The organism is Cerasicoccus sp. TK19100, from assembly GCF_027257155.1.
Classification (GTDB): domain Bacteria; phylum Verrucomicrobiota; class Verrucomicrobiia; order Opitutales; family Cerasicoccaceae; genus Cerasicoccus; species Cerasicoccus fimbriatus.
In genome coordinates, this window is sequence record NZ_JAPWDU010000004.1 from 173,015 (window position 1) to 586,219 (window position 413,205).

General features: G+C 56.9%; 347 protein-coding genes, 2 tRNA genes and 1 pseudogene (1 of these 350 running past the window's edge). 182 read left to right on the forward strand and 168 right to left on the reverse strand.

Annotation, left to right across the window (positions count from 1 at the left end; all coding sequences use genetic code 11):
• On the forward strand, window positions 1-698 hold the 3' portion of the coding sequence (locus O3S85_RS10895) for a tetratricopeptide repeat protein (protein WP_269540330.1). The gene continues 37 nt to the left of window position 1, outside the view; the window shows 698 of its 735 coding nt (coding positions 38-735); the start codon falls outside the window, past its left edge; it ends in the stop codon at window positions 696-698.
• A gap of 184 nt (window positions 699-882) precedes the next feature.
• On the opposite strand, the gene O3S85_RS10900 is transcribed toward O3S85_RS10895, so the two are convergent.
• On the reverse strand, window positions 883-1,755 hold the full coding sequence (locus tag O3S85_RS10900) for a sugar phosphate isomerase/epimerase family protein (RefSeq protein ID WP_269540331.1): 873 nt from the start codon (window positions 1,753-1,755) through the stop codon (window positions 883-885).
• A gap of 161 nt (window positions 1,756-1,916) precedes the next feature.
• On the opposite strand from O3S85_RS10900, the gene O3S85_RS10905 reads away from it, so the two are divergent.
• The 3 genes from O3S85_RS10905 to O3S85_RS10915 all read left to right on the forward strand — a co-directional run bounded on the left by O3S85_RS10905 (window position 1,917) and on the right by O3S85_RS10915 (window position 4,901).
• Window positions 1,917-2,570, forward strand: coding sequence for a TetR/AcrR family transcriptional regulator (locus O3S85_RS10905; RefSeq protein WP_269540333.1), 654 nt, complete (start codon window positions 1,917-1,919; stop codon window positions 2,568-2,570).
• Window positions 2,571-2,690: 120 nt separating this feature from the next.
• Complete coding sequence (locus O3S85_RS10910; protein WP_269540334.1) at window positions 2,691-3,464, forward strand: PEP-CTERM sorting domain-containing protein; 774 nt, start codon at window positions 2,691-2,693, stop codon at window positions 3,462-3,464.
• Between the two features lie 117 nt (window positions 3,465-3,581).
• Window positions 3,582-4,901: an ABC1 kinase family protein gene (locus O3S85_RS10915; protein WP_269540335.1), complete on the forward strand. Its 1,320-nt coding sequence runs from the start codon at window positions 3,582-3,584 to the stop codon at window positions 4,899-4,901.
• Between the two features lie 104 nt (window positions 4,902-5,005).
• On the opposite strand, the gene O3S85_RS10920 is transcribed toward O3S85_RS10915, so the two are convergent.
• Window positions 5,006-6,106 carry a polyprenyl synthetase family protein gene (locus O3S85_RS10920; protein WP_269540336.1) on the reverse strand — a complete coding sequence of 367 codons (1,101 nt, stop codon included), beginning with the start codon at window positions 6,104-6,106 and terminating at the stop codon, window positions 5,006-5,008.
• Between the two features lie 112 nt (window positions 6,107-6,218).
• Here O3S85_RS10920 and O3S85_RS10925 point away from each other — a divergent pair, with 112 nt between their 5' ends.
• Complete coding sequence (locus tag O3S85_RS10925; RefSeq protein ID WP_269540337.1) at window positions 6,219-6,848, forward strand: shikimate kinase; 630 nt, start codon at window positions 6,219-6,221, stop codon at window positions 6,846-6,848.
• 54 nt (window positions 6,849-6,902) lie between these two features.
• A complete protein-coding gene (locus O3S85_RS10930; protein ID WP_269540339.1) occupies window positions 6,903-7,361 on the forward strand; it encodes a heme-binding domain-containing protein in 459 nt (152 codons plus the stop codon).
• Here O3S85_RS10930 and O3S85_RS10935 read toward each other — a convergent pair.
• Together O3S85_RS10935 and O3S85_RS10940 are read right to left on the reverse strand one after the other, a co-directional pair.
• Window positions 7,358-9,166 carry a chloride channel protein gene (locus O3S85_RS10935; RefSeq protein ID WP_269540341.1) on the reverse strand — a complete coding sequence of 603 codons (1,809 nt, stop codon included), beginning with the start codon at window positions 9,164-9,166 and terminating at the stop codon, window positions 7,358-7,360. The two genes, O3S85_RS10930 and O3S85_RS10935, sit on opposite strands and share 4 nt — an antisense overlap.
• A complete protein-coding gene (locus tag O3S85_RS10940) occupies window positions 9,163-10,590 on the reverse strand; it encodes a chloride channel protein (RefSeq protein WP_269540342.1) in 1,428 nt (475 codons plus the stop codon). Before O3S85_RS10940 ends, O3S85_RS10935 begins: the two co-directional genes overlap by 4 nt.
• A 206-nt stretch (window positions 10,591-10,796) precedes the next feature.
• On the opposite strand from O3S85_RS10940, the gene O3S85_RS10945 reads away from it, so the two are divergent.
• The 6 genes from O3S85_RS10945 (at window position 10,797) to O3S85_RS10970 (ending at window position 15,210) form a co-directional block, all read left to right on the forward strand.
• Window positions 10,797-10,883: transfer RNA gene (locus O3S85_RS10945), tRNA-Tyr, on the forward strand.
• Between the two features lie 67 nt (window positions 10,884-10,950).
• Window positions 10,951-11,139 (forward strand): CopG family ribbon-helix-helix protein, encoded by a 189-nt coding sequence (locus O3S85_RS10950; RefSeq protein WP_269540343.1) that lies wholly within the window; start codon window positions 10,951-10,953, stop codon window positions 11,137-11,139.
• Window positions 11,140-11,993: 854 nt separating this feature from the next.
• On the forward strand, window positions 11,994-12,413 hold the full coding sequence (locus tag O3S85_RS10955) for an Hsp20/alpha crystallin family protein (protein ID WP_269540344.1): 420 nt from the start codon (window positions 11,994-11,996) through the stop codon (window positions 12,411-12,413).
• A 39-nt stretch (window positions 12,414-12,452) separates the two neighbouring features.
• Window positions 12,453-12,836, forward strand: a complete 384-nt coding sequence (locus tag O3S85_RS10960) for an Hsp20/alpha crystallin family protein (protein ID WP_269540345.1) — start codon at window positions 12,453-12,455, stop codon at window positions 12,834-12,836.
• A gap of 161 nt (window positions 12,837-12,997) precedes the next feature.
• Window positions 12,998-13,972 carry a J domain-containing protein gene (locus tag O3S85_RS10965; protein ID WP_269540347.1) on the forward strand — a complete coding sequence of 325 codons (975 nt, stop codon included), beginning with the start codon at window positions 12,998-13,000 and terminating at the stop codon, window positions 13,970-13,972.
• A gap of 563 nt (window positions 13,973-14,535) precedes the next feature.
• On the forward strand, window positions 14,536-15,210 hold the full coding sequence (locus O3S85_RS10970; RefSeq protein WP_269540349.1) for a hypothetical protein: 675 nt from the start codon (window positions 14,536-14,538) through the stop codon (window positions 15,208-15,210).
• Between the two features lie 371 nt (window positions 15,211-15,581).
• Here O3S85_RS10970 and O3S85_RS10975 read toward each other — a convergent pair whose 3' ends face one another.
• The 4 genes from O3S85_RS10975 to O3S85_RS10990 all read right to left on the reverse strand — a co-directional run bounded on the left by O3S85_RS10975 (window position 15,582) and on the right by O3S85_RS10990 (window position 23,024).
• Window positions 15,582-17,879, reverse strand: coding sequence for an FdhF/YdeP family oxidoreductase (locus O3S85_RS10975; RefSeq protein WP_269540350.1), 2,298 nt, complete (start codon window positions 17,877-17,879; stop codon window positions 15,582-15,584).
• Window positions 17,880-18,044: 165 nt separating this feature from the next.
• Entirely contained in the window at window positions 18,045-18,881 is an 837-nt protein-coding gene (locus O3S85_RS10980) for a formate dehydrogenase accessory sulfurtransferase FdhD (protein WP_269540351.1), read from the reverse strand.
• A gap of 75 nt (window positions 18,882-18,956) precedes the next feature.
• Window positions 18,957-21,188, reverse strand: coding sequence for a replication restart helicase PriA (gene priA / locus O3S85_RS10985; protein WP_269540352.1), 2,232 nt, complete (start codon window positions 21,186-21,188; stop codon window positions 18,957-18,959).
• Between the two features lie 210 nt (window positions 21,189-21,398).
• Window positions 21,399-23,024: a DUF7507 domain-containing protein gene (locus O3S85_RS10990; RefSeq protein WP_269540353.1), complete on the reverse strand. Its 1,626-nt coding sequence runs from the start codon at window positions 23,022-23,024 to the stop codon at window positions 21,399-21,401.
• Window positions 23,025-23,217: 193 nt separating this feature from the next.
• Here O3S85_RS10990 and O3S85_RS10995 point away from each other — a divergent pair, with 193 nt between their 5' ends.
• Complete coding sequence (locus O3S85_RS10995) at window positions 23,218-23,676, forward strand: Fur family transcriptional regulator (protein WP_269540355.1); 459 nt, start codon at window positions 23,218-23,220, stop codon at window positions 23,674-23,676.
• Between the two features lie 9 nt (window positions 23,677-23,685).
• On the forward strand, window positions 23,686-24,057 hold the full coding sequence (locus O3S85_RS11000; RefSeq protein ID WP_269540356.1) for a TPR end-of-group domain-containing protein: 372 nt from the start codon (window positions 23,686-23,688) through the stop codon (window positions 24,055-24,057).
• A 68-nt stretch (window positions 24,058-24,125) separates the two neighbouring features.
• Here the strand turns inward: O3S85_RS11000 and der are convergent, their stop codons facing one another.
• The 4 genes from der to O3S85_RS11020 all read right to left on the reverse strand — a co-directional run bounded on the left by der (window position 24,126) and on the right by O3S85_RS11020 (window position 27,933).
• Window positions 24,126-25,604, reverse strand: coding sequence for a ribosome biogenesis GTPase Der (gene der / locus O3S85_RS11005; protein ID WP_269540357.1), 1,479 nt, complete (start codon window positions 25,602-25,604; stop codon window positions 24,126-24,128).
• A 92-nt stretch (window positions 25,605-25,696) separates the two neighbouring features.
• Window positions 25,697-26,077: a GxxExxY protein gene (locus tag O3S85_RS11010; RefSeq protein ID WP_269540358.1), complete on the reverse strand. Its 381-nt coding sequence runs from the start codon at window positions 26,075-26,077 to the stop codon at window positions 25,697-25,699.
• Between the two features lie 79 nt (window positions 26,078-26,156).
• Entirely contained in the window at window positions 26,157-27,347 is a 1,191-nt protein-coding gene (locus O3S85_RS11015; protein WP_269540359.1) for an aminotransferase class I/II-fold pyridoxal phosphate-dependent enzyme, read from the reverse strand.
• Between the two features lie 103 nt (window positions 27,348-27,450).
• The gene (locus O3S85_RS11020; protein WP_269540360.1) at window positions 27,451-27,933 is read right to left on the reverse strand and encodes an Lrp/AsnC family transcriptional regulator; all 483 of its coding nucleotides are present in this window, start codon (window positions 27,931-27,933) and stop codon (window positions 27,451-27,453) included.
• A 129-nt stretch (window positions 27,934-28,062) separates the two neighbouring features.
• Between O3S85_RS11020 and O3S85_RS11025 the strand changes: the two genes are divergently transcribed.
• Together O3S85_RS11025 and O3S85_RS11030 are read left to right on the forward strand one after the other, a co-directional pair.
• Window positions 28,063-28,641, forward strand: coding sequence for a hypothetical protein (locus O3S85_RS11025; RefSeq protein WP_269540361.1), 579 nt, complete (start codon window positions 28,063-28,065; stop codon window positions 28,639-28,641).
• Between the two features lie 228 nt (window positions 28,642-28,869).
• Window positions 28,870-29,427: a hypothetical protein gene (locus O3S85_RS11030; RefSeq protein WP_269540362.1), complete on the forward strand. Its 558-nt coding sequence runs from the start codon at window positions 28,870-28,872 to the stop codon at window positions 29,425-29,427.
• A gap of 9 nt (window positions 29,428-29,436) precedes the next feature.
• On the opposite strand, the gene O3S85_RS11035 is transcribed toward O3S85_RS11030, so the two are convergent.
• The 3 genes from O3S85_RS11035 to O3S85_RS11045 form a co-directional block, all read right to left on the reverse strand.
• A complete protein-coding gene (locus O3S85_RS11035) occupies window positions 29,437-30,351 on the reverse strand; it encodes a TerB family tellurite resistance protein (RefSeq protein WP_269540363.1) in 915 nt (304 codons plus the stop codon).
• A 130-nt stretch (window positions 30,352-30,481) separates the two neighbouring features.
• Complete coding sequence (locus O3S85_RS11040) at window positions 30,482-31,858, reverse strand: sensor histidine kinase (protein WP_269540364.1); 1,377 nt, start codon at window positions 31,856-31,858, stop codon at window positions 30,482-30,484.
• A 208-nt stretch (window positions 31,859-32,066) separates the two neighbouring features.
• Window positions 32,067-32,930, reverse strand: a complete 864-nt coding sequence (locus O3S85_RS11045; protein WP_269540365.1) for a glycosyltransferase — start codon at window positions 32,928-32,930, stop codon at window positions 32,067-32,069.
• Window positions 32,931-32,974: 44 nt separating this feature from the next.
• Here O3S85_RS11045 and O3S85_RS11050 point away from each other — a divergent pair, with 44 nt between their 5' ends.
• Both O3S85_RS11050 and O3S85_RS11055 read left to right on the forward strand, forming a co-directional pair.
• Window positions 32,975-33,970, forward strand: coding sequence for a M28 family peptidase (locus O3S85_RS11050; RefSeq protein WP_269540367.1), 996 nt, complete (start codon window positions 32,975-32,977; stop codon window positions 33,968-33,970).
• Window positions 33,971-34,053: 83 nt separating this feature from the next.
• Window positions 34,054-34,701: a hypothetical protein gene (locus O3S85_RS11055; RefSeq protein WP_269540368.1), complete on the forward strand. Its 648-nt coding sequence runs from the start codon at window positions 34,054-34,056 to the stop codon at window positions 34,699-34,701.
• A 23-nt stretch (window positions 34,702-34,724) separates the two neighbouring features.
• On the opposite strand, the gene O3S85_RS11060 is transcribed toward O3S85_RS11055, so the two are convergent.
• On the reverse strand, window positions 34,725-35,462 hold the full coding sequence (locus O3S85_RS11060) for a phosphoadenylyl-sulfate reductase (RefSeq protein ID WP_269540369.1): 738 nt from the start codon (window positions 35,460-35,462) through the stop codon (window positions 34,725-34,727).
• A gap of 76 nt (window positions 35,463-35,538) precedes the next feature.
• On the opposite strand from O3S85_RS11060, the gene O3S85_RS11065 reads away from it, so the two are divergent.
• From O3S85_RS11065 to O3S85_RS11075, 3 genes are all read left to right on the forward strand, one after another.
• Window positions 35,539-36,963, forward strand: coding sequence for a CCA tRNA nucleotidyltransferase (locus O3S85_RS11065; RefSeq protein WP_269540370.1), 1,425 nt, complete (start codon window positions 35,539-35,541; stop codon window positions 36,961-36,963).
• An 89-nt stretch (window positions 36,964-37,052) separates the two neighbouring features.
• Window positions 37,053-38,366, forward strand: coding sequence for a dihydrolipoamide acetyltransferase family protein (locus O3S85_RS11070; RefSeq protein WP_269540371.1), 1,314 nt, complete (start codon window positions 37,053-37,055; stop codon window positions 38,364-38,366).
• Between the two features lie 102 nt (window positions 38,367-38,468).
• Window positions 38,469-38,642 carry a hypothetical protein gene (locus tag O3S85_RS11075; RefSeq protein WP_269540372.1) on the forward strand — a complete coding sequence of 58 codons (174 nt, stop codon included), beginning with the start codon at window positions 38,469-38,471 and terminating at the stop codon, window positions 38,640-38,642.
• 63 nt (window positions 38,643-38,705) lie between these two features.
• Here O3S85_RS11075 and O3S85_RS11080 read toward each other — a convergent pair whose 3' ends face one another.
• The 3 genes from O3S85_RS11080 to O3S85_RS11090 form a co-directional block, all read right to left on the reverse strand.
• Window positions 38,706-39,524, reverse strand: a complete 819-nt coding sequence (locus O3S85_RS11080; RefSeq protein ID WP_269540373.1) for a PEP-CTERM sorting domain-containing protein — start codon at window positions 39,522-39,524, stop codon at window positions 38,706-38,708.
• A gap of 114 nt (window positions 39,525-39,638) precedes the next feature.
• Window positions 39,639-41,585: an acetate--CoA ligase gene (gene acs, locus O3S85_RS11085; protein WP_269540375.1), complete on the reverse strand. Its 1,947-nt coding sequence runs from the start codon at window positions 41,583-41,585 to the stop codon at window positions 39,639-39,641.
• Between the two features lie 325 nt (window positions 41,586-41,910).
• On the reverse strand, window positions 41,911-43,080 hold the full coding sequence (locus tag O3S85_RS11090) for a hypothetical protein (protein WP_269540377.1): 1,170 nt from the start codon (window positions 43,078-43,080) through the stop codon (window positions 41,911-41,913).
• A 271-nt stretch (window positions 43,081-43,351) separates the two neighbouring features.
• Here O3S85_RS11090 and queA point away from each other — a divergent pair, with 271 nt between their 5' ends.
• The 12 genes from queA to O3S85_RS11150 all read left to right on the forward strand — a co-directional run bounded on the left by queA (window position 43,352) and on the right by O3S85_RS11150 (window position 59,515).
• A complete protein-coding gene (queA, locus tag O3S85_RS11095) occupies window positions 43,352-44,434 on the forward strand; it encodes a tRNA preQ1(34) S-adenosylmethionine ribosyltransferase-isomerase QueA (RefSeq protein WP_269540378.1) in 1,083 nt (360 codons plus the stop codon).
• A gap of 116 nt (window positions 44,435-44,550) precedes the next feature.
• Window positions 44,551-45,048 carry an RNA polymerase sigma factor gene (locus tag O3S85_RS11100; protein ID WP_269540380.1) on the forward strand — a complete coding sequence of 166 codons (498 nt, stop codon included), beginning with the start codon at window positions 44,551-44,553 and terminating at the stop codon, window positions 45,046-45,048.
• A 20-nt stretch (window positions 45,049-45,068) separates the two neighbouring features.
• Window positions 45,069-46,031 (forward strand): hypothetical protein, encoded by a 963-nt coding sequence (locus O3S85_RS11105; RefSeq protein WP_269540382.1) that lies wholly within the window; start codon window positions 45,069-45,071, stop codon window positions 46,029-46,031.
• 816 nt (window positions 46,032-46,847) lie between these two features.
• The gene (locus tag O3S85_RS11110) at window positions 46,848-52,826 is read left to right on the forward strand and encodes a beta strand repeat-containing protein (protein WP_269540383.1); all 5,979 of its coding nucleotides are present in this window, start codon (window positions 46,848-46,850) and stop codon (window positions 52,824-52,826) included.
• Between the two features lie 117 nt (window positions 52,827-52,943).
• Entirely contained in the window at window positions 52,944-53,522 is a 579-nt protein-coding gene (locus tag O3S85_RS11115) for a YceI family protein (protein ID WP_269540384.1), read from the forward strand.
• Window positions 53,523-53,582: 60 nt separating this feature from the next.
• On the forward strand, window positions 53,583-55,097 hold the full coding sequence (locus O3S85_RS11120) for a COG3014 family protein (RefSeq protein WP_269540385.1): 1,515 nt from the start codon (window positions 53,583-53,585) through the stop codon (window positions 55,095-55,097).
• Window positions 55,078-55,542, forward strand: a complete 465-nt coding sequence (locus O3S85_RS11125) for a YcfL family putative periplasmic lipoprotein (RefSeq protein ID WP_269540386.1) — start codon at window positions 55,078-55,080, stop codon at window positions 55,540-55,542. Before O3S85_RS11120 ends, O3S85_RS11125 begins: the two co-directional genes overlap by 20 nt.
• Window positions 55,543-55,682: 140 nt before the next feature.
• Complete coding sequence (locus O3S85_RS11130) at window positions 55,683-56,297, forward strand: penicillin-binding protein activator LpoB (protein WP_269540388.1); 615 nt, start codon at window positions 55,683-55,685, stop codon at window positions 56,295-56,297.
• Window positions 56,297-56,749, forward strand: coding sequence for a hypothetical protein (locus tag O3S85_RS11135; protein WP_269540390.1), 453 nt, complete (start codon window positions 56,297-56,299; stop codon window positions 56,747-56,749). The genes O3S85_RS11130 and O3S85_RS11135 overlap by 1 nt, the downstream gene beginning before the upstream one ends.
• 76 nt (window positions 56,750-56,825) lie before the next feature.
• A complete protein-coding gene (gene nadC, locus O3S85_RS11140) occupies window positions 56,826-57,755 on the forward strand; it encodes a carboxylating nicotinate-nucleotide diphosphorylase (protein ID WP_269540392.1) in 930 nt (309 codons plus the stop codon).
• Window positions 57,752-58,753, forward strand: a complete 1,002-nt coding sequence (locus O3S85_RS11145) for a biotin--[acetyl-CoA-carboxylase] ligase (RefSeq protein ID WP_269540394.1) — start codon at window positions 57,752-57,754, stop codon at window positions 58,751-58,753. The genes nadC and O3S85_RS11145 overlap by 4 nt, the downstream gene beginning before the upstream one ends.
• Before the next feature lie 9 nt (window positions 58,754-58,762).
• On the forward strand, window positions 58,763-59,515 hold the full coding sequence (locus tag O3S85_RS11150; protein WP_269540395.1) for a type III pantothenate kinase: 753 nt from the start codon (window positions 58,763-58,765) through the stop codon (window positions 59,513-59,515).
• Between the two features lie 2 nt (window positions 59,516-59,517).
• Here O3S85_RS11150 and O3S85_RS11155 read toward each other — a convergent pair whose 3' ends face one another.
• Window positions 59,518-60,144 carry a class I SAM-dependent methyltransferase gene (locus O3S85_RS11155; protein ID WP_269540396.1) on the reverse strand — a complete coding sequence of 209 codons (627 nt, stop codon included), beginning with the start codon at window positions 60,142-60,144 and terminating at the stop codon, window positions 59,518-59,520.
• Between the two features lie 189 nt (window positions 60,145-60,333).
• Here O3S85_RS11155 and O3S85_RS11160 point away from each other — a divergent pair, with 189 nt between their 5' ends.
• From O3S85_RS11160 to O3S85_RS11185, 6 genes are all read left to right on the forward strand, one after another.
• Window positions 60,334-61,944, forward strand: coding sequence for an FAD-dependent oxidoreductase (locus O3S85_RS11160; RefSeq protein ID WP_269540398.1), 1,611 nt, complete (start codon window positions 60,334-60,336; stop codon window positions 61,942-61,944).
• 152 nt (window positions 61,945-62,096) lie between these two features.
• A complete protein-coding gene (locus O3S85_RS11165) occupies window positions 62,097-63,134 on the forward strand; it encodes an ABC transporter ATP-binding protein (RefSeq protein WP_269540399.1) in 1,038 nt (345 codons plus the stop codon).
• A 2-nt stretch (window positions 63,135-63,136) separates the two neighbouring features.
• Window positions 63,137-63,901, forward strand: coding sequence for an ABC transporter permease (locus tag O3S85_RS11170; protein ID WP_269540401.1), 765 nt, complete (start codon window positions 63,137-63,139; stop codon window positions 63,899-63,901).
• Window positions 63,898-65,382 (forward strand): GldG family protein, encoded by a 1,485-nt coding sequence (locus O3S85_RS11175; RefSeq protein WP_269540402.1) that lies wholly within the window; start codon window positions 63,898-63,900, stop codon window positions 65,380-65,382. The genes O3S85_RS11170 and O3S85_RS11175 overlap by 4 nt, the downstream gene beginning before the upstream one ends.
• A 2-nt stretch (window positions 65,383-65,384) precedes the next feature.
• On the forward strand, window positions 65,385-67,346 hold the full coding sequence (locus tag O3S85_RS11180) for a DUF4340 domain-containing protein (RefSeq protein WP_269540403.1): 1,962 nt from the start codon (window positions 65,385-65,387) through the stop codon (window positions 67,344-67,346).
• Window positions 67,347-67,408: 62 nt separating this feature from the next.
• Entirely contained in the window at window positions 67,409-70,222 is a 2,814-nt protein-coding gene (locus O3S85_RS11185) for an AsmA-like C-terminal region-containing protein (protein WP_269540404.1), read from the forward strand.
• On the opposite strand, the gene O3S85_RS11190 is transcribed toward O3S85_RS11185, so the two are convergent.
• Window positions 70,192-70,578 carry a hypothetical protein gene (locus O3S85_RS11190; RefSeq protein ID WP_269540405.1) on the reverse strand — a complete coding sequence of 129 codons (387 nt, stop codon included), beginning with the start codon at window positions 70,576-70,578 and terminating at the stop codon, window positions 70,192-70,194. The genes O3S85_RS11185 and O3S85_RS11190 overlap by 31 nt on opposite strands.
• A 423-nt stretch (window positions 70,579-71,001) precedes the next feature.
• Here O3S85_RS11190 and accB point away from each other — a divergent pair, with 423 nt between their 5' ends.
• The 5 genes from accB (at window position 71,002) to thiE (ending at window position 74,922) form a co-directional block, all read left to right on the forward strand.
• Window positions 71,002-71,460 carry an acetyl-CoA carboxylase biotin carboxyl carrier protein gene (accB, locus tag O3S85_RS11195; RefSeq protein ID WP_269540406.1) on the forward strand — a complete coding sequence of 153 codons (459 nt, stop codon included), beginning with the start codon at window positions 71,002-71,004 and terminating at the stop codon, window positions 71,458-71,460.
• Between the two features lie 54 nt (window positions 71,461-71,514).
• Window positions 71,515-72,894: an acetyl-CoA carboxylase biotin carboxylase subunit gene (gene accC, locus O3S85_RS11200; protein WP_269540407.1), complete on the forward strand. Its 1,380-nt coding sequence runs from the start codon at window positions 71,515-71,517 to the stop codon at window positions 72,892-72,894.
• A gap of 103 nt (window positions 72,895-72,997) precedes the next feature.
• The gene (locus O3S85_RS11205; RefSeq protein ID WP_269540408.1) at window positions 72,998-73,456 is read left to right on the forward strand and encodes an Asp23/Gls24 family envelope stress response protein; all 459 of its coding nucleotides are present in this window, start codon (window positions 72,998-73,000) and stop codon (window positions 73,454-73,456) included.
• Between the two features lie 6 nt (window positions 73,457-73,462).
• Window positions 73,463-74,275 (forward strand): hypothetical protein, encoded by an 813-nt coding sequence (locus tag O3S85_RS11210; RefSeq protein WP_269540409.1) that lies wholly within the window; start codon window positions 73,463-73,465, stop codon window positions 74,273-74,275.
• An 8-nt stretch (window positions 74,276-74,283) separates the two neighbouring features.
• On the forward strand, window positions 74,284-74,922 hold the full coding sequence (gene thiE / locus O3S85_RS11215; RefSeq protein ID WP_269540410.1) for a thiamine phosphate synthase: 639 nt from the start codon (window positions 74,284-74,286) through the stop codon (window positions 74,920-74,922).
• Here thiE and O3S85_RS11220 read toward each other — a convergent pair.
• The 17 genes from O3S85_RS11220 to O3S85_RS11300 form a co-directional block, all read right to left on the reverse strand.
• Window positions 74,919-75,962, reverse strand: coding sequence for an aldose epimerase family protein (locus O3S85_RS11220; protein ID WP_269540411.1), 1,044 nt, complete (start codon window positions 75,960-75,962; stop codon window positions 74,919-74,921). The two genes, thiE and O3S85_RS11220, sit on opposite strands and share 4 nt — an antisense overlap.
• Window positions 75,963-75,971: 9 nt before the next feature.
• Window positions 75,972-77,594, reverse strand: a complete 1,623-nt coding sequence (locus tag O3S85_RS11225; RefSeq protein ID WP_269540412.1) for a carbon starvation CstA family protein — start codon at window positions 77,592-77,594, stop codon at window positions 75,972-75,974.
• Window positions 77,595-77,847: 253 nt separating this feature from the next.
• On the reverse strand, window positions 77,848-78,564 hold the full coding sequence (locus tag O3S85_RS11230) for a hypothetical protein (protein ID WP_269540413.1): 717 nt from the start codon (window positions 78,562-78,564) through the stop codon (window positions 77,848-77,850).
• A gap of 70 nt (window positions 78,565-78,634) precedes the next feature.
• Complete coding sequence (locus O3S85_RS11235) at window positions 78,635-79,300, reverse strand: DUF1573 domain-containing protein (protein WP_269540414.1); 666 nt, start codon at window positions 79,298-79,300, stop codon at window positions 78,635-78,637.
• Between the two features lie 79 nt (window positions 79,301-79,379).
• On the reverse strand, window positions 79,380-80,132 hold the full coding sequence (locus O3S85_RS11240) for a PEP-CTERM sorting domain-containing protein (RefSeq protein WP_269540415.1): 753 nt from the start codon (window positions 80,130-80,132) through the stop codon (window positions 79,380-79,382).
• A gap of 82 nt (window positions 80,133-80,214) precedes the next feature.
• Window positions 80,215-81,846 carry a hypothetical protein gene (locus O3S85_RS11245; protein ID WP_269540417.1) on the reverse strand — a complete coding sequence of 544 codons (1,632 nt, stop codon included), beginning with the start codon at window positions 81,844-81,846 and terminating at the stop codon, window positions 80,215-80,217.
• Window positions 81,847-81,955: 109 nt separating this feature from the next.
• Window positions 81,956-85,378 carry a TonB-dependent receptor gene (locus O3S85_RS11250; RefSeq protein WP_269540419.1) on the reverse strand — a complete coding sequence of 1,141 codons (3,423 nt, stop codon included), beginning with the start codon at window positions 85,376-85,378 and terminating at the stop codon, window positions 81,956-81,958.
• Window positions 85,375-86,178, reverse strand: a complete 804-nt coding sequence (locus tag O3S85_RS11255) for a hypothetical protein (RefSeq protein ID WP_269540421.1) — start codon at window positions 86,176-86,178, stop codon at window positions 85,375-85,377. The genes O3S85_RS11250 and O3S85_RS11255 overlap by 4 nt, the downstream gene beginning before the upstream one ends.
• Window positions 86,175-86,843: a hypothetical protein gene (locus O3S85_RS11260; RefSeq protein ID WP_269540422.1), complete on the reverse strand. Its 669-nt coding sequence runs from the start codon at window positions 86,841-86,843 to the stop codon at window positions 86,175-86,177. Before O3S85_RS11260 ends, O3S85_RS11255 begins: the two co-directional genes overlap by 4 nt.
• A 7-nt stretch (window positions 86,844-86,850) precedes the next feature.
• Window positions 86,851-88,227: a tetratricopeptide repeat protein gene (locus O3S85_RS11265; protein WP_269540423.1), complete on the reverse strand. Its 1,377-nt coding sequence runs from the start codon at window positions 88,225-88,227 to the stop codon at window positions 86,851-86,853.
• An 11-nt stretch (window positions 88,228-88,238) separates the two neighbouring features.
• Window positions 88,239-88,910, reverse strand: coding sequence for an energy transducer TonB (locus O3S85_RS11270; protein WP_269540425.1), 672 nt, complete (start codon window positions 88,908-88,910; stop codon window positions 88,239-88,241).
• A gap of 3 nt (window positions 88,911-88,913) precedes the next feature.
• On the reverse strand, window positions 88,914-89,315 hold the full coding sequence (locus O3S85_RS11275; protein ID WP_269540426.1) for an ExbD/TolR family protein: 402 nt from the start codon (window positions 89,313-89,315) through the stop codon (window positions 88,914-88,916).
• Window positions 89,316-89,321: 6 nt separating this feature from the next.
• Window positions 89,322-89,729 carry an ExbD/TolR family protein gene (locus tag O3S85_RS11280; RefSeq protein ID WP_269540428.1) on the reverse strand — a complete coding sequence of 136 codons (408 nt, stop codon included), beginning with the start codon at window positions 89,727-89,729 and terminating at the stop codon, window positions 89,322-89,324.
• 1 nt (window position 89,730) lies between these two features.
• A complete protein-coding gene (locus O3S85_RS11285) occupies window positions 89,731-90,327 on the reverse strand; it encodes a MotA/TolQ/ExbB proton channel family protein (protein ID WP_269540430.1) in 597 nt (198 codons plus the stop codon).
• 29 nt (window positions 90,328-90,356) lie between these two features.
• On the reverse strand, window positions 90,357-91,763 hold the full coding sequence (locus O3S85_RS11290) for a MotA/TolQ/ExbB proton channel family protein (protein WP_269540432.1): 1,407 nt from the start codon (window positions 91,761-91,763) through the stop codon (window positions 90,357-90,359).
• Window positions 91,764-91,786: 23 nt separating this feature from the next.
• Window positions 91,787-92,548, reverse strand: coding sequence for a DUF3450 family protein (locus tag O3S85_RS11295; RefSeq protein WP_269540434.1), 762 nt, complete (start codon window positions 92,546-92,548; stop codon window positions 91,787-91,789).
• Between the two features lie 293 nt (window positions 92,549-92,841).
• Window positions 92,842-93,396, reverse strand: coding sequence for an EF-hand domain-containing protein (locus tag O3S85_RS11300; RefSeq protein WP_269540436.1), 555 nt, complete (start codon window positions 93,394-93,396; stop codon window positions 92,842-92,844).
• 138 nt (window positions 93,397-93,534) lie between these two features.
• Between O3S85_RS11300 and O3S85_RS11305 the strand changes: the two genes are divergently transcribed.
• The 5 genes from O3S85_RS11305 to O3S85_RS11325 all read left to right on the forward strand — a co-directional run bounded on the left by O3S85_RS11305 (window position 93,535) and on the right by O3S85_RS11325 (window position 100,008).
• On the forward strand, window positions 93,535-93,951 hold the full coding sequence (locus tag O3S85_RS11305) for a type II toxin-antitoxin system RelE family toxin (protein ID WP_269540438.1): 417 nt from the start codon (window positions 93,535-93,537) through the stop codon (window positions 93,949-93,951).
• Window positions 93,944-94,792 (forward strand): CDP-alcohol phosphatidyltransferase family protein, encoded by an 849-nt coding sequence (locus O3S85_RS11310; RefSeq protein ID WP_269540440.1) that lies wholly within the window; start codon window positions 93,944-93,946, stop codon window positions 94,790-94,792. The genes O3S85_RS11305 and O3S85_RS11310 overlap by 8 nt, the downstream gene beginning before the upstream one ends.
• Window positions 94,792-97,980 (forward strand): UvrD-helicase domain-containing protein, encoded by a 3,189-nt coding sequence (locus tag O3S85_RS11315; protein WP_269540442.1) that lies wholly within the window; start codon window positions 94,792-94,794, stop codon window positions 97,978-97,980. Before O3S85_RS11310 ends, O3S85_RS11315 begins: the two co-directional genes overlap by 1 nt.
• Before the next feature lie 88 nt (window positions 97,981-98,068).
• Window positions 98,069-99,079: a LacI family DNA-binding transcriptional regulator gene (locus O3S85_RS11320; RefSeq protein WP_269540444.1), complete on the forward strand. Its 1,011-nt coding sequence runs from the start codon at window positions 98,069-98,071 to the stop codon at window positions 99,077-99,079.
• Between the two features lie 113 nt (window positions 99,080-99,192).
• A complete protein-coding gene (locus O3S85_RS11325) occupies window positions 99,193-100,008 on the forward strand; it encodes a hypothetical protein (RefSeq protein ID WP_269540446.1) in 816 nt (271 codons plus the stop codon).
• A gap of 386 nt (window positions 100,009-100,394) precedes the next feature.
• Here the strand turns inward: O3S85_RS11325 and O3S85_RS11330 are convergent, their stop codons facing one another.
• Both O3S85_RS11330 and O3S85_RS11335 read right to left on the reverse strand, forming a co-directional pair.
• Window positions 100,395-101,978 carry an NAD(P)/FAD-dependent oxidoreductase gene (locus O3S85_RS11330; protein WP_269540448.1) on the reverse strand — a complete coding sequence of 528 codons (1,584 nt, stop codon included), beginning with the start codon at window positions 101,976-101,978 and terminating at the stop codon, window positions 100,395-100,397.
• Entirely contained in the window at window positions 101,971-102,219 is a 249-nt protein-coding gene (locus tag O3S85_RS11335) for a hypothetical protein (protein WP_269540450.1), read from the reverse strand. The genes O3S85_RS11330 and O3S85_RS11335 overlap by 8 nt, the downstream gene beginning before the upstream one ends.
• A gap of 284 nt (window positions 102,220-102,503) precedes the next feature.
• Between O3S85_RS11335 and O3S85_RS11340 the strand changes: the two genes are divergently transcribed.
• Complete coding sequence (locus O3S85_RS11340; protein ID WP_269540452.1) at window positions 102,504-103,364, forward strand: HU family DNA-binding protein; 861 nt, start codon at window positions 102,504-102,506, stop codon at window positions 103,362-103,364.
• 276 nt (window positions 103,365-103,640) lie between these two features.
• On the opposite strand, the gene O3S85_RS11345 is transcribed toward O3S85_RS11340, so the two are convergent.
• The 6 genes from O3S85_RS11345 to O3S85_RS11370 all read right to left on the reverse strand — a co-directional run bounded on the left by O3S85_RS11345 (window position 103,641) and on the right by O3S85_RS11370 (window position 109,309).
• Window positions 103,641-104,870 (reverse strand): hypothetical protein, encoded by a 1,230-nt coding sequence (locus O3S85_RS11345; RefSeq protein WP_269540454.1) that lies wholly within the window; start codon window positions 104,868-104,870, stop codon window positions 103,641-103,643.
• A 225-nt stretch (window positions 104,871-105,095) separates the two neighbouring features.
• Window positions 105,096-106,307, reverse strand: coding sequence for a formylglycine-generating enzyme family protein (locus O3S85_RS11350; RefSeq protein ID WP_269540456.1), 1,212 nt, complete (start codon window positions 106,305-106,307; stop codon window positions 105,096-105,098).
• A 124-nt stretch (window positions 106,308-106,431) separates the two neighbouring features.
• A complete protein-coding gene (locus O3S85_RS11355; RefSeq protein ID WP_269540458.1) occupies window positions 106,432-106,584 on the reverse strand; it encodes a hypothetical protein in 153 nt (50 codons plus the stop codon).
• A complete protein-coding gene (locus O3S85_RS11360; protein WP_269540460.1) occupies window positions 106,585-106,773 on the reverse strand; it encodes an addiction module protein in 189 nt (62 codons plus the stop codon).
• 115 nt (window positions 106,774-106,888) lie between these two features.
• Window positions 106,889-107,653, reverse strand: coding sequence for a hydroxypyruvate isomerase family protein (locus tag O3S85_RS11365; protein ID WP_269540462.1), 765 nt, complete (start codon window positions 107,651-107,653; stop codon window positions 106,889-106,891).
• 246 nt (window positions 107,654-107,899) lie between these two features.
• Window positions 107,900-109,309 carry an ATP-binding protein gene (locus tag O3S85_RS11370; RefSeq protein ID WP_269540464.1) on the reverse strand — a complete coding sequence of 470 codons (1,410 nt, stop codon included), beginning with the start codon at window positions 109,307-109,309 and terminating at the stop codon, window positions 107,900-107,902.
• Window positions 109,310-109,511: 202 nt separating this feature from the next.
• Between O3S85_RS11370 and O3S85_RS11375 the strand changes: the two genes are divergently transcribed.
• The 3 genes from O3S85_RS11375 (at window position 109,512) to O3S85_RS11385 (ending at window position 112,850) form a co-directional block, all read left to right on the forward strand.
• Window positions 109,512-111,089 carry an ABC transporter substrate-binding protein gene (locus O3S85_RS11375; RefSeq protein WP_269540466.1) on the forward strand — a complete coding sequence of 526 codons (1,578 nt, stop codon included), beginning with the start codon at window positions 109,512-109,514 and terminating at the stop codon, window positions 111,087-111,089.
• Between the two features lie 90 nt (window positions 111,090-111,179).
• A complete protein-coding gene (locus O3S85_RS11380) occupies window positions 111,180-111,860 on the forward strand; it encodes a hypothetical protein (protein WP_269540468.1) in 681 nt (226 codons plus the stop codon).
• A gap of 138 nt (window positions 111,861-111,998) precedes the next feature.
• Window positions 111,999-112,850: a hypothetical protein gene (locus O3S85_RS11385; protein ID WP_269540470.1), complete on the forward strand. Its 852-nt coding sequence runs from the start codon at window positions 111,999-112,001 to the stop codon at window positions 112,848-112,850.
• Between the two features lie 339 nt (window positions 112,851-113,189).
• On the opposite strand, the gene O3S85_RS11390 is transcribed toward O3S85_RS11385, so the two are convergent.
• A complete protein-coding gene (locus O3S85_RS11390) occupies window positions 113,190-114,068 on the reverse strand; it encodes a polyprenyl synthetase family protein (protein ID WP_269540472.1) in 879 nt (292 codons plus the stop codon).
• On the opposite strand from O3S85_RS11390, the gene O3S85_RS11395 reads away from it, so the two are divergent.
• On the forward strand, window positions 114,067-114,711 hold the full coding sequence (locus tag O3S85_RS11395; RefSeq protein ID WP_269540474.1) for a DUF4013 domain-containing protein: 645 nt from the start codon (window positions 114,067-114,069) through the stop codon (window positions 114,709-114,711). The genes O3S85_RS11390 and O3S85_RS11395 overlap by 2 nt on opposite strands.
• 24 nt (window positions 114,712-114,735) lie before the next feature.
• Window positions 114,736-115,038, forward strand: a complete 303-nt coding sequence (locus O3S85_RS11400) for an FmdB family zinc ribbon protein (protein WP_269540476.1) — start codon at window positions 114,736-114,738, stop codon at window positions 115,036-115,038.
• 139 nt (window positions 115,039-115,177) lie between these two features.
• Here O3S85_RS11400 and O3S85_RS11405 read toward each other — a convergent pair whose 3' ends face one another.
• The gene (locus O3S85_RS11405; protein ID WP_269540478.1) at window positions 115,178-115,927 is read right to left on the reverse strand and encodes a hypothetical protein; all 750 of its coding nucleotides are present in this window, start codon (window positions 115,925-115,927) and stop codon (window positions 115,178-115,180) included.
• 154 nt (window positions 115,928-116,081) lie between these two features.
• Here O3S85_RS11405 and O3S85_RS11410 point away from each other — a divergent pair, with 154 nt between their 5' ends.
• Window positions 116,082-117,617, forward strand: a complete 1,536-nt coding sequence (locus tag O3S85_RS11410) for an adenylosuccinate synthetase (RefSeq protein WP_269540480.1) — start codon at window positions 116,082-116,084, stop codon at window positions 117,615-117,617.
• A 78-nt stretch (window positions 117,618-117,695) separates the two neighbouring features.
• On the opposite strand, the gene O3S85_RS11415 is transcribed toward O3S85_RS11410, so the two are convergent.
• A complete protein-coding gene (locus O3S85_RS11415; protein ID WP_269540482.1) occupies window positions 117,696-118,697 on the reverse strand; it encodes a hydroxyacid dehydrogenase in 1,002 nt (333 codons plus the stop codon).
• Window positions 118,698-118,769: 72 nt separating this feature from the next.
• Window positions 118,770-120,083 (reverse strand): FAD-dependent oxidoreductase, encoded by a 1,314-nt coding sequence (locus O3S85_RS11420; RefSeq protein ID WP_269540484.1) that lies wholly within the window; start codon window positions 120,081-120,083, stop codon window positions 118,770-118,772.
• A 177-nt stretch (window positions 120,084-120,260) separates the two neighbouring features.
• On the opposite strand from O3S85_RS11420, the gene O3S85_RS11425 reads away from it, so the two are divergent.
• On the forward strand, window positions 120,261-121,142 hold the full coding sequence (locus tag O3S85_RS11425; RefSeq protein WP_269540486.1) for a PEP-CTERM sorting domain-containing protein: 882 nt from the start codon (window positions 120,261-120,263) through the stop codon (window positions 121,140-121,142).
• A 122-nt stretch (window positions 121,143-121,264) separates the two neighbouring features.
• Window positions 121,265-122,320, forward strand: coding sequence for a LacI family DNA-binding transcriptional regulator (locus O3S85_RS11430; RefSeq protein ID WP_269540488.1), 1,056 nt, complete (start codon window positions 121,265-121,267; stop codon window positions 122,318-122,320).
• Between the two features lie 13 nt (window positions 122,321-122,333).
• Here the strand turns inward: O3S85_RS11430 and O3S85_RS11435 are convergent, their stop codons facing one another.
• Entirely contained in the window at window positions 122,334-123,293 is a 960-nt protein-coding gene (locus tag O3S85_RS11435; RefSeq protein ID WP_269540490.1) for a metallophosphoesterase, read from the reverse strand.
• A gap of 68 nt (window positions 123,294-123,361) precedes the next feature.
• Here O3S85_RS11435 and ribB point away from each other — a divergent pair, with 68 nt between their 5' ends.
• Window positions 123,362-124,513 (forward strand): 3,4-dihydroxy-2-butanone-4-phosphate synthase, encoded by a 1,152-nt coding sequence (ribB, locus tag O3S85_RS11440; RefSeq protein WP_269540492.1) that lies wholly within the window; start codon window positions 123,362-123,364, stop codon window positions 124,511-124,513.
• A gap of 18 nt (window positions 124,514-124,531) precedes the next feature.
• On the opposite strand, the gene O3S85_RS11445 is transcribed toward ribB, so the two are convergent.
• Window positions 124,532-125,344, reverse strand: a complete 813-nt coding sequence (locus O3S85_RS11445) for a PEP-CTERM sorting domain-containing protein (protein ID WP_269540494.1) — start codon at window positions 125,342-125,344, stop codon at window positions 124,532-124,534.
• A gap of 149 nt (window positions 125,345-125,493) precedes the next feature.
• On the opposite strand from O3S85_RS11445, the gene ribH reads away from it, so the two are divergent.
• The 4 genes from ribH to O3S85_RS11465 all read left to right on the forward strand — a co-directional run bounded on the left by ribH (window position 125,494) and on the right by O3S85_RS11465 (window position 128,379).
• Complete coding sequence (gene ribH / locus O3S85_RS11450) at window positions 125,494-126,063, forward strand: 6,7-dimethyl-8-ribityllumazine synthase (RefSeq protein WP_269540496.1); 570 nt, start codon at window positions 125,494-125,496, stop codon at window positions 126,061-126,063.
• Window positions 126,064-126,075: 12 nt separating this feature from the next.
• On the forward strand, window positions 126,076-126,537 hold the full coding sequence (gene nusB / locus O3S85_RS11455; protein WP_269540498.1) for a transcription antitermination factor NusB: 462 nt from the start codon (window positions 126,076-126,078) through the stop codon (window positions 126,535-126,537).
• A gap of 12 nt (window positions 126,538-126,549) precedes the next feature.
• The gene (ftsY, locus tag O3S85_RS11460) at window positions 126,550-127,485 is read left to right on the forward strand and encodes a signal recognition particle-docking protein FtsY (RefSeq protein ID WP_269540500.1); all 936 of its coding nucleotides are present in this window, start codon (window positions 126,550-126,552) and stop codon (window positions 127,483-127,485) included.
• A gap of 132 nt (window positions 127,486-127,617) precedes the next feature.
• Entirely contained in the window at window positions 127,618-128,379 is a 762-nt protein-coding gene (locus tag O3S85_RS11465) for an SDR family oxidoreductase (RefSeq protein WP_269540502.1), read from the forward strand.
• A 1-nt stretch (window position 128,380) separates the two neighbouring features.
• Here O3S85_RS11465 and eboE read toward each other — a convergent pair whose 3' ends face one another.
• From eboE to O3S85_RS11530, 13 genes are all read right to left on the reverse strand, one after another.
• On the reverse strand, window positions 128,381-129,535 hold the full coding sequence (gene eboE, locus O3S85_RS11470) for a metabolite traffic protein EboE (protein WP_269540503.1): 1,155 nt from the start codon (window positions 129,533-129,535) through the stop codon (window positions 128,381-128,383).
• Complete coding sequence (locus O3S85_RS11475) at window positions 129,535-130,341, reverse strand: TatD family hydrolase (RefSeq protein ID WP_269540504.1); 807 nt, start codon at window positions 130,339-130,341, stop codon at window positions 129,535-129,537. The genes eboE and O3S85_RS11475 overlap by 1 nt, the downstream gene beginning before the upstream one ends.
• Window positions 130,342-130,347: 6 nt before the next feature.
• Entirely contained in the window at window positions 130,348-130,617 is a 270-nt protein-coding gene (locus O3S85_RS11480; protein ID WP_269540505.1) for a hypothetical protein, read from the reverse strand.
• A 1-nt stretch (window position 130,618) separates the two neighbouring features.
• Window positions 130,619-131,725 carry a prenyltransferase/squalene oxidase repeat-containing protein gene (locus tag O3S85_RS11485; RefSeq protein WP_269540506.1) on the reverse strand — a complete coding sequence of 369 codons (1,107 nt, stop codon included), beginning with the start codon at window positions 131,723-131,725 and terminating at the stop codon, window positions 130,619-130,621.
• Complete coding sequence (locus tag O3S85_RS11490; RefSeq protein WP_269540507.1) at window positions 131,718-132,497, reverse strand: YdjY domain-containing protein; 780 nt, start codon at window positions 132,495-132,497, stop codon at window positions 131,718-131,720. Before O3S85_RS11490 ends, O3S85_RS11485 begins: the two co-directional genes overlap by 8 nt.
• Window positions 132,497-133,675, reverse strand: a complete 1,179-nt coding sequence (locus tag O3S85_RS11495; RefSeq protein ID WP_269540508.1) for an NPCBM/NEW2 domain-containing protein — start codon at window positions 133,673-133,675, stop codon at window positions 132,497-132,499. The genes O3S85_RS11490 and O3S85_RS11495 overlap by 1 nt, the downstream gene beginning before the upstream one ends.
• A gap of 2 nt (window positions 133,676-133,677) precedes the next feature.
• Complete coding sequence (locus O3S85_RS11500; protein WP_269540509.1) at window positions 133,678-134,733, reverse strand: prenyltransferase/squalene oxidase repeat-containing protein; 1,056 nt, start codon at window positions 134,731-134,733, stop codon at window positions 133,678-133,680.
• A 2-nt stretch (window positions 134,734-134,735) separates the two neighbouring features.
• The gene (locus O3S85_RS11505) at window positions 134,736-137,414 is read right to left on the reverse strand and encodes a hypothetical protein (RefSeq protein ID WP_269540510.1); all 2,679 of its coding nucleotides are present in this window, start codon (window positions 137,412-137,414) and stop codon (window positions 134,736-134,738) included.
• A 51-nt stretch (window positions 137,415-137,465) separates the two neighbouring features.
• Window positions 137,466-139,211, reverse strand: a complete 1,746-nt coding sequence (locus O3S85_RS11510) for a DUF4175 family protein (protein ID WP_269540511.1) — start codon at window positions 139,209-139,211, stop codon at window positions 137,466-137,468.
• Between the two features lies 1 nt (window position 139,212).
• Window positions 139,213-141,657 carry a CARDB domain-containing protein gene (locus O3S85_RS11515; RefSeq protein WP_269540512.1) on the reverse strand — a complete coding sequence of 815 codons (2,445 nt, stop codon included), beginning with the start codon at window positions 141,655-141,657 and terminating at the stop codon, window positions 139,213-139,215.
• A gap of 3 nt (window positions 141,658-141,660) precedes the next feature.
• The gene (locus tag O3S85_RS11520; protein WP_269540513.1) at window positions 141,661-143,850 is read right to left on the reverse strand and encodes a BatA domain-containing protein; all 2,190 of its coding nucleotides are present in this window, start codon (window positions 143,848-143,850) and stop codon (window positions 141,661-141,663) included.
• A 182-nt stretch (window positions 143,851-144,032) separates the two neighbouring features.
• Complete coding sequence (locus tag O3S85_RS11525) at window positions 144,033-145,010, reverse strand: DUF58 domain-containing protein (protein WP_269540515.1); 978 nt, start codon at window positions 145,008-145,010, stop codon at window positions 144,033-144,035.
• Window positions 145,011-145,049: 39 nt separating this feature from the next.
• A complete protein-coding gene (locus O3S85_RS11530) occupies window positions 145,050-146,213 on the reverse strand; it encodes an AAA family ATPase (protein ID WP_269540517.1) in 1,164 nt (387 codons plus the stop codon).
• 250 nt (window positions 146,214-146,463) lie between these two features.
• On the opposite strand from O3S85_RS11530, the gene O3S85_RS11535 reads away from it, so the two are divergent.
• From O3S85_RS11535 to O3S85_RS11545, 3 genes are read left to right on the forward strand one after another with little or no spacing between them, the layout of a single operon-like run.
• A complete protein-coding gene (locus tag O3S85_RS11535; protein ID WP_269540519.1) occupies window positions 146,464-147,579 on the forward strand; it encodes a PEGA domain-containing protein in 1,116 nt (371 codons plus the stop codon).
• A gap of 28 nt (window positions 147,580-147,607) precedes the next feature.
• Window positions 147,608-147,895, forward strand: a complete 288-nt coding sequence (locus O3S85_RS11540) for a DUF4177 domain-containing protein (RefSeq protein ID WP_269540521.1) — start codon at window positions 147,608-147,610, stop codon at window positions 147,893-147,895.
• A 28-nt stretch (window positions 147,896-147,923) separates the two neighbouring features.
• Window positions 147,924-148,799, forward strand: coding sequence for a CsgG/HfaB family protein (locus tag O3S85_RS11545; protein ID WP_269540522.1), 876 nt, complete (start codon window positions 147,924-147,926; stop codon window positions 148,797-148,799).
• A gap of 568 nt (window positions 148,800-149,367) precedes the next feature.
• Here the strand turns inward: O3S85_RS11545 and O3S85_RS11550 are convergent.
• A complete protein-coding gene (locus O3S85_RS11550) occupies window positions 149,368-149,787 on the reverse strand; it encodes a secondary thiamine-phosphate synthase enzyme YjbQ (RefSeq protein WP_269540524.1) in 420 nt (139 codons plus the stop codon).
• Between the two features lie 5 nt (window positions 149,788-149,792).
• Complete coding sequence (locus O3S85_RS11555) at window positions 149,793-150,608, reverse strand: SDR family NAD(P)-dependent oxidoreductase (RefSeq protein ID WP_269540526.1); 816 nt, start codon at window positions 150,606-150,608, stop codon at window positions 149,793-149,795.
• Between the two features lie 122 nt (window positions 150,609-150,730).
• Here O3S85_RS11555 and hpf point away from each other — a divergent pair, with 122 nt between their 5' ends.
• Entirely contained in the window at window positions 150,731-151,099 is a 369-nt protein-coding gene (hpf, locus tag O3S85_RS11560; protein WP_269540528.1) for a ribosome hibernation-promoting factor, HPF/YfiA family, read from the forward strand.
• 746 nt (window positions 151,100-151,845) lie between these two features.
• Entirely contained in the window at window positions 151,846-152,322 is a 477-nt protein-coding gene (locus tag O3S85_RS11565; protein WP_269540530.1) for a hypothetical protein, read from the forward strand.
• An 84-nt stretch (window positions 152,323-152,406) separates the two neighbouring features.
• Here O3S85_RS11565 and O3S85_RS11570 read toward each other — a convergent pair whose 3' ends face one another.
• Window positions 152,407-152,880: an SRPBCC family protein gene (locus O3S85_RS11570; protein ID WP_269540532.1), complete on the reverse strand. Its 474-nt coding sequence runs from the start codon at window positions 152,878-152,880 to the stop codon at window positions 152,407-152,409.
• A gap of 100 nt (window positions 152,881-152,980) precedes the next feature.
• On the opposite strand from O3S85_RS11570, the gene O3S85_RS11575 reads away from it, so the two are divergent.
• The 4 genes from O3S85_RS11575 to O3S85_RS11590 all read left to right on the forward strand — a co-directional run bounded on the left by O3S85_RS11575 (window position 152,981) and on the right by O3S85_RS11590 (window position 159,239).
• Window positions 152,981-153,502, forward strand: a complete 522-nt coding sequence (locus O3S85_RS11575; RefSeq protein WP_269540533.1) for an FmdB family zinc ribbon protein — start codon at window positions 152,981-152,983, stop codon at window positions 153,500-153,502.
• Window positions 153,503-153,607: 105 nt separating this feature from the next.
• The gene (locus O3S85_RS11580; RefSeq protein ID WP_269540534.1) at window positions 153,608-155,101 is read left to right on the forward strand and encodes a carboxypeptidase M32; all 1,494 of its coding nucleotides are present in this window, start codon (window positions 153,608-153,610) and stop codon (window positions 155,099-155,101) included.
• Between the two features lie 3 nt (window positions 155,102-155,104).
• Complete coding sequence (gene gluQRS, locus O3S85_RS11585; RefSeq protein ID WP_269540535.1) at window positions 155,105-155,962, forward strand: tRNA glutamyl-Q(34) synthetase GluQRS; 858 nt, start codon at window positions 155,105-155,107, stop codon at window positions 155,960-155,962.
• Between the two features lie 94 nt (window positions 155,963-156,056).
• The gene (locus O3S85_RS11590) at window positions 156,057-159,239 is read left to right on the forward strand and encodes an autotransporter outer membrane beta-barrel domain-containing protein (RefSeq protein ID WP_269540536.1); all 3,183 of its coding nucleotides are present in this window, start codon (window positions 156,057-156,059) and stop codon (window positions 159,237-159,239) included.
• A 6-nt stretch (window positions 159,240-159,245) separates the two neighbouring features.
• On the opposite strand, the gene O3S85_RS11595 is transcribed toward O3S85_RS11590, so the two are convergent.
• The 10 genes from O3S85_RS11595 to O3S85_RS11640 form a co-directional block, all read right to left on the reverse strand.
• Window positions 159,246-160,331 carry a Gfo/Idh/MocA family protein gene (locus tag O3S85_RS11595; protein ID WP_269540537.1) on the reverse strand — a complete coding sequence of 362 codons (1,086 nt, stop codon included), beginning with the start codon at window positions 160,329-160,331 and terminating at the stop codon, window positions 159,246-159,248.
• A gap of 19 nt (window positions 160,332-160,350) precedes the next feature.
• The gene (locus O3S85_RS11600) at window positions 160,351-161,502 is read right to left on the reverse strand and encodes a Gfo/Idh/MocA family protein (protein WP_269540538.1); all 1,152 of its coding nucleotides are present in this window, start codon (window positions 161,500-161,502) and stop codon (window positions 160,351-160,353) included.
• Between the two features lie 38 nt (window positions 161,503-161,540).
• Complete coding sequence (uxaC, locus tag O3S85_RS11605; protein ID WP_269540539.1) at window positions 161,541-162,953, reverse strand: glucuronate isomerase; 1,413 nt, start codon at window positions 162,951-162,953, stop codon at window positions 161,541-161,543.
• 99 nt (window positions 162,954-163,052) lie between these two features.
• Complete coding sequence (locus O3S85_RS11610) at window positions 163,053-163,832, reverse strand: SDR family oxidoreductase (RefSeq protein ID WP_269540540.1); 780 nt, start codon at window positions 163,830-163,832, stop codon at window positions 163,053-163,055.
• A 118-nt stretch (window positions 163,833-163,950) separates the two neighbouring features.
• Window positions 163,951-165,048: a sugar kinase gene (locus tag O3S85_RS11615; protein ID WP_269540541.1), complete on the reverse strand. Its 1,098-nt coding sequence runs from the start codon at window positions 165,046-165,048 to the stop codon at window positions 163,951-163,953.
• A gap of 20 nt (window positions 165,049-165,068) precedes the next feature.
• On the reverse strand, window positions 165,069-165,713 hold the full coding sequence (locus O3S85_RS11620) for a DUF2959 domain-containing protein (protein ID WP_269540542.1): 645 nt from the start codon (window positions 165,711-165,713) through the stop codon (window positions 165,069-165,071).
• Window positions 165,714-165,722: 9 nt separating this feature from the next.
• Window positions 165,723-166,814, reverse strand: coding sequence for an Ldh family oxidoreductase (locus tag O3S85_RS11625; protein WP_269540543.1), 1,092 nt, complete (start codon window positions 166,812-166,814; stop codon window positions 165,723-165,725).
• Window positions 166,811-167,176, reverse strand: coding sequence for a hypothetical protein (locus O3S85_RS11630; RefSeq protein ID WP_269540545.1), 366 nt, complete (start codon window positions 167,174-167,176; stop codon window positions 166,811-166,813). Before O3S85_RS11630 ends, O3S85_RS11625 begins: the two co-directional genes overlap by 4 nt.
• A gap of 15 nt (window positions 167,177-167,191) precedes the next feature.
• Window positions 167,192-168,175, reverse strand: coding sequence for a phosphoglycerate dehydrogenase (locus tag O3S85_RS11635; RefSeq protein WP_269540546.1), 984 nt, complete (start codon window positions 168,173-168,175; stop codon window positions 167,192-167,194).
• A gap of 91 nt (window positions 168,176-168,266) precedes the next feature.
• The gene (locus O3S85_RS11640; protein WP_269540547.1) at window positions 168,267-169,328 is read right to left on the reverse strand and encodes a LacI family DNA-binding transcriptional regulator; all 1,062 of its coding nucleotides are present in this window, start codon (window positions 169,326-169,328) and stop codon (window positions 168,267-168,269) included.
• Between the two features lie 141 nt (window positions 169,329-169,469).
• Here O3S85_RS11640 and O3S85_RS11645 point away from each other — a divergent pair, with 141 nt between their 5' ends.
• Entirely contained in the window at window positions 169,470-170,717 is a 1,248-nt protein-coding gene (locus O3S85_RS11645; protein WP_269540548.1) for a tagaturonate epimerase family protein, read from the forward strand.
• On the opposite strand, the gene meaB is transcribed toward O3S85_RS11645, so the two are convergent.
• The 4 genes from meaB to O3S85_RS11665 all read right to left on the reverse strand — a co-directional run bounded on the left by meaB (window position 170,714) and on the right by O3S85_RS11665 (window position 176,696).
• Complete coding sequence (gene meaB, locus O3S85_RS11650) at window positions 170,714-171,817, reverse strand: methylmalonyl Co-A mutase-associated GTPase MeaB (RefSeq protein WP_269540549.1); 1,104 nt, start codon at window positions 171,815-171,817, stop codon at window positions 170,714-170,716. The two genes, O3S85_RS11645 and meaB, sit on opposite strands and share 4 nt — an antisense overlap.
• A gap of 131 nt (window positions 171,818-171,948) precedes the next feature.
• Window positions 171,949-172,320: a hypothetical protein gene (locus O3S85_RS11655; RefSeq protein ID WP_269540550.1), complete on the reverse strand. Its 372-nt coding sequence runs from the start codon at window positions 172,318-172,320 to the stop codon at window positions 171,949-171,951.
• 18 nt (window positions 172,321-172,338) lie between these two features.
• The gene (gene scpA / locus O3S85_RS11660) at window positions 172,339-174,519 is read right to left on the reverse strand and encodes a methylmalonyl-CoA mutase (RefSeq protein ID WP_269540551.1); all 2,181 of its coding nucleotides are present in this window, start codon (window positions 174,517-174,519) and stop codon (window positions 172,339-172,341) included.
• A gap of 32 nt (window positions 174,520-174,551) precedes the next feature.
• A complete protein-coding gene (locus O3S85_RS11665; RefSeq protein ID WP_269540552.1) occupies window positions 174,552-176,696 on the reverse strand; it encodes a methylmalonyl-CoA mutase family protein in 2,145 nt (714 codons plus the stop codon).
• 149 nt (window positions 176,697-176,845) lie between these two features.
• Here O3S85_RS11665 and mce point away from each other — a divergent pair, with 149 nt between their 5' ends.
• The 6 genes from mce to O3S85_RS11695 all read left to right on the forward strand — a co-directional run bounded on the left by mce (window position 176,846) and on the right by O3S85_RS11695 (window position 182,798).
• Window positions 176,846-177,250 (forward strand): methylmalonyl-CoA epimerase, encoded by a 405-nt coding sequence (gene mce, locus O3S85_RS11670; protein ID WP_269540553.1) that lies wholly within the window; start codon window positions 176,846-176,848, stop codon window positions 177,248-177,250.
• Window positions 177,251-177,287: 37 nt separating this feature from the next.
• Window positions 177,288-178,841: an acyl-CoA carboxylase subunit beta gene (locus O3S85_RS11675; RefSeq protein ID WP_269540554.1), complete on the forward strand. Its 1,554-nt coding sequence runs from the start codon at window positions 177,288-177,290 to the stop codon at window positions 178,839-178,841.
• Between the two features lie 7 nt (window positions 178,842-178,848).
• Window positions 178,849-179,244, forward strand: coding sequence for an OadG family protein (locus tag O3S85_RS11680; RefSeq protein WP_269540555.1), 396 nt, complete (start codon window positions 178,849-178,851; stop codon window positions 179,242-179,244).
• A gap of 30 nt (window positions 179,245-179,274) precedes the next feature.
• Complete coding sequence (locus O3S85_RS11685) at window positions 179,275-179,673, forward strand: biotin/lipoyl-containing protein (protein ID WP_269540556.1); 399 nt, start codon at window positions 179,275-179,277, stop codon at window positions 179,671-179,673.
• Window positions 179,674-179,758: 85 nt separating this feature from the next.
• Window positions 179,759-181,216, forward strand: coding sequence for a sodium ion-translocating decarboxylase subunit beta (locus O3S85_RS11690; RefSeq protein WP_343218951.1), 1,458 nt, complete (start codon window positions 179,759-179,761; stop codon window positions 181,214-181,216).
• Between the two features lie 79 nt (window positions 181,217-181,295).
• A complete protein-coding gene (locus O3S85_RS11695; RefSeq protein ID WP_269540558.1) occupies window positions 181,296-182,798 on the forward strand; it encodes a butyryl-CoA:acetate CoA transferase in 1,503 nt (500 codons plus the stop codon).
• 180 nt (window positions 182,799-182,978) lie between these two features.
• Here the strand turns inward: O3S85_RS11695 and O3S85_RS11700 are convergent, their stop codons facing one another.
• The 7 genes from O3S85_RS11700 to O3S85_RS11730 form a co-directional block, all read right to left on the reverse strand.
• A complete protein-coding gene (locus tag O3S85_RS11700; protein WP_269540559.1) occupies window positions 182,979-183,788 on the reverse strand; it encodes a metal ABC transporter permease in 810 nt (269 codons plus the stop codon).
• Window positions 183,788-184,507, reverse strand: coding sequence for a metal ABC transporter ATP-binding protein (locus O3S85_RS11705; protein ID WP_269540560.1), 720 nt, complete (start codon window positions 184,505-184,507; stop codon window positions 183,788-183,790). The genes O3S85_RS11700 and O3S85_RS11705 overlap by 1 nt, the downstream gene beginning before the upstream one ends.
• 4 nt (window positions 184,508-184,511) lie before the next feature.
• Entirely contained in the window at window positions 184,512-185,537 is a 1,026-nt protein-coding gene (locus tag O3S85_RS11710; protein ID WP_269540561.1) for a metal ABC transporter substrate-binding protein, read from the reverse strand.
• A gap of 50 nt (window positions 185,538-185,587) precedes the next feature.
• Window positions 185,588-185,962 carry a Fur family transcriptional regulator gene (locus O3S85_RS11715; protein WP_269540562.1) on the reverse strand — a complete coding sequence of 125 codons (375 nt, stop codon included), beginning with the start codon at window positions 185,960-185,962 and terminating at the stop codon, window positions 185,588-185,590.
• A gap of 129 nt (window positions 185,963-186,091) precedes the next feature.
• Entirely contained in the window at window positions 186,092-186,586 is a 495-nt protein-coding gene (gene sixA / locus O3S85_RS11720; RefSeq protein ID WP_269540563.1) for a phosphohistidine phosphatase SixA, read from the reverse strand.
• 48 nt (window positions 186,587-186,634) lie between these two features.
• Window positions 186,635-187,042, reverse strand: coding sequence for a hypothetical protein (locus O3S85_RS11725; RefSeq protein WP_269540564.1), 408 nt, complete (start codon window positions 187,040-187,042; stop codon window positions 186,635-186,637).
• A gap of 35 nt (window positions 187,043-187,077) precedes the next feature.
• A complete protein-coding gene (locus O3S85_RS11730) occupies window positions 187,078-188,229 on the reverse strand; it encodes an alpha/beta hydrolase family protein (protein WP_269540565.1) in 1,152 nt (383 codons plus the stop codon).
• A 249-nt stretch (window positions 188,230-188,478) separates the two neighbouring features.
• Between O3S85_RS11730 and O3S85_RS11735 the strand changes: the two genes are divergently transcribed.
• The 5 genes from O3S85_RS11735 (at window position 188,479) to O3S85_RS11755 (ending at window position 195,365) form a co-directional block, all read left to right on the forward strand.
• Window positions 188,479-188,970: an NUDIX domain-containing protein gene (locus O3S85_RS11735; RefSeq protein ID WP_269540566.1), complete on the forward strand. Its 492-nt coding sequence runs from the start codon at window positions 188,479-188,481 to the stop codon at window positions 188,968-188,970.
• Between the two features lie 396 nt (window positions 188,971-189,366).
• Window positions 189,367-191,067 carry a GspE/PulE family protein gene (locus tag O3S85_RS11740; RefSeq protein ID WP_425499852.1) on the forward strand — a complete coding sequence of 567 codons (1,701 nt, stop codon included), beginning with the start codon at window positions 189,367-189,369 and terminating at the stop codon, window positions 191,065-191,067.
• Window positions 191,068-191,176: 109 nt separating this feature from the next.
• Complete coding sequence (locus O3S85_RS11745; protein WP_269540568.1) at window positions 191,177-192,253, forward strand: type IV pilus twitching motility protein PilT; 1,077 nt, start codon at window positions 191,177-191,179, stop codon at window positions 192,251-192,253.
• A 27-nt stretch (window positions 192,254-192,280) separates the two neighbouring features.
• The gene (locus tag O3S85_RS11750; protein ID WP_269540569.1) at window positions 192,281-193,975 is read left to right on the forward strand and encodes a GspE/PulE family protein; all 1,695 of its coding nucleotides are present in this window, start codon (window positions 192,281-192,283) and stop codon (window positions 193,973-193,975) included.
• Window positions 193,976-194,093: 118 nt separating this feature from the next.
• Window positions 194,094-195,365, forward strand: coding sequence for a type II secretion system F family protein (locus tag O3S85_RS11755; protein WP_269540570.1), 1,272 nt, complete (start codon window positions 194,094-194,096; stop codon window positions 195,363-195,365).
• Between the two features lie 56 nt (window positions 195,366-195,421).
• On the opposite strand, the gene O3S85_RS11760 is transcribed toward O3S85_RS11755, so the two are convergent.
• Complete coding sequence (locus tag O3S85_RS11760; protein ID WP_269540571.1) at window positions 195,422-196,117, reverse strand: PDDEXK family nuclease; 696 nt, start codon at window positions 196,115-196,117, stop codon at window positions 195,422-195,424.
• Between the two features lie 55 nt (window positions 196,118-196,172).
• On the opposite strand from O3S85_RS11760, the gene O3S85_RS11765 reads away from it, so the two are divergent.
• A complete protein-coding gene (locus O3S85_RS11765; RefSeq protein ID WP_269540572.1) occupies window positions 196,173-197,345 on the forward strand; it encodes a hybrid sensor histidine kinase/response regulator in 1,173 nt (390 codons plus the stop codon).
• Window positions 197,346-197,350: 5 nt separating this feature from the next.
• Here O3S85_RS11765 and O3S85_RS11770 read toward each other — a convergent pair whose 3' ends face one another.
• Window positions 197,351-197,764, reverse strand: a complete 414-nt coding sequence (locus O3S85_RS11770; RefSeq protein WP_269540573.1) for a metal-dependent transcriptional regulator — start codon at window positions 197,762-197,764, stop codon at window positions 197,351-197,353.
• 153 nt (window positions 197,765-197,917) lie between these two features.
• On the opposite strand from O3S85_RS11770, the gene O3S85_RS11775 reads away from it, so the two are divergent.
• Genes O3S85_RS11775 through O3S85_RS11795 form a run of 5 tightly spaced genes read left to right on the forward strand, consistent with a single transcriptional unit; the run spans window position 197,918 to window position 203,375 of the window.
• Entirely contained in the window at window positions 197,918-199,171 is a 1,254-nt protein-coding gene (locus tag O3S85_RS11775) for a carbohydrate porin (RefSeq protein ID WP_269540574.1), read from the forward strand.
• 9 nt (window positions 199,172-199,180) lie between these two features.
• The gene (locus tag O3S85_RS11780; RefSeq protein ID WP_269540575.1) at window positions 199,181-200,149 is read left to right on the forward strand and encodes a metal ABC transporter solute-binding protein, Zn/Mn family; all 969 of its coding nucleotides are present in this window, start codon (window positions 199,181-199,183) and stop codon (window positions 200,147-200,149) included.
• Between the two features lie 34 nt (window positions 200,150-200,183).
• Window positions 200,184-201,011, forward strand: a complete 828-nt coding sequence (locus O3S85_RS11785; RefSeq protein ID WP_269540577.1) for a metal ABC transporter ATP-binding protein — start codon at window positions 200,184-200,186, stop codon at window positions 201,009-201,011.
• Window positions 201,012-201,024: 13 nt separating this feature from the next.
• A complete protein-coding gene (locus tag O3S85_RS11790) occupies window positions 201,025-202,431 on the forward strand; it encodes a metal ABC transporter permease (RefSeq protein WP_269540578.1) in 1,407 nt (468 codons plus the stop codon).
• Window positions 202,428-203,375: a metal ABC transporter permease gene (locus O3S85_RS11795; protein ID WP_269540579.1), complete on the forward strand. Its 948-nt coding sequence runs from the start codon at window positions 202,428-202,430 to the stop codon at window positions 203,373-203,375. The genes O3S85_RS11790 and O3S85_RS11795 overlap by 4 nt, the downstream gene beginning before the upstream one ends.
• 416 nt (window positions 203,376-203,791) lie before the next feature.
• Here the strand turns inward: O3S85_RS11795 and O3S85_RS11800 are convergent, their stop codons facing one another.
• Entirely contained in the window at window positions 203,792-204,421 is a 630-nt protein-coding gene (locus tag O3S85_RS11800; protein ID WP_269540580.1) for a hypothetical protein, read from the reverse strand.
• 231 nt (window positions 204,422-204,652) lie between these two features.
• Between O3S85_RS11800 and nadD the strand changes: the two genes are divergently transcribed.
• From nadD to O3S85_RS11820, 4 genes are all read left to right on the forward strand, one after another.
• Complete coding sequence (nadD, locus tag O3S85_RS11805) at window positions 204,653-205,276, forward strand: nicotinate-nucleotide adenylyltransferase (protein ID WP_269540581.1); 624 nt, start codon at window positions 204,653-204,655, stop codon at window positions 205,274-205,276.
• An 11-nt stretch (window positions 205,277-205,287) separates the two neighbouring features.
• Window positions 205,288-205,698 carry a ribosome silencing factor gene (gene rsfS / locus O3S85_RS11810; protein WP_269540582.1) on the forward strand — a complete coding sequence of 137 codons (411 nt, stop codon included), beginning with the start codon at window positions 205,288-205,290 and terminating at the stop codon, window positions 205,696-205,698.
• A 74-nt stretch (window positions 205,699-205,772) separates the two neighbouring features.
• Window positions 205,773-205,848 (forward strand) — tRNA-Ala (locus O3S85_RS11815).
• A gap of 665 nt (window positions 205,849-206,513) precedes the next feature.
• Entirely contained in the window at window positions 206,514-206,648 is a 135-nt protein-coding gene (locus O3S85_RS11820; protein WP_269540583.1) for a hypothetical protein, read from the forward strand.
• Window positions 206,649-206,654: 6 nt separating this feature from the next.
• On the opposite strand, the gene O3S85_RS11825 is transcribed toward O3S85_RS11820, so the two are convergent.
• Complete coding sequence (locus O3S85_RS11825) at window positions 206,655-207,635, reverse strand: transglutaminase-like domain-containing protein (RefSeq protein WP_269540584.1); 981 nt, start codon at window positions 207,633-207,635, stop codon at window positions 206,655-206,657.
• 41 nt (window positions 207,636-207,676) lie between these two features.
• Between O3S85_RS11825 and O3S85_RS11830 the strand changes: the two genes are divergently transcribed.
• Window positions 207,677-208,978 carry a M20/M25/M40 family metallo-hydrolase gene (locus O3S85_RS11830; RefSeq protein ID WP_269540585.1) on the forward strand — a complete coding sequence of 434 codons (1,302 nt, stop codon included), beginning with the start codon at window positions 207,677-207,679 and terminating at the stop codon, window positions 208,976-208,978.
• Between the two features lie 25 nt (window positions 208,979-209,003).
• Here O3S85_RS11830 and O3S85_RS11835 read toward each other — a convergent pair whose 3' ends face one another.
• The 11 genes from O3S85_RS11835 to O3S85_RS11885 form a co-directional block, all read right to left on the reverse strand.
• Window positions 209,004-210,389: a hypothetical protein gene (locus O3S85_RS11835; protein WP_269540586.1), complete on the reverse strand. Its 1,386-nt coding sequence runs from the start codon at window positions 210,387-210,389 to the stop codon at window positions 209,004-209,006.
• Window positions 210,390-210,417: 28 nt separating this feature from the next.
• Window positions 210,418-211,533, reverse strand: a complete 1,116-nt coding sequence (locus O3S85_RS11840) for a fatty acid desaturase family protein (RefSeq protein WP_269540587.1) — start codon at window positions 211,531-211,533, stop codon at window positions 210,418-210,420.
• Window positions 211,448-211,771, reverse strand: coding sequence for an RNA recognition motif domain-containing protein (locus tag O3S85_RS11845; protein WP_269540588.1), 324 nt, complete (start codon window positions 211,769-211,771; stop codon window positions 211,448-211,450). Before O3S85_RS11845 ends, O3S85_RS11840 begins: the two co-directional genes overlap by 86 nt.
• 1,013 nt (window positions 211,772-212,784) lie before the next feature.
• Window positions 212,785-213,297 (reverse strand): hypothetical protein, encoded by a 513-nt coding sequence (locus tag O3S85_RS11850; RefSeq protein ID WP_269540589.1) that lies wholly within the window; start codon window positions 213,295-213,297, stop codon window positions 212,785-212,787.
• A 918-nt stretch (window positions 213,298-214,215) separates the two neighbouring features.
• The gene (locus O3S85_RS11855; RefSeq protein ID WP_269540590.1) at window positions 214,216-214,878 is read right to left on the reverse strand and encodes a hypothetical protein; all 663 of its coding nucleotides are present in this window, start codon (window positions 214,876-214,878) and stop codon (window positions 214,216-214,218) included.
• Between the two features lie 112 nt (window positions 214,879-214,990).
• Window positions 214,991-216,007, reverse strand: coding sequence for an HAD family hydrolase (locus O3S85_RS11860; RefSeq protein WP_269540591.1), 1,017 nt, complete (start codon window positions 216,005-216,007; stop codon window positions 214,991-214,993).
• A 72-nt stretch (window positions 216,008-216,079) separates the two neighbouring features.
• On the reverse strand, window positions 216,080-217,741 hold the full coding sequence (locus O3S85_RS11865) for an arylsulfatase (RefSeq protein ID WP_269540592.1): 1,662 nt from the start codon (window positions 217,739-217,741) through the stop codon (window positions 216,080-216,082).
• Window positions 217,742-217,951: 210 nt separating this feature from the next.
• Entirely contained in the window at window positions 217,952-218,581 is a 630-nt protein-coding gene (locus O3S85_RS11870; protein ID WP_269540593.1) for a response regulator transcription factor, read from the reverse strand.
• Window positions 218,578-220,827 carry an ATP-binding protein gene (locus tag O3S85_RS11875; protein WP_269540594.1) on the reverse strand — a complete coding sequence of 750 codons (2,250 nt, stop codon included), beginning with the start codon at window positions 220,825-220,827 and terminating at the stop codon, window positions 218,578-218,580. The genes O3S85_RS11870 and O3S85_RS11875 overlap by 4 nt, the downstream gene beginning before the upstream one ends.
• 264 nt (window positions 220,828-221,091) lie before the next feature.
• Window positions 221,092-223,518: a YbcC family protein gene (locus O3S85_RS11880; protein ID WP_269540595.1), complete on the reverse strand. Its 2,427-nt coding sequence runs from the start codon at window positions 223,516-223,518 to the stop codon at window positions 221,092-221,094.
• A gap of 33 nt (window positions 223,519-223,551) precedes the next feature.
• Entirely contained in the window at window positions 223,552-225,120 is a 1,569-nt protein-coding gene (locus O3S85_RS11885) for a proton-conducting transporter transmembrane domain-containing protein (protein ID WP_269540596.1), read from the reverse strand.
• A gap of 70 nt (window positions 225,121-225,190) precedes the next feature.
• Between O3S85_RS11885 and O3S85_RS11890 the strand changes: the two genes are divergently transcribed.
• From O3S85_RS11890 to O3S85_RS11940, 12 genes are all read left to right on the forward strand, one after another.
• Complete coding sequence (locus O3S85_RS11890; protein ID WP_269540598.1) at window positions 225,191-226,066, forward strand: LysR family transcriptional regulator; 876 nt, start codon at window positions 225,191-225,193, stop codon at window positions 226,064-226,066.
• Window positions 226,067-226,127: 61 nt separating this feature from the next.
• Window positions 226,128-226,376, forward strand: coding sequence for a hypothetical protein (locus O3S85_RS11895; RefSeq protein ID WP_269540599.1), 249 nt, complete (start codon window positions 226,128-226,130; stop codon window positions 226,374-226,376).
• Window positions 226,377-226,502: 126 nt separating this feature from the next.
• Entirely contained in the window at window positions 226,503-226,730 is a 228-nt protein-coding gene (locus tag O3S85_RS21275) for a PEP-CTERM sorting domain-containing protein (protein WP_425499853.1), read from the forward strand.
• Window positions 226,731-227,029: 299 nt separating this feature from the next.
• The gene (locus O3S85_RS11900) at window positions 227,030-227,746 is read left to right on the forward strand and encodes a PEP-CTERM sorting domain-containing protein (RefSeq protein WP_269540600.1); all 717 of its coding nucleotides are present in this window, start codon (window positions 227,030-227,032) and stop codon (window positions 227,744-227,746) included.
• A gap of 191 nt (window positions 227,747-227,937) precedes the next feature.
• Complete coding sequence (locus O3S85_RS11905; protein WP_269540602.1) at window positions 227,938-229,872, forward strand: Ig-like domain-containing domain; 1,935 nt, start codon at window positions 227,938-227,940, stop codon at window positions 229,870-229,872.
• Window positions 229,873-229,929: 57 nt separating this feature from the next.
• Entirely contained in the window at window positions 229,930-230,394 is a 465-nt protein-coding gene (locus O3S85_RS11910) for an alpha/beta hydrolase (RefSeq protein WP_269540748.1), read from the forward strand.
• A 129-nt stretch (window positions 230,395-230,523) separates the two neighbouring features.
• Entirely contained in the window at window positions 230,524-230,661 is a 138-nt protein-coding gene (locus tag O3S85_RS11915; protein WP_269540603.1) for a hypothetical protein, read from the forward strand.
• Window positions 230,662-230,784: 123 nt separating this feature from the next.
• Complete coding sequence (locus tag O3S85_RS11920; RefSeq protein ID WP_269540604.1) at window positions 230,785-231,243, forward strand: response regulator; 459 nt, start codon at window positions 230,785-230,787, stop codon at window positions 231,241-231,243.
• Between the two features lie 46 nt (window positions 231,244-231,289).
• Entirely contained in the window at window positions 231,290-233,638 is a 2,349-nt protein-coding gene (locus tag O3S85_RS11925) for a response regulator (protein WP_269540605.1), read from the forward strand.
• Between the two features lie 617 nt (window positions 233,639-234,255).
• Window positions 234,256-237,894 (forward strand): helix-hairpin-helix domain-containing protein, encoded by a 3,639-nt coding sequence (locus tag O3S85_RS11930; RefSeq protein WP_269540606.1) that lies wholly within the window; start codon window positions 234,256-234,258, stop codon window positions 237,892-237,894.
• Window positions 237,870-238,610, forward strand: a complete 741-nt coding sequence (locus tag O3S85_RS11935; RefSeq protein WP_269540607.1) for a hypothetical protein — start codon at window positions 237,870-237,872, stop codon at window positions 238,608-238,610. Before O3S85_RS11930 ends, O3S85_RS11935 begins: the two co-directional genes overlap by 25 nt.
• 367 nt (window positions 238,611-238,977) lie before the next feature.
• Window positions 238,978-241,314 (forward strand): CBM96 family carbohydrate-binding protein, encoded by a 2,337-nt coding sequence (locus tag O3S85_RS11940; RefSeq protein WP_269540608.1) that lies wholly within the window; start codon window positions 238,978-238,980, stop codon window positions 241,312-241,314.
• 144 nt (window positions 241,315-241,458) lie between these two features.
• Here O3S85_RS11940 and O3S85_RS11945 read toward each other — a convergent pair whose 3' ends face one another.
• Window positions 241,459-243,387, reverse strand: a complete 1,929-nt coding sequence (locus O3S85_RS11945) for a GH1 family beta-glucosidase (protein ID WP_269540609.1) — start codon at window positions 243,385-243,387, stop codon at window positions 241,459-241,461.
• A 414-nt stretch (window positions 243,388-243,801) separates the two neighbouring features.
• On the opposite strand from O3S85_RS11945, the gene O3S85_RS11950 reads away from it, so the two are divergent.
• The 4 genes from O3S85_RS11950 (at window position 243,802) to O3S85_RS11965 (ending at window position 250,024) form a co-directional block, all read left to right on the forward strand.
• Window positions 243,802-245,745, forward strand: coding sequence for a family 16 glycosylhydrolase (locus O3S85_RS11950; protein WP_269540610.1), 1,944 nt, complete (start codon window positions 243,802-243,804; stop codon window positions 245,743-245,745).
• Window positions 245,746-246,022: 277 nt separating this feature from the next.
• Window positions 246,023-246,853 carry a PEP-CTERM sorting domain-containing protein gene (locus O3S85_RS11955; RefSeq protein WP_269540611.1) on the forward strand — a complete coding sequence of 277 codons (831 nt, stop codon included), beginning with the start codon at window positions 246,023-246,025 and terminating at the stop codon, window positions 246,851-246,853.
• A 356-nt stretch (window positions 246,854-247,209) separates the two neighbouring features.
• The gene (locus O3S85_RS11960) at window positions 247,210-248,565 is read left to right on the forward strand and encodes a glycoside hydrolase family 16 protein (protein ID WP_269540612.1); all 1,356 of its coding nucleotides are present in this window, start codon (window positions 247,210-247,212) and stop codon (window positions 248,563-248,565) included.
• Window positions 248,566-248,944: 379 nt separating this feature from the next.
• Entirely contained in the window at window positions 248,945-250,024 is a 1,080-nt protein-coding gene (locus O3S85_RS11965) for a glycoside hydrolase family 5 protein (protein WP_269540613.1), read from the forward strand.
• A 260-nt stretch (window positions 250,025-250,284) separates the two neighbouring features.
• Here the strand turns inward: O3S85_RS11965 and O3S85_RS11970 are convergent, their stop codons facing one another.
• A complete protein-coding gene (locus O3S85_RS11970; protein WP_269540614.1) occupies window positions 250,285-251,568 on the reverse strand; it encodes a beta-ketoacyl-[acyl-carrier-protein] synthase family protein in 1,284 nt (427 codons plus the stop codon).
• On the opposite strand from O3S85_RS11970, the gene O3S85_RS11975 reads away from it, so the two are divergent.
• From O3S85_RS11975 to O3S85_RS12000, 6 genes are all read left to right on the forward strand, one after another.
• Window positions 251,567-252,127, forward strand: coding sequence for an ApeI family dehydratase (locus O3S85_RS11975; RefSeq protein ID WP_269540615.1), 561 nt, complete (start codon window positions 251,567-251,569; stop codon window positions 252,125-252,127). The genes O3S85_RS11970 and O3S85_RS11975 overlap by 2 nt on opposite strands.
• Before the next feature lie 146 nt (window positions 252,128-252,273).
• Window positions 252,274-252,924 carry a TetR/AcrR family transcriptional regulator gene (locus O3S85_RS11980; protein WP_269540616.1) on the forward strand — a complete coding sequence of 217 codons (651 nt, stop codon included), beginning with the start codon at window positions 252,274-252,276 and terminating at the stop codon, window positions 252,922-252,924.
• Window positions 252,917-254,413: an efflux transporter outer membrane subunit gene (locus O3S85_RS11985; protein ID WP_269540617.1), complete on the forward strand. Its 1,497-nt coding sequence runs from the start codon at window positions 252,917-252,919 to the stop codon at window positions 254,411-254,413. Before O3S85_RS11980 ends, O3S85_RS11985 begins: the two co-directional genes overlap by 8 nt.
• Before the next feature lie 5 nt (window positions 254,414-254,418).
• A complete protein-coding gene (locus O3S85_RS11990) occupies window positions 254,419-255,660 on the forward strand; it encodes an efflux RND transporter periplasmic adaptor subunit (RefSeq protein ID WP_269540618.1) in 1,242 nt (413 codons plus the stop codon).
• Window positions 255,657-256,859 (forward strand): multidrug effflux MFS transporter, encoded by a 1,203-nt coding sequence (locus O3S85_RS11995; protein WP_269540619.1) that lies wholly within the window; start codon window positions 255,657-255,659, stop codon window positions 256,857-256,859. Before O3S85_RS11990 ends, O3S85_RS11995 begins: the two co-directional genes overlap by 4 nt.
• Before the next feature lie 9 nt (window positions 256,860-256,868).
• A complete protein-coding gene (locus O3S85_RS12000; protein ID WP_269540620.1) occupies window positions 256,869-260,021 on the forward strand; it encodes an efflux RND transporter permease subunit in 3,153 nt (1,050 codons plus the stop codon).
• A 53-nt stretch (window positions 260,022-260,074) separates the two neighbouring features.
• On the opposite strand, the gene O3S85_RS12005 is transcribed toward O3S85_RS12000, so the two are convergent.
• The gene (locus O3S85_RS12005; RefSeq protein ID WP_269540621.1) at window positions 260,075-260,983 is read right to left on the reverse strand and encodes a DMT family transporter; all 909 of its coding nucleotides are present in this window, start codon (window positions 260,981-260,983) and stop codon (window positions 260,075-260,077) included.
• A 128-nt stretch (window positions 260,984-261,111) separates the two neighbouring features.
• On the opposite strand from O3S85_RS12005, the gene O3S85_RS12010 reads away from it, so the two are divergent.
• Window positions 261,112-261,873, forward strand: a complete 762-nt coding sequence (locus O3S85_RS12010) for a sulfite exporter TauE/SafE family protein (RefSeq protein ID WP_269540622.1) — start codon at window positions 261,112-261,114, stop codon at window positions 261,871-261,873.
• Here O3S85_RS12010 and O3S85_RS12015 read toward each other — a convergent pair.
• From O3S85_RS12015 to O3S85_RS12075, 13 genes are all read right to left on the reverse strand, one after another.
• Window positions 261,775-263,505 (reverse strand): MbnP family protein, encoded by a 1,731-nt coding sequence (locus O3S85_RS12015; RefSeq protein WP_269540623.1) that lies wholly within the window; start codon window positions 263,503-263,505, stop codon window positions 261,775-261,777. The genes O3S85_RS12010 and O3S85_RS12015 overlap by 99 nt on opposite strands.
• A 106-nt stretch (window positions 263,506-263,611) precedes the next feature.
• On the reverse strand, window positions 263,612-263,836 hold the full coding sequence (locus O3S85_RS12020) for a hypothetical protein (protein ID WP_269540624.1): 225 nt from the start codon (window positions 263,834-263,836) through the stop codon (window positions 263,612-263,614).
• A gap of 133 nt (window positions 263,837-263,969) precedes the next feature.
• Complete coding sequence (locus O3S85_RS12025) at window positions 263,970-265,436, reverse strand: efflux transporter outer membrane subunit (protein WP_269540625.1); 1,467 nt, start codon at window positions 265,434-265,436, stop codon at window positions 263,970-263,972.
• Window positions 265,437-265,454: 18 nt separating this feature from the next.
• A complete protein-coding gene (locus tag O3S85_RS12030; RefSeq protein WP_269540626.1) occupies window positions 265,455-266,585 on the reverse strand; it encodes an HlyD family secretion protein in 1,131 nt (376 codons plus the stop codon).
• 6 nt (window positions 266,586-266,591) lie between these two features.
• On the reverse strand, window positions 266,592-266,954 hold the full coding sequence (locus tag O3S85_RS12035) for a DUF3302 domain-containing protein (protein WP_269540627.1): 363 nt from the start codon (window positions 266,952-266,954) through the stop codon (window positions 266,592-266,594).
• 162 nt (window positions 266,955-267,116) lie between these two features.
• Window positions 267,117-270,266, reverse strand: coding sequence for an efflux RND transporter permease subunit (locus O3S85_RS12040; protein WP_269540628.1), 3,150 nt, complete (start codon window positions 270,264-270,266; stop codon window positions 267,117-267,119).
• Between the two features lie 21 nt (window positions 270,267-270,287).
• Window positions 270,288-271,430, reverse strand: a complete 1,143-nt coding sequence (locus tag O3S85_RS12045; protein ID WP_269540629.1) for an efflux RND transporter periplasmic adaptor subunit — start codon at window positions 271,428-271,430, stop codon at window positions 270,288-270,290.
• 34 nt (window positions 271,431-271,464) lie between these two features.
• Window positions 271,465-272,877, reverse strand: coding sequence for an efflux transporter outer membrane subunit (locus O3S85_RS12050; protein WP_269540630.1), 1,413 nt, complete (start codon window positions 272,875-272,877; stop codon window positions 271,465-271,467).
• Window positions 272,878-272,971: 94 nt separating this feature from the next.
• Window positions 272,972-273,580 carry a TetR/AcrR family transcriptional regulator gene (locus O3S85_RS12055; RefSeq protein ID WP_269540631.1) on the reverse strand — a complete coding sequence of 203 codons (609 nt, stop codon included), beginning with the start codon at window positions 273,578-273,580 and terminating at the stop codon, window positions 272,972-272,974.
• Window positions 273,581-273,645: 65 nt separating this feature from the next.
• The gene (locus O3S85_RS12060) at window positions 273,646-276,762 is read right to left on the reverse strand and encodes an efflux RND transporter permease subunit (RefSeq protein ID WP_269540632.1); all 3,117 of its coding nucleotides are present in this window, start codon (window positions 276,760-276,762) and stop codon (window positions 273,646-273,648) included.
• The gene (locus O3S85_RS12065; RefSeq protein WP_269540633.1) at window positions 276,759-277,985 is read right to left on the reverse strand and encodes an efflux RND transporter periplasmic adaptor subunit; all 1,227 of its coding nucleotides are present in this window, start codon (window positions 277,983-277,985) and stop codon (window positions 276,759-276,761) included. Before O3S85_RS12065 ends, O3S85_RS12060 begins: the two co-directional genes overlap by 4 nt.
• Entirely contained in the window at window positions 277,940-279,421 is a 1,482-nt protein-coding gene (locus tag O3S85_RS12070) for an efflux transporter outer membrane subunit (protein WP_269540634.1), read from the reverse strand. Before O3S85_RS12070 ends, O3S85_RS12065 begins: the two co-directional genes overlap by 46 nt.
• Window positions 279,422-279,512: 91 nt before the next feature.
• On the reverse strand, window positions 279,513-280,562 hold the full coding sequence (locus tag O3S85_RS12075; RefSeq protein ID WP_269540635.1) for a hypothetical protein: 1,050 nt from the start codon (window positions 280,560-280,562) through the stop codon (window positions 279,513-279,515).
• Between the two features lie 195 nt (window positions 280,563-280,757).
• Here O3S85_RS12075 and O3S85_RS12080 point away from each other — a divergent pair, with 195 nt between their 5' ends.
• The gene (locus O3S85_RS12080) at window positions 280,758-283,430 is read left to right on the forward strand and encodes a sulfatase (protein ID WP_269540636.1); all 2,673 of its coding nucleotides are present in this window, start codon (window positions 280,758-280,760) and stop codon (window positions 283,428-283,430) included.
• Between the two features lie 480 nt (window positions 283,431-283,910).
• Here the strand turns inward: O3S85_RS12080 and O3S85_RS12085 are convergent, their stop codons facing one another.
• A complete protein-coding gene (locus O3S85_RS12085) occupies window positions 283,911-284,642 on the reverse strand; it encodes a PEP-CTERM sorting domain-containing protein (protein ID WP_269540637.1) in 732 nt (243 codons plus the stop codon).
• A 226-nt stretch (window positions 284,643-284,868) separates the two neighbouring features.
• On the opposite strand from O3S85_RS12085, the gene O3S85_RS12090 reads away from it, so the two are divergent.
• A complete protein-coding gene (locus O3S85_RS12090; RefSeq protein WP_269540638.1) occupies window positions 284,869-286,521 on the forward strand; it encodes a sulfatase-like hydrolase/transferase in 1,653 nt (550 codons plus the stop codon).
• On the opposite strand, the gene O3S85_RS12095 is transcribed toward O3S85_RS12090, so the two are convergent.
• Together O3S85_RS12095 and O3S85_RS12100 are read right to left on the reverse strand one after the other, a co-directional pair.
• Entirely contained in the window at window positions 286,497-287,540 is a 1,044-nt protein-coding gene (locus O3S85_RS12095) for a LacI family DNA-binding transcriptional regulator (protein ID WP_269540639.1), read from the reverse strand. The two genes, O3S85_RS12090 and O3S85_RS12095, sit on opposite strands and share 25 nt — an antisense overlap.
• A gap of 7 nt (window positions 287,541-287,547) precedes the next feature.
• Complete coding sequence (locus tag O3S85_RS12100; RefSeq protein WP_269540640.1) at window positions 287,548-288,381, reverse strand: alpha/beta hydrolase; 834 nt, start codon at window positions 288,379-288,381, stop codon at window positions 287,548-287,550.
• Between the two features lie 249 nt (window positions 288,382-288,630).
• On the opposite strand from O3S85_RS12100, the gene O3S85_RS12105 reads away from it, so the two are divergent.
• Window positions 288,631-289,713 carry a right-handed parallel beta-helix repeat-containing protein gene (locus O3S85_RS12105; protein WP_269540641.1) on the forward strand — a complete coding sequence of 361 codons (1,083 nt, stop codon included), beginning with the start codon at window positions 288,631-288,633 and terminating at the stop codon, window positions 289,711-289,713.
• 60 nt (window positions 289,714-289,773) lie between these two features.
• On the opposite strand, the gene O3S85_RS12110 is transcribed toward O3S85_RS12105, so the two are convergent.
• Window positions 289,774-290,436 carry a prepilin-type N-terminal cleavage/methylation domain-containing protein gene (locus O3S85_RS12110; protein ID WP_269540642.1) on the reverse strand — a complete coding sequence of 221 codons (663 nt, stop codon included), beginning with the start codon at window positions 290,434-290,436 and terminating at the stop codon, window positions 289,774-289,776.
• A 474-nt stretch (window positions 290,437-290,910) separates the two neighbouring features.
• Between O3S85_RS12110 and O3S85_RS12115 the strand changes: the two genes are divergently transcribed.
• Together O3S85_RS12115 and O3S85_RS12120 are read left to right on the forward strand one after the other, a co-directional pair.
• A complete protein-coding gene (locus tag O3S85_RS12115; protein ID WP_269540643.1) occupies window positions 290,911-292,071 on the forward strand; it encodes a PP2C family protein-serine/threonine phosphatase in 1,161 nt (386 codons plus the stop codon).
• A 50-nt stretch (window positions 292,072-292,121) separates the two neighbouring features.
• Window positions 292,122-293,420, forward strand: coding sequence for a mechanosensitive ion channel family protein (locus tag O3S85_RS12120; protein ID WP_269540644.1), 1,299 nt, complete (start codon window positions 292,122-292,124; stop codon window positions 293,418-293,420).
• Window position 293,421: 1 nt separating this feature from the next.
• Here the strand turns inward: O3S85_RS12120 and O3S85_RS12125 are convergent, their stop codons facing one another.
• Window positions 293,422-294,192 carry a phytanoyl-CoA dioxygenase family protein gene (locus O3S85_RS12125; protein WP_269540645.1) on the reverse strand — a complete coding sequence of 257 codons (771 nt, stop codon included), beginning with the start codon at window positions 294,190-294,192 and terminating at the stop codon, window positions 293,422-293,424.
• Window positions 294,193-294,301: 109 nt separating this feature from the next.
• Between O3S85_RS12125 and O3S85_RS12130 the strand changes: the two genes are divergently transcribed.
• Both O3S85_RS12130 and O3S85_RS12135 read left to right on the forward strand, forming a co-directional pair.
• The gene (locus O3S85_RS12130; RefSeq protein WP_269540646.1) at window positions 294,302-295,114 is read left to right on the forward strand and encodes a helix-turn-helix transcriptional regulator; all 813 of its coding nucleotides are present in this window, start codon (window positions 294,302-294,304) and stop codon (window positions 295,112-295,114) included.
• A 78-nt stretch (window positions 295,115-295,192) separates the two neighbouring features.
• Window positions 295,193-296,344: a DUF2264 domain-containing protein gene (locus tag O3S85_RS12135; protein WP_269540647.1), complete on the forward strand. Its 1,152-nt coding sequence runs from the start codon at window positions 295,193-295,195 to the stop codon at window positions 296,342-296,344.
• A 68-nt stretch (window positions 296,345-296,412) separates the two neighbouring features.
• Here the strand turns inward: O3S85_RS12135 and folE2 are convergent, their stop codons facing one another.
• Together folE2 and O3S85_RS12145 are read right to left on the reverse strand one after the other, a co-directional pair.
• Window positions 296,413-297,393, reverse strand: coding sequence for a GTP cyclohydrolase FolE2 (folE2, locus tag O3S85_RS12140; RefSeq protein WP_269540648.1), 981 nt, complete (start codon window positions 297,391-297,393; stop codon window positions 296,413-296,415).
• A 92-nt stretch (window positions 297,394-297,485) separates the two neighbouring features.
• Window positions 297,486-298,088, reverse strand: coding sequence for an OmpA family protein (locus O3S85_RS12145; RefSeq protein ID WP_269540649.1), 603 nt, complete (start codon window positions 298,086-298,088; stop codon window positions 297,486-297,488).
• A 45-nt stretch (window positions 298,089-298,133) separates the two neighbouring features.
• On the opposite strand from O3S85_RS12145, the gene O3S85_RS12150 reads away from it, so the two are divergent.
• On the forward strand, window positions 298,134-298,979 hold the full coding sequence (locus tag O3S85_RS12150; protein WP_269540650.1) for a sirohydrochlorin chelatase: 846 nt from the start codon (window positions 298,134-298,136) through the stop codon (window positions 298,977-298,979).
• Window positions 298,980-299,237: 258 nt separating this feature from the next.
• Here O3S85_RS12150 and O3S85_RS12155 read toward each other — a convergent pair whose 3' ends face one another.
• The gene (locus O3S85_RS12155; RefSeq protein ID WP_269540651.1) at window positions 299,238-299,906 is read right to left on the reverse strand and encodes a response regulator; all 669 of its coding nucleotides are present in this window, start codon (window positions 299,904-299,906) and stop codon (window positions 299,238-299,240) included.
• Between the two features lie 392 nt (window positions 299,907-300,298).
• Here O3S85_RS12155 and O3S85_RS12160 point away from each other — a divergent pair, with 392 nt between their 5' ends.
• From O3S85_RS12160 to O3S85_RS12185, 6 genes are all read left to right on the forward strand, one after another.
• The gene (locus O3S85_RS12160; protein ID WP_269540652.1) at window positions 300,299-300,763 is read left to right on the forward strand and encodes a J domain-containing protein; all 465 of its coding nucleotides are present in this window, start codon (window positions 300,299-300,301) and stop codon (window positions 300,761-300,763) included.
• Window positions 300,764-300,871: 108 nt separating this feature from the next.
• Window positions 300,872-301,477: a bifunctional phosphoserine phosphatase/homoserine phosphotransferase ThrH gene (thrH, locus tag O3S85_RS12165; protein WP_269540653.1), complete on the forward strand. Its 606-nt coding sequence runs from the start codon at window positions 300,872-300,874 to the stop codon at window positions 301,475-301,477.
• A gap of 61 nt (window positions 301,478-301,538) precedes the next feature.
• On the forward strand, window positions 301,539-301,736 hold the full coding sequence (locus tag O3S85_RS12170; protein ID WP_269540654.1) for a hypothetical protein: 198 nt from the start codon (window positions 301,539-301,541) through the stop codon (window positions 301,734-301,736).
• Window positions 301,737-301,739: 3 nt separating this feature from the next.
• The gene (locus O3S85_RS12175) at window positions 301,740-301,994 is read left to right on the forward strand and encodes a hypothetical protein (protein ID WP_269540655.1); all 255 of its coding nucleotides are present in this window, start codon (window positions 301,740-301,742) and stop codon (window positions 301,992-301,994) included.
• A gap of 41 nt (window positions 301,995-302,035) precedes the next feature.
• Window positions 302,036-303,238, forward strand: coding sequence for an AIR synthase-related protein (locus tag O3S85_RS12180; RefSeq protein ID WP_269540656.1), 1,203 nt, complete (start codon window positions 302,036-302,038; stop codon window positions 303,236-303,238).
• A 48-nt stretch (window positions 303,239-303,286) separates the two neighbouring features.
• Window positions 303,287-303,721: a DUF4174 domain-containing protein gene (locus O3S85_RS12185; protein ID WP_269540657.1), complete on the forward strand. Its 435-nt coding sequence runs from the start codon at window positions 303,287-303,289 to the stop codon at window positions 303,719-303,721.
• 5 nt (window positions 303,722-303,726) lie between these two features.
• Here the strand turns inward: O3S85_RS12185 and O3S85_RS12190 are convergent, their stop codons facing one another.
• Entirely contained in the window at window positions 303,727-305,028 is a 1,302-nt protein-coding gene (locus O3S85_RS12190) for a serine hydrolase (protein ID WP_269540658.1), read from the reverse strand.
• A gap of 93 nt (window positions 305,029-305,121) precedes the next feature.
• Here O3S85_RS12190 and pyrC point away from each other — a divergent pair, with 93 nt between their 5' ends.
• The 3 genes from pyrC to O3S85_RS12205 all read left to right on the forward strand — a co-directional run bounded on the left by pyrC (window position 305,122) and on the right by O3S85_RS12205 (window position 308,399).
• The gene (gene pyrC, locus O3S85_RS12195) at window positions 305,122-306,111 is read left to right on the forward strand and encodes a dihydroorotase (RefSeq protein WP_269540659.1); all 990 of its coding nucleotides are present in this window, start codon (window positions 305,122-305,124) and stop codon (window positions 306,109-306,111) included.
• A gap of 34 nt (window positions 306,112-306,145) precedes the next feature.
• Window positions 306,146-306,679 carry a hypothetical protein gene (locus O3S85_RS12200; RefSeq protein ID WP_269540660.1) on the forward strand — a complete coding sequence of 178 codons (534 nt, stop codon included), beginning with the start codon at window positions 306,146-306,148 and terminating at the stop codon, window positions 306,677-306,679.
• Window positions 306,680-306,764: 85 nt separating this feature from the next.
• Window positions 306,765-308,399, forward strand: a complete 1,635-nt coding sequence (locus O3S85_RS12205; protein ID WP_269540661.1) for a Na/Pi cotransporter family protein — start codon at window positions 306,765-306,767, stop codon at window positions 308,397-308,399.
• On the opposite strand, the gene pspF is transcribed toward O3S85_RS12205, so the two are convergent.
• Window positions 308,385-309,404, reverse strand: coding sequence for a phage shock protein operon transcriptional activator (gene pspF, locus O3S85_RS12210; RefSeq protein ID WP_269540662.1), 1,020 nt, complete (start codon window positions 309,402-309,404; stop codon window positions 308,385-308,387). The genes O3S85_RS12205 and pspF overlap by 15 nt on opposite strands.
• 211 nt (window positions 309,405-309,615) lie before the next feature.
• Here pspF and pspA point away from each other — a divergent pair, with 211 nt between their 5' ends.
• From pspA to pspC, 3 genes are read left to right on the forward strand one after another with little or no spacing between them, the layout of a single operon-like run.
• A complete protein-coding gene (gene pspA / locus O3S85_RS12215; protein WP_269540663.1) occupies window positions 309,616-310,281 on the forward strand; it encodes a phage shock protein PspA in 666 nt (221 codons plus the stop codon).
• A gap of 40 nt (window positions 310,282-310,321) precedes the next feature.
• Window positions 310,322-310,561, forward strand: a complete 240-nt coding sequence (locus tag O3S85_RS12220; protein ID WP_269540664.1) for a hypothetical protein — start codon at window positions 310,322-310,324, stop codon at window positions 310,559-310,561.
• Window positions 310,558-310,941, forward strand: coding sequence for an envelope stress response membrane protein PspC (gene pspC, locus O3S85_RS12225; RefSeq protein WP_269540665.1), 384 nt, complete (start codon window positions 310,558-310,560; stop codon window positions 310,939-310,941). Before O3S85_RS12220 ends, pspC begins: the two co-directional genes overlap by 4 nt.
• A 150-nt stretch (window positions 310,942-311,091) precedes the next feature.
• Here the strand turns inward: pspC and O3S85_RS12230 are convergent, their stop codons facing one another.
• From O3S85_RS12230 to hpnH, 6 genes are all read right to left on the reverse strand, one after another.
• The gene (locus O3S85_RS12230; protein ID WP_269540666.1) at window positions 311,092-311,730 is read right to left on the reverse strand and encodes an HD domain-containing protein; all 639 of its coding nucleotides are present in this window, start codon (window positions 311,728-311,730) and stop codon (window positions 311,092-311,094) included.
• Window positions 311,714-312,700: an adenosine kinase gene (locus tag O3S85_RS12235; RefSeq protein WP_269540667.1), complete on the reverse strand. Its 987-nt coding sequence runs from the start codon at window positions 312,698-312,700 to the stop codon at window positions 311,714-311,716. Before O3S85_RS12235 ends, O3S85_RS12230 begins: the two co-directional genes overlap by 17 nt.
• Window positions 312,701-312,769: 69 nt before the next feature.
• Entirely contained in the window at window positions 312,770-313,348 is a 579-nt protein-coding gene (locus tag O3S85_RS12240; RefSeq protein WP_269540668.1) for an NUDIX hydrolase, read from the reverse strand.
• Window positions 313,349-313,401: 53 nt separating this feature from the next.
• Complete coding sequence (locus tag O3S85_RS12245) at window positions 313,402-314,031, reverse strand: hypothetical protein (protein ID WP_269540669.1); 630 nt, start codon at window positions 314,029-314,031, stop codon at window positions 313,402-313,404.
• A 2-nt stretch (window positions 314,032-314,033) separates the two neighbouring features.
• Window positions 314,034-314,675: a hypothetical protein gene (locus O3S85_RS12250; protein ID WP_269540670.1), complete on the reverse strand. Its 642-nt coding sequence runs from the start codon at window positions 314,673-314,675 to the stop codon at window positions 314,034-314,036.
• A gap of 47 nt (window positions 314,676-314,722) precedes the next feature.
• A complete protein-coding gene (gene hpnH / locus O3S85_RS12255) occupies window positions 314,723-315,928 on the reverse strand; it encodes an adenosyl-hopene transferase HpnH (protein WP_269540671.1) in 1,206 nt (401 codons plus the stop codon).
• A gap of 529 nt (window positions 315,929-316,457) precedes the next feature.
• On the opposite strand from hpnH, the gene O3S85_RS12260 reads away from it, so the two are divergent.
• The 3 genes from O3S85_RS12260 (at window position 316,458) to O3S85_RS12270 (ending at window position 319,486) form a co-directional block, all read left to right on the forward strand.
• Entirely contained in the window at window positions 316,458-317,264 is an 807-nt protein-coding gene (locus tag O3S85_RS12260; protein WP_269540672.1) for a hypothetical protein, read from the forward strand.
• 340 nt (window positions 317,265-317,604) lie between these two features.
• Window positions 317,605-317,763, forward strand: coding sequence for a hypothetical protein (locus tag O3S85_RS12265; RefSeq protein WP_269540673.1), 159 nt, complete (start codon window positions 317,605-317,607; stop codon window positions 317,761-317,763).
• 127 nt (window positions 317,764-317,890) lie between these two features.
• Window positions 317,891-319,486: a Na/Pi cotransporter family protein gene (locus O3S85_RS12270; protein ID WP_269540674.1), complete on the forward strand. Its 1,596-nt coding sequence runs from the start codon at window positions 317,891-317,893 to the stop codon at window positions 319,484-319,486.
• 161 nt (window positions 319,487-319,647) lie between these two features.
• On the opposite strand, the gene O3S85_RS12275 is transcribed toward O3S85_RS12270, so the two are convergent.
• Window positions 319,648-320,307 (reverse strand): hypothetical protein, encoded by a 660-nt coding sequence (locus O3S85_RS12275; protein WP_269540675.1) that lies wholly within the window; start codon window positions 320,305-320,307, stop codon window positions 319,648-319,650.
• A 122-nt stretch (window positions 320,308-320,429) separates the two neighbouring features.
• A complete protein-coding gene (locus O3S85_RS12280; RefSeq protein ID WP_269540676.1) occupies window positions 320,430-320,933 on the reverse strand; it encodes a hypothetical protein in 504 nt (167 codons plus the stop codon).
• 701 nt (window positions 320,934-321,634) lie between these two features.
• Between O3S85_RS12280 and O3S85_RS12285 the strand changes: the two genes are divergently transcribed.
• From O3S85_RS12285 to O3S85_RS12295, 3 genes are all read left to right on the forward strand, one after another.
• Window positions 321,635-322,897 (forward strand): 6-phosphofructokinase, encoded by a 1,263-nt coding sequence (locus tag O3S85_RS12285; protein ID WP_269540677.1) that lies wholly within the window; start codon window positions 321,635-321,637, stop codon window positions 322,895-322,897.
• Window positions 322,898-323,052: 155 nt separating this feature from the next.
• Window positions 323,053-324,303 (forward strand): hypothetical protein, encoded by a 1,251-nt coding sequence (locus O3S85_RS12290; RefSeq protein WP_269540678.1) that lies wholly within the window; start codon window positions 323,053-323,055, stop codon window positions 324,301-324,303.
• 112 nt (window positions 324,304-324,415) lie between these two features.
• Entirely contained in the window at window positions 324,416-324,661 is a 246-nt protein-coding gene (locus O3S85_RS12295; RefSeq protein ID WP_269540679.1) for a hypothetical protein, read from the forward strand.
• A 343-nt stretch (window positions 324,662-325,004) separates the two neighbouring features.
• On the opposite strand, the gene O3S85_RS12300 is transcribed toward O3S85_RS12295, so the two are convergent.
• The 8 genes from O3S85_RS12300 to gcvPA form a co-directional block, all read right to left on the reverse strand.
• On the reverse strand, window positions 325,005-327,137 hold the full coding sequence (locus O3S85_RS12300; RefSeq protein WP_269540680.1) for a methyl-accepting chemotaxis protein: 2,133 nt from the start codon (window positions 327,135-327,137) through the stop codon (window positions 325,005-325,007).
• A gap of 6 nt (window positions 327,138-327,143) precedes the next feature.
• On the reverse strand, window positions 327,144-327,572 hold the full coding sequence (locus O3S85_RS12305; protein ID WP_269540681.1) for a response regulator: 429 nt from the start codon (window positions 327,570-327,572) through the stop codon (window positions 327,144-327,146).
• A gap of 82 nt (window positions 327,573-327,654) precedes the next feature.
• A complete protein-coding gene (locus O3S85_RS12310; RefSeq protein ID WP_269540682.1) occupies window positions 327,655-328,068 on the reverse strand; it encodes a type II toxin-antitoxin system VapC family toxin in 414 nt (137 codons plus the stop codon).
• Entirely contained in the window at window positions 328,065-328,307 is a 243-nt protein-coding gene (locus tag O3S85_RS12315) for a type II toxin-antitoxin system Phd/YefM family antitoxin (RefSeq protein ID WP_269540683.1), read from the reverse strand. Before O3S85_RS12315 ends, O3S85_RS12310 begins: the two co-directional genes overlap by 4 nt.
• 48 nt (window positions 328,308-328,355) lie before the next feature.
• Window positions 328,356-328,757: a GNAT family N-acetyltransferase gene (locus O3S85_RS12320; protein ID WP_269540684.1), complete on the reverse strand. Its 402-nt coding sequence runs from the start codon at window positions 328,755-328,757 to the stop codon at window positions 328,356-328,358.
• A gap of 156 nt (window positions 328,758-328,913) precedes the next feature.
• The gene (gcvPB, locus tag O3S85_RS12325; protein WP_269540685.1) at window positions 328,914-330,380 is read right to left on the reverse strand and encodes an aminomethyl-transferring glycine dehydrogenase subunit GcvPB; all 1,467 of its coding nucleotides are present in this window, start codon (window positions 330,378-330,380) and stop codon (window positions 328,914-328,916) included.
• Between the two features lie 6 nt (window positions 330,381-330,386).
• Entirely contained in the window at window positions 330,387-330,647 is a 261-nt protein-coding gene (locus tag O3S85_RS12330; protein WP_269540686.1) for a hypothetical protein, read from the reverse strand.
• A gap of 1 nt (window position 330,648) precedes the next feature.
• Window positions 330,649-332,016, reverse strand: coding sequence for an aminomethyl-transferring glycine dehydrogenase subunit GcvPA (gene gcvPA, locus O3S85_RS12335; RefSeq protein WP_269540687.1), 1,368 nt, complete (start codon window positions 332,014-332,016; stop codon window positions 330,649-330,651).
• Between the two features lie 109 nt (window positions 332,017-332,125).
• Between gcvPA and O3S85_RS12340 the strand changes: the two genes are divergently transcribed.
• Together O3S85_RS12340 and O3S85_RS12345 are read left to right on the forward strand one after the other, a co-directional pair.
• Window positions 332,126-332,899, forward strand: coding sequence for a PEP-CTERM sorting domain-containing protein (locus O3S85_RS12340; RefSeq protein WP_269540688.1), 774 nt, complete (start codon window positions 332,126-332,128; stop codon window positions 332,897-332,899).
• A gap of 161 nt (window positions 332,900-333,060) precedes the next feature.
• On the forward strand, window positions 333,061-334,647 hold the full coding sequence (locus O3S85_RS12345; RefSeq protein WP_269540689.1) for an arylsulfatase: 1,587 nt from the start codon (window positions 333,061-333,063) through the stop codon (window positions 334,645-334,647).
• A 109-nt stretch (window positions 334,648-334,756) separates the two neighbouring features.
• On the opposite strand, the gene O3S85_RS12350 is transcribed toward O3S85_RS12345, so the two are convergent.
• The 3 genes from O3S85_RS12350 to O3S85_RS12360 form a co-directional block, all read right to left on the reverse strand.
• Window positions 334,757-335,287: a hypothetical protein gene (locus O3S85_RS12350; protein ID WP_269540690.1), complete on the reverse strand. Its 531-nt coding sequence runs from the start codon at window positions 335,285-335,287 to the stop codon at window positions 334,757-334,759.
• A gap of 226 nt (window positions 335,288-335,513) precedes the next feature.
• The gene (locus O3S85_RS12355) at window positions 335,514-336,134 is read right to left on the reverse strand and encodes a LysE family translocator (protein WP_269540691.1); all 621 of its coding nucleotides are present in this window, start codon (window positions 336,132-336,134) and stop codon (window positions 335,514-335,516) included.
• Between the two features lie 18 nt (window positions 336,135-336,152).
• Entirely contained in the window at window positions 336,153-337,088 is a 936-nt protein-coding gene (locus tag O3S85_RS12360) for a PocR ligand-binding domain-containing protein (protein WP_269540692.1), read from the reverse strand.
• Between the two features lie 82 nt (window positions 337,089-337,170).
• Between O3S85_RS12360 and O3S85_RS12365 the strand changes: the two genes are divergently transcribed.
• From O3S85_RS12365 to O3S85_RS12410, 10 genes are all read left to right on the forward strand, one after another.
• Window positions 337,171-337,650 carry a hypothetical protein gene (locus tag O3S85_RS12365; protein WP_269540693.1) on the forward strand — a complete coding sequence of 160 codons (480 nt, stop codon included), beginning with the start codon at window positions 337,171-337,173 and terminating at the stop codon, window positions 337,648-337,650.
• Between the two features lie 9 nt (window positions 337,651-337,659).
• Complete coding sequence (locus O3S85_RS12370) at window positions 337,660-337,821, forward strand: hypothetical protein (protein WP_269540694.1); 162 nt, start codon at window positions 337,660-337,662, stop codon at window positions 337,819-337,821.
• Window positions 337,818-340,232 (forward strand): cytochrome-c oxidase, cbb3-type subunit I, encoded by a 2,415-nt coding sequence (gene ccoN, locus O3S85_RS12375; protein WP_269540695.1) that lies wholly within the window; start codon window positions 337,818-337,820, stop codon window positions 340,230-340,232. The genes O3S85_RS12370 and ccoN overlap by 4 nt, the downstream gene beginning before the upstream one ends.
• Window positions 340,233-340,246: 14 nt before the next feature.
• Window positions 340,247-340,429 carry a hypothetical protein gene (locus O3S85_RS12380; protein ID WP_269540696.1) on the forward strand — a complete coding sequence of 61 codons (183 nt, stop codon included), beginning with the start codon at window positions 340,247-340,249 and terminating at the stop codon, window positions 340,427-340,429.
• Window positions 340,426-340,998, forward strand: coding sequence for a cbb3-type cytochrome c oxidase N-terminal domain-containing protein (locus O3S85_RS12385; protein ID WP_269540697.1), 573 nt, complete (start codon window positions 340,426-340,428; stop codon window positions 340,996-340,998). The genes O3S85_RS12380 and O3S85_RS12385 overlap by 4 nt, the downstream gene beginning before the upstream one ends.
• Complete coding sequence (ccoG, locus tag O3S85_RS12390) at window positions 340,999-342,420, forward strand: cytochrome c oxidase accessory protein CcoG (protein ID WP_269540698.1); 1,422 nt, start codon at window positions 340,999-341,001, stop codon at window positions 342,418-342,420.
• On the forward strand, window positions 342,404-342,574 hold the full coding sequence (locus tag O3S85_RS12395; RefSeq protein WP_269540699.1) for a hypothetical protein: 171 nt from the start codon (window positions 342,404-342,406) through the stop codon (window positions 342,572-342,574). The genes ccoG and O3S85_RS12395 overlap by 17 nt, the downstream gene beginning before the upstream one ends.
• A 6-nt stretch (window positions 342,575-342,580) precedes the next feature.
• Window positions 342,581-344,953, forward strand: a complete 2,373-nt coding sequence (locus tag O3S85_RS12400; protein ID WP_269540700.1) for a heavy metal translocating P-type ATPase — start codon at window positions 342,581-342,583, stop codon at window positions 344,951-344,953.
• An 88-nt stretch (window positions 344,954-345,041) separates the two neighbouring features.
• Window positions 345,042-346,553 carry a pyruvate carboxylase subunit B gene (locus O3S85_RS12405; protein WP_269540701.1) on the forward strand — a complete coding sequence of 504 codons (1,512 nt, stop codon included), beginning with the start codon at window positions 345,042-345,044 and terminating at the stop codon, window positions 346,551-346,553.
• Between the two features lie 20 nt (window positions 346,554-346,573).
• Window positions 346,574-347,098, forward strand: coding sequence for a cob(I)yrinic acid a,c-diamide adenosyltransferase (locus tag O3S85_RS12410; RefSeq protein ID WP_269540702.1), 525 nt, complete (start codon window positions 346,574-346,576; stop codon window positions 347,096-347,098).
• Window positions 347,099-347,139: 41 nt separating this feature from the next.
• Here the strand turns inward: O3S85_RS12410 and O3S85_RS12415 are convergent, their stop codons facing one another.
• The 3 genes from O3S85_RS12415 to O3S85_RS12425 form a co-directional block, all read right to left on the reverse strand.
• Window positions 347,140-352,779 carry a C39 family peptidase gene (locus tag O3S85_RS12415; protein ID WP_269540703.1) on the reverse strand — a complete coding sequence of 1,880 codons (5,640 nt, stop codon included), beginning with the start codon at window positions 352,777-352,779 and terminating at the stop codon, window positions 347,140-347,142.
• Between the two features lie 123 nt (window positions 352,780-352,902).
• Window positions 352,903-354,297, reverse strand: a complete 1,395-nt coding sequence (locus O3S85_RS12420; RefSeq protein WP_269540704.1) for a porin — start codon at window positions 354,295-354,297, stop codon at window positions 352,903-352,905.
• Between the two features lie 54 nt (window positions 354,298-354,351).
• Window positions 354,352-355,803 carry a UDP-N-acetylmuramate--L-alanine ligase gene (locus tag O3S85_RS12425; protein WP_269540705.1) on the reverse strand — a complete coding sequence of 484 codons (1,452 nt, stop codon included), beginning with the start codon at window positions 355,801-355,803 and terminating at the stop codon, window positions 354,352-354,354.
• A gap of 222 nt (window positions 355,804-356,025) precedes the next feature.
• On the opposite strand from O3S85_RS12425, the gene hemF reads away from it, so the two are divergent.
• From hemF to O3S85_RS12465, 8 genes are all read left to right on the forward strand, one after another.
• The gene (gene hemF, locus O3S85_RS12430) at window positions 356,026-356,964 is read left to right on the forward strand and encodes an oxygen-dependent coproporphyrinogen oxidase (protein ID WP_269540706.1); all 939 of its coding nucleotides are present in this window, start codon (window positions 356,026-356,028) and stop codon (window positions 356,962-356,964) included.
• 192 nt (window positions 356,965-357,156) lie between these two features.
• Window positions 357,157-358,191 (forward strand): uroporphyrinogen decarboxylase, encoded by a 1,035-nt coding sequence (gene hemE, locus O3S85_RS12435; protein WP_269540707.1) that lies wholly within the window; start codon window positions 357,157-357,159, stop codon window positions 358,189-358,191.
• A gap of 38 nt (window positions 358,192-358,229) precedes the next feature.
• Window positions 358,230-358,652, forward strand: coding sequence for a hypothetical protein (locus O3S85_RS12440; protein ID WP_269540708.1), 423 nt, complete (start codon window positions 358,230-358,232; stop codon window positions 358,650-358,652).
• 84 nt (window positions 358,653-358,736) lie between these two features.
• Window positions 358,737-359,741 (forward strand): LacI family DNA-binding transcriptional regulator, encoded by a 1,005-nt coding sequence (locus O3S85_RS12445; protein ID WP_269540709.1) that lies wholly within the window; start codon window positions 358,737-358,739, stop codon window positions 359,739-359,741.
• A 329-nt stretch (window positions 359,742-360,070) separates the two neighbouring features.
• A complete protein-coding gene (locus tag O3S85_RS12450; RefSeq protein ID WP_269540710.1) occupies window positions 360,071-363,403 on the forward strand; it encodes an ABC transporter substrate-binding protein in 3,333 nt (1,110 codons plus the stop codon).
• Window positions 363,400-364,566, forward strand: a complete 1,167-nt coding sequence (locus tag O3S85_RS12455; protein WP_269540711.1) for an ABC transporter permease — start codon at window positions 363,400-363,402, stop codon at window positions 364,564-364,566. Before O3S85_RS12450 ends, O3S85_RS12455 begins: the two co-directional genes overlap by 4 nt.
• A 3-nt stretch (window positions 364,567-364,569) precedes the next feature.
• Window positions 364,570-366,507: an ABC transporter ATP-binding protein gene (locus O3S85_RS12460; RefSeq protein WP_269540712.1), complete on the forward strand. Its 1,938-nt coding sequence runs from the start codon at window positions 364,570-364,572 to the stop codon at window positions 366,505-366,507.
• A 320-nt stretch (window positions 366,508-366,827) separates the two neighbouring features.
• Entirely contained in the window at window positions 366,828-368,123 is a 1,296-nt protein-coding gene (locus tag O3S85_RS12465) for a hypothetical protein (RefSeq protein WP_269540713.1), read from the forward strand.
• Between the two features lie 28 nt (window positions 368,124-368,151).
• Here O3S85_RS12465 and O3S85_RS12470 read toward each other — a convergent pair whose 3' ends face one another.
• Together O3S85_RS12470 and O3S85_RS12475 are read right to left on the reverse strand one after the other, a co-directional pair.
• The gene (locus tag O3S85_RS12470; RefSeq protein ID WP_269540714.1) at window positions 368,152-368,754 is read right to left on the reverse strand and encodes a polysaccharide deacetylase family protein; all 603 of its coding nucleotides are present in this window, start codon (window positions 368,752-368,754) and stop codon (window positions 368,152-368,154) included.
• Window positions 368,755-368,796: 42 nt separating this feature from the next.
• Window positions 368,797-370,176: a sulfatase-like hydrolase/transferase gene (locus O3S85_RS12475; protein ID WP_269540715.1), complete on the reverse strand. Its 1,380-nt coding sequence runs from the start codon at window positions 370,174-370,176 to the stop codon at window positions 368,797-368,799.
• A 557-nt stretch (window positions 370,177-370,733) separates the two neighbouring features.
• On the opposite strand from O3S85_RS12475, the gene O3S85_RS12480 reads away from it, so the two are divergent.
• Together O3S85_RS12480 and O3S85_RS12485 are read left to right on the forward strand one after the other, a co-directional pair.
• Window positions 370,734-375,170, forward strand: a complete 4,437-nt coding sequence (locus tag O3S85_RS12480; protein ID WP_269540716.1) for a hypothetical protein — start codon at window positions 370,734-370,736, stop codon at window positions 375,168-375,170.
• A gap of 14 nt (window positions 375,171-375,184) precedes the next feature.
• A complete protein-coding gene (locus O3S85_RS12485) occupies window positions 375,185-375,949 on the forward strand; it encodes a hypothetical protein (protein ID WP_269540717.1) in 765 nt (254 codons plus the stop codon).
• 59 nt (window positions 375,950-376,008) lie between these two features.
• On the opposite strand, the gene O3S85_RS12490 is transcribed toward O3S85_RS12485, so the two are convergent.
• Window positions 376,009-378,912, reverse strand: coding sequence for a glycoside hydrolase family 2 protein (locus O3S85_RS12490; RefSeq protein WP_269540718.1), 2,904 nt, complete (start codon window positions 378,910-378,912; stop codon window positions 376,009-376,011).
• A gap of 211 nt (window positions 378,913-379,123) precedes the next feature.
• On the opposite strand from O3S85_RS12490, the gene O3S85_RS12495 reads away from it, so the two are divergent.
• The 5 genes from O3S85_RS12495 to O3S85_RS12515 all read left to right on the forward strand — a co-directional run bounded on the left by O3S85_RS12495 (window position 379,124) and on the right by O3S85_RS12515 (window position 384,881).
• On the forward strand, window positions 379,124-379,672 hold the full coding sequence (locus O3S85_RS12495; protein ID WP_269540719.1) for a PilW family protein: 549 nt from the start codon (window positions 379,124-379,126) through the stop codon (window positions 379,670-379,672).
• A gap of 10 nt (window positions 379,673-379,682) precedes the next feature.
• Window positions 379,683-380,321 (forward strand): PulJ/GspJ family protein, encoded by a 639-nt coding sequence (locus O3S85_RS12500; RefSeq protein WP_269540720.1) that lies wholly within the window; start codon window positions 379,683-379,685, stop codon window positions 380,319-380,321.
• A gap of 2 nt (window positions 380,322-380,323) precedes the next feature.
• Entirely contained in the window at window positions 380,324-382,807 is a 2,484-nt protein-coding gene (locus O3S85_RS12505) for a pilus assembly PilX family protein (protein ID WP_269540721.1), read from the forward strand.
• A 7-nt stretch (window positions 382,808-382,814) separates the two neighbouring features.
• Window positions 382,815-383,576, forward strand: a complete 762-nt coding sequence (locus O3S85_RS12510) for a hypothetical protein (RefSeq protein ID WP_269540722.1) — start codon at window positions 382,815-382,817, stop codon at window positions 383,574-383,576.
• A gap of 78 nt (window positions 383,577-383,654) precedes the next feature.
• Complete coding sequence (locus O3S85_RS12515) at window positions 383,655-384,881, forward strand: aromatic ring-hydroxylating oxygenase subunit alpha (protein ID WP_269540723.1); 1,227 nt, start codon at window positions 383,655-383,657, stop codon at window positions 384,879-384,881.
• 162 nt (window positions 384,882-385,043) lie between these two features.
• Here O3S85_RS12515 and O3S85_RS12520 read toward each other — a convergent pair whose 3' ends face one another.
• Entirely contained in the window at window positions 385,044-387,365 is a 2,322-nt protein-coding gene (locus O3S85_RS12520; RefSeq protein ID WP_269540724.1) for an ATP-dependent DNA helicase, read from the reverse strand.
• Window positions 387,366-387,657: 292 nt separating this feature from the next.
• On the reverse strand, window positions 387,658-387,969 hold the full coding sequence (locus tag O3S85_RS12525; RefSeq protein WP_269540725.1) for an ArsR/SmtB family transcription factor: 312 nt from the start codon (window positions 387,967-387,969) through the stop codon (window positions 387,658-387,660).
• A 120-nt stretch (window positions 387,970-388,089) separates the two neighbouring features.
• Here O3S85_RS12525 and O3S85_RS12530 point away from each other — a divergent pair, with 120 nt between their 5' ends.
• From O3S85_RS12530 to O3S85_RS12545, 4 genes are all read left to right on the forward strand, one after another.
• Window positions 388,090-389,274 (forward strand): KamA family radical SAM protein, encoded by a 1,185-nt coding sequence (locus O3S85_RS12530; protein ID WP_269540726.1) that lies wholly within the window; start codon window positions 388,090-388,092, stop codon window positions 389,272-389,274.
• 209 nt (window positions 389,275-389,483) lie between these two features.
• Entirely contained in the window at window positions 389,484-390,905 is a 1,422-nt protein-coding gene (locus O3S85_RS12535) for a sugar porter family MFS transporter (RefSeq protein ID WP_269540727.1), read from the forward strand.
• 157 nt (window positions 390,906-391,062) lie between these two features.
• Window positions 391,063-392,166 carry a 3-isopropylmalate dehydrogenase gene (gene leuB, locus O3S85_RS12540; RefSeq protein ID WP_269540728.1) on the forward strand — a complete coding sequence of 368 codons (1,104 nt, stop codon included), beginning with the start codon at window positions 391,063-391,065 and terminating at the stop codon, window positions 392,164-392,166.
• Between the two features lie 128 nt (window positions 392,167-392,294).
• Window positions 392,295-394,280: a hypothetical protein gene (locus O3S85_RS12545; RefSeq protein WP_269540729.1), complete on the forward strand. Its 1,986-nt coding sequence runs from the start codon at window positions 392,295-392,297 to the stop codon at window positions 394,278-394,280.
• A gap of 4 nt (window positions 394,281-394,284) precedes the next feature.
• Here the strand turns inward: O3S85_RS12545 and O3S85_RS12550 are convergent, their stop codons facing one another.
• Window positions 394,285-395,475, reverse strand: coding sequence for a translocation/assembly module TamB domain-containing protein (locus O3S85_RS12550; protein ID WP_269540730.1), 1,191 nt, complete (start codon window positions 395,473-395,475; stop codon window positions 394,285-394,287).
• Window positions 395,476-395,886: 411 nt separating this feature from the next.
• Entirely contained in the window at window positions 395,887-396,927 is a 1,041-nt protein-coding gene (locus O3S85_RS12555) for a phytanoyl-CoA dioxygenase family protein (protein WP_269540731.1), read from the reverse strand.
• A gap of 65 nt (window positions 396,928-396,992) precedes the next feature.
• Between O3S85_RS12555 and O3S85_RS12560 the strand changes: the two genes are divergently transcribed.
• From O3S85_RS12560 to O3S85_RS12570, 3 genes are all read left to right on the forward strand, one after another.
• Complete coding sequence (locus O3S85_RS12560; RefSeq protein WP_269540732.1) at window positions 396,993-397,802, forward strand: AraC family transcriptional regulator; 810 nt, start codon at window positions 396,993-396,995, stop codon at window positions 397,800-397,802.
• Window positions 397,803-397,912: 110 nt separating this feature from the next.
• Window positions 397,913-399,514, forward strand: a complete 1,602-nt coding sequence (locus O3S85_RS12565) for an FAD-dependent monooxygenase (protein ID WP_269540733.1) — start codon at window positions 397,913-397,915, stop codon at window positions 399,512-399,514.
• Window positions 399,515-399,623: 109 nt separating this feature from the next.
• Window positions 399,624-400,163, forward strand: coding sequence for a hypothetical protein (locus tag O3S85_RS12570; protein WP_269540734.1), 540 nt, complete (start codon window positions 399,624-399,626; stop codon window positions 400,161-400,163).
• Window positions 400,164-400,527: 364 nt separating this feature from the next.
• Here the strand turns inward: O3S85_RS12570 and msrA are convergent, their stop codons facing one another.
• From msrA to O3S85_RS12585, 3 genes are all read right to left on the reverse strand, one after another.
• Window positions 400,528-401,058 carry a peptide-methionine (S)-S-oxide reductase MsrA gene (gene msrA / locus O3S85_RS12575; RefSeq protein ID WP_269540735.1) on the reverse strand — a complete coding sequence of 177 codons (531 nt, stop codon included), beginning with the start codon at window positions 401,056-401,058 and terminating at the stop codon, window positions 400,528-400,530.
• 155 nt (window positions 401,059-401,213) lie between these two features.
• Window positions 401,214-402,344 carry a hypothetical protein gene (locus O3S85_RS12580; protein ID WP_269540736.1) on the reverse strand — a complete coding sequence of 377 codons (1,131 nt, stop codon included), beginning with the start codon at window positions 402,342-402,344 and terminating at the stop codon, window positions 401,214-401,216.
• A gap of 13 nt (window positions 402,345-402,357) precedes the next feature.
• On the reverse strand, window positions 402,358-403,035 hold the full coding sequence (locus O3S85_RS12585) for a hypothetical protein (RefSeq protein WP_269540737.1): 678 nt from the start codon (window positions 403,033-403,035) through the stop codon (window positions 402,358-402,360).
• Window positions 403,036-403,285: 250 nt separating this feature from the next.
• On the opposite strand from O3S85_RS12585, the gene O3S85_RS12590 reads away from it, so the two are divergent.
• The 3 genes from O3S85_RS12590 to O3S85_RS12600 all read left to right on the forward strand — a co-directional run bounded on the left by O3S85_RS12590 (window position 403,286) and on the right by O3S85_RS12600 (window position 406,403).
• Window positions 403,286-404,641: a glycosyltransferase gene (locus tag O3S85_RS12590; RefSeq protein WP_269540738.1), complete on the forward strand. Its 1,356-nt coding sequence runs from the start codon at window positions 403,286-403,288 to the stop codon at window positions 404,639-404,641.
• A gap of 132 nt (window positions 404,642-404,773) precedes the next feature.
• On the forward strand, window positions 404,774-405,346 hold the full coding sequence (gene rlmB / locus O3S85_RS12595) for a 23S rRNA (guanosine(2251)-2'-O)-methyltransferase RlmB (protein WP_269540739.1): 573 nt from the start codon (window positions 404,774-404,776) through the stop codon (window positions 405,344-405,346).
• Between the two features lie 262 nt (window positions 405,347-405,608).
• Window positions 405,609-406,403, forward strand: a complete 795-nt coding sequence (locus tag O3S85_RS12600) for a FliA/WhiG family RNA polymerase sigma factor (RefSeq protein ID WP_269540740.1) — start codon at window positions 405,609-405,611, stop codon at window positions 406,401-406,403.
• 258 nt (window positions 406,404-406,661) lie between these two features.
• Here O3S85_RS12600 and O3S85_RS12605 read toward each other — a convergent pair whose 3' ends face one another.
• From O3S85_RS12605 to O3S85_RS12615, 3 genes are read right to left on the reverse strand one after another with little or no spacing between them, the layout of a single operon-like run.
• Window positions 406,662-407,552 (reverse strand): helix-turn-helix domain-containing protein, encoded by an 891-nt coding sequence (locus O3S85_RS12605; RefSeq protein ID WP_269540741.1) that lies wholly within the window; start codon window positions 407,550-407,552, stop codon window positions 406,662-406,664.
• A gap of 3 nt (window positions 407,553-407,555) precedes the next feature.
• Window positions 407,556-408,419, reverse strand: coding sequence for a twin-arginine translocase subunit TatC (gene tatC, locus O3S85_RS12610; protein ID WP_269540743.1), 864 nt, complete (start codon window positions 408,417-408,419; stop codon window positions 407,556-407,558).
• The gene (locus O3S85_RS12615; RefSeq protein WP_269540744.1) at window positions 408,386-408,829 is read right to left on the reverse strand and encodes a GNAT family N-acetyltransferase; all 444 of its coding nucleotides are present in this window, start codon (window positions 408,827-408,829) and stop codon (window positions 408,386-408,388) included. Before O3S85_RS12615 ends, tatC begins: the two co-directional genes overlap by 34 nt.
• A 198-nt stretch (window positions 408,830-409,027) precedes the next feature.
• On the opposite strand from O3S85_RS12615, the gene ppdK reads away from it, so the two are divergent.
• Window positions 409,028-411,784 carry a pyruvate, phosphate dikinase gene (ppdK, locus tag O3S85_RS12620; protein ID WP_269540745.1) on the forward strand — a complete coding sequence of 919 codons (2,757 nt, stop codon included), beginning with the start codon at window positions 409,028-409,030 and terminating at the stop codon, window positions 411,782-411,784.
• 574 nt (window positions 411,785-412,358) lie between these two features.
• On the opposite strand, the gene O3S85_RS12625 is transcribed toward ppdK, so the two are convergent.
• The 3 genes and pseudogenes from O3S85_RS12625 to O3S85_RS12630 all read right to left on the reverse strand — a co-directional run.
• Entirely contained in the window at window positions 412,359-412,793 is a 435-nt protein-coding gene (locus tag O3S85_RS12625) for a tyrosine-type recombinase/integrase (RefSeq protein ID WP_484487963.1), read from the reverse strand.
• A gap of 41 nt (window positions 412,794-412,834) precedes the next feature.
• Window positions 412,835-412,891: pseudogene (locus O3S85_RS21310) on the reverse strand (hypothetical protein); the annotation flags it as partial.
• An 11-nt stretch (window positions 412,892-412,902) separates the two neighbouring features.
• Window positions 412,903-413,205 (reverse strand): phage integrase N-terminal SAM-like domain-containing protein (locus O3S85_RS12630; protein WP_269540746.1); only part of this gene is annotated, 303 nt, incomplete at its 5' end.

Sequence of the window (413,205 nt, forward strand, 5' to 3'; positions counted from 1 at the left end):
CCCTGATAGCCTCGCTCGTCGCGCGCGGCGAGTCTGCGGACGCCCAATTCGCGCAGGCCAACCAACTCTACACCGACGGCGAATACGCGCAGGCCATCGAAGCCTACCAGCAAATGCTACCGGCGCAGCAATCGGCCAATGTCCACTTTAACCTCGGCAACGCTTACTATCAGCTCGGCGAATACGGGCCCGCGGTTTTGCACTATGAAAAAGCGTTGGCGCTTGCTCCGCGTAACCCGGACATCAAGGCCAACCTCGAACTCACGCAAGAAGCCGCACAGCTCACCCCTGCCCCTCCCGGCTGGGCGCAAATCGTGGGCGACCTCGCACCGGTAAATTTCTGGGCCTGGTTGGCGGTCATTGTCTTTTGGGCATTGGTCGCGCTGATCGTGATTGCCCCGATGTATCGTTGGAAAGGGCTATCCCGCAACGGGCTCACGGCACTGTGCGCGCTGGTGCTGATCGTGAGTATGGTCGGCCTTTACGGCTGGCACGTGCGCGGCAGTTACGGCGTGGTGCTCACCGACGAAGCCACGCTAAGCGTCGCGCCGACGTCCACCAGCCCGGCGGCAGGTTCCGTAAAAGCCGGTCAACTCGCACAGATTCGCGAGCGTCACGGTGAGTATTTCCTGGTCACCGTTGGCACAGATAAAATCGGCTGGCTGCCGAACAAAGCTTTTTCGCCCATCTGGGATTAGCAGCGTCCCGCTGCACCGAGAGTTTTTTGCAGTGCAAAAAAACGGTGAGGCAGTGAGGCGATGAGGCAGTGCGGCGGCGATGACGGAGCATCGCCCTCCAGCGTAGAGGCAACTTTACTTTGCGATGCAGAGTGACAATCGCCAGACAGGCAAGATTACTTTGCGATGCAAAGTAAAACGTGCGCTAAGCGCCGCCTTGCGGTTCGATGTAGTCGCGGCAAGCGAACTTCACTTCGTGTAGGAAGTGGACGGGATCATCCTGCGACCAGCGATTGGAGAAAATTTCAATTTCCAGCATTCCATCGAAGCCGGCTTCCTCGACTTGCTTGCTGATGCGGCGCAGCTCAATGCAGCCTTCGCCAGGAATGCCACGATCATTGAGGAAGTCTAGCGTGGGCGTTTTCCAGTCGGCTACGTGGTAGCAAAAGAGATTATCGTTCTCGCCAGCGCGGGCGATCTCATCACCGAGAGAGGAGTCCCACCACTGCTGATAGGTATCCACGCAAACGCCGAGATAAGTCGAGCCGAGCTGCTCCACCAGGTCGTTGGCTTCGCGCAGCGTGTTGATGCATCCGCGTTCGTCAGCATGCATGGGGTGCTGAGCTTCGAGCGCCATGCGCACGTGCTTTTTCTCGGCATAGGGTATGAGTTTTTCCAGTGCTTCGCGCACCTGTGCACGGCTGGCGTCCATGCTCTGTAGGGGGTCGGCACCGGGGATGATCAGCACCGAGGAGGCACCGATGGCTTCCGCCTCGTCGATGCAGCGCTCGGTGTCGTAGATCGCCGAGCGACGTGCATTCGCGTCGACCGCGGCGAAGAATCCGCCACGGCAATAGGAGGCGACTTCGAGCTTATACTCGTTGAGCAGTTTGCGAATTTCGGCAGGCGGTTTTTCCATGACATCCTGCCGCCAGAGCGAGACCCCGGCAAATCCCGACTCCGCAATCACGCGCAGCTTATTCTCGATCCCCTGAAGATCGAGAGAGATCGTGTGGATCGCCAAGCGTGACGACAGCGGTCGGGCCCGCTTTTTCGCAAAAAGCGTCAATGGATTCATGGGTTTGGGTAGAATATTCGAGTTGCGTAACCGTCTCGTCACTACGCTAACAATTCTAAGACACTTGGAAAGCCAAACTGTTGCCAAAAACGATATGCTCAGCCGCCCAAAATTGATCACCAACGACTTGAGATTTCCGCCAGTCGCGCTTAAATAACTGCATGGCAAAAAAAGCAGCGCAAAAAAGCCGTCAGTCATGGATTGACGCCTATCTGGACCACCTGCTGGAAGAGGGGGAACCGCCCGCCAGCGTTTACCGATTCGCCAAGAATCAGGGGGTCGGCGAAAAGGCGTTTTACGCGCATTTTGCCAACTTCGAGTCCTTGGAAGGCGAGATCTGGAAGTCCCTCGTGGCCGACACCGTTACCGCGCTGCAGGCTGATGAAGACTACGCCAGCTTCCCGGTACAACAGAAGCTGGCGGCTTTCTATTATACTTTTTTAGAGGGTGCGCTGGAGTATCGCTCGTTCATGCTGTTGCGCTTTCCGGGGGTGCAACTGGTGGCCTGCCCCGGGCGGCTCAATAAGTTTCGCGATGCCTTCATCGACTATGCCAAGCCGCTGCTGGACGCCGCCAAGGCCGAGCAGGAGATTCCCGAGCGCGGCAAGCTTAACCAGACCTACCCCGGCTTAGTGTATGCCCAGCTGCTGTTCATCATCGACTTTTGGCTCAAGGACGAGAGTGATCAATTCCAGCGGACCGACGCACTGATTGAGAAATCCGTCACGCTGGGCTTCGACCTGATCGGCACGCAAGTCGTCGATAGCGCCTTTGACCTCGTGCGCTTCCTCGCGGGTGAGCTAAAAGCGGGCTGAGCTAAACACAGTCGAAACCACTGAACATACGCTCCACCGAAAGAGTGTATGCTTATCGCGAGTGCGGTGAATCTGTAATGAATGGCCCCCGCAGAGGGTGTTGGGATAGTTTTGGTGCCAATGAAAACCCCAACACTCATACTCACATCTGCACTCATTACGAGTATCGCATCGGCCAACATCGTTGTTAACGGAGACTTCTCCTCGCCCATGGCGGGCACCTACAGCGCTTCCGTATTTGGCGGTGGCAACCTGAATGGAACCGGTGTCGCTGCTGGATCGGCAAACATTTATGATGGCGGCTGGGTGACCTACAGCGCCTCATCTAATGACTATTGGGAGGTCTCGGGCGGCGAAGGCGTTCGCACGTTCAACGCCAATTTCAACTACGGCGGCTTCGGCCAATTCGTCTCGAATCCCGGTGACGGCAACTTCGACAATGGCGACTCGATTGAGTTTTCGCTGGATTACATATTCAATGGGTTGGACACCACGGGTGGCTTCGCGGCGACGGTTTACGGGGTCACCGCCCCCAACGGCACCAGCGCTGGCTGGAATCTCTTCTCCGGCGAAGGCATTAGTAATGCAGGGCAAAGCGGATCTGTGACGATCGACACCGACTACACCAGCGGCGCGGATTACCAGTTCTACGTGCTCGATACAGTCTTCAGCAGCAGTGCGAGCACCGGCACCATTAGCTACGCTTCCGGTGCCATAGAACTTACCCGCGATTATGCACTGTTTGCCATCGTATTCCAGGCGGATCGAGACTCCGGCTCAGCGGGGCCGATCAGTGTGGACAATGTGTCGCTGGCAGCCATCCCCGAGCCCGGCCACTACGCGATGCTGCTGGGTGTCGTAACGCTGGGGCTGCTCCGGGTGCGCCGCCGCTAACGATTTTTTCTTAAGCGAAAAACACGCAACGCCGGTGGGTCATGCTGACTGCCGGCGTTGTTTTGTTTATCGGGCCAGCTTGCGAATTGGCAACTTCTGGCTTAGCTGAGAACCAGTATGAAGGAACAGCGGTCCATTCCGAAACATAAGCTTACCCGCGCCGCTTCGCTCGTAAAAACCGGGGCTAAAATCGGCGGGAACTACGCCAAGTATTACGGCAAGAAACTAGCCACTGGCGAGGACGACCGCGCGGCGTTGCATGAGGCCAACGCTGAGGAAACCTACAGCGCCTTCAGTAAGCTCAAGGGTGGCCCGCTCAAGGTCGCCCAAATGCTGAGCATTGATCAAAACATCCTGCCCACGGCCTACCAACAGCAGTTCGCCCAGGCCCAGTATTCGGCACCGCCCCTCTCCTACCCGCTCGTTGTGCGGACCTTTAAACAGGAGTTTGGCCAGGGGCCCAACGACATTTTTGACACGTTTACGAAGTCCGCCGTCAACGCCGCCTCTATTGGGCAAGTCCATCGCGCGACCATTGGCGACGAAACCTTTGCCGTAAAGATACAGTATCCCGGCGTCGCCCAGAGCCTGCAGTCCGACCTACGGCTGGTGAAGCCCATCGCCATGCGGATGATCGGCCTGACCGCGAAGGAGATCGACTACTACTTTGTCGAAGTCGAGGAACGCTTGCTCGAAGAAACCGATTACAACCTCGAGCTCAAGCGCTCACAGGAGTTAACCGCCAAGTCCGCCCATTTGCCCGAGGTCAAGTTCCCCAAATACTACCCGGATTTCTCCAGCAAACGCATCCTCACCATGGAGTGGATTGACGGTATGCCGCTGGATAAATTCATCGCGACCAACCCCGATCAGGAAACGCGCGACCGCATTGGCCAAGCCATGTGGGACTTCTATCATTTCCAGGTGCATGAGCTGCGCGAGTTCCATGCCGACCCCCACCCGGGCAACTTTCTCATCAGCCAAAACAACGAGCTTTACGTGCTCGATTTCGGCTGCGTCAAGAAGCTGGAAGATGATTTCTACCGCGAATATTTCCAACTGCTCGACATGAACCGCGTCCTCGACAACGCACACTTCGAGGCGATGCTTGAAGCGCTGGGCCTGATCCAAAGTAACGACAACGCCGAGGACCGCGTGAAACTGCGCGAGCTCTACCGGGAGTCGATCGAGCTGCTCTCCCGCCCCTTCCAGCAAGGCACATTCGACTTTGGCGACGAAACCTACGTGCGGGAAATTTACGACTTTAGCGAGCGCACCCAGAAGGATCCAGAAATCAAGCGCCTGAATACGGCGCGCGGGTCACGCCATGCGATTTACCTGAATCGCGCCTACTACGGGCTCTATAACCTGCTGGCGCAGTTGCGCTCACGCATTCGCGCAGAAATTCCCGGTGAGTTGACCGCAGTCAAAGCCTAAAGCATTTTCTTCGCTGGCCGCGCTGGCTAGCGGTTGTTCAGTGTGGGGGCTCAAGAGGCGGTAGTTATCCTCCTTAATATCCTGCGCCAGGCATCGATGCCGCCCTACGCGACACCCTTATCCGAGGACGACTCGGAGTGCTGGCGATTGCACTGGATGAACTCAACCACCTGCTCCAGAAACGCGATTTCACGCGGCTGCAGCGAGGACTCACGCAAGGCATGGCGCGATTCGCTAAAGTGGCTGCGGACCTCGCCACGCAAGGTCTGAATCACCCCGGATTTGGCGAACAACTGAGCCAAGTCTTGTAAGGCCGAGGGCTGCTCGGATTGCTCAAGAGCTTTGGCCAGGCGCTTTTGATCCGCCGGAGTAAGTGCATCATGCAGGCGCTTGAGCACCAGGGTTTTGACGCCACAGTGAAAGTCATAAGCCAGGTCGGGTGCCGCGTCGGGCAGCAGCTCGACCTCGTGTAAGTCGTTCTCGATCTGAAAGGCCAGGCCAAGCGGCTTGGCAAATTGGCAAAGTGATTTGCGGGCCTCATCGTCCGCGCCAGCCAACATCGCGCCCAGCACGAGCGGGCACTCAATGGTATAGCGCGTGGTTTTTAAATGATAGGTCTGGCGGATTTCACTTTCGCAAACCTCACTCAAAGGCAGGTCCAAATGTGCGATTTCGGCCGCCTGCCCCATCCCGGTTTCCTGCGCAATACGGAGGAAGTAGCGCATCGCCACCATCGACTGCGCGCGTGGCAGCTCGGGGTCGATGAAGCACTCCATCGCAAAGCCAAATAAGATGTCCCCCAAGACCAGCGCCAGGCTTTGCGCATTGCGCTCGGTGTTGGTGACGTCATTAGCCAACGCACGATGCAGGGTCGGCTTGCCGCGGCGGGATTCCGAGCAGTCAATCAAGTCATCGTGGATCAGCGCAAACGCGTGAAAAAGCTCCAATGCGCCAGCCACCCTCAACGCCGCTCTCGGCGGTGGTGCATCACGCTGATCAAACAGGCTATAACTTAATAAAAATAGCAGCGGACGCAGGCGTTTACCTGGTCGTCGTAAAAAGGATTTTAGGCTGCGCCAAGCCGGCTCAAGCGAATGATGCTGCGCCAAGTGATCCTCCAACTCCTTGAGTTCCATAGTGATGCAGGCATGGAGATCTTCTTCCAGGACCAGCAACATTTCGAGGGGATCAGGTGGTTTACTCATAGAGTTCGTTGGCCATTGATAAGCGTTGGCTCCGCGCAGCATTAGACGAAGATGACGGTTTTGAGCAGTATTTCAAGCGACAAGCGCGTTTTGTGCCATTATCATTACGCCAATGCAGATTGAATCTTGCGCCCAATCAAACGCCGTTCAAATTGAAATCACACTGCTCCAGAGCGATCCGAATATGGCGCAACCCAAGAAGAAGTCCGCAAAAGCAAAGCCCAACCTCTATTTGGTCGGCTTTATGGGCACCGGTAAAAGTACCGTGGGCCGGGCTTTGGCGCGCCGTCTGGGCATGAAGCAGATCGACTCCGACCGTGCAATCGAGGAAGATCAGGGCCGGCCGATCCCCGAGATTTTCGCCAACGAAGGCGAGGCGCATTTCCGTCAATTGGAGCACGACTTTATCCATGGCGGGCATCCGGAAACGGGCTGCATCATCTCCTGCGGCGGTGGCCTGGTGACCGCACCCGGCATGATTGACGAGTTGAAGCGACGCGGCCTTGTGGCCTGTTTGTTCGCCAGCCCGGAAACCATCCTCCAGCGCACCAAAGGCAATGCCAACCGCCCGCTCCTGAACGTGGAAAACCCCCGCCAGCGCATTGCCGAACTACTCTCCGACCGCGAGCCTATCTACCTGCAAGCCGGCGCGTGCTTCTACACCGACGCCCAGCCGATGGCGGAAATTGTCCGCCACCTTGAGCGTTTTTATCAGCGCGAATCCAAGAAGTTCGGCAAATAAATTACACGTCCTGAAATCGTTGCACTACGGGTAATTTTTCCTACGCTGCGATTGATGAAAAAACTGCTGATCGTCATTGCTATCCTTGCCCTCATTTTTGTTGGCATCCAATTCGTCCCCGCCAACACGACCAACCCGCCCGTTACGCATGAAGTCGCCTGGGCCAACCCGCAGACCAAGGAATTCTTCACCAACGCCTGCGCGGACTGCCATAGTAACGAAACCGTTTGGCCATGGTATGCCAAGGTCGCGCCGATTTCCTGGTGGATCAGTTATCATGTGGACCACGGTCGCGAACACTTCAACATCTCCGAGCCCAATATGGGCGACTACGACGAAGCTTACGAAGCCGTCCACGAAGGCTGGATGCCACTCGAAAGCTACACCTGGATGCACCCCAAGGCCCGGCTCACAACTGAGCAGCGCGACGAATTTTCAGCCGATTTGCAGGCGACGTTTAACGTCGGCGAGGCCGCTAAAGACAAGGAAGCGCACGACGATCACAGCCATTAACGCCCCATCTGCTCGCTGACGGTATTTTGCTGGCGGGCGATGTCGTGCAGCGTCAATACGCCGATTAATTTACGCTCGTCTTTCTCGGACACAACCGGGGCCTGCAAGACATCTTCCTTGATCAGCTTACCCGCTGCGGCGCGGATTGAGGTATCGGGCGTCACGGTGTAAATCGGGCGTTTATCAAGCTTTTCAATCAGCGGGCAGTCCTCACCAGCGGCGACGAACTCCTCCATCTCATGGTGGCAGATGACGCCCACCAAATGCCCCTCGGCATTGACCACCGGGTAGCCATGGTGCGGCTTGTCGATGAGCTGCAAATTCTCACTGGAGGTCTTCTCGGCAATGGCGGTAACGGCGTCGTAGGTCATGATGGTGGACACCGGCAAGTTCCGATAATCCTGCGCACCCTGATACGCTGGCATCCGCCGCAGATTCAGCCCATCCTGCAAGAGCAGTGAATTATACAGCGGCACGCGCAGTAGCCGGCTGGCCAGGTAATACGAGATCATGTTGCCCGCCATGAGCGGCAGGATCAGCCCGTAGTTTCGCGTCATTTCAAAGATGATCAGCAGCGAGGTAAACGGGCAGCGCACGATTGACGCAAACAACGCGCCCATGCCCAAAAGCACGCAGGCACCGACCACCTGATTCGCCTCAGGCAAAGTAAAGATATCGGCCACACCGTTGAGCTTCACCATCAGCACGCCGATAATGCCGCCCAGCATCCCGCCAAGGAACAGCGTGGGCGAAAACAGACCACCGGAGCCCCCCGTCGCGTAGCAGATGATGACCGCGATAAACTTAAACACGAACAGCATCAGCATCACCGTGATGACGAGGTTGTTCTCAAAGGCCTCGGTCAGGCTCTCATAACCAATCGAGAACACGCCACCTTGGCTGTCGCCAAACAAGCCCGTGACATACCAAGCGGTCACGCCGATCAGTCCCATCGCCAAACCACCCGAAGCCGGCCGCAGCCAGGGCGGCATTTTGCTGACGCGCATTTGCCCGCGCGTCCACAGCAGGCTCTTCACAAAGCCATGGCCGATAAAGCCGCTCAACAGGCCAATGGGAATCGCCACCAGCATCCACCAGTTCGTCTTGTAAACTTCGTTGATATCGACCGTGAGCACCGGGTCCTCGCCCAAGATGATGCGCGACACCGCCGCGGCCACGACCACCGCTACCACGATGCCACCCAGCGCCTTCGAGGAGAAGTCATCAAGCAACTCCTCGAACACAAAGGTAATCGCCGACAGCGGCGCGTTAAAGGCCGCCGCGATACCCGCGCCCATGCCCACCGGCACCAGCGCCTGGATGCGCACCTTGGCCAAGCCGAAGGCCTGCCCGAGTTTACTGGCGATCGCCGCGCACATGTGGACCGTCGGCCCCTCGCGGCCAAGCGCGTTGCCCAAACCGACGTAAAGCGTGCCCAGCACAAAGCGCCAGACGCCGTCGCTCAGCTTGATGATGCCAAAGTCATTGTAAAAAGCGGATTTCGTTTGCGGGATGCCACTACCCACCGCGTTGGGCGCGAGCTTCGTTAAAATGATGCCCACCAGCAGACCGCCCAAGGCCGGTGCGAGGCCCAGGATCAGCGGAAACAGCCATTGGTTTTCCTCGCCCATGACCTCGGCAAAATGCCAAAGCCAGTGGAACAGACCGTGAATCGCCAAGTGAAACGCCACCGCCGCCAGCCCGCAAAGCACACCCGCCACCGTACAAAGAATTAAAAAACGCTGCCCGTCGGTAAAACGGGCGCGCATCCAGTCCGGAAGATTAAGAATCCACGGCTTGCTCATAGCGCCGGTTTCTCCGACGTCTTCGGTTCCTCGGGCGCGCAGGTCGCGTTTTTGAGGAAGTTAAACGCCAGCGCCTCGTAGAGCGCTGTTCGGCAGACCAGCCGGGAAACTTCGTAGGCGAGCATGGCCGTCATTGCCAGTGGCAGCGCAAACATCGTAACCCCGGTCATTTCGAGCAGAATGATAAACGACGTCATCGGGCTCTGCACCACCCCGGAAAAATAAGCCACAATGAAGAGCAGTATCACCGACTGCTCCGTCGCTCCCGACCAGGCAAACATCGGAAACAGCGTGTGCCCCATGCCCGCACCTACCGAGAAGGATGGATCAAATAAACCACCGGGAATCGCCGTCAGCAGCACCAGGAAAGTCGCCAGCGCGCGCCAGAGGAAATAAAACGGGGTAACGTGGTCCTTGGCCTCGGCCAGGATGTCCTGATGGTGCGGCGTGAGCGTTTCCAGGTATTCCGGGCTACCCTGCAGGAGCAATGCCTGCGCCTGGGCATAGCCACTACCCAGCGTGCCGCCCTCGGTAAACCAAGCCAGACAAGCGCAGCTAAGGCCAATCAGCCCCGCCGTAATGACGAAGTTTTTCTTCATCGCCCGCCCGACATGCGGCATGCAAATCAGCAGTGTGCGCGAAAATAATCCGCCCAGCAAACCGCCAACAATCGCAATCACCGGAACAATCAACCATTGTCCAATGGAATCAAACATCAGTGGATCGCGGTCGTGGTCGAGATCACCGTAAAAATAGTAATTGCCCATGAATATGGTGCAAACCACACAAGCCAGGATCACCGTGCGCACCAGCGTGCCCATGTTGTTTTTATCAAAACGCCGGCCAATCTCCTCCATTGCAAAGACCACGCCCGCGATCGGCGCGTTAAAGGCCGCCGCAATGCCCGCCGCGCCACCGGCCAGGATCAACCCGCGCTGCACGAGGTGCGCCGGAAAATGCGCGAAGCGATTGCAGCAGCGCATGAAGCACGCCCCAAGCTGCACCGAGGGCCCCTCACGGCCAATGGATAAATAGGCTAGCAGCCCAAGCGTCGTCAGGATCAGCTTACCGACGGCAATGCGCATGGAGAGCACAGCGTCGCGCGCCACCCCGTCGCGCAACTTCAGCGCGGCAATGGTCTGCGGAATACCAGTCCCGTCCGTCCCGCAGAAAAAATTATCGCGCAGGTAGATGATTAAAATCAGGAAGGCCGGCATCACCAAAAACGCCAGCCAGGGCTGCTCGTTATTCCAGTCGCGCACGTAGCCGCCGACAAACAGCTCCACCCCACAAAAATACATGGCCCCCAAGCCAGCCGCTAAGCCGCCCAAGGCGACAACGAGGTAGCCCCACCAGGCCTCTCGCGTAAACAACGCTTTGCGCCAATCTATTGTTTCTTCGTTTTCCGTTTCCCCTGTCGCCATTTTGCAATTCCCGTTGGAGAATGTGGTAAGAACCGCAATTCCTGTCAAAATCATTCCCGTCTACTTGCATCGCAGTGGTTTACCGCCAAGTTACCTCGAATGCAGATAAAAGTTATTTTTTCAAAAAAAACACTTGGCAAGTTCGCGCTTAGCCCTACAACAGAGCGTTTTCCTGAACCACACACCGAGTGGTCAACATAAGTGACGGTGGGATATGCAAGCGGCCAAAGCACGCAGACTGTAAATCTGTTCCGATAATCGGTTCGGGCGTTCGAATCGCCCTCCCACCACCACTTAAGTTTTGTCAAATTTAGCCGATCTTCTGTGAAGTAACCATAAAACATAACCTGGCTAAAAATTATGCCTAGAAAATCGACCAACAGCACCAAGACCAAAGGCAAAACCGCAACGAAACGCGCACCTGGCAAGACACAGATCTCGATCTCTCTTCCAGCTGACCTCATCGAGCGTATTGACAAGCTCGCCGCTGCGGAAAATCGCAATCGATCCAATTTCATTGCGACTGCATTGGATCGGGTCACCGAATAATACATTCATAACTGGCGCCCAGCGTGGTTGTCGCCACGGATTCGCTAAGAATCCATCACAGTTGCATTCGCAACCGGTCGATAATCATTTCCCCAATAACAAACCCACTCAGCGCCAGCCAAGGAGCAGTTTGAAGGGCGCCGATTTTTCAAACTGTTTCCAGAGGCTGGCTATTCCCCCCTATCTCGCATCGGCTTTGATGCCCCCAGCCTTCAGGCTACATTTCGGCCCTAGGCCACACACCCTCCGCACCAAGCCGTGCGGTTTTTTTTGTGCCCAAATACCGGTTTCTCATTGGCGTGAATTGAGTCCTCTCCCAAGCCCAACGGACAATCATTCTGAGCGCCAAGGGCGCGGTCTCATATTAGCCTAGGGTCAGCACAGCACCTAGGGCTGCGCTCCAGTCGCCCTGCGACTTGCGCTGACCCTAGGCTAGTATGTGTTCGCACCCTTGGTGCTCATCTTCAAGGGTTTATGGCAATCCGGTTTAAGGGCGATTCACCTTTTGAATGTCCGTTGGCCCAAGGATTATGCCTTTGGGTATAACGGACACTCAACTTTCAGCAAATTTGCTCCAACGGGGCTACGAAATCTATAGCCCAGGGTTAGCTTGAGGCCGCAGGACGGCTGAACGCCTAGCCCCACAGTTCGCCGCATATAGCGCCATTGTGACACATTTACGCGCTTGGTCCATCCCGACACACGACTGAGTCAACTCGACACACTCCAATAAAGCCGGCATATCCACTTTTCATTGATTACAAGCAACTTACGAATCCAGAAAGCTCTGGCATTCCTCTTGCATTAGAATAGGTGCAAAAAACAAACACCTAATCTTTAAGGAGGAACAAAAAATGCATGTAATCAAGTATGACAACTTCTGGAATGATCCGTTTGCTGAAATGGATCGCATCTTCGACCGCACCGTTGGCAACAGCCGCTTTGCCGGTCTTTTCGATAACGCCAACACCGGGCGTAGCTTCCGCGTCGATGTTTACGACGACAACAACGAAGCCTACCAGGTCGTGGCCGAGCTTCCCGGTGTCGCCAAGGAAGACGTCGATATCCAGCTCGAAAACGGCGTGCTCACGATCAGCGCCAAGCGCCACATCAAGCAGGATGACAAGGAGCAAACCGCGCAATACCGCCGTTCCTTGACCATTAATGACGACATCAACGCCGACAAGGTCACCGCAAAGCTCGAAGACGGCATCCTGACCGTTTCCCTGCCCAAGGCCGAAGCCCGCAAGCCCAAGGCGATCACCGTCAGCTAACATCAAGCAACCAACATTCATCCAAAGGAGACCATTATCATGAGCGACACTCAAGTAGCCGAAAAATCCACCCAAACACCGGCCCCCGCCAAGCGCGTCAACTACCTGCGCCCGCACTACGAAGTGGCCAGCAATGCCGACGCCTACACCGTCACGGTTTACGTTCCGGGTGCGGCCAAGGAAGGGGTGAAAATTACCGTCGATCAGGACACCCTCGCCATTGAGGCCTCGCGCCGGCCCACCGCCAACGACAAATGGCGTGCCCGCCACCGCGAGATCCCGACCGCTGATTACCGGCTCCGCCTCGACCTCAATGTGCCGGTGGACGCCGAAAAAATCACGGCCAAAACCGCCGACGGCGTGCTCACCCTCACCTTGCCAGTGGCCGAGGCGGCCAAGCCGCGCCAGATCGCGGTTAACTAACCGCCGCCGCAACGCCGCCTGGCGCAACACATTCCGGGCCGGGCAGGTGCAAACCTCCCGGCCTTTTTCATGGATGCCTTCCCGGTATCGGGCAACCTTCCGCAATTTTGTTCGCCAAGACGGACAAGGTTGCGGACGATTGAGAAAGGAATTTACTGCACATGGAGTTTAAAGATTACTACCAGACCCTCGGCGTCCCCAAAGGCGCCACGGCCGACGAAATTAAGAAAGCTTTCCGCGGCTTGGCCCGCCAACACCACCCGGACAAAGCCAAGCCGGAGGATCGCCCCGCCGCCGAAACCAAATTTAAGGAAATCAGCGAGGCCTACGATGTCCTCGGCGACGCCGAAAAGCGCCAAAAATACGACCAGCTCGGTGCCAACTGGGACCAATACGGTTCCGGCGGCCGCGCAGGCGGCTACCCCGGCGGCGGCTTCCGTCGCGCAGGTGGCATGGGCCCTGGCGGCTACGAGGAATTCCACTTCGGCGGCACCGGCTTCAGCGACTTCTTCGAACAATTCTTCGGCGGCGCTGGCCGGGGCGGCGATCCCTTTGGCGGTGCCGGAAATCCCTTCGGTGGGGCCGGCGGCTACCAGCGCGCACCCGCCCGCGGGCAGGATGTGGAGGCCGAGATCATGGTCCCGCTCCACGAGGCCTACGCCGGTGCCGAGCGCACCGTTCGCCTCGAGCGCGTCAACCAGCAGACCGGCGAGCGCAAGGAAAACAGCTACAAGGTTAAAATCCCCGCAGGCGTCAAAGACGGCCAACGCATCCGCCTCGGCGGCCAGGGCGAGACCGGCGGCGCTGCGACCGCAGGCGACCTCTACCTGATCGTCCGCCTCGCCGCGCATCCGGACTACGAGGTCACCGGCAAAGACTTGATTTACACGCTGGAGCTCCCCGCTTGGGACGCCGCTCTCGGCGCCGCGAAGGAAATTCCGCTCCCCAACGGCAAACGCGTCCGCATCAACGTACCTTCAGGGGCCAAGACCGGCACGCGAGTCCGCCTGCGCGGCCTCGGTCTCCCCGGCAAAACGGCCAAGGGCGACCTCTTCGTCGAATACGTCATCACTGCCCCAGCCCCGGCCACCGACACCGAGCGCGAACTCTGGGAAAAGCTCCGGGACGGCGCGTAAAGCAGCGGCTCACTGAAGATTAAAGGCGCACCCGCTCAAGCTGGAGGGCGACGCTTCGTCGTCGCCGCCCCTCGCCCGCAAACAACAAACCTTACCGCCTCCACTGGAGGGCGACGCTCTGTCGTCGCCGCTCCATGCCCGCAAATCTTATCGTGTACTGGCAAGATTAGTGATGTGTTCCATAGGGCGGCGACGACGGAGCGTCGCCCTCCAAATCACTCCGTAAGCTTTGGCCACGAAGAGGCACAGAAATCACAAAACAATGCCTAGCTCATGCTTCTGGCATCCTTTTTTTCTGTGATTCTTGTGCCACTTCGTGACCAAATGATGCCTACTGCGCTTTTCAATGTCGCTTTTAAGCGCCTACGTGTAACTTATTCGTTTGCGTTGGCTACTTATTAATTTTTGTCCTTAATTAATTTACTGTCGTCTATGACTTATTTTTAAATGTCTGCGTCTTATTCTAAATTATTCGATACTTATTGAATATTGGTGGTAACTTATTGATTTTCATCTATAACTTATTTAATTTTGTTGGGACTTAACTTTGCCATAGTATCATCATGCCGATTACTTCACCACAGTCATATCTTCCTACTATTAATGAGTTTATTGCTCATTGGGAATTGGTGAATGAGGCGCTGCCTCCGACGCAGCCATTGACCGTCGCCAATGGGCGCGGGATCAATAATCTGTGCGCCTTGGCCGCCACATTGCTTGCCACGATCGACGCGGTGGAGGCTGCGCTCGTCGGGATGCGCACCGAAAGCGCCCAGGTCCGCGAGCTGAAGCGCGCGTTGAACCGTCGATTTGCCGAGTTCGCGCATCTGATCCGCGCATTGGACACCGCAGGCGTGTTTGTGAACTCCCTGCCCAGCGCGCCGAAGGTCAATCACATCGCCAGCAAATTTCGTGAGCCCTTGTTGAAGGCCGAAAATATCTGGGCAAGCGCCAATGCCGAGCTGGGCGTCATTGAACTCGCCAATGGTTACGGCCTGGCCGACTTTTCTGCCGATCTCGCCGCGTTCCAAGGTGCCGAAGCCCTCTGGCTCAAGGCCAAGGCCGAAGTGAAAAGTAAACGCGCCGACCGCAACGGCCTTCAGCGCGACATTTACCCGATTCTCCGCGAGTATCGCCGTGTCGTGCAGGGCCGGATGAGCGCCGACAGTGTCTATGTCGCCAGTCTGCCCAAGCTGACCTTATCCAAGCGCCGCTCGAAAGCCGTTGCCGCCGGGTAGATGCGCGGTGACAGGCTCGCGTTGCGCGGTGGCAGGCGCGGGTGTCGTGATGATAACAAGTGGTGGCGCGATGGTAGGTGTGGGTTTAACCTTGAAGGCCACCGAGAACACGAAGCCAGCGAGGCGCGTGGGCATCATGCGAAGATGCGCAGACGCGAAACCAACTGATTGAAGGTAGGACGGCGGATGAAGATGGTTGGAAGGATGATGTCGAAGCTTGTACGGCTGATTCCTTGGGGCCTTGGGGTCTTGGCGTGAGATAAAATTGGCTAAACTCGCGGTATTATTAGCCAAGCGCACGGTGAATTTGGCTAGGCTTGCGGTGAATGCGGCTGCCCGAACCTTCGTGGCCTTCGTGCTCTTCGTGGTTTTTAAATAATGCCTGCTGGCTGCCCCTGTTGCGCCGCCGCCACCGTCACTACGACGCCTTTGGACGTGGGGGTGTTGCTTTTTTCCGCGGTGCTGTCGATGGGGACCAGGAGATTGGCCTCCGGGAAGTAGGCGGCGACGCAGGCGCGCGGCATGTCGTAGGGAATCGCCAGGAAGAGGCGCGCCGTGCGCGTTTGGCCGCGGTGGTGGCTGGTGATGTCGACCGGTTGCTCCGGCTGGAGGCCCGCTGCCGCCATGTCGTCGGGGTTCATCAGGAGGATGCGGCGCTCGCCGGCGATGCCCCGGTAGCGGTCGTCCATGCCGTAGACCGTGGTGTTAAACTGGTCGTGGCTGCGGATCGTCATCAGCAGGTATTGGCCCGGCTCGAGGGGCTGCGATTCCAGGCGGTTGAGCGAGAACGGCACGTGGCCGCCGAGCTTGGAAAAGTCGCCCTCGCGCGCGTGGTTGGGCAGGTAGAATCCCCCCGGCTGAGCCGCGCGTTCGTTGTAGCGGTTGAAGCCTGGAATCGTCTTTTCGATTACGTCGCGCAGTTGGGCGTAGTCCTCGGCCCACTCGGCCCAGGGTAATTGCGTGCGCTCGCCCAGCGTGGCCTGCGCGATGCCAGCCACGATCGCGGGCTCGCTCATTAAATGCGCGGAGGCGGGCGGAAATTTCCCGCGCGAGGCGTGCACGACGCCCATGGAGTTCTCCACGGTTAAAAACTGCGGCTGCCCACGCGGCGCATCGAGCTCGGAGCGGCCGAGGCAGGGCAGGATTAGCGCCTGCTGGCCCGTTACGAGGTGCGAGCGGTTAAGCTTGGTCGAGACGTGGACCGTTAGCCGGCAGTTGCGCAGCGCCTGCGCCGTGAAGTCCGTGTCCGGCGTGGCCGAGAGGAAGTTGCCACCCAGGCCAATAAAGACCTTGCCCGGCTCGGCGTGCATGGCGCGGATCGCGTCGACGGTGTCATGCCCGTGTTTGCGCGGCGGCGCGAACCCGAAAACCTGCTCGATCCGGTCGAGGAAGCTGTCGGGCATTTTCTCGAAGATGCCCATCGTGCGGTCGCCCTGCACATTGCTGTGGCCGCGCACCGGGCACAGCCCGGCGTGGGGTTTGCCCAGAGCGCCGCGCAGCAAATGCAGGTTGACGATCTCCTGGATCGTCGCGACGGCCCGCTTGTGCTGCGTGAGCCCCATTGCCCAGCAAGTGATGATCTTTTCCGTGCTGGCCAACAGCGTGGCGACCGCCTCGATCTGCGCTCGCTCGATGCCGCTCTGCGCCTCCAGCGTGGGCCAGTCCAGTGCGGCCAGCTGCTCGCGGTAGGCGGCGAAGCCGGTGGTCGATTTTTCAATAAAGTCCGCTGCCACGGCCCCCTGCCCGACCAGTGATTTCGCCAGGGCGAGCAGCAGCGCGTGGTCGCCGGCGGGCTTGACCTGCAGGTAGTGCGAGGCGAGCGGCGTGCGCGCGCCCAGCATCCCCTTGACCTCCTGCGGGTGCGAAAATCCGAGCAGCCCGGCCTCCTTGAGCGGGTTGACGGCCACCACTTTGCCGCCGTTGCGCACGCATTGCTGCAGTGCGGAGAGCATGCGCGGGTGGTTGGTGCCGGGGTTTTGCCCGAAAATCAGGACGACGTCGGCCTCGTAGAAGTCCTCGAGCTTTACGGTGCCCTTGCCAATGCCAATCGTCGAGCCGAGCGCCACGCCGCTGGACTCGTGGCACATGTTGGAGCAGTCGGGCAGGTTGTTGGTGCCGAAGTGCCGCGCGAAAAGCTGGTAGAGGAACGCTGCTTCGTTGCTGGCGCGGCCCGAGGTGTAGAAGATGGCGTCGTCCGGCGTGGGCAGCGCATTTAGCTCGCGCCCAATCAGGTCGAAGGCCGCCTGCCACGAGATTGGCTCGTAGTGGCTGGCGCCTGCGGGCAAGTGCATGGGCTCCGTCAGCCGCCCCTGGAGCTCGTGCCAGTGGTCGGTCTGGGCGGCAAGCGCCTCGACGGAGTGCGCGCGAAAGAAGTCGGGCGTTATCCGCTTGCGGGTGGTCTCCGAGGCGATGGCCTTGGCCCCGTTTTCGCAGAACTCGGCCGATGCGCGGTGGCCGTCGGGGTCTGGCCACGCGCAGGACGGGCAGTCGAAACCGTCTTTTTGGTTTAACTTCAGCAGCGCCTTGGCCCCATGCACGAGACCGGCCTCCCGCTGAATGTGCTTGAGGGAATTGGCCACGGCTTTGACCCCTCCGGCCGTCTGGGCGGGGTCTGATTTCGTGAGGTGCTCGAGTGTTTCCGGGCAGCGTTGGTTGGAATCCGAGGGCATGGGCTAGGCAGGCGTGAGGGTGGGCAATGTAAATTTAAGGATGAAGGGAGCCAGCGAGGCGTGGAGGTTCTCACAGAGACACGGAGACACAAAGACGACTGACTTAGAAATGAAAATTGGAGTGGCTTGGTGCCTCTTTGTCTTGGTGAGAGATAATTACGGTGGTTAAGACGATGCAGGCGTGAGGCGTTGCGGGTGGGTGTAGATGTTGTAGCGCTCGGCGCTGAGGAAGCCGACCAAGGTGATGTTCGTCCGGTCCGCGAGCTCGACGGCCAGGCTGGAGGCCGCGCCCATCGCCAACACGAGCCCGATACGGGCGCGCGCGGCCTTCTGCACGATCTCGAAGCCCAAGCGGCTGCTGACTAAAAGCGCGTGGCCGGCTGGCAGATCACCTTGGAGCAGCGCTGCGCCGATGGCTTTGTCCACCGCGTTGTGGCGGCCGACGTCTTCCATCGGCGGGTGGATGTCTCCCGTCGGCGCGACGAGGGCGGCGGCGTGGTTGCCACCGGTTTGGGCGAACTGAGGGAGACGCGCATTGAACGTGGCGGGCAGCAAACGCGGGTCCACGGGGAATCTGGTAAAGTGCTCCGGCAGCGGCGTGATGTCGGCCAGCCCCAAAGCGCGCAGGTCGTTTTTTCCACACGCTCCGCAGGCGGCGTTACTCGTGTGGCGCATGGCCAGATCCGGCAGTTCGCGGAGGGAAATCGTGACGGCGTTGGGCGAATCCCAGCGGATGGCCAGCAGCTCGGCGGGCGTCTGGATCACGCCCTCGGCAAAGAGCAGCCCGGCCAGGAATGCCTCGCCGTTGCCAGGCGTCCACATGGCCACCATCCAGTCGCGGGTGGTGATTTGCGCCGGGGTGGTGAACCGGATCGCGAGGGGCTCCTCCGCAATGACGTTGTCTTCCCGCGCGGTGGTCTCGCGGCCCGTCACGCTCACGATGCGGCAGCGCCGGGTCGCTGGCACGAGGGAGTCGGAAGCAAGCGCGGGGTCAGAGTTCATGGGTTCTAATGACAACGATTAAATACCGAGCGGCGCGGAAGATCAAATCCCAAGCGCAATTGGCCGGGCACGCGGCTACATCATGTCGACGGGGTCCACGTCGAACACGTCGATAACGTCTTCGTCCATCGGAAACTCTTTGCGCAGCTTGAGGATGTCGGGGAGTATCTTGCTGACGTTGCCGAGAAAATACCAGATGTGGTAGCGGTAGGTGTCTTTCATCTTTTCCAGCGGCGCGGGGGCCGGACCCCGGATTTCGACGGGGTGCTCGAGCTTTTCCTCCAGCAAGTCGGCCCACTTCTCGGCGTAGAATACGACTTTGTCCGGGTTGCGCCCGCGGAAAAGGTGCCGCACAATATGGCGAAACGGCGGGTAATGAAACTCGCGCCGCTGCTCCAGCTCGACCTCCAGGTAGCCGTCGAAATCGCCACGCCGCGCAAACTGAATCGGCTCGTGGTGCGGCATGTAAGTCTGCACGATCACCTCGCCAGCCAGGTCACCCCGCCCCGCGCGGCCCGATACCTGCACCAGCAGCTGGAAACAACGCTCGCCGGCGCGGAAGTCCGGCACGTGCAGCGAGATGTCGGCATCGACCATGCCCACGAGCGTGACATTGGGGAAGTCCAGCCCCTTGGCGATCATTTGCGTGCCGACGAGGATGTCGATTTTGCCCGCCCGGAAGTCGCTCAAGATGTGGCGGAAGAGGTTTTTCTTCGTCATCGTGTCCGTGTCCATGCGGACGATTTTTGCGCGCGGCACGATGCGCTGCACGGCCTCTTCAATGCGCTGCGTGCCGGAGCCGCGCTTGCGAATTTCCACCGAGGAGCACTTCGGGCAGCGCGGCGGGAGGCGCTCGAAGTAGCCGCAGATGTGGCACTTAATGCGGTCGTCCGTCTTGTGGTAAGTGAGCGTGACGGCGCAATGCGGGCACTCCGGCGTGAACCCGCAGTCGGGGCATAGCACAGAATTGGAGTAGCCGCGGCGGTTGAGGAAAAGGATCGATTGCTCCTTTTTCTCAAAGCGGTCCACGAGCTTCTCGGCCAAAGTTTGCGAGATGCCCTGCATGCCGTCGGCGCGGAGCTTTTCGCGGCGCATGTCGATGATGTGGACCGTCGGCAGCGAACGGTCGTCCACGCGCTTATTGAGTCGGTTGAGCTGGTAGCGCTTTTGCTGGACGTTGTAGAGCGTCTCCAGTGAGGGCGTTGCCGAGCCAAGGATGCACGTCGCGCCAGCGAGCATCGCACGGTAGACCGCGACATCGCGGCCGTGGTAGCGCGGCGTCTCCCCCTGCTTGTAGGCGGGCTCGTGCTCCTCGTCGACCACGACCAGGCGCAGATTGCGCACCGGGGCAAAGATCGCCGAGCGCGCGCCGACCACCACCTGTGCCTCACCCTTGGCCAGCGCAAACCAGGCGTCAAAGCGCTCACCCGCCGAGAGGTGACTGTGCCAGACGACGATCTTTGCGCCGTCGCGCTCCAACCGCGAACGCAGGCGGCCAACGGTCTGCGGAGTCAGCGCGACTTCGGGCACCAGAAAAATGCAGCCCCCGCCCTGCTCCATCACCGCGCGCATGGCGTCGAGGTAGACCTCGGTCTTGCCGGAGCCAGTCACCCCGTGGAGCAAGTGCGGGCGAAACTTCTGTGTAGCCAGGCTGGCGCGAAAGTCGTCCGCCGCCGCCTGTTGCTCTTCATTGAGCGTGACCTCGTGCGCAGCCACGGTTTCCGCACCGGCCAAATCGTCTGCATAAACCACGCGCTCTTCGCGCTCGGCGAACTCACGGACCAGCCCCTTTTTGACCAGAGTCTGACAACTGGCGGCGTTGACCTTAAGCCGCTGCAACACCATTCCCTTCGGCAGCGGTTTGATCTGCTGTTGCAGGAACCGGTATAGCTCTGCCTGCTTGGGTGCGCGCTTTTCGAGCTTGGCCATTTCCTCGTCCGGCAGGAGCTGCCCGACCTCCAGCAATGAACGCATTTTGGGCGCAGTCTGCTGACGCACGGCACCGGGGATCATGGTCTCGAAGACGGTCTCCGCCGTCGCTGCGTAGTAGCGCTGCATCCATTGGCCGAGCTGGATCAACTGGCCATCAAGCACCGGTGTGGGATACAGCACTTCGAGGATAAACTTGATCTTCTTGGCGGGAACATCCTCCTGCGAGCCGAGCTGCTTGACAACGCCCAGCTCCGTGCGATTCAGCAGTGGCACCCGCACCAGCGAACCCACATGCACCTGCGACTGCATCGCCTCAGGGACCGCATAGGCAAGGCTGCGGTCAAGGCCGGTCAAGGGCAGGACTTCGATGAGCATGTGAAGGAAAAAGGAAAAAGATTAAAGGAAAAAGACCGATAAGTGATTCTGCGAATGACGAGAAAGCAATCAGCGAGCGGCAGAACACACAGCATCCGAAACGAAGGCCGCGGTAACAACTTTTTCCTTTAATCTTTTTCCTCCCAAAAAACAAAAGAGCCCGCAGCGAACTGCGGGCTCTCGAAAGCTTGGTTAGTTAACCGTATCGACTTAGTAAATCGTGGTGGATTCCTGGTCGACGATCGGCACCGTGCGGAAGTTGGTCATGGTTTCCATCGGGATGGTAACCGTGCCGCCTTGAGCACCGGTAGCGGTGATCGTGCGGGTAACTTCCTTACCCGGAGCAAGGTCAACTGCACCGAAGGTAACCGTCTGGCCGGAAACCGTGCCACCAGCGCTGACGCTGTTGATCTTCAGGTTAGCCGGGAAGGTGATGACCTGAGAGGTGACCGTGATGCCTTCATACGGGGACTGGTTGAGAGCCTTGATGGTGTAAACCGTTTGCTGGCCGATTTGGATCGGGTCAATGGAGTCAGCAATCGTAGTGTGAACACCTGGAACTGCCTTCCAAACGGTCTTGGCCGAAGCGCTGTCACTCAGACCGCGGCTGGTCTTGACGTCAGCAACGTTGGTGAGGGTGCCTGGCTTAGCCGAGGTGTAGGTGAGCTTGAAGCTCTGAGAAGCACCGGGAGCAAGGGAAGCGATCTTCCAAGTGACGAGGTCAGCATGGTCGTCGGCTTGCGGGTTGGTGCTGCCTGGGCGCCAGTAACCGTAAACGTTGCGTGTCGGGTCGTGGGTCGGCTTGATGAACACGGTCTTACCGGTGTCTACGTCGTAAACTTCACCGCTCTTTTCAACCTGACCGTGGATAACGGCACCGGCTGGGAGCTTGTCACTGACGAGGAGGTCCGTGAGGGTGGTGTTACCATCGTTGGTGACGGTGATCGTGTAGTCAGCCGGAACAAAGATGTATTGTTCAGCAGGGCCAGTCTTGGTGATGGAAACTGCGGAGCTGACAACTTCAATCGGAGCGGAAGCAGTGACTTCGTCGCCGCCAGCGAAGTTGGCGGTAGCAACGTTGGTGAACTTACCAACCTTGGTGGACTTACCGGTGACCTGGAAGGTCGCGGTGTCACCCGGCATCAGCGTGCCAGCATTCTTGGTAAGAGCGCCAGCCGGAGTAAACTCAGCAGGCATTGCATCCTTGATGGTGGTCATGTCCGCAGCGGCGTTACCGGTGTTCTTAACAGCGATATTCCAGGTAGCGGATTCACCGAGCTCAATGAGGGCCGGACCGGTCTTGGTGATGGACAGCTCAGGCTGGCCGACGAAGAGCGGAAGGCAGAGCAGTGGGTCAGCCTTGATGACGGAGCAAACGTCGAAAGTGCCGGTGGTGCTGGGCACAACCATAACCTTGATCGTTTCGGTCTTGCCGCCTTCGATTGCTTCCAGATCCCAGCTCGGCATGCCGAACTGATTCATGGATGCCTTCGGAGTGGCGTCCTTGAACTTAACGGAGCTCGGGAGGAACTCGTCAATTTCAACATTGGTGACCGGCTGCTTCGCCAGGACATCGATGTCGTACGTGTATGTCTGACCGACTGTGGAGCCGGAGCCATAGCGTTTGGTGACCTTAACCAGATGGTCTTCGTAGACCACATAGCCATCACCGGAAGTACGTTGGTAATTCGGTGCTGGTGCTGCTTTAGCAGGAGCCGCAGTCTGCGGTTGTGGCGCTGGCTTATCACCGGCTGTGGTGCCACAACCGGAAAGCAGAGCCGCAAGAGCAAGACCCGGAACCATAACGGTTTTTAGGAGGGACTTAGTGCGCTTCATAGTGTTAGTGTGAGAATTCAGTTTAGCGTAACATCGGAACATACCGATCTGTAAGTAAGCATCTTGTGTGCAATACGATGCGCGTCAACTACCAAACGCAAATTAGCATGCGAGGGCGTTCATGGATTTTTTACAGTTTACGCATTGACCTGAGGCGCTCAGTTCTCAAATTAGTCTCAATAAAAATAAGACTATGAGCGTAGAAAACACCAGTGAACTGACCTTGGACAGCCCCCGCGAAACTTTTCAGCAGTTTCTCACTAGCAAGGGTTTACGCGTGACCAATCAACGCATTGCCATCTTTGACGCCGCCTATGGCGCTGACGACCACTACACCGCGGAAGACCTGCTCGACCGCTCTCGCAAGATCGACTCCTCCGTCTCCCGCGCTACCGTTTACCGCTCCCTGCCGATCCTGGTGGAAAGCGGCATGATCCGTGAAGTGGACGTGGGTTTGGATAATAAATACTACCTTGCCAATCGCGAGACGCGCACTTTCCAGGCCCAGGTAATCGACACCGACAATGACAAGATTTACGAAGTCGATGCTCCCTTCATGGAATGGTATGGCAAAACCGTCTGCGAACGTTTGGGCATGGAGCCCGTCGCGATGCGTTTGCAGGTGACCGCGCGCAAAATTGCCAAGAGCTAGCCCGCCGCCATGGCCGAGGAAGATCATAGCTTCGAGATTGATTTCTTCGAGGGGGTTCACCGGCGTAATCCCACGGACCCGGATGTGGTGGAAATCCTTGGTAGTCTCTATTCAGACCTCGGACAGGTAGATAACAGCCTGCGCATGGATAGCTGCCTGGTGGACCTGCAGCCGACCAATGCCAACGCCCATTACAACCTCGCCTGCTCATTCGCGCTCAAGCACCGATTCGACGAAGCCCTGCAATCCCTGCGTCAAGCGGTCAAACTTGGCTACACGGACATAAAATGGCTACTCGGCGACCCGGATTTTAGTCAACTACGCGAGCACCCCGCCTTTCTGGCCATCGTCACCGACCTGAAAAACAAGGCCGATATCTAGAGCAACCTCAACGTTTTCGAAGTGGGTTAACTCTTCAAATCGCAACGAAGCTGCCCAAGAACGCGATGTTATTTTTTCCCGCGCCTGGCGGTTTTGCGGGAGACGCCCTTACCGTGCTTGTTGAGCGTGTTGTTACCCTTGTTTTGTGAGGTGTTCGGCGTGTAATAGGGATTTTTCTCGGACTTGCCGCGCAAGTCGAAGCGCACCGGGCAACCTTCCAGGCGGAAGGCTTTATGGAAGCCATTCTCCAGATAGCGCAGGTAGCTGTCGTCCAGTTTTTCCTCGCGATTGCAAAACAGACGAATCTTGAACGGACGCTGCGCGACCTGCAAACCGTAGTAAACCTTGAAGCGGCGACCTTGTACGATCTTCGGCTTCTGACGCTCCAGCAAATCGGAGAGGACCTTGTTGACCTTGGCTGTCGGCAGCTCCATGCCGAGCGTGGTATCGACCATGACGCCGCTCTTGAGAATCTCCTCAATGTTGTAGCCGGTCTTGGCCGAGGTAAACAGGATCGGTGAGTCCGGCAGGAAGAAGAGCTCTTCGCGCACGGCCTCGGCAAAGGCTTTGCGGAATTCCTTCTCGCTCTCGTAGCCTTTGATCGGGTTTTGCTTCCACTGCTCCAAGGCGAGGTCCCACTTGTTAACCACGACCACGAGCCCTACCCCGGCCTCGGCGATATCACCCGCAATCTTCTTGTCGTGCTTGGCAACGCCGGTCAGCGCATCGAGCACGAGAAAGGCGACATCGGTCCGCTCGATCGCACCCGAGCTACGCAGGTTGGAAAAGTAATCCAGGGACGAGCCCAGCTTGCGGTTCGGCTTCATCCCGGCGGTGTCGATCAGTCGGAAATGCCATTTCTCCCCCGTGCGCGCGGTGTAGTCGAGCTCGTGCTCAATCGCGTCGCGCGTGGTGCCGGCGATGTCGCTGACGATTAACCGCGGTGCCTTGAGCAGCGCATTGCCCAGCGAGGACTTGCCCACATTCGGACGGCCACAAAGGCAGATCTTGATGCGGCGTTCTTCGTCTTGCTCCACCTTCTCAGGCTTGGGGCCAAAAAACTCGCAGATCGCGTCAAAGAGGTCGCGCGAGCCCTGCCCGTGCTCAGCAGAGACGCCCATCACGTCGCGGAAGCCCAACCGGTGGAACTCGGCGTAGCTGTGCTCGCGCATGTTGTCGATCTTGTTGACCACCGTCAGCACCTGCTTGCCGGAGCGACGTAGCTTGTCGGCGATGTCGATATCGATCGGCGTCACACCTTCCGGGCCTTCCAAGACAAACAGCACGAGCTCGGCAGCCTCGATCGCGAGATCGACCTGTTCCTCGGTGGCGTCGTGAATGGCGGCGGGCGTCATCTCCGGCTTGATGCCGATGCCCCCGGTGTCGATGAGCAGGAAATTCTCGTCCACCTCGGCCATGGCGAGGTCACGCGTGACGCCGGGCATATCGTGCACGATGGCAATGCGTTTGCCGAGGATCCGGTTAAACAACCGGCTCTTGCCAACGTTAGGACGGCCGACGAGGGCCACGGTGCGGGTGGGATGCATGGAAATGTGATCGATTAATTATTCTTTAGCCGCGGATTGACGCGGATAAAACGCGGATGCCAGCAGGTGATACGGATGGAAATGAAAATACGTTAGGGTTTTTGCGAACGAACGAAACGCTTAAATTCTACCTTGGATTTTCCAAAATTGATCAGGAGACCGACTGGAATACCGGTAGCTTTGAGTTCATTCAACAGCTGAGGCTCGTCATTGGGATTATATTTTTGCGCCACTTTCAGCTCAACGACAACGGATTCATTCACGAATAAATCTGCAAAATACTCGCCAACCATTTCGCCTTTGTAGCGCACGGTAATCGGCGCTTCGGCCGCCACCTTCATACCGCGTTTTTCGAGCTCCACCAGCATTGCTCGCTGGTAGACCTTCTCCAGAAAACCATAGCCAAGCTCATTGTATACCTCGAATGAAGCTCCAATAATTTCTTTGGTAATCTCTTCAAATTCCAGCTCCACAATACTCCTTAAATAATCCGAACTCGCCTCGCTGGCATCCGCGTTTAATCCGCGTCCATCCGCGGCTAAAAACAGCGTCCTATTTCGCCGCGGCCTCCGCGGGCTGTAGCGTGCCCACGAAGCGCTCGATGGCGTCGGTGGCGCGGATGAGCTGCTCGTAACTATTGGAGAAGCTGGCGCGGAAGAAACCTTCGCCACTCGGGCCAAAGGCGGTGCCGGGGACGACGGCCACTTTCTCGGCTTTGAGCAGCTGTTGGCAGAAATCCATCGACTTCAGGCCCGTGCTTTGCAGCGAGGGAAAGGCGTAGAAGGTCGCGTTGGGCACGTGGCACTTCAGGCCGATCTCGTTGAAACGGCGGGTAATGAAGTCGCGGCGCTGTTGATACTTTTCCTTCATCATCAGCACGGATTCCTCGCCGTTTTTCAGTGCCTCAAGAGCTGCTTCCTGAGAAAGGATCGGGGCGCACATCATGGCGTATTGGTGGACCTTCATCATGGCCTCGACCAGCTCGGGCGTGGAGCAGGCGTAACCAATGCGGAAGCCCGTCATCGCGAAAGCCTTGGAGAAACCGTGGAGGAAAATCGTGCGCTCCTTCATGCCGGGAAAGGACGCAATGGAGACGTGTTCGCCGTCGTAAGTGAGTTCAGCGTAAATTTCGTCGGCCAAGACGACGATGTCCTTCTCGGCGGCAAACTTGGCGATGCGCTCCAGCTTGTCGCGACCGGTGACACCACCCGTCGGGTTCGTCGGGAAGTTGAGCAGGATAGCCTTCACGCCCGGCTCCCAGGCGGCGATCAGCTTGTCCGGGTCGATGGCAAAATCGTCCTCCGCGCTCGTGGCGACGGGGATGGCCTCAGCGTGGCAGAGCTTGATGCTCGGGCTGTAGCTGACGTAGCACGGCTCGTGGTAGATGACCTTGTCACCCGGGTTCAGGATCGCGCGCAGGGCGATGTCCAACGCTTCACTGACGCCGACGGCGACGAGGATTTCGTTGTCCGGATTGTAGCCGATCCCGAAAAAGCGCTCCACGTATTTGGAGATTTCGCGCCGCAGCGTGATGAGGCCTTTGTTGTCCGTGTAAGACGTTTTGCCCTGCTCCAGCGCGTAGATCGCCGCTTCCCGGATGTGCCATGGGGTCACAAAATCCGGTTCGCCAATCCCGAGGGAAATGGCGTCCTTCATCTGTGATACGATCGCAAAGAAATCACGGATACCGGACTTCGGCAGCCCGGCCACGTGATTGGCGACGAATCTTTGGGAGGAGGACATAATTCTCTAATGCTAAATTATAAATTCAAAATGCAAAAAGGACTGGCAGATGCTTCATCGATATGGCCAGTCCTTTAATTTTTAATTTGCTCACTTTAATCTTCTAAGGACTAACCGCTGGCTTGGCGTCGGCTTCTTCGGGGCGCGCGATCAGGTGGCCCTGCTCTTTGTAGGCGCGCAGCATGAAGTGAGTCGCCGTCGCGTTGACGCCCGCCACCGTGGCCAGCTTTTCAAAAACAAATGAGGCCACGCGCTGTAGGCTCTGGGCCTTGATCACGACCAGCAGGTCGTAGGCGCCGCTCATCAGGTAGCAGCTTTCCACGCGGTCAAATTTGCTAATGCGCTCGGCAATGCGGTCGAAGCCACCTTCGCGCTCGGGGCTGATCTTCACCTCGATCACGGCGCGCACCTGGCCTTCGTTGTCGAAGTCGGGGTTGAGCACCGGGCGCCAGCCCAGCAGGACGCCCTCATCGCGCAGCTTGTCCAGCTCGGCGTCGACTTCATCCCGCGACATGCCCAGCACCGTGCCCATTTGCGCGGTGGTTAATGGTTCGCCTTCGAGGATTAGTTTGAGTACGGGATTCATGGAAAACTGGGCACGCTAGCAGCCTGCGCGCGAATGTCCATTGCAATCTATGGGCGTTTAACCAGACATTTACCCGGCGAAGCCGCAGTTTGATTTGCCTCATCGGTCGGATTCCATAAGCTATAAGTCATGAACAAACAACTTCGCCCCTATGTCTTCTCCGCGCTGACCGGCACCCTGCTCTGTTCCATTGCCCTGGCGGACAAGCCCGCTAAAACCGGCAAGCCCGAGAATCCAGGCAACTCCGCCAACCAATCCAGCTACCAGTACGTGGAAGATGAGATCAAGCAGGCGCAGGAAAATCTCAACGCCGAAGCCGCCAAAGAGAAGGCGAATCTCCAGGACAAGCTCGTCAAAGAGATGCAGAAAAAGGACGGCTTCGACGCCCAATCCCGCGAGGTCCTTGGCAAATACGTGAGCGAAAACAAGGGCAGCTGGAAAAATCACAGCAGCCTGCCACCCGGTCTGCAAAAGAAGGTGGCCCGCGGAGGCGACCTGCCCCCCGGCTGGCAAAAGAAGCTCCAGCTCGGTCAACCGATTCCCAAAGACATCTGGGAATACTCGCGACCGCTCCCGGAGGACATCGCCAAGAAAATTCCACGCCCTGAAGGCACTGAAGACGTCATGATCGAAGACGAAATCTACCGTGTGACTAAGAAAACCCGGCAGATCATCGACATTCTCAGCAGCCCGACAACTAGCAATTAGCGGCCATTGATACCCTATAGAATTTGCCGCGAAAAAGTGGCAATTGGGCATCCTGCATTGGCGTATTTTCCCCGATATTGCAAAGGGCAGCATTCGCGCGGCAAAATACCAGTGCCAAGTCGGCAAAACTAGGCTATATAGACTAATTTTGCATTCATGCGTGCTGCATAACCCGCTATTGTTCCGTGATTTGCGCAATGGTGACAATCGGGCTACCTTACGGGCACCATGAAAAACAAAACCAACTACATTGCCATCGCGGTTAGCGCGCTTTCCATCAGCGCCGTTCCGCTCTTCGCTGAATCTTCAGAAAAAGTCACTGATGTCGCCGGAGGCTCTGCTGCCTACGAAGTAACGCAATCGGATCTCCGCGCGGATCAAGCGAAGTCCACCAATATGCAGACGCGCTCCATGGACTCCGATGCCGCAGCAAATGCCAGCGAACTTCAAGCGCAGCTGGACATGATTCGCAAGCAGCGCGGCTTCAACGCCAGCGCCCTCAAGTCCCTCAATGCATACGTGGACCAACACGATGGCTGGGGTGTCCCGAGCAACAGTGAAGCCGCCAAAGATTTGCCCAAAGGATGGGACGAGGATTTAACCCTTGGCGCGGTGTTGCCAGCTGATGCCTATCACGCCGCCCACAAGCTGCCGAAAGACGTAGCCACCAAAATCCCAACCCCGCCTGGCACGGAAGACATCCTAATCGAAGAAAAGCTGTTCCGCATTGATTCCAAGAGCCGCGTGATCATCGACATGTTCACGCCATCAGCCAACATCAGCTAAGCGCAGGCCCTAAACCGCTTCGCCCACCCGCTCGCACGCACCTTCAAAGTAGCGCTGGAAGTCGAGGTGGTCGAGGCGGAGGTTGGCGCAGATCTGCATGATCTCGTCCGTCTCGCGCTCGGCCAATTCTCCGTCGCAGATGGCGACCTCGAACAGCAACTCCAGGAAACGTCGGCGCTCGCGCAAAGTCGTTTCTTCAAAGAGCCAGCGGCTCACGCGCAGCGAATCAATTTCGCAAATCGAATCCGACAGGGAAACGATCATAACAAACTCGGCTTGCTCGCGCTTGAGGTGCCATTGCTCGATCAGGAAGTCTATCGAGATGGAGAGTTCACGCTCGTCAATCACGTCATCTGAGTGAATGACGCGAGCCAGGAGAATACCGGCCAGACACAGACGTCGCAGCTCGCGCGGTGAACGCTTTTCCAAGCCGATTCCGCCCACCAGCCAATCGTCAACGCGCCCGGAAATCACGTCATCCACCGGAGCCAGTTCACGTTCCGTATTATTGGCGGCGCGCTCACGTCGCTGCATGGGCTCTTCAAGTAGCTGCAGAAGCAGCGTCACGGAATCCGCCGGGAAAGCACCGACCTTGTCCACAAATTCGCGAATCAGCCTTCGTTCGCTTTCGACGATAATCCCGTCGGCCTGGACCATTCGCTCCAGCGCATAAAGGGCTGAGCGCTTCACCTTGTCGGTATCAACCAGGGACACCAGATCGTTGACATACCGCGTGCGCCAGCTGGCGCTGATCGGCTGATCAAGCAGCTTTTGAATCTTCCGCCAATCCGGCAAAGCCAACCCGGGCAATTGGTAAAGCAAATCCATCAAACAATCACGTTCCTCGGGCGTAACCTTGTTATCAGCCCAAGCGGCGACAGCGACGACTTTCGCCAACGCCAGCGATAATGACGATTCGTGCATTCGCAGGTATTGGTATGTGGTGGGGGGAAAGGAAACAGCGTTGTGCTGCGTAATTGAGATTACTCAGGGATGGGTAAATTAAAAGCAAAAAACGCCAACTACACAATGAACCTTAGCTGCGCTGGCACCTTTAGCCCATGTTTCCATCAGATCGCCTTCTAAGGCTTAGTGGCGCTGGTTTTGACGACACTTTTTCCGGCTCAACCGCGGCAACTGGCTGAGGCTCAACCGCTGGAAATGTCAGCCGGAAACAGGTCCCTATTTTCTCGCCGGGCAGGCATTCCACCGTGCCGCTCATGGCTTCGGTAATGCGCTTTACAATGGATAGTCCCAGACCAGTCGAGCTCTCCCCTCCAGTCGGTCGAGCGCTCAGTTTCGCAAAACGTTGGAAGAGCTTTTTCCGATCCTCATCCGTAAAGCCGGGCCCATCGTCGATGACCTCCAAGATCGACGCCTGCCCCTCTTGCCGGCTGACGATCCTTACCGTTGAGGCCTTGGGTGAATACTTCACGGCGTTGGAAATTAAATTGTCGAGTACCTGCCCCAATGCGCGCTCATCAATCACGGCCTGATTCAACGCGGAGGCGATCTTCACCTGGATGACGGTGCCCTTCTCAGTGGCCTTGAGGCGGGCGCGCTCCGCACATTCCTCCGCCACCGAGCCCAGCTCGTAAACATCCATGCTCAGCGGGTAGTTGCCCTGCTCGATCGCGTTAAGATTCAGGAGGTCGTCGAGAATGCCGGCCATGCGCTTGCTGGAACGCAGAATGGTGTCGATCTGCTTCAGCGCATCGCCGGGGATGTCATCGCGCATGGTCAGCATTTGCGCATAGGCGTCGACCAGCCCCAGCGGATTGCGCAAGTCATGTGCAACGATGCCGAGAAAATTGTCCTTCTCCTCATTCGCGTGCTTAAGCTTCGAATTGGCGACGGCCAGGTTGCCCATCGCGCGTTCTTTGGCGGCGACCGCGCGACCACGGGTCAGCTCAAAAGTCAGGGCAATGGCGAACAGGAAAGGCCCCAGCCCGAGGAAGCCCAACCCAGCGACCAGCGTGTGCCACTCCGCCGCATAGCGATACGGGAATTTCATGCCCAGCATTTCCAGGGCGAAGAAGATCGTGAGGATTGAAACCGAGATGAACGCCCACGCCCACGCTGCACGGGAGCTGATCATCATGAGCCCGCACAACGGAGCCGCTGCCAGCCAAGCCGCCGCATGCGCCGTGACCCCGCCTTCGCCGTACATCATCGCGGTAAAACCAAAGACAAGCACCCCCGTTAACCAGTTGCCCGTAAAAGAGATAGATACCCCGGCACGCATCATGGGGATCGCCGCGCCAATGGCCAGCGAGCTCACGAGAATCGTCCACACGGCATACCAGAAATCGATCGCCATGTAGAAGAAGACATAGCTCCCGCCAAAGATGAAACCCAGCAGCGCGAAGCCGCACTGAATGCGATGCAGGCGACGCTTCTCCGTCGTCTCGTCCTGATCACTCTTAGCCAATACGTCCAACAGATGACGCCATATCTCGGCCGTCTTCAACGTGGTTGGTGCGATTTGTTCTTCTCCCTGATTCAATCCTGCCCTGTGACTAAAGTCTTAATGCGTTTAGTGACGAAAAACCCCTCTAATAAGAGTGACAATTCCCAAACGGCAAGTTCTGCCGCAGATTAAGAGTAATCACATCTTTAATTCACACCAGACCCAAGACTCAACTGACCAAATCCCTTGGATTGCCGCGGATTTTCAAGCGCGGCTTTGCAATATGGACCGATTTCAGCTCGCCGTCCTTGCGGATTTCGTAATCCACCGGCTTAGGCGAATAGCCCCCGGCGAGCAGCTTTCTAAAGCGATACACCCGCTTGGCGCGCTTGAGCTGCGAGCGCGAAAAAGTGACGCTGTCCATGGCGTTTTCCGAGGATGTTTTGCCCTCGGTGCTGCTCAGGTTTTCGCCATGCCAGGCGAAGATGCCGATCGGCTCGCGGACCACGCCCAGCCGCACGCCCAGCTCCATCTGTCGGCGAAACCAAAGGTGGTCGGCAATCAGACGATAGCTGCTGTCGTAGCCATGGCGCTCCCACAGCGCTTTGCGATAAATGAATGAGCAAGTCTGCACCGGCATGTGCCAGGAGGCATCAATCAACCTGGGCGTGATTACCTGCTTAAAGAGCTGCAAAAACTGCCCCTTGCCGTCGACCATCACCGTGGGCCCGAGCACGGCGTCCAGTCCGTCCGCCTCGATCAAATCCAACGCGGCCAGCACGCCTTTGCGGTTCAGTTGCTCATCGGTGTTCAGGTGGATGATGACCTCGCCCGTCGCGCGGCTCGCGGCCTTGTTGAGCGCGTCATACATACCCTTGTCTGGCTCGGATTTCCAGTTCACGCCGGGCTGCCCAGCCAGGAAGTCCAGCGTGCCATCGTTGCTGCCACCATCGGCGATCACGTGCTCGAAATCACGCCCCGCCAGCGCATGCTGCACCGACGCCACGCAATCCGGCAAGAATCGCATTCCGTTAAAGCTGGGGGTGATGACACTGACCTTCACGCCCCATTTCTTCGCCCATAAATCCGCCACATGCAACTGGAGATTTCGCCATCGTCGATGTGATATATCTCCCCATGGCAAAATCCTGGTTGCGCGCACTGAGCAAGGCGCTGTTTCGAATCGTAATCGTCGTGGGCCTTTTTCTCGCCGCCACCTGGTATGTAATCGCGCAGCCGGTGTGGACACATCAACCCGCTGCCACCCTGACCGCCGACCCCGTCAAGCTACGTCAACACGTCGAAAAGCTCGCGGTGGATTTTCACCCGCGCAACTTTACCGAAGTGGAAAACCTCAACGCCTGCGCCGACTACATTGCCGCGCAGTTTAAGGCCGCCAGTGGACAAGTCCGTGAGCAGACCTTCACCGTTCAGGGCAATGACTACCGCAATGTCAGCGCGTTCTTCGGGCCAGCTAATGGTCCGCTCTGGATCGTCGGCGCGCACTACGACACCTGCGAGGACACCCCGGGTGCCGACGACAATGCCAGCGGCGTCGCCGGCCTCCTGGAGCTGGCCCGCCTACTCGGCGAAAACCCGCCCAGCGTGCCTATTGAGCTCGTGGCCTACCCGCTGGAAGAGCCGCCCTTTTTCTCCTCGCAGAGCATGGGCAGCGCACATCACGCCAACGCGCTCGACCTTGCGACCGAGCCGGTCTTGGGCGTCATCGTCCTGGAAATGATCGGCTACTACTCCGACGCGCCGGGCTCCCAGGAGCATCCGTCGAAGCTGCTGGAGTTTGTTTACCCAAGCACAGGCAACTTCCTCGCCGTGGTGGGCAACTGGGAGCAGCGCGGCTTTGTCAAACAAGTCAAAGGGCACCTGCAAGGCGTCACCGATCTGCCCATCGAGTCCATCGCCGCGCCGCCCGTGGTGCCCGGCATCGATTTCTCCGACCACCGCAACTACTGGCCGCTGGGCGTGAACGCCGTCATGGTCACCGATACCGCCTTTTACCGAAACAAAAATTACCACCGCGCCACCGACACCCCGGACACGCTCGACTACGAACGCATGGCCATGGCCGTAACCGCGGTTAACTCGGCACTGGGTAGCATGGCATCAAAAAAGTAGGACCATAATACCCCATTAAAATAATTAAATATACAGTATATTGATTAGATTGACATTTAGGCGCTTCAAGCCATGCTTGCTTCATGCGTTTCACTACTACTGCATCATTGCTGGCCATCAGCGCATCACTTTTGATTCAATCCGCCCAAGGTGCTGTCACTTGGCGCTTTTCAGGCACCATCGCCACGGTGGATCCAGCCCTGGGCACCGAGGTCGTGCCTGGTGATGCGTGGCAGATTGATGTCACCTTTGACGATAGCGCAGGCCCGATTGGTAACTTTGGCAGCAGCGCATTTTACGGAATTCAACAATCAACCCTCACCTACTTTGCCACCGGCGGTGATCTGGTAGCGACATCGACGCTCAACGACCTGAACCACTCCATTAGCGTTCAGAACGACAGCGGTGGCCGCGACTTTTTTACGGTAGATTTCTCACATGGGGGCGGCACACCCGGTCTGGTTCCATTCAGCCTAAATGGCGAAGAGATCTTTGATTTTAATCTCAGCCTCTCCGACTTCACCCAAACCGCTTTTAACAGCACCGCTCTGCCGACGTCGATTGACCTGAATGACTTCAGCTTGCGCCAAGGCCGATCCCAATTTGGCGACAGCGGCTTTGACGTCACCTACAATGTCTCCGACTTCACCATCGTGCCCGAGCCACAGACTTTCGCAATTCCCGCCCTGATTGCAGCGGGTGTCTTCTACATTCGTCGCCGCAAACAGTAAGTCGTTGGACCTTCCGCCGGCTCTTAGATCTGGAAGTCGACGCGGTTGCTGACCTCGTGCAGGCCGCATTCGCGCTTCATGCCGTTGAAGCGGGTTTCTTCGGCCGTCATGCCTTCGCCGAGCTTACTCGTGCTGTGGACATCGCCCACCGACACGTAGCCTTCGTCCCAGAGCGGGTGGTAGGGCAAGTTGTTCTGCGTCAAATACATGTAGATGTCGCGATCAGTCCAGTCGATGATTGGGTGGACTTTAAACATCTTGTTCTGGCGCTCCAGCGGGCGCAGATGCTGGCGCGTCGAGGACTGCTGGCGTCGCAGACCGCTCATCCAGCCCAGCGCGTTGTGCTCGATCAAGGCGCGGTTCATCGGCTCCACCTTGTTCTCTAAATTATAGGCCTCCAGCGACTCGACATCCTTCTCCCAGCGTTTGCCGAAAAGGGCCTCCTGCCAGGCAGCGGTGCGCAGCGGACTATACACTTTGAGGTTCAGATTCAGGTCGTCCGCCAGATGCTGGGCAAAGCGATACGTCTCCGGAAAGAGATAACCAGTGTCGACGAAGATCACCGGTAGGCCGGGGGCCACCGTGTTCGCCAAATGCAGCAAGGCCGCCGACTGGACGCCAAAGCTCGTGCTCATCACCAAGCGCTCACCAAAGGTTTCGAGCGCCCACTTGATACGGGCATGCGCGGAGTCGTTTTCCAAGCGCTGGTTAATCGCTTGCAAGTCTTCGAGTTCCTCTAACATGCTGGTTTTGTCGTCCATTAGATCTTTTCCTTACTAAATTAGGTCAGTTACTAAAGAAAACGAATCAGCGAAAGTCAATCGCCGACTCCATTTTATGACGGAAAATACCACACGCCCGGACCTGATCTCGCTCGACTCCCCGAGCGGGCGCGCCATCCACGCCATCGCCAGCGACGTCGCCGCCGCGGGTGGGCGTGCCGTCATCGTCGGCGGAGCGGTGCGCGACGCCCTGCTGGGCATCACCCCGAAGGACATGGATGTCGAGGTATTCGGCCTGCCCGCGGACAAACTTGAGCCGCTGCTCAAGGCCCGCCACCGCATCGACCAGGTGGGGCGCTCCTTTGGCGTGTTCATCGTTAAGGGGTTGGACATCGACGTGGCCCTGCCCCGCCGCGAACGCAAATCCGGCCAGGGGCACAAGGCGTTCGCCATTGAGGGCGACCCGGAAATGACCTTTGCCGAGGCCGCCGCGCGCCGCGATTTCACGCTCAACGCGATCTCGTGGGACCCCTTAAATGGCGCGCTAATCGACCCCGCCGGCGGCGAGCAGGATTTACAAAACGGCCTGCTGCGACACGTCTCGCATCAGTTTGCGGAGGACCCGCTGCGCGTGCTGCGCGCCATGCAGTTTCTCGCGCGGTTTGAGCTGCGCATCGCCCCCGAAACGCTCGAACTCTGCCGCACGATTGAGGCCGAAGATTTGCCCAAGGAGCGGCTCTTCGAGGAGTGGTCGAAGCTGATCCGCAAAGGCCGCCAGCCCTCGCTCGGGCTGAACTTTTTGCGCGACTGCGGTTGGCTCCGCTATTACCCGGAGCTCGTCGCGCTGACCGACTGCCCGCAGGACCCTAAGTGGCACCCTGAGGGCAACGTCTGGGTCCACACCCTGCATTGCCTGGACGCCTTTGCCCGCGAAAAGATCGACGACGACTGGGAAGACCTCGTGGTCGGCTTGGCCGTGCTCCTGCATGACATCGGTAAGCCAGTGACGACCTACACTGACGACAACGGGCGCATCCGCTCGCCCGCGCACGACGTCGAGGGCCTACCGCTAGCCGAGATATTTCTCCGCCGTCTGACCAACCACCGCGAGCTGATCGAGCAGGTGCTGCCGCTGATCGAGACCCACATGCGCCCGGCCGATTTCTATAAGAACAAGGCCTCCAGCGCCGCGATCCGCCGCCTGGCTGGCCGCGTGGGTCGCATCGACCGCCTGCTCCGCGTTGCCGCAGCCGACATGGCGGGCCGCCCGCCCCTGCCCGCGGATTTCCCCGCCGGCGAATGGCTCCGCCAAAAAGCTGAGGAGCTCGCCGTCCGCGACAGCGCGCCCAAGCCAATTATCCTGGGCCGCCACCTGATCGACCTCGGGCTCAAGCCCGGCGTGCAGTTCAAGCCTATCCTCCAAGCTTGCTTTGAGGCGCAATTGGATGGCGAGTTTGACGATTTGGACGGCGGCGTTTCATTAGCAAAGCGGCTAATCGCACAATCCAGCGCGCCCGCAGGCGACCATTCCGAAAAGTGACTTTTGCACCATTGACAGGCCCGCGCGAGACGCCAATTTAGAAGCTTTTTGGATCACTCCGCTCTAATCGTTTAATAGACACCTGAAGTATGGCTGAAATCATCAATATGCCCAAGCTGTCCGACACCATGGAAGTCGGCACCATCGCCAATTGGCGCAAACAGGAGGGCGACGAAGTCTCCCAAGGCGACATCCTCTGCGAAGTCGAAACCGACAAGGCCACCATGGACTTGGAAAACCTCGTGGCGGACGGGGTCATCCTGAAAATTTACGCCCAGCCCGGTGACGAAGCCCCCGTGGGCGCGCCGATCTGCGCCATTGGCGAAAAGGGCGAAGCCGCTCCTGACGCCCCCTCCCCCAAGAAGGAGGAGAAGGCGTTCGACACCGAGGTGAAGGAGCCCGAGGAAGACAAGGAAGTCAGCAAAGACACCGGCAGCGCCGAAGGCCGCAAGCAGGAAACCCTGCAAGCGCCGGAAACGTCAGACAGTGACGATGGCTCCCGCATCAAGGCCTCCCCGCTCGCCAAGAAGCTAGCCGCCTCCAAGGGCATCCCGCTGAGTGCGATCAAGGGCACCGGCCCCGGTGGCCGCATCGTGAAGAAGGACGTGCTTGCCGCGGAAGAAAACGGCGTCTCGGGCCCCGAAGAGTCCGCTCCTGCCGCCAGCGCCCCGGCGCTGCAAGCCCCGGCCCCCGGCCTGGAAGAAAAGACCATCAAGGTCTCCCAGATGCGCAAGGTCATCGCCAAGCGCCTCCTCCAGTCCAAGACCGAAGTACCGCATTTTTACCTCGAAACCGAGGTCGACGCCGCCGCGCTCATCAAGATGCGCGCCGAGCTCAACGCCACCCTGGCCGATCTGCCACCCGAAGCCGGCGGCATTAAGTTCACGGTCAACGACTTCATTCTCAAGGCCAGTGCTGAAGCGCTCCGCCGCGTGCCACAGGTCAACGCCAGCTGGCAGGGCGACACGATCCAGCAGTCCGGCTCGGTGAACCTCGCCTTCGGCGTGGCACTGGAAGACGGCCTCGTAACACCCGTCATCCGCAATGCAGAGTCCAAGAGCCTCCGCACCATTTCTGCCGAAGCCAAGGCCCTCATCAAGAAGGCCCGCAGTAAGAAGCTCGGCGCGGACGAGATGTCCGGCAGCACCTTTACCGTGACCAACCTCGGCATGTATGGCGTGACCGGATTCTACGGCATCATCAACATGCCTAACGCCGCGATCCTCTCCGTGGGTGCCACGATCAAGAAGCCCGTCGTTAACGACGCTGGCGAGATCGTTGTCGGCCAGCGCATGAGCATCGGCATGGCCGGTGACCACCGCATCATCGACGGTGCAGTCGGCGCTGAGTTCCTCATGGCCCTCAAGGAAACCCTCGAAAAGCCAGCCCTCATGCTCGTCTAGCCAACCAGCCTCCGGCTGGACCGGGGACTTTGCCGCATTGCGGCAAATGGTAGGGCGCAGTCTCTAGACAAGCCGCGTTTCAACTGACAATAAATTTAAACCATGGGCGACTTCGGAATAGTTGGCATTCTCGGAGTCGCCCTTTTTATTGCCGGAGTGGCCCTGCTGTATAACCGCTGGGCCAACCGCAAGTTGAACAAGGAATACAAGGACGCCCGCTTCATGAAGGGCTCCATGCTCGGCCGCCGCGCCTACGACGAAGACGAGGACGACTGAATCAGACACAAAAAAAGCAAGGCCCGTGAGCCTTGCTTTTTGGATGCCAAAATGTGCTCGCGCTTAGCGGCGTCGACGACGCAGGAAGACGCCCAAGCCAACCAATGCGCCAAAGATCATGGCGTAAGTCGAGGGCTCTGGAACAACCGTCTGCAACTGCACATTGTCGAGCGAGAACAAGGTCGCATCGGTTGTGTCAATGTTACTGGAAAGCGATAAATAGCGGATGCTAGTTGGGTTCGTTCCGTAAGTATAGCTCATCGACACTGAGCCAGAATCCAAGTCCAACTGGCCACCATCAATATACGCACTGACCACCCAATTGGTCTGAGTCGTGTCTAAAAGCAGGCGCACTGTGTGCGTGACGTTTTCCGCATAGGCACCTTCGTCATAAAGAATACCAGCCTCCTCTGCGTTCACTAGGGCACCACCACTGCCGCGCAGACCGATTGAGGGCGCGCCATACAAACTTGTCGTGTTGCTGCTAATGTGCGTGCGATTTGCGGTCTCACTGGAGTTATTGCTATTGGTAAAACCAATCGACATGAAGTCAGATGGCGTGCTGAAGGCAGAGGTATTAAAGGTCATTTGCGCCGTGATCTCATAGATCGCCGGGTTACTGGCGATGTAGCCCGCGCCTAAATCAATCGCTTCATAATGCCCCGAGCCGATGCACGCGCTGTTCACAGCGTTGCTGTTGATCAAAAAGTTATCCGAACCTGCCCAAGTATTGCTGTTAATGTTGTTAACGTTGGGCGAAGTATTACGGAGCTGTCCATCGGCGCGATCAAAGTTATCGCTGATTAGAACTACGGCAGAAAGCTGAGTGCAAACGGCAAACGCCAACGAGGTCGTGAGAGTATATTTTAGGGATTTAGACATGGGTGATTTATCTATTAATCATTTTAGCGTGTCAAACCTGTAATCAAAAAAAAGCAGCGCAGGGCGATCGCCTCTACACTGCTTGATCAACAGGTTTTTGGATGATTAACCGAACTAGCCCTTGAACTTCTCTTTGAGAGAATCGACGACACTTGGATCCGCCAGAGTAGTCACGTTCCCCAGCGGGCGGTCTTCGGCGATATCGCGCAGCAGGCGTCGCATGATCTTGCCCGAGCGGGTCTTGGGCAGGTCTGCGGAGAAGACGATTTTTTCCGGGCGGGCAAACTTGCCGATCTTGGCATCAACCATGCCGGTTAGCTCCTTGCGCCAGGTGGCTTCGTCGCCCTCGGCACCGGTGCGGATAATCACGAAGGCCACGAGGCCCTGCCCCTTGATCTCGTGCGGAACGCCGATCACGGCGCTTTCCGCCACGGCCGGGTGCTCAACAAAGACGCTCTCCAGCTCGGCAGTGCCGATGCGGTGGCCGGAGACATTGACGACGTCATCCACGCGACCGGTGATCCAGAAATAGCCGTCCTCGTCTTTGATGGCGCCGTCGCCGGGGAAGTAATACTTACCGCCCCACTTGCACCAATAGGTGTTTTTAAAGCGTTCTTCGTCGCCCCACACGCCGCGGAGCATCGACGGCCAAGGCTTGCGGATCGCGAGGATGCCGCGCTCGCACTCGTTGCCCTCTTCGTCGAGGACAGCGGCGTCGATACCGAGGAACGGCGTCGTGGCCGAGCCAGGCTTAGTCGCGGTGACGCCGGGCAGCGGAGTCAGCATGTGCCCGCCGGTTTCGGTCTGCCACCAGGTGTCCATGATCGGGCACTTTTCAGCACCGATCATGCGGTGATACCACATCCAGGCTTCCGGGTTGATCGGCTCGCCAACGGTGCCGAGCACGCGCAGGCTGGAGAGGTCGTATGGCGTGACAAACTGGTCGCCCCACTTCATGAACGCGCGGATTGCGGTCGGCGCGGTGTAGAAAACGGAGACCTTGTATTTCTCCACGATCTGCCAGAAGCGGGACTCGTCCGGGCTGTTCGGCGCGCCTTCATACATAACCTGGGTGACGCCGTTTTGCAGGATGCCGTAGACAATGTAGCTATGGCCGGTGATCCAACCGACGTCGGCCGTGCACCAGTAGACGTCGTCGGGCTTGAGGTCGAAGGTGAGCTTACTGGTCAAGTAGGTGTAGACCATGTAACCGCCGGTCGTGTGCATGATGCCCTTGGGCTTGCCGGTGGAGCCGGAAGTGTAGAGCAGGAAAAGCATGTCTTCGGCGTCGAGCTCCTCGGGCGGGCAGCTGTCGGGCACGGTCGGGGCGATCTCGTGATACCACACGTCGCGCTCATTCCAGGTGTGCGCGAAGGGCTCCTTGCCCAGGTGGCGCTGCACGACGAGCACCTTCTCGATGGAGTCACACTCCGCCACGCCTTCGTCGACAATGTTCTTCAGCAACAGAGCCTTGCCGCGGCGCCAGCCGCCGTCGGCGGTGATGATCAGCTTCGACTTCTGGTCCTGCACGCGGTCCTTAATAGACTCAGCGGAGAAGCCGGCGAAGATCACGCTGTGCACCGCGCCAATGCGCGCGCAGGCCAGGGTCGCGATCGCCAGCTCAGGGATCATCGGCAGGTAAATGGAAACGCCATCGCCTTTGCCAACGCCGAGTTCCTTAAGAACGTTGGCAAACTTCTCCACCTGCGCGAGCAACTCGCCGTAGGTGATGACCTTGGACTCATCGGCGGGCTCGCCTTCCCAAAGGATCGCGGGCTTGTCGGCCAGACCGTTGGCGACATGGCGGTCCAGGCAATTGACGGTGATGTTGGTCTTGCCGCCGACGAACCACTCGTAAACCGGTGCCTTGGAGTCGTCGAGAACCTTGTCCCACGGCTTCATCCAGGTGAGCTCGGATGCGATCTCGGCCCAGAATGTTTCCGGGTCCTCGATGCTACGTTTGTGCGCGGCCTGATAGGCTTCAACGCCGCTCAAGTTTGCCTGGGCGACAAACTCGGGCGTGGGTTCAAATTTACGGACATCGAGAGATGGAGTGCTCATAAATGAGTAACGAGTATTTGGGGTTCAGGCCACAATCAGCAGCCGTGGATAAACTGAAGCAGTCAGTAAAAGGGAATCCCGCCAGCAGGCAATAGCGGGATTAGAAATTATTCGTGTAATGATAAGCCAGGAGGTGGGCTGACATCAGGTGGCGGCCGATGTCCCACTGCACTTGAGGGAGGAGGGAGGCAGCGGGGAGGCTTGTCTGGAGACTGCGCCCTACCCTTTAAAATGAAAAGGCCGACGTTAAAACGTCGGCCTTAAAAGTTATTTGCCTCTCTTTGCCCAATGGGCAAACACTCCGGTCCAGCCGGAGGCTGGTGCCCTAGGCCTGCTTCTTATCCGTGCCGGCTTCTTCCTCGTCGTCGTCTTCGAGCTGGTCGTAGAAGTCTTCGAGGTAGTCGACGTTTTCGTCGATGTCTTCATCGCGCTCATCGAAGTCGGGGCGGTCGAAGTCGTCGTCTTCCCACTCAGGGGCAAGGTAGATCACGGCCGGCATTGGCTCGGTAATTTCGGCAATACGGCGGCTACGGAGATTGATGGGGAGCGTTGTGTTGAAGCGCTCGAAGAGCACCAGCACGGAGTCTTCGTGCGTGTTGCACATGTCCTCGAAATCGGCGAAATACTTTTGGTTGCCCTCGTCACCGGAGTCGACGAAGGACTCGATGATTTCCGGCAGGTCGGAAAGCTGGATCTTGCTGTGCAAGGCGAAGATGCGCTCCTGCCCGGCCTTGACCTCGGCATTTTCGTTGTCCTTCAGGTAAGCTTGGACGCACTTAACGATCAGCTCGTCGGCTTCCTTGCGCTTGGAGACGTGGAACTCCTGGCTGAGGCTTTCGTCCTTGAAGGCCTTCTTCACCTCCGGGGAAACGCGCGGGAGGGTCGGGCCGTTCCAGTTGTCCGCGTATTCAATGTCGCTGTCGCCTTCGCTGCCCCAATCATCATCGTCGTCCTCGCTCGAACGGCGGTCGACCATCTTCTTGGGCTTAGCTTCGGCTTCTTCCTGCTGGGCCTTAACGCCGGCGGAAAATTCGTCTTCCTCGCTGGTCACGCCAATGGAGTCGAGGTCGGCGGAACCGGAGGGTTCGATGTCCCATGCGTCGTCATCGCCCCACTCGTCTTCCTCTTGGACAACGGGCTTTTTGGCAACCGGCTCCACCTTCTTGGGAGCGGGCTCAGCCTTCTTGGGCTCTTCTTTCTTAGCAGGCTCTGCCTTGGCGGCGGGAGCAGCGGCCTTAACCGGCTCGGCCTTGGTCGGAGCTGCCTTTTCCACCGGCTTCGCCTTGAGCGGGCTGGAAACCTCGGCCTTTTTCTCCGCGGGCTTGGCGGGTGCCTCAGAGGTGGCTGCCTTGGAGCCGCCGTAATTGGGATTTCGCTCAACAAGAGGTCGTGCGCCACCCTGATTCTTGGGCTTGCGTGTCAAAATGAAGAGCGCAACCGCGAGAGCCGCAATCACGACTCCTACGATAATGGCAATGATAGGTGCGTTTTGCATGGAAAGGACGAGAAATCTGACAGCTGGGAGTAGTGAAATTGGCGCGAAGTTTCACCAAGATCAATACTTTAGGGGGTTCTTTTTAAAGTTTCGAGTTTGGCAGAAAAATTAAGGGTGGAGTAGCACAGCTTGTGCCGCAAACTGATGGCCTCAAGGAATAAATCGACCATCGGTGATTTAACCTTTGAAAGCTTTAATTTACGATCGAGGGTAAAGTATAGAACTTTTTTGCTGAATTTGCCGCCCTAAGAGAGGGTTTTATTTTATTTTTATGCAGACCGAGGAATTCAACTACCCGCTTCCTGAAGAGCTGATCGCCCAGGCACCGGCAGACCGCCGTGACCACTCCCGGCTAATGGTCGTTAACCGCCAAAGCCGCGAAATCACCCACGCGCACTTTCACGACCTGCCTGACTTCCTCCCGGCCAGCCGCATCTTTCGCAACAACGCCTGCGTCTTCCGCGCAAGGCTGCCCGCGCGGCGCCCAACCGGCGGTGCCGTCGAGTGCCTGCTGCTCCACCCCGCCGAGAAGCCCTGGGAATTCTGGTGCCTGCTCAAGCCCGGCCGACGCCTCCCCGAGGGCACGACCTTTGGCGTGGAAAACGTCTTTAGCGCCGAAGTCGTTGAAAAACGCATCGACGGCGAGAACCGCGTGCGCTTCACCCCGCTGGCCGGGCAGGACAGCGTGACCGCCATTGCTGAGCAGGCGGGTAACCTCCCCCTGCCCCCCTACATTGAACAAGCGCGCAAAGAGGCCGACGCCGCCAAGGACTGGTCGGACTTCGACCGCGAGCGCTACCAAACCGTATACGCCGACCCGGCACGCAAGGTAGCCGCCGCCGCACCCACCGCCGGCCTGCACTTTACTCCGGCGCTCATTGAGCAGCTCAAGGGCGCGGGCTCAACGTTTCACGACGTCACCCTGCACGTCGGGCTGGACACGTTTCGCCCCATCAACGTCGATCGAATCGAAGACCACGAGATCCACCGCGAGTTTTACGAGATCGCCGAATCAACCCGGCAAGCGCTTGCCGCCAATACCGGCGGACCCCGGGTCGCCGTTGGCACGACGTCCCTGCGTGCGGTGGAAGACTACGCCCGCAAGGCACCCGGCGAAACCGGCCCTTTTGCCGCCGAGGCCGACATTTTTATATACCCGCCGGCGCAGTTCCAGCTCGTCGACAGCCTGATCACCAATTTCCACCTGCCCAAGTCCACCCTACTCTGTCTGGTGAGCGGTTTTTTAACGCCCGGCAGCCTCGACGGAATTAAATGGTTGAAGGAGCTCTACCGGGAAGCTATCTCCCTGCGGTATCGATTTTATAGCTATGGCGACGCAATGCTACTTATCTAAAAGCTTGGCTTGGGGAGATTTTCCCTATGACATACCGGGCGATATTGCCTATTCCGCCAGGAAAAGCGTTAAAGGTGTGATTTTAAAGGGAATAAACCAAAACTTAGCCGACTCGCATGTCTGAAAACCCGGATATAGACTTCCGCCAACTAGTGGCCGACTACTACCAGCCACTGTACCGGTTCGCCTATAGCCTTGCGAAGAATGAAGATGAAGCATGCGACCTCACCCAGCAGACCTTCGTGGTCTACGCCGAAAAAGGCGACTCCCTCCGGGACTCCGGCAAGGTTAAGTCATGGCTGTTCACCACGCTCTACCGTGAGTTTCTCCGTATCCGCCGACGCGGTGCCACCATGTCCGTCCAAGAGCCGGAAATTATCGAAGCCGAAGCACCCGCCGTCGACCCCGGCCTCGTCAACAAGCTTGACGGGCGAAGCGCTGTGGAAGCTCTTGAAAAAATCGAGGAGACTTACCGCGAGCCCCTCATCCTCTTCTACCTCAAAGACCTTAGCTACAAGGAAATCGCCGACGTGCTCGACATCCCGATCGGCACCGTCATGTCCCGCCTTTCGCGCGGCAAGATTCAGCTGAAAAAAGCACTACTCAGCGCCTAACTCTCTCAACGAAGACATCCATGGACATCAATAAGATCAAAGAACGCTTGGCCGCCCTCCGCGCCGAGGACCTCGACCCCGAGGATCCCGAAATCGGAGAGCTGCTCATGCTGGTTGAGGAAGACCTTGAACTGGCAGAGTGGTTTGCGCAGGAGCAGGTCTTTGATCAGGCATTCGCCGAGAAACTCCAGGAAATCACGCCGCCCGCCGATCTGGATGAGCGCATTATCGCGGCCATGGAAAAGACGCAGTCCGGCGACACGCCGCCCGTCCCCGCCGCCACCGGCAACCAGCCCACCGAATCCCAGCCCATTAAGGTACCTGTCGCGAAAGAACCCGTTCCGGAAGAAGACGACAGCAAAGTTACCGAGTTTTCGACCGACGTCCCCACCCAACCCATTTCCACCGTCGAGGCCGACAAGGAACCCGAAGAACCGGCCAACTGCACCGCGGTACCATTTAACCCCGCCTCGACCAAACGCCCTTGGTGGCAGAACCCGAGCCTCATCTCCGCCGCCGCAGCCGTCATCCTGCTGCTCGTCGTCGGGGTGACGATGTTCAACGGCCCCGAGCTACAAGCCTCGGAAGATCTGAACCAGTTTTACGAAGACATCAGCAAGCACCATAGCTCACACCCCGACCTGAGCCTTGAGTCCGCCGACCTGAGCGAGATCAACAACTACCTGGAGCAGCAGGGCGCGCCCACGGCCAAGCGCCTGCCGCCCAATATCGATATGCTGCCCGAAGTCGGTTGCTCCGTCATGCAGTGGGGCGGCCGCGTGGTTTCCGTGATCCGTATGAACGAAGATGAAAGCGTCGATGTTTACATCGTCCACTCAGACCTCTTCCCGGACTTTTCCAGCAAGCCTCAGCCCCAGACCGTGACGCTCGACCAGATCGTCGTCCTTGGCTGGTCCGACGGCGACCTGCTCTACTTCCTCGTCCGCAGTGGCGACATCCACGAGATCGAGAGCCTGCTGTAGGCCGATCTAAACTCATCGGAGTTGGGGTCCCGCCAAGGGACATTCACACTGAGCGCCAAAGGCACGGTCTCATATTAGCCTAGGGTCAGCGTAAGTCGCAGGGCGACTGGAGCGCAGCCCTAGGTATTGCCAAAAATCAGTCGCCTGAGCCCTGAAGGGGCGGCCGCAAGAAGCATGATGAAGCCGTGCTTTCAGCACTCCAATAATGAGTGGATCACTATTCCCAGGGCTGCGCTTCTTCGCTACGCTCCTCGCTTACCCTAGGCTAATATGAGACCGCACCTTTGGTGCTCATTTTCATGGACTTATGGTAATCCAGCTTGAGGCTGATACATTAATCTTGAATATCCGTTGACCTACCAACCGAAGCAACTGAGCCAAAATAAGAAAGCCCTATGCTGTGTTGTCGAAAAGCCTACTGGGGCTTTTTGAAAAAGACCTATGCTGTGTTTTGGAAAAAGCACCACTGTTGTTTCCTCAACATAGCCACTGTTGTTGCTCCGACATAGCCACTGTTGTCGACGCAACACAGCCTCGGGTGTTTTTCGCGGACTCTGGGGCACGATTTTGCGCGCAAGCCGCGGGCTTCAATCGCGATGTCCGCAGACAGTCGTTTTTTATCCGATAGAATAATTAGAGATCGACCTGATGCAGAAAGAATGAGAAAATAGGGATACAAACCCATCCATCAAATGGGATGAACAACCCTTCAACTGCAGCCAGCCTCCAATGATGGAAAATCGTATCTTAGCCCATCGCTCAACTTTCTCCAGCAGCGCCCGGAGAATCTCCATTTCTTGCTCCCTCGGTTGCCTGATGATACCAGCCTGGCTTCTGGCAACAGACCCCTATCTGGCCAGCGGCTTCAAAGTAACGCTGGATACCAGCACGACCCCGCCCAACATCACTGCAACCGGCTCGGTGAGCGGGACGGTTACGCAGCCCAGCTACATTCAGGCCATCGAAAGCCTGGAGTTCCAGCAGGTGACTCTGAGCTCGAATTCCACGCTGGCCTCGTTCACTGATTCCACGGATGCCAGCACCGCCAAAGGCTACTTCATCGGACTGCTTTCGCAGGATTATTCTCTTACCTTCGATAACCATGGCGACCTGAGCTATAGCATCAGCACCTCGCCATCGAATCTTGAAAATAGCTTCCTCCAAAGCCTGGGTGCCGTCTCCGCCGGGCAGCAGTTGTTGTCACCGCCGGATCAGGATGGTGCCAGCTTGGCCGTCACCGTCAACCATTACGGGAGCATCAAGCTCGACAGCACACTCAATGAATACGCGCTGGAAACGGAAGGCTATCAACCGGTGGTCAGCGGACTGGTCGTCTACTCCGCGACCTATGCGGACGGCCTGGCACCCAGCGAAGTAAAAGTGACGACCTATGAAGGCAGCGATATCCAAGTCACCAGCACCGGCGAGGAGGCCACGGGTGGCATCACGGCGGGCAGTTTTTTCAATGCATCCACCAACAATCAGGCACAGACGAACAACCCGGTTGAGGTCGTACATGGCGGCTCGATAACAGCCGACGTTAACTTCGGTGCCGGCATTTCGGCCAGCTCCACCGGTGCGCCTTTTTCCAGCAGCGATGCCTACACTGCCGTTGGCAATGACGTGCACGTCACGGTGTCGGACACCGGCAAAATCGCCGTCAACACGCAGGACAACACCCAGTCCAACATCGGTGTGGGCGTGCTCGCCGTGAGCGACGGCTTCGTCCCGGAAACGGCCAAGTCCGACACCAACATTACCGGTGGCGCGGTCAAGGTCACGCTGGAGCAGGCATCCGAGCCGTCGGACACTTCCTCCACGCTCCAGGTTGGCAACGACAACACCAAGCTGGGCATCGGCGTGCTCGCCATCAGCTCTGGCAGCGGCGGCGGGCTCAGCCTCTACAGCGAATCGCTCGTTTCCAGCAAGGGCAACGACGGCAGCGGCGGCGCAGTCACGGTGGACAGCAGCCGGGCCATTGAAACCAAGGGTGAGATGTCCATTGGCATCGCGGCGCTGAGCTTGGGCGGGCAAAACGCGGTCACCACCGTGAGCTCCAGCAGCACCGGCATTGCGAGCGTTGGCAACGTCGACTCCGACTTCGCCCCCGGCGGCGGCGACACCGTGAAAGTTACCCTCAACGAAGGTGGCGACATCACCACGCTGGGCACGACGGCGCACGGCGTGGTGGCCATCAGTGCCAGCGGCGGCGGCCTCGTCGTCAATGAATTTGAGCAAAGCATCCAATCGCCGGACCTGTCGTCCTCCTCCGGCACCCAGTTGGGAGATGCCTCGGGCGCATCCAGCAGTGACAAGGGCAAAGGCAAAGCCGGCGGCACCATCGAAGTCGTCAACAACGCCACGATCACCACGGGCGACGGCACCGGCAAAGGCGTGGCGTCCATTGGCGTGGTCGCCCAGTCGATCGGCGGCGGGGGTGGCTCCGCGGGCGGCAAGCACGCCTCGCTTTTTGTTGGCGGCTCGGGTGATGCAGGCGGGGCCGGCGGCGCAGTCGGCATCGAGCAGGGAAGCAAGGGTGTAGTCCAAACCAACGACGCCCACTCTGTCGGTATTCTGGGCCAGTCCGTTGGCGGCGGCGGGGGCAACGGTGCCAACGCCGAGGGCCTCTTCATTGCCATTGGCGGCAAGGGCGGTGAAGGCGGCGAAGGTGGTAACATCGCAGCGGATCTCGATGGCCAGGTAACGACCAAGGGGGACTTTGCCAGCGGCGTCATCCTGCAAAGTGTGGGCGGTGGCGGCGGCCACGGCGGCAACAGCACGGCCTGGGGCAAATACGTCTCCCTCGGCATTGGCGGCAGCGGGGGCAAAGGCGGCACGGGCGGCGACGTCGTGGCCTACGTCGATAGCGACGCCACCATTACGACCGCGGGTAAGGACTCCTCCGGCCTGCACCTTCAGTCCATCGGCGGAGGCGGTGGCACGGGCGGCACGGTGACCAGCAAGGAAGACGGCTCGACCTTTACCATTGCCACCGCCATCGGCGGCAGTGGCGGCGTGAGCGGCGATGGCGGCGACATCATTGCCGGTAACGCCGGCACGATCAAGCTGACCAACGCCAGCGGCAATGCCAGCGCCCTTTATGCCCAGTCCATCGGCGGCGGCGGCGGCCACGGCGGCTCCACCACCGCCAAATCGCATGACGACGGTGGCGACCCCGAGGACCTCAATGTCGACATGACGCTCAGCATCGGCGGCTCCGGCGGTGCCTCGGGCCACGGCGGGGACATCGCCCTGGAAAACACGGGCAACCTCAGCGTCGCGGGTGACCTCGGCGTCGGCATGTTCGCCCAGAGCATCGGCGGCGGTGGCGGCGCGGGCGGTAAGTCTTCCCTCGCGGCCTCACTCAAGGACGCCACCGGCGACTATGCCCAGTTCAACCTTTCGGCCGGCGGCAGTGGCGGCCACGGGGGGAACGGCGGCGACGTTGCCCTGGTCAATGGCAGCATTACCCGCAAAGAGGCGTTGATCACCACGACCGGCCATTCCTCCATCGGCATCCTCGGGCAGTCCGTGGGCGGCGGCGGCGGCCACGGCGGCAGTGGCAATGTGGATGTCGACGACAAAGACCCCGACGACGACGATGGCGGCGACAGCGGCGCGGCCACTGGCGGGGATGACGACGAAAAGCCACAGGTTTATCAACTGACTATGCAAATTGGCGGCACGGGTGGAACATCCGGCGACGGCGGTTACGTCGCTGCCGAAAACCACGGCGTCGTCACCACCGAGGGTGACACCTCTTCCGGCCTCACGGTGCAATCCATCGGAGGAGGCGGCGGCGTCATTCGTGGGACCGATTCCAAGCTCACCGCCAAGCAAAACACCGTCGACATCACAGTCGGGGCCAACGACAAAGGCTCGGGCGGCAATGGCGGCAAAGTCGAAGCGGTTAATCATGGCCTCATCACCACCACCGGCGGAGACTCGGCTGGCATCGTGGCGCAGTCCATCGCCGGAGGCGGCGGGGACATCGGCAAGGCGGATTCCCACACCGTCCTGAAGGAGCTGGAATCGCTCGGCAAGAAGATCATTAACAACGACAACAGCTGGAATGGCAGCATCAACATGGGCTCCAGCTCATCCGATAAGACCTCCAGCGGCGACGCATACGTGGTCAACGAAAGCGAGTCCAACATCCTGACCACCGGCCATCGTTCCATGGGTATCCTGGCGCAGTCCATCGGCGGCGGCGGGGGCAAGGCAGGTATTTCCAGCGCCGTGAGCAACGCGGCCTATGTCGACAATTACGACCCGTCCACCGTCCACAATGCCACGCTGCACCTGGGCCTCTGGCAAGATGGCACCAGTGATCGCGAAAGCGCCTCGTCGGATAACAAAGGCCTGGCCAACGTTACCAACGAGGGCTACGTGGAAACGCTGGGCTACGCCGCACCGGGTGTCATTGTGCAAGGCATCAACGGCGGCGGCGGCGTAGCGGCCAATGGCGCGGTGGACGTCAACACCACGATGACGCTGGGCACGAGCGCCGAGGGCACCAACTACGGCAACCCCATCTTTTACACGCAAGAGTCCGGCACCGTGATCACCAGCGGTGACCACTCCATCGGCGTTCTGGCGCAGTCCATCGGCCTGGGTGGCGGATATGCCAGCACCGGCGACATCCCCCAAACCGACGCCAAATACACAGGAGATGCCTTTTACCGCAAGACCAACGCCCAACTGGGCGTCACCTACACCAACCAGCATCACGACTCGGTGGTTGGCGCCGGCATCGAAACGCAGGTGACACTGAGCAACGGTGATGGCGATAAAAGCACCATCGCAACCGCAGGCAACTGGGCCCACGGCGTCGTCAGCCAAAGCATTGGCGGCGGTGGCGGCGTGGCCCAGAGCATCATCGGTGAGAACAGCACCGCCTACGAGATCATCACCGCCCAGCTCGGCGCACAAATCGGTGATGGCCAAAACATCGGCGGCCCCATGGTTCTGACTTCCGGGGCTGGAACGGAAATCGTCACCGAAGGCTTCGGCTCCGCGGGGATTATTCTCCAGTCCATCGGTGCAGGGGGCGGCATTTTCACCTCCGGCTCAAGCGACTACCAGGGTGCCGACCACTCGGATACGCCCACCAATGGCTACGGCTACAACTACAAAGATGTGGTGCTCGGCGCGGGCGACCAGTCCAAATCCGGTGGCGACCAGCAGGACATTGCGGGTGCGGGTGGCAGCTTCCAGATGGACAATGCCGCAGCGACCATCACGACGAAGGGTATGTATGCCCATGGCGTCGTGTTGCAGTCCATCGGTGGCGGTGGCGGCATCTTCGGGGCCGGTCAGCAAGACGGCGCGAACACCGGCCGCAAGCTCCGGGTGCAGCTCGGCGGCTCCACCGATGCCAACCTCGGCATAGGCATGGCAGACCAATCCTTGAGTAATCTAAACTTCGACATCCACACCTCCGGTGACCAAGCCCATGGCCTGATCGTGCAATCGATCTCCGATGGCGGGGGCATCGCCATGGGGGAAAACATCGACGACAACATCAACAACTCCCAACTCGGATCCAACCAAAAGGGCGACAGTGACCACAACGCGGGCAACGTCGCCGTCAGCCTTGGTGCGGATTCCAAGATCGTGACCGAGGGTAACCAATCCCACGGCGTCATCGTGCAGTCCATTGGCGGCGGCGGCGGCATCATTGCCAACGTCACCTCCACCAGCCAGTTCAAGGCCAACACTACTGAGTTTGTGCAAAAGAACACCCACGGCTACAGCGGCGATGTCCAAGTTGACAATTCCGGCGAAATCACGGTCAAGGGCACCAGCTCGGTCGCGCTGATTGCGCAGTCGATTTCCGGCGGAGGCGGCATCTTTGGGCACACCGCCGGCAGTTGGGGCGGCGACGGTTCCTCAACCGGCAAGGGTGGCACAGTCCTCGTGCAAAATCTCGCAGGCGGCGTCATCGACGCCTCGGCATCGAGCAACGGCATTGGCATCTTCGCCCAGGCCGTCGCGGCAAGCGGCAACGGCGGGCAAACCATCAGTGTCTACAACGAAGGCACCATCAATGTCCATACCGACACCGGAGTCGGCGTCATGGTAAGTGGCGGCAACAGCGACAACGTCATCCCGACAGGCACACTTGGTGCTACGGCGGAATCAGCCAACAACGCGGTGGTCAATCACGGAACCATCACCGGCAAAACGTCGGTCCATTATTCGGGCAACGCCCTGGTCGATGTCCACAACCACGGCCACATGCAGGGCAGCCTCTGGCTCTCGCCGGACAACGCCGAAGCGGCCTCGGGGTCACTTTACAACTACGGCCTCTACAAGGCTGGGTTGGACGTGGGTGGCGTCGTCATCAACGAAGGCGATTTCTACATCGGTGCCGACCACCAATCCGGCGGCATTCAAACGACGTTCCACGAAAACTTTATCAACGAGAGCACCGGCGCGCTGTATTTCGATATTCTCGCGCTCGAAAACCACGATGCCATGATCTTCCTACCCGGGAATCACAACCAATTCGCCGGGTCGCTGATCGCTGTCATGCAGGACGGCTATCTGCCCGAAGTCGACAGCGAGTTCCAGCTCATTGGCGGCAACGACGGGCATACCTTCGAAAAAGAGTTCCTCGAATCGCTCGTCATTCAGGCCGGCTTTGAAGGACTGGCCGGGGAGCTTTTCCTCAAGAGCGACAACTCCCTTTGGCTGCAAATTACCCAGGTGCCCGAACCGGAGACCTATGCCCTGCTCGTCGGTCTGGCCACGCTCGGTGCCCTCCTCTATCGTCGCCGACGTGCGGAATAAGCGCCCTCTCCATCGGGCCGCCAATTCTTTTAAAAATATTGCTTACGGTGATTTGCATTTTGCCCAAACATGCATTTATCTTGACGTGAAGACATCAATTAACCAACACTCCACATCATGAAAAAAGCCACCTTACTCCTCGCAGGATTGTTTGCTGCGATCAGTGTTAACGCCGAGCAGAACACTTACGAGATCGATCCGAATCACTCGGGTGTCACGTTTGCCGTTCGCCACTTTGTGAACGACGTCAATGGCAGCTTCGGCAAGTTCAGCGGCACGGTCACGGTCGACACCGAAGACCCAACCAAGAACACCGCCAAGGCCACGATCAACACCGCCAGCGTCAACACCAACAACGACAAGCGCGACGGTCACCTCCTCAAGGACGACTACTTCAATGTGTCCAAGTTCCCGGAAATGACCTTCGAGACGATCAACTGGGAAAAGACCGATGATGAAGACAAATACGAAGTCACCGGCAACCTGACCCTGCTTGGCGTCACCAAGCCCGTCACCCTCGAAGTGGAATACCTTGGCGCGATGAAGGGCACCGGCCACTACGAAGGCATGGAAATCATCGGCTTTAAGGGCGAAGGTAAGATCAAGCGCTCCGAATGGGGCCTCGACTCCGGCGGCCCGATCGTGGGCGACGACGTGGAGATCGAGATCTCCGTCCAGGGCCACCGCAAGCTGTAAGCTTCGGCCAACGACTTTTCGAACCCGATCGCGCAATGCGGTCGGGTTTTTGTTTTTCATATGCCCGGAAATCCGCATGATACCCACTTCGTGATGCTTCGTAACGCTTGCCAATGCCGTCTTTTTACCCTGCTCGGGCTAATCCTGTTGTTGACCGGTTGCTCCAGCTACAAGGACGAAACCCAGGCGCTGCGCCAAGCCTGGCAGGCCGGTAACGACCAGTCTGCCGCCAGCATTGCCGCCGCCGCCGCCAACGATAAAGACGACGGCGTGGATCAGATTGTTTTCCGCCTGGAAGAAGGCTCAGCCCTGCGCGCCGCGGGTGACTACACCGGCAGCATTGTCGCCTTCCAGGAGGCTGATGCTGAGATGAGCCAATACGATGCCGGGGCGGAAATCCGCCTGGCCGCCGAGGCCGGGGCCACGCTGACCAACCAGAGTTACCTGCCCTACACCGGCACGGCCTACGACAAGATCATGCTCAACACCTATCAGGCGCTCAACTACCTTCAGCTGGGCCAGTATGACGACGCCCGGGTGTTCCTCAACCGCGCGCTCGAACGCCAGCGCGAAGCCGTCAACGCCAACGCCGAGCGCATTGCCGAGGCCAACGCTGCCGCCAAAGAATCCTCCAACAAGGCCAAGAGCTCGAGCTCCGCCAGCGAGAAGAATTACGACGTCGAACGCGCCGAGCGCGATCCGAACTTTCAGCGCCAGCTGAGCTCTGTTTACGGCTACCTGGACCAGCTCAAGGCCTACGCGCCCTACGTCAACCCGTTCACGGTTTACCTCGACGGCGTCTTCCACCTAGCCCAGGCGACGGACCTGCCCGATGTCGAGCGCGCGGCCAAAAGCTTCCAGCGCACGGCGTCCATGATCGGGCCCAATGACTACCTCGCCGGCGACGATGCCGCCGTCCAAGCCCTGCTTTCCGGCCAGCCGCTGGAGCCGACGACCTACGTTTTCTTTGAGACCGGCATGGGCCCCTATCGCGACGAGACCCGCATCGACATCCCGGTGTTTATCTTTGGGGCCAACGGCGTGCCTTACGTTGGCGCAGCCTTTCCGAAGTTGAAAATGAGCGGCCAATACGTGCCCTACTTGGACGTCGGCGCGGCGGGGAAAAACTTCCGCACCAAGACGCTGTGCAGCATGGACTCCGTCGTCGCGCAGGAGTTCGACAACGAACTGCCGATCATCGTGACGAAAACGCTCATCAGCGCCGGGGCCAAAGCCGCCATCACCTACGGACTTTACGAGGCCACCAAGAGCAACGACAGCCTCAGCACCGCAGTTATGATTGCGAGTACGATCTACCAGGCCGCGATGAACAAGGCCGACCTGCGCAGTTGGATCACCCTGCCCAAGGAAATCCAGTTCGCCCGCTTTCCGACGCCTGCCGACCGGAAATTGACGTTGACCCAACCCACCGGCGGCCAGAAGATCACACTCACGCTGGAACCGGGCTTGGTCAACGTAGTCTACGTGAAAAGCAACAGCAACGCCGCCCCCCTCCGCGCCAGCCAATTTGTCCTTAAAACCGCACCGACCACGAATGAAAACCGTTTGTTATAGCCTACTCGCAGTAATCACCCTGGCCGTTTTGTCCGGCTGTAACTCGGTCAACACCGTTGAGCCTGCCAACCCGAAGGCCGAGCCCAACCTGATCGCAATTAAGAAGGTGGAGACCGATCCTGCCCTCGCGCGCAAGGTGTCCGTGGTCGACGTCAATGAAGGCAGCCGCGGCGACCTGCTCTTCGTGCAAGTGCAGCTCGAAAACGAAAACTACGGGCCCGAAGACTTCAATTATCAGTTCACCTGGATCGAGCAGGACGGCTTCGAAGTGCAGAGCCCGCCAGCGATCTGGAAAAGCGGTGTCATCCTCGGCCGCGAAAGCATTTACCTGCAAAACATCGCTCCCAACCCGCGCGTCGTCGACTTCCGCCTGAAGCTCCTCGCCCGCGAAACCTACAACGCCACCGTTGGCCAGGGCACTCGCCCTCGCGGCCGCAGCTACTAAACGCTTTTTCTTAACTACGGATATCGCGGATCGACGCAGATAATTTGTTAGTCATCGAATAATTCAGACCCCTAATTCGTTCAACCATCTGCGCCTATCTGCGCTATTCGTAGTTAAAAATCTTCATCCATTCTAGCACCATGAAAACTTGCATCACCTTGATCAGCCTCACCGCCCTGACCGCCATTTTCTCGGGTTGCGCCAGCTCCGGCACGCCGGGCCGCGACGCGCGCTACGTCGACTCCGAGGGCACGCAGACTATTGTCAGCCTGGACAAGATTAACATCCAGGACTGGTCCAATGCCGCCGATCAGATGGTGCAAAGCATGCTCATCAGCGGGGTGCTCGACCGCGCGCCCACCCAGCCCGCCGTGCTCGGCATCGGCCGCATCACCAACAAGACCACCCAGCAGGTCGACACCGACTATTTGACCAAAAAGATCCGCGTCGCGCTAAACCAGAGCGGCAAGGTCGTCACCACAACGACCTACGGCCTCGGCGACTACGCCGAAGACGAACTGGCCCGCCAGACCATGGAGATCCAGAAGTTCGAGAACAACGACACCAGCCGCCAGCCGTTGCCCTACTTCACGCTGACTGGTAAGCTGCTCGAAGACCGCGCCTCCGCCGGCAAGACCAACCAGGTCACCTACACCTTCCAGCTCAGCCTCACCCAGACCAACAACGGCCTCGCCGTCTGGGAGGACGAAAAGAACATCACCAAGCAGGGCGAACGCAACGCCGTCGGCTGGTAATGAAAACTGCGGCATCCATCGCACTTTTCTTCGCAACGGTCCTCGCCGGATGCGATGAAGGGGCCGATGCCAATTACATCAGCGAGCAGCGCGGCTTCCAAGATTGCGAGCTGCGTCTGATCGTCCATGAAGGAAAAATTGCGACGGAAAATCTCTCGGTGAAGTCCATTCTCGTCGATCCAATTCAGGTCGGCGCACTGAAGCATTCCAGCAGTAGTTCGATGGACTACGCGGGAGAGAACGGAACTATCAAACTCGCTGATAATCAACTACAAGTGAATTGGCAATTCCTTGGTCGCCAACCAAAGGGTGACCATTATCGCCTAGAGCTTTCCACGTCTGGGCAGCCGTCTGTAATGCGTGAAGTCCATTTTCATGGAAATCCCATCGAGGTGTATAGAGATGTGGAATATTTGGTGGTTTTGACCCCCAACGCTTCACCTCAAGGATAACTTCCCCACGAAGCTAGCAATCATTCCTCAGAAAATTAATCTTGGCGAAACGCCTTGATGGGTAGAAGGTTGCGACATGGCCAAATGCCGCCCCGATGATTTTAGCCAACGCCTGAGCTGGGACGATCTCGATATCGACTGGCTGCGACGCCTGATCGATATGGCCTGGCGCGAAGACCTCGCCGGCGGCGGGCTCTCCCACGCGCCCAACGGCATTGGTGACGCCACCACGGAAACCGTCATCCAGCCCGGCAGCGGCGCGGCGCGGCTCATCGCCCGCCAACCCATGACCCTTGCCGGCCTGCACCTGATCCCGCTGATCCTGGAGCGCTACGGCAACATCAGCCAGCGCGCGGTTTTCAAACACGAGTCGCGCGACGGCGACACCGTCGCCAAGGGCGACTGCATCGGCGAACTGGTCGGCGAAAAAAGCGTCATCCTCACCGCCGAGCGCGTGATCCTCAATTTCCTGCAGCACCTGACCGGCGTCGCCACCGAGACGCAAAAATACGTCGCAGCGCTGGGCAGCTCCCGCACCCGTCTGCTCGACACCCGCAAGACGACGCCCGGTTATCGCACGCTGGAAAAATACGCCACGGCCTGCGGCGGCGGCTGGAACCACCGCATCGGTCTCTACGACCGCATCATGCTGAAAGACAACCACTTGGCCGCCGAGGGTGCCACCAAGGGCGAACGCCTTGCCGAGGCCATCCGCGACGCCAAGCAACAGCGCCCCGAGCTGGGTATCGAGGTGGAAGTCGATAATATTGAGCAAATCCCGCCCGTCATCAAAGCCGGCGCGGATATCATCATGCTCGATAATTTTTCCAACGAACAGCTCATCGAGGCAGTCGCGTTGATCAGCGATAAAGTGCTCACGGAGGCCAGCGGCGGCATCACCATTGAGCGCATGGCGAGCCTCGCCAACCTGGGGCTGGACTACATTTCAACCGGCGCGACCGTCCACCAGGCTACCTGGGTGGATATCGGCCTGGACTGGCAATGAACGCATCCCTCAACGAGGACGACCTGAGCCTGCTCGCCGCCTTGCGCGAGGCACGCCCCGGCTTTGTATCCGGCGAAGATCTGGCCGACCGCCTTGGCGTGTCACGGGTCAGCATCAAAAGCCGCCTCGACAAGCTGAAGGCCGAAGGCTTTGCCATTGAGGCCGTCCGCAAGCAGGGCTACTCGCTGACCGCCGAGCCCGAGGCACTCCACCCCCTCTTGCTGGAGCTGGAGCTGCGAGCGTTAGGTGCCGGCGTGGACTGGATTTTACTCGACGAATGCGCCAGCACCAACGACGAGGCGATGCGTCGCCTGACCGATGGCGCACCCTGCCCGCTCGTAGTCATGTCGCGCAAGCAAAGCGCGGGCCGCGGTCGCCTGGGCCGCCGTTGGCACAGCGACGATGCGGGAAACCTCATGCTCAGCTTTGGCGTGCGCCCGGATAAGCCGCCCGCCTTCATGCAGCGCTTCACGGTGTGGGTCGGCCTGCGGCTGGCCGCGCGCTTGTCTGAGTTTTCCAGCGTTGCGGTTAAAGCCAAGTGGCCGAACGACCTGCTCATCAATGGCCGCAAGCTGGCAGGGATCTTGACCGAAGCCCGCCTCGATGCCGACCGTATGCGCGAGCTGATCCTCGGGCTTGGTCTGAATATAAACAGTGCGGTCGATACCTGGCCGGTCGAGGTGCGCAGCATTGCCACCAGCCTGGCCTCCGCCAGCGGCCGGGCTTTTTCCATGAGCCAGGTCACTGCGCTCGTGCTCGCCGAGCTGGTCAACGCCTACACCGACTACCAAAACGGCGCGATCGACACCGAAATGGAGTGCCTGTGGGGCGAGTTTTCCGCGATCAACCAACAGCCGGTGACCATCACCACGTACGACGGCGAGATCGAGGGTGAAGTCGTCGGCATCGACACCACCAGCGCCCTGCAACTGCGGCTGGCCAACGGCGAAATCAAAACTTTTGCCGCGGGCGACGTCAGCCTGAGTGGCAATTACTAAACGCGAGTCATGCCGGAAATATTGGTCATCGATGTCGGCAACACCCGCGCCAAGTGGGCAATTCTCGACGGCTATCAAGTGACCGATCACGGTGCCGTGCCGACGAAGTCCGTGGTCGATTCACTGCCCGACATTTTGGCAAAGTCCGCGGCTCCAATCAGTTGGTGCAGCGTGGTCCCGCCCATCGACGCAGCGCTCACGGCGGCGCTGGACGCCTCGAGTCGCGCGCATTTCCGGCTCACCTGCCAAGACGCGCCGGGGCTGTCGATCACCTACCCGCACCCGGAGCAAGTCGGCCAGGATCGCCTGGCCAACGCCATTGCCGCCCAAGCGCTGGTGGGCGCGCCGGTGACCATTATCGACATCGGCACGGCGACCACGTTTGAAGTTGTCAGCGAAAAATTGGGCTTCATCGGCGGCATCATCGCCCCGGGTTTATCGGCCATGACCGACTACATGCACGAAAAGGCCGCCATGCTGCCGCAGCTCACCGAAGCCGACATGCAGCCCGGCCTGCGCATCGGCCGCAGCACGAAACAGGCGATGTCCGTCGGCTGCACGCGCGGCTACCCGGGCATGATTCGCGCACTGCTGGAGGGCGTTTACGAGGAGTTTGCCGCACTGGGCGAGAATCAGCCCACCGTGCTCTTAACCGGCGGTGCCGCACAGGGATTCCTCCGCGAGGCGTTGAACGAATTTCGCGCCGAGCCGGACCTGACACTCATCGGACTAGCCGAGGCGCATCGTCGCCGGATCGGTTAGCACTATCGCTTGCGCGCCAGCAAGATCATCGATTCCCACAGGTAAGGCGCGCGCCCGCATCCGCGAAAATCGGTCACCGCAAAGCCTTCTTCCTCCAGCAATTGCGTGAGCGTCTGGCGCGACCAGAATTTTACGTGACCGCCGTCCCAAAGCACCGTGTGGTGCTTGTCCCACTTGTTCAGCACGGAGATCGCGACGTTTTTCAACCAGCCATGGTAAGGCGTCGTGAGCAGCAGTTGCCCGCCGGGAGCCAGCTTTGCCGCCGCAAAACGCGGCAACGCACGGGGGTTAAACAGGTGCTCGATGACCTCCGTCGAATAGGCGAAATCGAACGCCTTTTCCTCAACGTCGTCGGGATTATCGTAAACTCCCAGTTGATAAAAACGGCCGTCCGGGCAGTTCTCACGACACTGCGCCAGCCCGCTCTCGCTGGGCTCGACGCCGACCACGGAAATGCCCCGGCGGCTGACCTCGCGCGCGATCGAGCCATTGCCACAACCGATATCCATGACCCGCTTCGCCCCGGCGCGTTGGATAAAATCCATGATGTGCGGCAGCAGCAGACGCGTCGTATGCGGCTCGTAGCCCTCGTGGAATTGATACTCAACTGCTGCCGGCGAATCGCTCATGGGTGAAGATTCAACCAAATAACCCAGCCACCATCAAGACAAGCCCGATTCCTTAGCGCCGGACACTAGAATTGTGTTTGGCAGGACTCGGTTAATAGGATAACCAAATCTTTCGTGGAGCGACTGATTTTCGTTTCTATAACCGTTTAACTTTACAACCAAGACCAGCGCACGCGCTCGAATAGCAATATGTCTTCCCCTTCCAAGCCACATTATTTCAAACCAGAATGGGTCCAACCGACCACCGAACGCCTCCAGGCCGATGTGGCCATCTACGGTGGCACGGCAGCCGGCGTGATCGCCGCCAAAGCATTGGCCAAGCGGGGCCGCAGCGTCGTTATCCTGAACCCGTCGCCCATCCTGGGCGGCATGACTACGGGTGGCCTTGGCTGGACGGATTTTGGGAAAAAAGACGTCATCGGCGGCATGTCCCGCCAGTTCTATCTGGACCTCGGTGCCAGCTACGGCAGCGATGAACCTGCCTGGACCTTTGAGCCCAAGGCCGCACAAAAGCTGATCGACGCCTACGCCGACCACGAGAAAATCACCGTGCGCCACAAGCAATTCCTGGCCGCCGTCAGCCTGGAAGGCAGCCGCATTAAATCCGTTGAGATGCTCGGTGGCCTCGTCGTCGAGGCGCAGTGCTTCATGGATTGCACCTACGAGGGCGACTTGTTTGCCAAAGCCGGTGTCCGCTACACCGTCGGCCGCGAAAATAACGACGTTTACGGCGAAACGATCAACGGCGTGCAGATCCGCCCGAAGCATCAGTTTGCCAGCCCTGTGGACCCGTATGTCGTCGAGGGCGACCCGACCAGCGGCGTCCTGCCCTACGTTAACGAAGGCGACGCGGCCCCGGAAGGCACCGGCGACCACCGTATTCAGGCTTACAATTTCCGTGTCTGCATGACCGACGACCCCGAGCTGAAAGTTGATTGGGTCAAGCCCGACAGCTTCGACCCGCTCGACCACGAGCTGGCCCGCCGTTGGTTTAACAGCACGCCGGACGACTACAACGCCCACCTGCCCAACGCGAAGAACAACAACCTGCCCGACCCGGATTCCATCCTGCGCAAGTTCGACGTGATCGACCCGAAGACGCCGGGCGGCTATTTAAAGACCGACACAAACAACCACGGCCCGGTCTCCACGGATTTCATCGGTGCCAACTACGCCTGGCCCGAGGCAAGCTATGCCGAGCGCGAGGTGATGTTCCAGGAGCACTACGATTACATCATGGGGCACTTCTGGTTTATGGCCAACGACCCGTCGATCCCCGAGGTTTACCGCAAGGGCTATGGTCGCTTCGGCCTGCCCAAGGATGAATTCCCCGAGAGTGGGCATTGGCCGCACCAGCTCTACGTCCGCGAGGCACGCCGTATGGTCAGCGACTACGTGCTCAGCGAGCAGGACGTGCAGCATTTCCGCCAACCGGAAGACCCGGTCGCCATGGGCTCCTATGCCATGGACAGCCATAACTGCCAGCGCTTTGTCCGCGACGACCGCGTTTACAACGAAGGCGACGTCCAGCTCAAGCCCAAGGCCCCCTATGGCATTAGCTACCGCTCAATCGTCCCCTCGGCCGATCAATGCGAGAATCTGCTGGTGCCGGTTTGCCTGTCGGCCTCACACATCGCCTTTGGCTCAATCCGCATGGAGCCGGTCTTTATGGCCCTTGGTGAAAGCGCGGCCATCGCGGCCGACATCGCCATGACCGCGCAATGCGCGATCCAACAAGTCGACTACGCCAAGCTGGCCAGCGAACTCCAGGCCGCCGGGCAAGTCTTGTCGTCGAGCTAATCAACAGCCGGAGGGGAAAATCATTCTTCGGCATTTTGGATTGATACTTGATTCCGAGGGGAACTTTCCCTTTGCTCTGCCGGTTTAAAATCTAGGCCGAAATGGATTTCCGGTGAACGGAAACGTCGTTTTGGCTGTCAGAAGTTCGCAAAGTGCCAGAGGAGCAAGCAAAAGAGTCCCCACCACCCGCAATTGAAGTCGTCGGCCTGACCAAGCGCTATGGGCGCGTCAAGGCGATTGACGGCGTGTCCTTCCGCGTGGAGCCGGGGCAGATCGTGGGCTTTCTGGGGCCCAACGGCGCTGGCAAGAGCACCACGATGCGCATCCTTTGCGGCCTGCAACCGGCGAGCTCCGGCGTGGTGAAAATCTGCGGCATCCCCGTGGCCAGCAACCCCTACGAGACCAAGCGCCACATCGGCTACATGCCCGAGCACAACCCGCTGCCCGAGGACATGCGCGTGCTGGAATACCTCCGCTACCGCGCCCGCCTGAAGGAGGTGCCGATGCGCAAGGTGAAAGCCCGCGTCGACGAGGCCATGGAAATTTGCGATTTGCAGCGCAAAGCCCGCCGCAAGGTAATTGGCGCTCTGTCCAAGGGCTACCGCCAGCGTGTGGGCATCGCCGACACCATCCTGGCCGAGCCGGACCTCATCGTGATGGACGAGCCCACCATCGGCCTCGACCCGCACCAGATCCTTTCCATCCGCAACCTGATCGATAGCCTGCGCGGCCGCATGAGCGTGATTATCTCCAGCCATATTTTGCCGGAGATCGAGAAATCCTGCGACCGCGTGATCATCATCAACCAGGGGCGCATCGTGGCCAATGGCAACTCCGCAGACCTACGCAAGGAGTTCCTGCCCAAGACGACCTACCGGCTCAACGTTAACATGAACAAGGGCGACCTGATGCGCGTGATGAAGGGCGTCCACCATGAGCTGACCATCGACACCAGCACCCCGCTGGAGGATGAATACTGGGAGCACCGCCTCAAGGCACCGTCCGAGCTCGTGCTGACCGAGCCTATTTTGGAGGCCCTGCAAAAGTGCAACGCGCGCATCCGCGAACTCGCCCGCCTCCAGCCCAACCTCGAAGATATTTTCATGGCCGCCACACGCCGCAGTTGGGACGAAACCGCTGCGCCGTTCAAAGGCCGCACCCGCCCGGGCGTCCCCATGCCCAAGCACTAAGCATGCGTCATTTTTTCACCCTTTTACTGCACGAGATCCGGATGCTGTTGATAGCGCCCGCCAGCTATGTGGCGGCGGTGCTCTTCCTGATGCTCATGACGTTCGTGTATTACTTTTACCTGAATGCGGCGGCGTCCGAGCCGAGCGACCACACCGTGGGCGTGTGGTTTTTCCAGGCATTCTGGATTCCGGTGTGCTTCATGATTCCGCTGCTCACGATGAAGTCCATCGCCGAGGAGCGCCGCCTGGGCACGCTGGAAACACTGATGACCACGCCCGCAACCGCGCTCCAAATCGTCCTTAGCAAGTTCCTGAGCAGCTACTTCTTTTATATTTTCCTGTGGGCGCTGACGATTCCGTTCCCCTTCATCGTCCACTACTACATTGGCGAGAGCGTGCCCCTGAGTTTGCTGTTTAATCACGCCTCGATGATCGGTGGCTACAGCTTCATCGCGATCAGCGGCTTGCTCTACATTGCTGTAGGCATCTTTGCCAGCAGCATGACGCGCAACCAGCTCGTGGCCGGGATGCTGAGTTTCTGCATTTTGTTTGTGATGATTCTCGCCGGCGCATTGATGCTTAAGGTGCCGATCATTGATACGCAGTGGATACTACAGTCCTACGACATCGTCAATTACATCAATTCGTTTGAGCACCTTGAGGACTTCAGTCGCGGCGTGCTCGATTCCCGTCCATTGTTCCTCTACGGCAGTATGACCATGCTGCTGCTCGGCATCACCACCCTCATTGTTGAAAGCAAGGCATGAGCGCACTGGATGATTTTCGCATAGCCCGCTGGGTCAAGCGGCTCAACCGCACGATCCAAATCCTGCTGTCGCTGACGCTGGCCATCGCGCTCAATCTGATCGCAGCCAAGCACTTCATGCGCGAGGACATTACCCGCAACCACCGTTATTCGCTGGCACCGGAAACCCTCGCCTACCTCCAGCAAATCGAGGAACCGATCCGCATCATCGTCACCGAGCCGACCAACGCCAACTCCCCCGAACTGGCCGAGATCTTTGCCGACATCCAAAACCTGCTTCGTGAGTTCCAGTATGCCTCGCGCGTCAACGGAAAGCAGATGCTGAGGGTGGACTACATTAACATCTACAAGGACAGCCTCGCGACCGAGGAACTCGTCCGGAAATACAACGTCAAGCCAGCCGAAGAGGCACAAATCGTTGTCGTCGTCACCAGTGGCGATGAATACACGGAAGTTTACCTGACCGACATGTATCGCGACACGGCCGTGGACGAAAAGGTCTTCACCGGCGAACAGGCCATCACCACGGCAGTGCTCGATGTGATGCGCCCGGACAAGACGATGCTCTACTTTACTACCGGCCACAGCGAGATGAATCTGGAAGATGTCGGCGAGCGCCGTGGCCTCTCGCAGATGGCGACCTTTTTGCGCAAGCGTAACTACCGCGCCAAAGAGCTGGATTTGACCCAGGTCGCCGAAGCGCCGGAAGACGCCAGCGTCATCATTGTCGCAGCGCCCCAGCTTGGCTTTCTTCCCGAAGAACAGGAAATCCTTCGCCAATACCTCGATAAAGGCGACGGCCGGCTCATCGTGCTACTCGACCCGGCGATTCCCCACGGGCTCGATGACCTGTTTTACGACTGGGGCGTTTTGGCCGACGACATGATTGTGCTCGAAGCCTCGGACAACTTCGTCGCCTCCGGGGGCGACATGCTCGTAGCCAAGTTCGCCGAGCACCCGACCACGGACTATATTTTGAAGAACCAGCTCAAGGGCAAATTCGGTCTGAGCCGCCCGGTCCGCATCGATCCCGGCTCCCCGCTGGATGACCGCTTGCAGGCCGTAGAGCTGGTCGGCTCCTCTGCGATGAGCTGGGGTGAGCGCAACTACCGCAACGAGTCCTCCAAGTATGATCAGGCCAGCGATTTGGCCGGCCCCGTCAGCCTGGCCGTCGTTTCAGAGCGCGTCACGGGCTCAGACCTTGGCCTCGACTTACAGGGCGGAAAGCTGGCCGTCTTTGGCAACTCAACCTGGCTCGGCAACTCGAAGTTTAACATCGGGGCCAACCCGATCCTCTTTAACAATGTGCTCAACTGGATGCTGGAGCGAGACGAGATGGTCAACATCCCGCCCCAGGTGATCGAGCGCCATCAGCTCTTGATCAGCCAGGATGAAGCCTTTCAAATCTATCTACGCCTGCTGACGTTGCCCGGAGGGGTCGCGCTGGTCGGTATGTTGATCCTTATGCTACGCCGCCGATAATTATGCGTTGGAAACTGACATTCGTGCTTCTGCTGCTCAATGTGGCTGCGTTCTACTATCTCTATCATCTGGAGAACCGGGATGATCCGCGCGATGGCAACGCTGGCCAGAGCTCGCTCGTTCTGCCCGAGTCAGGCGACATCGTTGGCATCACCGTGACCAATCGCGCTACCGACGGCCAGGAGCAGGTGCGCGAGTTGAAAAAGAAAGACCGCGGCGGCTGGCAACTCGTCAAGCCAGTCCACTGGCCCGCCAATGAAAACGCCGTGCAGAAAATTTTGGACCAGTTGCGCTTCCTCGAAAAGGAAGTGCGCATCCCGCTGTCGGACATTGAAAAGCACAGCCAGGGCCTGGCCGACTTCGGCCTCGACCCCGCGCAATTCGAGCTGGTGCTGATCTCTCGGAATGGCGAACGCACCAAGCTGGAAATTGGCGCACCAACCAAGATGGGCAACCGCCTTTACATCATGGCACCCGGCGGCAAAGAAGTGCTCGTCGTGGGTGATGAGCTGTTGAGCTCCATTGCCGTGCCGATCTCAGAACTGCGCAATCAGCGCATTTTCGATATCCCGGTCTTCGAGCTGGAAAGCCTGTCCATCCAGTCCCAGGCGCAGCGCATCCGCCTCGTCAAGGGCACCGATGGCTGGTCCTTCGAGACGCCGATTCCCGCCAAAGCGGATGACCAACTCGTCCAAAACACATTGGCGCTCATCGTCGGCTTACGCGTGATCCGGCTAATCCCGACGGGCGAAATCAGCCCTGAGCTTGCCGGCCTAACCGCGCCCTCGCTCCGCGTCACCCTCGGTGGCAACAACCGCCGCCAGACACTACTGCTCGGCGGCGATGTGCCCAACCTCCCCGCAGACGCCCCGGCCCAGGTTTACGCCCGTTTGGAAAATGGCGGCGACGACACGACGATTTTTACGGTGGTTAAAAAGCCGTTCGAGCACATCACCCGTGCCCAGGAAGAGCTGCGTGAACGCCGCATTCTGCGCTTCGATCCGAGCAAGGTGACCGCTCTGGAAATCAACCGTGCCGGCAGAAGCCTGACCCTGCAACGCCTGGAGTCGAGCACGCCGGACGCCGCACCCGCCTGGCAAAGCGTGGCCAAAGGCTCCAGCGGCGGAGAAGTCAAAACCGAGGCCGCCTCCACCGACCTCGTCGATAAACTGATCAGCGAACTGCACCACTTGGAAGTCGTGGCCTTTGTCAGCGATGCACCGGCACCGAGCGACCTCGAAGCCTGGGGCCTCACTGACCCGATTGCCAAAGTGACGATCAACGCCAGCCGCGACTGGACGCTCCTGCTCGGGAACAATATTTCCGCGCCCAAGGGCGACGCCAACGCCCCGCACTGGGCCAACCCGCGCAACCTTTACGCCAAAACGGCGAGCAAGGCCTCAGTTTATGCACTCGATCTGGGCATCCTCAGCGCCTTGCGCGCAGACTCCCTGGCCTACCGCAGCCGCACGCTCACCAGCCTGCCCAAAGACGCCCGGGTTGAGTCGATCAAGATCACGGACCTGAAAGACAACAAGGTGCTCTTCGATCAAAGCATTAAAACCGATTCGGAAACCTGGCCCACCGCCCTACCCGAGGACAACGTGGACCGCGCCGAAATCCTGACGCTCGTTGACACGCTGAAAAACTTCCAAGTGCAGGAATACCTGCTCCCCGAGTTCAAGGAGCTGCCCAACCTACCATGGCGCTACCAGCTCGACGCCGCCATCATCGTGCCCGGTGGTGACGGAGCCAGTGAGAAGCGCTCCTATTACTTTACGCTTCGCGACGGCGTGAAGCAAATCGGCGGTTCGCCGCAGCAGAACGTAACCTTCATGCTGACCTCCAATTTGATCGACGCACTTTTCCCACTAACGCTGGCGAAGAATCCCCCTGCCGCGCCACGCAGCCCGGAAGAAGTCATGCGTGAACCACTCGACGCCACGCAAGCTCCCAACAAGTAAAGTTTCCGCACAGACTGCACTGAGGTTTGCAAATGCCGCTTCACCACTGATCATGTAACACCATGCGTTGGCTCAACTTACTCGGGCGGGGAATCCATTACGTGATCAACACGTTTTTGGCCCTGCTGTTTTGCCTACTCGCATGCACTGCGGTCGCCCTGCTCAAGTATAACGAGCTGCCCGTGCCCCCGCAGTTGGTGGAACTGCTCAACAAAGAAGCGGACAAAGTCGGGCTGAAGATAAAATACGACCGCCTGGAGCTCGATGTGCGCGGCATGCTCTTCGCGCACGGCCTGAAGGTTTTCGCCAAGGGCAACTCCGAAGCCGTGATTGAGTGCGACTCGCTCATGGTAGAAATCAGCCTGCTGAGCGCATTACTGGGCGACATCACGCCGACCGAAGTTTCCCTGGAGAATGGCACATTTTACTCGCCCGCGGTTATCTCCCCAACCGGCCAGCGCGAAGAGCTCATCAAGAAGCTATACGTCAACTTAACGCGCAAAGCACAAAACTGGTCCATCAATACCTTTATCCTGGAAGCCCTCGGCGCGCGGGCGCAGCTCTCGGGTAACTTCTTTACTCCACTGCCCGGTCTGGATTCGGACCCCAAGAGTGACGAGCCACCCAACATCACCGGCCTCTATGTCGAAACTTGCCGGGAGATGTTTGACCTGCAGGACGTTTTTAAGCGCTTTGAAAACTGCATCCTCACCGTCGAACTGGAAAACGAGCGTAACGGCCCCCTGTTGATTAGCGCCCAAGCCTACATCGATGGCTACTTTGATCAAGCGACCAAGGTCGAGTACGGTGCAGCCAATATCCTGGCCAAAGCCAGCCTCGGTGAAGACGGCATCTTGCGCGCAGATGGCCCGGGGCGGCTCATTCTCGACGGCCTCAAGTGGCGCGACGACGTGAAAACCGGCTTTACCGAAGCGCACATCCGACTGAATAACGGCGTGAAGGGCTTCTCCGAATTGCCCATCTACGCCGAACTTTACTCCTATAATATCGAGGCGTGGGGCATGCCGTTTGACGGTGCCTTCGCGGTGCTCGACATGAATGATTTTGAGCAAACCGGCCGCGTCAAAGGCGATGTCATGGTAAAAGCCGAGCGCAACTGGATGGCGTTCAAAGGGCACTTCAACCCCAAGGACGAATCCGGCCACATTAAGATGCGCGCGCGCTGGAACCCGAAATTCATCCTGCTATGCAGTGCCTTGCCCAAGGACGACATCCCGGATAATGTCGACGTGAAAGGCCGCCCCTACTGGCAGGCCGAGGTTAAGCTGGAGCCCGGCCTAAAGCCCACGCACTCCCAGTTTGAGGTGACCATGGATGACGTCGTTTACGAAGACATCATCCTGGAAGCCGCGCACATCGAGGGCAGCATCACCAAAGAGGCGCTCAATCTGTATCAGGTAGATTTATACGCCGCCGAGTATCAGGTAACGGGCAACTACTACCAGCGCTTCGCCGACAGCTACTACCACTTTCAAAGCGAGGGCACCGTCTGGCCGCACCTGCTCAACGAGCTCATCGACGAAGACTGGTGGACCGAACTCTGGCAGGAAATCAAGTTCAACGGCCCTCCCCCGCACGCTGCCATCGAGATGTCGGGCAAGTTCGGCATCGACGGTGCCGAAAACCGGATCTACGGCTCGGCCAGCCTGGAAAATGCGACCTACATGGGCCAGACTGTCGACCAAGCCTTTACCCGTATCTGGCAAACGCCCAAGACGCTCGACCTCTTCGACTTCGCAATCAAAACCCCCAACGGCGACGCCTCAGTCAATATCCACTGGACCTATTTGCCCAACGACGAGGAGAAGTTTCTCTCCTTCCTCGCTCACACACACGTGCCGCTGGTGGAAGGTGCGACCATCGCCACGGAGGACGCAGTCCCGATCGCCAAGATGTTCCCCACCAAGGTGACGCCCTCCCTCGCGTTGGCCGGCCTCGTCTATGGTGACCACTCCGAGCATCCGGGCGATTTCTACTTAAAAACACACGCGCTGTTCCCCGGCCGCTTTGAGTTCGAAGATATCTATTTCGACAGCGGCAACTTCATGGTCGAGGTCACTCCACAGGAAATCATCGTCACCGATGGCGATTTCAGCCTCGCTGGCGGCAAGGCGCTTCTGGAAACCACCGTCGAGCGCCAGCCCAAGGACGAGTATTACGTCAAAAGCGCCAAGATCGACATCCAGGACGCCACGCTTTATAAACTCTACCAGGCGATCCCCTTCCTCCGGGTGGCCAAGGCGAAGCAAGACGCAGTAGAGCGGATCCAGCAGGCAAAGCAGAAGGATAAAAAAGACAAACAGAAGCCCTTCGAAGAACGCTACGCGGGCAATGTCAACCTGACCTTCAATACTCATGGCCAACTGCCGGAGTTGAGCTCATTCATCGGCAAAGGCCGACTGGAACTAACCGATGCAAACCTCGGGCAGCTCCACCTCCTCGGCGGCCTTTCGAGCTTCCTGTATTCGATTGGTCTGCATTTGGGCACGCTGAACTTCAACGCCGCCAGCGCCGACTTCACCCTCGCACGCAGCAACCTCTACATTCCCAATGGACGCATCACCGGTGCCACGGGGGAAATCGCCGCCAATGGGAACTTCGACGTCGATAACGAAAACCTCAACGTCATGTTGACGGTTCACCCGTTGGGCAATGTGCAACTACCCATCGTCAGCCAGATGCTTTACGTGCTCAGCCCGCTGGCCAACACCTTCGAAGTCGAGCTCTCGGGCACATTGACCGCGCCAAAATACAATGTCAAAGTCCAGCCTCTGGGGATCTTCACCGGCCAGGAAAAAGTCCAAGACAAAAACGCGGACTTGATTCAACCCGCCTCGGAGAAAGATTCACAATAGCGGATGGCCTCGTTCATCCGGGTCACGTTGATCTTGCGGATGGACTTAAGATGAAACTGATCAGTGATCTTCGTCCCCTGGTCATCCCAATCGTCCTTGAAGATACGAATAATCTGCCCAACCGACGTCCGCTCGTAGTCCGCCCATAGCTGCCGCAGCTCATCAATGGCGTCCAGAACATTGCCCGTCATTTCCCGCGTATCGACGATGAGGCTGATCGGTTCGTCGAACAATTCAAGCAGCGGAATAATCTCTAACCGTAGTTCATTCACGGCCTGCCCGTTAATGTGCCCGCAAAGATTCAGAAGAATGTATTTTTTCTCCAGATTGCTGGTGATGAGGAACTGCTTTTCCATCGTAATAAAGGTATGACATGCAGTTAGCGATTTCCCTTCCAATTTTTTCACGTTCCATGCCACCGGGATGCAGACTTCAGTCTAGCCTTGAGCAAAACGCCCCAGATGAACGAACCAATCAAACCCTTCCACGCTAAAATCGTTACCAAAAGTGCGAAAAATAAGCCATCTAGCCCAGCAATGGCCCACACGGGATTCGCCCCAATCTATCGTGCAAAAACGTGCCCCAGCCTGCACCTTGCACGAGTCCGGGCAGGAAAATGGCGGGCATTTTTAGGATTTTCCCCAGCAAAATAGCTCGGCTCTAAGTGTATTTTCTGTGAAAAATAGTCATTGCGCCATCTGCAAAGGCTAGCCTAGTCTTTGGCGCTTTTACATCCCCAGGATCTAGCCGCGACCTGTTCGCACACTATTCAATTGCTTATGGACATTAAGGAGATCAAACAGATCGTTGAACTGATGAAGCGTTCGGACCTCACCGATTTCGAAATCGAGGAAAAAGACCTGAAGCTTCGCATCAGCCGCAACTCTGGCGTTGTGGTAAGCGCTCCGGCGCCTGCCCCGATCGCCGCCGCACCCGCGCCGGTCGCCGCCGCACCGGCCGACAGCCAAGCTCCTGCCGCCGCTCCCAAAGACGAGCCCGGCGTCACGATTATCAAGTCGCCCATGGTCGGCACCTTCTACCGCTCGCCGAATCCGGACAGTAAGCCGTTCGCCGATGTCGGCACGAAGGTAAAGGCTGACTCCGTCGTCTGCATCATCGAGGCGATGAAGGTCATGAACGAGATCAATGCCGAACTCTCCGGCACGATCGTCGACATCCTCGTGGAAAACGGCCAGGCCGTCGAATACGGTCAGCCACTGTTCAAGGTAAAGGCTTAACGAATTCCCCGGAAGCGCGCCGTTGGCAAATGTCTTCGGCGTGCGCATTTACCCATGATTCAAAAGATACTCATTGCCAACCGTGGCGAAATTGCACTGCGCGTCGTCCGCGCCGCGCGCGAACTCGGCATCCGCACCCTGGCGGTTTACTCCGAGGCGGACGAACAATCGCTGCACGTCCAACTGGCCGACGAAGCCATTTGCATCGGGCCGGCACCCTCTTCGGAGAGCTACCTGAAGGCCGACCGCATCATCAGCGCGGCTGAGATTGCCGACGTTGACGCCATTCACCCGGGCTTCGGCTTCCTCTCAGAAAACGCTGAATTCGCTGAGCAGTGCGAGAGCTGCAATATCAAGTTTATCGGGCCAAAGTCGGAAACCATCCGCCTGATGGGAGACAAGGCTATGGCCAAGGAAGTCGCCAAGCGCGCCAAAGCCCCCATTATTCCGGGTAGCGATGGCCCAATCAGCGACGAAAAAGAAGCCATCAAGATCGCCAAGTCGATCGGCTTTCCAGTCATTATCAAGGCAGTCGCTGGCGGTGGTGGTAAAGGCATGCGCTTGGCCCACAACGCCATGGCATTCGCCAAGGAGTTCAATGCTGCGCGCATTGAGGCTGAAAAAGCCTTCGGCAACGGCGATGTTTACATTGAAAAATACATCGAGGAGCCGCGCCATATCGAGTTTCAAATTCTCGCCGACGAGCACGGGAAGGTCATACACCTGGGTGAGCGCGATTGCTCCGTGCAGCGCCGTTACCAGAAGCTGATCGAGGAATCACCCTCCCCCTATTTAACCGAAAAGCTCCGCGCCAAGATGGGTGCTGCCGCCGTGCGCATTGCCCAGGAGTGTGACTACCAGAACGCTGGCACGATCGAATTCCTCGTCGATAAAAACGGCGACTTTTACTTCATCGAAATGAACGCCCGTATTCAGGTAGAGCACGGCGTCACCGAAGAAGTCACTGGCTTTGACCTCGTGAAGCGCCAGATCCGCATCGCCAGCGGCGAACCGCTTGAGCTGGAGCAAAAGGACGTCAAAATCCTCCGCCACTGCATCGAGTGCCGCATCAACGCCGAGGACCCGACCCGCAATTTCGCGCCCAGCCCGGGTGAGGTAAAATTCTACTACACCCCCGGCGGCCACGGCGTGCGAATCGACTCTCACGTCTATCAGGGCTACATTGTCCCGCCGTATTACGACAGCATGGTCGCCAAGCTGATGGTGCACGGCAAGACGCGTGAGATCGCCATGGACCGCATGTATCGCGCGCTCAACGAATACATGATCCGCGGCATCAAGACCACCATTCCGTTCTGCGCCGCCGTCATGAAAGACCCCGTCTTCCGCAGCGGCGACGTCACCACAAAATATATCGAAGAGTTCCTCAGCCGCACGCCGCGGGACGTCTTCACCATCGACGATTCGATGTAAATAATCGGGAGCAAAGTCCAATTCCACCGGTCGCATTTTTCGTGATCAGGGATTGAACACCCGCCGTTTTTCCGTAAACATTTGGATATAAACCAATAATATCATGCCAGCGAAAAAGAAAGCCGAAGCGCCGGTAGACGAACCGGATCCACACACCATTCCCGTCCCGACTGAAGAAAGCGATGCAGTCGACGAGATTAAAATCACCTTCCAGGTCGTCGCCAACATCGTGAAAATGTCCACGATGGAGGTCGATGGCGTCTATTCCGTCAAGGACGGCTCCGACGGCATTTGGGAAACCTTTGGCGGTCGCAAGAGCGAAAAAGGCGTCGAAGTCATCGAAGACGAGGCTGGCGAGTATGTCATTAAAATCCACGTCGAGTTGCTCTTTGGCGTGAAACTCGCTGAAACTGCTAAGATCATCCAGCAGCACGTTCGCGATCAGGTCGAAACCATGACCGGCAAGAGCGTCAGCAAGGTGGATGTTTATATTGACGGCGTTCGCGAAGTGGCGGCCAAGGTCGAGGAAAAGGATTCCTGGAACCCACCCCACACCGACTAGTAATTTATGGATATCGACATCAAGCAAAAGCTGCTCGACTTATACCACGCGACTTTCTCGATCGAGAATCCGCAGTGGTGGTATTGGTGGCTGGGCGCTGCAGGCGTCATTCTGGTGTTGATTCTCCTGTTCCGCATTCGCAATTCCGGGAAGAACTTTCGTGTTTTCCGGGACGAAAGCGGTGTGGCGGAAACGACGAACGCCGCATTGCGCGACCTGGTCCGCATTGCGTGTGATGGCGTCGAAACCGCCAGCAAACCGAAGATTCATTTTAAAAAGAAGCACGGTCGCATCAATGTCGACATCCGCGCCAAGCTCTATCAGGGCCAGCGCCTCGGCGAAGTGCGTGACCAAATGCGCCGCCGCGTAACCAAGATTTTCCAGGACACGCACGGCATCCTCGTAGGCGACGTAAGCTTCACTGCTACCGGCTTTAAAAAGAGCAGCAATGCACCGGCACTTGGCCACGACTTTGACGAACCGGAGCCCAAGCCAGTCGTCATCACCGAGGCCCCCAAGGCTGAGCCTAAAGCCGAGCCGGCTCCAGAGAAAAAGCCTGCCTTTGGCAGCGCTTCACTCAAGCAGCCCGAAGGCCCCAAGCCCAGCAAAGAAGAGCCGAAGGACGAACCTGCTGAAGAGGCTGAACCCAAGAAAAAGGGTGGCCTGTTCGGCGGCTTCGGCAGCAAGAAAAACCAGCCTGCCTTCATCGAAGAAGCGCCCAAGAAAGATGCTGGTGACCCGCTGGAAGATGACGAGTTTTCAGCACTGTTGGCCGAAAACGATGACCTTGCGGACAAGAAGTCCGAGGACAAAAAGTAGGCTTGGCCATGCAATCCCTCTGGCCGACGCCACCGCGTGTCTACGGTATTCTCGACACCGGCTATGTAACTCCGCAGGACTGGGTTACCAAATGTCAGGCACTGCTCGATGGCGGCGCGGACATCATTCAACTCCGCGCCAAGGGAACCACTCGCGCCCTGCGCCGTGAGCTGCTGGAATCGATATTACCTCTTATCGCACTAAGCCCGACCCCGCTCGTGCTCAATGACGATTGGGAGCTCGCGCTGGAGTATGACCATATCGGCGTCCATGTCGGCCAGGACGACACGCCTGTTGCGGAGGTCCGCTCAGCGCTCGGCCCCGACCGCGTGCTTGGACTTTCCACGCACTCCCCTGCTCAAGCCGACGCCGCAATAGCCATCGCCGAGCAGCTAACCTATTTCGCCGTTGGCCCGGTGTTCGCCACCCAAACCAAGCCGGACTACACACCGGTTGGGCTTGAGCTGGTTAGCTATGTCGCCGGGCGCAAGCCGTCCCTACCGTGGTTTTGCATCGGCGGCGTAAGCCGCGCCAATGCAAAGCAAGTCATTGCGGCGGGAGCTGAAGCGCTTGTCGCGGTGTCCGATCTGCTCTGCGCCGAAAACACCGCGACCGCCGTCCAAGAACTGCGAGCAACGTTCGCTTAAGCCTCAACGCCGAAGCGGTAAATCGTCGTCGAGGTAAAGTTCTCCCCGGGGCGAATTACCCCCACACCAAGCTCCGGACTGTTGACCGAATCCGGGTATTCCTGCGCCTCCAGGCAAACGCCGCTGTATTGGACGTAGCTGCCAGTCTTGCCTGGCTCGCCATCTTCCATTTGGGCGCTGGTGTAAAACTGCAGATAGGGCTCCGTCGTGAGCGCTTCGAGCGTGCGGCCACTTTTTGGCTCGCGAACGCGGGCCACCAGACGCGGTTCAGCCGTGCGCCCCTCGGGCAGGAAGTAACCGTCGCCGTGCCCCTCATGCAGCCCGCTCAATCGGTCCGCGATCACTGCCGGCTTGCGAAAATCATTGGCCTGCCCTTCCACGGAACGCTTCTCACCAAGCAGAGTCATCTCCTGGTCACATACCGCAACTTCATTAGCGAGAATCTGGATTTCGTGGTCCAAAATGGTCCCCTCGCCCTGGCCCTTCAGGTTGAAATAGCTATGATTGGTCACCACCAGCGGCGTCGCCTTATCGGTGCTGAACTGGTAATCAATGACCAGCTCGTCCTCATCGGTCAGAGAATAATCCACGCGGCAGTCAACATTGCCCGGATAGCCATTAGCACCATCCGGATCACGGTGCGTCAGGCGGAGCTTGTCCTGTCCGCTTTCAGAAACGACCTCGGCATTCCACAGGATTTTGTCGAATCCAACGAGCCCGCCGTGCAGGTGGTTGGGCTCGTTGTTAATCACGAGAGAATAGTCCTCACCGTCGATCGAGAATTTGCCATGCGTCACCCGCCCGGCCACGCGTCCGGTGATCGCGCCAAAATACGGATGCCCCGCCAGGTAACCAGCCAGATCGGCCTTGCCCAGCGCGATGTCAGCAAAATTGCCGTCGCGATCCGGTGCCAGGATCGACACCACGATACCGCCGTAATTGGTGATCGTGACCTTAAGGCCGTGACTGTTCGTTAGCGTGAAAAGCTGAGCGGTTTCGCCGGTTGGCAAATCGCCGTAGGGGCTGGATGAGATAGGCATGATCGTAAATTAATTGGCGGGGGCCGGTGGTGTTGGTGTGGCGTTGTTGTTGAAGACAAACTTCAATGACATACCGGCAACAAATATTCCGAGGATGAACATGGCGATGCTAATTGACGGTATCAGCCAGTTATCAGCAGAGAAATTCATCGCCATAAACACGAGCGCGGTCAGCGGACAGATCATCATGAACAGCGCGGGGATCATGACGAAATGGTAGCCGATCCGCCGGTCCTTGAGAAAAACCATAAAAGTCACCAATGCCAGGCCCGCGATGAGTTGGTTCGTAGCTCCGAAGAGTGGCCACAGCGCCTTCCAGGCGGGCATTCCGTCAAACGACTGCAGCGCCACCAGCGCTGGCACGATGACAACACCCAGCGTGCCAAGATAACGCGCGGCCGGGCCATCCCAGCCAAACATCTCCGAGATCATAAAGCGCGTCAGCCGCGTGCATGTGTCGAGAGTCGTCAGCAAAAAAGTACTTACGGTCAGCGCCGTGAACTCTCGGCCGATCTGCTCCGGGATGCCAAATGTGCTCATGAACACCGCCGCGCCACTGGAGAAAATTTCCACTGGCCCTTTTCCCGCCAAGTCATCTTGGCTGAAAATTGCAATCGTCGCCAACGCAAACACAGCCAGCAATCCCTCCACCAGCATACTACCATAGGCAACCGGCTTAGCATCACTCTCGCGCTCGATCTGTTTGGAGGTCGTGCCGCTGGCAACGAGGCTATGAAACCCACTGCAAGCCCCACAAGCTACCGTGATAAAAAGCACGGGAAACAAATAACCCACATTGGGCACGGCTGAAGAAAATCCCGTAAACAGCGGAGCCTGTAGCGTTCGACCACTGAACAGCAGCCCCAACACCCCAACGAGCATCATGGCATAGAGAAAAATAGAGCTCAGGAAGTCCCGAGGTTGTAGTAATACATTGACCGGCAAAACAGCTGCTCCAAAGCAATAGACGACGATCAATGTGAGCCAGGTGTTCTTACCGATCCCCTCAGCCGGAAAGAAATGCCCAACCGCCAGGCCAGCAAATGTAAGCGGAATGAAAATAGTTAGAGTCGCCCACATCGGCAGCCCCTTTGATCGCAGCACTAAGCCGAATCCCACGGCACACGCCATAAACCAGCCGGAGGAAGTCGCCACTGCGGGCGAGCTGGCAAATGCGCCAGCCGTTAAATCGAGAAAGACGATGATCACATAGATCAGCGACAGAATAAGAAAAATGCGGAAAAACATTCCTGTCTGCGGCCCGACCAAGGAGTTAGTAATCTCCGTCACCGTGCGTCCTCGATAGCGGAGCGACATCAGCAAACTGCCAAAATCATGAACACCGCCAACAAAGATTGCTCCAATCAAAATCCATAGCCAGGTCGGACCCCAGCCAAAATACATCGTTGCCAAGATCGGCCCCACGATGGGCCCTGCCCCGGCAATCGACGAAAAATGGTGTCCAAATACTATCGATGCCCGCGTAGGCACGTAATCCACACCGTCATTCTTTTCATGGGCTGGCGTGGCATGTTTGTTATCAATCCGGCAATGCCTGACCAAAAAGCGCCCGTACAAATAATAGCCCGAGGCAAGGAGAACTAGGGATAAACTGACGAGTCCAAGCAACACAGCGGAAGAAAAATCTTAACCGAAGAAGCTGCCGGACTTTCCCGAACGGTGCCAGAAAATTTTTTAGACTGCTATGCGTCTGAGGAACTCAAAAACTGATGACAATAAGGATGGAATTTGTACGACCAAGGAGACTCTGGAGCACAAGGTCTAAAATCTGTGGTCCACCAACCTTCGCTAAGTGGGATTGAACGCAAAAGCCTTCCGTCGATCAATGCAGTTAAAAACGAGAAGTTACCCCGTTGGCCACTTTCTATGGGCTATTGGGATGCGCGGGATACAGCTGACGTGCGTTTCCTCGACCAGCACCTGTGCGGCCAACTGGGCGGTTCGTAGCTTGTTTCTCCGGAAGATCAGTTTGGTAAGCCTCTACCGTCATATCCACCTTCGGCAACTTGAACAAAGTTTGGTCTTCCTGACGAACAGGCACCGATCCCGCTGAATGATGAACCACATCCCGTTCAATAGTACTGGCGGGGCGTCCGCCATTAGGGTCGAAATTTTCCAATGTGGTCGTGCCAAGATTTCGGCGAAAATTATGCCCACCGCTTCCATCGCGACGACCAACCGGGCGATTGGTAATAAACTTGTCCGGCGTCTCAAATTGATCAGCACTACCTGCAACCAGCAATGGCGAAATAACGCCTGCGATAAGGTAAGTAACACCGTAGTCAGCTGCACGAACACCAACGATGGCGGGTAACAAAATTTTAGGGTGATCACTGTCACTACGGCCCTGTCCTGCACTGGCTCGACTGCTGGCACCCAAACCTGACAAATCTGTTCCGTCAGCAGAACGATGGGCAACATACTCATCATTATAGTTCAAGTAATCGAGGCCCTCCTTGGTGATATCCATATCAAAGACAGCACGCGGAGCCGTATCGCTTTCAGCACTGGCTTGACCAAACACAGAAAAAATTGGCAGCAAGCCCACTAATAGGACAATCAGTCGGTTGTAACGGAGCATGATCTCAAAAGATGTAATTTAGGCTTGTTTCAACAAGCACAAAGGTGGCTTTGGCGGCGGGAAAATAGAATTACCGGATCATTAAAAACAGATCTTTAGTAACGACAACTTCCGAGCCGCCGTCTTCGGCTTTTCGGTTGATCGAAAACTTGATATCTTCGCGAACCGGAGCGTCAGTTGAAGTGGGCGTAATTTTCAGTGTAATCTCGCTACCATCCTGTTCGATTTGAGAGATCGTAAAATTATCAGCAGATTTAGGAAATTGAACCAGTTCGAGCACATCAGACTGTTCTGCAAAAAGCTTTACGGTTTTGGGCTCAGCCGTTGAACCACTCTTCCAAAAAAGAATTCGAGGCGTTACTGACAACAACGGCTGAATGTTTGCCATCATGTCCAGTTCAATCGGATTCGAGCCGGTGTAGTTGGTGTAAACCAATATAGTTTTCTTATGGTTTCCTTCGCGATCACCGAAGGTAAAAGTAGCGGTCAAGCTTCCGGATTCACCCGGTTCGAATACCTTCTTCTCCAACGCCGCAACCGTGCAATCGCACTTCGTATTCGTTGAAACAATTTCAACTGGCTTATCACCGGTATTCTTGAACTTGAACTCAGTGATCATTTCCCTGGCCCCAATTGGAGCATCCCAGATGTCGCGTGTTTCCTCAAACTGAAGCTCAGCCTTAAGACTAGAGAATCCCAGCAGAGCTAAGAAAGTGAATTTGATTACCTTGCTCATCTTGTTTCCTAAAGAAGTCGAAAATTGGAAAAAAGCGCTCCCCTGGTGGGGAGCGCTTCGTAAAGATTCATGTGCGGGATTAGCTGCGGCGGCGACGCATTGCTGCCAGACCGAGAACTGCGACACCAGCAATCATTGCGTACGTGGAAGGCTCAGGAACAACGATGTCACCAGTAACTTGGAAGTTGTCCAATTGCAATGAACCGAAATTGTCGATCGTGCCAAAGGTGCCACGGAGAACAACACCGTCACCGAACACAATGCCAGAGTCGAGAGTAACCGTCTCCAACTCACCGCCAGATGCTACAGTGCTGCTGGTTGTGGTCGTAACTCCAGTGGATTGAAAACCGGCACCCGAGTCGTATTCCCATGTAATGGAGATACCATTGCCAGCGTTCGTTAGACCGGCAGCAAAGCTCAATACAACATTGTTGAATTGAGTTCCCTCGCCAGCAACGAGAACGAATGACGAATTCGATGCATTGAAGGAGAAACCATTAGCAAAACCGACTGAAGCAGCAGGAGTCAGAGACATCTGGTTGTCGATTGTGCGAGATGCGATCGTGGTGTTCTTGTTGACGTTGGTCCCATTGAAAGCAGCGCCACCGACAACACCATCAATGATATTTGTCGAGCCATTGGAGCCGTTCCAATAGATGGCACCGTTCGAATTGTTGGTGCCATCACCAGACAAGTCTGACCAGTTAGCAGCAACGGAACCGTTGGTCGGAGCAGTGAGGTTACTCAAGTCCCAGCCAGCAATCAGCTGAGCGGCTTGAGCAGAGCCAGCAGTCGCTGCAACGACGGATGCAATTAGAATAACTTTTTTCATATTAATTATACTTTTAAATTGCTGACTCCAGCGCCGAAAGTGAATCCAGCGCTGGAGCGCAGCATAAATCTAAAGAATCAGATTAGAGGTTTTGGCCTACAGCATTGTCGACGAGAACACCGCTGGTGTTCAGTGCGGTCCAACCGGTGGTCCAGAGAGCAGCGAAAGCATTCGGCTCGAAAGCACCTGCATAATTCACTTCGTCGAAGAACAGGTTGGTGTAAGGTACCAAGTAAGCTGCATTTTGAGCGTTGCCAGCAGGTGTCGGAACCGGGTTCAGACCGTTTGCGATGGTCTGGTTGTAGGTGCCAGGAGTCCCGAAGACACCGTAGCCAGGGTCGGCGATGGTATCAGCGCCACCGATACGATTGAGCGTGCATGCCGGGTAGCCGGTGAAGCCGCCGGGTTGGCCAGTTGCATTCAGGATGTTGGTGGTCTCAGCGGACTCACCAACGTTAGCTGCAGTGTTGTCGCCAACGTTGAACCACATGGTGCCAGCGACACCGAAAGTTCCGGCAACCATCTGGTCATACGGAAGCTGGCTAGGGAACTGGGCGAAGGTAGCTACACCAGCCGAATCGTTGTTAACTTCGAACAGACCATTCTGGTCGGCGCGGAAGTTAGCAATGATGGAGTTGTTGAGCTGACCGCCCCAACCACGACGCATGCGAACAGCGTGACCGATCGTTTCGATTGGGTTGCCGTCACCGCTACGTGAGCCCCAGATAGTGGCATTGTAAATAGTTGGGTGAGTCGTAGGCTGAGCAGCGTCATTGAAGTTGTCGTCGTCGGAGCCGGAGTCACAGCAATCGTCACCGTCCCATTCGCAAACGTTGTCGGTGGTGATGTCGTTATCGAGGCCGGAAGCGAGGAGGAAGGCGAACTGAATGAGGCCGGTGTAGCCTTGGTCCATGTCGAGGCCGTCATCGTCAACGTAGCTGATAGCAATATTCTTCAAAGCCGCAGTGCCACCGAAGATTTCGATACCATCGTCACCGGAGCCATAGATTTCGATGTTGGTCAGCTGAGTGCCATAACCAACGCCACCTACGGTCAGACCCTGGGTTTCAGAGTTAATTGAAGTCGCGTCACCAGAGTAGCGGATCGAAACGTAGTCGAGGATGCCGGAGCTGTCGTTCGGGATCAAGCCACCGTAAGTCGTGCGGTAGTCTTCGATAACGAAACCTTCGATGAATGCTTCACCAGATATGCCAGTGTCAACAGCACCAGTGTTGGTCGGTGCATAACCGAGGAGAACGAGCGCGCCCCAAAGGTTCACATTAGGAGCCATCGGGTTGTTCTTCGGATCGGCGTCCATAAAAGTGTCACCAGCGGTGTAACGCTCGCCGTTTACATCAGCAGCAGTGGTGAAGATGATCGGATTGCTGGCGGAACCGTCAGCAATGATCTCAGCGCCACGGGAAACGCAAAGAGCGCCAGGACCGTTGGTGCCATCGCGAGGCTGGCCGCGAACCACGACACCAGGCTCAATGGTGATCGTATTGCCTGCGTTAACAAAAGTAAGACCTTCCAGGATGTAGGTGCTGTCGGCGAGTGTTGCGCCAGCGGTCAGAGTTAAATCTCCAGTGATTTCATAAACACCGGTAGATGGGTTGGTTACGACCCCGAAATTTGCGGGAGTAATTGAAGTCTGAGCAAAGGCAGCGCTTGCCGTGCCGAGACCCAATACAGTGAGGAGGGTTTGTTTATTCATTTATAGATGATGTGACTATAGTTAGGAGAGAAAGCTCAATTCTAGAGCCTAATTGAATCAACATGAAGGCTGTCAGGTTACATTCGTGTAAAATGGCAGCCGGAGACCCCTAAAAGTTGTAATCCAAGGCAACTCGGTAATTCTGCCCGACCTTATAGCTCAGGCGATCAATCGTCTCATCGACAAAATCATTCGAATAGTAGATTGAGCGCTTCGTATCGGTAATATTGCTTACCGCAAATTTAAGAGTCAGGTTTTCTGTAATTCGTTGCTGGAAAGTCAGATCCAACTGATAGTATGATCCAGTGAATTGGTCTACGGAGCCATTACTACCGGAGCCAACGCCGGTCAGCACGTCACTCTGAGAGAACACTGAAAGCGTCAATGTCGTCCCCAAATCCGGGTGCGAAAATGTGACATCCGCATTCACGATCCACTCTGGCTGGTCAAACAGACGTCGGTCTTGCGGCTGTCGGTTGTTACCATTGGGAGGGCCATCGTTGCCCACAAACGGACCACTCGGAATCCCGTTCGATGTGTATCGGAAGTATGACTGCCAAACTGATTCCGGGTAGGCAACCGTGGCGTCAATCATTGTCCAATTAGCGCCAATGGAGACATACTTAAGATCCTTAAAAAAGTTAGACAGACTCGTTCTGGTCTCCAGCTCAAACCCCTTCACGATTGCGCGATCAGGATTATTAATGAACGACAGGAAATCGACATTACCGGGGGCTCTTAAAAGAACTCGCTCAATCGGATTCTCGACATTCTTATAAAAGACACTGGCAGCGATCAGGTCGCCATCTCCAAACCGATATTCCAAACGCGCATCATAACTCTCGACCGGGCTCAGTTCCAACGTCGGGTTACCAATAATCAGGTCTCCCGTTTCCAGCTCGGTAGAAAAATACGGAGCCATTTCGCGGAACGACGGGCGGGCAATCGTTTTGCTGTAGCCTGCACGGAAAGTGATATCATCCGTAATATCATAGGTCATTGAAACGCCCGGCAACACTGCGTCACTTCGGATATCCCCCTGCTCATTAGGATTGGTCCATCCCAAGACCTCGCCGTTGGTGGTCGGACCTGTGAAGCCAGGAGGAGGCGTTTCCAAGCCTGGCAAAGGCGTATTGAGAATCTGATCCAGTGTATAAATACCAAGTTCAGCGTCACCGTTCGCCGTCATTCTAAGATCTTCAAAACGAGCGCCACCAGTAAACTTAAGATTATCAAAGACCGGCAAGGTTAGCATTCCGTAAAATGCGTTAATCTTTCGGGTGTTATTGGCGAAAGAAGTATTGGTACCCAAATTGGTGTTATTCGCCGCATCAATGTTTCGCACGAGCGCGTACTGCAACTCTTCTGGTGTTTGAAATACTGCAGGCTCCCCTCCCGTCTTAGGTATGTTGTTGTTCGAGGGATAAATAAGCTCGATTTGGTCGGTTCGGCGGCTGGCATTTTCGTAATACATGCCGGAACGGATTTGACCATCCAAGTTATTGAGGAACTCAAGCTCATAGGTTAAATCAGCCCTGGCACCGTAGACATCCTCGTCGATATCCCGCCAGGTTTGTGTCAATGGGCTGATGCCAGATACCACGTTGTCGGGAAGCCAATAACCTTCAGCATCAGGGGTATTACTTCCTGGATAGGCACTGCCATCATCGATTTGATAAGCATACTCAAATGTCGTTTGTCCCGGCGTGTCGCTGCTGGTAGTCGCATAGGAAGCGCCCCAAAATATTTCCAAGTCATTCAACTCCTCAATCAAGTGCTCACCGTTGAGCTGATAAGCTTTAAGATTACGCTCTTCGTAAGAGATTGTATCCTTATTGAAAAGCTGATTGCCATCATCTTGCTGCCCAACGAGGACGAATCCATCCGCCTGAGAATTGGAAGTTAAGTCGGTAACCTGATTCCCGGTTTGGCGAAATTGGGGAGGTAAGCTGCCATTACTTTTTCGCTGCACAAAATCCTGAGAATTTTGACTGAATAGGTAGTTGAAGGACAACTGGTTTGTGCCTTCCGGATCAAGATCAAAGGCAAAGCCACCCAGAGCAGCAATTTGGACAGTACCTATCGAATTTTCGACGTCATACCTCACGTCACTGGCAGCCAGTTCACGGTTATATAAAGAACCGGGGATGAACTCCTTCAAGTTCGCATTAAACCGAGCCAGGAATCTGTCATAAAGCGGAGTCCCAGGCGGAAAGGGAATAACTTCGCTCTCGAACCCTGGGACAGCATTACCCACACTGTAGCTGCTCGCGCCATAGCGATCCTGCTGAACGCCAAACTGAGTTTTGTAGCTGCTGTCATAGGACGCAGAAGCGATCACCCCCAAGTTGCGACCAAAAACCTTGGTTGTATCACCAAATCCCAAAGAAAATTTACCACCCACGGGCGCATTGCCGGGCTGAGCAATAAAAGTTGGGCTGGGCAGATTCAGCTGGTTCGCCCTGGATCTGCTGGTGCCGGGGTTCATGGGGCGGCTCCCTTTGCCAAACCCGAACAAGTCATCGGTGGAGCTGTTGGGATCCCTCAGATAGGAGTCCATGGCATTGCTGTTAAAACGAGCGCCAGCACTAAACCAAGTGGTAAACTCTTCCGGATAAGCCTTGGTGTTGAGCTCGAAAGCCGCACCCGAAGAGTTACTTGGCATGTAGGGCAGAAACTGCTTGTTCGTAACAACGCTGTCGATGATCGAAGTGGGGAATAAGTCCAGTTGCAACCCTTGGCGCAAGGGGTCAGGACTGGGCACCGGAAGGCCATTGACCAAAGTACTGTTATAGCGATCGCTCAAACCGCGAACTACGGCGAACTTGCCCTCCACCACGTTGACGCCCGGCAGGCGCTTTACCACGTCGGCCAAGTCGGTTGCTGCATACTTGGAAAAGTCTTCCGAGGTAAGAAAATCCATTGAGCCCGCGGAGTCCCGTCGAAGATCATCCATCGCGATTCGGGAGTCGGTAACAAGCTCGCCTCCCGCAGCGAATTCTTCTAATTGGAAGACCTCTCCGGCTTGTTCCGCAGCAGTCAAGGAAGTGAGCTGCACATTGACCCGATTGGCGGAATTCGCCAGCACCTCAAAGTCCTTCACTTCCTCTTCCTTGTAGCCATCTTCAACAACGAGGATAGTGTAAAAGCCAGCTGGGATATCCGTAAAGCGGAACTCCCCCTCTTTGTTGGTCACCGTCTTTTCCTGCGGCTCGTAATCATCTGCCTCTGCGGCTGCTTCGGCACCTGGCCAAAGCAACACTACATTTGCGCCACGCACAAACTTACGCTTCTCTGGATCAAAGACTTGGCCAATGATATTACCGACCCCTGCGGATTCTCCCGTGTAAGGCGCAGGTGCAGCAGGCTGCTTAGCATCAACGACCTCGACATCGTTGAAAGGTTGATCCTCAGTTTCGCTGGCTTCCGTCCCCTGCGAATAAGCCGCAATAGGTGCCAGCAGAATTCCCCAACACGCGAGTGTCGTCAAACAAAGTAGCTGTCTGTTAAAAATAGAGTTAAATCGCTTCATTGAGCATTAGAAAGAGTTTTCCGGATATCCGCATCTTGGGATATTCCGCGTTGTAGCTCAGAAAATTTGGCATCCAAATCGTCGCCGTTTTCCAACTTGATGGGGTCGACAACCGTGCGACCATTCTTATCGATCACTGCCATCATGGCACCCTCGGGTTCGTGGTTGAGGATCGTCCGATAGGGCTTGGCCAAGGGATAAACCAGAGTCAGGCCCGGGTATTCGTAAGCAATGAGCTCCAACAGGTAATCCTGAACATTGTGCTCATCCGGAATCAGCATGAGGCAGACATTCGATGGCAATTCATTGATGCCTTTTGAATCACGCATCCAAGACAAAATCTGCTGTCCCTCGTCCGATGAATGATCGAGATAGAAAATCAGGAAGTAGTCCTTATCGTCATATACTTTAATCGGAAGCGTCTGGAATCCGGTTGGCTTCGCCGCCATCAGCTTAGTATGGAACTGAGCAGTCCAGTTTCCGAGATGTCCCCAATCACGCACACCACGAAGTTCCTTCGAACGATCCACGAAATCAGTCTGGGCAATCGGAAGTTGGATGACGCCGTAGCGACCAAAGTCAATGAGTACATCGTCACCGACCAGACGCACGACGAAGCCCAAACGACCAGGCTTAATTGTTTGGCCGTTCAAGGTTTCTTCGACGGGCTCATTCACCGTGACGCGATCTGGCCACCATTCAGACCGAACTTGCAGCTCGGCGTTTGCTGGTTCTACGTCGGCGCTCACTGCACAGACTGCGCCGAGTAAAACTAAAATACTCAATATACTTTGCTTCATAACGATTCCGCTTGGCGCTGGCCAACCGTGTTGTTTTCAGAATTTATGACTTTTTCCTTTTTCGTGAGCGCAGTAGAATTCAGTGGCAGCATGGAAGGTCTTGGAGGTTGAACGGTAGCTGGTCTGGCCAGTAGCTGGTCTCGGATTTCATCCGTTTCGCCAACAACCAGTGTTTCGCCTGCGCGGGATGAGAGCGCGCGGCGTCCCCCTGGGTGTTGCTCCGTCACTGGCTCCTCACTCGCCTTCCCCACAACAATGCCACCAACTGTTGGTTCGGTTTCAATCTGCGGAACCAACGCGTTGTTGGCACTTCGTGGTAAGGAGCGCGGTTTACGTTCCACCACCGGCTCTCGATCAACAAAGCTCATACCAATCTCCGTAGGTTTTTCCAAACGCAGCACATGCTTCTGACCTTCGGCAAATACAACGGCTTCTCGCGAATTCGGCCTCCACTCAGAGGCATAAATCAGTCGGTTCTCCGTCTCGCCTACGGGCAGAACTTTGGTGGTTCCTGACGGCGACCGCACCGTGGCAAACACTTGGTCATCAATGCGCGTGACTCCCTGTAGCGTGTAAGCTTGTGCCAGCAGACCAGAACATGCCGCCGTCATTCCCAATAGAATAACGCTGCCTTTGCTGATCCAACTATGCACGAGGTTAAACATAAAGCTCCTAGCGGTTTACCGCGCGCTCAAGCTGTGCGAGGTAACGCTCGATGCGCGGCTCTTCCTTGATGCTCAAGGCGCGCTTAAGCAGGATAATTGCGTCGTGGTATTTACGCTTATTCGCCAGCATTTGCGCGTGCTTGACTAACGCCTGGTATTCGAACTCCTCAATGGATTCAGCCAGTTCGATGTAATAAATGGCGCGTTCCAGGTCTTCGGCTTCCGCCGATTTGCTGTAGAAATCCGCCAGTTCGATCAGAGCCTCCCCGTTAGTGCCGTCACGCTTAACGATATCCTTTAGAATCGCAATGGCCTGCACTTCATCACCCAATGAACGGGCATTTTTAGCCTGAAGCGTGAGCACCGTAAGCTCCTGCTCAGTCGTGAGCATGCCAGCATACTGGCTCTTAACTTTTTCCAGTAACTCCGTGGATTCCTCAGCAGCACCGATTTGCTGCAGGAGACGGGCGGCGCGTATTGCGCTCGGATAGCCCGCAGAAGTTTTATCGTTGCCGATTGCCGACTCATAAACTTCCAGTGCTGCCTCGGGCATCTGCATATTCAGGTAGATATCGCCGAGCAACAAAAGCGACTCGCGCTTGGCCGTGCCCAGCGAACGAACTGCCTCCAGATTAATAGCGGCTTCCATGGGCTTTCCCTGCCCCAGGTAGGCATTAGCTTGGAGCATCCAAAGCATGGAGTTATTCGGCTGCTGCTTGATCAATGTATCAAACAAAGAGACCGCCTCGTTATAGCGTTCTGTCGCCAAGAGAGTGCGCGCCAGGCCTAACTGCCAGTCGACCACATCCGGCTCTTGTTGAATGGCGTCACGATAGGCTTCTTCGGCAGCAAGGTAGTTGTCCGTGCTCAAGTAAGCATAGCCGATCAATCCGTTGGTACGACCATCGTGTTCGCCCAACTCCGATGCGCGGCCGAGATGCTTTTGTGCATTGGCAAAGTCCTGATCCTGCAGATAGAGCAGCCCGATGTTCTTATGTGCGCGAAGAAACGACGGGTGCTTCTCAATGGCCATCAAGTAATACTTCTGCGCCTCTTCAAGCTTGCCCTGTTGGAAATACAAATTGCCCAGAATGAAGATCAAGGCGGCGCTGCTGTTGTCATTGATCTTTAGCTTCAACTGTTCGGCCGCAGCGTCGGGATCGGCCTTCATGATTTCGATCAAATCACCGAGCACGACGATCTCTTCCTGGTTCACTTTCGGCTCCAATGAAGGCATGAAACCATAGCTGCCCAAAAAGCGCTTCTGCCACTCAGGATCATCCATCACCTTGGGAGCCTCTAGCATGAGGTCGGTCTTCGACTGCGCCGCGAGCGGCAGCGCCATGGCAAAACCAGCAGCCAGCAATGCGGTGTACTTTTTCATGTTTGAATAATTCATTGGATATTTATCGGAATTGGCAGGTTCGCTTTAGCCTTCACCTTGCGGCCTTGGAAAGTGGGCGCAGAAAACTTGCGCCGGCTGATTTCCTTGAGAACAAAATCATTGAATTGTGGCAGATCGGATTTGGATACTTCCGCCTTGGTCACGTTGCCTTCTTCGTCCAGCTCGATGTAAACCACGACGCGACCGGAAACTTTCTTTGTGCGCAGGCTGCGCGGATAATTGAAAGCGCTTTGGTCAATCAGTTTCGGCGGCTCATCCAGCTCGGAGAAGTCGATGAAATCTTCCGTGCCCAGATCACCGGCATTAGCGGCAGTCGTCGGCAGCGCGAAGTCGCCGGCCAAGCTACCACCGGTGCCTGGATTCAGCACCAGGTCCATCTGCTCCAGTGAAAGGTCGGGCGGTGGCTCCTCCATCTCGGGTGGCGGCTCTTCCTCCGGTGGCTCTTCCGGTTCTGGTTCTTCGATCTCCTCGAACTCCGGCGGCGGGAACGCTACCATCACTTCCTGCAGGTCGTTCTGCGGCGGCTTGATGTTTCCCACCAGTGGCGCAATGGCCATCAATACAAACAGGAAGGTGGAAAACAGTACGCCACACGTCATACCAAGAGGCAGGTCTGTTTTGGCGGTGGGAATTTTAAAACTTTGATGCTTACGATCAGACATGGATCAGCCCCTGAAAGTTGAAACGCTAATTTTCTTGGCACCGGCATTTTTCACTTCGCTATAAACTTTGGAAAAAGTGCCGTGCTCTGCGTTTATGTCCGCCTGGATGATCACCGGTAAATCGTTCTGTTTGATCTGCTGCTTGACTTGCGATGCGACCCCGGAAACGCCGATTTCCTTACCGCCATAAACAACGCGGTTATCGGAAGTGATCGCGATGATGATACTATTCTTCTCCAAGTCAGCATCGGTAACCGCATTCGGCTTGATGATTTCAACACCCGGCTCCTCGACGAAAACGGTCGTCACAATGAAGAAGATCAGCAGAATGAAAATACAGTCGATCATGGGAGACAGATTGATCTCTGTTTCCTGATCCGGCTCGTCGTTGATGCTGCGTCCCATAGAAAATTAGTTGGTCGTGGTGTAGCTCAGTTGGTTGGCACCGGCTTGCGAAGCCTCGTCCCACACCGAGATGAAGAGACCGTGGCTCGCGCGTTCATGGCTGCGGATCATTACGGGCGTATCCGCATCGACCATGCCGTCCTTGACGCGGTTTTTCACTTGGCTCAGCGGAATCTCCTGCCCATCGATCATGATTTTATTATTGGCGGTAATCTCCAGGGCGACCGATACACTGTCGTCGTTGTTGGCCGAGGCGGCGGCGGCGTCCGGCTTGTTCACCTGAAGTCCGCTTTCCTCGACAAAGACAGTCGTCACGATGAAGAAAATCAGCAGGATGAAGATACAATCGATCATCGAAGACAGGTTGATCTCAGTCGCCTCTTCCCCCTCTGCAAGTATGCTGCGCTTGGCCATATTAGTCGATTTTTAGCTGGCTGAGAGTCAAGCACTCCAGCCGGGTGATATTGGCTTCCAGCCCGTGCTTTTGCCGTTGAATAATCATGACGATGAATAGACCAGGCAGGGCGATGATCAGACCGGTCAGCGTGGTCAAGAGCGCTTCAGAAATACCCGATGCCACCACACCAGCCGTCTCACCGCCTCCGCTAGTGGCCAAGCCAAGAAACGTTTGCAACATACCAATGACCGTCCCCAACAGCCCGAGTAGAGGAGCCGTTGCGACCAGCGTATTAACAAAGCGAACACGCCGGTCCACGAGATTGAGCGTGGCCATGCGCACTTCATCAAAACGGTTGCGTACCTGCTTGGCTGAGCTGGTGTCAGTTTGCGTGTAGCGGATAATTTCCGCAACGCGCCCTTCCGCCTTCTCGGGGGATTGCACCCACTGCGCCCATTGAAACTCGTTGCGCTTATTCAAGCTGGTGCGGCGAACGTAGAATATAAGCTGGAACGCCTGAGTGTAGAGCAAGCATGCGAGGAAAAACAGCGGATACATCACCGTCCCACCGCTTGCCCATACATCAAAAATTTTCTCTAGCGTGACACCTTCCATGGTGGTCGTCCTGAATAAAGATTTAGAAATTAGTCCTTCTTTTCGTGACGACGGCTGATCACCCCGTTCACGAAGGCAACGGCACCTTGCTCCAGCAGACCCAGCTTACGCTTGGCCATGCGTGAAAGCATGCCGTGAAGAATCAAAGTAGGAATGGCCACGATCAGACCCAGTGCGGTGGTAACGAGCGCTTCGGAAATACCCGAAGAAAGGCTCTTGGCGTCACCCGTGCCAAAGATCGTAATCAATTGGAAAGTCTTAATCATACCGATAACGGTACCCAGCAGACCCAACAGCGGAGCCGCTGCGGCGGTGATCGCGAGAAACGGCAAAAAACGCTCCAGATAAGGACGGGCCTTCAGGATTCGCTCGAACATCATTTCTTCGAGAATACCGCGCTTTTCCTCGGCGTTAATCACACCAGCAGCCAACATTTCACCAGCAGTGCCACCAATTTCGTTGGCCTTTTCCTGCGCCTTGTCCTGCTTGCCTTCGTTTACCAGATCGAGCAGCTCGTCGATCTGCTTAGGCATGGCAACCTTGAAGCTGAAGATTTCAAAGCACTTAAAGACCGCCAGCAAAATGGCGATAATGCCCAGGCCGATAATGACGTAACCAACCTGGCCGCCGTCCTCAACGTAGGCCATCAGAGATTTCTTGGCCTTGGCGACCTTGATTGCCTTACCCAGAGTTGCATCAAAGGGAAGCGCACCTGAGCCGGTCGAAACCGCATTAGAAATGCTTCCACTGATCGTTTCCGGTAAAGCGACGACTACCGGATCAGCCGCATTGAGCTGAGTTTCGACCAAGCCGTAGACACTTTTATCATTGCTCGTAAAGAAAACCGTCGGGCCAAACTTGGCAAACGTGCCTTCTTGCAGCACGCCTTCCGGGCTCAGCGCGGCACCCTCAAAAGTGTGGCCGCCAACGAGGTTTTCCATGCGATCCATGGCGGATTCCACCACGGCTACCTGCAAATCACGCTTTTCCTCCGGGCTCAAGTTTGCGTTCTTGGGTGCAAGCTTGGCGTCCTTAATATCAGCAGCATAGAGAGGATTCTCGGCCTTATCGATGCGTTGCTCAAAGCCTTCGATAAACTCATTGAGCAAACGGTTCACGAAATCTGACTGCTCCTGCAACTGGCTCACCTGGCGTTCCAGTGAGGATAAATCGATCGTGCGGCTGTCCTTGATCTTCAGCAAGCGATTGTGCTCACGGCGCAACTCGGTCGCCTGGCTTTCCAACTCGGCAACTTCCGTCGATAGCGGGACCCGCTCCTCTTGAATCGTCTCACGGACATCCGCAAGTTTCTTCAGGGATGCTTCCAACTTTGCGTCAACGTCGCTCGAAACTTGATCAAAATTCTGGGCACCCAGTGGCAGTGCCAGCGCGCCAGCGATCGTCAGCAAGGAAGTATAAGTGATAATCCGTTTCATGTTAAAAATAGTAAAATTGCTCGTTACTGGACGCTGATGGGGAGCGCGACGAATTCGATCACATCAGTGTTGCCTTCATACATGTCGATGAAGCGCTTGGCGTCCGCCGCCAGTTCCTTATTCTCAGTCCACACCCAGCCATCGCTGGTCGGCTTACCGAAGCCAGCCGTCTTGCCCTGGGAGTCCACGTAAATGGCGAATGACATGCCCCAATAGACTGTTTTGACCTGGATTTTCTGGCCGCCCACTTCACGCGTCTCGCCAACAAAGGTCGCGGTGCTATTAAACTTCTCCGCCTGATTAAGGATCGCGAGAACCTGGCCCATGCGCTTGCCCAGCGTAGCATCCGACTCTTCGGGATTCTCTGGGATCTGGACGATCAGCGGCTCGAGCTTGGCCTTAAGCGGTTCCGGGAAAATCTTCACCAACTCCAGTATTTGCTTCTCCAGCGTTGCGACCTGTTGGGCCAATGCGATATCAGCGATCTGCAATTGGTCTTTCTTGTCGAGCAGCTCCTTGCGCGATTGGTCGCTGGCGGTTTCCTCGGACTTCAGCTCTTTGACCTGTTCATCCAGCGCCTTTACCTGATTGCTCAGCAGGTCTCTCGTGGCGATCAGCAGCTCCTTGTCTGCCTCCCAATCAGTGACTTCCTTGGAAATCATCTGGCGAGTCTCGACCCACTTGGCGAGCTTCTCCTTCGCGACGGAAGGGTCGCTCTGAGCGGAGAGTGATGTCCAACCAAGACAGCAGGCAATAAGTGTGTTTGCGATGACGCGAATCTTCATAAGGAAAGTAAATTAAAATTCAGTCGCCAACGTAGAACAGATTTACCCCGCCTTGACTAGAGGTAGGTTGTTAAACTTGTGTCACATATTACAGTTGGGTTACGACTCCGTAACCCGCGCGTCACATTGCGATTTTGCATTCATAAATGTGACCCCTCAGCCGCGTTAAGTGGTAAACCGCAGGCCTTTTGTCACTATCGTAATACGGACATGAAGAAACCCCGGCATTCCTAGCCGGGGTTTCTATGTGTCTTGCTGACTGTAGCTGCTAACTATTGTGATCTATGAAATACTTATGCTCCGGGAGGCGCGGCTGGAACATCGCCGAGATCGCTGCTGCGGGGCGGGCCCTGGCGGCGATCAGCGGGACCGTTTTGACCATTGCCCTGGCCTTGACGGCGGTTCATGCCTTGGCGGGCGGCCTGGCGCTCCTCATCGCTGAGGACTCCGTCACCGTCGGCGTCAAAACGTTCCAATATTTTTGCTTCACGCTCGGCAATGAAAGCATCGAACTGCGCGCGCTCCTCATTGGACAGCGTGCCGTCCTTGTTGGCGTCAAAGCGGCGCAGGGCCATTTCTTCACGATGTGCTTCGCGGGCGGTTTCGCGCTCGGCTTGATCGAGCTGGCCGTCGCCGTTGGCGTCAAACTTCGCCAGGATGTCTTCCTTGGACGGACGGTTCGGGCGCTGCTGGTTCTGCTGGCCTTTGGGGCGCTGTCCACCGGGGCCGGCGTTTTCGCTTTGCGGCTGATTGCCATCACCATTGCCGTCACCGAGTGCGGCAGATTCTGCATGAACGAGGCCAGCCGAGAGCAGACCGCAGAGAATTAAATACTTTAGAGATTTCATTGTGGATATTTCTGGTTAAAGGTTGTCGTGGTTGGTAACTGTTTAGATTCAACCCAGCCACCCGCCAAAAGTTGCAGAAAAAATAGCCACAGAGAGTGATTGAAGTACGCTCCAAGCCTGTGTTGTATTAATAGATCAATGTTTGAAGTCACCTTCAGCGACCAGAGCATGTCGATGCTCAACCGGCTGGATATCATGATCCAAATGCCGATTATCGAACGGTTCAGCAACCTCACCAGTAAGGAGCTGTCCGCCGGCAGTGACGACGTGGGCAAGTTCGAGCGCGGCGGCAAGACCTACTACCGCCTCCGAGCGGGCGAATACCGCATCTACTTCGAGGTCATCAACGACAGCCGCCTGCTGAGCCACTACATCATCCACAAGCACACCCTGGCCGACTTTATTTTCCGTTTCAAACTCCCCTACCACGAGGAAACGCTCGTCGAGCAAAACCAATCCTTCTGGCAATACGTGGAGAGCCTCACCAGCCGTCAGCAGGAAAGACTGCCCGACGGCCAATCCGAGCACCCTGGCAAACATCCCGGTAATGTCTAAAACGCCCCCAAAAGATTCACAAGAATCCGGGCTGCCCTATAAAAACGTCGATGAGGCTGCCCGCATATATATGCTGCCGAACCTCTTCACGGCGGGTAACCTCTTCTTCGGCTTCCTGGCCATCATTTGGTGCATCCGCGGTCGCTACGACGCCACCGAAGCGCAGATCAATGAATACTTCACCGAGGCGGTGTTCTTCATCCTTGGCGCGGGCGTGTGCGACATGCTTGACGGCCGCGTGGCCCGCATGGGCGGCCGCGAATCCCTTTTCGGCAAGGAGTTCGACTCCATTGCCGACATGGTCAGCTTCGGCATGGCCCCCTGCCTGATGATGTTTTTCCTGATCCTCAGCCCGACCGAGGGTTACGAGTTTTTCCGCCAAATTGGTTGGCTAATCGGCTTTATTTACCTGCTCTGTGCCGGCATCCGCCTGGCCCGGTATAACATCATTACCAACCCGTTCATTCCCGGCATCGACAAATCTTCGGGCCTGGGCGACTTTCGCGGACTACCCGCCCCTGCTGCCGCCGGCATGGTGTCCTCCATCATGCTCGCGATGCTCAACTTTGACTTCCAGCGCGGCTTCTACCTGTTTCTGCCGCCACTGATGCTCCTGATTGCCTGGATGATGGTCAGCAATGTGCGCTACCCGAGCTTCAAACATCTCGGCTGGCAGACACACATGCGGGTGCAGCATTTCATCGGGCTGATAATCCTCGTGATGCTGCTTATCTTCTTCTGGCGCATCTCCTTTACCCTGCTGTTTTTGATTTACCTCTTCTACGGGCTGTTCCGGCATTTCCGCAATCGCCGTACGCTCGGCGCGGCGGATGACGATTAATGCCGGATCCATTACCACCCCTCACTGACCAGGCGGACCGCGATCGCTTTACCAGCGAGCTGGACCGGAACTTCACCGTCACCGCGCCTGCCGGGGTCGGAAAAACCACGGCCATTGTTAGCCGCGTCGTTGCGCTGGCCAAGGCCGACGCCCACTTGGATGACAAGCTCCTGCCACGCCTGGCTGTCGTCACCTACACCCGCAAGGCTGCTGACGAAATGCGTCGCCGCACCCACGCCAAGCTGCACGAGGTCCACGCCGGGCCCGATGTGATGACCAGCTTTAACCAGGCTTTCTTTGGCACGATCCACAGCTTTTGCCTGGAGCTATTGCGCACGTTTGGCCCCTTGGCGGGACTGCCGCCGCAGTTCGAGCAAGCAGGCAATCTCGAGGCGCTGCAGCGCGATTTTCTCCGCAGCAAAGACACCCTGCTCGCCTGCCTGCCCGAAGGCTCACGCCTCAGCCTGGAGCGCCACGGCTCGATGGTCGACATTCTCAAGCTGATGAGCCAGTTCGGCACGCGCATCCCCGAGCCCGAGCCGCCTGGACCCGCGCCCATGGTGGATGTCGCTCCGATTCTCAATTTCAAACCCGAGAATAAGCGCGGCCTAAAAGGCATTGAGGAAGGGCAGCGCCTTGCCGCCGAATGGCAAACCGCCTACGCCACCGGTGAGCCTTGCCCTCCCCCAGATTTCGACAAAGGCAGCGCGGACTTTAAACCCATTTTCCAGGCCGCCTGGCGCCCGCTCAAGCTCTGGCTCGGCCAGGCGTATCTTTATGTGGCCGCGCATTTGGCGCGCGAGTTTCGCGACTACCGAGTCCAGCGCGGCGAGATCACTTACGACGACCAAGTGGCGCTCGCGGCCTGGCTAATGAACCACGAGGCCGCCGGGCCCGCCATCCGCGAAGAGCAGCGCCTGGTCATTCTTGACGAGGCGCAGGACACCGACCCGCTACAGTTCGCGGTGTTGCTCAATGTCGCAGGCGGGCAATGGTCACCCGGCCAGCCGATGGCCGAATCCGTGGGCCCGCCGCCGGGCCGGTTTTGCATGGTCGGCGACCCTCAGCAATCCATTTACAGCGACCGCGCCGACCTGCCGACCTATCGCTCGATCCACGAGGGCCTTGTCGACCAGAACGCCGCCGACGCGCTCAGCTTCACCGTCACCATGCGTTGCGATGCCGAGATCGTCAGCGCCGTGAACCGCTTTTTTCCGCAGATTCTGCGCCGCGAGGATGAGCCCGGCGAACAAGCCGCCTTTGTCCCGTTGGAAGCCCGGCCCAATGCCGGCCCCGGCAGCTTCGAGCGTCTGCTGCTCCACCCACCCGCCGACTACGACGCCGGCTCCCAGCCCGCGAAAACAAGCCTCAAAGCCGAGGCCGTGGCGATCTCTCAGTGGCTGGTCGAAGTCGGCCTTGAAGGGCTCGGCGCCAGCGATTGGAGCGAGGTCGCCATCCTCACCCCGCGCAACGACTGGGCCGAGGCGCTGCACCAGGCCATCGAGCGCGCGCGCCTGCCCGTGCAATCGCATTCGCGCAAGGTCAAGCGGGCCGACGACCCCGTCTGGTCCTGGGCCGCCGCGCTGGTCCGCATCATGGCGCACCCCGAGGACGACTTTGAGATCGTCGGCGTGCTGCGCGAAATCTTTGCCCTGCCCGATGGCGCCATCGCGGTCGTCAAGCACGAGCTGCGGAGCTTCCTCAGCGTCACGCCCGAGCACCGCAGTGACTTCTCCGGTAGCGAAAAAGCGCTGGCCGTCATCGAGGCGCTCTTGATTTTAAAATCGCTCCATGCCGCCATTCATGAGCTGGCCCTGAGCGACGCCTTCCGCGTCATCTGCGACACGCTGCAACTCGGCGAACGCCTCGCCTCCCTGCCCGATCTGGACCCCGCCCGCATCGACCAAGGCCTCAAGCGCATGCAGGCCGCCGCCATGCAAGCCGAGGAGCACGGCGACACGCTGGCCGACTGGTCACGCCAGCTTATGCTTGCCCGCGGCAACGACATCGAGAGCGACGACCCCGCCCCCGGCCAGATCCAGCTGCTCTCCTGCCACAAGTCCAAGGGCCTGCAGTGGGAGGTCGTCATCACGCCGTTTTTCCACTACCCGGTCTCGCGCCGGCCAGAGAACTTTCCCCGGCTCTACGAAGCCTCGGGCGGCGCGCAGGACTACGTCGCCTACGACTCCAGTTGCGAGAACGAGCTGGCCAATGACGCCCTTCGCCGTTTCCGCGAGGAAACCGAGCGGCTGGCCTACGTTACCTGGACCCGCGCCCGTAAACGCGTCATCGCGGTCGACGCTGCCGCCTATTATAAAAACCCCGGCGCATCGATGAGCTGGCTCGACCTCTGCCACTGCCTCGAAGAAGAGTCCAACGGCTTTGTCTGGGCCGGCATGCGGGAGTTTGCGCCCGCCAGCGAGCCCGTGACCGAGTCCCCCGCAGGCGACGACAACGAACCCGCCGCAGCGCCCGCGTTTTTCATGACAATAGAGCCCGTGAGCGAAAGCCTGCGCGCGCAAAGCCAGCAGTTCCCGCAACGTATTTTGCCCAGTAGCCTTGCCCAACATGGCGCGCCAGTTGAGACCGACTCCGCCCACGGTCACGCCCGCGACGAGAGCGACTGGCAATCCGAGCCCGGCTACCCCGAGACGCAGGACGGCAGCAGCGCCCTCGGCGGCGCCGACTACGGTAACTGGTGGCACGACTCGATGGAGCGCGGCCCCTGGGGCCAGCCGATCGAAGCCTGGGTGGACTACCAGGCGCAAGTCGTCCCCCACGCGCCCAACGAAGAGCGCGGCGCGCAGGAATTCGCCGCCCTGCTGAGCACCGAAGAATTTCTCTGGCTCAACCACGCCGACCGCCAAGTCCGCGCCGAGGCCTCCCTCTTCTGGCCGGAGTCTGCCCACGCCCCCGACGAGCTGGAGCTCGGGCTGGAACTCGCCGCCGCTCCCGCCACGTTTGCCTACGATGGCTTCATCGACCTGCTCGCCTACGACGCCTCCCGCGACGCCTGGCGCATCGTCGACTGGAAGACGGACCGCATTTTCAAAAACGCCGGCCCCGAGCTGCGCGCCTGCTACGGCCCCCAGCTCGCCGCCTACGTCACCGCGCTCAAAGTGATGTTCTCCCGCCCCGTCGAAGGCTACCTCTACAGCACTCGCAAAGCCCAGTGGATCAAATTATAGATCTGCTCAAAGCGATATTGGCAAAGAACATCACCCGCAACCAAGCCAAGACGCGCTGCCCCCAATAAATAACCCCTAAAACCTTACCATGACGATACGGGAACTCGCCGCTCTTGCCGGAGTCAGCCGGACGACGGTCTCCTATGGGCTCAAAAATGACCCGCGGGTCAGCCCCAAGACCTGTGCCCGGATTCAGGCGCTAGCGCGCGAGCACGGTTACACGCCCAGCCCCATTATTAATACGCTAATGAAAGAGGTCCGGGCCGGCGCCGTTCGACACCGGAAGTATTCTTTGGCTTATCTCTGTACCCGGGGAACCATTGGCGGCGAGCCCAGATACGCCTTTGAAAGAGCCATGCTGATGGGCGCCAAATTGGAGGCCGAGGAACTCGGCTACGATCTGGAGCTATTGGATTGCACTCCCTCGAATATCGACGAACGGCAACTGGAGCGAATCCTGATTGCGCGTGGGCAGCGCGGAGTAATCGTGGGGCCAACTCAAGAGCATCATGGGCGAATCCAACTGAACTGGCAGAATTTTTCGGTGGTATGTTGCGGTTTTTCTGTTGAGGAGCCACAAGCCGACCGCGTAACCGCAGACCTGTTTGCCGCTTTTACCGATGGCCTGAATCTCATTCTGAGCCGTGGTTATGATCCAGTCTTTGCGGTGATGGACCCGCAAACCAACCTCCGCCTGGGGCAGCGCTGGCTATCTGTCGTGTCCCTACAGCAGCGGCTAACCGGCTCCCAGAAAGTGCAGCTGTTCTCAAATGTAACTGAAGCCCTGCCATCGCTGGAGCAATTGGTGAAAGCTGGAAAAACCCCGGCAATCTTCGGGCAAAGCAATTGCCTGAATCAACTCCGGGACCATGGATTTAGAGTGCCTGAGCAAGTGGGGCTCCTCGCCTTTGACAACCTTCCGGATGTGCCAGAAGCTGCCGCCATCATCCAGCCGCACCTGCTGTTGGGGCGGCGCGCAGTGGCGCAGCTCGCCATGTTGGTTGAGCGCGGCAGTCGTGGCGTTCCTGAGACGCCATGCCGGATTTCCATGAGCTGTGGCTGGCAGGAAGGCGCTACCTTGCCGAAACGTTCCAAATAAAAATCGCCCAAATACTGACGTGTCAGCATCCAGGACGCTTGTTACTTATATAGGAGAAAGCCTAGGGTGGAAATATGGTAAAAACCTACTCCACTCCAATAATTACAGCAAACTTGTCACTCCTGCTCTTGCTGAGCGTTTCCCAAGCTACGGCCAATGTCGTTTACTACGAGCCATTTGCCGATCCGGCCGAAGCGCCTCCTACCGGATGGACTGCTGCGAACGGAACCAGTGGCGAAGTCGCCGGCTCGCTCAGCTATCCGGGACTCGCCCCTTCCTCGGGCAACCACTTTGGCATCTCTGGTCCGGCGAACTACAGCAGCCCGACCTTTACCGCAATGACCAGCGGTGAGACTTATTTCTACTCCCTGCTGTTCCGCATGGATGACTTGTCCAGCCTCAGCACCACAGGCTTCGGTTCCAACCTGATCCTGCTGTCCCCGACTACGACCGTCTCCAATGGCGTCGCGAGCTTCGGTGTGGTGAAAGACGCGGACAATGCATCTGCCTATAATCTGGTATTCGACGGTGACTTCCGCGGCCCCAGCAGCGGCAGCAGCGTCAAGGATCCCAATCTCATCGAATACAGTCCGGGGCAAACGATACTGCTGATTGGCTCCTACACCAATGGCACGGGCGAAGCCAACTTTTGGGTCAACCCCGACTCCTCCAGCTTTGGCTCCATCTCCGCGCCGACGCCCTACATATCGGATACTGGCAACAACAGCCGCCTGATACAGATGATGCTAATCAATAGCGGCACATCAGCGTCTACGCGCCCTGGCTTCAGCATTGATGAGATCCGCGTCGGCACAAGCTGGGCAGACGTGACCCCGGCCAACATTCCCGAGCCCGGTGAGACTGCCCTGATCATTTCGGGAGTGTTGCTTTCCGTTGCTTGGATGCGTCGTCGTTCGCGCAATCAATAATCGCACCGCCCCGTCGACGGCTTCCTCTACAGCACCCGCGCCGCCCGGTGGACTAAGCTGTAAGCTGAGACGCAAGACACCAAACCACTGCAGTTTTCACTTAACCACGGAGCACAAGAAAAGACGGAGAAAACAGAACTCCATACCTCCGTGTGCTCCGTGGTTGAATTTCCTCTGCCTCAAACCCGTGCTCCTCAGCATCTATGCACGGGCCCCCGCTCATCTTCGTGCGCTTGGTGTCCTTCGTGGTTAAACAATCCTGCCCCAGCGCACAGACCGCTCTACCCTTCTTCCACATAGCGGCGCAGGCGGCGGGTGGCCCTTTAAGAAAACGGCTGGCGCAAACTCCCGGCATTGCTGACAATGTTACTCGGGAAAAGCTAGCGCTACGCCAGCGCATCTGCGCAGCGTATGCCATCCAATGCCGCGCTGACAATGCCGCCCGCGTATCCTGCCCCTTCGGCGCAAGGGAAGAGTCCTCGCACCTCTGGGTGTTGCAACGTCTCCGGATCACGCGGTATACGAACCGGTGAGCTCGTGCGCGTTTCAAAGCCAATCAGGTTGCAATCCTCGGTAATGTAGCCGCGCATTTGCTTGCCAAACAGCGTGAGCCCACGGCGCATGCGGCTGACAATCCATTCCGGCAACAATTCGTCGATGCGCGCCTCGTGGATACCGGGGAAATAACTCGTCGCCGGAAGGTCTTGCGATGCCTTACCTTTGAGAAAATCAGTCACGCGCTGCCCGGGCGCCTTTTGTCCGCCGCCGCCTGCTTGCTTGGCCACCTGCTCCAACTGCTTTTGAAACGCGATGCCCGCTAGCACGCCATGCTCGGCTTGCAACGGCTGCGTGTCCTCGGGCTCCACGGTGACCACCATGCCGCTGTTCGCAAACGGCGAATCGCGCCGCGCCAAGCTCATCCCATTCACCACGACTTCGTCGTTTTCGGTCGCCGCCGGCACGATGAACCCGCCCGGGCACATGCAAAACGAATGCACGCCCCGGTCGTCGATCTTCGTCGCCAGGCGATAGCTGGCCGCCGGCAAATAAAGCGGGCGCTCGTCCCCGTTCGGGTAGTGATACTGCAGGCTGTCGATCAGCGGCTGCGGGTGCTCGATGCGCACGCCGACCGCAAACGCCTTTTGCTCCAGGCGAATCCCCTTGCGGTGCAGCAGTTGATAAATGTCGCGCGCAGAATGTCCCGTAGCGAGGATCACCTGGCTCGCCAGAAACTCGCGTCCATCGGCCGTTTGCACGCCTTGGATCTGGTTGCCGTCGAGTAGGATGTCGGTCACCTTCGCGCCGAAGTTGACCTCCCCGCCCGCCGCGATGATCGACTCGCGCATCGCCATGACGACCTTGGGCAGCAGGTTCGAGCCGATGTGCGGATGCGCGTCGACGAGGATGCGCTCCGGCGCGCCATGCGCGACCAGCGTTTGGTAAATGTCGCCCACCGGCCCGCGCTTCGTCGCGCGTGTGTAGAGCTTGCCATCGGAAAAGGTTCCCGCGCCGCCCTCGCCAAAGCAGTAGTTGGAGTCCTCGATCACCGTCCCGTGCTTGAGAATCGGTCCGAGGTCAAAACGCCGCGCCGAAGCGTCCTTGCCCCGTTCCAAAATAACAGGCTTCATCCCCCGCTCCAGGCAACGCAGCCCGGCAAAGAGCCCCGCGGGACCGCAGCCAACAATAACCACCGCCGCCGCATCCTCGCTGACCGTCGGATAATCCGGCTTCAGATCCGGCTCCGGCGGCAGCATCTGATCCAAACCAACCTCAAAGCGCAGTTGCGCCTTGATCTGTCTTTGGCGGGCATCGATCGAGTGCTTGCGCAGACGGAATTCAATCACGCGGTCCGGCGACACATCGAGCTTCTTCGCCAACGCCATCCGCTGCACCGCGATGTCTTCCGACTGTTCAATCGGAAGAATAATATCCACCATCAGCGGCGGCGTTGCTGGATCGGAATCAGCCATAGGTAAACGTAGTGATGGGCCAGAATCCACCAATGAACAAGTCTAAGTTCACACCGTTGCAGCCTTCGCTTTCGCCTTCCAACCGGAAGTCCAATCCAACTAGCCAAAAGAAGGGCGCAGTCCCGCTCAGCGGGACAAGCCGCCACGTTGCCTCCCAAAGGTAGCGGCCAGCGTCCCCGCTGGCCACCATGTAGGCTGAAAACAAATGGTATTGGGCAAAATCAAATTCGCGGACACGCATTAGCGCGGACCGATTCCTTCTGCCTGTTCCAACTGGCCAATTTGATCAATAAAACCAAACCACTCCACCGATGCGGCTTGTCAAGAGACTGCGCCCTACCCCCACTCCATCGAACGGCGGCAACAGAGCGCCGCCCTCCACCACTCCGCCGCCTTTTTCCGTTAATCTTTTTCCTTTTTCCTCCTTGGCCTCCGCCAAGGATTACTGCATAATATTTCACTGATCATTAAAACACAACCAACTTCAACACTTCCACACCTCCCAACCTCCACACCACTACCACAATGCCATCACTCAACTATTACCTAACTCCCTTTGCGCCAGGCGCTAAGGACCAAGACTCCCGCCCGCAATACGTCGCAAGACCCGCGGCCTGCGGCGGCCTGAACGATCAGCAGCTCGCCCGGCTAATTGCCCAGCGCTGCACGCTGACCGAGGCCGACGTCCAGGCGACGCTGATCGAGCTGCGCCAGCACATCCTGCGGACCGTCGCCGAGGGCGGGCGCGTCAACCTGCAAGGCCTCGTCGAGTTCTACCCGAAGCTGCGCGGCACGTTTGACGACCTCAACGAGCGCCGCGACCCCAAGCGCCACAAGCTCAACATTGGCGCGCGCCCCTGCAAGTCTCTCAACAAAGAGCTCAGTCGCGAGCCAATCAGCTGGCGACGCGTCCCCGGGCCCGAGGAATCGCCGATCCTCCACCAGGTGCGCGACACGCGCAGCGGCGAGCTCAACGCCACGCTCTCGCCCGGCGGCCCGGTGGGCCTCACCGGCATGCGGCTCAAGTTCAGCGAGTCGCGCCCCGACGAAGGTGTCTTCCTGATCCCCGTCCGCCAACCTGGCTCTCTGCCCGCCAAACGCGAAATCCGCGTGGACCACTACTTCGGCGTCCGCCCGAAGGAAATCTGGTTCCTCGCCCCGGATGACCTCCCCGCCGGCCAATACGAGCTGGAGCTCCGCACCCGCTCCCGCGGCGGCGAACACCTCCTGCGCGAACGCTGCCAACACCGCCTAACCTGCCCTGAGCCTGCCAAAGCGGCCTGCCCTGAGCTAGTCGAAGGGGCCTGCCCTGAACTTAGCAAAGAGCCCGCGCCCCAGCCTGAGGCGTCCCAATCAGAACCCACGGCGGAGAAAATTCCCGCCTAAGTATCGCCGACTGCGCGACCCAGCGTCGCCGACTGTCAATCGAGGCGTCGCCGACTCTTCCTAGAAGTGTCGCCGACGCTTTTTCACGTACCCCTACTGGGTTTGGTCACAACCCTTACCTTGTTTGGGTCAGAAACATGGGGAGGGTTGGGTCTGAAGGACGTGCTAAATATGCTGAAATCCGAGCCACTACGATTAAAGCCAAAATTCATGAAAAAAATGCTTCGGCCACATTCATCCGATTATTGAAGAAACTAAGTTTCAGCGATATTCTGACTAAGTTTTCTTACTAACTTTATCCGCAATTTTATTTGTGCCTGAAGAATTGAATTCCGCTTCAAGCCCATTTGGACCCGCTCTTAATCTTGAAGAGGCCCTCAATAGTGTAGCCAACATGTCTTCGCTGGGATGACGTGCATCAGCTGGCGAAATCTTGTCCTCAAATAGATTAATTGTAAGCCGATCAAGCAACTCAGAGGATATCTCCTTATCTTTGTCTTTTCTCCACTCTAAGGCTAATTCAACAACCCAGCTAGCTCGGTCAATATCCAGTAATATTCTTTTGAGGCGGAATTCCTCGGAGGCATGTGCTTCTGACCAGCGATCATTCCAGCGAATATAATAAATCAGCATGAATAGAGCACCAACAGCTAGCAATATGGGCTTAAGATAAGCTATTATCATGTGGCTAATTGCAACAGTTCCAATCGAAGGCTCACTTGATTCAGAAAGTACTATTGGGTTTACCGAAAAATACCCAACCCCGAAAACCAACATGCAAATAGCTAGAACAAAAGCAGTATGAATTGGAATTCGCTTTCTAATTGTGCCTTTACTCAACCCAAAAGTTTCTAGACTATTTGAAACATCAGACTTTAACCCCTCTCTTAACTGACGACGAGCATGCGTATTTGAACTATCATCAAGTTCCTTCAGCCGTTTGGCTAATGCTTTCTTCTCTTTTTCAAGGGAAGTTTGCGCAAGATCATGTTCAGTCTCTAATTTCTTCCGAAGTTCACTAATCTCAAGATCCTTGCGACTGCAGCGATCATAAAATCTTTTGTCCTGCTCTTCTTGAAAATCTTGCTGTATGCTTATTTGGTGAGTAGCAGCTTCTTGGAGTTGGCGAACTAATTCATGCTGATGTCGGTAGAACGTATCGATTTCCTTGCCAAAAACCTCTGCAAAATTGCTATCCCTAGCTGTAGTTGGGAACTGTTTAAAAGCTGAAGCAAAAAGTAATGCGCTTAGATTTGGATTAGTATCTGTGCTAACCGTTACGTCATCTAGTGGCTCTTGTCGGGTAACATGAATTCGGGCCGCTTTTCCATTATAACTGAAATCTAAGTGTATCAATAAGAAGACTGTGGAATTAGCTTCCAAAATCCGCTTTATGACTTCATCCGATTCAGCCTCATCTAGATTACAGTCGAGCCGAGAATTGTTTGATTCGAGCCAAAGAGCTAACTTGGGATCGGCTACTTTTTCCAATGCCTCAACCGCCATCCTGAATCGCGAAATGATATCGCTATCTGTTCGCTTGAATGTTTTGAAGTTTCTACTGGGCATATTATAGATTGTTTTTGTAAAAGATGATCCAATCGACTTTTACATAATTTGGCCAGATATAACTCAATCCAGTTATACCAAACTAATGGGAGGAAAGGACGTGAGACCTTATTATTTACACACCAACCGTGGAGGTATAGTCAAATACCTGAATCCACTTTGTTACCAATCGGCTGTTTCTAGAAAAATTAATTGTTGCTCGGGGAGCGCGATATCAGTTTCAATTTCCGAGTGGGGTGATGGGCTTTCGCAGATTCTAAAGAAAAATAGAGTCCCATCGGTAACCCGATACCGGGTAATTGTGCTACCTGTGCCCAAAATCGCCTGTGGTGAATCAACCCATGTGTCGCTGTTGAGGCTGAAGGAATGCTGAATGTTATAATACATTCCTGCCTGTGACTCGAATGTTATCTGTACCGTTTTATATATGCTAATGTCCTGTTGGAACTCAATAATTGAAGGATCTGTTGTGGGTGCAGTGATCGGTTTTAGACTCGTGAGCCGAAATCCTAAGTTGTTGCGTTCGGTTTCAGGAGCTTCTGTATTTCTTAACGTAGAGAGTAACACGCTGGAAATGCCACCACCCGTGCCGAAAGCGCCACCACGAACAACGCGATGATCTAGATAAATAGTGTCTTCTGTCCATTCTCTAACGTTACCACCTTGATCATAGGTTCCAAAATAGCTCGGTATTGAATATCCCACCTCAGCGATGTCACCTGGGTTGCTGCCATCTCCTGGGTTGTAATTTGCTTGAGCACCAGATGGCTCAGTATTGCTGCGAGTGGGATACGTCCAATATTCTCCTGGAGCATTGGGATCGTAATATGCCGCTTTATGCCATTCGTCTTGATTTGCGATGGCTACACCACCAGCGCTCCAAGCAGTGGCGTTTCTTCCAATGGATGCATTCACCGGAAATGCAACTCCGTTAAGCATATATACGCCAGTTTCAGTGGTGCTATTATCCTGTTGGCCGGTGGGTTGCCCGTTGGTAAGCCAATTTGCAAAACGAGCTACATTCCAGAAGGAAACAAAATTGACAGGCTTATTACCATACCCACTTCGGGTAGTATAGCTGTAGTTTCCTGGCGATCCTACTCGTAGAATGCCGCCAGAATAATCTGGATTGCCCATGTTTGTGTTGTAGAGCTCGAATGTGTCAGTTTTGGCTACCGCGTTTAGGAATATTGCATATTGTGTATTAGTTACTTCGTATTTTGAAATATAGTAGTCGTAATTGACCGTACCTAGGTCAGTAAGCGGATCGGGGGAATTCCCTGACTGGTTGATTAAAACCACCGGCAGATCAACACCGGACACAGAAGTGATTAGAGTGTTGATGTAAAATATGAGTGTGAGGCAGCGCTTCATTAAATAGACTATCTTAGGTTATAGGTAATTTTTCAAAAATAATATTAGATTATTTTCAGATAGCTGACATTTAGATCTGCCCATTAGGGCTGATGGTATATCACGCAACTGTTAGATTGCGTGATCAATTGTAAAACTCGGGGTATCGCTTGATTTCCTGAATAGAATCGAAAACGGTTTGGATGAACGCCTTTCCCAATCCTTCAACTTCGCCCTCGTAAAATGCCTGAGCTTCGGAAACCTCCTCCCAGACTTCGTATGCAAAGATGACCTCCATCTAGGCGTTTTCGAAGCGCTGGAAAAAGTCTTTTTCCGGGATGCCGGAGTCCTTGCCACTGACCAGCGCATTGAAGCGCTCCTCGGCAACGGCGATCCATTCCGTATCCAATTCGTTGAGCTCCGCATTGTGAACACTTTGCAAGAGATAATTCGCCAACGCTTCACGGTCGGCGGCAGAGAGTTTCATCGCCTGCTGCTCAATCTCTTTTAACAAATGCACCATATCCCCATGGCTAGCCAGAATGGCAGTTCAGTCAATTGGATTTCAAAAGCTAAAGACGCGCGAAACCACAGGACGAGACTCAAGCGCCTCGGCATAGATCATACGCAGCTTGCAGCTCTTGAACGGGATCGCCGGAGGGGATGAACTCGTGGCCGATGAAGCCGGTGTAACCGGTTTGCTCAATGGCGCGGATGATGGCCGGGTAGTTGAGTTCCTGAGAGTCGCCGATGGGACCGCGGCCCGGATTGCCGGCGGTGTGGTAGTGGGCGATGTGGGCGTGGTGCTCGCCGATGGTCCGGATGATGTCGCCCTCCATGATCTGCATGTGGTAGATGTCGTAGAGCAGCTTGAAGGCCGGTGAGTTCACCCGCTGGCACAGCGCGACGCCCCATTCCGTGTGGTCGCACTGGTAGTCGCGGTGGTTCACCTTGCTGTTGAGCAGCTCCATGATGAGCGTGACGCCCGCCTGCTCGGCGATGGGCGCGACGCGCTCCAAGAGCTGCGCGCAGTTGTCCAGGCCAGCAGCGTCGCTGAGCCCGTCCCGGTTGCCCGAGAAGCAAATCAGATCGGGAATGCCGAATGCGGCTGCCCGGTCGATATTCGCGCGGAGTTCCTGCTCGATGCGGTCGGCGTTCTCCAGTCGGTTCATGCCCGCTTCGATCGAAGTGTGCCCGACAATGCTAACGATGGTCAGCCCCGCATCACGCGCCATTGGCCACAGCTCCGGCTCGATGAGCTCGACGCCGTCATAGCCGATGCGGGCGGCCGCTTGCAGGAGTTCGGCGGCCGCGACTCCCTTGTTGGCGAAGCACCACCAGGAAAAAGATTGTTTCAGTGTGCTCATGTCGGGATCAGGTTCAGGATTTCCAATGGAAGCTGATATTGGATGGCTCGTCCAGAGAGATGGTCGTCATTCAGGCGGAAGAGTCGTTTGCGGAAAGGTTGTCCACCCAGGCGACGTCATTACATCCGTAAGTTTCAATGCGCTGCGAATACCATTTACCATTCGACGATGTGACCGAACCGGGTGCTTCAATTGCCAACGGCACGGTAGTGTTGCGTGGCAAAATGAATCACCGCGCAACCACCCCTAAGCCGTAGGGCGGGCTTTGGGCTTGGGGGGCCTGGCGGCGGGGGCTTTGGGCTGTTCGCCTTTTTGGATTTGGCGGCCGGTCTCGGTGAGGATGGCGCGGATGGCGTCGGGGATGACTGGCTTGGACAAGTAGTAGTTCATGCCGGCGTCGAGGAACTTCTGGCCGTCGCCGACGTTGGCGAAAGCGGTGGTCGCGACGATGGGGATGTTGACGTATTCCGGGCCGCAGGCACCACTGCGGATGGCCTGGGTGGCCTCGATGCCGTCGACGTTGGGCATCATGATGTCCATGAAGATGAGGTTGTAGGGCTTTTGCACGAGTTGCTCCTGCGCCTTGAGACCGTCGGTGGCGAAGTCAGCCCGGTGGCCCATCTTTTCCAGAATGGCTTTCATCGTAATGCAGTTGAGCGTGTTGTCGTCGACCACGAGCACATCGAGCACGAAAAGGTTTTTTGAGAGCGACGTCTTGAGCAGCGAACGCGAGGACAACTTGGAGCCGAGCGTTTCCTTTTTCGTGACGAAGCCTTCGGCAAAAAAGCGGATGTTGAAACGCGCGCCGCCACTCTCACTGGGCTCGTAATTAATGGTGCCGCCGAGCCCCTTTTCGACCATGAATTTTGAGATACTCAGGCCCAGCCCCGTGCCCTCGTATTTGCGCGTTTTGGAGTCGACGAGTTGATGAAATGGCTTGAAGAGTTCGTTGCGTTTGGCCGGGTCAATGCCGATGCCGGTATCGGCGACTTGAATGGCGACCTCGTATTGGTTTTTGGTGCCGTTGGTCGTGTAGTGCCGGTAAAAAACCTCCAACTGAATGTGCCCCTGGTCGGTGTATTTGATGGCGTTGGAGACGAGGTTGACGAGGGCTTGGCGGAGGCAATTACGATCGCAAATGACCTGAAGCTCCTTGTCATCGTCGTTGTGGTTGCACTCAAAGACGATGTCTTTACGCGAGGCCTCTTCCTTGAAAAGAGTGTGCACTTCCTCGATGACATGCGAGAGGCTAAAGCGCGTGGCCTGGATCTCAAACGAACCGGCATTGATCTTGGTGTAGTCGAGCACGTTGGTCAAAATATTGAGCAACGCGTCGGTGCTTTGGGTAATGGTGTTGAGGTATTCGAGCTGGTCAGGACGTGGGTCGGAGGTAATGAGGATTTCCGACAGGCCGTTAATGCAGTTGAGCGGCGTGCGGATTTCGTGGCTCATTGTGGCCAAAAAGAGCTCTTTGGTGTCGGCCGTGGCCTCGGCTTTTTCCGCCACTTCCAGAGAATGTGCTAACTGCTTTTTGAGGCGCTCGTTCTCGGCAAGCAGTTTTTCGTTTTTGCGATGAAACCGGTCGAACAAGAAAACGAGCGCGATCAGTACCAACAGTCCTATCAGCAACCCGCCCGTCGAAATAAGGAAATCCATAGCTAATGTTGATTAATAAATAGCGTTCCGACGAGTTTTTTTTATAGGCCCACAAGTCTCAAAGTGGAACGCTAAACCCCTCTGAGGCACCAGTGAAGTTAAGTAAAGCCCGTTCCGTACACCCCTTATCGGCAGCCATGAACGCCACTTAATCCGCGCTTTTTGTTGGCGGGCTACGCGGCGTTTTGTAAGCTTAGGGTTAATGCTCACGAAAACTTCTTTGCTCGCCGGCTGCCTTGCACTGGCGCTCGCGCTCGCCGGTTGCGGCGGCGATAAATCCAACTCCGCCCGGGAGACGCCCAAGACCTTTATTCTCGCGCGTGGCAGTGATGCGCAGAAGCTCGACCCTGCCGACGTGGACGACGGCGAGTCCGTCAATGCGCTGGCCCAGATTTGCGAGGGGCTGCTGCGCTTTAAGCCCGGCACACTGGAGCTGGAGCCATGGCTGGCGGAGTCGTTTGAGTCGTCCGAGGACGGGCTCAGCCACACCTTCAAGCTACGCGAGGGGGTCCAGTTTCACGACGGCACTCCGCTCACGGCGGAGACCGCGGCCTTCAGCTTTCGCCGGCAGCTCGACCCAAGCCATCCCGCGCATTTGGCCACGGCGAGCTTCGTTTACTGGAACTACCTTTACAACGACATCGAGGCCGTGGAAGTCGTCGACCCGATGACGCTGCGCTTTCGCCTCAAGCAGCCCAATGCGACGATTCTCTACTCTTTGGCGATCTTTCCAGCGTGGCTGATCAGCCCCAACACGCCGCCCGCAGAGATCCCCAGCAAACCGGTCGGCACCGGCCCGTACGTGTTCGATCACTGGGAAAAGGACCAGGCCATCTCGCTGCGCCGCAACGAGGAATACTGGGCGTATCCTCCGCATTTCGACCGCGTGGTCCTCAACACGATTCCGGAAAACACCGTGCGCCGCCTGGCGCTGACCTCCGGGGCGGTGTCTGCCATCGACGGCGTGCAACCGGCCGAGGCCGAGACCGTTGCGCAGGACCCACTCTTTAAGCTCTACCGTGGCCCGAGCATGAACGTCGGCTACCTGGCCATTCAGACCGAAAACCCGAAGTTTGCCGATCCCGAGATCCGCCGCGCGCTGGCCATGGCCATCGACCGCGAGGCCTTGGTAAAGCTTGCGCTCGACGGTGCGGCTCTGCCCGCGAGCTACCCGATACCGCCCGGCTTCCTTGGCGAACCCAAGGGCGAGGACCCGCCTTTTACCTACGATCCTGCCGCCGCCAAGGCCATCCTGACCCAGTATCCGGAGTTCACCCAAGAGCCCATCGTGCTGAGCACACTCAGCGACTCGCGCCCGTATTTTCCCGATCCGCAGCGCGTGGCCTCGCTGATCCGCAGCGACTGGGAAGCCATCGGCCTGCAAGTGGAGATCGAGACGCGCGACTTCAAAAGCCACCTGCAAACGCTTCGCAATGGCGACTACGAGTGCGGGCTCATCGGCTGGATCGGCGACAACGGCGACCCGGATAATTTCCTCGCGACTTTCTTTCACAGCCGCGCCGCCGTCAAAGGCAGCGCCACGAATTTCGCCTTCTATCAGAACCCGAAAATGGACGAGCTACTCGACGAGGCCCGCCGGGTCAGCAACACCGCCGAACGCGCCAAGCTCTACAACGCCGCGCTGGCCGAGTGGTCCCGCGACTTGCCAATCATCCCCCTGGTCCACGCCGAGCAAATGGTGCTAATGCGCGCGGAGTTCACCGGCTTCACCCTCTCGCCGACGGGCAATATTTTCCTCGGTCCGGTCAAGGCCAAGTAGCCACGGCCATGTGACAGCAAGCCAGCTTTGGACAATTGTTATTGCAGCGGTCTGCCCGATACATCATCGTCCAGCGCAACAACGCCACCCATGAAAGCATTCGCCATCGCCACGGTTATCATCCTGATCGTCCTGCTCTTGGACCTGAATTACAACATCCGCGCCCTGCGTGAAGATACCGCGCAATTGCTGCAAGTGGAGGCGTCGACCAGTTCGACGCAATCATCCGTGAGGCGTCAGTCATTGAGTGCATCGGCGGACAGCGAGGCCATCGTCGCCCTCATCAAGGCGGAGCTGGAAGCCCAACTTGCCGAAAACCAACTCGCCCTGATCGCGCAGTTGGAAAAAGAGCGGGAGCTAAACGCCGCTGCCCAGCAGGAGGCCATTGCCGAATATTTCGCCTCAAGCGACTTCGAGGACCGCCTCTGGGGTATCGTTAACGGCTTCATTCTTGATTTCCTGCACCCGGAAAACCAGGCACTGATCGAAAAGCAAATACAAGAGCAGGCCCAAGCTTATCAAGAAGAGCAGGATCGCAAATTTCCCGAGCGGCGCATCACCAATAACCTTCGCATGATCGCCTCCGCTGGGCAGCAGTATATCCTCGAAGAAGGCGTGAGCAGCGTGAACTACTCACAGCTGGTCGGTGATTATTTCCGGCCGTTTGACCCCGTCGCCGGTGAGCGCTACGACAACATCACCATCTCCGAAGACGGCGGCACCATCCGCGCCACCACCGTCGATGGCAAGGTGGTGGAATTTTCGTACTAGACGTTTTTTCCAGTAATTTCGCTAGCTTACTAGCGATTACACGAATTAATCACTCGATATATTGAATGAGTTAGAGTTGACCCCCTGCGAATAACACGTAATGCTAACGTTATGTCACCTACCCTAACAAAGACAATAATGGCTACCGCATCACTCGTCACAATCCCCCTGCTATCTGAGGCCGTTGTGGCCGTTCAGTGGGGGCCCGATACGAATGTAACTGGCGGCGGATTCGGGATAAACCTTTCCCCGAACTCTCCCGATCCCAGCATCATCGACCTGACGGATCCCGGCAACCCAGATCCTGCGACCAACGGCGGCACCTATTATCCGAATAACACCAATTCGCGCTCCCCGGTGTTCTTCTACACAGGCGTCGCGAATGCTGGTGAACTGGACAACCGAATCATTAATAATACCGCCCCCGCCACCTCAGAAATGCGTCTTGGCATTCGCGACACTGATGGCGGCGACGGATTTGTGGCACAAGGAGCCAACTTGGTGCTTTGGACGCAAACCGGCTTTGATTACGCCTCCGGTCCGGACCACGGCTTCCTCAACGGGTATGACTCCACCCCAGCCACGCTGGAAAGCATCAACAGCAGCTGGGCCACCAACGGCGGAACGGCAGCTGCCCAAACCACGCTCTATTTTATCATCCGCCTCGGCAGCGATTTCTATGCGGCCGGTGGTGACTCGCTTTCAGCAAGCACGGACTTGCTCGACCCCGCAGCGGCAACGTGGTATAACTACGATCCGCTGACAGACATTGAAGCAATTGGCAGCGAGGCCACGCTCACTAATTTCGACAACCTGACCGCCGCCGGCGTTATGACGGCGTTCGATTATACTTCCGGCAGCGCTATTTATCTTAACGCTGAGCTGGGCGAGTTTCAGGTAAACGTCGTCCCCGAACCGCAGACCTACGCCTTGATCGCCGGTTGCACCGGCCTGCTAATCGCTATCCGCCGCCGCCAAAAGCGCAGCTAAGCGAAATAGAAAGCCCAGTTTCAAACCAAAAGCGCCGGTGTTAGCTGGCGCTTTTTTTTGTGTTCCTCGGGAGGATGAATACAGCGGAGAAAGCGCCGCCTGAACAGCTTGCCAGATGCAACGGTGGGTTGCTTTGTGAAGAGGAGTTCAAGCGTTCGCATCAGTAAAAATGTAGGGCTCGCGCTTGCGCGATGCCGCCGTTACCCCTTCGCCTGCAGTCTGCGGCGTCGCGCAAGCGCGAGCCCTACATCATTCCGCGGACAGGGAGACAACGCAGTGGCGGGAAGCATTTTTACACGCCTACCGGCAACCCTGCTTTAACTGCAACGGCGCGATATCTTAGTTAATCCGCTGCTCCATGTAGCGGGCGAGCTCGATGAGGACGGTGTTGTTGCCGCCGAGCTGCTCGAAGCGCTTCACGGCTTCCTCGGTGTGCTCGTGGGCCTTGGCGCGGGAGGCGTCGAGGCCGTAGAGAGCCGGATAGGTCATCTTGTTGTTCTCTTCGTCGGCACCCACGGGCTTGCCCATGGTTTCGGCGTCAGAGGTTTCGTCGAGAATGTCGTCGATAATCTGGAAAGCCAGGCCAACGTGCTTGCCCGCCTCACGCATGATGGCGACGTGCTCGGCGTCGGCACCCGTCAGGCGGTAGCCCATGGTCAGCGACGTGGTGATCAGCGCGCCGGTCTTATTTAAATGAATGAACTCCAGGCGGTCGGCAGTGGGCTCGTCGCGTTCGCCGAGGAGGTCTTCCATCTGCCCACCAATGAGTTTTTCGCTGCCGGCGGCGTCGCCGAGGTCGTGCACGAGGTCCACCGCGAGTTGCGGATCGTAGCGGTATTTGTCAGCCAGAATCCAAAGGGCGTAGGTCAGCAGAGCGTCACCAGCCAAGAGCGCGGTTTCCTCGTCGAACTGCTTGTGGCAGGTCGGGCGGCCGCGGCGCAGATCGGAGTCGTCCATGCAGGGCAGGTCGTCGTGGATCAGGCTGTAGGTGTGCAGGCACTCCATGGCGACGCAGGCTGGCATCGGGTCGTGCTGGGACTCAAACAACTCGTAAGCCGCGAGGATGAGGCATGGGCGCAGGCGCTTGCCGCCAGCCTGGAGACTGTAGCGCATTGCTTCGTGCAGGACGGCCGGGCGGACGCTCGCAGCCGGGGTGAGCTCATCAAGGGCGCGCTCGACGCGCTCGCGGTATTCGTTTACTGTTGCTTTGAAATCCATGGGAGAGACAATCTGGGGCAATTCAAAACCGGACGGTATGGCAAGCATTGAGAACATTGGCGAGCGCATTTTTAACGAAGAGGACAGCTGGAAGAAGCTGCTCATTGGCGGAGCTATGTGCCTGACGATCATCGGGCTGCCGCTGGCCTTCGGCTATTTATTCGCCTACGCCTTCAACCTGCGTAAGAACGCGCTCGCCCCCCTGCCCCGCTGGGACAACTGGCAGCGGATGTTTATGGTGGGCCTGCACAGCCTGGCGGTCTTCGTGGCCTGGGTAGGTATTCCCATGGCGCTGGCGCTGATCATCACCTGGCTCTTTGGCATGGTCCCAGGATCGTTTTTAGACATCTTTTCGTGGCTGGCCCGCGCGGGTGCACTAGTCGTGGGACTGCCGATGTTCTGCTCGGCGCTGATTCATTATCAAAACACCCAGGAGTGGTCCTCACTGGCGGACGTGGAATCGATCTTCGCGCCAGTGCAGGAAAACTGGATCCGCCTGATCATCCCCAGCGTGGCTTGGATCGGCCTGATCGTCATTGGCCTGCCGCTGCTGCCCTTCACCTTTTTTCTTGGCATGACGCTCTACGTGGCTTACGCGATTCCGCTGCTTTCCCAAAACACCGGGAAAGCACCGAAGCTTTAATTTCACCAGACGCTCACAACGACCATGCCCACATACGATTATTTTTGCTCCGCCTGCGACACGGAGTTCGAGTATTTTCAGTCTATGAAGGACGACCCGCTGACCGACTGCCCGCACTGCAAGAAGAAGGGCAAGGTAAAGCGCCAGATCAGTTCCGGTGCCGGCATAATCTTCAAAGGGAGCGGCTTCTACGAAACCGACTACAAGACCAAGTCTGGCAGCAAGTCCGAGGGCGATTCCAAGGGCGGCGAGTCGAAGTCGGAATCCAAGAAGGAAACGAAGTCCGAGAGCAAGAAGAGCGACAGCACTTCCAAGAAGGCAACGTGACCTTGCATCCAAAGATTTTTGCCTAGCAAAAATGGTAGGGCGCAGTCTCCAGACAAGCCGCCAGCATCCTGCTGGACCGATAAATTTGCTCACTGGGCAAATGCCACTCCTACGCGGCGGCTTGTCTGGAGACTGCGCCCTACCTCTTAGACATCAGCAGTAAGGATCGCGCCATCACCGCGAACATCCACAACAGGCCGCCGACCATGATCGCGCGACCGATGAATAGCACCGTGCGCGCGATGTAGATATCCTGGTCGAGGCAATCGAGTATCGTCAGGATGTTGTTCCAATCGTGTCCGTCGACCTCGCGGCCCGTGTGCCCACCAATCAAGGTCAACTGCAGCGAGCGGGCGTCGTTAATGTAGATCGAGGTATCGACCAGACTTTGCCCAGCCCACCAGAGGCCAAGGCCCGCCGCGTAGCAGTCGCGGTTTTTGATTAAAAACGCCCCTGCCAGAATCAGCGGCATCAGTAGTTGACCCAGTCCACCGCCAAGGAACATGAGCAGCTCGTTGCCGAATACGCCAAAGATCCAGTGCCCGGCCTCGTGGAAGATCAGATTCACGCGATTGAGCCAGAAATGGTGGTCATCGAGCAGTCGCAGCGGCAACTGGAAAAACGGGATACTCACCCACACGACCAGGCACCAAAAGGCGAAACGCGCTCCCGTGGCCCAGGAGTCGTCGGCCTTCGGCGCGCCGAGCAAGTGCTCCCCCGCCCAACTGCCGAAGCCTTGCCCGCCTGCCGCTGCGGGGACCGCTGGTGCTGAGGATTCGGTGAGCGGGCTCTGGCAGGCCGGACAAGCCAGTGATGCGCCATGTGCCTGAATCGTCGTTTCCTCAAACTCCCAGCTTTGCGAGCACGTGTTGCAGCGGTAATGGCGCATCGGGCGATAATCTGCTAACCGCATACCTCAGTAAAGAGGGAAAATGTGATTCTGCCGGAACGTTGGGTTGCATTGTGCCCGCGAAGTTCTACGCTGCTTCGTTTTGCCCGAATACAGGCACCCAACCAACAACCCGAAAAACCGCAGAAAAGACATGGCCCTTACTCCATTTTCCAGCCGCCTCATTGCCGACGTTGGCGTCAGCATGGGGGACGAAGGCAAGGGACGGCTCATCCCCGAGGTGATTGCCGAGATAACGGAGCAGACGGGTCATCATGACTCGGTGGGCATCGTCATGAAGGTCAACGGCGGTGCCAACAGCGGGCACACCGCAGGCGGCCTGAAGCTGAACCTCCTACCCGCGGGCGTGGTCGACGGTTCGGTGCGCTGGCTCGCCATCGGTAGCGGCGTCGTGGCCGACCCACGCAAGGCCCTCTGGGAGCTGAAGCCCCTCGAAGCCCGTGGCTACAAGCTCTGGGAACGCCTCGTATTTGACGAGCGCACGATGGTCAGCGACCTCTCCCACCGCCTGCTCGACCTGGCTTGGGAAGACTACCGCCAGAACGTCCTCAAGGGCGAACCACGCGGCTCGACCGGCCGTGGCATCACCCCGGCCTACTTGGACGAAGTCGGCCAAATGCAGATTTTCTACGGCGATATCGAGGACACCTCGGACAACCTCGCCAAGCTCTTCCGCGAGCGCCTGGAGCGCGCGGTATGCGTCATCCGCCACGTCTGCCAAGTCTCACCCGAGGCCTGGAGCGGCTTCTTCGACACCCTGACCAACGCCGAGCAACGCGCGAACCAGGAAAGCGTCGATGCCGGCATTTTCCCGGCCAGCGAGTTTGACTTCACACAGTTCCGCGGTGAGGGCGATTACGGGCTCAACGTCGACCGCGTCATCGAGGTTTACATCGACGCGCTAAAGCAGCTAAAGAACAACATCGCCGACGTGCGCGAGCTGGTCATCCAAAACCAGCAGGCAGGCAAATACCTGGTCGGCGAGTTCGGCCAGAGCTACTGGCTCGACAAACGCGCCGGCTTCTCGCCCAACGTCACCGCCTCACACACCTTTACGCCCGAGCTCTTCCTGAGCGCCGGCATCCCCGCGCAGCCCGTCCACACCATCGGCTGCTGCAAGGCATATGACACCAAGGTCGGCACCCACATTTTCCTGACGAAGATGGACGACGAGGCACCGCTGACCATCGCGCTCAAGAAGCTCGAGTTCGGCGTCAGCACCGGCCGCCAACGCATGGTGGGCTGGTTCGACGCCGTGGAAAAAGGCGACTGCCTGCGCTTTGGCGGCTATCAGGACCTCGTCATCAACAAGCTCGACGCCCTGACCCAGCCCGATGGCGGAACCCTCAAGGTCTGCGTGGCCTACCAGGACCCGCAGGGCAAGCGCATCTATGGTGTGCCGCGCGAGGACGCCATTCGCCGCAATTTGACCCCGGTTTACGAAGAGCTCGAAGGCTGGACGAAAGACATCTCCAGCGTCCGCAGCTTTAAGGATTTGCCCACCGCCGCTCAGCGCTACGTCGCCTTCTGCACCAAGGCCACGCTCGACGTTGCCGGCCGAGGCGGCTCTCACCCGCCGCTCAACGTGCGCTACGTAGGCGTGGGTCCCGATCCGTCGCAGATCATCAAAGATATCCCCGCGACGGCAGACCTGCTCAAGCTGGCGTAGCAAAGTAGCATAGGCGTCTCGCCTGTGCTCTGCTCTACTCCAACTAAAATGCACAGGCGGGACGCCGATGCTACAAGATTAAGCCATCGTCTGCGCAAGCTTGTGGTTCAGCTCCCACTTTACGGGCTGGCCGCTGATCATGCGGTCGTATTCGGCAATCATGTAGTGCGCCATGCGGCGGCATTCGCCGTTGATCGAGCCTGCGATGTGTGGCGTGAGCACGACGTTCGGCAGCGTGTAGAATGGCGATCCTGCTTCGGCAGGCTCAGGGTAGGTTACGTCCAGCACAGCTGTAATGTCCGGGCGCTCCTTCAGCACGCTGATCAGGCCATCTTCGTCCACCACCGCACCACGCGCGGTGTTGATGAAGCTCGCACCGGGCTTCATGGCGGCAAAGTGCTCACGCTTCAGCATTTTTACGGTTTCCGGCAACCACGGGGTGTGGCAGGAAACCACATCGGCTTTAGCAAAAACTTCCTCCAGCGAGCAAATTTTAACACCCAAAGCCCGAGCATCCTCCGGTTTAATGAAGGGGTCGTAGGCGATCACATTGACATCCAGCGTGCGCAGCCGCTCCACAACGAGTCGACCGATCTGCCCCAGCGAAAGCAGCCCAACGGTCGTCCCGAATGTGCCGGGCACATTGTCGCGATCGTACGTTTCGTAGGTGTGTGTGTGGTTAAACCATGTGCTCCGAATCGGCTGATAGGCATGCTTCAGGCACATGATAACCTGCGCAAAAGTAAACTCCGCCACCGGCAAAGCATTTGCGCCCCAGGCGCTGAATAAACGAATGCCACTCTCCCAGAAAGCCCCAGTCGTGAATGCCTTGACCGAACCGGCCGCATAAAAAACCGCTTTCAAATTTGGAGTCTGCGCCAGGAAATCAGCATCGAGCACCGGCATACCCCACGTGCCAAAAATGTAGTCCGCCTCCGCAAATTCTGAAGCTGGCGGCGGTATCCGATTCACACGACGTGCCTTCGTAATGCTGAAACGCTCTTCCAGCATCGCGCATTCCTGCGGCCCGTAGACCACGTCTATTCGGTTATCAACTCCGGTGATGACAGCTTGTTGCATTCGGGGGACTATGACAAAACGCGGTAGGTATGCGAAGCCGGAAATGCGTTAATCGTAGTGAAATAGGTTGATTTATTCAGTCGGCAATACTGGCAAGACGCCCGCCAATGCACCCCAAGGCAGTTCGTGCGGGTGGACCCCCATCTTGGCCGACAACGCCGCCGCCAGGCCTGCTGCCTCGCCCATCGTTACAGCCTCCCCCGTCACCCGGTAACTCGCAAACGAAAGCCAATCTCCGCTAATGCAACGACCCGCCATCAAGAGACCATGGACATCCCGCGCGATCAGCGCCCGCAACGGGATGTCGTAGGGAATGACCTTCTGCGTCTTTAGACCCTTGCCCTTCTTGGGATCGCTGGAGTGGACATCCACATTGAAGCGCACACGACAAATGGCGTCCTCGTGCCGCTTGCCCGCCATGAGGTCATCGATCGTCACTTGGTAATGCCCTGTCAGGCGTCGCCCTTCGCGCACCCCGATGTGCTCGGCCGAAGCGACCAGAAACGCGCCCTTAAACGGCGAGCCCGCGCCATTCAGGCCGTCCACCACGCGATTTAGCTCGGCTCGCCCACGCATCGTCGCCTGGCTGACTTGACGCGCATTCGTGGCGTCGACCTTGTATTCGTGGTTGACCATCAGCGCCAGCAGGTTGTCCCGCACTTGGAAGAGCGTCGGGTGGCCATAGCTGGTTTCGATGTTCAGTTTGCGCAGCGTCTCGTGAAAGCGCGGATAGGCGTCGAGGTGGTTGTATTGCCCGCCGAAGAACGACACCTGGTCGCTCACTGCCGCCAAGTCCGGCACAGCAAACATGCCCATATAAGTCATCGGCTGCAGCGCGCCATTTTCCTCGGAGCCCATCTGGAAGGCATTGCCCGCCAGTGCGCCCAGATCACCGTCACCCGTGCAGTCAATAAACACCTTAGCGCGCCAGGCTTCGCGGCCGGATTTCGACTCCGTCACCACCGCCTCCAGCGCGCGCTCCTGGTTAACCGACGCCGCAACGACCCGCGTATGTAGGAGCACGTCGATACCGGCCTCCAGGCACATTTCGTCCAGCACGGCCTTCATCGATTCGACGTCGTAGGTGAAGTTTGTCATCGTCTCCCCATTGGCGAAGACGTACGCGCGGCGCTTGCCCAGGCGTTCCAGAATCTCACCGCCGAGGTCGGTTTTCTCGATATCAAAGACCCAGGTGAGAATACCCGCGGTCCACACACCCCCGAGGCAACCGTTGGACTCAATTAAAAGCACCTTGGCCCCTTGCCGGGCGGCGGCGACTGCCGCGGGCACACCAGCCGGCCCGGCGCCCGCAACGATGACGTCGTATTGGCCGGAAAAGGGCGTTTCTAAAGATTCTTTTAAGACGGGGGATACAGGGGTCTTCATTAAAAAGCAAAAATAGCCTAATTATTTTAGGCATTCAAGCTCCGAATGCCAATACGATCTAAAACCTCAATTCCGGATTATATCTTCAATTTATAATATTCTTGATTAACCATCCATTCTAAGGAATAACCTAATTTTATTAGGCAACCCATCATCACACCTCGAAGAAAGCATACCATGAAATACAAACTCACCCTACCCGCAACTTTCTCCATGCTGGCCGCGTCGATCTCCGCCCAGGCAACGGTCCTCGCCTATGAGGGCTTTGCGACAGACGCCAGTGGCTCCGGCACGAACTACGCTGAAAATGCCAACCTTGAAGGTGTTGACCAAACCCGTACCGGTTTCCAAAGCGCCTGGTTCAACGACTCCAACCAAACCTCAACCCGCAACGTGCGCGCGGAACTAGGCAACCTGACCTACGACGGCTTCCTGACCGGCACCCCCGGCGTGGGCGTCCCTTTCAACGATGGAACCGTGCAATCCACTTCTGTGCTCGGGCGCAGTCTCGACATCAGTAACGCGGCCGTGACGGATGGTTACTACGTCGCGCTGCTCATTGACTTCCAGGGCTCCGAGGGCGGTTTCACATTTTCAGGCGCATCTTCCGCCAACTCCTTTGTCCGCAATGGCGGCAATGTCTCCTGGTCGCCAGCGGGTGGATCAGCCACTGGAGGATTCACCGACACAGCGGCCAATCTGGGCATTAGTGACAGCCAGCCCAACTTGATCGTGGTTAAATACACCACGGATCAAGTCGGAGCCCCCAGTACGATTTACTCGCGCTGGAATCTGTGGATCAATCCCGATCTAACCGACGGCGAGCTGGGCACCGTGACCGCCACCGGCATGGGCATCGGCCTCTACAACGGTTCCTCCATCGAGGCCCCCAGCTCGTTCGGCATCAGTAATGCACGCATCAACAGCGGCTCATTCACCTACGTGGACGAAGTTTATTTCACCACAGAAGTCGCGGACTTCGTCCCCGAACCCGCAACCTACTTTCTAGTTGGCCTCACGGGTGCCGCGGCGCTCCTGATCCGACGCCGTCGATCGTAAGCCAGCGGTGCGTTTTTTGAGGCGCGGCAGGCAGCGTAACCGCCGCGCTTTTTCATGCCTGGCGCTCCCGGCCATCTCTGTCGTTTCAAATAAAAGCTTGTGAAACCAACCCACCCGTCCCGATGATCCGCAATGTGCCGAAAAAGCCCAAAGTGACGCTATCGGATGTCGCCAAAGAATCCGGCTATTCGACCTACACCGTCTCGTCCGTGATCAATGACAAGGGCGACATCGGTGCCGAAGCAACGGAGCGCGTGCTGGCGGCCGCCAAGCGCCTGGGTTACGGATACTATGGCACGCATGCCCGGCAGTTAGCGGTGCATTCCATTGGCATGGTTTTGCCCGATCCCGACTGCCTGCACGACGGCTTTTACAGCCGCGGCCTGTCTACTTTTCGCAAAGCGGCCTCCAACGCCGGCTACGACTGCAAGCTCTACACCGAAGCGGATTTCCTCGTAAAAAAGCTTCGCGAGCCGATCGCCGGGAACCACCCCCCGGCGCTCGACATGGAAGCCCTGGGCTGCAAAGGCCTCATCTTCTACTGCCCCTGGCTCGACTACGAATACACCGTGGCCAATTGCCTCAGCAAGGGCGTTGCAGTCGCGCTGATCCGCCGCAACATGGCGACCATGCCGGGGCTTTTCCTCGCGCTGGATCACGATGAAAATGGCATGCAGGCCCTCTTGGATTACCACGTAGGCCAGCACCGCAACCACCGCCTCGCCTTCGTTTACACCGGCGATATTCAACGCACTTTCGTGGACCGTCGCTACTTGGCCTTTACCGAATATTGCCAGACTCATCCTGCCGTTTCCGCCAGCATTAAGCTGCCAGAGATCGCCAAGAAAATCGACATCAAGGCGCTGGTTGACTTCATCCGCCAAGGAACCAAGCAGGGACAAACCTGCTCCGTTAGCTGCGCGACGGACGCTATTGCCAACCGCGTGATGACGCTGCTCTTCCAGCACGGCTTCCGCATCCCCGAGGACGTCCGCGTAACAGGCTATAACAACGACCCCATTGCCAGTGAGCTTTCACCTAGCCTCACCACGATGGAAATTCCCGTGGAGCGGATGGTTAAGGCAGCCTGCGATTACATCATCCAAAGTAGTAACGGTCTGCCCCCAACAAAATCCCGGCGTTTTAGCCATAAGCTGATTCAGCGCGACTCAGCATAGGCACCGCCTGCGCTTACGCCCGCCGCAGCGTGTGGAGCGTAATTTCTGGTCGGCAGTTAAAGCGCGCCGCCAAGCCACTGGCCCCCGCCCCGCGCGAAGTGTAGCCGTGCATGGCCCCAATTTGCCAAGCGCCTTTGAGGCGTTCACGCGGGCAGTCGGCATGCGTCACCAGCGCCCTCCCGCCCGGCAAACACATTTGCCCGCCATGCGTATGGCCGCAGAGCATGGCGTCGACGCGGCCACTCGCCGCCGCCTTTTCTGCAAAGGCCGGAGTGTGTGCCAGTAGCAGGGTTGTCGGGCGTAAACCGGCGGTCTGCGGAACATCCCGTAACGCGTGGGCAAGGTCATCGCTCTCGAAAAAATGCGGGTCGTCCACGCCTGCGAGCCATAGCTCCTCGCCATCACGCGTCAGCTTGACCGATTCGTTGAGCAGTAACCGGTGACCGGTGGACTCCAAATCCGCCACAAAGCCCAGCGAATCATGGTTACCTAAAATACCATAGTGCGGCACCGGGACCGCCGCATGGATCTTGCGTATCGGCTGAAACGCGGTGGACCACTTCCGGTGAGCGATCACGTAATCGCCGGTGTTCACGCAGAGATCGCACTCGACGGATTCCACAATCGCGAGCACGGCGGGCGTTAGCAATTCTGGTCGCAGATCGATGTGCAAATCCGCCAAATGCAGCACCCGATAGCCGTCGAAAGCGGTCGGCAGATTGGCGATTGGCATTTCCCGGCGGACTAGTTCGATATCGTGGAAGTTCGCCAGCCCACGCTGCATGAGCCCGGTCATATTCAGGCTAAAGCGCATCAGCCGATGCAGGATACGGCTACGGCGCTGGCGAGAGCTTTGTCGGCTGTTGGGCCGTTTACTTTCAGTCTCCACCGCAAAGCGACGCGCGAAGGCCGCCTGCCCCATGCGCTCTGCGTATCGCGTCAATGCCGCATCCTGTCGCTCATCGCTTATCATCCCGGTTGTCAGGAATCATCCGGCGGGCCGATGCCCACGCAACCGAAAAAGCCGCCTCCTAAATCGCAATGACTCGACTTTACAGCGCGCCTTTGCCGTGCCAAGGTGCCGGTATGGAAAACTCCCCCGCAGATGCACATTTTGACTCGATTGACAGCGCGCTGGCCGACGTCGCCAATGGCGTGCCCGTGATCGTGACCGACGACGAGTCCCGCGAAAACGAGGGAGACCTAGTCATTGCCGCCGCCAAGGCTACGCCGGAAAACATCAACATGATGATCCGCCACGCCCGCGGCCTGATCTGCGTGCCCACCATCGCCCCGCAGTTGCGCCGCCTCGGCATCCAGCGCATGGTGGCGGAAAACCGCGAATCGCACGGCACGGACTTCACCGTGAGCGTCGACGCCTCCGAGGGCATCACCACCGGCATCAGCGCTTACGACCGCTGCGCAACGATTAAGATTCTCGCCGATCCCAAGGCAACCTCCGACATGCTCGTGCAGCCCGGTCACGTCTTCCCACTCCAGGCGCGCCCGGGGGGCGTGCTCCAACGAGCTGGCCATACCGAGGCCGCCGTCGATCTGGCTCAACTGGCCGGCCTGCACCCCAGCGGCGTCATCTGCGAGATTCTTAATGAAGACGGCTCCCTGGCCCGCGTGCCCGACCTGATCGAATTTAAAAAAGAGCACGGGCTGAAGATGGTCTCCATCGCCCAGCTCATCCACTACCGGCACCAGCGGGACAAGCTCGTGGAGCGCGTTGCCCAGACGCAATTTGACAGCGAATACGGCGTCTTTGACCTGCATGTGTTCCGCAGCATGCTCGACGACCGCCAGCACATCGCGCTGACCCTCGGCAAGCTCGGCCCGGAGCCGACCCTCGTCCGCGTCCACAGTGAAAACCTGCTCGGCGATCTCTTTCGCGGCAAGGGCATGGGCGGTTTCAACTCGCTCAACTGCTCACTGGAGCGCATTGCCAACGAAGGCCATGGCGTGGTCGTTTACCTGGAGCAGCCCGGTGGCGGCGTAAAGGTGGAATCCGAGGCCGGCCAACTGGCCGTCCAGCGTCGCGGCATGGACTTCCGGGACTACGGTATCGGCGCGCAAATCCTTTCCGAGCTGGGCTTGGAAAAGATCCGTTTGCTCTCCTCAAGCGGCAAGCCACGCGTCGTCGCGCTCGACGGCTACGACTTGGAAATTGTCGAAATGGTCGGGCTCTAAAGAGCCTTCCCAAGCGGCCTACCGACGGCGGCGTACGTAAGTGATGCCCAACACTGCAACACCTAGCAGCATCGCGTAGGTCGAGGGCTCGGGAACGGGCGTCACGGTCAAGCGCGCAGCGGCCAAACCGGCCCAACCGCCTGAGCTGGCGTCATTCACGCGGACATCGAGCGTGCCAGCCCCACCAACGGTCAATCCGCCCATATTCATGTAGCGCGCGGCATCATTACCATCCTGTACTGCGCGGAAAACCTCGGTCTGCGTGTTGTTGCCTACCCAGTAGGTAGCAGAGGTGGCCGTGCCATCCTTTTCCAATACATTCAGCCCAAACCAGGATGTGCCGCCATCGAGAGAATACTCATAAAAGCCTTCGGAATTCGACGTGCTATTGCGCGACATCCACAGGTCAATATCTACCGTATCGCCCGGTGTCAGATTACCAAAAGTGATGGTAAAATCCGTGTCCGCACTGGTGCTGGTAAAGAAGTAGTCCGCAGCGGCGGCGGTATTGGCCAAAGAGCCATCCGTCGTCACCCACGAAGGGCCACCAGTGGCGTTATTAAAGGTGTTCGCATTACCATTGGTGGAGTCCGTCATCGTCCCCGAGTGGTTGAGCGTCAACCCCATGCCGGTGGAGCCAGTTGTATCCGAGATTAGGCTGCCATTCACACCGCTGGGAGCCGTGTAGGCATTCCACGCACTGGCACCGCCAGGGTAGCCGTTGGAGTTGGCCACGTTGTTAAAATCGATGAGGAACACATCTGCTTGGGCCGAAGCAGACAGCAAGGCAACGCTCACCAGAGAAACGGAAAAGAGCTTGGTGTAGGGCATAAAGTTACCCTACTTTTTCCAAACATCGCTGTAAAGTGCATTCAAGGTAGAATTTTACAACGGTGCGTCGTGCCGTGCGGAGGCTGATTTTCTTATCGCCAAAGCAAACATCGATGCCCACTGTCACCCCTTGCCCAATTGCCAGAATCATGAGCGAGCACCAAGCACAGTTTGAGGACCTGGACGCCAGCGACCTGTATTTTTCCATCATCGCAGCCCGTTACAACGGTGAGCTGATCGATGTGCTCATCCAGCGCGCCGTCGATACACTCGTTGAGCACGGAGCGAACCCGGAAAATATCGACATCAACCGCGTTCCCGGGTCCAACGAAATCCCGTATCTCGCCGGCATGCACGGCCTCACGGGGCAGTATGACTGCATCATTGGCCTCGGCGTCATCATCAAGGGCGGCACCGCGCATGACGAAGTCATTGCGCACTCCACGGCCAACGCCCTGCACACCGCCGCCATGAGCGCCGAAACGCCGATCATCAACGGCATCATCACCGCCAACACCGAGGAACAAGCCGTCGAACGCATCAAAGGCCCGATGGACCGCGGAGCCGAGTTTGCCCGCGCGGCGATTGAGATGGCCCGCCACAAACTGGAAGTCGTCGAGACCCTTGACGAGTTGGAGCAAGCCGAGTTCATCGAGGATTTTTCCATCGAGGACGACGATGATGACGACGACCTGAAACGACTTTTCCGCAAAAACTAGTTTTTACCGACCATGAGCGACCAGCCTTCCAGCAAGCCGCCCAGCGCCCGCCGCCAAAACCGCGTCGCCGCGATGCAGTTCCTATACATGTGCGAGTCCAACGACCCGCAAAACCTCGGCCAGGCCCTACGCCTGTTTTTCGAAAATCAGGAGAAGGAGCGCGACTTTTACTCCTTCGGCGAAGAGCTCGCCGCCGAGGCCTGGGAAAAACACGAGGATGTCGACAAGATCATCCGCGAATACGCGCTGAACTGGAAGTTTGACCGCATTGCCAAGGTCGATCTGGCCATCCTGCGCCTGGCGATTTTTGAGCTGGTTTACCGCCTGGACATCCCGCCGATCGTCACGATCAACGAGGCTATCGACCTAGCCAAGGAATACTCCGAGCCAGAGGCCCGCCGCTTCATCAACGGCATCCTCGACCGCTTCAAGGAAACGCTCCAACGCCCGCTGCGCTCCGCCGCAACGAAGTAGAAGCAAGCTGCCATGGCGATGAAATCGTTCCTCAGCCGATTCAACGAAGGCCTCAAGCGCACGACGCCCACCTTTTACAAGGCGTTCGGTAAAGTCGGTGGCGTGTTCAGCGGCAAAAAGCTGGATGACGACGCCATCGATGAGCTCGAAGAGGCCCTCTACGGCGCGGACTTCGGCGTCGAAACGGCGACCGAGATCATGGACGAAATTCAGGCCGCCTACAAGAAGGACAAGTCCCTTCGCGGGCAGGACGCCGCCGCGATCGGTGCCTCCGTGCTGCGCCGCGTGCTTGATGGCGCCGAGCCGCCGGAAAACTTTCTCAGTGGTGCCAAGCCAGAGGTGATCTGCCTGATCGGCGTCAATGGCTCCGGCAAAACGACCACCACCGCCAAGCTCGGCTGGCGCTTTACCGAGAATGGCCAGGGCGTCGTCCTCGGCGCGTGCGACACCTTCCGCGCCGCCGCCAATGAGCAGATCAAATCCTGGGCTGACCGCCTGAATCTGGACCTCATTACGAGCCATCACGGGGCCGACTCCGCCGCCGTCGCTTTCGATGCATGGCAGGCCGCCAAGTCCCGCGACCGCGAAGTGCTGATCCTCGACACCGCAGGCCGACTCCACACCAAAGGCAACCTGATGGAGGAGCTGAAGAAGATTCGCCGCGTCCTCCAAAAGAACGACGAGACAGCGCCGCACCACAGCTGGCTCGTGCTCGACGGCTCCATTGGCTCCAACTCCATCGAGCAGGCACGCAAGTTTCACGAAGCCTTCGGTCTGACGGGCCTGATCATCACCAAGCTCGACGGCACCAGCCGCGGCGGTGCGCTGGTCGGCATCTACCGCGAGCTCAAGCTGCCGATCTATTTCGTGGGCCTCGGCGAGCAAAAGGAAGACCTCCAGCCGTTCAGCGTCGATAACTACGTCAACGCGATCTTCGGGCTGGTGTAGCCGTAGCGTAGGCGTCCCGCCTGTGCGCTACTAAACGATTTCGAATAGTCGGAATGTTCACAGGCGAGACGCCTGTGCTACGAAATCTCCTTCGTGAGTTGCCACGGAATGACGCACGGGTATTTTATTGGCATGGCAACTGATTATCTCCGCATCGCAATCGTCACCGGCGCAACCTCCGGCATTGGCGAGGCAACCGCAAAAGCATTTGTCGAGGCTGGCTACGGCGTCGTCGGCACAGGCCGCACGGCGGACAAGCTGACCGCGCTTGAGAACGAGCTCGGCTCCAGCTTTGTCGGGCTCGCGGGCGATGGTGCTGACCCAGAGTTGATCGACGGCCTCTTCGCGCTGGCCAAGGAGAAATTTGGCCGCGACGCGGACGCCGTGATCGTCAACGCCGGTCGCGGTTTGGGCGGTTCGGTGAAGGATGCCGATCTGTCCGAGTTCGAGGACATGATACGCATCAACGTTACCGGAGCGATTCGCATCATGCAGAAGGCGGCGCAGCTCATGGCCGAGCGACAGAAGGAACATTTCCCGAAAAAAGCGGCAGACATCGTGGTGATCGGCTCCGTGGTCGGCCGACAGGTTTCACCGTTCAGCGCGGTCTATGGCGGGTCGAAGTTTGCCCTACACTCGATGGCCGAGGGCCTCCGCCGCGAGGTCGGCCCACTGGGCGTGCGCGTGACAACCGTAGCGCCAGGCATCGTGATCAGTGGTTTTCAGGAAGTAGCCGGCTACAGCGATGACATGCTCAAGAACTTCGAGAAAAAGTTTTCTCCCATGCTCGTGGGCAAGGACATCGCCGACGCGATCCAGCATGTCGTCTCACTGCCGCCCCACGTTCACATGAGCGACATCGTGGTCCGCCCGACGCGTCAGGACTACCCGTAACCTACAGCCCCGCGCGCTTTAGCGCAGCGAGCGTCCACTGGTATTCCGCGATGATCTGCTGATCGACGTTATTCTTGTGCAGGGCCTTGGGCAGCACGTCCCACGTGTAGGTTTCCATTTCCAGATGGCGACACAGCCCCGGGTGCGCGGCCAGCCAAGCCAGCGTTCCCTCCAAATGATCGCGGGTCGACTTGAGCGGTGCGGCTGGCTCTTCGCTCAGCGGGATGTGAAAATGCACGCGCCACTCCTCGCCAATATCATCCGACTTTTCGGCAATCTCCAGCGCTTCCGGGAGGTCCTTCAGCCGGCGCAACTCATCACCGCATTTGATAATTACCTGATGTAGATACGTGTCCTCGTTAAAGGCGCGCAAGGTCTCCCATGCCCCCTTGCGCGGGTCGATTCTCAACGCTGAGCTCAGGTGAATTTTGCTCAGGCGGATGTTGGCATCGGCCAGGCGATTCAACGCGTCGGCGGGCTGCTCGTATTCAACCGCCAGATGGCAGGTGTCGTAATTAACGCCCACGTAAGGCTGCATCCAGTCGCCATGGCTATCCCACAGCGCAAGCATGAAGTCTACTGTTTCGGCCGAGGTCTCAAACAGCCCGAGCGGCTCCGGCTCCAACCCAAGGTGCAAATCCTTGCCAACGCGGTGCGCGAGGTCGGCCACGTGACGCGCGCAGTTGGTGAGGTTGCGGCGCATCGCACGCAGGTCTTCCGTTTGCAAATCGAACTCTTTGAACGAGCCCGGCAAAGTGCTCACACTCCCCTCACTCACATCGTCGGGCAGCAGCTCGGCAAGGATGTCGAAAAGGCGGTTGGTGTAGTCCATGCGCTCGGTGGTCGACCAGTCCGGGCGATAGACATTCTCCTTCACCCGCGCACCATGAAAGTCGCCATACGGGAATCCGTTAATCGTAAAGACATACGCATCGACCTCGTCCAACCAGTGACGAAATGCAGTCATCGCTGTGCCGCTTAGCTCATTGGCCGCGCGCGCGCTCAAGCGCAAACCAATGCCATAACGATCATCCGGCGAAACGGCTTTCTTGATGACCGGCACGTGCTGCTTGAGCTGCGCAAAAGTTTCGTCCCACGACTCCGCTGCATGGATGTTCGTGCAATAGCCAAGGTGCCTGTCGTCGCCGATGTCCATTACTCAGTCACGTTGAACTTATCGCACTGGCTCAGGAACCGGCAAGGGTTCTTAAACAGAAAGTCATCCAGCTCCGCCTCACTGAAGCCACGTGCGCGCAGTTCCATCGCCAGCTTCGGCACGGCCAGCGGATCACTGGGGCCCCAGTCGCATGCGGAGTTCACCCACAGCCGCTCGCGGCCGTGCATTTCCAGGATGTCCGCCGCCCTCGCCGGTGTGCACTTTGACACCGGGTAAAGCGTGATACCGGCCCAAAATCCGGCGTCCAACACCTCGCGCACCGTATGCTCCTCCACGTGATCAATGATCACGCGCTCAGGCTTGATCCGCGAGTCACTTTGCAATGCTGAGAGAATCAGGCGCGTGCCCTTCAATTTGTCTTCCAAATGCGGCGTGTGCACGAGGATCAACTGATCATGCTGCGCTGCCAAGTCGATATGCTCTTCGAGAATCCGCAGTTCGCTGCGCGTATTTTTATTGAGCCCGATCTCGCCAATGCCGAGCACGTTGTCCTTCGGTAAAAACTCCGGAATCAGCGCCATTACCTCGCGCGCAAAGCCGACATCTTCCGCTTCCTTCGGGTTGATGCACAGCCAGCAAAAATGCGGCAGGTGATACTTCGCGGCGCGGCGCGGCTCATACTCCGTCAGTTGCAAATAGTAGTCGTAAAATCCCTGCGGAGACGAGCGGTCGAAGCCCGCCCAAAACGCCGGCTCGCACACCGCGCGGCAACCGGCCAACACGAGGCGCTCGTAATCATCGGTGACACGGCTCACCATGTGCGCATGTGGTTCGATGTATCGCATGACAGCTTACCCTTTCGGCTCCCAAGCACCAGCCGCTGGCTTGCCCGCCTGCGGTGCCGGTTCACTGGTGGGATCACTCATCGCGCGTAAGAAAGCTTCGGCACGGCCAACTTGCTTTGCATCACAAAGTTCACGCATGGCCTGCTTAAGCGCGGCGACCCGGTAGTCATCCGCGCGGCCATAACGCTCGGCGCGATCGAGAAACGCCGCCACTTCGAGCAGCTTGCCCCGAGCCTCCAGGAAGCCTCGATCCACGATGTCGTCTGGTGCCGGCATGTTAGAGGTCCGGGTAGATTTTGTTGAGCGCGAGCAGCGTATAGGCCGTGACCAAATTAGGGTCCTGTTCCATCCAGCGCCCATTGGCATTTTGCCAACTGCCGTCTTCCTTTTGAATTTCGAGCAATCGCACGGTCAGCGCTTCACGCCAATTCACGGGACCCTGGGTCTGGGTGTCCAGTGTGGTGATGCCCGCGGCATCCAAGCCAATGCCCATCGTCATGTAATAATAAAATAAGCCCTGCTGATCCATGCCGGGATTTTCGGTAAGCGTAAAATGCTCCTGCAACCACTCCAACACTCCCAGCACGCGCGGGTCGTCCTGCGACAAGTCAGCATAGGTGTAGCTCATCAGGCCGGAGTAGCTCACGCTGCCATAGGAGCGCAGCGCGGTCTCGCCATTGGGCAAAGTAATCTCACCCGCCTTGGAGCTGCCCGGCGTGTAGATAAAGCCGCCACGGTTGGGCGAGTCTTCCGGCTCGTCCAAGTTCTGGCAACGCTCCAGAAACTGCACCGCCGCCTCCCAATCCAGGTCGGCAGCATCGTTGGACCGTTCGGCGAGTTCGCGGGTTTCGATTAAGCTTTGTATCGCAAAAGTTGTGTTCATCACATCGGAATGCTCGGGATGCGAGCCATAGCCAATGCCGCCAAAGTATTTGTATTCCGGCGTGCCGGGAACGTAGGTGAGCATCTGGCCGGTAGTCACAAAGTTCCGCGCCTTCAGCACCACATCATCGTGTCCGCCCATTGCGTGTAGGGCCATCAGGCTGATCGACGTATTGTAATTCGCCAACCCCTCGCCCTTCGAATAAATGCCACCATCGGGCTGCACCTTGGTCAGCAGGAACTCAGCACCCTTTTCCGCCACCGGGCTTTCGCGGCCCGCCTCACCCTCGATGGGGCTCGTCGCATACGCCTTGACCACTAAACCGCTCAGGCCGGGGTGGTCGGGCGTGGACCAGAAACCGGCTTCGTTCTGCTGCCCTGCCAGATATTCCAGAGCCCGCTTAATCGCGAGCTTGGTTTCGATCTTGAGCGACACGTTTTCGGCGGATGCCATCGCCGCCGTGGACAGCACGAGGAGGGATAGGGAAAGTTGTTTAATCATCGGATTCGGTGGGTTTGCTGGCAGGCAATTTAGCCTCTGCTGACTCGAGGTCAACAGGCACGGCAGGAATTGCTATCTCCAGCAATATCACTTCGCCCGGCTTCGGCAAGGTGGAAGCATTGAAGTTTATCAGCCAATTCTGGTCGTCCACCCGTCGCGCATCACCGCTGTTGATCAGCGCCGCCGGGTCGGTAATGATTGAGGCGAACGAGCCGTCGACCTGTGCAATGAACGCTGCACCATCGAAGTAAGAGCCCGTGTAGCGCCAGTTGCCCGGCGGCATTGTCGCCTCGCGGGCCTCGTCCCAGATCCAGTCTTCGACCGGGATACGCTGATCGCCAGATACGATAGTGAAATTAACCTCGGCCCCAATCGGCGCGGGACTGTTCTCCAACCAGGCATCATCGATGTTACTGGGCGGCGCGACCACCGGGCGGTTGCTTTGCTTCGAGATGCCGAGCAGCAGCATGGCGGTGTGGAGGTGGAAAGGCTGGACTTCGGTCTTCAGCAAACTCTCGTGCGTCTTACCGTTTTCATGCACGAGCATGTATTCGATCAGCTCGCCTTCGTTACCGTCGTTGAGCAACACGGGAAATGTCGCGGTCTTCGCCGCCGGATCCACAAGAATGCCACCCATCTCCAAGAGGCCATCGGCACGCTGCACGATTTCCGGTTTAATCGCGGGCTGCCACTCCAGTCGCGACGGCGTTTCCTGCGCGATACTTTGCGATGCAAAGCAAACAGCGAGACCCAAGACCAATACGCGCATCATTACTCCCGGACCAGCATCGGCTCGATCCACAGGCCGGGCGCTTCGTTGGTATCGTCGTTAACCGGTAAGACTTCGAGGATCAGGTAGCGCCGGATCGGATCGCGAACCGACACGACCTGTACCGGGCTTTCCGAATTCATCGGCTCACTGCGGAACGCCACGCGCTGATCGGCGCGGACTTGGAAGATCACCTGTTGCTCGGGCGGGTATTCCTTCGGCACACCAATGCGCGACACGAAGCCCCGGTAGCTCTCGTCAGCCATGATGGCCATCGCGTTACCTGCGGGCATGCGCACGATGCGCTCCACCGGATCGACCACCAGCGGAGCGGCCGTAGTCGGGTTGGAGCGGATCGCCAGATCGTCGCCGCTGTCCACCACCGGCGCACGGCGAATGTATTTCATGTCCGTCACCGAACGCAAGCGACGGCTGCCCACCGAAATGCTTGCCAGGTAATCGCTCTTGAGCGTCATCTTGCCGATGAATGGATCGTCGACTTCGATCGCGTCTCCTTTGATATCGATGTCGTTCGTGAGCAAGCGCAAGCCGTCTTTGCCCGTAACGATGTAGCCGCTGGAGACCGTCGCGTAGTCTTTTAAAATAATACCCTGCACGTCACGCTGGCGAAAGCTCTTCGGCCCAAACATCAGCGAGTCCGTGTAGATCCTGTCGTCCTCCATCTTGATGAATTCGCCCTCCACAAAGCTGCCACTCTTAGTCATGACCCCCTGCTCGCCCGGCGGAATAATCGCGTTGACCACCGGGGCCAGAGAGAAGTTAACCCGCGCCACATTTTCCAGCGGAAGTTTTTTATCCGTGCCCTCACCGTAGCTCACCGTGACGGACTCCGGGGTGAAGTCCTTGACCGTGCCAGCCAAGAAACTGCCGTTGACCAGGAGCACGCCCTCCTGCGTAAAATTCTCCTGATGCCGTGCATCGAGCGGCCCGGGCTTGCCCGCATAGTCGTCGCCCTGGAAGTCTACGTGCCACAGCTCGAAGTCACCCACGCTGCGGTCCATACCCACGCCGGACACCGTGATGCGACCGCGCTGCAAACTGACGTCGCCTTGCAGGATGTCTCCCGTTAGTAAAATGACCTCACCGGCAAATGCCGCCGCGCCGGACATCCATATGCCGACCAGCGCCAGCAAGGCCGGTTTCCATCTGCCCCGTTTCATGATCATCGCTGATATAGAGGCAGGTAATTGTAGGGCATGGCAAGCACGGTTGTGTAAACCGCCGTCATGTAAACCGGTCCGCTATCGGCGCGACCACCGCCACCAAGTGTTCCCCAGTAGCAGTATGGGCCGTTTCGGTTTACGTTGCTCATAAAATGTTTGTGCACGCTCTCGTACCAGCGCACCCAGGTGTCACCACCGATCATATACTGCGCCGGTGCCGCATAGTAATTTCCGTAAGCGCCCCAGCCACCACCTTGATTATTAAAGAGGTAATCCGACGCCGGCGGGATCAACGGGTCATCATAAATGCCGAGCACCTGCAGAGAGTAAATCGCCGCCGCCGTGCGCGCAAACCCCGGGCGATCCTGCCCCGCCTGATACGAAAAACCAGCCGAGCTCGGTGCCTTACAATCGCGAATATACTGCACTGCTTTTTCAAAAACATCCTGCGGCACATCGATGCCCACATTACGCGCGGCACGGATGGCCACGGCCTGGACCACCGTCACCGAAATATCAGCACCACTCGGGCGCGGCTTGTAGCGCCAGCCACCAGTGTGATCCTGTGAGCGCAGGATCACCTGCACCATCCGCTCAAGCGCGGGCCGGATTTCCGGGTTAAGCGTTTGCCCGTAAACTTCCGCCAGCACGAGGGTCACGATGCCGTGGCTATACATGTAGTGCCGTTGGTTGTTGGTGCGGATCTGGCCATCGGGCAGTACGATGCTCAGCAAGTAGTCCACGCCCTTGTCGACCGTGCGGCCATAGGGCCCCTCATTGGGTAGATTACCCGCGCACATGTAGGCGACCAGCGTGTAGGCCGTCATCGCACCATAATATTGCTCACGACCAGGCGAGCCTTTGCCCCACGATCCGTTGGGCTGCTGCTGCGTAGCCAGCCAAGCCAGCGCACCCTCGATCACTTTCTCAGTCGCCGGGTCGATACTGGGCATTTCGAGCGCGTCGCCCTCGGCCGGAGCCGGGGGCAACTCTTGCGCAAAGACGGGTACCGCCATCAATAGACAACCGGAAAGTGCTGTAAGAAATTTCTTCATCGTTAACGCGTCCCCGTAGCCAGATTGCGGCGGTATTGCTCGATCATCGAGCGGTATTCATCGGGATAAGATTCACCCAGCGACTGGCGAATCGCCTCACGCTCGCGCGCGGGCAGCCCCGTGAACTCACCCTCGCCCAAAATGTTTGCATTACCGGAATCCGTCTTGTCCCCGGTGGAGGAAAGTTTGTTGTCGTCAGTCGGGTCATCGGAGTTGGATTCAGCGGTGCTCTCAGTAGCCGGGCCCTCTGACTCACCTTCGCCTTCACCCTCGCCTTCTTCATTGGCTGCCATTTCGCCGCCCTCGCCTTCGCCCTCCATAGGCTCGCCGCCCTCACCGCTCATAGCTTCGCCCTCCTCGCCTTCGCCGGCTTGCTGGGCTTCAATCGCGGCGACTAAATCTCCCGCCTCGGCGTCGGCCTCCGCCCCCGCCAAAGCATTCTTCGCTTCGGCCAAAGCCGCCAAAGCCTCTTGCGCCTGAGCCTGTGCCGCCTGAGTATTGCCTGCTTGCAAATTCTGCTCCGCATTGGCGAGGGCTTCTTGCGCAGCAGCAATAGCGGCTTGCGCAGCGGGGGGCAGCTCACCGGCGGCTTCACCTTCGCCGTCTTCTTCGCCCTCTTCCCCTTCATCGCCTTCGCCCTCAGCGGCGGCTTGCATTTCCTCGCCAGGCATCTGGCCTTCCTCGCCTTCGGCACCTTCTTCGCCCGCTTCAGCCATAGCCTCCTGACCTTCTTCGCCCTCTTGGCCTTCTTCTCCCTTCTGGCCTTCTTCGCCGGCATCGGCCATCACTTCATCACCTTGCTGGCCAGGATCCGCGGCATCCGCCATAGGCTCTTGTCCTTCTTCACCCTGCTCACCTTCTTGACCTTGTTCGCCGGCGTCGGCCTGGGCTTCCTGCCCCTGGTCACCTTGCTCACCGGCGTCTGCCTCGGCACCTTGTGGATCATTGGCGGCATCCAGCGCATCGAGCGCATCGCCGATGTTGGCCAAGGCTTCCTCTTCGTTGCCTTGGTCGAGGTCATTTAATGCATCGTTCGTGGCGGCCTCGGCTGCATCAAGTGCGTCGTTCGCTTGAGCCAGCTGTTCTTCGTTGGCGGCATTGGCGTTCTCCTCAGCCATGTCAGCTTGCGCCTCGGCCTGGTCATTAGCCGTTTGGTTTGCCGCAAGCAACAACAACTCCAGGGCTTCGTCCTGCGCATTGAGCACCAGCGCGCCACGACCATCGAACTGCATGCTCTGGCTCGCGGCTTCCATCTTGCGAGCTGCCCGAGCAAGGATTTGCGCCGGTCCGGGATTCGAGTCGAGCGACTCCTTTTGCAGAAAGTCAGTAGAGTGCTTGATGCGGTCCTGCTCACCACGGAGGTTATTTAAATTGCTATTGGTTTTCTCACGACGGCGCGTCTGGATATTGAGCGCGGTTTGCCACTCAATCAGCTTTTGCAGCTTGGCGGCGAAGTCCTGCAACTGCTCCTGTTGGTTCGGCTGATTCTGCTGCTCCTGTGCGGCGGCCTGCTCAGCAGCTTGCTGAAGCAAGCTTAGCGCTTGCTCTAAAAATACAATGGCCTGCTGGGCAGGCTCAGCCGAAGCCTCACGCTCTTCCTTTTCTTTGGAGGGCATAATACGGCGAGCTGAACGCATCTTAGCCATGCCCTGATAAATCGGGCCTGCGGCGTCCGGGGCTTCATCGCGCGCGGTCTCATAAACGCCAAGGGCGTCCTGCAGCACTACGCCCTGATAGCTGGCGACACTGTGCATTGGATGCTCGCGCTCAAATTTCTTTTTAATGTCACTAACGATGAGAGTCTGCTCCTCGATGACTTTCTCCAACCGAGCGGCGAGTTGCTTCAGCTGCTCCGATCGCGGCGGCTTGGGCGTGAGGTAAGAAATCAGCTCGTTCATCGCATTGAGCGAGGCCTTCTCAAACGACACCGCGCTGAACACCTGCTCCTGGTCAAGCGCTTCGCGGGCACTGGAGAGCAAGCCCACGATTCGCTTTTGCTGGATCAACTGCAGGGCGCCTTTGTAGAGCGGCGCGTTTTCGGGGTCGTTGCTGGAAGCGATGATTTCAATCGTCGAGACCACATAATTAAACTGCTCGCTCAAGTCGCGCTGCTCCTCATATTGCGAGTCGAGCGAGGCGCGTTGATACTCATTGAGTGCCTTGCCCGGTTGAATGTCCTGCGCAAGGCTGACCCCCGCATCCATGTTACCTGCTTGACGCTGAACCAACTCCTGCAAAATCGCGGGCACCGCGGTGACGTCGCGCTTTTTGTTATACTCATTAACGAGGTCGCGCAAGGTAACCAGAACGGAAAGCTGCCCGCTGTAGGCACCCATCAAGTGCGCGCGCGCTTCGGCATCGGAACCGGCCGCCATCGCGGCATCCAGCTTAGCCAAAATCTTGGCCATCTCTTCCAGACTACTGTTGGACAAAAGCAAACGCGTGCGCTTTAAGTCCTCCACCTGATCGCCGGCTAGCCCATTGCGCTCGTATTCCAAAATGATCGCGTCGAGCTGCTGAATGATTTGCTGCGTCCGCTCACGCAAACGCTGCTGATCCATCTTTTTATCGCTCAGGACTGGCTTGGCCGGAACGCTCGCGGGTGCCTCCTGAGCATAGCCAAAAATGGGCGCAAAAAGGCAAAGCATCAGGAGTAACCAACGGCGGGGAAAAGTTTTCATAGTGTATAACATGTATGCTTAGGGCAAAAGGTCAAGAATGGTCCGGGGTGCCTATTCCTTCCGCTCAATGATTTTGCCCAGCTCCTGGCTCGTCTCACGCTGGCCGCTGGCCACGCCGGAAATCTGGTTAAACTTGTCCAGCACGCGGTTGACGAGCTCCGCCTGCTTTTCCTCGGGGGTGACCACGCGGGCCACAAACCGGCGGCTCGCGCTACTGCCCGGTCCGGTAATGTCGTTGGTATCAGTCGCGACGACCCAATATTCGATGATGTCGTTGATGGACAAATCCAGTTCGCCCAACGGCCAGTCGTAGCGGTTGTGCACCGAAGCACCGGGCTGTGCGCCGAGGTCCAACTCGAAGGACTGCTCGTCGCCGCGATTGATTGAGTAATGGAGCTCAACCTTGCCGAGGCGGTTGTCATCCGTGGCCTTGAAGCTAAGCAACATGTTGGCATCCGGCGTGACGAGTTGCTGGATTTCGATCGGGAAAACGATGTCGATGGTCGGTGCTTGGTCTTCAATAATTCGGACCGGATAGGCCGGCGTCGCAGTCGAGGGAACGCCTGCTTCGTCAAACACGCGGACGCTGACACCGGTCAGGCCCTCAAGCGGAATGTCCACCGAGCCGCGAGCCTGGCTGTCGTTAGCGCCTACAACTTCCATCGGCACCTTTTGGCCGAGACCAGCCTGGTGAATGTCTCCGCCAGACAGCTCCTGGTTAGAATTTGCAATCAGTTCCAGCTTACCGCCGGGCAGCACATCCAGCTCTTGCAAGGATAGTGTGCGGGTGCGTTTGCCCGTGTAAGGTGGTGGCGTGTAGCGGGCCTCAACCTTGAGCAGCACCGGCTTGTCCTTGGTGCGCACGGTGTAAGTTTCACTTTGGCCGTCGCCCGCAAAAACAGTATACTCAAAAGACTCCGGCACGGACTCCAGCATCCGGTGGAAGATCCGCGGATCGCTCTCGGAAACCATGATCGGGAACTCCATGCTCCGGCCCGATTCGTAGTCAATTTCAATGGTACCACCTTCCGGGATCACACCCTCGGTGCGGACTTGGATATCGAGGTCGTCGCCAAAGCCGATCACAGTATCGCCGGTGATGCCGTAAATCATCGTTTTGCGCGGCACGGGCTCCCACGAGAGCAAGGCGCGGCGCATTAAGGCCAAACCAGTGTCGCCGGCGAGCACAAAACCCGTCACCGCCGCCGCAGTAATAAAGAGCCCGCGCAAGAACATCTTGCCCGCTTCTTTCAACGGCACCGCCGGTCCAAACTTCGTCTCCTGGGCCATGGTCTCGGTCTGCTCGTTGAGCGCACGCACCATGCTAACGGCGGTATTCGCGCCCAAGGCACCAGGCTGATTGAGCTGCAGAGTGGAGATGAGTCGCGACTTTAATTCCGGGTTCGCGCGCTCGACCAACAGCGCCGCCTCTTCGTCCGAAGGCGGATGTTTAAACGGCCAGATGACAAACTTATAAAACGCGCCGCCAATGAACAGGATCTCCGCAACCAGCGCCAGGAACCGCAGGAACCACGGCATGACCAGCCACCAGTCAATGAAGCAGCGCAGGGCAAAGAACGCCAGGAATACTGCCGCGACCAGCGACAGTCCATACAGCGCTCGCTCAAACAGATAGCGTTTGCGCACGCCGTCGATCTTACCGATGAAGCCGAACTCGCGGTTCTCCAAATGCACGGGACGCGTCGGCGCGGGGGGCGTCAGCTTCGGGCGCGCTTCCCAGCGTCGCTTGGCCTCGGCGCTTACTTTGCGATACAGAGCTTGTAGTTTTTCCTTCATCCTACTTGAGCCCCGTGAGTTTGCGGATGAGCCACTCGGTGCCCATCATCCCGATTAACAACATGAAGAAAAGCGGCGACGACCATACGTCGACATCGATCAGCGACTTCACCGTCTCCGACTCGGAGTCGAGGATATCCGGCAGTTCAGCCAAGTCTTCCTCGCGGAAGAATCGACCACCCGAGGCCTCAGCCATGCGCTCCATCAGGGGCGCGTTCATGGCGGTTTCACCGAGCTCGAATTGCGCGTCGGAGACCAGTGCTTCGACCTTAGCGGTCTCGTCGTGATCAAGCGACAGCGTGTAAGTGCCCGGGCGTGCTGCAAGGAATGACGCCTCGTAGAAGCCCGCCTGCTCTCCCGCCGGTTGCAGGAAAATTTGCGATGTGGTGGGCATGCCCGCGTCGGCTGAATCCGGCGAAGCTTGGTAACGCAAAGTTGCCGAAACCTGTGCATCGTTGTAAGGGCGATAGCCTGGCTTAAACAGACGGCCAAACACCTTCACCCGATCACCCGCCACGTAGTCGTTGCGCTCCATGTTCAGTTGGCTGAGCGAGGAGGATGTCAACAGCCGACTCATAGCCATGCGCTGCACCACCTGGCTCCAGAAGCCCCAATACGGGTTGCCGCCCCGCAGAGCGCGCCAGCGCCAGAAGTTGTCCGTGCCCAGGTAAAGACAGGACCCGAGGCCAAAGCCTTGCAGCGCGATCACCGGCATTTTGCCAAAGCGCGTTGCCCGCAGGAGGGATGGATCGACGGCGAGCACTTCCGTGGTTGGCTTGGCCTGCGTCACCGGCGACACCCAATAAATCGGCGGCAGCTGCTGCCAGTATTCCGCGTTTTCATCGGGCATCGGCAGGAACTGCAGCATCGGGTTACGTGAACCGGCGGCCGTCAGCTCCAGGTTAATCGGCTGGTCAAAATATGAGCCCACAGACTGCAAATTTGCACCGGATTGAAACTCAATCGGGACCAGATCCGAAAGCGGCGTGCCGAGGTAATTCCATGGGTTATTTTCGCGCCCGGCGAGCAGGATCAAGCCGCCGCCAAACTGCGACACCCAGTCCTGCATCGACTGCATGGCACTGTCGCCCATGACAGCCGGCGGCAGGTCGCCCAGAATGATGATATCGTATTCAAAGAGCTTTTCGCGGTCGGTCGGGAACTCCGTGATGTAGTGCGAGCCCTCGCCTTGCGCCATGGCGGGCGAAGCGCCGTTTAAGAAGATATCCAGATCGATCCGGCGGTCACGGCCCAGCGCGGCTTCGAGGTAGCGGAACTCCCAGCGCGGCATGTTCTCCGCCAGCAGCACATTGATCTTGGAATCGATCACGCGGACACGTTGCTTGCGCGAATTGTTCTCCTGACTCGTCTCATCGCTGCGTGGGTCGATACGCGCCTCCAGCGTATATTCGCCGACCTCAGTGGGCAGCCAATTAAGCGTGGTTGTCTGCTCGTTTCCGGTAAATGTCACGTCCTCGCCGTCGACAATCTTGCCGTTCACGAAGAGCGCCAAGTTCGCGCGCTGGCCCGCCAAGCCCTGCCCCCGGAAGCGAATCGTAGCGTTGACCTCGTCTTCCACTGTGACCACCTCGGGCACGTAAAGATTGTTCACGACGATATCCAGCGGCTCGGTGATGCCGACGCCGTAAAAGTAGAGCGGCGCCTTGTCCTGCGAGGCCGATGCGGCGGCGGCCATCGGCGGCATGCCGCCGTTGCTCGCGCCGTCGGTCATGAGCAGCATGCCTGCCAGTGGTTGCCCGCGCTTGCGGTCGAGCATCTCGCGCACCGCGCTGCCCATCTGCGTGCGCGGACTTTCCGCAACCAGATCGCTCAAGGTATTCGCGCCAGCCTCATTCGTTTCGAGCGGATTAGAAATCTCCGACACCTGCTCATTGAAGGTGAAGAATACCAAGTCGAACTTTTCATCGAGGCGCGGGATCAGGTCGATGTCTTCATTGCTGAGCACCTCGCGAATTACGTCCATACGCGGCACGGCGGAGTATTTATCCGGATTGCCCGTGACGCCCTGATTCAGCCCGCGGTCGGCATTTAAATCACCCTTGGCAATGGCGGCGCGCACGAGGTCTTCCTGCCGGATGCGCACGTCGGCAATGTTGCTCGACGAACTGGTGTCGATGCCAATCAACAACGTGCGGCGAATCGTTCCTTCGACCGTCAATTGCAGCACCGGTCGCTGAATCAAAAGCAGCATCAGCGCGATGGCACCAATGCGCAACAGCGTCAGCACCGTGCGGCGGAATTTGCTCATCTTACGCTGCGTGTGGCGGTAGCTCCAGATCGCCAAGCCGAAGAGCGCGATGGAAAGGAAAATCATCGTCCAATTACCAAGTGGACTGCGCAGCACCAACTCTGCGCCGGCGAGCTCACCGGCTTGTTCCGGTGAGAGCCCGAGGAGGAAGGCAATGATCTGGTTGACGATATCCACGGCTTAACGGGAGCGGCTGGACCGCTGGGCGAGAATGGTTTCGATGATGAGAAAAAGGAATGCGAGAAGGATGAAAATACCGGTCAACTCAGTGCCTGCCCGCTGGGCCTGCATCTGGCCGCGAAGGTCGGCACCCTGCTCCCAGGTGACGACTTGCACCGCCTCGCTGAGCAGCTCCTTTTGCTGGTCGGAAATCAGCTCGGGACGCGACTCGGTGGGATCGAATTGCACGGCGAACTTCAGCACTGTTTCGGGCTGCGTGTTTAACACGACCTGGTAGCCGCCTGCCAGGCGCACGTCGGAGATGCGCAGGCTGGCCTGGCCGTCAATCAGCTCGACCGTTTCCACGACTTCAAAGGGCACATCACGCTCGTCGATGTTCGTTACGGTCGCCGTGGCGTCGACGTAGCTATCGCTCAGGTTGAGCATAAACGGCTGGCCCGCGCGGATGTTTAACCGGTCGTCCTGACTCTGAATCATGTAACCGATCGCGCGGTGCAAAAACGGCAGGTAAACTGCGCGCAGCGCAAAGTCATTCCAGCGCGTATCCGCGGTGCTGCCAAAGAGCACCACACGACCATCGCCATAGGCGCGCTCCATGATCGCGGGCTGCCCGTCGCTGTAGCTGACGACTGTTACCGGCTTGCCGGCCAGTCGCAACGCTTCGGGGCGCAGGCGTGGACGCTCCTCTTCCGGTGGCCAGGCAGAGGGGACCAGTTCCGCGCGTTGATAAAAAACAGCAGTGTTCAACGAGCCCTGCCCACCGGTGAAAATCGCCGGTATCGGGTGCTCCGGCTGGCTGGCGTCAAAGCTGTAAACCTGCCCGGCTACCTCCTCGCTTTCATAAACGCTGGCGGGCAAAATCGCATACTCGTCAAAGAGCACATCGTTGTAAAAACCTTCATCGGTGTTTGGTCCGGGGAAGATCAACAGCCCGCCACCATTGCGCAGGAAATCCGCGAGGCTCGACACCAGCGCACTGGATAAGTTGGCCACATCTGACAGCACCACGATGTCGGCGCGGGCGAGATTGGCGGCGCGGAAATTCTTGGCGCTTACTTCTTCGACTTGGATGTAGAAATCCTTCTTGCGCGAATCCGGCACCGGTTGCAGCGCGTTCTTGAGGAAGAAGAGCGAGCGATCCTTTTCGTCGCGCGCTTCGGTTCCTTCAACGAGCAACACATCGATAGTATCGTGCGCCTGGAGGGCGATGGAGCGCTGGTCGTCGGCCTTGAGGCGGTCAGCGGGAATAGATGCAGTGACCGTATGATAGCCGTCCTTCGCCAGCCGCGCATCCATGGAAACGACTTTGGACTGACCAGGCTCGATCAGCTCGATCACGGCGTCGTTAATCGGCGCACCGCCATTGAGCGACAGGTAAACATTCGTGTTGCGCGCCTCGGTGTTGCCGTAGTTAGTCACCTCTACGTAGAAGCGAACCGGGCGGCGCGTCGAGACGAGTTCGGAGTCCGGTCGCAGCATGCTGACGCCGAGATTCGGCTCGGTCCCCTGCCCCAGGAATATCATCGACGCCGGGAAGCGCGCCTCCGCCGTTTCGAGCGTGTTGATGATCTGCGTGAAGTCGCGGAAACCAAGACTCTGGCCGTCGGTTAAAATATAGAGCTCACCCTTCGCGCCCTGGTCGGAAGTCAGCAAATCAATGGCGCTGGTTAGCGGGCTGGCGAGGTTCGTCGACTGGCTGGTGGCCGGGTAATTGCGCAGCGTGCTGCGGACGAGTGACATGTCCTGCGTCGGCACGGAGATCGCGGGCTCCAGATCATCCGAGGCGAGGAAAATAGCGGCTTTGGACCCCGTGGGCAGCGAGTCGATAATCGCCTCACCGGCTTCCCGCGCACGGTCGCGGCGGGTGTCCACGCCGTTGCTGGTGTCCATGCTGTAGGAGTTGTCGATGACCAGAATGGCATTCGTGCTGGAGAGGCCCAGGAAGTTGTCACCGGGCAAGACCGGACGCGCGAGCGCAAGCGTGATCATGAGGATGATCAGGCAGCGAATGAGCAGCAGCAAGAGGTCCTCGATGCGCAGCTTTTTCTGGTGCTGTTCGTGGCTCTTTTTCAGGAACTGCATGGCCGCCCACTTCGTCTTTTCGATGCGGGTGCGGTTGAGTAGTTCCAGCAGAATGGGGATGGCGATCGCCGATGCTCCGAACAACAACGCGCCATTGAGAAATGTCATGGCGTGGGGGAGAAAAAGGTTCGAAGGTTCGTAGGTTTGTAAGTTCGAAAGTTTAAAAGGTAGGGCGCAGTCTCCATTCGACGATGCTCATGGCAGGCTTGACAAGCCGCTGCGCCTGACTGGCGCTTAGCCTTGGCTGCCATAGAAAGTTCGAACTCTGTATTGCAAAGCAAGCTCATCGTCTAGTGGCGACCGGTTACGCGGAGGCGGGTGGCGAGGTAGCGGTTCAGGACTTCACCGACGGGCTCGCCCGTGTTGCAAAGCTCATAGTTGATATCGAACTGCTCGCAGCCGATGCGGATTTGCTTGAGGAATTTTTGCACCTCTTCCTGGTAACTCTTGCGGATGGCGTGCGGCTGCAGGGTAAGCTTTTCCTCCACCTCCAGGCCCTCAAATTCGACCGTGCCCTCGAAGGGGAAATCGATTTCGTAGGGGTCGAGCACATGGAACACGATCACCTCGTGCTTGCGGAAAGCCAAATGGCGCAGGCCGTCGAGCACCTCTTCGATGTCGTCAAAGAAGTCGCTGATGATAATCGTGATCCCCGCCGCCTTGAGCTGGTTCGCATAGCTGTGGAGCACCTCGCCGATCTTGGATTGGTCGCTGGGCTCGAAGTTCGCGATCAGCTCGCAGACGTTGCTCATCGCGCGCGGATTGGTCGTCTTCGGGTAGAAGGCGCGCGTCTCGGTGTCGAACACGCCGAGCTGCAGGCTGTTGCGCTCGTTAACGATCAGGTAGCATAGGACCGCCGCCAAAATGCGCCCGTAATCGAGCTTGGTGGTGTCGCCGGAGCCATACTGCATGGACTGCGAGCCATCAAGCAGCACGCAGCCGTCGAAGTTCGTTTCCTGCTCGTATTGCTTGATCAGGTGGCGCTCGGTGCGGCCATAGACCTTCCAGTCCATGTGGCGCATGTCGTCGCCTGCCACGTATTCGCGGTGCTGGTGGAACTCGATCGCAAATCCGGTAAAGGGCGACTTGTAGCGGCCGGCCATCGCCCCTTCCACCACCTTGCGCGCGTGCATGCCCAGGGCCTCGGCCTTGGTCAGCGTTTGCGGCTCCAGCAATTTCCCCTCGGCGGTATCGGCCTTTTTCTTCGGGCCGGTGCCGGGGACCTTGATGGAGGTCATGCGGTCTTTAAGCTTTTTCTTAAAAGCCATGCAGCAAGCTTTGCGATAGAAAGTAAATCAACCGCAGGCTTACGCCTTGGGCACGGTCTTGAGGATGTGCTCGATCAACGATTCCGACGTGATGCCTTCGCTCTGCGCCGAGAAGTTCGGCGAGATACGGTGACGCATGACGGGTAACGCCACGGCAGCAACATCGTCCACGCTCACGTAGAAATTACCACGCAGCAGCGCGTAGGCCTTGGCGGCGGCAATCAGCGAAATACTGGCACGCGGACCCGCACCCCATCCGAGGTATTTGCGGGCCCAGTCGTCCGTCGCCTTCGGGTCTTTCGAGGCGCGCGTCATGCGGACAACCTTCTCGGCGTAGGCAAAGACGTGGTCGGCAACCGGCACACGCTTCACCGTTTTTTGGAGCTGAATAATCGTCTCCTCGTCGAGGATCGCATGGACCTCTTCGCCCGACGGGCTGGAGGCGCGCTTCATGATTTCGATTTCCTCGTCCGTGTCGGGATAGTCGACATTGATCAGGAACATGAAGCGGTCCAACTGCGCTTCCGGCAGCGTGTAGGTGCCCTCTTGCTCCAGCGGGTTCTGCGTGGCCAACACGAAGAACGGGCTCGGCAGCGTATGCACCTCACCGCCGACGGTGACCTGGCGCTCCTGCATCGCTTCGAGCAACGCGGCCTGGGTCTTGGGCGGGGTTCGGTTAATTTCGTCGGCGAGGACGATATTCGCGAAAATCGGCCCCTTGAGGAAGCGGAACTGCCGCTCGCCGGTCTCGGGATTTGTCGCCATGACTTCCGTGCCGGTGATGTCCGACGGCATGAGGTCCGGCGTGAACTGCACGCGCTTAAAAGACAGGTGGAGCGTCTTGGCGAGCGTCGAGATGAGCAGCGTCTTCGCCAGACCGGGCACGCCCATCAGGAGCGCATGGTTCTTGGTGAAGATCGCCATCAGCACCTGGTCGATCACGTAGTCCTGCCCGACGATGACTTTGCCCAGCTCCTGCTTGATCGCGGCATAGCCATTGCGGAGCGTTTCGAGCGCCTCCATGTCTTCGTCGGAGGCTTGCTGCATTGCCTGCTCGGCAAATTGCTCCTCATACTCGGCAACGGCCTCATCGGTCGCGGCCGCGTCGTATTCGCCCTCGGGCGATTCTTCGTATTGGGTAGCGTCTTGTTCCTCCCAGGCCTCTTGGCCTTCGGAGTCAATGTCGTCAGAGTGTTTTGCCATGTGGGGGATGTTCAGGGGGTTGAACGTTAAATAAAGCCAATGACAGTGGGTCAAAAACGTAACACACAGTCAAGCAGAGTTTATATCACATGTTAGACTGACTTTTCACGATAAACTTGATCTTCTCAAAAACCACATCGAGTCATCCCGGGCTAAATCGCATTACCGTCGTCTGGTATCGGTAAATTTCGGCACGACGAAAACGCACTTTCCTTTTGCCAGAGGCGGTTTGTTGATTACGCTGTGATTCATGCCCACATCGATTTTCCGTATTTGGATCCTGTTCATGCTGTGCGTCGCCAGCGTGGCCCATGCCCAATTGGATGGCCGCAAGACCGCGGTTTTTGTCAATAACCTCGCCGGCGTGCAGTTGGCCGACAAAGCCAATGCGCTGGAGTCCCTGCTCGCGGCGAATCTGAACGGCCAGGGCTTTAACGTAATCAGCCGGCAGGAGGTGGCCAACTCGCTCGCCAACGACCCGGAGATCGAAGACCTCGGCCGCGCGCTGGCGTCGAGCTCCTCTGCCTTGCGCCTGGCCCAGACGCTGGGTGCCGACTATCTGCTCGTCGCCAACCTTGTCTCCTTCGGCCAGCGCCAAGTGAAATACGAGGGCTACGACATCGCCACGGCCAACACCGTTTATCGCCTGCGCGTCTCTTATAGTTTACTGGAGTCCAGTGGCGGCGCGGGCCTCGTCGGCGAAGAGATTACCGTCTCCGAGGCGCTGCGCGACGATGCCACGATCGAGATCATTGACAACGACTTGCTCAACGGCCTGATCACCGAAGCCGCGGCTCTCATCGCCCAGAGCGCCCGCGAAGAGGCCAAGCTCGGCAATATTCCCGTGGCCCCGCAACCGGCAGCCCCCGTTACCTTTGCCATCACGCCGCGCCTGCAGGACATCGCCCTGCCCAACGTGGTCATCGACAAGGACAACGTGGTCACCGTCTCTGCGGATAAATTTCCCATCGAAGCGACTGGCGTGAGCGTGGAGCTCGATGGCGTCGTGCTGGGCAGCGCCCCGGGCACCTTCGAAGCGCGCCCCGGCTTGCACCAGTTACGCCTCATCCGCGACGGCTTCGTCTCCTGGGAGCGCAACGTGAACCTCTCCGACGGCTTTGTCCTCGTGGCGCAGATGAATTTTTCCGCCGAGGGCCAACAGCAGTGGCAAGAACTGAGCGCCTTCCTGGAGGAGCTCAAGAGCGGCCGCGAACTGGACGACGCCGAGGCCGAGCGCATTCGTGGCGAAGCCGAGGCCCTGCGCCAGAGCGGTTTCCGCGTGGACACCAACCAGGCACCCAATTTCATCTACGAAAACAGCCTGTGGGGCAACCCATTCCCCGTTCCCTACAAAGAGGCCGAATAAACGCCGCCCGAGCTTCGTTTAACTTGCCATGAAACGCACACCTTTCATCGCCGCCGCCCTGGTCAGCCTGATGCTCGCATCCAGCCTGCCTGCCAAGGTCACCATCACCCCATCCACCGCCGACGCGGTGCGCACCGTGCCCACACGCATTCAGTGGGAATACCAGACCTTCGAAGGCTCCACCCCGCTCAGCGAACGACAGCTCAACGACTACGGCCAGAAAGGCTTTGAGCTGGTCGGGTTCACCCTTGGTGGCGAGCGCCGCGGCGGTGCCCAATACATCTACATCTTCAAACGCCCCAAAGAGGTTGAATAAATTCCGTCTCACACCCGTTTAACAGACCATGAAACCAATCTTCGCCCTTTTTGCCCTCCTTGCCGCCAGCGTCGCCTTCGCGGACAAGCCCACACTCGCCATTTCGCCGATCAACGTGTCGCCGATCATCATCCAGAGCGACCGCACGCCAGCCGAAACCGATGCGCTGCCCCAGGTGGTCAACTCCCTGCAAAGCCAGCTCCTCAACGCCTTCGGACAGACGGGCAAGTTTAACGTGATCAGCCGCACCGACCTGCCGCCAATCATTGCCGAGCAAACCCTCGGCCAGTCGGGCAATATCAACCCCGACAACGCCGCCAAGCAGGGCGACATCTCCGGTGCCAGCTACGTGCTCGTCGTCGGCATCGACTTTTTCAACGTGATGAACGAACGCGCAAACTTCGCCTCCATCGCCCGCACGACCACTCGCGAACTGATCACGATCAACGCCGTTTCCCGTCTCTATGACTCCACGACTGGCGCGCTGATCGCCAGCCATAGCTCTCAGGTGGACAGTGAAGACACGCGCCAGTATTTTGCCTTTGCCAACCGCGAGGGCAACCTGGAGACCATCGTCTACAACCGCGCCGCCCAAGCGATGGCAATGGACATTGCCGCCAACATCACGAGCGATCTCTTCCCCGCCAAAGTCGTCGCCAAGACCGGCATGCAGATCACGATCAACAAGGGCACGGCCAATGGTTTCACGATAGCCCCGGGTCAATCCTTGAACGTCTATGCCGTCGGCGAGGAAATGACGGACCCCGACACCGGTGAATCCCTCGGCGTGGAGGAAGTCTTCCTCAGCCGCGCCAACATGCTGCGCCAGGACGAACGGACCACCATCGCCATCCTCGAAGAGGACAACGGCGTCGAGCGCGGGCATATTGTGCGGGTGGAATAGCCAAGAATTTCCTCCTAACGCACAGCAAGCGATATGGAGTGCGCCAGCCCCCTGGCGCTTTCAGCATTTTCAACTCCGCTGAAAACCGGCGCAAAGCATCGCTCGATACGCAAGCATCCAAGCCCACACAAAATCCTAAAGCGCCAGGGGGCTGGCGCACTCCAGAACTTAGGTAACGCCCATCCGTAGCATAGGCGTCCCGCCTGTGCCCGATTCGATCATTGTTATTGCGATAAGCCAGTCGCGAATAGCAACGGCGTCGAGCGCGGGCATATTGTGCGGGTGGAATAGCCAAGAATCTCCCTAACGCACAGCAAGCGATATGGAGTGCGCCAGCCCTCTGGCGCTTTCAGCATTTTCAACTCCGCTGAAAAACCGGCGCAAAGCATCGCTCAATGCGCAGCATCCAAGCCCCTGCAAAATCCTAAAGCGCCAGAGGACTGGCGCACTCCATAACTTAGGTAACGGCCATCCGTAGCATAGGCGTCCCGCCTGTGCCCGATTCGATCATTATTACTGGGCTCGAAGTATTAGAGTAAAACACAGGCGGGACGCCTGTGCTACTTACCTACTCACCGTTGAACGACAGCACAATCCGGCGCGAATGCGGCATATCGCGGTGCTCCCACAAGAATACGCCTTGCCACGTACCGAGGCACAAGCGGCCGTCGACAAAAGGGATCACCTCCGAGGTGCGGGTGAGCGCCATCTTGATGTGGCTGGTCATATCGTCGGGGCCCTCCAGTGTGTGGGTATAATTGGGGTCGTCCTCGGGGACGAGCTTGTCCATGAAGTAATGCAGATCCGCGCGCGCCGACGGGTCGGCATTTTCCATGATCACCAGGCTGCAACTGGTGTGCTGGCAGAACACCGTCAACGTGCCCGCCTGGAGACCCGACTCGCGCAGCGCCGCCGCGATCTGGTCCGTAAACTCATAGGTCTTCCGGCCAGCCGTGCGCAGCGTGAGCGTCTGAGTGAAATTAGGCACGTATATTACTTAACGTTGTCCGGGTGACGGATTTTACGCATCAGTTTGCCGGCTTCTTTAGTCAGGAAATTACGCGGCAAATGTTGGGAGAAGAAACACATTAACTTGTTGGCTGTGCCGCAGATGTCGTGCTTTTTGCCTTTGGCGATGGCGTTCAGGCAGACGTCGATAACCTGTTCAGTTTCGACCACGCCCGGCGGTTTGCCGCTAAAGCCCGCTGCCTCGAAGAACCCGGTGTCCGTCGGGCCCGGACAAATGACGATCGTATTCACCTTAGTGTCCTTGAGGTCATTACCCAGAGCCAGGCTCCAGTTGAAGACGAAGGACTTCGTGGCCCCGTAAACCGAAAGGACCGGCGTGGGCTGGAAGGTGGCCGTGGAGGCGATGGTCATGACTGTTCCCCCGCGCTCAAGCAGCTGCGGCAACAGGATCTGCGTCAGGTGGACGACTGCGCGGACGTTGAGGTCGATCACCGTCAGTTGCTGGTCCGTGGGGATGTCCTGCGCGAATCCGTAAGCCCCTACCCCGCTGTTGTTTACGAGAAGCACTTGGCCGGCCCCGCCGTTAAGTTTGAGCCAGTCGATCACCTTGCCGCCGACGTCGGCTACCTGGGAGGGCTGCGACAGGTCCCCGGGAATGTGCGTCAACACGCCATCCGGAAAATTATTTTTAGGTTCCGACCGAGAAATGTTGCATATCTTCGCGGACGGGTTTAACTTTGCGATCGCAGCAATGAGACCGCTACCTATTCCAGAAGAACCGCCCGTCACAATGACGGCGGTATATTTTTGTACGGCACGGGATAAGCTATCGTTGTTCATGCATGGAACCTTACGTTCTGGGCCCAGTCTAAGTAAGCAGACAGTGCCTGATGGCGTTAATTAATTTCATTAGTGCTCCTTTACTGGAGCGAAAACCACAGAACCACAAACGGAAAATGCCAATGAATACCAAAGAAGTCATCATAAGCGGCGTTCACCTCGATCTCACTGAGTCGCTCAAGCGAATCGTGAAAGAAAAGGCTGAGAAACTCTTTAACCACGAAGAGCGCATTATTCGACTTCGCGTGGAGCTCGAGACCAACTCTCACAAGAGCGGCCAGGATGAATTCATTGCGAAAGGACACATCGAGATTAACGGCCCCCCGATGGTCGTTAGCGATTCCAGCGACGATCTCTACAAATCGATCGACGGGATGATTAACAAACTCGACCGCAAGCTGCGCCGCCGCTCCCGCCTCATGAAGGTGAAGCGCAAGAACAAGCACAGCGTCGACATCCCCGCAGAACTTCCCAAGATGGAAGTCGCCTGACCTGCGCATCTATTCAAATCCATTACCATGGCCCGTCGTGTTCAGCGGCGGGCCTTTTTGTGGCCACACGCGACGGCGGCGCGCAGCGAAAATCGGGCAACGAAAATGGTAGGGACGCACCTCCGGGGCGTCCGCGTTCGCGCAAAATTGTCCTTTGAGGCGAGGCAGGCACCCCTAAGTCCGCCCCGAGGACGAAATGATCCCCCAAAAGCAGGCCAACTGAAGCAACTGAGCCAAAATAGCGTTTCCCTATGCTGTGTTTGGCAAAAGACCCATGCTGCTTTTCCGAAAAGCCTACTGGGTCTTTTTGAAAAAGCCCTATGCTATGTTTTCCAAAAGCAGCATGCTGTGTTTTGAAAAAGCCACTACTGTTGTTTCTCCAACACAGCCACTGTTGTTGGCGTAACATAGCCTGCTATGTTGAGGCAACATAGTAACTGTTGTCTTTCAAAAACCCGAGGGCACTTTTTCCAATCTCCTCCCATACGGCATTCCACGAAATGTATGACGGTGAACGCCGTCTCTGCTTCTCACGATTACCCAATAGCGATTCCAGCACCCCCACATAGCATCGTGCGAAAAGTTACGAACTGGAATACTATCCGCCACTAAGAAAAATCTACTCTTAATAAGCTGAAACCTTGACGAACTAAAGCTTCACGGCCACTCTCGAGCCAAGAAACACACTAATGTTTTACCCAGTTCGTAAGTTTTGAGGTGTCATCAATAGTACTGTTCGAAAAGAGATGAACGACAAAGTAAGAGTCTTAGGCGCATTTGAGCTGCCTGTTGATGAAGACCTCATACAAAGGCAATTCAAGGCACTTTATTCTCACCTCAGCGGCAAAAAAGAAGAGCAGCAAGCACGCGCATTCTGTGAGAAGCAACTTCGATCGACAATTCTCTTTGAAGTGCTCATCGAGGAACCTGATGAAAATTTTAAAGTATGTGATTTTACGCAGCCTATTCCACAAGCTCCTCGTTCATCTTGGCAGGCAGCATACATGCATACATATCTATCGCCTTGTGGGGAATTTTTGTATTCAAGGTCATTTTCAACAGTCCCTGCGCCAATTGATGGGGTATTAAGAGTGACTTTCTTCCTTCATTTTGCATCACCTGAGAAGGAGCTATGGTCGAGTTATGGAAAACACAAAATCCCTGATTTTGAGCCCATGCCTAGAAGGCTTTCTAAAATCTGTCACTATGAGCCAGTCGACTAAAACAGTAAATTCGAACTAGACGAGATAGCTGACCCTTCATTCCGCGCCTTTCGGCGCTCCATGGCGGCCAGCTACTCTTAACGTTCAGTAAGAAAAACTCCGCCCCAACATCCCCGCCTGAGCGATCGCCGCATCCCGAAGGCCGTCCAGCGGACCGGGGCCGGTCTTTTTGCCAAAGCGGGTGAGGAACCAGATCAGTGGGCGCACCCATTTGGGGATTGAGGAATGCGTCATATCGGTCACGTGGCGGACGCGGGTCCGGGTCGGGCTAATGGGCTCCAGTGTAATGGTTTCGTCGACATAGCCGCCCATTTCGCGCGGGTAGTAGCGCAGCACCAGCTCCCGCAGGGCCTCGAAGGTCAGCACCTCGACATCGCTCGTCATCTCGCGGCTTAGCTTGTGCGTAGCCTGAAAGCGATCGCCGACGCGCAGCTCACGCCCCGGGCCAGTGCAGTGGACGCATTTCGGGTTCCACAGCTCCAGGTATTCGGCAAAGCGCAGCATTTCCCAGATCGGCTCCGACGGCAGGGCAATGTCTATTTGCTCGCGAATGATCATGTGGCGAAAACGTTTCGACTTGAACAAAGTTCATCGCCAACATTGTAGATTCTTTGCCCATTCGCAATCGCGAACCCGGGCCCGGACATCATTGCCAGCCATGCCATTTTACGAATATTACTGCCCACAAAACCACACGATCTACACCTTCTACGCCCGCAGCCTGAAGCACGCGGACAAGACGCCGCGCTGCCCGGCCAACCCCGAGTGGCCGATGCAGAAGCAGGTGTCGCAATTTTCGTTTGTTAAAGCGCTCGGCGTAGAGGGCGACCCCGCGCTCGACGACTCCAAATACGACGACCCGCGCTACGAACAGGCCATCAACGAACTGGAGCGCGAATTCCAGGGCATGGACGAGAACAACACCGATCCGCGCCAGTTGGGTAATCTCCTGCGCCGCGTAGGCGAAGTCACCGGCGAGGCGCTCCCCCCTGCCCTGCGCGAGATGGCCGCCCGCCTCGAACGCGGCGAAGACCCCGACGCACTGGAGGAAGAATACGGCGACGACTTGGACGCCGATCCCATGGCCGTCGTCGAGGCCAAGGGCTCTAAGAAATTACTCAACCGCCTGCGCGGCCCGCGCAAAGATGAGACCGTTTACGAAATCGAGGACTATCTATAAGGGTGCCTTGGTGCTTAGTGCTTGGTTCGTGGTTGGCCTTTCAACTGAATCGACGCCAACACTAAACCAAGAACCAGGCACTAAGAACTAGAACACAATTTTTCCATGGAAACCTACGCCAAACTTACCGCTGCTCTCAAAAACACCGCGTTGCTCGACGCGACCTCGGGCCTGCTTGGCTGGGATGAGCAAGTCAACCTTCCCCCCGGTGCCGCCGAGCTGCGCGGGCAGCAAAACTCCGCTTTGGCCGAGGTGGTTCACCGCGAGTTTACCCGCCCAGAGGTCGGCCAGTGGCTAACCGAGCTGGAGCAACAGGAGCTGGAGCCCGACGCCGCGTGTGTGGTCCGTGAAACCCGCCGCGAATACGACCGCGCCGCCAAGCTGCCGGCTGACTTCGTGCGACGCAAGTCCGAGGCCGCCAGCGCCGGCTACCACGCCTGGACGCAGGCGCGCAAGCAGAGCGATTTTTCCTCGTTTGCCCCGATGCTGCAAACGCAGATCCAGCTCGCCCACGAGGAGGCCAAATACCTGGGCAGCGAAGGCAATGTTTACGACTACTGGATCGACCGCTTCGACCCAGGCATGTCGTCGGCCGTGTTCTCGGATTTGTTCGACGAAATGCGCACGCCGCTGCGTGACTTAGCCGAGTCGGTGCTCGCCGCACCGCGCCAGGCCGATGTGTCCATTTTCAAGGGCTTCCCCGTCGAGGCGCAGGAGTCGTTTTTGCGCGAGGTGCTGGAGCGGCTTGGCTTTGATTTCCAACACGGCCGCCTCGATACCGCAGTGCATCCCTTCTGCGGTGGTAGCGGCTGGGACACCCGGCTGACCACGCGCTTCTTCCCCGACAACCCGCTCGACTCGCTCTTTAGCGCGATCCACGAGGCCGGCCACGGCATGTATGAGCAAGGCCTCCGCCTCGGCAATCCGGACAGCTTCGGCCTGCCGCTCTCGAACGCCGTCGGCATGGGCGTGCATGAATCGCAAAGCCGACTGTGGGAAAACCAAGTCGCCCGCAGTGACGCTTTCTGGAGCTTCTACGAGCCGCGCTACCGCGAGGCGTTCAGCGCGCAGCTAAAGAACGTTTCCTCCGAAGACCTGCGCCTGGCGATCAACGCCGTGCAACGCCAGCCCATCCGCGTTGACGCCGACGAGGTGACCTACAACCTGCATGTCATCCTGCGTTTTGAGATCGAGCGCGCGCTCTTTGCAGGCGACATCACCGTGGCCGACGTGCCGGAAACCTGGAACCGCCTCAGCGAAGAGCTGCTTGGCCTGACGCCGAAGTCGTTCTCCGAAGGCTGCCTGCAAGATGTCCATTGGTCGGAAGGATTCTTTGGCTACTTCCCGAGCTACTCGTTGGGCAACGTGCTGGCCGCGCAACTATGGAACGCCGCCAACACCGATCTACCGAACCTGCAAACGGAGATCGCCGACGGCAACTTTAGCAGCCTCCTCCAGTGGCTGCGCGACAAGGTCCATCGCCACGGCAGGCGCTACGGCACCCGCGAGCTAATTCAAAACGCCATCGGCGAAGAAATCTCCCCGGCTCCACTGATCGCCTACCTGCGCGAGCGCTACGGCGCGCTGTATGGAGTCTAGCCCATGTCGGCCCGTTACGTAGGACGCCTCGCCCCCACCCCCACGGGCTACCTGCACCTGGGCCACGCGCGGACCTTTTACACCGCATGGCAGCGGGCCCGCGAGGCGAACGGCACCTTAATCTACCGCGACGAGGATATCGATACTTTGCGATGCAAAGCGGAATACTCACAGGCGGCCATGGAAGACTTGCGTTGGCTGGGGCTCGACTGGGATGCCGGTCCGGACATCGGTGGGCCCGACGCCCCCTACCGCCAAAGCGAACGCACCGCGCGCTACCTCGAGGCGTGGCGGCAGCTCAAGGACAGCGGTTTCATTTACCCGAGTTCGCATTCGCGCAGACAGTTGCGCGACGCCGTTGAATCGGGTCTCGCCCAGGAAGCCCCGGCAAATGACGACGAGCAGGACAGCGAGGCCATCTTCCCGACCAGTTGGCGACCAATCGATAACGCCGGCCTGGACACCACCGAACCCGGTGAAACCAACTGGCGGTTCCGTGTGCCCGATGGCGAGACGCTGACCTTTGACGACGGTTACTTTGGATTACAAAGTTTCACCGCCGGCACGGACTTCGGCGACTTTCTCGTGTGGCGCCGCGACGGCATGCCCGCCTACGAACTGGCCGTCGTCGTGGACGACATCGCCATGGGCGTGACCGAGGTCGTGCGCGGCGCGGATTTGCTCCGATCTACGGCAAGGCAGCTACTCCTCTACCGTGCGCTCAATGCAGCACCGCCCGCATTTTACCACTGCCCACTCGTCCGCGACGAGTCCGGCCAGCGTTTAGCCAAGCGCAGCGAAAGCCTCAGCCTCCGCGCCCTACGCGAGAACGGTAAGGCAGCAGCAGACCTGCTCCAATAAGTCGGGCACGACTTTTGCTCGCAGCAGGCAAGCATGCCACTAAAAATAGGCTGTTTACGGGAATTTATCAAGGGCACACACCTCTACTGCTAAAATGAAAGCTACAGTAAAATTTATTTCTTTCACGCTAACTATGTTCGGTTGCACCGGCATGTGGGCAGACTACACGGTAACGAACACCAATCTAAGTGGCGCAGGATCTTTAGCCGAAGGCATTGCCCAGGCGAACGCCAGCACCGAGGCATTTACGATCAATTTTGATAACAGCATTACATCGCTGTCTCTCGATTCACAATTAGTCGTTAGCCTAAATGCCGCCAATACCAATGGGCTGACCATCAATGGAACCGGGGTGACGATCGACATGCAGTCCAAGGACCGGGCCTTCTATTTTGACGGTGGCAGTGTGACCATCAACGGACTCACCATTAAGGATGCGAGTGTCACTGGCGGCGCGGGTGGCAATGGCGGCGGCGGCGGAGGTGGTGGCGCGGGCCTGGGCGGTGCCGTCTTTATCAACAGTGGCAGCATCAGCCTGAATAATATGCACTTCAGCGGGGCCTCCGCAACCGGAGGAGAAGGCAGTACCGGCTACACGGACAACGAGGTCAACGGCGGCGGTGGCGGCGGTGGCATGGGCGGTGGCTCCAATACACAGGCCCAGGACAATCAGCCGGGGAGCCAGATTGGCCCAAGCGACTCAACGGTATCCGGTGGCGGCAATGGCGGCGGCCCGGGAACTGGCAGCAGCTTCACGGGCGGAACCGGAGGTGCCGGCGGGCACTCGGGTATCGGCGTTAGCACCGAACCCAGCGATGGCAGCGATGGCCAGGATTTCGGAGGCGGTGGTGGCGGTGGCGCTGCCGGTGCCTCAGATGACGGATTTGGCGACCACCACCAAGGCTCTGATGGCGGAAGCGGCGGCAATGGAGGATTTGGAGCTGGCGGCGGCGGTGGCGGCCAAGGAACCAATGCTAAAACATTTTCCGTCCAAGGCGGCTGGAACGGTGGCGACGGCGGCGCTGGTGGTTTCGGCGGCGGCGGCGGTGGCGGCTCAGGTGGCGGCTCTTCTGAAGATCCCTTAGATGGAGGCGATGGCGGCTCCGGTGGCGCAGCTGGCTGGGGTGCTGGTGCCGGTAGCACGGGCGAAGTAGGACAATTCAGCTCGCCAGGCGATGGCGGCGCCGGTGGTGGCGGACTCGGTGCAGGCGGTGCTGTCTTTGTGCGCAACGGAGCGACGCTGGCCATCAGCAATGTCAGTTTCAGCGGATCAGAAGTCACGGCAGGCGTAGCGGATTACAGCTGGGCCGGTTCAAACGATGGCAGCGCATATGGTCGCGATCTTTTTGCCGGCGGCGATATCACCCTAAGCATGGGCAACGACCTCACCCTCGCCGACAACGCCTTGGGCGGAGGTACTTCTGTCGGCTCCAGTGGCGATTGGGATAATACGGAAGCGGATGGTTCCTTGACCACAATCGGAAGTGGCACCCTGACGTTGGAAGGAAGCCAAGCGGTCAACACCCTCAACATCCAATCACTGGTCGTTTCCGCAGCTGAATCGACGCTAACCGTAGAATCACTAACCATCGGTAGCGAATCCGGCGGGGAACTCCGTTTTCAAGGCAGTGCCCTCAATGTGCTGGAAGACAATTCCAAGGTCGTTCTTGGGTTAAACGAAGGCGATCACGGTAAGCTTTCGGTGACAAATCTACCGGACTTGAACGTAAGCTCTATCGAATCAGGTGCCGGTGTGGGCGAACTGGAGATCAATGTCAGCGAAGGGCAAGGCTATGAATTCAACACGCCGCTCAATTCTCCCGACGGCTCCGGAGAACTCAACGTGACAATCCAGGGCGGTGGTGAAGTAAATTTCAATGTCGCCAATACTTACACAGGATCGACCACGGTCTCGAGTTCTCAACTGGCCGTCGTCAATGCCAATGCCTTGCAGAACACGTCAGCACTGATCGTTGAGGATGGCGAGGTAGATGTCATGGCCAATGTCTTGACGATCCCGTCACTCACGCTGAACAACGGGACGTTGATGGACTCCAGCGGAGGCGGCAGCATCATTACCAACAACTTTTCCAGCCACCGGGGTGGTAATATTAACCTAAATGTGACTGCCACGGAAACGCTGCAATTGACCGATGACGACATTGCGGGCAACTCGAATACTCTGACCCTCGGTGAGAACAAAACCCTCACCGCCCAGTCGATCACCATTGGCGGTGGCATGAATCTGGTTCTGAGCCAAGGCTCCACACTGACTCAAGTTTCGACGGATTCCCCTTCACTCATACTTGGCGATAGCAAAGATGGCGTGGGAACGCTTACCGTTGGCAGTGACGGCAATGCGCCGTCAATTGGTTTTGAAGCAATTAGTGGTGGTGGTAATGGCGGCAAGGTCGTCTTTAACCAATCCATGTCAACGGACGGAAGTTCCGGCGAGTATGTCGTCGGTTACGCTCTTCTCGGGAACCTTTCTGTGGTTCAGCAAAATGCCAATGGCGAAACGGTCCTGGCGCCGGTATTCACGAACAATACCTACACGGGAGGCACGACGGTAAAGGACGGCATCCTCGTCGTGGGCGCTACGGATGCCGCAGGCACGGGCGACATCACCGTAGAAGGTGGTCAGCTAATCATAAAGGAAACCACTGAAAGCCCACGCTCATCGTTTAGCGTCACCAACAAAGTCATCTTGCTTGGCGGTCAATATCAGCGGCACCTATACACAGGCCAAAGTTACTCCGTCATGGGTGACCTTCAATCCGAGCGCGGCTCGGTAATGAGTTGGCTCGGCGGTGAATCGTCAGATATTCGCTTCATCGACTTCACCGTCTCTGAAAGCAGCTCAGCTAATAATGACGCCATACGCCAAAGCAGTGTATTCTCGTTTAACAGCTACGACGACGACCTGATCGTCATTCAGATTTCAGATGGCTCCATCCTCAGCGATAGCTATCTGGCTGCACTCGATTCTGAGAGCAATCTGTGGATTAACGTAACCGAAAACAATGTTGGCAACGTAGCAACCCCTGAACAGATGGGTTTTCAAGGTAGCTTCGGAGACTTTACCGCGCTTTACGGTGATGACCTATCAAGCTACCTGGGAGCATACGGGTTCGACGTTACCAACGATGCCGTTTGGGCAGTGATTAACCGCAGCTCTGATTTCTACGCCGCAGTTCCCGAGCCTGCCCAATACGCAACGATCATGGCGTTGACGTGCTTGGCAGGCGTTGGGCTACTACGGCGTAAATCCAGATAATCGGCCTTACCGGTTGGCGTCGGCGATCGCCTGCGCGCGCAGGGAAAGCTCGGATGCCATGAAGGCGTGAGCCTGCGTCATCGCCTTCTCGGTGCGGTTAAGACTGTCGAGGATCAGTTGACCGAAGAACGGAAAGCCGACTTGGCCACTCACTTCGATCCGCTGCTCGCTGTCCTGATCCGCAAGGATAATGATGTTACCGGTGTTCGACACGCCGGAATCAAAATACTTGCGCACTTCGATCGTGCCCTTGGTGCCGGTGATGAAGCTGCGGCCATCGCCCCAGCCACGTGCACCCTTCGGTGAGAACCAGTTGACGCGGGAGAAGCAGGACACGCCGTTGTCGAGCTTTAGCACGGCCTCGCCGATGTCTTCCAGCTCGGGCTTGTCGGCATTCGCCAAGTTGTCCACGCGGGCGTGCAGCACCTCGCCACTGGACTGGCGCGTGTAGTGCAGGAACTGGTCGAACTGGTGCGAAGCGATGTCGGTAAGGATGCCGCCGTATTGCGACTTGTCGAAGAACCACTCTGGGCGGCTGGGCTTGTTCAGGCTGTGCGGCCCAAAGATCTCCATGTGTGCGATGTCGCCAATGGCACCGTTCTGGATCAGTTCGTCCACATACCACGCGGACTCGACGTGCACGCGCTCGGAATAATAGACCTGATACTTGCGGCCGGTCTTGGCAACGGTTTCACGGGCCTGGTTCAGTTGGTCCAGTGAAGTGAACGGGCACTTATCGGTAAAGTAATCTTTACCGGCTTCCATTACTTTGCATCCCAAAGGTCCACGCAGGCTTGGGATGGCGGCGGCAGCCACCATGTGCACGGCATCATCCTCGAGAATTGGGTCCAACGAATCGACCACCTTCGCTTCAGGACTTTTTGCCAACAGGTTATCGACCTTGTTCTGATTCGCGGCGGGGTTGGGTTCGTAAATATACTTCAGCACCCCCCCGGCCTCCGACAGTCCATTGACCTGCCCCATGATGTGGCCGTGATCAAGATGAGTGGCGGCGAAGATAAACTCACCCTTGTCAACGACCGGCTTTGGCTTGGCCGCAGTCGGCGCATAATTCATTCCGTCTTTAGACATGATACTTTGTGTTGCAGGGTTAGTTACTGAAAGAACCCGAAAGATCGGCCGGGCCGGTCTCGACGGTTTTCTTTTTGTGGGTGGATTCGGCGATCAGCTTTTTCAAGTGCGCCTCGTAGGCAGCGCCATCGAGCGGCAGCTTGAGCGTCGAGTCGGTGAAGCTTGAGTAAAGCATCGCATTGGCCAGCTCCACCGAATGGATGCCTTCGGCTGCGGGCGCAATCAGCTCAGCACCATTCAGGATCGCATCGACAAAGTTTTTCATGATGCCGATGTGCTGCTCGCCGAAGCCGCTGGTAGGAATCTTAATATCCCACACCGGAGGTTTATCAAAACCACCTTTGGTCTCATTCGAGAATTCCGTGGTTTGCTTCTCGTTGCGCGTCCACTGGATACCCTCGCCTTCGATAACAACCTTGCCCTGCTCGGCGGCGACTTCCAGGCGGTTCGTGCCGGGAGCCTCACCGGTGGTGGTGATGAAGACGCCCGTCGCGCCGTTTTCATACTTGAGGTAAGTCGTTACATCGTCCTCGACTTCGATGTCGTGGAAGCGACCAATTTGGCAATAGGAGCGCACCTCAGTCGGCATGCCGAACAGCCACTGCATGAGGTCCAACTGGTGCGGGCACTGGTTGAGCAGCACGCCGCCACCTTCACCGCCCCAAGTCGCGCGCCAACCACCGGATGCATAGTAAGCGGCGGTGCGGAACCAGTCGGTGATAATCCAGTTAATGCGATTAATGCGGCCCAACTGGCCGGAGGTGATCAGCTCACGCAGCTTCACGTAGCGCGGGTCCGTGCGCTGGTTGAACATTGCGGCAAACACGAGGTTCTTATTCTGGTGCGCGGCAATAAGGCGCTCGCAGTCGGCCTTGTGCACGGAAATGGGTTTCTCCACCAGCGTGTGCAAGCCCGCTTCCAGTGCGGCGATGCCCAGCGTGGTGTGCGGGTAGTGCGGTGTGGCGATGATGACGGCGTCGATCTCGCCGCTGCCGATCAGCTCCTGGGCGTCGCTGAAATGCTTTTGCTCGGAAAACGCCTCCAAGCGCTTGGGGTCGCTGTCGCACAAAGCGGTGAGCTTCGCGCCGGGAACCTTGCCCGCGATAATGTTTTTGGCGTGGCTAGTGCCCATGTTGCCGACGCCGATAATGCCAATTCTTACTTCGTTCATGTGTGAGGGATTTGTGGTTATCTGGGGGGAGGATAAATTTACGCTGGGATCTCGAAGCCAAAGAAATTGGCCGCGTTGTCATGGCAGATGTTTTTCACCATCGGCGCGTAGAGGTCCCACTCGTTCGGGATAAGGCCTTGCTCGACATCGTTCCCGATGAGGTTGCACAGGATGCGGCGGAAATACTCGTGGCGCGGGTAGCTGAGGAAGCTGCGCGAATCCGTGAGCATGCCAACAAAGCGACTGAGCAAACCGAGGTTGGAGAGCGTGTTCATCTGCCACTCCATGGCCTCCTTCTGATCGAGGAACCACCAGCCGCTGCCGAATTGAATCTTACCCGCGATGGAGCCGTCCTGGAAGTTGCCAATCATCGTGCCCATCAGGTAATTGTCCGCCGGGTTCAGATTGTAAATAACCACCTTGGGCAAGGTGTCGTCCATGTCGAGGCGGTCGAGGTAGCGGCTCAGCGCAGCCCCCTGCGAGTAATCGCCAATCGAGTCAAAGCCGGTGTCCGGCCCAAGCTTGTTGAACAAGCGCGTGTTGTTGTTGCGCATGGCGCCGATGTGCAACTGCTTCGTCCAACCCTTCTCAGCATCGAGCTGGCCGAAATAAACCATCAGGTTGCTGGCGAACTCTTCCGCCTGCTCCGGCACAACGGCATTGCCCGAACGCGCGTGGTCGAAGATCGAAGCCGCACGCTCATCGCTGACGAACTTATCAAAGCACTTTTCGAGGCCGTGGTCAGAAAGACGTCCACCAGCTTCGTGGAAGAAATCATGGCGCTGCTTGAGCGCATCCTTCAGGCCACTGAAGCTACCCGTGTCGATACCCGAAACTTCAGCCAGCTTGTCGCACCAGGCATTGAAGTTTTCCGTATCGCCGATCTTCAGCGCCTTGTCCGGACGGAAGGTGGGATACATCGCCGTGGTGACATTCGGGTCCTTCGCCGCAGCTACGTGATGCGCCAGCGTGTCGGTCGGGTCATCGGTCGTGCAGACAACCTTTACCTGAAACTTCTTCAAGATGCCGTTCGCGCTGTAGTCGTCCTGAGCCAAAAGCGCGTTGGCCTTTTCCCAAATGACGGGCGCGGTCTTTTCGCTGATGAGCTCATCGATGCCGAAGTAGCGAACGAGCTCCAAATGGCTCCAGTGATAAAGCGGATTGCGCAGCGTGTCGGGCACGGTCTTGCACCAAGCCATGAACTTCTCGTAGTCCCCGGCGTCACCGGTGATCAGCGATTCGTCAACGCCGTTGGTCCGCAGCGCACGCCACTTGTAGTGATCGCCGCCCAGCCAGATATCGGCAATGTTACGGAAGCGGCGGTCGTTGGCCACGTCCTCCGGCGGCAGGTGGCAGTGGTAGTCAATGATCGGCTCGTCCTTGGCCACTTCGTGGTAAAGGCGACGCGCGGTTTCACTTTGCAATAGAAAGTCGTCGTGAATGAAAGACATGTGGGGAAGGTTTGAAAGTTCGGAAGTTTGAAATGTTCGAAGGTTTATTGGCCTCGGCTCAACTTTCGAACCTTCGAACCGACAAACCTTTCGAACTTTCTAAATGGTCATTGATGCGTAGCCGCCATCGACCAGCAGTTCGTGCCCGGTGATGAACGAGCCCGCGTCAGAGGCAAGCAGCAGCGTCGCGCCAACCAGCTCCTTCGCTTCGCCGAAGCGCTTCATCGGCGTGTGGCCCATGATCTGTGCCACGCGCTCATCGGTCAGCACCTTGCGGTTTTGCTCGGCGGGGAAGAAGCCCGGCACCAGCGTATTGACGCGGATATTCTGCGGGGCCCATTCGCGGGCGAGATTCTGCGAGAGATTGTGCACGGCGGCCTTGGACGCCGAGTAGGTGAACACGCGGGACAACGGCTTAACGCCCGACATCGAGCCGACGTTGATCATGCTGCCGCCCTGCCCGCGCTCTACGAAGTAACGCCCGAACACCTGGCAAGCGAGGAACACCGACTTGAAGTTGATGTTCATGATCTTGTCGAACTCGGCCTCTTCGATTTCGAGGAACGGCGTAGGGCTGTTGACCCCGGCACCATTGACTACGATATCGACCTGACCGCTCTTCTTGAGCACGCGGTCCAACAAGTCGTCCAACGCTTCCTTGGAGCCTACGTCGCAGGATTCAAAGTAGCTGGCACCGTGAAACTGATGCAGCTTCTTCAGGCGCGCCTGCGCTTTTTCTTCGTTGCGGCCAACCAGGACCACGGTAGCCCCTGCGCCGGCCAAGCCTTCGGCCATCGCGCCACAGAGTTCGCCCGTGCCGCCAATAACGACGGCTACTTTGCCTTGCAGAGTAAAGAGTTCGTTCAGGTATTCGTTCATAAATAAGTTCGAAAGGTTGAAAGGTTCGAATGTTTGAAAGTTCAGAAGCAATATGCTCTACACGGTGGTTCAACTTTCGAACCTTCGAACATACTAACCTTCGAACTTTCCGAGTCGTTTATCGAACGACTCGAGCGCCGCCGCCGGACATGATCTTTTCCACTTCCTTCTTGCTGGCCATAGTGGTGTCGCCGGGAGTGGTCATCGCGAGAGCGCCGTGCGCGGCGCCGTAATCGACGGCCTGCTGCGGATCGTTGGTCGCGAGGAAGCCGTAGATCAAACCGCTGGCAAAGGAATCGCCGCCGCCAACGCGGTCCATGATTTCCAATTCCGGGTATGGCGTGGACTCATAGAACTCGCCATCGTGCCAGGCAATAGCACCCCAGTCATTGACGGTCGCCGTCTTGACCGCCCGCAGCGTCGTGGCGGTGGCCTGGAAGTTCGGGAACTCCTTGACCGCCGTCTTGATCATATTCTTGAAGGCATCGATCTCGATGTTGGAGATATTCTCGTCCACGCCTTCGACTTCGAAGCCGAGGCATGCGGTAAAGTCTTCTTCGTTGCCGATCATCACGTCGACATACTTGGCGATCTCGCGATTAACCTCCTGGCAGCGCTCGTGGCCACCGATGCCCTTCCACAGAGACGGGCGGTAGTTAAGGTCGTAGGAAACAATCGTGCCATACTTTTTCGCGGCCTTCACGGCCTCGATGACGGTGTCCGGGCAGGTATCACTGAGGGCGGCAAAGATACCACCGGTGTGGAACCAACGCACACCGAGCTTGCCAAAGATGTGCTCCCAATCGACATCGCCAGGCTTCATCTGGCTGGCCGCAGTCAAGCCACGATCCGGGCAACCCACGGCACCGCGAATGCCGAAGCCGCGCTCGGTGAAGTTCAGGCCGTTGCGCACTTCGCGGCCGATGCCGTCGTAGTCACGCCACTGGATGAAGTCGGTATCAACACCACCCTGCAAGATGAAGTCTTCGATCAGACGACCGACAGGGTTATCCGCAAAAGCGGTTACCACGGCCGTTTTCAAGCCGAAGCAACGACGCAGGCCACGCGCAACATTGTACTCACCGCCACCTTCCCAGGCCGTGAATTGGCGGGTGGTGTGCACGCGCCCTTCGCCCGGATCGAGGCGAAGCATAACTTCACCGAGTGAAATTTCGTCGTACAGACATTCGGAGGCAGGTCGTAGTTCTATGGCCATGATAATCGATAATTCAGGGGTTAATTTTTCATTTGAGAAATAAAGATCTCGGCTTCCTTGATCGCGGTGTTCATCTCGTCGATCAGCGCGGACACATCACGCTCCACGGTGGTCACCTCGTTCTTCAGCGAGGCGATGGCGCGCGCGTTCAGGTTGTGCTTCAGGAAGAGGACTTGATCGCCAAATGCCGTGAGCACCGGATCCATCTTGGACTCGGCGCGTGTCATCGCGGCGATCAGGCGATTGTATTCGCGGCGTGTTTCGCGAAGCTGAGTCTCGCTGGCGCGGCGTAAATCGTCGCGTGAGTATTCACCCAGCTCGCTCTCCCACTCGCGGAACAAAGACTCGGCAACATCCTCGACCGCGGCAATGCGATCACGGACTGCTTCCGCGCGCTTTTCGCAATCTTGATATTGGCCCTTCAGGCGGTCGTAGCGTTTCTCCAGCTCGCCACCATCGACGTTGACTGTGGCCCGAAAGGCTTCGAGCGCATCTTCAAATTCTTCCTTTGCTTCCTCCTGACTTTCCTGCGCGGCCTCGACGCGGTCCACGAGCAACTCACGCTTGTGGATGCCCACTTGCTCGAGTGCGCCATAATACATGGAGGAGCAACCGGCGATCAGGAGCACCGGCAACAGAACAAATATGGATGCAAAACGTTTCATGCCTGGAAATTAGTCGGCGGTTTTAAAATCCGCAACCTTCCATCGCTCAGCACCGCACTCGTCGGCCAGCTCATTGAAGCCGTTAATTTCCGCTTCCGTAAAAAGCAAGCCGCCACTCTTGCGGGTGCGCTCGGCGGCCTGTGCTTCAATTTGGCCCGGCAGAATGCAGCTTTCGTTGCCCTGCCCCAGAATGTCGGCAAGCACCGCCTTGATGTTTTCCGCCGAGTTGCGACCGAGAGCGAATTCGCCCGCAATCGCGTCCGGGTGGATGACTTGGAAATAGAAAGCCGGCGTGTGCTTTTCCTCTGGCTGCTGATCCCAACGCGAACGCAGAGTCGGCAAACTGCCGCCGATAAAGCCCGCCATAATTTCGTTAATCAAAGACAGGCCGTAGCCCTTGTGCGCGCCAAAGGTAGTCAGCGCGGCAACCTGCTTCGGGTCCGTCGTAGGCTGGCCATTGGCGTCCACCGCGGCACCTTCAGGCAGGGGTTGACCTTCACGCGCAAATTGCTGCACACGGCCCATGGCGATCACGCTCGTTGCCCAGTCGATGACCACCGGGAAACCCACGGCATCCGTCGTTGGGAAGCCCCACGAGTGCGGGTTGGTGCCGAGCGTCGGCGTCTTGCCTTTAAAGGGAACCACCTCCGCTAGCGCCGCGGTGCAATTGGTGTAGGCGATGTAACCACGGCGCGCCGCGTCCATCACGTAACCACCACCCCAAAGGTAGTGAAATGCATTGTCCACCGACACTTGGCCGATGCCGTATTTATCGGCGAGTTCGATCGCGGTTTCGATCGCCTCGTAAGCCGTGGCCTGGCCGAGCTTGCGGTTGGCGTTCCACACCTGCGAGGCAGCAAAGCGACCTTCCTTCTTTTCGATGGCTGCGCTGGGCTTGCAGCCACCGGCACCGGAGCCAAACAAGTGGTCGAGATGCAGGGCTTTCAGCGCGTTGTGCGTGCGAATGCCATGCGTGCTCGCATAGGAGGAAAACTTGGCGGCGGCGTTGGCCTCGGCTTCATCAAAGCCACGGCTAAGATACGCCTGCTTGACCAGTGCGTTGTGCTTTTCTTCAGGGACGACGTAGAATGTTTCGCTCATTGGAAATGTATTGGTATGGGTAAAAATGAATAGGCGCGGACAGTTTGCCCACCCTTCGATGGCGTCGTAAACTGGCGATCTAACAGGTTCTCTTCAATGATCTCACCAAAGCGTAGGCTGGGCCCCTCAACGGTGTGGGCAGTGACCACGCACCCTTTTTCATCGATCTCCAGAAAAACCCAATATTTACCGTTAGCGCGTCGATCAGCTCTCAATCCAGGCATCTCTAAAGGCTGGGGGCTAATCAGTGTGGGCGCTTCATCTAACTCCGAGAATTCGACAACAGTCGCATCGCCAAAGCAACACCCCATGCTGAGGAACAGCATTGCGCCAAAGACAGAACTGTTGCGTAGGTTATTCATTGCGGAAAACAGTCCTTATTTGATCAAGGCTGCGGGGATCGGGGCGTCGTTGACTTGCGCGAGCGGCTTTTCGCCACGCAGCATGTTGATGAGGTTTTGGGTCGCCATCGTAGCCTGACGCACAACGCTCTCATAGGTGCGGCTGCCGATGTGCGGCGTGATGATGCAGTTTGGTGCCTTGAGCAGGACGTGGTCCGGCGAAGGCGGTTCTTCGTCGAGCACGTCCGCGCCATACCCAGCCACCTTGCCACTGGCGAGCGCCTCGGCCATGTCCTTGGAGTTGACCAGCTCGCCGCGGGCGCAATTGATAATCACCACGCCGTCCTTGAGATTCGGCAGTGACTTGGCGTCGATCATGTCGCGCGTTTCTTCGGTGAGATTCGAGTGCAGGCTCAGGATATCCGAGTCGCGGAAAAGCTGAGTCAGCCCACCAGCCCGCACGATGCCATGCTCACGCGCAAAGTCTTCGGGCCAGTAGAGATCGTAGCCGATCACCTTCAGGCCAAACGCCTTGGCGCGCAGCGCGACCTCGCGACCGATACGGCCGAGGCCCACAATGCCGATCGTCTTGCCCATGATTTCATGGCCAGTCAGACGCTTCCAATTTCCTTCAGCAACGAAGTTAACCTCGGTCACCAAACTACGGAACAGCGCCAGCATGAGTGCAAAGGTGTGCTCGGCTACGGTCGTGTGATTCACGCCCGGGGTGAACCCCAATGGGATGCCCATTTCGGTGCAGGCAGCCACATCGATCTTGTCCACGCCGATGCCATACTTGGCAATGATTTTAAGGCGCGGAGCGGCTTTCTCCAGCACAGCGCGTGAAATGACGTCGTCACCGCAAAGGAATGCGTCAAAATCGCCGGCGAGTTCCAGCATGCGGGCCTCGCTTAGGGGGCCGCGCTCGCGAACGATCTCAGCGCCACTGCTGGCGAGCAGCTCATGATGAGGACCAGGCGTATCCTGGTAGGAAGTCGTGGAAAGGAGTATTCGGGTCATGGTTTAAAAAAGGTAACCTCACGCATCAACTAACACGTGTAGGGTTTCGTCAAGTTTTTTACGTCAATATCGCGGGAAAGGCATGAAAATGTTATTTATCCGGTGGCTTATCGGTCGACTGTCGCACGATCAGCTTCGGCTTAATCAGCTTCCCGGACGGCTTCTGTTCGGGAGGCGGCCCATCTCCGAGCAGCTCAACCAGACGCTTGGCCGCTTGCCGCATCAGACGCTCAGCGCACTGATCAATGGTCGTCAGGGTCGGCTGGATGTGCCCACCGATCTCTAGGTTATCATAGCCTACGATCGAGACATCACGCGGCGTCTGAACCCCTGCCTCGCGCAGACGGTTCATCGCCCCGATGGCTACCCGGTCATTCAGCGCAATGATGGCCGTAGGCAGCGGCTGCTCACCCGCCAACATTTCCTCGGCTAATTCTCGACCATAATCATAGTCGTGCTCTCTCTGGCCGCGACGGTAAAACTGCTGCGCGTTCTTTTGGATGTCGATCTTGAGCCGTTTGCAATGGCGCTCAAAGGCCGGCCAACGGAAGGCACCATAGGGATTCCCAGGGTCAATTCCCAGCACCGCAAAGCGCCGGTGCCCCAACCCATGCAAATGCTCCAAAACGAGGCGCATTGAATAGGGACGATCGATGGACAACTGCTCGCCGCTAATCTTACTTTCCGGATCAACCCAGATGAGCGGCTTGCCTTGTTTTTGGCAGGCCGTTAGCGCGTCGTCATCCTCCATCAACTGAGAACCGATTAAAACAATGCCTTCGGCCTGCATGGACAAAAAATTACGTAGCGCAATCCGCTCCAGATCACGGTCACCATTGGTCAGCTCGATCAAGGCATGGTAACCGAGCTCGCGCAGCGCCTGCTGCAAATGCGACACCTTGCGCGCCAGGATCGGCGACTCCAACTCCTGAAAGCAGACCCCCACAATACCCGTCCGCCCACCACGCAAACCACGCGCCAGCGTGTTTGGCTGAAAGCCGACTTCCGCCATCGCCTTATTCACACGCTCAACCGTTTCCGGCAGGACGCCCGGGTGGCCGTTCAGCACTCGTGAAACGGTCCAACGGGACAGGCCCAAGTGACGGGCCAAAGCGGCGGTAGTGCCAACGGAGCTGGAAGGATCTTTACTCAAACGAATGGAGGGAATTCAGGGTTATCCAAGATAAAATATGGCCAAGCGCAATATTATCACCTTGACATAAAAGCAACAACCAACACGTGTAGGGTCAATCGTCAACCGTAAAAATTCACCTCACCAAAAACACGAAACACGATGACTAACCAAACCCCTGTAACCCTGGGACTCAAGAAATCATTTGGCTTTGGCGACCGCCTTGGCCTTGCCGGGCCCGGGCATCTGGCCGCTCTCAAAACCAGCGACTTTGCGGGCATTATGGCGCAGCAGTCGATCCGCGAAATGAACCGCACCGACCGCACGCCCGAGCAAGTCATGCGCGCTGCCCAAGAGACCATTGCTGCCGCCGAGTACGCACTCCCATGGGGTGCCGACGCCGACCACCTGAAGTGCGAGGCAGACGTCCAATGGACCGCCGAGGCTGGCTTCTGCTTTTTCACCATCGACCCAAGTGAACACGTCGTCAATGAAGCCGATGACATGGACGAAGCCGCGCTGACAGCGGGTGTCGAAAAGCTCGTTGCCAATTCCGTGTTTGACGATGCAAGTTGGGAAAAACCTTACCTCGAAGGCCAGTGGGACATAGGTTCGCGAGTGCTTAAATTTGATCGCGAGTCCCTCTACCGCGCTGCCGTAAAATACGCCCGCGCCGTCGAGCACTGCGGCGCGATGTCCGGCTTTATCGCCAAACATAACGCCAACAAACTTTACGAAATCGAAGTCTCGGTGGACGAAACCGATGCACCAACCTCCCACTTAGAGCACCTGTTCTTTGCGTTGGAGCTGCGCCGCCGCGGCGTGACGGTTGTCAGCCTGGCACCACGTTTCATTGGCCAGTTCGAGAAAGGCATCGACTACAAGGGCGACATCCCCGCCTTCGAGGCCGCACTGGAAGACCACGTTGCCATCGCCAAGGCCATGGGTCCTTACAAAATCTCCATCCATAGCGGCTCAGATAAATTCTCGATCTATCCCAGCATCGGCCGCATTTGCGGTGATCTGCTGCACGTCAAAACGGCGGGCACGAGCTACCTGGAAGCCTTGCGTGTCGTATGCCGCCAGTCCCCTGCCCTGTTCAAGGAAATCATTGCCTACAGCGCTGACCGTTTCCCGGAAGACAAGGCCAGCTACCACATTTCCGTTACCGACGATTGGGTCGCCGGCCTGGGTGCCATTGATGCCGACGAGGTCAAATACCTCGATGAAGATTTCGGCCGCCAGCTGTTGCACGTCACCTTCGGCTCAGTCCTGACTAAGGGTAAAGCCGCCAGCGGTCGGAGCTTCAAGGAAGGCATTCTCGAGGTCCTCGAAAACAATGCCGACTTACACGCCGAGCTCCTCGAAAAACATCTGGGCAAGCACCTGTCGCTGCTCAACGCAGGCTAGCCCAACAGGATCTCCACCGCCTCGACCACGGGCAACTCGCCCCGCGCGACGTCGCGTTCTATTTGCGGCAGCTTATCCATCACGGATTGGCTGCCGTAGAAACGCTGTAGGACTGCATCGCGTACCAGCGCTTTGAGCCATTGGCGGTTCTGCTCCGCACGAATATGGGTAAACTTTTCGGCGGACATAAGTTCCTCGCAAAAGCGCAACACCATCGCCCAGACATCATCCACGCCGCTACCAGTAGCCGCCGAGCAAGTCAGCGCTTGTGGAGTCCAGCCCTCCGTGTATGGATTCAGGTAATGCAGCACCCGCTTGTATTCGCCGCAGGCGAGTTTAGCCTTGTTGACATTATCGCCATCGGCCTTGTTAACCGCAATCGCGTCAGCCATTTCGATTACGCCCTTTTTGATGCCTTGCAGGTCATCGCCACCACCCGCAATTAGCAGCAGCAGGAAAAAGTCCACCATCGTGCGCACCGCAACCTCGCTCTGGCCGACGCCGACGGTTTCCACAATAATGTTATCGAAGCCCGCCGCCTCACAAAGCAGCATGGCTTCACGGGTCTTCGCCGCAACACCGCCCAAGGCCTCACCGGCGGGAGACGGGCGGATGAAGGCATTGCTCTCGCGGGTGAGTTTTTCCATGCGCGTCTTGTCCCCCAACACGCTACCGCCACTGCGTGAGCTGGTGGGGTCAACCGCGAGCACGGCGATCTTCCCACCGCCTTCACAGATCTGCATTCCCAGGCATTCGATGAAGGTGCTCTTCCCGGCACCCGGCGTGCCAGTAATGCCCAGGCGCACAGAGTTGCCCGCATGCGGCAGACAGCGGCGTAGAATTTCCCGGGCGATCTCACGATGCGCCTCTGCCTTACTTTCGACGAGTGTAATGGCGCGCGCCAACGTGGTCCGATCACCGGCCAGGATACCCTCCACCGCCTCGTCGGCGGATAGCGTCCGCCGCTTCTTGCGATGCTTGCGGACAGTCGGCACCCCTTGCACGCCGTGCATCACCTCGGTCGCGTAGGTTCCGTGATGCTCGTCCCCTTGCTTGGGCGTCCATTCGGTTTTGCGGCTTTTGGAGGGTTCGTCAGGCATGATTATTTTTAGATAAATAGATAGGGCGCAGTCTCCAGACAAGCCGCAACGCCGGAGTGGCAAACGCAGCTCAACATGCGTGACGGCTTGTCTGGAGACTGCGCCCTACCTTATACTTTCTAACGCAAAGCTTACTCCACGCTAAGCAGGAAGTCAGCGATGTAATTCAACGCCGTCAGCTTGCCGTCATCACTGCTGATCTCGCCAAAGAACGGGAACATGATGCGCTGCACTTCGTCGAGGACACGAATGTCGGCAAAGACGTGCGCCTGGCCTTTTACCTCCGCAATCTTGATGAACAGCGTCACCGAGGCACCGTGATAAATGGCCTGAATTTGAAACGTCGAAAAGCCGCAGTATTCCTTTTCACAATCCGCGAAATTGAACTTGATGCCGGCAGTATTGAACTGGCCTTTCAGCCAATCCGAAGCCTCGGTCACGACATCATGCGCGAGGTCCGGATTGGCCTTCTTGGCTGCGAGGAGCATGGCTAATTTTTCCATTGGATTTTGCTGAGGGGGTTAAACTTCCGCGCTGTCTTCGAGCAACATTTGCAAGATCGTGCGCGCGGATTCGGGGATAATGGTGCCAGGACCAAAGATCGCGCTGGCTCCGTTTTCGAGCAGGTAATCGTAGTCCTGCGCGGGTATTACTCCGCCGCAGACGACCATGATGTCTTCGCGACCAAGCTTCTCCAGCTCGGCAACAAGCTGCGGGAGCAGAGTCTTGTGACCGGCGGCCAGCGAGCTCATGGCAACGATGTGCACATCGTTTTCCACGGCTTGGCGCGCGGCCTCTTCCGGTGTTTGGAACAGCGGCCCGATATCCACATCGAACCCGAGGTCGGCGTAGGCGGTGGCGACCACTTTCGCGCCACGGTCATGGCCGTCCTGCCCCATCTTGGCGATCATGATGCGAGGACGGCGGCCCTCCGTTTCCTCGAATTGCTTCACGAGCATTTGCACGGCATTAACGTTCATATCTTCTCCAAATTCCTTGGCGTAAACGCCCGAGATCGAGCGAATCTTTGCTTTGTAGCGGCCGACCACTTTTTCGAAGGCATCGGAAATTTCGCCCAAGGTTGCGCGTTTACCCGCGGCGTCGACAGCGAGCTCAAGCAAGTTGCCCTTGCCGCTTTCGGCGCAGTTTGTAATGGCCTCCAAGGCGACACGGACATCCGACTCATTGCGCTCGGCGCGCAGCTTTTTGAGGCGCTCGATTTGCGACAGGCGCACTGCGGTGTTGTCGATATCGAGGATGTCGAGCGGGTCTTCATTTTCCAAGCGATACTTGTTCAGGCCGGTTATGGTCTCCTTGCCCGAATCAATACGGGCTTGGCGACGAGCAGCGGCTTCTTCGATGCGCAGCTTGGGAATGCCTTCTTCTATGGCCTTGGTCATGCCACCGAGCGACTCGATTTCCTCGATGTGCGCCCACGCCTTTTGCATCAGCTGATGCGTCAGCGACTCGACGTAGTAGCTACCACCCCATGGGTCGATAACGTTCGTCATGCCAGTTTCCTCCTGGATGAAAAGCTGCGTGTTGCGCGCAATGCGGGCCGAGAAATCCGTGGGCAGCGCAATGGCCTCATCAAGTGCGTTGGTATGCAGCGATTGCGTGTGACCGCAGGCTGAGGCAAACGCTTCGACCGCCGTGCGGATGACGTTGTTAAACGGATCCTGCTCCGTCAGCGACCAACCTGAAGTTTGCGAGTGCGTGCGCAGAGCAAGGCTTTTCGGGTTCTTCGGATCAAAGCGGTTGACGAGCTTCGCCCATAGGCAGCGAGCGGCGCGCATCTTCGCGACTTCCATGAAGAAGTTTTTACCGATGGCCCAGAAGAACGACAGGCGCGGCGCAAAGGCGTCGATATCCAACCCGGCATTAACCCCAGTGCGGAGGTATTCGAGGCCGTCGGCGAGCGTGTAGCCCATTTCGAGGTCGGCCGTGGCACCCGCCTCCTGCATGTGGTAGCCGGAGATGGAAATCGAATTAAACTTCGGCATCTTCTGCGAAGTGTATTCGAAGATGTCGCCGATAATCTTCATCGATGGCGCAGGCGGGTAGATGTAGGTGTTACGCACCATGAACTCCTTAAGGATGTCATTCTGAATGGTGCCCGCGAGGTCCTTCATGTCACAGCCCTGCTCCAGGCCGGCTTGAATGTAGAAAGCCATGATCGGCAGCACGGCACCGTTCATCGTCATGGAGACAGATACGCGGTCCAGCGGGATGCCGTCAAAGAGCACCTTCATGTCTTCCACGGAGTCGATGGCCACACCGGCTTTACCGACGTCGCCCACCACGCGCGGGTGGTCGGAATCGTAGCCACGGTGCGTCGCCAAGTCGAAGGCGACCGACAGACCTTGCTGACCGGCGGCGATGTTGCGGCGGTAGAAGGCGTTGGATTCTTCAGCCGTGGAGAAGCCCGCGTATTGGCGGACAGTCCAGGGACGAAAGACATACATCGTGGCGTACGGCCCGCGCAAGTATGGCGGCAGACCGGCGGTGAAATCCAAGTGCTCCATGCCTTTGTAGTCGTCGGCGGTATAGAGTGGCTTCACCGAAATTTGCTCCATGGTATCCGTCATCAAATCATCGAGGGCCTTGCCCGTGCGCGACTCGACGGCTTCCTTCCATTCCTCGCGGCTCGCTTCGGCCTCGGGAGCTTTGTAATCCAAAGTTGAGAAATCGACGTTGTTCATTGGTTCGATTGTTTGGTAAGTTTTCGTGGCAGTTAGAGGACGCCGAGTAATTCGAGGTATTTTCGATTAGTGGCGTAATTATCGGTTTTGATGAAGATGTAGTCGTCCATGCCAGCAGCCTTGAACGCCTCTTCGTGGTCACCGGGATAACCGGCGAGGAGCACTTTTACATTGGGGAGCTTGGCCTTGATTACCTTCATGAAGTCGGCAGCCATCGATTCGTAATCCGGGTCGCAACCGCAAATCACGGTTACTTTCGCGCCGGATGCCATCAGGGCCCTCGCCGCTTCATCCGCATCGGTGAAGCCAGGTGAGTTGATCACCTCGAAGCCACCGGTTTCTAAAAAGCTTCGGATAAAGTCCGCGCGAACCTTATGCCGTTTCAGCTTCTCAAGACAGGTGAGATAAATCTTCGGTCCGTGCTTGTGCTTGAGTTTGTAGGCGGTCGATGCGGCGCGCAGCTCCTCGTAAATTTCGGCAAGTCGGCGGTTCGGCAGCGCTTCGATGCAGACCGGTGCGTCCGCATAAGCGCGCAGTGCGCGGGAGATTTCACCCAGGCTGGCTCCGGCGATCACGGCCTCAGTAAGCTTCGCCAACTTTGCATCCAGCTTCGCCTTCTGAATGGCACCCAACATCTCGATGATCTGCTTATCCGTTTCCTCATCACAGCCGACACGCTGACGCTCCAGTTCCATTGATCGCTTGAAGCGCAGGGTGACGTAGTCTGGAATACGCGGATCGAGCGGAACTTCTTCCAGGTTCGGATACTGGTTGGTGCCGACGAGAGACATCCGCCGCTGGCCGACCATTTTTGTCTTTTGCTTGGCGACCTCCGCAATCACGTCTTGGATTACTTTGTCCTGCAAAGCTTGATAAACGCCGCCGGCAGCTTCGATCTGTTGAAAGACTTCCCAGGCCTTTTTAGCGACTTCGTTCGTGAGGTTTTCAATATACCAGCTGCCACCGGCGGGGTCGACGACCGCGGTCAGCTCACACTCTTCCTGCAGGATGATCTGCGTGTTGCGCGCAATGCGGCGCGAGAAGGCATCCGGCACGCGCAGTATCTCGTCGAACGCGCCAACCGTGAGGCTATCCACCCCGCCAACCACGCCACAAAGGGCTTCCGTCGCCGTGCGCAGCATGTTGGCGTAAGGGTCATGCTTGGTCTTATTGTTAAAACCAGTGCGCGCATGTAGCTTCATGACCTGCGCTTCTTTGTCGCCGCCCAGCTCTTTGATAATGCGCGCCCAGAGCTGACGCGCGGCACGGATCTTGGCGAGCTCCATGAAGAAGTTACCACCGATGGCGATCGTGAAGCGCATTTGTTTGGCTACTTCGCTGATGTCCATTCCGCGCTTGGTCAGCGCGCGCAGATACTCGACACCCGTTGCCAGCATAGCACCAAGCTCTTGCGTGGCGCTCGCCCCCGCAGAGTGATACGGCATCCCACTAACGCCGATTGCGCTAAAGTTGGGCATCTCCGCCGCATTCGACTTTGCGATGCAAAGCATCTCGTCATACAGTTGCTCAAGTGAAGTGGGCAAAGCCCCCGCACTGGCAAGCACTGCGAGCGGATCCAGCCCAAGGCCACCTTTTACCGCCTTCAGGTCCACGCCTTTTTGCTGCTTCAACCATGCGCGGAACAAGGCGGCGATGGGCGCACCGGCGCAACCCGCCTGAAAGTAAATCCCGATAGCCGTTGGCGCGATATCCCGGAAAGCGCGGCTAAAATCCCGGAGGCTCGCGATCGAGAGCCCGCAGGCGCAGACCTCGCCATCCTTGGCGGCATCGGGGTCCAGCCCTTTTAGCGTGGCAATGTCGAAGGTAACGTTGAGCGCATTCTGGCCTCGGTAGAGGTCCTGCAGGGCAATTTGGTTAAACTCCGCGGGCTCTCCATAAGGGAGCTCCTGGGCAATTTCCCAAGGCTCAACCCGGTACCCATCAGCATGAGCCCCGCGAGTGTATTCATCAAACCCCGGTAGGGTCGCAGCGGCCGGAGCTGCGCCCAAGTCCTCCCGGCGATAGATGGGCTGCAGCGTGATGCCCTCGGGTGTCGGCGTGAGCATTTTTTTGTCGAATGGCGCGCCTTTGAGCAGCTTGACGGCTGCATCCTTCCATTCTTCGTAGCTCGCCGCGTCGAACTCGGCAAGCAGGGACTGGTTAGCATCATTTTCCATGAGTGAGTGGATTTGTTTTTCTAATATTAAATTGATTTAATATTCAAATTACTGTTGACATGCCCATCACCTGTCAATCAGATTCTTTTATATTAAATAACTTCAGTCTAAGTTTTTCTAATCGAAATAAAAAGCCAACATCCACGACCATGATTCAAAAAATCGATCATCTGGGCATAGCGGTAAAGGACCTCGACGAGGTCGTTAAATACTACGAGGACTCCCTCGGTCTCCAATGCGAAGGCCGCGAGGAGGTGGCGTCCCAAAAGGTGCGTACCGCGTTCTTTCACGTTGGCGAGGTACACATCGAGCTGCTGGAGCCCACCGCCGACGACAGCCCCATCGCCAAGTTCCTCGAAAAGAACGGCGAGGGCATTCACCACATCGCGTTCGGCACGGACAACATCGAGGGCCAGCTCAAGCAGGCTGCCGACAGTGGTCTGCGCCTGATCCACGAAACCCCCTTTGAAGGTGCGGCCAACAAACTCGTCGCCTTCCTTCACCCGAAATCCACCCACGGCGTGCTCACCGAATTCTGCATGCCCAAGAATTAACACAACCTCAACGGTCACTCAAAACTTACTCTAGGCCATGGCCATCGATCCCAAATTACTGGAAGACCTGCAAAAGCGCCGGGAGCTCGCCGCCCAAGCCGGCGGCGCTGACAAGCTCGCCAAGCGCAAAGACAAAGGTCAAATGTCTGCCCGAGAACGGCTGGAATTCTTCTTCGAAGACGGCACGTTTCAGGAGTTCGGCATGCACGCGCAGCACACCTGCCATCGCTTCGGCATGGCGGATAAGGCCATGCCCTACGATGGCGTCGTTTGCGGCACCGGCTATGTCAATGGTCGGCCCGTGGCTGCCTTCAGCCAGGACTTCACCGTCGGCGGCGGCGCAGTGGGCCGTATTCACGCTAAGAAAATTTGCGACCTGATGGAGTACGCACACGAAGCCGGCATTCCGGTGGTCGGCGTGAATGACTCCGGCGGCGCGCGCATTCAGGAGGGCGTCGACTCACTCTCCGGCTATGGCCAGGTGTTCTTTAAGAACGTTTACCTGTCTGGTGTCGTGCCGCAGATCGCCGTGATCGCCGGGCCTTGCGCCGGGGGTGCCGCCTACTCGCCCGCCCTCACGGACTTCATCATCATGACGGAGACCAACGCCAATATGTTCATCTGCGGGCCGGATGTTATTAAAGCCGCCACGGGTGAAAAAGCCGAACTGGCGCAATTCGCTTCGGCCGCCGCGCACGCCTCCATCAGCGGCAATATTCACCTGATCGCCGAGGACGACAAGCATGCCATGGAACTCGCCTCCGAGTTACTCTCCTACCTCCCGAACAACAACATCTCCGACCCGCCCCACAATCTGGATGCGGACATCGACTTGAGCAAAGACCTCGGCATGAACGACATCGTTCCGGCCAGTCCCAAGGAGCCCCTCGACACCCACGTCGTGATCGATCTGCTCGTGGATGACGGAAACTTTTTCGAGATCCAGCCCGACTTCGCACCCAACATCATAACCGGCTTTGCCCGCATATGCGGCGTCGTGGTGGGTATCATCGGCAACCAGCCTAAGGTCAAGGCAGGCACGCTGGACATCGACAGCTCGGACAAAGGCGCGCGCTTCATCCGCACGTGCAACATATACAACATTCCGATTGTGAACCTGGTCGACGTGCCCGGCTTTATGCCCGGGCTAGCTCAGGAGCGCGGCGGCATTATCCGCCATGGTGCCAAGATGCTCTTTGCCTACGCCGCGGCCACCGTGCCGAAGATCACGCTGATCATGCGCAAGGCCTACGGTGGTGCTTACCTCGCCATGTGCTCGGCCGATATGGGTGCCGATCTAGTCTTTGCCTGGCCCACTGCCGAGATTGCGGTTATGGGTGGCGAAGGCGCGGTAAAGGTCCTCTTCCGCAACCAAATCAAGGACGCCGAGGACCCCACCGCAAAAACCAAAGAGCTCGTCGCCGAGTATCAAGGTGAGTTCGCCTCGCCTTATCAGGCCGCAGCCAACGCCATGATCACCGACGTGATCGAGCCTTCGGAAACTCGCTCAACGATCGCCCTGGCCTTGCGCAAAACGCTGACCAAGCGCGACACGCGTCCACCCAAGAAACACGGTAACATTCCACTGTAGGCCAGTCATGCAAACGCCAGCCATACTCGCGTCCATGCCGGCGCATCCTGAACTCGGCGAGAACCTCCAGTTCATTCTGGTCGGCTTCGTCTTCGTGATCATCGTGCTATTGATCCTGGCCGGAATCACGCAGTTGGTCGGCCTGCTGTTTAAGCAACCGGCCAAACCAGAAAAGTCCGCCGCCAAGGCGACACCATCTACGGCTGCCAGTTCTCCGAGCAAGAATGAACCTGCCGAAGTTACTGAAGAGCTCGACCCGGCATTGACCGCCGCCATCGTCGCCGCCGCGGTGCACGCGGTCATCGGCGATCAACCGCACCGCATCCTGAGCATCCGGCCCGCACAGCAAAGTTGGGCTCAGGAAGGTCGCCGCCAGATATTCTCATCACATACCGTTCGCTAAATAGTTTTAACCAATTTCCCACTCAATCCAATGAAACGCTTAAAGATCACCGTTGAAGGTAAAACGTATGAAGTCGAGGTCGAGATGCTCGATGACGACGGCCAACCCATGGCTTCGGCTTCGGCCCCGGTCAAGCGGTCTGCCCCGCGTCGCGCTGCCGCAGCGCCCGCCCCGGTCGGCGCACCCGCGCCCAAGTCCAGCGGTGGAAGTGCGGCGGCGGGAGATGTTCCCAGCCCGCTCTCGGCCGTAGTGGTCTCAGTCGATGTCAAAGTCGGCCAGCAAGTCAACGAAGGCGAAAAGCTGATCACGCTCGAAGCCATGAAAATGAATACCATCGTTAACGCGCCGGCCGCCGGCACCGTCAAGGCCATCCATGTGGCTGCCGGAGACGCGGTCGAAGAAGGCCAGGGCCTGATCTCCGTCGAGTAATCTGCTTGAAAGGAGAACCCAAATGGACCTCAGCAAATTAATCAGTTTAACCGGCTTTGGCGCACTTGGCTGGGAAATGATCGTCATGTGGGTGGTGGTTGCCATCCTGCTTTACCTGGCGGTTTTCAAGGAGTTTGAGCCACTGCTCTTGGTGCCCATTGCTTTTGGTGCCCTGCTGGCCAACCTCCCGACAAAGAACATGACCGACACGCCGCCCGGAGAAATCCTGAGCCCGGTTAGCGGTGTCGTGGTGGCTGCCTACGGTGAGCCCGGGCAATCCGTGCAGATGCCCGCAACGCCTCGCCAGCGTCCCAACCACATGACCAAGCTCGGCGAAGACGGCATCGAGAAAGTCTTTGACGAAGAGAATCTGCTCTACGGCGAAGGCCGCCAGACCCTGCTCTACGTCATCCGTGGCGACGAGTCGCACAGTGAAGGCGAACCCGTCTCCGTGCAAGTCCCCTGGCTGGGCTCGGATGAAACAATCACCGTGCGCGGCGATGACTACCTGGTCTGGGCCGAAGCCTCTGGCCGCATGTCCCAGGCGTTCATCAAAGCGGGTGACGCCGTGACCGCCGGCCAGCCATTGGCCCGCGTTTTCAGTGACCACAACGGGGGCTTGTTTCACTACATCTCGCTGGGGATCATCCTGGAAATTTTCCCGCCGTTGATCTTCCTGGGCGTCGGTGCGTTGACCGACTTTGGCCCACTGATCGCGAACCCGCGCACGCTGCTTCTCGGCGCTGCCGCGCAGTTCGGGGTGTTCGCTACTTACCTCGGCGCGATGGCCTCGGGATTCTTCACCAGCTCGGAAGCGGCCGCAATTGGCATCATCGGCGGGGCCGATGGACCGACCTCGATCTTTCTCGCCAATGCGCTTTCGCCAGACTTGATGGCCCCAATTGCCGTCGCCGCATATAGCTACATGGCGCTGGTCCCAGTCATCCAACCGCCGATCATGCGTGCGCTGACGACCAAGAGCGAACGCCAAATCCGCATGAAAAGCCTGCGCAAGGTAGGCCGATTGGAAAAGCTGATCTTTGCGCTGATCGTGACCATCTTCTGCATCCTGGTCGCACCCGATGCCTCACCGCTTATCGGCATGCTGATGCTGGGCAATTTCCTCCGCGAATGCGGCGTCACCCAGCGCCTCTCCAAGGCCGCGCAGAACGAGCTGATCAACATTGTCACGATCTTCCTCGGGGCCAGCGTGGGCATCACCATGACCGGTGACCGTTTCCTGAAAGCGGAGACCCTCATGATTCTCGCCCTCGGCGTCGTAGCCTTCAGCATCGCGACGGCCAGCGGCATAATCATGGCCAAGGGCATGAATCTTTTCAGCAAGAGCAAGATCAACCCGCTCATTGGCTCAGCCGGCGTCTCGGCCGTGCCAATGGCGGCGCGGGTTAGCCAGGTGGAGGGCCAAAAAGCCGACCCCAGCAACTACCTGCTGATGCACGCCATGGGGCCCAACGTCGCCGGCGTAATCGGCACGGCGCTAGCCGCGGGTTACTTCATGGCGGTCTTCGCCAGCTCACATTAAACTTTGCCATACAAAGCCAAATCCGATACATTAACTCTGCATCACAAAGCTACAAAAACTCCGAACAATCATGATGACCATGACGGCAATCCCCGAACTAACTGCAGCCGAAGCCGCTGCGATGATTAACGATGGTGACACCATCGGTTTCAGCGGATTCACCCCCGCCGGAGCCGCCAAGGCGATTCCACGCGCATTGGCCGCTCGCGCCAAAGCCGAACATGAGGCCGGGCGACCGTTCAAAATCGGCGTGGTCACCGGTGCATCCACGGGCGACTCACTCGACGGCGAACTTGCCCGCGCGGACGCCGTTGCCTGGCGCACCCCGTATCAATCGGACAAGTATCTGCGCAAGTCCATCAACGCCGGCAAGACACGCTTCTTCGACATGCACCTTTCCATGCTGCCGCAGAACGTGCGCTACGGATTCCTCGGCAAGTTCAAGTATGCGGTGATCGAAGCCTGCGATGTTTCTGAGGATGGCGAGATCATCCTGACAACCTCCGTCGGTGCCACCCCGACTTTCTGTAATGTCGCGGACAAGATCATCATCGAGCTCAATGAGAAGCACCCCAAAGGTTTGCGCGGACTGCACGATATTTACGAGCCGCTCGACCCACCCAACCGCCAGCCCATCCCGATAAACACCTGCCGCGATCGCGTGGGCACGGATGTGTTGAAAGTCGACCCGACCAAAATCGCCGGCATTGTGCGGACGGATCTGCCCGACGAAACCGGCGGCTTCAAGGAGCCCGACGGCATCACGCTCAAAATTGGTGATAACGTCGCCCGCTTCCTCGCCGAAGAGCTCAAGTCCGGTCGCATTCCGTATAAGTTTTTGCCGATCCAATCCGGCGTGGGTAACATCGCTAATGCGGTGCTCGGTGCCATGGGCCGCCATCCGGACATCCCTGCCTTCGAGATGTATTCCGAAGTGATTCAAGACTCCGTCATCGACCTAATGAAGGACGGGGCCGTGAAGTTCGCCAGCGCAACATCCCTCACCCTGAGCCCGCCCGTTCTGCAGGAAGTTTACGAAGATCTGGAGTTCTACAAAACGCGCATGCTTCTGCGTCCACAGGAAATCTCCAACCATCCGGAGATCGTACGGCGCCTGGGCATCATCTCGATCAACACCGCGATTGAGTTGGACATCTTTGGCAACGTCAACAGCACCCACGTCATGGGCAAGGACCTGATGAACGGCATTGGCGGCTCGGGTGACTTCACGCGCAACGCATTTATCTCGATCTTCACCTGTCCGTCGGTCGCTAAGGGCGGCAACATCAGCACGATCGTGCCACTGGTCAGCCACCTCGACCACAGCGAGCACAGCGTGCAAGTTGTCATCACCGATCAGGGCATAGCAGACTTGAGGGGCAAAGATCCACACGAGCGCGCCCTGGCGATCATCGACAACTGCGCGCACCCGGAGTACCGCGACAAATTGCACCGTTATTTGCAGGCCGTGAAAGACGGCCACACACCGCAAAGTTTGGGCGACGCCTACAGCATGCACCAGGCATTTCTGCAAACTGGCGACATGCACAACGTGGTATGGTCGTCACCCAAGCCACAGTAGAGTAAGTAGTAGCAGTAGTAGAGTGGACCGGCTCAGTCATACACGACTGGGCCGGTTATTTTTTTTAAAATCAGCTTAGCCAATATTGCCGCAGCTATTTTCTATGTCCAAAGAGACGGTTTGACCGTAGTCCCTTGGGCAAGATTGGTAGCACCAGCGTTTGCGCTTCAGTCCGAGTTACTAGCGCCAGATCACGCGCGCCAACCAACTGACGCCAAAGCAGGCCGTGGCCGTGAGCACGATGGCAGCACCGGAAGACCAATCGTAGTGGTAAGATACGACCAAGCCCACCACAATACTCAGCACGGCAATACCCACGGAAACCATCATCGCTGACAACACCGAACGCGCCCAGACTAATGCCGCCGCCGCCGGAGTGATGAGCAGCGCAGTAGCCATAAGCGCGCCGACCACACGCACCGCCGTCACGACGCTGAGCGCGGTGAGAAGAAGCAACAGCGTGCGCATACGATTCGGCCGGGCACCGATCACGCGCGAGTATTCCGGGTCGACGGACGAGAGCTCGATTTCCTTATTAATCAGCGTCACCGCCACCAGCACCAGACAGGTCACACCAAGGCCGAGCCAGATATCCTGCGGAGCCACACCAAGCACACTGCCGAAGAGCAGTGCGTTGAAATCACGAAACGAATTCACCTGGCTCATCATCAGCACGCCGAGCGCAAACATGCCGGAAAGCACTACGCCAATCGCAGCATCTTCCCCGACTTCGCGTCGACGCGACAACCAACCAACGCCAAACGCAGTCGCCATTGCCGCGCCCAAAGCGCCCCAGAAAATATCCACTCCACGCAGGAATGCGAACACCATGCCCGGCAATACCGTGTGAGATAATGCACCGCCGAAAAACGACATGCGCCGCTGAACAATATACACACCAATCACCGCGCAGTTGACGCCTGCCAAGACGCCGGCAATGAGCGCGCGCTGCATGAAGTCGGCCTCGAATGGATCCGTCAGCCAATCCATTATACGCTGCCCTCCTCGCGCAAGTGGCCATCGGCCAGGCGGTAGCGCGCATCAAAAAAACCAGCACCGAACTCGAGATCGTGCGTGGCCGTCACCAGTGTTTTCCCTTCAGCTTTAAGCCCGTGGAGCACTTGGCGAATCAACTCGCGGTTGTCGGAGTCGACCGCGTTAAAAGGCTCGTCCAACAGCAGCAAATCCGCGCCATGCAGTAGCGTCCGCGCGACGAGTAGACGCTGCTGTTGACCGCCGGAAAGCTCATTGATTCGTCGCTCGGCCAACGGCAAGAGTTGCAGTTTTTCGAGTAAGCGCTGAGCGGCCTCGTGCTGTTTTTTTCTGGGCCGTAAAAACCAGCCTAAGTGAATGTAACTGCCGGTCAGCACAAAGCGGCGCACGCTGATCGGGAAGCCCCAATCGATCTCGCGATGCTGCGGCAAGTAAGCTACCTGGTGGTGGCACTGCCCTACCGCATGCCCCAGCACGGTGATCTTGCCCTGGCGCAACGGAAGCAAGCCCGCAACGCTCTTCAGCAAGGTTGATTTGCCCGCACCGTTGTCCCCCAACAGTGCAATACTACGACCACGGTCGATGTTCAGGCTCACGCCGCTGAGCACCGGGTGCTCTTCACCCGCGTAACCCAAAGCGACGTCGTCAAAAACGAGCGCCGGGGCATCGTGCGCGTGATGCCCGCCACAAGTGGCATGGTAGCGTAGGAGTGGCACGGCGTTAGCGCAGGGAGTCGGTGATGGTTTCCACATTCACCCGCATCAGCGTCAGGTAGTCGGGCGCGGGTCCGTCGGCGGCAGTGATGTTGTCCGTGTATAGCGTTGCTACGGTCGGCACGCCGGCTTCGCGCTGTATCTGCTGCGCCAGGCGCGGATTCGCCGAGGCATCGATAAACAAGGCAGGCGGGCTAAATTGCTCAATCAATTTCAGCAACTCATGAAACTGCTTAGCCGAAGGATCTGGTGCCTCCGTGGACACGCTACCCAGAATGCTTGCGGGCGTAAAAAAGCCATAGCGGCGGCCGAAGTAACGCAGGTTATCATGGTAGCCGATCAAGATACGCCGGTTCGCCGCGACTTCACCCAGGCGCGCTTCAGCCCACTCATCGAGCTCAATCAGTTGATCCAAATACGCCTGACGACGCTCGTCAAAATAGTCCGCATGCGCGGGGTCCAGCTCGGCAAAGGTCAGATTAATCGCGAGCACCATCATCAGCGCTTGCTGCGGGTCCAGCCAAACGTGCGGGTCGTATTCACCATGATCATGCCCGTGGTCGTGCGCATCATGTTGGTGGCCCGTCGGCATGAGTTTGCGCATTTTGCCCCACACTTCGTTGGCTTTAATGGCATCCTCCTTGCAACATGGCGGCTTGCTCTCAGCCTTCGGGTAAAGCAGGGGCATATCTTGCCAAAAGGCGGCACCAAATTCCATTAGCTCGGCATGATCGGTTAAGACGAGCAGCTCCGCCTGACTTCCGCTGGCCTGCATCGCATCCCCCAGCCATGGCTCCAGCCCCTCGCCAAAACCGATCACCACATCTGCCTTGGCCAAAGCTCCCAACTGGCGCGGTGATGGCTCAAAGTGATGTGGGTCCATGCCCGGTCCGGCAAAAGTCGTGACGGATACTTCCTTACCGCCCACCTGCTCAGCCCAGTCCGCCACAATGCCATTGGTCGCCACGACATTGAGTCGTGCCGACAAACTGGCGGCTCCGCAGAGCAAAAACAGGATGAAGCATTTATACATCCCGCCAATTTGCAGGCGGGGCGCAGGGAATGCAATTCATTTGCAGTAAGTTATGTGGCGTAGCGACCGTAGATAAAGATCTCCACCTGCTCAGCCTGGAAGCCTTCGGGCAGGTTGTCAGGCTGGATTTTGAAATCGACGCCATCGGCCAAGACTACGCGATTGGTGTCGCGGCAAACGACGAGGGTACGGTGCCCATTACCAGGCAGCATATAGCACGTACGGTGGCCAGGTACCTCGATTGGTTCGATCTCGTTGTTGTCCAGCAGCAGTCGAATATTACGATAAACTGTCGCGATTCCTAAGCCCGGCGCCGACTCTGCGGCACGCTCCTGAATCTCCTTGGGCGTAAGCGGGTGTTCGGCATTTTTTAACGTGTTCAGAATTGCGGCGCGCTGTTTGGTATCTCTAAAATTTTTCCCCATTTCGCTGATAGTTCTTATAACTTACTGCCTATCAGCAGATTCGTTTTCAATGAAAAACGCAGAAAAAGTGATATTTACTACTATTGATAGTTAATTCTCAAATATCGTAAAAGAAATACGATTCATGTTTTATTCCGCAAACGGGCGATTAATAAAATACCAACTAACCACCCACACTCCAGCGGGGCGACCGTCTCGGGGTGGTGACTCCCGCTCCAGGCAAATCAGGCCGCTTTTCTTAAAATTAATGCAGTCTGAGAAAACGTCTCCCGTGAGCAGCCACGAGGTCAAAATTGATAAATGCGGGTTATGCCCAACAAACATTAGGTCCTGTGATGTTTCCCAAAGCAGGTTACCCAGCGCGGTAGGATCGTCCATCGGAGCCAGGCCAACAGTCTCAACCAAGGGTGCCTCCAGCTTGAGCCCATCGTGAAGCAGCTCAGCGGTTTGTCGAGCGCGCACCAGCTTACTATGATGGATTGCTCGCAGGCCGGAGAGCTCTTTACGCTTCACGCGGTCGCACAGCTTGGCGATGGAGCGCACGCCCTTGGGGGTCAGTTCCCGAGCTTCGTCGGTAGGGAAATCGTAACTGGCTTCGGCGTGTCGCAGCAGATAAAGTCTCATACTCACATCATGACACAAACACGGTAAAGGTCCAGTCAGTGCTGGCGTTTATTCATCCTCGTCGATGTTCGGATCGGTCCCGGCATTGGCAGGGAGCTCGTGCGGTAAGGCCCAATAATAAGTCATTAGCCAAAGGCTCCAGGCCCACGGATAAATAACGGCTGGCACAACCACCCCAACCGTTGCCCCAATTAGCCCTAAGGTCGTTAGTGAGATCACCCCCGCTGCATAAAGAGCCAGCAACAGCGGCAAACAACCGAACACCGTCAGCCCGTAATTCCAGACAACTGCCCCGAGAAAAAACCCGTCACTACGCGCCATCTTCATCGCGCACCGGGGGCAGCGATAGCACAACTTGAACCACGCGCGAAAGATCGGTCGCCCCCCGCAGTTTGGACAACGGTTGGTCAGGCCACGGGTAACGATTTGCCATCGGCTAACGGTGGGTGCTTCCATTGCGCCAAGATGATTCATCCACCAAGCAAATCAAGCTATGAGTCGACCTTGGGAGCACGCCAGGAAAACGGTTCAGGCAGGTCGCCGTATGGGTGCGTATTAAACGCCGACTCCGGCTCGCGCCCAAACCAGCGCCAGTCAATAAATTCTAGCAAACGCGCTAAGTCTTCCGGCGCATAAAAGTGCCCGCCCTCCCGCAGGTGGAAGGCGTGATCTTCCGCCGCATCGAGAAAACCATAAACTTGCTTAACCGCTCGCGAACACTGCACCATGCCCCGCTGGTTCGACCAGTGGTCATCCAGGGCGTAAGTATGCAGCAAGGGTCGCGGCGCAATCGCTGCCAACAAACAATGCTGATCGAATGGTAAACGCTCAGGCTCACCAATGTATTCATCCAGCCCCCGGCCAAACCATGAGTACAGATCACGCACAATGTTCAGCGTTTCCCCGCCCGGGCCAACATAACGAAATGAAGCCGAGCCGCCGGCACCCGAGGCGTTGTCATGCACCAGGGCAATCCGGGGATCCGTAGCACCCGCCAACAGAGTAGTTTTACCGCCGCGCGAATGTCCGCTAATAGCAATTTTCGAAGCATCGATATACGAAAGCTCAGTCAATAAATCGACTGCGCGATGATACGCCCAGGCCCAGGCGGCGATCGCGCCAAACCCCTTGCCCGGATACACATCGTAAAGCCCTCCACTGCGCTTTTGCTTGTCGACCACATCCGGATAAACCAGATCCTCCGCCATTTCCGTTCGATCAAAGACCGCCAGCGCCATACCTCGACCGAGCACGCTTCGGATCATGTCGTCGCTCAGATAATGCCAGCAACCGTCCCCGTAGAGTATCGTCGGGAATAGCCCCTCCCCCGCTGGCGCATATATTTTCACCCCGAGCGCAATCGGCCATTCCCCGCCATGGCATCGCACACTGTAGGAGTTCAAGCGGGAGCCATCGTCCCACCGGCGGATGCGCGCATGACACCTTGACTCGATAACCACATGCTCTGGCGCAGGCGGCATCCCGCCATATTCCAAGTTCACGACTTGCTCCAACCAGTATGATGACTGTGCCGCCCATTCTTCCGGCGAGCGGACCCGCCCACCATCCTTCTTCGCGAATAAATCTGCCAGTGGCAGGGCGTTAATCTTTGACTCGGCGGCAAGGTGCTGATGAGGGGGCATGCCGGAATAGATTACCGCGATTTCAGGGCAGTGAAAGTCTGTTTTTTTGCGCGGCGGACTGAAAACGCGGCTAATTGTTTCAAGTGCAGCTTCTTAGGTGGTGAGCATCTCCGTTTGACAGGCGTGAGGACCCAGCCAAGCATTAATCAAAACATACGATGAGCAGGAGATTGCCGAGCTCGATTCGTCCGAGCCCACTTACCATATTCGCTTTGACGTCGAGCCACGGCCCGTTACTCAGTCGCAATAATGGCCAAGCAACGAATTTCAGCCGGTTTGCTGATGTATGACGACTCCGGTGACGAGCTCCGGGTTTTCATCGCGCACCCGGGTGGGCCGTTCTTTAAAAAGAAGGACGCCGGGCATTGGTCCATCCCCAAAGGCGAGCCCGACCCGGGCGAAGAAGACCTGCTGGAAGTCGCGCGCCGGGAGTTTGCGGAGGAAATTGGCCTGATCCCACCCGCCAAAACAGACCCCAACGTTATTTTTTGGCCACTGGACACGATTAAGCAAAAGGGCGGCAAGGTCGTCCATGCCTGGGCCTTTCGCGGCGATTGGCCAGAGGGCCGTGAAGTTGTCAGCAACGAAATCCCCATCGAATGGCCGCCCAAGAGCGGTAAGACGGTCTACATCCCGGAAGTCGACCGCGTAGCCATGGTCTCGCTCAGCGAAGCCAAGCATTTGCTGAAAGAATCGCAGTGGCCTTTAATAGAGCGCCTAGCGGCGGTTTTAGGGCGGTGAGTTCGAAAGTTGGAAGGTTTGAAGGTTCGAAAGTTTAGTGACTTACGAATATCCCGAAAGCCAATCCCCCATCTCACAACCATCCAACATTCCAACCTTCGAACCTTCAAACGTTCCAACTTTCCAACCTTCGAACCTTCAAACGTTCCAACTTTCCAACCTTCGAACCCCCAAACATCCCCTCCTCCTAGCCTCATCACAGCATAAATCTAGGGTAGAAGCCTTTTCAAAAACCAGCCGGTGAGTGCGAAATCGCCAAGTGATAAGGACTTCTGGGCATTTCCTCCTTTACACGAGGCCGGGAAAGGCGAAACTTCGGGGCTAGCCCAACTTTATCAACGTAACTAATTCCCATTTTAGCTTGTGACATCCGCTGACGATTTTGTTCTCCAACTTATGCAGGACCGCGGCCTGGTAGGCGCGGATACCGTCGATCAGGCGTTGGCCGAAGCCAGCGCCAAAGAAGAGCCGCCCGAAAACCTCGATGGTGAAGCCATTGAGATGATTGTGGCCAGCGGCGCCTGCACCCACCAACAGATTGTTGAAGCCCTCGCCGAGGAATTCAACATGGAGACCATTGACCTCAATGACATCCGCGTCTCCCACGAGGCGCTGGAACTGGTCAAGCGCGACATGGCCGCGCGCTACCACGTCTTTCCCATTGAGGTCGATGGCAACACCCTGGAACTCGCCACCTGCGACCCGCTCGATGTCGACTCGATCGACAGCCTCAGCCACGTGCTGAAGATGAGCGTTAACACCCGCTTGACCACGCCCGAGCAGATCGCCAAGGCCATTGAGAATTACTACGATTCTCCTGAAGCCAGCGGACTGGAAGGCATGGACAGCCTCTATAAAGACGTTCTCGGCGAGGATGACATCAACATCGAGCTCCCGACGGGTGACGAAGACAATACCGACGAAGAGGCCGCGCCGATCATTCGCTATGTGCACATGATCATCACGGAGGCCATTAAGCGTCGCGGGTCCGACATCCACATGGAGCCGCTGGAAAAGCGCTTCCGCGTCCGCTACCGCATTGACGGTCGCCTGGTGGAGGTGGAAAACCCGCCCAAGCGCCTGCAGCCGGCTATCATTTCACGCATTAAGCTGATGGCCAACGTGTCCATTGCCGAAAAGCGCGTCCCGCAGGACGGTCGTATTCAGATGCGCGCTTCCGGCAAAGATATCGACTTGCGCGTCTCAGTGCTACCAACGGTTTACGGCGAGTCTATCGTCATGCGTATTCTCGACAAGGAAGGCCTCAATCTCGGCCTGCCGCAGCTGGGTTTCTTCTCGGACGACCAAGCCAATTTCGAGAAAATCATTGCGATGCCCGATGGCGTGTTCCTCGTCACCGGTCCGACGGGGTCGGGTAAGTCCACCACGCTTTATTCCGCGCTCAATTACGTCAACCACCCCGACCGCAAAATCATCACCGTCGAAGACCCGGTTGAGTATCAGATGGGCGGCATCAACCAGGTGCAGGTCCGCAAAGATGTCGGCATGACGTTCTCCGCCGCGCTTCGCTCGATGCTTCGCCAAGCGCCGAACATCATCATGGTCGGGGAAATTCGAGACTTGGAAACGGCTGAAATCGCGATTAATGCGTCGCTGACCGGTCACATGGTGTTCTCCACGCTCCACACCAATGACGCGCCAAGTGCCGTTACCCGTTTGTCGAATATTGGCGTAAAGCCGTTCCTGATTTCCGCCGCTTTGCGCGGTGCACTGGCGCAGCGACTGGTGCGACGCATCTGCAACAATTGTAAGAAGCCCCACCTGCCGGAAGTCCACGAAATCAACGCCATGGGTATGCCCGACTCCCAACTAGCCGATATCGAATTCTTCAAGGGTGAAGGCTGTGGCAAGTGCAACAACACCGGTTGCAAAGGCCGTATGGGCATCTTTGAGTTCTTCGTCGTTACCGAGGAAGTCCAGCAGATGATTTACGAAAACCGCACCCTGGTCGAACTGCGCACCAAGGCGCGCGAGGCTGGCATGCGCTCCATGCGCGAGGACGGCTTCCGCAAGGTTGTCGCTGGCATGACCACCATCGAAGAAGTCCTCCACGTCACCGTGGGCGACATGAGCTAATGAAATGTAAAATGCAAAATTCAAAGTTCAAAAATCAAACAGGCACCAGACTGGCTGCGGTTATTTTTTTGCATTTTGCATTTTTAATTTTGAATTCAGAAGGACGCCCATGAGCTACGAAATGAATGAATTGCTCAACCTGATGTGCGATGAAGGCGCGTCAGACCTCCATATTCAGGTAGGCCAACCTCCCACTCTGCGCACCGGCGGCTCGATGGTGCCAGTCGATGGTCCGGACCTGGAGCCCCAGGACACCGAGGCGCTCATGGAGGCCATCACTTCCGACGCCCATCAACAAAAGCTAAAGACCGTCGGCGGGGCGGACTTCGGTTTCGCCTTCATGGACAAAGCGCGCTTCCGCGTGTCCGTCATGAAGGCCAAGGGCAACTACGGCATGGTGCTTCGCCAAATCCCGAACAAACTGTTCGGCCTGCGCGAGATTGGCCTGCCCGACAAAGTAAAAGACCTTCTGACCCGCCCGCGCGGCCTGATCCTCGTCACCGGTCCAACCGGCTCCGGCAAGTCCACCACCCTCGCCTCGATGATCAACTGGATCAACGAGAACCTGGACGGCCACATTATCACGATTGAGGACCCGATTGAATATTACCACGACCACAAGCGCTGCATCGTCACCCAGCGCGAAGTCGGCGTGGATGTTCCCAGCTTCGCCGAGGCCATTCGTGGTGCGCTTCGCCAGGACCCGGACATCATTCTCGTCGGGGAAATGCGCGACCTGGAAACCATCGAAGCCGCTGTTTCGGCGGCGGAAACCGGCCACCTTGTTTTTGGCACCCTGCACACCACCGGGGCTGCGCGCACGGTCGACCGTATCGTCGACGCATTTCCTGCCGAAACCAAGGACCAGATTCGCACGCAGCTGGCCTCGTCCATCGTCTCTGTTATTTCGCAGGTGCTTTGCCGCAAGGTCGGCGGCGGCCGCATCGCCAGCTACGAGATCATGGTCACTACCGACTCCATCTCCGCGCTGATTCGCGAAAACAAGACCTACCGCATCAATTCCGACATCCAGACGGGTGCCAACCTGGGAATGATCTCCCTGGATGCTCACCTGCTCAGCCTTTTCAACCGCGGGTTTATCACCGGAGAAACCTGCATAGAAAAATCTCAATTGCCCGACGAGATGCGCCAGAAGGTCGCCTCCATGGCCGCGCATAACCGTTAACACATCGCCCGCTTTTGTTGCCTACCCATGTTTGAAGATCACAACGACACCATTTACGAGATCCTTCAGGAAAGTAACCTGATTGATACCGCTCAACTGGACGACCTGAACCAGGCCCACATCAACACCGGCAAGGCCCTGGCCGAGGAAGCCATCGACTCTGAGCTCATCGATCGCAATGAGCTGCTGCAGTTGGTCGCGGACTACCTTCAGTATGAGTATCTGGAAACGCCTCCGGAGCGCATCGACCAGGAAATCGTTGAGTCCGTCAAGCCCTCCGTGGCCCGCATGTATGCCGTTTTACCACTGCGCGTTGACGACAGCTCGATCGACCTCCTCGCCAAGGACCCGTTTAATAACAGCATTATTGACGACCTCACATTCTCGCTCAGCAAGGATGTAAACCTCGTCATCACCGACCCGGACCACCTGGACAACCTCATTGTCCAGCACTATGGCAGCGAAGACTCCTCCATCGACGACCTGCTCGATGAAATCCGCTCCTCCGAGGCGGAAGTCGACGCCAGCCAGGACATGTCCGCCAGCGAGCTGACCAACCTCGCGAACGAAACGCCGATCATCCGCTTCGTGAACCTCGTCCTCCAGCAGGCGATTCGCGACAAGGCGTCCGACATCCACTTTGAGCCCTTTGAGACGCAATTCCGCATCCGTTACCGTATTGACGGCGCGCTCTATGAAATGGCCCCGCCCCCGAGTAACCTCGCCGTGCCGGTCATTTCCCGTATCAAGGTCCTCTCCAGCCTGAACATCGCCGAGCGCCGCATTCCGCAGGATGGTCGTATTAAAATGACCATCGCCGGCCGTCCGGTCGACCTCCGTGTATCGACGCTGCCCACGCAGTTTGGCGAGTCGGTCGTGTTGCGCGTTTTGGACAAATCCGTCGTCAACCTGGACCTGGAAAACCTGTCCATGCCGGACGACATCATGCAGAACATCCGCCGTCTGGTGGCGCTGCCGAACGGTATTTTCATTGTCACCGGCCCAACCGGTTCCGGTAAAACGACCACGCTGTACTCCGCGCTGCGCGAGGTAAACAAGGTCGACACCAAGATTTTGACCGCTGAAGACCCGGTGGAATACGAGATCGACGGCATTATGCAGGTGGCCATTAACCACACGGTGGGTCTCAACTTCGCCGCCGCGCTGCGCTCCTTCCTGCGTCAAGACCCGGACAAGATCATGGTCGGTGAGATTCGTGACCTCGAAACCGCCCAGATCGCGGTGCAGGCCTCCCTCACGGGTCACGTGGTGCTCTCAACGCTCCACACCAACGATGCCCCCGGCGCGGTGACCCGTATGATCGACATGGGTCTGGAGCCGTTCCTGATTTCCGCATCACTGGAAGGCGTTCTTGGCCAACGCCTTGTGCGCCGCATCTGCCCAACTTGCCGCACCGCTTACGAGCCCGATGCTGAGTTGATCGACGTCCTCGGCATCGACCCGTTGGAAATCGCCGACAAGCAATTCTACTACGGCAAAGGCTGCGCCGAGTGCAGCCAAACCGGCTACCGCGGTCGCCAGGGCCTCTTCGAGATGATGGCCATCAGCGACACCATTCGCGATCTCATCACCCAGAAGGCACCCACGCTCGTGCTCAAGCAGAAAGCGCTTGAGCAAGGCATGCGCACCCTGCGCGATGACGGCCTCCGCGCAATTTTTGACGGCGCAACCACCATCGAAGAGGTGTTAAAGTATACCTAGAGTTTAGAAACGCGGCATTTTCACCTTTATCCGTGCCGTCTGGCGCACATTAACATTGTCACTTTGACGCCATCATCCCAACTTAAACGCTTCCTTACCTGACACACGCTTAGACCCCATGGCAAAATATAGCTACACCGCAATTGATCCTTCCGGCAAACAAAAGACCGGCAATATTGACGCATCCTCAGAAGAAGACGCACAAAACAAGCTCTCGGGCATGGGGTTGATGGTCAGCAGCATCAATAAATCTGCTGACGCGCCTAAGAAGTCCCGACGAGCCACCACCGCAGCCAAGGCCGGCGGCAAGAAGAGCGGCGGCTTGAACTTCGGTGCCGTCATCAATCAGGAAGACCTGACCATTTTCACCCGCCAGATGGCCACCCTGCTCCAAGCGGGCCTGCCCCTGCTGCGAAGCCTGGAAGTGATGATCCGCCAGGAGAAGAACCCGCGCTTCAAAGACGTCCTCGTGCAAATCGCCGACAACGTTCGCTCGGGTAACAATCTTTCCGACGGCCTCGCCCAGCACCCCAAGATTTTCAAGCCACTTTTTGTCAATATGATCAAGGCCGGTGAGGCTGGCGGCGTCCTCGACGTCGTTCTGACCCGTCTGGCCAAGTTCATGGAAAAGGACCTGAAGACGCGCAAGAAGATCAAGTCCGCGATGATCTACCCGATCGTCATTATCTCGGTGGCACTCATCATTGTGATGGGTCTGCTCATGTTCATCGTGCCGAAGTTTCAGGAAATTTTCGAAACGATGCTCAAGGGCAAGTCCATGCCAGCGCTAACGGAGTTTGTCATTAATGCCGGTAACATCGTGAAACCCACCGGCATCATCGACTTTTTCATCAAGATCATCGCTCTGGCGATCATCATTGTCATCTTCAAGGTCCTGATCGGCACCGGCCCTGGCCAGAAGGCCAAAGACTGGCTCGCGCTCAATACTCCCAAGGTGGGTGAGCTCGTCAGCAAGGCTGCGATTTCGCGCTTTACCCGCACCTTCGGCACCCTGCTCTCTTCCGGCGTGCCGATTCTGCAATCCCTGAACATCACCCGCGACGTCATCGGCAACAGCCGTATTGCCCACGCCCTAAACCGTGTGCATGACCGCGTTCGTGACGGTGAAAGCCTCGCAACTCCGCTGGAACAGCAGAAGATCTTCCCGACCATGGTCACCAGTATGATCGACGTTGGTGAGGAAACCGGTGAGCTGGCCGAGATGCTTAATCGCATTGCGGACAACTACGATGAAGACGTGGACAACGCCGTGAACTCGATCACGTCCATCATCGAGCCGATCATGATTATCTTCCTCGCGATCATTGTTGGTACCATCGTTATCGCGCTGTTCTTGCCGATTATCTCCATCATTCAGAACCTCACCTAAGCAGGTTTAATCTTTACGAAAAAGCCCGGTTCGCATGGACCGGGCTTTTCTTTTGGCTACTCCGCAGACTGAAATATCGTCAACTCACCACCGTAGAGATCACGGTTACTGGCGTTGAACTCGATTTTGACCTGGCAGGCCAATTCCGCCAGATCCAGCACGTGAAATTGATCAAGCTGGTATTGGTTTTCGGCGATCTCCTTCATCTCGAAACCAAACAGCAAATGAATGGCGTCTTCCCGAATCTTGGGATCCTCCGAAGGCGATAGGTAAAATGAACGCTGGGTGGAGTTCTCCGTTTTCGCGCTGTAGCATTTTACTTCGATGTAGAAGGTCTCGCCATCCTTCCGCGCCACCAAGTCCGGATAGCCTGCGCTTTGCCGACGCCCGGACTGCGTGCGCGGCGTATCAACCGTGAAACCTTCTGCCACGAGACGTTCACCCAGCAAATCTTCCACTTGGTTCCCGACCTCATTGACACGCCCCGACTGGATTGGATTAGCCTGCGAATGCCTCAGCACTCCCTCGGCGGCACTACGCAGTGCCGCCAATTGCTGCCCCGACCATGGAACTACCTGATAGCCCGAGATCATCGGGATGAGCTCCGTCATCGGGTATGCGTGATCATTCTGGGTCGCAATCATTGCCGGCAATTGCGCGGTCTCACTTGCCCCGGATTCCGCGTGCGAGAATACCGGCGCAGCCAGCAAACACAACCAGCCAACAAGCGGATAGATCGATGTATCGGGCATCTCCATTTACAAGATGATGCTTGAAACTGCGCGGCATTAATCAATGTTGGAATGCATGCCTGAAGCGAATGAGGACATTGAGCCAGTTTCCACCGATCAGAAGTCTGATCATACCATGGAACAGACGATTATTTTAGGGAAACTCGCGCGTGGGATTGCCCACGACATCAATAACCTCGTAACCAGCATTCAGGGAAATGCCCAATTGGCCGAACGAGCCAAGGACAACCCAAAGGAACTGACGAAATCGCTAAGCAATATACGCTTGGCCTCGCGGCTGATCACGGAGCTAACCGGGCAGATTCAGGCCTTTAGCCGGACGCATCAGATGCCGACCAGTTGCTTCGACCTCAAGGTCGTGGTCGACGAAATCGTGCTGTTAATCGGCTCCACCCTCGCCCCAGGCATCACTCTGCAAACGGAAATCACCAACGAACCGGTTTACGTTGTTGGCGCTTCCAGCCAGCTGGCCCAGGCAGTCATGAATCTCTGCACCAATGCCCTGCAGGCGCTTGGCCAGGAGGAGTCTGGCGAGCTCACGATCAAACTTATCGCGCAAAACGGCAAAGCTTGCATACAAGTTGCCGACAACGGCCACGGCATTGACCAGGATATGCTCGGGCGCATCTTTGATCCCTTTTACACGACCAAACACTTTGGCATGGGCAGCGGGCTCGGCCTCGCCGTCGTCAAGAGCGTGATCGACGCACACAAGGGAGTCATCAAGGTCGAGAGCACCATCAAGCAGGGCGCAAAGTTCGACATCCGCCTCCCACTGGCACCGGCGGATGCGGTCGAGAAGTTCACCGCCGCACCGACTAAAGAATACACTCCCAGCCAACGCACATCCAATGCCTACAAAATCCTGCTGGTCGATGATGAGCCGACGATTCGCAGCCTCGGCGTGGATGTCCTGCACTCGCTCGGATATCGCGTCACCGTAGCCAGCGATGGACGAGAAGCCTTCGAGATCTTCGAACGGAAACCCGAGTATTTCGACATCATCTTGAGCGATTCCCGCATGCCCGAAATGACTGGCCTGGAGCTGGCGGCCGCCGTGCGCAAACACCGCGAGGACATCCCCTTCATCCTGATCACCGCGTTTGACGACACCCGCGAAAACCCGCTCTTTGATCAGCTTTCCATTACCGACATCATTCCCAAGCCTTTTCGGATTGAGCAGCTACAGCGTAGTCTCCGCCAGGCAATGCTCGGCAAGGAAGCTTAGCCGAGTCACCCTAAAAAGCGCTGCATTGCAGCCAGTGTCTCGTCGCTGATGTGGTGCTCCAGCCCCTCGGCATCCGCGTGTGCCTGTTGCTCCGACACACCGAGCTTCAGCAAAAAATCGACCACCAGATTGTGCCGCTTGGCCGCCTCGGTTGCCATTTTCACGCCCTCCTCGGTGAGCTGTAGACCCTCGTCGGACCGATTGAGCAGCCCGCGTTTTTCGAAGCGCTGCAAGGCACGCACGACCGATACGTGCGTCACGCCAAAAATCTCCTGCAGGTCCGTTACCCGCGGCGTTTGCCCAGCTTCTGCCAACTCGTGAATTGCCTCCACGTAGTCTTGCGCCAGCTCATTGGAATGCTGGCGACGCACACGCTGGTGTCGGCGGGCGGGTGAGGCGACGGACTTTTCTGCGGTCATTAACCAAACTAAATGCATAAAAAATCGATTGACAACCCCAATATGTAGCACAGGCTACAACCATCATGTAGCCCGTGCTACATCCAATTCGGGCTGCATGCGATTCTTCATTTATCGACCAATGTAGCCTGTGCTACATCCGCCAGCGATCTTATGAAACGCACCATACCGACAGCCATCATCAGCCTAATCGCCCACGGCCTCCTCGCCCAGAATGCCGACAGCGATGAGCAGCGCCTGTCCAGCACGGTGCTGGACAACGACTGGCTCGGCAGTGGGGCGCTGACCGGCGATTGGGGCGGCCAGCGCGATTCATTGAAAGAGCTTGGCTTGGAGCCCTACCTTGAGCTAACCCCGCAGTTCCTCGCCAATGTCGACGGCGGAGCGGACACCGGATCGGCTTGGGAAGCACTGGTCGACTTGGGTCTCGAAGCCGACATGGAAAAGCTCGTTGGCTGGACTGGCGGCAGCTTTTTCGTCAGCGCCTTCTACTTTCACGGCAACGACCTGAGCAGTGACTACGTGGGCGATTTCAATGCGATTAGCAACCTCTACACCAACACCGACTTCAACCTGTTCAACATTTACGTCGGCCAAAGCCTGCTCGACGACAAGCTATTCATCAAGCTGGGCCAGATCGCGGCGGACGACGACTTTATGGTCGCCGACAGCTCGCTGTTGTTCGTCAACTCCGCCTTTGGCCCGCTGAGCCTGGAGTCCGGCAACATCGCCGCCCCGATCTACCCACTGGCTGCGCCGGGTGCCTTTGTGTCAGTCGAGGCAGTGGAAAATATCCGCTTTCAAACGGCGATCTACGCAGGCGACGCCGGCCCCAACCAATCCAACAACCACGGCTTCAAGTGGCGCACCGGCGGCAGCGTAGGCTGGGCCTGGTTTGCCGAAACCGCGATCGACTACGAGCTGCTGGGCAGCGGCGTCTTCAAGCTCGGCGGCTACTACGCCACCAGCGAGTTTACCGACTTCAACACCGGCGCGACCGAGCGTGGCCTGGGGGCCGTTTATGGCGTGATCGACCACCAATTCCTCAAGCCGCAAGGCGGGCATCCCGGCCTGTCGGTTTTCCTGCGCGGCGGTGCCTCACCCGATGACGACGTTGCCACCGTGACGGCCTATGTCGACGGAGGCTTTGCAATGCAAAGTATCTGCTTCGAGAACGATGCACTCGGCATCGGCTGTTCGCAAACGTGGTTTGGTGATGATTATCTGAACGCCACTCGCGCGGGCGGCACCGCAGTCACGAGCAGTGAGACCATTATCGAGGCCACCTACAGCGTGGCCCTCGCGCAGTGGTGCTCCCTCCAGCCCGATCTGCAATACATCATCAATCCGCACTACAGCCACGACAACGCCCTCGTCCTGGGGGCCCGCTGCGCCATCGTTTTTTAAATCTACGCCATGAGAAAATACATCCTGAAAATTAGCCTACTGTTCGCGGCCTGTTGCGCCGCCCTTACCGCTCAAGCCGAGCCCAAAAGTTACCCGTATGAAATCGTCACCACCGTCGGTATGATCACCGACATCGTGCGCAACGTTGCGGGCGACAAAGCCCGTGTCGAAGGCCTGATCGGCGAAGGCATCGACCCGCACCTCTACAAGCCCACCCGCGCCGACTTGATCGCCCTCAAGCGCGCCGACATCATCTTTTACAACGGCCTGATGCTCGAAGGCAAAATGGCCGACGTTCTGACCAAGCTCGCCCGCCGCGGCCAGCCGGTTTACGCCGTCACCGAGGGGATCGATGATGACAGCGACTATGTCCTCAGCGACGAATCCGAGCACTACGATCCGCATGTGTGGATGGACGTGCGGGGCTGGATTTCCGCAACCTTCGTTGTCGCCAAGTCCTTGTCGGAGTTCGACCCAAAGAACGCCAGCTACTACCAGTCCAACGCGCGCACCTACGCCGCCGAACTGGAGACGCTCGACAACTACGCCCGCGAAGTCATTGCCAGCATCCCCGAGAACCAGCGTTACCTCGTCACCGCGCACGATGCGTTCAATTACCTGGGCCGCGCCTACGGTATCGAAGTGCGCGGCGTTCAGGGGCTCAGCACCGAGTCCGAAGCGGGCGTGCGCGACATCGAGCTGCTGGTCACCTTTCTCGTGGAGAACCAGATTCCCGCCGTGTTCATCGAGTCGTCAGTAAGCGATAAGAACGTCCGCGCCCTCATCGAAGGTGCCAAAGCCAAAGGCCACACGCTCAAGATCGGCGGCGAACTTTTCTCCGACGCCATGGGCCCGGCCGGCACTTATGAGGGCACCTACATCGGCATGATCGACCACAACGCGACCACCATCGCCAACGCCCTCGGCGGCGAAGCCCCCGCCAAGGGCATGAACGGCAAACTCAGCGACGCCCATTGAATGGAGCGGAAAATGCTATAAATTATAAATGACCATGCCCGACTTGATTTTTCATAAAAAGCCGAAGACGACGCTCCCGCTCCGCGAGGACGACCATTCGCCGCGGGCGCCGCTCTCCATCCACGACCTCACCGTGGCCTACCACCGCAAGCCGGTCCTGTGGGACATCGACCTCGACATCCCCGAAGGCAAGCTCGTCGGCATCGTCGGCCCCAATGGTGCCGGCAAGAGCACCCTCATCAAGGCATGCCTCGACCTGACACCCAAGGCATCGGGCGTGGTTCAAATTTACGGCCAACCCTACAAGCGCCAGCGCAGCGTGGTGGGCTACGTGCCGCAACGCGAAAGCGTCGACTGGGACTTCCCCGTCAGCGCGCTGGACGTCGTCACTATGGGCCTTTACCGCGACATCGGTTGGTTTAAAACCGTCCGCAAGCAGCACAAGGACATCGCCCGCGCCGCCCTGGAGCGCGTCGGCGTAGCACACTTGGCCGACCGTCAGATCAACCAGCTTTCCGGCGGCCAGCAGCAGCGCGTTTTCCTCGCCCGTGCACTGGCGCAGGACGCGACCTTGTATTTCATGGACGAGCCCTTTGCAGCCGTCGACGCCGCCACCGAGCGCGCCATCGTCACCTTGCTCAAGGATCTGAAAACACAGGGCAAGACGACGCTCGTCGTGCACCACGACCTGGCAACTGTCACACAATACTTCGACTACGTCATCCTGCTCAACATGCGCGTGGTCGCCGCAGGACCGACGGAAGAAGTCTTCACTGCGGAGAACCTCCACCGCACCTACGGCGGCAAGCTGACCCTGCTCGCCGAGGCTGGCCATGCCCTGAGCCAGATTAAGCGCGGATGACCTCGCCCGCTCAATGATCCCCTTTCCGCTAGCCGAACTTTCCGGCCTCCACGACACTGGCTTCGATTGGCCGACGTGGGAGGTGCTCTGGCGCGTGCTCACCGTGCAGGACCACAACACGCGCATCGTCGTGGTCAGCACCATGATCCTTGGCCTCGCCTCGGGGCTGGTCGGGTGCTTCCTGCTGTTGCGCAAACGCTCGCTCATGGGCGATGCGCTCTCCCACGCCTGCCTGCCCGGCATTGGCATCGCCTTCATCGTGCTCACCGCCATGGGCCTGCCGGGCAAGAGTCTGCCCGCACTCCTCCTCGGGGCGACTGTTACCGGGGTGCTCGGCGTCGTGCTCGTGCTGATGATCCGCAACACCTCCCGCATCAAGGACGACGCCGCAATGGGCATCGTGCTGAGCGTGTTCTTTGGCCTGGGTGCCGTCTTCCTGCAAATGGCGCAGGAAGTCCCGGGCTACAGCGCCGCCGGCTTGGAATCGTTCATCTACGGCAAGACCGCCTCCATGGGCGCGCAGGACGCGTGGCTGCTCGGCGGCGTGGCGGCCGTCGCGCTGCTGTGCTCGCTGCTGCTTTTAAAAGAGCTCACCCTGCTCTGCTTCGATGAAGGCTTTGGCCGTAGCCAAGGCTGGCCCATCCACGGGCTCGACGTGATTCTGCTTGCGCTGGTCACACTGGTCACCGTCGTCGGGCTGCAGGCCGTCGGGCTGATCCTGATCATTGCCTTTTTAATCACACCCGCGGCGGCGGCGCGCTTTTGGACGAATGATCTGCGCACGATGCTGATTCTGTCCGCCGTCATTGGCGGCGTTAGCGGCTGGTGTGGTGCCACGCTGAGTGCCCTGCTGCCGCGCCTGCCGGCCGGCGCGGTGATCGTGCTGGTCGCGGCGGCGATCTTTGTCGTGAGCATGTTCTTTGGCAGCGCACGCGGCGTCACCCGGCGCTGGCTTTCCATGTATCGGCTCAAGCGAAAGATTGGCAGACAGCATCTGCTCCGCGCCGTGTATGAAATCCAGGAATCACTCTGCCTCCAGGAAAGTAAAGAGCCGAGCAACGTCGCCATCCCGATAGAAACGCTCATCCAGCACCGCACCTGGTCGCCCAAAGACGTGCGCAGGCTCCTGCGCCAAGCCGACCGCGAAGACCACATCGACCAACTAGGCGGCCAAACGATCCGCCTGTCCGAGGCCGGCTTTGGCGAGGCCGCGCGCATCACCCGCAACCACCGGCTGTGGGAAATTTTCCTGATCACCCATGCTGACATCGCCGCGAGCCACGTGGACCGCGACGCCGATTCCGTCGAGCATGTGCTGAGCCCAGACATGGTTCGCGAACTCGAGGAAAGACTCGACCTGCTCGGCATCCCCGAGAGCCCCCACCACATTGCCCAGCCCGAAACCGGAGGCCCCGCATGACCTGGATTATCGATGACACCTGGATGGTCATTATCGGCGCACTGGCGGCGATTGCCTGCGCATTGCCAGGCTGCTTCCTGCTGCTGCGCGGCATGAGCATGATGGGCGACGCGATCAGCCACGCCGTCCTGCCCGGCCTCGCGGTCGCGTTCCTCGTCACCGGTGCCCGGGCGAGCTTTACAATGTTTATCGGTGCAGCGGTGGTCGGGGTATTAACTGCGGTCTTCACGCAGTGGATCAGTACCCTCGGCAAAGTCGACCGGGGTGCCTCCATGGGCATCGTGTTCACGACGCTTTTTGCCATGGGCTTACTCCTCATCGTGCAAGCCGCCGACCACGTGGACCTCGATCCGAGCTGCGTACTCTATGGCAACATCGAGTGGACCACACTCGACGTCGCGTGGGAGTTCACCCTCGGCGAGACCCTGATCGAAGTACCCCGCGCCGCTGTCGTGCTGGGAGCCGTGACCTTGCTGAACCTGCTGATCACCATTGCCTTTTTCAAGGAGCTGAAGATCAGCTCTTTCGACCCGGAGCTGGCTACCACACAGGGCATCAACGCGCAGCTGATGCACTACCTGCTGATGACCCAGGTGGCCATTACCACCGTCGCGGCGTTTGAAGTCGTGGGCAGCATCATCGTGATCGCGATGTTGATCACCCCCGCCGCCACCGCACACCTGCTCACCGACCGGCTCGGCCTCATGCTGCTGCTCAGCGCAATCATTGGGGCCTTGTCTGCTGGGATTGGTCACCTGCTGGCCATCGTCCTGCCGCCGTTGATGGGCTACAGCGCCACGACCACCTCGGGCATGATGGCGGTCACCACCGGGCTGTTCTTCATCGCTGCCTGGCTCTTCGCGCCACGCTACGGCTGGATCACCCGCCTGCTCCAGCGCAAGGAAGTCGCCTCACCGTTCTCGGGTTCGCTGCCGAGTGATTAATTGCGAAAAACGCGGTTAATTTTCACGCCAAAGCCTTGCCCCGTAGCCCGGAATCTGGCAGGATTCTCACCGAAGAACTAACTTCGTTAGCAAGGCCCTGATGCCTTGGGTTTCACCTTAAACATACCAACTTCCGGCGCATCAAGTATCGCCGACTGCGGCCCCAAGCGTCGCCGACTGTCACTCGAAGTGTCGCCGACACTCCCATGAAGCGTCGCCGACGCTTCGGCAGACAATACCGGGGGTTAACATCACGAAACCTCCGGGCTTACGCTCTGTTTCCCCAGAGGGATTGTGCGTGAATGCCCGTGCCTAAACGCATGCAACAGCGGTTGAGGCATGAGCATTTCCCATAGGCTACCTGAGGCCAACCGACCTTCAAGTGAATTGAAGTGCCGCTGCCGCCCTACTTCGAATCAACGGCAAATCGCCGTAGCCTTGGAACGCTGGCAGTTGATTTTGCGCCGTCGCCAGATGAACACACCTAACGCTGCGAAACCAAACATTGCCAAGTAAGTCGAGGTTTCCGGAATGGCGGAGGACGACGTAACACTCAAGCTTTGCCCCGGGCCAGCCCCCCATGAAAGCCCACTGAATGGCAAAACATTCATCGTGGTGAGATCGACGTTGGGAAGCACCACAAGACTATTGATCGGCCCGGAAGTAAAGCCATCTGGTACAAAGATAGTAGTCTGAGATAGCGCCTGCTCATAAAAATAAAAGAAAGAATCACTGATACCAGCAGTTCCAACATAACTATAATTATCAACAAATGAAAAGATCGGCAGTGCTATTGGCAAAGTATAGTAATCATCTCCTGGACGGGCCATACCAGCTGCTTGAGCCTCTGCAATGGAATTTGTAAATGCACCAGTAGGCGAGCCGCCATAGTTGTCATCGACGAGCGTCAATCCGGTCACGTCAAGCGTGCCAGTAGCGGTGATGTGAACATCCGGCCCAACTTGGGAAAAGTCCAAGGTAAGCGCCCCGAATGCGCATGTTGAAAAGGAAGTGATGCCCAGAGTGAGTAGTAATAGCTTCTTCATCGTGTTTTGATCCTAAGGAGCAAAAAGCAGGCCCAAAGACTTCCAGTCAATGAATTAATATACTCTCTCGTCGCAAAGCATTAGAACCTACGCCAACCACCGCCAAATGGATATGATTCACCGACTTCTCAAATGACCGTCGCCCGTGAAACACCTGCCCCGCGTCGCAACTTGCCCACTTCGGCGTCACCAACACCCCATTAACCGCATCCCTGGAGAACCCACAAGACGGTGTTGCATTCCTGGCCTGATGGTGCCTCAGTAGGCGGCATGCGTATCGGTCTCTTTGGCGGCAGTTTTGATCCCATCCATCATGGGCACCTGCTGCATGCCCAGGATGCGCTGGACCTCGCCCAACTGGACCGCATCGCATTTGTGCCCGCCGCGCAGGCACCGCTCAAGTCCAACGGTGCCCCCGGAGCCAATGCAGCAGACCGCCTGAAAATGATCGAGCTCGCCATCGCCGCGCAACCAGCGTTTGCCGTCCTGGGCGACGAGATCGAGCGCGGCGGTGTCAGCTACACCATCGACACCGTGCGCCGGCTAAAAGCACGTTGGCCTGACGACCAGCTATTTTGGATCATCGGTGCCGATCAGGTTGCGCAGCTCGATCAATGGCGCGACATCGACGAGCTGCTTTCGCTGGCGACATTTCTTTGCTTGCGGCGCCCCGGTTTTAACGCCGAAATCCCCGCCAGCATCCCCACCGACGCCATCCAATGGATCAGCGCCCGTCAACTGGAGCTGAGCTCGACCGAAATACGCGAACGCGCCGCCTCCGGAGCCTCGGTTGACTTTTTCTTGCCGCCCGCGGTGGCAGATTATATGACTACCAAACAACTTTATTGCCGATAAAACGAAAATTTATGCCGACCACCGATACGACGAAGCAGAAGCCTGAACCACGCGCCCTGATGGCGCTTTGCTGTGAGGCCCTGGACGACAAAAAAGCCATCGACCTGAAAATCCTCGACGTGCGCGGCATCTCGACGGTCACCGACTACCTGGTGCTGGCTTCCGGCAATTCCCAGCCACACCTGAAGGCCTTGCGCGGCGCAGTCGAGCGCACCCTGAAGGACGCCAAAAGCCACGTGGTTGGTGCCGAAACCGGCGATGACAGCGGCTGGCAGGTCGTCGACGCCTTCGACTTCATGGTCCACATTTTCACGCCCGAAATGCGCGATAACTACCGCCTGGAACAGCTCTGGAAGGACTCCGTCAAGATCGACCCCGCCGAGCTCAATCAGCCCGAGCAACCAGCGGCCGACTCTCAATAAATTTTCTAAGCGCAAAGCCATTTTTTGCCCTTGACGATTGCTCCGCCTCCGTCATTTTTATGCGCTTTGCTTAAGGGGCCGTAGCTCAGTTGGAAGAGCGCTTGCATGGCATGCAAGAGGTCGTCGGTTCGATCCCGATCGGCTCCACCATTTTAAGCCACTGATTACGGATAAAATTTAATGTGTTGTTTTTATCCAAAAATTCAATGCCTGGCGCTGAGGTAAGAGCTCTAACGCTACGCAACATCTGATTCAGGTGAGCGATTTAACCTCATGTCGCGATTTTGGTTGTGAAAGCCAATCATTGGCCTTTCACTAAACCATGACATTATTTATTAAAGGGCGTGTTTGAGCGCCCGCATTGGTCGACAAAGGATCGCTTCCCAGGGAAACTATCTGCCGTGGATGTGTGGCATTGAGACCTTTAGCCGCAGCCATTATCGGTCAATCGCAAACGCCTTGCCCAAAGCCGATTGCTGCGTCGGCGCAGTTACGGAGAAAACTCCTAGCGATGACTACACGGATGAGGTTCGTTTTCAGATTCAAGAAAAAGACCTTCGCGCCTATCGTCGAACCGCAGACTTACTGAATATCAGAAACACAGATGTTCTTTGCGTTCAGCACGGATTGGGAATCCGGCAAGGAGCAATTTCGGATCTGTGTATCTAATCCTAGGTGTGACGCATCCCAACCCCTTGGCCAGTGATGGCGAATGCAACCGACTCGAATAAATCACCTTAACGGAAAAAAGTAGCCAATCCATTTTCGGTTCGAGGATTAACCTTGGAACCATAAATCCAAAAATCACTGTAGACATGGGCGATAAATCACCAAAATCAAAACAGAAGAATCAAAACCAAAAGCAGGGCAAAGATGCGGCTATTGCCAAAGAAAAACAGCGTATCATCGATAGCAAAAAAGCCCCTGCGATTACCCCAAAAAAGAAATAATGGAAACTAGACGCCATCCTGCCGGTATCCGAAACCATAATTGATATCCTGATTGTACGTCATCGTTTTTGCGGGCCGACGAATCTCATCGGTCCCGCATAACCGCTTGGTTAGATCGATCGGGTCACCTACTTTAACTTGGCTTGGATCAATCTGGTATGACCAGACATTAAACTGCGTCAGGTTGACGGCACCATACAACGTAGAGAACGCGCAGTTGACCGCATCGTATCCCGCACAAATTCGCACACGGCCCGTACGCGGCCCAAGGAAACGGGCATCAAAGGTCTGCCAGCGTCCTCCCATATACACTTCCAGATAGGCATGGAAGTCCATTGGCGTGCCTGGGTCGATGCAGCCAATATCCGGCACAAAGCCGCTAACATATCGGGCGGGCAAATTAAAAGTGCGGCAGAGCGCCACTGCGCAATGCGCCAAGTCGCGGCACACGCCGAAGCCACGCTGGATGACGTCGTATGCCGATATATTCGGACTGCCAGAGCCGGTTCGATATTCGATATTCTGGTTGATCCAATAACAGATTGCATTGATGCGGGCGAGCCCGTGCGGCACATGTCCAAACTGCTGCCATGCAAAATTCATTAGCTTGTCCGAATCACAATAGCGGCTCGGCATCGTGTAGCGTAAGACTGAAGCTGGAAGAAGATGCGGGGGATAGGGATCATCGACCCAGGCAAAATCTTCACGAAAACCAGGAACGGTGGCGATTGCATCATAACGGAGCGTATTGGTGCCCGGTTGTAAGATGATGCGATAGACAATGTTCTCATGGTCGTCTTCAAATTCAGTGGCTTGCAGGATTGGTTCGAAAGTCGTGCTTTCCTGGCGAATCGCCTGGTGCGCAGCTTGGCGTGGTTTTATCGTGATCAGCGCCGGAGTCGGAACGCTGGCTTCGTAGACGATTTCGCAACCGATACGAACCGATAAATCGAGATCGGGCCGATGAATGCTTGGTAATATTTCCATGTGCTAAGAGGATTGTGAATATGTCATCCTCTTGAAACGACATGGGTGATTTCCCTGCGACCCGGATTAGCGTCGACTGCCTGTTGCGTTCGGATAAAAGATATGGAATGAGCGTGACAGCATTCAGGACAGCAAGCGAGCGGCATTTAGCCGAGACACTGGAATTTCTTCGACGAATGATGGACATCAACAGTCTCACAACGAATATTTCTGGCGTGCAAGCAGTCGGCGAATGCATGGCTGAACACTTTACAACGTTCGGCTTCATTCCAGAATTTATCCCAACAAAGAATCCTGAGCATGGGAGTCATCTGGTGCTACGGCGTCCAGTGGCTCCACAGGCACCCACCATCGCGTTGCTTACCCATTTGGATACCGTGTTTTCAGAATCTGAAGAGCGGGAAAATAACTTTTCCTGGCGCGTGGAAGGAGACCGGATTTACGGACCCGGAGCGAATGATATCAAGGGAGGTACGGCGGCTATTTATCTGCTACTGAAAGTCCTGCGCGAGGAGGCAGCATCATTGTTCGAAAGCGTTAACTGGATGGTTCTCGCCAATGCCTGTGAAGAAGTGGACTCCGATGATTTCGGCGAAACGTGTCAAAGACTCCTGCCAGCGAATACGCGCGCCTGCTTGATTTTTGAGGCTGACGGCGGCTCACCCGCGCAGCCACTACTAGTGGACGCGCGAAAAGGACGCGCGGTCATTCGTATCGATGTTGAAGGCCGTAGTGCACACGCCGGCTCCGCGCATCAACAGGGAGCAAACGCTATTGTTGCCCTTGCCGAGATCGTTCAGGAAGTGTCCCAACTGACTAATTATGCCGCCAACTTAACGGTGAATGTTGGCGTGATCGAAGGCGGCACAGTCACCAATCGAGTGCCACACCATGCGAGCGCACAGTTGGAAATACGCGCCTTTGAAAATGACATCTTTGATGAGGCATTAGCCAAGATTCTTGCTTTGGAAAGTACTCGTGATGGAAGCCGTATTTCCACACACTTACTGAGCGTAGATCCGCCTTGGCCGCCCAATCCGAAGTCGCAGGAATTGCTTAAGGTTTGGCAGACAGCAGGGGCTGAGCTTGGAGTGCCAGTTGCGTCCATGACACGGGGCGGATTAAGCGACGGCAATGTTCTCTGGCAACATTTTCCGACGCTTGATGGCCTCGGACCATGTGGCGAAAATTGTCATTGCTCCGTTCGCTCGTCTGATGGCGAGAAAGACCAAGAGTGGGTAGATGCTAAATCATTCGTCTCCAAGACTGCACTCAATGCACTGGCGCTATCAAACCTAGTAGCAGTAGGATTTCGTTCTGAAATGACCAAGACTCAAGTCTAAGGTGAGGTTCTTTTCCAGACACTACCTAGGACAAAGAAACGGTGTCTCGGCCTTCGATCAGAGACTTTTCCATCGTGCCCTGAAAATTCATTTTTTGGGCAATGGTAATGTATATGCCCGCAGAAATCCTGGAGTAGGCGTTGAGGATATCATCAGCGTTCCCGGTATTGGGCGTGATGCGGAAACCATGCGCCATGTTGTTGCGAAAATCATGGGAACTGCGCCAGACATCTGCAAAGCAGTTATTCCAATCGAGGCCAATTGCGACGATGGCCGCTTGCCACCCCTCCGCTGTCCCCAATTTCGGTGATCCATCTCCCCATGTTTGTCCGCTGTATGGAGCAAGTAAACCTTCCAGGATGCTGCATAAACTGAGAATGCTCACTTCGTGCGCCATGTTTTCCCGACATGCTTCTCGCATTAGCCATAGTGCACGCGAACAGGCTTGAGCATCCTCTGAGTCGGAGGAGAAGAATTCTACGGCACAGTTAAAAAGATGTCGACCATCTTCCAGGCGGTGCAGGCGTCCACTCGACATGGGTGCCAAGGGGTTTCTGTTGAGTTCGCCACGGGGCGCGCACCAACGCTCCACCAATCTTCCCTCAATGCGTTCTTGTCGATAAAAGAGATGTGGATGGCACCCATGGGTGAATGCAATTGCGTCAAGGATACCATCGAAGACTTTGCCGGGCACCGGATCGCCTTCCCGTATACACTTTCGATAATACACCCATAGATCTTCATCTTTGGCTTCGAGGCAAAATTCCCCACCAAGGAGCTCGCCAGTAAAGCAATTGAGGACGCCGTGACTGAGCTCTCCCCGAAAGGGATGCGTGGTTACGGTATCAACGCCACGATTAGCAATTTTAAGTTTCACCCTTGGTAGAATTCCAAAGAGCACGTGCTCGCCTCTGAGGCCCCTTTCCTCTTCAGATGACTCTATGCCAGAAACGTCTTCATCATTAGCATGGCGGCGCATCTGGTTGATTTGCTGATATGTCTGATCGTCAAAGCCAGTTGGAAGTACGTTTATCCGCTTAAAACGTAGACGAAGCGTACTCGTAAAGGTGTTCGTGGTCCTTTCCGAGGGCAATGGCACAATGCCGTCCAGTTGAAGCTCCAGCCCATCATCAGTGATGGCCTTTGCCCAGATGATATCAGTTTGGGCTAATCTGACAGGAGTTCCCTCACGGCTTTGGAATAGATCATCGATTTCCGGCGGAAGAGCGTTCCCCTGGCGCTGGTAGACCTTGAGGTAGATGCCTGCATTTCCGATCTCGATGGTTGATGCCATATTCATGGCAATTTGTGAGCCTGAGCCGACATGAATCTCCAAATCGTGCAGATTCAATTCAGCAGAATCGTTTCGGATCTTCGATAGAAGCTCTTCGATAAATTGATTCTCAATCATTGCATGCCTGCGCTTGCTCTATACGAGTTTAGGCTGGGATCATGCGTTGGCCTTCGACATCCCAGACAGTAAGGCGAAGACAGGACCAAATATCGAACGGACGAAGACTTGAGCTTTTAGGATTTCGAAGTTCCGGAATTGCGCGCATTGCTTCGGGCAATCGATAGAAAGGAATCCTGGAGTTCAAGTGATGAATATGGTGGTAGCCGATGTTGGCGGTAAACCAATGCATGATCATAGGCATTCTCAGAAAGCTGGACGAATCCAAGGCGGCTCCCTCGTAGGTCCAGCCTTTCGAATCACGAAAAATCACTCCCGGGAAATTATGCTGCACGTAAAATAGATAGGTGCCTAAAGCCATAGCCAAAGAGTAAGGTAGAAGCAGAGTAAAGAATAGCGCGGAAAAGCCGCCGAAAATGTATAAAGTCGCTGCAAATGCAAGATGCAGCACCACTGCCAAAAACCCATCCAGATTCTTTCTTGGATTCTCCATGAAGGATGAAACTGACATGCCAATTAAGAACACGGTTATATAGCCAAACATCATGGTCAGCGGGTGCCGCATGAATCGATACTTAAACCGTACAGAGAAACTGGCTTTCGCGTAATGCTGACGCGTCATGATGGGAAAAGAGCCAATCCGGGCACAAAGCAGCTTGGAGTTATGGTTATGGTGGTAGTTGTGCGAGCTTTTCCAGATGCTGCTTGGAGTCAGCGCCAGGATGCCAATGAAACGCATCAGAAAATCTGCGATAAATGAGTTATCCAAAATCGCGTGATGTTGGTGATCGTGAAAGATGACAAACGTGCGCACCATCAGCAAACTGCATAAGATGCTGCAAGCCAGCCGCAGAGGCCATACCCACGGAGCTAAAGTCCCCAGGAAGGCGACGCCAAATAAAGCAAGCGTGAATAACACTTCCCACCAGCTGCGCACGCGGTTTTCGCACGCGAATGCCTTGGTCGCCAATATCAGTTCTTTGCCAGTGCGTGGCGATTCCTCAAGACCGCCACCGGAACATTCCGGTGACGGCTTCGAAGTGTTTTCTCTTTGCGGGTTAGTAGCGATCACGACCGCGATGTCCTCCTCCGCCGCTATTACGGCTGAAGTTGCCACCGCCTTGACGTGGGCCTTGGGATTCACGTTCTCGCGCTTGGTTAACCTTCATCTCACGACCGCCGAGTTCCTGCCCATCCAGTGCCTTAATGGCGGCCTGCGCTTCATTGAAATCGTCCATAGTGACAAATGCGATGCCGCGCGATCGGCCAGTGTCACGGTCGAGCACAAGCTTGACCCTGCTAACACCGCCATGAGCAGCAAATGCCTCTTCAATAGCGCTTTCATTTACTTCATAAGACAGATTGCCTACGAAAATATCCATTATCTCTTACTTTCTGTGTCATTTGTTACTGATACGACATAACCAGGCCAAATGACAGAATGCCCGGGTTTGTTTTCCAGAGGAAAGTTGATCCTCGGGCTTAAAAATTTACCTCACAAGGTTATCCGATCCCGGATAAGCCGGCGTGAGTGAAGTTACATATTAGATGGCATTTTGCCGTGTTCGATGAGCTAGATTACCCTGGCAAAACTTTCATCGATTCTAGGCCGGTCAGGGATGGTTACCGCACATTTTCTTATTGACCGGCTTCCTGCAGTATTCACTGCGTTACAGTTAATAGCCTTGCAGGGATAGACCAGAAAGCAAGCAATTAGTTCCTGCTGTTCTAAGCATATATCCCACGGGTCGGGCCTAAGCCCCTCCATCCGGCTCGTGGAAAACCTGCTCTCAAGCGTGCATATCTCCCGATGAAGATCCATCAACGGAGGATTCAAAAGAATAGCCGCTGACAAAGCGTAACACCAGTCCCAGCGTGCGCGCGCATTCCGCTATGAACACTGCATAATCCAGGCAATGCCTGAGCTCAAACCAATGGTTGTCAGCGAGAGCAATACACCCGGGTCATCTCGACGCTGATAGTGGAGAGACCAGTAAATGCTTGGCTAAGTCCCATTAACCAGCGAACGCGATCTTGTGACTGATTGGTGTGTCGTTGATCAATCCAATTGCGGATGGCGTTCTGTAAAGGCAGTCCCGGAGAGGTTTGGAATATTGACAGTTTAAAGCGATAAAGCAGTTCATAGGTAAAAAGTAAAAGACCTAGCCGTAGCGCGACTGAGAAAGCCGAATGATGGGCTATCGGCTGTGGTCGCGAGATAGTCCGAGCGGATATCCAAGCATGCTGAGGCGACAGAATATTGGGCGCACTCTGGCAGGTCATCAAAGTCATCTTCCATTTATCTACCAGCCCACCGGAAGGAGCTGGGTAGATGACGGTTTTACCTCCTCAGGAGAAACACCATTCCTAGCCTAAACCGGCATCGAGAATCTCGTTAAAGTTTCACCCAAGTGTATGAAAACTCACGACAAGCGTTCTCGTCTGGGTTAAACACGATATTCCAATAGAGTGCTTCACTTTCTCTTGGCCCATGCACGGTATCCACCTTCCAATCAGGATGTTCTTCAACCGGAAAGAAATTACACCAAATCACCCGCCTGTCGCCATAACCCACACCTTGGAATTGTACGGCAAACTCATCCATGTGCTCCTTAATATACTTAACTTTCATCGCATTCGAAAACCGAACGCTCGCCATTGGCTCTTCCAAACTAGCATCGAGATATTCGTATATGGCAACCAACGCTAAATCCGTTTGTTCTTCACTCGGAGTCCAAGTCGGTCGATTGTAAACACTGCTGCTAAGAATTACCTGCCTGCTCTTGGGAATAGGTTCGCTGCTTGGGGCCGTTTGAGCCACTAACCCGTTAAAAGTTACGCACAACAGTAATGCAACTAGACGAACTTTGCTGCTTTTCAGAAAACTAGGGAAATTGGAGCTAATCATACTTCCTCCCCTCAAGGTAGGCAGTGATTTTCACCTTCAACTGATCTAAATTCAGATCAGATAATCTCGGCTTGGCGGATCCCGAGTGTGATTCATAATACCGATAATCGGCTCCTGAGCCAATGGCTATCCAGCCCGCATTTCTTATGGTACTCCGTTTCCTCAATTTCTTGAAAAAGCCTCGGGAAGGAAGAATATCCAGAGCCACAATAACCTTTATGTACCTCCCGAGGGACAACGATGAGGCCTGTTCAAAATTAATCATTTCACAATATAATTGTGCACCCTTATCTGGGTACGGATGTCATTGTGTTAATACAGCAAATTAGAACAATGACTTGTGAAATCTAATCGACTAAAAGTGGGTTACTAATTTTTAGATGTTTGCCTCTTTATTCACTGTATATTTGAAGGAATCGCCATTGTCGAAGTAATTCGACGAAAGACTCAAACCCCCAGGCCTGCTGCAATTGGTAGAATAGATTCAACTTTCGAGAGTTGCTCGATGGCTTTACCCCATGCCTACAGTGCCATAATGTGCCTGTCCGGTAATGATAGAGCGGCTGGATCTCGGTTTCTGTGGATTACCAACTGGACCTAAATGTTGAGCATTGGGGATTAGTTTGGTAATTCCGAGCCGCTGACCACCAATATCGGGAAAAACGCTTACAAAACAAAAAATACATCCCATAAGCCATTGACCTACAATCAGTCTCGCGATCCCGATCGGTTCCAGCAGAACTTTTCTAAGCCATCCCAGTTGGGAGGACTTTATTGACGACTAAATTTTATTCGATCTGCGACGTTAGGCACACTCAGGAAGAAGTTGATCTGCAATCAAGGTCAATCGGATGCAGCGGGAAGTTTTCAAATTTCCATTACCCGTGCCATTCCAGCCGGTATCTGTATGTGTGAAACCTAAAAGCTCCACGCTAAATTAAACCGGAAAGATACATCGGCGCTCGCACTGGAAACTCCGAATAGGACGCCAGAATCCACTTTCCAGTGGTCATTTATCTTCAACTCTACAAGCGGCCCGATCTGGTGCTGGCTGGAATCAAAATTCCGAAAAAGTGTGATGTTATTGTGACCGCCAAAGTAATCCAAACTAAGGTCTATACGAGGCGAGATTTTACGTCTAATTTGAGTCCGAACACCGGGAAAAAGCCCAGATTGCTGATTTGCGCCAAATTCCTTTTTAATGAGAGCATTTAATCGAAATTGCCAATTCTCATCTATATTATAAAGCCCTGACCAAGCTACCCCGGCTCGATATGCTGAGACATCGTCTTCGGGAATTTGCAACGAGAACCTCATCGCACTTGCCCATCCCTCAACGTCCTCTTCAAAGAACTGCCACATGGCCTCTAATCGCACGTACTGAAAGTTAAACTTAGATTGCTCATTCCTATTGGCTTGAATAAGTCCTTTGAGGAGCAAGCTGTCAGTAAGGCCATATTGGTACTGCAAGCGCTGAGCATACGAGTTACCTTCAGGTTGGTAGCCATATCGATACTCAATAGAGTTCAACCCACGGTCTACTACCGGGCTAAAAACCATACCCATATTCTGAGCAGACACCGAGCATATCATTGAAGAACAAACGCCCAGTACTGCAAGTATACGGTATCGTAGCAACATGACGGATATCCCGATGACTACATTGGAGCCCCAAAGGCCTTCATCCTGAAATCTAATGCATGGAAGCAGTTATTGGATAAATCCTTGCCCAATCATTCTTCATGCTCACGACGAGCCAACTGTTTGTGGAAGCGATATCGAGACCTTTATCGAGGGCACCGAAATGAGATTTGCGATCATAGGCAAACTCGCGGGTCGCATCATCATGATGAACGAATAATGCGAAACGAACAGACTCGTCGTCTTCGTTTCGAGGAATCGTGGTGTATTGCAGCATTTCAATATCCCCATCGGAGTTGCCGGCTGCAAAAACGGGACGGCGACCGATGTGCTGATAAATCCCGACAGGCTTGCCGGTCTTGTCATCGATGTAATCGATCTTCGGATTCTTGAGGATCACCGGGACACCGTTCTGCATCTCGAACTTAACCTCCAACTCACTGCCGATAACTTGTTCTGCTGGGACTCCGTAAACTTCTTCGGCAAAGACGCGCATAAAATCAACGCCGCCACCCGAAACAATAAACGTTTTATACCCCTCTGCCCGAAGATAGGCGAGTAGCTCCAGCATAGGTTGAAAAACCATGTCAGTGTAAGGAAGGTCTGTCTTCGGATGCCTCGCGGTTTTCATCCACTCGCGAACTTCGCTGGCATATTGCTCACCAGTCATGCCGCTGGAGCTTGCGTAGACCAATTCCATAATAGACTGGTCTCCGCCTGCCAGGGCATTTGCGTAGTCACCCTTCAATACCGACGCGAATGGCTCTTTGGTTTGCCACTCAGGATGTTGGGGTGCCAGTTTTTTCACCCGATCAAAAATGAAGAACAGCTGAAAATACATCGGCTGCTCGGACCATAACGTACCGTCGTTGTCAAAAACGGCTATCCGACTAGATGGTGGCACGTAAGCAGGTGAGTTCGCATCCGTTGTTTTCTCAACGAACTCAATGATGCTGCGCTTCGCGTCAGTCTCGTTCCACGATGGAAGCGGATCAGAGAATAGCGCCGGGCTGACCAAAATTACGGCGAGCATTGCCAGCAAAGGCTTGGTTATGGCTTTCATCATCATGCTTCAGGATGAGCTAAAAATGGGCCGTCCCACTCCCCTGGACGACCCACTTTGTAGCTGCTTTTGCGTTAGTTAGTTCCCCGTTGGCATCGGCAGTGATATCCCATCCTTCTTCAAGGAATCGCGGATATGCTGAAATTTGAAGTAGTTCGATAGGGTGACCGGACCCGCATAAGATTCACTTTGAACCGGGCGCGGCGGATAATCCACATAGGTCTTCATGAGCTTTTCGTTGGCGATTGCGAAGGCTGGCAAAGCCCAAGTCCGCTCAGTCCAATTCGTCATAAAGAGGTCGTAACGTTCCTGTGGGTCCTGCAAGAGGTCAAAAATCTGCGGAACGGTCGCAACGTATTTCTCAGCACCCTTCCAGCCGAGGTTGGTATCCACGGCCAATCCACCGGTCTGAGCGCCGTCATCACCACGGATGTTGAACAGTGCCTTGAGATTACCCACACGAGTCGCGCCGGGGCTGAGCTCGTTCTCCGAGAAGTAGAACCAGGTGTCACGCGGGCTCTTGCCTTTGCCCATGAGGACCGGAGTCATGTCGTAGCTGTCGAAAACGATTGGCTTACCGTCACGATCTTCCTTGGGGAGACTGTGCCCAGCAAGCGAAGCAAAGGTCGCCATCAAATCAGTTCCGCCAACGATCTCGTGGTTGCGAACGCCTTCAGGAACCTTTCCAGGCCAAAGCGCAATCGCCGGTACACGGTTGCCGCCTTCACGAAGCGTTCCCTTGGTGCTGCGGAATGGCGTGTAGCCGCTGTCGGGATAAACATCCTGCCAGGCACCATTGTCGACTGTGTAGAAAACGAGTGTGTTCTTGTCGAGGCCGAGCTCCTTGAGCTTCGCGAGGACGTTGCCAATACGGGTGTCTAGCTCGAGCACGGAATCAGCATACTTCGTCTTCGAGATCGACTTGTGCTCAAAGTCCGGGTGCGGAAGGTTTGGCTGGTGATTCTTCATGAAGTTGATGTTGATGAAGAACGGTTGCTGCGGGTTCTTGGCTGCTTGCTCAAGGAAAGAGATGCCGGCCTTCTCAACGTATTCGTCGAGGTAGGGAATGCCTACTACGCCCTTGTCCGGGGTGTTCACATACTCGCCCGACACGCTAAAGACTTCCTTCGCCTCCTCACCGGCCTTACCGCTGAGTGCGCCCTTGGTCACCTTCTTGAACATATCGCGAAGCTCTGATGGCATGTCCGGGAACCAGCTCGGGTCCGTGTAGGTGTAAGCATTGAGGTGGTAGAGGAAGCAGTATTCCATCACGTCGTAGCCCTGTGCATTCGGTAGCGCATAGTCTGACTCGCCGAGGTGCCACTTACCCGTGAAGTAGGTTTGGTAGCCTGCTTCTTTCAACATAGAACCCAAAGTCCATTCAGCAGCGGGGAGTCCGCCGCCTTGCCCCTGGAAGGCCACGGTAGTCATGCCACTGCGGTTCGGGAAGCGACCGGTTTGGATTGCGGCGCGGCCCGGCGTGCAGCTCGGTTGGCCATAGAATGAGAAAAAGGTCATGCCGTTATCCGCCATGGAGTCGAGCGTGGCGGTTGGCATACCGCGGCCTTCGCCGCCCCCATACACGCCGGGGTCACCCCAACCAGTGTCATCGGAGACGATCAAAAGAATGTTGGGCTTTTCAGCCTTGGCCGACTCTCCCGTTGAGGTTTGCGCGACAAGGGATGTTCCCCAAAAGGTGCACCCAAGGGAAGCGACCAGAGCTAGTAGTTTTCTATTCATGCGATTATAGTGTGTATGCTTTAGACGTAAATCGCTGAATTTACCATGTGAAGGGCATTAAAACTATAGGGCTAAAGAGTATTAGCCTTTGCACCAAAGGGCAAAAAATCTCCCGGCAAAGATACATCACCTTCCGTGCATCGAATCATGCCGGATCTTTTCGAGCGACTTATGGGAGCTGCCAAAAGAAACAGAAAAGCCTGCCGCCAACTACTCCAGCCCAGCCTCGAAATGGAAACGAACGAGATCGGCGGTGCAATTTGCACCGAGCTTCTTCGACAAGCTTGCACGGTGAAGTTTCACCGTGCGCTCGGCGTTGCCAACCTGATCTGCGATCGCCTTATTGGGAAGCCCTTCGACAACCAACTTCAGGATTGTCTTCTCAGTGGGAGTCAGTTGCTGGAAACGCTTTTGCAGTTCCGCACGCTGTTCGAACACCTTACCCGAGGATTCCGAATGCGCCAGCGCGTTGCCCACAGCCTCCAGCAAGCGTTTCTTTTCGACTGGCTTGGTTAGAAAGTCAAAAGCACCCCGCTTGATCGCGCTTACGGCCGTTGGCACGTCTCCGTGTCCCGTTAAAAAGATAACCGGCAAGCCGATATTTTCTCGCCGCAGGTGCTCGAATAGCTCCATCCCATCGGGGCCAGGCATGCGGATGTCCAGCAGGACGCAACCGCGTTTGCTTGGGGAGAACTGGATCAGAAAATCTCCCACCGACGCAAAGTCCCGGGTATCAAACTCCGAGAGCCTAAGCAGGCGGGCAATAGATTTCCGGAACGATTCATCGTCGTCCACCAGGTAAACGATGCCCATGGCTGCGTTGTCTTCCTTGAAACTCATGATGCATTCTTGCAAAGAGGAAGCCGCACGCGAAAACACGCCCCTCCACTCTGTCGATTTTCCACGGTAAGCGCGCCTTTGTGCTCATCAATGATAAAACGGGATATTGCCAGGCCGACTCCCATTCCTTCAGCCTTCGTGGTATAATAGTAATTGAAGATGGAATCCATTCTATCGGCTGGCACCCCGGGCCCCTCATCGCTGACCTCGATTTCTAATTCGCCGCGATCTTCCCAAATGCGTCCCCCAACCGAGACTAGCCTGCCGGACAGAGGCTGCACGGCCACCGCATCCATTGCGTTGAAGATTAGATTTAACAAGACCTGCATGAGCAGCACCCGATCCCCATGAACGCAAGCTTCCCCGAGTTCGGATAAATCCAGCCGGAGGTCGACTCCCTGCCGCGTCGCTTGGGGCATTGCCATGCGCATCACTTCTTCCAAATACTCGGAAACCGACAATACGCGCATGTCAGCAGAGCTTTTCCCCAGCATCTTTCGGATTTGCTCAACCACCCGGGAAGCCCGACGTTCTTCAGACCGGATGTCCTTGAGAATTTCCTCAAGCTCAGCGCGGCTATCTGGCCCCTTGGACAAACAGATGAGGGCTGCCTCGGCATTGCTCAATATGGCCCCCAAAGGCTGATTGATTTCATGGGCGATCCAGGCGGATATTTGCCCAAGCTGGGCCAGTCGGTTGTCGCGTGCGAGATTGTTGCGAAGTCGATCAGCCTCGGCTCGGTCGCTCATATCGATGGTCGTCACAATCTGCAGTCGCGTGCCGTTTTTTTCGACGGCATTGCTATAAATCGCAACATTCAGCAGATCGCCACCTCCAGTCCGGATCTGCCTTTCGTAGCCACTTAAACTGTTACTTCTATCTATAAAGTCTTCATAATGGCTGCGGTCTTGTTCATCGGGCAGGATGCCCAGTTCTACAGGACTTCTTCCGATTACTTCATCCCGCTTAAATCCATAAAGCGCTTCCCAGGCCGGGTTGATGTCCCGTAACAATCCGCTGGGCGCTTCGATTACTGCCATCGGATTCGGGCTTTCCCGAAAAACGGTTGAAAAATAGCGCTCCATTTCCGAGGCCTGCTGCTCGGCGCGTTTTTTCCGGTATCGGGTCCACAACAGCGCCGCGATGAGAGACGCCTGCACTAGAATGGTTACGACCGCTACGGTGAAAGCGACCGGATGCGCTTGAATGAGGCTGGGCTGTTCGAAAAATATCTCTACTTCGTCTGGCACCGCGCCGGGGTCCATCCCGTAGCGCCGCATCGCCCGCGCATCGAAGAGATATCGCGGTGCGGACGCCGAAACCAAGCCTATCTCTGATGGCGTCTCCCCTTGGGCAATTCGCTCCAGCACACTCCCAAGACTGCGGCCTTGCTCATCGAATGGCGTGGCGGCAATACCTGTCGCGCCAGAGCCAAGCATCGTATCGAAGAGGGCAAAAATCGGGACCGCAGAGTCTTTGCTAATGCGCTCGAGCACGCGCTTGGGTATATAGGTAACACCCGCAGAATCTTTAAAGAACGTTGTGTAAAGCACGATGGTCTCTGGACTCAATTGGGACAACTCAGCAGCAATGGCATCGGGGCTGGCGGCGATAATCTCACGGATCTCCCATGGGAAAGCTTCCTGGATATTCTGACGAGCCACCCTCATCAGCGCGCGATCATAAGGCGCACTGCCTCCCACCAGCACTATCTCTTTGGTTGCGGGCAACATGGAGGAAGCTACCTCCAGCAATGGGACGACCTGCACGACATTGAGCACTCCAACGAACGGCTTGTTCTGCTCGACAGCCATCAGCTGATCTTCTCGAACTGCGGCAAATATCTCGATCGCCTCTGGAATTACGTTTGCCATCCAATGGCTGGAAAAGTCCAATGCCTGCCCCCCAACGGAGACTACGACATCGGGCTTCAGGTCCGCATAGCGTTCTCGCAAATAACTCACCATGATCGGCTCGTCATCCTCCAGCGGCAAGCGATGTATCTCCAGATATTCTTCGAATAACTCAATCCGGTGAGTATTAATCGCTCCCTCGAGCGAAGCCCATAATCCATTCTGGAAGTCTTGATTAGCGGGAAGCGTGCGCTGATTGGAATACAGAACGAGGACGCGTAACGGGGGAGATTGCGTCTGGTTCGAGTTGGTTTCCACGCTGGGCACTTCCGCCTGCATGTGCACCGACGTCAGCCAGCAAAAAACTGCCATGAGCAGGAAAAAACGCATCATCAGAATAATTGTGGGACAGGGACCATCGTTACATTCCCGAAGACTTCCCGGGAATACCAGTCAGCCTCAGACGCAAAGTAAAAACAAGCAATTCGCAAATATCCAACCTTCCACTGAACTGGCGTCGAATTGCGTTCATTCACCAACATTAAGAACAGCGAAGAAAAAAATTGCTCCTGCCAGGAATCGGACCCGGCAGGAGCTTTATGAAAATCCTTTTCTGCTCTCGCGGATCAGGACAGCCTCTTATCTGTATCGACAGATTCAAGCCATGGTGAACTGAATCGGGACTGAGCGTCCCGGTGCATTAGACTCTTTCCATTCGCCGTTTGATTGGCGCTGAATAAACCGTTCGCCTTCGGTCCCTAGGGCATAGAGGTGGAGCCATTGGTTGTCGAGAAGTTGCTTGAGCATGGGTTGACGCTCAAGGATAGCATCGAGAGTCGCGGTGTCGGCCGCCACAATAGCATGGAGCCGAACGGGTTCATGAACGAGTTTTTTGCCATCATGCACAGATTGCAGGGGCAGACCGGGCCGCAGGTCGTTCTCGTTGCCAAGGGCGACGCCGATTCCACCAACAACGTTATGTATCGCTTTATGACCGCTGCCGTAGTGCGCGTTGTCCACCGACGAGGCATAATACTGCAAGTTGATCCAACTACCGACCACGAGCGGCCCAGCAAGAATGCCTTCCAGCAAGCTGCCTTCGGGATCTGCTGCCGGATCATACTCGTGCAGAAATGCCTTGCCGCCGAGATCGCTCGCACGTGTCCAACTTCTCGGGGCAACGATAAATCCAGCATTGCCCGCCAAGCCCCACTCGGGCCGCACCTGTGACCAGTCGGCACTCCGCGACTTGACCGCGGCAACACTATCGGCATCCGTCACGCCGAGAGATTTTGCCCGAATGGCCGCAGTCCAGAGCCCAGCCTGCGCGAGCCCTTGCTGAAGCTTTGTTAGTTCATCCCGATGCGAAGACGGCAGACTTTCCAAGTCGAATAAGGTGACCTCATCGGTGGTGGTATTGTGAAGCCCAGCAATGAAGTGTGCTTGTGGCGGAAGATCAATACCTGCCTCGGCCAGTCCCTTCCGAACCTCCGAATCATTGAGGAGCGTTGCGGCAACGCGTGCGTTCGCATCTCCCGGGTGGCCACCGCAGGCACCGCAGTCCAGGCCTGAGGCGTAAGGGTTGTTGCTTGTCGCACTACCATGACCGCAGAGCAGGATGAGTTTACCACATTGCTTTGTCAGACTGAGCCCATGAACGATTCCTTTGGCCAGGTTAACCTTGGCTTCCAAATCAAGTGCATCGGCCAGGGAAGGTTGGCCTGCGAGGCCTTGTTTTTTACCAAGTCCCATAGCGCTTTGCATCAGCTTCCAAGTGTAGGACAAGCCGAAGGTTTCGACAAAGCTAAAGCAAGACGCTGCACCGTCTTTAAACTGCCGCCAACTTCTGGCTGAGCGGTGAGGTTCTGCATCGTGATCGTGCTCATGGCCACATTCGCAGCTCTTGACCGGAGGGGCCAAGAGCGCCGGGCAACGTGCCTGCTCGCTTTGCTGCCCCAGTGGCAGGTGCGCCAGTGGCACGCCAAAGAAACCGGCGAAACCAATGGTCTGAATTTCGGGTAGGGCTGTCTCCAAATTCCGCCGGAATAGCTCCGACCGCACGTCGATGCAGAAGGCCGCCTGCACGTCAGGCTGCTCCCCTGCCCCTGCAATTGCCTTGGGTTGTATGGAGTGCTTGAGCGTTTGCTCCACTTTGTACTCGAGGGCGCTTTGCCAAACGAGCCGCTGAGCCAATGCTAAGGGCATAAGCTCATTAGCGGTTTCCACCGGCTCCTCCATCAGCATCCGCTTCCAGCCGAGCATGCAATCTTCGTCCCCGGAATAAGCCGCGTGGAGCACCTTTTCATAGTTGAGAAGGATCGCCAACAACTGAATGAGCTCACCGCCACTACCGCCCCTTAACTCCTGCTCACGGTCCAAGTAACGCAGGTGTCCGGCCCAACCCGGAAGAGACAGGAGCACCCGGTAAAGCCATTCCGATATCAGTTCGGCTGGGATGTCCATCGCTTCGATAGCATCTTTGATTGCAGACTCAGGGGAGTCCGGCATCGCAGCTAGCATTTGATGAGCGCCCTTGAGCCCCATGCAGGCCAATGTCCGGTCATGCTTCACCGTTTGCAGCCAAGCTTGATAAAAGCCCTCGCTCTTACCCGGTAGCATCCAGAGCGCTTGCCCCTTATCATAATACGCGGCACACCACTTGGCGGCCTCCTCACCAAAAGCCCGGTGCCAGTGAGTGTCCTGCCGCGCATCGAGGTAGGTGCTGAAGGTGCCAGGCCGGTAGCAAGGTTCTTCGCCATCTTCCGGCTGCAACGTGGCCTGAATTAAGGCCGCTGCGGTCAGAGGCGCGTCAGCTTCCTTAAAGGCTTTCAACACTTCCTCGGAGGCCCGGCTGATGGCGGCCTCCAGATCACATTCGGAGATGGCTCCATCGGCAAACTGTTCTCCGTAGTATTTGAGCGGCATGGCCAAATTGGCGTCCTGCACTTGCGCGAGGTAGTGGGCCGTCTGCGCGAATGGTTTGTGTGCAAATCCCAAGTAAGGATTCACGGCGACAAAGTTGGCCAAAGGCCACAATGGCGCGACCTGCTGACAGGCTTTTTCAATGGATTCTGTTGAGTGCATTTTCTAAATATTATTGATGTTAAGTTCGAAGTGTTAGCGTCCGGCAGGCACGAGTCCGATCGCGCGCGATAGCCGGTTCGCTATCGTGTTCAGGTAAAACCCGTTTAAAGCATGAACGTAGAGGGCGCGCGCCAATCCCGACCGGCCAAGGCTCTGGTTTTGCGCCAGAATGCTCAGAATGAAAACCGCAACGAGTCCGCATGTAAGGGTCGCTTGGAAAGCCAGACCGCCAATTGGTGCCAGCGGAAGCGTGCCTTGGAAGTAATTCAAGGTCACCTCGGTTAGGCCAAGATACAGGGCGACAAATCCACTGGCCAGCGCGAGCGGTTTGACCAAAGTTTGGCCAACAGAATGATGGCGCACCCAAGCAATCAGGAACTGGCTTACCGCCATGGTAAGAACGGCAAGGAAGACAAGCAGGCCAGGCTTGTTGACCGGATTTAACCCAAATAGCCAGGCGAAGGCACTGACCAGCCCGAGACTCAGCAAGCCCAGCCCAAGCAATGCGGATTTCTCAACTGGAGCCTGCGACTTAACCTCCAGCTGCTTCAGAGTCGCCACGGTCGAACCAGAGGAAAGGAACGCATGCGCTTTGTAGAGTGAGTGAGCGACCAAGTGCAGAGCCGCCAGTGAGAAGGCACCAAGACCACACTGCAGCATCATGAAGCCCATTTGCGCGATGGTCGAAAAGGCCAACGAGCGCTTGATGCTATTCTGGGTTAACATAATGAGCGAGGCAAACGCCAAGGTGACCGCTCCGATAATGGCAAGAAAGCTGAGTGCGCTGGGCGTATATACAATTAGCGAACTCAGGCGAATAACCAAGAAACCACCCGCGTTGATAATGCCTGCGTGCATGAGCGCGGATACCGGGGTGGGCGTGCCCATGGTGTCCGGCAGCCAAGTATGAAAGGGAAACTGGGCGGACTTCATTAATGCTCCGAAAACTACCAGCCAGCCAATCCAAGCCTGACCGGCGATCAGTCCGGGATTACTTTGAGCGAGCGCAAAAAGTTCGCTGAAGTTCTGCGTGCCGAAGGTCTGATAGATTCCCGTGAAGGCAATTATCAAGCAGAGATCGCCCAGCCGACTGACGACAAACTTCTTGCGCGCTGACAGCAAAGTCCCGAGCCGATCTGGGAAATAAACCAGCAGGTGGTGCAGCCCCATGCTACATACGACCCAACTTAGCCAGAACTGCACCAGCCCGGGTGCCAGGGCGAGAGACATGACGGCACCAAGCGTGACGAGCATCCACTTGAACAAATTGCCCTGCCCCGCGTCACCACTCAAGTAGTTCCGCGAAAAACGCAGGATAACACCTCCCAAGAAACAAATCAGGCAAAGAATGGGCAGCGAGAGCGCATCGAGCCTGAGACCAATGAGGCCTGCATCAGTAAGGGTCGTACTGACAATCACTTGCCCCGTCAGCAACCAAATCAGGTAAGCGCCACCTGAGCAAAGCGTGGCAGCCCAGGCCAAGCGTTCGGCAAGCTTGCCCAGCTTAACAGGCTCGGCGTTTAGCCAAGCGCTTTTGCTGCAGATAAAAGCCAGAAATGCGAGCGGCATCCAGCCAACCATCGTAGTCAATATCCAGTTCATGACCGGATAGTAACAAATTTACTTGAATCTATCCAATATAAGAAAAATATACATTCGTTCTATTTTATATATGCAACAAATCAACTACCATCATCTGAGGTACTTTTACGCTATCGTGCGCGAGGGCACCTTGACGGCCGCAGCTGCTCGAATGAATGTTTCGCAGTCTTCGCTAAGCGTTCAGCTCAAACAACTGGAGGAGAATCTGCAGTGTGCCCTTTTCAACCGCATGCACAAGTCACTCCAACTGACAGAAGAAGGGCGCATGGTTTTTGACTATGCGGAAACGATTTTTCGCACTGGCGACGAGATGCTGGCGACACTTCAGAACCGCAGCGGAAAGTATAAAGAAGTGCTTCGCGTTGGTGCAGTGGCAACGCTTTCAAGAAACTTTCAACTTTCGTTTCTGAGGCCCGTCATTGATAATGAATCGGTTGAGGTAGTCATTACCTCCGCCAGCATGAGTGAGCTGCTCGGGCAATTGAATGCCCATACAATCGACTTGGTTTTATCGAACCGAGCAGTCAAACGCGACGGCGGCAATGCATGGCAGAGTAGACTCGTTGCTGAGCAGGTGATTAGCCTCATTGGTGGTAAGCAATATCGTAAGCGTCGTCGCTTTCGCTTTCCTGAAGACCTCAAGGATGTCCCCATGGTGCTTCCCACAACCGAAAGTGAAATACGCAACCACTTTGATATTTTGATGACACAGCACGGTGTACGGCCATTGATTGCGGCTGAAGCCGATGACATGGCAATGTTGCGACTACTCTCACGCGAGATCGACGGCATCTCGCTATTACCTCCTGTGGTTGTCCAAGATGAGCTGGAACAAGGTCTATTATTCGACCTCCATCAGCTTCCGACGCTAAGCGAGCACTTCTACGCAATTACGATTGAACGCAAATACCCAAATCCACTTCTTCAACTGCTACTGAACGACTAGCACGGAGCCCTTAAAAACCAGTCACCAGTTGATACGAAATTCGATTTATCATTGGGCGACGATGGATGCGGCGAAATATCAATCGGCCGAGCGCTGGCTCCCCCCGACCCCCGAGTGTGCGGACTTCATTCGTAAGGTGCTCGCGCGTATGGAACGTGATCCCGGCATGAGTACGCAAGCGGTGATCCGCCAGGCCGGAACCTTTCGCAGTTGTCGCCTGCGCGATGGGTTCATTGATTTTCAGACCTTCCGAAAGACCCCACAGTATGAGATGTATTTTAAACAGGGCGGGATCACTGACCGGATCTAGTGCGTGTTTCCGGTCAACCAGGATGCCGAATCCCTGTTTTTTCGATCGGCACATACTGCGCAACCGATTTGCCCGGGGGCAACGGCGGTGGCGGAGGAGAGGGTTCCTTTTCACTCAATGGAGGTGATGGCGGAGCGGGAGCTGCGGGTCGCGCCGGTTCCACCGCCACCGCCGATTCAATCGACTCGATTCGAATTATATCAAAGGCAAACGGATGACAGGGCATTTGATAACATCGTGATCGCCACTGAATACAGTGATTTAATCAACGCCGTTCCCGAACCATCGACTTATGCGGCCATATTCGGGATCTGCACTTTGACCTTGGTCTCCATTTGTCGTCGTCGCGCTTAGCGGTTTCATCGCGATTCCGGCACCCACTCTACATCACCTTTTGGTAATTACGACATGGAATTAAGATGCCCGCTCAGAGCGTAATCGATACAAATCCAGAAATTAACGCCAATGGCCGAGATGGAAGAATTTTCATGATTCAATCGTTTTATCATTCCAATTCCTCTGATCATATGTATGTTAATCTACAATAACCCGGTGAAATGATCAGATGAAGTAACTTTTCATTTCCAATTCATTACATCCAAAGAAAACGCGAAATTACTCACCACCAAATACTAACTCAAAATCCCCTCACTATGGTTAATACCCGTAAAATATTACTCTCCACACTTGTGCTCGCGCCAGCACTGCTGAGCGCACAAACGGTTCTCGTCGATTTCGGCGACGAAATCTATCAAACCACCGGTCAACCGGAAACGTGGAACAATGCTCACCTTGGCATTGTGCCCGGAGGGCAGACTGGTGAACTTTTCGCTGATATGCTGGACACCACAAACAATGGCACCGGCATCACTCTCACCATTACGAATGCATTTGGAGGTAGAAATGCTGGCGGCACCCAAGACGCCTCAGCGCCCTATCCCGTATCCGCAGTGCGAGACAGCTTTTACACAGCGACTGCCAGTGCTGGGGTGACCCCAGGCGATGGCTTAGGAGTGTTAGTGTTTTCGGGTCTCGACATAAGCAAGACATACGATTTCACGATGTTTGCCTCGCGTGGCGCATCTAGCGCTAGCGATAACCGCGAAACCGAATACGCTTTTGTTGGCGGCAACAACGCCACCGTTTACCTTGATGCAGCTGACAATGTAACCAGCACAGTCACTGCCTTTGGCATCAGCCCCAACGCCTCCGGTGAAATCACACTCACGGTTCAAAAGGGCCCCAACAATACAAGCGATTATTCATACCTCGGCTCACTGCAAATGACTGTGATCCCCGAGCCTAGCTCCATGGCATTGCTCGTAGGCGCCATGGCCACTGGTTTCGTCATGTGGCGCCGTCGCCGCTAAAGCCCCACCAAAAGAATAGTTTTTCCAATGGTGGGTCTAACTATAGACCCACCATTTTCGTTTATGGCCTTTGAGGGCCACTAGCCAGCTTCCGGCTAGCATTCATTAAGGAAGACTACGACCAGGCCACGCGGCCACTTAACTCGATGAATCTGCCTAAGAGCAGATCGATTGCTTATCCCCCCTTTGACATGACTGCATTCCCTAAGTGCTTCATCATAAATCTTTTGGTTTTCCTAACCCTGGCAAACCTGGCTAACGCAGAGAACAAAGTGTTGTTCCTAGGCAATAGCTTCACGCATGGCTCCGGCGGGGCGAAGAGTGTCCCAGTCATCTTTGACGCCCTCGCGCGCGGAGCAGGCCAAGAGGATCCAACGACGGTCATGGCCGCTGTCAGCGGCAAGGATTATGAATATCACTACGAGAATCATCAGGCTGAAATCGCTTCACAGCCGTGGACTCATGTAGTGATGCAAAATTATTCCACTGAGCCCACCCACATTGGCAGTGTTACTGACCATATGACTTACGGCACACTGCTGTATGGCTCCATCATGGCCAACAATCCCGACACGCAGGTCCATCTTTACCAAACCTGGGCGCGTTCAGCAACCCACTCCCTGATCACCGGGACCTCCACCCCCACCTCCTTCGAGTCCACGGATGAAATGCTCGGCGAATTGGTCACGAATTACCAGGCGCTTGCGGACTCGCTCAACGCCGACCATCCGGATAACCCTCCAGTAAAAGTCGACCCGGTCGGCCAAGCATGGAATAATGCAGGTGGCAACCTTCACCCTAGCGACCCCAACTATATCGATCTTTTTGCGGGCGACGAATATCATGGCAACTCGCTGGGCTATTACCTCTCCGCCTGCGTCCACTACGCGGCGATTTATCAAGCTAGTCCGGTGGGGCTCTACAGCACATCAGAGGTCATCGCTCTGGGCTTAAACCTCAATGCAACTGAAGCCGCTTTCGTCGAAAACATCGCTTGGCAAACGGTTGTCGCCGCAGGCTTGGTCCAAACTCCGCCTGATACCACTCCACCCGTCTGGACAGGCCTGACTCAATCAGATGCCAGTACACTGGTTCTCCAGTTCGACGATGTACTCGACGAAGCTACAGCCCTCGACCCAAGCAACTACACCATCATCAACCGTGGCAATCGCGTGGCGGTTGACAGCGTGTCAATTAACGGCATGGGCAATAGCATAACACTTACAACCACCATCGAAGTCGTTGGCAATGTCTTGGTGGAAATCACGACCGGCCTCCAGGATGACGCAGGTAATCCATTGGCCGAAGCCACACGCATGACCCTACAAGCTGGGCAGGTGCACAACCTTATTTACCTCGACTTCGGGGGCGGCAACACTGTCACCGGCACCAGCGAGACCTGGAACATGGTCGCGGTCGATAGTACGATCCGAAATGCTGTCGGCAACGGAACCGGCACGCCCGCAGAACTCGTCGGCGATTTACTTAATGCAAGTGGGCAGTCCACCGGCATCTCACTGACAATGACTGACACCGTTGGCGGCAGCAATCAGAATGGCACAACCGCCGGCCCCTACCCTAGCGGCGCAACTTCGGATAGCCTATATGGCCAAAACGGAACCTGGAGCAGCTTCACGGATAATGGTCAGGCTGTGTTCATCTTTTCCAACCTCGATCCCGCCACCTCCTACAGCTTTACCTTCTACGCTTCCCGAACCTCGGTTTCGGATAATCGCGAAACTCAGTATACGCTAACCGGCAGCAGCAGCCGCTCAGTCACCCTCGATGCGGCCAACAATGTTTCCTCCACCGCTCAAATTAACGACATGCAGCCCAATGCTACGGGAGACATGATACTCACCGTCAGTAAGGGTGCCAATAATACGAACAGCAATGGCTTCTTCTATATCGGTGCCGTCATCATCGACAACCAACAGGCCAACTCTCCTGAGCTATACAAACCGGTCTCCCTGGGCAATAACATCATTATCGACTGGAGTGGTGCCGGACAACTGTGGGTCAGCGACAATCTAAGCAATTGGTCACTAGTCACGCCGCAACCCACGCCGCCATTTACCGACACCATTTCATCCGAAGGGCAACGTTTCTATCGGATCGAGTATTAGCCTCAAAGCAGACGATATCTGAGCAGACGTTGTTAAAACTGAAAGTGCCCCATATTCATCGGTGGGCATTCCGCCGGGGCATACATCGCCTCAATGCTTGCGTTGGACCCTCAATACCTGGCTGATGCCGGCGTGGACGTATCGGCCATCGGCGGGTTCATTCCAGTCAGTGGGCAAGTGATGACACACTTTACCGTGGCAAAGGAAAAAGGCATTAAGCGCCCGGCAATCTACGCAGACGCCGCGGCACCCATCTACCACATTCAAAAAGAGACACCCCCGATACTGATTATTATCGGAGGGGATGACTGGCCCGCCCGCTTGGAGGAAAATCGCTATTTCGTGGCGGCAATGCGCAAAGTCGCCCAAAATGAAAGCATAAGCTTAGTTGAAGTCCCTGAGCGAAACCATGGAGGAATCCTCAAAGAGATGGCATCGCCCGATGATCCAGCGGCAGTCGCCTCCATGCATTTCATGCGAACCGGAGAGCTACCGGCAGACCAGTTAATAAAGGATTACTGAGAATAAACTCAGCAGTCATTTGTTGAAAGGTGCGCCTCCCCTTGCTGCGCATCTTCGACTGGATTATCCAATCGGCGCTGCACGCTTTCTAGTCCGCGAAGAGCCACATTGCTTATGACCTTCATAGGCATGACCTACGCCGACAAACTTTTCGATGCCTTCCAAAGGCTGCACACAGTTGACGAGTTTGAGAGCTCCGGCATTGGCCTGCCCACTGTTAAGCGAGCGATTCTCCTCCAAGGGGGGTTTGGTTTCGGCAATCGGTAAGCTAAACGAGGGTGCTACTTTCTGCTTCTCACTCACAGATTAATCTATTAGCATCAAATTAACATATCAATAACCAAATATCACTAAGCACCCCGCCCTTCATCGACGACAACAGGAGACACGATGTACAACCTCGAAGCGAATACCACGATACTGTTGGTAGAAGACAACCCCGACGACGTAATCCTCACCCTTCGCGCATTCAAAAAAAATGGAATCTCGAATGAAATCATCGTGGCTAACGATGGCGTCGAGGCGCTGGACTATCTTTTCGCCGAGGGGGAATACGCTGGCCGTGATTCCAGTGTCATGCCCGGCTTGATTCTCTTGGATTTAAAGCTGCCGAAAATCGATGGCCATGCTGTTTTGCGGCAGCTACGCGCGAATGAAAAGACGAAATACCTGCCGGTGGTTATCTTAACGTCATCCGCGGAGGAGAGCGATCTGATCCAGAGCTACGCCAGCGGCTGCAACAGCTACATTCAAAAGCCCGTTGATTTCGTCCAATTCGCGGAAGCGATCCAACAGCTTGGCCTATATTGGGTAGTGCTCAATCGTAGGCCAATGTTCGAGCAGCAATAGGACAACCCGAAAAGAACCTTTAAATTTCAAACGCGACCACCCTCAGATGAAACTAAAAGCACTCATTGTTGAAGACTCTGAAGCGGATGCGCTGATGGTTGTCCGCAAACTGAAGCAAGGTGGCTACCAACTGCAATGGCGTCGTGTACAAACCCGGGATGACTTTTTGGCCGCTCTCGACTCCGAGGACTGGGATATCATTTTATCCGATTACAACATACCGAATTTCGGAGCGCCATACGCCCTGGCAATTATCCGAGAACAAAATCGAGACTTACCCTTCATTGCCATATCCGGTGCCGTAGGAGAGGAAAAAGCGGTCGAGCTAATGAAAGCTGGAGCCCACGATTTTCTTCTCAAAGATTCACTGGCTCGTCTCGCACCTGCCGTCCAACGGGAGCTAAAGGAAGTTGAAAACCGCCGCCTACGACAATTCGCCGAAGAACAGGCCAAATTCGCCGCCGCAAAGCTTCAACAAACCCAAAATTTGCTCGCTGAATCACAGCGGGTCGCCGGAATTGGTAGTTGGCATTGGTCGCTCTCAGATCAAAAGACAACTTGGACTGATGCCATGTTTCCCATCTTCGGCGTCGAGCCGCAAGCGATCACCTACGACTTGATCAAAAGCCTCATCCACTCGGATCAAGTTGACTGGTGGGAAGATTATCTGGCAGAAAAAATCGAGAACGCTGACCAACCATTTGACATCGATTTCCGCATTGTGAAGCCAGATGGGTCCATTGCGTGGATTCACAACGAAGCCTCAGTAATCCGCGATGAAGACGGCAAGGCAATAAGCATGATTGGCACCAGCCAGGATTTCACCGAGCGCAAGCTGTTCGAAATGGAGTTGGAGACGCAGAAAGAAATGTTCGAATTGGTCATCAACTCCGTACCGATCAACATTTTTTGGAAAGACCTGAACTCCGTCTACATGGGCTGTAATAGAACCTTTGCGAAATCAGCAGGCGGTCTAAAGGTAAGACAGATTACCGGCATGCGAGATGAAGAGCTCACGTGGCACCGGCAAGCGGCAAAGTTTGTTGAAATCGACCGGGCTGTGCTAACGACTGGCAAACCCAAGCTTGGCTTTGAGGAAAGTTTCACCACCGAAGACGGTGCGACCAGATGGTGGCATACTAGCAAGCTTCCGCTCAAGAATCGCAGCGGAGAAGTGATCGGGCTGCTCGGCGTATCGGAAGACATCACTGAGAGCCGTAAAGTCGAGGAACACCTCCGCCAGACGCAGAAGCTCGAAGCGGTAGGACAACTTGCCGGCGGCGTGGCGCACGACCTGAACAACATGCTGATGGGGATCATCGGCTACACTGACCTTTGCCGGGCAAAGCTGGAAGAGACACACCCCATCTCTCCCTGGCTTCAACAGGTCAGCAAGGCCGCCGAGCGCTCGGAAGGCGTGGTGCAGCAGTTGTTGGCGTTTTCCCGCAAGCAAACGATCAAGCCCAAGGTGCTTGATCTCAACGACACCGTCGCCAACATGCTGAAGATGTTGCACCGCCTGATTGGCGAAGACATCGAACTGCTTTGGCACCCTGGAAAAGACTTGCTCCCGTTAAAAATCGACCCAGTTCAAGTCGACCAGATCCTGGCCAACCTGTGCGTCAACTCCCGTGATGCCATCGGCGGCGTAGGCCAAATTGTCATTGATACCGCCAACGCATCGCTGGACGAAGAATTCTGCGCCGCCAACCCCGAACTCAATCCCGGAACTTATGTCATGCTCTCCGTTCAGGACGACGGCTGCGGCATAGACGAAAAAATACTTGCGAACATTTTCGAACCTTTTTTCACGACCAAAGAAGAGGGAAAAGGCACTGGCCTCGGTCTCGCAACCGTCTATGGAATCGTGAAACAGAACATGGGAGTCATCCGCGTCGAAAGCACGCCAGGCAACGGCTCAACATTTCGCATTTATTTCCCAGCGGCGACGGACGCCATAGAGCACTCAGGGTCCAAGAAGCAAACAAAGGATATGCCCCGCGGTTCGGAAACCGTGTTACTCGTTGAAGACGAAGATACCGTCCGCGATACAACCAGGATATTCCTCAAAGAGCTCGGCTACACCGTGATCTGCGCCAAGATACCAGCCGAGGCTTTTGAGCTCATCAATTATCGACTCGGCACTATCGATCTGCTCATCACTGATGTGGTCATGCCCGGCATGAACGGCCGGGAACTCGCGCTGCGACTCCTATCGAAGCATCCGAAGTTGAAGGTGCTCTATATGTCCGGATATACAGCGGATGTAATCGCCAACCGTGGAGTCATCGAGGATGGTGTCGAATTTCTCTCGAAGCCTTTTCGGCAAGAAGTCCTAGCCCGCAAGCTACGTAGCATGCTTGATGTCGGTGTGAGCGCTACCAATCACCAGTAAACCCTGGCTGGGCTCGCCTACTCCCCTCGGCGAATCGACACGATCGCATCGGCACGCAAACTCTCAAACTCCGCCCGCTACTACCGCGCCGGAGTCATTTATCGCGCCATTTTGCTTCCATACCCCGTCCATCAGAAGCCAATTGGGGATACGCAGCGGTCAGCGCCATTCCATCCGCGCGACAGGTGCAAATTTCGCGCTCAACCTAATGCAACCCGCTGACGAGGAAAGTGGATCGTACAGACACGAACAAGTCAGCGACGCGCCACATCAGAAAAGAACAGAGAACTTGTCAGGAATCGTTTGCAGGAATAAGCCGTGAATATGCTATTATTGGACTAAACACAGCTGCAAAGACGCTTTTCACAACATAACCCCATCTTGTTTACCTCAACCAAAGAATATTCCAGGTCAGATTTCACCTAGTGCTAGACTGCCCAATAGCAAGAGACACACGGCACACAGCCACGATGCTCGCGGTGGTCTCGAGATGCTTCTATTCATGGCCTGAAGCCCCAATAGAATAACCCATGATATTAGGCATACCTTACAAACATAACGCCAAGTATCTGTTTACCAAACGTATGACCATCCGATTTAATTAACAAATCCCCAGTATGAAACAGCCAAACAGTCACAAAAAGCGCAGCTCAGGCTTTGCCCTCGTGATCAGCCTGACGCTCATGGCTTTCATGATTGTTTTGATTCTATCTCTTGCCACTCTCTTGAGAATCGAAACGAATCTGGCCGCCACCGAAAAAATCCAAATGGAGGCACGCCAGAACGCACTTTTGGGCATGCAGATTGCCCTCGCAGAGCTGCAGGTATTTGCCGGCCCCGATCAACGGATCACCGCTCGGTCCGACCTGGAACTCGGGCCCGACGCAGCCAACCCATACTGGGTAGGCGTTTATGGCAATGCGATCAAGCCCGACTACGGCAAAGATCCGGTCCAAATTGCAACCGAGCTCACCAATGTCGACACCGACCGCTCACCCAACACCGTAAATGACAATGGCTCCTCCGCCATGCTGCTCAACTGGCTCGTCAGCGGCAATGAGGTAAATCCGTTTCTCTCCACAGTCAATATCGGCAACGACGGTAATGTCATCCAGAAAGTGGACCCCGACAGTATTCCCTACAAGCCCGGCATGGCTGTTGACGGTTTGACCCAAGTTACGCCAGCCACAGATACTAGCCTGACCGTCGGCGGCCAACCGGCCCGTGTCATGGTTGGCCCCGGCTCCGCGGCAAAAATACGAGACTATGTCGTCGCGCCCGTCGTCGAAGTAACCACAACCGACAGCAATGGCGGCTACGCCTGGTGGATCGGCGATGAAGGTGTCAAAGCATCGGCGAATCTCCCACTGGAAACCAATGACTCGGATAAAATTTACGCGTTCACCAATGCCAAACGCTCGGCGATCGAACTGATGGCCGATGGGTTCGAGGACGAGGAAGACCTAGCCGCCTCAACCATCAGTGACCGCTACGATCCGAATAGCAGCGAACTGAGCAAATTGACCAATCCAATGGAGTTGGCCGTCATTTCGACAGATCCCAATCAAATGTCCGCGATTCTTAAAAATCGCTACCATGACATCAGCCCACAGACACAGTCCGTGCTGTCCGACACCTACGCGGGCGGCCTGAAGCGCGACTTGAGCATTCTGCTCGACGAATCGTATATCGTTGGCAGCACCGACCCCACCGCAGACCAAAATCGGATGTGGACGCCTCACAGCGGAGACGTCCATGGCTACACCGAAGGGTTTGGCATTCCTACCTGGAAGCACCTCAGGTCTTTCTATCAAACACGCGTCCCCACCAGTGGCAGCGGTGCCTATGAGCTGGAAACAATCATGCCTGCGCATGACAAAGATGGCTTTGATGACCATGTTGGCGTCGAGCCAGTCCTCACCTACTTCTCGATTGGATTTCGCGCCGCGCCTACAGCAGAACCCGCCGCAGATGTACCGATTCACATAAACCTCTACCCGCTGGTCGTTCTGTGGAATCCCTACAATTTCACACTCAAAGGCAAAGAGCTGGAGGTAGGCTTTTATCCGACTTACAACGTGAAGGTCAGTCTGGATGTTTTCCGCGAAGCCCCCGACGCTGACCCCGAGTGGACCAGCATTGGTTACGTCGATTTCCAGCAGGAGTCTGATGGCCTGGACAACAACCATACTGAATACATTCGCTTCCGCCTCGATTGCCCAGACATTCCACCAGGGCAGAGCCTGATCTTCAGCCTGCCGCACACCTCCTCTGGCGAGAGCTACAATCAGCAGAACGTCCTGAAAAACATCGAACCCGAACCCAGCGCCTATGTGCACTTCCCGATCAAGCAAGACGGCGCAGTTGTGAAAATCCAGCCCGGTGAAGAGCTTCTTGATTATCGCTTGGTCGGCCGCAGCAACTCCAGCAGTTTCAACCGAGGTGGCGGCGGCGAAGCAAATATCTACCTCGGCGATCCGGTAAGCAGCCGCGTCAGCACAGGTGGCGGTACCCTGGATCAATCCGACGAAAAGATGAACCCATCGGCGTCATTCCGCCGTTGGCATAATGCCCACCAAAGAATTGGATGGGACAGCATCGTGGTGGATCAGGTGACCGATTCTGACGGCACCAAGCGAAGCGTTCAACAAGCAGCAGGCCCGCTCGTCTTCGATGTCGAAGGCTCAGAACCTTCCTTCGTCTTTTTAGCGCAAGCTCTGTTTGGCGGCTACGGGCAGAATGCACAGCTCAACACAAACCAGCACATGTTCACCACTCGCTGGATTGCCCAGGGCAATATGCGAGCCGTGCGTTCCGGCAGAACACGCCGCGACAGAAACTATAACCCGTTGTTCACGGCTACGGCTGGATCCCCCGATGTAAATACCCCTTGGCAAAAGTTCAATAGCGGTGATGGCACGAACAGCAACCGGGTTTCCGCTGGCCTCGGGCATGACTGGATTAACAACGAACCGGTCGACGCCATTTTGTTTGAGTTCCCTTACGAGGACCAGCGCCTCATGTCCATTGGGCAACTCCAGCACGCAAATCTGTCCTTTGTGGGTGCCTATCCGAGCTATCCGATCGGCAATAGTCTGGCCGACTATCGCCTGCACGATGCACCGGTAAAGATGTATCCAACGGCTCCTCCCGGCTACCAACTCGTGCGTATCGACCACGCCCAAGACAGCTTCGGCGGGCTCAAAGAATTGGGCCGTGATCTCTTTGGCTATTACGACATCTCCTATTTGCTCAATCGCACGCTCTGGGACCAATACTACTTCTCAACCATCGATCCCGGAGAGCTCAGTAGCGGATACAGCGATCTGAAAAACCCGCGCATGCATGTTTATAATGCAACCCCGGATCACAATGACCCCGATCAAACTGCGGCGGCGCTCATGGTCGATGGCGGCTTCAATATTAACTCCACTTCAGAGCAAGCATGGCGGGCCATTCTTGGCGGTGCGAATCAGTTGGAATACGATCCCGAAAATCCCAACTCATCCAACCCGGATACGCTTAAGTCGGCCTTTTCGCGTTTCAGTCGCCCCAGCTCCGATAGCGATCCCAATGTCGCCTTCCAAGGTTTCCGCGAACTGGACGATGAGCAGATTGCCCAACTGGCGCGCAATATCGTGGAAGAAGTTCGCAACCGCGGGCCTTTCACTTCGCTGTCAGACTTCGTGAACCGCCGCCTGGTTGACAACCCGAACACTGTCGACGACGTCGACCACGAACCATGGGAGCACGAATACCTGCGTGGCACGATCCAAGCCGCAATTGATCGTAGTAGGTCCAGCAGCAATGATGGCGAGTATCCCGCTAACGATGATCAGTTGGAATTCTGGGAGAGTGATGAAATCACCAATAAGATTCAACAGACACAATTCACCGAAGGTGCCTATGACCGGACACAGCTCCTGGGCGGTGAAAAGGCATATAAGCCAATCAGCAACCGATCTGCTTTCGCCCCGAATTACCTAACCCAAGCGGATGTCTTATCGACGATTGGTGCCAACCTCTCAGCCCGCTCTGACACCTTTGTCATTCGTGCCTATGGCGAGGTCAGCAATCGCTTCAATACAGGCGAGCCGATGGCCCAAGTTTGGTGTGAAGCTGTCGTGCAGCGCACCCCGGAATACGTGGACTCCAGCGAGGATGCTCACGACGATCCAATTAATCCTGAAAATCGAAACTTCAATCGACGTTTCAAAATCATTGCTTTCCGATGGCTTACGCCCGACCAAGTTTAATCTTCATACTCACGCTCTTACTCTGCACCACAAAGTCATTTGCGCAGCAGAACAACCAGGCAGAAACGGCTCCACCGCAGTTTCGCGTCGTCTGCCTGACCGATGCACTCCAAGCCATGTATGATAATGGCAAGGATGACGAGGCGCACATCAACATCTCCATGAGCAATCTTTCGCGGCTCTATACCGCGTATGATCGGCGCGTCACGTTTTATCAGGAAGTAGAGAATCCAGACCCCACGAAGCCCCCTTTACGCCAGACCATTGCGCAGGTCACCTTGCCCAACGGCCCCGGGCCATTCCTTGTGTTGATGCAAAGAGCGCAACCTGGCTCCGAGATTCCCTACGAGACCATGGTGATCGATCATTCGCTCGAACAGCACCAGGCAAACTCCTATCGCTTGTTCAACTTCAGCCACCGCAATTTAGCCGTGTCGCTGGCCGATAAGCAGTTTCTCCTCCAGCCCAGAGAGGCTGAATACGTAGTCTATCCCGACAAGCGCAAGGCATGGCTAAAGGTTGCCGTCGACAGCGAAGATAACGGCTGGATCGTCGCCCAGAGCTCACCCCATGTCGTCGGACAGGATACGCGGACAATGATTTTTCTCTGCGACATCCCGCCCACGGAGCGCGACCCGAACCCGCTCGGGATCGCAGTGCGCAAGTTCCGCGAACGCATTACCACCGACGAGTTCGGCGTGCAGCATATTCGCTAGGCAGTGTTCGAATAGGCAAAGCTGATTCAAGCATCAGGCTCATCATCGGGGCAGCAAGCGATCTTCAAGACTTCCGCCCTAACAACACGAGCGGTGTTCTCTGGAGTCTAGCACGACAGCATGCCTTGAATTTCCGTGTGCCTCGGCCTGAATTAGCGCGAGCATCTATTCTGCGCATCCCATCATTATTCATCTTTTTTAATGGTTTTTACACAAGACCATTTCATACATCGGCAATGCACAAAGCTTACCTCAGAAGCAGACCTAGCCAGAATTACCAACGGATGCTATAGTCCGACTACTATCCAACTACGTTGCTTTGCCAGTCGGAGAACTGACCAAAGCGTTATCCCCAACCCCACATCCCATGAGTAAGATCATAACGCCTGCTCGCGTTGCGTACGCATCGCTTGCGCTCGCACTAAACCTCGCGACGAGCTACGCCCAACCCACCCCTCCCCTCCCAGGGAGTTGGACTCTCACCTTTGAAGAAAATTTTGATGGTTCCAATCTGGATGGCGACCAATGGAGAGTCGGGCAGCACTACCCCGGCATTGCCGGAAGCGGTGGCACCGACCCCGAGCAAATAACGCTCGAGGACGGAGCCCTGAAAATAACCGCAGCGGAAAAGCCAACCGTCTACGGCGGAACCAGCTACAACTACGCATGCGGTGAAATCAGCACCTTCAAACTCTTTAAGCAAAAGTATGGTTACTTCGAATGCCGCATGCGCTACCACGCCGTTCAGGGCATGTGGCCAGCGTTTTGGCTGATGCCGGACCGCGCCGAATACGGCTGGGATGGCAAATACCGTGAGTCATACCTGAAGTTTGACCTGAGCTCGGTTACCGCTGGTTCGGTCAGCAGCGCCGTACTTAAGCTAACGCCCACCAATGTCGAAAGTTCCGGCGGCCAGCCCAATATTCTGGTTAAGAAATGTGCGGACGACAGTTGGACCGAAACCGGTCTCAATTGGAACAATCGTCCAACGCCCGATCCGCTCTACATCGACCAACTTTATGGAACCAGCGTGCTGGTGGCCAATACGACCGTTGATGTCGATGTAACCGACTACATTAATCAGGAACTCGCCGGTGACGAGACAGCCTCGTTCGCCTTAGTGGATTCCTTCATGCGCAGCAGAACGATCACGCTGGCGAGCCGCGAACACGGCACGACCAGCTACCGTCCACAACTCGTCATCGATGGTCAGACGATTTACCCGTCAGCAGACGCCTATGCGTTGAAGTCTGCGCCAACGACCAACTACGGCACGCAAACGACACTACTTGTATCCGACGCCTATGGCAACTTCGATACAGCGCATACCTTTGGTGATGGCAACGAAGTGGACATTATGGAGTCGCTCGGCCGCTGGGGCCCCGACCGGACGCAGCATGCCGTGCACTGGGACGGCTACAGTACCAGCCACAAGAGCGTGGACTCAGGCCACATCGCCTATCCCGGTGACGGCGACGACTACCACACCTACGGTCTCTACTGGGAAAGCGGTCGCTATGAGTTCTACGTCGATGGCGTGAAAACCTATGAGTGGGTCAACGCCGAGGTGATGGAAACTGAAGCATTCATTATCCTGTCGCTACAACTAGGCGGCTGGGATGGCAGCGTCATCGAAGATGTCGATGGCCGCTCACTGGAAGTCGACTACGTTCGCGCTTGGAGCGGCACGAAGTCTGGCACAGCCACACCCGGCGGCGGCGAAGGCCCGGCCCCGACTTATACCACCGTCAGCGTTGATGAGGATGTTTATGTCCGCGCCGGCGACTATGCTGACAACAACTACGGCAGCGAAGTCGAGCTACTCTCGAAGACGCTTTCGGACATGGATTACACGCGTCAAACTTACCTCAAATTTGACGTATCCAGCCTCGATCCACATTCGGAACGCATCGAGCTCGTGCTCGATCCAGTCGTTGGCCCATCACCGATCGAAACGCGAATCTACGTTAAAGAATGCGATGTGGATTCGTGGTCCGAATCGACGATCACCTTCAACAACAAACCGGGCTACGTCGCAGACATGGTCAACTCCCGTCGCATGAAGACGACGGACACAGACTTCGTCATCGACATCACCAACTACGCCCGCGAGCAGATAAATGGAGACGGCACCATGAGCATCGTGATCCATTCTGAGATCGACGGCTCCTACACCCGCTTCCACAGCCGGGAATCGACGACGGGCAATGCGCCGTATCTTCGCGCCACCCTGGCACCGGCTGGCTCCAGCAACTACATCGTGCTGAATTTGGGCGACATGAGCGGCTACTCCACGCAAGACTCGGGCTCGGGCTCCGTCAGCGGAGACGGCCTATCCGTCACCCTCAGCGGCAACACCTGGAAAAAGTTCCCACTGTCTTATGCCGTCACCAGTGACACGGTTCTTCAGTTCACGGTAGAGGGCTCCGACGCAGGTGAGATCATTGGTATTGGTCTCGACGAGAATAATGACTATCAGGACAACGTTCGAGTGGTCGCTCTCGGCGGCAGCCAAATCTGGACCGGGGCCTACGCCATCGACCCAGCCGACCAATACACCGCCGGCAGCGGCCCGGTCAGCTACGAGATTCCACTTGGTTCGATCTACACTGGCTCCATGTCGTATCTGGTCTTTGTTGGCGATGATGACGCCAACGCCTCGACTTCAATTACGTTCTCAAACATCGAGCTAATCGAAGACTGAACTAACTAACCAACAAGCGCCGACTGTGCGCTTCCATTACACGATTCCCTGGCCCCGGTCAGGGAATCTTTTTTCAAGTCGATTCGTAAAGACGCTCTATGGTGTCGCTTACTTTGCAATACAAAGTTTTAAAGCACCGAAAACCTATCGGGTCAAATCCCCCAAACCGGACGAGCGTGGTTGGGAAAGCGGCAGCGGTGAATCAGGCGAAGAAGGCTCCAGTGATGCTCGATACTGCTTCTGGTATTGCCCTGGCGTCATGCCCACTAACTTCCGAAAAACCTTGGCAAAGTGAACCGGGTCCGAGAAGCCGGACTCATCCGCGGCATCATTAATGTATGTGCCCGGCGTCCTCAACTTCTCCATCGCCAGATCAATGCGTGACCGGCGGATGTAATCGCTCAAGTTTCTTCCCGTGTGTTGCTTGAAAGCGCGGCTCAAAAAGTCAGGGTGACACTTCAGATGCGCGGCGATGGTTTTAATGTTAAAATTCTCCCGAATATTCTCATCCACATAACGAATTGTTGCCTTGATGATATACGGCTGCGGCGTCTCTGTGGTGTTGATGTATTGATTCAGGCTCTCGCCGTTGGTCTCGATCAGCTCCTTGTACCAGAAAGCCGAATCCTTGAGCAAGCGACGCTGAGACTCGTAGTCGACATAGACCAAACCGAATCGGTGCTTGTAGCCCTCTTGCCATTCGAAGTTGTCCATGAACGACCAGTGAAAATAGCCGCGGATATCAATGCCTTCATCGAGCGCTCTCTTTAAAGAGATCAGATATTCGACAAGGAAATCGATACGGTTGTGATCGTGGACTCCCCCATCGCGGTTAACCTGATCGCCGATAGACAGGCCGTTCTCCGTGATAACTATGGGCAGGCCATACATCTCCTGAATCAGACGCGGGCCCCAGTAAAGAGACGCAGGTGCCTGATGCCATTCGTAGAGCGACAGTGGCTGACCGGGTGATTGCTTCGCCATAACGGGCGCTCCGTCCGGCCCTGGCTTCACGGGAACGCCCTGAAAGATATTGCACCCAAAGAAATCGATAGGCTGCTTGATAATGTCAAAATCCGAATCAGGCACCTTTGGCGCATCCTTACCATACACCAGCATGCCATCCTCCGGATAACCACCGAGTATCACCGGGTCCACCCACCAGCGATTGTTCCAAATCGTACCAGGAAAAATGGCCTTCATTGCTTGTTGCGCGGCTTTGATATCTTCCAGCCGTGGCGTTGCCGGACAGTAGATTGGCCCCGCTGGCGACCAGCCGATCTGCGGCGGCTTTTTTGCCTTCTCCCGTATTGCCATCACCGCGCGTCCGTGGGCAAGCAGCACATTGTGTCCCGCCAGCAGCACCTCCTTCAAACAGCACTTAAGACCCGGCGCATGCTCACCGGTCAAATAGCCTAAGCCAAGAAAGCACTGCGGCTCGTTAATGGTTATCCAGTTGCTCACGCGATCGGACAAACGCTCGGTCACCACACCGGCATACCTCGCAAAATGTCCGGCGATATCCGGATTGAGCCAACCGCCCCGCAGATGCAATGCATAGGGCAGCTCCCAATGAAAGAGCGTCACCCAAGGCTCAATGCCATGCTCAAGCAAAGTATCAACGAGGCGATCATAGAACGCCAGCCCGTCATTGTTCACCGGGCCAAATCCATCGGGCACCACCCGCGGCCACGATACTGAAAACCGATATGCCTTGATGCCCATCTTGGCCATCAGTTCCACATCGTCACGATACCGCTGATAATGATCACACGCGATACGGCCATCGTGGTCGTTCCAAATTTTCCCCTCCTGCTGTGTAAAAGCGTCCCATATGGATGGTCCCTTCCCATCGGCATCGGGCGAGCCTTCGATTTGGTAGGAGGATGTGGCCACGCCCCAGGTAAAATTATCCGGAAAAGAAGTGGATGTCGTGCTCATCGGTAACGGGAAATTCGGGGGTAATTCAGAAGATACCTTTGCGGTGATAGGTCGATTTTCAGAAAAGTATCTTTGTAGACTCATAGTCGGCTTGCCACAAAAAAACGGTCGATACCTGACATAGTCCTCCACTGGCTTATCGAATGGACTTATCCGCAAATTAAGAGCACTACGGTTAATTTATGGGCTTACCGTGGCCAACCTCATTAGTGTTAGGCATTCACTTCCCCGCCAGCTCTCGGCAAAGCCAAAACTTGGAACTCGCCCATTTCACACCGCACTAAAGGCTTAAACGAGCTTCTCCAACACTCAACCATCTCGCTAGTTCTCCGGGGCGTATCCACTACGAACACCACGCCCAGCGATCAAGAATGGCCACCCGTTCGCTTTCGCCGCTCTGAAATTCACCGTAATTCAGATCAGCTATAGACTACCCGAAACGCAAGAAAGCGTATATAGTCTATCCATCACCAAGCACAGTGAGACGCCTGCTTCACTGCTGCTTCTCCTTAACCCCCGTACTCCAACATCCGATACCATTTACAGATGCGAAAATTGAATGCATTGTTGCTTCTCGCTTTTAGTATTAGCGGCCTCAACAGCCACGCCGCCGATACCCAAGAAATACTGGATCTCGATTCCCCCACGATCACCGAGTCCATCAAACCCAGCTCCTCCCAAGTCACGGTTGAGGAAAGCACGAACGCCAGCGAACCCGGTGTGATCATGACCGTCACACCCGGCAGCGAAAATTACCCCGGCATAGAGTTTCAACCAACGACAGGGACTTCCTGGGATTTATCGAACTACGGCCATGTCGCCGTGACCGTCACCAACATTGGTAAAGAGTCGATGTCAGTAAGCCTGCGCGTTGACAACGCCTACGAGGCCGGTTCATCCCCATGGAACACCGAGAATACTTACCTGAAAGAAGGCCAAACCAAAACGATTAAAGTCATTTTCGGCTACGCCAATGGCAACAAGCCCAGCTACAAGCTGGACCCTGCAAAAATCACCCGTATCCTCGTCTTCACCGGCAAAGTTAAGGACGAGCGCAAGCTGCTGATCCAATCTCTGGTGGCCGGTGGACCGTCCGGTGAGAAGCCGCCTGTCGACCCGAGCAAAATCAAAGTGGCCCCGCAAAATGGCTACATTCTCGGGCAAGGCATTCCGCTCGATGTGGACAAGCAAGTGAAGGTTGACGGCGATGTCCACGTGCGTCCATCTCCCGAGGACAAACACGCGCTGCAAATCGCTTTCAGCGATAAAGGCCAATATGCGAAAGTATCACCGCCCCAAGGCAAGTGGCGCCTGATTGACGGAAACCAAGTCGTCTTCAAGGTTCGCAATATGGGTAGCTCCAGCGTCTCCCCGACGATCAAACTCGATAGCGAGAAAGGCCCCACCAGCGGCAGCCAGCCCAAGAGCCCCATCGCACCGGGAGAAACCGGCGAGATCATTGTCTCCTTTATTCCAGAAACTCCATGGCGCGGCATCACTGGGTCCAGCAAGACGAACTGGGATGGAGAGAAAGGCACCGGCACCCGTTTTGCCAGCGACAAGGTAAAGAACTTCATCGTCTCCGCCGACGCCCAAGGCGGCAAGCAAGTGATCGAAATCATTTCCGCCAAGCTCGATGCCCCAAGCATCCAGCTTCCCGAGTGGGTTGGCAAGCGTCCACCTGTGGAGGGAGATTGGAAACTGACCTTCGAAGAGGAGTTCAAAGGCGACACCATTGACCTGACAAAGTGGAATATCTACACCGAAAACTACTGGGACAAGCGCACGCACTTTTCCAAAGACAATGTAATCATCGAAGACGGCACAGCCATTTTGCGCTACGAGAAAAAGCGCGGTCATCACAACGACGACCCCAATGGCAAAGTCACCGACTATGCATCCGGCTTTCTTGATACCTACGGCAAATGGGTTCAGCGCTATGGCTACTTCGAGGCACGTATGAAGCTTCCAACCGCGCCCGGCGTTTGGCCCGCGCTTTGGCTCATGCCTGATCGCGGCATCGACGAAGGCCCCCAATGGAAGCGTGCCGACACCGGACGCGGCGGCATGGAGTTTGACATCATGGAATACCTCAGCGGTTGGGGCCCCTACCGCTACAATATCGCCTTCCACTGGGACGGCTATGGCAAGGACCACAAGCAAACCGGCACCGAGCAGATCTATGTCGCCCACGACGAGGATGGCTACATCACCACCGGCCTGCTCTGGCTGCCTGGCTACGCTGCAATCTACAACAACGGACGTCTGGTCGCCGAATGGGAAACGACGCGCATTTCCGATGTCCCGGCCGACATCATGTTCACCCATGTATCTGGTGGCTGGGCCAATGTCCCGCTACAAGACGAGCCGTTACCGGATGATTTCGTGATCGACTACGTCCGGGCCTGGCAGCGCGCCGACTTGGCATCAGACGTCGACGGCGTGAAGTCCACCCAGACAACTCCGGCGGCTCCAACCACCAAAGACTAACGTCAGAGCACGCCGTCGAAATTGCAGACGGAATCCACAATAACCCTCCTATCAAAATACAGTTTTTGACACGGGTGTTCCCTTCCAGTGGTCAGCAATATGCAATTCTGAAAGCAGATACGAACTATCCCCCTCTACGGGAAACATGTTACTATCTTAACACGTTAATGCCTGTTGCATCAATAAAAGCACTGTAAGCGCTAGATTCAATGTGCATTCGCCACCCCAAAACAACCAATCAGCGTCGAAATACGGTGCTTGTTAACCATTAAAATCGATGAAAATACAATCCCTCCTAACATCTATTGCCCTGGCTAGCGTTTGCCCGCTTGGAGCCGCAACGATTCCTTACACGAACGACTTCAGCGGAGTCGGTGATAACACCGCGTTCCCTGCTGAAAACACGGATGCAGAATGGACAGTCTCGTCCGGTTCCTACCAGTGGAACTACTCCAGCACAGTCGGTGGCGGCTCCCCGTCCACTGCATCTTTGCCAATCACGAACGCAGGAGGATCGTCGTTCACGTTGGAGACTCAGTTCACGCTTTCCAGCCTTGGCAACTTACAAAGCACCGCACAAACGCTCGGCTTCGGTCTCTTTGGTGCCGACAGCGCTTTCAGCGGCTCCGGCTCCAGTGGTGGCAATGCTTACTACCTTGCAGACTTCAGCTATGCCAATGGCAATGCCTCGTCCACAGAAGGCCTTTTACGCATTCTGCGATTGGGCGATTCCGGCTCCGGTTTCAGCGTAACCACCACGGGCCTGGCCGATGATAACAGCGGCAGCAGCATCCTGGCGGTGAACCTTGATACCACCTACACCTTACGTCTCGAAACAACCATTGCCGGTAGCACGCTCAACATGACCTTGAGCCTCTATGACGCCACTGGCACGTCGCAAATCGGCACCTCAGCCATCGTCAGCGATACCTCACCCTTAACCGGTGAAAACTTCGGCTATCGCAACCGTTCGGCGCTGGGCGGCAACTCGACAAGCATCAGCTTCGACAACTTCGAGATGGCCAACATCCCCGAGCCAGGCACATACGCGCTGTTGATTGGCTCAGCTCTCGGTGCCTTGGCATTCGTTCGCCGACGCCGCGCATAAGACCTAGCTTTTTCTCAAAGGGCCAGTTCGGTTGCGGACTGGCCCTTTTCTTTGCCCAACCAACAACCCAACACCGACTCAGTCGATCGCCTTGATCGTCGTTTAGAGCGCACGCCATCAGAATCAGCGAGTGCAGGATCAGCACGATCAGAAATTTACAGAGGCCAAGGCAGGGATAGACTATCGGCCAATCAATATCCGTGCTAGAATGATTTCATTAGCGGCATTAACGCCATGTGCTTTGCACGCATTTCACTGCGGTTAGCCGAACGGTAATCGTAGATATGGTGAGTCAGAAAAATCGCCATTGCACTGGCACTCACAGTGTAAGCCAGATAAAAATAAACATACCAAACATGAGACCCCCATCCATTTTCAAACTAGCCACCCTGAACTGTGCCTTGCTCCTGCTGGCACCATTCACCTCGTTTGCTGACCAGCCAATCACCACCAAAGAGGCTCAGGAACTGCGCGCTAGTGTTGAAGCGATCCAGGCAGAGCTCGTACGCATCAATGAACGACTCGACACGGTGCTAGGCGCACAAACAGAAAGCGTCACCGAAGTAGACCTCTACGACAACGGGAAAAAATACCCCCCGGCTGCCAAAGTGCGCATTGAAAGTTTTGATGTGCCGGTGAACGCCTCGGTCGTCCACGTGCCAGTCACCATGGACAAGCCCAGCCCCAACACCGTCATTGCCTATGTCCGCGTTTACAACGGCGAAGGTGGCCGCGCAAATCCCGATGCGACCAAGCCAGTCATTTTCCGCCCGGGTGACCCGCTGACCAAGACCGTCAGCTTCGATGTTCGCGACATGAAGGCGGGCAACAACCTTAAGGCCGTCCAACCTTCCGTGCCCGATGGCGCGTATCGATCCGGTGGCGGCATCCTCATCACCGCGAAGGAAGGCGCGATCAATGAACCCATTGAAGGCGGCAGTGAGCCAATTACGTTCAAGCCCTACGGCAAGCTTTGCTATGAAGCCACGGGCGAAACAATCCAGTATGATGACAAGGGCGGCCCAGGCGTTTTCTCCACCTCCCTTTCCCACGGCCGCACCCAAGTAGGCAATGGCGAAACCGGATACTACGGCACTGTCGACATGGGCGGTCTCATAAGAACGCCGGAAGGTTTAGTGTTGTCCACCCGGCGCCTGGATACCCCGGTGGAAGTCGGCTCTCCGGCAACTGCTTATCCATTTCTCGCCGTGATGTTGTCGGGTCATAAAACACCAGACACTTACTTCAAATATGGCAGCGTCGAATGGGTCGCAAAAATGCCGAACCGCTTTGGCTCGTGGCCTGCGCTATGGCTCTTGCCGACGGGAGGATGGCCGCCGGAGATCGACGTTTACGAAGGCTTTGGCTACAACGGCTCCTGGAAGTTTTCGTCGGACCTCTCCACCAATCTTCACGGCGGGGATAATCTATCGCGCACTTTTACACGCCCAGCAATGCGCATGAAGATGAGTACATTTGGCCTGCCCAACACGCTTGATACCGAATTCCACAAGTTCGCCGTAACGGTGGACCCCGAGTGGATCATCATGTTCGTGGATGACATCGAGACCATGCGCTACGCGAACCCGTTTCAGGGCGAAACTTGGTACCCCTTGACCAACGTCGCCGTTAAGGCCAAGGTGGATTCACCTTACGATGCAGGATCCGGCGACATGGTTCTCCAATCACTGAAAGTCTGGCGGGCCGAATAAGCCTGCTGACTGTCGCTCGCACTGCCCTGAATGTCAGGAGCCGTACACTAACCAAGTGTACGCTCATAAACTGGTCGTGAACCATCGTCGGTAGCGGAATCTGGACTACGTGAACGCCAGCCTCATGGCCTGGTCTTCACGCAAAATTTAGCAAACAAATCGAAGACCGCAACGAGGCTTCATTGTATATTACAAAGGTTGCATGGCGGCGTTATTACAATCGAAAAACCGATATCGGCGATGTGCAAATTATGGATCGGCTTTCGACTAACCGTATCGCTCAGCATCCATTACTATAGCGGCATAGAAGTCAGCCAGCGCTCTCGTAATAAATTTGAGACACATACTTTGGCACCGCAACAAGCATAGTCGATATGCCATGATTCAAACTACAGTTCCATTTCTGCGCGCCGAACGCTTTCGTCGTGGCATCAATCTGAGCCATTGGTTTTCTCAGGTGTACACAGAGCGCGGTTACAGCTTCGAGCATTTTGATACCCACACCAATCGAGACGACATCGACCTCATTGCATCGCTGGGCTTTGATCATGTGCGCTTACCTATCGCCTGCGAGCCCATTCTGGCCATGGGGTCTCCGGGCGAGTTGCCCCTCCAGTATTTGCAACGAATCGGCAGAGCGATTAGTCAGATACATGATGCAGGTATGGCCGTCATGGTGGACATCCATCCGGAGACAGCCTTTAAAGATGAGCTCGCTCGCTCCGATGAAGCTGTTGACACCTTTATCGCATTTTGGCGGACGTTTGCATCTTACCTTAGTGCATTCGACCCAGAGAAAACATTACTCGAAATTTTGAATGAACCCTGTGTTTGGAACCCGCCTCGCTGGTCTCAGATTCAACAGCGATGCGCCAAGGCGATCCGCGAACACGCACCGGACCACACTCTCGTCGTTTGCGGCGATCAATGGTCGCAATTACCGCAGCTGTTGGAGATCGAAATACCGGATGATTCCAATCAGATCATCAATTTCCACATGTATGAGCCCTCTTCGTTCACCCATCAGGGAGCGGGCTGGGGAAACCCCTGGATGCAACATACAATCGGCTTGACCTATCCCGCCGAACAGTCGAACGCACCAACACTTCTATGCGGCCAAACCGATCAGGACGCCATTAAACAGCTACAGGAATATATCGAAACGGATTGGAACTCGCAGCGATATCGAGAATACCTCTCACCCGCGGTTGCCCTCGGAGAGCGACTACAGCTTCCTGTCATCTGCAATGAGTTCGGCGTCTATAAAGAATTTTGCGACCGCAATTCGCGCTTAGCGTGGATTCATGATGTGATCGAAAGTTTTGAGCGTGCCGGGATCGGCTGGACCATGTGGGACTACGCTGGCGACTTCTCGATCTTGAATTCCAAGGGAAGCACACGATCGCCAGACTACGAATTATTGAAAATGATGGGCCTTCCGGTTAATAGCCACGTTTAACGCTGTAGCGTCCATTCAAGCGAGGCCATGGATCGAATGCAGCCTGAGGCGGCAGGGCTGGAGTGGGCTGGCCTAAGTTGTCGAAGCAAAGGCAGTGATCGGAATGCCAACGCAGCATCTTACGATCTGGCCCCAAGCGCCAAACCGACCGTTTTACCGTCCTGATGAGCAGGATTGACCTCTCGTTTACAAGCTCCGCCTGCGGCTACCTAGAGCAGCATTCGTTGACGCGCACAAAAGATTGCCAACGCGCTGTTCGGCTAAGCGCTTTTACGGTAGGCAATAACCGCACGAGCCCCGCCGAATCCCATCGCAGTTTTCAAGTGCGTCCGATGCTTTAGTGCAGTGGTTTCCCTGGATAACTTCAACGGTATCTCCGGATCGACCTCCGTTAGCTGCGGATTGCCCGGCAGATAATCTCCATGCATACTCAGGATGCCGCCAATAATCTCCAGCACCGAGGTGGCACCCCCGGAGTGTCCCATAAAGCCCTTGAGCGCCATAACCGCTGGCAGTTGATCACCGAAAACTTGCACTAATGCCCGCGCCTCCGTCAGGTCGTTATACTGGGTTCCCGTGCCATGCGCATTATACACATCGATCGACTCCGGCGAGCAATCGCCCATACGCAAAACCGCGCGGATCGAATCGGCCAGTTGCCCCCCGCTCGTATCGGGAGAAGTGAAGTTAACGCTGGGGGCGGTGTCGGCGTCAAAGTGATCGTGGCGCTCATCAAACCCCAGGATTTCCGCCAGCGGTTGTGCGCCACGTTTCAAGGCGTCGCTCTTGCGCTCTAGGACGAGCACTCCCGCCCCCTCGGCCGGGCCAAAGCCGTTTCGCTTGGCATCAAAGGGGCGTGAAATTCCCTCCGGGCTCATCGCGCGAGCGGCAAGAAAACTAGCCGACACAAAATCCGTTAGCGATGCCTCTGTCCCGCCAGCCAAGATAAATTTCGGGCCACCTGGTCGATTGAGCTGCAGAATATCACATGCTCGGATGATCGCCGTGAGCGAAGACGCGCAAGCCGTGTTCACTGTAAACGGCGTGCCTTGAAAATTGAAATAGGTGCTAATGGCTGATGCCGACGCATTCGTCATATACATCGGCACGGCAAAAGGGGAAACTTTCTTGTCGTCCACGAAATCCCGATGCAAACGGTCGTAGCTTTCCACGCCATTGAGCGCGATGCCCATAATCACCGCGCTTTCAGCAAACGAAGGATCCTTCAGCAAGTCGTCATCGCCGATTAATCCGGCTTGCTCAGCGGCCAGTTTGGCAGCGATCAGCGCATACTGTGACATGCGATCAAGTCGCTTCGGTCGCACTGTGCTGCGGTATTTGGCTTCGGCCGGAAAGTGCAAATAGTCCTCTGCATTGTGATTAGCAACTGGGCAGCCTTCCATTAGCTTATATTTTAAACTTTTCGTAAGACTTGAAATATTCTTATAGCCATGATTGCTTTGCTTAAGACTTTTGTCCATCGCATCGTTTCCAATTCCAATCGGGGAGACACCTCCCACACCGGTTATAACTATAGATTCCATGATTAAGTTTTTTAATACTGCGTCTGCATTAGATTACGCAATCGAAAAAGAACAAGCGCTCGAAGAACCTCAAATTCGTGACTGCGAAACGGGGGGTTTATTCGGCCCTGAGTTTGGTAAACTCCCCAATGGCCGGTTCCTTCTGATCAATCGTGCCTACTTTCAGAAATACGAAAAAAATGAGGATGGCGTGTATGGTCGCGCCGTTGCGGAGTTCGACTACACACCGGAAACCTGGTTCTTCAAAAACCACTTTCACGAAGACCCCGTCATGCCCGGCACCCTTCAAATCGAAGCCGTGCTGCAACTGGCGGGTCTGTATCTGGCATGGGCCGGAATCCCCGGCGTCGGTCGTGCGCGTGAAGTTGGCCGCACCGTGTTTTATGACGAAGTGCGGCCGGACACCGGTAGTAAATTCTGCTTCGAGCTATTGGTGACAAAGATTCAGGGTCGGGGGAAACTTTCCTTCCTCGCAGGTAACGCTCTAGGCTGCCTGGAGAACGGAGTCCGCGTCATGGCCATGGAGGGGATCAAGCTGATCAAAGCGATCAGAAGTTAAATTTCTATGGATTAAGCCATCAGCACTGATTTTCATAAACAGCTGATTAGCATAGCTTAAAGCTCCTTCAAGGAATCTGATCTGCTTCTTCGCGCATTTTTCAAATAATCATTTGAAACTTTTGTTTTATATGTTTGTTTGAATAAATGATGCAGATCAGAACCAAAAAGTCGGAAGTAACCCGCGAGCGCATACTGAGTGTCGCCGCTGAGCACTTCGCCGCGCACGGCTACCACCAAGCGCGGGTAGCCGACATCTGCCGAAAAGCAGAAGCTAATCAAGCGGCGGTCAGCTATCATTTCGGCGGCAAGTACGAGCTCTACGAAGAAAGCCTGCGCTACGCGCTTGAGCTCGCCAACGCCAAGTATCCACTGCCGGTAGATCAGTCGATTCAAGCCGAGGAGCGATTGAAACTTTTTCTGACGGCCGTCTGCCAGCGCATTTTCGATGAGAGCGAAGGCAGCCTTTTTCCCCGGATGATGGTGAAAGAGATGGCCGATCCCACCGAAGCACTCGAAACGATTTTGCGAGATTTGGTGGCAAACGAGCGCGACACCGTTATCGGCATCGTTCGTGAAATCCTCGGCCCCAAGGCAACGGAGGAAGACATTATTCTGAGCCATCTATCCATCGTGGCGCTATTCCAGTTTTTCAACTTCAGCCGCTCGATCCGCCAGTTGCTGCAACGCAAAATGCGCAGACTGCCACCCAATGTTGAGAACGTGATCGACCACACCATCGGCTTTGCGCTTGCGGGTATTCACCACAAACAAGCGGAGATCGCCGCCCGTGCTTAAACGCCTTTCCATTCTCACCGCAGCTCTGTCGCTAGGCGTTTTTACCGGCTGCCAATACAGTGCGCAGACTCCGGCGCTTACCTCTCCGCAGCCACTGCCGACATCGTATGATTCCATCGCGGCAGACGTCTCCACCGCCGCGAGCAACGACCCGTGGTGGACATCTTTTGAGCGACCGGATTTGGACGCACTCGAAAGTGAAGCGCTGGCCGGCAACCTCAGCCTCGCCGAAGCCTGGGCCCGCCTCCGGGCCGCCCAAGCACAGGCAGTGATCTCCGGTGCCGGGCTATTTCCCAGTCTCGGCGGCGAAGGCAGCTGGAGCAAAGGCTACGAAGGCAACCCCTCCCGCACCGGCTCCACCGAACAGTGGGGCCTCGGCACAGGCATCAGCTACGAAGTCGATCTTTGGGGCCGCATTCGTGCACAGTCCGAAAGCGCACAGGCCCTCGTCGAATTCAGTCAATTTGATGTCCAGGCAACGGCGCTAACCTTGAGTGGTGATGTCGCAAGCGCATGGCTAAACATCCTCGCTTTGGCCGACGGCATGCGCCTGCTCCAACAACAAGTGAGCACCAACCAAACCCAACTGGAGCTCGTGCTGCTGCGTTTTGGTAACGGCCAGGCCAGCGCCCTCGATGTGTATCAGCAGAAACAGTTGCTAGCTGCGGCCGAGACAATCGTCCCGCAAGTCGAGCGGCAAATCAGACTTTATCAACACCAGCTCGCGTTGCTCTTGGGGCAACCGGCGGACTGGGAATTCTCCGTCGGCACTTTGGGCATGCCGACCATGCCGCCGGCTCCGGCAACCTGTGCGCCGAGCGATTTACTCTTGCAGCGCCCCGACGTTCGCGCCGCCTACGAGACGCTCAACTCGGCAGAGTGGAACGTTGCCCAAGCGCGCGCCGACCGCTTGCCACGGGTCACTCTGAGCGCCGACGCGACGACCACCGCTGGTGCCTTTGCCGATTTGTTCGACAGTTGGTCCGCATCATTTCTCGCTGGTTTGGCGCAGCCACTGTTCGACGCCGGCCAACGCCAGGCAGAGGTGCAGCGCCAACTCGCGCTGGCCAAGCAATCTCTTTTGCAATACCGCACAACGGTTCTCACCGCGTATAAGGAAGTTCGCGACGCGCTCGTTCAGGAGCAGTGGTACTATGCTGAGCTTGAGGCGATGGATCGCCAGATGGAAGCCGCGCAACAAGAGTTCACCGAGGCGCAGTCACGTTACCTAAGCGGGTTGACGGATTACCTCGACGTGACGTCGTCTCTCTCATCGCTCCAGACATTACAGCGCCAGCGCATCTCGCTGATTGCGGACCTCCTGCAATCGCGGATCGACCTCCATCTCGCGCTCGGCGGTGAGCTGCCACTGACCAATCCCGACCCGAGCCCAGTGCTTTCGCCGGAGGACACGATACCACTCGTTCCGGTTTTTGCAGAACTCCTCGAAGAGGACGACAACCAAGACTCCACGCTTTCCGAAAACTAATTGCCATGCCTGAGACCACATCAACCCAACGCTTTCCCTGGCGCCGCACCCTGGCGATATTGATCATCATCGCCGTTTGCGCGGGCATCTGCGCGATGATCATCAAGACAGGTCCAAAGGCCACGCGCCGCCCACCGGCACCGATGCAGGCCAACGTAAAAGTTCGCCCGCTGGAGCGCACCAACGAGCAAATCGTCGTCAGCGCCATGGGCAGCGTGATCCCGCAGCGTTCGATCTCCCTGACCGCGCAGGTCAACGGCGAGGTGCTTGAACTCGGCCCGGATTTCGCCGAGGGCAACCATTTGGCCAAAGGCGATTTCATTCTCAAAATTGACGACCGCGACTACCAAACCGCACTCGCTTCCGCCCAGGCAACACTCGACCTGGAGCTGAGTGATATGGCGATTGAATCCGGCAACCAAACCATCGCCAAACGCGAGTGGGAGCTGATTCAGGAAGCCAGTGAAATCGCCGGCGTCGATTCATCCCTTGCATTGCGACAGCCGCAGCTGAAGTCCGCCGAGGCAGAGGTCGCCATGGCGCGCGCCAGCTTGGAGCAGGCAGAAATCAACCTGCAACGCACGCGCATCGTCGCGCCCTTTAACGCCATCGTGCTCGAGAAAAACGTGGATATCGGCTCCTATGTTTCCACGCAAACGACTGTCGCCAGCCTTGCGGGAATCGACACCTACTGGGTGCGTGCCGCCGTGCCCAAAACGCAACTCAAGTGGCTCACAATTCCGGGCCCTACCCAATCAGAAGGCAGCGAGGTCCGCGTGTTTCCCAACGCGAGCCAGGGCACCTATCGCACGGGCAAAATCATTTCCCTACTCGGCGACCTCGACCCCGAAGGCCGGATGGCACGTGTGCTTATTGCCGTCGAAGATCCGCTCTCACTGCTTGCCGAAAACGAAGGACAGCCTCCGCTCCTGCTGGGGGATTACGTCAGCGTGGAAATCCTCGGCAAGGAACTGCAGAATATTTACAGCCTGCCGCGCTTGTCCTTCCGTGATGGTGCCCGCGTCTGGCTCGCCTCGGACAAGGACCAACTGGAAATCCGCCCAATCACCCCGGTCTGGCAGGGTGATGATTTCGTCATCGTGGACGAAGGATTAGCCGACGGGGAGCGCCTCGTGGTGAGCAACCTTTCCATGCCTACCCCGGGATTGAAACTCGTCGTCGCAGACGAAGACGGCAAACTACTCTCGGCTGAGTTACCCCCTGAAAAAACAGGAGGAGACTCATGACAAAAACAACCAATGAACCCAGCAAAGCCCGGGTAATTTTTCTCGCCGCACTTGGTGCCATGCCACCGTTGTCGACCGATATGTATTTGGTCGCGATTCCGCATTTGTCGGAAATTTGGTCGGCCCCCACGAATATTATTAACCTGTCACTCGTGCTCTGGTTCGTGGCGTTCAGCATTAGTTTGCTGGTCTTCGGCTCATTGTCAGATCGCTGGGGACGGCGGCCCATCATGCTTGGCGGCCTCGCCTTATTTGCGATCGCCTCGGCATTGTGCGCGACCGCAACCGGGCCGATGCAGCTAATATTCTTCCGCGTTCTGCAAGGCATCGCGGCCGCCGCGCCATCGTCCATGACAATGGCCTATTGCCGCGACAGTTACGAGGGTCATGCCCGGCAGAAACTGCTGGCATGGTTGGGCATCATCATCATGGTCGCCCCGATGGCGGCACCTTCCGTTGGGGCCTACATTATGCACTACGCACCGTGGCAAACGATCTTCGTCCTCCTGGCGATCTATAGCGGATCCATGCTCGCGCTATCCTGGTTTCTCTTTGAGGAAAGCTCGGCGACCAAAGAACCCGGCGGTGCCATCAAGGCCCTGAACCGCTATGTCCGGCTGGCGCGCAACCGAAACTTTCTGTTGGCCAACTTCAGCATGTCGCTCATTGCGGCACCCGTCCTCGGCTATGTCGGCATTGCCAGTCTGGTTTACATGGAGCACTTCCATCTGAGCGAGACCACCTTTGCCCTGCTGTTCGCCGCTGTACCATTGAGCTCCATGGTTGGTGCTTTTGTCTGCACACGTATGCTGCGAATTTTCAGCGACCGCTCACTGATCATGTATAGTCTGATCGGCTCGGTCTTTGCGAGCATCATACTGCTGTCGATTGGAGCGCTTCACGTGGTGGCTTTCGTGGTCGGCATGTGTGTCTTCGGATTCTTCACCGGAGTCAGCCGCCCGTTGGCAAATCATTTGGTGCTGGAACAGGTCGACCGCGATATCGGTGCCGCATCTTCCACGATCATCTTCACCCAATTCATGGCGGGTGCCATCTGCATGGCCTACACCACGGCCGGTTGGGCGCACCCGATTGCTGCGCTCGGTTTCCTTGTCTTGTTGGTGCCCGGCCTCGTACTCCTCAGTTGGCCATTCATTCAGCGCAAACTTCAATTCACCCCCGCTCAAACGACTGCGTAAACCTCCTCCATGAGCAACGATCACTCCAGTTCCGCCAAAGGGCCCATTGCCTGGATGGCAGGTCACTCCGTCACCGCCAACTTAATCATGCTGGTCTTTTTGATCGGCGGTGCCCTCGTCATTTCCAACGTCAAACAGGAGGTCTTTCCCGAGTTCTCGCTCGACATGGTCAATGTCAGCGTCAGCTATCCGGGAGCGGCCCCCGAGGAAGTTGAGCAGAGCATCGTGCTGCCGGTGGAGGAAGCCGTGGAAGGCCTCGACGGCGTGAAAGAAGTCACCTCGACCGCCAACGAAGGCAGCGGCACGGTGACCATCGAACTCGCGGAAGGCGCAGACCTGCAGCAGCTCGCCAATGAGATTAAAAACGAGATCGACCGCATCACCACCTTTCCCGAAGAAGCGGAAGAGCCCAACGTCGCCATTGCCAGTCGTCAGCGCAGCGTCGTCACCCTCGCCCTTCATGGTGACCTCGATGAGTGGACCCTACGCAGCGTTGCCGAAACCGTTCGCGACTCCTTGCTCAGTAATCCCGGTATCACCCAAGTCGAGTTGGAAGGCGCGCGTGATTACGAGGTCACGATCACCGTGCCCCGCGAATCGCTTCGCCTCTATGGGCTGACCCTGAATGACATTGCCAGCATCGTCAGCGCCTCATCGCTCGACCTCGCCGGAGGTGGTGTTAAGACCGCAACGGGCGAAATTTTAGTCCGCGTAAAAGAACGGCGCGACTACGCGGCCGAGTTTAACAACATCCCCGTCATAACCACGAACGACGGTGTGCGTGTGCTGCTGGGAGACATCGCCACGATCACCGATGGCTTCGAGGAAACGAGCGACCTCTATGCACACTTTAACGGCGAACCCGTCGTGCTGCTGGAGGTTTTCCGCATTGGAAACCAAACACCAATCGGCGTATCCGATGCAGCCATGGAAGTAGTCGAGGAACTGCGGGCCACCCTCCCCCCAGGCCTGACGTTGGATATCATGTCGGATAACTCAGAAATATACCGCCAGCGCGCCGAGCTACTCGTCAAAAATTTACTCATGGGCCTGGTGCTCGTTTTGATCGTGTTGGGCATTTTCCTCGAAACCCGACTGGCTTTCTGGGTGACGCTGGGCATCCCGATTTCCTTCCTCGGCGCATTCATGTTTTTCCCGCCACTGGACACGACGATCAACATGATCACGATGTTCGCCTTCATCATCACGCTCGGCATCGTGGTGGACGACGCCATCGTCGTGGGCGAAAATATTTACAGCCACCACCAACGCGGCAAAAGCTTTTACGTCGCGGCAATCGACGGTACGCGCGAGGTCGCCATGCCCGTCGTTTTCAGCGTGCTTACCAACATTGTCGCGTTCATGCCGCTGTTTTTCATCCCTGGGTTTATGGGAAAAATCTTTGGCGTAATCCCGATTGTTGTGATCGGCGTTTTCAGCGTCTCTCTGATCGAGTCCCTCTTCATTCTGCCCGCCCACCTGTCGCACCAAAAGGACATTCACCCCAAAGGAATTCGCGGCGCTTTGCACAATTTCCAGCAACGCTTCAGCAATAAATTCATGGGCTTCGTTCACAATCGCTACGGTCCGGCGCTGCGCCGCGTCTTGCCCTGGCGTTATGTGGTCGTAGTGATTGGCCTGTCGTTCATGGCGCTGATTTTCTCGTGGGTCGACAGTGGCCGCCTCCACATGATCTTAATGCCGCGCGTTGACTCCGACTATGCCTTTGCCTCGGTCGAGCTCCCCTATGGCTCCCCGGTTGAAGAGACAGAGAAAATACGTCAGCAAGTTCTCTCCGCTGCTGAGCGAGTTGTGGCGAACAACGGCGGCGACAAACTTTCCAAGGGCATTTACACGCTGGTGGGAAGTGGCGGAAGTCATGCGGTTCAATTTCGGGTTTTCCTGACGGATGCCAATACGCGCCCACTCTCCACCGCTCAATTCACCCAACAGTGGCGGCAGGAAGTCGGTCAACTGTTTGGCGTCGACACCAGCAGCTTCGCCTCTGATCGTGGCGGCCCCGGCTCCGGGGATTCCATAACCGTGGAACTCAGCCACCGCGACATCGCTACCCTTGAGGCCGCGGCCGAAAGACTCGCCCATGAGCTGATGGAATATCCGCAAACCAAGGACGTGAACGACGGCTTTCAGCCAGGTAAAGAGCAGTTCAACTTCACCCTGCGCCCGGAGGCACAAAGCCTGGGGCTGACATCGCAAAACGTCGCGCAGCAAGTCCGTGGCGCGTTTTATGGAGCCGAGGCCAAGCGTCAATTACGCGGACGCCATGAAATAAAAATCATGGCCCGCCTGCCCAAAGATCAACGCACCTCGGAAGCCGACGTTGACTCCCTCATCATCATGACGCCAACCGGTGGCGAAATGCCACTGGCCGAAGCCGTGGACATTGATCGTGACCGCGCCTTTACCAGCATCTCGCGCCGCAATGGCAGACGCGTCCTCAACGTAACGGCGGACACCGATGACCCCGCTGACGCCGGCCCAATCATGACCGACCTGCGCACCAATGTGCTCCCGCTACTCGCCGCCGAATATCCGGGGCTCAGCTATGGCTTCGAGGGCCGCCAAGCGGATATGGAAGAGAGCGTCCACGCCATGATCCTCGGGCTACTGCTCGCGGTTTGCGGCGTCTATGCGCTTCTGGCGATCCCTTTCAATAGCTACTCGCAACCGGCAATCGTGATGGTCGCGATTCCGTTTGGCATCGTGGGCGCGGTCATTGGCCACATTATCATGGGCTACAATTTGAGCCTGATGAGCCTCTTCGGCATCGTCGCCTTGAGCGGTGTGGTGGTCAATGATTCGCTGGTCTTGATTGATCGCACCAACAGTTTACGCGCCGAAGGGTTGCCACCCGTTGAAGCCATTGTCCAAGCAGCCATTTCACGCTTCCGCGCCATCATACTGACGACGCTGACGACCTTTGGCGGACTCTTTCCGATGATCATGGAAACATCGCGTCAGGCGCGCTTCATGATCCCCATGGCGATCTCGCTCGGCTTCGGCATTCTCTTCACGACCTTCATCGTGTTACTGCTCGTACCATGCTTCTACCTGATCTTGGAAGACATCAAAGGCCGCAAGCTGAAGGCAACGAATACCATAACTCAGCCGCCGCTGACCAACGCAACCGAAACTCTGTAACGCAAAGTAGACGCACCGGGGTTTCATTCAATGCCCGATGGCAGCCTTACTCATCAGGTGCCTTTGCCCAATACCAGCACAATGATTCCAACCAGGATCGTCAGCAATGCGGGTAATTTTCGCAGCCCGTTCTTTTCCTTAAAGAGCCATAATCCACCGGCAAACGACACCAGCGCACTGCCGCGACGTAAGCACGACAACACACCGATCAGCACGCCCTCCATCTCCAGTGCGCGGAAGTAAGCGAAGTCCGCAACGAGCAATGCGATCCCTACGAAGGGGATCGACCAGCGCCAGTGAAACTCACCTCGCGGCCACCAGCGACGTTGCCAACCCCAGACAAACGGGAAAAAGAAAACGACCAAGTAAATAGCAAACCACGACTGCACCGTCGGCGTTCGATAGCCAAGCACGTTGAGCAAGTATTTATCATAGAGCGAGCTCGCTGCGCCTAATAGCGTCGCGGCAATGATGAACCAAACCCATCGGTCACGGTGAAAGCGAATACCCTCCTTTTTCCCTGCAACCGAGAGCAGGTAGAACCCTCCCAGCGTAATCAAAATACCTGTCCATTGCATCGCATTAAAGCGCTCGCTCAAGAGGAAGTAGGCTCCCAATAATGTCCATACCGGACTCGTCGCGCGGATCGGTGCCACCAGCGATATCGGCAAATGCTTGAGTGCAAAATAAGCAAAAATCCAGGATGTGCCCACCAGCGCCGACTTAGCAAAAAGCCGGAAATGCCCTGGTAGATCCAGCGCATCGACACGCAGCAACTCGGACGGTATCAAATCCGGATTCACTCGACTAAGGATCACCCAAGGCAACCAAATACACGCCGCACAAACCTGAGCCCAAAACAGAACCGGCAGTACAGCATTTTCCCGCACGGCATGCTTTTTGCCGAGATCATACAATCCGAGAACGAGCGCGGATAAAAGACCCAGCGTTATCCAATCCATCCCGCAACAGACTGGTAAAAGACGCGGTCTGCGCAATGCCGACTTTGAGAATTTGCTGCCTCGAAATCAGCACCCGTGAAAAATGGCGTGCGAAGCATCCCGGTATCCGTCATTAGAAAACTGAGGGAATGCTAAACATACTGCCCATTCTATTCATCGCGGTTTCCTGCCTTTATTCCATGGCAGGGTTTGGCGGCGGCTCCACTTACATTGCGCTCTTAGCAATCAGCGGGCTGCCCCTGGCAATCATCCCCATCATATCCCTAACGTGCAATCTCATCGTCACCTCACAGGGAAGCATTTTGCTGATCAAACGCGGGCACGCGCAGTGGTCCATTCTCCTCCCTCTCTTGATTGGCTCTATACCGGCCGCATTCTTGGGCGGCGCTTGGCGGCTCCCGCAAGAGGCATTCCTCGGCATACTAGCCGCAGCATTGACTATTGCCGGCTTGGCAATGCTTGCGCAAAACGTGCTCTACAAACGGAAAACCGAAAAAGTTCAACAGCCCAAACCAATCATCCTTGCTGGCGCGGGCGTGGCCCTTGGCTTACTTGCTGGCGTTACCGGAATTGGTGGCGGCATTTACCTGGCCCCTGTCATGCATTTATTAGGCTGGGCGCGGGCGCACACCATCGCCACCTGCACATCGCTGTTCATTGCGTTTAACAGCGTTGCCGGGCTCTTGGGCCAGTTGACCAAAGGCGGGCAATTACTCAGCGAAGCACCACTATGGATTCTGATTGGCTGCCCAATTGCCGTCATCATCGGCGGTCGTCTCGGCAGCTATTTACTAACGAACAAGCTGCCTCAAGCGCGCGTGCGACTCATCACGGCGATCGTCATACTGATGGTGTCGGTGCGGCTTTGGCTGAAACTGTGGGTCGCTTAACGTCTTTAAAAATGCCACCAGCGCAGCCTGGTCCTCCGTGCTCAGGTTCAGCCCACCACGCGGATGCTTAGCCAGATTTGGGTCCAGCGTTTCCGATGACTCAACCCCGCTACTGTAGTGTTCGATCACTTCCTCCAGAGTCGCGAAGCGCCCATCATGCATGTACGGCGCAGTTAGCGCCACGTTGCGCAACGAAGGCGTCACGAACTTGCCCACATCCGCCGACTTACCCGTCACCTTGCCGCGACCAGTGTCCCCCCGCAGCAATGCCAGGCCGTTGTTGTGAAATTGATTGTCGCTGAAAAGCGCCCCACCGTGGCAGTGAAAACAATCTGCTCCGAACTGTCGCGAGCGCGGCTCAAACTCGGTCATGAAAAGTTCGAAGCCACGCTTTTCAGTGGTGGTCAGTTCCGCTTCGCCACGCATCGCCTGATCAAATCGCGAGTCGAACGAGGTCAGGGTTAACAAGAAACTTTCCAAGGCCAACCCAAGGTTCCTCTCGCTGATTTCACCCTCACCGAATGCTTCCTTGAACGCTATACGATAATATTGATCAGCCTTCAGTTCAGCCAGAAGTGCATCCATATCGGACCCCATCTCAACCGGATCGATGATCGGATGCAGCACCTGCTCGCGAAGGCCGGTCACGCGGCCATCCCAGAAAAAATGCTCCTTCCATGCCAGGTTAAAGAGCGGCATTGAATGCCTTGCCGTTCGCTGACGATCAACCCCCATACTCATGACGCGGCGGTCTGCAAAGGCCTCCTCAGGCTGGTGACAGTTGACGCAAGATATACGGTTGCTACGCGAAAGGCGGTGATCAAAAAAAAGTCTGCGCCCCAACTCTACGCGCTCGACAATCAGCGGGTTGTCCGGAGGCAGTGCCGGCCGTGGAAACCGCCCACTCAAGCGGAACGGATATGGCTCAAAATGATCCGGCATGTCAATGGGCGTTACCGATGCCACCATCGCACCTGGGTTGTGTTTAACGATACGCGACACCGAAAAGGCGCTCAATATATTGGTGGCCAGCTTGGCAGCAACTAAGTCCCCTTCCCGCGAGTGCGTTGATACGCCGTCGGCGGCAAAGGCGATCGGCTCAGGCGCATGAAACCAAGACGCCAAATCGAGGCTCAAATGAATCTCGACCGCATCCTCCGCCTGAAAGGTCAACGGCAATGTAACGAGTCGGTAGTTCCAATCATTCGCCAAGTGATAGACAAAACCGGACAGGGATTCACCCTCACGATAGCGACCTTCAATCGCGGCAAAAATATAACCGCCCTGCCAGCCCCAATGCAGATTGTTCAGCGCAGGGTTGAGCGGATGGTCCGCCGGCCAAGCACTCGGGTCAGCATGATTACGCGCGCTCTCGACCCCCACCGCAAAGCGCAAGGCCCGATAACGACCATCAGGAATATTCTCTAGCCAAATGCTTTCCCGGCGGCTGGCCAAATCGACCCAAGCCACGCTGTCAGCGATTTCCACCCATTCACCACTTTCACTTTGCAATGCAAAGTTACTCAGCAAGTAGCTAAGCCGGGTAAGCGAAAAGGTTTCCCCTGCCCGCGTTTCGTAGCGAAGTGAATCCAGTTGCAACCGCTGCCCGTCGTAGTGATGAGCGATGGACACCTTAACGGGATTGGCTGCAATCGCGCAGGAACTAAGGCACAGCCATAGCAGCAAAGTCAGCGATCTGCAACTTGCCCGAGGTAGAGACATGCGACTCACCCTCCGCTTAATTAATCGTCCAGGCCGTTGCCGTGGTCGAGGTGCGATCAGTGATGTTCACGAGCGTGGCGGATTGAATCGGTGACGGCCGGATCGCTATCGCGTCGCGCGCGGCAATGGTTTCATACACGCGCGCATATTTGGTCGAGTTGTCCGTAATCCAGGTCGTTAGCTGGACATCGGCGTGGAGCGAGAGTGTGATGGCTGCGGAAAAGAATAGTGCGTATTTCATGTCGCAAATATTGGGGACGCTCCAAGGTAAACGAAGCGATTAAAGCGAAACCAGAGCAGGTGCTCCGATTCAGGATAACCCCATTATAAGCATGGTCCATTAACCGCAGATTAATGGCCGAAAAATTGTGCTTTTACTGCACGTTGACGGCGTCTTCGATGATGTCCGTTTCGGTCACCGAAAGCCAACCACCGCCCAAGGCTTTATAAAGCGCTACGATGCTGTTCATCGAGTCGGTTTGGCTCGAAACCAGTCGTGTTTGCTGCTCGTAAAGCGCACGTTGCATATCGAGCACGTTGTTAAAATCCGTCAGCCCGTTTTCATACTGCGTCGTCACAAGTTCGACGGCCATATCCGTGGCCGAGGTCGCATTATTGAGCAATGAAAACCGCGTCCGGTATTCGTTAATGCTGACCAGTGCGTTCTCGACCTCCTCCATCGCTTCGAGCACGGTGTTGCGGTAATTCAGAATCGCTTTTTCGGTCTCCTCTTTCTTGATCTCGATATTGTCGAGCGTGCGACCGGCAGTAAAGATGTTCCAGTGAATCGGCGCGGCCGCCGTCCAGACGACACTCGACGAATCAAACAAACTGCTGGCCGAACGCGACTCCAAGCCAATCGAACCTTTCAGCGCAAAGCGCGGGTAAAGCTCTGCCGTAGCAGCACCAATCATCGCAGTGGCAGCTGCGATCTCACGCTCGGCACGTCGAACATCCGGGCGCTGACGCAGGAGATCCGCCGGCACGCCGACGGAGAGATTCATGGCGGGCTGCGGCATGACTCCAGTGTCGCCAATCATCGTTTGCAGCTCGTCGATGTCCTTGCCGCAAAGAACCGTCAGCCGGTTGTAGGCCTGATTCATCCGAATGCGAAACATTGGGATTGCGGCCTGAGTCGCATAGAGGTTCGACTTCGCCTGCTCGATATCCAGCGCGGATGTCAGGCCGTCGCGAAAGCGTTCTTCAGTTAAGTCCAGAGACTTAGTTTGCGCGTCGATATTTTGCGTGGCCTTGGCGATATGCGCCTGGCTGGAACGTATCTCGATATACGCCAGCGCGACCTCTGCATAGAGTGACACCAGCACATCACGGTAGCTCTCGACTGATGCCTCGTAGCGCGCGCTTTCGGCCTCCACCTCACGGCGAATGCGGCCAAAAACGTCAATTTCCCATGCCGCGTCCAGGCCGAAAACCATCATTCCCTGCGACTTAAATCCACCCGGCGGAGCTACCTGGCTCAGGGCACCGTTATCACTCAGCTTAGTCGAGGAAGCCCGCGCCCGCGCACCGACCTCGGGCAAATTCTGAGCACCGGTGAACGCCAACCTAGCCCGTGCCTCGCGCACGCTAACGAGCGCAGCCTCAGCCGTCAGGTTGGACTCGCGCGCCTGCTCGATTAGCTCGTTGAGCACCGGGTCATTGAAAATTTCCCACCAGGCCTGAATCGGTGCCGAGGGTTCATCCGGGGCCTCCTGCATGATGGCGTTATGCCAGGCGTCAGGGGTCTCGATCTGCGGCTCCTTGTAATCCTCACCCACGGTGCAGCCACCTAAAAAGGCAACTGCCGCCAAGGCCCCCAGCCAGCGTCCCGATTTTTTCAACTCGAAACACATAGCCGCTTAGAAGGGGTTGAACAGGTAGTTCAGGTAGCTCTCGGAACGGATTTCGATTTGTCGCAAAACGACCAATAAATCGATCGCCTTCTTCGAGTGAACGGCGATTAGCGCTGCCGAGCCAAAGCGAATGGGATAGTCCGGATCTTCGTTCGTAATCTTAAGCCGCATGGCGTAACCCAGACTCGGGTGGTTCATACCCTCGTGCGGGATCATGCCGCTGGGCGTACCTTGAGCGCCATAGGAAGCCCAACCGATGCTGATCACCTCGGCTTCAAATACCTTCCCTGGATACATGGCAAAAGCCACCTCGGCCTTGTCTCCCACGCGCACATGCTGCATGCCGCGCTGATCAAACTCACCCACGATCCAGTATTCCTGATCGTTGACGAACGGCATCACCGGCTGCTTCATACGGATGAAAGATCCCGGATAAAGCTGCATGTTCGGCACATAGCCGTCGGACGGCGCGCGGATGATGACCTGGTCTAAATTATATTGCGCAAGTGCCAGCTCGGCCTCGATCTCGGCCACCTTTGCGTGTTGCCCGTCCATCATCGCATCGTAGGCAATGTTGGCCGAGCGCAAGGTCGCGATGTTGACCTCCAGTTGCGCCTCGGCGTTTTTCAATGTCTGCTGCTGCTGCTGAATGCGTATGGTGGCGACGGCGTTCTTCTTATTCGCAGCGGTGAGCTCTTCGAGCTTTTCCTTTTCGAGTTCGACTTGGGCCTTGGCCTGCTCAACGCGTGCTTTAGCTTCATCGATCTGAGCCAGTTGAGTCGCAACCTGGGCCTTGGCGAGCACCAACTCGGCCTGGTGTTTCTTCACGCGGTCTTCCCATGGCTTCGGATCCATCTTAAAGAGCGGGTCGCCCTCTTTCACGGGTTCGTTGGCGTGGATGTAAACTTCCTCAACGCGGCCACCATACTCCGGAGCCATCTGCACCACGTAATTTTGCACGAAGGCAAATTTACTGTAGGGCGTAAATTGCCCCAGCAGCAGCACCTCGGTCAGCGCCGCTGCGGCATACAAGCCAAACACAATGAATTGCGTAAAGAGATTCCACGGCAGCAGCTTGTAATCAAAAAACAGCAGCCGGATGAAAAAGAAATAGGCGATCGTGACTAGCAGCTCCATGGGTCCCTACTTCTGCTCCTTGGTTGGTTTCTTCGGCTCAGACTTTTCAGCCTTGGGTGCCTCGTGGTGGTGCTTGCGATGCTTTTCTAAAAACTCCGGTAGCGGCTTGGCTGGCTTGGGTTCCTTAACCGGCTCCTCGCGATACATCTTGCCAATGATCGCATTCGAATAGGCCCAAACAAGAGCCAACATCCACAGTGGAAAGATCAACAGACCGAGCAGCGACGTCACCTCGATCGCCTTCGCTTGCGGGTGCCCGCGGTCTTCCGCCACCTTGCCAGGATAGCAGTGAATCTTCACCACTCCCAGCACAATGATGATCACAGAGAAGAAAATCAGCCCCAGTGAAATGTAGTCCAGCTTTGTCATTTTATTACAGCAGAATTTCGAGTGATAGGCATCCGGCCCTCCGTGGGCAACCTCTAAGAAGCATTTTTCATGACATCTACCTAAACTGTAAAAAACAGCACCCGGGCCTATTCAGGCCCGGGTGCACATCAATAATCACCTGAAAAGTGAAAAAGTCGCGGCTTAGCCGCCCGCTCCTCTGCGGCCAGCGGTCAGCTTGCGTATCATCACGTAAAAGGCGGGCGTTAAAAAGATACCGACCAGAGTAACGAACAGCATACCGCCAAAGACCGGTGTGCCCAGAGCCTGACGCATTTCCCAGCCGGCACCCGAGGCGATCATCAGCGGCACCACGCCCAGAATGAACGCAAACGAGGTCATCAGGATCGGCCGCAAGCGCAGGCGCGAAGCCTCGCTGGCCGCCGTATGCGTATCGACTCCGGCGTCCTCTTGCTGCTTGGCGAACTCCACGATTAGAATCGCGTTTTTCGCCGCCAGGCCGATCAACACCACGAAGCCGATTTGGTTCAGGATATTGTTATCCATGCCGCGCAGCCAGATCAGCCAGATCGCACCAAACAAGCAGAGCGGCACGATGATAATCACCGCCAGCGGCAGCGACCAGTTCTCATACTGCGCCACGAGCACGAAGAACACGAACAGCACCGCCAAGGGGAAAATATACAGGCTGGAGTTGCCCACCTTCTCCTGTTGATAAGCCAGATCGGTCCACTCAAAGCTCATGCCCGGCGGCAATATTTCATCGGCCAGTCGCGCCATCGTTTCGAGCGATTGCCCCGTGCTGTAACCAGGCGAGGTATTGCCCTGTAACTCCGCGGACGGGAACAGGTTGTAACGCACCACGCGGTCCGGACCAGCAATGGATTGGACATCCACCAGTGAGCCCAACGGCACCATCTGCCCGGCAGCATTACGCGTTTTCAGCCGGGAAATATCCTCGGCCTCGTCGCGGAATTCTGACTCCGCTTGCGCCGTGAGTCGATAGGTGCGACCAAAGAGGTTGACGTCGTTAATATACAGCGAGCCGAGGAACACCTGTAGCGTCTGGAAGATGTTGCTCAACGGCACGTCGAGCATCTTTGCCTTTTCGCGGTCGACCTCCACATACAGTTGCGGCACGTTCGCGCGAAACGGCGTGAAGACCTGGTTAAGCCCGGGCTCCTGATTGGCCGCCATCATCAGCTGCATCGTCGCGTCTTGCAGTGCCGTATAGCCCAGACCCGCGCGATCCTGCACCTGCATTTTCCAGCCGCCACCGTTACCGATGCCGCGCACCGAGGGCGGCGGAATCACAATCACGAAGGCGTCGCGAATATCGGCCAGGCTCGCTTGTAAACGCCCCAAAATAGCCTCACCGCTCAGCTCTGGGTCCTTGCGTTCGTCAAATGGATCGAAGGGCGTAAAGATCGCTGCGGAGTTGGTCGAGTTGGCAAAGGTCGCGCCGTTAAAGCCAGCAAAGGCGACCACATTGGCAATGCCGTCGATCTCCAGAGCGCGGCCCGCCACCTCTTGCACCAGTTCATCCGTACGCTCCAGTGAAGCGCCATCGGGCAGTTGCAAAACGACGATGCCGTAGCCCTGGTCCGTCGGCGGCACGAAGCCACCCGGCACGAGTTTGAAGCCCCAGCCCGTTAGCACCAGCAGCCCGACAAAGATCAACGAGGCAATAAAGCCCATCCGCACGAAGCGCTGAATGATGTTGGAATACCCGTTGGTGAAGCGACCGAAGGCCCAGTTGAACGCTTTGAAAAACCAGCCAAAGCAGAAGTCGATAATGCGCTGAATAAAGTCCGGCTTCGCGCCATGAGGCCGCAGTAGGAACACGCCCAGTGCGGGGCTCAGCGTCAGCGAAACGAATCCGGAAATGCCCACAGAGATCGCGATCGTCAACGCGAACTGGCGATAGAACTGGCCGGTCAAGCCGGGCAGAAACGCCGTCGGTATAAAGATCGCCGCCATCACCAGCGTCGCCGAAATCAGCGGCCCGGTAATCTCTGTCATCGCCTTGCGTGCGGCATCGCGGTTCGACAAACCCTGGTCGAGGTTTCGCTCAATGTTCTCCACCACGACAATGGCGTCGTCCACCACGATACCAATGGCGAGCACCATGCCGAACAGCGTCAGGTTGTTGATGGAAAAGTCCAACGCCGCCATCGCCGCGAACGTGCCGATCAACGAAACCGGGATCGCCGTGAGTGGAATCAGGGATGCACGCCACGATTGCAGGAACACGATGATCACGATCACCACGAGCACGATGGCTTCGAGGATCGTGTGGAAAACGGCGTCAATCGACTCGCTGATGAACACCGTCGGGTCGTAGATAATGTCGTAGGCTAAGCCGGGCGGAAACGATTTTTCCAGCTCCTTCATTTCTTCGCGGATACGCTGCGAAGTCGCCAACGCGTTGGAGCCCGGGCGTTGGTTAATGGGCATCGCGACGGCGGGCGTCGTGCCCATGTAATTGTTCACGTTGTAGTCAACGGCACCCAGTTCGATGCGGGCAACGTCTTGCAGAAACACCACGGCCCCCTCGGCGTCGTCGCGCTTGACGACCACGTCTTCAAACTGTTCCACCGTGCTTAGGCGGCCGAGCGTGCTGACGCTCAGTTGGTAGGCGCTGTCGCTCTGCCGCGGCTCCTGGCCAATGATGCCCGCGGCCACCTGCACGTTTTGCTCGCGCAGCGCGTCCACGATGTCGCCAGTGGTGATCTCCAGGTTCGCCATGCGCTCCGGGTCGAGCCACACACGCATGCTATATTCGCGCGAACCAAAGGTGCGCACCGCGCCAACGCCATCAATGCGGCGCAGCGACTCACGCACTTGGCGGATCGCGTAGTTACTCACGTATTCGCGGTCCAACGAGTTGTCCGGCGAATACATTTGCACAACGAGCAGCAAGTCCGGCACGCTCTTTTCCACGGTGATGCCGATCTGCCGCGTCTGCTCGGGCAATCTCGGCTCCGCCACGGCCACGCGGTTCTGCACGAGCACCTGCGCCGTATCGAGATCGGTCCCGAGCTCGAAGGTGATCGTTATCTGCACTGAGCCGTCCGCCGTACTCGACGAGGCCATGTAGATCATGTTTTCGACGCCGTTAATCTCCTGCTCCAGCGGAGCGGCAACGGTATCGGCCAAAGTTTCCGGCGTTGCGCCCGGAAGGCTGGCGCGCACCACTACCGTGGGCGGCGATACCTCGGGGAACTGCGCCGTGGGCAGGCTAAAATACGACAGCCCGCCGATGATCATAATCACCAGCGAAAGCACCACGGCAAAGCGCGGCCGGTCGATAAAGAAGTGGGAAATATTCATGACTCCGGGTGTTGGGAGATATTATTGACCGGCGTTTTCGCGCGGCGTCACCGGCATGCCCGGCTGGAGAAACTGGATGCCGGAAACCGCCACCCGCTCATTGGCTTCAAGGCCAGAGCGGATCGTGCGCAGCTTGCCGTGCAACGGGCCGACTTCTACCGTTCGGCGTTGCACGATGTTATCTGGGCCAACGACCCAAACATATTTCAACTCCTGGTCAGTCAGCACTGCCAAGTCCGGTATCAGGATACGCTCGGCTTCCTTGGAAGCCGGTGTGCGCACACGGGCGAACATGCCCGGCGTCAGCAAGCCATCAGGATTTTCCAGCAGACCGCGCACCCGCATCGTCGCGGTGCCGGGCGTCAGTTGATTGTCCTTAAAGTTGATCACGCCTTTGTGGTTAAAATCATTCTCGTCCGAGAGCTGGATCTCCACCGGCATGTGGCCGTTGTCCGCGCGACCGGGCAACTCACCCGACTGAATCCGGCGGATTCCTTGCAGGTAGGTGCGCTCGTCCACATCGAAGTAAACGTAAATCGGGTCCTGTGGCACGACGGTTGTCAACAAGGTCGCCTGGCCTTCGCCGCCACGAACAAGATTACCCTCGGTGACTCCGTAAAGACCGGCAATGCCGGTGATCGGTGCCTTGATGCGTGTGAACTCCAGGTCGAGCTCGGCCGCTTCCAGCTCCGCCTGCGCCGCCATCACATCGGCCTCGGCTTGCAGCGCCTCGCTGTTGCGGATATCCAGCTGCTCGCGGGAAATCGCATTGGAGCGGATAAGGTCCTCCGCGCGCTTTTTATTGGCGTCGCTCAAGGTCTTGGCCGCCTCGGCCTGCGCCAGACGTGCCTTGGCGAGATTGACCTCCGCCTGAAAAGGACGCGGGTCGATCTCAAAGAGCAAGTCGCCCTTCTCCACCAGTTGGCCTTCCTCGAAATGGACCGAGTCCAGATAGCCACTCACGCGGGCGAGGATGTCCACATCCTCCACCGCTTGCAGACGGCCGGTAAATGTGGCCCATTCGATCAGAGACTGCACCTCTGGCGATGCGACGTTAATATCCAACGGCGGACGCTCTTGGGCGGCGGGTGCCTCTTCCTGGCAGCCCGCTAAAATGATAGTCGCCGCGAGCGCAGCGAAGGCAAAAATAGGTTTGGTAGTCATGATACTCGCAGGTGTAGAATGTTCAAAAATTAAATTACCAACTGCCGCCAATCGCCCGCACCAGGCGCACGGCATTCACGTATTCCAGGCCCGTGGCAATCGCCAGGCGCCGTTCACTGTCGAGCGCGGTTCGCTCGGAATCCAGGGCGGTCGTGTAGTCGATCAGGCCGCCGTCGTATTGCTCACTGGAAATTCGTTGGGCGCGTAAAGCCGCTTCGCTGGAGGCAATCTCGGCCTCGCGCTGGATGCGCAGCCATTGCCAGGAGTCGAGTGCGTTCTCCACCTCGGCAAAGGCGTCGAGCACGGTCTGCTCATACTCCGCGACGGACTGCGTGTAGGCCAGCTCGCTCTCGTCCAAGTTGGCCCGCAGGCGACCGCCCTCAAAGAGCGGCACCGAAACCTGTGGCGATATCGCCCAGAAGCCCGCGCTCGATTTGAACCACTGCGCCGCATCCAGCGCCGATAAACCAATGTCACCCGCGATGCTGACGCGCGGATAAAAATTCGCCGTCGCCACGCCAATGCGGGCGTTTGCCGCGGCCAGTGCCCGTTCGCTCTGGCGGATGTCTGGTCGGCGCAAAAGCAACTCCGACGGGATACCGGCTGGCACCATTGGCGGATAGCCTTCCAGCGGCGCGACTGCCAGCGAAAACTCCGGTGCCGGTTGGCCGGTCAACACGGACAGCGCATTGACCAGCACTGCCTGCTGACGCTTCAGCTGAGCCAAATCCGAACGCGTGCTAGCCAATAGCGACTCGGCCTGCGCGACATCCAGCTCGCTCACTGCACCGCCTTCGAAGCGCTTAACGACGACATCCAGCGACTGCTGACGTGTGCCGATGCTCCCCTCGACGTTGGCAATCTGCGATTCGATGGCGCGTATCTGGTAGTAAGTGATCGCGACTTCGGTCTGGATAAACAGTCGCAGATCGGCCAGAGCCTCGCGCTCGGCATCGGCATCGGCCGCCGCGGCTTCCACCAGGCGACGCACCCGGCCAAAGAGGTCAATTTCCATCGCGGCCGCCGCACCCAGATTGTAAACATTCTGCGTAGTGTCGTTGTAATTAGTAAAAGTTTCCTTGCTCAGCTTTTCGCGGGTGTAGCTGGCCTCGGCACCGACCTGTGGTAAGCCCTCGGCTTCCTCCCGGCGGATCAGCGTTTCCGCCCGTTGCCAGCGATTGAACGCAGCGCGCAGTGAGCGGTTTTCCACATTGGCCTGCTCGATGAGCGCGCTCAGTTCGGCGTCGTTAAACACGTCCCACCATTGGCCAGACTCCGGCATCTGCACGACGTCGCCATCCTGGTCCAGCAAGCCGGAATAGCTCGTGGGTGCCGCATACTCCGGTGCCTTGTAATCCGGCCCCACCGTGCACCCCGCAAGCACCACGCCCGCAACGGCGACAGCCCCTCTCAGTCTTGAAATTTGGTTCAGCAGCATTTCAAACATTTGTTTTAATAGATGACTAGATAGTAAAGAATCTTGGTATTTCAAGTCGAAGGGTAAACTTTTTTGCTTTAATCGCGAATAGGGCTAAGCCCCGTTACGCGACAGGCTGTTTGACTCCAAGAATGCGGAGGTAGCTGGACTTGAGGTCCTTCATGATTTCCGGGTCATTCGCAATGCGGGCCCGGGCAAACATGCCTTCGTAGCAGCTATAAATGCTAGAGGCGACTCCTTCGACATCATCTGTATCGATGAGTCCTTCGCTGGCGGCGTCTCGCACCGCGGCGATAAAATAGCGCTCGTGCCGGGACATGAAATCCAGGACTTTGTCCCGTAGTTCTTCGTCCACATTGCACATTTCCTGGCCAACGGTAAACAGGCAGCAGGCCAGTATTTTTCCATCTTCCCGCTGGAGTTCCTTCGTGCGCTGATACTTAAAATCCGCGTGATCAATAAGGCGCTGCACCCCGCTCTTACTGGGCGAAAAGATAGAATCCAGCTTATCGCGGATGTTCTCCTCCCAGTAGTTTTCGAGGGCCTCCATCGTCAGCTCACTCTTGGACTTGTAGAAGTAGTAAAAGCTACCCTTCTTCACGCCCGCCTTCTGGCAAATCTGGTCGATCGTCACCATGCCATAGGAACGCTCCCACATCAGGTCGATAATGGCGTCGATCAGTTTTTGCTTGGCGTTGCTGGTGCGTCCCATGGTCAGAACAATACTTGACCATTTAGTAAAGTAAAGTGGAAAATGACGATTCTGTGAATTTCAAGTTACTCCCCGCTGGTCAACCCCAGGAACTCCTTGGCATCCTCCAGCGCCATGTAAAGACAGGGCACTAGTAGCAGAATAATCGCCGTGGCGAAGACAATGCCCGCTCCGAGGGAGATCGCCATCGGTATCAGATACTGCGCCTGCAACGAGCGCTCCATGATGATCGGGATCAAGCCGCCGGCGGTGGTAAACGTCGTCAGCGCGATAGGCCGAAAACGCCGAAGCCCCGCTTGGCGGACCGCTTCAAAGGCGCTCATTTCGCTGCGTTTGCGGTTGGCGAAGTCGACCATGATCAGCGAGTCATTAACCACCACCCCGGCCAGCGCGATGATGCCCATCAGGCTGATCAGCGACAAATCGTAGCCCAGAATCATGTGACCGATCACCGCTCCGATTGCGCCAAACGGAATCGCGATCAGCACGATCAGCGGCTGCATGTAACTGCCGAAGGCGACCGCCAATAGCGCGTAAATGACAAACAGCGCCAGCCCCAGGCCGCCGTAAAGCACCTGCTTCGACTCCGCCATCTCGGCTTGGCTGCCTTCAAAGGTCCACGTAAGTCCGGGGAAATCCGCGCGCAGTTGCGGAAGCGTTTCTTTCTGAAAAGCATCCACCACCTGCCCCATCGCGCGCTTCGGCTCCACATTCATCGAAACCTCCACCACGCGACGACCATCACGGCGATTGATCGACGTAAACGCCTCGCCATAAGAGACGTCGACCACATCCAGCAGCGGCACCTCCGTCCCGTCCGGGGCCTGGATGACGAGGTCTTCCAGGTTGTGCAAATCTTTCCGCTCTTCCAGGGGCAGCTTCACGCGCACTTCGATCTCGTTGGTGCCCCGCAGTTGGCGCTTGGCCAAGGCTCCGTAAAACGCATCGCGCACCTGCTGGCCGACATCCGATGAGGTTAGGCCCAACGCCCGCCCCTCCGGCCGCAGCTTGAAATCGATCTGCTTCTTGCCCTTGTTGTAATTATCATTCACATCGACGGTGTTGTTAAAAGCGCGGGCGCGCTCCACGAATTCCTTGCTGGCGCGCGCCAGGGTCTCGATGTCGTTATGCGAAAGGTCGATGCTGATGTCTTTGCGCCAGCCGCCGGGTCCGCTCTCGGCCTCGAAGGTTATCTGGTCAACGCCCGGGATGTCACCGATCTCGTCGCGCCAAAGTTGGATCACCTCGGCCGCCGTCATGTCGTGCTCATCCGGGGGCCGCATGACAATTTCCACGTCGATAAAGTTGCCCCGCCGGACGTTGGTTTTGATGCCCTCGGCCACACGGTCCAGATTGTGCTCATCAAACATACGGCGCGTCGCAGCGGTGACGTCTTCCGCCATTCGTGCGGACTGGTCTGGCGTAATGCCCACGGGCAAACGGATGCCCGCCTCGATCTCGTCTGCCGGGACCTCGGGCATGTTAATCATCCCCATGTGCGAGCTCGTCGCGTAATTGCCCACCACAAAGAACAGCGCGACAGCGAGTGCGATCGTGATGTAGCGATTGCGTAAGCTAAGGTCCAGCAAGCGCCGGTAGTGCGTGTTGATCAGCCAGGAAAAGCCGTTCGAGAATTTTTGCTGAACACGGTGTAGCTTCGCGCCGACTTTGTTACCGTGCCCGCCCTCTTTCACGTGACCAAGGTGCGCCGGTAGAATGTAAAGCGCCTCGAACAACGACACGGTCAGCACGACGATCACCACCGCGGGTAAAGGCCACCAAAACTTCCCCGTCGTTCCCGGGATGAACAGCAGCGGAATAAACGCGACGATGTTCGTAATGATACTAAAGACGACCGGCCCGGAAATTTCCTTCGCGCCACGAATGGCCGCCGTCATGAAGTCCATGCCTTGCTGGCGGTATTCGTAAATATTCTCCCCCACGACAATGGCGTCATCCACGACGATACCGAGCACCACGATGAAGGCGAACATCGACACCATGTTGATGCTCACATCGATCAGCGGTAAGAACATGATGCCACCGATGAAGGATATACTCATGCCCATCATCACCCAGAAGGCCAGGCGCAGCTCCAGGAATATGGCGAGAATCCCGAGCACGATCACCGCCGCCATCAAGCCGTTTTCCACGAGCAGGGAAAGGCGCTGGCTGTACTCTTCTGCCGCGTTGCTGTCGATGCGCCACAGCACACCATCGGGCAATGTCTGCTCGAAGTCGGCCATGATCTCCTCCACCGCCTCAGCGATTTCCAGCGGTGACTGATTGCCGATGCGGAAGATATTCAGCTCCATCGACGGCGTCTGGTTAAACTGCGAGTGAAAGCTTCCCTCCTCGAAGCCATCGTAAATCGTCGCGATGTCGGCCAGGCGCACGCTGGCCCCCGTCGGCGACGCCAGGATTTCGATATCGCCAAACTCCTCCGCCCACTGCTTGCGCTCGTTCACGCGTAAAAGAATTTCGCCGGTCCGTGTCTCCACCGAGCCTGCCGCCACGTCGTCACTACTGCGCTCAATGATGTCAGCCACGTCGCCCAGGGTGAGCTTGTACTCGCGCAGTTTGGCGCGCGAAATTTCCACGTGCGTCACATAGTCCGCCGCGCGTCCCAACTCAATCTGCGTGATGCGCGGATCGCTGATAAACCGGTCGCGCAGTTGCTCGCCAAGCTTGCGCAGCATCCAGGTATCGACGTTGCCATAGAGCACTACTTCGAGCACTTCGCGCTGTTGGCTTTGCAGTGAAACTTCCGGCTCCTCAATGTCGTCGGGAAATGTTCGGATGCGGCTCACCGCCTGATCAACATCCTGAAACGCGCGCATGCGATCGGTGCCGCTGACCAGTTCAATCGTAACGGTGCCCGAGCCCTCCCGCGCCACCGAGGTAATTTCCTTGATGCCGTCGACACCGCGCACCGTTTCCTCGACTGGCATGAGGATGCCTTGCTCGACCTCCGCCGGCGCGGCTCCCGGATATTGCACTCTCACTTGGACAACGTCCAACTGTGACTCGGGCAACACCTCCTTCTGCATGAAATAAGCCGTGCCCAGCCCACCAAAGAGCAAGATGACCATCAGCAAATTTGCCGCGATTGGATTCCGCGCCATCCAGCCGATGGTGCCGCCCCGCGGGTCCGGGTCCGTCGTTGCTCCGCCGCCGCTCATTGCGCTGTCGCGCCTCCCGCGTTGTTTTGGGTTCGCAGCGGTGCGCCGTCAACGACTGAGCTCAAACTCGTCGTGACGACCTTGGCATCACCCGGGAGACCTTCGCTGATGTAGACGTAGTCCGCGTCGCGAAACTCCACGACCACGGGCAGGATATTCAACGTGCCATCCTGCATCACCCACACGGTGTCATCCTCCCGCAAGTAGGCGCGATCCAGGCGCACGACGTTCTCGATCTCGCGCCCTTCGATGGTCACCTCGAGCAGCGAACCGATGATTAGCGGCGGCTTGCCCGCGTTTGCTTCGGTCAATGCGAGGGGGTCTTCTACGCCCACGTTGATCCGGGCCAGGCGCGTGCCTTCGTCGAGCGCGCCAATCAATTTATCCACGCGGCCTTCGCGATAGACACCAGTCGGCCACGAGGTGCGATTGCGAATTTTTGCCAGCGATCCCTCTCCTTCACTTTGCGATGCAAAGTCAATGTAGGGAAGCTTCGTCAGCGGTGCCGTCGCCGTCACCCAATAGCGGCTGGTGCTCACGAGCCGGCCCAAGTCGTCTCCCGGTGAAACTTGCGAGCCCACCGCTACATTGCGTGAGAGCACCTGTGCGTCAAATGGCGCGCGTAGCGTGGTACGCTCCAACTCCAGTTTCGCTTGATCGAGCATGGCCTGCGCGGCTTCCACATCCGCCTTGGCAGCGTTGAGCTGCGGCTTGCGCAGCACAAGGTTTTCGTTGCCGGTCACGATGTCTTTATCGAGCAGTTCGTAGTCGAGCTTGGCCACATTTTGACGGCCCATCTCGATGGCTAAATCCGCCTCGGCCTGGTGCAACGCACTCTCCCGCTGCGCGACTTGTATTTCATAATCAGCCGGGTCAATTTTCACGAGCATCTCGCCTTTGCGGACTTGGGCACCGGAGGTAAAATTCGACGAGCGCTCAATGATCTCACCGCTCACGCGGGGGCTGAGCATGACGTCATCCCGCGCGCGAACCAGCCCCATGACCACGATTTGCGGGCGGAAGTTGCCCTGCTCCACTTCAAGCACTTCCACCAGCATGGCGGTCTTCTTGCTGGCACCCTCGCGCTGCGCGCTCGGCTCGGTGCTTTTGATTAGCACGGTCAGGCCCACCGCCACCAGGGCGATGATGACGCACACGAAAACCGTTAACTTCCAGTTTAGCGGTTTCTTTGGGGATTGCCCGGTCTCTCCCTCTTTAGCCATGCTTCATACTCCTCTTCTTCGGTTTCTTTGACCAACGCGGCAACAAGCTCGCGGTCCGTTTCAATGCTTCCCGCTAAAGCGCGATACAGCGCAATGCGGAACTCGATTAAAGTGCGCTGCCCCTCCAGCAACTGACGCTGTAGCCGCTGTTCTTCGATCAGCGCAGTCAGCACATCCAGGAACTCGGTGACGCCGTTAAAATACTCAATCTGCAAACGCTGGTAGGACAGGCGAGCCAGGCGCAACTGCTCACGAATGCTGGCGAGGCGCTCCACTTGCTTTTGCTCGCGCACGAGGGCGTCTTCCACTTCCTGCAAAGCATCGAGCACCACCTGCCCGTATTCCATGACGCGTCGCTTCTCCAGTGCCTCGTTGCGATCCACCTCCGCCGCGCGGCGCCCCGCATCGAAAACCGGTGCCACGATCTGCCCGGCGATGGACCGAATCCACGAGCCAAACAAGTCAGACGGATTCTCGCCAACGGTTAGCAGCGACGCGCTCAGTGAGATGCGCGGATACTGATTGGTGATTGCCGCAGCCAGATCGGCGTTGGCCGCCTTCACCAAAAAGTAGGCCGACTGCACATCCGGACGGCGTTGAATTAGCTCCGCCGGCACTCCCGTGGACGGCATCGGCGGCAGCTCGGGCAAGGCCTCATCCAGTGACGGTTTACCCGACTCCGGCGGCAAGCCCTCCAGCACGGCTAGTGCGTTTTCAAAGATCCCAATGCGCGCCTCTTCCACAATGACCTGCTCCCGCGTTGCCTCGATCAATTGCTGCTGCCGCAAGATGTCTGCGCTGCGAATCAACCCACTGCTAAAGCGCGCCTTCAGCGAATCATAAACCTTCTCGTTCACGCCGATTTGCTCCAATAACAAGTCACGCTGGTTCTGCGCTTCGACGAGCTGGTAGTAGGTCGCGGCAACCGTCGCCGTGAGGGTGAGCGCGGCCGTTTGGTAATCAAAATACGTCGCCTGCGCACGGTAGCGCTCGGCATCGACCAGTGAGCGAATCCGCCCCCACAGATCGAGCTCGTAAGAGGCCGTCAGCCCGGCCCCGAGCTGCTGGGAGCTCAAATCGCCACCGGTGTATTCGCCCTCGAAAACGGCATCGATGCTCGGGTAGAGCGAGGAGGCCTCACGCGTAATGACCGCCTCGGCTTCCTGCAAGCGCAGCCACACGGCCTCCAGCGTCAGGTTGAACGACAGCGAGCGCTCGATGCGTTCATTGAGCTCCGGGTCGTTGAACGCGGTCCACCATTGGTCAGGGGCAGCCCCGACACCGGTTTGGCTAAACGCGGCTGGCATTTGCACGGGCGGCTCCACCTCCTTCTCCGAGACGCAACCTGCCAACAATCCGCCAATAAAAAACAATCCCCATCGGATAAAATGGACTAACGGCTTGGCGTCGTAATGTATGTTCTCCCGTGTTGGCATGCAGCTTCCCCTAGGCGACTAGGGACGCTGCCAACCATAGACAAAGTCAACTAAAAATCAAGTGACGCCGGGCAACTTTTTTAGCCCATTACTAGTATTGTTTAACCCCAGTGAATGGATCGCGGCTAACCACGTCCCAGATGGTCTGCTGCACCGCGCGCACCAGTTCTTGATACTGCGGCGCGTCCAGGCCGTAGGCTGCCGCGCTCATGCCCACCGGGTTCTGTCCGCTGATTACGGTAAATATAGTCGAGCCGGAAATGAAGATACCCAGCGTCTCCACTTTGTGCGGAATCGGGTTTAGGTGCACGGCGTCTGCATAGAGAATATTTACGCCATCGGCGAAGCTGGTGTCCTGATCCAGACCGGGCAGCATGCTAGGCTTTTCCTTGGCTAGCACGTCCAGCCCAGGCAAGTCGCCCGCCTTGATTTTGGCATCGATCGCCAGGAGCACATCGCCCGCGGGGATGATGCGCACGGGTTGCTTCAGGTCCGGATGCGCTTCGTTTAAATACCCCAGCAACTGCTCGAAGAAGTCGCGCGAGGCAGCATGGTTTTTCGCGGTCCACTGCGTGTCCTCTATCGTCGCCGTGTATCGCGCCTGCCACTCGCCCGGGTAGTCGAGGTTGATGGGCTGCTTCGTCGCCTTGTCCTTGGAGCGTCGCGGCCAGGTGGCGTAGATATAAAACGTGTCGCTGGCCTGATGCGCCAAGGCCATGTCGATAAATGCATTGGCCCCGGCATAGGTGCTGTTCATCGAGCTGAGAAAGGGCTGCATCACCACGGCATCCCAGTGGTGCTGCGTCAGCGCCGTATCGTGGCGGCCAAAGCGCTCACCCACGTTCGCGTCATACGGGTTTGGGTCCGGCTCAAACGTGCTGCCACTGGCGACATTCGTTTCCCAGGATAGCCACTTCTGGTCGGGCTCGTCTTTGTAATGCAAATGCCGGAAGAGGCTCTTGCCACCAGAAAGCTGGGAGCCAAATTGCAGGTCGATATCGCGCTCGGCAAACAGCGCATGCACGCGGTCCAGCGTAGTGCTCGCCGTCAGGCTATTGCCGATAAAGTAAACGCTTAGTTTCTCCTCGGCATGCGCCAGAAGCGGGGCCGAGGCCAGGAGGATCAGGGAGGTCAATTTCATGGGATATGGGATGCTCTTCAGCTTGTCGCCCCCTTACCAATTGAAAAGCCCCGTCCGTTGAACCGAATGGGGAAAAGCAATACACTCATCCGACCTGACTTGAGCAAACCAATGGATAATGTTTCATCGGGCAGACATTGTCATCGCACAAAGCGCGGATCAGGCTGTCGTAAAGTAAATCCGAGATTGTTCCCTATGAAGTTTTCATTGTCTATTCCCCGCTTGGCGCTGGCGTGCGCCGCGTTATTCATTGGCCTGAGCGCGCAAGCCGCCGAGCGCCCTAACGTGCTGTTTTTGTCGGTCGACGACCTTAAGCCCAGCATCGGTGCCTACGGCGATTCGCTCGCCATCACGCCTAACATCGACCGCCTCGCCAACAGCGGCACCATCATGCTCAACAACTACTGTCAGCAGGCCATTTGCGCGCCGTCGCGCATGAGCATGTTCACCGGGCTGCGACCAGACTCGACCAAAGTCTGGGACCTGCGCACACAGATTCAGGACTCCAACCCGGACGCCGTGACCATGCAGCAGCTCTTCAAGGAAAACGGCTACACCACAGCCGGTTCGGGCAAAGTCATGCACGGCGCTCGCGGCGAGCATCCGGAGTCCTGGTCCGTCCCCTTCACCTCAAAGAAAGACCTGCCCTACGCCGATGGTTTCCCCGTACCCGCGCACGACAACGCCTTTTACCAGGGCGACCACGAGCAGGAGGTTTACAACGAAATGATCGACAAGGGCATCAACAACTGGCGCGAACGCGCAAGCTACATGGCCGAGCATAACGCCATGCCGTCCACCGAAGGCCTCGACATTCCCGACGACGCCTATGCCGACGGCGCTCTGGCCAACTGGGCCATCGACCAGCTTGAGCAATACGCCCAGACCAAAGAGCCGTTCTTCCTGACCGTCGGTTTCATGAAGCCGCACTTGCCATTTGTCGCGCCCAAAAAATATTGGGACATGTATGACCGCGACAGCCTGCCGCTGGCCGAATTTCGCGAACACGCCGAGAACACCCCCGACTGGGTTTACCACAAATACGGTGAGCTGCGCTCCTACAGCGACGTCACCCGCGACTGGAATAAGTCCATCGAAGATGACCAGGCCCGCGAGCTGATCAACGGCTACTACGCCTGCGTTTCCTATATCGATGCCCAAATCGGCCGCGTGCTGGACTCTCTCGATAAGCTCGGTCTGGCCGACAACACCATCGTCGTTCTCTGGGGTGACCACGGCTGGCACCTCGGCGACCACGACATGTGGTGCAAGCACAGTAACTTCGAGCAGGCCACACGCTCGCCGCTCATCATTCACGCCCCCGGCTACCAGCCCGGCCGCGCCGAGGGGATGACGGAGTTTGTCGATATTTTCCCAACCCTTGTGGAGCTCGCCAATCTGGAAGAGCCCTATGAACTGGAAGGTGCCAGCCTGGTGCCACTTCTCGAAAACGAGAACGCCAAGGTAAAGGACTACGCCATCAGCCAATACAACCGCCAACGCGACATCATGGGCTACGCCCTGCGCGATGAGCGCTACCGCTACGTCATGTGGATGCGCAACGACTGGCGCACCACAATGCCCTTTGATCCGTCACTGGTGGAGTTCATCGAACTTTACGACTACGAAAAGGACCCACTGGAAACCGTCAACCAAGCCAACAACCCGGCCTATGCCGATGCCGCCGCCAAGCTGAAGAGCCAGATGCTGGAATACTTCAAGGCCTATGAGCAGCCCGTCGAAGCAACGCCAGCCTATGATGGTGAAACGGTGAAGCTCGGCCAAGGCGATGTCATGATCGATCTCGCTGCAGTTGATATTGCCGGTCTGAACACCCGCTTTGCCAGCGTCACCCGAGATGGTGACGACCTCATCCTGGATTTCGAGCTGAGCAAAAAATGGCCGAGCGTTGACTTCTACGGTCCCGGCAACACGCCTTGGAATCTCTCCGCCTACAACGCCATCGACATCACGATGACCAACGAAGGCAGCGAGCAAATCCGCGCCCACGCCTTCGTGACCAATCCCGGCGATACCAGCGCCCAGCGCAAGCGCGCCGGTGCCAACGAATACCTGCCTGCGGGTGCCACCAAGACGCTACACATCCCCTTCGCCAACCCGGAGTATCCCTTCACGCCCGATGTGATCAACTCCCTGCGCATCTTTATCGACAAGCAGCAAAGCGCACCTTCTAAGCTCCGCATCGACAGCATCAAGGGAGTCAAGATACCCGGTGCCGCGCCAAACCCGACCGCACCGCAAGCCTCCACCCAGCCCGCCAACAAGGGCTTCGAAACCGGCAGCACCGGCAAGGGCCAGATCATCTACATTCCGAAGGCCGGCCACACCGCTCCCCCCCAAGGTCAACCAGGCAAAGCCAACACCGCCGCCCCGGCGGGCGCAACCGCCACTCCAGCCTCCGGTGAATCCCTACTGGAAGTCGGCCAGTTGACCAACACCGATGTCGAGCTGCGCTTTGCATCCGTCAACGCATCGCCCGATGGTGAATCGCTCTACCTTGACTTCGAGCTGAGCAGTCGCTGGCCAAGCGTGCAATTCTTCCCCCACGGCGAAACCTCTCTTTGGAACTTAACCGGCAAGACGGCCGTCGATGTTTCTCTGACCAACGAAAGCAGCGAGACGGTTAAAACCTTCGCCTTCATTGCGAACCCCGGCCACAGCCAGCAGAACAAGCGCGCCTCCAGCGCCAAGTCGCCCATCGCACCCGGCGAGACCGCTACGCTGTCCATTCCGATCGACCCGACGATCCCCAATTTCGATCCGTCGCAAGTCGAAGAGGTCCGCGTATTCATCGGCATGCACAAAGCCCCGGTCCGCCTGAAGCTGAACAGCATTACCTTGCGCTAATCACCTCCAAACAGTCCTTTCCATCAGTAGCAGTTGGCAGTCGCCAGCTGCTACTTTGTTTTACAAAGTAAGTGATCCCTCGTGCTAATTTCGGATGACGGCGAACCAAACCACCACGCGGGCATTGTCCTCGTAAGGGCTCATTGCCCGAGCGGGCTGGAAGCCCATGATTGAAATGCCGCCTTGCGCTGCATCCAATCTCATCCCCACCTGATTCGGCCAAGTTAGATGAAAAATGCTCTAGGTTTCGCGGCACGATACACGTAGGCAATGCGACACGATACACCTGGGTTTCGCGACCGTTTGACTAGGTGTTTCGTGTCACGAAAGGCATAGGTTTCGTGTTAGTTTGCCTATGCATAAACTACCACGAAACACATAGGTGTAACTCAAGCCTCCAGCGAATGGGCCCAAAAAAAACGACGTGAGCCCCCCAGCCCACGTCGCTTCATACACGAGATATTGTATGAACAAAAAATCTTACTGCTTGCGGCGGCGCATAATACCGAGGGCCAAGACCGAAGCGCCAATCATCATGGCGTAGGTTGAAGGTTCGGGGATCACCGTGCCAGTCGTGTCGATGGTGAGATTCGTGATGGTTGCGATCGCCATGCTGCCACCAAAGTCTTCGTTCCAACCGCTTCCGGTGAACTCGAATGCCAACTGGCTAAATACCGAATCAACCGGAACACCAGTGCTGGTTCGCGAACGCTCAGTTGAGGAGATTTGAGGGCTGGAAAAGCTCAGCGTCATTTCCTCCAAGCCGGTCCGTTCGACCTCGAAAGTGAGTGTATTCACATTCGTGCCCATTCCTGCGTCCGTGCTAAACTTACCCAGGTTGGTATTGGAGGTTTCGTCGAAGGTGATTGCGTTGGTAGTCGTCACCGGATTCAGGCGGACGCCGTAAAAGGTCAACCCATCAGCAAAGCGAATGTCAAAAGTCGAACTAGTGCTCGCCAAGACGTTATCAAACTGCATGTCGAAAGAAATGGTCATCGTTTCGCCAACACCGAGTTCGTAGCTCGCGGGCAGGCTGGCAATGGCATCGCTATTCTTAGCCGACTCAATGCTGAGCGAACCTGCGCTGGAGCCAGCTTCACTGGCACCGCCGCTGTAGGCGAAGGTTAGGTCAGAAACACTGCTAACGATGGTCACCGCGTTTGCGCTCAAGGCAAAGCAGGAGGAAAGGCCGAGGAGGAGTATCTTATTCATAATGAGTATCGGGTTTAAGAGGTATTAACGTCTCCTATTAATAGATCTAGGCAGACGTGGTTCAATTCACCAACATTGGAACCATATACAAAGCCCATTCTTGAGCCGCCGATTTAGTCAATAAACATAAAATACGGCGAGCATTGGATATTGTTACAATGCGGGTCGGTTGCCCCACTAACGTGTGATTTTACAATCGTAACCTTTACGAGAATTAGAACTGCACATGAGCAAGCGCCCCAACATCCTCTGGATCTCTTTCGAAGACAGTAACCCATGCTACGGTTGCTATGGTGACAAGGTTGCCCAAACGCCGAACGTCGATCAGCTCGCCGCCGAGGGCTGCATCTGGCCCAATGCCTACTCAAGCGCACCGGTTTGCGCGCCCGCACGTGCAGGAGTCATCACTGGTATGTATGCCATCTCCGTCGGCGCACAGCACATGCGCACCAGCCACGAGCAAGAGGGCATGCCCGGCCTGCCAACGCCCTACTCCGCCGTGCTGCCCGCGCATGTAAAATGTTTTTCGGAATACCTCCGCGCCGAGGGCTACTTTTGCACGAACAACATCAAGACCGATTACCAGTTTGAAACACCACTCACCGCGTGGGATGAGCTCGGCTTTGAAGCGCATTGGCGTAATCGGCCCGACCACGAACAGCCGTTTTTCGCCGTCTTTAACTTTGAGCAATCCCACGAAAGCAACATGTGGGAGGAAAACTGCAAAGGCCTCGTGATCGACCCGGCCGACGTCGAGCTACCGCCCTACTTCCCCGACACGCCACGTGTCCGCGAAGCGATGGCGCGCATGCATTCCAATATCGCCAGCAACGACCAACGCCTCGGCGAACTGCTACGCCAATTGGAAGAAGACGGACTGGCGGAGAACACCATCGTCTGCCACTGGAGCGACCACGGCCCGCTGCCGCGCGGCAAACGCTGGCTCTACGACTCCGGGCTGCACGTGCCAATGATCGTGCGCTGGCCCGGCCAGCTAGAGCCCGGCACGGTGAACGAGAGCCTGGTCAGCACCATCGATTTGGCCCCCACCATGATGTCTGCCATCGGCATGGCCCCGCCTCGTCATCTCCATGGTCAAGTGTTCTTCGGCCCGCATACCGATGAGCCTCGCCAATACATATACGCCTCACGCGACCGACTGGACAGCGCCTACGATCGCGTACGCTGTGCCCGTGATGAGCGCTATAAATACATCCGCAATTACTTTCCGGAAAAATGCCGCGCCGCCTGGCAGCCCTACATGCACCAGCACCCAATCATGCAGGAAATCTGGCGACTGCGCACGGAAGGCAAGCTAAACGAATTGCAGGAAGAATTATTCTTTGCCCCGAGCCGCGCGCCGGAGGAACTTTACGACACGCACGCCGATCCGCATGAGCTGAACGATCTCTCAGCCGACCCTAAATTTACCGCCACTTTATCACGCCTACGTGACAGCTTGGATAGTTGGTTGCGAGAAGTTGGCGACATGAGCGAGCTGAACGAATTCGAAATGGTCCGCCGATGGTATCCCGATGGCAAGCAACCGCAGACCACGGCACCGCTCCCCGTCGTGGTGGACGTCAATCACCCCGGTGTCGATTTCTACCAGTCCGAAGAGCACTACCAAGCCCCCGCATGGCTGATGCTGGAATCCTCGACCGAAGGTGCCTCGATCGCGTGGCGCTACGCCGATGACTCCCGCGACCACTGGCGGCTCTACACCCAGCCCATCCAACTAAACGAAGGCGCGCACCGGATAACCGCCAAGGCGATTCGCATCGGCTACATCAACAGTGAAGCAGTGTCGATCAACCTCGACTTGAAAGCATCAAGTAAGACCAAGGTGGGCAATTACGTTAAAGCCGGCAACGTCTGACCGTCTTTCCAGTCGCCGTGCACCATCTCAACGAGCTGGCCCTGGCTGGCTCCTGTAGCGCCGGAGCGGACCATCATATTGAGCAGTTGCAGGCCGCGCTCAAAGAGTAACACATTGTCGCGGAAGTAGCCCGCGATCTCGCCGATCTTCGTGGCGTCCCACATGTTCACGGAGGCAAAGGCGAAATCGTCCGGCACTTTCACCCCGGCAGCTACCAGCATCTCGACTTCGTGATGCGTGTCGCCGAGCAGCACGTCGGGCTGGTATTTTTTCAGCCAGCGGTCGAGCTTCTCCTGCTGGTCCGATTCGTTCTTTTGGTAAAAGAAAATGGGAATGCGGTTGCGGGCGGGCTTCACAAATCGCTGGCGGCAATAGACCGCGCCGAGGCGTTGGTCCATCGACAGCGAATCGGGATATTCCTCGAAGATCACTCCAAAGCGGCTGTAGCCCAGCGCCTCCAACTGCTTCCAAACTTTCTCAATGCTGCGAAACTCGTCGTGCATGATGATCGGGCAGTTGGGCTGGACCTGCGACACGTTAATGCTCACTGCGGCAAAGCGCTGGCAGAGCTCACTGATGTCATACGTGGTCGACGAAAGCAGTGAAAAGACAATGCCCGACACCCCCTGCGACTCCAGGCGATGGATCAGTTTTTGCACGTTGGCAAACTCACTCATGTCGATTGGGATCAGCGTGTAACCCAGCGCCTTGGAAGACTCCTTGAAGCGCTTGAACTGTGTGCTGGCTACGCTGGACTCTGTCGCCGTGCTGTCGTAGATGAAGCAAAGGTTCAGCCCCTCATCTGCGCGGCGTCCACGCCAGCGTCGCTCGATCAAGACCTGCAACGCCGGGTCCGGCCGGTAGCCGAGCTTCTCCGCGACGCGCTGCACCTGCTGGCGTGTCTTTTGTGCGGTGCTAGGATCGTCCCGCAGGGCGCGCGAAACCGTAGCCAGGCTGACGCCGGCTTCTTTGGCAACATCCCTCAGGGTAATATGCGGACGCGTGCTCAGGGGTATCAATTCGGGGTTAGTTCATGTATCCCAACGAGCGCAAAAAGGTGTTAATCTGCTCTTTGGCTTCTGGTTGGAACTCTGGTTTGTTAAAAAAGCCATGACCGGCACCTTGGTAAATAACCAAATCGCAGCGCTGGCCAGCGGTTTCCATTTGCTCTTGGAATTGAACTTGGAGCGGCAGCGGTGTGGTCGTGTCATCCTCACCCGTTTGCAGCAGTGTCGGCGGCATGCCGTCCACGCGATGCAGCGGTGATATGCTTTGCCAATCGGCAATAGACGCCGTGACATATCCATGCGCATAGCCTTCCGGGCCAGTGCTGATGACGGGATTGATTAAAATCAGCGCCTCCGGGCGAGAGCTAATCGCAAGGTTCTCGCCACTCTCTTCCGGCGCATCACTAATGGCGGTGCAGGCCGCCACATGACCACCGGCAGATCCGCCAGCCGCTATGATGCGATTCGGGTCAATGCCCATTTCCGCGGCATGCTCACGAACGTAACGCACGGCCGACTTCGCGTCTTTCACGCACTCCACCGGGCTCACGCCGTGGCTGCTCTTTGTGCGGTATTCCGCAGAAATGCCCACGACGCCTTGCTTGGCCAAATCGATGATATAAGGATAGAACTGCCCCGGCTTGCCACCGCGCCAGCCACCACCAAAAAAGAAGATGACGGCCGGGCTTTTATCATCGGGCGTGTGCCCCTGCGGATAGCAGATGTGCAGCTCGAGATTCTTTCCATCAGCGATTGTTTTATACTCAACAATATCCAGCCAGTCCTGGGCATTGGCAGCATGCGCGCTGATAAGCATGAGGGCGAAAAAAGCAATAATACGGGGGATCGGCATGGGATTAAATTAGTCTAATACCCAATGTAAGTAGCACCTTTGTAGCAGCAAGCGCCGCCTAATGAAACATTATTCAATAAAAACGCGCTGATTCCTTGAATAATGTTTCAGCGCTGGTCGATTGCACACACGCAGATAGCGCAGAGAATGGTCATTCAACGCTCCCCATGTGTTTATTATCCCGCACTCCTTCCATCGATTGCCCAGTAAGTCACTGGAAGGCAGCGCACTAACTTTGCAATACAAAGCATGCTGAACATTCTCGACTTTGGTGCCGTCGGCGATGGCAAAACAGACAACACGCAAGCGATTCAGGCAGCGCTGGACAAGGCGGCCCAATCGCGCGGCTCGGTTTACGTACCTGACGGCCACTACATGACCGGCCCGCTGCGCATGAGCCCGTTTACCAGCCTCGTCGGCAATCCCGCCTGGGGCTTCCGCGATGTCGGCGGCTCAATCCTGGAGCTCAACGACCCGCAAGGCGACTGCCTGATTAATATCTCCCGCGCAACCGGCGTTACCATCAACGGGCTTAGCCTCAACGGCGGCGAGCAGGGCAAGAACGCGCACGGCATCATGCTTAATCAGGACGACTACGGCAGCTGGGGCGAAGAGGCCACGATCTGCATCGAGCGCTGCCGCATCGATAACTTCACTGGCTGCGGTTTGTATTTTAAGCGCATCTGGTGCTTCAGTGTGCGCCATTGCATGATCTCCCACAACGGCGGTGACGGCATTTGGCTGCGCGGCTGGGACGGCTTTGTCATGGACAACTGGCTGACCGGCAACAAGCGCGCTGGCCTGGGTGCCTACGAGGAGAACGCCTCCGTCACCTTTACCGCGAACCGTGTGGAGTGGAACTTCGGTGCCGGGCTGGAAATCCACGGCGGCGATCACTACAACATCACCGGCAACTTCTTTGACCGCTCCGGCGGCCCGGCCATCGACATTAAAGATCGCGACGGCGTGCACGCCTCGCAGATCACCATGACCGGAAATATCTTCTACCGTAACGGCAAGCCTACCCGATGCGGTGACCAGCCCTATGACTCCTCACACGTGCGAATTCGCAAGGCGCGCGGCCTGGTGATGACCAGCAACGTGGGCGAAGTGGCGGCCGATGACCCCAACTCCAGCGAAAGTGATCTGACCTCGCCGGACTATGGCCTCGTGATTGGCGAGTTGGAGAACTCCATCATCAAAGACAACATATTCGACCGCGGCTTTAAGAAAGAACTCATCGTCGACCTCGGCGGCCATCGTGGCAGCGTGCTGGTCAAAGACAACATTGGCTCCCAACACACCGGAGCCACCCGCGCCGCGAGCGCATAAAAAAGCCCCGGTCGTTCAGGCCGGAGCTTACTTGTAATTCGTTCTAAAACGCTTGGGGAATCACCCCTCACCCGATTGCGCATCGGGCGAATACTTTTGCGGATCGGCAACGCTCAGGCGAACGGCTTCGAGCGAGTTCATGCTCTCCACGTGCCCATCGAAAAACACCGCATTACAGGAGTCGCCATGGCGATCAAAATCAGGTTGAATCTCTTCTTTACTACCCACCATTTTATTAATGTGCCAAGCCTTCGAATCGATGAACATCAATCGATTGGAAGGAAAGGTAACCACGCTAAGATTGTATTGCGGACCAGAACCATCTGACTTAAGTCGGTAGTTCTCGCCGCGATTATCCGTGTTCTTGGTTATGCCTGAACTATCGCCCATGTATGCGGGATTTTCATTATAGGCGTAGCCCAGATACCAGTGCTTGCCAGCAGAGTTCCCCTCCCAACTTGGGCAAGAAAACTCCGCCTTAAATTCTTCTGAATCGGGATAGTCCACGTAATCCAGCACCGCGTTCACCCAGAACTGATTATTGCCATCCTCCACCGTAGTCTGTGCGGCAGGCAGCACCCCATTGTTTTCGTTGGACATGGCAATGATCGCCATGTGCAACTGGCGCAGGTTGGATGCGCATGTCGTTTCATGGGCTTTATTGCGCACCTTTCCAACTACCGGGATAAGGATAGCCGCCAATACGCCGACAATGGCGACCACGGTCAGGAGTTCAACTAGGGTAAATGCGGGTCTACGGGGATGTTTCATGGGTATGGGCAAACAAGTTAGCATTCATTATCGGCTCGATTAGCCGAATCTCAACCACGTAACTTTGGAACAATATACACAACACTGCCTCAACATAGCCTATACGGCGGAATCCAGCATGGAATCAGGGAAATTACGTATATTGGCCAATGTTTTTGCGCTTATTGAGACTTAACCCTTGATTTCCAATCTCCATCGACCAAGTTCAGCAACCAGCAAAGGGACAAAAGTCACGAAAAAATCCTTCCGGGAACGACTCGGGAAGACTTCATTATTTGTCTCTCCCTGCACACTTTTTCTCCTATACTCGTTGCAATGATGGGAGCGCCGGCCTTTCGAGGCCGGCGCTTCTTCATTTACAAAAGTTGTCTAAAAACTGACGGCAAATGAGTTGATTTCAGGCAAGCGCTACATAGCCTTGGAGCCATGTCTGATGGAGAAACCGCACGCCCAATGGCACCTGGCAGCCGAAAGCTGTTTCAGGCGCTGATGGAGCAAACGCCTGACCGCGTTTACTTCAAGGACTTGCGCAGCCGCTTCCTGGTCGTCAGCCAGGCCATGGCGGAAAAGCATGGCTGCAACAATCCGGACGAGTTGATCGGCAAAACCGATTTCGACTTTTTCGACGACGAGCACGCACGGGACGCCTTCGAGGACGAGCGGCAGATCATTCTCACCGGCAAGCCCGTCATTAACAAAGAAGAGCGCGAAGTCTGGCCCGACGGCAGCATTACTTGGGTCTCATCCACCAAGGTACCGCTCTTTTTAGAGTCCGGAAAGATCGCTGGCATCCTCGGTATCACCCGCGACATGACCGACGAGCATCACGCACGCACGATGATCCAGCATCACAACGACATTCTCTCGCGTGACCTCGAAAGCGCGCGCCAAGTGCAAAAGCTGATGATCCCCGGTCGCGTCCCGGACTTCGACGGCATGACCGTCGGCGTATCCTACCGCCCAATGGAGGCCGTTGGCGGCGACATTATTGTCTTCCCCGTCACGCCCAAGAAATTTACATTCTTCTTCATTGGCGACGTTTGCGGCCACGGCCTGTCCGCAGCCATGTACACCGTGCTCGTGCGCCACTTGACGGACCAGCTTGCCTCGCAATACGACGGCGATCCCGAGCAATTTCTCACCAGCCTGAACACCCTGCTGCTCGGCCAGTTTAACAACCGGTTCATGTCCGCGATCTGCGGCCACCTGTTGCTCACCGAGAGCGGCCACCTAACCTACACTGCCGCAAACACCGGGCACCCGCCCCCGTTTGTCTGGCGCAAAGCCACCCACACACTCGAAAAACTGGAGTTCTCCGAAAGCATGGCCATCGGCCTGATGGACGAACCGTCATCAAAGCCAATCCAGGGCGAACTCGGGACCGGCGACCGTCTTTTTCTCTATACGGACGGCCTACCCGAAATCCTCGATGCTTATGGCGAGCTGACTTTTGAACAGCTGATCCGCGCCACCGTGCAGCTCTCCCCGCAGCATCAGGCGGACTCCATTACCGAGCGCGTCCGCCAGATCGGGGACGAGATCACCATGGAAGACGACCTAACCCTCGCGGTGATCGAGGGACCGTAAACCCCTCACACGGCTTGACTTAGCGCCGTTTACCTCCAATGATAAACGGCATGAACGCCCTGCAATGGCTATGCCCCACCGTCGAAGCAGCAAAGCCTGAGAACTGGTGGCAGGTCATTGTCGTCGGCGTGGTTTGGCTGGCGATATTCTCAGTTTTCCGTGGAAAAACGGGGGACCCCAACGAGCGTTATAACCCGAAGATCTGGTTCAAGGAAAACGCCGAGCTGCCGATCCTTGCTCTGGTGATGGCCGTGCTCGCTGCCGCCATGGCGATGGCCGAAATTGCCACGCCGGTCTTTCGGGTCGCGGCGACTTTATTCGTCATGTGGACGGTGATCGGCGTCGTCACGTCGTTTATCCGCGACCGTTTTTGGGCGCAATCCACGGCGGGGATTTTATTTTTAATGAGCGCTGCAATGGTGCTCACGGTGGACGATGCCGTGGTCGATTTTCTGGAGACTATCACCCTACCCATTCCCGCAGGCGGTGAATCGCTCTCGCTGTGGAAGCTCTTCACCGTGGCCGCCTCACTCGCGGTCGCGCTCTGGATTGGCATTGGGTTTTCGCAATTCGTCGAGCGACGGGTGGACACCATTGACCGCATCAACGCCTCCACCCGCGCGTTAATCGGCAAAATCATCCGCATCTTTTTTATCATCATCGCCATGGTCGTCGGGCTGACGTCGGTCGGCGTCAACCTCTCGGCGCTCACGGTGTTTGGCGGCGCACTCGGCCTTGGCCTGGGCTTCGGTCTGCAAAAAATCGTCTCCAACCTGATCAGCGGCTTCATCCTCCTGTCGGACCGCTCGATCAAACCAGGCGACGTCATTGAGCTCGATGACACCTACGGCTGGATCAATAGCTTGCGCGCGCGCTACGTCTCCGTAATCACCCGCGACGGCACCGAGCACCTGATTCCGAACGAAGACCTGATCACCCAGCGCGTGGTCAACTGGTCCTTCACGCACGATCGCGTGCGGATAAAAATCGATGTCGGCATCTCCTACAAAGAGGACCCGCACCAGGCGATTGAAATCTGTAAAGCCGCCGCGGCCAAGCAGTCGCGCGTCATCAAAGAGCCCGCGCCGATCTGCCTGCTCAAGGGTTTTGGCGATAGTTCGGTGGACCTGCAACTCCGCTTCTGGATCCGCGATCCGCACGAGGGCGTGGCCAATATTCAAAGCGCCGTGCTCCTCGAAATATGGGACCGCTTTAAAGAAGAAGGTATCGAAATTCCGTTCCCGCAGCGCGACTTGCACATTAAGAGTTCTGTCCCGCTCGTGATGCAATCTCAGGCTGAAAAAGCAACCGATCGCGACAAAGACTCCGAGGACGAAGGCAAGAATTAGCTCAAGCCTGCGGTGCCAAATCCGGCCAGTAAGGGTCCTCTTGCCAAGGCAAGTGAATCGGCTCGGCCAGTGGCTCGGAATCCGCCTCGAAAATAGAGATGTAGGCGCGGCGCGGGCGGCTGCTGGTGTTAGCAGAGGCGTAATGCATACAATAGCTAAGATGCAGACACACGCTGCCTGCTGGACAAGGCAATGGCGTAGCATTGGCCATCCAGAAATCCTGATTATCCGCCACCAGTGCGCTCGTGTTGCAACCGGGAATCAAATAGCGATGCGGGACCACTGCGCCGCCATGCGTGTAGCGCACATATTGCATGCAGCCATCTTCAATGCTCACATCTTCCAGCGGCATCCAGAAATTAATATTCAGGTAACGGTGTGTCGGCTGATGATAAGCCTGATCCTGGTGCCAGGGAGTCTCCCTCCCAAAGCCTGCCGGCTTTAAAATCATGTGGTCGAACTTGAACGCCGCCGTCGGCCCCAACAGTTGCCGCGACACATCCAACATCCGCTCAAAGTACGGCTGCTCGCAAAATTCGGGATTCTCCCTACTCGGCCCCAGTATCTGCGGCAGCGTTGCGCGGCCACTGCCGTCCTTGCCTCCAAGCTGCTTAATCTTAGACTCGTCCTCGAACATGGCGTCGTATCGATCACGATACCAGTTCAGCTCCTCCTCGCTGATAACGTTGTCCAAACGAATAAATCCGTTGTGGAAAAATGACTCACGCTGCTCATTGCTGATCACGATTTTCGTTCCGGGATTGGTAATCATGGCAACACTATAGCAGATGCTCGCCAACATCAGCGTCCAACTTTGATGATGAGACATCGTGAAACATTCTTGCGGAAGCAAAGTCACTCGGATAACTTGCAATGACCCCATGAGCCATCGTGAGTATTTTTTTCGCCCGGACACCCTGCTTGAAGCCATACCGATGGTTGGCCGGTCGAGAAACCGCTCCAGCCTCCATGCATTCAAGCCTCATCGCCACGATTGCATCGAGATATGCGTCATCACCGGCGGCGTCATTGATTACTTCACCGAGCGCCAGCAGTACTCCCTCGGCCCTGGCTCCATCCAAATTAGTCAGCCCGACGAATGGCACGGGCTGCCCAATGATCTGCTACATCCATGTAATCTGTATTGGATTCATGTAGAAACCAATCTGCTGGGCTCTGCATTGCTCGCGAGCCAGCTCCAGCGTCTACCCAATTGGCTGGATACCGGCGGCCTGGAGTTATTGCCGCATTTGGAGTCCATCATCAATAACTGCCATCGCCCCCCGCCACATGCGGAGCTCGATCAGCAGGCTCACTTGTGGATGCTACTCTCTACACTCGTTCGCCTCGCCAATGCGCAAACGGAGCAAACGCTTCCGACCACGCTTCGTCGCGCGCTTGACTTGATCGAAGACAGCCGCGAGCCGATTCGGGTAAACGAACTCGCCGAGCAGTTGAACACGCATCGCTCCCATCTTCACCGACTCTTCGCGAACCACCTGGGCGTTTCACCACAATCCTACCAAAACGAGCGTCGCCTTCGACAAGCCACCCAAGAGCTGCACAGCTCGGCGCGCACCATTACCGATATCGCTTTTAGCCTCGGCTATAACACGACTCAGCATTTCGCCACCGCCTTCAAAGCACGTTACGGAGAAAGCCCAACGGAGTTTCGCAAAAAGAACCTTTCATAGGTTATCGCCAAAGCCAAAACGAGCACCTTAGATGGGAAATCAAACCCCAGGCATCCCTAAGCCAGCACATTTTCAAACATGACTACGCCCCTCTCCCCGCGCCAAATTTGGGTCGACCAACTGACGCAAATTGCCAAGCCACTTTTGGAAAATCTCGCCGCCGGCAGACTTCGCGAGCGCATGCCGATTGAGGAACACCTGGATGGCATTCGCGCCGAGTATGCTCACCTGGAAGCCTTTGGCCGCGCACTGGCAGGCATCGCCCCATGGCTGGAGAATACCCATTGCCCGCCGGAAGAAGCTGTGCTGCGCGACTATTTCATAGCGCAAACGCTGACCGCAATGGAGCATGCGACGGACCCCAAATCGCCCGACGCGATGAACTTCACGGGCGGCCACCAACCTCTCGTCGACGCCGCCTTCCTCGCCCAAGGGTTGCTCCGCAGTTGGAACAGCGTATGGCAAAAGCTCAGCTCTAAAATCCAGGCCCGCGTGGTCAACTGCCTGCAAAGCACACGCGTCATCCAACCCGCACCCTGCAACTGGCTGCTGTTTTCCGCCATCATCGAAGCCTTTCTCTATAAAGCGGGTGCCCAATGGGACGCCATGCGGATCGACTACGCCATCCGCCAACACATGCAGTGGTACAAGGGCGACGGCGTTTATGGCGACGGCGCGGACTTCCACTGGGATTATTACAACAGCTTCGTCATCCATCCGATGCTCTACGACATCGTGAATACAGGTGGCGAGGTCTCCCAGCGTTGGAAACAATTCCGCGAGCCGATCGAGGCGCGGCTGGTCCGCTACGCCGTCGTGCAGGAGCGCTTCATCGCGCCTGACGGCACGTACCCGCCCATCGGCCGCTCGCTTGCCTACCGCATCGGCGCGTTCCAGGCGCTTTCGCAAGCCGCGCTGATTGGCAAACTGCCTGCCGAGCTGAGCCCCGCCAGTGTCCGCTGCGCGTTGACTGCGGTGCTCCAGCGTCAATTCGGCGCGGCCAACACCTTCGACGAACAAGGCTGGCTGCGCATCGGCTTCTGCGGCGCACAACCATCCCTCGGCGAGAAATACATTTGCACTGGCAGCCTTTACCTCTGTCTCTGCGGTTTCCTGCACCTCGGCCTCCGCGCCGACGCCCCATTCTGGATCGGCGAAGACGAACCTTGGACTAGTAAGCGCGCTTGGTCCGGCGAAGACCTCCCTTGCGACCACGCGATGCATGGCTAGAGCACCGCTCTCACCTTGCCTCTTCACATTTGCCCAATGGGCAAATCACTGGATGCAGCGGCACGCTGCTAGCAGACGAGGTCTTTGAAATCGCTGAAGTCGGCGTCGAAACCGCCTTCGCGGCCTTTGTTGATTACGGCAACGGCGTCGTGCGAATGCAGGGACTCCAAATGCGCGCAGGCGATTTGGAAATCGCGGATGCGGCGATCGGCGTCGAACTGCTCGTAGAGCAAGCGCGCGGCGTCTTCGACAAATTTGACGTAGGCACCGTTGAGCTCGGCAAAAGCCTGCTCATCCTCGCGCTTCACCATGACCTGCGTCTCCGTCTTGAGCGCGGCGAGGCAGAGCTGCTGCACTTCTTCGAGGCTGATCAGCTCACCTTGGCGGACCTCCAGCGACACACGGGCCTTGGAGCGCTGCGAGTGCGGGATGCCGTAAATGTTGCGCGCGTCGCGGGCATGCTCGGAAAGCTCGGAAGAGCACGGGCATGCCGACGAGTAAACGAAGTCAAAGTGGATGACCTTGCGGAAGCGGTTCAGGTCGTCGAGGAAACCCTCGAACGCCACTTCGTAATATTGCCAACCTTCGAGATTACTGCGCAGGCTCGGCTTGAGAATCGGGTAACTAAAGCTCAACTTGAGGCGGGCGCGGCTGCTGCCGATCTCCTGCTTATAGCGCAGGAGAATCTCTTCGAGCAGCTCCAGATCAAACACGCGGTCCTTGAAATCGTAGAACACGCGCATGATGCGGCTCATGTTGATGCCCTTCGAATCCGCAGCCAACGAGACCGTGCCGGTGACAGAGGTCTCCAGCGTAATCTGACGCTGGTCGCCGGTCAGAAACGCCAGCGGCAGCCGGAAGTTGTTAATGCCCACCTGCATGATCGGCACATTCGCGCCTTGAATGTTGGCGCTGTCGGCATTCTGCATGTCCGGCAGAGACTCACGATACTCGGGAGTCACCTTGAAAGTGTGGTCATAGTGGACCTGCGGCTTCGCGGGCTTGGACGCGGCCGATTGCGGGTCGATGCTGGAAAATGAATCACTCATTTTAAATAAAACGAACCAGCCATATTAGCACAAAACGCCGGTTCCGCAACCTTGCATTTGCATGGTCGGTCGAGCCGACCCAATTCGGGAAACTACTGGACCGCAATCAGGTCCACACGGCGATCCTGCTTGGAGGCTTCGCTGCCCTTGGTAGCACTTTGGTCAGCCTGGAGTTCGCCCATAGCGAGGATTTCCACGCGGCTGCCGTCAATACCCATTTGCTCAAGGTAAGTCTTCACGCTGTTAGCGCGGCGGTCGCTGAGGCCGTTATTGTATTCCGAGGTGCCGATAGCGTCGGTGTGGCCTTCGGCAATCAGGCGCGCGCCGGGATTGCTGCGCAGGTAGTCGGCAGCTGCGTCCGCCTTGGAGCGCTCTGCCGGTGGGATGCTGTATTGGTCGAAACCAAAGTAAATAGACTCGATCACGTTTTGCGGACCGCCATTCATGCCGTCACCAAAACCGCTGTTCAGGCTGTCGCGGTCTTCGAGGCCGTCGTCCCAAGCGTTGCCTTGGGTAAAGCCCTGGCCACCGCCGGCTACGTCGCCATAATACTCGCCGTTGATGACATCACTGCCGCCCGGTCGAGTAGGACTCCCCATAATGGTGTCGCTAGGCTTTGGGTCGGTATCCGAGCAACCGGAGAAAAGAAGAACTGCAAATAAAGATACAAAGGCGAAGTTGAAAACGCGAGACATGCCGCCATAGTTTTGCAGGCCGCCTATCAGGCGCAAGTCATTAATATGGTCAACGTAAAAAAACCCGCGCCGGAACCGGCCCTGCTCCTCGTCGATAACGGATCGCTGCGCGCCGACGCCACCCTCGCCCTTCGCCGGACGGCTGGGAACCTCACCGAACGCCTCGGCCGACTGGTCTCGCCGGTGTCGGTGCTGCACTCCAGCAAAGTCCCCCCGGAGCAACTCGACAGCATTCCCGCCGAGACCTTTTTGCCCGCCCTGCGACGCCGACTCAACGCCGGGCAACGTCACTTCCGCGTCCTGCCCTATTTCATCGGCCCCAGCCGCGCACTCACCGAATACCTGCCCGAACGCATCGAAAAGCTGCGCCAGGAAAACCCCGACTGGGCTGATTTCGAGGTAGAATTCGCCCCGCCGCTTTTCGCCCCCTCCGAGAACGATGACCGCATCGCCCGCGCCCTGGCTGAGCGCGTGGACCGCGAAATTGCGCGACGCCAGCTCAAGCAGCCCGGCGTAATCCTCGTCGACCACGGCAGCCCGGAGCCCAAAGTCACCGAAGCGCGCAATGCAATCGGCGATCAGTTGCGCAAACAGCTTGGCCAGCGCTGCCGGTCGCTCACCGTGGCCTCAATGGAGCGTCGCGACGGACCGGAGTATGATTTTAACGAACCCCTGCTGGAGCGCGCGCTGCGCGAAGTGGACATCTCCAGCCCGGTGGTCGTGGCCTTGCTGTTCCTCGGGCCCGGTCGACACGCCGGAGAAGGCGGCGACATCGCGCAGATCTGCACCGGGGCGGAACACGGCTTGCCCGGCCTCAGGTGTTTCCGCACCGATACCCTCGGCGGCCATCCGCTGATCGAGGAAATCCTGGCGGAGCGTTCGCGGCAGTAGAGCGGAAGGATGCAGGTGTCTAGCGGAACGCGGATGCTAAGCGGATCGCGAATTTCCACATTCGCTTACTATCCATCTGTTTTTATAAATCGTAGATAGTATGCGAATGTGGAAATTCGCGATCCACTAAGTATCCGCCAGACATCCGCAAAAAAACGCGCTCCAGTGGGGAACGCGCTTTTCAAAAAGATCATTTGCCCACTGGGCAAATCTATCGATCCAAGCTTCAACAAGCTCAGCTCTGGCCGGGAGGTTGGCTTAGGCGGTTTGTTGGGGGGTGCGGACCATGCCTTCGACGAGGCCGTGCTGGATTGCGAAACGCGTCAAGCTGGCGACGTCGTGCAGATCGAGCTTCTTCATCAGGTTGGTGCGGTGGTTTTCCGCTGTCTTCACGCTGATGCTGAGCTTTTGCGCAACTTCCTTGGTGCTGTAGCTTTCGGCAATGAGCTGGAGGATTTCGCGCTCGCGGGCCGTGAGCACCTCGACGCCCTTTTTGGCGTTGGCGCTCGGGTTGAGCACGGCTTCACGCAGCATTTGCGCGACTTCCGGGCCAAAGTAGCTGCCGCCGTTGGCGACGATATCAATGCCCTTGCGCAACTCGGAAAGCGGCGCGGACTTTTCCACGAAACCGTGGGCACCGGCCTGCAAGAGTTCACGAACCAAAGACGGATTCTGGTAACCGGAGAACACCAGCACACGCGAATTGCGCAGTTGCTTGGCAATGCGGCGGAGGACCTCCGCGCCATTGAGCCCCGGCAACATAATGTCCAGAACGATAAAATCAGGCTTCTGCTCCAGGCAGATATTAAGTGCTTCCTGCCCCTCGCCGGATTCGGCGATGACTTCAAAGCCGGGCGTCGAGCGGATGATGTCCGCAATCATTTCGCGAACGGCGGTCTGGTCTTCAATGATGGCTACTGTTTTCATGCCGGTCCGTAGTGATTAGTTGTTAATGTATTGGTTATTAAATTTCTGATGGCCGTAACGGGTGTTGCGGAGATAGTTTAATATAACTTATATTGCTAAACAATGGAAAGGTAAAACATCCAAATTTCCAACCTAAACAGCCCTAAACGCTTGTTTTTGACTTATTTTTCGTAAAAGAACCGCCACAATTTAGAAAAGTTACCTATTTTCGGCTCAATATTTTGATACAAGCGAGCTGGGGGAGATTCGAGTCATCACTACAGAACGATGCGCCTAATTGCCTGAAGCAAGATGGCCACAGGCGTCACTGAGAGATTGCCCCGGGCAGCGTAAAGGCGGATAAAATCATCTGGAGTTGCCAGCCCCGGAAGCAACGCTAGAGTTACGCGCCGATGATTCCACAACGTGATCAACCGTGGTTTGAATTTCAGCTCGTGCAGCCCGATGGCACCGAGTTCACTGAGTCGCTGCCAGCGGAGACCACCCGCGAGGCCATGGAGAAAATGCGCCGCATTTACCCCAACGCACGCCTCACGCTGAAGCGTCATTATAAAAAAGACCACTTGTTCGAACAAAGCGGGCCGACTTACGCCAAACAGGAATCCAAGCCTCCGCCACGCCCCGAGGCCAACCCACCGGCCCTGAAAAAGAACTCCGCCAAAGACTTCCGTGCGGTATTCAACGTCTCGGAAGACGCCGACTTTTCCGCCGTTAAAAAAGCCTACCTCGACGCCCTGAAGCGCTACCACCCGGACCGCGTCGCCGATCTCGGCGAAGAGCTGGTCGAGCTGGCAGAGAAAAAGACCCGCGAATACAACGAGGCATTCAAGGCGGCCAAGGCTCATTTTAAAAAGTAGCTTGCCCAGAACGGCTTGCAGCATTGAGCGTCATTGCAGGCTGAAAGTTTCTGGATGCAACGGCACGTTGCCCTTGACCCCGCGCGCGCCCGCGTGAAGATGCACGCCATGAAGTTAGTTTGCCTGGACTTGGAAGGGGTGCTAATCCCGGAAATTTGGAAAGCCGTTGCCGAGCGCACGAAAGTGGACGCCCTGCTGCGCACGACCCGCGACGAGCCCGACTATGACGTGCTCATGAACTACCGCCTGGACATCCTGGCCAAGCACGACATCCGCCTGCCGCTGATCCAGGAAGTCATTGGCGAGCTCACCCCGCTGCCCGGTGCCAAGGAGTTTACCGAATGGCTCGTCAGCCAGTCGCGGCTCATCATCCTGTCCGACACCTTTGCGCAGTTCGCGCAGCCGCTCATGGCCCAACTTGGCTTCCCGACTCTCTTTTGCCACGAGTTAATCGTCGACCCGGAAGGCCGCATCACCGGCTATCAGCTCCGCCAGGACAACCAAAAGGAAAAGGCCGTCCGCGCCCTGCAGAGCCTGAACTTCGAGATCGCCGCCGCCGGTGACTCCTACAACGACCTGACCATGCTCCGCTCGGCAAACCGCGCGTTCCTCTTCCGCCCCAGCGACCAATTCGCCCAGGAAAATAGCGACCTCCCCGTCTGCACCGAGCACGACCAGCTCAAGGCGCACCTGGAGAAGTTTTTGGCGGAGTAAAGGCGTACCTCAACCCTAAGGAAAAGTTCGACAACTTCAGTTAAGCGACTAGGCTTTTAGCATGAGCATCACGCAATTAATTGACGAGGTAGATCGCCTTGAGCCAACTGACCGCAAGCGTCTAATGGCCCATTTGGTCCTGCGTCGATTACGCGAAAACGAAGCTTACAGAGCCGAAATCACCCGGCGAATTGACGATAAGACACCCGGTGCCTGGGTATCATTGGAGGAGTTTGAAGCTCGCTTAAAAGATAATTAGTCCGTGAATTACGACGTTTTCATCAGCGAACGTTGCACGGATTTCCTTCTCGCCAAGGTTAAACAGGACGGCACCAGACTTCTCTACGAAGTGCGCAAACTGGGAAAAGATCCTTTTCGCGAACCGGATTTTTCCGAGGGTGACAGCGATGGAGATGTCTGCGGACTGATTATCGATGAATATGTTTTGCTCTACCGTGTCGACCACGCCTTAAAACGAGTTCTCGTTGTCGACATTACTTACGCCGATCAAATATAGGTTGCCATAAGGACACACTACCCAACTCTTATTTAGGAACCATGCCCAAGACGACTAAAGACCAAGGCCGTTACGCCGCGCGCGGCGTTTCCAGCAGCAAAAAAGAAGTTCACGCCACCGTGGACAACCTCGACCGCGGGCTCTTTCCGGGCGCGTTCTGCAAGATCACTGAGGACTATCTGACCGGCAACAAGAAGAAGTGCAACGTCATCCACAGCGATGGCAGCGGCACCAAGTCCAACGTCGCCTACCTGCACTATCAGGAGACCGGCGACGCGTCCGTTTTCCGCGGCATCGCCCAGGACAGCATCGTCATGAACGTGGACGACCTGCTCTGCGTCGGCGTGACTGACGGCGTGCTGCTCTCCAGCACCGTCAACCGCAATGCCCGCCGCTTCCCCGGCGCCGCGCTCGCGGAGCTCATTCAGGGCACAGAAGACTTTCTCGGCACGCTGCGCGAGTTCGGTTTCGGCATCCAAAGCGGCGGCGGTGAAACCGCGGACGTCGGCGACCTCGTCGGCACGGTGACCGTTGACTCCTGCGCAACCGCCGTCATGAACCGCGACAAGGTTATCACGGGCGACAAGATCAAGCCCGGTCTGGCGATCATTGGCATCAGCTCCGCTGGCCAGTGCAACTACGAGTCCGCGCCCAACAGCGGCATCGGCAGCAACGGCCTAACCAGCGCCCGCCACGACCTGCTCTGCCCCTACTACCGCGAAAAGTATCCCGAAACCTACGACGCCACGACCGACAAAGAGCTCGTCTACTGCGGTCCTTACAAGCTCGAGGACGAGCTACCCGGCGCGGACGGCATGACCGTCGGCGAGGCCCTGCTCTCCCCGACCCGCACCTACGCACCCGTTGTAGCCAAGCTGCTCAAGGAATTTCCCGACGACATCCGCGGCCTCGTCCACTGCTCCGGCGGCGGTCAGACCAAGTGCCTGCGCTTCGGTAAAAAGGTCCACTTCGTGAAGGACAACCTCATGCCGCTGCCGCCGATTTTCACGGCGATCCAAAAGGCCAGCAAGTCCACTTGGAAGGAAATGTATCAGGTATACAACATGGGCCACCGCCTCGAAGTCTTCGTCCCGAAGAGCAAGGTAAAGAAGGTCCTCGCTGCGATCGAAAGCTTCGGCCTGGACGCCCAGCAAATCGGCCACACCGAGAAGTCCGAAAAGCCCGGCGGCCAGAACCACCTGACCTTGATGCACGGCAAGAAGGCCCTGAAATACGCCCTTTAGATTCAGCCATCCATTTGCGATAAGCGCCTGTTGCCTTATATTGTAGGCATGAAATTAAGCGCTATCGTTACCGGCTTTGCCGCATTCAGCGCGCCATTATTGGCGCAGGAATCCGCCAAATCGCTTGAGGATTTTCGCTGGGAGCATCGTATACTGCTGGCCAAAATTGAAAACGAAAAGCAATTGGCGGCATTCAATCTCGAGCTGGATCAATACGCACCGGAACTGCTGGATCGAAAGCTGGTTGTCCTCTACACTGAAGGCGACCATTTGTGGTATCGCTTCTTAGACACGCCACCGGTTGAGTCGGGCAAACTGATCGAGCAAATTGGGTCGAAATTGAAAGACCAAGACCTTGTCCTGATTGGTTTGGATGGTGGTGCCAAAGCACAATTCGACTGGAGCAACTTTGAGCTGCAGAATGTCTTCGCCCAAATTGATCGAATGCCGATGCGACGGGCCGAACTGCGCGAGCGGCAGTAAAATATCTACTGCACGCGCTTTCCGTTAATCTTCTTCAGGCCGATCATCATGGTCAGTGAATCGACGCGGCCACGATTCTCATTGAAGCTGATGCGGACATCTCCCGTGGCGTAGGCAAAGTCATTTGGGCCGACCGGATAGACGCGATAGCTCGGCTGCCCGGGGATCTGCGCGTAGAGCTTGCCGCCGTCATTGGTAATGATGATATCTGCATCCGGCCCCACCCGATAAACGCCCACATAATTGCGCAGCTGCTTCACCGGCCGAATGCCACTCGGCGGCGGCTTGGGCAGCGGATATTGCTCGGGATCCAAGATGTAAAAGCCGACATCATCCAGCCCCTGTCCGCTGTTCGAGAGCACCACACAGCCGGTGCGGGTGCTGGGATTAAAGCCAACGTAGGCCGAGTAGCCTGCCGTCTTGCCATTTTGCCAATAGATCGGGGCCAGCCCTTTTTGCGTCAAATGCCAGCCGTAGCAGACGCTGGTGTTGGGCATGGAGGTTTTCATGTAAACATTCTGCGTGGTCTTAATCGCGCGGATGTCGTCGGTATCGAGTTTGATCATCTGCATGTTTGCCGCGACGAAGCGCAACAAGTCGCGCGCCGATGAGCAGATTGCACCGCCACCGGCCAAGCCATCCCAATGCCAGTTCGGGACGACCTGTCGGCCATTGTGCCCAGGGATCATTTTCTCCGGATCGGGCGAGGCCGTGGTGTCCTTCAGCGCAAGTGGACGCGACACATAGGTGTCGATGACTTCGCCGTAGGTCTTATTGGTCCGCAGCGTCAGCACATGGCCGAGCAGTCCGTAGCCAAACATGGAAAATTGATACTCCTGCCCCGGCGGAATCGTCAGCCCGATCACGGTGATTCCCATGTAGACATGGTGGTGCGAGAAGTCCGCAAACGGGTCCAGCGGATTGGCGGGCTGGAGGTTTGGCGGATTGTGCGGAAGACCGCTGGTGTGCGTGGCCAGGTGCATAAGCAGCAATGGCAAGTGGCCGAAGTGCGGCGTGTTCACATAGTCGGGGATAAAGGCGTTCACCGGCTGTGACCAAGTGAGCTGGCGGTCCACGACGAGCGCCGACGTAGCCGTGGCGGTAAAGACGTTCGACACCGACCCGATCTCAAATTGGTCGTCCGGCTTCGGTGGCCGCGGGTCGTCTTTGGAAATCTGCCCGGCCGTCAGGTAATTCTGTCCGGAAAGGTCGATCACGCCAACAATGATGGACTGGTTCAAATCGCGGTCCACCAACGCGTCAATGTATTCCTGCACACGGCTGGCATCGTATTTCTCAGCGCTCAAAGGCGCGCAGAAAAACGCCACCAACAGCGAAAAAATCAACAACGGGGAAATAGTCTTTTCTGAAAGCACGGAACGGGTGTAGCGTAGCCCGCGATGGAAATCAAACTCAAGTCGCCGCTCGATATGCACCTGCACCTCCGCGAAGGAGAGATGCTTAAGACCGTTGCCCCGCTGACCTCGCAGCACTTTTCGGGTGCCATCATCATGCCCAATCTGGTGCCGCCCGTCGACAACCTGGACCGCCTCCTCGCCTACCGCGACGAGATCCTGGCCGCGACCGCGGGCGACGACTTCGAGCCGTTCATGACGCTCTTTTTCCGCTCCTACACACGCGCAGAGCTCGAAGCCGCCATGCCGTATATCACCGCGATCAAGCTCTACCCGGCCGGCATTACTACCAACTCCGAGGGCGGCGTGAAGGAGCTCGCCGAGGCTGAATCCACCATGGCGCTGATGGAAGAGCTTGGCATTCCGCTGCTCGTCCACGGTGAGACCAATGGCTTCGTGATGGACCGCGAGCGCGAATTTTTAACAGTTTACGAACAGATCGCGACGAAGTTTCCGAAGTTGAAAATCGTCATGGAGCACATCACCACCGCCCACGCCGTGGCCCTGCTCGACAAGTTTGACAACCTCCACGCGACCGTCACCGCGCACCACCTGATCATCACGCTCGACGACGTGGCTGGCGGCATGCTCAATCCGCACCTGTTCTGTAAGCCCATAGCGAAACGGCCCGACGACCGCGACGCGCTGCTCAACGCCGCCCTCTCCGCCCACCCGAAGCTCAGCCTCGGCACCGACAGCGCCCCCCACCCCCAGCACAAGAAGGAATGCTGCGGCTGCGCGGCCGGCGTCTTCACCGCGCCAATCACCCTCCCGCTCATGGCGGATCTCTTTGCCAAGCACAACGCGCTGGACAAGCTCCAGGCCTTTGTCTCCGACAACGCGCACCGCATCTACGGCGTCACCCCGCCGGAAAAGATCATCACCCTGCGCGACGAAGCCATGTCCATTCCCGAGAAATACGGCGACGTCGTCCCCATGTGGGCCGGACAGGAGCTGGGCTGGAGCGTGGTTTAGCGACAAGCCCGAACACAAGGTGATATCAATTGGCGTGCAATACTTGATCATCACTCTATGCCTAGCCTTTATTTTGAGCGGTTGCCGAGGCCCGAGCAAACCGACTTCAGAGGAGATCAAACAAGCTTTCGTAATCGACGATTTGATAAGTCTAAAGGTTGAAGAAATACCTTCGCACAGATTGACCAATAAGTATTCACTCTTCCACGGACAAGTTGCAAAGGAAGACATCATTTGGGCTGCTAACTGGTCTGCGGAAAAGGAACTTCAGAACGATATCGGCATCATTGTATTTAAACGGGACCGTTTGATGCAGTCTTCCCTATTCTCGGATAGCCATACTACAACCACAGCTGATTCTGGCTCATTAACCGTCAAGACACGCCTTTTAGGCTTTGGCGCAGGAGGCGCTGTCAGCGGCTCAGCCTTCCAAAGCAGCAATGGCCGTTGGGACGTCCTGATTCTATTGTCTGAAGATTACGAAAACCCTAATCGCCCCAAAGGAGCTGGATGGAACATCTCGCAAAAAGGCATCGAAGTCGCACCTAAGCTGGATGAGTTACTGTAGGTATCGTGTTTTCCATGGCAGCCAGCCATACAGTTTCCTCTAGCCAACCTGCGCGCAGACTCATAAGCTATTCATCCACAACCCCATGCCACCTGAAAGCGCCAGCTTGCCCGTCGCGGAAATAATCATCGGCCTGCTCAGCGGGCTGGGCTTTTTCCTCTTCGGCCTCGACCAGATGACACAGGCCCTCAAGGCCGTGGCCGGGGATAAGCTGCGCAACATGCTGGCCAAGTTGACCGTCAACCGCTGGGCCGGCGCGGCAACGGGTGCGGGTGTCACTGCGGCGGTTAACAGTTCGTCGATCACGACCGTGCTGCTGGTGGGCTTTATTTCGGCGGGCGTGATGTCGCTGGAGCAGGCAATACCGGTCATCATGGGCGCCAATATCGGGTCGACGGTCACGGCGCAAATCATCGCCTTCAACGTCACCCAATGGGGCGTGGCAACGGCGGCAGCTGGCTTTTTCCTGGTGTTTCTGTTTCGGAAGAAAACGCTAGGCGTCATCGGCGGCTTAATCCTCGGCCTAGGCCTGATCTTCTTCGGCATGGACCAGATGAGCAAAAGTGCCGCGCCCATGCGTGATTACCCGCCATTTATCGAGCTGATGGAGAGCATGCAGGCACCGCTGCTGGGCATCCTCGCCGGGGCGCTGTTTACCGCACTGGTGCAGAGCTCGGCCGCGACCACCGGCATCGTAATCGTCCTCGCCGGACAAGGCGTCATCTCGCTGGAGGCCGGTATCGCGCTGTGCTTTGGTGCCAATATCGGCACCTGTGTCACCGCGCTCCTAGCCGCCATTGGCAAGCCCCGCGAAGCCGTGCAGGCCGCCGTGGTGCACCTCATGTTTAACTTCGCCGGGGTGATCGTTTTCGGGTGGTTCATCCCGCAGCTAGCCGCACTCGTGCAAATGATTTCCCCCGACGACACCGCTCGGGAAATCGCCAATGCCCACACCATTTTCAACATCGCCAACACATTGCTCTTCATTGGGTTCGTGGGGCCGTTCGCAGCAATCGTCCGCAAAATCGTCCCCATCCGCGAAGCCGACCAGGCGGACATCGCCACGCCGCGCCACATCAATCCGGTCTACCTGGCAACCCCCAACGAGGCACTGGAACAGGCCCGGCTCGAAGTGGTCGACCTGGCGCAGTACGCCATCGATCAGGTTCAGGCCTCAGGCAAAGCCTTTCTCCAAAACGACGCGGCCGATCTGGAATCCATCGAAAAACGCAGTGAGCAAATCAACCAACTTCATCGCGGCCTCGTAACCTATTTTTCCAGCCTCGCCTCGTGCGATCTCCAGCCGGCCCAATCGAGCCGCCTGCACCAGATCGCCTCCATTGCCAACTATTGGGAGAACATTGCCGAGCTCGGTGGCGGCTCGTTGCGCAGCCTGGCCAAGCAGCGGCGGGACTCGCATACCGTCGTCAGCCAAGCCCGCGGCGAGGCCCTCGGGAGCATGCAGGCGCAAACGCTTGAGCTGCTCCATGGCATTCGCGAATCACTGATCAACGGCAACTTGGCGCTCTCCCAGTCCGCCATTGATGCGCAACCGGAGGTCCGCAAAAAGCTGAAAACCGCCCGCGAGCAATTGCAGCAATCACTCCGCGACCGCGAAAAGGAACGGCTTGGCATCTACTTGCTGGAGAACGACTTCGTGGAAATTCAAAAGCAGCTTTATTCGCTGACCAAACGCATTGCGCGCCTACAGCTCGATTAGCGCTTCGTGCTTTTTCATCAGCCGTCGAAGCTGATGATACCCAACGCCCAGCAGCTCCGCTGCCCTGCCTTGGTGGCCTTGGGTGCGCCGCAGCGCCTCGGCGATCTGGCGCGCCTCCAGCGAGGCGACCTGCTCCGTGAGGGGTAAATCGAAGCTAGGTGCGGCTTCGCCCGCAGTTTCGACCGCCGCAGGCTTGGCCACCGCGGTTCCCTCGGCGCTCCCCAGGCGGCTACTCCAGGGCGAGTCGAATGGGTCAAAGTCGACTTTCGCGATCTCGTCTTCGTCGGAATCGAGCCGATACACCGCGCGCTCCACGACGTTTTTTAACTCGCGGATGTTGCCCGGCCAGTCGTGGTTTTCCAACGCGCGACGGGCGGCAGCCGTGAAGTCCGGCACGTAGCGGTCCAGCTCCGAAGCCATGCGAGCCGCAAAGTGATTGGCGAGCAGGCTGACATCCCCACGCCTCACCCGCAGGGGCGGCAGAGCCAGCACCTCAAACGTCAGGCGATCCAATAAGTCAGGCAAAAACTTCCCGGCTTTGGCCAGTGCTGGCAGGTCAGCGTTGGTCGCCGCGACGAGCCGCACATCCACCTCGACCGGTTCGCTGCCGCCCACGCGTTCGAACACCCCGTATTCCACCACGCGCAGGATTTTGCGCTGCACTTCCAGCGGTGCCTGGCCCAGCTCATCGAGGAAAAACGTGCCGCCATCCGCCGCCTCAAAGCGGCCTTCCCGTCGACGCGCGGCCCCCGTAAACGCCCCTTGCTCGTGGCCAAAAAGCTCGCTCTCCAGCACGCCCGGGCTCAGCGCCGCACAGTTTAGCGAGATCAGTGGACCGTCCCAGCGCTTGGATAAATAATGCAAGCGCCGGGCCGCCAATTCCTTACCCGTGCCGCGCTCACCCACCAGTAGAACCGGGCGCTCCACCGGTGCCGCGCGGCTCAGGCGTGACTGAAAATCCAGAAACGCATCCGACTCCCCCAATGGCTCATCCTGCCCATACATTTTCGATAATTCTTTAGCGTTTTTCGCTATTTATCAAGCAAATTCGCTAAGACGAACAAACAGAAAATCGCCCATCAAATTACCATTATTCACTTATAAAACAACGACTTACAAAATTAAAAACCGCGTTGGCACACTTCGTTCTATAGTAATGGCACAAAACGACAACTTACACACATCAACACTTCACAACTTCAACACACTAAACACCATGGGCATATTCTCCCGATTCCGCGATATCGTTAGCTCGAACCTCAACGCCATGCTCGACAAGGCTGAGGATCCCGAAAAGCTGCTCAAGCAGGTCATCCGCGAGATGGAAGACACGCTGGTTGAGCTCAAGGCCTCCTGCGCCGGATGCATGGCCGAACGCACCAAAGTCGACCGCGCTCGCGCCGAGGCCGAGGTAAAGGTCGCCGACTGGGCCACCAAGGCCGAGCTCGCCCTCTCCAAGGGCCGCGAAGACCTCGCCCGCGAGGCCCTTCTCGAAAAGCGCGCTTATGCTGAACGCGTTGAAAAGCTTACCGCCGAAGCCGAGTCTCACGCCGACGTGGTTGGCCAATACCAAGCCGACATCGCCGAGCTCGAAGCCAAGCTGGAGCAAGCCCGCGACAAGCAACGCGTCCTCGTGCAGCGCCACGAACACGCCACCAACAAGAAGCGTGCGCAGACCGATATCCGCAAATTTAACGTCAAGAATACGGCGGCCAAGTTCGAGCAATTCGAGACCCGCATCGACCGTCTGGAAGCCGAGGCCGACCTCGTCAACCCGAAGACCAAGCCTTCGCTCGAAGATGAGTTCACCCGCCTGGCGCAAGACGACGAGATCGAAGCCGAACTGGCCGGCCTGAAGGAAAAAATCGGCGGCAAGAAGTAATCGCCTCGCAAGCTGACACCACGAACCGTATTATAACATCATGTCCACAGCCCTCTTGATATTCGTCATCGTTGGCATCCCGGTACTATGCGGTGCCGCGATCGCCATCACGGCGATCATCAAGGGCAGCAGTGCGCTGAGTTCCAAGAATCTCTCTGCCGAAGAAACGAAAATCCTTCAGGAAATTCACCAGGGTCTGGAGCGAATGGAAAAGCGCATCGACGCCCTTGAAACGATCGTCATCGACAAAGAAAAGCAACCCGAACGCACCCAACTATGAGACAATCACCGCCTTCCCTCCCCCTCTATCGCTCACGCCACGGCTGGCTGCTGGGCGTCTGCCAGGGGCTCGCCGATTGGCGCAACATGCCGGTGACCTGGGTCCGCCTAGCCATGATCATCGCGATCGCCCTCACGGGCTTCTGGCTCGGCATCGCCGTTTACGTGATCCTTGGCCTCATCATGAAGCCTGCTCCCATGGCACCGATTGAATCCGATGAAGAGCTGGAATTTTACTCCACCATATCCAGCTCCCGCCAACAGGCACTGCGACGCCTCCAACGCACTTTTGAGGAACTGGACCGCCGCACCCGCCGCCTGGAGCACTCCGTGACCAGTTCGGAATTTGAGTGGGAACAGCGCTTGAACTCCGGAAAATAATATACTGCAATACAGCCAAATCAGGTGATATGCATTATCCTGCCCAACGCTTAACGTTATAGCAGCGATCCATTTTCCGGGGCATAATGCCCTTTTTAGCCAGAAAGCAGTCCGGGGACTTCACACCTCGGACTGCGTTTTTTTAAAGATCTAAAGCGCGTTCTCATCAAGCAACCGATCAAGCTCTAGCTGCATATTTTCGCGGGCCTGCATATCGTAAGCCTCCCTAAAACATGCCGCATTATAGATGCGGTCACGCTCCAGGAATCCCTTCAGCACGCGACAGCGACCAGCACGATAGTCATCTGGAGCAACCCAAGAATACTCCCGACGCACATTCGAGGCATAAGCAGCGTAAACATCGGGCGAGGCACCCAAAATCGCCAAATCGATATCAACGATCATTTCCGGATCTCCAGCCGGTGGCTGTTTCCGATGCTCCGTAATCAAAATTAGTTGAGCAACCTCTTCTCCCAAGACCTCATCCAAATGGAAAAAATCGTGAGCAACAGCCGCGCTCCGGGCTTCGTTATCGTGGCACCTGGAATCATAAACGCAGTCGTGAAACCAGATTGCGAACTCCACAGCGGTAGGATTCGCAACCAAGCCTGAGTGCTCATCGAGCAACCTCAGGCAATGATCGAGATGATCGAAATTATGATAATGCCGACTGGCAGCACCATAACCTTCGACCAAGCGGTTCCAACCCGCCTCTGCGGCGGCTAAGGTGACGCGGTTGGCGCGACAATGCCCCAACCAACGCTGCTCCAATCTAGGCAAGTTGCCCACGGATGACTTCCCAGCGGTCGGCCGGAATCGCGCCGCCCATTACCTGGACCACCTCTGCGCCAAGGATCGAACCGTAGCGGCCGCAGGTCGGCAAGTCCTTGCCCGAGAGCCAGCCGTAAAGGAAGCCCGCCGCCCAAAGGTCGCCAGCACCAGTCGTGTCGATGGCGTTGTTGACGATTAACGGCTCGATGCGATGCAGTTGGTCGCCCTGTTGAATCAATGAGCCCGCCTTGCCGAGCTTGACGGCGGCGATGTCACACAGGCTAGCCAAATGCGCGGCCATCCCCATATAGTCGTCGCCCATATCCGTGAAGGCACCCGCCTCGTCTTCGTTGGCGAAAACGATGTCTACCGAGTCGCGCAAAATGTCGGCCAAAATGTCCTTAGCCGCGCCCACGACTTCAAACGAAGCCAGGTCCAGGCTCACGGTGCAGCCAGCGAGCTTGGCGCATTCGAGCACACGGAAAAGCAAGTCGCGGTTGAAAAGTAGATAGCCCTCAATGTGAGCATGGTCCACACCGGCAAAATCCTCCGGGGTAACATCGTCCGGCGAGAGCGTCATCGCGGCACCGAGGTCGGTGCGCATCGTGCGCTGAGAGTCGTGCGTGACCATCGAGAGACAGTGGCCATTGGGCACGTCTGCGCTCTTAAAACGGGCGATGTCACCACCGATCGCCTTAAAGCTGTCGCGGTAGAAGGCGGCGTTGTCGTCGTTGCCGAGCTTTCCGAGGAAAGTCGTGGGCAGGCCGAGATTCGCGACGCCGACGGCGGTGTTACCCGCCGAGCCACCGGGTGCCTGCACGAGCGGCGTATCCATCTTGCCAATGATGCCGGCGATGGTCGCGGCATCAACCAGCTCCATGCCGCCTTTGGCTCCAGCGACATGGGCCACCAGAAAGTCATCATTTACGTTCGCGAGTGTGTCGACCACCGGGGAGCCGACACCGATTAGCTTGTAGGGATTTGCCATAAAGAAAGGTTCATACGGAGCGAGGCACCAATGCAAAGATATTCCGAATTTTGTATGCCGACAGTGCGATTATTGGCTGATCGTTGTCGGCTCGCCAGCGAGATATCGATCCAGCCAGAAGAGTGCATTGAGCGCCATGGAATGCGTGATCTCCTGCCGCGCCATCATCTCGCGGGTTTCCGCCAGCGTGAAGACCTTGACCTGCATCTCCTCATTGGGGTCGAGGTCCTGCTCGTGCTTCAGCTCACAGTTTTCAATCAGCACGAAATGCGCGCGATTGTTCTGCAGCGCGGGGTTCGGGTGACACCAGCCGAGGTATTTTGGGGCACCGCCCACGTAGCCAGTCTCTTCGGTCATCTCACGGGGGCCGGCAACCATTGGGTCGTTTTCGTGCGGATCAATCACGCCGCCCGGCATTTCCCAGGACGGCTGCCGCGTGCCAAAGCGGAACTGCCGCACCATGACGATTTTCCCATCCGTCGTCAGCGGGAGCACCAGCACCCAATCGGGGCATTTCATGGTATAGAAATCATCCTCGCGCCCGTCGCCCGGATGGCGAAAGCGCTCTTTCACGACCTCATAGACCTTGCAGTCAGCGTGATGAGTAGTCTTAACGAGATCCCAGTCTTTGGGCGGCAGGTGGCTCATGCGCGAATGGGTAACGCAGCTTGGTCGACAATGCAAGCGATTGCCGCCGTGCCCTAATGAATGCTTTGGTTATAGTTTTTCCAAAGACCGTCGACAGAATCGAGAAAGCGGTCCGTCGGCATGTCCACAAAACTGCGGTTGCCGTAAACGCGCGTCTCCTTGATCAGCGACATGCAGGCGTTACTCGAGTTGTCAACGTGGCTATAAATCAGCCCCTCCAGGCTCACATCCTTGTCCTTCACGACGACCACAAACAGCTTATCCTTAATGCGCTCTTGAAACTGCGGATCGGTGAGAAACTTCGCGACCATCGCATCAAACTCAGCGTAGCCCGCGCCGTTACGATAAAAGATCAACATCGGCATCTGCTCATCGACGCTTTTCTCGAAAGCGTCGTCGTAATTCGTTGGCGTGTCTTTGAGAAACTCCTTGAGGCGCTCCTGCCGGTCCAGCTCATCCAGAAAAACATTGTCCGCATCCGAGAGAGTGCTGCGCGGCAGGGTAAACTGGCGCTTGTCGCTCGTGCGCTCGACGAAGACGCTTTCTTTGTCATGCCGCAGGAGTAGCCCCTCGAATCCGCGCCCCTGCTTATCCGTCCAAGTGCGCGTCTGCGCGCCAACCAAAGAAGTGGTAAATAGCGAAAAGAGTAAGGTGACAAACAAGGGCAGTTTCGAGACGGGCATGTTTAAAACATACTGTTCTCCTCGGCACTGGTCAACTGCTCTTCAACATCCGCCAAAAACACCTTAAAACTACTATCTTCCTTTGCCCGGACGGAATCGCGCATAAACGGTCCGAGCGATTGATTCTGCGAGCCGAAGAAGATTGCGCGGCAAGCATCGGGATACTCCGCCGTCCAACTGCCAATGCGGCGCTCCAGATCGTCTTCGCGTTGGGTGATGACCACCAACACCGCGCGCCCCTTGATTTTGGCCTGAAATTCTGGCTGATCGAGCAACCGGTCGACCGCCGCCAGAAATTTGTCTTCCGGCTCCTGATTGCGGTAGACAATAAAGGCGGGCAGCTTCTTGCGCTCGGACAGCTTAACCGCGTCTTCAAAGGAGTCCGGGGTCTTCGCGAGGAACTCCTTCACCCGCTGCTGGCGGTCCATTTCGTCCAGAAAGTCGTTATCCGCCTGAGACAGCTTGCTGCGCTCAATGGTGAACTGGCGCTTGTCGCTGGTGCGCTCAATGAAGACCGTCATTGGCGTGTGGCTAAGCAACACTCCCTCAAACGATCGGCCTTCGGCATCCGTCCAAGTCCGGGTTTGCGCGCTCAAGGCACACGCCCAGAGCAAGATCGTCAAGTGGAGCAGCAAGGCCTTCATGCGGGATAGCGAAATGAACTCCAGCAAGCTCGCTGTGAATCACCGAACTAGCTGCGGGAGATTGGCTCTTCGCCGGTCTTGACCTCTTGCTGACCACGGGAAGCAGCCATGGCTTCCATCAGCTCGTCACGACCGGACTTTTCACCATTACCCGAGCTGGAAGCACAGGAGTGTGCGCCTTCGTAGACGGGCTGATTTTCGAGCAATTCGAGCTCTTCAGCGGTGAAGGTGGCCGGGCGGCGGAAAGTCATGGCAGCCTTGATAAAGCGCACCATACCTGCCGGCGAGAAAGTATCGTTTACCGCAGTGGCTTCGTGGCCGCAGTGGACCATACAGTTGAGGCAACGTTCGTCCGTGCCCTTGCCTGCGCGACCATATTTCTCCCACTCGGTGGTTTCGATCAGCTCCTTAAAGGTCTTCACGTAGCCGTCAGCGAGGAGGTAGCATGGCTTCTGCCAGCCAAAGACGTTGTAAGTCGGGTTGCCCCAAGGCGTGCACTCGTAGTTGATATCGCCACGGAGGAAGGCCATGAAGCTGGCCGAGTGGTTGAACTGCCACTCCTTCTTGGAGTCGCCGAGGATCTTCTTAAAGAGCACCTTGGTCAGGTTGCGCCCCAGGAAGATGTCCTGCTTCGGAGCCTTTTCATAGGCGTAGCCCGGGGAAAGCATCATACCTTCAACACCCGCCTTCACCATCTCGTCGAAGAACGCGCGAACACGCTCCGGGTTGGCATTGTTGAAGAGCGTGGTGTTGGTCGTCACGCGGAAGCCCATGTCGACCGCCTTTTTGATGGCCGAGAGCGCGATCTCGTAAGTGCCGTCACGGCAAACCGAGTGGTCGTGCTCTTCCTTCAGGCCGTCCATGTGGACCGAGAAGCTCAGCTGCTTGTTCGGCTTGAACTTCTTGAGCGCGCGCTCGAGCAGCAGCGCATTCGTGCAGAAGTAAATGTATTTGCCCTGCTTGATCAGGCCTTCGACGATTTCCTGAATTTCCGGGTGGATCAGTGGTTCGCCACCAGCGATGGAAACCATCGGTGCGCCGCACTCTTCCGCAGCAGCCAGCGCCTTCTCAGCGGATACACGCTTCTTCAGAATGTGGTCGGGAAATTGAATCTTACCGCAGCCCTCGCACGCCAAGTTACAGCGAAAGAGGGGTTCCAACATCATCACGAGCGGGTAATGCTTACGGCCCGCAAGCTTCTGCTTGAGGACATACGTTGCTACGGTGGCGGCTTGGGAAACTGGAACTGGCATAAGTTAAACGCGATAAGCAATAGACTGATTCACCGTCTGTCAAGCTAAGGCCGTGCCAGCTTAACGCGGGCATTACCTCTGGTGATTCGGTGTCCCCGTGTTTGGATTAGGGCAAATGAGCAGGCAACCGGTAAACTTACATTGAACAACCCAATCCAACAATTCACCGTAGGCAGCAGTACGAACTAGGCCAAAGTTACTGCATTGTAATTATCCAGAAGAAAGCAAACACCCCAGACACCCACTATGCTTATCACTAAATTTCACTATAACTAGTCATTTACCCCCGCTAATCAAACTTTTGACCATGATCGATCAAACAAGCCCATCAGCCACCTCAACCCATTGAAATAAAATCACTTAAGAAACACAAACCCCTTCAATAAGCACTATTTAACAATAACAGAAGCTTCCATTCAAACTGATGGCTCAAGCAATTAACCCTTGCATTTAGCGGCAAGACCCTATTGTTAAAAACCTGTTACGCGTTAAGATATACCCCAGAATACAAACTCTCACCACCCCTTCTATGAATAACGTCCTCAACGTTGTGCGAGCTTTAGTGGGCTGCGCATTCCTGGCTCAAACCGCAACTGCCGGTGATTGGACCGGAGTTGATGACTTTGAAAGCCACAACGATGGCGATCTCGTCACCAAAACACAGTCCTGGCGTCCCGTTGCGTCCTTTGAGCAAGCCAAGATTGTCATGCTGGAAGACGGCAACCACGTAGCCCAGATCGGACCCGGCCAAGCCATTGCCACCAACGCCACCCAAGGCAACCTGTCCATCCCCGAAGGCGCTACCGGCGTCATTTACCTGAAATTCCGCAGCCTATCCGACTCCCGTTACTGGGGCGGTGCATTCGGCATGACCAGCCGCCTCCCGCAAAGCGAAGACGGCATCAATGCTGGCTGGACACTCGGCAACCCCGACCAAGGCTCACGCCCCAACGCCACCTTTGCGGTCCTCGGCGAAACGCCGAATGACTTGATCCTCGTCAACAATCGCGGCCGTATGAATAAGTCTTATGGCGACGCGGCCCCGGAAATTAAGCCCGACGTCTGGTATGACCTCTGGGTGACCATCGACAACTCACGCGACGAGATCAGCATGTATATCCAAGGCGGCGATTTCAAAAAGCGAACCGAGCTGACCCATTTCCGCAAATCCGAAAACAACGCGTTCCCCTTCCAAACCGCGAGCGCCTCGGATCTCACGCAATTCGTGATCATGAACCCCACCGCGGGCACGGACTACAACCCGCGCTCCATTCAGGTGGACGACATCAATGTGATCCTGCACTCCTCCCCATCGGCCATCGCCTCGGGCCACTAATTTCAATAACTCTCCTCCCTCCCTGCCCCGTCGACGCCTTCCTATTGGCGCGGCGGGGCTCTTTTTTTGTCAACAATGGAGCCGCGAGAAACGGATTACATCCGATCACGATGAAACTCTGTTGCCCGCGAAGACGCGCAAAGTTTCGCTGAGTCGAAATCCAGCGGCCATTCTGGAGACTTGGATTCACGCCAGCCCATCCACCATCCCACCTTGCCGATCCCCCTTCGTGTCACTTAGCGGGCAAGTGCCAAAGCCACGTAAAAAATGGCCAGCATTAGCCTGTCTTCTGAGGATTGGGCACACTTGCGAGCAGGCCGTTTTCGGGTTAAACTTACCTATGAACCCCGACATGCATTTGCCCCACCATGACAAGCGGGAGCATAGCTCGTACGAGGACGGCATCGAACTGAGTGCGAAGGAGAAATTGATCATCGTCGCAGTCATCGCCGGACTCGGCTTGCTAATGCTTCTGACCGTCATTGGCATTGGTTTCTAAAACCCGCCCCTGAAAGAAAGCGCGCGGACAGTCCGGCTGACATTCACCGGCTCTCCGCGCCGGGGCGCTTGAAGAATCCCGCTTAAAACGCTGGATTCCAAGGGGATAATGCGCTACATTCGCGCACATGTCGTCGCTGATCGGGTCCATGCTTGCGGGTCTCGGGCTGTTTTTCTTCGGAACCGCCCTGCTCGACCGTCACCTCCGCGCATTGGCCGGGCGCAAGCTGCGCCACATCTTCGCCAACCTCACGGACAACCCCGTCAAAGCCGGCTGGTGGGGCTTTTGCATTGGTGCCATCGCGCAAACCGCGTCCGCTGTCACCTACCTGACGATTAGCATGGTCAACACCGGGCTCCTCCCCGCCCGGCGCGCACTGACAGCGCTCAATTGGTCCAACCCCGGCACCTGCGTGCTGATCTTTTTCCTCACGCTCCCGCTCAACGTTTTTACGGCTTACATCGTCGGCATTGCGGGCATTCTTTACGCGTTTCAACAGCCCAAACACTGGCGCGACGCGGTGGGCTTCGTGTTCGGGATTAGCCTGTTATTTTTCGGCCTGTTCCTGATGCAGGAGACCGGCGAACAGCTCTACCACCACGATTGGTTCAGCGAGCTGATGTCGCGGGCCCACGGGCAATACATTCTCGTGTTCCTCGCCGCGACGCTGCTCACCGTGGTCGCGCAATCGGGCAACGCCGTGGTGCTGGTAACCATCGTCCTGGCGCAATCCGAGCTGCTGGGCGAGGACGAGGCCGTCATCGCGATCTACGGCATCAACCTCGGTGCCACGCTCATCACCCACATCCTCACGCTGCGCCTCAAAGGCACCGCCAAGCAGATGGCGATGTTTCAGGTTTACTACGGCTGGATCGGCACGGCGGTGCTCGCACCGTTGTTTTTCATCGAGGTTTGGGGCGGCGTCCCGGCCGTGCTCGCCGGTCTGCGCAGCATCGAGCTGCCCCTAGCGCAAGAGCTGGCCATCGTCAACCTGCTCTGGTGCCTTGTCGCCAGCGTCGCCACACTCATCTTTGAGCCGAAGCTGGAAAAAATGCTTCTGCGCACCTACCCGCCCGAGTCCAACGAGGCCGACGACCGCCCGCGCTTTCTTTACCCACGCTGCGAGGAAGACCCCGCCGCCTGCCTGGAGCTTGTCGCCCAGGAGCACCGCCGCCTCGCCGGTCGCCTGGGTCGCTATTTCCGCCTTCCCTCCGGGCCCGAGGGCAATGCGCCGGAATCCGCGCTTACCCTGCACCGCAATTTCGAGAAGGTCACCGAGGAAGTCTCCCAAGTCCTCCACGCACTCATGGACCAGCGCCAAAGCGGCAAAGACGCCGGCACCCTCGCCCGTACCCTGGAGCAGCACGACCTGATCTGCGCGCTGGAGCGGGAATTCTTCCAGGCCCTGCCCCGCGCCAAGCAACAAGCCCGCGGCCCGGAATCCCTCGCCCACCGCACTTTGGAAGGCCTTGAAGCCGCCTGGCTAACGATTTACGACGCCATCGTCTCCCACGACGAAGACGACATCGACCTGGCCCTCCACGTCTCCGCCGACGGCGGCGGCGCGCTCGCCCGCCTCCGCGAAAACTTCCTGGAGCCCAATCAAGACGTAAACCGCGAAGACCAAGCCGCCGCCCTCCACCTCCTCGGCGGCTGCGAACGCCTCGTCTGGCTGGCCAACCGCCTGGTGGTATCCATCAAGGATCAGGCGGGTGGCGGTTAGTGGCCATTTATCGGCATCGTTTCACCTATCGCCAATAATGAATGGCAAGCGGGAAACGATCGATGAGATACCGGCAGCAGTCACGGCGTCTACACAGAGACGCGACGTGAAGACGAAGCGCGTAACCGAGTTGTCCTCGACTGCCTGGTTGAAGTCTCCCCTTATCCGAAGAGGCCTCCCTGCCTTGGATCCTCTACGACTTGGTTGATATCCAAGGAAGAATAGTCCTCCTTGAAAAATGAGTCTTTTCCATATCTCCGTGACGGGACTTTAACAGCGAACTGATACCGCCAGTTCTCAGCGAATCCCAGCTTGGACAGAAAGTCATAGATTTGGAAATAGTCGCCATACTCGCATTGATCCGATTCGTAAGCTCGGCCAGTGAGAGTGATCTTGAAACCCTCCAGGTCTGAGAACCGGCCCCAACATCGAAAATATCTCTCAATCTCATTCACTCCAATGCCCCAGACCTCCGCAAGGACTTCAGGCCTTCCCTCGAAAGAACGAACCATAGCCTCATCTCTCGCTGCAGAAAAATACTCCGGACAGGAATCGAAACGGTCTAGCAGGATACCACCTCGCAACAGACTGAATGCCCAATGATTGTTCTCAATCACCTCTGCTTTCAGATATGCTGCTTCCAATTCGACAGCAAGGGCTTCAAAAAAATGCTCATCGCCGTCAGCATAGGGCTGATCCATGCTGTAGACGCTTCCCTTCTCAGAAACACTAAGCATTAACGATTTCCCCGGACCATCATAGGGATGGACAAACACACCGGTAGCCTTCGATGCGCTTTTTATCGCGTCAAACAAGTCCACCGACTCACTTATTCGATAAAGGCGATGCGTTCGATATCCCATTTTTCAACGTTAAGATGTCTCAAGACTAAAGCGCGTAAGGCGAAAGGAATTGAGACCATCGCCTAGTTCGCTCTATTCGATTAATTGTGTGCATGTTGGTAATAAGCTCTACCTTCGCCGACATCGTAGCCTATCCAATATCCTCCACTATTTCTGTAAACTAAAGAATAGTAGTAATCCCCGATATCGAACTCTTTACGGTAGTGGGAAAAGTATTCTTCAAAGTCATCAGAGCGTTCTGAATCTGGTATTGGCTCAAGCTCGCCCGCATGCTCGAGCATACGACGTGGTCTACTGACGGAGTAGTCACTTCCTTTTTCTTTTTCAGTGATCTTCTGCAATGGTCTTTCCATCTCCTCGCACCATCTGAGAAACGCATCTTTATCGATTGAGAACTCAGCTTGCTGATTCATCGAACCTTCATAGTAGGTCACATCCTCGGCCGCAGCAGGAAGCCAGTCCAGATTCGACTTCTTTTCGTTTATACCAGTTTCATAATGGGTAAGGCCGAACCATGCTATACCGATAAGAGCAACTATGCCTAATGCAACCGCCGCGAAAATAATCAGGCATCCTTTTTTCATTTCTATCAGTGAGCAGTGTTATCGATTACACCCGCAAGCCCACGAACTGATCAGCAAGCAGGCGCATATCATCGCTCGAAAATGGCGGTGAACCGCTAGTTCGTCAAGGGTTGTGAGTCATAGAGTCTGGTTGTCAGTAGTATTGAACTGGGCTCAGCTCGTAAGTTTCAGCTCATCTTGGGTGGCTACATACCGCCCTGCTCCAGTGGCTCCATTGCCGAATCTTTAGGCCGTGGTGAGGCCCACACAAGCCCGAGAGTCAGAGGCACTTAAGGGCGTATATGAGACCAAGACACCCCCTTGTGTGGGATGAAGCGTCGGCGACGCTTCGGATAAGTGTCGGCGACACTTCGAGTAACAGTCGGCGACACTTGGTCGCGCAGTCGGCGATACTTAACTGGCCCTATGAGCTGCTGATCGACCGACTATTCATACTGAAATCATGCCCGCAAACCGGTTGGAAGGCAAGGCCCAATGCCGTTTGTGCAACCCCGGGAGCGAAAACCTCACTCAATGGTACCACCCGGTCCAACACACAACTCGCAACCCCAGCCCCAAACTCGCAACTCCTCACTCGCAACTCCCCCCAAACTCCCCGACCTGACCAGCACCGAGCGAACGAGCCGTTTTTTAAGTTGCATCGTTTTTGGGGCGACTCCAATGTCTCCGGTTTTGCTTCAGATCCCGAATCCTTTATAGCTATGTCAGAAGAACTTATCGGCAATGTTCTGGTCGCCCAATCCGGCGGCCCTACCGCAGTCATCAACTCCAGCCTCGCTGGGGTCGTAACCGAGGCGCTCAATCATGGGTGCATCGAAGAAATCTACGGCGGCCTTAACGGCATTCAGGGTATCCTGAACGAAGAGCTGATCGACCTCGCGGAGGAATCCCAGCAAGCCATTCGCGGCCTGCGTTACACGCCGGCTTCCGCCCTCGGCTCCTGCCGCTACAAAATCACCAACCCGGAAGACTACGAGCGCGTGCTCCAAGTGTTCCAGGCGCACAACATCCGCTACTTCTTCTACATCGGCGGCAACGACTCGCAGGACACCGCCAACAAGATTTCCAAACTCGCCCAGGAAAAGGGCTACGGCCTCCGCGTGATCGGCATCCCGAAGACGGTCGACAACGACCTGCCGATGACCGACCACTGCCCCGGCTACGGCAGCGTGATTAAATACATCGCGACCACCGTTAAGGAAATGGCCCTCGACCACGAGGCCATGGGCAAGCACGACTTTGTCTCCATCGTCGAAGTGATGGGCCGCAACGCTGGCTGGATCACCGCTGGTGCCAGCCTCGCCAAGCGCCGCAACGAAGTGGACGATCCGCCCCATCTGATCCTGATGCCGGAAGTACGCTTCAACCCGGAAGCCTTCGTGGCCCGTGTGCAGGAAGTTCTCCGCAAGAGCCCGTATTGCATGGTCGTCGTGGGTGAAGGCCTGACCGACCAGGACGGCAACTACCTGGCCGCCGGCAGCAGCACTGACAGCTTTGGCCACAGTAACCTCGGCGGCGTCGGTGAATACCTGCGCGAGATCGTGGAAAACAATCTGGCCAACGTCCGCGCCCGCTCCCTGAAGCTCGGCTACGCCCAGCGCGCCGCCGCTCACTGCGCCTCCCAGACCGACAACGACGAAGCCTTCCTGGCTGGCGTTGCTGCCGTCAAGGCCGCCGTGGAGCAAGGCGTAACTGACAAGATGGTCACCCTGATTCGCACCGAGAGCGATTTCTACGGCTGCGAAACCGGCCTGGCCAACCTCGACGAGGTCGCCAACGCCGAGAAGCCCTTCCCGCTCCAATGGATCAACGAAGACGGCGTGAGCATCAACTTCCAGTTCTTCAAGTATGCCAACCCGCTCATCCAGGGCGAGGTGCAGGTCCCTTACGAGAACGGCACGCCGAAGTATATGTCCTTCACCGCCAACCGCGTTGCGAAGGAACTCCCCAACTACAACGCCTAAGCGGCCCCGCAGTTTTCAACCAAACGCGCCCTCCTACCGGGGGCGCGTTTTTCTTTGTAGGCAATTCAGCCTATACAATGTTACGTACAAGTTAAATAACACTTAAAGCAATAAGTAAAGTTGCTACCAAGTGATGCGCTATTACAAAATAGAGCATGAAATCAATTTTCCTGAGCTCACTCATCCTACTTCCTTTAGCCTCATACGCCACTAACATTAACGATGGCATCATACGCTTTGACGACCCTACCACTGTTGGCACACAGGGAGTAGATTTTAAATTTTACGATCTATATGAATTTCACGATATCGATGACGGAATCTACGATGATGACCCGTCAGAAATGTATTTCCTAAGCGATCAACGCGAAATCAAATGGATTTGGGGACATGAATACAATGACGGCGTTACACCTGCCACATACGTTCCTCAAATGGAGTTAACTGAGAACGGCGCACTGCTTCTTTATGACCGTGAGGACATATCGTCTCCAATGATAGAGATAAATCCCGTCAGCGGGAAAATCTATATCGATAATAGCGAAGTCTTACTACTAAAAGGTAGCGGTCCAACTTCAACTGGGTTCGCATACGGTTCATTTAGTGAAGCCAGCGGTTCTTACAGCCTTGCATTCGGCTACAGAGCAAAGTCACTGGCCAATTACTCTTTCGCATTTGGCCGATTTGCCGAAGCAAATGCACAGAATGCGTTTGCAGTCGGCGGCTATGCAAATGCATTGAACTCCATTGCATTCAGCGGCGGCATCACCGACGCCCAAGCGAGGAACTCCATGGCGGTAGGCGGCGTAACTGTGCTGGGTGAAAGTTCGTTCGCGTTCGGAAGCCAATGGGCAAACCGCCCATATGATGAAGATTATACGATTTCTATGGAAATAGACGGGGACTACACCTTTGCATTTGGCACGGCCATAAGGACATCGAGTAACCATTCATTTGCCTTTGGTGAGAGAGTCCGCACTGCAGGCCTTCATTCCATGGTGTTCGGCCTCGGCAGCGACACGGGTGGCTTTACCCATGATCCCCAAGGGCACGAAGCCAATGGCGATTTCTCCCTCGCTTTCGGTGAAATGAATCTCGTCGACGGAGACCACGCACACGCCTTGGGCCAGAACTTAACGGTTTCTTCGATGCACACCACCGTAATTGGTCGCTACAATCGCAACCTCCAAGCCGACGGCTTAACCCCTGCTGGCAATCCTGACACCTGGAATAGTGCTGATCCGCTTTTTGAAATCGGCAATGGCGACTCCTCTACCCCGAGCAACGCAATGACAGTCTACAAAAGCGGGGATGTCGAGATGAGCGAAAATCTACACGTAGCAGGAAAGATCACTTTAGCCGCACCAGCGGGCGACATCAGCATGGGAGTATTTGGTGCTCAATGATCCATGGCAACTTCTCAACCAAACGCGCCCTCCATCCGGGGGCGCGTTTTTCTTTGGCGTTCAGGTGCGTTTTTGGCGCGACATGGCGTGGCGGATCCTTTAATCTTTTGCCATGAAATACTTACTCATTACCATTTGCCTTGGCTTCGCGCTGGTCGGCTGTAAGGAAGAACCCGAAGCAACCACCAACGAGCCCATGATGACCAACGAGGAGAAGATGGACGCGCAAGTCAATGAATACGACAGCCCGACCCAGAACAAGGCCTTCAGCCCGACGACTCCCGTCAACAGCAACCCGCTGGACCCGGCCAACCCCAACAGCCGCTACAATCAGGCTGATCCCAATCGGCAATACTAAGTCTCTCTCGAACCGATTTCACCCAGACGCGTCTCCACCCCGGAGGCGCGTTTTTGGCAACCTCCGGTTGCATCGATAGATTTGCGCACTGCGCAAATGGCTTGTCTAGCATCATCAGGTAGCGCAGGCGCGTCTCGCGCCGCACCCCATTGGAGTGGCGTAGGTCGGTCTCTTCAGAGGCCGACTTGTATTGGTAGGCCAAAAGGTTAAGCAAAACCAACATGCGGATGGCTGAAGCCAACCGCGCACGCCGTCAGCATGGGGTGCGGCGCGAGACGCGCCTGCGCTACCTCAAGTTGAGATCAATAGAAGGGCCACCAGGAAACTGCACCCTACCCTGCTATCAGTTCTTCGTATCAAACTTATCGATGCCGGCACGGAGGACCTTGACTGCCTGCTGCAGGTCCATTGTTGCTTGGTTAAAGCCGCCGATGGAGGCCGAAGTCGAACGCGCGGCCTCCTTTAGCTGGAGCATGGCGTCGTCGATATGCTGGGCACCCACAGACTGCGTGTCCATGCCCTGCTTGACGGATTCAAACTGCCGCGTCAGCTCCTGCACGTGCTTGATGATCGCCGCGAGCTGATCGCTGACCGTCTGCACGCCACTAACGCTCTGCTTCATCTGAGCGCTAAAGTGCTCCATCTCGACGACACCGCTATCGACCGAGGCATGCATTTCCTTGATCATTTGCTCGATGTCGAGCGTGGCGACCGCGGTCTGGTCGGACAGGCGGCGAATCTCCCGCGCGACCACTGAAAAGCCCACGCCGTATTCGCCGGCTTTCTCAGCCTCGATTGCCGCATTGAGCGAAAGCAAATTCGTCTGGTCGGCCACCGTGGTAATCGTCGTGATGACGCGGTTCACATTTTTCGCGCGCGCACTAATTACGGACAGCTTGCCCGAAATCGCATCATTGGCCTCGGCGAGGGTATTCATCATCGCCTCCATTTCTTCCAGGCTCTTTCGCCCGGAGTCCGCCAGCACCGCCGTTTCGTTGGCGCTGTTGGTCACGTCGCTCATCGTGTTGGAAAGCTCCTGCGAGGTCGTAGAAATTTCCTTAACCGCTGCGGCAATGGAATTCGTCGACGACTCAAACTCGTTGACCGCAGATTGCTGCGCCTTGGCGTTGGACGAGATTTTTGTGGCCGTCGAGCTCAGCCCCATGCTCGACCCCTTCACCTGGCTAATCAGGATATTCAGGTTGCCGATCATGGTCTTGATCGCGCGCAGCAGTTGGCCCGTCTCGTCTTCGGAATCGATTTCCACCTTCGCAGTCAGATCGCCCTCGGCCACGCGGGTCGCAAGCGCAGCGGCCCGTGAGATGCGCTGCGAAATATTACTCGCCAGCCAGACCATCACGCCCAAGGTGAGCAGCAGGCCCATCAACGACACGGCCACCATGAAGACGATGCGCTCATTGACGGGCGCGTAAATTTCGGCCTTGTCCACGCTCATGACGAGGGTCCAATCGCCAGTGGCAATCTTCGCCGCATCGTAGAAACGCTCCACGCCGTCGTTGCCCTTGATCAGCTCCACATCGGCATTGCCGCGCATTTTGTAGAAATTAAGCAGCGTCCCGTTGTCGACGATTTCCTCGATGCGCTTGGCCTTCCAAAGCTCATCTGGGTCAACGACATCGCCATCGCGGGTACTCGCGATGATCCGGCCGCGCTTGCTGATAAGCGTGAACTCCGCCGTCTCGTATTCCTTGAGACTGTCGAGATAGCTCTGCATGTAGGCCAGCGCGCGGTCAACGCCCGCAATGCCTTTAAACTCGCCGTCGATCACGATTGGGTAAGTCTGCTCAACGATCAACTTGCCCTCGTAAACGTAAGGCTCGGTGACCATCACCAAGTCGTTCACGATGTCCTCCGAGCGAGAGGTCTTGGCCTTGTAGTGCTTGCTCAGTTCGTTGGCGAACGATATGTTCCGCAGCTCGGAAACGCCTTGGGCCAAGTTCTTCGCGCCTTGGTAATAGAAGCTCTCCTCCATGTCGACGAGTGGCTCCAGCTCCAGCTTCGAGTCATCCTCATGTGAGCGATACCAATAAGGCAAAAAGCGGCCAGTATCCGTCAAGGCACGGCGCTCATCAGCGCTGGCAACCTCCAGAAAAGTCGCGTCCTCGCCGTCGGCATTGGGCTCATAGCCGAAATAGGCCCCCGTCAGTTGCGGGTGTGCCTGCAAGATTTCCTGAGCGTAGCGAATGGAGTTCTCCCGTTGCCCAAACATCCCGTTTTTCTGGGCCATAGCCATAGTCTTGGGGAAGGTGACCGTCTCCAGGTTCGTCTTGTCGATTTCCTCCGCTGCGCGCTCGGTGGTGAGGTTGATGTTCTTGAGCGCGCCCTCTTCGAGCTGTTTGTAAAACTCGCTCAGCATCAGGTAGAAGATCAGCCCGATCGTCGCCACCACCGGCAGCGCCACGCAGACCATGATCTGTAATCGGATGCTGCGAAACTGGAAGGTCGTGCGTTCCATGTGGGGCTAGGCGTTGGCCGCGACGGCCATGCGCAAATGGCGGAGTTCGAGGGAGGTGTCGATCTTGGCAGTGAGCAGGATCGGGTTAAAGAGCTTGGCCATATAGTCCTCGGCACCGTCAGCAATGCACTGCGCAACGCTCTCGATGTTGTCCACGGCGGTGACCATGATCACGGCAATGTCCTTATATTTCGGATCGGCCTTGATCGCCTTGAGCGTGTCGTAGCCATTGAGCACCGGCATCTGGATATCGAGCAGAATCAGATCCACCGGCTTCTCGGCAATGTAGTCCAGGCACTGCTGACCGTCTTCGACCGAGTCAACGTTTTCATAACCAGCCTGCGACAAATGCCGCAGCATCATCACGCGCATCATGTTTGTATCCTCAACAACGAGGATGCGCGCCTTGCGAGGTTCAAAAGGTGGGAGATTCATTGTATGGCGGTCAGTATCAGCGAATTGATTTAACAAGCATCCACGCTCAGGCCCATGACTCAAACCCAATTTTTCGCGGAATCTACCAGACTCGCAAGACTGGATAAGCGTCAAAATTACGGTCTTTGGACAAAATGCCCAACTTTCGCTTGCTGGCCTGTGCGATGATCATCCGGTCAAACGGGTCGCGATGATGCAGCTCCAAATCCTCCATGGCACGGCAATCAGGCGCTTCAGGGTTCAATGGAATCACCGCCGCATCGCTCAAGGCCTTGGGCAGGAGGACATCCCACTCGTCCTCGATTTCAAAGTCAAAGCCCGGTCCGGCGCGCTTGATGGCGATTTCCCAAAAGCTGACCGTCGAATAATAAACCGGCAACTCGCCGTCGATGTGCTTGCGGGCAGTTTTTGAGAGCCGTCGGTCACCGTAGAGCATCCAAAGCAGCGCATGTGTATCGAGCAACCAGCCATGCACCTTGGCGACATCCGCGCTCATTGCTTCGCCACGCCAAAGATATCCGCCAACTGCTCACTGGATTCCGCAGAGTCAAAACCAGCGCCCATCTTGAGCTTACGCCCCTTCAAGCCCCCGATTCTCGACGCGGGTCGCTCAGCAGCCGGCGTCAATCGAACCACTGGCTTATTACGCCGGGTAACGATGACTTCCTCCCCGCGCTCCACCGCCTCCACTAATTTGGAGAACTGCGTCTTAGCCTCATAGATGCTGACTTGCATGGCTCGACAGTTGACCAAGTTAGTCAGATTGTCAAGTTACACATTGTGTCACTTGGGGTTCATCACCCAAGCACGCGGATGTTGCTCAAAACCAATTTTCGGGTAGAAATCATTCGCAGCCGGTGCCGACAAGAGCGTGATGAAACACGTCGGCTCCAGCGCAGCGCGGGTTTCTTCAACGAGTTTCGCGCCGATACCGCGCTTTTGGTAATCGGCATGCACGGCCAAATCCGCGAGGTAGGCCACGTAGGCAAAATCCGTCAACGTCCGCGCAATGCCGACGAGCTTCTCGGCATCCCACGCGGTGATCGTCAGGTTGCCATGCTCCATCATCGCCTGCATGACGTCGCGATTCTCCACCGGCCGCCGCTCGCCCAAGGTTGACACGCGGTAGAGCTCGATGAATTGATCGAGGTCAAACTGGGCGTCGCGCTGGTAGGTGATGGGCATGACTTCCAATTAGGCAATTCTTCTAACCACGAAGAGCACGAAGGACGCAAAGTTTGAATACGTAATTCATAATGATAAAAACGTCATAAAAAGCTCGAACTAAATTCCATGGATTCGTGCTCTTCGTGTCCTTCGTGGTTAAAATAAAATTGCGCACTACTTCCCCTCCTCCGGGTCGTAGATGGTCATCCAAGCGGCTTCGTTCGCAATGATCTTGGCCGTCGCGGCGGTGTGCGGGGCGGTCTCGATCATGTAGGGTGCCACCTTGGCTTCGCTGGCCACCTTGCGGAATTGCTCGATCATGAAGTTAAGCGATTCGAGGCTTTCGGTTTCGGTGGGCTCGATGAGCATGGCGTCGTCGAACTCCTCGGCGAAGTGGACGCAGCCTGCGCCCACCAGTGTCGGCGGGTGGACCCCGAAGTCGATCAGCCGCTTCACGAAATCCGCGCCGCGCACGTCGAGGCTGCCGCCGTGCAGCAGGCATTCGTGCATGCAGTTTTGCGGGAACACATTGGGCAGCAAATCCTGCAGCTGGTGCTTGATGTAGTTGGCGTTGAGCACGGCGTTTTCGGTCGCCGTTTTCAGGCCGATGGCGCCGTTGGCGAGGATGTAGCAATACGCGCGGAGCAGCACCTCGATGTGGCCAAAGTGCGTCTTGACCTTGCCCACGGAATCCGGGCGATCGTAGTCCGGCATCGGCGCGCCGTCGATCGGGCGGATGACCGGCGTCGGCAAATACGGCTCGAGGAATTGCTTCACGCCGCAAGGGCCCGCGCCGGGGCCGCCACCGCCGTGCGGGGTGGACAGCGTTTTGTGCGTGTTGATGTGGATGACATCGAAGCCCATGTCGCCCGGGCGGATGAGGCCCATGATCGCGTTCAGGTTCGCGCCGTCGTAGTAAAGCAACGAACCGTTGTCGTGGATCTTGTTGGCGATGGTTTCGATGTTCTGCTCGAAGAGGCCCAGCGTCGACGGGTTGGTGATCATCAGCCCGGCGACATTTTCATCGAGCGCGGCCTCGAAGGCGTCGAGGTCCATCATGCCCTCTTTGCTCGTGGCGATGATCTTGCAGGTAAAGCCGCACATCGCTGCGCTGGCCGGGTTGGTGCCGTGCGCGGTGTCGGGGATCAGGATGACCTTGCGGTGCGCCTGCCCGATCTTTTCAAAGTGCTTCTTCATCACGAGCAGCCCCGTGAACTCGCCATGTGCGCCGGCGGCGGGCTGCAGCGTCACGGCGTCCATACCGGTGAGCTCGGCAATGTAAGTTTGCAAGTCCCACAGCATCTGCCAAACGCCCTGCATCGAGTCGGCCGGCTGGCGAGGGTGCACCTTCCCAAAGCCGTCGAGCATAGCGAGCTTGTCGTTGCGCTTCGGGTTATACTTCATCGTGCAAGAACCCAGCGGATACGGCCCGTTGTCGACGCCGTGCGCCTGACGCGAGAGGTTCGTGAAGTGCCGCACGACATCGATCTCCGACTGCTCGGGAATGCCAATCAGGTCATCCCGTAGGTCTTCGGCCTCGCAGCAAACACCGGGATTCTCACCGACCGGAAACTCGTTATCGAACACCGTCGCGCCACTGACATTCGGACGCGTTTTTTTGAAAATGGATTGGGGAGTCATGGGTCTTTAGAGAAATGTGTAAAGGTAGCGCCCGTTATCCCTAACGGGCAGTTTCAACATGCTGGAAAGGTAGGGACGGTTGCCCTCAACCGTCCGCGTTCCATCCAACGGGCCACCGAGACGTGGCGGACGGTTGGGGGCAACCGTCCCTACCCTAAGACGATGTCCACTGGAGGGCGACGCTTCGTCGTCGCCGTCGTTCGGAGAGGCAATGGGCGGCGACGACGAAGCGTCGCCCTCCAGTATTGCTGTTTCGAAATGGGACATCCTACAGCGCTGCCGCGAAGCACTCGACCATACGATCAAGGTCGGCTTTGGTTTTGGTTTCAGTCACTGCGATGAGCAGTTGGTTCTCCGGCGCGCTGGCATCCAAATCCGTCACCGCCACGCCGCCGAAGATGCCTTCGTCGCGTAGGGTCGCTAAGACCGCCTTCGCGGGCACGGGCAATTGTAGCAAGAACTCGTTGAAGAACGGGCCGCTGTGGACGCGGGAAACGCCGTCGATGTTCGTCAGTCGTTCCGCAAGGTAATGCGCTTTTTGCACGCAAAGGTCCGCTATGTTCTTAAAGCCGTTTTCGCCGCGGAGCGTCATGTAGATCAGCGCGCGCAGGGCGAGGTTCGCTTGGTTCGAGCAGATGTGGCTCGTGGCGTTGTGGCGGGCCACGTGTTGCTCGCGCTCTTCCTTGACGAGGGCCAGGGCTTCTTCGCCTTTGAGGTCAGTGCACTGGCCTACGATGCGACCGGGCAGGTGCATTTCGTATTCCTCCTTCGTCGCGATGATGCCGAGATAAGGTCCGCCGGCGTTCAAATGCAGACCGAGCGGCTGGCCTTCGCAGACCGCTATGTCCACGCCGAACTGGCTGGGATTTTTCGTAATGCCGAACAGCATCGGATAGCTCGTCATGACGTTGAGCGCATCCGTCTTTTTCACCAGCTGGCCAATGCGCGACATCGGCTCGACGACACCGTAGCGGTTCGGCGATTGGTAAAGGAAAGACGCGGTGTCGGCGTCGAACAGCTCGGTCAACGCGGCCTCGTCGATCTGGCCCGTCTCGGCGTTGATCGGGGCAGTGACCAGCTCTACGTCGCGGCCGGCGAGGTAAACGCCGAGCACTTCGCGGTAGTCCGGCCAGAGGCCTTCGCTGACGACCAGCTTGCGCTTGCCCGTGATGCGGCACGTCATCCAGGCCGACTCCGCCAGCGCGGTCGCGCCGTCGTACACCGAGCAGTTGACCGCGGGCAGCCCGAGGAACTTGCCGAACAGAATTTGAAAGTCGTGCAGGAAGCGCAGGATGCCCTGCGCCATTTCCGGCTGGTAGGGCGTGTAGGCGGTCAGAAATTCACCGCGCGTCGCAATGGCGTCGATAACGGCGGGCACATGGTGCTCGTAGGCACCGGCACCAAGGAAGCTGAGCGTGTCCATCGTCGTCTCGTTTTCACCGGCGAGACCGCGCAAATGCCGCTCCAGCTCCCACTCGTTTAGCGCCTCGGGCAGATCGAGCAACCCTTGCACGCGCAGGTGCTCCGGCACTTCCGTAAAGAGGTCCGCAATGGAAGATTTGCCCATCGCGGCGAGCATCTTCTGTCGATCCTCCGGCGTATGGACATTGTAACCAGTCAAGATGGCGTCCGACATAAGAAATAATCCACTTTAATATTAGTGGAAGGTCAAGGGCCGACACTCCCAAAGGAAAGCCAGCAATAGTCTTGATTATCAGTCGCACTACTGGCATATATTTAAGGCAATGAAACTTTCCCCCCGATCAAAGTTTTCCCTGTTCGCCCTGGTCGGCGGCAGCATCGCATGCGCAACCAGCCTTTCCGCAGCCACACTCATGGGCTCGTTCGCCGACTACGACGAGACCCCGGTCGACCTGACCGCCAGTGGCGACCTCGACTGGGCATACTGGGAATCCACCAGCAACCCGTTTCCCGCGCCGGGCATTACCAACAGTAAGCTTGGCGGCACACTCATTGCCAGCCCAACCGTGGTCGGTTCGGGTAACTTGCGCGGCTCCAACAGTAACACCTTTGTCGACGTTACTTTTAGCGACGGAACCAGCCCCGCGAGCGGCTCTGTCGCCGGTTTATCCGGTATCTTCAGCACCAGCCTGAACACGCCCGGAGCCGGTATCTCGATCGACATCACCTTGCCGGAAGCGGGCGTCACCTACTACATCACCCTCTGGGGCTCCGAGTACGCCACGCAAACGTCGGGCAACACCGGTGGCATTTTCACGGCATCCCTACCTGGTGCCAGCGACTACACCTACAACGCTTTTTACGGTCCAGATACTTCGCCCAAAGCCAGCGCCGTTTACACCATTACGGCATCGGCGGACAACAATAACGACGTGCTCACGCTGACTTACGTTCTTCCCTCGCAGACAAAAAACAACGGCCACGTGCTCTTCGATGCGCTAACGGTTTCCGCGGTGCCCGAACCATCAACGTATGCGCTCATCATTGGCGCGGCAGCCTTCGTCGGCTTGGTGATGCGCCGCCGACACACGCGCTAGGCAAAGTGCATTGGCCCCCAGCGAGCAGCATTAACTCTGCATCGCAAAGTTCGTTTTAATCCTAAAGCGGTCCGTCAGATTGGCGGGCCGCTTTACTGTCTTGTAGCATGCGGGGAAAATGCGACTGGACTTGCCTCCGATCACAGCGTAGATGACGCGTTATGCCTTCGAAATCCCCCAACTTCATCCTCATCCTCAACGACGACATGGGCTACTCCGACCTCGGCTGCTACGGCGGCGAAGTCAACACCCCCAGCCTCAATAGCCTTGCCGAAGGCGGCCTGCGCTACACCCAGTTTTACAACACCGCGCGCTGCTGCCCTTCTCGCGCGTCGCTGCTGACCGGCCTTCATCCGCACCAGGCCGACGTCGGGCACATGATGGGCAATGACGATGTAGACGGCTATTTGGGCGACCTCAATGCGCAGGCCGTCACCATCCCCGAGGCGCTGAAAGCCGCGGGCTACCGCAACTACATGTCGGGAAAATGGCACGTGACGCGCTACACCGAACAGGAGGACCCCAAGCACAACTGGCCGTTGCAACGCGGGTTCGACGACTTCTTTGGCATGATAGGCGGCGCCGCGAATTTCTGGCAGGTCTCCACCCTCGCTGAGGGCAATGAGCGCATCGACCCGCTCGCTACGCCGGACGACTTTTTCTTTACCGACGCGATTAGCGACCGCGCGATCCAGCAGATCACCCAGCACGCCGCTGATCACCGCGACCTGCCTTTCTTCCAATACGTCGCCTACACCGCGCCGCACTGGCCGCTCCACGCGCACGAGGAAGACATTGCCAAATACAAGGGCCGTTTCGACGCCGGCTGGGATCAGCTCCGCGAAGAGCGTCTCCAGCGCATGATCGACATGGGCATCATCGACCCGGACTGGGACCTCACCGACCGCGACCCCGATGTCGGCCCCTGGGCGGACCAGCCACACAAGGAGTGGGAAGCCCGCCGCATGGAAGTCTATGCTGCGCAAATCGAGCGTATGGACCGCGGCATCGGCCGCATCATTCAATCACTCAAAGACACCGGACAATACGAAAACACCGTCATCATCTTCCTTGCCGACAACGGTGGCTGCGCCGAGGAATTGCACGAGACCTGGGGCCCGGGAATGATGGGCAAAAGCATCGCGGAATTCACCCGCGATGGCCGCAAGGTACAGATCGGCAACGACCCGAGCGTCATGCCCGGCGGCGAAGAGACCTACCAGAGCTACGGCGTGCCGTGGGCCAACGTGTCGAACACGCCCTTCCGCCTCTACAAACACTGGGTGCACGAAGGCGGCATTGCCACGCCGTTCATTGTCCACTGGCCAGCGGGCATCGAGGCCAAGGGCGAATTCCGCACGCAATGCGCGCAGCTACCCGACGTCATGGCGACCTTCCTCGACCTGGCTGGCGCAACTTATCCCACCGAGCGCGCGGGCCAAAGGGTGAAGCCGCTGGAGGGCTTTAGCATTGCGCCGACTTTTCAAGACAAAGACTTCGGCCGCAAGGTCCTCTGCTGGGAACACGAGGGCAACAAAGCCCTGCGTCGCGGCAAATGGAAACTCGTCTGCCGCCACCCGGGCGATTGGGAGCTCTTCGACATGGAAACCGACCGCACCGAGATGCACGACCTCGCCGCCGAGCACCCCGCACTCGTCGAGGAGTTAGCAGCACTCTGGCAAGACTGGGCTGACCGCGTCGGCGTGATCGATTGGGACAAGCTCTGCGCCATGCGCAAAGCCAAGTAAAAGTTCCCCACCCCTACGTCAGTCCTCCGTAAAAGCGGCATGACGACCCGTATATTTCTAAACGCAATCCCGTTCCGATAGGCAGCAAAAGGCAAAGCTGCTAGTTAGTTTACTCATTCTCTCGATATTCACTCAAAGCTGAGAGTCTCATCTCCATTGTTTCCAAAGAATACAGTGAACCAATGAATTCTGAGAATTTCGGCGTGTGATGCTCAACGGTAGAAGCCAACAATTCCGAGTCGTTTAAGTATGGCAACATATCGACCCGTAGAGCATCTGCGATCCTATACAAATCACAATTTGACCAATCCTTAGCCTCAAGTGGCTTACGGGCGAGAAATGTACCGTGATAGATGCTTTCGAAATTGAACTCACCGGCTAATGAAATCTGCATGTATAGATAGCAATATTTATCGGTCCTGACTGGCACAGCATATCGGAGATCGTTAATCGCTACTACATTCTTAGATTCTAGTAGTTTGTCTTCAATGCCAGGTGCCAAAACAGTCGCAACCCCAGTGATATCTGGACGCGCATAAGAGGAGGTGCTAGCTTCTTCAATTGTCGTCCAAAGTGTTGTTGAACTTTGCCCCAAACATACAATTATTGAGAATAAATAGATAGTATATAATTTTATCATGAATTTGTAAATATCACTTACGTCTTCAAATCTTTCTAACAAGCTATTAAGCAACAACTGTAAGAGAATTAAGAATTGGTTTCATAATCAACCGATTTCTGTTTTTCCAAACACCGGCAGGGCATTCGCAAAACAACAGTAGTGGCTTTTCCAAAACAACAGTAGGGCAAACCTTATTTTGGCTCAGTTGCTTCGGTTGTCGTGCTTTAGGAGCGCGCGAGCGGCGTCAGCTTTTCGAAACCAAATAAGCGCCCGAGCCGATCATGGCGCAGCCTGCCAGACGGCGGGGCAACGCGCTGTTTACCCGGCCGGATAACTTGCCCACAATACGACGGGCGGCATAGGCGTAGATCAGTTTGACGCCGCCTACGGCGAGCACGGTGACAATCAGGATCAGCCCGATATCCACCGGTGCCAGCGACTGCATGTTGACGAAGGCTGGGAACAAGCTGGCGTAGAACAGGATCGCCTTCAGGTCGCCCAGGGTGAGCACGAAGCCCGCAGCTAAACTAGCCATCCATGAGGCGGCAGCAGCGCTGCCCGACGCGCTAATCGGCTTGGGCTTGGGGGCGCGCAGCAGGCTCACGCCGACCCAGATTAAATACCCGCCGCCCAGGATTTTCACGATTGCAAATAGCGAGCCCATCGTCTCGGCAATGACCGTCATCCCCAGGATCGCGAGCAGCGCAAAAAGGACATCAGCCAACACGATGCCCAAGGCCACGGCAGCACCATGCGCAAACCCGTGTGTGGCTGAGCGCACAACGACCAAGGCGACACTCGCGCTCGGCACAGCCGCCAAAACAAGCATCACCACCAAGAGAAAAACTGAGTCCGTAACGTTCATACAACTGGTGCTAATACGCTACCCTGCCCGCGCTTTGAGACGACGGTATTCGGTAGGGGTGTGGCCAGCGACGCGCTTAAAGCTGCGGTTGAATTGCGAGATGGAGTCAAAGCCGACTTCGAAGGCGATCTCGCTGACGCGCAGATTGAGGTTGGTGAGCATGGTCTTGGCTTTCTCCACCCGAACGCGGGCCAGATAATCCGTGAAGGTGATACCCGTCGCCTGCTTGAAGACTTTGCAAAAGTGGCGCGTGCTGGCGTTGACGGCTTTCGCGGCGTCGTCGAGCGAAAGTTGCTCCTGGTAACGGTCCTGGATGTATTTTTTGGCATTGGCCACCAGCATTGGGTCGGCGTCGCTTTCCTCCACGGCGATGCTGTTACTGATCGTCGCCAAGTGTTCGGCAAAGGTCGACAGCAGCGCGATCATCGCCTCGTATTGCCCGCGGTCGAGGACCTTGGTGTTGAAGTAGGCCTCCTGCAAGTGCTTGAGATTGACCTCGCTGCCCCACTTTAAAATCTGCTTCGTGGTCTGCGAAAACTCCTGCTCATTGGGCTGGTGGAGGAGGATTTGACCCGTCTGCAAAAAGGCGATCAGTTGGTCACCCACGCGAATGGGCACCGCCGTATCGCACAACCCGGCAAAGCAATGCAGGCTCTTGGGCTCGAGGCCGGCCTCTTGCTCCAGCTGCTCCTGCATCTTCAGGCAATTGGCGCAGCCGACGTTGGTGCGGCCCATCAGCTTGCAAAATTCATTTTCGTCGGCCTGCCCGGAAAGGGCGTTTTCGTAGGACTGAATCGGCCGAATGCCCAGCGGCAAGCCCGTGGCTTTGCGGAATGCTTTCTGGTAATCCTTGAAGATCTGCGTCTCCTCGAGCAGAGCCGTAGCCTGGCGCGAGCGCTCAGAAGCAGGGTCTCCGGCGGCCTGGGGCTTATCGAGGTTATTAGCGAGTTTCATACAGGGTGCGATGCGAATAATTGCGCAGTGTTGGTCAGGATATGCGGAGACAATCTAGGCGGGTTTATGCGAAAATCAACCCATGAATAAACGCCTCACGAGCTACCTCCGCGACAACCGGGATCATATCATTGAGAACTGGTTGATGGAGAGCGACCTGCCCCCTCCGACCGATCGCTCAGAGTGTGAGGGCTCGGTGCCGGTCGCCTTTCTGGAGGGCGTGTTTGACCGCGTGCTGGAGCGCATCAGCGGCAGCCAGCCCGCCTGCCACTGCGGCACTGCAAACCAAAAAGTAGAGCTGCGCCAGATACTCGGTGTGACCTGCGCCTGCCAGACGAACCGCTTGCGCGGCCACGTTTGCCTGGAGCTGCATGAGGCCGGCATCCGCGCATTTGGTGCCATCATGCACGACAGCTGGGACGCCCAACAGGAGTTTAATGACTTCGACCGCGAGAACTCGCTTAAGGCAATCAACGAAGCGCTGGCGTGGATTTTTAGCCAGGAAATCTTCCGCTGCCCACACCGCGTCGGCAAGCAGGACTGCCCCTTCACCCTCAACTAGTTTTAGCCCATGGAAATCTTACTCTTAACCGTATTCCTGAGCACCCTGCTCGCCGGATTTTTTCTGTTTCTGTTTTGGCGGGACCGGCAAACGGAAACGCATCGCAGCATGGAGCAGGAGTCACTGCGCCCCTTTGCTGTCGAAAAACCCGTGGAGGCCATTCGCAAGTGAGCACCGTAAAAAGCACCAACACCACGACCATCGAATACGACGACAAGTCCGTCCGGTGGTTCCTCGTTGCATCCGTCATCTGGGCGCTCGTTGGCCTTGGAGCCGGCGTGCTCATCGCGTCGCAGCTAAACTTCTGGCGGATGAATTTTAACATGGAGTGGCTGACCTTTGGCCGCCTCCGCCCGCTACACACCAACGCCGCGATCTTCGCGTTTGTTGGCAACATGATGTTCGCGGGCATTTATTACTCCACCCAGCGCCTGTGCCGCTGCCGCACGGCGTCCGACCTGCTATCGAAGATTCACTTCTGGGGCTGGCAGGGCATTATCGTGCTGGCGGCCATCACCCTCCCGCTGGGCTACAGCCGCGGTAAGGAATACGCCGAGCTGATCTGGCCGATCAATATCCTTGTCGCCGTCATCTGGCTGGTCTTCGCCGCGAACTTTTTCTGGACGCTCGCTAAGCGCAACGAGAAGAGCCTCTACGTCGCGCTGTGGTTCTACATCGCGACCATCGTCACCGTGACGATGCTCTACGTGGTCAACCACCTCTCGCTGCCGACAAGCTTCACGCACAGCTATCCGATCTTTGGCGGCGTGCAGGACGCGCTTGTCCAATGGTGGTATGGGCACAACGCCGTGGCGTTCTTTTTAACGACGCCGATCCTCGGCATCATGTATTACTTCGTGCCGAAGGCGGCCAACCGTCCGGTATATAGCTACCGTCTCTCGGTCATTCACTTCTGGTCGCTGGTGTTCATTTACATCTGGGCCGGTCCGCACCACTTGCTCAACACCGCCCTGCCCGGCTGGCTGCAAACGCTGGGGATGCTGTTCAGCCTGATGCTCTGGGCTCCCAGCTGGGGCGGCATGCTCAACGGCCTGCTTACCCTGCGCGGCGCGTGGGATAAGCTGCGCACCGACCCGGTGATCAAGTTCTTCGCCGCCGGCGTCACCTTCTACGGCATGGCGACTTTTGAAGGCCCGCTGCTTTCGATCAAATCCGTTAACGCGCTCTCGCACTACACGGACTGGACGATCGGTCACGTGCACGGTGGCACGCTCGGCTGGAATGGCTTCATGGCCGCCGGGATGTTCTACTGGCTCGCACCGAGACTTTGGAATACAAAGCTTTACTCGCAGAACCTCGCCAACATGCACTTCTGGTTGGGCATGGTCGGCATCCTGCTCTACGTAGCGGCCATGTGGGTCTCCGGCATTACGCAAGGACTCATGCTCAACGGCACCGTTGACCAGGGCACCCTGCTCGCCTACCCGAACTTCCTCGACACGCTGCAGGCCATCCGCCCGATGATGCTCTTCCGTGTGATCGGCGGCGGGCTCTACCTGATCGGCTTCTTCATGATGGCCTATAACCTCTGGAAAACCGCCAAGGGCGGACAGCCGGTCAACGGCACGGTCGAAGTGGAATCCGCCATGAAGGAAATGACCGGCAGCGCCACGAAGTTCCGCGGTTACCTGAACCCGCCCGTCGTTTACAGCGTGCTGATCCTTGGCTCGGCCGCGGTGATGATCTTCGGGCAAGGCGTGGCGTTCCTCGCGGGCATCTTCTTCACCGGCGTCTTTACGCTGGCGGCGATCTCGCACTTCGAGTTCAGCGGCGCCAAGTGGAGCGAGTGGTATGACCAACTGCTGGAGCACGGCTTGACCTTTACCGTGTTGACCGTCATCGCCGCAGCCATTGGTGGCATGGTGCAGATCATCCCCACGGTCACCATGCAACGCGCCGAGAACATTGAGGGGCATTTGCAAATCCCCTACACCTCGCTGGAGCTGACCGGCCGCGACATCTACGTGAGCGAGGGTTGCTACAACTGCCACTCGCAGATGATCCGCACGATGACGCCCGACATCCTCCGCTACGGCGACTACTCGCGCCTCGGTGAATCCATTTATGACCACCCGTTCCAGTGGGGCTCCAAGCGCACCGGGCCGGACCTCGCCCGCGAAGGCGGCGATATCCAGTCCGGGGCCGAACTGATGCGCATTGGCAAACGCTCCAACGACTGGCACTACCTCCACCTCATGGATCCGCGCCAAGTGTCTGACGGCTCCAACATGCCAAACTACCCGTGGCTCATCGCCAAGGACGCCAAGACCGGAACGCTCATGTCGAAGATTAACGCGATGCGTATGCTCGGCGTGCCTTACGACATCGGCCTATCCGAAGAAGAAGTCATGGCGGAATACAATCTGCAGGCCAACGAGATCGTGGCCGACCTCGCCGAAAGCGGCGTCTTCGTGGAGCCCAACAAGCAGATCGTCGCGCTCATCGCCTACCTGCAAAAACTCGGTGCCTTCGAGGACAACACCAAGGTGCCCAAACAGGATAAACCCGACACCTCCTTGCCATTCGAATCCGTTGCCACGGCAACTCCGGCCAACCACTAACCGAAAGAACGACTATGTTTAAGCGCATCATTTACGACAACTGGACGAACATTGTTCCCGTCATTTCCTTCTGGCTGACCTTTGGCGTGTTCATGGCCATTACCATTCGCGCCCTTTGCTTCAAGAAGGACTTCGTGGAGCACATGGGCAACCTTCCCCTGGAAGACCAACCCGGAGAATCGGAATCCAAAGCATGAGCGACGTAAAACCAGAAGACCTGCCCGAAGGCGTCATCCTCAAAGACCACACCTACGACGGCATTCAGGAATATGACCAACGCCTGCCGCGCTGGTGGCTGCTCACGCTGTATGGCGCCATCATCTTTGCCGGCGGTTACTTCATGTTCAGCCAGTATTACTCTGGATCGCAAAGTAACCAGGAGCGCGTCGAGTCCGAGATGAAGAAGATCGACGCCATTCGCCTGGCCAACTCCATTGACGTGACCAACAACGAAATGTTCTGGGACATGAGCAAGAACCCGTCCTTCGTGCTAGCGGGCGAGAAGACCTTCCAGTCCACCTGCAGTCCCTGCCATGGGGCCAACCTGCAAGGCGGCATCGGCTTCAACCTCGTCGATGGCGAGTGGGTGCATGGCGCTGCGCCGTCCTCCATCTACAACACCATCTACAATGGCGTGCCGGATAAAGGCATGCAGGCCTGGGGCACGATGTTGGGCCAAAAGCGGATCGCCGAAGTCGTCGCCTACGTCCTGAGCAAGAACGACGAAGCAACACTCCGCGCCGCCGCAGAAAGCGAGGGCTCTTAAGTGAGCGCCCCCGCCAGCAACAAGAAGCCGATCCGGGAATCCGTTACGACGATCAACGATGACGGATCGCGCTTCTTCTTGCACCCGGCGGACGTCAGCGGTAAGTTTACTTTGCTTCGCAGAGTAACCGCAGTGCTGCTGATCCTGGTTTACATCGCGCTGCCATGGATTCCCATCAATGGCTACCCGGCGGTGTTCCTCGATGTCGCCCAGCGGCGCTTCCACCTATTCGGCCTCACCTTCGCCGCTCAGGACATGTGGATGGCGTTCTTTTTCATCACAGGCTTGGGCTTTTCGCTGTATGTCGTCACCGCGCTGTTCGGGCGCCTCTGGTGCGGCTGGGCCTGCCCGCAGACAGTGTTCCTGGAGCACGTTTACCGCCGCATCGAGCGGCTGATTGAGGGCGACCATACCAAGCGCAAACAGCTCGACCGCAAAGACTGGGATGCGCACAAGGCGACGCTGCGCGTCATCAAGCACGGGCTGTTCATTATCGTGTCGCTGATCATTGCGCACATCTTCCTCTCCTACTTTGTCTCGATGCGCAACCTCTATGGAATGATGACGCACAGCCCGTTGGAGCACTGGAGTGCGTTCCTGTTTATAATTATCACGACAACGATCATCTACTTTAACTTCTCGTGGTTTCGCGAACAACTCTGCCTCGTCATCTGCCCGTATGGTCGGCTACAATCCGCACTCATCGACGACGACTCCATCGTCATCGGCTACGATGAAATCCGCGGCGAACCGCGAGGCCCCGCCAAAAAGACCGACATTGGCGACTGCATTGACTGCCGCCGCTGCGTGCAAGTTTGCCCCACGGGCATCGACATCCGCCAAGGCCTGCAGATCGAGTGCATCGGCTGCTCGAACTGCATTGACGCGTGTGACGCCATCATGGACAAGCTCGGTCGAGACCGTGGCCTGGTTCGCTACGACTCGCTCAACGGACTGGCCGGTAAAAAGAAGCGCATTATCCGCCCGCGCCTCTTTCTCTACGGTGCGCTCATGCTGCTGGGTCTAGCCGCAATGACTTTCTCCGCGACAAAGCTCACGAGCGCAAACATGAACGTGGTCCGCATGACTGGCTCGCCTTACTTCATAACGGAGACCGGCCTTCGCAACCAATACATGGTCCGCATCATAAACAAAGACGACGCGGAGAAAAACTTTACCATCCACGCTGAGGCCGCCGGACAAACGGTGACATTTGTTGGCACGGATGAACCCATCACCGTCGAGTCTATGGGCGAACTGGTGCAGCCTGTCGTCGTCTCCATCACCAAGGAAGACTACACCGGCAAGTTCCCCGTGAGCATCGAGCTGATCGACCCCGACGGCAAAACGATCATCTCCCGCGAAACAGAATTCGTCGGCCCCGATCCCAAGCTCTTCAAGCAACATGAATCAGGAGAATAAACCTCGCGGCCTGCGCATCCCGCTGTGGGTCCCCGTGACACTCGCCTTCATCCTGCTCATCGCCGCATGGACTACGCTGATCGTCATTGCACAGAAGCACCCGACCGAACGCGTTCCGGTCGAAACCGCCAGCGCAACTGAGCAGCCCGAATAAGCCATCATGGCCACCTCCACCAAAGCGCATTGCGAACACTGCGGAACGCCCTTCCAGCCGAAGGCGCAAGAGCGTTTTTGCTGCCATGGCTGCGAGTATGTGTTCCAGATGCTGCACGATGTCGGCTTCACGCGCTTCTATGATTTGAAGGGCAGCCAAGCCACGCCGCCCGTCGGCTCGCGAGCATTTCGCACGGTGGACGTCACCTGGCTACAGGAGGCCATGGCCAAAGCCGAGGAGTCAGCGACGAACGGTATTGCCGAGGCAACCTTTGGCGTGCGCGGCATTTCCTGCGTGGGTTGTGTGTGGCTAATCGAAGCGGTGTATGACGCCCAGCCCGGCGCGCGCTCCATCAATATCGATGCGCGCAAAGGCGCCATCCGCCCCCGCTGGCACGTAGGAGAATTTGACGCCGCGCACTTCGCCCGCGAGCTGCAAAAACTTGGCTACGAAGTCGTTCCCGAGCCCGCCAAGGACACTAAGTCAAGCGCCTCCAGTAGCATCGCCCAACGCGTTGGCATCTGCGGATTTCTGCTAATGAACACGATGCTGTTCACGCTACCGAGCTATCTCGGCATGGCCTCGGATTACTTTCTTGCGCCGCTCTTCTCAATGCTTGGCGCGTTGTTCGCGACGCTCAGCCTCGTGATCGGCGGCAGTTATTTCTTCAAGCGCGCCAGTCAAGCTTTGCGACACAAAGTATTGTCGATCGACTTCCCCATCGCCCTCGGTTTGGGCGCGGCCTATCTCGGCTCTATTACCGGATGGCTGACCGGCGCCGCGCACATGATCTACTTCGACTTCGTGGCGACGTTCGTCTTTCTTATGCTCTGTGGCCGTTGGCTGCAGGAGTATGCGCTCGAAAAAAATCGGCAACACCTGAACCGCCGGCAGACCGAAAGCCAATACGTGACGATCTACGGCGGTCCCGAAGATGGCGCACGCAAGCCCATTGAGCAGGTCAAGCGCGGCGATGCCTACGTGATCGCGCCGGGCGAGATCAACCCCGTCAGCGCGCGCCTGAAGACCAATGCCTCGCTCAGCCTGGAGTGGATCAACGGCGAGCCCGATCCGGTTGCCTGGCTGGACGGCCAGATAGCCCCGGCTGGCGCAATCAATGTCGGCCTGAGCGCTGTCGCCATGACGGCCGAGGAAGCATGGCAAGACAGCTTACTCGCCCGCTTACTCGAGCCGCCCAAGGAAGACTTTCAGGCCAAGCGTCTGCAGAAAGTATTGAGCGTTTACATCGTGCTCGTGCTGGCCATCGCCGCCGTTGGCGGGCTTGCGTGGCTGGCCCTGGGTGGTGGGGTGATCAATGCGCTACAGGTCTTCATCTCGGTGTTGATTGTTTCCTGCCCCTGCGCCCTCGGTGTCGCCTTGCCAATGACGGACGAACTTTGCCAGACAAAGTTAAGACGTGACGGACTCTTTATCCGCAATAACGACATCTGGGAACGCCTGCGCCAAGTGCGCACGGTCGTCTTTGATAAGACCGGCACGATCACGCTCGAAACGCCTCGCCTGATCAACGCCGGTGTGCTGGACCGCCTTAGCTCGACTGCCTCACTGGCGCTTTACCGCCTCGTCGATAACAACCTGCACCCGGTCGCCCGCTCCATTCGCGAAAGCCTGCTGCTGCGCTATCCTTCACTTCAGTTGCACCCGATCGAAACACCGAATCAGGAGATGGTCGGCCATGGCGTATACTTCATCTCGAACGATGGTAACACCTGGAGCCTGGGCAAGGCCGGTTGGTCGCCCCAACCCGATAGCCAAGCTTTGCCATGCAAAGTAGATGGCGCGACCGAGCTCCGCTGCAACGGCACGCTCTTAACCACATTTCACTTCGAGGAAGACATTCGCGACGACGCACGCGAGGCCATCGACTGGCTGAAGGAGGAGCGTTTTAACATCGCCATTCTCAGCGGCGACGCCTCCGCCAACGTCACCCGCATCGCGACGCAACTCGGCATCGAGCCCCCCCAGGCCCATGGGCAATGTTCGCCGGACGACAAGGCGGACTGGATCGGTGAGTTTGCGCCAGACTCTGCCCTGATGATCGGCGATGGCGCCAACGATCGGCTGGCCTTCGACCGCGCCATCTGCCGCGGCACGCCTATCGTCGATCGCAGCCTGCTTGAAGCCTCGGCAGATTTCTTTTTCTTCGGACGCAGCATGGACTGCCTGCCCAGCTTGCTGCGCCTAGCCAAGCAACGGCGCAAGGCGGTGAACGCCATTTTTGCGCTCGCGATCGCATACAACCTCATCGCCGTCTCCCTCTGTCTGGCTGGCGCGATGCACCCACTGCTCGCGGCGATTCTGATGCCGCTGAGCTCGATTGCCACGTTGCTGGTCCCATGGCGTTGGTTAAGGTGCTGATTAGCGCGGCTCATAGCAGAGATTTCGCGTATAATATTATTGAATCTTCGCGCCGATTATTATTCAATTTTCTAATAATCCAGCCACCATGAAAAAAGTTATCTTCAATAACAACGTCTTGCGCGATGGTCACCAAAGCCTCGCCGCCACCCGGATGACGACCGAGCAGATGCTGCCGGTTTGCGAGGACCTCGATGCCATCGGCTTTGGCGCGCTCGAAACCTGGGGCGGTGCGACGATCGACTCCGGCCTGCGCTTCTTGGACGAGTTCCCCTTTGACCGCCTGGATGCCCTCAAGAAGGCCTGCCCCAAGACACCGCACATGATGCTTCTGCGCGGGCAGAACATTGTGCAATACGCGCACTTTCCCGATGAGGTCGTGACCGCATTCATCAACATGTCCGCCAAGCACGGCATGGACATTTTCCGTATCTTCGACGCGCTCAACGACCCGCGCAACATGCTGACTGCCATCGAGGCCGCCAAGGCCGCGGGCAAGCAGGCGCATGGCACCATCTGCTACACCACGAGCCCCGTCCACACGACGGAGAAATTTATCGAGCTCGGTTGCCAGTTGGAAGAGATGGGCTGCGACGCGATCGTCTTAAAAGACATGGCCGGGCTGATTCCCCCAATGCACGCTCAGGCGATTATCAAGGGGCTCAAAAAGCAGATCAACATCCCAGTCTGGATTCACACGCACGACACCGCCGGCCTCGGCGCCACGACTTACCTGGCGGCGGTGGACGCCGGGGTAGACGCCATTGACTGCTCGGTGGTTCCCTTTGCCAACGGCACCGGCCAGCCCGACACCGTGCGCATGCTTGCGCTGCTAAAGGAGCACGAGCGCTGCCCGGACTTTTCTACGGAAGACATCGAGCGCCTCGGCCGCGTGCGCGCACACCTGAATGGTGTTTATAAGCAGTTGTCGGAATTCACCTCGCACACGAACGAAATCGTCGACAGCGACACCCTGCTCTACCAAGTGCCTGGCGGCATGCTCTCCAATTTCCGCACGCAACTAGCGCAGCAAAAGATGGAGGATAAGTTCGACGAAGTCTTTGCGGAGATACCCGTTGTTCGCGAAGCGCTTGGCTGGATTCCGCTCGTTACGCCGACATCGCAAATCGTCGGCATGCAGGCGTTCCTCAACGTGAAATTCGGCCGCTGGAAGCAAATCTCTCCGCAAGCCGCCGACATCGCGCTCGGCTATTATGGAGTCACCCCGGCACCGGTGAATCCGGAGATTCAAAAGCTCGCCGCCAAGCAGGCTGGCAAGGATCCCATAACCTGCCGTCCCGTGGAAGCCCCCGGCTCGAACCACACCATGATGGCCGATCTGCGCAAGCAACTGCAGGATGCCAACATCCCCGACGACGACGAACACTGCGTCATCCAGGCGATGTTCCCGCAGCAGCTGGCCACGCATTATAAAAACAAGAACAAGCCGAAAAGCGAACAACCGGCCGCCGCACCCGCTGCTCCGGCCCAACCTGCACCAGCGCAGCCGGCAGCCGCCAAAGCCGAATCAGGAAACGCCCGCCAATATGCGCTGACCATCAACGGCAAGCGCATGGAAGTGGCCGTTGAAGAACTTTAGCCAATAATCCTCCCCCGACGATGTCCATTGCAACCAAACGCGGCGACCAGGGAACCACGTCCTTGGTGTTCGGTCGACGTGTGGCGAAAGACCACCCCCGCGTCGCCGCGTATGGTTCGGTGGACGAGTTAAACTCCGCGCTCGGCCTCTGCCGCGCACACGCCCAGGGTAGCCGGGCGCGCGAGTTTATCCTCGCAACTCAGCATGAGCTCATCAGCCTCATGGCCGAACTCGCAGTGGACAACTCCGACCAGGATCGCTATCTCGACAAAGCCAAGCACCCGATCACTGAGGATAACCTGGCGCGAATCGATGAGATGGTCGCGCTGCTGGAAGCACAGACCGGCGGTTTCGAGGGCTGGATTCTTCCCGGCGAAAACCTAGTGCAGGCGTTTTTTGACCAAGCGCGAACGACCTGTCGCCGCGCAGAGCGAATGGTCGTTACTTTGCAATCCAAAGGTGGCGTCGTGCGGCCAGTATTATTGCAATATCTAAACCGCCTCGCCGACACCTTGTGGCTGCTGGGCCGCGAGTGTCTTACCTAGGCAACCCGCCATTAAGCTTTGCGATGCAAAGTTAATGTACATCAACCCGTGTAATTAATTTTCCACAACACATGGCGCACCCGAATCATCCACACGTAGTAGCCATCGACAAAAGAAACTGCCTTTGGCTCGTTCGCCCGGATGGCCTCCATCACCAGACGCATCAGGTTCGCTGCTTCGGGCCGGGACCAGCCATCGTCACTGGACTGATTGTAGATTTCCTTAAGGCGATTGCGCGTGCGATTCTTTCGCACCACCGGGTCAATGTCTTCCTGCAATCCAATTAGCAGGCGGGCACCGGAATTGGTCAGAATCCGAAGGTAGTCGGCGTTGTCATTGGCTACGCAGCGGAGCAACGCCTCTGACTGCTGATAATCGCCGGCTTGCGCAGTGCGCAGCGCCAGGTAGCCAAAGGGGTGGTCGGAGCCGAATTGAATGGACCGGTTATTGACTTGCGCAGCGGCAACTTCGTCCGCCGCCTGCCAGTCCCCCAGCGCGATGTGGGCAAAGAGTAAATTGTTCAGCATCCACAGTTCGATGTCGCGCTCCCGCCAATCGCTCAACCATTGCACGGCCTCGTGGTAGCGACGCACCTCGATCAGGCAGCGCCCAATATTGCCCCAGGCAACGTTATCCGCTCGTCCCAACTCCGCATACTTTTTATAAATACGATTCAGCTGCCGCGTGGTTAGATTGCCATTGCTGACTTGGTAAAAGTAAGTCTGCAATGCGCCAACCCGCCGTTCGTCAGAGACATTTTCGATAAGCTGGGTAATGTTGAGCTGCCGCTTCTCCACCTTGATCTCGACCAGCACACGCAGCGACACTTCGGAAATTTCACCACTACGTGCCATGCGCGAGAAGACTTTGATCAACATGCCGCCCCGTGAACGCGCCTTCATGCGCTCGTAGAGATAGCGCAGTTGTTCACGCTCCAAGTCACTCTCCACCGCGAGTTTGGGCAACAGCGGTTTCAGGTCTTTCCAGCGGCCACGCTGCACAGCGATGAGCGCATCGAACAACATGGTACGGACTTCGCCCAAGGTCTCGCTGTAGCGATTGCTCACTTCCTCCGCTTTGATTGTCTCCTGCGAATCGTAGTGCAGATAAAAGAGGCGGTTTGCCGCAAACAAATAGCCTTCATCGATTTCCAGAGCTTCGCGAAGCAATCGCTTGGCGTCACCAAAGTTACCCTTCTCATCGGCCGCAATCGCCCCATAGCCTTTACCCATGGCTTCATCCGGGAACTGCTGACTAAAGCGCTCAGCCTCGCGAGAGAGATCACTCCAACGCTCCAGTTCGCGCAACCAGGTAAGCACCAATTCACCACCCCAATAATATTCGGGATGCTGCGACCAAATTTCTTTCATCTCATTGAGCCCCTCTTGTAGCTTACCTTCCTGGGCTAGCACCCAGGCGCGACGCCCGAGCAAATTGAAGGGCGGATTATCACCAAAGGCCGACGGCATACACACCTCGCGTGCCTCATCGAAGCGGCCCGCCCGCGTGAGCAAGACAGCCTTGTAGTCAATCGCTTCGATCAGGCGGGCGTCTCGGCGCAACGCTTCGTCAATGGCGTTCAGGCATTCATTAATCTTGTTCTGCTCGTCCATCGCGCGGGCCAGCATCATCCAAGGGTGCGACTGGCCGGGGCAACGTTCCGCCATCTCCAGCGCCAGCGCTTCCATCTCATCGCGCGCGGCGAGGTTTTCGATCGTGTCCCATGCCCAGTGGTAGTCCGCCTCCAGTGTGAGTGCCTGCTTCAGCGATTCCACGGCTTCTTTAGTCCGCTTGAGGTCGCCAAACACTTTGCCTTTGAACCCCCAGGAAACATGATTGCGAGGCCAGCGCGTAGTCATCGTTTCGGCCAGCTCCAATGCTTCGTCGAAACGTTTTTCCGCCGAATACCACTCGGACAAGCGCGCCGTCCCCCACCAATAGCTGGGGTTTGCGCTGAGGATGTCCTGCATCAACCGGATGGCTTCATCGTGCTTGCCACTTTCCCAAATGATCCACGCCTGACGCCCCTTCATCGGAAAAGGCATTGCCTCGCGGTGGCTTTCCGGACTCGCAACCAACAGCGCCTTTTCGTAATCTCCGACCGCGGCATAATGCTGTGCGAGCTCGTCGACAAAATCCAGATTCCAGGGCTCCAGCTCGACGGCCTTTTGCAGGGCCGCTTCGCGCTCGGGCCGCTCATCTTCTTTGGTGAGTACGTGCGCCAGCATTAGCCAGACGTTGGCCTGACCAGGGCGGTCTTCCGCAATCTCCCGGGCCAGCTTGACGCATTCCTCGTGGCTGCCCCACTCATTGAGGCGCGACCAGCCGTAGGGATAATTGGGCTCCAGCGACAGCGCCTTTTCCAGCTCGGCAATCGCCGTCTGGGTATCACTGCGGCGAGCGTGCCAGGCAGCGAGGTATCCATGCAAAGTATGCGCATTGGGCAACAGCCGCTGCGAGCGCTCAATGAGTTCGCGCTCGTCCTCGCCGCGATTCGCGAGCCCATAGGCATCAATGAGTCGCTCGATAATCTCAAGCCAATGCGGGTTGAGCTCCAGGGCTTTTTCGAGCCCTTCAATTTCCTTCGCCAAATCTCCCTGGTAGCTGGCGATGCGTGCCAGATTGGCAAACGAACCGGGCACCAGCGGAAAACGTTCGCAACAGCGTTCAGCCACCTCGCACGCCTCGTCGATGCGGTTCATGTCCAGTAGTTGGTAGCAAATCACCGCGTGGCAGTGCCACAAATCATGCCGCTCACTAAGCGCATCCTGCAAGCGCGCGAGCAAGTCGTCCGCCGGTATGACATCGATGGCCTGATTGCGAAACTCCAGCAAACTATCGCCAAATACCGTCTGCGTCTGAATCTGCTTCCAAACGAAATCCAGGAACTCCGCCGTCTCAGCGTGATTGTTGGCCAATGCGCAAAGCCGGCTAATGGCAAAGCGGTTGTCGACATCCAGCTCAATCGCTCGCTGATAGCATTTTGCCGCCTCGGCGAACCGGATATCCTTCTCATACAGATCGCCCAGCACGGTATAGGACGCCGGCGCCATCTTGTCATTATCCCGACCAGCCTCCGCGATAACAACGGCTTCGGAAATCTTACCCTGGTTCTCCAACGCAATCGCCAGCTCACGACGCGCCCAATGGTTGTTCGGGTGAAATTCGAGCAAGCGACGACAAGCCATTTCCCCTTGAACCGCGTCCACATCTTTGAGCCAGCTGATGTAAAGTTCGTTCAACTCATTGTTGTAAGGATAACGCTGGCAGAGCTTTTCCAAATACTCGACCACGTGCGAAACGCCGTGGATGCGGTGCATCGCCGTAGTATAAGCGCGCTGCAATACGACGTTACGCTCGTTGCGAGCGACGGCCTCGGCATACAGATCGTGTGCGGTTTCGTAGTCGCCGCGAGAGGTCGCCAAGCGTGCCGACAACTCCAACCACTCCGTTTCGTGAACCTTGCCCTTGGCCCGTTCCAGTAGCTCACCGGCGCGGTCGAGCTGCCGCCAGTCAATACAGCGCGAGGCAAAGGCCGTCAGCAGCGCATAATCCTCCGGCCGCTTTTGAGTCGCCTCTTCAAAGACCTCCATCGATTCCTGGTCGCGATCAATCAAGCGCAGCATATCAGCCAGTGTGATGGCCGGCTCTCCCGAGGATTTCCCGTGCCGCTCCACTCGCTGGCGCAGCAGCTCCAGCGACTCTTCGCCGCGCTTGAAAAAACGGGCCGCCTGGAAGAATGCCCGCGCCCGACCTTCATTTAAGTAGTCCTGCGTGAAGGCAAAACGATATGCCTCGAACGCCGTTTCCCGCTCACGGCGCCCCCAAAGTAAATCGGCCAGGCTCTGAATCACTGCGGACGATCCGGCGTGCTGGCTCTGGCATTTCCACAGCACTTTTTCAGCTTCGCCTGAGCGACGCACATCGTCCATCAGCAGTCGGCCGAGCTCCATGCGAACCGTCGGGTGAACTTCCTTCTCCTTGGTCAGCTCCTGCAGAAAATCCACACACTCGCCCCAAGTATTCTCCGTGCGCATGTAGGACAATTCCGCCAATTGGAGCCTCGTCGCCTTAGGAAACTCCTTGCGCAAAGCACGCACGGCGTCCAAGCCGCGCGGAGTATCGGCATCGTAGTTGGCAATCAGGCGGCTTGCGGAGTGCGTTAAAAACGAGTCCGGTGCCGTTTCTTGGAGTTGCGCAAAAATCTGTATTACGCGGCCGCGGTCGTGGCCTTCCAGAGCGCGGTTCATGGCGTAACATAAGTCGTAGAGCGCATCATCCGGCAGCTCCAGTGCACGCAGGGCCTCGGCCTCTTCCGCCGGTGCGAAAACCAAACCGCGCGGCCCGACCCACCCGTTGTTCTCAAAAAATTTATCCTGGATGTAATCCACATGCGTGGAGGATCCCGGCTCACGCACTTCCACACACTCGCGGACCGCGTCGTAGCCAATGATTGCCTGCAGGTGCGAATAGTCCGCACCCGCCGTCATCACGGCAAACGGATACCCCGCATCGATGAGTTGCTGCGTGCACTCCCAAGTGACGCGAAACTCGCGCACGACAAAGCCTTGGTCTTCTGCCCATCGGCGCTCCTTCCAGTCGAAGGTGCCATCGTGCCAAATCTCCTCAATGATCTCCGACTGCTCCACGGGCTTGCCCCAATAGCGGGCAATGCTGGCCAGCGTCGCCGGGCCACAGGTTCTACGCTGTTGGCGGACCGAGCTCACCGGCAGACGCTTCTTTTGCGGCGCGCCCTGCATAGCGCCCAAGCGCTCGGCAAACTTTTTGTAATAATGCTCATTGCCTTGGGCCGCATGCTCCCGGGCCTCTTCGTAGCGACCAAGATCGTAGTAAATATCTGCATATTCGCCATGCAGCCACTGGGTAAATTTCGAATCACGCAGCGGCATGCATCGCTCGACCTCATGGGCCAACTCCAACGCATCTTCGTAGCGGTCCAGCTCACGCATCATGCGAAGCAGCTGGATCGCCAAATGCCCGTCATGGTGCAGGGTAAGGCCTTCGCGCAGCAGGGCTTCCACCTGCTCGGTGTTGCCCTCGCGCTCGTGGACACGCGCGAGCAAATACCGCGATGGCAAGTAGAGCGAATCCGCCTCCAGCGAGCGTTGGGCGGACTCCTTGGCGAGGTCGTAATTTTCATCGGTGTTGGTGATGCAGGCCTTGGCGTACCAGTAGGTTTCATCGCGCGGATCGACCTCGTAGGCTTTCTCCGTCAACACCTCGGCCTGCATGACATCCTCGAAAGACAAGCAACGCCAACATAGCGCACGATAAATCCGCGCACGGTCCTCTCCTTCGAAGCGCAGCGGGTCGATCGCCTTGAGCCGGCAATAGGCGGCAAAGGAGCCAATCCGCTCCGTCCAGATGTGATTCATGCGGGCGATGGCCCGGGAATTCTCCGGATTGCGCCGGTAGGTGGTGATGTCGATCAAGTCACTGAGTCGATCGCCTCCCAATCGCGAAATGATAAACGACCCCGACAGGCGCGCATGCGTATCCGCCCAATAGACCGGCGAGGGCAAGTCCTTTAACAAACGGTTACCCGAATGAAACTGGCTGTTGTTGGCGTAAAGCTCGATCTTCTCCGCAATGTCGGGCTCGAGCTCACAGAGCGGGTGATCGCGGTCAAAGCGTGGTAACTTGGGCGTATTTTCACTCATCACATTGATTGGCTGGCCTTCCCATTACAGACCAGCAAATCAAGCAATTACAATACTTTTTGATACAATCTCCAGCCTCCGCTGAGAATTGTCACCCAACGACCACGATGGGGCCTGCAAGGCCTAGAAAACAACCTGCGCCGCGACGCGGAAGATGCCTTCCGAGGCATCGGGACCGCCAAAGCTCGTGGCCATCCAGCGACCGCCGAACTGCACGAACTCATACCCCGCACCGATCTTGGCATCGTCGCCGAGGAAGTACCAGTTCACCCCAAAGTAGTAGGACTGCGCAGCATTGAAGAAACCGACTCCCGAGGACGAAAGCACGGCCGTGCCGGGTGCCGCGCCGGGAGATGCGCCACCGAAGGCAACGCCTCGTGTCACTACGCTCGGATTGAGGCCGGCCTCATTGGAATCGATCATCGAGAATCGGAATACAGGCTCAATGTCGCCAAAGAGATAGGTCGCGTAGAATGTGCCCCCAAATGGCGTCGCATCGCCACTGTTAAAACCGGTAATCGAGGTTGGGCCGTTGAGGTAGGAGGCCTTGCCGTTCTCGACGTTGGCCACGAAGAATTCACCAATAAAGTGAAAGCCTTCATACTTAACTTCGGCAAACGGATTGACCGCGCCAATGGAATTAGACTGGCTCAGACCACCGGCCGAGAAGCTGTTACCTTCAGGCATATAGGTGCCGTTGACGCCGACCTTCAGCATACCATCGTCCAAATCATGCGTGTATTGGATACCGCCAGAGTAGCCCATGTGATTTTGGCTGCCAGTATTCGAGGGCGCGGAAAAATTCTGATACCCCTGCGTGATTTCCGCAAAGTATTCGAAGCCGTCGATCTTAGGAATTTCTCCAGCCCAGTAGACCCCTAAACGGCGGGCACCCAGGCCAAGCCGGGTCGTCCCCAAACCAGCAGGGCTGGTTCCATAAACCCCCGATCCGATACGATTGAAACTACTGGTAAAGTAGCTGGTGGCGATGGAGCGATTGGGAGCCGGGAGGTAGCGGGAAGACGTATATTGCTCGAAGCCGAAGTGTGCCTTTTTGAAGCCGGCCTGGACGTTACCGTAGCCCTCAAACTCTTTCTCCACATACGCCTTTTCAATGTAATTGCGGGAGGAGAAGCCGGCACCCAGGTTGGCCATAATCGTCGTGCTGAAGCCGGACCCGATGTCCGCCGACACACCAAAAATCATATTCGGCAAGTAGAACTCGCTATTGGCCGGTGGGTTCGGCAAGGCGTCATCGTGCCCCGTAGCATAAGCAAAAGCAAACTGGCCATAACCAGAGATGGTTATCTTTTGAACATGCTTTTTCGACGTCACGCGTGGTTCAATGCCCACGGCTGAGCCGCGGATTTGATCAGCCTGGGCCTGAGTAATGACCCCTTGTCTGACCAACTCGGAGAGTGGCACCACCCCGCTAAGTTCGGGGAGCGATTCGTCTTGAGCGAGCACTGGCAAGGCACTGGCCAGTGATAGCGCGAGAAATACAGTCTTTAGCTTCATGAGGAGTTTCGTAACAATCGATACCGTCCCGTTACAATTGTAACAATTCAAGCCCTAATCCTTAAAATCTGAAATAACTGACGCCGTCACTGCCTCATCGGCGTAGCGACGATGGATGCCGCCAAAACCGCCATTGGAGAAAAAGACCACGCAGCGCGGATGGTCGGTTTTCGTGCGCGTGGCCTCAAACAGCTCGGCGAGCAGGGAGTCGAAATCCGCAAACGCGCCGCTACAGACGTTGCGGGAATTGAGCTCTTCGGCCATGGCGGCGGTGTTTAGTCGGCGGTCCTCGGCGTAGCGCTCACCGCGAAACACGGGCCCTAAATAAACGGCGTCCGCCAGCGCGAGCGCATCGGTGAAGCGGTCTTGAAAGATGTTCGTGGCACCGGTGTTGCTGCGCGGCTCGAAGCAGGCCGTGATCCGGTGCTCCGGGTAACGGCGACGCAGCGACTCCAGCACTTGCGCGACCGCTGTCGGATGGTGCCCGAAGTCTTCCAGCACGACGAGTTGCTCGTCACTGCGCAGGCATTCCTGGCGGCGTTTAACCCCTTGATAGCTAGCGAGTTTGCCGACATCCAACGGGCAGAATGGGTCCTCCGGCTTGATCGCCAGACCGGCCGCCAACAAGGCGATCGCAGCATTGCGCGCGTTGTAAAGGCCGTGCATCGGCCACTGAACCTTGTCCCATAAGGTCCCTCGCCACCGCAAGGTGAAGGAGGCCCCTTTGGCGTCTTCCTTAAAATTCTCGATGCGCAGATCGCACTCCTTGCCAACGCCGACCGAGTAGCATGGGCACCAGTCCACCGGTAGCAGCGGACGCAGTGTTTCCTCGTCGCCATTGTAGAGGATGAAGCCGTTGCGCGGCACGAGGCGGATCACGTGGCTAAAGCTACGCTGGATGTCCGCCAAGTCGCGGAAGATGTCGCCGTGGTCGAACTCCAGGTTATTAATAGCCAGAATGCGCGGCTGGTAATGCACGAACTTGCTGCGCTTGTCGAAAAAAGCCGAGTCGTATTCGTCGCCCTCGATCACAAACGGACGCCCCGCCGCGCCAGCCTCGGCACCACCGGGCAAGTCACGCGGCACACCACCGATCAACCAACCCGGCTCAGCACGGTGCTCACGCAGCAAAAAGGCCGTCAGGGCGGAGGTGGTCGTCTTGCCATGGGTGCCGGTAATCACAATGGGCTGGCGCGTGGACAGCGTGGTCTCCGACAGCAGCGCAGGCAGGGAAACAATCGGCAAGGCCCGCGAGGCAAGCAGCCATTCGATCTCGGGATTACCGCGACTAATGGCGTTGCCCACCACGACGCGGTCCGGCTTGAGCCCAGCCAGGCGCTCGGCATCCCAGCCATCGAGTATTTCCACGCCCGCATCGCGCAGCAGATCGCTCATTGGGGGATAGATACCCGTATCGCTGCCGCTGACTTGGTGCCCCAGCTCGCGCATCATCAAAGCGACGTTACCCATCGCCGTCCCGCAAATTCCCATGAAGTAAAGGTGCATGCTCCACCCAATTTAGACCAACGCCACCCGGCAAGCGCAAACCCCATCCTCCGATCCACCGCTACGATACAGTTTTTTAACCTTACCGAGACAAACCACTCTGCGGCTGGAGCCAATGCTTGCCAACAAAGCAAAATTCCCGGTCATGGGTTCGATCAGGCCAGGCAAGATCGCCACTCGTTTTTCCTTTTTCCTTTAATCTTTTTCCTTTTTCCTAACCACATGAAGCCCGACCCAAACGCCGTGTGCGAATTTCTCCGCGATTATCAGAACTCCCTTTGTGCGCGGCTGGAGGCCTTTGCGCCGCACCAGCCGTTTAAAGCCGACCAGTGGGAGCGCGCGGAAGGCGGCGGTGGCGAATCACGCGTGCTGGCCGATGGCGACATTTTTGAAAAGGCAGGCGTCAACTTCTCCGATGTCCGGGGGAAATCCCTGCCGCCGAGCGCGACGGCGCATCGACCGCAGCTCGCCGGGCGCAGCTTTCGCGCAATGGGCGTCAGCGTGGTGATCCACCCGCGCAACCCCTACGCACCGACGAGCCACGCCAATGTCCGCTTTTTCATTGCCGAAAAGGAAGGCGAGCCGGCTGTATGGTGGTTTGGCGGCGGCTTTGACCTGACCCCGTATTACGGCTTCGTCGAGGACGCGCAGGACTGGCATCAGACAGCGCGCCAAGCCTGCCAGCCCTTCGGTGTCGATCTCTACCCGCGCTTCAAGAAATGGTGCGACGAGTATTTTCACCTCAAGCATCGCAACGAAGCGCGCGGCGTAGGCGGGTTGTTTTTCGACGACTATAACGAGCACAATTTCGAGCATGCCTTTGGCTTCATGAAGAGCGTCGCCCAAGCCTACCCGGATGCCTATGCGCCGATTGTCGAGCGTCGCAAGGACACCAACTTCGGCCTCAAAGAACGTCAGTGGCAGCTTTACCGCCGCGGCCGCTACGTGGAGTTCAACCTGCTCTACGACCGCGGCACCCTCTTTGGCCTGCAAAGCGGCGGGCGCACGGAATCGATATTGATGTCCCTGCCACCGCTGGTCCGCTGGGATTACGATTACCAACCCGAGGCTGGCAGCCGTGAAGCTGCCCTAGCGGACTTTATCAAGCCACGTGACTGGGTCGGTGCCGACGGCGAACCGCTGGAGATTGAGATCGATTAAGTCGTGGCCAGCGAGGCGCAGTTTTTAGCCACGGATGGACGCGGATGAAACACGGATGTTTTGACTTCGCCGTGAAGTTGCCGTTCTTTCCTGCCCAATCTTTTACGAAACACTGATCTACTAAAATTACGAACCGCCACGCTGATATCCGCGTTTCATCCGCGGCTAAAAAAATCCGCATTCCGCACTCCAATGACTTCCAAAGAACGATTTCTCGCCGCCGCAAACTGCCAGCCCGTTGACCGGCCACCAATCTGGATCATGCGCCAAGCGGGACGCTATCTGCCCGAATACCGCAAGCTCAAGGAGCAGTATGACTTCGTGACGATGGTCAAGACGCCGGAGCTGGCCACCGAGGTGACGCTGCAGCCGCTCAAGCGGTTTGCGCTCGATGCGGCGATTGTGTTTTCCGACATCCTCATCGTGCCCGAGGCGCTGGGCCAGCCATACCATTTCCGCGATCAGGGGGGCATCGGCATGGATTTCGCCCTCGAAAGCGCGGCCGACATTGCCAAGCTCGACGACGCCTCCGCCGTCAGTGAAAAGCTGACCTACATTGCCGACGCATTGAAAATGGTGCGCAGCGAAGTCGGAGAGGAAAAGGCCGTGCTGGGCTTTGCGGGCTCCCCCTGGACCCTCGCCTGCTACATGGTCGAGGGCGGCAGTTCGAAGGACTTTACCCGCATCAAGGCGCTATTTTATCAGGACCGCAAAACGTTCGATCAGCTAATGACCAAGCTGGCCTCTGCCTGCGCGGAGCTCCTCAAGATGCAGCTCGCCGCCGGGGCCGATTGCGTGCAGCTCTTTGACAGCTGGGCCAGCGCGTGCGCCGGTGTGGACTACCACGAGATGTCGCTGCGCTGGATCCGACAGATCATCGATGAGCTGCCCGCCGACGCGCCGATCATTCTCTTTGCCAAGGGCATGGCGCATCATGTAGACACCTTGTCCGCCAGTGGTGCCAAAGTGCTCGGCATGGACTGGACCGTCAACCTGCCCGAGATGCGTGAGCGCGCTCCGGCGAACATTGCCCTCCAGGGCAACCTCGACCCCACACTGCTCAGCACCTCGCCAGAAATCGTCCGCCGCGCCGCCGAAGACCTGCTCAATGCGATGAACAACGCTCCGGGCCACATCGTAAACCTCGGCCATGGCATTCTGCCCAGCGCTCATGTCGAGTGCGTCGAGACGCTGGTCAACACGGTCGTCGAGCGCGGAGCCAAATAGGCATTTACCCCCAGGGCGTTATATGCCATACCCGTGGCATGCAACGCTTGGTCATACTTTCGCTGTTTCTGCTAAGCCTCAGCCTTGGGGCCGTGCCGCCGGGACACCGTAAGCATCCGCCAAAGCTGTTAACCGAAACACGACTAGTCGGCCACTGGCACAGCACATCACTGAGCGGCGACGCCGTCGGGCTGGCAGTGAGCGATGTCGTGGTGGAGTTTCACGGCAGCAAAAAGTTTCACGCCACGATCAACATGAACATCGGTGGACCTTCCGTTTATGAGGGTGAATATCACGCCCGCCGCCAGATGCTAACGCTGCACCCCGTCTCACAAAGCGCCATTCCCTGCACGGTGACATTCCACTCGGACGACAAGATCACGATCGTTGCGACACAACAGGGCGTCACCGCCGTCTTCGAGCGCGGCCAAGCCCCAGCCTCGTCCGGCAGCTGGTTTTAGCCGAGTGAACCGCTTGATGATTAATGGGTTTAATCATTTGCTTTGACTTTTTGGGGCTAAGCCTGCTCTTTATCGGTTAGTTAAATGGCCTCCCTGAAAGAAATCGCAAAGGATGTTGGCGTCTCACATGCGCTGGTGTCACGAGTATTAAGCAACCGGATGGGGACGACCCGCGTCAGCGAGAAGACCCGCCAGAGAATTCTGGATCGCGCCAAAGAGCTTAACTATACCCCCAATCCCCTGGCAGTGGCGCTCAAGCGCGGTCGAAAAGGTGCCGTCGGCGTGTTCCTGCACGGAGTCGGCATCCCCGGCAGCGAGATGTCACTGAAATTCATCCAGTCAGCCGGTCGCGCATTGTCCGCCAATGGCTACAATTTGTGGATGCAGTTTTTTGAGAAAAAAGAGGAGTTTCTCGCCGCGTGCAACGAAGAGCTCATGAGCAAGGTCGATGGGCTGATCCTCGCCGGTCTCGCCCACGAAGAGCTCGCCGAAAACGTCATTGAAATTGAAAAACGCGGCCTGCCCGTCGTCCTCTCATGCCACGGCAACATGGAGAAGTTCGGGCTGACGAATTTTCAGGTCGACGCCGAACAGCAGTCCTACCTAACAACCAAACATTTATTGGAATGCGGCTGCAAGGAAGTGGCGCATTTTTTCAGCATGCCGCTGCGCTATCGCGGCTATATCCGCGCCCACGAGGAGTTCGGCATCACGCCCAAGGACCATCTAACGGTGCCCGCCCGTGGCTATCAGACAAAAAGTGGCCACGACGCCATGGCGCACCTGTTCGACAACAACATCAAGTTCGACGGCATTTCCGCGCAGTCAGACGGCCAAGCTGCTGGCGTTTACCACTACCTGGCCGAGCGGGGAATCTCTCGCGAAAACTGGCCGCTGGTTACCGGCATTGACGACTCCCCAATTGCACACGACTTCAGCCTGATAAAGCTCACCAGTGCCACCGCCGAAATGGAGCGCTGCGCCGAGCTCGCAGTGAAGGCGGTGCATAACAAAATCGAAAGCGAACCCGTCGAAGAGCAGCACGTGGAGCCGCAGTTAATGATCCGCGAATCGACCAGCCGCAAATAGCCAAATACCACCGCAATCGCGGTGACACCATACGCCCAGCGGTGACTATTCGTCCTAATGCTAAGGCAAAGCGAGGCCTCTATCCACCCAGATAACACGTGTAACCAAAAATACGCTGGATGGAAAACCTACCGAGCCTAACAAGAACGAGACAGAGCCTAACAAGTTAAATTTTTTACCGTAATTCGTTGACAGCAAAAGCGACGCAACCCGTATTATCGCTTTTTCAACCATGGTTTAGCAGTTGGCCCAAACTACTGCTGCTATCCAAATCTCCTTCCAATTTCCCAACCCCGAGTCTCGACACAGATCGGTAATTCGCCCCCCACATGTCCCTCCCCCCTTCCGGATCCAAGCTCAAAGGTATTGGCAAATTTTTTGGCCTCTTTGCCGCCGTCGCGGTCGGTTTCTATGTCCTGCTTCTGCTGTTAAACTGGGCACTCTCGCCTGAGATACAGTCCGAAAAGCTACCAGTACCACCCGAAATAGCCGAGAAAATGCAGGCTCTTCGCTCGGAGTCCTGGGAGGTCGACCCAGATAACCCGCCGCAAAATTACGTCGCCGTGGACTACTCCGAGGGCGAGACCGCTGCCTGGTGGCCCAAGGGGCAATCCAAAGTCATCGACCAGGCCGTTGCCAATGGCGACCTCCCCCCAGTAGCCGAGCGCGTGGGCCCGGAACCTGTTGTTTTAAAGGGATCCGACGGCATTGGCGAATATGGTGGCACCTGGATGCGCCTGGGCACGAATAACGACTGGGGCATCATGAGCTGGCGATTGTCGGGCTCCAACCTCGTCCGTTGGTCACCAATGGGCTATCCGATCGTCCCACACATTGCCAAGAGCTGGTCCCGCAATGAGGATGCAACCGAGTGGACCTTCACGCTGCGCAAGGGCGTGCACTGGTCCGACGGACACCCGCTCACCACTGAGGATGTTCGCTTCTATTGGGAGGATGTCGAACTCGGGCTGGACGATGGACAAGTCGCCAGTTGGCTCGCCCCGGGTGGCGTCGCGGCCGAAGTGGAGATCATCGACGACTACACCTTCAAGTTCAAATTCGCCAAGCCCTATGGTGCCTTCCTCGAAATGCTGGCCAGCAACGTCTTTTACAAATTCATGATGCCCAAGCACTACCTGCTCCAGTATCACGAAAAAATCGGCGACGAGGAAAAGATCGAAGAACTGCGTGTGCAGATGGGCCTCTCGACCAAAAAGGCAGTCTGGAACGCGGTTAGCAACACCATCACCAACCCCGAACGCCCTACGCTCAATCCCTGGATCGCCCGCTCCGAGCAAGGCACGCCTCCGATCTACTTTGTCCGCAACCCCTACTACTTTGCCGTCGATGAGGCGGGCAACCAGCTCCCCTACATTGATCAGGTGATGTTCGAGGTGAAGCACCCGCAGCTCATTCCGGTCGCCGCGTCCGCCGGGTCTGCCAGCATGCAGGGGCGCAATCTGTCCTTCGACAACTACACGCTCCTCATGGAAGGCACCGACCCGGGCGGCTACGAGCTGCTCCACTGGTTTAACCCCTCACGCTCAGCATGGACCATTTTCCCCAACCTGAATCGCCGCGCGTTTGACAACGACCCTGCTTCCCAATGGAAGGTCCAATACCTCACCGATAAACGCTTCCGCCAAGCCCTCTCCCTCGCCATTGACCGGCAGACGATCATTGACTCCGTTTACCACGGCATCGGCGAGCCTGCGCAGCTCGATCCCGGTCGCAGCTCTCCCTACTTCAACGAAAACCTGCTCAAATCTTTCACCGAATTCGACCCCGAGCGCGCCAACCAACTCCTCGACGAAGTGGGCTTGAGCAAGCGAGGCCCCGATGGCATGCGCGTGGCCGAGGACGGCACGCCGATCACCTTCTACATAGACTTTACCAGCTACACCGGCGAAGGCCCGGCGCAATTCGTAATCGATGATTGGCGAGACGTCGGCATCCGCGCGATTCACCGCGAACGCAACCGCGGACTCTGGGGCCAAGAGCGCCTGGCACTCAAGCAGGACTTCGTCATCTGGGCCGGCGAAAGCGAATTCATCCCTCTGTTAGAAATCCGCAACTTCGTGCCCACCAACGCCTGGTCCCTCCACGCACCCGCCTACGGCCAGTGGTTTGACAATGGCGGCACGGAAGGCACCCCGATGCAGAGCGGCTTTGCCCAAGAGCCCCCAGTCGGTAGTGCGATCCGCAAGGCCATGGATTACTGGAACCAAATGCTCGATGCCTCCAACGAAGAGGAACGCATAAAGCTGTTTTCCCAAATTGCCGACCTGGCCGCAGAGGAAGTCTGGACCATCAGTATCGCCACACCTCCGCCGTTCCTGATCGTCAAAGACAAAGATCTGAAAAACGTTCCCGACAAGGCCGTCTACGGTGCGCCATATAACAGCCCGGCCAACACCGCAATCGATACCTACTATTTCGAAAACCTCGAGGAAAATCCGGCCATCACCGCACAGATCGCCAACGTCATGGCCGGCCCGCTGCCCAGTAAGTTTACCCTCGGCAGCGAAGGCCGCGTTCTCGAAACCTCATTTACGGAGAAGCTCTCCAAAATGGTTCCGTGGCTCTGGACGATTTGCCTGATCGGCTTCCTCATCATGATGGCGACCAAGCACCCCTACGTCGCGCGCCGCCTCCTGATCATGGTCCCCACGTTGTTCATTGTGTCGATCATCGTGTTCATTGTCATCCAAATGCCGCCGGGCAATTTCGTGGAGACGAAAATTATCCAGCTACAAATGGACGGTGACGAGGAGGCCATCGAGCAAGTCGAGCAATTGACAGTACTCTTCAACCTCGAGGACCCAGTTTGGAAACAGTATTTAAAATGGTCCGGCCTGCAGTGGTTTGTTACTTATGATGCCGGAGACAAAGGCCTCCTCCAGGGGGAGCTCGGCATCTCGATGCAAACGCTACGATCGGTCAACGACACGGTGGAGGAGCGCGCATTGCTCACCATGGCGATCTCCCTCCTCACGGTGCTCTTCACCTGGGCGGTCGCGCTACCAATCGGCATTTATACGGCCGTGCGCCAATACTCCATCGGTGATTATGCGCTAACCTTCATCGGCTTCATCGGCATGTGCGTGCCCAACTTCCTGCTCGCTATCTTGATGATGTATTGGGCCAACAAATACTTTGGCGTTAATGTAACCGGCCTGTTCTCCCCCGAATACGCGACCGACCCCAGCTGGTCCTGGGGCAAGTTCGTCGACCTCCTACTGCACCTGATCGTGCCCATCATCGTGATCGGCACAGCGGGCACTGCGGGCATGATCCGCGTGATGCGCGCCAACCTCCTGGACGAGTTGCGCAAGCCCTACGTGACAACGGCGATGGCCAAAGGCGTCAAGCCGTTCAAACTGCTCATCAAGTATCCCGTGCGCCTGGCGATCAACCCGTTCATCTCCGGCATCGGCGGCCTGTTCCCGAGCATGCTTTCCGGCGGCTCGATCACAGCCATCATCCTGGCGCTGCCGATGATCGGCCCATTGCTCCTCGACGGCCTGCTCACGGAAGACTTCTACCTCGCCGGCTCCCTCCTGATGGTGTTCAGCCTGTTGGGCATCGCCGGCACCCTCGTCAGCGACATCCTGCTACTGCTGGTTGATCCGCGAATCCGCATGGACGGAGGTTCAAAATGAGCGAAGAAATTAAAAAATCCGGCATGACCCCCACTCCGCCCCGCGACCACCCGAAGCCCACGGCTGACGATCCCGACGAAAAGCCAGCCCAGGTCATCGACAACCTGTCGCAATGGCAACTCATCCGCCTGCGCTTTCTCAAACACAAGCCAGCCGTCATCTCGATGTTCCTACTGATGGTGCTCTACTCCATCGCGGTCATCGCCGAGTTCGTCGCTCCGTATAACAAAGACTACGGCAACGTGGACTACATTTACTGCCCTCCGCAGATGCCCAAGTTCAGCTTTGAGCACGGCATTTACACGGACAAACTTGAGCGCGCGAAGGACCCCGTTTCGCTCAAGAATTACTACGTGCATACGGGAGAAATTACCAAGCTCGGTTTCTTCGTGAAAGGCGAGGAGACGAAGCTCATGGGCTTCATCCCGATCGAGCGCCGCCTCTTCGGGGCCCAGAGTGATCAGGACGCGCCATTCTATTTTCTGGGCGCGGATAAGTTCGGGCGCGATTTGTATTCCCGCCTCGTCTATGGCTCTCGGATCAGTCTTTCCATCGGCATCGTGTCGATCATTACCACCTTCCTACTGGGTGCCGTGATCGGTGGTATCTCCGGATACATGGGCGGCACGGTGGATATGATCATCCAGCGCTCCATGGAGATCATTAACGCCTTTCCGCAGCTACCACTTTGGCTCGCGCTCGCCGCCGTGATGCCCGGCGACTGGCCACCAATTAAGGTTTATTTCGCGATCACCATCGTGCTGTCGATCTTTGGTTGGACCGGCCTCGCGCGCTTGGTCCGTGGTAAGATTCTTTCGCTGCGCGAGGAGGATTACGCCGTGGCTGCGAGTCTCCTGGGTGCCAGCCACAGTCGCATTTTGTTCCGCCACCTGCTGCCGGGCTTTACCAGCCACATCATCGTCAGCCTGTCGCTCAGCGTGCCGGGGATGATCCTTGGCGAAACCGCGCTGTCGTTCCTCGGACTGGGCCTGCGCCCACCGGTTGTCAGTTGGGGCGTGCTCCTGCAGGAGTGCCTGAACATCGACATTGTCGCCAATTACCCTTGGCTGCTGATGCCGGTGATCTTCATCATCATTACCGTTCTTTGCTTTAACTTCTTCGGCGACGGCATGCGTGACGCGGCCGACCCCTACGCCCGCTAAACCATGTCCACGGCCACCGCAACTTCCCCCACTTCCTCATCGACCGCCTCGGACGACGTCGTCCTGAGCATCGAGAATCTCAAGACGCACTTCTTCACCGAGGAGGGGCAAATCCCCGCCGTCGACGGCGTCAGCCTCAAGCTGAAGCGCGGTAAGGTGCTCGCCATCGTCGGCGAGTCCGGCTGCGGCAAGAGCGTTACCTCGTATTCGATCCTGCGCCTGATTCGCTCGCCTGGAAAAATCATGGACGGCAAAATTCTGTTTCACTCCGAGCGCCGGGGGGAAACCGTCGACATCGCCGCGCTCGACGAAAAGTCTGACACGCTTTACCAGATTCGCGGTGGCAACATCAGCATGATTTTCCAGGAGCCGATGACCGCGCTCAGCCCGGTGCATACCGTTGGAAACCAGATTTGCGAGGCCATCCTGCTGCACCAAAACGTGACCAAGGAAGAGGCGCGTCAAAAGGCAATCGACATGCTGATCAGTGTCGGCATTCCTCAACCCGAGGAACGCATCGACCAGTATCCGCACGAGATGTCCGGCGGCATGCGCCAGCGTGTGGTGATTGCGATGGCGCTCGTTTGTGACCCGGAAATTCTCATTGCCGACGAGCCCACCACGGCGCTCGATGTGACCCTGCAGGCGCAAATCCTTAAGCTGATGCGCGAGCTGCAGGAGAAGCGTAATTGCTCGGTCGTTTTCATCACTCACGACTTGGGCGTGGTTGCACAAATGGCGGACGAAGTCGCCGTCATGTATCTAGGCCGCGTGGTGGAAACCGGTTCGGTGCGCGACATTTTAAAGAACCCCGCGCACCCCTACACACTTTCCCTGCTACATTCGATTCCGCGAAACGAAACACTCGGCGGCCGCCTGCCCACGATCAAAGGCAGCGTCCCCTCGCTCACGCAAATTCCCAAAGGCTGCCCCTTCCATCCACGTTGCCCGTTCGCCGTGCCCGGGAAGTGCGACGTCGGCGGCCCTCCTGATCTGCTTCAGTGGAAAGAAGATCGCCAGGCCGCCTGTGTGCGTCTGGATGAAATCCACGGTAACGGCAAACCGACGCTCCAAGTCGAAGGCGGAGTCGACGTTACCCAGTCCATCAAGGAGGAGAAAGTCCTCCTGCAGGTGCGCAATCTCTGCAAGCATTTCCCCATCTACACTAAGGGACTGATCCGCAAACAAAAGGGCGTGCTCAAAGCGGTGGACAATGTCTCCTTCGATCTTCTGCGCGGCGAAACGCTGGGCCTCGTCGGCGAATCCGGTTCGGGCAAAACCACCTGCGCGCGCACCATTCTCCGCGCCCTCTCTGCCACCTCCGGCGAAGCCATTTTCCGCAGCGATCTGCAAAACCGAGATATCGACCTGACCAAGCTTGAGCGCAAGGAGCTCAAGCCACTCCGCAAAGAGATGCAGATGATTTTTCAGGACCCGTTCTCCTCACTGAACCCACGCATGACAGTGGGCGACATCGTGGCCGAGCCGCTCGTCATCCACAAGCTTGCAAGTGGCTCCACCTTGGAAGACATGGTCGTAGAAATGCTTAAGAAAGTCGGCCTCAAGCCCGAGCATCGCCAGCGTTACCCGCACGCCTTTTCCGGCGGCCAGCGTCAACGCATCGGCATTGCCCGGGCATTGATCATGCAGCCGTCGCTAGTGGTGGCAGACGAGGCCGTCTCCGCGCTCGACGTATCCGTGCAGGCACAGGTGATTAACCTCCTCGCCGACCTGCAAATCGAGTTCGGGTTGACGTATCTTTTCGTCGCGCACGACTTATCAGTGGTCCGCCATATCTGCGATCGCGTGGCCGTCATGCAGGGTGGCAAGCTGGTAGAGTTCGCCGAGTCCGAGGCGCTCTTCGAAAACCCGCAGCATCCCTACACGCAAAAGCTCCTCACCGCCGTGCCCAGCCTCGACCCCGACGAGCGCAGTTGGTAGCAGGGCTTTACTTTGCGATGCAAAGTAAGCACGCCGCAACAGTTTGGCACCGTAAAGCACTGCGTTGTGTCAGTTATGGAGTGCGCCAGCCCTCTGGCGCTTTGGGATTTTCAATGAGGCAATAAAGTGAAGCTCAACAAAATCTTGGTGCGCGTTTCATTCTGTTGGTCGCGGACAATGCGAAAGCGCCAGAGGGCTGGCGCACTCCATAGCCATGCTACTGTAATTTTGCTAGAGCTGCATTACCACAATGCCAACCAGGCCAGCATACACCGTTGACAACTACAAAAGCGCCCGCATGATTACACGTATAACTAATCATGAAGCTTTACACTCCCCTAACCCTCATTGCCGCGCTTGCCGCCACATCGCTTTCCGCCGAAATGGCGCAATCGGTCAGCCAGTTTGGCGTCACCTGGACCTTTGAAAAACCTTACGAAGTCGGCCATTTCGCCAATGGCGACTGGTGGGTCGTCGGGCCAGTGACGATCACCGACATTACACCTAAAACCGAGAACAACCAAAATGGCAGCATGATCAACCCGGGACTTAACGGTGCTCAGGGTTTTGACGACCGTATTCAACGCAGCACTTATGAGCCCGCGCTGAACATCGCCACGCAACTGCCCTACGCCGTCACCGAACCGTCGTCGATCCTGTCTTCCATCAGCCTCGTGCCGGACACCACTCGCGACAACCCGCAGATGGACACCATTGCGATCCTGACCGTGCTCAATGAAGCGCCACCCCAGGGCAGCTTCCGTCCGCCATATCAAGGTACGGATAAGAGCATACCGGGCAACGTGAGCACCCTCGATTTCGACAAACTCGGCAAGTATCCAAGCGCCGAATACGCGGATATGCCCAGCAAGCTGGCGACCACTTTTGAGCGTCCCTACATCGAGCTGAATCTCAGCTGGACCGGTCGCTACATGCATCCGAAAAACAACCAGCCACCCTACGGCCGCGAAATAGCCCAACGCCTCGGTCACGGTCTGCTAGCACTACAGATTGATGCACCCGACAACGAAAAGCGCGAACTGCTGATCGACCTCGTGCAAGTCGGCGTGGATATCTATGGTGCCGCACGCCTCGGCGGGAAATGGAGCGCGGACGGTGGCCACAACCAAGGCCGCAAACTGCCCCTGATTCTGGCCGGCGTCATGCTGCAAAACCCGGATATTCTCCAGTATGCAGACGGCGAGGTTTTCACGATTTTCCAGGAAGACCAGCAGACCTTTTATGTAACCCAGGAGGACGTCGACCGGCCGCGCAAACAGCCTCGCAATGATGGTCGCCCCCGTATGGAGCCCTACACGGTCGAGATGATTGGCATGCCTGAATGGGGCATCCGCCACTACAACGAGCCGGAGAAATCCGGCAGCAACTGGAACGCCACCTACCGCCAGGTTTCCGGTGCCCCGACGACCACCCATGTCCTCGCCGCCAAGCTCATGGGCGTTGAAGAAATTTGGAACTGGCCGGCAATTTTCGACTACTACACGACCCGCTATTGGCCAGCCGAACGCAGCGAAAATCGCGGCGTAAATTCTCCAAGCAAATTTACTAGAGCGATGTGGGAAGCCCACGTGGCTAAGGCCGACGGCGAAAGCTGATCAGCCCAATCCGCGCTACCGCCACACGTTATTTTGCAGCGGCCATCAGTTCGCTAACCGTAACCAGTTGTAAGCCCCTGGCTTTATAGCGGCGGATCATTTCCGGCATGGCCTCGAGCGTCTTCACCTGCCAAGTGTGCAGGATGTAGATATCACCCGCGACGGTGTCCTTCGTGTAGTTTTCGGTAATAGCTTCCACAGTCGCGTCGGGTGCCCAATCGCTGTAGCTCTTTCCCATAATGGCGGGCAATCCCAGCTCGCCAAGCACGGTCCAAACGTGATCGCTGTGTTCACCAAACGGCGCACGAAATACCTTGGGCGCGATGCCAAAAGTATCCTCAAAAAGCTTCTGGCAATCTACGAGTTGCTCGCGCACTTCGCTCAAGCTCAGCTCCGGTAGATGCGGGTGCGTCATGGAGTGGTTGCCAATCTCATGCCCGGCCGCAAAAACGTCTTGGGCTAAGTTTGGTTCGGCGATCACCTTGTTACCAAGATCAAAGAACGTCGCCTTGCAATCGTGCTTCGCGAAGAGCTCGATCCACTGTGGGCTGGTTTCCGGGATTGGCCCGTCATCGAAGGTCAGCGCGATGTAAGGCTTGTCGGTTTTTACGTGATGAATGGGGGTGGGCATAACTCGTATTGAGTGGCAGTTCATTAATGCGGGCAACGGCATTTACGCATAGCCTGCATTGACATAATTGGGGTCAGCATTGAGGCCATTGCCTAGCTCGCCCAACCGTTGACGAAAGCGTGCCATCGCCGAAGCATAGGCCGGATCGTTGGCGAAATTTTTGAGCTCACCTGGGTCGGCTTCGAGATCGAATAGCACCTCCGGAACATCCTCGCCGTAGTATTGATATTTGAGCGCATCCTGCTTGATCATGACATGCGACGGACCGATCTGCGAAACCGATTCATTGCACCAGTCCACGCTTTCTCCACGTAGAAGCGGAGCGAGGCTGCGGCTGTCCAGACCAGACGGAATCTCAAGACCAGAGAGATCACAGAGTGTGGCAAACAAATCGCAGAGGTTGACGTTTTCATTCACCACGCGACCGCCCTCAAAGCCTTTGGGCCAACGGATAATCAAGGGCACACGGGCACTAGCTTCATAGAAGCGCGCCTTTTCCCAAATACCGTGCTCGCCGAGCATCTCGCCATGATCGCTAGTGTAGACGATGATCCAGTCATCCAAATCCTCTCCCAGCAGCTCCAGGTGATTCAAAACCTGCCCGTAGTAGTTGTCCACTTGGTCGACCATGCCGTAATAAGCTGCCGTTGCGCGGCGAATCGTGTCGGTGGAGACGTTGACCGGCTTGTTCAGTTGGCTAAGCGAGAGCACCGGGTGGTCGCATGGCTTTTCATCAAAAATTGGAGCACGCTCATAATAATACCGGAAGCGATCTTCATCAGTAAAATACGGATAATGCGGTTGCACCAGGCTAAGCTTAAATAACAGCGGCCGGTGGTTTTTCGACCGGCAATAGAGCGGATCGTGGAAGTGCTCGCTCAGGTAATCGAAGGCAGCGTTGACGGTATCGCGGTCCAACCTCTGGCATACCCCAAAGGCAGGCCGCGCCTCCTCCAACTCACGCTGGTTCGACCATTTGCCCACGCCCGGCGCTGGTTGGTATCGCGCAAACTCTTCCGGGATGGCACCGTCAATATATTGGAGACCTAAGTGCGTGTCGGGGGCAATACGACGCGTCCACCCCTGCATTTGATCCGGCCCGCTATGGTGCAGCTTTCCCGAACAAACAGTGTGGTATGCATATTGGCTGAAGCGCCGGGAAAATGTCATGTAGTTCGGCGTGAGGTCTTCGCCAAAATTATAGCAATGACACGTGTGCGGCAGTTGACCACTCATCATACACTGACGCCCCGGGATACAAATCGGCGATGGCGTGTAGGCGTTATTAAAGACCACTCCAGTCTCCGCCAAATGATCCAGTATCGGTGTCCTCACAACATCGTTACCCGCAAAGCCCGCAACATCGGCACGGTGCTCATCGCTCATTAGAAACAAAATATTGGGGCGTTTTGCTTGAGACATGCCGCCAACATGAACGCGTTAGAACCACATGGGAAATAAAAACGGCACCCAATCAAAGATCGTAGCAGACCATTCAACTTCTCGAAAAAATTTTTATAACCGATAGGAGACTCCGCCCCTGCGGCATACACTATTCCGTCGTCATTCCGCAGGTAGATTCAGTACCCATGTAGAACATTCACCAAGGAAACACGCTGCCCAATATTACTTGGAACCAAGGCCCCATTAGCCGAAGTTACTGATCTGCGGGCATTTACTAATCTATGCAATACCTCATCAACTTAATTAGACCTCCCCATTGACGTCTAAAAACGATCAAAAACCGGTCAAAAACGTCGAATATTGCACAATTTTTCAACGTGTGCGGACAAGCCCTTTTTTCAGAGCCGAAAGTGCCGATTAGATGAAAATCTTCTTTAATAAAGGCATGATTTATGGTCTAATCTAGCTACTCGAAGCTTATTTTACCAAACGCGTCTGACTCTTGCATTGCGCAACCTGACGTGATAGGTATAGTATATCAATCGCTTAAGTTAAGACCCAACAATTTACCCAGCATGAACTCCCCCAAGAAACTGTCTTCCCGCGTATCCGGGCACCAGAAAAGCAACGGATTCGCACTGATCATCGCCTTGACGCTGATGTCCTTCATGGTCGTCCTGATCCTGAGCCTAGCGACATTTCTGAATGTGGAGATGCATACCTCTACCCACCAGAACCGCATGAACGAGGCGCGCTCCAATGCACTTTTCGGGGCACAGATTGCCTTGGGCCAGTTACAGATGCTCGCCGGCCCCGACCAGCGCGTTACCGCTCCAGCCACTGTCGCTTACCCACAGAAGGAGAGCCCAGGTGAAGGTGAAATGTGGGATATATATCGGGAGAACGCATCAGGTATGCCTCCATCAGGCAGCGCTTCAGCTCCCGACACATGGAGCACGTATCTCATTGAAGATTACGATAACAGCAAAAGCGAAGATCGCGACTCTTGGAATAGCGCACTCGTTGATTGGTGGGAGGGCAAGAATCCCCATTGGATTGGCGTTTATAAGTCCAATAAGCTGGACAAGGACGGCGAGTGGTTAAATGCAGCAGACTTCAATCGGGAACAGACTCCACATTGGTTAATAAGCGGCAATGAGCGATACACCGAAGATAATATTGGAAGCCAAATTACGCCCGACACCGTATTGGACCCCGATGATTCAAGTGTGGCTATCCTTGTAGGATATGGAAGTGCAGCTCCCAACAAAAGCGCAGATGGCGATCAAGCACTTTCGAGCGACGGACTTGATGGCCGTGTTCTTGCACCTAAAATAGACATAACCAATTCTGATTCTATTGTCACCGGGCAATATGCCTACTGGGTCGGAGACGAAAACACGAAGGCAAACTTTGCCATCATCGACCCATATTATGACGCTGCGTCTGGCTCTACCGAAGAACGCTACCGTCTACAGGTGCCACAGCGCTTGGGCTGGGAACAGATTACCGGTTATAAGGAAATTTTCGATGAATTCGACGGTGATGATAGCGCGCAGGAAGCAATGATTAACAATAAATACCTGCAGCTCATCGAAACTACTTCTCAGATCGTGCTAACCAACCCGGCTCCAGATGATGATTCGATCACCGAAAAATACCAGGACGCCGCAAAAATAAACTTTCACCACATTACCGGTTTCTCAAAAGGCCTTTTCACCGATACTGTTTTGGGTGGCTTGCAAAAAGACTTAACTCGCTACTTTGAGGATGGAGCAAGCGCAACCAATGGGGGCATTTCCGACGACAAACCAATTCCTGCCCCTAATGATGACGACATTTTCAACTATGACAACGACCCGCGGTTTGGTTTATTCAACGAAGGCTTCCCCGTTTCAGATCTCAATGTCCCAACTTGGAGAAACATTCGAGAATGGTACACGAATGAGGTTCAGGATACAGGAGACGGAGAAGGTCAAATCCGAGCAACAGAAAGCACGGCACCCGTTATCACCCAAATTCGCCTATTTGTTGGATTCTCGAAAACCGGCGACCAACTACGACTCAATGTGTTGCCTCAAGTCGTTCTATGGAATCCTTATGACACAGGGCTAGAACAAGCAGACTACGACATCCGAATTAAGTTCTCGCCCAATTTAACTCGCTTCCGCGTTGCTTCTGCAACCACAGCGACCCAAAGCAAGTCCGAGTTAAATCCAGTGACAGTGCGAGAGTATTCAAGTGGTGACAACTATCACCATCACCGGATGAGCCGGTCGGATGCGGATTCGTGGCAGCACAACGATCGCGAAATAGTCAAAGATGAGGAAAGCATTGTAGTGACCTATCATGAAGATGCACTCCACATGCATCCCCAACATGCAAACTTAAGCGCCGTAACCCCTGACTCACAATATCCGGAAAATGAGGATATCTTTTTCGACAGCTACAACATTCGAATCTTCCCCGAAGACAATGAGCTATCACTTCGCATCCGTAATCAGGATTTCCAAGCAGGTGAGCATCTAATGTTTTCGGTTGGTGAAGACCATAAGATAGATGAAAATAATGAGTCAGGAGTCCCCGTTGCTATCGTGGAACTCCAGAACGTATTTGATTTAGATGCACCCGCTTCCGCGTATCATCATTTTGCGACATTGGATTATGCCCCTGGCGCGCTAACCAAGACCACATATTGGGCTGACAACGCAGTATTCCTTCCAGAGCCAGCAACAGAATTCCAAGTGAGGTTCTTTTTGAACGAGGTTGAAATCCGGGACTACGGAAGCTTCGGAAGCCTTGCCGGTGGCGGCGGCTTTATGTCAAATTTCAATCGTTCCAGGAATGCCTCAGTACTAGTGGATCAGCCGATGATTTGGCCTAACGTCTATGATAGTGACTATTTTAGCGCCAATATAGTTGGGGACAGAGATCCCAATCTAAACTCAAGCGGCGCACGAAGTGGTTCGCCAGATATTCCGATCATGCTCGTAGGTGAAACCTATCTAGACCCTCTCTATTTCCGAGGCAGTGGCACAATTGACTCTGTGGAATCGGGTGCCACCAGCTTTCGTCCTTTTGCCAACTATAATATTATGGCAAAACAGTTCACTTCAAACAATCCAATGGTCGACGGTGTTCGCGGCGCGGAGGACTGGAGAAATGCCAACACTGGCGGTGAAAAGTTGGCTCGGTTCGAAGCCATCAACGGCATTCAAAGCCGGAATAATAGTCAACCAAGTGTAAGTGACGCTTTTGGGAGCGGCAATATTGGGGAGGATAAGTGGAGTTCGTGGGCCCACACCCCCACAAATAACAAAGAAGCTGGTAAAGTAATTGTTGACAGAGGACAGCCATGGAATGCCTTCGATCAAAATCGTCGCGCTGAACTTCTAAATGGTCGAACCGTTGGCTTCAATTTTATTCAGCAGACCAAGCTTCCCGAAGGCCTTGCCAGAAACAATTGGGCGAATCCGAAAGTAGATGCACTCTCTAAAGTACCAGTGCGGCTAGCCTATCGCCCCGAATTCGACATCGTTTCAATCGGCCAACTCCAACAGGTAAACCTTGGTGAGTTCATGTGGCAACCAGCCTACGTGATTGGCAATTCAGAAGCCAGCCCCTACATTGACCGGGATCGGATCGCTGGCCTCACCTCACGCCCAGTGTTCCAATACTACAATGTCGATGATGACAACCTTCCTCTCCGAAATGCAGACGGCAGCTACGCTGGCACTAAGACTTCTTGGGCATCAGAAGGCTTGGGAAATAACCGCTTTAACCACCTACTCGATATTTCCTACTTGCTCAACGAATCACTATGGGATCGCTACTTTTTCTCAACGATACCAGGAAATGGCTCCGTGCCATTGGATAATTCGGAGCCAATGGGCAACAGCCGCATAAAATTCAATGTTACAGATGACGTCACCGAATCCGACGTGCGCGACTTTGATAACGCCGCAGCTTATGTATACAACAATGGAGCATTCAACGTAAACTCGACTTCTGTCGAAGCTTGGAAAGCACTGCTAACCGCTTTCCGTGATATTCAATTGCGTTCGCTTAGTAACTACAACGATACCAACCCGCGCGACACAGTGCCAATCTCACGCTCCCTTGAGCCGCTAAATGGAGACATCGCGTTCACCTCGGATAGTTCAACAAACTCGCCGATTGATTACGGCGCTGCACCCTCCCCCACCGGATACAATAACTACGATAAAGTGTTCGGAGGTTTCCGCTTCCTGACAGACGACATGATTGAAACCCTGGCTGAACGCATCGTTGATGAAGTACGCCTCCGCGGTCCATTTTATTCTCTGGCAGACTTTGTTAACCGACGCCTGGATGCACCACATGGACTTTCCCGAACTGAAGACGGCAGAATCAGCTATTCCAACTCACACTACACCGACGGGCGTAAAAACAAAATGAGCCAAAGCTACGATGCTTTAGTTGGACTCCAAAGCATCAACGGGACAATCCAACGCGCCTTGAACGTCTCCGGCATTAACGGCGGTGTCAACTATCCGGATACCGCTTCCCACAACTCATACAAACGCTATGACGCGATGTTTTTCCCACGGTCTTACAGCGAAACCGGCAGAGAAGGCTGGGGCAGTGACTGGCGTTGGGTCGCGTATCCATCGATGGCATGGTACACAGACTCCGAAGCGCGCGCTGGTGCCCCCGTTGGAGAGCAGGGCCTACTCCTGTCACACAGCCCCGGCTTTGTTACACAGGCTGACATCCTCTCGATGATTGGGCCAGTGCTTCGCCCTAGAGGCGACACCTTCGTCATCAGGAGTTATGGCTCATCAATAAACAAACTGACCGGAGAGGTCGAAGCAGAAGCTTGGTTAGAAATGACCGTTCAGCGGATAGTTGAGCCAGTGAAACCCGATAGCAACAATCCATTTGAACCCGACCTTGCCAACAAAGATGAAATAGATGTCGGACGAAAGTTTGAAATCGTTAACTTCCGCTGGCTATCACCTGAAGACGTGTAATATTATCACAAATTATGATTAAGGCAATATTTACAATTCTCATCGCCAGTTTCACTCTAGCTTCAATCTCGACCACGAGTGCTCAAGTAAATCGGGATATTCCGACGCAAAAAGTGAGTGCGGTGCTTTTAGAAAACCGTAGTAAGAATCAGGAGCTATATTATTTGGACCTCTTGGACGAATACCGCCCTTTCCAAGTGGGTATGATGTCACGCGGAGGAGGAAATATTCAGGCCTTAAGCAATCAGCTAAATCTTTTTGCTAAATCTATCAATGAAGATGGTGACGAGGTCTATACACCTGCAATTGTCTTGGATATCCCAAAAGTGAGTCAGGTCCTGATTCTCTTTTACTATGATAATAAACGCAACCTGAACTACCGCATCTACGACGACACTCTAGAAGCGCACCCCAGAGGCACAGGAAGGCTGATAAATCTAACTGATAGTGATATCATTGGAAAAGTAGCTGACGAGCAATTTCAAATTAAACCATGGGGTGCTCTGATTACAAATCCACTTATAAAGAACCAACGCACGCGTTTTCAATTCGGCTATGTAATCGAAACCAATGGAAAGTTTAATGCTGATCCTTCCATCGATACCTTTAGAATTCCGAACCAGAAAATGCGTTGGCTAGCGGTATTCACTTATTTCGATCATAAAGAATCTTCAGAAAACGGTAAAGAATTCATAATAACACGCCTGCCAAGCGTCATCAGAATGCTGGATGCTCCACCACCCCAACCCGGCGAAGAAGGGTATGCAGCAACCAATTAACTCAAAGAGAGGAGCAGCCACTGATGGTTGCTCCTCTCTTTTTTGAGAAAACTGATGCTTCAAAACACCTCTCCGGGCAGCGGGTCGATGCTGCGGGAAAGCAGACCCGTGATGCTCGGGTTGTCGATCTTAGCGTTCGCGTAGTTGAGCAGGTTGATCAACAGACGGCGGGCTACTGGGCAGTTGGGCGCAAGCTCCGGCAATGGAACGTGGCAGATGATTAACGTGCCGTCGCCGATCGGCAGTTCGTAGATCGCAGCGCCATGGAAGAAGACCGCCGGTCGGGTCCACATGTGCGCGGAGAGGCAGCCCATGTGGATGCGACCACCCAGCGCAAGGATGTCATTGATGCGGTCAAACTTCGTCGGGGCCAGAGTCGACAACACAAAGTCATTCACCCCCGGTCCGCAGAGGCCGTCAAAAAGCTCGGGTGACACCGAGTAGCAATTCGGCTGCATGACCGGCCGCTGGCGGATCAGCCCCGGGATCACATATTCATAGAGCGTCATCGGCTCAGGCTCAAAGGCGATCGCACAGCCGCCGCCTTTAATCGCTTTGCGCAGTTGGTGATAGTCCTCAAAAGTCGAGGCCGAGCGCTTGTCCGCCGAATGTTTAAAGTCATAAACGATAGGCGCATTTGGTTCGCGGAAATTGTTGCTAAACGGCAGATTCACCCCGCCCTCGTCGATGACGATTCGCGAAACGGAACCACCACGGCTGCCGGTCACTGCCACTTCTTTGGCCTTCAGACCTGCTCTCCCGATAACGCGAAGTGGCACAGAATTTTCGACCACCTCGCCATTGGCCAAGGTTAGCTTGGCGCTTACCTGGTAGGCTCCAGCGCGGTCCAGAGTCAACGCCGGTTCGTCAAGCAAGACACTGCGATGCTCGGCATTGGCCGATAGTTCGCCGGACCAACCCTGGATTATTTTTCCCTGTTCACTCTGCAAAGCGATGGACCAGCTGTGCGGGCCGGCGGCAGACTCATGCATCAGCATGGCCTCGATCCGGAACTCCTGCCCCGGCTCAATAACACGCTGCGAGGGAAACAGCGCAATGGTGTCATCGGCGCAGCTTTCGGCCAAGGCTGTCAGCATCGGCTTCGGATTGCGCCAGGTATCCATCGCGCCGAAAAGCTCGCCGCTGGCATCAGCCAACTGCGTAAAAACCAGCCCGGATACCTTGGGGTTGGCGCGCATGGCAAAGGTTACCAGCTTCATATCCGCCGCGCGCAATTCGTTGGTGCGGCGGAGCCAGTCGTTCTTTTCGCCAACGGCCTCGCGGAGCCAGTCATTGGCAAAGGCTTCCTCCAACGACTCGTTGAAGTCGACGTTCATGCGGTAGTCTTCGAGACCAATTTCGCGGTCGGCATCGCTGTAGGCAGCGAGCACATCGTCAAACATCGGTGGCACTTGCGCCGCGCCGTATTCGCTGACAAAGACGTTCTTGTCACCGCTGCCGAGGGCGCGGAAATCTTGCCAGGACTTATCCTGCGTCGGCACGCGGTGGTAGCTGTGCGTATCGGTGATCGGCGTGGGCTTGGGCTGGCTTGGGCTCAGCATGTAGGCCACGTTGCCGTCGTGCGCGGTGTCGGGCAGCATGTCGGACACGCCGCCATATTCGACGAGGCTATGCCCGCCGGACACATCGATCACCGGGCGCGTGGGGTCCATTTTATAGACATCCTGCAGCCACTGAACGACGAGCTTCATCATCTCCTGCGGCTTGAAGCCCTTCAGGTGGAAGACTTCGTTCATCAGGCCCCACATGACCACACAAGCGCGGTTGCGGTCGTTCTTAACGAGTCCGCTAATCTCGCGCCAACAACGGTTGGCCGTCTCGGGCGAATTCGCAATCCAGCCAATGGGCGGCTCAGACATAACCAACAGCCCCAGCTCATCCGCAACATCGAGCACCTCGTAATGCGGGCGCATGTGGCAGCGGATAAAATTAAAGCCCAGGTCCTTGATCTGCTGAAGCTCCTTGAGCACGATTTCATGGCTGTCCGGGTAAATCGCTGTGCGCGGGAAGTCTCCCTGGTGCAAGAAACCTTTCAGACAAACACGCTCACCGTTGAGCTGGAACTCGCCGTCCACGTAATCAAATTCGCGCATACCGAAGCGCACTTGTTCAGCATCCAACGCATGCTCGCCGGTGCTCAGAGTGAGCGTAGCCTGGTAGAGATGCGGATCGGCCAAGGTCCATCGGCGCGCATTCTCAAACGGCGCAGTAAAGCTCACCTTCGTAATCCCCTGCTCCAGCGAGCAGCTCTCCACCGCTTGCAAAACAATGTTCTCCGCGCCCTGCCAGTCCGTAACGGTCAGACGCAGCTCAGCCCCATCAATTGCCACGCTGGAATCGATCTCACAGTGGACCTTTAACTCGTTGCGGCTCGGCCATGGTTCCAGAAACACGTCACCGATCGCCGCCGTTTGCGAAGTCTGCAGGCTAACGCCTTTCCACAAACCACCGACGTTGAAATACCACCCGAGTTTCGCAATCGGAATGGAGCCCTGATTGAGCGGGGCTCCGCAGCGGAAGCCGTCGATCTCGCGGTCCATCGGCGGTGCCACCACGCGCACAATCAGCTCATTGTCACCATCCGTTAGCTGGTCGGACACATCAAAGACAAACGGCAGGAGCCCGCCTTCGTGATCACCAATGCGCGCACCGTTGAGCCATGCCTCGGCAAAATACTGCGCCGCGCCAAAATGCAGGCGGTGCCGCTGCCCGGGTGACGTTGTCGCATTTATCGTCCGGCGATACCAGACCACGCCATCGTAGAATGGACGGATCGTTTCAAAGGTGCTGGGCACGGTGATTTTTTCACCGCCGGGAAATGACTTTTCCCAGCCGTTTTGCTTGCCGCAATTATCGGGGTCGAAGGCGATATCCCATTCGCCATTTAAATCAAGATTGGTGCGCGGGGCAGCACAGGGTTCAATCGTGTAATCAAGGCTCATGCATGTTTCTGTTCCAAAAGCGTTATGAATCCAAGCTTAAAATTCACTTATCTCACGTTTGATAAACTATTGCTGAAGGGCGTATTTTAGCAATAGATTTACATACATTCGGCCTCAATTCAATTGACCCAATTGGCCCTATGTCAGTATGCTATTCGTCTCGTTTTGATAATTTTGAATGGCTGATTCACGTCAAAATGAGCTGACTCCTATGAACTGCAATACCAAGTCAAAAGGGTTTTCCCTGGTTGAACTACTGGTCGCGCTGACGCTATTTGGGCTAATGGCAGCCGGGCTGGCGAGCCTCGCCATACAGAGCCGCCGCATGTCGGAAACGATCATCTTTGAAGATCAGGTCCACCGCTCGATTCAGAACTTTCTGGAGGAAATTCGCGGTATCGGCTATGAACGCATTGAGAATGTGCTGGAGGAACCCAAAGACGGTTTCGACCTGACGCTGCCGGACATCGACGGAGCCGGTGCCATCGTATCGGTGAACATCCCCATTGCCGTTGTTAATGACACCGAACGGCTGCCCAATTGGACGACCATCAACGTGGAAACCACGACGAAAGATGGCGATTCCACCACGCTGCCCATTGATCTGCGCGTGGCGCTGAACAGCCATAAAGTTCTCGCTTCAGAAAACACCGAAGGCATCGAGGTCATCATCCAATTCCAGTGGCAACTCCCTTGGGAAAAGGATGGCCAGAAACAACTCGGGGAGGCAATTGCCTTCGTCGCTGACGAATCACCTTAATACTGCTAACATGAAATTACACTCCAAATCAAATGCTCAGCGAGGCTTCTCGCTGCCGGAAGTGTTGATCGCCGTTGGCGTTTTCTCGACCCTGATCGCGATTTCCAGCACCTTCTTCATCGACTCCTACCGAACTCTTTTCAAGAGCCAAACCGCACTGGAGGCCAACCGCTCTTCACGCTCTTTTCTGGACTTCCTTTCCCAAGACGGCATGGAGGCGGATTCCTTCGTGATCTATCCAGCCTATTCCAATAAAGTCTCCGAAGGTGACCGCGTCGTGAGCGGCAAGTCCGGCGATTTTCTGATACTGGCGGAAACCGATATCGGCGTGCTCGGCACCGAATACCACCGCCTCGTAGGCTACTATGTCTCCGAACGCGAGGAGGATGAATACGATGATATTCTGGTCTTCGAATACGATGTAGCCGATGCAGACATCTCCAAACCGCTGGAGAGCCTCGTCGCCAAAGCGATCAACAATTCCAAAGACCGCCTGGTCTTCGCGCAAGTTAAGCGCATCGGCGGGGACGGCATGTTTATCAACGTCGACTCCGGCAATGTTTTTTCATTTCACGCAATCCGCGTCCGCTTTCCCGAGCAGGCGCAACCTTCAAAAATTCTTCACACGACCATTAACGTACGCTCCTGACCATGAGACTATCGACACAGCCATCGCGTCGCGGATCCGCCATCCTCGTCGTGCTGATTTTATCCACCGCCATCGCTGTCATTGCCGGCACGGTGTTAAATTCCACCCTCACGGAAAAACGCATGAACCTGCGTAATTCCCTGCGCACAGAAGCTTTGCGCGCAGCCGAAGTGGGCCTCGAACTCGCCTTCGCGGAATACGTCAACGACGTCGAGACTAACAGCGGCCTTTATGCGGCAGCCATCGCCAATCCCAAGCAGGAGATCACCTTGTCCAGCCGCGGCAAAAACATGGTGGTGCGCAACAACATCAAGAGCATCGAAATCCGCTCCGAGTTCGTGCCGCTGCCAGTGCGCCGCTTCATCGACGGCAAAGATCCGGCCAATGACGACGACCCGCTCAAAAACAAATATGTCATTGAAACCAACATCAACCTTTACGCCAAAGTTGTCGCCGAGCGCAGCGGCCAGGATGTGGAGGTTTTCCTCGCCAAGACCATGGCCATCCGGGACGCCCCGCTGTTCTCGCACGCCATTTTCTTCAATGACGACCTGCTCTTTCACCGTAATTTCGACATCGTCGGTGACGTCCACACCAATGGCGACCTCGAGCTGGACACGCACAACGGCGACAACCCGCTCAAGCTCGGCAATATGACCACCGCCGTAGGCGACCTTTACCGCCTGACCACCGTCGACTCCTCCAACATGGGCAACCGCCTTTCCACGGGCGATAACCGCATCAACCTCAAAGGCAAGCTCGACCTGGACAACATGAATTATCACTCGGGCGGCACCGTTTACAGCAATGGCATCCTCGTGAACAAAGGTGTCGACTCCCGAATGAATAATTGGATGGAGGTCTCGCAATCCATGTTTAATGGCTCACTGATGGACGCATCCTACGGAGTCCCGGTCTTTAAGCCAGTCGGCGCTGAAGACGCCCAAAAGGATAATATCTACACACCCGGCGTGAATGAGATGAACAACAGCGGCTATTCGCTGATCGAGCCACTACTCCCCACTGGCCACTCTGCGATTAAAAACGATGCCATCCGCGAAGGTAAAATGGCGGCCAAGGCCGGCCTGCTGCTGCGCCTCGAAGCCAACCAAACCTGGACTCCACGTGACCAATATGGCAACTACACCACCAATCCGAACAAGATCGTAAATGACAACGAATACTTCGTGGTTAAGGGCTACAAATATAAAACCCGCGTTGGTTCCGGCACCCCGCAATTAGAAGCCGTCCCCCTGCCCGATCGTCTGATCGGCGTCGCCAACCCCAACATCACCTCGGTCAACTCCGGCCAGCCCTATGCAGAGAAGTTTAAAGAGGAGTCAGCCTCCGGCAAGCGCAACGGCCACAGCTACAGCAGCAAAATCACCGGTGGTCTCGAAGACACCCGCACCGGCCGCAGCATGGACCTCGTCACCATGGATATTGCCCGCCTCAAGGAAGTGCTGGAGAAAGACGTTAGCTCACTCGACTCATCCGCTAAAGACTTTCGCAACAGCTTCAATACAAACAGCGATTGGAACGGCGTCGTTTATGTGGAGTTCCCGACCTCGACCAAAGTCGACACGAGCGCTTCGGCTAACACCACCGACATCAGCAGCAAGCCTTTCCAATACGGATCGGCCGAGAAAGACATCCCCGAGCTGGCCAGCCAATACAGCACCGAAAGCTGGAAGCACACGCCCAAGCCGCGCACGGATAACATCGTGCCTATCGCCGAAGAATTCCGCACCCTCAACACGTCCGACACCGGACTGGGCTTGCAGGTGATCAATGGCGGAAAGCTGCCCAGTGTCGGCGCGAACGAAGGCCTCACCATTGCCACCAATACCTCCATGTATGTGGTCGATCATTTTAATTCCGATGGCAACTTTAAGACCGGCACCGGCCTGAGTAAGAACGACGGCAGCAACGCCGATGCCGACTCCGGCCATGGCGAAGTGCCTGCCGCTCTGATGGCCGACTCCGTTACCTTGCTCAGTGGAGCCTGGGCCGACAACCGCCAATACAGCCACATGGGCTACGGCAGCCAGTCCAGCACCCGCAAGGCCAATGAGCCGCTGGAGGTTTCTGCCTGCATCGCCTCGGCCGACTACTCTGTCTATGAGTTTTTCGTCCGCTCATTGGAGAACTGGCAGCACCTGCTTAGCCATTCCGATGTGGGTGGCCTCGGCCACAAAAACCCCATTGTCGTCAAGGGTTCGCTAGTCTCATTTTGGGATTCGGAAATCCCGCTGATGAAGAATGTCTATGGCCGCGACAAGACAAAGCCCGTCGATAAATATTGGAACGAATTTGCCTCGCACGCCTTCACCACGCCGCGCTTCCACCAATTCCTAGCCGACGGCCGCTTCCCTCCCGGCACCCCGACTGCGCGCTTCTATGACTTGCGCGAATACGATGTCATGCACCCCGCTGACAAGACAGATGTCACGCTGCTCTCCGGCGTCGGCTTCAAAATGAATTAATCCGGAAATGCTGCGAAAAACGCTTCTCCTACTCTCGGCGTGTCTGCTCGCGCCTGGCTTGCAGGCACAGGACCAGATAGAGCTTCCTTTTCCGGAAGCCTCGACCTTCGTCTTGCCGAAAAACCCGGACCTGTATTTCACCCAAAAAGTCATTACCGTGGAGGATGAGTTTGGCGCGCCGCTGAACTTTTTCCTGCTCAGCTCGGCCGACTTCACCATTGAAACGCCGCCGACCGAAGACTGGTCCGTTCGCTCAGAGGACAAAGATCACTCCGCCGTGTTCAGCCACCGTTTGGTCGATACGGTGAAGATGACCTTCGATTGCTATCGCACCGAGACCCTGCCCGAGCTAACCCCGGACTTGCTTCAAAGTAAGATCAATCAGGAGGCCTTTCTCCTGGTCAAGCAGGGGTTCAACCGCTTTCAGGTTGAAGCCGAGGAAGAGGATTTCACCGCCACAGTGCCCACTCGCAAACTACAGATGGCCGACGGCACCATCGTCGAGGTGGCCAAGCGCGGGCGCGTCAAACCGCTCCGCGTCGCAGACCAGTATCTCTACGATCTCATCGCGCAAAAAGTCGACTCGCAGGGCAACATTACCGAGCAACACATGATCCACGAAACCTTCTGCGTGCACCCGATGGGCTACACGCTGGTTTGCCGTGTCGAGGGCGACGTCCGCGCGACTGCCCTGACCAAGGGCTGGCTGCGGGATTTCCTGCGAAGCTCTCAGGAGAACGCCGCGCTTCTCCAAGCCTCAAGGAATTAAGCGAATCGGAACGCATTCTGCTCGTAGCTTTGGTGTTTGCCATCGGCGCGTCAGCCGGTAGTGTCAGCCCCCGCGCTTATGAGCCACAAAATTCTCCACATCAACGAGCCCACACCCGTTCCTCCCTACGAAGAACGCGGAAACATTCCAGACATCCGCAAGGCAGGCCTTGATCCCGACTTCTGGTATCCGCTCGCCCGCAGCCAGGATGTCAAACCCGGCAAAGCGCACGCCGTAACCTTTGCCGGCGAGCCCATTGCGCTCGTCCGCAGTAAGGAGGCTGGGCTGTTCGCCGTGGAGGACCGCTGCGCCCACCGCCAAGTGCCGCTCAGTGTCGGTGTGGTGGAAGATGGTGGCATCAAATGTGGCTACCACGGTTGGAAGTTTGACTGCACTGGCAGCTGCACCAGCGTCCCCTATCTGGACAAGTGCACGCTCCATCCCAACAGCATCAAGGCCTACCCGTGCAAGGAGCGCTACGGCCTCATTTTTGTGTTCCCGGGTGACCCGGCCAAGGCCGACTCCGTCCCCTTCCCCGAGACGCCGGCCGCCGAAGACCCGCGCTACAAAGTGCGCACGCTCGACCGGCGCATCGAGTGCCATTGGTCATTCATGCACGAGAACCTGATGGACATGAACCACCAGTTCCTGCACCGCAAGCTGATGGGCCAGATCAAGACCCTTTTCCTCGGCAAGCGCGAGGGCGACAACTGGGTCGAAGTCGACTATTCCTTTTACCGCAAGGGCGGCAAGCAGTCGCTCGGCGAAAAAGTCATGATTCAGCGCAGTGGCAAGGCCAAGGAAATCAAGGAAGCCGATGAGAAAGCCAAAGCTGAGGCTGAAGGCCTCAAGACCCGCGACATCATGACGATTCGCACCGAGTATCCCTACCAGCGCCTCAAGTTCTGGACCGCCGGCAGCAAGGAGCCCGCACTCGATTTGTGGAACCTGTATTACCCGGTCGACCGTGAGCAGCGCATCAACCAGACCTACGGCCTCATGTGCATCCAGCGCCCGGCCAAAGTCGGCTTCCTGCTGGATGTTTTCTGGCCGGCAATAATCTGGTTTACCAACGGCATCTTCAGCGAAGACAAGTGGATCTGTGAACTCGAGCAAGCCGCCTTCGACGCCCAAGGCGAAGACTGGAACCACGAAATTTTCCCCGCAATCCAAAGCGTGCGCCGCGTCATCACGAGCAACAGCGTGCCCATCCGCACCAGTTGGAAGGGCAGCAAATCCTCCCCCGAGCACGTCCGCGCCCGCCACGAAGCCACCGAGCAAAAGGCCGCCGGCGGCGAAGGGTAAAGTGGGATGAAGATGAGTTGAAGGATCGCGAATTTCCACATTCGCACCACGCCGCCCCTTGGCGGAACGCGAACCTCTGTGTTCGCATCTCGCCACGTTGGCACCCCCAGAGAGAAGTCAGATAGATAGTATGCGAACACAGAGGTTCGCGTTCCTTGTTCCTCAACGCGCCAACCATTCCGCCAGTTCGCCAAAACTCCGCAACTCCGCTTCCGGCGTATATTCCGGCGCGAGCAGTTCCTGGTAACTTTGCTCCGCAAAGCGGCGGCAGTGCAGGATCACGCGCGTGCTTTGCCCCGGCGCGCGGACAAGTCGGCCGAGCGCCTGATTGATCTTCGTCATCGCCGGCAGTTGATAAACTTCACGAAACGCGCCTTCGCGGCCGAGGTGATCGTATTGTCGCAGCTTCGCTTTCTGCACCGGGTTGACTTCCGGTAGCGCGGGCCCGACAACCATCGCGTCGCTGATTCGTCCGCCCAGGTGGTCAATGCTTTCGCTAAAGCTGCTACCCAATACGAAAAACAGCACGTGCGCTGTCAGCAGACTTTCTTCCACAAAGCTGAGCTGCCCATTCAAGTCGACCGAGCGCGGCTGCATGGCCACGCGCAGCAACGAGTCGAGCTCGGCGAGATAGGCCTTGATCGTTTCCGCATAATGGTAGCTCGGAAAAAACACTGCGACCGGGGCCGTCGTCTGCTGGCTGAGGAGCTGGATCGTCTCGGCGGTTTGCACGTAGTGGTTGGCCCGCGTGCGGTATCGCGTGTCGACGCGCGCATCCACAGCCACGCGATACCCGCCCTCCCGCCACGGTGCCCCCGCGCGCAGCAGCGGCACATTCAGCCCCAAGCGCGCGGTAAACGATTTTTCCGGACTCAGCGTGGCGGACATCAGCACTGCCCCGCCATACTCGCCGAGCACCTGAGCCAAGTGCGGCGCGGCGTCGAGGCACGTCACCCGCAGTGCCCCACCACGCGGCGACCAATACAGCCTGGGGAAACGGCTGTCCGCCACGAACTCCCGCCATCCGGGAAACGAAAACACGTGCTCGCGTGCGGACGGACTCAGCAGCTCCGGCTCCAGTCGGGTTTGCTGGATGGCGTCATTGAGGTGGGTCAGCAGGTCCAGCGCCTCGTATTCGACGGTGGCCGGGTGCTCTTCTTTCTCTTTGAGCGTCGCGAGAAATTCCGCCCAGTCGTCGGCCGCCTTCACGAGCTTAAACGGCTGGCCTGTGCCACGGAGTTCAGCGGCCAGCGCCTCGGCTTCGGCCACCGTATCGGAGAAAGAAAAATTATCCGCGACGCGGGTAGGCAGATTGTGCGCCTCGTCAACGATGAGCAGCGTTTGCGCGGGATCGAAGCCCATCACTCCATAGAAGATTCCGCTGTGGCGCGGGGAGAACACATAATTATAATCGCAGATCCATGCCTCGGCAAACGGCAGGCAGGCCTTGGCAATCTCAAACGGGCACACCCCGGTCAATGCGCCGAGCTGACGCAGGTCATCAACGCCGGTTTTGCCTTCGTCGAATAAGCCTGGCGGATTGATGCTCGCCGCATCCCAAGCCTCCTCGATTCCCTCCAGGCAGGACTCCGCCCGCGAACAATCATGCCGCGGCGTCTGGATGCTGTGCTCGCGCTTGTTGCGGAGCTGAAAGTAGCGCAGATCGCCATTGGGCGGGATCATCGCCTTCAGTTGACGCACCGCCTGATGTTGACCGGTCGATTTCCCGGTTAAATAAATGATGCGGTCAGTCGTGCCGTCGCGCAGACGTTCCAGCGCATGTTGCAGCGAAATGCCGGTTTTGCCGAAGCCCGTGGGTGCCTCCAGCAAACGCACCGGCGACAGCGTGACCGACTCTTCCAGCTCTCGGCGGATCAGCTTTTGCTCCGGGCGGAATTCCTTAAACGCCGGCTTGAACTCAGTCGGCGCAAGGCGCTCACGGCGCTTATTCTGCTCTTCGCAAAATGCGGTAATGCGCGTGAGCTGCGTTTCCAGAAGCTCGGCGGGGTCGTCGCGCAGCGGGAGGGTCTGTGTGATGCCGTCATCGATCGACACGAAAAGCAGCTCGCCGCGCACGGGCTTGGAAAAGTCTCCGTTAAGACCGGCCAGCAGACAATAAACGGCAATCTGGCGTCGGTATTCCGGGTAGGCGTTAGCGAGGTCTTCCTCGGCCATCGGCAGTGGACGGCTGGTGGTTTTTACCTCGCGCAGCAGCGTGTATTCTTCGCGCTCGATGGCCTGGTCGATACGGCCATTGACCTCGACCGTCCAGTTGTGGCGGCGCAACACCCCGGCGATCGTTACTTCGAATCGCGCCTCTGGCTCGGCGGCGCGGGTATGGGTTTCCATGTCCCGGTGCCAGGCCGTGCCCAGCGCGGTGCGCCACTGCCCGGAAAAGCCGCGCCCGGACTCCGGCCCCAGCCGGAATTCCGCCAGCTCGCGCGCGCTTAAGGTAACGCGCCGCTCTCCCGGGTAGATTCGCATACGCCCACGGTGAAGCTTTCTTCAGTTGGGGCAAGCGAGTTAAGAAAAACCGGCAAGAGATTTATCAATCACGCCGACGCAAACATGCTAGCAGACCTTGAGTTTGGAGTGCGCCAGCCCTCTGGCGCTTTCAGCATTTTCTACGCACATCGTTTTCGAAATTGAATGGTGTTTAACGATGTTCACTGCAATTTCTTAGTGCTCGCAAAATTCTAAAGCGCCAGAGGGCTGGCGCACTCAAAACTTTAGCAACGCCTCGCCGGAATGACGAGTGCTGCGGTGAAGGCCACACTTAAGCCTTCACTGGTTCCACGTTGAGCAGCAGCTCTTCCATGCGCTCGATAACTTCGCGCGCGGCATCGCGGTCTACCCAGTAATAACAGTCGCGGCACATTTTCTGATGCTGAACGATCCCCGCTTGGCGCAAAACACGCAAGTGATGCGAAATCGTAGGTTGCGAAAGATTCAAAACATCCGCTATTTGGGAGACGTTTTTAGCGTGCTCGCAGTCGGCTGAGTCCGGCAGCAAACGCAGGATACGCAGGCGGGTGATGTCGCCAATCGCCCACAGCTGCTTCGCCAATTCGTCTTCGATCTCTGCCATTGCTTAAATAAAACCCGATAATAAAGCGCGTTCTATGCCGTTGGCAAACGTATAGATGAATTTAAATATTTAAATTCTTATTTGCATTCTCACGTTTTTCGCGCACGGTGTTACGCTACCATGCAACCGAATGACAACCTCGCGAACTGGCACAAGGGCCAGGGCCACTGGGCGAATGTCCCCGCCGAAGATTGGCTCAACTGGAAGTGGCAGCTCAAGAATCGCATCACCAAGGTCGAGCAGCTCGAACAATATTTGGAGCTGACCCCCGAGGAGAAGGCGGCGTGCTACTTTTCCAATCAGAAGCTCGCCCTAGCGATCACCCCCTATTTTTTCAACCTGATCGACGTCAACGACCCCAACTGCCCCATCCGGCGGCAGATCATCCCGCATGGCGGCGAGATGAAGACCTCCCCCGAGGAGCTGCTTGACCCCGTCGGCGAAGACGGCGACATGCCCGTCAAAGGCCTTGTTCACCGTTACCCGGACCGCGTGTTGTTCCTCGTCACGGACCGCTGTGCCTCGTATTGTCGCTACTGCACCCGCAGTCGGCTGGTCTCCAATGCGCAGGATTATAATTTTCACCCGGAGTTTGAAAGCGGCCTGAAATACATCGAAGAACACCCCGAGGTGCGCGATGTGCTGCTCTCCGGCGGTGATCCGCTGCTGCTCAGCAACCGCAAGCTCGACTATCTGCTGGGCCGCCTGAAGGCGATTCCGCACGTGGAGTTTGTCCGCATCGGCTCGCGTATTCCGGTCTTCCTGCCGCAGCGTATCGACGACGAGCTGTGCGAAATTTTCAAAAAACACGGGCCGATCTGGATGTCTATCCACGTCAACCACCCGCGTGAATGCACTGAGGAGCTTTACCGGGCGACCGAGCGCCTGAGCTTCGCCGGTGTGCCGATTGGCAACCAATCGGTGCTGCTCAAGGACGTCAACGACGACCCGCAAACGATGAAGTCACTCGTGCACCGCCTGCTCATGATGCGCGTGCGCCCATATTACCTCTATCAATGTGACTTGATCACTGGTAGCCGTCATTTGCGCGCCGACGTGCGAAAGGGCATTGAGATCATCAAGCATCTGCGCGGCCATACGACTGGCTACGCGGTGCCGCAATTTGTCATTGATGCCCCCGGCGGCGGCGGCAAGGTGCCGATCAACCCGGAATACGTGCAGGAGATCACCGATGAGGAGATCGTAATGCGTAACTTCGAAGGCCGCCGCTACGCCTACCCGCTCGTCGAAGGCAAACAGGCTGACCTGGAGCACGCGCCAGAGGCCGAGCCGCTGCTGGTGTAGCGCGCGGACAGAACACGAATTCTGCGGATCGCGAATTTCCACATTCCCATAATATCTGTCCGTAATTTAGTTAGTGATAGATTGTGAGCGGATTTGGAAATTCGCGGTCCGCTATACACAATCCGCTCATCCGCCATCATTCTGCCCTGCATCCGCTTGACAGTGAGAGTGTTGTCCGTTATCAACGCATAACACCCCTCACCTTGCTTATGCTCCGAGAAACATCCCCCTCAGAGACGAAGGTCAACTTCGGCTTCATTATCTTAATTTCAAGCGTGGCTGCACTCGGCGGCTTCCTTTTCGGCTACGACAGCGGCTGTATCAACGGCGCGATCGAAGCCCTGCAAAAAGCCTTTAACGCCAGTAACCTTGGCAGTGGTTTCAACGTCGCATCCATGCTCATCGGCTGCGCGGTGGGTGCCTTTATGGCGGGCAGTCTTGCGGATAAGTTCGGCCGACGCCCGGCACTGTTTGCCTCGGCCATTCTCTTTGCCGTCAGCTCGTTTGGCTCCGGCATCGCCAATGACTCGACGACATTCATCATCTTCCGCTTAATTGGCGGCTTCGCAGTCGGCGCGGCGAGCATTATTTCTCCGGCTTACATCAGTGAGGTCGCGCCCGCCGCCTGCCGCGGACGCCTTTCCAGCCTTCAGCAAATGGCCATCGTGCTCGGGCTGTTTATCGCATTTCTGAGTAACTGGCTCATCGCTAAAGCCGCCGGTGGCGCGAGTAACGATTTCTGGCTCGGCTATGAAGCGTGGCGCTGGATGTTCTGGGTGGAGCTGATTCCGATTGGCCTGTTTTTCCTCGGCCTGTTCTTGATCCCCGAGTCCCCGCGCTACCTGATCGCCAATGGCCAGGAAAAGAAGGCCAAGGAGATCATGCACCGAATTGCGCCGGATAAAAATACCGGCCAAAAAGTTGCCGATATCCGCAAGACGGTGAACAAGGAGCGCAAACCCAAATTGAGTGATCTCATCAACGACCAAACCCGAAAGCTGCACCCCGTCGTTTGGGTAGGTTTGGCGATCGCATCCTTACAGCAGTTGGTCGGGATCAATGTAGTGTTTTATTACGGTGCCGTCCTGTGGAAAGCGGCGGGCTTCACCGAAAGCGATGCCTTGATGATCAATGTCATTGGCGGCGTCATTAATGTCGTCTCAACCATTGTCGCCATTGGCTTGGTGGACAAATGGGGACGCAAACCACTGCTGCTGACCGGTTCCGCGGGCATGACCATTTTCCTCGGTGCATTGGCGGTCATCTTTGGCACGGCGGGCACGAGCGAAAGCGGCGACCTGCAACTGTCCGGCCCGATGGGGATGGCGGCATTGATCAGCGCCAATCTTTACATAGTTTGCTTCGGTATTTCATGGGGCCCGGTCATGTGGGTCATGCTCGGAGAAATGTTCCCCAACCGGATTCGCGGTGCCGCATTGGCAGTAGCAGGCCTCAGCCAGTGGACGATGAATTTCATCGTCACGATGACGTTCCCCATCCTGCTGGCCAGCATCGGCCTCGGTGGCGCTTATGGCCTCTACGCAGCCTTCGCACTGGTGTCGTTCTTCATCGTCAAGGCCATCGTCAAGGAGACCAAGGGCATGACGCTGGAAGAAATGGAGAATGGGTGAAGTTCGAAAGTTTGAAGGTAGGGATGTTTGAAAGTTAATAATAACCGCAACCCACTCACAACCTTCGAACATTCAAACCTCCAAACATTCGAACCTTCGAACTTTAAAAAGTCGTTGCCTTTTTGAGACGCGGCGGCTTTCTCAATGGGTTTTCCCTATGAGCGAAACCCTGAAATTTGCAGTATTGCCCGGCGATGGCATCGGGCCCGAAGTCATGGAAGTGGCGCTGGAGGTGCTCTCCGCCGCCACCAAACCCGAGGGCCTGGACCTCGATTTTGCGACAGCTGACGTTGGCGGCATCGCCATTGATAACCACGGCGAAGCCCTGCCAGAGTCGACACTCGAAGTCTGCCGCAACAGCGACGCAATCCTGTTCGGCTCCGTCGGTGGCCCCAAGTGGGAAAGCCTGCCGCCCAAGGAACAGCCCGAGCGCGCCGCCCTCCTGCCGCTGCGCAAGGAATTCAGCCTTTTCGCCAACATCCGCCCCGGCCTGCTCTTCCCTGAGCTCGTCGACGCCTCCCCGCTAAAGACCGAGCGCATTCCCGACGGCATCGACATCGTCTGCATTCGCGAGCTGACCGGCGGCATTTACTTTGGCCAGCCCAAGGCCACGCGCACCCTCGAAGACGGCCAAAAGGAAGCCCTCGACACCATGATCTACAAGACCAGCGAAATCGAGCGCATCGCCGAGGTCGCCGCCGTCGCCGCCTATGGCCGCGGTAAAAAGGTCTGCTCGGTCGATAAGGCCAACGTGCTGGAAACCTCCGTGCTCTGGCGTCAGACCGTCACCGAATACTTTAAGAAGAACCACCCCGAGCTCGAACTGAGTCACATGTATGTGGACAACGCCGCCATGCAGCTCGCCCGCGACCCGAACCAGTTCGACGTGCTCTTCACCGAGAACATGTTCGGCGACATTCTCTCCGACGAAATGGGCGTCATCTGCGGCAGTCTCGGCATGATGAGCAGCGCCAGCCTTGGCGTCGGCGAAAACCGTTTCGGCAAGCCCTTCGGCCTCTACGAGCCAGCTGGCGGCACCGCGCCGGACATCGCCGGTAAGGGCATCGCCAACCCGTGCGCGCAGATCCTCTCCGCCGCGATGATGCTCCGCTACAGCTTCGGCTTCGATGCCATCGCCGACCGTATCGGTGAAGCCGTTAAGAAGGCAGTTCAAGACGGCGTCCGCACCGGCGACATCGCCTTCGGCAAGACCCCGATCGGCACCAAAGAAATGGGTGCCGCCATCATCGAGCGCCTCTAACCTCGCCCATGGCGCGGAGATTATAGGAAAAAGGTTAAAGTTTTACTCTGACTGACTGTGGGGCCCCGGAAACGGGGCTCCTTTTTTATTTGTTTGCGAACTTTAGGCGAGATGACGTTAATGACAGTATGATACGTACTAGCGTAATCCTGTGGCTCATTTTACTGGCCCAATCTGTGATTGCTCAGATCGATGACGGCTTTGACTGGATTGCGCTCATGCGGGCACAAGGCATCGCCAGTGATGAGCAAATCGAAACGCTCGCCAAGGCGATTAACGCCTATTCATTGGGTGATGAGGAAGCGTTGCACCAGGTGTGGATGAGCGATGATGAATTGACGGCAAATCTCGCCTTTGCCGCCTATCTGTCGGAATTGAGTACCGACGATGCCTTAGCGAAGATCAATGACTTGAACCCGACTGAGGCTCAGTTGGATGTTGGCCAAATCGCTGGCCTGATCAGCAACTCCATGGAGGGAGCCTATTACGTGGTTAACCGCCCGGGCAGTTTTGATCCCGAGATCTCCAATCTTCTGCTGTTAATTCTAACCGGGGAACACCACACCACGCCCGAAGCCTGGAGCCAATGGATCGCGGCTCACCCAGAGGGCTTCGACTGGTCTGCCATCAACGACCCTGTGCTGCTGCGCGCCCGATTGCAGGAGCAGCAAAATCGCGCGATGAGAAACGCGCTCAGCGATTTCGAGGAGCAAGACGAAACCGGCATTACACAGACAATAACAGCCTCGATGGGCTCCCTATTTGAAGGCTTGGAACAAAACCGGCAGGCGGCGCTTGAGGCAAAGGATTCTCCATTACTTGATCGCGCCAACCGCCACTACTATTTTGGCGAGCTAAGCGAAGCCGAGAAGGCCTATCTCACGGTCATCGAGGAAGACCCCAACAACGTATTCGCCATCTGGATGCGCGGTTGCGTGCTCTTTGAAATGGAAAACTATCCCGAGGCGGAAGCAATGTTTACCATGGCCGCCGCTCAAGAGCCCGATAGCGATTCTGCCGCATTCATGCGAAACCTCTCGCGTCGCCGGAACATGAACCCCGCGGAACCCCTACAACGCGCTGCCTGGTCGCAACTGCTCGAAACGCCAACCCATGAAAGCTTCGGCATGATGGGCAATGGCGATCCATTCATCGCACGTTTGCAGGGCGAAAGAGCGCTTTACAAGCCGGGCATCTACCATCTGAGCGCCGAGGAATTATTGGCCAAGGCTGCGGCAACGAACGACCCCAAACTCGCATTAGGCTATACCATGATGACGCCCAATGAAGGCAAGGACGAGCGCGTTGCGCTGCTGGCCGAACGCTTCCCGAAATCGCCCTCCGTGCAGCAGGCGAACCTCACCTATACGGGCATTCAGGAATCTGATCCGGAAATCATCCTGCCGCTCATCGAGCAATGCCTTGCAATTGATCCCAACAACCAAGCGCTTATCCTGCAAAAAATCGCGACCTTGGGCGCTGAGGAACCGCTCATTCCTGAAGAGCTCAGGATTGCTGACATTGATTACTACTACTACGAGAAACCTCCGCTCAACGAGGCGCAACTCAAAGCCATGATCCAATTTGCGGTGGCTACTGAATACCTAAGCAACCAGCAAAACCTCCGGCAATGCATCGACCTCGCAGCCAAGGAAATGAACCATCGGCACATTGCGGATCATACCGGATTTACAAGACATGTGAGCGATTTTCGCACGACTGGAAAACTGAATGACCAAATAGACCTCAGCGCGCGCATTGCCATTCACCAAAAAAATGATGAACTGCTCGCGACCATTTTAACCTTCCTCAATGCCTTGCTGCTGGCGCAAGAACCAAGGGCCACGCAAATGACGGAAAGAATGATGGTGGAAATGGTTCGTCTGAGAATACGGACCATTGAAATCGAACGCGAAGGCACGCCAGACAATGACAAGACAGACCCGGAATTTAAGAAGTTTCTTGAGCAGACGAGACGCTTCGGGGATCTCGGCATTAGCCAATCAATGCTCTATTATGTTCCCATACCGTCTCTCAACCAAATCATGCAGAGTTACAGACGTGACACCGAATCATATCATCAACAATACGATGCATTTCTGGCCGAACAGTAGGCCGCTAAGTTAGACGAGATTCGTCTCTGCCAGAAAGTTGCTTTTTGCGCCGACGCCAGGTGTGCAGCGCAGCGAGGGAGGTCAGGGCGATGCCGAAGACGATCGTGCCCGGTTCCGGAATTGGTGAGATGCCGGGGACAATGCGGTTGTCGTCGATGACTTGTGCGGGGACGCCGTCGAAGAAAAACTGCGTCGGGACGTCGATGCTGGAGCCACCGGGGTTGTAGGTTACCTGCTGTGTGTCCCGGTAATTGATGATGTTAACCACGCCGCCGCCATTGATGTTGCCCAGGTAAATATCGGCGTCCGGGTCGTCGAGCAGGTCGATGGTCGAGTCCGCCGAAAGCGTCAGACTATAAACCTCCACGCTGTCGGCTGTGACCGCGAGCGTGCCGCCGTTAAGCTCGACATTGGAGCCACCCCCGCTGAGATCGGCCCCATCTTCGAGCAGCAGCGTGCCGCCACTTTGCACGGACACACTGCCGCCGTTGCCCAGGGTCCCGGAGAGCGCGAGCTGCCCGTTATCCACGTCGATATTGGCACCGCCGCCAATACTGCCCTCGATGCTGAGGCTGCCCGAGCTGACGTTCACTTCGATCGTGGCACCGCCACCGATGTTACTGGTGATCACGTTGGTGCCACCGGTAACGGTGACCGTCGACCCGCCATTGAACGTGCCGTTGAAGGTATTCGTGCCCGTGCCGCCCAACGCAAGGTTGCCGCCAAAAGTGCCATTGGTCACCGTTTCGCCGCTGCCGATGAAGTTGACCACCGTGCCGCCGTGACCCGCCATGTTGCCATTGAACGTGATGACGCCCGGCCCATCCGCGTCGATGTAGCCATTGCCGCCACCCGAGAAAATCGTGTTCGTGTTGAGGATCAAGTCGCCGGATCCATTCAAGCTCAGTGTTTTCGGGCCATGCTGAAATTTGATTTCGCCTGAGTTCAGCGTGTAGTCGTAGCTGCTAGTCATTTGCAGCTCGGACAGCTGCCGGTCGTAGCCGGTGGTAATGCTCTGATTCGAGCCGGGCGTATCGTTGAGATAAACAATCGCGCCGCGGCTGGCCCAGTTACCCGGGATAGCGTTGGGCGACCAATTCGTTGATGTGCCCCAGTTGCTACCATTCGCGCCAGTCCAGGTTTGACCCGCCAAATCGAGCACACCAATGAAGAGACAGGCACACAGCCAAATCACGCCAAGCCCCCTCAGGCCTCGCAATCTGATTGCAAAGATGCTGTCTTTAACGTTTTCCAAAATATTGTTGTTCAGTAGCTTGGAAACAGCCAGTGCCCGCCATAGGCGGAAAAATCAATCAACACGTGCAGCCCCCCCTAGCGACAAAGGCTTCCTCGGAAGCATGCGTAGTCTAATGACTTTAAAGTTGATGATGTAGTTCTCCATTACCCTTTTAACCCTCTATAAATAAATCCATAATACCATACCTGAGGCCAATTAACACCCCAAAACCGAGTTTTTGGCCCAAGGGAGCCATAAAACAGTCGTTTGAGTGAATAGTTCCCCCTCGTGCTCAGTTTTAAATGCAAAAAGGCGCTCCCCTTTTCACGGGAACGCCTTTTCGTGCAAATGAACGATGCCAGAGTGTCTTTACATCATCTGAGCGCCAGATTTGGACGCGCCCATCATGCCGCCACCCATTTCGCAGCTACCGCCTTTATCAGCAGCTTGCCTGGCAACAAATTCTTCTTTGGACATCCGGCCATCGCCGCAACCGCCCTCTCCTGACTTGCGGACCATTGGCCTGGCGAGATCCTCAACGCCTTTGAACGCATAAGGGTCCTTGCCAGCGACCATCACAATGTCACGCTTGTCGGCGCGGCCGATGGGCCCGCTCTCCTCACTACCGCCAAACCACGGCAGCAGGCTTTCCGCGCTCATATAGTGGTTGACCAGTGACCGGCGGAAGCCAGCGGCTTTTCGGTTCGGCAGGCTCTTGTGCAACAGGTAGCCGTTAAAGAGTACGATCGCGCCCGCTGGGACCTCGACGGGGATCGCATCGGCGTCGGTGTAGGGGAAGTCGTAGGCCTCGTGCGCGCAGTCGTATTCCTTCTTGTTGTGGGGATACATTGGCCACAGGACACCTTGTTTGTGCGAACCGGGGATCACCCACAGGCAGCCGTTGTCAACCGTGGCGTCATCCATCGCGATCCAACCGCCACAGAGCGAACGGTCGCGTGTGGGGATGAAATATTCGTCCTGATGCCAAGCCTGCCCAGGCTTGCCACTGGCCTTGATGAACAACATCGACTGCATGCACTTCACGTTCGGCCCGATGATGGAGGTCAGCGCCTTGACCGCATTGGGATGCGCCAAGGCGCGACTCATGATGGGGGAGGCCTTGTGCGGGAAATGGATGCACAGAAACTGGGAAATGATCTCGTCGTCACTCAGGCCGGAGAAATCGACGGCGTCCTCGGGCCGGTAATTCGCCATGTGGTCGCCGTTCGGGTTGAGCGAGCCGTAGTCGCCGCGGCAGATGGCCACCGTGTCATCGCAGAGCTCCTTAATCTCGCCGGCGTCAAAGCAATCGGTGACGACGATAAAGCCGTTCTCGCGGTAATACTGGGTCGATTCCTCGCCCAGCTCAGCGACGCTAAAATATCCAGGGGAAGTAGATGTCGTAATCATACCTATCAGCATAGCCGATTTTGGGCTCGATTACCATAGCTGCAAGACGCATAATTTTGTCTAAAATGAGCATTCTGGCGAAAATTGAGCGAAACAACGTTGGCGACGTTGTCTACGGTGAGCGTGACACCTTTGGCCCGCGCAAGCAGCCACACCTCCAGCTTGTTTATTTTTACAACGGCGAAATCGCGCTGAAAACGAATCGCACCCAGCGCGTTTTTCACGGTGGTGAGGCCTTGTTTTTAATCCCCGGCGAAACCTACCATTTCACCTTCGACCCGCAGGAAAAAGTCCGCCATGGTTGGGTCGACCTGCCAACGATCCACGAACCGCCGCCCTGGGCAAGTACGGCGGAAGACGCACTTGCTGCCCTGCCCTTCACGGAGCGCATGCGCGCGCTGGCCAGCATTGCCAACGATGCTCCGCGCGACTCGGCACACGACGAAGGCGACCTGCGCCGCGCCCTTGGCCGTGCCATCGTCGAGGAGGCCTTTGCCGCTGCCGGGCACAAGGAAGACACGAAAAAAACACGCCTGCCCCCAGTCGTGCTTCGCGCGGAAAACATCATGATGCAGCGCTTCCCCGACAAGCTGAGTCTCGACGAAATCGCCGCGAAGGCAGGCGTCAGCAAGCCGCATTTGATCCGACTCTTTCGCGAGCATACCAACACAACGCCCGCGCGACGCCTGTGGGAAATTCGCGTCGAGGCCGGTGCCCGTCTCCTGCGCGAAACCGGTCTGCAAATGCAGGAAATCGCCGACCGCTGCGGCTTCCCCTCGCCGTATCATTTCTCGCGTTTGTTGAAGAAGCGCTACGGCGTCTCCCCGACGAAATACCGCCAGCAAGCTTGGAGCGGAGATACTGGCAGGAAATAGCACGTGAAGAACGCTTCCGGCGTGGTCGCATTTCAAAATTATCAATACTCAATAACTGCGCCTTCTTTTTCCTTTAACCCCGGGGCCAACTCTGGCTGAATGTCCGCTCCATGAGCGAGTACGATGTGATCATTGTTGGCGGTGGGCCTTGCGGGCTCTTAACTTCGCTCTTGCTTGAGCGCTATGGCGTATCGAGCCTCGTGATCGAACGGCATCCGGATATCTCCATCCACCCTAAAGCCATGGGCATCATGCGGCGCACGGGGGAAATCTACCGCCAGCTCGGCCTTTATGAGCGCATGCGTGCGGCTGACCTGACCACCCGCGAACCACACGAGCTGACCATCTGGGCCAAGGGCCTCAGCGGGGAAATCCTCGGGCGGGTGCCCCACATCGAAGACGCCGGCAACGTCACCCCTTGCGTGCGCTTTCACTGCCCGCAGCCGCACACTGAGGCCGTCATTGCCCGCGCGATCAACGAAAGCCAGCTCGGCACGATCCTTCATTATAAAGACGTCATTGCCACGAGCGAAACCGAAGACGGTGTTACCGCGACCTACCAGGACCGTAATACCGGCGAAGAGACCACGGTGTCGGGCAAGTTTCTCATTGCCGCCGACGGCGCAGGCAGCCGGATCCGCCAGCGACTGGGCATCCAGGTCGAGGGACCGGGCGACATGGGGCACTTCATCAACACTTACTTTCGCGCCAACTACGGCCCCCGCATGGAGGAGCGTCGCGCCCTGCTTTACAACGCACTCGGCGAGGACTTCATGGAGTTTTTTGTCAGCGTGAACGGGCAGGACCTCTGGCTGATGCATCACTTTTTGGAGGACGGCGAAAGCGCCGGTGAATACACCGAGTCCCGCATTACGCAGATGATCAAGCACGCCTCCGGTATGCCTGAAGTGCCGGTCGAGGTGATCTCGATTCTGCCTTGGGTCATGAGCCCCAAGCTCGCGCTGCAGTGGCGACACGGGCGGCATTTCCTCGTGGGCGACTCGGCCGCGCGCCTCTCCCCCAGTGGCGGCATGGGTATGAACACCGGCCTCCAGGGCGCGCACAATCTCGCGTGGAAACTGGCGGCCGTGGTCAAGGGCGACGCGCCCGATGCCCTGCTCGACACCTACCAGGCCGAGCGGTTGGGCGTCGCTGCCGCGATCTCCCAGAGTAGCAACGAGAACTTCATGGAAATATACGCCATCGTCGAATGCGCGCTGCGGGGCGACTGGGACCGCGCCAAGGAAAAGATCACCCACAGCCGCCGAGCTGGCAGCGTGCTGGGCCTCGACCTTGGCCGGACCTACGAGCACGGTGCCTTCGCCCCCGACGGCACCGACGCCGCGACCAACGACGATCCACTCAATGACTATACCCCCAGCGCACGCCCAGGTGGACGCGCACCGCACTTCTGGCTGACCGAGGACCAGTCGACACTCGACCTTTTTGGCAATGGCTTTGCCCTGCTCACCGGGCCCGATGGTGCCGGTTGGCAAGCCGCGCTCGACTCTGCCGAGTGGCCGCTGAAAGGCGTGTTAGGAACGACCATGCATTCATTGACGGAGCCGGAGTTCCTCAAGCTCTATGGCATCGCAGCCGACGGTGCCGTCCTCGTCCGCCCAGATGGCTACGTTGCCGCGCGTTTCCAATCGATTCAGGATAACGGCGCGGACTGGCTCGTTGCGGCAGCTAAGGAATCAGTCGGCGCATAAGTTTTATAGCACCGTTGGAACGTCAGCAACATGGCGGTGGCCCATTGCCGCAAATTGCCATAGAATTACCATCGCCAACAAGCACGGAACCCATTTCAATCGCGCATAGATGGAACTCATTCCGGAAGGATTAGACCTCACTTCTGATAATCGCGGGCGGCTGGTGATCCGGCGACGTTGGTTTAACTTATCCGTCATACCGCTGACATTTTTCTGCATCGCATGGGATGCATTTTTGATCTTTTGGTATTCCGCAGCGGCCGGAATGGAAGAGACGCAGTGGATCATGATTGTCTTTCCCGTGGCCCACGTGGCCGTCGGCGTGGGGCTCACCTATTACTGCATCGCCATGTACGTCAACAAGACCGACCTGACGTTGTCCGCCGACGGCATGGAGGTACACACGTATCCCATTAAATGGCTTGGCGACCAATTCGTACCGCTTTCGGGGTGCGCCGGCGTGCTCGTTCGCGAGGAAACCGATTCTTACAAGAACAGCACCTACTACGTGAAGTATGCCGACTCGCAAGGCCGCGAAAAGAAACTCGTTAGCGGCATGAAGGCGCGCGAACAGGCCAACTTCATTCGTGATAAAATCGCCGAAACGCTCGGCGTGCCCAAGCTCAACGAGCTAAAGGGCAATGATTAGCGAGCTCGCCCGATCGACCTCGGGCCAACGAACAATCATTCTGAGCGCCAAGGGCGCGGGCTCATATTAGCCTAGGGTCAGCAAGGAGCGTAGCGACGAAGCGCAGCCCTAGGACTAATGATCCACACATAATTGGAGTGCTGAAAGCACGTCTTCATCATGCCTCTTGCAGCCGCCCCTTCAGGGCTCTAGCGACAGATTTGCTCACAACACCTAGGGCTGCGCTCCAGTCGCCCTGCGACTCACGCTGACCCTAGGTTAGTATGAGTTCGCACCTTTGGTGCTCATCTTCAAGGACTTATGGCAATCCGACTTGATCGCGATTGACTCTGTTGAAAATCCGCTGGCCCTCGGCTTCGGGACATCAGTCCTCCAAGCCAAGTTTGTCCAGCTTGGGCAGGATGACGAAGCGGCAGTAACCGGCGTTCTTGTTGTTATTGTAATAATCCTGGTGGTAGCCCTCCGCGACGTAGAACTTCGAGGCAGGGGTGATCTCGGTAACGATCAGGCCGTCGATCTTCGTTTGCGCGTCGGCCAGGGATTTTTTGGCGGTCTGCTCCTGCTCGTCGCTGTGAAAATAGATGGCCGAACGGTATTGCGTGCCGACATCCGCCCCCTGCCGGTTTAGCTGCGTCGGGTCGTGCATGCGCCAGAATACGTCGAGCAGTTGATCGTAGCGAATGATGTCCGGGTCGAACTTCACCTGGATCACTTCGGCGTGACCGGTCGTGCCGGTGCAAACCTCTTGATAGGTCGGGTTTTCCACCTCGCCGCCCATGTAGCCGGACTCCACGCTGGCCACGCCCGGCAGGCGCTCCATCACGGCTTCCGTGCACCAGAAACAACCGGCACCAAAGGTGGCGACTTCCAAATTTTCGGGGTTGGGCTCACTCATGTTTTTTTCAATTTCAAGTTCTGCGGTTCCCTTGGAACAGCCGGCTAGAACGGTAAACACGGCTGCCATTACAACGACCGCCAAGGGCTTGCGGGCAAAAAAGTTTTTAAACGTCATAGGGGATCTGTCGGATACGATAGCGTATCCTGACAAGATTACCAGTGCAGCAGGCGTTTAATCTCCAGCTCCAGCTCCTGCGCACTGCGGTAGTCGGTGAGGAAGCGGGAGTTGGCGACTTGCACCGGCTCGGGGTTTTCGGCACTCATCGCGACCTCAAAAAACAGCCCGAGTGACAGCATCGAATTGTAGTAAACGGGATTGATGCGCTGCAGTTCCAGCTTGATCTCGCGGTGGCGCAGCTCCATCGCGGCCTGCACCTCCGGCAGCGCCCGCTGTTCCCACAGAGCTGCACCGGCCATCCGCTGGTCCTGCCCCTTGACGTTTACGGTGACGATTGCCAGCTCGCGAACAAGGTCACGCGATTGCGGCATGGTGAAAAAAGGTGTCTCCCGGCTACGCGCCATGGCCTGAAAACCGACAGCCCACCACATCTCGAGGTCCTGCTTGTTGTCGAATTTATCGGGAAAGGCCTTCACCAGCACATAGTTCGGGTTGAGATCGTTGAGGAAGGCTGCCAGCACGCGACGGAAAAACGTGCGGTCAGGAATGCGGTTCTCCAGGAGGCGGAAAAACCACACGGAGTTTAGCGCAAACTGCTCCTGTTGAATCCCAAACGGACCGCGCGCGGTGAGTAGCTCTTCCAAGCCCAGCGGCGGGCGCTTGAGGGCTTTTTCGCGCTGCACATCGGCGTAGCCCGGGCGGATGCTCGCTTCGAGCAATTGCCCCATGGCGAGCTCCAGCCAATGCGGGGCGTTGTTTCCCGCTGCTTGGCCGAAGCGCCAGACAGCCGCGCGGCGCACCAGCGCACTGGCCAGGGCCTGGCAGACATCGCCAAAGCGGGTGTCCTCATTCCAGGCAATGTAAACGTAGTAATTCCCGTTGGGCTGGAAAGTGATCGTGTAAGGCGCGTCGATTTGGGAATCGGAGAGCAGCGTCACGCGAATCGGCAGGGACATATTCCGGATTTCCGGGAAATAACGCAGGCCGAGGCGTTCCATTTGGTCCGCCATCGAGCCGACGGTTTGCGTGCCGTCAAAGCTCAGCCCGATGATCTGAAAAATGCCATCACGGCTAGTCCGCTCCAGGATGTCTTGCGCCTGTGCCGGGCGGGCACATAGCGCCAACAGGCAAAGACCAAAAAACAGCGCGCGATGAAGGATGCCCATGGACGCAAGGAAACTACTGGCGAGTGAGCAACAACGAATCCCCGTCCAGCGAGACGTTACTCAAGCCGAGCCAGGAATTATGCAGCGCCGGAAATTGCTCGGTATTGGTGAAGACGCCGTACAGCGCACCGGATACCGTGGGGCCCACCACGACGGGAGGCAAGTGGGCCGAGCCCAGGTAGCTGTCGAAAGGCTTAAAGGCATAACCGCTGCCCGATGGCTCGAAAACACCGGTCGTCTGGTAGCGCATCTTGTGCGAACTGCCAAACATGCCGACCTCCACCGTCATGCCGATGGTCATGATACCGTTGGCGATGCGGAAATTCGGTGCCGTGGGCTTGAGCGTGATAAGGCCAGCCTCTTCCTCCGCGCCCTTGGGGCCGCCGAATTTGAAATTGTCCGAAGCCCAGCGGTTGAGGTCCTGCTCCTGCAGCCGGATGGTGCCCTTTTGCTGCTCGATGAAAGCGCGCAGCATGCCCTTGTAATTGCCGCCCCGATCCTGACCAATGATGTAATAAACAGTCTTTGGCTCGATTTTCTCCTCGTCGGGCATTTGGCGGACCTCGGTCGCCTCTTGAACCGACAGCGAGAGCAGCCCAAGCAACATGCCGATGAGCGCAGTGATCACCCCAAGCCCGAGGGATGAGTAAAAGTTACCCTCACTTGCTTGCTTCTTTTTTATTTTGGCCATGGCTAAGAATCGTCAAAGGGGTGGCGAGATGACGCCAGAGGACAATTAACCACGCATTATGAGACACTTACTCCAAATGCCAACGAAGAAGTGTGGTCAAAAAACGGTTAAAGTAAGCCGTGGTTTCGCCGCCGCCCTAAATAAATCCCCTTAGAAATCTTTGTGTTTCCGGCTTGCCGCCAAGGCCTGCAAATGTTGGTATACAGATTAATACCGAATCTGCCAAACTACACCGTCGGACATAACCATAGTGAGCGGAACCGCTTTAGAGCCAATCTCCCAGCCGGTCGTTGATCAATCGACCGAAGCAACCAAACCGCAAGTCGATGCTCCGGTCATTCAAGCGGCAACGACTGGGGAGAATCATTCGGCGCAGCTCAAGATCGCGTATCTGTTCACGACGTTTCCCGTAACCTCCGAGACCTTTCTCCAGCGCGAGGTCCGCGTGATGGCCTCTCAGGGCGTCGAGGTGGAAATCCATTCCCTCTGGCTCGGCGAGAAGGAATGGGAAGGCATTCCGATCAAATATTTCCGCCACCGCTGGCTGCTCAAGCTGCTTTACCTGCTGCCCAAGCATATCTTCCGCAGCCCGGGCGTCTTCCGTGAGTTGGGCGAGAATCTGCTCAAGTTCGACATGCCCTCCCTGCTCAATTTGGGCGAAACCATGCGCGGGATCGGCTGTGCCATCGTGCTGGCCGACGAGTTCAAGCGGAAAAAGCCGGACGTCTTTCACTGCGTTTGGGCGACCATGCCCGCGACCACGGGCTGGGTCCTCAGCCGGCTGACCGGTGTCCCCTACACCATGGGTGCTCACGCCTACGACGTCTTCAAGAAAGAAGGTGACTGGCTGCTGACGCCCAAACTGAAGGAGGCGCTCATTGTCCACACCACCACGGATTCCGCCCGACGCCATCTGATCGCCAAGGGGGCCAGCAAGGACAAGGTGCTCCTCATCCGCCGCGGTTTGGATCAATTTCCCCCGTGCAAAGTCCCACGCACCAATCGCCGCCCGCTGCGCATTTTGAGCGTGGGCCGACTGGTGCCCAAAAAAGGCTACCACCGCCAATTGGAAATCTTCCGCCAGCTCGCCAACGACGGCTTCGCGTTCGAGGCCCGCATCGTGGGTGGCGGCCGCTTGGAAGACAGCCTGCGCCAAAGACATGCCGAGCTGAATCTGCAAAACCACGTGGACTTGGTCGGACGCCGCCCATTCAACGAGGTCAAGAAGCACTACGACTGGGCCGACGTGTTGATTTTTACCGGCATCGTCGCCCCCGATGGCGACCGCGATGGTCTGCCCAACGTCATCCCCGAAGCCATGGCCATGGGGCTGCCGGTGGTTACCTCGCCCGTGTCAGGCACCATCGAAGCCATCCACCATGAGGAGACCGGCTTTATCGCCCGAAACGATGATTACGAGGCCTGGAAGCGGGCCTTGACCACGCTGCAAAGCGACGACGAGACCTTCCATCGTATTCGCGGTGCCGCACGCACCTGGGTGCTGGAAAACTACGACAATCAGGTCAACGCCGCCTCCCTGGCTACTCGGCTGAAGGACTCGATTAAGGCGCGCGTGTGCTCCACCAAATCACTCGGGGAGCGCTAAGTCCGCTCACGGAATTACCTGCACGGGCCACCAGCCGCATTTGTGGCTCTATGCAAATAGCGCTGCTATTTCCCGCAAACTTACTACGCCAATGCGCTTGCATGGGGGCGAAGCGAACGTAATTTAAGCACCATGCCAAGACGCCGCGCCAAAAACGTCCAAGCCCGCGCCAACGCCCACGTCTCCGAGCGCCAGATACTCGAGCGCATCGACGAAGACGAGCTCATTGAGCGCCTGGAGGCCCTCGACGAAGATCCCTTTATCCTCGCCCTCGACCAAGTGCAGGACCCGCACAACCTCGGAGCCTGCCTGCGCTCAGCCGAGGCCGCCGGCGCACACGCCGTCATCGCCCCGCAGCATCGCACTGTCGGCTTGACCGACACCGTCCGCCGCGTTTCGGTGGGTGCCGCGGACGAGATTCCTTACGTGCAGGTTGTCAATCTTGGCCGGACGCTGGAACGCTTTAAGGAGATGGGCATCTGGATCGTCGGCACGGGCGACGAAGAGAGCCAGCTGATCTACGACGTCAACCTCAGCGGCCCACTATGCATGGTGATGGGCTCCGAGGGAGCCGGAATCCGCAGCAAAACCGCTCGACTTTGCGATCACCTCGTAAAAATCCCCATGCTGGGCACGGTGGACTGCTTAAATGTGTCCGTGGCAACCGGCGTTTGTCTTTTTGAGGCGGTCCGCCAACGGATTTAAGTTCAGCCCGCAAAAATAGGCCATATTACCTATTAAGAAAAAGGGCCAATTGACGACCATAAGACCCTACCAGCTTTTCAGCTACTCAAAAGCATTGCGATTGCAATGTTTTTGCATACACATCGCAATCACCCGAACCCGCATTTTTGAGGGGGCTAAAATTTGGTAAATTTTTATAATATTGAATAACAACAGCTTAAAGAAGCACTTCAAATAGTGGCATGTGCAGTGCTATGATATTGGCATCAACCAACTAGTTATCATGTATGCCGAACACTCACACGCCGAAATCAAAGAAGAACATTCAGTCGCCAAAACTCGCAACGAACTGATTGAAGAATTCTACCCGCTCGTGCGGACAATCGTTAACAGCATGCTCTCGCACCTGCCGACTTGTGCAGACGCTGATGAGTTGCACAGCGTAGGCGTCACCGGCCTGATCGCAGCGATCGACCGCTACGAGCCACGCCACGCCAAAACCTTCCGTTCTTATGCGGGCACCCGCATCCGCGGTGCAATTCTTGACGAACTCCGCCGCATGGACGCCCTGCCCCGCACCCGCCGGGCCAAGGTCCGCAAGATGCGCGCCACCGTCGAAAAGCTCGAGCAAAAGCTGGGCCGCACCCCGAACGACGCTGAGCTCGCCAAGGAGCTGAAACTCTCCGGCAAGCAGTATGAGAAGTTCCGTGCCAGTGCCGAGCCGGTCATGTTCGTCTCCCTCGACCAGGGCAACTCCGCCACTTCGAGCGACGAAGAGCCAAACCTGCACGAGACCATTGCCGACGACCGGGACGTGCCCGTTCTACAGCGCCTCGAACGCACGGAAATGATCTCTGAAGTTTCACAGTTAATCGAATCTTTGCCCGAGCGCCAACGCTCCATCATTTTCCAGTATTATTACGAAGGCAAGCGCCTCTCCGACATCGCTGAAGTATTCGGCGTCACCGAGGCCCGCATCTGCCAAATCCACAGTCAGGCCGTCGCCAAGCTGCGCCGCAGCTTCCAGAAGATCAATTCCGGTGCGACGGTGGAAGAAGCCGAAGCCGCCATCGCCTAAGCATTCGTCTCCGGCATACGACGAACACTCACCGCGATAACTTTTTGAGCGGGAAGCAGCAATGCTTCCCGCTTTTTTTGTGCTGAATAAACAGAGAATTCTAAACAGGAAGAACGGGAAGCTCATCATTTTAAAAAAGAGTGGGCAGCACCGATTCGTAAGCCACCTAACCGCCAAGCGTTGTAATCTTAGCTGCGTTTGTTCACAAATTCAGTTTCGAAGCTTCCCGATCTTCCTGTTTAATTCCCATGCCTGCAGCTACCAGCTCTGCGCATATTTCTCCCGATAATCACTGGGCGACATCTGGGAGCGCGCGCGAAACCAACGGGCAAAATAATTTTGCGACCCGAAGCCCAGCTCGACTGCGATTTGCTTGATCGGCGTCATGGAACTGGACAGCTGGACGATGGCGGCATCGAGTCGGCGGTTGTCCCAATACTGCTTCGGCGTTTGGCCAAGCTCACGCACAAAGAGTCGGTTAATCTGGCTTACGCTCAGACCAATGCGTTGCGCAAGGTCCGCCTCGCGCAGCTCCCGGTCGATTGGCAACAGATCCAGAAATTGTATCGCCGAGCGGATGCGTTCATCCAGCCCATCGAATGGGTTAATGGCATTATCTTGCTTACGAAAGGTTTCGATCAGACAGCGGAGCCAGCCAAAAAACGTTTCGCGAATTAACAGGTAGCCGTCGATGTCGCTCGATTGGTGCCACAGATTCGTACGCACCGTTTCGGGAGCCCCCTCGCGAATGCACCCCAGCAGCTTACGGCTGCGTTCAAGCAGTTCGGGAAAATCCTCGTGCGCAAAGATCATCATTTCGTTGTGATCAAAAAACGACCGCCCATCCGGACGCGACAGAATGAAGCGCACCGAAATTATTTCCGCATCCGGGCTAAAATCCCGGCGTTGCAATTTCTTGGTGATAAATGCCCACTGCCCCTCGGTGGCGACCCGCTCCTCACTCTCGGAGGCGATGGTCAGCTGGCCGCGCTTCAAATAATAAATCGGAATGCCGGGCTCGATATCGCGAGGCAGCGAAAGATACCTCGGATGGATCACACCTTCGTAAGCCCACATTAGCTCGGTGCGGAGTTTTGCCCAATCCCGCATCGACGCGCCAATGGGCATTTTCCTGGCTGGCTGAGCCATCGGCTACTGCCACTCCTCGTTGGCTTCGTCTGGCTCGGGTTTGCGCGAGCGCAAGCGCCCACCGATAATCAGCGAGCCTTCGTATAGCGCCCACAGCGGCAGCGCCGTCACGCAAAGCGTCAGCGGATCGCCACCGGGCGTCACCAAAGCCGCAATTACCATGATGATAAATATCGCGTAGCGGCGCCCGGCCTTGAGCCGTTCCACGGTGACAATATCCAGATAGATCAGCAGAATAATGACTAGCGGCGATTGAAAGAGTAGCCCGAGCCCGAGCGTCGTCCACACAACCAGCCCATAATATTTCACCGGCGTCCACAACGAGGCAAAACCGAAGGCCTCCTCAAAACTCAATGACACATACAGATAGAACGGCAGGAGCAGGAAAAAACCGAGCGCCGAGCCGAGAAAAAACAGCAACAGAATCGAAAGGCATACCGGGCGCAAAACGTTCTTTTCATCATCGGTCAAACCCGGTGCCACGAAGCCCACGGTGAAGTAAACGATGAACGGCAGCGACAGCGCGATGCCACCAAAAAACGACAATTGCAGGATGAAGGTAAAAACATTCATCGGCCCGTCCGTGCGCAGCAGGATTTCGCGGTCGGGGTCCCCGATCAAGCTGTAGGCCTGATGCAGCGGCCATTGCAGGGCATCGGCAAACCATACACCAAAACCCAACACCAGCACACAGCCCAGCATCATCGCGCCCATGCTTTTGATCAGCACCCAGCGCAACTCCTCCACATGATCCCAAAATCCCATCACGCCGCCCGGGCTTTCGGGCGCATTGGGATCCGGTTCTAACGGCGTGGGATCGTTATTCATGACAGTTACTTTTTGCGCGAACGGCTGGGCGAACGCCACTCCATTTCCACGCAATTATCCAGATCAGATATTTTGCGAAAGCCGCGGCGCTCATAAAACTGACGCGCGGGATTGCCATTCAAAACCCTCAAGCGAACCGGAAGGTTGGCTTGCCGGGCGGCGTTGCATAAGTCTTCCACCAGCGCGGAACCGATGCCCTGCTCCTGGTATTCTGGGCTCACCTGAATGTCGCCCAAGAACAGACACTCTTCTTGCGGCTCGACTTTGAACATACCGATGTCCTTGCCACGCAGTTGGATAATGGATGTGAATTCTGGCTGAAACTTAGCGCGGAAAACAGACTTATCCCACGCGTGAGTAAGTTCTACATAGGGACGCATGAGCGATTCGTAGAACGGCTCAAGCCAGTCTGCGTCACTCGGCTTTGCCTGACGGAGCGTGATCTTCATGATAGTGCAAAAGTGCTAATAAGGCTTCGAAGCGTTTGTTGTCCAGCGTTACAGAATCAATGTTTAGTGCCCGCTTAAGCGGCAAATCGTTGACAGGGTTTGTAAAACCGCTTTTGTGTCACGTCTTTTCCGCCTCGCGACAAGCGAACGAGCGGACGAAAATTCGCATAAAAGTAAACCCATATATCATCACACAGGATGGCAACAAAAACGAAGAAGGCGAAGAAAGCCGCGAAAAAGAAAGTCGCGAAAAAGGCGGTTCAATACGTCTACGAGTTCGGACGCAAGACCCAGGGTAATTCCAAGATGAAGGAACTGCTCGGCGGCAAGGGAGCGAATCTCGCAGAGATGGCGCGCATCAAGCTGCCCGTTCCCCCGGGCTTCACCATCACCACGGAAGTTTGCACATACTTCTACGACAACAAGCTCAGCTACCCCAAGACCCTTGAGGCCGAAGTTAAGCAAGCTGTTGCCAATATCGAAAAGCAGACCAAGAAGGTCTTCGGCGACGAAGAAAACCCGCTGCTCTTCGGCGTGCGCTCCGGTGCCCGTGAGTCCATGCCCGGCATGATGGACACCATCCTCAACCTCGGCCTCAACGACAAGACCGTCGTTGCCCTCGCCGAGAAGTCCGGCAACGAACGCTTTGCTTACGACTGCTACCGCCGCTTCATCCAAATGTATGGTGACGTGGTCATGGGCGTGCAGGTCGAAGACGAAGACGCACACGAGCCTTTCGAAGAAGTCCTCGACGGCCTCAAGAAGGAACTGAAGGTCGAGAACGACACCGACCTCACCGCCGACAACCTCAAGGAGCTCATCAAGCGCTACAAGGCGCTGATCAAGAAGTTCACCAACTCCACCTTCCCGCAAGACGTTTACGAACAGCTGTGGGGCGCAGTCGGTGCCGTGTTCTCATCTTGGCAGAACGAGCGCGCGATCCTCTACCGCCAGAAGTACAACATTCCGGCCGAGTGGGGCACCGCCGTTAACGTCCAGACCATGGTCTTCGGCAACATGGGTGAAACCTCCGCTACCGGTGTGGCCTTCACCCGTGACCCGGCCAATGGTGAGAACGTCTTCTACGGCGAGTACCTCATCAACGCCCAGGGCGAAGACGTCGTTGCCGGTGTTCGCACCCCGAAGGAAATCTCCAAGCTCGCTGAAGAGATGCCCGCCGCCCACGCCGAACTCGAAGAAGTTCGCGCCAAGCTCGAGCAGCACTTCACCGACATGCAGGACTTCGAGTTCACCGTTGAAGACAACAAGCTTTACATGCTCCAAACCCGTAACGGTAAGCGCACCGGCCTCGCCGCTGTTCGCATCGCTTACGAAATGGTGAAGGAAAAGCTCATCGACGACGCCACCGCTGTAAAGCGCATCCCGGCTGACTCGATCTCCAGCCTCCTCGTGCCGATCTTCGACGAGAAGGAACTGAAGAAGGCCAAGCCACTGACCACGGGTCTGCCCGCTGGCCCCGGTGCCGCCGCTGGCCACATCGTGTTCTCGGCCGCTGCTGCGGAAGCCCAGGTTGCCAAGGGTAACAAGGTCGTCCTCTGCCGTGTCGAAACTTCTCCGGAAGACCTTCGCGGTATGATCGCCTCCGAAGGCATCCTGACCAGCCGTGGTGGTGTTTCCTCGCACGCCGCTCTCGTTGCCCGCCAAATGGGTAAGGTTTGCGTCTGCGGTGCCAACGAAGTCGTGATCGACTACGGCAAGAAGACCCTCACCGTCGGCAAGACCGTCCTGCGTGAAGGCGACTTCATCTCCATCGACGGCACCACTGGTGAAATCTACGCCGGTGCCATGGCGACCGCTCCGTCCGAAGTCTCCCAGGTGTTCAATGGCAAGCTGAAGCCCGCCAAGAGCTACACCTACCAGATGTTCGACCAGGTCATGAAGTGGGCGGACAAGTACCGCACCATGGGCGTCCGCACCAATGCAGACACCCCGGCCCAGTCCAAGCAGGCTGTTGCCCTGGGCGCTGAAGGCATCGGCCTTTGCCGCACCGAGCACATGTTCTTCGAAGGCGACCGCATCACGTTCATGCGTGAGATGATCCTCGCCACCGACGAAGAAGGCCGTCGCAAGGCGCTTAAGAAGCTTCTTAAGTTCCAGCGCAACGACTTCAAGGGTCTCTTCAAGGCCATGGAAGGCCGCCCGGTTACCGTGCGCCTCCTCGACCCGCCCTTGCATGAGTTCCTCCCGCACGACGACTCCAGCCGCCGCGCCATCGCGGAAGCGCTCAACGTCTCGCCGGAATTCATCAGCGACCGCGTCAAGGCCCTGCATGAGCAGAACCCGATGCTGGGTCACCGTGGCTGCCGCCTCGGTATCACCTATCCGGAAATCACCGAGATGCAGGCCCGCGCGATCTTCGAAGCAGCCGCAGCTTGCTTGACCGCCAAGAAGAAGATCAAGGTTTCCCCGGAAATCATGATCCCGCTCGTAGGCTTCAAGAAGGAGCTCGACCTGCAGGTTGAAGTCGTCCACCGCGTCGCCGCTGAAGTCATGGAAGCCAAGAAGGTGAAGATTCCTTACATGGTCGGCACCATGATCGAAATACCGCGCGCTGCACTGACCGCAGACCAGATCGCAGAGACCGCTGAGTTCTTCAGCTTCGGCACGAACGACCTGACCCAGACCACGCTCGGTATGAGCCGTGACGACGTCGGCACGTTCCTCCCGGACTACAAGGAGCTCGACATCCTGCCGCAAAACCCATTCGACTCGATCGACCAGACTGGCGTTGGCCAGCTCGTAAAAATGGGTGTCGAAAAGGGCAAGGCTACCCGCCCCGAGATCAAGCTCGGCATCTGCGGTGAGCACGGCGGCGAACCGAACTCCGTGAAGTTCTGCCACCAGATCGGCCTCAACTACGTATCCTGCTCGCCTCCCCGCGTGCCGGTTGCCCGCCTCGCCGCCGCCCAGGCTGCGCTTGCGGAAAAGAAGTAAAGCCGCTCCAAGCAACCTTTCCAAAGTCCCGGCCAATCACGGCCGGGACTTTTTTTGTGGGCGCCATTTGGAGAGACTGAAGAACGGCAGACGAAGGACAGTAATTGGAAACCGGAAATCGGTTAACCAAGGATGTAGCTCCGAAGTCAACGACCGGAACATCGAAGCCCCCATGTCCTGAGACCATAGCGTTACCGATGTCTTAAACACGCCGTCGATCCACCATCCTGCTGGCCCTTTTTCCTTTAATCTTTTTCCTTTTTCCTCCGCCTTTTTGGTTCGCCTTTGGCAAACCCAAAAGGCATACTTTCAGCATGAAAAATCGGCCCGCCAGAAGCCCCCAAAGCTGGCTAAGTATCGCCGACTGCGCGACCAAGCGTCGCCGACTGTAGCTCGAAGTGTCGGCGACACTTCTACGGAGCGTCGGCGACGCTTCCTCACACTTAAGGGCGTATGTTGGTCTGACATACGGGCGTATGTTGACTTGAAACAAGGGCGACAATTGCCTGCATTACGCCCGACCTTTTTCTGAAAGTCGCCCGATCTTTCTCCAAACCGCGTCCCGCGCGTTCGCTTACTCGGCCAAGCGATCCATGGGGCTGATGACGCCAAACGGCTTTTTCATCACGTGGGTATAGATCTGCGTGGTTTCAATATTCTCATGGCCCAGCAGCTCCTGCACCGTTCGGATGTCAGCGCCGTTTTCGAGCATGTGCGTGGCAAAGCTGTGCCGCAGCACGTGCGGCGAGACTGCTTTCTCGATTCCGGCTTTGCCCACCGCCCGACGAAAGGCCGTGCGATACGAGTTGGCTAACACATGATGACGCAGCCGCTCACCACTGCGGGGATCCGTGCCCAGCTCTTTCGCGGGGAAAACATACTGCCAGCTCAGCTGCGCCCGAGCCTCGCTATACTTCCGCGCCAAAGCCGTCGGCATGCTGGCCCCGGCGAACCCCGCCGCCACGTCCTGCACATGCAGGGCGCGCACCCGCTCAACCTGGTCTTGCAAGGCATTGCCCAAAATTGAGGCAGGACGCTGACGCGGTCTTCATCCCCTTTGCCCCCGCGAACCGTTACCTGCCCGCGATCAAAATCCAGATCCTTCACCCGCAGCCGGATCAACTCTGTCGACCGCAGACCGGCCCCATACTGCAGGCGGCCATCAGCCCGAATACCCCCGAAAGCGCAGACAGCAGGCGCTCCGTTTCCTGAACCGACAAAACCGTGGGCGTCCGCTGGCGCTTGCGCGAACGCACCGCCCCGCTGAAGTCCACCGATTCCTCACCCCGCACGTGACGGAAAAAGAACAACAACGCATTGAATGCCTGATCCTGCGCACTGGGTGCCAGTTCGCGCTCTTCCGCCAAGTAACTCAAAAAAAACGCACCACTTCCCGTGGCGAAACTGTCAATGCATCCTGG

Coding starts and splice junctions, on each gene's coding strand:
- O3S85_RS12240 (WP_269540668.1), bottom strand. CDS start 313,348: ATGAGCCACCTGCCGCCCAAAGACTGGGATCTCGTTAAGACTACTCAT.
- O3S85_RS12235 (WP_269540667.1), bottom strand. CDS start 312,700: ATGGCAAATCCCTACAAGCTAATCGGTGTCGGCTCCCCGGTGGTCGAC.
- O3S85_RS11315 (WP_269540442.1), top strand. CDS start 94,792: ATGCCGGATCCATTACCACCCCTCACTGACCAGGCGGACCGCGATCGC.
- O3S85_RS12295 (WP_269540679.1), top strand. CDS start 324,416: ATGAAATACTTACTCATTACCATTTGCCTTGGCTTCGCGCTGGTCGGC.
- O3S85_RS10910 (WP_269540334.1), top strand. CDS start 2,691: ATGAAAACCCCAACACTCATACTCACATCTGCACTCATTACGAGTATC.
- scpA (WP_269540551.1), bottom strand. CDS start 174,519: ATGAACAACGTCGATTTCTCAACTTTGGATTACAAAGCTCCCGAGGCC.
- O3S85_RS12600 (WP_269540740.1), top strand. CDS start 405,609: ATGTATGCCGAACACTCACACGCCGAAATCAAAGAAGAACATTCAGTC.
- O3S85_RS11745 (WP_269540568.1), top strand. CDS start 191,177: ATGAGCTACGAAATGAATGAATTGCTCAACCTGATGTGCGATGAAGGC.
- O3S85_RS11345 (WP_269540454.1), bottom strand. CDS start 104,870: ATGGCGGTTGAGGCATTGGAAAAAGTAGCCGATCCCAAGTTAGCTCTT.
- rlmB (WP_269540739.1), top strand. CDS start 404,774: ATGCCAAGACGCCGCGCCAAAAACGTCCAAGCCCGCGCCAACGCCCAC.
- sixA (WP_269540563.1), bottom strand. CDS start 186,586: ATGAGACTTTATCTGCTGCGACACGCCGAAGCCAGTTACGATTTCCCT.
- O3S85_RS11060 (WP_269540369.1), bottom strand. CDS start 35,462: ATGGACGACAAAACCAGCATGTTAGAGGAACTCGAAGACTTGCAAGCG.
- O3S85_RS11065 (WP_269540370.1), top strand. CDS start 35,539: ATGACGGAAAATACCACACGCCCGGACCTGATCTCGCTCGACTCCCCG.
- O3S85_RS12075 (WP_269540635.1), bottom strand. CDS start 280,562: ATGAAATTGACCTCCCTGATCCTCCTGGCCTCGGCCCCGCTTCTGGCG.
- O3S85_RS11590 (WP_269540536.1), top strand. CDS start 156,057: ATGAAAGCTACAGTAAAATTTATTTCTTTCACGCTAACTATGTTCGGT.
- O3S85_RS12585 (WP_269540737.1), bottom strand. CDS start 403,035: ATGGCCAAAATAAAAAAGAAGCAAGCAAGTGAGGGTAACTTTTACTCA.
- O3S85_RS10900 (WP_269540331.1), bottom strand. CDS start 1,755: ATGAATCCATTGACGCTTTTTGCGAAAAAGCGGGCCCGACCGCTGTCG.
- O3S85_RS12185 (WP_269540657.1), top strand. CDS start 303,287: ATGAAATTAAGCGCTATCGTTACCGGCTTTGCCGCATTCAGCGCGCCA.
- O3S85_RS11955 (WP_269540611.1), top strand. CDS start 246,023: ATGAAAATACAATCCCTCCTAACATCTATTGCCCTGGCTAGCGTTTGC.
- O3S85_RS11255 (WP_269540421.1), bottom strand. CDS start 86,178: ATGAAGCAAAGTATATTGAGTATTTTAGTTTTACTCGGCGCAGTCTGT.
- O3S85_RS12515 (WP_269540723.1), top strand. CDS start 383,655: ATGAGCCACAAAATTCTCCACATCAACGAGCCCACACCCGTTCCTCCC.
- O3S85_RS12090 (WP_269540638.1), top strand. CDS start 284,869: ATGAGCAAGCGCCCCAACATCCTCTGGATCTCTTTCGAAGACAGTAAC.
- O3S85_RS10925 (WP_269540337.1), top strand. CDS start 6,219: ATGCAGATTGAATCTTGCGCCCAATCAAACGCCGTTCAAATTGAAATC.
- O3S85_RS10930 (WP_269540339.1), top strand. CDS start 6,903: ATGAAAAAACTGCTGATCGTCATTGCTATCCTTGCCCTCATTTTTGTT.
- O3S85_RS12405 (WP_269540701.1), top strand. CDS start 345,042: ATGAAAAAAGTTATCTTCAATAACAACGTCTTGCGCGATGGTCACCAA.
- O3S85_RS11505 (WP_269540510.1), bottom strand. CDS start 137,414: ATGAAAACTTTTCCCCGCCGTTGGTTACTCCTGATGCTTTGCCTTTTT.
- ppdK (WP_269540745.1), top strand. CDS start 409,028: ATGGCAACAAAAACGAAGAAGGCGAAGAAAGCCGCGAAAAAGAAAGTC.
- hpf (WP_269540528.1), top strand. CDS start 150,731: ATGAATACCAAAGAAGTCATCATAAGCGGCGTTCACCTCGATCTCACT.
- O3S85_RS12445 (WP_269540709.1), top strand. CDS start 358,737: ATGGCCTCCCTGAAAGAAATCGCAAAGGATGTTGGCGTCTCACATGCG.
- O3S85_RS11845 (WP_269540588.1), bottom strand. CDS start 211,771: ATGGATATTTTCGTAGGCAATCTGTCTTATGAAGTAAATGAAAGCGCT.
- hemE (WP_269540707.1), top strand. CDS start 357,157: ATGACTTCCAAAGAACGATTTCTCGCCGCCGCAAACTGCCAGCCCGTT.
- O3S85_RS11790 (WP_269540578.1), top strand. CDS start 201,025: ATGATCCCCTTTCCGCTAGCCGAACTTTCCGGCCTCCACGACACTGGC.
- O3S85_RS12580 (WP_269540736.1), bottom strand. CDS start 402,344: ATGGGCATCCTTCATCGCGCGCTGTTTTTTGGTCTTTGCCTGTTGGCG.
- O3S85_RS11690 (WP_343218951.1), top strand. CDS start 179,759: ATGTGGGTGGTGGTTGCCATCCTGCTTTACCTGGCGGTTTTCAAGGAG.
- thiE (WP_269540410.1), top strand. CDS start 74,284: ATGCAATCCCTCTGGCCGACGCCACCGCGTGTCTACGGTATTCTCGAC.
- O3S85_RS11665 (WP_269540552.1), bottom strand. CDS start 176,696: ATGGAAAATGATGCTAACCAGTCCCTGCTTGCCGAGTTCGACGCGGCG.
- O3S85_RS11490 (WP_269540507.1), bottom strand. CDS start 132,497: ATGATGCGCGTATTGGTCTTGGGTCTCGCTGTTTGCTTTGCATCGCAA.
- O3S85_RS11260 (WP_269540422.1), bottom strand. CDS start 86,843: ATGTTTAACCTCGTGCATAGTTGGATCAGCAAAGGCAGCGTTATTCTA.
- O3S85_RS11715 (WP_269540562.1), bottom strand. CDS start 185,962: ATGGGGAAAAATTTTAGAGATACCAAACAGCGCGCCGCAATTCTGAAC.
- O3S85_RS12125 (WP_269540645.1), bottom strand. CDS start 294,192: ATGATTACCAATCCCGGAACGAAAATCGTGATCAGCAATGAGCAGCGT.
- leuB (WP_269540728.1), top strand. CDS start 391,063: ATGAGCGAAACCCTGAAATTTGCAGTATTGCCCGGCGATGGCATCGGG.
- O3S85_RS11015 (WP_269540359.1), bottom strand. CDS start 27,347: ATGTCCTCCTCCCAAAGATTCGTCGCCAATCACGTGGCCGGGCTGCCG.
- O3S85_RS12000 (WP_269540620.1), top strand. CDS start 256,869: ATGAGCAACGATCACTCCAGTTCCGCCAAAGGGCCCATTGCCTGGATG.
- O3S85_RS11380 (WP_269540468.1), top strand. CDS start 111,180: ATGAAAGCATTCGCCATCGCCACGGTTATCATCCTGATCGTCCTGCTC.
- O3S85_RS11410 (WP_269540480.1), top strand. CDS start 116,082: ATGGCCCTTACTCCATTTTCCAGCCGCCTCATTGCCGACGTTGGCGTC.
- O3S85_RS12320 (WP_269540684.1), bottom strand. CDS start 328,757: ATGCCCATCACCTACCAGCGCGACGCCCAGTTTGACCTCGATCAATTC.
- O3S85_RS12395 (WP_269540699.1), top strand. CDS start 342,404: ATGAATCAGGAGAATAAACCTCGCGGCCTGCGCATCCCGCTGTGGGTC.
- O3S85_RS12420 (WP_269540704.1), bottom strand. CDS start 354,297: ATGAAGCTAAAGACTGTATTTCTCGCGCTATCACTGGCCAGTGCCTTG.
- O3S85_RS12340 (WP_269540688.1), top strand. CDS start 332,126: ATGAAACTTTCCCCCCGATCAAAGTTTTCCCTGTTCGCCCTGGTCGGC.
- O3S85_RS11925 (WP_269540605.1), top strand. CDS start 231,290: ATGAAACTAAAAGCACTCATTGTTGAAGACTCTGAAGCGGATGCGCTG.
- O3S85_RS11390 (WP_269540472.1), bottom strand. CDS start 114,068: ATGGATTTCAAAGCAACAGTAAACGAATACCGCGAGCGCGTCGAGCGC.
- O3S85_RS11785 (WP_269540577.1), top strand. CDS start 200,184: ATGCCCGACTTGATTTTTCATAAAAAGCCGAAGACGACGCTCCCGCTC.
- O3S85_RS11105 (WP_269540382.1), top strand. CDS start 45,069: ATGGACATCAATAAGATCAAAGAACGCTTGGCCGCCCTCCGCGCCGAG.
- O3S85_RS12145 (WP_269540649.1), bottom strand. CDS start 298,088: ATGTCTCGCGTTTTCAACTTCGCCTTTGTATCTTTATTTGCAGTTCTT.
- O3S85_RS12370 (WP_269540694.1), top strand. CDS start 337,660: ATGGAAATCTTACTCTTAACCGTATTCCTGAGCACCCTGCTCGCCGGA.
- O3S85_RS11655 (WP_269540550.1), bottom strand. CDS start 172,320: ATGGAAAAATTAGCCATGCTCCTCGCAGCCAAGAAGGCCAATCCGGAC.
- O3S85_RS12220 (WP_269540664.1), top strand. CDS start 310,322: ATGTCCACAGCCCTCTTGATATTCGTCATCGTTGGCATCCCGGTACTA.
- O3S85_RS11525 (WP_269540515.1), bottom strand. CDS start 145,010: ATGGCTTTTAAGAAAAAGCTTAAAGACCGCATGACCTCCATCAAGGTC.
- O3S85_RS12100 (WP_269540640.1), bottom strand. CDS start 288,381: ATGCCGATCCCCCGTATTATTGCTTTTTTCGCCCTCATGCTTATCAGC.
- O3S85_RS11990 (WP_269540618.1), top strand. CDS start 254,419: ATGCCTGAGACCACATCAACCCAACGCTTTCCCTGGCGCCGCACCCTG.
- O3S85_RS10975 (WP_269540350.1), bottom strand. CDS start 17,879: ATGCCCTCGGATTCCAACCAACGCTGCCCGGAAACACTCGAGCACCTC.
- O3S85_RS12035 (WP_269540627.1), bottom strand. CDS start 266,954: ATGACAAAGCTGGACTACATTTCACTGGGGCTGATTTTCTTCTCTGTG.
- O3S85_RS12120 (WP_269540644.1), top strand. CDS start 292,122: ATGAACGCCCTGCAATGGCTATGCCCCACCGTCGAAGCAGCAAAGCCT.
- O3S85_RS10980 (WP_269540351.1), bottom strand. CDS start 18,881: ATGAACTCTGACCCCGCGCTTGCTTCCGACTCCCTCGTGCCAGCGACC.
- O3S85_RS12495 (WP_269540719.1), top strand. CDS start 379,124: ATGAACTGCAATACCAAGTCAAAAGGGTTTTCCCTGGTTGAACTACTG.
- msrA (WP_269540735.1), bottom strand. CDS start 401,058: ATGAGTGAGCCCAACCCCGAAAATTTGGAAGTCGCCACCTTTGGTGCC.
- O3S85_RS11075 (WP_269540372.1), top strand. CDS start 38,469: ATGGGCGACTTCGGAATAGTTGGCATTCTCGGAGTCGCCCTTTTTATT.
- O3S85_RS11980 (WP_269540616.1), top strand. CDS start 252,274: ATGATGCAGATCAGAACCAAAAAGTCGGAAGTAACCCGCGAGCGCATA.
- O3S85_RS11825 (WP_269540584.1), bottom strand. CDS start 207,635: ATGGAAATATTACCAAGCATTCATCGGCCCGATCTCGATTTATCGGTT.
- O3S85_RS10970 (WP_269540349.1), top strand. CDS start 14,536: ATGCCGATTACTTCACCACAGTCATATCTTCCTACTATTAATGAGTTT.
- O3S85_RS11770 (WP_269540573.1), bottom strand. CDS start 197,764: ATGACCGCAGAAAAGTCCGTCGCCTCACCCGCCCGCCGACACCAGCGT.
- queA (WP_269540378.1), top strand. CDS start 43,352: ATGCAGACCGAGGAATTCAACTACCCGCTTCCTGAAGAGCTGATCGCC.
- O3S85_RS11700 (WP_269540559.1), bottom strand. CDS start 183,788: ATGGATTGGCTGACGGATCCATTCGAGGCCGACTTCATGCAGCGCGCG.
- O3S85_RS12330 (WP_269540686.1), bottom strand. CDS start 330,647: ATGTCCCATTTCGAAACAGCAATACTGGAGGGCGACGCTTCGTCGTCG.
- pyrC (WP_269540659.1), top strand. CDS start 305,122: ATGGAAATCAAACTCAAGTCGCCGCTCGATATGCACCTGCACCTCCGC.
- O3S85_RS11030 (WP_269540362.1), top strand. CDS start 28,870: ATGAAAAACAAAACCAACTACATTGCCATCGCGGTTAGCGCGCTTTCC.
- O3S85_RS11145 (WP_269540394.1), top strand. CDS start 57,752: ATGAACGCATCCCTCAACGAGGACGACCTGAGCCTGCTCGCCGCCTTG.
- O3S85_RS12150 (WP_269540650.1), top strand. CDS start 298,134: ATGGTCAACGTAAAAAAACCCGCGCCGGAACCGGCCCTGCTCCTCGTC.
- O3S85_RS11500 (WP_269540509.1), bottom strand. CDS start 134,733: ATGAAGAAATTTCTTACAGCACTTTCCGGTTGTCTATTGATGGCGGTA.
- gcvPA (WP_269540687.1), bottom strand. CDS start 332,016: ATGTCGGACGCCATCTTGACTGGTTACAATGTCCATACGCCGGAGGAT.
- O3S85_RS10965 (WP_269540347.1), top strand. CDS start 12,998: ATGGAGTTTAAAGATTACTACCAGACCCTCGGCGTCCCCAAAGGCGCC.
- O3S85_RS11175 (WP_269540402.1), top strand. CDS start 63,898: ATGAGCGCACTGGATGATTTTCGCATAGCCCGCTGGGTCAAGCGGCTC.
- O3S85_RS11475 (WP_269540504.1), bottom strand. CDS start 130,341: ATGCGATACATCGAACCACATGCGCACATGGTGAGCCGTGTCACCGAT.
- O3S85_RS10920 (WP_269540336.1), bottom strand. CDS start 6,106: ATGAGTAAACCACCTGATCCCCTCGAAATGTTGCTGGTCCTGGAAGAA.
- O3S85_RS12380 (WP_269540696.1), top strand. CDS start 340,247: ATGTTTAAGCGCATCATTTACGACAACTGGACGAACATTGTTCCCGTC.
- O3S85_RS12305 (WP_269540681.1), bottom strand. CDS start 327,572: ATGAATCTCCCACCTTTTGAACCTCGCAAGGCGCGCATCCTCGTTGTT.
- O3S85_RS11000 (WP_269540356.1), top strand. CDS start 23,686: ATGGCCGAGGAAGATCATAGCTTCGAGATTGATTTCTTCGAGGGGGTT.
- O3S85_RS11310 (WP_269540440.1), top strand. CDS start 93,944: ATGTCTAAAACGCCCCCAAAAGATTCACAAGAATCCGGGCTGCCCTAT.
- accB (WP_269540406.1), top strand. CDS start 71,002: ATGGACATTAAGGAGATCAAACAGATCGTTGAACTGATGAAGCGTTCG.
- nusB (WP_269540498.1), top strand. CDS start 126,076: ATGAGCGACCAGCCTTCCAGCAAGCCGCCCAGCGCCCGCCGCCAAAAC.
- O3S85_RS10940 (WP_269540342.1), bottom strand. CDS start 10,590: ATGGCGACAGGGGAAACGGAAAACGAAGAAACAATAGATTGGCGCAAA.
- O3S85_RS11340 (WP_269540452.1), top strand. CDS start 102,504: ATGCCATCACTCAACTATTACCTAACTCCCTTTGCGCCAGGCGCTAAG.
- O3S85_RS12555 (WP_269540731.1), bottom strand. CDS start 396,927: ATGATTACGACATCTACTTCCCCTGGATATTTTAGCGTCGCTGAGCTG.
- O3S85_RS11430 (WP_269540488.1), top strand. CDS start 121,265: ATGATCCGCAATGTGCCGAAAAAGCCCAAAGTGACGCTATCGGATGTC.
- O3S85_RS11905 (WP_269540602.1), top strand. CDS start 227,938: ATGACTGCATTCCCTAAGTGCTTCATCATAAATCTTTTGGTTTTCCTA.
- O3S85_RS11890 (WP_269540598.1), top strand. CDS start 225,191: ATGCAACAAATCAACTACCATCATCTGAGGTACTTTTACGCTATCGTG.
- O3S85_RS11425 (WP_269540486.1), top strand. CDS start 120,261: ATGAAATACAAACTCACCCTACCCGCAACTTTCTCCATGCTGGCCGCG.
- O3S85_RS11035 (WP_269540363.1), bottom strand. CDS start 30,351: ATGCACGAATCGTCATTATCGCTGGCGTTGGCGAAAGTCGTCGCTGTC.
- thrH (WP_269540653.1), top strand. CDS start 300,872: ATGAAGTTAGTTTGCCTGGACTTGGAAGGGGTGCTAATCCCGGAAATT.
- O3S85_RS10915 (WP_269540335.1), top strand. CDS start 3,582: ATGAAGGAACAGCGGTCCATTCCGAAACATAAGCTTACCCGCGCCGCT.
- O3S85_RS11180 (WP_269540403.1), top strand. CDS start 65,385: ATGCGTTGGAAACTGACATTCGTGCTTCTGCTGCTCAATGTGGCTGCG.
- O3S85_RS11210 (WP_269540409.1), top strand. CDS start 73,463: ATGGATATCGACATCAAGCAAAAGCTGCTCGACTTATACCACGCGACT.
- O3S85_RS12065 (WP_269540633.1), bottom strand. CDS start 277,985: ATGGCTAAAGAGGGAGAGACCGGGCAATCCCCAAAGAAACCGCTAAAC.
- pspC (WP_269540665.1), top strand. CDS start 310,558: ATGAGACAATCACCGCCTTCCCTCCCCCTCTATCGCTCACGCCACGGC.
- O3S85_RS11780 (WP_269540575.1), top strand. CDS start 199,181: ATGAGAAAATACATCCTGAAAATTAGCCTACTGTTCGCGGCCTGTTGC.
- O3S85_RS11725 (WP_269540564.1), bottom strand. CDS start 187,042: ATGGAAGCACCCACCGTTAGCCGATGGCAAATCGTTACCCGTGGCCTG.
- O3S85_RS11555 (WP_269540526.1), bottom strand. CDS start 150,608: ATGAACAACGATAGCTTATCCCGTGCCGTACAAAAATATACCGCCGTC.
- O3S85_RS11020 (WP_269540360.1), bottom strand. CDS start 27,933: ATGAATCCCGTACTCAAACTAATCCTCGAAGGCGAACCATTAACCACC.
- O3S85_RS11685 (WP_269540556.1), top strand. CDS start 179,275: ATGAAACGCTTAAAGATCACCGTTGAAGGTAAAACGTATGAAGTCGAG.
- O3S85_RS11875 (WP_269540594.1), bottom strand. CDS start 220,827: ATGATGCGTTTTTTCCTGCTCATGGCAGTTTTTTGCTGGCTGACGTCG.
- O3S85_RS11800 (WP_269540580.1), bottom strand. CDS start 204,421: ATGAAGAAGCTATTACTACTCACTCTGGGCATCACTTCCTTTTCAACA.
- O3S85_RS11245 (WP_269540417.1), bottom strand. CDS start 81,846: ATGAATAAACAAACCCTCCTCACTGTATTGGGTCTCGGCACGGCAAGC.
- O3S85_RS11435 (WP_269540490.1), bottom strand. CDS start 123,293: ATGATAAGCGATGAGCGACAGGATGCGGCATTGACGCGATACGCAGAG.
- O3S85_RS11615 (WP_269540541.1), bottom strand. CDS start 165,048: ATGGCCATAGAACTACGACCTGCCTCCGAATGTCTGTACGACGAAATT.
- O3S85_RS11150 (WP_269540395.1), top strand. CDS start 58,763: ATGCCGGAAATATTGGTCATCGATGTCGGCAACACCCGCGCCAAGTGG.
- O3S85_RS11565 (WP_269540530.1), top strand. CDS start 151,846: ATGAACGACAAAGTAAGAGTCTTAGGCGCATTTGAGCTGCCTGTTGAT.
- hemF (WP_269540706.1), top strand. CDS start 356,026: ATGAAGCCCGACCCAAACGCCGTGTGCGAATTTCTCCGCGATTATCAG.
- O3S85_RS12535 (WP_269540727.1), top strand. CDS start 389,484: ATGCTCCGAGAAACATCCCCCTCAGAGACGAAGGTCAACTTCGGCTTC.
- O3S85_RS11600 (WP_269540538.1), bottom strand. CDS start 161,502: ATGAACGAAGTAAGAATTGGCATTATCGGCGTCGGCAACATGGGCACT.
- O3S85_RS12270 (WP_269540674.1), top strand. CDS start 317,891: ATGTCGTCGCTGATCGGGTCCATGCTTGCGGGTCTCGGGCTGTTTTTC.
- O3S85_RS11730 (WP_269540565.1), bottom strand. CDS start 188,229: ATGCCCCCTCATCAGCACCTTGCCGCCGAGTCAAAGATTAACGCCCTG.
- O3S85_RS12410 (WP_269540702.1), top strand. CDS start 346,574: ATGTCCATTGCAACCAAACGCGGCGACCAGGGAACCACGTCCTTGGTG.
- O3S85_RS11120 (WP_269540385.1), top strand. CDS start 53,583: ATGCCCGGAAATCCGCATGATACCCACTTCGTGATGCTTCGTAACGCT.
- acs (WP_269540375.1), bottom strand. CDS start 41,585: ATGAGCACTCCATCTCTCGATGTCCGTAAATTTGAACCCACGCCCGAG.
- O3S85_RS12085 (WP_269540637.1), bottom strand. CDS start 284,642: ATGAATAAGATACTCCTCCTCGGCCTTTCCTCCTGCTTTGCCTTGAGC.
- O3S85_RS11375 (WP_269540466.1), top strand. CDS start 109,512: ATGCTCACGAAAACTTCTTTGCTCGCCGGCTGCCTTGCACTGGCGCTC.
- O3S85_RS11940 (WP_269540608.1), top strand. CDS start 238,978: ATGAGTAAGATCATAACGCCTGCTCGCGTTGCGTACGCATCGCTTGCG.
- O3S85_RS12615 (WP_269540744.1), bottom strand. CDS start 408,829: ATGAAGATCACGCTCCGTCAGGCAAAGCCGAGTGACGCAGACTGGCTT.
- O3S85_RS11755 (WP_269540570.1), top strand. CDS start 194,094: ATGGCAAAATATAGCTACACCGCAATTGATCCTTCCGGCAAACAAAAG.
- O3S85_RS10955 (WP_269540344.1), top strand. CDS start 11,994: ATGCATGTAATCAAGTATGACAACTTCTGGAATGATCCGTTTGCTGAA.
- O3S85_RS12060 (WP_269540632.1), bottom strand. CDS start 276,762: ATGAGCGGCGGCGGAGCAACGACGGACCCGGACCCGCGGGGCGGCACC.
- O3S85_RS12260 (WP_269540672.1), top strand. CDS start 316,458: ATGAATAACGTCCTCAACGTTGTGCGAGCTTTAGTGGGCTGCGCATTC.
- O3S85_RS12545 (WP_269540729.1), top strand. CDS start 392,295: ATGATACGTACTAGCGTAATCCTGTGGCTCATTTTACTGGCCCAATCT.
- O3S85_RS11740 (WP_425499852.1), top strand. CDS start 189,367: ATGCAGGACCGCGGCCTGGTAGGCGCGGATACCGTCGATCAGGCGTTG.
- O3S85_RS11230 (WP_269540413.1), bottom strand. CDS start 78,564: ATGCTCCGTTACAACCGACTGATTGTCCTATTAGTGGGCTTGCTGCCA.
- O3S85_RS12205 (WP_269540661.1), top strand. CDS start 306,765: ATGCCACCTGAAAGCGCCAGCTTGCCCGTCGCGGAAATAATCATCGGC.
- O3S85_RS10905 (WP_269540333.1), top strand. CDS start 1,917: ATGGCAAAAAAAGCAGCGCAAAAAAGCCGTCAGTCATGGATTGACGCC.
- O3S85_RS11125 (WP_269540386.1), top strand. CDS start 55,078: ATGAAAACCGTTTGTTATAGCCTACTCGCAGTAATCACCCTGGCCGTT.
- O3S85_RS11545 (WP_269540522.1), top strand. CDS start 147,924: ATGAAACCAATCTTCGCCCTTTTTGCCCTCCTTGCCGCCAGCGTCGCC.
- O3S85_RS12415 (WP_269540703.1), bottom strand. CDS start 352,779: ATGAGTGAAAATACGCCCAAGTTACCACGCTTTGACCGCGATCACCCG.
- O3S85_RS11870 (WP_269540593.1), bottom strand. CDS start 218,581: ATGAGTTTCAAGGAAGACAACGCAGCCATGGGCATCGTTTACCTGGTG.
- O3S85_RS12470 (WP_269540714.1), bottom strand. CDS start 368,754: ATGCCCACCCCCATTCATCACGTAAAAACCGACAAGCCTTACATCGCG.
- O3S85_RS12070 (WP_269540634.1), bottom strand. CDS start 279,421: ATGCCAACACGGGAGAACATACATTACGACGCCAAGCCGTTAGTCCAT.
- O3S85_RS12105 (WP_269540641.1), top strand. CDS start 288,631: ATGCTGAACATTCTCGACTTTGGTGCCGTCGGCGATGGCAAAACAGAC.
- O3S85_RS11735 (WP_269540566.1), top strand. CDS start 188,479: ATGGCCAAGCAACGAATTTCAGCCGGTTTGCTGATGTATGACGACTCC.
- O3S85_RS12265 (WP_269540673.1), top strand. CDS start 317,605: ATGAACCCCGACATGCATTTGCCCCACCATGACAAGCGGGAGCATAGC.
- O3S85_RS11400 (WP_269540476.1), top strand. CDS start 114,736: ATGCCCACATACGATTATTTTTGCTCCGCCTGCGACACGGAGTTCGAG.
- hpnH (WP_269540671.1), bottom strand. CDS start 315,928: ATGCCAGTTCCAGTTTCCCAAGCCGCCACCGTAGCAACGTATGTCCTC.
- O3S85_RS12485 (WP_269540717.1), top strand. CDS start 375,185: ATGATTAAGGCAATATTTACAATTCTCATCGCCAGTTTCACTCTAGCT.
- O3S85_RS11300 (WP_269540436.1), bottom strand. CDS start 93,396: ATGAAATCTCTAAAGTATTTAATTCTCTGCGGTCTGCTCTCGGCTGGC.
- O3S85_RS11365 (WP_269540462.1), bottom strand. CDS start 107,653: ATGAGCACACTGAAACAATCTTTTTCCTGGTGGTGCTTCGCCAACAAG.
- O3S85_RS11935 (WP_269540607.1), top strand. CDS start 237,870: ATGGCTTACGCCCGACCAAGTTTAATCTTCATACTCACGCTCTTACTC.
- O3S85_RS12350 (WP_269540690.1), bottom strand. CDS start 335,287: ATGATAAAATTATATACTATCTATTTATTCTCAATAATTGTATGTTTG.
- O3S85_RS11115 (WP_269540384.1), top strand. CDS start 52,944: ATGAAAAAAGCCACCTTACTCCTCGCAGGATTGTTTGCTGCGATCAGT.
- O3S85_RS11110 (WP_269540383.1), top strand. CDS start 46,848: ATGATACCAGCCTGGCTTCTGGCAACAGACCCCTATCTGGCCAGCGGC.
- O3S85_RS11595 (WP_269540537.1), bottom strand. CDS start 160,331: ATGTCTAAAGACGGAATGAATTATGCGCCGACTGCGGCCAAGCCAAAG.
- O3S85_RS12360 (WP_269540692.1), bottom strand. CDS start 337,088: ATGAAACTCGCTAATAACCTCGATAAGCCCCAGGCCGCCGGAGACCCT.
- O3S85_RS11050 (WP_269540367.1), top strand. CDS start 32,975: ATGGCAAAATCCTGGTTGCGCGCACTGAGCAAGGCGCTGTTTCGAATC.
- O3S85_RS11395 (WP_269540474.1), top strand. CDS start 114,067: ATGGGAGAGACAATCTGGGGCAATTCAAAACCGGACGGTATGGCAAGC.
- O3S85_RS11135 (WP_269540390.1), top strand. CDS start 56,297: ATGAAAACTGCGGCATCCATCGCACTTTTCTTCGCAACGGTCCTCGCC.
- O3S85_RS11275 (WP_269540426.1), bottom strand. CDS start 89,315: ATGGGACGCAGCATCAACGACGAGCCGGATCAGGAAACAGAGATCAAT.
- O3S85_RS11465 (WP_269540502.1), top strand. CDS start 127,618: ATGGCAACTGATTATCTCCGCATCGCAATCGTCACCGGCGCAACCTCC.
- O3S85_RS11170 (WP_269540401.1), top strand. CDS start 63,137: ATGCGTCATTTTTTCACCCTTTTACTGCACGAGATCCGGATGCTGTTG.
- O3S85_RS11750 (WP_269540569.1), top strand. CDS start 192,281: ATGTTTGAAGATCACAACGACACCATTTACGAGATCCTTCAGGAAAGT.
- O3S85_RS11495 (WP_269540508.1), bottom strand. CDS start 133,675: ATGAAACGGGGCAGATGGAAACCGGCCTTGCTGGCGCTGGTCGGCATA.
- nadC (WP_269540392.1), top strand. CDS start 56,826: ATGGCCAAATGCCGCCCCGATGATTTTAGCCAACGCCTGAGCTGGGAC.
- O3S85_RS11285 (WP_269540430.1), bottom strand. CDS start 90,327: ATGGAAGGTGTCACGCTAGAGAAAATTTTTGATGTATGGGCAAGCGGT.
- O3S85_RS11950 (WP_269540610.1), top strand. CDS start 243,802: ATGCGAAAATTGAATGCATTGTTGCTTCTCGCTTTTAGTATTAGCGGC.
- O3S85_RS11360 (WP_269540460.1), bottom strand. CDS start 106,773: ATGAAACTCTCTGCCGCCGACCGTGAAGCGTTGGCGAATTATCTCTTG.
- O3S85_RS11385 (WP_269540470.1), top strand. CDS start 111,999: ATGGCTACCGCATCACTCGTCACAATCCCCCTGCTATCTGAGGCCGTT.
- O3S85_RS12040 (WP_269540628.1), bottom strand. CDS start 270,266: ATGAATATTTCCCACTTCTTTATCGACCGGCCGCGCTTTGCCGTGGTG.
- O3S85_RS11835 (WP_269540586.1), bottom strand. CDS start 210,389: ATGATTGAGAATCAATTTATCGAAGAGCTTCTATCGAAGATCCGAAAC.
- O3S85_RS12440 (WP_269540708.1), top strand. CDS start 358,230: ATGCAACGCTTGGTCATACTTTCGCTGTTTCTGCTAAGCCTCAGCCTT.
- O3S85_RS12425 (WP_269540705.1), bottom strand. CDS start 355,803: ATGCACCTTTACTTCATGGGAATTTGCGGGACGGCGATGGGTAACGTC.
- O3S85_RS11830 (WP_269540585.1), top strand. CDS start 207,677: ATGGGTGATTTCCCTGCGACCCGGATTAGCGTCGACTGCCTGTTGCGT.
- O3S85_RS12135 (WP_269540647.1), top strand. CDS start 295,193: ATGACTACGCCCCTCTCCCCGCGCCAAATTTGGGTCGACCAACTGACG.
- O3S85_RS12245 (WP_269540669.1), bottom strand. CDS start 314,031: ATGCCCGTCTCGAAACTGCCCTTGTTTGTCACCTTACTCTTTTCGCTA.
- O3S85_RS12285 (WP_269540677.1), top strand. CDS start 321,635: ATGTCAGAAGAACTTATCGGCAATGTTCTGGTCGCCCAATCCGGCGGC.
- O3S85_RS11080 (WP_269540373.1), bottom strand. CDS start 39,524: ATGTCTAAATCCCTAAAATATACTCTCACGACCTCGTTGGCGTTTGCC.
- O3S85_RS12290 (WP_269540678.1), top strand. CDS start 323,053: ATGAAATCAATTTTCCTGAGCTCACTCATCCTACTTCCTTTAGCCTCA.
- O3S85_RS11485 (WP_269540506.1), bottom strand. CDS start 131,725: ATGATTAAACAACTTTCCCTATCCCTCCTCGTGCTGTCCACGGCGGCG.
- O3S85_RS12155 (WP_269540651.1), bottom strand. CDS start 299,906: ATGAAAACAGTAGCCATCATTGAAGACCAGACCGCCGTTCGCGAAATG.
- O3S85_RS11190 (WP_269540405.1), bottom strand. CDS start 70,578: ATGGAAAAGCAGTTCCTCATCACCAGCAATCTGGAGAAAAAATACATT.
- O3S85_RS11235 (WP_269540414.1), bottom strand. CDS start 79,300: ATGAGCAAGGTAATCAAATTCACTTTCTTAGCTCTGCTGGGATTCTCT.
- O3S85_RS11675 (WP_269540554.1), top strand. CDS start 177,288: ATGGCCATCGATCCCAAATTACTGGAAGACCTGCAAAAGCGCCGGGAG.
- O3S85_RS11575 (WP_269540533.1), top strand. CDS start 152,981: ATGCCATTTTACGAATATTACTGCCCACAAAACCACACGATCTACACC.
- O3S85_RS12030 (WP_269540626.1), bottom strand. CDS start 266,585: ATGGAGCTGCTAGTCACGATCGCCTATTTCTTTTTCATCCGGCTGCTG.
- O3S85_RS12475 (WP_269540715.1), bottom strand. CDS start 370,176: ATGTCTCAAGCAAAACGCCCCAATATTTTGTTTCTAATGAGCGATGAG.
- O3S85_RS12605 (WP_269540741.1), bottom strand. CDS start 407,552: ATGGCTCAGCCAGCCAGGAAAATGCCCATTGGCGCGTCGATGCGGGAT.
- O3S85_RS11070 (WP_269540371.1), top strand. CDS start 37,053: ATGGCTGAAATCATCAATATGCCCAAGCTGTCCGACACCATGGAAGTC.
- O3S85_RS11860 (WP_269540591.1), bottom strand. CDS start 216,007: ATGATGATGAAAGCCATAACCAAGCCTTTGCTGGCAATGCTCGCCGTA.
- O3S85_RS12180 (WP_269540656.1), top strand. CDS start 302,036: ATGCCCAAGACGACTAAAGACCAAGGCCGTTACGCCGCGCGCGGCGTT.
- O3S85_RS11965 (WP_269540613.1), top strand. CDS start 248,945: ATGATTCAAACTACAGTTCCATTTCTGCGCGCCGAACGCTTTCGTCGT.
- O3S85_RS12455 (WP_269540711.1), top strand. CDS start 363,400: ATGAGCGAAGAAATTAAAAAATCCGGCATGACCCCCACTCCGCCCCGC.
- O3S85_RS11415 (WP_269540482.1), bottom strand. CDS start 118,697: ATGCAACAAGCTGTCATCACCGGAGTTGATAACCGAATAGACGTGGTC.
- priA (WP_269540352.1), bottom strand. CDS start 21,188: ATGCTCATCGAAGTCCTGCCCTTGACCGGCCTTGACCGCAGCCTTGCC.
- O3S85_RS12020 (WP_269540624.1), bottom strand. CDS start 263,836: ATGAAATACGCACTATTCTTTTCCGCAGCCATCACACTCTCGCTCCAC.
- O3S85_RS12385 (WP_269540697.1), top strand. CDS start 340,426: ATGAGCGACGTAAAACCAGAAGACCTGCCCGAAGGCGTCATCCTCAAA.
- O3S85_RS11580 (WP_269540534.1), top strand. CDS start 153,608: ATGGAAACCTACGCCAAACTTACCGCTGCTCTCAAAAACACCGCGTTG.
- O3S85_RS12130 (WP_269540646.1), top strand. CDS start 294,302: ATGAGCCATCGTGAGTATTTTTTTCGCCCGGACACCCTGCTTGAAGCC.
- O3S85_RS11130 (WP_269540388.1), top strand. CDS start 55,683: ATGAAAACTTGCATCACCTTGATCAGCCTCACCGCCCTGACCGCCATT.
- O3S85_RS12565 (WP_269540733.1), top strand. CDS start 397,913: ATGAGCGAGTACGATGTGATCATTGTTGGCGGTGGGCCTTGCGGGCTC.
- O3S85_RS11350 (WP_269540456.1), bottom strand. CDS start 106,307: ATGAAGCGCTGCCTCACACTCATATTTTACATCAACACTCTAATCACT.
- O3S85_RS11625 (WP_269540543.1), bottom strand. CDS start 166,814: ATGAGCGAAACATTCTACGTCGTCCCTGAAGAAAAGCACAACGCACTG.
- O3S85_RS12570 (WP_269540734.1), top strand. CDS start 399,624: ATGGAACTCATTCCGGAAGGATTAGACCTCACTTCTGATAATCGCGGG.
- O3S85_RS12310 (WP_269540682.1), bottom strand. CDS start 328,068: ATGAGCGCGGATGTCGCCAAGGTGCATGGCTGGTTGCTCGATACACAT.
- O3S85_RS12460 (WP_269540712.1), top strand. CDS start 364,570: ATGTCCACGGCCACCGCAACTTCCCCCACTTCCTCATCGACCGCCTCG.
- O3S85_RS11420 (WP_269540484.1), bottom strand. CDS start 120,083: ATGAAGACCCCTGTATCCCCCGTCTTAAAAGAATCTTTAGAAACGCCC.
- O3S85_RS11895 (WP_269540599.1), top strand. CDS start 226,128: ATGGATGCGGCGAAATATCAATCGGCCGAGCGCTGGCTCCCCCCGACC.
- folE2 (WP_269540648.1), bottom strand. CDS start 297,393: ATGAGTGATTCATTTTCCAGCATCGACCCGCAATCGGCCGCGTCCAAG.
- O3S85_RS11055 (WP_269540368.1), top strand. CDS start 34,054: ATGCGTTTCACTACTACTGCATCATTGCTGGCCATCAGCGCATCACTT.
- O3S85_RS12355 (WP_269540691.1), bottom strand. CDS start 336,134: ATGAACGTTACGGACTCAGTTTTTCTCTTGGTGGTGATGCTTGTTTTG.
- O3S85_RS11620 (WP_269540542.1), bottom strand. CDS start 165,713: ATGAAACGTTTTGCATCCATATTTGTTCTGTTGCCGGTGCTCCTGATC.
- O3S85_RS12525 (WP_269540725.1), bottom strand. CDS start 387,969: ATGGCAGAGATCGAAGACGAATTGGCGAAGCAGCTGTGGGCGATTGGC.
- O3S85_RS10995 (WP_269540355.1), top strand. CDS start 23,218: ATGAGCGTAGAAAACACCAGTGAACTGACCTTGGACAGCCCCCGCGAA.
- O3S85_RS11445 (WP_269540494.1), bottom strand. CDS start 125,344: ATGCCCTACACCAAGCTCTTTTCCGTTTCTCTGGTGAGCGTTGCCTTG.
- O3S85_RS12510 (WP_269540722.1), top strand. CDS start 382,815: ATGCTGCGAAAAACGCTTCTCCTACTCTCGGCGTGTCTGCTCGCGCCT.
- O3S85_RS11920 (WP_269540604.1), top strand. CDS start 230,785: ATGTACAACCTCGAAGCGAATACCACGATACTGTTGGTAGAAGACAAC.
- O3S85_RS11775 (WP_269540574.1), top strand. CDS start 197,918: ATGAAACGCACCATACCGACAGCCATCATCAGCCTAATCGCCCACGGC.
- O3S85_RS11880 (WP_269540595.1), bottom strand. CDS start 223,518: ATGCACTCAACAGAATCCATTGAAAAAGCCTGTCAGCAGGTCGCGCCA.
- O3S85_RS11850 (WP_269540589.1), bottom strand. CDS start 213,297: ATGATTAGCTCCAATTTCCCTAGTTTTCTGAAAAGCAGCAAAGTTCGT.
- O3S85_RS11995 (WP_269540619.1), top strand. CDS start 255,657: ATGACAAAAACAACCAATGAACCCAGCAAAGCCCGGGTAATTTTTCTC.
- O3S85_RS11265 (WP_269540423.1), bottom strand. CDS start 88,227: ATGAAAAAGTACACCGCATTGCTGGCTGCTGGTTTTGCCATGGCGCTG.
- O3S85_RS12465 (WP_269540713.1), top strand. CDS start 366,828: ATGAAGCTTTACACTCCCCTAACCCTCATTGCCGCGCTTGCCGCCACA.
- O3S85_RS11280 (WP_269540428.1), bottom strand. CDS start 89,729: ATGGCCAAGCGCAGCATACTTGCAGAGGGGGAAGAGGCGACTGAGATC.
- O3S85_RS12530 (WP_269540726.1), top strand. CDS start 388,090: ATGCAACCGAATGACAACCTCGCGAACTGGCACAAGGGCCAGGGCCAC.
- O3S85_RS12005 (WP_269540621.1), bottom strand. CDS start 260,983: ATGGATTGGATAACGCTGGGTCTTTTATCCGCGCTCGTTCTCGGATTG.
- O3S85_RS11680 (WP_269540555.1), top strand. CDS start 178,849: ATGCAAACGCCAGCCATACTCGCGTCCATGCCGGCGCATCCTGAACTC.
- O3S85_RS10935 (WP_269540341.1), bottom strand. CDS start 9,166: ATGAGCAAGCCGTGGATTCTTAATCTTCCGGACTGGATGCGCGCCCGT.
- O3S85_RS21275 (WP_425499853.1), top strand. CDS start 226,503: ATGGCGGAGCGGGAGCTGCGGGTCGCGCCGGTTCCACCGCCACCGCCG.
- O3S85_RS11795 (WP_269540579.1), top strand. CDS start 202,428: ATGACCTGGATTATCGATGACACCTGGATGGTCATTATCGGCGCACTG.
- O3S85_RS11270 (WP_269540425.1), bottom strand. CDS start 88,910: ATGTCTGATCGTAAGCATCAAAGTTTTAAAATTCCCACCGCCAAAACA.
- O3S85_RS11335 (WP_269540450.1), bottom strand. CDS start 102,219: ATGCGTGTCCGCGAATTTGATTTTGCCCAATACCATTTGTTTTCAGCC.
- O3S85_RS12315 (WP_269540683.1), bottom strand. CDS start 328,307: ATGCAAGTCAGCATCTATGAGGCTAAGACGCAGTTCTCCAAATTAGTG.
- O3S85_RS12450 (WP_269540710.1), top strand. CDS start 360,071: ATGTCCCTCCCCCCTTCCGGATCCAAGCTCAAAGGTATTGGCAAATTT.
- O3S85_RS12055 (WP_269540631.1), bottom strand. CDS start 273,580: ATGGGACGCACCAGCAACGCCAAGCAAAAACTGATCGACGCCATTATC.
- O3S85_RS10950 (WP_269540343.1), top strand. CDS start 10,951: ATGCCTAGAAAATCGACCAACAGCACCAAGACCAAAGGCAAAACCGCA.
- O3S85_RS12500 (WP_269540720.1), top strand. CDS start 379,683: ATGAAATTACACTCCAAATCAAATGCTCAGCGAGGCTTCTCGCTGCCG.
- O3S85_RS11520 (WP_269540513.1), bottom strand. CDS start 143,850: ATGACATTTCTCAATGGCGCGTTGTTGTTCGGAGCATCGGCGATCGCC.
- O3S85_RS11330 (WP_269540448.1), bottom strand. CDS start 101,978: ATGGCTGATTCCGATCCAGCAACGCCGCCGCTGATGGTGGATATTATT.
- O3S85_RS11820 (WP_269540583.1), top strand. CDS start 206,514: ATGGGCGATAAATCACCAAAATCAAAACAGAAGAATCAAAACCAAAAG.
- uxaC (WP_269540539.1), bottom strand. CDS start 162,953: ATGTCTTTCATTCACGACGACTTTCTATTGCAAAGTGAAACCGCGCGT.
- ftsY (WP_269540500.1), top strand. CDS start 126,550: ATGGCGATGAAATCGTTCCTCAGCCGATTCAACGAAGGCCTCAAGCGC.
- O3S85_RS11100 (WP_269540380.1), top strand. CDS start 44,551: ATGTCTGAAAACCCGGATATAGACTTCCGCCAACTAGTGGCCGACTAC.
- O3S85_RS11320 (WP_269540444.1), top strand. CDS start 98,069: ATGACGATACGGGAACTCGCCGCTCTTGCCGGAGTCAGCCGGACGACG.
- O3S85_RS11370 (WP_269540464.1), bottom strand. CDS start 109,309: ATGGATTTCCTTATTTCGACGGGCGGGTTGCTGATAGGACTGTTGGTA.
- O3S85_RS11185 (WP_269540404.1), top strand. CDS start 67,409: ATGCGTTGGCTCAACTTACTCGGGCGGGGAATCCATTACGTGATCAAC.
- O3S85_RS12250 (WP_269540670.1), bottom strand. CDS start 314,675: ATGAAGGCCTTGCTGCTCCACTTGACGATCTTGCTCTGGGCGTGTGCC.
- O3S85_RS11305 (WP_269540438.1), top strand. CDS start 93,535: ATGTTTGAAGTCACCTTCAGCGACCAGAGCATGTCGATGCTCAACCGG.
- pspF (WP_269540662.1), bottom strand. CDS start 309,404: ATGTATGGGCAGGATGAGCCATTGGGGGAGTCGGATGCGTTTCTGGAT.
- O3S85_RS11645 (WP_269540548.1), top strand. CDS start 169,470: ATGACTAACCAAACCCCTGTAACCCTGGGACTCAAGAAATCATTTGGC.
- O3S85_RS10960 (WP_269540345.1), top strand. CDS start 12,453: ATGAGCGACACTCAAGTAGCCGAAAAATCCACCCAAACACCGGCCCCC.
- eboE (WP_269540503.1), bottom strand. CDS start 129,535: ATGGACATCGGCGACGACAGGCACCTTGGCTATTGCACGAACATCCAT.
- O3S85_RS11975 (WP_269540615.1), top strand. CDS start 251,567: ATGATTAAGTTTTTTAATACTGCGTCTGCATTAGATTACGCAATCGAA.
- O3S85_RS11155 (WP_269540396.1), bottom strand. CDS start 60,144: ATGAGCGATTCGCCGGCAGCAGTTGAGTATCAATTCCACGAGGGCTAC.
- O3S85_RS11480 (WP_269540505.1), bottom strand. CDS start 130,617: ATGCCGGCACCAGACGACATCGTGGATCGAGGCTTCCTGGAGGCTCGG.
- O3S85_RS12280 (WP_269540676.1), bottom strand. CDS start 320,933: ATGAAAAAAGGATGCCTGATTATTTTCGCGGCGGTTGCATTAGGCATA.
- O3S85_RS11765 (WP_269540572.1), top strand. CDS start 196,173: ATGCCTGAAGCGAATGAGGACATTGAGCCAGTTTCCACCGATCAGAAG.
- O3S85_RS12400 (WP_269540700.1), top strand. CDS start 342,581: ATGGCCACCTCCACCAAAGCGCATTGCGAACACTGCGGAACGCCCTTC.
- O3S85_RS11240 (WP_269540415.1), bottom strand. CDS start 80,132: ATGAAAAAAGTTATTCTAATTGCATCCGTCGTTGCAGCGACTGCTGGC.
- O3S85_RS12010 (WP_269540622.1), top strand. CDS start 261,112: ATGCTAAACATACTGCCCATTCTATTCATCGCGGTTTCCTGCCTTTAT.
- O3S85_RS11960 (WP_269540612.1), top strand. CDS start 247,210: ATGAGACCCCCATCCATTTTCAAACTAGCCACCCTGAACTGTGCCTTG.
- O3S85_RS11510 (WP_269540511.1), bottom strand. CDS start 139,211: ATGAAGGAAAAACTACAAGCTCTGTATCGCAAAGTAAGCGCCGAGGCC.
- mce (WP_269540553.1), top strand. CDS start 176,846: ATGATTCAAAAAATCGATCATCTGGGCATAGCGGTAAAGGACCTCGAC.
- gluQRS (WP_269540535.1), top strand. CDS start 155,105: ATGTCGGCCCGTTACGTAGGACGCCTCGCCCCCACCCCCACGGGCTAC.
- O3S85_RS11695 (WP_269540558.1), top strand. CDS start 181,296: ATGACGGCAATCCCCGAACTAACTGCAGCCGAAGCCGCTGCGATGATT.
- O3S85_RS11930 (WP_269540606.1), top strand. CDS start 234,256: ATGAAACAGCCAAACAGTCACAAAAAGCGCAGCTCAGGCTTTGCCCTC.
- accC (WP_269540407.1), top strand. CDS start 71,515: ATGATTCAAAAGATACTCATTGCCAACCGTGGCGAAATTGCACTGCGC.
- O3S85_RS12505 (WP_269540721.1), top strand. CDS start 380,324: ATGAGACTATCGACACAGCCATCGCGTCGCGGATCCGCCATCCTCGTC.
- O3S85_RS12115 (WP_269540643.1), top strand. CDS start 290,911: ATGTCTGATGGAGAAACCGCACGCCCAATGGCACCTGGCAGCCGAAAG.
- O3S85_RS11250 (WP_269540419.1), bottom strand. CDS start 85,378: ATGAAGCGATTTAACTCTATTTTTAACAGACAGCTACTTTGTTTGACG.
- O3S85_RS11090 (WP_269540377.1), bottom strand. CDS start 43,080: ATGCAAAACGCACCTATCATTGCCATTATCGTAGGAGTCGTGATTGCG.
- O3S85_RS11885 (WP_269540596.1), bottom strand. CDS start 225,120: ATGAACTGGATATTGACTACGATGGTTGGCTGGATGCCGCTCGCATTT.
- O3S85_RS11760 (WP_269540571.1), bottom strand. CDS start 196,117: ATGCCCGATACATCGATCTATCCGCTTGTTGGCTGGTTGTGTTTGCTG.
- O3S85_RS11355 (WP_269540458.1), bottom strand. CDS start 106,584: ATGGAGGTCATCTTTGCATACGAAGTCTGGGAGGAGGTTTCCGAAGCT.
- O3S85_RS11610 (WP_269540540.1), bottom strand. CDS start 163,832: ATGAACGAATACCTGAACGAACTCTTTACTCTGCAAGGCAAAGTAGCC.
- meaB (WP_269540549.1), bottom strand. CDS start 171,817: ATGCCTGACGAACCCTCCAAAAGCCGCAAAACCGAATGGACGCCCAAG.
- O3S85_RS12160 (WP_269540652.1), top strand. CDS start 300,299: ATGATTCCACAACGTGATCAACCGTGGTTTGAATTTCAGCTCGTGCAG.
- O3S85_RS11295 (WP_269540434.1), bottom strand. CDS start 92,548: ATGAAGATTCGCGTCATCGCAAACACACTTATTGCCTGCTGTCTTGGT.
- ribB (WP_269540492.1), top strand. CDS start 123,362: ATGACTCGACTTTACAGCGCGCCTTTGCCGTGCCAAGGTGCCGGTATG.
- O3S85_RS12345 (WP_269540689.1), top strand. CDS start 333,061: ATGCCTTCGAAATCCCCCAACTTCATCCTCATCCTCAACGACGACATG.
- O3S85_RS11630 (WP_269540545.1), bottom strand. CDS start 167,176: ATGAATAACCTACGCAACAGTTCTGTCTTTGGCGCAATGCTGTTCCTC.
- O3S85_RS11710 (WP_269540561.1), bottom strand. CDS start 185,537: ATGTATAAATGCTTCATCCTGTTTTTGCTCTGCGGAGCCGCCAGTTTG.
- O3S85_RS12045 (WP_269540629.1), bottom strand. CDS start 271,430: ATGACTACCAAACCTATTTTTGCCTTCGCTGCGCTCGCGGCGACTATC.
- rsfS (WP_269540582.1), top strand. CDS start 205,288: ATGCCGACCACCGATACGACGAAGCAGAAGCCTGAACCACGCGCCCTG.
- O3S85_RS11290 (WP_269540432.1), bottom strand. CDS start 91,763: ATGAAACGGATTATCACTTATACTTCCTTGCTGACGATCGCTGGCGCG.
- O3S85_RS12490 (WP_269540718.1), bottom strand. CDS start 378,912: ATGAGCCTTGATTACACGATTGAACCCTGTGCTGCCCCGCGCACCAAT.
- O3S85_RS12170 (WP_269540654.1), top strand. CDS start 301,539: ATGAGCATCACGCAATTAATTGACGAGGTAGATCGCCTTGAGCCAACT.
- O3S85_RS12300 (WP_269540680.1), bottom strand. CDS start 327,137: ATGGAACGCACGACCTTCCAGTTTCGCAGCATCCGATTACAGATCATG.
- O3S85_RS12480 (WP_269540716.1), top strand. CDS start 370,734: ATGAACTCCCCCAAGAAACTGTCTTCCCGCGTATCCGGGCACCAGAAA.
- O3S85_RS10990 (WP_269540353.1), bottom strand. CDS start 23,024: ATGAAGCGCACTAAGTCCCTCCTAAAAACCGTTATGGTTCCGGGTCTT.
- O3S85_RS11530 (WP_269540517.1), bottom strand. CDS start 146,213: ATGGCAAAACACTCTGACGACATTGACTCCGAAGGCCAAGAGGCCTGG.
- O3S85_RS11220 (WP_269540411.1), bottom strand. CDS start 75,962: ATGCCTATCTCATCCAGCCCCTACGGCGATTTGCCAACCGGCGAAACC.
- der (WP_269540357.1), bottom strand. CDS start 25,604: ATGCATCCCACCCGCACCGTGGCCCTCGTCGGCCGTCCTAACGTTGGC.
- O3S85_RS12520 (WP_269540724.1), bottom strand. CDS start 387,365: ATGCGAATCTACCCGGGAGAGCGGCGCGTTACCTTAAGCGCGCGCGAG.
- O3S85_RS11160 (WP_269540398.1), top strand. CDS start 60,334: ATGTCTTCCCCTTCCAAGCCACATTATTTCAAACCAGAATGGGTCCAA.
- O3S85_RS11205 (WP_269540408.1), top strand. CDS start 72,998: ATGCCAGCGAAAAAGAAAGCCGAAGCGCCGGTAGACGAACCGGATCCA.
- O3S85_RS11915 (WP_269540603.1), top strand. CDS start 230,524: ATGACCTACGCCGACAAACTTTTCGATGCCTTCCAAAGGCTGCACACA.
- pspA (WP_269540663.1), top strand. CDS start 309,616: ATGGGCATATTCTCCCGATTCCGCGATATCGTTAGCTCGAACCTCAAC.
- ribH (WP_269540496.1), top strand. CDS start 125,494: ATGAGCGAGCACCAAGCACAGTTTGAGGACCTGGACGCCAGCGACCTG.
- O3S85_RS11900 (WP_269540600.1), top strand. CDS start 227,030: ATGGTTAATACCCGTAAAATATTACTCTCCACACTTGTGCTCGCGCCA.
- O3S85_RS11025 (WP_269540361.1), top strand. CDS start 28,063: ATGAACAAACAACTTCGCCCCTATGTCTTCTCCGCGCTGACCGGCACC.
- O3S85_RS11535 (WP_269540519.1), top strand. CDS start 146,464: ATGCCCACATCGATTTTCCGTATTTGGATCCTGTTCATGCTGTGCGTC.
- O3S85_RS12365 (WP_269540693.1), top strand. CDS start 337,171: ATGAATAAACGCCTCACGAGCTACCTCCGCGACAACCGGGATCATATC.
- O3S85_RS12050 (WP_269540630.1), bottom strand. CDS start 272,877: ATGTTTGAAATGCTGCTGAACCAAATTTCAAGACTGAGAGGGGCTGTC.
- O3S85_RS11635 (WP_269540546.1), bottom strand. CDS start 168,175: ATGACCCGAATACTCCTTTCCACGACTTCCTACCAGGATACGCCTGGT.
- O3S85_RS11405 (WP_269540478.1), bottom strand. CDS start 115,927: ATGCGCCATTACCGCTGCAACACGTGCTCGCAAAGCTGGGAGTTTGAG.
- O3S85_RS11540 (WP_269540521.1), top strand. CDS start 147,608: ATGAAACGCACACCTTTCATCGCCGCCGCCCTGGTCAGCCTGATGCTC.
- O3S85_RS12080 (WP_269540636.1), top strand. CDS start 280,758: ATGAAGTTTTCATTGTCTATTCCCCGCTTGGCGCTGGCGTGCGCCGCG.
- O3S85_RS11865 (WP_269540592.1), bottom strand. CDS start 217,741: ATGAATAGAAAACTACTAGCTCTGGTCGCTTCCCTTGGGTGCACCTTT.
- O3S85_RS11970 (WP_269540614.1), bottom strand. CDS start 251,568: ATGGAATCTATAGTTATAACCGGTGTGGGAGGTGTCTCCCCGATTGGA.
- gcvPB (WP_269540685.1), bottom strand. CDS start 330,380: ATGACTCCCCAATCCATTTTCAAAAAAACGCGTCCGAATGTCAGTGGC.
- O3S85_RS12560 (WP_269540732.1), top strand. CDS start 396,993: ATGAGCATTCTGGCGAAAATTGAGCGAAACAACGTTGGCGACGTTGTC.
- O3S85_RS11570 (WP_269540532.1), bottom strand. CDS start 152,880: ATGATCATTCGCGAGCAAATAGACATTGCCCTGCCGTCGGAGCCGATC.